The sequence below is a fragment of the Spiribacter salilacus genome, from assembly GCF_009649225.1.
Lineage (GTDB): Bacteria > Pseudomonadota > Gammaproteobacteria > Nitrococcales > Nitrococcaceae > Spiribacter > Spiribacter salilacus.
The window spans coordinates 1-456882 of sequence record NZ_WJPP01000001.1 but is presented as its reverse complement, the minus strand read 5'-3'; the positions used below and the strand labels follow the sequence as shown (position 1 = coordinate 456882).

The 456882-nt window shown below is 53.1% G+C and carries 445 protein-coding genes, 15 tRNA genes, 1 other RNA gene and 1 riboswitch (1 of these 462 only partly in view); of the genes, 244 read left to right on the top strand and 217 right to left on the bottom strand.

From position 1 onward, the window contains the following. The 5 genes in view from GH984_RS02310 to GH984_RS02290 are tightly spaced (at most 7 nt apart) and all read left to right on the top strand, a layout consistent with a single transcriptional unit that may run on beyond the window. A protein-coding gene (locus GH984_RS02310; RefSeq protein WP_153718585.1) for a microcin C ABC transporter permease YejB crosses the window boundary here: on the top strand, positions 1-798 show its 3' portion. 273 nt of this gene lie to the left of the window's left edge; 798 of the gene's 1071 nt are visible here — the last part of the coding sequence; its start codon lies beyond the left edge, outside the window; it ends in the stop codon at positions 796-798. Between the two features lie 7 nt (positions 799-805). Beyond that, positions 806-1846 (top strand): ABC transporter permease, encoded by a 1041-nt coding sequence (locus GH984_RS02305; protein WP_153718584.1) that lies wholly within the window; start codon positions 806-808, stop codon positions 1844-1846. Then, a complete protein-coding gene (locus tag GH984_RS02300) occupies positions 1843-3441 on the top strand; it encodes an ABC transporter ATP-binding protein (RefSeq protein WP_153718583.1) in 1599 nt (532 codons plus the stop codon). Before GH984_RS02305 ends, GH984_RS02300 begins: the two co-directional genes overlap by 4 nt. After that, on the top strand, positions 3438-4844 hold the full coding sequence (gene der / locus GH984_RS02295) for a ribosome biogenesis GTPase Der (RefSeq protein ID WP_153718582.1): 1407 nt from the start codon (positions 3438-3440) through the stop codon (positions 4842-4844). Before GH984_RS02300 ends, der begins: the two co-directional genes overlap by 4 nt. 4 nt (positions 4845-4848) lie before the next feature. Continuing rightward, entirely contained in the window at positions 4849-5424 is a 576-nt protein-coding gene (locus tag GH984_RS02290) for a hypothetical protein (RefSeq protein WP_153718581.1), read from the top strand. 8 nt (positions 5425-5432) lie between these two features. Here GH984_RS02290 and GH984_RS02285 read toward each other — a convergent pair. After that, positions 5433-5509 (bottom strand) — tRNA-Arg (locus GH984_RS02285). An 18-nt stretch (positions 5510-5527) separates the two neighbouring features. Then, positions 5528-5603: transfer RNA gene (locus GH984_RS02280), tRNA-Ala, on the bottom strand. A gap of 38 nt (positions 5604-5641) precedes the next feature. Between GH984_RS02280 and GH984_RS02275 the strand changes: the two genes are divergently transcribed. The 3 genes from GH984_RS02275 to GH984_RS02265 are packed head-to-tail and all read left to right on the top strand — an operon-like array spanning position 5642 to position 7190. After that, positions 5642-6358 carry a TIGR04283 family arsenosugar biosynthesis glycosyltransferase gene (locus tag GH984_RS02275; protein ID WP_153718580.1) on the top strand — a complete coding sequence of 239 codons (717 nt, stop codon included), beginning with the start codon at positions 5642-5644 and terminating at the stop codon, positions 6356-6358. Next, positions 6355-7008, top strand: coding sequence for a TIGR04282 family arsenosugar biosynthesis glycosyltransferase (locus GH984_RS02270; protein ID WP_153718579.1), 654 nt, complete (start codon positions 6355-6357; stop codon positions 7006-7008). Before GH984_RS02275 ends, GH984_RS02270 begins: the two co-directional genes overlap by 4 nt. Before the next feature lie 29 nt (positions 7009-7037). Next, positions 7038-7190, top strand: coding sequence for an entericidin A/B family lipoprotein (locus GH984_RS02265; RefSeq protein ID WP_153718578.1), 153 nt, complete (start codon positions 7038-7040; stop codon positions 7188-7190). 20 nt (positions 7191-7210) lie between these two features. Here the strand turns inward: GH984_RS02265 and GH984_RS02260 are convergent. Beyond that, a tRNA-Leu gene (locus GH984_RS02260) sits at positions 7211-7297 on the bottom strand. Between the two features lie 28 nt (positions 7298-7325). Between GH984_RS02260 and queA the strand changes: the two genes are divergently transcribed. The 6 genes from queA (at position 7326) to GH984_RS02230 (ending at position 13536) form a co-directional block, all read left to right on the top strand. Next, positions 7326-8375, top strand: a complete 1050-nt coding sequence (gene queA / locus GH984_RS02255) for a tRNA preQ1(34) S-adenosylmethionine ribosyltransferase-isomerase QueA (protein WP_153718577.1) — start codon at positions 7326-7328, stop codon at positions 8373-8375. Then, the gene (gene tgt / locus GH984_RS02250; protein WP_153718576.1) at positions 8359-9468 is read left to right on the top strand and encodes a tRNA guanosine(34) transglycosylase Tgt; all 1110 of its coding nucleotides are present in this window, start codon (positions 8359-8361) and stop codon (positions 9466-9468) included. Before queA ends, tgt begins: the two co-directional genes overlap by 17 nt. Before the next feature lie 30 nt (positions 9469-9498). Continuing rightward, on the top strand, positions 9499-9837 hold the full coding sequence (gene yajC, locus GH984_RS02245) for a preprotein translocase subunit YajC (protein WP_153718575.1): 339 nt from the start codon (positions 9499-9501) through the stop codon (positions 9835-9837). Continuing rightward, a complete protein-coding gene (secD, locus tag GH984_RS02240) occupies positions 9834-11696 on the top strand; it encodes a protein translocase subunit SecD (RefSeq protein ID WP_153718574.1) in 1863 nt (620 codons plus the stop codon). The genes yajC and secD overlap by 4 nt, the downstream gene beginning before the upstream one ends. Before the next feature lie 10 nt (positions 11697-11706). After that, entirely contained in the window at positions 11707-12642 is a 936-nt protein-coding gene (secF, locus tag GH984_RS02235) for a protein translocase subunit SecF (RefSeq protein ID WP_153718573.1), read from the top strand. Positions 12643-12723: 81 nt separating this feature from the next. Beyond that, on the top strand, positions 12724-13536 hold the full coding sequence (locus GH984_RS02230; RefSeq protein WP_153718572.1) for a UDP-2,3-diacylglucosamine diphosphatase: 813 nt from the start codon (positions 12724-12726) through the stop codon (positions 13534-13536). On the opposite strand, the gene GH984_RS02225 is transcribed toward GH984_RS02230, so the two are convergent. Beyond that, positions 13533-14330, bottom strand: coding sequence for an inositol monophosphatase family protein (locus GH984_RS02225; RefSeq protein ID WP_153718571.1), 798 nt, complete (start codon positions 14328-14330; stop codon positions 13533-13535). The two genes, GH984_RS02230 and GH984_RS02225, sit on opposite strands and share 4 nt — an antisense overlap. Positions 14331-14391: 61 nt before the next feature. Between GH984_RS02225 and GH984_RS02220 the strand changes: the two genes are divergently transcribed. The 15 genes from GH984_RS02220 (at position 14392) to pdxH (ending at position 26646) form a co-directional block, all read left to right on the top strand. Next, complete coding sequence (locus GH984_RS02220) at positions 14392-15138, top strand: RNA methyltransferase (RefSeq protein ID WP_172973138.1); 747 nt, start codon at positions 14392-14394, stop codon at positions 15136-15138. Between the two features lie 5 nt (positions 15139-15143). Next, complete coding sequence (gene cysE / locus GH984_RS02215) at positions 15144-15908, top strand: serine O-acetyltransferase (protein WP_153718569.1); 765 nt, start codon at positions 15144-15146, stop codon at positions 15906-15908. Next, positions 15898-17115, top strand: a complete 1218-nt coding sequence (locus GH984_RS02210; RefSeq protein ID WP_153718568.1) for a cysteine desulfurase family protein — start codon at positions 15898-15900, stop codon at positions 17113-17115. Before cysE ends, GH984_RS02210 begins: the two co-directional genes overlap by 11 nt. A 1-nt stretch (position 17116) precedes the next feature. Continuing rightward, positions 17117-17443 carry an iron-sulfur cluster assembly scaffold protein gene (locus GH984_RS02205; RefSeq protein ID WP_153718567.1) on the top strand — a complete coding sequence of 109 codons (327 nt, stop codon included), beginning with the start codon at positions 17117-17119 and terminating at the stop codon, positions 17441-17443. After that, the gene (locus tag GH984_RS02200) at positions 17440-17766 is read left to right on the top strand and encodes a HesB/IscA family protein (RefSeq protein ID WP_153718566.1); all 327 of its coding nucleotides are present in this window, start codon (positions 17440-17442) and stop codon (positions 17764-17766) included. Before GH984_RS02205 ends, GH984_RS02200 begins: the two co-directional genes overlap by 4 nt. A gap of 76 nt (positions 17767-17842) precedes the next feature. Beyond that, positions 17843-18271: a nucleoside-diphosphate kinase gene (gene ndk / locus GH984_RS02195; protein ID WP_153718565.1), complete on the top strand. Its 429-nt coding sequence runs from the start codon at positions 17843-17845 to the stop codon at positions 18269-18271. Further along, positions 18246-19352, top strand: a complete 1107-nt coding sequence (rlmN, locus tag GH984_RS02190) for a dual-specificity RNA methyltransferase RlmN (protein WP_153718564.1) — start codon at positions 18246-18248, stop codon at positions 19350-19352. The genes ndk and rlmN overlap by 26 nt, the downstream gene beginning before the upstream one ends. Then, on the top strand, positions 19349-20101 hold the full coding sequence (gene pilW, locus GH984_RS02185; RefSeq protein WP_172973137.1) for a type IV pilus biogenesis/stability protein PilW: 753 nt from the start codon (positions 19349-19351) through the stop codon (positions 20099-20101). The genes rlmN and pilW overlap by 4 nt, the downstream gene beginning before the upstream one ends. 5 nt (positions 20102-20106) lie before the next feature. Beyond that, positions 20107-20958 (top strand): helix-turn-helix domain-containing protein, encoded by an 852-nt coding sequence (locus GH984_RS02180; protein ID WP_153718562.1) that lies wholly within the window; start codon positions 20107-20109, stop codon positions 20956-20958. 27 nt (positions 20959-20985) lie between these two features. Beyond that, complete coding sequence (gene hisS / locus GH984_RS02175) at positions 20986-22296, top strand: histidine--tRNA ligase (protein ID WP_369691894.1); 1311 nt, start codon at positions 20986-20988, stop codon at positions 22294-22296. Further along, positions 22286-22915 carry a YfgM family protein gene (locus GH984_RS02170; RefSeq protein WP_153718561.1) on the top strand — a complete coding sequence of 210 codons (630 nt, stop codon included), beginning with the start codon at positions 22286-22288 and terminating at the stop codon, positions 22913-22915. Before hisS ends, GH984_RS02170 begins: the two co-directional genes overlap by 11 nt. Next, positions 22912-24072 (top strand): outer membrane protein assembly factor BamB, encoded by a 1161-nt coding sequence (gene bamB / locus GH984_RS02165; protein WP_153718560.1) that lies wholly within the window; start codon positions 22912-22914, stop codon positions 24070-24072. Before GH984_RS02170 ends, bamB begins: the two co-directional genes overlap by 4 nt. A gap of 18 nt (positions 24073-24090) precedes the next feature. Further along, positions 24091-24741 carry an adenylate kinase gene (gene adk / locus GH984_RS02160; RefSeq protein ID WP_153718559.1) on the top strand — a complete coding sequence of 217 codons (651 nt, stop codon included), beginning with the start codon at positions 24091-24093 and terminating at the stop codon, positions 24739-24741. A 38-nt stretch (positions 24742-24779) separates the two neighbouring features. Next, positions 24780-26063: an NfeD family protein gene (locus GH984_RS02155; protein WP_153718558.1), complete on the top strand. Its 1284-nt coding sequence runs from the start codon at positions 24780-24782 to the stop codon at positions 26061-26063. Beyond that, the gene (pdxH, locus tag GH984_RS02150; protein ID WP_153718557.1) at positions 26056-26646 is read left to right on the top strand and encodes a pyridoxamine 5'-phosphate oxidase; all 591 of its coding nucleotides are present in this window, start codon (positions 26056-26058) and stop codon (positions 26644-26646) included. The genes GH984_RS02155 and pdxH overlap by 8 nt, the downstream gene beginning before the upstream one ends. Here the strand turns inward: pdxH and GH984_RS02145 are convergent. Beyond that, complete coding sequence (locus tag GH984_RS02145; RefSeq protein ID WP_153718556.1) at positions 26633-27838, bottom strand: hypothetical protein; 1206 nt, start codon at positions 27836-27838, stop codon at positions 26633-26635. The two genes, pdxH and GH984_RS02145, sit on opposite strands and share 14 nt — an antisense overlap. Before the next feature lie 110 nt (positions 27839-27948). Between GH984_RS02145 and GH984_RS02140 the strand changes: the two genes are divergently transcribed. Further along, entirely contained in the window at positions 27949-28260 is a 312-nt protein-coding gene (locus GH984_RS02140) for an H-NS histone family protein (protein ID WP_153718555.1), read from the top strand. A 12-nt stretch (positions 28261-28272) separates the two neighbouring features. Here the strand turns inward: GH984_RS02140 and GH984_RS02135 are convergent, their stop codons facing one another. The 3 genes from GH984_RS02135 to GH984_RS02125 are packed head-to-tail and all read right to left on the bottom strand — an operon-like array spanning position 28273 to position 31376. Then, positions 28273-29643, bottom strand: a complete 1371-nt coding sequence (locus GH984_RS02135) for a nicotinate phosphoribosyltransferase (protein ID WP_153718554.1) — start codon at positions 29641-29643, stop codon at positions 28273-28275. Between the two features lie 4 nt (positions 29644-29647). After that, positions 29648-30439, bottom strand: coding sequence for an ABC transporter permease (locus tag GH984_RS02130; RefSeq protein ID WP_153718553.1), 792 nt, complete (start codon positions 30437-30439; stop codon positions 29648-29650). Between the two features lies 1 nt (position 30440). Next, entirely contained in the window at positions 30441-31376 is a 936-nt protein-coding gene (locus GH984_RS02125; RefSeq protein WP_369691913.1) for an ABC transporter ATP-binding protein, read from the bottom strand. A 162-nt stretch (positions 31377-31538) separates the two neighbouring features. On the opposite strand from GH984_RS02125, the gene carA reads away from it, so the two are divergent. The 34 genes from carA (at position 31539) to pnp (ending at position 66074) form a co-directional block, all read left to right on the top strand. After that, on the top strand, positions 31539-32681 hold the full coding sequence (gene carA / locus GH984_RS02120; RefSeq protein WP_153718551.1) for a glutamine-hydrolyzing carbamoyl-phosphate synthase small subunit: 1143 nt from the start codon (positions 31539-31541) through the stop codon (positions 32679-32681). A gap of 6 nt (positions 32682-32687) precedes the next feature. After that, positions 32688-35909, top strand: a complete 3222-nt coding sequence (gene carB, locus GH984_RS02115) for a carbamoyl-phosphate synthase large subunit (protein WP_153718550.1) — start codon at positions 32688-32690, stop codon at positions 35907-35909. Beyond that, positions 35906-36382 carry a transcription elongation factor GreA gene (gene greA, locus GH984_RS02110; protein ID WP_153718549.1) on the top strand — a complete coding sequence of 159 codons (477 nt, stop codon included), beginning with the start codon at positions 35906-35908 and terminating at the stop codon, positions 36380-36382. The genes carB and greA overlap by 4 nt, the downstream gene beginning before the upstream one ends. Then, a complete protein-coding gene (locus GH984_RS02105) occupies positions 36360-36578 on the top strand; it encodes a hypothetical protein (protein ID WP_172973136.1) in 219 nt (72 codons plus the stop codon). Before greA ends, GH984_RS02105 begins: the two co-directional genes overlap by 23 nt. Continuing rightward, positions 36578-37198 carry a 23S rRNA (uridine(2552)-2'-O)-methyltransferase RlmE gene (gene rlmE, locus GH984_RS02100; protein WP_153718547.1) on the top strand — a complete coding sequence of 207 codons (621 nt, stop codon included), beginning with the start codon at positions 36578-36580 and terminating at the stop codon, positions 37196-37198. The genes GH984_RS02105 and rlmE overlap by 1 nt, the downstream gene beginning before the upstream one ends. 48 nt (positions 37199-37246) lie before the next feature. Further along, positions 37247-39172 (top strand): ATP-dependent zinc metalloprotease FtsH, encoded by a 1926-nt coding sequence (gene ftsH / locus GH984_RS02095; RefSeq protein WP_153718546.1) that lies wholly within the window; start codon positions 37247-37249, stop codon positions 39170-39172. Beyond that, positions 39162-39965, top strand: coding sequence for a dihydropteroate synthase (gene folP, locus GH984_RS02090; RefSeq protein ID WP_501193803.1), 804 nt, complete (start codon positions 39162-39164; stop codon positions 39963-39965). Before ftsH ends, folP begins: the two co-directional genes overlap by 11 nt. Next, entirely contained in the window at positions 39965-41314 is a 1350-nt protein-coding gene (glmM, locus tag GH984_RS02085) for a phosphoglucosamine mutase (RefSeq protein ID WP_172973135.1), read from the top strand. Before folP ends, glmM begins: the two co-directional genes overlap by 1 nt. Before the next feature lie 55 nt (positions 41315-41369). Next, positions 41370-42104: a triose-phosphate isomerase gene (gene tpiA, locus GH984_RS02080; RefSeq protein WP_153718544.1), complete on the top strand. Its 735-nt coding sequence runs from the start codon at positions 41370-41372 to the stop codon at positions 42102-42104. 24 nt (positions 42105-42128) lie between these two features. Next, positions 42129-42497 (top strand): preprotein translocase subunit SecG, encoded by a 369-nt coding sequence (secG, locus tag GH984_RS02075; RefSeq protein WP_153718543.1) that lies wholly within the window; start codon positions 42129-42131, stop codon positions 42495-42497. 101 nt (positions 42498-42598) lie between these two features. Beyond that, positions 42599-42683, top strand: a tRNA-Leu gene (locus GH984_RS02070). Positions 42684-42690: 7 nt separating this feature from the next. Then, positions 42691-43047, top strand: a complete 357-nt coding sequence (locus tag GH984_RS02065; protein ID WP_153718542.1) for an NADH-quinone oxidoreductase subunit A — start codon at positions 42691-42693, stop codon at positions 43045-43047. Then, positions 43038-43514 carry a NuoB/complex I 20 kDa subunit family protein gene (locus GH984_RS02060; RefSeq protein WP_153718541.1) on the top strand — a complete coding sequence of 159 codons (477 nt, stop codon included), beginning with the start codon at positions 43038-43040 and terminating at the stop codon, positions 43512-43514. The genes GH984_RS02065 and GH984_RS02060 overlap by 10 nt, the downstream gene beginning before the upstream one ends. Positions 43515-43523: 9 nt before the next feature. Further along, positions 43524-44258, top strand: coding sequence for an NADH-quinone oxidoreductase subunit C (locus GH984_RS02055; RefSeq protein ID WP_153718540.1), 735 nt, complete (start codon positions 43524-43526; stop codon positions 44256-44258). After that, complete coding sequence (locus GH984_RS02050; protein ID WP_153718539.1) at positions 44251-45504, top strand: NADH-quinone oxidoreductase subunit D; 1254 nt, start codon at positions 44251-44253, stop codon at positions 45502-45504. Before GH984_RS02055 ends, GH984_RS02050 begins: the two co-directional genes overlap by 8 nt. Continuing rightward, a complete protein-coding gene (locus tag GH984_RS02045; RefSeq protein ID WP_369691892.1) occupies positions 45501-46013 on the top strand; it encodes an NADH-quinone oxidoreductase subunit NuoE family protein in 513 nt (170 codons plus the stop codon). The genes GH984_RS02050 and GH984_RS02045 overlap by 4 nt, the downstream gene beginning before the upstream one ends. A 3-nt stretch (positions 46014-46016) precedes the next feature. Then, on the top strand, positions 46017-47294 hold the full coding sequence (nuoF, locus tag GH984_RS02040; RefSeq protein ID WP_153718538.1) for an NADH-quinone oxidoreductase subunit NuoF: 1278 nt from the start codon (positions 46017-46019) through the stop codon (positions 47292-47294). Then, positions 47291-49705: an NADH-quinone oxidoreductase subunit NuoG gene (gene nuoG, locus GH984_RS02035; RefSeq protein WP_153718537.1), complete on the top strand. Its 2415-nt coding sequence runs from the start codon at positions 47291-47293 to the stop codon at positions 49703-49705. The genes nuoF and nuoG overlap by 4 nt, the downstream gene beginning before the upstream one ends. Then, on the top strand, positions 49702-50721 hold the full coding sequence (gene nuoH, locus GH984_RS02030) for an NADH-quinone oxidoreductase subunit NuoH (protein ID WP_153718536.1): 1020 nt from the start codon (positions 49702-49704) through the stop codon (positions 50719-50721). The genes nuoG and nuoH overlap by 4 nt, the downstream gene beginning before the upstream one ends. Before the next feature lie 19 nt (positions 50722-50740). Further along, a complete protein-coding gene (nuoI, locus tag GH984_RS02025) occupies positions 50741-51229 on the top strand; it encodes an NADH-quinone oxidoreductase subunit NuoI (RefSeq protein ID WP_153718535.1) in 489 nt (162 codons plus the stop codon). Between the two features lie 25 nt (positions 51230-51254). Beyond that, positions 51255-51866 carry an NADH-quinone oxidoreductase subunit J gene (locus GH984_RS02020; RefSeq protein WP_439959274.1) on the top strand — a complete coding sequence of 204 codons (612 nt, stop codon included), beginning with the start codon at positions 51255-51257 and terminating at the stop codon, positions 51864-51866. An 18-nt stretch (positions 51867-51884) separates the two neighbouring features. After that, positions 51885-52190: an NADH-quinone oxidoreductase subunit NuoK gene (gene nuoK / locus GH984_RS02015; RefSeq protein ID WP_153718534.1), complete on the top strand. Its 306-nt coding sequence runs from the start codon at positions 51885-51887 to the stop codon at positions 52188-52190. A 3-nt stretch (positions 52191-52193) separates the two neighbouring features. Then, positions 52194-54170: an NADH-quinone oxidoreductase subunit L gene (gene nuoL / locus GH984_RS02010; RefSeq protein WP_153718533.1), complete on the top strand. Its 1977-nt coding sequence runs from the start codon at positions 52194-52196 to the stop codon at positions 54168-54170. A 2-nt stretch (positions 54171-54172) separates the two neighbouring features. Further along, the gene (locus tag GH984_RS02005; protein WP_153718532.1) at positions 54173-55684 is read left to right on the top strand and encodes an NADH-quinone oxidoreductase subunit M; all 1512 of its coding nucleotides are present in this window, start codon (positions 54173-54175) and stop codon (positions 55682-55684) included. Between the two features lie 19 nt (positions 55685-55703). Then, the gene (nuoN, locus tag GH984_RS02000; protein ID WP_153718531.1) at positions 55704-57143 is read left to right on the top strand and encodes an NADH-quinone oxidoreductase subunit NuoN; all 1440 of its coding nucleotides are present in this window, start codon (positions 55704-55706) and stop codon (positions 57141-57143) included. Between the two features lie 6 nt (positions 57144-57149). Next, entirely contained in the window at positions 57150-57485 is a 336-nt protein-coding gene (locus GH984_RS01995; protein ID WP_153718530.1) for a DUF2818 family protein, read from the top strand. 38 nt (positions 57486-57523) lie between these two features. Beyond that, positions 57524-57600, top strand: a tRNA-Met gene (locus GH984_RS01990). 71 nt (positions 57601-57671) lie between these two features. Continuing rightward, on the top strand, positions 57672-58124 hold the full coding sequence (rimP, locus tag GH984_RS01985) for a ribosome maturation factor RimP (RefSeq protein WP_153718529.1): 453 nt from the start codon (positions 57672-57674) through the stop codon (positions 58122-58124). 33 nt (positions 58125-58157) lie between these two features. After that, positions 58158-59654, top strand: coding sequence for a transcription termination factor NusA (gene nusA, locus GH984_RS01980; RefSeq protein ID WP_153718528.1), 1497 nt, complete (start codon positions 58158-58160; stop codon positions 59652-59654). Between the two features lie 32 nt (positions 59655-59686). Next, positions 59687-62299, top strand: coding sequence for a translation initiation factor IF-2 (gene infB, locus GH984_RS01975; RefSeq protein ID WP_153718527.1), 2613 nt, complete (start codon positions 59687-59689; stop codon positions 62297-62299). 11 nt (positions 62300-62310) lie between these two features. Continuing rightward, a complete protein-coding gene (rbfA, locus tag GH984_RS01970) occupies positions 62311-62676 on the top strand; it encodes a 30S ribosome-binding factor RbfA (protein ID WP_153718526.1) in 366 nt (121 codons plus the stop codon). A gap of 7 nt (positions 62677-62683) precedes the next feature. Next, complete coding sequence (gene truB / locus GH984_RS01965; RefSeq protein WP_369691891.1) at positions 62684-63613, top strand: tRNA pseudouridine(55) synthase TruB; 930 nt, start codon at positions 62684-62686, stop codon at positions 63611-63613. Positions 63614-63657: 44 nt separating this feature from the next. Further along, a complete protein-coding gene (gene rpsO / locus GH984_RS01960) occupies positions 63658-63927 on the top strand; it encodes a 30S ribosomal protein S15 (protein WP_153718524.1) in 270 nt (89 codons plus the stop codon). Positions 63928-63962: 35 nt separating this feature from the next. Continuing rightward, entirely contained in the window at positions 63963-66074 is a 2112-nt protein-coding gene (gene pnp / locus GH984_RS01955; RefSeq protein WP_369691890.1) for a polyribonucleotide nucleotidyltransferase, read from the top strand. Between the two features lie 27 nt (positions 66075-66101). Here pnp and GH984_RS01950 read toward each other — a convergent pair whose 3' ends face one another. Together GH984_RS01950 and GH984_RS01945 are read right to left on the bottom strand one after the other, a co-directional pair. After that, positions 66102-68144, bottom strand: a complete 2043-nt coding sequence (locus GH984_RS01950) for a 3'-5' exonuclease (RefSeq protein ID WP_153718522.1) — start codon at positions 68142-68144, stop codon at positions 66102-66104. Positions 68145-68147: 3 nt separating this feature from the next. Continuing rightward, positions 68148-68522, bottom strand: coding sequence for a response regulator (locus tag GH984_RS01945; RefSeq protein ID WP_153718521.1), 375 nt, complete (start codon positions 68520-68522; stop codon positions 68148-68150). A 119-nt stretch (positions 68523-68641) separates the two neighbouring features. Here GH984_RS01945 and GH984_RS01940 point away from each other — a divergent pair, with 119 nt between their 5' ends. Continuing rightward, positions 68642-70543 (top strand): putative nucleotidyltransferase substrate binding domain-containing protein, encoded by a 1902-nt coding sequence (locus tag GH984_RS01940; protein ID WP_153718520.1) that lies wholly within the window; start codon positions 68642-68644, stop codon positions 70541-70543. A 70-nt stretch (positions 70544-70613) separates the two neighbouring features. Here the strand turns inward: GH984_RS01940 and GH984_RS01935 are convergent, their stop codons facing one another. From GH984_RS01935 to gluQRS, 7 genes are all read right to left on the bottom strand, one after another. Continuing rightward, on the bottom strand, positions 70614-72368 hold the full coding sequence (locus GH984_RS01935) for a sodium:solute symporter family protein (RefSeq protein ID WP_153718519.1): 1755 nt from the start codon (positions 72366-72368) through the stop codon (positions 70614-70616). A 14-nt stretch (positions 72369-72382) separates the two neighbouring features. Beyond that, positions 72383-72649 carry a DUF4212 domain-containing protein gene (locus GH984_RS01930; protein ID WP_153718518.1) on the bottom strand — a complete coding sequence of 89 codons (267 nt, stop codon included), beginning with the start codon at positions 72647-72649 and terminating at the stop codon, positions 72383-72385. A gap of 221 nt (positions 72650-72870) precedes the next feature. Beyond that, positions 72871-74808: an acetate--CoA ligase gene (acs, locus tag GH984_RS01925; protein WP_153718517.1), complete on the bottom strand. Its 1938-nt coding sequence runs from the start codon at positions 74806-74808 to the stop codon at positions 72871-72873. Between the two features lie 51 nt (positions 74809-74859). Next, positions 74860-76194 carry a sigma-54-dependent transcriptional regulator gene (locus GH984_RS01920; protein ID WP_153718516.1) on the bottom strand — a complete coding sequence of 445 codons (1335 nt, stop codon included), beginning with the start codon at positions 76192-76194 and terminating at the stop codon, positions 74860-74862. Next, complete coding sequence (locus GH984_RS01915; RefSeq protein ID WP_153718515.1) at positions 76187-79120, bottom strand: ATP-binding protein; 2934 nt, start codon at positions 79118-79120, stop codon at positions 76187-76189. The genes GH984_RS01920 and GH984_RS01915 overlap by 8 nt, the downstream gene beginning before the upstream one ends. After that, positions 79110-79304, bottom strand: coding sequence for a hypothetical protein (locus GH984_RS01910; protein ID WP_153718514.1), 195 nt, complete (start codon positions 79302-79304; stop codon positions 79110-79112). Before GH984_RS01910 ends, GH984_RS01915 begins: the two co-directional genes overlap by 11 nt. Further along, entirely contained in the window at positions 79301-80200 is a 900-nt protein-coding gene (gene gluQRS, locus GH984_RS01905) for a tRNA glutamyl-Q(34) synthetase GluQRS (RefSeq protein WP_153718513.1), read from the bottom strand. The genes GH984_RS01910 and gluQRS overlap by 4 nt, the downstream gene beginning before the upstream one ends. A gap of 40 nt (positions 80201-80240) precedes the next feature. On the opposite strand from gluQRS, the gene GH984_RS01900 reads away from it, so the two are divergent. Beyond that, entirely contained in the window at positions 80241-81404 is a 1164-nt protein-coding gene (locus GH984_RS01900; protein WP_153718512.1) for a pyridoxal phosphate-dependent aminotransferase, read from the top strand. A gap of 9 nt (positions 81405-81413) precedes the next feature. Here the strand turns inward: GH984_RS01900 and GH984_RS01895 are convergent, their stop codons facing one another. Both GH984_RS01895 and exaC read right to left on the bottom strand, forming a co-directional pair. Beyond that, complete coding sequence (locus GH984_RS01895) at positions 81414-81761, bottom strand: DUF779 domain-containing protein (protein ID WP_153718511.1); 348 nt, start codon at positions 81759-81761, stop codon at positions 81414-81416. An 11-nt stretch (positions 81762-81772) separates the two neighbouring features. Beyond that, positions 81773-83293, bottom strand: a complete 1521-nt coding sequence (gene exaC, locus GH984_RS01890) for an acetaldehyde dehydrogenase ExaC (protein WP_153718510.1) — start codon at positions 83291-83293, stop codon at positions 81773-81775. A 215-nt stretch (positions 83294-83508) separates the two neighbouring features. On the opposite strand from exaC, the gene GH984_RS01885 reads away from it, so the two are divergent. Genes GH984_RS01885 through ligA form a run of 4 tightly spaced genes read left to right on the top strand, consistent with a single transcriptional unit; the run spans position 83509 to position 91751 of the window. Beyond that, complete coding sequence (locus GH984_RS01885; RefSeq protein ID WP_172973134.1) at positions 83509-85350, top strand: sigma-54-dependent Fis family transcriptional regulator; 1842 nt, start codon at positions 83509-83511, stop codon at positions 85348-85350. Positions 85351-85384: 34 nt separating this feature from the next. After that, the gene (gene smc, locus GH984_RS01880; RefSeq protein ID WP_153718508.1) at positions 85385-88897 is read left to right on the top strand and encodes a chromosome segregation protein SMC; all 3513 of its coding nucleotides are present in this window, start codon (positions 85385-85387) and stop codon (positions 88895-88897) included. Positions 88898-88946: 49 nt separating this feature from the next. Further along, the gene (locus GH984_RS01875) at positions 88947-89723 is read left to right on the top strand and encodes a cell division protein ZipA (protein ID WP_153718507.1); all 777 of its coding nucleotides are present in this window, start codon (positions 88947-88949) and stop codon (positions 89721-89723) included. Positions 89724-89726: 3 nt separating this feature from the next. Beyond that, positions 89727-91751: an NAD-dependent DNA ligase LigA gene (gene ligA, locus GH984_RS01870; protein WP_153718506.1), complete on the top strand. Its 2025-nt coding sequence runs from the start codon at positions 89727-89729 to the stop codon at positions 91749-91751. Here the strand turns inward: ligA and GH984_RS01865 are convergent. From GH984_RS01865 to GH984_RS01855, 3 genes are read right to left on the bottom strand one after another with little or no spacing between them, the layout of a single operon-like run. Further along, positions 91734-92528: a peptidylprolyl isomerase gene (locus GH984_RS01865; RefSeq protein WP_153718505.1), complete on the bottom strand. Its 795-nt coding sequence runs from the start codon at positions 92526-92528 to the stop codon at positions 91734-91736. The two genes, ligA and GH984_RS01865, sit on opposite strands and share 18 nt — an antisense overlap. A gap of 10 nt (positions 92529-92538) precedes the next feature. Continuing rightward, a complete protein-coding gene (locus GH984_RS01860; protein WP_153718504.1) occupies positions 92539-92808 on the bottom strand; it encodes a BolA family protein in 270 nt (89 codons plus the stop codon). Continuing rightward, positions 92805-93104, bottom strand: a complete 300-nt coding sequence (locus tag GH984_RS01855; protein WP_153718503.1) for a YciI family protein — start codon at positions 93102-93104, stop codon at positions 92805-92807. The genes GH984_RS01860 and GH984_RS01855 overlap by 4 nt, the downstream gene beginning before the upstream one ends. A 62-nt stretch (positions 93105-93166) precedes the next feature. On the opposite strand from GH984_RS01855, the gene GH984_RS01850 reads away from it, so the two are divergent. The 5 genes from GH984_RS01850 to rluB are packed head-to-tail and all read left to right on the top strand — an operon-like array spanning position 93167 to position 97155. Next, positions 93167-93790 (top strand): L-threonylcarbamoyladenylate synthase, encoded by a 624-nt coding sequence (locus GH984_RS01850; RefSeq protein ID WP_153718502.1) that lies wholly within the window; start codon positions 93167-93169, stop codon positions 93788-93790. A 41-nt stretch (positions 93791-93831) separates the two neighbouring features. Further along, positions 93832-95028 (top strand): tryptophan--tRNA ligase, encoded by a 1197-nt coding sequence (locus GH984_RS01845; RefSeq protein WP_153718758.1) that lies wholly within the window; start codon positions 93832-93834, stop codon positions 95026-95028. Between the two features lie 3 nt (positions 95029-95031). After that, a complete protein-coding gene (locus tag GH984_RS01840) occupies positions 95032-95811 on the top strand; it encodes a segregation and condensation protein A (RefSeq protein ID WP_153718501.1) in 780 nt (259 codons plus the stop codon). Next, a complete protein-coding gene (gene scpB, locus GH984_RS01835; protein WP_153718500.1) occupies positions 95808-96389 on the top strand; it encodes an SMC-Scp complex subunit ScpB in 582 nt (193 codons plus the stop codon). The genes GH984_RS01840 and scpB overlap by 4 nt, the downstream gene beginning before the upstream one ends. After that, positions 96379-97155: a 23S rRNA pseudouridine(2605) synthase RluB gene (gene rluB / locus GH984_RS01830; protein ID WP_153718499.1), complete on the top strand. Its 777-nt coding sequence runs from the start codon at positions 96379-96381 to the stop codon at positions 97153-97155. Before scpB ends, rluB begins: the two co-directional genes overlap by 11 nt. Here rluB and GH984_RS01825 read toward each other — a convergent pair. Genes GH984_RS01825 through GH984_RS01800 form a run of 6 tightly spaced genes read right to left on the bottom strand, consistent with a single transcriptional unit; the run spans position 97143 to position 101947 of the window. Further along, positions 97143-97616, bottom strand: coding sequence for a YbhB/YbcL family Raf kinase inhibitor-like protein (locus tag GH984_RS01825; RefSeq protein ID WP_153718498.1), 474 nt, complete (start codon positions 97614-97616; stop codon positions 97143-97145). The genes rluB and GH984_RS01825 overlap by 13 nt on opposite strands. Before the next feature lie 22 nt (positions 97617-97638). Next, positions 97639-98397 (bottom strand): SDR family NAD(P)-dependent oxidoreductase, encoded by a 759-nt coding sequence (locus tag GH984_RS01820; RefSeq protein WP_153718497.1) that lies wholly within the window; start codon positions 98395-98397, stop codon positions 97639-97641. Next, the gene (locus GH984_RS01815; protein ID WP_153718496.1) at positions 98394-99263 is read right to left on the bottom strand and encodes a squalene/phytoene synthase family protein; all 870 of its coding nucleotides are present in this window, start codon (positions 99261-99263) and stop codon (positions 98394-98396) included. The genes GH984_RS01820 and GH984_RS01815 overlap by 4 nt, the downstream gene beginning before the upstream one ends. Beyond that, a complete protein-coding gene (locus GH984_RS01810) occupies positions 99253-99924 on the bottom strand; it encodes an HAD family hydrolase (protein ID WP_153718495.1) in 672 nt (223 codons plus the stop codon). The genes GH984_RS01815 and GH984_RS01810 overlap by 11 nt, the downstream gene beginning before the upstream one ends. Next, a complete protein-coding gene (ubiG, locus tag GH984_RS01805) occupies positions 99924-100634 on the bottom strand; it encodes a bifunctional 2-polyprenyl-6-hydroxyphenol methylase/3-demethylubiquinol 3-O-methyltransferase UbiG (protein WP_153718494.1) in 711 nt (236 codons plus the stop codon). The genes GH984_RS01810 and ubiG overlap by 1 nt, the downstream gene beginning before the upstream one ends. Further along, positions 100631-101947: a TRZ/ATZ family hydrolase gene (locus tag GH984_RS01800; RefSeq protein ID WP_153718493.1), complete on the bottom strand. Its 1317-nt coding sequence runs from the start codon at positions 101945-101947 to the stop codon at positions 100631-100633. Before GH984_RS01800 ends, ubiG begins: the two co-directional genes overlap by 4 nt. Before the next feature lie 56 nt (positions 101948-102003). Between GH984_RS01800 and GH984_RS01795 the strand changes: the two genes are divergently transcribed. The 16 genes from GH984_RS01795 to galU all read left to right on the top strand — a co-directional run bounded on the left by GH984_RS01795 (position 102004) and on the right by galU (position 118060). Next, positions 102004-102570 (top strand): peptidylprolyl isomerase, encoded by a 567-nt coding sequence (locus tag GH984_RS01795; protein WP_153718492.1) that lies wholly within the window; start codon positions 102004-102006, stop codon positions 102568-102570. 7 nt (positions 102571-102577) lie between these two features. Then, entirely contained in the window at positions 102578-105133 is a 2556-nt protein-coding gene (gene gyrA, locus GH984_RS01790) for a DNA gyrase subunit A (RefSeq protein ID WP_153718491.1), read from the top strand. A gap of 52 nt (positions 105134-105185) precedes the next feature. Beyond that, a complete protein-coding gene (serC, locus tag GH984_RS01785; protein ID WP_153718490.1) occupies positions 105186-106268 on the top strand; it encodes a 3-phosphoserine/phosphohydroxythreonine transaminase in 1083 nt (360 codons plus the stop codon). A gap of 8 nt (positions 106269-106276) precedes the next feature. Further along, entirely contained in the window at positions 106277-107446 is a 1170-nt protein-coding gene (locus GH984_RS01780; RefSeq protein ID WP_153718489.1) for a phosphoglycerate dehydrogenase, read from the top strand. 18 nt (positions 107447-107464) lie between these two features. Next, the gene (gene pheA / locus GH984_RS01775) at positions 107465-108547 is read left to right on the top strand and encodes a prephenate dehydratase (RefSeq protein ID WP_153718488.1); all 1083 of its coding nucleotides are present in this window, start codon (positions 107465-107467) and stop codon (positions 108545-108547) included. A 7-nt stretch (positions 108548-108554) separates the two neighbouring features. Beyond that, positions 108555-109637 carry a histidinol-phosphate transaminase gene (gene hisC, locus GH984_RS01770; RefSeq protein WP_153718487.1) on the top strand — a complete coding sequence of 361 codons (1083 nt, stop codon included), beginning with the start codon at positions 108555-108557 and terminating at the stop codon, positions 109635-109637. Then, positions 109634-110512, top strand: a complete 879-nt coding sequence (locus tag GH984_RS01765; protein ID WP_153718486.1) for a prephenate dehydrogenase — start codon at positions 109634-109636, stop codon at positions 110510-110512. Before hisC ends, GH984_RS01765 begins: the two co-directional genes overlap by 4 nt. 20 nt (positions 110513-110532) lie before the next feature. Further along, complete coding sequence (gene aroA / locus GH984_RS01760; protein ID WP_153718485.1) at positions 110533-111861, top strand: 3-phosphoshikimate 1-carboxyvinyltransferase; 1329 nt, start codon at positions 110533-110535, stop codon at positions 111859-111861. Then, positions 111858-112541, top strand: a complete 684-nt coding sequence (gene cmk / locus GH984_RS01755) for a (d)CMP kinase (protein WP_153718484.1) — start codon at positions 111858-111860, stop codon at positions 112539-112541. Before aroA ends, cmk begins: the two co-directional genes overlap by 4 nt. Before the next feature lie 52 nt (positions 112542-112593). Beyond that, positions 112594-114276 (top strand): 30S ribosomal protein S1, encoded by a 1683-nt coding sequence (rpsA, locus tag GH984_RS01750; RefSeq protein WP_153718483.1) that lies wholly within the window; start codon positions 112594-112596, stop codon positions 114274-114276. 33 nt (positions 114277-114309) lie between these two features. Beyond that, complete coding sequence (locus GH984_RS01745; protein WP_153718482.1) at positions 114310-114615, top strand: integration host factor subunit beta; 306 nt, start codon at positions 114310-114312, stop codon at positions 114613-114615. A gap of 5 nt (positions 114616-114620) precedes the next feature. Continuing rightward, entirely contained in the window at positions 114621-114914 is a 294-nt protein-coding gene (locus tag GH984_RS01740; protein WP_153718481.1) for a LapA family protein, read from the top strand. A gap of 2 nt (positions 114915-114916) precedes the next feature. Continuing rightward, complete coding sequence (gene lapB / locus GH984_RS01735) at positions 114917-116038, top strand: lipopolysaccharide assembly protein LapB (RefSeq protein WP_153718480.1); 1122 nt, start codon at positions 114917-114919, stop codon at positions 116036-116038. Positions 116039-116043: 5 nt separating this feature from the next. Further along, the gene (gene pyrF / locus GH984_RS01730) at positions 116044-116757 is read left to right on the top strand and encodes an orotidine-5'-phosphate decarboxylase (protein WP_153718479.1); all 714 of its coding nucleotides are present in this window, start codon (positions 116044-116046) and stop codon (positions 116755-116757) included. Between the two features lie 75 nt (positions 116758-116832). Further along, on the top strand, positions 116833-117096 hold the full coding sequence (locus tag GH984_RS01725) for a ComEA family DNA-binding protein (RefSeq protein ID WP_153718478.1): 264 nt from the start codon (positions 116833-116835) through the stop codon (positions 117094-117096). A 91-nt stretch (positions 117097-117187) separates the two neighbouring features. Then, positions 117188-118060 carry a UTP--glucose-1-phosphate uridylyltransferase GalU gene (galU, locus tag GH984_RS01720; protein ID WP_153718477.1) on the top strand — a complete coding sequence of 291 codons (873 nt, stop codon included), beginning with the start codon at positions 117188-117190 and terminating at the stop codon, positions 118058-118060. Here galU and GH984_RS01715 read toward each other — a convergent pair. From GH984_RS01715 to GH984_RS01700, 4 genes are read right to left on the bottom strand one after another with little or no spacing between them, the layout of a single operon-like run. Further along, positions 118008-118256: a YgaP family membrane protein gene (locus GH984_RS01715; protein ID WP_153718476.1), complete on the bottom strand. Its 249-nt coding sequence runs from the start codon at positions 118254-118256 to the stop codon at positions 118008-118010. The two genes, galU and GH984_RS01715, sit on opposite strands and share 53 nt — an antisense overlap. Before the next feature lie 11 nt (positions 118257-118267). Then, positions 118268-119491, bottom strand: coding sequence for a hypothetical protein (locus GH984_RS01710; protein WP_153718475.1), 1224 nt, complete (start codon positions 119489-119491; stop codon positions 118268-118270). A gap of 28 nt (positions 119492-119519) precedes the next feature. Then, complete coding sequence (locus GH984_RS01705; protein ID WP_153718474.1) at positions 119520-120317, bottom strand: outer membrane lipoprotein-sorting protein; 798 nt, start codon at positions 120315-120317, stop codon at positions 119520-119522. After that, positions 120314-122908, bottom strand: coding sequence for an efflux RND transporter permease subunit (locus GH984_RS01700; RefSeq protein WP_153718473.1), 2595 nt, complete (start codon positions 122906-122908; stop codon positions 120314-120316). The genes GH984_RS01705 and GH984_RS01700 overlap by 4 nt, the downstream gene beginning before the upstream one ends. An 85-nt stretch (positions 122909-122993) precedes the next feature. Here GH984_RS01700 and GH984_RS01695 point away from each other — a divergent pair, with 85 nt between their 5' ends. The 6 genes from GH984_RS01695 (at position 122994) to GH984_RS01670 (ending at position 127760) form a co-directional block, all read left to right on the top strand. Further along, positions 122994-123329, top strand: a complete 336-nt coding sequence (locus tag GH984_RS01695; RefSeq protein ID WP_153718472.1) for an ArsR/SmtB family transcription factor — start codon at positions 122994-122996, stop codon at positions 123327-123329. Positions 123330-123436: 107 nt separating this feature from the next. Then, positions 123437-124426, top strand: coding sequence for an ABC transporter ATP-binding protein (locus GH984_RS01690; RefSeq protein WP_253939079.1), 990 nt, complete (start codon positions 123437-123439; stop codon positions 124424-124426). A gap of 7 nt (positions 124427-124433) precedes the next feature. Continuing rightward, positions 124434-125324 carry an ABC transporter permease gene (locus GH984_RS01685; protein ID WP_153718470.1) on the top strand — a complete coding sequence of 297 codons (891 nt, stop codon included), beginning with the start codon at positions 124434-124436 and terminating at the stop codon, positions 125322-125324. After that, complete coding sequence (locus GH984_RS01680; protein WP_153718469.1) at positions 125321-126112, top strand: ABC transporter permease; 792 nt, start codon at positions 125321-125323, stop codon at positions 126110-126112. Before GH984_RS01685 ends, GH984_RS01680 begins: the two co-directional genes overlap by 4 nt. A 14-nt stretch (positions 126113-126126) precedes the next feature. Beyond that, entirely contained in the window at positions 126127-127200 is a 1074-nt protein-coding gene (locus tag GH984_RS01675) for an ABC transporter substrate-binding protein (RefSeq protein ID WP_216643605.1), read from the top strand. After that, the gene (locus GH984_RS01670; protein ID WP_153718468.1) at positions 127200-127760 is read left to right on the top strand and encodes a pyridoxamine 5'-phosphate oxidase family protein; all 561 of its coding nucleotides are present in this window, start codon (positions 127200-127202) and stop codon (positions 127758-127760) included. The genes GH984_RS01675 and GH984_RS01670 overlap by 1 nt, the downstream gene beginning before the upstream one ends. Positions 127761-127979: 219 nt before the next feature. On the opposite strand, the gene GH984_RS01660 is transcribed toward GH984_RS01670, so the two are convergent. After that, positions 127980-128055, bottom strand: a tRNA-Asn gene (locus tag GH984_RS01660). Between the two features lie 52 nt (positions 128056-128107). Next, positions 128108-129295, bottom strand: a complete 1188-nt coding sequence (locus tag GH984_RS01655) for a pyridoxal phosphate-dependent aminotransferase (RefSeq protein WP_153718466.1) — start codon at positions 129293-129295, stop codon at positions 128108-128110. A gap of 45 nt (positions 129296-129340) precedes the next feature. On the opposite strand from GH984_RS01655, the gene uvrB reads away from it, so the two are divergent. Next, a complete protein-coding gene (uvrB, locus tag GH984_RS01650; RefSeq protein ID WP_153718465.1) occupies positions 129341-131365 on the top strand; it encodes an excinuclease ABC subunit UvrB in 2025 nt (674 codons plus the stop codon). Here the strand turns inward: uvrB and GH984_RS01645 are convergent. Next, on the bottom strand, positions 131262-132212 hold the full coding sequence (locus GH984_RS01645; protein ID WP_153718464.1) for a hydrogen peroxide-inducible genes activator: 951 nt from the start codon (positions 132210-132212) through the stop codon (positions 131262-131264). The two genes, uvrB and GH984_RS01645, sit on opposite strands and share 104 nt — an antisense overlap. A 96-nt stretch (positions 132213-132308) precedes the next feature. Here GH984_RS01645 and katG point away from each other — a divergent pair, with 96 nt between their 5' ends. Then, positions 132309-134480, top strand: coding sequence for a catalase/peroxidase HPI (katG, locus tag GH984_RS01640; RefSeq protein ID WP_153718463.1), 2172 nt, complete (start codon positions 132309-132311; stop codon positions 134478-134480). Here the strand turns inward: katG and GH984_RS01635 are convergent. After that, entirely contained in the window at positions 134477-135847 is a 1371-nt protein-coding gene (locus GH984_RS01635) for a sigma-54-dependent transcriptional regulator (protein ID WP_153718462.1), read from the bottom strand. The genes katG and GH984_RS01635 overlap by 4 nt on opposite strands. A gap of 2 nt (positions 135848-135849) precedes the next feature. Then, entirely contained in the window at positions 135850-137256 is a 1407-nt protein-coding gene (locus GH984_RS01630) for a sensor histidine kinase (RefSeq protein ID WP_172973133.1), read from the bottom strand. A 140-nt stretch (positions 137257-137396) separates the two neighbouring features. Here GH984_RS01630 and GH984_RS01625 point away from each other — a divergent pair, with 140 nt between their 5' ends. Genes GH984_RS01625 through GH984_RS01615 form a run of 3 tightly spaced genes read left to right on the top strand, consistent with a single transcriptional unit; the run spans position 137397 to position 138507 of the window. Then, positions 137397-137729, top strand: a complete 333-nt coding sequence (locus GH984_RS01625; protein WP_153718460.1) for a DUF4168 domain-containing protein — start codon at positions 137397-137399, stop codon at positions 137727-137729. Next, complete coding sequence (locus tag GH984_RS01620) at positions 137729-138034, top strand: hypothetical protein (RefSeq protein WP_153718459.1); 306 nt, start codon at positions 137729-137731, stop codon at positions 138032-138034. The genes GH984_RS01625 and GH984_RS01620 overlap by 1 nt, the downstream gene beginning before the upstream one ends. After that, positions 138034-138507: an Lrp/AsnC family transcriptional regulator gene (locus tag GH984_RS01615; RefSeq protein WP_153718458.1), complete on the top strand. Its 474-nt coding sequence runs from the start codon at positions 138034-138036 to the stop codon at positions 138505-138507. The genes GH984_RS01620 and GH984_RS01615 overlap by 1 nt, the downstream gene beginning before the upstream one ends. On the opposite strand, the gene GH984_RS01610 is transcribed toward GH984_RS01615, so the two are convergent. Further along, entirely contained in the window at positions 138488-139420 is a 933-nt protein-coding gene (locus GH984_RS01610; RefSeq protein WP_153718457.1) for a delta(1)-pyrroline-2-carboxylate reductase family protein, read from the bottom strand. The genes GH984_RS01615 and GH984_RS01610 overlap by 20 nt on opposite strands. 80 nt (positions 139421-139500) lie before the next feature. Here GH984_RS01610 and GH984_RS01605 point away from each other — a divergent pair, with 80 nt between their 5' ends. Then, positions 139501-141216, top strand: coding sequence for a potassium/proton antiporter (locus GH984_RS01605; protein ID WP_153718456.1), 1716 nt, complete (start codon positions 139501-139503; stop codon positions 141214-141216). Here the strand turns inward: GH984_RS01605 and GH984_RS01600 are convergent. Next, complete coding sequence (locus GH984_RS01600) at positions 141213-141977, bottom strand: 3-oxoacyl-ACP reductase (protein WP_153718455.1); 765 nt, start codon at positions 141975-141977, stop codon at positions 141213-141215. The genes GH984_RS01605 and GH984_RS01600 overlap by 4 nt on opposite strands. A gap of 70 nt (positions 141978-142047) precedes the next feature. Next, positions 142048-142141, bottom strand: a riboswitch (TPP riboswitch). Between the two features lie 209 nt (positions 142142-142350). Here GH984_RS01600 and GH984_RS01595 point away from each other — a divergent pair. The 12 genes from GH984_RS01595 to GH984_RS01540 all read left to right on the top strand — a co-directional run bounded on the left by GH984_RS01595 (position 142351) and on the right by GH984_RS01540 (position 150469). Further along, positions 142351-142608, top strand: a complete 258-nt coding sequence (locus GH984_RS01595) for a type II toxin-antitoxin system Phd/YefM family antitoxin (RefSeq protein WP_369691888.1) — start codon at positions 142351-142353, stop codon at positions 142606-142608. Continuing rightward, the gene (locus GH984_RS01590; protein ID WP_153718454.1) at positions 142596-142898 is read left to right on the top strand and encodes a type II toxin-antitoxin system RelE/ParE family toxin; all 303 of its coding nucleotides are present in this window, start codon (positions 142596-142598) and stop codon (positions 142896-142898) included. The genes GH984_RS01595 and GH984_RS01590 overlap by 13 nt, the downstream gene beginning before the upstream one ends. Positions 142899-142942: 44 nt before the next feature. Further along, positions 142943-143019: transfer RNA gene (locus GH984_RS01585), tRNA-Val, on the top strand. 58 nt (positions 143020-143077) lie between these two features. Continuing rightward, positions 143078-144994: a threonine--tRNA ligase gene (gene thrS / locus GH984_RS01580; RefSeq protein ID WP_153718453.1), complete on the top strand. Its 1917-nt coding sequence runs from the start codon at positions 143078-143080 to the stop codon at positions 144992-144994. Between the two features lie 23 nt (positions 144995-145017). Next, on the top strand, positions 145018-145593 hold the full coding sequence (infC, locus tag GH984_RS01575; RefSeq protein ID WP_153718452.1) for a translation initiation factor IF-3: 576 nt from the start codon (positions 145018-145020) through the stop codon (positions 145591-145593). Positions 145594-145642: 49 nt separating this feature from the next. Then, positions 145643-145840 carry a 50S ribosomal protein L35 gene (gene rpmI, locus GH984_RS01570; RefSeq protein ID WP_153718451.1) on the top strand — a complete coding sequence of 66 codons (198 nt, stop codon included), beginning with the start codon at positions 145643-145645 and terminating at the stop codon, positions 145838-145840. A 27-nt stretch (positions 145841-145867) separates the two neighbouring features. Further along, a complete protein-coding gene (gene rplT, locus GH984_RS01565) occupies positions 145868-146227 on the top strand; it encodes a 50S ribosomal protein L20 (RefSeq protein WP_153718450.1) in 360 nt (119 codons plus the stop codon). Between the two features lie 71 nt (positions 146228-146298). Next, positions 146299-147318, top strand: coding sequence for a phenylalanine--tRNA ligase subunit alpha (gene pheS / locus GH984_RS01560; protein WP_153718449.1), 1020 nt, complete (start codon positions 146299-146301; stop codon positions 147316-147318). A 9-nt stretch (positions 147319-147327) separates the two neighbouring features. Further along, positions 147328-149706 (top strand): phenylalanine--tRNA ligase subunit beta, encoded by a 2379-nt coding sequence (gene pheT / locus GH984_RS01555; protein WP_153718448.1) that lies wholly within the window; start codon positions 147328-147330, stop codon positions 149704-149706. A 6-nt stretch (positions 149707-149712) separates the two neighbouring features. Beyond that, complete coding sequence (gene ihfA / locus GH984_RS01550) at positions 149713-150012, top strand: integration host factor subunit alpha (RefSeq protein WP_153718447.1); 300 nt, start codon at positions 149713-149715, stop codon at positions 150010-150012. Next, complete coding sequence (locus GH984_RS01545; protein ID WP_153718446.1) at positions 149993-150349, top strand: MerR family transcriptional regulator; 357 nt, start codon at positions 149993-149995, stop codon at positions 150347-150349. Before ihfA ends, GH984_RS01545 begins: the two co-directional genes overlap by 20 nt. 43 nt (positions 150350-150392) lie before the next feature. Next, positions 150393-150469 (top strand) — tRNA-Pro (locus GH984_RS01540). Between the two features lies 1 nt (position 150470). On the opposite strand, the gene GH984_RS01535 is transcribed toward GH984_RS01540, so the two are convergent. From GH984_RS01535 to GH984_RS01525, 3 genes are read right to left on the bottom strand one after another with little or no spacing between them, the layout of a single operon-like run. After that, entirely contained in the window at positions 150471-150785 is a 315-nt protein-coding gene (locus GH984_RS01535; protein ID WP_216643604.1) for a potassium channel family protein, read from the bottom strand. Beyond that, positions 150782-153871, bottom strand: coding sequence for an efflux RND transporter permease subunit (locus GH984_RS01530; RefSeq protein WP_153718445.1), 3090 nt, complete (start codon positions 153869-153871; stop codon positions 150782-150784). Before GH984_RS01530 ends, GH984_RS01535 begins: the two co-directional genes overlap by 4 nt. Next, positions 153864-155024 carry an efflux RND transporter periplasmic adaptor subunit gene (locus GH984_RS01525; protein WP_153718444.1) on the bottom strand — a complete coding sequence of 387 codons (1161 nt, stop codon included), beginning with the start codon at positions 155022-155024 and terminating at the stop codon, positions 153864-153866. Before GH984_RS01525 ends, GH984_RS01530 begins: the two co-directional genes overlap by 8 nt. A gap of 89 nt (positions 155025-155113) precedes the next feature. Between GH984_RS01525 and GH984_RS01520 the strand changes: the two genes are divergently transcribed. Then, a complete protein-coding gene (locus GH984_RS01520) occupies positions 155114-156019 on the top strand; it encodes a histone deacetylase family protein (RefSeq protein WP_153718443.1) in 906 nt (301 codons plus the stop codon). On the opposite strand, the gene GH984_RS01515 is transcribed toward GH984_RS01520, so the two are convergent. Further along, on the bottom strand, positions 155997-156935 hold the full coding sequence (locus GH984_RS01515; protein WP_153718442.1) for an AEC family transporter: 939 nt from the start codon (positions 156933-156935) through the stop codon (positions 155997-155999). The two genes, GH984_RS01520 and GH984_RS01515, sit on opposite strands and share 23 nt — an antisense overlap. 148 nt (positions 156936-157083) lie before the next feature. On the opposite strand from GH984_RS01515, the gene GH984_RS01510 reads away from it, so the two are divergent. Both GH984_RS01510 and GH984_RS01505 read left to right on the top strand, forming a co-directional pair. Beyond that, positions 157084-157449 carry a hypothetical protein gene (locus tag GH984_RS01510; RefSeq protein ID WP_153718441.1) on the top strand — a complete coding sequence of 122 codons (366 nt, stop codon included), beginning with the start codon at positions 157084-157086 and terminating at the stop codon, positions 157447-157449. Between the two features lie 4 nt (positions 157450-157453). Further along, positions 157454-158152 (top strand): type 1 glutamine amidotransferase, encoded by a 699-nt coding sequence (locus tag GH984_RS01505; protein ID WP_153718440.1) that lies wholly within the window; start codon positions 157454-157456, stop codon positions 158150-158152. On the opposite strand, the gene glk is transcribed toward GH984_RS01505, so the two are convergent. From glk to zwf, 3 genes are read right to left on the bottom strand one after another with little or no spacing between them, the layout of a single operon-like run. Continuing rightward, entirely contained in the window at positions 158111-159091 is a 981-nt protein-coding gene (gene glk / locus GH984_RS01500; protein ID WP_153718439.1) for a glucokinase, read from the bottom strand. The genes GH984_RS01505 and glk overlap by 42 nt on opposite strands. Continuing rightward, positions 159072-159785, bottom strand: coding sequence for a 6-phosphogluconolactonase (pgl, locus tag GH984_RS01495; protein ID WP_253939097.1), 714 nt, complete (start codon positions 159783-159785; stop codon positions 159072-159074). The genes glk and pgl overlap by 20 nt, the downstream gene beginning before the upstream one ends. After that, positions 159785-161263: a glucose-6-phosphate dehydrogenase gene (zwf, locus tag GH984_RS01490; RefSeq protein WP_369691886.1), complete on the bottom strand. Its 1479-nt coding sequence runs from the start codon at positions 161261-161263 to the stop codon at positions 159785-159787. The genes pgl and zwf overlap by 1 nt, the downstream gene beginning before the upstream one ends. A gap of 83 nt (positions 161264-161346) precedes the next feature. On the opposite strand from zwf, the gene edd reads away from it, so the two are divergent. The 9 genes from edd to GH984_RS01445 are packed head-to-tail and all read left to right on the top strand — an operon-like array spanning position 161347 to position 169861. Beyond that, entirely contained in the window at positions 161347-163173 is a 1827-nt protein-coding gene (gene edd, locus GH984_RS01485; protein ID WP_153718437.1) for a phosphogluconate dehydratase, read from the top strand. Continuing rightward, entirely contained in the window at positions 163149-163772 is a 624-nt protein-coding gene (eda, locus tag GH984_RS01480; protein WP_153718436.1) for a bifunctional 4-hydroxy-2-oxoglutarate aldolase/2-dehydro-3-deoxy-phosphogluconate aldolase, read from the top strand. The genes edd and eda overlap by 25 nt, the downstream gene beginning before the upstream one ends. A 54-nt stretch (positions 163773-163826) precedes the next feature. After that, on the top strand, positions 163827-164300 hold the full coding sequence (locus GH984_RS01475; RefSeq protein WP_153718435.1) for an SUF system Fe-S cluster assembly regulator: 474 nt from the start codon (positions 163827-163829) through the stop codon (positions 164298-164300). Continuing rightward, on the top strand, positions 164284-165732 hold the full coding sequence (sufB, locus tag GH984_RS01470) for a Fe-S cluster assembly protein SufB (RefSeq protein WP_153718434.1): 1449 nt from the start codon (positions 164284-164286) through the stop codon (positions 165730-165732). Before GH984_RS01475 ends, sufB begins: the two co-directional genes overlap by 17 nt. A gap of 43 nt (positions 165733-165775) precedes the next feature. Then, complete coding sequence (gene sufC, locus GH984_RS01465; protein ID WP_153718433.1) at positions 165776-166531, top strand: Fe-S cluster assembly ATPase SufC; 756 nt, start codon at positions 165776-165778, stop codon at positions 166529-166531. Positions 166532-166549: 18 nt separating this feature from the next. Then, on the top strand, positions 166550-167878 hold the full coding sequence (gene sufD, locus GH984_RS01460; protein ID WP_153718432.1) for a Fe-S cluster assembly protein SufD: 1329 nt from the start codon (positions 166550-166552) through the stop codon (positions 167876-167878). 5 nt (positions 167879-167883) lie between these two features. After that, on the top strand, positions 167884-169107 hold the full coding sequence (locus GH984_RS01455) for a cysteine desulfurase (protein ID WP_153718754.1): 1224 nt from the start codon (positions 167884-167886) through the stop codon (positions 169105-169107). 2 nt (positions 169108-169109) lie between these two features. Beyond that, positions 169110-169556: a Fe-S cluster assembly sulfur transfer protein SufU gene (gene sufU, locus GH984_RS01450; RefSeq protein ID WP_153718431.1), complete on the top strand. Its 447-nt coding sequence runs from the start codon at positions 169110-169112 to the stop codon at positions 169554-169556. Beyond that, positions 169553-169861, top strand: a complete 309-nt coding sequence (locus GH984_RS01445; protein WP_153718430.1) for an SUF system Fe-S cluster assembly protein — start codon at positions 169553-169555, stop codon at positions 169859-169861. The genes sufU and GH984_RS01445 overlap by 4 nt, the downstream gene beginning before the upstream one ends. Here the strand turns inward: GH984_RS01445 and GH984_RS01440 are convergent. The 12 genes from GH984_RS01440 to gshA form a co-directional block, all read right to left on the bottom strand. Then, a complete protein-coding gene (locus tag GH984_RS01440) occupies positions 169854-171401 on the bottom strand; it encodes a TadA family conjugal transfer-associated ATPase (RefSeq protein ID WP_153718429.1) in 1548 nt (515 codons plus the stop codon). The two genes, GH984_RS01445 and GH984_RS01440, sit on opposite strands and share 8 nt — an antisense overlap. Next, positions 171401-172678, bottom strand: a complete 1278-nt coding sequence (locus GH984_RS01435; protein WP_153718428.1) for a type II and III secretion system protein family protein — start codon at positions 172676-172678, stop codon at positions 171401-171403. The genes GH984_RS01440 and GH984_RS01435 overlap by 1 nt, the downstream gene beginning before the upstream one ends. Next, positions 172675-173454, bottom strand: a complete 780-nt coding sequence (gene cpaB / locus GH984_RS01430; RefSeq protein ID WP_153718427.1) for a Flp pilus assembly protein CpaB — start codon at positions 173452-173454, stop codon at positions 172675-172677. Before cpaB ends, GH984_RS01435 begins: the two co-directional genes overlap by 4 nt. A gap of 141 nt (positions 173455-173595) precedes the next feature. Then, positions 173596-174081: a hypothetical protein gene (locus tag GH984_RS01425; protein WP_153718426.1), complete on the bottom strand. Its 486-nt coding sequence runs from the start codon at positions 174079-174081 to the stop codon at positions 173596-173598. 103 nt (positions 174082-174184) lie between these two features. Beyond that, entirely contained in the window at positions 174185-174913 is a 729-nt protein-coding gene (locus tag GH984_RS01420) for a hypothetical protein (RefSeq protein WP_153718425.1), read from the bottom strand. Next, positions 174910-176109 carry a hypothetical protein gene (locus GH984_RS01415; RefSeq protein ID WP_153718424.1) on the bottom strand — a complete coding sequence of 400 codons (1200 nt, stop codon included), beginning with the start codon at positions 176107-176109 and terminating at the stop codon, positions 174910-174912. The genes GH984_RS01420 and GH984_RS01415 overlap by 4 nt, the downstream gene beginning before the upstream one ends. Positions 176110-176112: 3 nt before the next feature. Further along, positions 176113-176364: a Flp family type IVb pilin gene (locus GH984_RS01410; protein ID WP_153718423.1), complete on the bottom strand. Its 252-nt coding sequence runs from the start codon at positions 176362-176364 to the stop codon at positions 176113-176115. A gap of 58 nt (positions 176365-176422) precedes the next feature. Beyond that, positions 176423-176902, bottom strand: coding sequence for a tetratricopeptide repeat protein (locus GH984_RS01405; protein ID WP_153718422.1), 480 nt, complete (start codon positions 176900-176902; stop codon positions 176423-176425). Continuing rightward, on the bottom strand, positions 176899-177267 hold the full coding sequence (locus GH984_RS01400) for a DUF192 domain-containing protein (protein ID WP_153718421.1): 369 nt from the start codon (positions 177265-177267) through the stop codon (positions 176899-176901). Before GH984_RS01400 ends, GH984_RS01405 begins: the two co-directional genes overlap by 4 nt. Next, complete coding sequence (locus GH984_RS01395) at positions 177264-178121, bottom strand: type II secretion system F family protein (protein WP_153718420.1); 858 nt, start codon at positions 178119-178121, stop codon at positions 177264-177266. The genes GH984_RS01400 and GH984_RS01395 overlap by 4 nt, the downstream gene beginning before the upstream one ends. After that, positions 178114-178950 (bottom strand): type II secretion system F family protein, encoded by an 837-nt coding sequence (locus GH984_RS01390; RefSeq protein ID WP_153718419.1) that lies wholly within the window; start codon positions 178948-178950, stop codon positions 178114-178116. The genes GH984_RS01395 and GH984_RS01390 overlap by 8 nt, the downstream gene beginning before the upstream one ends. Positions 178951-178982: 32 nt before the next feature. Then, positions 178983-180569, bottom strand: a complete 1587-nt coding sequence (gshA, locus tag GH984_RS01385; protein WP_153718418.1) for a glutamate--cysteine ligase — start codon at positions 180567-180569, stop codon at positions 178983-178985. A gap of 149 nt (positions 180570-180718) precedes the next feature. On the opposite strand from gshA, the gene phbB reads away from it, so the two are divergent. The 3 genes from phbB to GH984_RS11045 are packed head-to-tail and all read left to right on the top strand — an operon-like array spanning position 180719 to position 183632. Next, on the top strand, positions 180719-181441 hold the full coding sequence (phbB, locus tag GH984_RS01380; RefSeq protein ID WP_153718417.1) for an acetoacetyl-CoA reductase: 723 nt from the start codon (positions 180719-180721) through the stop codon (positions 181439-181441). A gap of 8 nt (positions 181442-181449) precedes the next feature. Then, on the top strand, positions 181450-182013 hold the full coding sequence (locus GH984_RS01375; protein ID WP_153718416.1) for a class I SAM-dependent methyltransferase: 564 nt from the start codon (positions 181450-181452) through the stop codon (positions 182011-182013). Then, positions 182010-183632, top strand: coding sequence for a GMC family oxidoreductase (locus tag GH984_RS11045; RefSeq protein ID WP_369691885.1), 1623 nt, complete (start codon positions 182010-182012; stop codon positions 183630-183632). Before GH984_RS01375 ends, GH984_RS11045 begins: the two co-directional genes overlap by 4 nt. Here GH984_RS11045 and GH984_RS01365 read toward each other — a convergent pair. Together GH984_RS01365 and GH984_RS01360 are read right to left on the bottom strand one after the other, a co-directional pair. Next, positions 183556-184767, bottom strand: coding sequence for an MFS transporter (locus tag GH984_RS01365; RefSeq protein ID WP_153718415.1), 1212 nt, complete (start codon positions 184765-184767; stop codon positions 183556-183558). The two genes, GH984_RS11045 and GH984_RS01365, sit on opposite strands and share 77 nt — an antisense overlap. Then, positions 184757-185758, bottom strand: a complete 1002-nt coding sequence (locus GH984_RS01360; protein WP_153718414.1) for a type I glyceraldehyde-3-phosphate dehydrogenase — start codon at positions 185756-185758, stop codon at positions 184757-184759. Before GH984_RS01360 ends, GH984_RS01365 begins: the two co-directional genes overlap by 11 nt. A gap of 74 nt (positions 185759-185832) precedes the next feature. Here GH984_RS01360 and GH984_RS01355 point away from each other — a divergent pair, with 74 nt between their 5' ends. From GH984_RS01355 to GH984_RS01315, 9 genes are all read left to right on the top strand, one after another. Further along, positions 185833-186591 (top strand): VIT1/CCC1 transporter family protein, encoded by a 759-nt coding sequence (locus GH984_RS01355; protein WP_153718413.1) that lies wholly within the window; start codon positions 185833-185835, stop codon positions 186589-186591. Positions 186592-186629: 38 nt separating this feature from the next. Then, the gene (locus GH984_RS01350) at positions 186630-187097 is read left to right on the top strand and encodes a universal stress protein (protein WP_153718412.1); all 468 of its coding nucleotides are present in this window, start codon (positions 186630-186632) and stop codon (positions 187095-187097) included. After that, positions 187066-187599 carry a CinA family protein gene (locus GH984_RS01345; RefSeq protein ID WP_153718411.1) on the top strand — a complete coding sequence of 178 codons (534 nt, stop codon included), beginning with the start codon at positions 187066-187068 and terminating at the stop codon, positions 187597-187599. Before GH984_RS01350 ends, GH984_RS01345 begins: the two co-directional genes overlap by 32 nt. A 98-nt stretch (positions 187600-187697) precedes the next feature. After that, on the top strand, positions 187698-188738 hold the full coding sequence (recA, locus tag GH984_RS01340; protein WP_153718410.1) for a recombinase RecA: 1041 nt from the start codon (positions 187698-187700) through the stop codon (positions 188736-188738). After that, on the top strand, positions 188713-189195 hold the full coding sequence (locus GH984_RS01335; protein WP_153718409.1) for a regulatory protein RecX: 483 nt from the start codon (positions 188713-188715) through the stop codon (positions 189193-189195). The genes recA and GH984_RS01335 overlap by 26 nt, the downstream gene beginning before the upstream one ends. Continuing rightward, positions 189188-191794, top strand: coding sequence for an alanine--tRNA ligase (gene alaS, locus GH984_RS01330; RefSeq protein ID WP_153718408.1), 2607 nt, complete (start codon positions 189188-189190; stop codon positions 191792-191794). Before GH984_RS01335 ends, alaS begins: the two co-directional genes overlap by 8 nt. 10 nt (positions 191795-191804) lie before the next feature. Beyond that, the gene (locus GH984_RS01325; RefSeq protein WP_153718407.1) at positions 191805-193076 is read left to right on the top strand and encodes an aspartate kinase; all 1272 of its coding nucleotides are present in this window, start codon (positions 191805-191807) and stop codon (positions 193074-193076) included. A 225-nt stretch (positions 193077-193301) separates the two neighbouring features. Then, the gene (gene csrA, locus GH984_RS01320) at positions 193302-193505 is read left to right on the top strand and encodes a carbon storage regulator CsrA (RefSeq protein WP_153718406.1); all 204 of its coding nucleotides are present in this window, start codon (positions 193302-193304) and stop codon (positions 193503-193505) included. Positions 193506-193560: 55 nt separating this feature from the next. After that, positions 193561-193652: transfer RNA gene (locus GH984_RS01315), tRNA-Ser, on the top strand. Positions 193653-193859: 207 nt separating this feature from the next. Here the strand turns inward: GH984_RS01315 and GH984_RS01310 are convergent. Genes GH984_RS01310 through GH984_RS01300 form a run of 3 tightly spaced genes read right to left on the bottom strand, consistent with a single transcriptional unit; the run spans position 193860 to position 198089 of the window. Next, a complete protein-coding gene (locus GH984_RS01310) occupies positions 193860-195848 on the bottom strand; it encodes an acetoacetate--CoA ligase (protein ID WP_153718405.1) in 1989 nt (662 codons plus the stop codon). Positions 195849-195861: 13 nt separating this feature from the next. Continuing rightward, positions 195862-196656, bottom strand: coding sequence for a beta-keto acid cleavage family enzyme (locus GH984_RS01305; RefSeq protein WP_153718404.1), 795 nt, complete (start codon positions 196654-196656; stop codon positions 195862-195864). Further along, positions 196653-198089 carry an aspartate aminotransferase family protein gene (locus GH984_RS01300; protein ID WP_216643603.1) on the bottom strand — a complete coding sequence of 479 codons (1437 nt, stop codon included), beginning with the start codon at positions 198087-198089 and terminating at the stop codon, positions 196653-196655. The genes GH984_RS01305 and GH984_RS01300 overlap by 4 nt, the downstream gene beginning before the upstream one ends. A gap of 33 nt (positions 198090-198122) precedes the next feature. Between GH984_RS01300 and glnH the strand changes: the two genes are divergently transcribed. The 5 genes from glnH (at position 198123) to GH984_RS01275 (ending at position 202238) form a co-directional block, all read left to right on the top strand. Beyond that, positions 198123-198860 carry a glutamine ABC transporter substrate-binding protein GlnH gene (gene glnH / locus GH984_RS01295; RefSeq protein ID WP_153718403.1) on the top strand — a complete coding sequence of 246 codons (738 nt, stop codon included), beginning with the start codon at positions 198123-198125 and terminating at the stop codon, positions 198858-198860. A gap of 74 nt (positions 198861-198934) precedes the next feature. Then, positions 198935-199591, top strand: a complete 657-nt coding sequence (gene glnP / locus GH984_RS01290) for a glutamine ABC transporter permease GlnP (protein ID WP_153718402.1) — start codon at positions 198935-198937, stop codon at positions 199589-199591. Beyond that, a complete protein-coding gene (gene glnQ, locus GH984_RS01285; protein WP_439959273.1) occupies positions 199588-200316 on the top strand; it encodes a glutamine ABC transporter ATP-binding protein GlnQ in 729 nt (242 codons plus the stop codon). Before glnP ends, glnQ begins: the two co-directional genes overlap by 4 nt. Continuing rightward, entirely contained in the window at positions 200309-201337 is a 1029-nt protein-coding gene (locus tag GH984_RS01280) for a C45 family autoproteolytic acyltransferase/hydrolase (protein ID WP_153718401.1), read from the top strand. Before glnQ ends, GH984_RS01280 begins: the two co-directional genes overlap by 8 nt. After that, positions 201282-202238: a MurR/RpiR family transcriptional regulator gene (locus tag GH984_RS01275; protein WP_153718400.1), complete on the top strand. Its 957-nt coding sequence runs from the start codon at positions 201282-201284 to the stop codon at positions 202236-202238. The genes GH984_RS01280 and GH984_RS01275 overlap by 56 nt, the downstream gene beginning before the upstream one ends. Before the next feature lie 22 nt (positions 202239-202260). Here the strand turns inward: GH984_RS01275 and fsa are convergent, their stop codons facing one another. After that, positions 202261-202911 carry a fructose-6-phosphate aldolase gene (gene fsa / locus GH984_RS01270; protein WP_153718399.1) on the bottom strand — a complete coding sequence of 217 codons (651 nt, stop codon included), beginning with the start codon at positions 202909-202911 and terminating at the stop codon, positions 202261-202263. A gap of 98 nt (positions 202912-203009) precedes the next feature. Between fsa and GH984_RS01265 the strand changes: the two genes are divergently transcribed. Further along, positions 203010-203807, top strand: coding sequence for an undecaprenyl-diphosphate phosphatase (locus GH984_RS01265; protein ID WP_369691884.1), 798 nt, complete (start codon positions 203010-203012; stop codon positions 203805-203807). Positions 203808-203816: 9 nt separating this feature from the next. On the opposite strand, the gene aceK is transcribed toward GH984_RS01265, so the two are convergent. Both aceK and icd read right to left on the bottom strand, forming a co-directional pair. Next, positions 203817-205526 carry a bifunctional isocitrate dehydrogenase kinase/phosphatase gene (gene aceK / locus GH984_RS01260; protein ID WP_172973132.1) on the bottom strand — a complete coding sequence of 570 codons (1710 nt, stop codon included), beginning with the start codon at positions 205524-205526 and terminating at the stop codon, positions 203817-203819. 38 nt (positions 205527-205564) lie between these two features. Further along, positions 205565-206863 (bottom strand): NADP-dependent isocitrate dehydrogenase, encoded by a 1299-nt coding sequence (icd, locus tag GH984_RS01255; protein ID WP_153718397.1) that lies wholly within the window; start codon positions 206861-206863, stop codon positions 205565-205567. A gap of 143 nt (positions 206864-207006) precedes the next feature. Here icd and GH984_RS01250 point away from each other — a divergent pair, with 143 nt between their 5' ends. Further along, the gene (locus GH984_RS01250; RefSeq protein ID WP_153718396.1) at positions 207007-210852 is read left to right on the top strand and encodes a DUF3683 domain-containing protein; all 3846 of its coding nucleotides are present in this window, start codon (positions 207007-207009) and stop codon (positions 210850-210852) included. Here the strand turns inward: GH984_RS01250 and GH984_RS01245 are convergent. Beyond that, positions 210797-211984 (bottom strand): FAD-binding domain-containing protein, encoded by a 1188-nt coding sequence (locus GH984_RS01245; protein ID WP_153718395.1) that lies wholly within the window; start codon positions 211982-211984, stop codon positions 210797-210799. The genes GH984_RS01250 and GH984_RS01245 overlap by 56 nt on opposite strands. After that, positions 211971-212321: a methylated-DNA--[protein]-cysteine S-methyltransferase gene (locus GH984_RS10805; protein ID WP_256365592.1), complete on the bottom strand. Its 351-nt coding sequence runs from the start codon at positions 212319-212321 to the stop codon at positions 211971-211973. The genes GH984_RS01245 and GH984_RS10805 overlap by 14 nt, the downstream gene beginning before the upstream one ends. Before the next feature lie 202 nt (positions 212322-212523). Between GH984_RS10805 and GH984_RS01235 the strand changes: the two genes are divergently transcribed. The 5 genes from GH984_RS01235 (at position 212524) to pckA (ending at position 217711) form a co-directional block, all read left to right on the top strand. Next, positions 212524-213771 carry a M20/M25/M40 family metallo-hydrolase gene (locus GH984_RS01235; RefSeq protein ID WP_153718394.1) on the top strand — a complete coding sequence of 416 codons (1248 nt, stop codon included), beginning with the start codon at positions 212524-212526 and terminating at the stop codon, positions 213769-213771. A 30-nt stretch (positions 213772-213801) separates the two neighbouring features. Continuing rightward, complete coding sequence (locus tag GH984_RS01230; RefSeq protein ID WP_153718393.1) at positions 213802-215067, top strand: MgtC/SapB family protein; 1266 nt, start codon at positions 213802-213804, stop codon at positions 215065-215067. Further along, complete coding sequence (locus GH984_RS01225; RefSeq protein ID WP_153718392.1) at positions 215058-215825, top strand: FkbM family methyltransferase; 768 nt, start codon at positions 215058-215060, stop codon at positions 215823-215825. Before GH984_RS01230 ends, GH984_RS01225 begins: the two co-directional genes overlap by 10 nt. Then, complete coding sequence (locus GH984_RS01220) at positions 215822-216028, top strand: hypothetical protein (protein WP_153718391.1); 207 nt, start codon at positions 215822-215824, stop codon at positions 216026-216028. Before GH984_RS01225 ends, GH984_RS01220 begins: the two co-directional genes overlap by 4 nt. Positions 216029-216112: 84 nt before the next feature. Further along, on the top strand, positions 216113-217711 hold the full coding sequence (gene pckA / locus GH984_RS01215; RefSeq protein WP_153718390.1) for a phosphoenolpyruvate carboxykinase (ATP): 1599 nt from the start codon (positions 216113-216115) through the stop codon (positions 217709-217711). On the opposite strand, the gene GH984_RS01210 is transcribed toward pckA, so the two are convergent. Continuing rightward, positions 217692-218804, bottom strand: a complete 1113-nt coding sequence (locus GH984_RS01210) for a lytic murein transglycosylase (protein WP_369691882.1) — start codon at positions 218802-218804, stop codon at positions 217692-217694. The two genes, pckA and GH984_RS01210, sit on opposite strands and share 20 nt — an antisense overlap. A gap of 170 nt (positions 218805-218974) precedes the next feature. Here GH984_RS01210 and GH984_RS01205 point away from each other — a divergent pair, with 170 nt between their 5' ends. Then, positions 218975-219394: an FxsA family protein gene (locus tag GH984_RS01205; protein ID WP_369691881.1), complete on the top strand. Its 420-nt coding sequence runs from the start codon at positions 218975-218977 to the stop codon at positions 219392-219394. 72 nt (positions 219395-219466) lie between these two features. Beyond that, complete coding sequence (locus tag GH984_RS01200) at positions 219467-220345, top strand: AEC family transporter (RefSeq protein ID WP_153718388.1); 879 nt, start codon at positions 219467-219469, stop codon at positions 220343-220345. Here the strand turns inward: GH984_RS01200 and GH984_RS01195 are convergent. The 4 genes from GH984_RS01195 to GH984_RS01180 all read right to left on the bottom strand — a co-directional run bounded on the left by GH984_RS01195 (position 220294) and on the right by GH984_RS01180 (position 225717). Beyond that, on the bottom strand, positions 220294-223395 hold the full coding sequence (locus tag GH984_RS01195; protein ID WP_153718387.1) for an efflux RND transporter permease subunit: 3102 nt from the start codon (positions 223393-223395) through the stop codon (positions 220294-220296). The genes GH984_RS01200 and GH984_RS01195 overlap by 52 nt on opposite strands. After that, on the bottom strand, positions 223392-224465 hold the full coding sequence (locus GH984_RS01190; protein ID WP_153718386.1) for an efflux RND transporter periplasmic adaptor subunit: 1074 nt from the start codon (positions 224463-224465) through the stop codon (positions 223392-223394). Before GH984_RS01190 ends, GH984_RS01195 begins: the two co-directional genes overlap by 4 nt. 3 nt (positions 224466-224468) lie before the next feature. Further along, a complete protein-coding gene (locus GH984_RS01185) occupies positions 224469-225218 on the bottom strand; it encodes a DUF2189 domain-containing protein (protein WP_153718385.1) in 750 nt (249 codons plus the stop codon). A 91-nt stretch (positions 225219-225309) separates the two neighbouring features. Continuing rightward, entirely contained in the window at positions 225310-225717 is a 408-nt protein-coding gene (locus GH984_RS01180) for a phasin family protein (RefSeq protein ID WP_153718384.1), read from the bottom strand. Between the two features lie 134 nt (positions 225718-225851). Here GH984_RS01180 and GH984_RS01175 point away from each other — a divergent pair, with 134 nt between their 5' ends. Beyond that, positions 225852-227639, top strand: a complete 1788-nt coding sequence (locus GH984_RS01175) for a mechanosensitive ion channel domain-containing protein (RefSeq protein ID WP_253939078.1) — start codon at positions 225852-225854, stop codon at positions 227637-227639. On the opposite strand, the gene tsaA is transcribed toward GH984_RS01175, so the two are convergent. Then, the gene (gene tsaA / locus GH984_RS01170; protein WP_153718382.1) at positions 227626-228300 is read right to left on the bottom strand and encodes a tRNA (N6-threonylcarbamoyladenosine(37)-N6)-methyltransferase TrmO; all 675 of its coding nucleotides are present in this window, start codon (positions 228298-228300) and stop codon (positions 227626-227628) included. The two genes, GH984_RS01175 and tsaA, sit on opposite strands and share 14 nt — an antisense overlap. Positions 228301-228330: 30 nt before the next feature. Here tsaA and cysM point away from each other — a divergent pair, with 30 nt between their 5' ends. Genes cysM through GH984_RS01150 form a run of 4 tightly spaced genes read left to right on the top strand, consistent with a single transcriptional unit; the run spans position 228331 to position 231959 of the window. Next, positions 228331-229224 (top strand): cysteine synthase CysM, encoded by an 894-nt coding sequence (gene cysM, locus GH984_RS01165; RefSeq protein ID WP_153718381.1) that lies wholly within the window; start codon positions 228331-228333, stop codon positions 229222-229224. Beyond that, a complete protein-coding gene (locus GH984_RS01160) occupies positions 229221-229991 on the top strand; it encodes a 3'-5' exonuclease (protein ID WP_153718380.1) in 771 nt (256 codons plus the stop codon). Before cysM ends, GH984_RS01160 begins: the two co-directional genes overlap by 4 nt. Before the next feature lie 4 nt (positions 229992-229995). After that, positions 229996-231330, top strand: a complete 1335-nt coding sequence (gene rlmD, locus GH984_RS01155; RefSeq protein WP_153718379.1) for a 23S rRNA (uracil(1939)-C(5))-methyltransferase RlmD — start codon at positions 229996-229998, stop codon at positions 231328-231330. After that, the gene (locus GH984_RS01150) at positions 231327-231959 is read left to right on the top strand and encodes an NUDIX domain-containing protein (RefSeq protein WP_153718378.1); all 633 of its coding nucleotides are present in this window, start codon (positions 231327-231329) and stop codon (positions 231957-231959) included. The genes rlmD and GH984_RS01150 overlap by 4 nt, the downstream gene beginning before the upstream one ends. On the opposite strand, the gene purB is transcribed toward GH984_RS01150, so the two are convergent. After that, on the bottom strand, positions 231892-233274 hold the full coding sequence (gene purB, locus GH984_RS01145) for an adenylosuccinate lyase (RefSeq protein ID WP_153718377.1): 1383 nt from the start codon (positions 233272-233274) through the stop codon (positions 231892-231894). The two genes, GH984_RS01150 and purB, sit on opposite strands and share 68 nt — an antisense overlap. Positions 233275-233329: 55 nt before the next feature. On the opposite strand from purB, the gene GH984_RS01140 reads away from it, so the two are divergent. After that, positions 233330-234700 carry a class II fumarate hydratase gene (locus GH984_RS01140; RefSeq protein WP_153718376.1) on the top strand — a complete coding sequence of 457 codons (1371 nt, stop codon included), beginning with the start codon at positions 233330-233332 and terminating at the stop codon, positions 234698-234700. Here the strand turns inward: GH984_RS01140 and GH984_RS01135 are convergent. Further along, positions 234697-235554 carry a RibD family protein gene (locus GH984_RS01135; RefSeq protein WP_153718375.1) on the bottom strand — a complete coding sequence of 286 codons (858 nt, stop codon included), beginning with the start codon at positions 235552-235554 and terminating at the stop codon, positions 234697-234699. The genes GH984_RS01140 and GH984_RS01135 overlap by 4 nt on opposite strands. 20 nt (positions 235555-235574) lie before the next feature. Between GH984_RS01135 and uvrC the strand changes: the two genes are divergently transcribed. From uvrC to GH984_RS01110, 5 genes are all read left to right on the top strand, one after another. Further along, the gene (uvrC, locus tag GH984_RS01130) at positions 235575-237398 is read left to right on the top strand and encodes an excinuclease ABC subunit UvrC (RefSeq protein ID WP_153718374.1); all 1824 of its coding nucleotides are present in this window, start codon (positions 235575-235577) and stop codon (positions 237396-237398) included. A gap of 29 nt (positions 237399-237427) precedes the next feature. Further along, positions 237428-237991 (top strand): CDP-diacylglycerol--glycerol-3-phosphate 3-phosphatidyltransferase, encoded by a 564-nt coding sequence (gene pgsA, locus GH984_RS01125; RefSeq protein WP_153718373.1) that lies wholly within the window; start codon positions 237428-237430, stop codon positions 237989-237991. Positions 237992-238027: 36 nt separating this feature from the next. Beyond that, positions 238028-238103, top strand: a tRNA-Gly gene (locus tag GH984_RS01120). A 51-nt stretch (positions 238104-238154) separates the two neighbouring features. Beyond that, positions 238155-238228 (top strand) — tRNA-Cys (locus GH984_RS01115). 11 nt (positions 238229-238239) lie between these two features. Further along, positions 238240-238326 (top strand) — tRNA-Leu (locus tag GH984_RS01110). Positions 238327-238328: 2 nt separating this feature from the next. Here GH984_RS01110 and fabB read toward each other — a convergent pair. The 4 genes from fabB to GH984_RS01090 are packed head-to-tail and all read right to left on the bottom strand — an operon-like array spanning position 238329 to position 242405. Then, positions 238329-239552 (bottom strand): beta-ketoacyl-ACP synthase I, encoded by a 1224-nt coding sequence (gene fabB / locus GH984_RS01105; RefSeq protein WP_153718372.1) that lies wholly within the window; start codon positions 239550-239552, stop codon positions 238329-238331. A gap of 12 nt (positions 239553-239564) precedes the next feature. Then, positions 239565-240083 (bottom strand): bifunctional 3-hydroxydecanoyl-ACP dehydratase/trans-2-decenoyl-ACP isomerase, encoded by a 519-nt coding sequence (gene fabA, locus GH984_RS01100; protein WP_153718371.1) that lies wholly within the window; start codon positions 240081-240083, stop codon positions 239565-239567. Further along, positions 240067-241965 (bottom strand): 1-deoxy-D-xylulose-5-phosphate synthase, encoded by a 1899-nt coding sequence (dxs, locus tag GH984_RS01095; RefSeq protein ID WP_153718370.1) that lies wholly within the window; start codon positions 241963-241965, stop codon positions 240067-240069. Before dxs ends, fabA begins: the two co-directional genes overlap by 17 nt. Next, positions 241965-242405, bottom strand: a complete 441-nt coding sequence (locus GH984_RS01090) for a YcgN family cysteine cluster protein (RefSeq protein WP_153718748.1) — start codon at positions 242403-242405, stop codon at positions 241965-241967. The genes dxs and GH984_RS01090 overlap by 1 nt, the downstream gene beginning before the upstream one ends. Before the next feature lie 49 nt (positions 242406-242454). Here GH984_RS01090 and GH984_RS01085 point away from each other — a divergent pair, with 49 nt between their 5' ends. Both GH984_RS01085 and GH984_RS01080 read left to right on the top strand, forming a co-directional pair. Next, complete coding sequence (locus GH984_RS01085; RefSeq protein WP_153718369.1) at positions 242455-244014, top strand: peptide chain release factor 3; 1560 nt, start codon at positions 242455-242457, stop codon at positions 244012-244014. 5 nt (positions 244015-244019) lie between these two features. Further along, entirely contained in the window at positions 244020-245375 is a 1356-nt protein-coding gene (locus GH984_RS01080; RefSeq protein WP_439959277.1) for a Do family serine endopeptidase, read from the top strand. On the opposite strand, the gene GH984_RS01075 is transcribed toward GH984_RS01080, so the two are convergent. Further along, positions 245372-246394 carry a class I fructose-bisphosphate aldolase gene (locus GH984_RS01075; RefSeq protein WP_153718368.1) on the bottom strand — a complete coding sequence of 341 codons (1023 nt, stop codon included), beginning with the start codon at positions 246392-246394 and terminating at the stop codon, positions 245372-245374. The two genes, GH984_RS01080 and GH984_RS01075, sit on opposite strands and share 4 nt — an antisense overlap. Before the next feature lie 102 nt (positions 246395-246496). Between GH984_RS01075 and GH984_RS01070 the strand changes: the two genes are divergently transcribed. Then, positions 246497-247159 carry a rhomboid family intramembrane serine protease gene (locus GH984_RS01070; RefSeq protein WP_439959272.1) on the top strand — a complete coding sequence of 221 codons (663 nt, stop codon included), beginning with the start codon at positions 246497-246499 and terminating at the stop codon, positions 247157-247159. Here GH984_RS01070 and dusB read toward each other — a convergent pair. After that, a complete protein-coding gene (gene dusB, locus GH984_RS01065; protein ID WP_305849955.1) occupies positions 247131-248060 on the bottom strand; it encodes a tRNA dihydrouridine synthase DusB in 930 nt (309 codons plus the stop codon). The genes GH984_RS01070 and dusB overlap by 29 nt on opposite strands. 391 nt (positions 248061-248451) lie before the next feature. On the opposite strand from dusB, the gene GH984_RS01060 reads away from it, so the two are divergent. From GH984_RS01060 to GH984_RS01050, 3 genes are read left to right on the top strand one after another with little or no spacing between them, the layout of a single operon-like run. Next, the gene (locus GH984_RS01060) at positions 248452-249411 is read left to right on the top strand and encodes a 2-hydroxyacid dehydrogenase (protein WP_153718365.1); all 960 of its coding nucleotides are present in this window, start codon (positions 248452-248454) and stop codon (positions 249409-249411) included. Positions 249412-249429: 18 nt separating this feature from the next. Further along, on the top strand, positions 249430-250170 hold the full coding sequence (locus GH984_RS01055) for an SDR family NAD(P)-dependent oxidoreductase (protein ID WP_153718364.1): 741 nt from the start codon (positions 249430-249432) through the stop codon (positions 250168-250170). A gap of 8 nt (positions 250171-250178) precedes the next feature. Continuing rightward, on the top strand, positions 250179-251390 hold the full coding sequence (locus GH984_RS01050; RefSeq protein WP_153718363.1) for a TraB/GumN family protein: 1212 nt from the start codon (positions 250179-250181) through the stop codon (positions 251388-251390). Here the strand turns inward: GH984_RS01050 and GH984_RS01045 are convergent. From GH984_RS01045 to GH984_RS00985, 13 genes are all read right to left on the bottom strand, one after another. Next, positions 251373-252179, bottom strand: coding sequence for a TatD family hydrolase (locus tag GH984_RS01045; protein WP_153718362.1), 807 nt, complete (start codon positions 252177-252179; stop codon positions 251373-251375). The two genes, GH984_RS01050 and GH984_RS01045, sit on opposite strands and share 18 nt — an antisense overlap. Next, positions 252169-253155 carry a DNA polymerase III subunit delta' gene (gene holB, locus GH984_RS01040; protein ID WP_153718361.1) on the bottom strand — a complete coding sequence of 329 codons (987 nt, stop codon included), beginning with the start codon at positions 253153-253155 and terminating at the stop codon, positions 252169-252171. The genes GH984_RS01045 and holB overlap by 11 nt, the downstream gene beginning before the upstream one ends. Next, positions 253148-253783, bottom strand: coding sequence for a dTMP kinase (gene tmk / locus GH984_RS01035; RefSeq protein ID WP_153718360.1), 636 nt, complete (start codon positions 253781-253783; stop codon positions 253148-253150). The genes holB and tmk overlap by 8 nt, the downstream gene beginning before the upstream one ends. Then, positions 253780-254802, bottom strand: a complete 1023-nt coding sequence (gene mltG, locus GH984_RS01030) for an endolytic transglycosylase MltG (protein WP_153718359.1) — start codon at positions 254800-254802, stop codon at positions 253780-253782. Before mltG ends, tmk begins: the two co-directional genes overlap by 4 nt. After that, positions 254799-255635, bottom strand: a complete 837-nt coding sequence (gene pabC, locus GH984_RS01025; RefSeq protein WP_153718358.1) for an aminodeoxychorismate lyase — start codon at positions 255633-255635, stop codon at positions 254799-254801. Before pabC ends, mltG begins: the two co-directional genes overlap by 4 nt. Further along, positions 255601-256845 (bottom strand): beta-ketoacyl-ACP synthase II, encoded by a 1245-nt coding sequence (gene fabF, locus GH984_RS01020; RefSeq protein ID WP_153718357.1) that lies wholly within the window; start codon positions 256843-256845, stop codon positions 255601-255603. The genes pabC and fabF overlap by 35 nt, the downstream gene beginning before the upstream one ends. Before the next feature lie 79 nt (positions 256846-256924). Beyond that, positions 256925-257164: an acyl carrier protein gene (gene acpP / locus GH984_RS01015; RefSeq protein ID WP_153718356.1), complete on the bottom strand. Its 240-nt coding sequence runs from the start codon at positions 257162-257164 to the stop codon at positions 256925-256927. A gap of 117 nt (positions 257165-257281) precedes the next feature. After that, positions 257282-258031, bottom strand: a complete 750-nt coding sequence (gene fabG / locus GH984_RS01010; protein WP_253939077.1) for a 3-oxoacyl-ACP reductase FabG — start codon at positions 258029-258031, stop codon at positions 257282-257284. Continuing rightward, entirely contained in the window at positions 258028-258978 is a 951-nt protein-coding gene (gene fabD / locus GH984_RS01005; protein WP_153718355.1) for an ACP S-malonyltransferase, read from the bottom strand. Before fabD ends, fabG (GH984_RS01010) begins: the two co-directional genes overlap by 4 nt. Before the next feature lie 14 nt (positions 258979-258992). Further along, a complete protein-coding gene (locus GH984_RS01000; RefSeq protein ID WP_153718354.1) occupies positions 258993-259964 on the bottom strand; it encodes a beta-ketoacyl-ACP synthase III in 972 nt (323 codons plus the stop codon). After that, positions 259961-260989, bottom strand: coding sequence for a phosphate acyltransferase PlsX (gene plsX, locus GH984_RS00995; RefSeq protein ID WP_153718353.1), 1029 nt, complete (start codon positions 260987-260989; stop codon positions 259961-259963). The genes GH984_RS01000 and plsX overlap by 4 nt, the downstream gene beginning before the upstream one ends. A 23-nt stretch (positions 260990-261012) precedes the next feature. Next, positions 261013-261192 carry a 50S ribosomal protein L32 gene (gene rpmF, locus GH984_RS00990; RefSeq protein ID WP_153718352.1) on the bottom strand — a complete coding sequence of 60 codons (180 nt, stop codon included), beginning with the start codon at positions 261190-261192 and terminating at the stop codon, positions 261013-261015. Positions 261193-261201: 9 nt separating this feature from the next. Beyond that, the gene (locus tag GH984_RS00985; protein WP_172973130.1) at positions 261202-261714 is read right to left on the bottom strand and encodes a YceD family protein; all 513 of its coding nucleotides are present in this window, start codon (positions 261712-261714) and stop codon (positions 261202-261204) included. Positions 261715-261828: 114 nt separating this feature from the next. Between GH984_RS00985 and GH984_RS00980 the strand changes: the two genes are divergently transcribed. Then, positions 261829-262407, top strand: a complete 579-nt coding sequence (locus GH984_RS00980) for a Maf family protein (RefSeq protein WP_369691879.1) — start codon at positions 261829-261831, stop codon at positions 262405-262407. Here GH984_RS00980 and GH984_RS00975 read toward each other — a convergent pair. Beyond that, complete coding sequence (locus tag GH984_RS00975) at positions 262394-263332, bottom strand: S49 family peptidase (RefSeq protein ID WP_153718350.1); 939 nt, start codon at positions 263330-263332, stop codon at positions 262394-262396. The genes GH984_RS00980 and GH984_RS00975 overlap by 14 nt on opposite strands. Next, the gene (locus GH984_RS00970; protein ID WP_153718349.1) at positions 263329-264255 is read right to left on the bottom strand and encodes an RluA family pseudouridine synthase; all 927 of its coding nucleotides are present in this window, start codon (positions 264253-264255) and stop codon (positions 263329-263331) included. Before GH984_RS00970 ends, GH984_RS00975 begins: the two co-directional genes overlap by 4 nt. A 55-nt stretch (positions 264256-264310) precedes the next feature. Here GH984_RS00970 and GH984_RS00965 point away from each other — a divergent pair, with 55 nt between their 5' ends. Further along, positions 264311-265963, top strand: a complete 1653-nt coding sequence (locus GH984_RS00965) for an electron transfer flavoprotein-ubiquinone oxidoreductase (protein WP_153718348.1) — start codon at positions 264311-264313, stop codon at positions 265961-265963. A gap of 21 nt (positions 265964-265984) precedes the next feature. On the opposite strand, the gene GH984_RS00960 is transcribed toward GH984_RS00965, so the two are convergent. Next, positions 265985-268549, bottom strand: coding sequence for an FAD-dependent oxidoreductase (locus GH984_RS00960; RefSeq protein WP_153718347.1), 2565 nt, complete (start codon positions 268547-268549; stop codon positions 265985-265987). A 427-nt stretch (positions 268550-268976) separates the two neighbouring features. On the opposite strand from GH984_RS00960, the gene rne reads away from it, so the two are divergent. Next, complete coding sequence (rne, locus tag GH984_RS00955; protein WP_253939076.1) at positions 268977-271283, top strand: ribonuclease E; 2307 nt, start codon at positions 268977-268979, stop codon at positions 271281-271283. Here the strand turns inward: rne and GH984_RS00950 are convergent. Genes GH984_RS00950 through GH984_RS00920 form a run of 7 tightly spaced genes read right to left on the bottom strand, consistent with a single transcriptional unit; the run spans position 271280 to position 279516 of the window. Continuing rightward, on the bottom strand, positions 271280-271756 hold the full coding sequence (locus tag GH984_RS00950) for a low molecular weight protein-tyrosine-phosphatase (protein ID WP_153718346.1): 477 nt from the start codon (positions 271754-271756) through the stop codon (positions 271280-271282). The two genes, rne and GH984_RS00950, sit on opposite strands and share 4 nt — an antisense overlap. Then, positions 271753-272496, bottom strand: coding sequence for a 3-deoxy-manno-octulosonate cytidylyltransferase (kdsB, locus tag GH984_RS00945; protein ID WP_153718743.1), 744 nt, complete (start codon positions 272494-272496; stop codon positions 271753-271755). Before kdsB ends, GH984_RS00950 begins: the two co-directional genes overlap by 4 nt. Continuing rightward, entirely contained in the window at positions 272496-273482 is a 987-nt protein-coding gene (gene lpxK, locus GH984_RS00940) for a tetraacyldisaccharide 4'-kinase (RefSeq protein WP_153718345.1), read from the bottom strand. The genes kdsB and lpxK overlap by 1 nt, the downstream gene beginning before the upstream one ends. Next, positions 273472-275238 (bottom strand): lipid A export permease/ATP-binding protein MsbA, encoded by a 1767-nt coding sequence (gene msbA, locus GH984_RS00935; RefSeq protein WP_369691878.1) that lies wholly within the window; start codon positions 275236-275238, stop codon positions 273472-273474. The genes lpxK and msbA overlap by 11 nt, the downstream gene beginning before the upstream one ends. Then, positions 275226-277565 carry a DNA internalization-related competence protein ComEC/Rec2 gene (locus GH984_RS00930; protein WP_153718344.1) on the bottom strand — a complete coding sequence of 780 codons (2340 nt, stop codon included), beginning with the start codon at positions 277563-277565 and terminating at the stop codon, positions 275226-275228. Before GH984_RS00930 ends, msbA begins: the two co-directional genes overlap by 13 nt. A gap of 21 nt (positions 277566-277586) precedes the next feature. Then, positions 277587-278276, bottom strand: coding sequence for a lipoprotein-releasing ABC transporter ATP-binding protein LolD (gene lolD, locus GH984_RS00925; RefSeq protein ID WP_153718343.1), 690 nt, complete (start codon positions 278274-278276; stop codon positions 277587-277589). Beyond that, positions 278269-279516, bottom strand: a complete 1248-nt coding sequence (locus tag GH984_RS00920) for a lipoprotein-releasing ABC transporter permease subunit (protein ID WP_153718342.1) — start codon at positions 279514-279516, stop codon at positions 278269-278271. Before GH984_RS00920 ends, lolD begins: the two co-directional genes overlap by 8 nt. 102 nt (positions 279517-279618) lie before the next feature. On the opposite strand from GH984_RS00920, the gene mfd reads away from it, so the two are divergent. Together mfd and GH984_RS00910 are read left to right on the top strand one after the other, a co-directional pair. Further along, on the top strand, positions 279619-283071 hold the full coding sequence (gene mfd, locus GH984_RS00915; RefSeq protein WP_153718341.1) for a transcription-repair coupling factor: 3453 nt from the start codon (positions 279619-279621) through the stop codon (positions 283069-283071). Further along, entirely contained in the window at positions 283071-283652 is a 582-nt protein-coding gene (locus GH984_RS00910; RefSeq protein ID WP_153718340.1) for a CsiV family protein, read from the top strand. The genes mfd and GH984_RS00910 overlap by 1 nt, the downstream gene beginning before the upstream one ends. Here GH984_RS00910 and GH984_RS00905 read toward each other — a convergent pair. From GH984_RS00905 to GH984_RS00890, 4 genes are read right to left on the bottom strand one after another with little or no spacing between them, the layout of a single operon-like run. Beyond that, positions 283588-284331, bottom strand: a complete 744-nt coding sequence (locus tag GH984_RS00905) for an S-methyl-5'-thioinosine phosphorylase (RefSeq protein ID WP_153718339.1) — start codon at positions 284329-284331, stop codon at positions 283588-283590. The two genes, GH984_RS00910 and GH984_RS00905, sit on opposite strands and share 65 nt — an antisense overlap. Positions 284332-284334: 3 nt before the next feature. Further along, the gene (locus GH984_RS00900) at positions 284335-284910 is read right to left on the bottom strand and encodes a hypoxanthine-guanine phosphoribosyltransferase (protein WP_153718338.1); all 576 of its coding nucleotides are present in this window, start codon (positions 284908-284910) and stop codon (positions 284335-284337) included. 35 nt (positions 284911-284945) lie between these two features. Then, positions 284946-285887, bottom strand: a complete 942-nt coding sequence (gene nagZ, locus GH984_RS00895; protein WP_253939075.1) for a beta-N-acetylhexosaminidase — start codon at positions 285885-285887, stop codon at positions 284946-284948. A 1-nt stretch (position 285888) separates the two neighbouring features. Further along, entirely contained in the window at positions 285889-286389 is a 501-nt protein-coding gene (locus GH984_RS00890; RefSeq protein WP_153718337.1) for a L,D-transpeptidase, read from the bottom strand. Between the two features lie 56 nt (positions 286390-286445). On the opposite strand from GH984_RS00890, the gene gpmA reads away from it, so the two are divergent. Then, positions 286446-287144: a 2,3-diphosphoglycerate-dependent phosphoglycerate mutase gene (gene gpmA / locus GH984_RS00885; RefSeq protein ID WP_153718336.1), complete on the top strand. Its 699-nt coding sequence runs from the start codon at positions 286446-286448 to the stop codon at positions 287142-287144. Then, positions 287141-287614 (top strand): cyclic pyranopterin monophosphate synthase MoaC, encoded by a 474-nt coding sequence (gene moaC, locus GH984_RS00880; protein WP_153718335.1) that lies wholly within the window; start codon positions 287141-287143, stop codon positions 287612-287614. Before gpmA ends, moaC begins: the two co-directional genes overlap by 4 nt. Here the strand turns inward: moaC and GH984_RS00875 are convergent. Further along, positions 287611-287940 carry a 4a-hydroxytetrahydrobiopterin dehydratase gene (locus GH984_RS00875; protein WP_153718334.1) on the bottom strand — a complete coding sequence of 110 codons (330 nt, stop codon included), beginning with the start codon at positions 287938-287940 and terminating at the stop codon, positions 287611-287613. The two genes, moaC and GH984_RS00875, sit on opposite strands and share 4 nt — an antisense overlap. Positions 287941-288003: 63 nt before the next feature. Here GH984_RS00875 and GH984_RS00870 point away from each other — a divergent pair, with 63 nt between their 5' ends. Genes GH984_RS00870 through GH984_RS00860 form a run of 3 tightly spaced genes read left to right on the top strand, consistent with a single transcriptional unit; the run spans position 288004 to position 290854 of the window. Continuing rightward, positions 288004-288792, top strand: a complete 789-nt coding sequence (locus GH984_RS00870; protein WP_153718333.1) for a (Fe-S)-binding protein — start codon at positions 288004-288006, stop codon at positions 288790-288792. After that, entirely contained in the window at positions 288792-290195 is a 1404-nt protein-coding gene (locus GH984_RS00865) for a LutB/LldF family L-lactate oxidation iron-sulfur protein (protein ID WP_153718332.1), read from the top strand. The genes GH984_RS00870 and GH984_RS00865 overlap by 1 nt, the downstream gene beginning before the upstream one ends. After that, positions 290192-290854 carry a LutC/YkgG family protein gene (locus tag GH984_RS00860; RefSeq protein ID WP_153718331.1) on the top strand — a complete coding sequence of 221 codons (663 nt, stop codon included), beginning with the start codon at positions 290192-290194 and terminating at the stop codon, positions 290852-290854. The genes GH984_RS00865 and GH984_RS00860 overlap by 4 nt, the downstream gene beginning before the upstream one ends. Here GH984_RS00860 and mazG read toward each other — a convergent pair. Both mazG and GH984_RS00850 read right to left on the bottom strand, forming a co-directional pair. Continuing rightward, positions 290838-291644 carry a nucleoside triphosphate pyrophosphohydrolase gene (mazG, locus tag GH984_RS00855; RefSeq protein ID WP_153718330.1) on the bottom strand — a complete coding sequence of 269 codons (807 nt, stop codon included), beginning with the start codon at positions 291642-291644 and terminating at the stop codon, positions 290838-290840. The genes GH984_RS00860 and mazG overlap by 17 nt on opposite strands. Next, complete coding sequence (locus GH984_RS00850; protein ID WP_153718329.1) at positions 291641-292333, bottom strand: glutathione S-transferase N-terminal domain-containing protein; 693 nt, start codon at positions 292331-292333, stop codon at positions 291641-291643. The genes mazG and GH984_RS00850 overlap by 4 nt, the downstream gene beginning before the upstream one ends. 28 nt (positions 292334-292361) lie before the next feature. On the opposite strand from GH984_RS00850, the gene ispG reads away from it, so the two are divergent. Further along, the gene (gene ispG / locus GH984_RS00845; RefSeq protein ID WP_153718328.1) at positions 292362-293594 is read left to right on the top strand and encodes a flavodoxin-dependent (E)-4-hydroxy-3-methylbut-2-enyl-diphosphate synthase; all 1233 of its coding nucleotides are present in this window, start codon (positions 292362-292364) and stop codon (positions 293592-293594) included. A gap of 6 nt (positions 293595-293600) precedes the next feature. On the opposite strand, the gene fdxA is transcribed toward ispG, so the two are convergent. From fdxA to GH984_RS00825, 4 genes are read right to left on the bottom strand one after another with little or no spacing between them, the layout of a single operon-like run. Then, positions 293601-293921: a ferredoxin FdxA gene (gene fdxA / locus GH984_RS00840; protein WP_153718327.1), complete on the bottom strand. Its 321-nt coding sequence runs from the start codon at positions 293919-293921 to the stop codon at positions 293601-293603. Then, entirely contained in the window at positions 293918-294361 is a 444-nt protein-coding gene (locus tag GH984_RS00835) for an Rrf2 family transcriptional regulator (protein ID WP_253939074.1), read from the bottom strand. Before GH984_RS00835 ends, fdxA begins: the two co-directional genes overlap by 4 nt. A gap of 41 nt (positions 294362-294402) precedes the next feature. Further along, positions 294403-295224 (bottom strand): bifunctional hydroxymethylpyrimidine kinase/phosphomethylpyrimidine kinase, encoded by an 822-nt coding sequence (gene thiD / locus GH984_RS00830; RefSeq protein WP_153718325.1) that lies wholly within the window; start codon positions 295222-295224, stop codon positions 294403-294405. Further along, entirely contained in the window at positions 295224-296750 is a 1527-nt protein-coding gene (locus tag GH984_RS00825) for a class I adenylate-forming enzyme family protein (protein ID WP_253939073.1), read from the bottom strand. Before GH984_RS00825 ends, thiD begins: the two co-directional genes overlap by 1 nt. A 24-nt stretch (positions 296751-296774) precedes the next feature. Between GH984_RS00825 and GH984_RS00820 the strand changes: the two genes are divergently transcribed. Further along, positions 296775-297560 (top strand): TatD family hydrolase, encoded by a 786-nt coding sequence (locus GH984_RS00820; RefSeq protein ID WP_369691909.1) that lies wholly within the window; start codon positions 296775-296777, stop codon positions 297558-297560. Here the strand turns inward: GH984_RS00820 and dusA are convergent. Next, positions 297489-298532: a tRNA dihydrouridine(20/20a) synthase DusA gene (gene dusA, locus GH984_RS00815; RefSeq protein ID WP_153718323.1), complete on the bottom strand. Its 1044-nt coding sequence runs from the start codon at positions 298530-298532 to the stop codon at positions 297489-297491. The two genes, GH984_RS00820 and dusA, sit on opposite strands and share 72 nt — an antisense overlap. 68 nt (positions 298533-298600) lie before the next feature. On the opposite strand from dusA, the gene GH984_RS00810 reads away from it, so the two are divergent. From GH984_RS00810 to GH984_RS00800, 3 genes are all read left to right on the top strand, one after another. Next, positions 298601-298837, top strand: a complete 237-nt coding sequence (locus tag GH984_RS00810; protein ID WP_172973129.1) for a glutaredoxin family protein — start codon at positions 298601-298603, stop codon at positions 298835-298837. Then, a complete protein-coding gene (locus GH984_RS00805; protein WP_153718321.1) occupies positions 298825-299391 on the top strand; it encodes a L,D-transpeptidase family protein in 567 nt (188 codons plus the stop codon). The genes GH984_RS00810 and GH984_RS00805 overlap by 13 nt, the downstream gene beginning before the upstream one ends. Positions 299392-299460: 69 nt before the next feature. Next, on the top strand, positions 299461-299730 hold the full coding sequence (locus GH984_RS00800; protein ID WP_153718320.1) for an Lpp/OprI family alanine-zipper lipoprotein: 270 nt from the start codon (positions 299461-299463) through the stop codon (positions 299728-299730). A gap of 17 nt (positions 299731-299747) precedes the next feature. Here the strand turns inward: GH984_RS00800 and GH984_RS00795 are convergent, their stop codons facing one another. Continuing rightward, a complete protein-coding gene (locus tag GH984_RS00795) occupies positions 299748-300734 on the bottom strand; it encodes a L,D-transpeptidase family protein (protein ID WP_153718319.1) in 987 nt (328 codons plus the stop codon). Positions 300735-300786: 52 nt separating this feature from the next. Here GH984_RS00795 and GH984_RS00790 point away from each other — a divergent pair, with 52 nt between their 5' ends. Together GH984_RS00790 and GH984_RS00785 are read left to right on the top strand one after the other, a co-directional pair. After that, the gene (locus GH984_RS00790; protein WP_153718318.1) at positions 300787-301035 is read left to right on the top strand and encodes a DUF1244 domain-containing protein; all 249 of its coding nucleotides are present in this window, start codon (positions 300787-300789) and stop codon (positions 301033-301035) included. Positions 301036-301066: 31 nt separating this feature from the next. Then, positions 301067-301648, top strand: a complete 582-nt coding sequence (locus GH984_RS00785) for a hypothetical protein (protein WP_153718317.1) — start codon at positions 301067-301069, stop codon at positions 301646-301648. 416 nt (positions 301649-302064) lie between these two features. On the opposite strand, the gene GH984_RS00780 is transcribed toward GH984_RS00785, so the two are convergent. Then, positions 302065-302154: transfer RNA gene (locus tag GH984_RS00780), tRNA-Ser, on the bottom strand. 8 nt (positions 302155-302162) lie between these two features. Further along, entirely contained in the window at positions 302163-303212 is a 1050-nt protein-coding gene (locus GH984_RS00775; protein WP_369691877.1) for a quinone-dependent dihydroorotate dehydrogenase, read from the bottom strand. Positions 303213-303265: 53 nt separating this feature from the next. Here GH984_RS00775 and GH984_RS00770 point away from each other — a divergent pair, with 53 nt between their 5' ends. Together GH984_RS00770 and GH984_RS00765 are read left to right on the top strand one after the other, a co-directional pair. Then, positions 303266-304033, top strand: a complete 768-nt coding sequence (locus tag GH984_RS00770) for a ParA family protein (protein ID WP_153718316.1) — start codon at positions 303266-303268, stop codon at positions 304031-304033. Further along, on the top strand, positions 304030-304494 hold the full coding sequence (locus GH984_RS00765) for a DUF6231 family protein (protein WP_153718315.1): 465 nt from the start codon (positions 304030-304032) through the stop codon (positions 304492-304494). Before GH984_RS00770 ends, GH984_RS00765 begins: the two co-directional genes overlap by 4 nt. Positions 304495-304508: 14 nt before the next feature. Here GH984_RS00765 and GH984_RS00760 read toward each other — a convergent pair whose 3' ends face one another. Beyond that, positions 304509-305330, bottom strand: a complete 822-nt coding sequence (locus GH984_RS00760) for an alpha/beta hydrolase (protein ID WP_153718314.1) — start codon at positions 305328-305330, stop codon at positions 304509-304511. Positions 305331-305419: 89 nt separating this feature from the next. Between GH984_RS00760 and GH984_RS00755 the strand changes: the two genes are divergently transcribed. Continuing rightward, entirely contained in the window at positions 305420-307498 is a 2079-nt protein-coding gene (locus GH984_RS00755; RefSeq protein WP_153718313.1) for a carboxy terminal-processing peptidase, read from the top strand. Here the strand turns inward: GH984_RS00755 and recJ are convergent. The 5 genes from recJ to alaC are packed head-to-tail and all read right to left on the bottom strand — an operon-like array spanning position 307419 to position 313827. After that, a complete protein-coding gene (gene recJ, locus GH984_RS00750; RefSeq protein WP_153718312.1) occupies positions 307419-309194 on the bottom strand; it encodes a single-stranded-DNA-specific exonuclease RecJ in 1776 nt (591 codons plus the stop codon). The genes GH984_RS00755 and recJ overlap by 80 nt on opposite strands. Then, positions 309194-310186 (bottom strand): hypothetical protein, encoded by a 993-nt coding sequence (locus GH984_RS00745; RefSeq protein WP_172973128.1) that lies wholly within the window; start codon positions 310184-310186, stop codon positions 309194-309196. The genes recJ and GH984_RS00745 overlap by 1 nt, the downstream gene beginning before the upstream one ends. Positions 310187-310191: 5 nt before the next feature. Continuing rightward, positions 310192-311313, bottom strand: a complete 1122-nt coding sequence (gene thrC / locus GH984_RS00740; RefSeq protein ID WP_153718310.1) for a threonine synthase — start codon at positions 311311-311313, stop codon at positions 310192-310194. Then, positions 311310-312620 (bottom strand): homoserine dehydrogenase, encoded by a 1311-nt coding sequence (locus tag GH984_RS00735; RefSeq protein WP_153718739.1) that lies wholly within the window; start codon positions 312618-312620, stop codon positions 311310-311312. The genes thrC and GH984_RS00735 overlap by 4 nt, the downstream gene beginning before the upstream one ends. Before the next feature lie 19 nt (positions 312621-312639). Beyond that, on the bottom strand, positions 312640-313827 hold the full coding sequence (gene alaC, locus GH984_RS00730; protein WP_153718309.1) for an alanine transaminase: 1188 nt from the start codon (positions 313825-313827) through the stop codon (positions 312640-312642). Positions 313828-313918: 91 nt separating this feature from the next. Between alaC and GH984_RS00725 the strand changes: the two genes are divergently transcribed. After that, complete coding sequence (locus GH984_RS00725) at positions 313919-314296, top strand: Mth938-like domain-containing protein (protein ID WP_153718308.1); 378 nt, start codon at positions 313919-313921, stop codon at positions 314294-314296. Here GH984_RS00725 and GH984_RS00720 read toward each other — a convergent pair. The 5 genes from GH984_RS00720 to surE all read right to left on the bottom strand — a co-directional run bounded on the left by GH984_RS00720 (position 314285) and on the right by surE (position 317894). Continuing rightward, positions 314285-315133 carry a sigma-70 family RNA polymerase sigma factor gene (locus GH984_RS00720; protein WP_153718738.1) on the bottom strand — a complete coding sequence of 283 codons (849 nt, stop codon included), beginning with the start codon at positions 315131-315133 and terminating at the stop codon, positions 314285-314287. The two genes, GH984_RS00725 and GH984_RS00720, sit on opposite strands and share 12 nt — an antisense overlap. Before the next feature lie 103 nt (positions 315134-315236). Continuing rightward, positions 315237-315956, bottom strand: coding sequence for a peptidoglycan DD-metalloendopeptidase family protein (locus tag GH984_RS11040; protein ID WP_153718307.1), 720 nt, complete (start codon positions 315954-315956; stop codon positions 315237-315239). Continuing rightward, positions 315905-316483 carry a YqaA family protein gene (locus GH984_RS00710; RefSeq protein WP_153718306.1) on the bottom strand — a complete coding sequence of 193 codons (579 nt, stop codon included), beginning with the start codon at positions 316481-316483 and terminating at the stop codon, positions 315905-315907. Before GH984_RS00710 ends, GH984_RS11040 begins: the two co-directional genes overlap by 52 nt. Further along, positions 316483-317145 carry a protein-L-isoaspartate(D-aspartate) O-methyltransferase gene (locus GH984_RS00705; protein ID WP_153718305.1) on the bottom strand — a complete coding sequence of 221 codons (663 nt, stop codon included), beginning with the start codon at positions 317143-317145 and terminating at the stop codon, positions 316483-316485. The genes GH984_RS00710 and GH984_RS00705 overlap by 1 nt, the downstream gene beginning before the upstream one ends. Beyond that, positions 317142-317894, bottom strand: a complete 753-nt coding sequence (surE, locus tag GH984_RS00700) for a 5'/3'-nucleotidase SurE (RefSeq protein WP_153718304.1) — start codon at positions 317892-317894, stop codon at positions 317142-317144. The genes GH984_RS00705 and surE overlap by 4 nt, the downstream gene beginning before the upstream one ends. A gap of 43 nt (positions 317895-317937) precedes the next feature. On the opposite strand from surE, the gene GH984_RS00695 reads away from it, so the two are divergent. Next, entirely contained in the window at positions 317938-318474 is a 537-nt protein-coding gene (locus GH984_RS00695; RefSeq protein WP_369691876.1) for a Smr/MutS family protein, read from the top strand. Here GH984_RS00695 and truD read toward each other — a convergent pair. The 10 genes from truD to dnaE are packed head-to-tail and all read right to left on the bottom strand — an operon-like array spanning position 318460 to position 330578. After that, entirely contained in the window at positions 318460-319491 is a 1032-nt protein-coding gene (truD, locus tag GH984_RS00690; protein WP_153718302.1) for a tRNA pseudouridine(13) synthase TruD, read from the bottom strand. The genes GH984_RS00695 and truD overlap by 15 nt on opposite strands. Beyond that, entirely contained in the window at positions 319484-319963 is a 480-nt protein-coding gene (ispF, locus tag GH984_RS00685) for a 2-C-methyl-D-erythritol 2,4-cyclodiphosphate synthase (protein WP_153718301.1), read from the bottom strand. The genes truD and ispF overlap by 8 nt, the downstream gene beginning before the upstream one ends. Further along, positions 319963-320667 carry a 2-C-methyl-D-erythritol 4-phosphate cytidylyltransferase gene (gene ispD / locus GH984_RS00680; protein WP_369691875.1) on the bottom strand — a complete coding sequence of 235 codons (705 nt, stop codon included), beginning with the start codon at positions 320665-320667 and terminating at the stop codon, positions 319963-319965. The genes ispF and ispD overlap by 1 nt, the downstream gene beginning before the upstream one ends. Next, complete coding sequence (gene ftsB / locus GH984_RS00675; protein ID WP_153718300.1) at positions 320654-320938, bottom strand: cell division protein FtsB; 285 nt, start codon at positions 320936-320938, stop codon at positions 320654-320656. Before ftsB ends, ispD begins: the two co-directional genes overlap by 14 nt. A 3-nt stretch (positions 320939-320941) precedes the next feature. Beyond that, on the bottom strand, positions 320942-322243 hold the full coding sequence (gene eno / locus GH984_RS00670; protein ID WP_153718299.1) for a phosphopyruvate hydratase: 1302 nt from the start codon (positions 322241-322243) through the stop codon (positions 320942-320944). A gap of 10 nt (positions 322244-322253) precedes the next feature. Continuing rightward, positions 322254-323093 (bottom strand): 3-deoxy-8-phosphooctulonate synthase, encoded by an 840-nt coding sequence (kdsA, locus tag GH984_RS00665; protein WP_153718298.1) that lies wholly within the window; start codon positions 323091-323093, stop codon positions 322254-322256. Beyond that, positions 323090-324733, bottom strand: a complete 1644-nt coding sequence (pyrG, locus tag GH984_RS00660) for a CTP synthase (protein WP_153718297.1) — start codon at positions 324731-324733, stop codon at positions 323090-323092. The genes kdsA and pyrG overlap by 4 nt, the downstream gene beginning before the upstream one ends. Further along, positions 324730-326091: a tRNA lysidine(34) synthetase TilS gene (gene tilS, locus GH984_RS00655; protein ID WP_172973127.1), complete on the bottom strand. Its 1362-nt coding sequence runs from the start codon at positions 326089-326091 to the stop codon at positions 324730-324732. Before tilS ends, pyrG begins: the two co-directional genes overlap by 4 nt. Continuing rightward, on the bottom strand, positions 326072-327037 hold the full coding sequence (locus tag GH984_RS00650) for an acetyl-CoA carboxylase carboxyltransferase subunit alpha (protein ID WP_369691874.1): 966 nt from the start codon (positions 327035-327037) through the stop codon (positions 326072-326074). The genes tilS and GH984_RS00650 overlap by 20 nt, the downstream gene beginning before the upstream one ends. A gap of 37 nt (positions 327038-327074) precedes the next feature. After that, positions 327075-330578: a DNA polymerase III subunit alpha gene (gene dnaE, locus GH984_RS00645; protein WP_153718295.1), complete on the bottom strand. Its 3504-nt coding sequence runs from the start codon at positions 330576-330578 to the stop codon at positions 327075-327077. A 74-nt stretch (positions 330579-330652) separates the two neighbouring features. Here dnaE and lpxA (GH984_RS00640) point away from each other — a divergent pair, with 74 nt between their 5' ends. From lpxA (GH984_RS00640) to GH984_RS00630, 3 genes are read left to right on the top strand one after another with little or no spacing between them, the layout of a single operon-like run. Then, positions 330653-331447, top strand: a complete 795-nt coding sequence (gene lpxA, locus GH984_RS00640; protein ID WP_216643601.1) for an acyl-ACP--UDP-N-acetylglucosamine O-acyltransferase — start codon at positions 330653-330655, stop codon at positions 331445-331447. After that, positions 331444-332391, top strand: coding sequence for a Gfo/Idh/MocA family oxidoreductase (locus tag GH984_RS00635; protein WP_153718293.1), 948 nt, complete (start codon positions 331444-331446; stop codon positions 332389-332391). The genes lpxA (GH984_RS00640) and GH984_RS00635 overlap by 4 nt, the downstream gene beginning before the upstream one ends. Next, positions 332388-333515 carry a DegT/DnrJ/EryC1/StrS family aminotransferase gene (locus GH984_RS00630; protein ID WP_153718292.1) on the top strand — a complete coding sequence of 376 codons (1128 nt, stop codon included), beginning with the start codon at positions 332388-332390 and terminating at the stop codon, positions 333513-333515. The genes GH984_RS00635 and GH984_RS00630 overlap by 4 nt, the downstream gene beginning before the upstream one ends. Here the strand turns inward: GH984_RS00630 and rnhB are convergent. From rnhB to rpsB, 15 genes are read right to left on the bottom strand one after another with little or no spacing between them, the layout of a single operon-like run. Next, positions 333481-334086, bottom strand: a complete 606-nt coding sequence (rnhB, locus tag GH984_RS00625) for a ribonuclease HII (protein WP_153718291.1) — start codon at positions 334084-334086, stop codon at positions 333481-333483. The genes GH984_RS00630 and rnhB overlap by 35 nt on opposite strands. Next, positions 334079-335212, bottom strand: coding sequence for a lipid-A-disaccharide synthase (lpxB, locus tag GH984_RS00620; protein ID WP_153718290.1), 1134 nt, complete (start codon positions 335210-335212; stop codon positions 334079-334081). Before lpxB ends, rnhB begins: the two co-directional genes overlap by 8 nt. A gap of 9 nt (positions 335213-335221) precedes the next feature. Continuing rightward, positions 335222-335998, bottom strand: coding sequence for an acyl-ACP--UDP-N-acetylglucosamine O-acyltransferase (gene lpxA / locus GH984_RS00615; RefSeq protein WP_369691873.1), 777 nt, complete (start codon positions 335996-335998; stop codon positions 335222-335224). Further along, a complete protein-coding gene (fabZ, locus tag GH984_RS00610; RefSeq protein WP_253939072.1) occupies positions 335995-336459 on the bottom strand; it encodes a 3-hydroxyacyl-ACP dehydratase FabZ in 465 nt (154 codons plus the stop codon). The genes lpxA (GH984_RS00615) and fabZ overlap by 4 nt, the downstream gene beginning before the upstream one ends. Next, the gene (gene lpxD / locus GH984_RS00605; RefSeq protein WP_153718287.1) at positions 336452-337489 is read right to left on the bottom strand and encodes a UDP-3-O-(3-hydroxymyristoyl)glucosamine N-acyltransferase; all 1038 of its coding nucleotides are present in this window, start codon (positions 337487-337489) and stop codon (positions 336452-336454) included. The genes fabZ and lpxD overlap by 8 nt, the downstream gene beginning before the upstream one ends. Continuing rightward, entirely contained in the window at positions 337464-337991 is a 528-nt protein-coding gene (locus GH984_RS00600; protein WP_153718286.1) for an OmpH/Skp family outer membrane protein, read from the bottom strand. The genes lpxD and GH984_RS00600 overlap by 26 nt, the downstream gene beginning before the upstream one ends. 12 nt (positions 337992-338003) lie before the next feature. Beyond that, positions 338004-340292 carry an outer membrane protein assembly factor BamA gene (bamA, locus tag GH984_RS00595; RefSeq protein WP_153718285.1) on the bottom strand — a complete coding sequence of 763 codons (2289 nt, stop codon included), beginning with the start codon at positions 340290-340292 and terminating at the stop codon, positions 338004-338006. An 18-nt stretch (positions 340293-340310) separates the two neighbouring features. Beyond that, positions 340311-341675, bottom strand: coding sequence for an RIP metalloprotease RseP (gene rseP, locus GH984_RS00590; protein WP_153718284.1), 1365 nt, complete (start codon positions 341673-341675; stop codon positions 340311-340313). Further along, on the bottom strand, positions 341676-342872 hold the full coding sequence (ispC, locus tag GH984_RS00585; protein WP_153718283.1) for a 1-deoxy-D-xylulose-5-phosphate reductoisomerase: 1197 nt from the start codon (positions 342870-342872) through the stop codon (positions 341676-341678). Then, positions 342869-343729 (bottom strand): phosphatidate cytidylyltransferase, encoded by an 861-nt coding sequence (locus GH984_RS00580; RefSeq protein ID WP_153718282.1) that lies wholly within the window; start codon positions 343727-343729, stop codon positions 342869-342871. Before GH984_RS00580 ends, ispC begins: the two co-directional genes overlap by 4 nt. Beyond that, entirely contained in the window at positions 343689-344411 is a 723-nt protein-coding gene (gene uppS, locus GH984_RS00575; protein WP_153718281.1) for a polyprenyl diphosphate synthase, read from the bottom strand. Before uppS ends, GH984_RS00580 begins: the two co-directional genes overlap by 41 nt. Positions 344412-344436: 25 nt before the next feature. Continuing rightward, the gene (frr, locus tag GH984_RS00570; protein WP_153718280.1) at positions 344437-344994 is read right to left on the bottom strand and encodes a ribosome recycling factor; all 558 of its coding nucleotides are present in this window, start codon (positions 344992-344994) and stop codon (positions 344437-344439) included. A gap of 5 nt (positions 344995-344999) precedes the next feature. Next, positions 345000-345719: a UMP kinase gene (gene pyrH, locus GH984_RS00565; protein ID WP_153718279.1), complete on the bottom strand. Its 720-nt coding sequence runs from the start codon at positions 345717-345719 to the stop codon at positions 345000-345002. A gap of 10 nt (positions 345720-345729) precedes the next feature. Next, positions 345730-346614, bottom strand: a complete 885-nt coding sequence (gene tsf / locus GH984_RS00560; protein WP_153718278.1) for a translation elongation factor Ts — start codon at positions 346612-346614, stop codon at positions 345730-345732. A gap of 3 nt (positions 346615-346617) precedes the next feature. Beyond that, positions 346618-347439, bottom strand: coding sequence for a 30S ribosomal protein S2 (rpsB, locus tag GH984_RS00555; protein ID WP_153718277.1), 822 nt, complete (start codon positions 347437-347439; stop codon positions 346618-346620). Positions 347440-347617: 178 nt separating this feature from the next. On the opposite strand from rpsB, the gene map reads away from it, so the two are divergent. From map to dapE, 5 genes are read left to right on the top strand one after another with little or no spacing between them, the layout of a single operon-like run. Further along, positions 347618-348385: a type I methionyl aminopeptidase gene (map, locus tag GH984_RS00550; protein WP_153718276.1), complete on the top strand. Its 768-nt coding sequence runs from the start codon at positions 347618-347620 to the stop codon at positions 348383-348385. Beyond that, entirely contained in the window at positions 348378-351041 is a 2664-nt protein-coding gene (gene glnD, locus GH984_RS00545) for a [protein-PII] uridylyltransferase (RefSeq protein WP_369691871.1), read from the top strand. Before map ends, glnD begins: the two co-directional genes overlap by 8 nt. 9 nt (positions 351042-351050) lie before the next feature. After that, a complete protein-coding gene (gene dapC / locus GH984_RS00540; protein WP_153718274.1) occupies positions 351051-352259 on the top strand; it encodes a succinyldiaminopimelate transaminase in 1209 nt (402 codons plus the stop codon). Positions 352260-352273: 14 nt separating this feature from the next. Beyond that, positions 352274-353107, top strand: coding sequence for a 2,3,4,5-tetrahydropyridine-2,6-dicarboxylate N-succinyltransferase (gene dapD, locus GH984_RS00535; RefSeq protein WP_153718273.1), 834 nt, complete (start codon positions 352274-352276; stop codon positions 353105-353107). Beyond that, positions 353088-354245 carry a succinyl-diaminopimelate desuccinylase gene (dapE, locus tag GH984_RS00530; RefSeq protein WP_153718272.1) on the top strand — a complete coding sequence of 386 codons (1158 nt, stop codon included), beginning with the start codon at positions 353088-353090 and terminating at the stop codon, positions 354243-354245. The genes dapD and dapE overlap by 20 nt, the downstream gene beginning before the upstream one ends. On the opposite strand, the gene GH984_RS00525 is transcribed toward dapE, so the two are convergent. The 6 genes from GH984_RS00525 to hrcA form a co-directional block, all read right to left on the bottom strand. Continuing rightward, positions 354199-355200, bottom strand: a complete 1002-nt coding sequence (locus GH984_RS00525; RefSeq protein ID WP_153718271.1) for an NAD(P)/FAD-dependent oxidoreductase — start codon at positions 355198-355200, stop codon at positions 354199-354201. The two genes, dapE and GH984_RS00525, sit on opposite strands and share 47 nt — an antisense overlap. Continuing rightward, positions 355200-355970, bottom strand: coding sequence for a 4-hydroxy-tetrahydrodipicolinate reductase (dapB, locus tag GH984_RS00520; protein ID WP_153718270.1), 771 nt, complete (start codon positions 355968-355970; stop codon positions 355200-355202). The genes GH984_RS00525 and dapB overlap by 1 nt, the downstream gene beginning before the upstream one ends. Position 355971: 1 nt before the next feature. After that, on the bottom strand, positions 355972-357120 hold the full coding sequence (dnaJ, locus tag GH984_RS00515) for a molecular chaperone DnaJ (protein WP_153718269.1): 1149 nt from the start codon (positions 357118-357120) through the stop codon (positions 355972-355974). Positions 357121-357139: 19 nt separating this feature from the next. After that, positions 357140-359056 (bottom strand): molecular chaperone DnaK, encoded by a 1917-nt coding sequence (gene dnaK / locus GH984_RS00510; protein WP_153718268.1) that lies wholly within the window; start codon positions 359054-359056, stop codon positions 357140-357142. Between the two features lie 61 nt (positions 359057-359117). Continuing rightward, complete coding sequence (grpE, locus tag GH984_RS00505; RefSeq protein WP_153718267.1) at positions 359118-359666, bottom strand: nucleotide exchange factor GrpE; 549 nt, start codon at positions 359664-359666, stop codon at positions 359118-359120. Between the two features lie 54 nt (positions 359667-359720). Further along, entirely contained in the window at positions 359721-360776 is a 1056-nt protein-coding gene (gene hrcA, locus GH984_RS00500; protein WP_153718266.1) for a heat-inducible transcriptional repressor HrcA, read from the bottom strand. A gap of 123 nt (positions 360777-360899) precedes the next feature. Here hrcA and GH984_RS00495 point away from each other — a divergent pair, with 123 nt between their 5' ends. Together GH984_RS00495 and recN are read left to right on the top strand one after the other, a co-directional pair. Continuing rightward, positions 360900-361763, top strand: a complete 864-nt coding sequence (locus tag GH984_RS00495; protein WP_153718265.1) for an NAD(+) kinase — start codon at positions 360900-360902, stop codon at positions 361761-361763. Beyond that, a complete protein-coding gene (recN, locus tag GH984_RS00490; RefSeq protein ID WP_153718264.1) occupies positions 361757-363421 on the top strand; it encodes a DNA repair protein RecN in 1665 nt (554 codons plus the stop codon). The genes GH984_RS00495 and recN overlap by 7 nt, the downstream gene beginning before the upstream one ends. Here the strand turns inward: recN and fur are convergent. After that, positions 363405-363890 carry a ferric iron uptake transcriptional regulator gene (gene fur / locus GH984_RS00485; RefSeq protein ID WP_153718263.1) on the bottom strand — a complete coding sequence of 162 codons (486 nt, stop codon included), beginning with the start codon at positions 363888-363890 and terminating at the stop codon, positions 363405-363407. The genes recN and fur overlap by 17 nt on opposite strands. Before the next feature lie 46 nt (positions 363891-363936). Between fur and GH984_RS00480 the strand changes: the two genes are divergently transcribed. Next, positions 363937-364311 carry an outer membrane protein assembly factor BamE gene (locus GH984_RS00480; protein WP_172973126.1) on the top strand — a complete coding sequence of 125 codons (375 nt, stop codon included), beginning with the start codon at positions 363937-363939 and terminating at the stop codon, positions 364309-364311. Here the strand turns inward: GH984_RS00480 and GH984_RS00475 are convergent. Both GH984_RS00475 and GH984_RS00470 read right to left on the bottom strand, forming a co-directional pair. Then, complete coding sequence (locus GH984_RS00475) at positions 364308-364604, bottom strand: RnfH family protein (protein WP_153718261.1); 297 nt, start codon at positions 364602-364604, stop codon at positions 364308-364310. The two genes, GH984_RS00480 and GH984_RS00475, sit on opposite strands and share 4 nt — an antisense overlap. Continuing rightward, on the bottom strand, positions 364591-365028 hold the full coding sequence (locus GH984_RS00470) for a type II toxin-antitoxin system RatA family toxin (RefSeq protein ID WP_153718260.1): 438 nt from the start codon (positions 365026-365028) through the stop codon (positions 364591-364593). Before GH984_RS00470 ends, GH984_RS00475 begins: the two co-directional genes overlap by 14 nt. A 107-nt stretch (positions 365029-365135) precedes the next feature. On the opposite strand from GH984_RS00470, the gene smpB reads away from it, so the two are divergent. Both smpB and ssrA read left to right on the top strand, forming a co-directional pair. Then, a complete protein-coding gene (gene smpB / locus GH984_RS00465) occupies positions 365136-365627 on the top strand; it encodes an SsrA-binding protein SmpB (protein WP_369691870.1) in 492 nt (163 codons plus the stop codon). Positions 365628-365668: 41 nt separating this feature from the next. Next, positions 365669-366025, top strand: a transfer-messenger RNA (tmRNA) gene (gene ssrA, locus GH984_RS00460). Positions 366026-366059: 34 nt separating this feature from the next. Here the strand turns inward: ssrA and GH984_RS00455 are convergent. From GH984_RS00455 to GH984_RS00435, 5 genes are all read right to left on the bottom strand, one after another. Then, positions 366060-366335, bottom strand: a complete 276-nt coding sequence (locus GH984_RS00455; protein ID WP_153718259.1) for a type II toxin-antitoxin system RelE/ParE family toxin — start codon at positions 366333-366335, stop codon at positions 366060-366062. Between the two features lie 23 nt (positions 366336-366358). After that, positions 366359-366616: a type II toxin-antitoxin system Phd/YefM family antitoxin gene (locus GH984_RS00450; RefSeq protein WP_153718258.1), complete on the bottom strand. Its 258-nt coding sequence runs from the start codon at positions 366614-366616 to the stop codon at positions 366359-366361. A 72-nt stretch (positions 366617-366688) separates the two neighbouring features. Then, positions 366689-367576 carry an MBL fold metallo-hydrolase gene (locus GH984_RS00445; protein WP_153718257.1) on the bottom strand — a complete coding sequence of 296 codons (888 nt, stop codon included), beginning with the start codon at positions 367574-367576 and terminating at the stop codon, positions 366689-366691. 16 nt (positions 367577-367592) lie between these two features. Beyond that, a complete protein-coding gene (locus GH984_RS00440) occupies positions 367593-368441 on the bottom strand; it encodes a Brp/Blh family beta-carotene 15,15'-dioxygenase (RefSeq protein WP_253939071.1) in 849 nt (282 codons plus the stop codon). A gap of 56 nt (positions 368442-368497) precedes the next feature. Continuing rightward, on the bottom strand, positions 368498-369082 hold the full coding sequence (locus GH984_RS00435) for a DNA-3-methyladenine glycosylase I (protein WP_153718255.1): 585 nt from the start codon (positions 369080-369082) through the stop codon (positions 368498-368500). A gap of 75 nt (positions 369083-369157) precedes the next feature. Between GH984_RS00435 and GH984_RS00430 the strand changes: the two genes are divergently transcribed. Further along, positions 369158-369583, top strand: a complete 426-nt coding sequence (locus GH984_RS00430; RefSeq protein ID WP_253939070.1) for a DsrE family protein — start codon at positions 369158-369160, stop codon at positions 369581-369583. Here GH984_RS00430 and GH984_RS00425 read toward each other — a convergent pair. From GH984_RS00425 to GH984_RS00400, 6 genes are read right to left on the bottom strand one after another with little or no spacing between them, the layout of a single operon-like run. Continuing rightward, positions 369573-370637 carry an acyltransferase family protein gene (locus GH984_RS00425; protein ID WP_153718253.1) on the bottom strand — a complete coding sequence of 355 codons (1065 nt, stop codon included), beginning with the start codon at positions 370635-370637 and terminating at the stop codon, positions 369573-369575. The two genes, GH984_RS00430 and GH984_RS00425, sit on opposite strands and share 11 nt — an antisense overlap. A gap of 11 nt (positions 370638-370648) precedes the next feature. After that, positions 370649-371047 (bottom strand): fluoride efflux transporter CrcB, encoded by a 399-nt coding sequence (crcB, locus tag GH984_RS00420; RefSeq protein ID WP_153718252.1) that lies wholly within the window; start codon positions 371045-371047, stop codon positions 370649-370651. A gap of 41 nt (positions 371048-371088) precedes the next feature. Then, positions 371089-372015: an ornithine cyclodeaminase family protein gene (locus tag GH984_RS00415; protein WP_153718251.1), complete on the bottom strand. Its 927-nt coding sequence runs from the start codon at positions 372013-372015 to the stop codon at positions 371089-371091. A 1-nt stretch (position 372016) separates the two neighbouring features. Further along, positions 372017-373180 (bottom strand): 3-hydroxy-D-aspartate aldolase BhcC, encoded by a 1164-nt coding sequence (bhcC, locus tag GH984_RS00410; protein WP_153718250.1) that lies wholly within the window; start codon positions 373178-373180, stop codon positions 372017-372019. Next, positions 373171-374118 carry a beta-hydroxyaspartate dehydratase BhcB gene (bhcB, locus tag GH984_RS00405; protein WP_153718249.1) on the bottom strand — a complete coding sequence of 316 codons (948 nt, stop codon included), beginning with the start codon at positions 374116-374118 and terminating at the stop codon, positions 373171-373173. Before bhcB ends, bhcC begins: the two co-directional genes overlap by 10 nt. A gap of 5 nt (positions 374119-374123) precedes the next feature. Next, positions 374124-375296 carry a pyridoxal-phosphate-dependent aminotransferase family protein gene (locus GH984_RS00400; RefSeq protein ID WP_153718248.1) on the bottom strand — a complete coding sequence of 391 codons (1173 nt, stop codon included), beginning with the start codon at positions 375294-375296 and terminating at the stop codon, positions 374124-374126. Between the two features lie 154 nt (positions 375297-375450). Between GH984_RS00400 and bhcR the strand changes: the two genes are divergently transcribed. Continuing rightward, positions 375451-376275: an HTH-type transcriptional regulator BhcR gene (bhcR, locus tag GH984_RS00395; protein WP_153718247.1), complete on the top strand. Its 825-nt coding sequence runs from the start codon at positions 375451-375453 to the stop codon at positions 376273-376275. On the opposite strand, the gene GH984_RS00390 is transcribed toward bhcR, so the two are convergent. After that, on the bottom strand, positions 376265-377467 hold the full coding sequence (locus GH984_RS00390) for a DUF4329 domain-containing protein (protein WP_153718246.1): 1203 nt from the start codon (positions 377465-377467) through the stop codon (positions 376265-376267). The two genes, bhcR and GH984_RS00390, sit on opposite strands and share 11 nt — an antisense overlap. 164 nt (positions 377468-377631) lie before the next feature. Between GH984_RS00390 and GH984_RS00385 the strand changes: the two genes are divergently transcribed. Together GH984_RS00385 and GH984_RS00380 are read left to right on the top strand one after the other, a co-directional pair. After that, entirely contained in the window at positions 377632-378033 is a 402-nt protein-coding gene (locus GH984_RS00385; RefSeq protein WP_153718245.1) for a hypothetical protein, read from the top strand. A 24-nt stretch (positions 378034-378057) separates the two neighbouring features. Then, complete coding sequence (locus GH984_RS00380; RefSeq protein ID WP_153718244.1) at positions 378058-378483, top strand: SufE family protein; 426 nt, start codon at positions 378058-378060, stop codon at positions 378481-378483. On the opposite strand, the gene GH984_RS00375 is transcribed toward GH984_RS00380, so the two are convergent. Continuing rightward, the gene (locus GH984_RS00375) at positions 378458-379762 is read right to left on the bottom strand and encodes a DUF3422 family protein (RefSeq protein WP_369691869.1); all 1305 of its coding nucleotides are present in this window, start codon (positions 379760-379762) and stop codon (positions 378458-378460) included. The genes GH984_RS00380 and GH984_RS00375 overlap by 26 nt on opposite strands. A gap of 22 nt (positions 379763-379784) precedes the next feature. Between GH984_RS00375 and GH984_RS00370 the strand changes: the two genes are divergently transcribed. After that, positions 379785-380888 (top strand): ABC transporter substrate-binding protein, encoded by a 1104-nt coding sequence (locus GH984_RS00370; protein ID WP_172973125.1) that lies wholly within the window; start codon positions 379785-379787, stop codon positions 380886-380888. 9 nt (positions 380889-380897) lie between these two features. On the opposite strand, the gene fabG (GH984_RS00365) is transcribed toward GH984_RS00370, so the two are convergent. The 8 genes from fabG (GH984_RS00365) to GH984_RS00330 form a co-directional block, all read right to left on the bottom strand. Further along, positions 380898-381665: a 3-oxoacyl-ACP reductase FabG gene (fabG, locus tag GH984_RS00365; RefSeq protein WP_153718242.1), complete on the bottom strand. Its 768-nt coding sequence runs from the start codon at positions 381663-381665 to the stop codon at positions 380898-380900. 3 nt (positions 381666-381668) lie between these two features. Then, positions 381669-382373, bottom strand: a complete 705-nt coding sequence (locus GH984_RS00360) for an ABC transporter ATP-binding protein (RefSeq protein ID WP_153718241.1) — start codon at positions 382371-382373, stop codon at positions 381669-381671. Further along, positions 382360-384165, bottom strand: a complete 1806-nt coding sequence (locus GH984_RS00355) for a branched-chain amino acid ABC transporter ATP-binding protein/permease (RefSeq protein ID WP_216643600.1) — start codon at positions 384163-384165, stop codon at positions 382360-382362. Before GH984_RS00355 ends, GH984_RS00360 begins: the two co-directional genes overlap by 14 nt. A gap of 88 nt (positions 384166-384253) precedes the next feature. Further along, a complete protein-coding gene (locus GH984_RS00350) occupies positions 384254-385135 on the bottom strand; it encodes a branched-chain amino acid ABC transporter permease (RefSeq protein WP_153718239.1) in 882 nt (293 codons plus the stop codon). A gap of 87 nt (positions 385136-385222) precedes the next feature. Next, complete coding sequence (locus GH984_RS00345; RefSeq protein ID WP_216643599.1) at positions 385223-386443, bottom strand: ABC transporter substrate-binding protein; 1221 nt, start codon at positions 386441-386443, stop codon at positions 385223-385225. A gap of 55 nt (positions 386444-386498) precedes the next feature. Beyond that, positions 386499-388202 carry an acetolactate synthase catalytic subunit gene (locus GH984_RS00340; RefSeq protein WP_153718238.1) on the bottom strand — a complete coding sequence of 568 codons (1704 nt, stop codon included), beginning with the start codon at positions 388200-388202 and terminating at the stop codon, positions 386499-386501. Continuing rightward, the gene (locus GH984_RS00335) at positions 388202-389188 is read right to left on the bottom strand and encodes an NAD(P)H-quinone oxidoreductase (protein ID WP_216643598.1); all 987 of its coding nucleotides are present in this window, start codon (positions 389186-389188) and stop codon (positions 388202-388204) included. The genes GH984_RS00340 and GH984_RS00335 overlap by 1 nt, the downstream gene beginning before the upstream one ends. Before the next feature lie 4 nt (positions 389189-389192). Further along, a complete protein-coding gene (locus GH984_RS00330) occupies positions 389193-389984 on the bottom strand; it encodes an SDR family NAD(P)-dependent oxidoreductase (RefSeq protein WP_153718236.1) in 792 nt (263 codons plus the stop codon). A 247-nt stretch (positions 389985-390231) separates the two neighbouring features. Here GH984_RS00330 and GH984_RS00325 point away from each other — a divergent pair, with 247 nt between their 5' ends. The 4 genes from GH984_RS00325 to GH984_RS00310 are packed head-to-tail and all read left to right on the top strand — an operon-like array spanning position 390232 to position 394812. Next, positions 390232-390951 (top strand): FadR/GntR family transcriptional regulator, encoded by a 720-nt coding sequence (locus GH984_RS00325; protein WP_172973124.1) that lies wholly within the window; start codon positions 390232-390234, stop codon positions 390949-390951. A gap of 15 nt (positions 390952-390966) precedes the next feature. After that, a complete protein-coding gene (locus GH984_RS00320; RefSeq protein ID WP_153718234.1) occupies positions 390967-392409 on the top strand; it encodes an aldehyde dehydrogenase family protein in 1443 nt (480 codons plus the stop codon). Beyond that, positions 392409-393209 carry a shikimate dehydrogenase family protein gene (locus tag GH984_RS00315; protein WP_153718233.1) on the top strand — a complete coding sequence of 267 codons (801 nt, stop codon included), beginning with the start codon at positions 392409-392411 and terminating at the stop codon, positions 393207-393209. Before GH984_RS00320 ends, GH984_RS00315 begins: the two co-directional genes overlap by 1 nt. A 1-nt stretch (position 393210) precedes the next feature. Then, a complete protein-coding gene (locus tag GH984_RS00310) occupies positions 393211-394812 on the top strand; it encodes a GMC family oxidoreductase (RefSeq protein ID WP_216643597.1) in 1602 nt (533 codons plus the stop codon). Here GH984_RS00310 and GH984_RS00305 read toward each other — a convergent pair. Continuing rightward, on the bottom strand, positions 394790-395845 hold the full coding sequence (locus GH984_RS00305) for an alpha/beta hydrolase (RefSeq protein WP_153718231.1): 1056 nt from the start codon (positions 395843-395845) through the stop codon (positions 394790-394792). The two genes, GH984_RS00310 and GH984_RS00305, sit on opposite strands and share 23 nt — an antisense overlap. Positions 395846-395940: 95 nt before the next feature. On the opposite strand from GH984_RS00305, the gene GH984_RS00300 reads away from it, so the two are divergent. The 3 genes from GH984_RS00300 to GH984_RS00290 are packed head-to-tail and all read left to right on the top strand — an operon-like array spanning position 395941 to position 398745. Then, positions 395941-396381, top strand: coding sequence for a YbhB/YbcL family Raf kinase inhibitor-like protein (locus tag GH984_RS00300; protein WP_172973151.1), 441 nt, complete (start codon positions 395941-395943; stop codon positions 396379-396381). Further along, on the top strand, positions 396378-397925 hold the full coding sequence (locus tag GH984_RS00295) for a BCCT family transporter (protein WP_153718230.1): 1548 nt from the start codon (positions 396378-396380) through the stop codon (positions 397923-397925). The genes GH984_RS00300 and GH984_RS00295 overlap by 4 nt, the downstream gene beginning before the upstream one ends. Before the next feature lies 1 nt (position 397926). After that, positions 397927-398745, top strand: coding sequence for an inositol monophosphatase family protein (locus tag GH984_RS00290; protein WP_172973123.1), 819 nt, complete (start codon positions 397927-397929; stop codon positions 398743-398745). Here GH984_RS00290 and mgtE read toward each other — a convergent pair. Continuing rightward, on the bottom strand, positions 398717-400114 hold the full coding sequence (mgtE, locus tag GH984_RS00285) for a magnesium transporter (protein WP_153718228.1): 1398 nt from the start codon (positions 400112-400114) through the stop codon (positions 398717-398719). The genes GH984_RS00290 and mgtE overlap by 29 nt on opposite strands. Positions 400115-400152: 38 nt before the next feature. On the opposite strand from mgtE, the gene GH984_RS00280 reads away from it, so the two are divergent. Genes GH984_RS00280 through GH984_RS00265 form a run of 4 tightly spaced genes read left to right on the top strand, consistent with a single transcriptional unit; the run spans position 400153 to position 404871 of the window. Next, complete coding sequence (locus GH984_RS00280; protein WP_153718227.1) at positions 400153-400695, top strand: outer membrane beta-barrel protein; 543 nt, start codon at positions 400153-400155, stop codon at positions 400693-400695. Beyond that, positions 400676-401974, top strand: a complete 1299-nt coding sequence (locus GH984_RS00275; RefSeq protein ID WP_369691868.1) for an MFS transporter — start codon at positions 400676-400678, stop codon at positions 401972-401974. The genes GH984_RS00280 and GH984_RS00275 overlap by 20 nt, the downstream gene beginning before the upstream one ends. A gap of 28 nt (positions 401975-402002) precedes the next feature. Then, positions 402003-402380: a DUF2237 family protein gene (locus tag GH984_RS00270; RefSeq protein ID WP_153718225.1), complete on the top strand. Its 378-nt coding sequence runs from the start codon at positions 402003-402005 to the stop codon at positions 402378-402380. After that, on the top strand, positions 402370-404871 hold the full coding sequence (locus GH984_RS00265; RefSeq protein ID WP_153718224.1) for a CoA transferase: 2502 nt from the start codon (positions 402370-402372) through the stop codon (positions 404869-404871). Before GH984_RS00270 ends, GH984_RS00265 begins: the two co-directional genes overlap by 11 nt. Here the strand turns inward: GH984_RS00265 and GH984_RS00260 are convergent. After that, positions 404790-405395, bottom strand: a complete 606-nt coding sequence (locus GH984_RS00260; protein WP_369691907.1) for a CoA pyrophosphatase — start codon at positions 405393-405395, stop codon at positions 404790-404792. The genes GH984_RS00265 and GH984_RS00260 overlap by 82 nt on opposite strands. Positions 405396-405477: 82 nt before the next feature. On the opposite strand from GH984_RS00260, the gene GH984_RS00255 reads away from it, so the two are divergent. Genes GH984_RS00255 through ggt form a run of 3 tightly spaced genes read left to right on the top strand, consistent with a single transcriptional unit; the run spans position 405478 to position 409257 of the window. Further along, entirely contained in the window at positions 405478-406404 is a 927-nt protein-coding gene (locus GH984_RS00255; RefSeq protein ID WP_153718222.1) for a sulfurtransferase, read from the top strand. 16 nt (positions 406405-406420) lie between these two features. Beyond that, positions 406421-407581 (top strand): YeeE/YedE family protein, encoded by a 1161-nt coding sequence (locus tag GH984_RS00250; protein ID WP_153718221.1) that lies wholly within the window; start codon positions 406421-406423, stop codon positions 407579-407581. Beyond that, positions 407578-409257 carry a gamma-glutamyltransferase gene (ggt, locus tag GH984_RS00245; protein WP_153718220.1) on the top strand — a complete coding sequence of 560 codons (1680 nt, stop codon included), beginning with the start codon at positions 407578-407580 and terminating at the stop codon, positions 409255-409257. The genes GH984_RS00250 and ggt overlap by 4 nt, the downstream gene beginning before the upstream one ends. On the opposite strand, the gene GH984_RS00240 is transcribed toward ggt, so the two are convergent. Genes GH984_RS00240 through GH984_RS00225 form a run of 4 tightly spaced genes read right to left on the bottom strand, consistent with a single transcriptional unit; the run spans position 409184 to position 413725 of the window. Then, complete coding sequence (locus GH984_RS00240) at positions 409184-411076, bottom strand: propionyl-CoA synthetase (RefSeq protein ID WP_153718219.1); 1893 nt, start codon at positions 411074-411076, stop codon at positions 409184-409186. The genes ggt and GH984_RS00240 overlap by 74 nt on opposite strands. After that, positions 411073-412020, bottom strand: a complete 948-nt coding sequence (locus tag GH984_RS00235; protein ID WP_153718218.1) for an MBL fold metallo-hydrolase — start codon at positions 412018-412020, stop codon at positions 411073-411075. Before GH984_RS00235 ends, GH984_RS00240 begins: the two co-directional genes overlap by 4 nt. Before the next feature lie 9 nt (positions 412021-412029). Beyond that, positions 412030-412974, bottom strand: coding sequence for an electron transfer flavoprotein subunit alpha/FixB family protein (locus tag GH984_RS00230; RefSeq protein WP_153718217.1), 945 nt, complete (start codon positions 412972-412974; stop codon positions 412030-412032). 1 nt (position 412975) lies between these two features. Further along, complete coding sequence (locus GH984_RS00225) at positions 412976-413725, bottom strand: electron transfer flavoprotein subunit beta/FixA family protein (protein WP_153718216.1); 750 nt, start codon at positions 413723-413725, stop codon at positions 412976-412978. Between the two features lie 142 nt (positions 413726-413867). On the opposite strand from GH984_RS00225, the gene GH984_RS00220 reads away from it, so the two are divergent. Next, positions 413868-414950 (top strand): TRAP transporter substrate-binding protein, encoded by a 1083-nt coding sequence (locus GH984_RS00220; RefSeq protein WP_153718215.1) that lies wholly within the window; start codon positions 413868-413870, stop codon positions 414948-414950. Positions 414951-414987: 37 nt separating this feature from the next. Here the strand turns inward: GH984_RS00220 and GH984_RS00215 are convergent, their stop codons facing one another. From GH984_RS00215 to GH984_RS00205, 3 genes are read right to left on the bottom strand one after another with little or no spacing between them, the layout of a single operon-like run. After that, the gene (locus GH984_RS00215; protein ID WP_153718732.1) at positions 414988-416352 is read right to left on the bottom strand and encodes a TRAP transporter large permease; all 1365 of its coding nucleotides are present in this window, start codon (positions 416350-416352) and stop codon (positions 414988-414990) included. Beyond that, complete coding sequence (locus tag GH984_RS00210; protein ID WP_253939069.1) at positions 416352-416858, bottom strand: TRAP transporter small permease subunit; 507 nt, start codon at positions 416856-416858, stop codon at positions 416352-416354. The genes GH984_RS00215 and GH984_RS00210 overlap by 1 nt, the downstream gene beginning before the upstream one ends. A gap of 5 nt (positions 416859-416863) precedes the next feature. Beyond that, positions 416864-418009, bottom strand: coding sequence for an iron-containing alcohol dehydrogenase (locus GH984_RS00205; protein WP_153718213.1), 1146 nt, complete (start codon positions 418007-418009; stop codon positions 416864-416866). Positions 418010-418168: 159 nt separating this feature from the next. Between GH984_RS00205 and GH984_RS00200 the strand changes: the two genes are divergently transcribed. The 5 genes from GH984_RS00200 (at position 418169) to GH984_RS00180 (ending at position 423060) form a co-directional block, all read left to right on the top strand. Beyond that, positions 418169-419188: an amino acid ABC transporter substrate-binding protein gene (locus GH984_RS00200; RefSeq protein ID WP_153718212.1), complete on the top strand. Its 1020-nt coding sequence runs from the start codon at positions 418169-418171 to the stop codon at positions 419186-419188. Between the two features lie 227 nt (positions 419189-419415). Beyond that, positions 419416-420459, top strand: a complete 1044-nt coding sequence (locus tag GH984_RS00195) for an amino acid ABC transporter permease (RefSeq protein ID WP_253939068.1) — start codon at positions 419416-419418, stop codon at positions 420457-420459. A gap of 5 nt (positions 420460-420464) precedes the next feature. Then, the gene (locus GH984_RS00190; RefSeq protein ID WP_153718210.1) at positions 420465-421562 is read left to right on the top strand and encodes an amino acid ABC transporter permease; all 1098 of its coding nucleotides are present in this window, start codon (positions 420465-420467) and stop codon (positions 421560-421562) included. Further along, positions 421559-422344 (top strand): amino acid ABC transporter ATP-binding protein, encoded by a 786-nt coding sequence (locus GH984_RS00185; protein WP_153718209.1) that lies wholly within the window; start codon positions 421559-421561, stop codon positions 422342-422344. Before GH984_RS00190 ends, GH984_RS00185 begins: the two co-directional genes overlap by 4 nt. An 8-nt stretch (positions 422345-422352) precedes the next feature. Continuing rightward, complete coding sequence (locus GH984_RS00180; RefSeq protein WP_153718208.1) at positions 422353-423060, top strand: response regulator; 708 nt, start codon at positions 422353-422355, stop codon at positions 423058-423060. On the opposite strand, the gene GH984_RS00175 is transcribed toward GH984_RS00180, so the two are convergent. The 7 genes from GH984_RS00175 to ppsR all read right to left on the bottom strand — a co-directional run bounded on the left by GH984_RS00175 (position 423061) and on the right by ppsR (position 429454). Further along, positions 423061-424146, bottom strand: coding sequence for a BMP family ABC transporter substrate-binding protein (locus GH984_RS00175; RefSeq protein ID WP_153718207.1), 1086 nt, complete (start codon positions 424144-424146; stop codon positions 423061-423063). A gap of 50 nt (positions 424147-424196) precedes the next feature. After that, positions 424197-425129 carry an ABC transporter permease gene (locus GH984_RS00170; RefSeq protein WP_153718206.1) on the bottom strand — a complete coding sequence of 311 codons (933 nt, stop codon included), beginning with the start codon at positions 425127-425129 and terminating at the stop codon, positions 424197-424199. Continuing rightward, positions 425122-426189, bottom strand: coding sequence for an ABC transporter permease (locus GH984_RS00165; protein WP_253939067.1), 1068 nt, complete (start codon positions 426187-426189; stop codon positions 425122-425124). Before GH984_RS00165 ends, GH984_RS00170 begins: the two co-directional genes overlap by 8 nt. Continuing rightward, complete coding sequence (locus GH984_RS00160; protein ID WP_153718205.1) at positions 426182-427717, bottom strand: ABC transporter ATP-binding protein; 1536 nt, start codon at positions 427715-427717, stop codon at positions 426182-426184. Before GH984_RS00160 ends, GH984_RS00165 begins: the two co-directional genes overlap by 8 nt. Next, positions 427707-428093, bottom strand: coding sequence for an Rrf2 family transcriptional regulator (locus GH984_RS00155; protein WP_153718204.1), 387 nt, complete (start codon positions 428091-428093; stop codon positions 427707-427709). The genes GH984_RS00160 and GH984_RS00155 overlap by 11 nt, the downstream gene beginning before the upstream one ends. Before the next feature lie 15 nt (positions 428094-428108). Beyond that, positions 428109-428549 (bottom strand): DUF1249 domain-containing protein, encoded by a 441-nt coding sequence (locus GH984_RS00150; protein ID WP_253939066.1) that lies wholly within the window; start codon positions 428547-428549, stop codon positions 428109-428111. Positions 428550-428635: 86 nt separating this feature from the next. Beyond that, complete coding sequence (gene ppsR, locus GH984_RS00145) at positions 428636-429454, bottom strand: posphoenolpyruvate synthetase regulatory kinase/phosphorylase PpsR (RefSeq protein ID WP_153718202.1); 819 nt, start codon at positions 429452-429454, stop codon at positions 428636-428638. Between the two features lie 50 nt (positions 429455-429504). Here ppsR and ppsA point away from each other — a divergent pair, with 50 nt between their 5' ends. The 4 genes from ppsA to glcF are packed head-to-tail and all read left to right on the top strand — an operon-like array spanning position 429505 to position 435758. After that, a complete protein-coding gene (gene ppsA / locus GH984_RS00140; protein WP_369691867.1) occupies positions 429505-431889 on the top strand; it encodes a phosphoenolpyruvate synthase in 2385 nt (794 codons plus the stop codon). Positions 431890-431946: 57 nt separating this feature from the next. Then, positions 431947-433446: an FAD-linked oxidase C-terminal domain-containing protein gene (locus GH984_RS00135; protein WP_153718201.1), complete on the top strand. Its 1500-nt coding sequence runs from the start codon at positions 431947-431949 to the stop codon at positions 433444-433446. Beyond that, positions 433446-434531, top strand: a complete 1086-nt coding sequence (gene glcE / locus GH984_RS00130) for a glycolate oxidase subunit GlcE (RefSeq protein ID WP_153718200.1) — start codon at positions 433446-433448, stop codon at positions 434529-434531. Before GH984_RS00135 ends, glcE begins: the two co-directional genes overlap by 1 nt. Before the next feature lie 3 nt (positions 434532-434534). Further along, entirely contained in the window at positions 434535-435758 is a 1224-nt protein-coding gene (gene glcF, locus GH984_RS00125) for a glycolate oxidase subunit GlcF (protein ID WP_153718199.1), read from the top strand. On the opposite strand, the gene GH984_RS00120 is transcribed toward glcF, so the two are convergent. Then, positions 435742-437265 carry a fumarate hydratase gene (locus GH984_RS00120; protein ID WP_153718198.1) on the bottom strand — a complete coding sequence of 508 codons (1524 nt, stop codon included), beginning with the start codon at positions 437263-437265 and terminating at the stop codon, positions 435742-435744. The two genes, glcF and GH984_RS00120, sit on opposite strands and share 17 nt — an antisense overlap. Before the next feature lie 47 nt (positions 437266-437312). Between GH984_RS00120 and GH984_RS00115 the strand changes: the two genes are divergently transcribed. Then, entirely contained in the window at positions 437313-438149 is an 837-nt protein-coding gene (locus GH984_RS00115; protein ID WP_153718197.1) for a sulfurtransferase, read from the top strand. Here GH984_RS00115 and orn read toward each other — a convergent pair. Further along, positions 438124-438687 (bottom strand): oligoribonuclease, encoded by a 564-nt coding sequence (orn, locus tag GH984_RS00110; RefSeq protein ID WP_153718196.1) that lies wholly within the window; start codon positions 438685-438687, stop codon positions 438124-438126. The genes GH984_RS00115 and orn overlap by 26 nt on opposite strands. Positions 438688-438710: 23 nt before the next feature. Between orn and rsgA the strand changes: the two genes are divergently transcribed. From rsgA to GH984_RS00090, 4 genes are all read left to right on the top strand, one after another. Beyond that, a complete protein-coding gene (rsgA, locus tag GH984_RS00105; protein ID WP_153718195.1) occupies positions 438711-439595 on the top strand; it encodes a ribosome small subunit-dependent GTPase A in 885 nt (294 codons plus the stop codon). A 266-nt stretch (positions 439596-439861) separates the two neighbouring features. Next, positions 439862-440824, top strand: coding sequence for an ABC transporter substrate-binding protein (locus GH984_RS00100; RefSeq protein ID WP_253939065.1), 963 nt, complete (start codon positions 439862-439864; stop codon positions 440822-440824). Between the two features lie 70 nt (positions 440825-440894). Then, positions 440895-441920 carry an ABC transporter permease gene (locus GH984_RS00095; protein WP_153718193.1) on the top strand — a complete coding sequence of 342 codons (1026 nt, stop codon included), beginning with the start codon at positions 440895-440897 and terminating at the stop codon, positions 441918-441920. A 14-nt stretch (positions 441921-441934) separates the two neighbouring features. Beyond that, positions 441935-442993 (top strand): quaternary amine ABC transporter ATP-binding protein, encoded by a 1059-nt coding sequence (locus tag GH984_RS00090; RefSeq protein ID WP_153718192.1) that lies wholly within the window; start codon positions 441935-441937, stop codon positions 442991-442993. A gap of 61 nt (positions 442994-443054) precedes the next feature. Here the strand turns inward: GH984_RS00090 and GH984_RS00085 are convergent, their stop codons facing one another. After that, entirely contained in the window at positions 443055-444023 is a 969-nt protein-coding gene (locus GH984_RS00085; protein WP_153718191.1) for a porin, read from the bottom strand. 243 nt (positions 444024-444266) lie between these two features. Then, the gene (locus tag GH984_RS00080; RefSeq protein WP_153718190.1) at positions 444267-445766 is read right to left on the bottom strand and encodes a CoA-acylating methylmalonate-semialdehyde dehydrogenase; all 1500 of its coding nucleotides are present in this window, start codon (positions 445764-445766) and stop codon (positions 444267-444269) included. 105 nt (positions 445767-445871) lie between these two features. Between GH984_RS00080 and GH984_RS00075 the strand changes: the two genes are divergently transcribed. Both GH984_RS00075 and GH984_RS00070 read left to right on the top strand, forming a co-directional pair. Continuing rightward, on the top strand, positions 445872-446801 hold the full coding sequence (locus GH984_RS00075; RefSeq protein ID WP_153718189.1) for a LysR family transcriptional regulator: 930 nt from the start codon (positions 445872-445874) through the stop codon (positions 446799-446801). After that, entirely contained in the window at positions 446798-447142 is a 345-nt protein-coding gene (locus tag GH984_RS00070) for a histidine triad nucleotide-binding protein (RefSeq protein WP_153718188.1), read from the top strand. The genes GH984_RS00075 and GH984_RS00070 overlap by 4 nt, the downstream gene beginning before the upstream one ends. A gap of 4 nt (positions 447143-447146) precedes the next feature. On the opposite strand, the gene GH984_RS00065 is transcribed toward GH984_RS00070, so the two are convergent. From GH984_RS00065 to GH984_RS00050, 4 genes are all read right to left on the bottom strand, one after another. Further along, positions 447147-448163 carry an Ldh family oxidoreductase gene (locus GH984_RS00065; RefSeq protein ID WP_153718187.1) on the bottom strand — a complete coding sequence of 339 codons (1017 nt, stop codon included), beginning with the start codon at positions 448161-448163 and terminating at the stop codon, positions 447147-447149. Positions 448164-448183: 20 nt separating this feature from the next. Next, positions 448184-449062: a transporter gene (locus tag GH984_RS00060; RefSeq protein ID WP_172973122.1), complete on the bottom strand. Its 879-nt coding sequence runs from the start codon at positions 449060-449062 to the stop codon at positions 448184-448186. 123 nt (positions 449063-449185) lie between these two features. Next, the gene (locus GH984_RS00055) at positions 449186-449650 is read right to left on the bottom strand and encodes a mobile mystery protein A (protein WP_153718185.1); all 465 of its coding nucleotides are present in this window, start codon (positions 449648-449650) and stop codon (positions 449186-449188) included. Between the two features lie 130 nt (positions 449651-449780). Next, positions 449781-449857: transfer RNA gene (locus tag GH984_RS00050), tRNA-Arg, on the bottom strand. Between the two features lie 83 nt (positions 449858-449940). On the opposite strand from GH984_RS00050, the gene GH984_RS00045 reads away from it, so the two are divergent. From GH984_RS00045 to GH984_RS00035, 3 genes are read left to right on the top strand one after another with little or no spacing between them, the layout of a single operon-like run. Continuing rightward, positions 449941-450585, top strand: coding sequence for a DUF1007 family protein (locus tag GH984_RS00045; protein WP_153718184.1), 645 nt, complete (start codon positions 449941-449943; stop codon positions 450583-450585). Next, complete coding sequence (locus GH984_RS00040; protein WP_216643596.1) at positions 450576-451466, top strand: nickel/cobalt transporter; 891 nt, start codon at positions 450576-450578, stop codon at positions 451464-451466. The genes GH984_RS00045 and GH984_RS00040 overlap by 10 nt, the downstream gene beginning before the upstream one ends. Positions 451467-451482: 16 nt before the next feature. After that, positions 451483-451947, top strand: a complete 465-nt coding sequence (locus GH984_RS00035; protein WP_153718183.1) for a DUF411 domain-containing protein — start codon at positions 451483-451485, stop codon at positions 451945-451947. A gap of 61 nt (positions 451948-452008) precedes the next feature. Here the strand turns inward: GH984_RS00035 and GH984_RS00030 are convergent. The 6 genes from GH984_RS00030 to GH984_RS00005 all read right to left on the bottom strand — a co-directional run bounded on the left by GH984_RS00030 (position 452009) and on the right by GH984_RS00005 (position 456695). Next, positions 452009-452098, bottom strand: a tRNA-Ser gene (locus GH984_RS00030). Positions 452099-452130: 32 nt separating this feature from the next. Continuing rightward, positions 452131-452871, bottom strand: a complete 741-nt coding sequence (locus GH984_RS00025) for a SapC family protein (protein ID WP_153718182.1) — start codon at positions 452869-452871, stop codon at positions 452131-452133. 59 nt (positions 452872-452930) lie between these two features. Further along, positions 452931-453944, bottom strand: coding sequence for a proline racemase family protein (locus GH984_RS00020; protein WP_153718181.1), 1014 nt, complete (start codon positions 453942-453944; stop codon positions 452931-452933). Then, entirely contained in the window at positions 453937-455016 is a 1080-nt protein-coding gene (locus GH984_RS00015; protein ID WP_216643595.1) for an alcohol dehydrogenase family protein, read from the bottom strand. The genes GH984_RS00020 and GH984_RS00015 overlap by 8 nt, the downstream gene beginning before the upstream one ends. Positions 455017-455049: 33 nt before the next feature. Continuing rightward, positions 455050-456348: a type II toxin-antitoxin system HipA family toxin gene (locus GH984_RS00010; RefSeq protein WP_369691866.1), complete on the bottom strand. Its 1299-nt coding sequence runs from the start codon at positions 456346-456348 to the stop codon at positions 455050-455052. Then, on the bottom strand, positions 456345-456695 hold the full coding sequence (locus tag GH984_RS00005; RefSeq protein WP_153718180.1) for a helix-turn-helix domain-containing protein: 351 nt from the start codon (positions 456693-456695) through the stop codon (positions 456345-456347). Before GH984_RS00005 ends, GH984_RS00010 begins: the two co-directional genes overlap by 4 nt. Positions 456696-456882: the final 187 nt, after the last annotated feature.

The following is a 456882-nucleotide window of genomic DNA, read 5'->3' as shown; positions in this document are numbered from 1 at the left end:
CGCTTTATTAAAATGCTCGGCGATTACCTACGTTTTGATTTTGGCGAGAGTTTTTATCGCGATCGCAGCGTGATTGAGCTGATTGTGGAAAAGCTGCCGGTGTCGATTTCGTTGGGTTTGTGGACGCTTCTGTTCACCTATTTGATTTCAATTCCGCTGGGTATACGCAAAGCAGTGCGAGATGGCTCAAGCTTTGATGTATGGACCTCAGCGATTGTTATTGTTGGCTATGCAATTCCCGGGTTTTTATTTGCCATTCTGCTGATCGTGCTCTTGGCAGGCGGTAGCTACCTTGAGTGGTTTCCGTTGCGAGGTTTGGTTTCAGAAAATTGGGACGAGTTGAGCTGGCCAGCGCGTATCTTGGATTATTTTTGGCATTTGACGCTACCCGTCCTTGCGATGGTGATCGGTGGGTTTGCCGGGCTGACGATGCTGACTAAAAATGCGTTTTTGGAAGAGATCAATAAACAGTATGTGATGACTGCGCGCGCCAAAGGGGTGAGCGAGCGCCGCGTGCTTTATGGGCATGTCTTTCGCAACGCAATGCTGATCGTGATTGCGGGTTTCCCCGCCGCTTTTGTGGGAGTCCTTTTTACGGGGGCTTTGTTGATTGAGGTGATTTTCTCGCTTGATGGTTTGGGTTTGCTGGGGTTTGAAGCCGTGGTGAACCGCGACTATCCAGTCGTGTTTGGCAGTCTTTTTATTTTCACGCTGATTGGGCTGCTGCTGAACTTACTGGGCGATTTGATGTACGTATTGGTTGATCCGCGTATTGATTTTGAGACGCGTGAGGGCTAAGCAGAGTATGCCACGGCTAAACCCTATTAATCAGCGGCGCTGGGCGCAGTTTAAGCGCAATCGACGCGGTTGGTGGTCGCTTTGGATTTTCTCGGTATTGTTTGTGCTTTCGCTGGGCGCTGAGTTCATTGCCAATGAAAGGCCGCTGTTGGTGCATTACGACGGCGATTGGTATTTCCCGGTGCTGGTGAGCTACCCCGAGACAACGTTTGGTGGAGATTTTCCAACCGAGGCTGAATATCGCGACCCGTTTATTGCCGAGTTGATCGAGGCTGATGGCTGGATGCTATGGCCACCGGTGCGCTATCACTACCGCACCATTAATTTTGCCAGTGAGAGTGCTGCGCCAGCACCGCCATCGGCGGATAACTGGCTTGGTACGGATGATCAGGCTCGTGATGTGTTATCACGATTAATCTACGGGTTTCGTATTTCTGTGCTGTTTGGGCTTGTGTTAACGATTGCAAGTTCGCTAATTGGTGTAGCCGTGGGGGCGATGCAGGGTTATTTCGGTGGCCGAACCGATCTGTATGGCCAGCGATTTATCGAGATTTGGGCGGGCCTGCCCGTGCTGTATCTGTTAATTATTATGGCGGGCTTTGTACAGCCCAATTTTTGGTGGCTGTTAGGCATTATGCTGCTGTTTAGCTGGACTCAGCTAGTTGGGGTGGTGCGGGCAGAGTTTTTGCGTGTGCGTAATTTTGATTACGTTAAAGCGGCAAAAGCATTGGGTGTTTCCGATTGGGTGATTATTTTTCGACATGCGTTGCCCAATGCCATGGTGGCCACGGTCACGTTTATGCCTTTTATTTTGACAGGATCAATTACCACACTCACTTCATTGGATTTTTTGGGGTTTGGTTTACCGCCTGGTTCACCGTCGCTAGGTGAGTTGCTAGCCCAGGGCAAAGCCAACCTGCAGGCGCCGTGGCTGGGCTTAACCGCCTTTTTTACTCTTGCGATTATGCTGACCTTGTTAGTCTTTATCGGTGAAGCAGCGCGCGATGCGTTTGACCCCCGCAAGGCGCTAGCGGAGAAGCCGAAATGAGCGCGCCTTTGTTGGCAATTGAGCACTTGGCGGTTAGTTTTGGTGCGCAAAACCCTGATGATTGGGCCGTTAAAGAGGTGAGTTTTACCCTGTCGGCCGGTGAAACGCTGGCATTGGTTGGCGAGAGTGGGTCGGGCAAGTCAATGACAGCATTGTCCATCCCTCAATTATTGCCGTACCCGCTGGCTCATCACCCCCGTGGCAGTATTCAGCTAGACGGTGAAGAGCTGCTGGGCTCACCCCCACCGCGGCTACGTCAGCTTCGTGGCGCGGCGATGGGGTTGATCTTTCAAGAGCCAATGACCTCTTTAAACCCCCTGCACAGCATAGAAAAGCAAATTGGTGAGACGCTGCGTATTCATCAGGGGATGGGGGCTGCCGCGGCGCGTGAGCGCATTGTCGAGTTGCTTGAGCTTGTTCAACTGCCCGAAGCGGCCGGGCGCCTCGGGGCATTTCCGCATCAACTGTCCGGTGGGCAGCGGCAACGGGTCATGATTGCAATGGCTATCGCAAATAATCCGCGTTTGCTGATTGCCGATGAGCCCACGACAGCATTAGATGTGACCATTCAGGCCGAGATCCTGAATTTGCTGGATGATTTAAAGTCTCGTCTTGGCATGGCTATGCTTTTGATCAGTCATGATCTCAATGTGGTGCGTCGGGTGGCAGATCGTGTGGCCGTTATGCGTGATGGCGTGATCTTAGAGCAGGGGCCTGTCGAGACCATTTTTCAAGCGCCTAAAACCGGTTATACACGGCTTTTAATTGATGCGGAGCCAAAGGGGCAGCCAGCGGCAGTGGCAAGTCATGACGTAGCGCTTGAGGCCAATAACCTGCGCGTGTGGTTTCCAAAACGCAAAGGGTTGCTTGGGCGTGTTGCAAGCCATGTTAAGGCGGTGGACGATATTAGCCTGAACCTGAGGGCCGGCGAGACGCTGGGGGTTGTTGGCGAGAGTGGCTCTGGCAAAACAACACTTGGGATGGCGTTATTACGTTTGCAAGCGGCCAGCGGTCAGGTTCGATTAGGCGGCCAAGATATTATGGGTGTTTCCTTAAAGGCCTTACGTCCATTGCGCCGCCAGATGCAGGTGGTATTTCAAGATCCCTTTGGCAGTTTGAGCCCGCGCTTGTCGGTGGCACAGATTATTGGTGAGGGGCTGGCGGTTCACAAGATGGGTCATGATCGTGCAACACGTGACCAATTAGCGTGCGAGGCGCTTGAAGAGGTCGGCCTGTCAGCAGCCCTGGCGCCGCGCTTCCCCCATGAGTTGTCTGGTGGGCAAAGACAGCGTGTGGCAATTGCCCGTGCCATGGTTCTAAAGCCACGCGTGATCATTTTAGATGAACCCACATCGGCTTTAGATCGATCCGTTCAAAGTCAGCTGATTGAGCTGCTTCGGGGGCTGCAGGCGCGTTATGGTTTGGCGTATCTATTCATCAGTCATGATTTAGCAGTTGTACGCGCAATGAGCCATCGGGTCATGGTGATGCAGGGTGGCCGTGTTGTAGAAACCGGGTCTACAAAAGATATTTTTGATGCACCGCGTGAGCAATACACCCAACGATTGCTGTCGGCTGCTATGATCGCGTCATGAAAAACCCTGTCATTGCTTTGGTCGGCCGTCCTAATGTCGGCAAATCCACCTTATTTAATCAATTAACCCGAACACGGGATGCGCTAGTTGCCGATTTTCCGGGGCTAACGCGCGACCGACAGTACGGAATGGGGCGAGTGGGCCCGGTGCCCTATGTGGTGGTGGATACTGGCGGGCTTGGCGAGCCAGATGATGCAACTTGGCATCACATGCAGCGGCAGGCAATGCGCGCCTTGGATGAGGCGGACATCGTGTTGTTGCTTGTGGATGCACGCATTGGAGTCACACCCGGCGACGATGCACTTGCCCGTGAAATTCGAGAGCGCGGCAAAGCGGTTTGGCTGGTTATGAATAAAACCGATGGGGTTGATCCGGATGTGGCTGGCGCAGACTTCCATTCTTTAGGGCTAGGTAAACCTTGGCCCATTGCGGCTGTGCATGGGCGGGGTGTGCGCCAACTGATTGAAGCAGTGCTTGCCGATCAGGGGTTTGATGAGGAAAGTCAGGCCCAGGGCAACGAGGCGATCGATACCCGCGGCATTCCCGTGGCCATTGTTGGGCGCCCTAATGTAGGCAAAAGCACGCTGGTTAATCGACTGATTGGTGAAGAGCGCGTGCTTGTATACGACATGCCCGGCACCACCCGAGATGCGATTAAAGTGCCGTTTGAGCGAGATGGACAGGCCTTTGTGCTGATTGATACGGCCGGCGTGCGACGTCGCAGCCGCGTGCATGAAACGGTTGAAAAATTTAGCATCATTAAAACGCTACAGGCCATCGAAGCCGCGCGCGTCGTGATTATGGTTTTAGACGCACAGCAACAGATCTCAGACCAAGATGCGCACTTAATCGGCCATGTGATGCAGGCAGGGCGGGGGCTGGTGCTTGCGGTCAATAAATGGGATGGATTGGAGCCCAATGCCCGTGAGCGTATTCGACGTGAGCTTGATGTGAAGTTGGGGTTTTTAGATTTTGCGCGACCGCGATTTATTTCCGCGTTACATGGCACTGGCGTTGGCCGCTTACTTGAGGAAGTGGTACGAGTTGACGAGTCGGCTTGTCGTGAGTTACCCACGCCTGAGCTTAATCGTATTCTTAAAGAAGCCACCGAAGCGCATCAGCCGCCATTAGTGCGGGGGCGTCGAATCAAGTTACGTTATGCACACCAAGGGGGTCGAAACCCACCCACGATTGTGGTGCATGGCAACCAAACATCCTCGTTGCCAGCGTCTTATAAGCGGTATTTAATTAACCATTATCGTAAAATGTTGCGCTTATGGGGCACGCCGATTCGGCTTGAGTTAAGAACGGGAGACAATCCGTTTTCGGGTCGGCGCAATCGCTTAACGCCGCGACAAGAGCGTAAACGTGCGCGTTTGATTAAACATGTAAAGCGAAAATAACCTTATGAGTCAGTTGAATTTTCCGCGGGTTCACCAAATTCGTTTCAATTATTCGGGATTGGAAGATCGCATGGCGATGGTGCTGACCATGGCCTCCGGCGAAGGCCGAGTAGGCTGGTTATCACGTCGAGCGTTAACGGGCTTAATTAACCACATCAATACGGTCTTAAAGAAAAGCCATCCTGCCGGTGAAGGTCATGAAGCGCACGATACGGTGATGGCGCTTGAGCATATCGGTGCCCGCTCGCAGCTTGCCGCGCAGGCTAATCAGGAGCGTGAGCAGGAAGGTGAGCCAGGAGCGCCGGCTGAGGCGGTGCCTGCGCCCGAGACATGGACGCATTATTTGATTACTGAGGCGCGGGTCGAAGCCCAAGGTGAGGGGATTATCGTGGCGGTGCTTGGGCAAAACTTGCCGGCGGAGCCGGATCAGCAAATGCCACCTCAGCCGATTGCTGGTCTTGCCTTAACGCGGCCACACTGTCATGAAATACTTCGCTTAATGCGAGTCAACGCCGAGCAGGCGCAGTGGGATTTGAAGCTCCCCTTGGATTGGATGGGTGCATCACCACCGGCGCAATAAAAAGGGGATGGTGCCCCGAGCAGGATTCGAACCTGCGACCTATCGCTTAGGAGGCGATCGCTCTATCCAGCTGAGCTACCGGGGCGATTGGGAAAATAAGGAGTGGTGGAGCCGAGGGGAATCGAACCCCTGACCTTCGCATTGCGAACGCGACGCTCTCCCAACTGAGCTACGGCCCCTCAATCAAGGCGAAAGTCTAGCACTAGGAATGGGAGCAATGCCACCAGAGCCCCCGCTCAAACTCAATCAACTCGCCGTGGTCATTCCAACGCTTAACGAGCGCGATGGAATCCGTGATCTGTTGCTATCGTTGGCGCCACTACGCGATCAGGGCGCACAGATTGTTGTGGTTGATGGTGAAAGCACTGATGACACTGTCGCGCGACTGGGTAACGAGGTTGATCAGGTATTAGTTATCCCTAAAGGACGCGCTCGGCAAATGAATGCGGGCGCTAAGGCGACCGATGCCCAGTGGTTATGGTTTCTGCATGCTGACTCAAGGGTTACCCCCATGCTGATTACCGAAATCATGCAACGCTGTGGTGATGTGCGCGCATGGGCGTGTTGTGATGTGTGGATCGAGGGGCAGTCGAAAGGGTTAAAAGTGATTGGGCTTTTTATGAATCTACGGTCTCGCTTGAGCGGTATTGCGACCGGTGATCAGGGGTTGCTGATTCATCGTCAAGCGTTTGTTTCGGTAGGTGGTTTTCTTGAGCAGCCCTTAATGGAGGATGTGGCAATGAGTGCTGCCCTGCGGCGGCAATTTGGCCGGCCGCAGCGGTTTAAGCGCAAGTTGGGTACTTCTGGCCGGCGGTGGGAGGTTGGTGGACTTTTGCGCACCCAGTTACGTATGTGGTGGGTACGCTGGCTATATTGGCGCGGCGTTTCGCCGTCAGTGCTAGCTGCCCAGTACCGCCCGGAGCAAAAGGGATGAAAGTTGCCATTGGTGTGTTTGCGAAGGCACCAGTGGCCGGACGGGTGAAAACTCGCTTGGCAGCGAGCGTGGGTCACCGTGCAGCCCGTTTTTTTTATCAGCAGATGTGTCAATCAGTGGTGGAAACCGCAGCTAAATTTGGCTCGGCGCGGCTAACAGTTTGGTACACGCCGCAGCGGCATCCCTTTTTGCGGGGTTTGACGCGGCGCTACCAAGCTAAATTAAAAGCACAACGGCCAGGGCATTTAGGACAGCGTTTGTATGCCGTAGCGAAGCAGGAACTCTGCAGCGCCGATGCGGTGCTGTTAATCGGCGCAGACGCAGTTGAGCTGACGGCTGCGCATTTTAGCAACGCCATCCAGCAGCTTAAGAACAGGGCAGATGTAGTTGTGGCGCCAGCGGGTGATGGCGGCTACACACTTATCGGGTTGAGTCGGCCTTTACCGGTTGTTTTTCAGAAGATTCCCTGGGGAAGTGCGGGCGTCATGAATGCAACGCAGAAGCAGTGTCGAGCGGCTGGTTTGAATTTAGTGGAGCTGGCCCCCGCAGCTGATTTGGATACGCTCAGTGACTTAAAGGCTTGGCAGCAGCAACAGGGGTCTGCATTTTTTTGGCACAAAGCGACGCGCACTGGGTATGATGAAGACTGAATTTTTTGAATGATTAGGAGATCAAGAAAATGCAAAGCCGTTTAGTACAACGTTTATCTTTGGCGGGAGTGGTTTTGGTGGCGTTGTTGCTGGTGGGTTGTAACACCATGGAAGGGTTAGGCAAAGATATCCAAGGCCTAGGCCAAGCTTTAGAAGGCAAGGCTGCTGAAAACGCTGATTAAAGCGCGCTTAAAATAAAGAGTGGTGCCGGGGGCGGGAGTCGAACCCGCACTCTCTTTCGAGAACCGGATTTTGAATCCGGCGCGTCTACCAGTTTCGCCACCCCGGCAAATTTTTTAGGAGTATAGCAGGCATCGATGCAAGTCCGCGATTTTGAATTTGATCTCCCGCCATCCCTTATCGCGGCCGAGCCACCCGCTAATCGTACCGATAGCCGGCTACTGGTGCTATCGCCAGCCACGGGCGCCGTTTTAGATCGCCAATTCCGCGATATTCTTGAGTACCTAGATCCAAAAGATTTATTAGTGCTAAATGATACCCGTGTTATCCCCGCACGGCTATTCGCGCAAAAGCCAACTGGTGGGGCGGTTGAGATTCTCCTCGAGCGCTTAACGGGGCCGCATGCGGCTTTGGCGCAATTGCGGGCAAGCAAAACGCCAAAGCCGGGTTCCTCGTTACTAATCGCCCCAGACATTACCGTGCAGGTGGTGGGGCGAGAGGGATCGTTTTTTCAGCTCGAATTCCCCCAAAACCAACCGTTAACGGACTTACTGGAAGCCGTAGGGCATGTCCCTTTGCCGCCTTACATCAATCGGGCCGATACACCGATGGATCGTGAGCGCTATCAAACGGTTTACGCTCGCAAACCGGGCGCTGTGGCGGCCCCAACTGCCGGTCTGCATTTCGATGAGCCTTTGTTAGAGGCAGTGCGCGCGAAGGGAGTCACAACGGCAACAGTCACGTTGCACGTGGGAGCCGGAACCTTTCAGCCGGTGCGCAGTGATACGGTTGAAGGGCATCATATGCATCGGGAATGGCTGTCGGTACCAGAAGAGACGGTAGCGGCTGTTGCCGAGTGCAAAGCGCGTGGAGGGCGGGTTATTGCCGTGGGCACAACGGTTGTTCGTGCGCTGGAAACTGCTGCGGTAGACGGGCAGTTAAAGCCGTACGCAGGAGATACAGAGATATTTATTTATCCGGGATTTACATTTCGCGTAGTCGAAGGGCTACTGACTAATTTCCATTTGTCGGGCTCGACCTTAGTGATGCTGGTCAGCGCATTGGCCGGTCGAGAGAATATTCTTGCTGCTTATGCTCATGCGATAGCGCAAGAGTATCGATTCTTTAGCTATGGCGATGCGATGTTCATTCTGCCAAATGGGGGCAGTGATGACGCTCAAATTTGAAACATGGAGTCATGAGGGGTTAGCGCGGCGCGGTCGTTTAACGTTTGCACGTGGTTCAGTAGAAACCCCTGCCTTTATGCCGGTTGGTACCTACGGCACGGTTAAAGGCGTTACGCCTGAAGAGGTTCGCGCCTCCGGGGCCGAAATTCTGTTGGGTAATACCTTCCATTTAATGTTGCGGCCTGGCACAGAGATTATTGAGGCGCATGGCGATTTGCATGATTTTATGCACTGGGATGGCCCTATCCTGACGGATTCGGGGGGCTTTCAGGTTTTCAGTTTGGCCGAGGGGCGGCGCATTACGGATGCCGGTGTCAGCTTTCAGTCGCCTGTCGATGGTAGTGCGGTGTTTTTAGATCCTGAGCGTTCAATGGCTGTTCAGCGCTCCTTGGGCTCTGACATTGTGATGATTTTTGATGAGTGTACGCCGTGGCCGGTGGAGTGGCATGAGGCACGTGATTCGATGCAGCGCTCTTTAGCGTGGGCCGAGCGCAGCCGCATAGCGCACGGTGATAATCCCTCTGCTCTATTTGGGATAGTGCAGGGTGGAATGTTTGATGATCTGCGAATGGCCTCTTTAGAGGGGCTGCAGCGCATTGGTTTTGATGGCTATGCGGTGGGCGGATTGTCTGTGGGTGAGCCGCCGGAGGAGCGGCTTCGTGTGCTTGATGCGTTGGGGCCTCATCTACCTGTCGATCGCCCGCGTTACTTAATGGGGGTGGGGCGGCCTGAAGATTTGGTGGAATGTGTGGCCCGCGGTATTGATATGTTTGATTGCGTTTTGCCAACGCGCAATGCACGCAATGGCTTTTTGTATACCGACGCGGGCACGCTTAGGCTGCGCAATGCGCGTTTTGCGAACGATACCCAGCCAATTGAAGCCGGTTGTGATTGCTATACCTGCCAGCATTACTCGCGGTCATACCTGCGGCATTTGGATCGCTGCGGCGAGATGCTAGGCTCGCGTCTCAATACCATTCACAATTTACGATATTTTCAGCGGCTGATGGCAGAGATTCGCCAAGCAATTGAAGCCGAACAGTTAGATGAATTCACACGGCAGTTCTATTCCCGTCGCTCGGGTATGACATAATGTCGAGCTTTTAAAACCAAGGGGTGTTGCATGGATTTCTTTATTAGCACAGCGATGGCTCAATCGGGTGAAGCAGGTGGCGGTATTACCGCTTTATTATTTCCGCTTGCGCTGATTTTGATTTTTTACTTTCTGCTAATCCGTCCGCAGCAAAAGCGGGCCAAAGAGCATAAGAAGCTGGTGCAGGAGCTCACAAAGGGTGATGAGGTGCTGACCAACGGTGGTTTGGTAGGGCGGATTACTGAGGTTGGCGATAACTTCCTTAGCGTAGAGCTTGCAGACGCGTTAGAAGTGCGGTTACAAAGAAACGCCGTGGCTCAGGTTTTGCCTAAAGGCACAATGAAACAGAAGCTTGATCAGCCTGAATGATTAATAAAAATCCGCTTTGGCGTTACCTGTTACTCGTGCTCGTGGTTGCGGGTGGCGCCATTTACGCGTTACCCAATTTGTTTGGCCAAGATGCAGCGCTGCAGATTTCCTCTGCTGATGGCACCGCGCCGACGCCCGCAACTCAGGGTGAAGTGCTGGCGCTGCTCGATTCTTTAGAGATAGACGTTAAGGCGGTAGAGGCCACCGACTCGCATGTTTTGGTGCGTCTGGATCAGGCCAGCGATCAGGCAGTTGCTGCCGATGAATTGGCAGTAGCGCTAGGGCGTGATTATACCGTTGCGCTCAACTTGGCTGCTGCTACGCCGGCGTGGCTACGGTCATTAGGCGGGCAGCCGATGTATCTTGGCCTTGACCTGCGAGGCGGTGTGCATTTTCTGATGCAGGTTGACGTCGATGCCGTTACCACCCAAGCCATCGAGCGTTATGGCAATGAAATGAGTCGCTCACTGCGGCAGTCATCCATTGCCCATCAGGTTGGAGATGACGCAACGGCAACCGCATTTTCTTTGGTGTTTGAGGGGGCAGATGCGCGGGATGCAGCAGAGGCACAAATCACGCCAGAGTACCCTGAGCTTGTATTTGAACAGGTAGAAGTTAATGGCCAACCCGCGCTGAGTATTGCCATTAGTGAAGATGAGTTGCGGGAAATTCGTAATTTTGCCGTAGAGCAAAACATCATCACGTTGCGCAATCGAGTTAACGAGCTTGGCGTGGCGGAGCCTGTTATTCAGCGGCAAGGCGCCGACCGGATTGTGGTTCAACTGCCCGGCGTACAGGATACCGCGCGTGCCAAAGAGATTATTGGCGCTACGGCAACGCTTGAGTTTCGGATGGTGGATGAGGCGAACTTCCCTTATCGGGGCCGCCCCGGCGATATCCCTCCACCGGGAACCGAGCTATTCCCAGAGCGCCAAGGTGGTTATGTGCTGCTTGAGCGGCAAATCATCATTACCGGTGATGCCATTACCGATGCCCAGTCAGGGATTGATACCCAGACAGGCCGTGCAGAGGTCAATATTCGCCTGAGCGGTGCGGGCGGTAATGTGATGAACCGAGTAACCGGTGGCCGGGTGGGCGATCACATGGCTGTGCTTTTTAAGGAAACGGAAATTCAGGCCCGCCGGGTTAACGACGAGATTGTGCGTGAGCAGGTGCAAGTTGAAGAAGTGATTAATATCGCGCGCATTCAAGAGCAGCTCGGTAGCCGCTTTCGAATTACTGGGCTTGATAACCCAATGGAAGCTCGCAACCTAGCCTTGTTGTTGCGGGCCGGGTCGTTGGCAGCACCCGTGCAAATTATCGAGGAACGTACAATTGGGCCAAGCCTAGGCCAAGAGAATATCAATCAGGGTATGGCCGCAGTGGGCGTCGCCTTTCTGCTGGTGATCTTATTTATGGTGATGTATTACCGGGTTTTTGGCCTCATCGCTAATCTGGCTTTGTTGTTAAACCTGGTTTTGATTATGGCCGTGCTATCGATGCTGCAAGCAACACTCACGCTGCCAGGTATTGCGGGGATTGTGTTGACTGTGGGTATGGCTGTAGATGCCAATGTGCTGATCTATGAACGCATTCGTGAGGAACTCCGATCGGGCTCGAGTGCTCAAAAAGCCATTGAGGCTGGATATGGGAAAGCGTTATCAACGATTGCAGATGCCAATGTCACCACTTTAATTGCGGCCGTGGTTCTTTTTGCTTTTGGCACGGGCCCGGTTAAGGGTTTTGCAGTCACTTTGTCCATCGGTATCGTGAGCTCAATGTTTACCGCGATCTTTGGAACGCGAGTGGTCGTCAATGCTATTTACGGTAGCCGTCGTGGCGCCAAGCTGGCGATCTAACGGAGGATCCATGGACTTTTTCAAACGCGAAACTCAAATTGACTTTATGGCGCATCGAGTGCGCGCCGCGCTAATTACCGTGGGTTTCATTGTGTTAGCCGTGGCGGTTTTATTCTTCCGCGGGCTTGATTTTGGGTTGGACTTTACTGGCGGCACATTGGTTGAAGTGGGCTACCCGCAAGCGGTCGACTTAGCCGAGGTACGGCAAACGTTAGAGTCGGCCGGTTTTGATCAGGCGGTGGTTCAAACCTTTGGCACAGCCCGCGATGTATTAATCCGTCTGCCATCTGATGTGGGTGCCGGTGATGCGGTGAGTAACGAAATCTTGGGCGTCCTTCGGGCCGCAGAGCCTAATGCAGAGCTGCGGCGCGTTGAGTTTGTTGGGCCGCAGGTGGGTGCCGAGCTAGCAGAAAAAGGCGGGCTTGCGTTGCTTTACGCACTTGGCGGCATTTTGATTTATGTGGCCTTTCGGTTTGAGTACCGTTTTGCGATTGGTGCGGTGGCCGCGGTAGCGCATGACGTGGTGATTACACTTGGCATATACGCGCTCATTGGAATGACGTTTGACCTGACTGTGCTGGCTGCACTGCTGGCGGTGATCGGCTATTCGTTAAATGACACGATTGTGGTCTTTGACCGGGTTCGTGAGAACTTCGTGCGTGTTCGTAAGGGCTCCTCAATTGAGTTGGTGAACCGATCGATTAATCAAATGCTGCCCCGAACATTGGTAACTAGTTTAACCACCTTGCTGGTTTTAATTGCCTTGTTTGTGTTGGGAGGCGAGCTGATACGCGGCTTTGCCTTAGCATTGATTATCGGTGTGGTCGTGGGTACTTATTCTTCGATTTATGTTGCTGGGTCAGCCGCCCTGGCACTCGGCGTGAGCCGTGAAGATCTTGTGCCGCCAGTTAAGGAAGGCGAAGACTTGGAAGAGGAAACGCCGTAATCAGATTTATACGAGAAGGTCACGAGATATTCACATTACACGCGTACCCTTCGGTGAAACGTGGCAATGGGAAAGTGAATCATGACTGATGTTCAGTTTCTGAAACCGCTCCGCTACCGCTCCATCTTTATCTCTGATACGCATTTAGGTTTTCGTGGTGCTCGCGCAGAAGAGCTCCTCGAATTCTTGCGTTCGGTGGAGTGTGACACTTTGTATTTGGTGGGCGACATTATTGATATTTGGGAAATGCGTCGTCGCGGGCTGCACTGGCCTGATAGCCACAATGCCGTGATTCAGGATGTACTGGCGCGTGCAAGAGGCGGCACCAAGGTGATTTACATTCCAGGTAACCACGATGAGTTAATGCGTGAATATGCCGGAATGACGATTGAAGGGGTCAGTATTCAGCTGCGCCACATCCACACCTGCGCAAACGGCAAGCGCTTATTGATTTTACATGGAGATGAGTTCGATACCGTTGTCCAATGCAGCCCATTCATTGCGATGCTCGGGGGGCGAATGTACGGCTGGTTGATTCGGGCGAATCATTGGACAAATCGCATTCGGCAGGCGTTAGGACGGCCTTACTGGTCTTTGGCCGCACACCTAAAACACCGGGTTAAAAACGCTATGCAGTATATTGCTAACTACGAGCAGGCGTTGATTCGCGAGGCGCGTGAGGCAGAGGTCGATGGCCTTGTTTGTGGTCATATTCATCATGCCGAGCTCAGAGAAGTTGAGGGCATTCGATACTGCAATGATGGCGACTGGGTAGAAAGCTGCACAGCGCTGGTTGAATCGCACGCCGGTGAGCTTGAATTGCTGCGCTGGAATGAAATGCGTGATGCCGTCATGAACCGTGCAGACGAGCGGAGTGATAATCGCGCCGCTTAGCGTTGTATGCCAGAAACGCGATGTGGGCCGATTGTTCGCACTAGATCAGCAAACAACTTTGGGCTACCGGCAACAATGTTGCCGGTTTCAAGGTAGTGGTCTCCGCCAGAGAAATCGCCGACGATGCCGCCCGCTTCTCGAATCATTAGCGCACCAGCACCCATGTCCCATGGCTTGAGCCCAATTTCCCAGAATCCATCAAGCCGACCGCAAGCCACATAGGCTAAATCGAGCGCGGCAGCGCCTGCGCGACGCACATCGCCAGCTCTCTCGAGTACAGACCCGAACATGCCTAAATAGGCTTGATGGTATTCTGGCAGACGAAAAGGAAACCCGGTTCCAAGCAGTGCATCATCAATGCTCGTGCGCGGAGCAATGCGCATTTTGCGCCCCTCAAATGTACAGCCCCCGCCACGTTTGGCAGTCCATAGTTCTTGGCGTACGGGGTCGTAGATCACCCCCACATCAAGCACACCACGATGAGTTAGCGCGATCGAGACGGCAAAATGCGGAAACCCACGAAGAAAGTTAGTTGTGCCGTCTAGCGGATCGACCAACCACACATACTCGGCCTGATCGCTGCCACCGCCTTCTTCGCCAACAATCGCATGGTCAGGGTAGGCCTGCTGTAGAATGGCGCGAATTTCATCTTCAGCCATACGATCGACTTCGCTAACAAAGTCATTATCGCCCTTGCGCTCAATATGCAGGCGGTCTAGACGGTCCATATTTCGGACAATGATGTTGCCCGCGCTGCGTACGGCGCGAACGGCGATATTTACCATGGGGTGCATGTGCGCATTCCGAATCTGTTTAACGCACAATGATACCAGTAATGCATCAAGCGGAGGGAACGTGACTTCAAAACTAAACGCAAACTGTCGCATTGTGCTGGTGGGTACCAGCCATCCTGCGAATATCGGCGCGGCGGCAAGAGCAATGAAAACCATGGCCTTATCGCAGTTAACGCTGGTTGACCCGCAATGCAACCTTGATGCTCAGGCGATTGCCATGGCAGCGCATGCCGACGATGTTTTGGCCAATTCCCATTCTTATGCGGATATTCAAAGTGCCGTGGTGGATTCAACGTTGGTTTTGGGTCTGACGGCAAGGCCAAGGCGTGATGGTGTGCCTGCCCTAACCCCTAAAGAAGCGGCCGCGATGGTTGTGGCAGAGCAGGGGCCAACCGTGATTTTGTTTGGGCGTGAGCGTACTGGTCTGACGAACGAAGAGCTTGGGTGCTGTCATCGGCTTGTGCATATTCCGGCTAACCCAGACTATCCAGCGCTTAATTTAGCAGCCGCCGTACAGATTATGGCCTATGAGCTCTTTTGTGCGCAGAGTTTAACCCCAGTCAGCGCTGAAGCTGAGGTAGTCGGATCTAGAGAAAGCTTGGCAACTGGGCGGCATTTAGAGGCACTGCATAACCTTTTTGATGAGCTGGTGACGATGGGGGAGATGGCGGGAGATCAGCCGCATGAAACGCTCCGGTTGCGCCTGCGCGCTTACATTAACCGCACAAGGCCGAGTGTTGCTGAGGTAGACATGCTTCACGGTCTGTTGAAAAGATTAGTTATACTGAAGGGTCATCAACGTGAGTAAGCAACATGCTGCATAGGATCAAAGAAGACCTTCGCTGTGTTTTTGACCGAGACCCCGCGGCGAGGGGTTATCTTGATGTCTTAACCACTTACCCGGGCGTGCATGCGTTATTAATGCACCGCGTGACGCACTGGTTGTGGCGGCATCGCGTTCGCTGGCTAGCAAAATTTTTAGCACAGGTGTCACGCTGGTTTACCGGTATCGAAATCCATCCTGGCGCTAAAATTGGGCGGCGGTTTTTTATTGACCATGGCATGGGTGTGGTCATCGGTGAGACCGCTGAGGTGGGTGATGACTGCACCCTGTATCAAGGGGTAACACTGGGTGGTACCTCATGGGAAAAAGGTAAACGCCACCCCACATTGTTGGGTGACGTTGTTGTGGGTGCTGGGGCCAAAGTGCTAGGCCCAATTGAGGTGGGCGTTGGCGCACGTATTGGCTCAAACGCGGTGGTGGTTAAAGACGTGCCTGCCCAGGCCACGATGGTCGGTATTCCCGCGCGTGTGGCGCGCATTGCATCAGAGCCTGCAGCGCTAAGTGATGAGGATCAGCGTCGCGCAGAAACGGCCCGCCGGATTGGTTTTGAGGCCTATGGCGCAACCCGGGATATGCCAGACCCCGTTGCGAACGCAATTAATGCCATTTTAGATCACGTGCACCACACCGACGCGCGATTACACGAGATGTGTGCAGCACTGCGAGAGCTGGGGGTAGAGGTTGATACCACTCGCATCCCAGACATTAAATCGTGTGGAATGGATGACAAGTGAGCCGTATTTAGACTATGCCGCAACAACGCCGCTGGACCCACGGGTTCAAGCGGTCATGAATGCGTGCGCGCTGTCGCTAGAAGGCGCTGCTAACCCCTCCAGTGCGCATGCGCTTGGCACCGCAGCAGCCAGTCAGGTTGATGCGGCCGCCGAGTCGATTGGGCAGCTAATTAACGCAGACCCGGCGGGGCTCATTTGGACGAGTGGGGCGACCGAGGCCAATAACCTGGCAATTCTTGGGAGCGCTCTAGCCTTGCTGAGCCGGGCTCCTGATCGTCGGCGCATTCTCGTCTTGGCCACGGACCATTCGGCCGCCATTGAACCCGCACTTGCTGCTGAAAAATGGGGTTTTTCTGCGGTCATTTTGCCCGTGGCGCCGTCAGGTGAGTTATTGCCAAGCGTACTCAAGGATGCTTTAGATGAGGATGTCGCCTTAGTTTCGCTTGCACTGGTTAACAATGAAACAGGGGTAATTCAAGACCTAAAGACGCTTGCGCCAATGGTTCGTGCTGTGGGCGCTCGGCTGCATGTAGATGCCACACAGGCGGTTGGCCGTATACCGGTGGACGTTAGCGCCGATGAGATTGATTTTTTATCCTTTTCTGGCCACAAGTTCTATGGACCGAAGGGGATCGGGGGCTTGTATGCTTGCCCAAGCCTAGCCTTAGAGCCCTTATTGCATGGTGGGGGGCAGCAGGCGGGGCGGCGCCCCGGTACATTACCGGTGCCTTTGATTAAAGGCATGGCCGCCGCTTATTCTTTTGCAGACGATCAGGCTGAGCGAGATCGCCAAAATGCATTAAGAGCACGGTTAATGGAGGGGTTGTCGACACTTGGTCAAGTTGTCATAAATGGCCAAGGGATGCTGGCGCCCCACATTCTTAGCCTTAGCTTTCCAGGCGTGCATGGGGCCGCGCTAGCACACGCACTAGATGGCTTGGCAGTTAGTCATGGCTCGGCCTGCGGCAGCCAGCAGGGTCCATCGCATGTGCTTCGTGCAATGGGGCGGCCGAATGCATTGGCTCATGCGACGGTTAGAATGAGCATTGGTCGGTTCTCAACCAACGCTGAGGTTGATATGGCAGTGCAGCGCATTGGTGATGCTGTTGCGACGCTGCGTGGTATTTCACCAATTTGGCGGGAACTGGAAGCTGGTGAGGGTATCCATAAGGTATATGGTATGACAACCCCGCTTGAAGTGGCTTGAAATGAGTGACTACCTTGGCGCACCGTTAGAGGCGGTGGGGTTCCAGCACGCAAGTGCGGGGTCATTGCAGATTGGCTGCCGGGTCGATTGTTGGTTGCGAACTCAGGCAAGTGGTGGTTTAGAAGTGCGGTTTGAAGTTTTTGCAGAGCATTCCACTATTGAAGCCGCCGCCTGGTTAGCGGAGTGGTTAACCGGTCGTACGATAGATGAGGCCAGTTCCGTTACAGGACTTTGGCTTGCTGAGGCAACGGGAATGCCGGTTGAACGCAGAGGAGATGCGTTGTGTATTGAAGATGCACTGCGCCTAGCACTAGGAGATGAAACATGAGCATACAGGTGACTGAACGGGCAGCGAGTCATATCCGAGAGGCATTGGCTGAGCACGGCAGTGGGGTCGGCCTACGCTTAGGGGTGCGTACTTCTGGCTGCTCCGGCTTTATGTATACCGTTGACTATGCTGAAGCGGTTGATGACAACGATACGTTAGTAGAGCAGCATGGCGTTGCGGTTGTGATTGATCAGAAGAGCTTGCCATTTCTTGAGGGGATGGAGCTCGATTTTATTCGGGAGGGTTTAAACGAGCGGTTTGCCTTTCGGAATCCAAACGTGACTGCAGAATGTGGTTGCGGAGAAAGTTTCTCAGTCCAATAGTCGGATGGCAATTGCCCGGGGTGTTTTGGCTGGGTAGACTGAGCGCCGTTTTTCTTATTTAACAGGAGCGCTTTGAATGTCCAGCGAGCGTACGCTTTCTATTATCAAACCCGATGCCGTGGCCAATAATTACATTGGTGAAATTTACCGTCGCTTTGAAACGGCGGGCTTGCAGATTATTGCCGCGCGCATGATGCATCTGACCCGTGAGCAAGCCGAATCATTTTATGGTGTTCATCGTGAGCGGCCATTTTTTGCCGATCTAGTGTCATTTATGATTTCGGGCCCAGTGATGGTGCAGGTTCTTGAGGGTGAGTCGGCCATTTTGAAAAACCGTGAAATCATGGGCGCAACCAACCCTGCAGAGGCGGCGGCTGGCACAATCCGCCATGATCTGGCAGAAACGGTTGATGCCAACGCGGTTCATGGTTCTGATGCGGTCGATACCGCGCGTGAGGAAATCGCCTTTTTCTTTGGTGATGATGAACTCCACAGCCGCGCCTGATTCGATTGACCTGCTCGGTCTTGACGGGCCGGGGCTGGATTTGCTGCTCGCGGAATGGGGTGAGAAGCCCTTTCGCGGGCGGCAATTACGGCAGTGGCTCCATCAGCGACGCGTTTATGATTTTGAGCAGATGACGGATTTGGCGAAAAGTTTGCGTGCGCGCATTCTTGAGCACGCCAACGTGCGTTTGCCTGAAGCCATTTTTGATCGTGAGTCGGCTGATGGTACCCGCAAATGGCTGCTGACTTCAGGCGGTGGCAATGCGGTTGAAACGGTTTACATTCCCGAGCGAGATCGCGGCACATTATGCGTTTCGTCGCAGGTGGGTTGTGCGCTCGACTGCAAATTTTGCTCGACAGGCAAGCAGGGGTTTAATCGCAACCTGAGTGCCGGTGAAATTATTGGGCAGCTTCATTATGCCACGCAAGCGCTCGAGCAAGAGGGGCGCGGACGGCGTGTAACAAATGTTGTGATGATGGGGATGGGTGAGCCGCTGGCTAATTTTCGCAATGTGGTAGCGGCCACCAATTTAATGGTGGATCCTTTCGCATGGGGGCTGTCACGGCGACGTGTCACTTTGTCCACGGTCGGTTTGGTGCCCGCATTGTATCGATTGGCTGAGCAAAGCAATATCAGTTTGGCGGTTTCTTTGCATGCGCCTAACGACGCGTTGCGAGACGAAATTGTTCCAATCAACCAAAAATACCCCCTTGCGGAGCTGATTCCTGCGTGCAAGCATTATTGTGACCGTACACCGCATCGTTGCATCTACTGGGAATATGTCATGCTCGATGGCGTGAACGATCATCGTGAGCATGCCGATCAGCTAATTGAGCTGTTGCGGGATGTACCCTCCAAAATCAATTTGATTCCTTTTAATCCCTTTCCTGGGTCGGATTACCGTTGCTCGCCTCGTGATCGAATTATGCGGTTTGCCGATCGCCTTCAGCGGGCTGGATTCATTACCACCATTCGGCGTACGCGTGGCCAAGATATTGACGGTGCTTGTGGTCAGCTGGTGGGGCAGGTGATTAACCTGCGTAATCGGGGGCGCGGTGGCGCCACAGCGAGTCGTAGTTGATACGCCTGAGCGGTGTTTTATGCGCTATCGGTCTTCTGTTGGCCATGGGCTGCACGACGTCTCCATCAAAATCACTATCCACTCCTGATGCGCTGAAAGCCGCTGAAATCAATGCTCAAATTGCTGTTCATCACCTAGAAAATGACGATTTAGCCTTAGCAAAGGAAAAGGTTGATAAGGCGTTGGAGCAAAACCCACAAGCGGTGAATGCCCATTTGGTGGCGGCCGAAGTTGAGGCGCGACTAAACAACGGTGATGCAGAGCGGTGGCATTATGAGCAGGCGCTTGCGCAGAATCCCAGTCATTCGTCTGTACTGAATAATTATGCGGGGTATCTTTGTCGTCAATCTCAAGTGGATGAAGCGATTGAGATTTTTGAACGCGTTGTGGCGGATCGTTTGTATCCCCAACCAGCCCTAGTCCTTAGCAACGCAGGGCGCTGTCTGTTTGAAGCTGATCAATGGGATCAGGCAAGAGGTTATTGGCAGCGAGCGATTGCAGAGCAAGCGAATTACCCACCCGCGCTGTTTGGATTAGCCGAAGTTGAGCTGGCTTTCGGTGAACTAAACGCCGCGCAGTCCTATTTTTCGCGCTACACTGCGTTAAAACGCGAATCACCGCAACAGCTTTTGTTAGGATATCGCATCGCTAAAGCGAGTGGGGATGTACAGGGACGTGCACGCTATCGGTCAAGACTGGAAAATGATTTTCCGAGTTCTAAGCAGGCGATTGATATTAATGCGTGGTAATACAAATGACTGATTCAGAGAACATCGCAGTGGATCCATCGGCTGCTCGACCCGGGCCCGGTCAGTTACTTCGGGATGAACGTCTTCGTCAAGACGGCAGTATAGAAAGTATTGCCAGTCAACTGCACTTGGGCCATCGGATTATCGAGGCGCTTGAAAAAGATGACTTAGATGCGCTGCCGCCTATGGCCTACACGCGAGGGTATTATCGGGCCTACGCGCGCGCGGTGGGTATTGATGAAGTGCGAGTGCTCGCGCGACTTGATGAAATAGATATCAAGCCGGATGCGCGCAGCAAGCGCGAACCGGTGATTCGTGCAGCGAGTACAAGCAGCGGTAGTAGGCACGCTCGTTCACGGGCAGTGCCAAGTTATGTGGTGTTGGCGGTTGCGTTAATTGCTATTTTAGCGATCGCAGGAGTGGGTGCGTGGTGGCTGAGCCAGTCAGATTGGCTCAATGAAGAAACAACCCCCGTTGCTGCCATCGAACCAGAACCAGAACCAGAGCCAGAACCAGAACCGTTGCCAGAGCCTGAGCCAACGCCTGCGCCAGAGCCAGAGCCTGCGCCAGAACCGGAGCCTGAGCCTGAGCCGCAGGCTGCCACTGATTCAGCTGATCAGATGACTTTGTCGTTTGAATTGAGCGGTGATTCATGGCTAGAGGTTCGCGATGTTGAAGGTGCCCGTTTGCTGTTTGGCATGGAGGGTCAAGGTCAGCGTGAAGTCACGGGTCTGCCACCCTTTACCATTGTGATTGGAAACACCGCGAATGTGACTGCTGAGCTTGATGGTACGCCGGTTGATCTTGAGCAGTATTCACGTGGAAATGTCGCCCGGTTCACACTGGATCGGCCCTAAACTCCTAGTAAACCGTAAGAGGTTCGCGTGAGCGACGCCATTCAGAGCATTCGTGGCTTTAGTGATATTCTTCCCGATGAAACGCCTTGTTGGCACTGGGTTGAATCGGTTTTCCGGCAGGAACTTATCCGCTATGGATATCAAGAGATTCGTCTTCCAGTCGTTGAAAAAACCGCCCTGTTTAAGCGAGCAATTGGTGAGGTCACCGATATCGTCGAAAAGGAGATGTATACCTTCGACGATCGCAATGGCGACAGCTTGACGCTACGGCCTGAAGGGACAGCGGGTTGTTTACGAGCGGCGCTGCAGCAGGGGCTTTTGCATAATGCGCAACCGCGTTTGTGGTATGCCGGCCCTATGTTTCGACATGAGCGCCCGCAAAAAGGACGCTATCGGCAGTTTCACCAAATCGGTGCGGAGGCGTTTGGCCTGCCGGGGCCTGACCTTGATGCCGAACTGATTGCACTGACACGTCGAATTCTGATTAACGGCTTGGGCATTCAAAATCTCCGTTTAGAGATCAACAACCTAGGTAATAGCGAGTCGCGAGGGCGCTATCGAGCAGCGCTCATTCAGTATTTGGAGCAACATCACGATACGCTTGATGCTGAAGCACAGCGGCGCTTATACACCAATCCCTTAAGAATCTTGGATAGCAAAAATCCCGCTGTGCAGGCAATTATTAAAGATGCGCCAGACTTACACGACTATCTGGATGAAGCCGATGGAGCGCATTTTGCAGGTTTGCAAGCGCACCTGCAGGCGGCCGGTGTTGAGTTTGTCATTAACCCCCGGTTGGTACGTGGGCTCGATTACTATGGCGGCACCGTTTTTGAGTGGATTAGCGACAACCTGGGCGCGCAAGGAACGGTCCTTGCGGGGGGGCGATACGACGCATTGGTAGAGATGATTGGGGGTAAACCCACACCAGCTATTGGCTTTGCAGCAGGGGTAGAGCGCCTAGTGGCGCTGGTGACTGACGCGGGTCATGCGCCGGCTACAGAAACACCCCACTGTACCCTAGTAATCGGCACCCCCGATTATGCGGTGCAAGCGACTGGGCTTGCAGAGTCGATTCGGTCAGCTTTGCCGTGGCTAAGATTGCAGCTTGTTACCGGTGGCGGCTCAATGAAAGCTCAGCTTAGGCGAGCGGATCGAAGCGGTGCACAACTTGCTTTGATTCTGGGTGAAGCTGAAGTAGCCAATGAATCTGTTACCGTAAAATCGCTGCGAGCTGAGCAAGGACAGGTTACGATTACGCAGCAGGATTTGATACAGGATTTGAGCGAGCGCTTTGCTCAACCAACAGACGAACGGAGACTGCGCGATGGCGTATGAGGACGAGGAACAACTCGAAGAGATTCGCGATTGGTGGCGAAGAAATGGCCGAGCGGTCTTAATTGGCGCAGGTGCCGCTATTGCCATTGTCATTGGTTGGCAGCAGTGGGGTGCTTGGGAGTCCAGGCAGCAAGCAGCGGCGGCCAGTGAGTACGCCGCCGTCTTGGCCAATTTACGCGATCAGGATGCTAACGCTGCTCTGGAGCAGTTCTCGAGCTTACAAGATCAGCACGCCCGCAGTCCGTATCTAGCATTCTCAGGGCTTGCCATTGCGGCCCATCAAATGCGTGCAGATGAAGCGCAAGCCGCTGCCGATACCTTGAGCCAAGTCAGTGCACAGGCAGCTGATGGTGTTTTCTCTGACTTGGTTCGTTTACGCCGAGCTGAGGCGCTGATGGCGGCCGGTGAAGATGCCGAGGCGCTCGCTTTGCTTGATCCACTACCGGAGGGCTTGCTAGCGGGGCGTTATCTTGAACTCAAAGGCGATTTAAATCGAGCGCTGGGTGAGCGGGAGGCAGCAATTAATGCCTATCAAGAAGCCAGAGAGTTAGCGCAAGGTCAGCGACGTGCATTGGTTGAGCTAAAGCTTGGTGATCTTGGGGAGCGGCCAACATCATGAGACATCCTGCTATTTCCCTGATTGCAATCACGCTAATGGTTCTAACGCTTGCCGCTTGTGGGGGCACGCCGCGTATCGATCCAATTGAGGCGGTTTCAGCCCCCGCTGTAGAGCTCCCCGATGATCGACCCGGCGTTAGTTCGCTGTGGCGCACACGCATTGGTGGGGTTGATCAAGCCAATGATCGACTTGAATTGGCAACGGATGGGTCGCGGATTTTTGCGGCTTCCGCCAGCGGTGAGATAGCGGCGTTGAATTTGGAAACGGGCCGGAACGAGTGGACGTTCACCGTCGATGGCGTAATTTCTGGCGCTGTTGGCGTTGGTGAAGGACTTGTTGTTGTAGGAACGCGGGATGGCCGCCTCATTGCGGTGAGTGCGCAAACCGGTGATCTGCAGTGGGATGCGGTGGTTGGCAGCGAAATTCTTGCCCCACCGCAGATTGAGCAAGGGGCCGTGGCAACCCGTACGGGAGATGGCGCAGTTTTTGTTCTTGATGCGCAGAGCGGAGAGCGTCAATGGCTTTATCGTAGAAGCGTGCCGGCGCTTAGTGTAAGAGGGCACTCAGCGCCTGTTTTTGTGCGCAACGGGGTGGTTGCAGGCTTTGAGAATGGCCGAATCAGTGCGCTCGATTTAACTGAGGGCTCACCGGCATGGGAGGCCACCGTCAGCGCCCCCGAGGGTCGAACAGACCTAGATCGCATGGTTGATATCGATGCCGACCCAGTGGTGTCGGGTAGTGCGTTGTATGCGGGGAGTTATCAGGGGCGCTTGGTTGGAATGCGGCTCAGCAATGGTGAGATTGTTTGGGCACGGCCGATTTCAGTACTCGGTGGTATTAGCGTTGACCAAGACAAGGTGTATGTCACTGATGATGAGGGGCAGCTCTGGGGCTTAGATCGGAGCAATGGCGCAACGGTATGGCGCCTTGATGCGCTTGCAGGACTCGAGCTCTCAGCGCCTGTCAGACATGGTGAATTTTTGCTGTTTGGTGGTTCCGATGGCAATGTTTACTGGGTGGATACTGACTCAGGTCGGATATTGGCGCGGCGGTCAATTGGCTCTGCCCGGATTACCGCAAGGCCTGTTGTGAACAATAATATAGCGTACGTGCTGGATCTTGATGGACGGTTGCAAGCGCTAGAAATAGAAAACTAAAACGCAGGAGAGAGCAGGATGCGTATGATTCTTCTAGGGCCTCCTGGGGCAGGAAAAGGAACGCAGGCTGCAGGCCTATGTGAGGCCTATGGCATACCCCAGATTTCTACCGGTGATATGTTGCGCGCGGCAGTTAAGGCCGGCTCTGAGCTTGGATTGGCAGCAAAGGCGGTAATGGACGCGGGTGAGTTGGTATCTGACGATATCATTATTGGCCTGGTTAAAGAGCGAATTCAGGCAGACGATTGTCGTGATGGTTTTTTATTTGATGGATTTCCGCGCACGATTGCGCAGGCTGATGCGCTACGGGCTGCAAAAGTCGATATTGACGCGGTTGTAGAGTTGCAGGTTGATGATGAAGATATCGTCAATCGTATGGCGGGCCGTCGCGTTCACCCCGGATCAGGTCGGGTTTATCATATCGATAATGCGCCGCCTGCCTCACCCGGTGTTGACGATGTAACTGGAGAGCCGCTCGTACAGCGTGATGACGATCGAGCAGAGACGGTGCGGCAGCGGCTTGCGGTTTATCATGAGCAAACCCGCCCGCTGGTGGATTACTATCAGAAGCTTTCTGAATCGCCTGATATTCACACTCGCTATGTGGCCATTGATGGCAATGGCTCAATTGAGGCGGTGCGACAGAGAATTATCAACGCCTTAGAGTGAGGAGGGAACCGTCTACGGCTAAGGCGATCTTAGTATCTATGAGATATAGCTTGTGGGCGGCCTTTCTTTTTGTCTTTTTCTCCGCATCAGCGTCGGCGGACGACGTGCACCGGCTTGTTATTAACGGTGCGATTGGTCCAGCGACAGCGGAGTATGTGGTTGATGGCATTGAAACGGCCGCAGTGGACGGCGCATCGGCGGTTATCCTGCAGATGGACACGCCGGGCGGCCTTGATTCGGCGATGCGAGACATCATTCAGGCCATTCTGGCATCTCAGGTTCCTATTCTTGGCTATGTAGGGCCCTCCGGCGCCCGTGCCGCCAGTGCGGGCACCTATATTCTATATGGCTCTCACCTTGCAGCGATGGCACCAGGCACTAACCTGGGTGCCGCGACGCCAGTGCAGATCGGCGCCGCCGAAGAGTCTGAGTCGGAGTTAAGCGCTTCCGAGCGCAAAATGATTAATGATGCGGTGGCGTATATTCGCTCTTTAGCAGAGTTGCGTGGACGCAATGCAGAGTGGGCGGAGCGTGCGGTGAGAGAATCAGTCAGCCTATCGGCGGATGCGGCGCTGAATGAAAATGTCATTGATGCCGTCGTTGCTGATACCACTGAACTGCTAAGTCGTTTTGACGGTGTTTCTGTTGAATTAGACAGTGGTGAGCAGACGTTGAACTTATCAGAAGCACGTATCACCGACCGGCTGCCGGATTGGCGGCAGCGGTTGCTTGCTGCCGTTACTAACCCCAACGTTGCGTATATTTTGATGCTGGTGGGGATCTACGGGTTAATCTTCGAACTGGCTAATCCCGGGTCATTGGTGCCCGGCACCATTGGTGCCATCTCTTTGCTTCTGGCGCTTTATGCGCTGCAGGCGCTACCGATTAATTTAGCCGGCCTAGGGCTGCTAGCGTTAGGTGTGCTGTTAATGATTGGTGAGGCCCTAGTGCCGTCCTTCGGAGCAATGGGCGTAGGTGGTGTGATTGCATTTGCCCTAGGCTCTTTAATGTTATTTGATACGGCCGGCCCGGGTTTTGAACTGTCGATGTGGCTAGTGGCTGGTGTGACGGCGTCGAGTTTAGTGGTGTTTATGGGCACGGCAATGCTGGCGTTGCGTGCGTTTCGGCGGCGTTCAGTGGGCGGTACCGATCACATGTTGAATACCGAAGGCGAGGTGATCGCCGTAACACCAAAGCTGCGAGTGCGGGTTGAAGGGGAGAACTGGTTGGCAGAGTGCACGGAGCCGCTTGCTGTGGGTGATCGCGTTATTATTCGCAATTGGCACGATTTAATTCTACAAGTTGAGAAATTAGATGACTGATTTGGTTGAGGCATTATCACGTTTTCAAGAATGGTTTGAGGTGGCTGATAAGCATGAGCAAGTGCTAGAAGCCAATGCGATGACGCTTGCCACCGCACGTGAAGATGGCAGCCCGGCGGCACGCACCGTATTACTGAAAGGGTTCGATTCCCGTGGGTTCGTTTTTTATACCAATACAACGAGTCGTAAAGGCCAGCAGCTGACGGTCAATCCACAGGCTGCATTGGTGTTTCATTGGGCGCCTTTGGCACGCCAAATCCTGATTGAGGGCGATGTTGCCACGGTGAGTGATCAAGAAGCGGATGCTTACTTTGCTAGCCGGCCGCGCCTGAGTCAGCTTGGTGCCTGGGCTTCGTTGCAATCGCAAGTCTTGCCGAGTAGGGAAGCATTTGATGCCCGTCTTGAACATTATGAGACGTTATACAAAGATCGTGAGGTTGAAAGACCGCCGCATTGGACTGGCTATTGTCTGACCCCGCGGATGATTGAGTTCTGGCAGGGGCGAGAAGGCCGCCTACATGATCGTGATCGGTATTTCCTTGATGAATCCGGTGAGTGGCAATGGGCGGTTATCTACCCGTAAGTTTTGGTGGATTGCCGGCCGTCAAAATCCGTTTGGGTTTCATTACGTTCAACTCCGCGTCATGCGCGGCGGCATATTTCTCCCAGGTCTGAAGAATGTCTTGAGCCCCATCAGGGCGCAGAGGGTAGTCATTGAGTTGCGCTAAGACCTCACCATTTTCGGTTTGCAGCGTTATTGTGTAGGCAATGGGCCCTAAATCATCACTCCATTGCTCGGTCAAAAGGATGTGGCTGGCGTTTGGTTGGTCTATAGGCCCTGTTGTGTTGTCCGTTGCTGATCTTTCTTCAAAAAAAGATTGATCGTTAGCCATTGCATGGGCTTGCGCAACGGATAGGGCTACCTCGACATTTTCTGCAAAAATTCCATCTGGCGCGGTGCATTCAATAAATTCAACGCCATGAGCTTTGAGCATTGCCATCGTTTGGCGTTGCATTTTTAACCATTGCTCGTAGCTTTCAACTGAATCAGCCCATTGATCAAGCGTTAAAAAAGGAGAAAATACTTGGCCTGCATGAGCAATGAAAAGATTGCGCAGGTCTGTCTTTTGAATCGTGATTTCATCGGGTCGATAAAGCGAAGCTTCCAATAAAGACCACAATGCGCCAAACCCCACATAATCAAGTTGAACTTTAAGCATTGCTGAGAGATCGTTAAAACTTGCATAGGTCAGATTAAGGGGTTCAATACCAAATAGCTGACGAATAGTTCGATCTGTTAATAAAGCAGGTTTGCCTTTTTCTAATAAATCACTTTCGATCGATTGACGAATAGCATCAATTTTGGGCCCAGGTGCAACTAATGAAAACGGAATAAGCAACAAGGGACCGGTGCCTGGGGCTCTTTGCGGTGCTAATGCAGGTGGCGCAAATCGCCCTGCTGCGGATCCTAGCGCTAAAAGTTGAGGCTCAAATAAGCCGCCTCGCAGACTGCCACGGTAGAGATCGAGCATCAGTTCAACCATCGGTAGCCCAGGCCGAATCAGTTCAGTGATACCATATAGAGCTGCGGGCACAACTATCCCGGCCTGCATCACTTCATCGCCTAAGATGCGGCGTAAGTCATCGGCAATGACGTTGGCAAGTATTTCTGCGCTTTCTCTATTTAATGGCTCAGGTGGAAGGTTCTGTAAAGCAATGCTGGGATCAATTTCTACAGCAAGCGCAGCAGGCGTGGCTGATAGGGCGACATTCATCGACAAGCCCCTTTTAAAAACGGCTAAAAGAGTTGTTTTTTACGGCGATATTGACTAGATTATACATCGTTTCTTTCCAGGCTACCTAGTCAAAATTTACTGAGGATGATATGGATCTTTCTAATTACACCATTGAGCAGCTTGATCAAATTAAAAAAGATATTGATAAAGAAATTGTAAATCGTAAAAAAGAAAATGCGAAGCGGGCGCAGCAGGAACTCAAAAAGGTTGCTGAGTCTTATGGCTTTAATCTAGCTGATCTTGTTGGCGGTGCCCCAGTGCGTGCACGCAAAAAGGCAGCGGCGCAATTTCAGAATCCTAACGATGCCAGCCAGACTTGGTCTGGTCGTGGGCGTAAGCCAGCGTGGGTAAAAGCTTGGGAATCGGCGGGTCGCTCGATCGAAGACCTACGTATTGCTTAATCAGTTTAGTCTTTAATCGGCGGTTGCCTGTTCTTTCAGTGTGGCCTGCATCGCTTGCAGGCCCTTTGATAGTTTGACCGGGTAATTCGCCGATTCTGCCTCAAGAGCCTGCAGTGATTTAGGTAACGCTTGAATGGACTTTGCGCAGCGGGCTCGGGCCGATTCTAAGTCGAGTGATGCCGTTTGCTCTGGTAAAACCTGGCCGTTTCGCATGATCGGGATGATCAGCGCTTCTCCCTCATGATGCTCATCACTCAATGCGATGAGATCTTCCTTTAAATAGCCGTTTGCGTCTTTGCGCCTAAAAATCTGTTTCTGGCCTGGCAAGTCGGTTTTACCTTCCGCATGCTTTCCGCGAGGCGTGCCATTGAAGTAATGGAGTTTGTAAGCGGAGTCGAGGAACGGTGCGTCGGCCGATGTGTCGACATTTGAGCCAACACCGATCCCATCAATGGGGGCACCGTCTAAAATCAGCTCTGCAATGCGGTGCTCGTCAAGCCCACCACTCACGATAATTCGCGTGTCGCTCAGGCCACCGGCATCGAGTATTTGACGTGCCTTTTTAGCGTTGGCAATCAGATCACCGCTGTCGATTCTAACGCCATGTATACGAATGCCATCTGCCGCTAACCGAGACGCTAGCTCTACAACACGTTGGGCACCTCGGGCCACGTTATAGGTGTCAATGAGTAAGACCACGTTATCGGGATGGCTTCGGGCAAATCGCTCAAAGGCTTGTAGTTCGCTGTCATGCGCCAAAATAAATGCATGCGCCATGGTGCCGGCGGGGGGTATGTTGTATCGGGCACTGCTCAAACAGGTGGCCGTTGAGGTGAATCCTGCCAGATAGCAGGAGCGGGCAGCCCATAGCCCAGCTTCACCACCGTGCGCTCTACGCATGCCAAAATCAACAATAGGCGTTCCTTGCGCGGCGATTTGGCAGCGTGCGGCTTTGCTGGCAATCAACGTCTGATAATGAATAATGTTCATTAAACGTGATTCGATAAATTGAGCCTCAGGTAGTGGCGCGATGACTTGAATCAGGGGCTCCTCTGGAAAAACGACTTCACCTTCGGCAATGGCGTTCATATCGCCCGTAAAGCGGAACGTGGCCATCTGATCGATAAAAGCCTTTGAAAAAAGCCCGGTTTGTGTCATCCAATCCAGCTCTTGCGGCTTGAATTGCAGGTGCTCAAGCCAATCAACAGCAGTTTGCATGCCTGCTGCTACAAAGAAATGCCGGTTTGGTGTTTGCCGCATAAAAAGCTCAAACACGGCCTCATCGGTCATGCCATGCTCATAGTAGGTTTGTAGCATGGTCAGCTCGTAGAGGTCAGTTAGCAGCGGTGACTGCTCAAGATTAATCCGTTTTTTGTGGACCATGCGCTTAGCTTCTTAGCCCCGTGCCGTGACGTAAAAGCCACAAGCTAAAGAAGGTGCCTGCGGTAATAAACCCTAGAATTAATAGGTAGGCGGTGGCAAGCGGGATGTCAGATTGCCCCAAAATGCCATACCGGAAGGCGTTAACCATATATAAAATCGGATTTGCCATCGACAACCGCGCCCAAAAATCAGGAAGCATTGATAGCGAATAAAATACGCCGCCTAAATAGGTCAATGGGGTCAGTATAAACGTGGGCACAATCGCAATGTCGTCAAACTTCCGCGCAAACACGCCATTAATAAATCCGCCGAGGGAAAAGAGAACGGCTGTTAAGAAAACAACCGAAATAGTAATCGGGATACTGTGGATTTGTAAGTCCGCAAAGAACGTGGCGATGATGGTAACGATCAGCCCGGTAAAAAGTCCGCGCCCAACACCACCAGCAACATACCCGGCCAAGATGACATAGTTGGGTGTTGGAGATACTAATAACTCTTCGATATGGCGTTGGAATTTGGCGCCAAAAAAAGACGACACCACGTTCGTGTAAGCGTTAGTAATAACGGACATCATGATGATGCCTGGCGCAATGAACTCCATAAAACTAAAACCGTCCATGGGGCCAACGCGTGAGCCGATCAGGCTGCCAAAAATGACAAAATACAGTGTCATGGTAATGGCTGGTGGAACCAGCGTTTGAAGCCAAATCCGCAAGTATCTATGCGTTTCTTTCCACACAAGGGTTCGTAACGCGATCAGCGTTTGACGAGGGTAGGCGGGATAGAACCCTGCCATATCAGCTAACCTCCTGCGTTGGCTTGGATCGACCAAGCGTACGAATAAATAGCTCTTCGAGACGATTTGATTTGTTTTTCATGCTCGTTACCGAAACGCCGCTTTTATTGAGTTGGTCAAATAAGTCAGTGAGCGTTTGGTTGCCCCGCACTTCTACCTCGATGGTGCGCTCATCAACTGGCGTTACCGTAAAGTTATCGAGTGTTGGCATTTCAGATAGTGGTGTACTGATGTCAAGTAAAAAACTTTGACTTTTGAGCTTGGCCAGCAAAGAGCGCGTATCGGTATTTTCGATGATCTCTCCACCATCAATAATACCAATGTTACGGCAAAGCGTTTCAGCCTCTTCCAAATAATGAGTGGTGAGGATAATGGTGGTGCCACGCTCGTTTAAGTCGCGCAAAAAAGTCCACATCGAACGTCTTAGCTCGATATCTACCCCCGCGGTAGGCTCATCAAGAATTAACAGGCGCGGTTCGTGAATAAGCGCACGTGCGATCATTAGCCGTCGCTTCATGCCTCCAGACAAAGTACGGGAGTTCACGTTGCGCTTGTCCCACAGGTCAAGCTCTCGCAGGTATTGCTCGGCGCGGCGTTCAGCAGTTGCACGATCTACGCCGTAGAAACCGGCTTGGTTGAGCACAATTTGACTAACGGTCTCAAACTGATTGAAGTTGAATTCTTGTGGGACTAAGCCAAGGTTTGACTTGGCCTCCCAAGGAGAAGTGATGATGTCATGACCAAACACACTCACCTGACCCGAGGTTGGGCGGACCAGTGAGGTGACGATGCCGATGATGGTTGTTTTGCCAGCCCCATTAGGGCCCAACAGGCCGTAGAAATCGCCCGGCGTCACCTCTAAGTCGACGTCTTTAAGTGCAACAACCCCACCATCGTAGGTCTTATTTAATTGGCGCAGAGAAAGCGCATTCATGATTTTGGAACCGAAAAACCGCTACGTTATCGGTTTAGCCCGCAATAGTGCAAGTGGCTCGACACGGAAGCAGCCGAGGCGTAAACTCAGATGGGTTATATGTATGACGGGAGGGCTCCCCGGGACCCCTCCCGTTTTTGTGAGTAAGTAAGGGGTTATGGCGTAATGACTAGCGCTTTTCTCGCTCTTGAAGACGGATCAGTATTTCACGGCACGGCTTTGGGCGCGAGCGGGTCCACACTGGGCGAAGTCTGCTTTAACACGGCAATGACGGGCTATCAGGAAATTTGCACAGACCCCTCGTATTTTGGCCAAATTGTGACGTTAACTTACCCGCATATTGGGAATACGGGCGTCACCCAGCTCGATGAAGAAGCTGAAGGGCCACAGTTATCTGGCTTGGTCATTAGAGATTTACCGCTACGGGTCAGCAACTGGCGTGCTACCGGGTCGTTGTCTGAGTATCTAGCGCAGCATGGCGTTGTTGGAATTGCCGATATCGATACGCGGCGGTTGACACGTCTGCTTCGAGAGAAAGGGGCGCTGCGGGGCTGCATCGTAGGGGATGGCTCCATGAGTACCGCCGATGCTGTCGAAAAGGCATCGGATCATCCGGATCTAACGGGCCGCGACTTAGTGCAGTCGGTTACCACTGAAACGCAATATGAATGGCGGCTTGGCACGTGGGCGCTGGATCATGCAGAAAAAGAACCGGCTTCCAAAACAGACGCTGAACTGCCTTGGCATGTTGTTGCCTACGATTTTGGTGTTAAGCGAAATATCTTACGGATGTTAGTGGATCGGGGTTGTCGAGTGACGGTAGTGCCCGCATCGACATCTGCCGAGGCAGTATTTGCCCTCAAGCCAGATGGTGTGTTCCTTTCGAACGGCCCGGGAGACCCTGAGCCGCTTGATTACGCCATCGCGGCAACCAAGCAATTTCTTGCAAAAGGGCTGCCCGTATTTGGAATCTGTTTGGGCCATCAGTTGCTCGGCCTGGCAGCGGGTGCGAGCACCTTAAAGATGAAGTTTGGGCATCATGGCGCTAATCATCCCGTGCTGGATCTCGATTCCGGTCGTGTGATGATTTCTAGCCAGAATCACGGCTTTGCGGTAGATGCCGCTACGCTGCCTGCAAATGTGCGCGTCATGAATCAATCCTTATTTGACGGATCACTGCAGGGGATTGAGTTAACTGATCGGCCTGCATTTAGCTTTCAGGGCCATCCAGAGGCTAGCCCGGGGCCGCATGATGTTGCACCGCTTTTTTCTCACTTTATTCAATTGATGGCCGCCCACAAGGGTTAGTAAAGCATGCCTAAGCGTACAGATATAAAGACGGTACTCATTATTGGAGCAGGGCCGATTGTGATCGGTCAGGCCTGTGAGTTTGATTACTCCGGGGCTCAAGCCTGTAAAGCTCTGCGTGAGGAAGGGTATCGGGTGGTATTGGTCAACTCGAACCCCGCCACCATCATGACAGACCCTGATACCGCAGATGCGGTCTATGTTGAGCCAATTACCTGGCAAGTTGTGGCGCAGATTATTGCTCATGAAAAGCCAGATGCGGTGTTACCGACCATGGGCGGTCAGACCGCGCTGAACTGCGCGCTTGATCTGGAGCGGCATGGTGTTCTGGCTGAACATGGCGTAGAAATGATCGGTGCGACCAAAGAAGCCATCGATATGGCTGAGGATCGTGAGGCATTTCGGCAGGCGATGACCCGCATCGGTTTAGACACCCCACGAGCGCGCATTGCTCACACGATGGATGAGGCAAAGGCTGCGCAGGCTGAAATCGGCTTCCCTACCATTATTCGACCGTCATTCACGCTTGGTGGCAGTGGTGGTGGTATTGCGTACAACCAAGAAGAATTTGCCGAAATTTGTGAGCGGGGTTTAGACCTCTCTCCAACCAATGAGCTTTTAATTGAAGAATCCGTGCTCGGCTGGAAAGAGTTTGAGATGGAGGTGGTGCGAGATAAAGCCGATAACGCCATCATCATTTGCGCGATAGAAAACCTTGATCCGATGGGGGTTCACACCGGCGACTCAATTACCGTGGCGCCAGCGCAAACGCTGACAGATAAAGAATATCAGATCATGCGTAACGCCTCGCTGGCGGTATTGCGAGAAATTGGCGTAGAGACTGGCGGGTCTAACGTGCAATTTGCGATTAACCCAGAAAATGGGCGTCTGATTGTTATTGAAATGAATCCGCGTGTTTCTCGCTCTTCTGCGCTGGCCTCAAAGGCCACTGGATTCCCCATTGCCAAAGTGGCGGCAAAGTTGGCTATTGGCTTTACGCTAGATGAGTTGCGTAATGAGATTACGGGTGGTCTGACGCCTGCATCGTTTGAGCCAAGTATTGATTATGTCGTTACCAAAATACCCCGGTTTACTTTTGAGAAATTCAGCCTGGCAAAGCCCGTTCTAACCACCCAAATGAAATCGGTGGGAGAGGTGATGGCCATTGGCCGCACCTTCCAAGAGTCGTTGCAAAAAGCGCTGCGTGGTCTAGAAAATGGCCTTGAGGGGCTTGATCCGCGTTTAGACCCAGCCGATGCCAAGTCTGTGGATCGGTTAGTCCAAGAGCTTCGGCAGCCGGGGCCTGAGCGCCTGCTTTGGGTGGCAGATGGGTTCCGTGCAGGCCTCGATTTAGATGCCGTTTTTGGTCATACCTGGATCGATCCTTGGTTTTTAGCTCAAATCGAAGATCTGATTAACCGCGAGGAAGCGCTTTCCAAATCGGGCGTCTCATCGATGGATGAAGCGGCCATGCGTCAACTCAAGCGGCGCGGCTTTTCTGATGCCCGTATTGCTCGGCTGACTGATCACACCGAACACCAGATTAGAGCATTGCGTCATAAGCTTGACGTGCGTCCGGTTTATAAGCGGGTTGACTCTTGTGCGGCTGAGTTTGCAACGGCAACCGCGTATATGTATTCCACTTACGAAGAAGAGTGTGAGTCGGCTCCCACCAATCAGCGCAAGGTGATGATTCTCGGTGGTGGGCCCAACCGGATTGGTCAGGGAATTGAGTTTGATTACTGCTGCGTGCATGCCGCGCTGGCACTCAGGGAGGATGGCTTTGAGACCATTATGGTCAACTGCAATCCAGAAACCGTCTCGACCGACTACGACACCTCTGATCGACTCTATTTCGAGCCGTTAACGCTTGAGGATGTGCTTGAGATTGTTGCTACTGAGCAGCCCGAGGGCATCGTTATTCAATATGGTGGCCAAACGCCCCTGAAACTTGCGCGTGATCTTGAGGCGTGCGGTGCGCCCATTATTGGTACTTCGCCCGATTCGATTGATTTGGCGGAAGATCGGGAGCGCTTTCAGGGTGTTATTGAGGCGGCGGGTCTCGCTCAACCCCCTAATCGTACCGCGACCAGCGCCGAGCAGGCTTTTGCGCTGGCAGCAGAGATCGGCTATCCATTAGTGGTGCGCCCTTCGTATGTGCTCGGTGGCAGAGCGATGGAAATCGTTTACGAGGAATCTGAGCTTGCGCAATATATGAACGAGGCCGTGAAGGTATCGAATGCTTCGCCAGTTCTGCTTGATCGATTTTTGGATGATGCAATCGAGGTTGATGTCGACGCTGTCTGCGATGGAAATCAAGTGCTCATCGGCGGCATCATGGAGCATATTGAACAGGCAGGCGTGCACTCTGGAGATTCCGCCTGCTCGCTGCCGCCATACAGCCTAGCACCGCACATCAGTGATCAGATTCGCGCGCAAATGCGCGAGATGGCGCTGAGAATGGGTGTGGTTGGTTTGATGAACGCTCAGTTTGCCATTCAGGGCGAATCAATCTTTGTGTTAGAGGTCAATCCACGGGCATCGCGCACCGTGCCGTTTGTCTCAAAAGCAACGGGTGTGCCGTTGGCTAAAATTGCTGCGCGCTGCATGGTGGGTAACGATTTAGAGTCTCAAGGGTTTGTGCGCGAGGTGATACCGGCAAGCTACGCGGTTAAAGAGGCGGTATTCCCGTTTATCAAATTCCCTGGTGTAGATCCGATTTTAGGGCCAGAGATGAAATCGACCGGCGAGGTGATGGGTGTCGGCGCAACCTTTGGCGAGGCTTACGCCAAGGCGCAGCTTGCTGCCAGTGTCGATTTGCCGCGTGCGGGTCGGGTGTTTATCAGTGTGCGTGATGCCGATAAGAACGCCGCTATTGCGGTGGCTCGTGATTTAGAGCGACGCGGGTTTAGCCTTGTGGCAACCGCAGGCACGGGCGCGATGTTACAGGCTGCCGGCATTGATTGCGCGCTTGTTAATAAAGTGGCGGAAGGGAGGCCACATATCGTTGATGCCATTAAAAATGGAGAAATCGACTTGATCATCAATACCACCGAAGGGCGTCTGGCCATTGCAGATTCCTTTTCGATACGCCGCGAGGCGTTGCACAATAAAATTTGCTACACCACAACCATGGCCGGCGCGCGGGCCACCTGTCAGGCGCTCGATTATTTAGATGGAGTTAGCGTTTGCTCCTTGCAGGACCTTTATCGGGAGGCGCGAGTATGAACAGAATTCCATTGACGGTGCGTGGCGCTGAGTTGTTGCGTGATGAGCTGCAGCGGCTGAAATCAGAAGATCGACCGGCCGTGATTAAGGCCATTGCCGAGGCGCGTGCGCATGGCGATTTAAAAGAGAATGCGGAGTATCACGCCGCGCGCGAGCAGCAGGGTTTTATTGAAGGCCGCATTGCAGAGATAGAAAGCAAATTATCCAATGGCCAAGTTATTGATGTGAAGAGCTTGCCAGCTAGCGGCAAAGTGGTGTTTGGCGTTACGGTTTTGTTAGCTGATGAAGAAGATGGGAATGAAAAAACCTATCAGATCGTTGGCGAAGATGAGGCCGATATTAAGGCGGGTCTCATATCGGTGCAGTCGCCTATTGCGCGTGCGCTGATCGGCAAGGAGGAAGGCGATGTCGTTGAGGTCCAAACCCCCGGCGGGCAGCGTGGCTACGAAATTGTCGAAGTCCGTTACGAGTAACGCTCACGACAATCCATTTGATGCGGTCAAACTTGAGCTAGCAGTTATTATTGGGTTGGCCATCGGTGTCTTATTGGTTATCTGGCGGCTCGATTTAAGTCATCTCTTAGAACTGCTCTTGTTGGCGGGCCTAGGGGTGGGCGCTGGCGGTTGGTTAGCGGTGCGCACTCGTCAAGTGTCTGCCCAAGACGACTAATGCCACGTAAACGCAGTAGTCGCCGATGGTTGAGTGAGCACTTTAACGATCCGTACGTTAAAGAGGCTCAGCGGCGCGGGTTGCGTTCGCGCGCAGTGTTTAAACTGCAGGAAATTAATGATCGAGATGAGATTTTTAAGCCGGGGCAAACCGTTGTTGACTTGGGCGCAGCTCCGGGTGGTTGGAGCGAGTATGCAGCGCAGAAGGTTCTGCCAACAGGCCGTGTAGTGGGCATTGATCTTTTGCCGATGCCTGTGCCAGCTGGGGTGGCGTTTGTAAACGCGGATTTTGCCTCAGACGAAGGGCTTGCTGCGCTGGATAATTTGCTTGAGGGGCAGGCAGCGGATGTTGTCCTATCGGATATGGCGCCTAATTTATCTGGAATAAAGGCGGTTGATCAGCCGCGCGCGATGATGTTAGCTGAGTTGGCGCTAGATTTTTGCGATACGCGGCTGAACCCCGGTGGTACATTGTTGGTCAAAGTGTTCCAAGGACAAGGATTTGATGAGCTGCTGACGCAGGTTCGGCAGCGTTTTGGCAAGGTGCAGAGTAGAAAACCAGAGGCCTCACGCGATCGGAGTCGTGAGGTGTACTTGCTAGCCCGCAGCTTTGTTGCGTAGTAATGTGGGCGGAATTGTAAATGATGGGAGTAAGGCGTCTTGAATGACATGGCCAAGAATCTGATCCTGTGGGTCGTCATCGCGGTAGTGCTGATGTCGGTCTTCAGTAATTTCCAAGATCAGGGAACAACTGCTCAAGAGATCCCGTACTCACAGTTTTTGGGTGAGGTTGATACGGGCAGGGTAGATTCAGTCACGATTAGTGGGCCGGTTATTCGGGGCACCCGATCGGATGGGTCAAACTTTAGTACATACAGCCCAGAGACTGACAATAACGCACTGATCGGCCAGCTCATGAATGGCGGCGTAGCGATTCGCGGTGAGGAGCCAGAGGGTCGCAGCATGCTGCTGCAGATTCTGATCTCGTGGTTCCCATTCTTGCTCTTAATTGGTGTGTGGATTTACTTCATGCGGCAAATGCAGGGCGGTGGCGGCGGCCGCGGCGCGATGTCGTTTGGTAAAAGTCGCGCCAAGATGATGTCGGAAGAGCAAATTAAGGTCACCTTTAAAGATGTTGCTGGCGTAGAAGAAGCCAAGCAAGACGTTGTAGAGCTGGTGGAGTTTCTTAGAGATCCATCCAAGTTTCAACGCTTGGGTGGCACCATCCCGCGGGGTGTGCTGATGGTTGGCCCACCCGGAACGGGTAAAACGCTGCTAGCTAAGGCGATAGCTGGAGAGGCCCGTGTGCCTTTCTTCAGTATCTCTGGCTCCGACTTTGTTGAGATGTTTGTGGGCGTGGGCGCCTCGCGTGTGCGCGATATGTTTGCTCAGGCAAAAAAGCAGGCGCCTTGCATTATCTTTATTGATGAGCTTGATGCGGTGGGGCGTCAGCGTGGCGCCGGTTTAGGCGGCGGGCATGATGAGCGTGAGCAAACGCTTAACCAAATGCTTGTTGAAATGGACGGTTTTGAGGGCAGCGAAGGCGTAATTGTGATTGCAGCCACAAACCGCCCAGACGTTCTCGATCCTGCGTTACTGCGTCCGGGCCGTTTTGACCGGCAGGTGGTTGTGCCATTACCGGATGTGCGTGGTCGTGAGCAGATTCTGCGCGTACACATGAATAAAACGCCGCTATCTGACGATGTTGATGCCCGCACGATTGCTCGAGGAACGCCCGGTTTTTCGGGTGCAGATCTGGCTAACCTGGTGAATGAGGCTGCGTTATTTGCGGCCCGTCGCAATAAGCGAGTGGTTGATCAGCAGGATTTTGAAGACGCAAAAGATAAAATCATGATGGGCGCCGAGCGCAAATCAATGGTGATGAGTGAGGCAGAAAAACGCCTCACTGCCTACCATGAGGCAGGCCATGCGATAGTGGGTCTAAAAGTGCCAGAGCACGATCCAGTGCATAAGGTCACTATTATTCCTCGGGGCCGAGCACTGGGCGTGACTATGTTCTTGCCTGAGGAAGACCGCTATAGCTACACCAAGCGGCGTTTGAATAGCTCTATTTGCGGCTTGTTTGGTGGACGAATTGCTGAGGAAATGATCTTTGGCCCAGAAAGTGTCACGACCGGCGCCCAGAGTGATATCCAAAGGGTCACTGAAATTGCCAGAAACATGGTCACCAAATGGGGGCTTTCAGATCGCATGGGCCCATTAGCCTATGGTGAAGATGAGGGCGAGGTCTTTTTAGGCCATCAGGTCACGCAGCATAAGACAATCTCTGACGAAACGGCGCATGCCATCGATGAAGAGGTACGCCGCATTGTTGAGGAAAATTATGCCGAGGCAAAAGCGGTGCTCGAAGAAAACGTTGATATCCTGCATGCCATGGCTGATGCGCTAATGAAGTACGAAACCATTGATCGCGATCAAATTGATGACGTGATGAATGGTCAACCGCCGCGTCCACCAAAAGAGCCACCGGCTGCGCCAACGGCCGACACAGGCGCCGGTGGGGCCGGTGACACCGCGAAGGCCGAAGATGGTAAGGATGGTGATGTTGGCGGCCGTCCAGCGAGTGAGCACTAGTTCCGTACCTTGTGTGATGGGGGTCCTCAATGTGACCCCCGACTCGTTTTCAGACGGGGGTGTTTTCGTACACGCTCAAGCAGCTATCGATCATGCCTGCGCGATGGAGGCTGCCGGCGCTGCTATTATTGATGTTGGCGGTGAATCGACCCGCCCTGGCGCAAAGCCAGTGGCTTTAGCTGAAGAGCTTGATCGGGTCTTACCGGTAATTGAAGCGGTGCACTCCGCGGTTTCTATTCCCATTTCTGTGGATACCAGCAAGCCGGCTGTCATGCGCGCTGCATGCGATGCGGGTGTCCGGTTGATTAATGACGTGCGGGCGCTTACTGAGCCTGGCGCACTGGAAACGGCAGCGGCGCTCGATGTGTCGATTTGTCTAATGCACATGCAAGGCACGCCGGCAACGATGCAGAATAATCCGCACTACGACGATGTCGTTGCAGAGGTTCGCGGTTTTTTGGCAGAGCGGGTGGCCGCGGCCGAAGCAGTTGGAATCGATCGGACAAGACTGATTATTGATCCAGGCTTTGGGTTTGGTAAAACGGATGAGCATAATGCCCAGTTGCTCGCCAATCTGGCCGAACTGGCCACGCTAGGGTTACCGATTTTAGCAGGATTATCTCGTAAGTCTTTGGTTGGGAGGGTTTTAGGTCGTCCTATAGAAGACCGTTTGGCCGGTAGTGTGGCAGCGGCAACGCTGGCAACTTGGAACGGTGCGAGTATTATTCGAGCTCATGATGTAGCAGAAACCGTAGATGCGGTTCGGCTTGTCCAATTCATAAGGAGTCATTGATGGCCAAGCGGTATTTTGGGACCGACGGAATTCGGGGGCGGGTTGGAGAGCCGCCCATCACAGCTGATTTTGTGCTTAAGCTTGGCTGGGCGGCGGGGCAGGTCTTGGCAGGTCGGGGCGTTGGCGAGCAGGTGCTGATTGGCAAAGACACACGTCTTTCAAACTACATGTTTGAGTCGGCGTTAGAAGCGGGGCTGATTGCAGCGGGCATTAATATTCAATTGCTAGGGCCCATGCCCACCCCGGCTATTGCTTATTTGACGCGTACGCTTCGCGCTAATGCCGGCATTGTGATTAGTGCTTCACATAATGGGCATGAGGATAACGGGATTAAGTTTTTCTCAGCGGATGGTTTTAAGCTGGATGATGCCACAGAGCTTGCGATAGAGGCGCAGCTTGAGCGCCCCTTGACCACGGTACCGTCAGCCGCCCTGGGTAAAGCCTCCCGATTAGTGGATGCGCCCGGTCGATATATTGAATTTTGTAAGCATACGCTGCAGCGCGCCAAGGGGTTGGCTGGGCTTACGATTGTAGTCGATTGCGCCAATGGGGCAGGTTATCAGGTTGCGCCTGCGGTATTTGAGGAGCTTGGCGCTCGAGTGATTCGGCGGGGCGTGCATCCGGACGGGCTTAATATTAACGTCGACTGTGGCTCCACCCATATCGAGCCGCTACAGCAAGCGGTGTTAGATCATGGCGCCGATCTTGGTATCGCCTTAGATGGGGATGGGGATCGCGTTATTATGGTTGATGAGACCGGCACCGCGCTTGATGGAGATCAGTTGCTTTGGATTATCGCGCGTGGCAGGCACGCTGCGGGGTTGCTTGCTGGGCCGGTGGTTGGCACGCAAATGAGTAACCTGGGTCTTGAGTTAGCCCTTGAGCAGCTGGGTGTGCCGTTCGAACGCGCTAAAGTTGGCGATCGGTATGTACTTGAGCGGCTTGTGGCAACCGGTGGCACAATTGGTGGAGAGTCTTCTGGGCACCTAGTTTGTTTAGATCGAACCACAACAGGGGATGGTGTGGTGTCAGCACTTCAAGTGCTTGGGTACGCGCTTGATCAACAGCTGCCGCTGAGCTTGCTGGCACGGGGTATGGAAAAGCTGCCGCAATGTATGATCAACGTACCGGTTACCGCGGGCGTTGATGCGCTAAAAAATCAAAGAGTGGGCGATACCGTATCAGCGGTCGAGGCTGAGTTGGGAAAAACGGGGCGCATACTGCTGCGTCCTTCGGGCACCGAGCCGGTTTTGCGCGTGATGGTTGAAGGGGAAGATGCAGGTCGGGTACGCGATGCGGCCGAGCGACTTGCCAGCGAAATTATTGCCGTTACCGAGGTCGCGCATTGATAAAACTGACGCTGCACAGTACCCTTCCTCCTTTTTCTGCGACGGATAAATTTTGATGCGAACTCCGCTTATCGCTGGGAATTGGAAGATGAATGGTCTTGCTGATGCGGCTGGCGCGTTGGCAGAACAGGTTGTTAATGCTGTATCTGGGGTTAGTGGGGTAGATGTTGTGGTGTGTCCCCCAGCCTGTCATTTAGAGCGCGTCGCCAAGGCAATCGCCGGATCGAACGTCGATTTAGGTGCGCAAAATTGTGCAGAAGTGCCGCTTGGTGCGCGCACGGGCGAGATTGCCACGGAAATGCTTTCTGATTTGGGCGCGCGATACGTGATTGTGGGCCATTCAGAGAGGCGGCAGTTTTACGCCGAAACCGATGAGCTAATAGCGCAACGTTATCAACATGCCCTTAGTGCCGGCCTCAAGCCGATTCTGTGCGTTGGAGAAACGCTAGAAGCGCGTGAGGCGGGGCAGACCGAAGCCGTGATTGCGGCGCAAGTTGATGCCGTGGCAGCCGTGCTGGGTGAGGCTGGATTTGGCGATGGCGTTATTGCCTATGAGCCGGTATGGGCCATTGGTACCGGGCGTACGGCCTCTGCTGAGCAAGCACAGGCCGTTCATGCCTTTATTCGCAAGCGGGTTTCAGCAGATTTGCGTATCCTCTACGGAGGCAGCATGAATGCAGATAACGCGGAGGCGCTACTTGAGATGCCAGACGTTGATGGCGGATTGATTGGCGGTGCCTCACTTAAGGCCGATGCATTTGCGGCGATTTGCGCTGCAGCGCGGCAATAGCAGTATTTTGAACCTGGGAATCACATGTACACGATTGTTCTAGCAATTCATCTCATTCTTGCCGTTGCGTTAATCGGCATTGTGCTCATGCAGCATGGTAAAGGCGCCGATGCAGGGGCTGCGTTTGGCAGTGGGGCTTCGAGTACGGTTTTTGGTGCGCGTGGCTCTGCGTCATTCTTGGGTCGTTTAACCGGAATACTGGGTATTTTGTTTTTTATTACCAGTCTTACGCTGGCGATTATGGCCGGCACATTTAGTGACTCAGGCGATAGTGTGATTGATCGTGTGGAACCCGACTCCTTAATCGAAGAGGATACGATGCCACCGGTGCCTGAAGACGCTGCGGGCGAACGGGTTAGCGGCGAGGAAGCTGCACCAGCGCCGGCGGAGTAGGGCTTAAGAAAAACCCGTTATAGGCGTGTTTGGCGGCGGTTTTTGATTGTGGCGACTGCCCTATACTGGTACGCTTAGCGAATAAATTTGGCTACCGTTACGCGGATGTGGTGGAACTGGTAGACACGCTGTCTTGAGGGGGCAGTGGCGAAAGCCGTGCCGGTTCGAGTCCGGCCATCCGCACCATTATTTTATGATTGAAAGTTATCTGCCAGTGCTGGTGTTTATCGTCCTTGCCATGGGCATTGGCGTTGTTCCGTTGTTGGCAGGCTTTGTGCTGGCGCCCCGCCGGCCCGATCAAGACAAACTCTCCCCTTATGAGTGTGGGTTTGAGGCGTTTGAAGACTCTCGGATGCAGTTTGATGTCCGGTATTACCTTGTTGCCATTTTGTTCATCATTTTTGATTTAGAAATTGCCTTTCTTTTTCCATGGGCGATTGTTCTGGATGAAATTGGATTGTTTGGGTTTGGTGCAATGGCGGTATTTATCGGCATCCTGCTAATCGGTTTTCTTTACGAGTGGAAAAAAGGAGCGCTGGAATGGGAATAGAGGGCGTTCTCGAAAAAGGTTTTGTTACCACCTCTGCAGACAAGCTTATTAATTGGGCGCGCACGGGGTCACTTTGGCCGATGACCTTTGGATTAGCCTGTTGCGCGGTAGAGATGATGCATGCGGGAGCGGCCCGGTACGATATGGATCGACTGGGGTTGATCTTTCGGCCTTCGCCTCGTCAGTCTGATGTCATGATCGTGGCGGGCACTCTGGTTAATAAGATGGCGCCTGCGTTGCGCCGTGTTTACGACCAAATGCCGGATCCGAAGTGGGTTATCTCGATGGGGTCCTGTGCCAACGGCGGCGGTTATTATCATTACTCCTATTCAGTCACTCGTGGCTGCGATCGAATTGTTCCGGTTGATATCTACGTGCCGGGCTGCCCCCCAACAGCAGAAGCCCTGCTTTATGGCATTGTTCAGCTGCAGAACAAAATTCGTCGCACTAACACCATCGCACGCTAAGGAGTAGGTATGGCCATTTCCCCAGAGCGACTCCTGGAACGGGTTAATGCGGTGCTGGGTGAATTAGTTGCCGGCAGCGTCTGCGCCTACGACGAGGCAGAAATCGAAGTCGCTCCCGAAAATCTCTATGCCGCTATGCAGCAACTGCGTGATGCGGAAGGCCTTCAGTTTGAGCAACTGCTGGATATTGCTGGCGTTGATTATGCCGCGTATGGACAAGATGAATGGACAACGGATGAAGCCAGTAATACGGGGTTTAGTCGGGGCGTAGATGGTTTTTCAACCGGTCGTCTCGGTTTGACTGGCATCTATGGCGTGCAGGAGATCACATCGAATACGGCACGCCGGTTTGCCGCGGTTTATCACCTGCTGTCGGTAACCAACAACTTGCGGTTACGGGTGCGTTGCTTTGCCGCCGATGATGATATGCCAATGCTCGACTCGGTGATGCCGATTTGGGCCTCGGCCAATTGGCAGGAAAGAGAAGCCTTTGACCTCTACGGCATTTTGTTTACAGGGCATCCAGACTTGCGCCGCATTCTTACAGACTATGGTTTTGTTGGTCATCCATTTCGCAAAGATTTTCCGCTGATTGGCAATGTGGAAGTGCGTTACGACGAAACCAAGGGCCGAGTCATTTACGAGCCGGTCTCTATTGAACCGAGAGTGCTCGTTCCACGGGTAATTCGAGATGACAATCGGTATGCGGATCCTGCCGCTGCGGAGGAGCCGAAGAATGGCTGAAATTAATAGCTACACCGTCAACTTTGGGCCTCAGCACCCGGCTGCACATGGCGTGTTGCGGCTAGTGCTTGAGATGGAAGGCGAGGTTGTGCGGCGTGCCGATCCTCATATTGGCCTACTGCATCGTGCCACCGAAAAGCTTGCCGAGACCAAGCCGTACAATCAAAGCATCGGTTATATGGATCGGCTCGACTATGTGTCGATGATGTGTAACGAGCATGCTTATGTACTGGCTATTGAGAAATTGCTCGGCATTACGCCGCCTGAGCGGGCGCAATACATTCGGGTGATGTTCGATGAAATCACTCGAATCCTGAATCATTTGCTTTGGATTGGCGCGCACGGTCTTGATGTGGGCGCGATGACGGTCTTTTTGTATGCGTTTAAAGAGCGTGAGGAGCTGATGGACTGTTACGAGGCTGTCAGTGGTGCGCGCATGCACGCCACGTATTACCGGCCTGGTGGAGTCTATCGAGACTTGCCTGACACCATGCCAAAGTATCGGTCTTCTGAGTTTCGGTCAGAAAAAAACCTGAAGCAGATGAATGAAGATCGCGAAGGCAACATGCTCGATTTTATTGAGGGATTTTGTAGCCGTTTCTTAGTCACCGTAGATGAGATAGAAACTCTGCTGACCGATAATCGGATTTGGAAGCAGCGCTTGGTTGATGTGGCAGTGGTTTCACCCGAGCGTGCGTTGCAGCTTGGCTTTACCGGTCCAATGCTCCGCGGTTCTGGGGTTGAGTGGGATCTGCGTCGTAAGCGCCCTTATGAAGTTTACGACCGTATGGACTTTGATATTCCTGTCGGTACGAATGGCGATTGCTACGATCGGTACTTAATCCGGATGGAAGAGCTTCGCCAGTCGGTCAAAATTATTCGACAGTGCGTGGAGTGGCTTCGTCGTCATGAAGGCCCTGTGATGATTCAAGATCACAAAGTGGCACCGCCGTCTCGAGAAGAGATGAAAGACGATATGGAGTCGTTAATCCATCACTTTAAGCTTTTTACAGAGGGTTATTGCCCGCCGGAGGGTGAGGTTTATGCCTCCATTGAAGCACCCAAAGGCGAGTTTGGCGCGTATATCGTTTCTGACGGCGCAAATAAACCGTATCGACTTAAGCTAAGGGCGCCTGGGTTTGCGCATATGGCAGCGATGGATGAATTAGCAAAGGGGCATATGTTGGCGGATGTGGTCACAATCATGGGAACGTTGGACATTGTTTTTGGGGAGGTTGACCGGTGAGCGGTACAGCAGAACCCATTGAGGCAGGTCTTACCGAGCAAGAGCGCGCAGAAATCGATGCGTGGCTTACGCGTTTTCCGGATTCCCCAGAAGGAAAACGCTCAGCCGTAATTCCTGCGCTGCATATTGTTCAGCACAATAGTGGTGGGTGGTTGCCTCGGGCCCGTATGGATGCCGTGGCGGAATACTTGGAGCTTGCGCCCACACGCGTTTATGAAGTGGCCACGTTTTACGGCATGTTTGATGTTGAGCCAGTGGGTCGGCATAAGGTCAATATCTGTACCAATATCTCGTGCATGCTGCGTGGGTCGAATGAGATTGTGGCGTATGCAGAAAAAAAACTGGGTATTCGGCTTGGTGAAACGACCAGCGATGGTCGAATCACTTTAAAAAGGGAGGAGGAGTGCCTGGCGGCTTGTGCCGGTGCACCGATGATGTTGGTAGATGAGGTGTACTACACCGAGTTAACCCCTGAGAAAATCGATCAAATCCTCGACGAGCTGGAGTAATTAATGACTGGCGCATGTTATACAACACGGCATTTTGATGAGCCTTGGACGCTGGAGAATTACCGCGCCATTGGTGGCTATCAAGCGCTTGAAAAAGTGCTGCGTGAGGGAATGACGCCTGATCAAGTGATTGAAGAGGTGAAAACCTCTAATTTGCGCGGTCGCGGTGGCGCGGGTTTTCCAGCAGGGATGAAGTGGAGCTTTATGCCAAGGAGTGCTCCGGGGCCGAAGTATCTGCTGTGTAACTCTGATGAATCTGAGCCTGGCACCTGCAAGGACCGTGATATCTTGCGGTTTAATCCCCATGCGGTGGTAGAAGGCATGATTATTGCCGGTTATGCCATGGATGCCACGGTTGGATACAACTATATGCGTGGTGAATTTATTAAAGAGCCGTTCGAGCGCATGGAGCAGGCGGTTAAAGAAGCGCGAGAGTTAGGTTATTTAGGGAAAAATATCCTCGGCTCAGGCTTTGATTATGAAGTACACAACTATATAGGCGCTGGCGCGTATATCTGTGGTGAAGAGTCAGCCCTGATGGAGTCTTTGGAAGGCAAGAAAGGCATGCCCCGCAACAAGCCGCCATTTCCTGCGCAAGCCGGTTTATATGGTCGGCCAACCACAATCAATAACACAGAAACGCTAGCGTCGGTGCCTGCAATTATTCGCAACGGGGCCCAGTGGTTTTTGGAAATGGGTAAACCCAATAACGGTGGCTGCAAAGCGTTTTCAGTATCTGGCCATGTTGAAAAGCCGGGTAACTTCGAGATCCCGCTTGGTACGCCTTTTGCCGACTTACTGGCCATGGCTGGCGGGGTTTGGAAAGGCCGAGAGCTTAAAGCGGTTATTCCCGGTGGCTCGTCGATGCCGATGTTGCCAGGTGCGACTATGCTTGAGGTGGATATGGACTATGACTCCATCGCAAAGGCGGGTAGTGCGCTAGGCTCAGGTGCTGTGGTGGTGATGGATGAAACCACAGATATGGTCGAAGCCATCCTGCGCATCAGTCGATTTTACTATGCCGAGTCCTGCGGCCAATGTACGCCATGCCGTGAAGGCACAGGCTGGATGTATCGAGTCATTAAACGTATTTACGAAGGTGGCGGCCGCCCAGAAGATATTGAGTTATTAGAATCAGCGGCAGGCCAAATTGCTGGGCATACGATTTGCGCGTTTGGTGAAGCAGCTGCATGGCCGGTACAGGGAGTTCTCAGACATTGGCGACATGAGTTTGAGTACTACATCGAACACAAGCGGTCTTTGGTTGAGGCAGCAGCATGAGCGCAGTCGTAGAAAATACGGAAAAGGTTTCTATAGAGATTGACGGGCAGACTGTTGAGGTGCCGAAGGGCGCGTCAATTATCGCGGTTGCCGACGAATTAGGTATCGACATTCCGCGATTTTGCTATCACAGCAAACTCTCAGCACCGGCTAACTGCCGGATGTGTCTGGTGGATGTGGAAATGGGCGGGCGCCCAGTACCCAAACCTTTGCCGGCCTGCATTACCACCGTGGCGGAAGGCATGGTGGTGCGGACGGCCTCAGAGCGCGCGCTTAAAGCTCAGCAGGGTGTTATGGAGTTTCTGCTGATTAACCATCCGCTTGACTGCCCCATTTGCGATCAGGGTGGAGAGTGTGAGCTGCAGGATCTTGCGTTGGGTTATGGGCGCAGTGTCTCGCGATTTGTTGAGCGCAAGCGCGTTGTTAAAGATGAAAACCTGGGTCCCCTGATTGCCACAGAGATGACGCGGTGTATTCATTGCACCCGATGTGTGCGGTTTTTGGATGAAATTGCGGGCACCTCTGAATTAGGGGCCATGCACCGCGGCGAGCATACCGAGATTGGAACTTTAGTCGGAGACGGTGTGCACTCTGAGTTATCAGGCAACATCATCGATCTATGCCCTGTCGGAGCGCTAACGTCTAGACCCTATCGGTTTACCGCAAGAGCGTGGGAGATGACCAGTCATGCGGGTATAGCGCCACATGATTGCTTGGGGTCTAACATTGAGCTTCATCAGCTCCGCGGCCGTATTAAGCGTGTGGTGCCGCGCGATAACGAAGCAATTAATGAATGCTGGATCAGCGATCGTGACCGATTTTCTTATGAAGGCGTGGTTAGTGAAGATCGGTTGCTTGCACCGCTTCTGCGTGAGGGCAACCAGTGGCATGAGGTGGATTGGCAGACAGCGCTTGAAGCGGTGGCCAATGCCCTGCGTGACACGGTCGATGCGCATGGTGCCGATGCAGTCGGTTGCTTAATTTCACCGTCGGCAACAACAGAGGAAATGGCGCTGCATAGCTTACTCATGCGCGCATTGGGTAGTGACAATATCGATACGCGCCTGCAGCGCGCAGATTTTCGCGACGGTACATCGACAGAGGGCTTTCCTGGCTTAGAGACGGCATTTTCTAAACTAGACAGCCAAGATGTGGTGTTACTCATTGGCGCGTATCCGCGTCATGAGCAGCCACTGCTCAATCATCGGTTGCGTAAAGCTGCGTTAGCCGGCGGTAAGGTTCTAGCCATCAACCCCTGTGGCTTTGACTGGAATTTCGATTTGGCACAACAAGCCATTGCGCATGTTGGGGAACTGCCGGCTGTGCTCGCGGCCGTGGCTCGAGTGGTGGCGCGTGAAAAAGGCACTACAGAACCGGCTGCATTGGCGGCTTGGAAAGCACCAACCACCGTATCTAGCGAGACCATCGAGAAGCTTGCTGTCATAGTGGCTGGTGAAGGCAAGAAAACGATTTTGCTTGGAGCGCTTGCCGAGGGGCATCCTGCGGGCGCGGAGTTACGCTATTTAGGGGCATTGATTGCAGAGCTTAGCGGTGCTGGCTATGGCGCGCTCACACCGGGCGCTAACTCAGCAGGGGCATGGCTTGCCGGGGCGCTGCCAGATCGCAGGGCCGATGGCAGTGCGGCTAACGGGCTTGATGCGAAGGCCATGTTATCTGACCCCCGTAAAGCTTATGTGCTGCATGGGTTAGAGCCAGACCATGATTTACAGGACCCGCAATTAGCCGAGCAGGCGTTTGCCGCGGCTGAGCATGTGATTGCCTTTAGCAGCTGGGATACGCCGGCTTTAAGACAACAAGCCAGTATTCTTTTGCCATTGGCGGCATTTGGTGAAACGGCCGGTACGTTTGTGAATGCCAATGGCCACTGGCAGATATTTGGTGGAGTCGGCCAGCCTTTGGGAGAAGCGAGGCCGGGTTGGCGAGTGCTACGAGTACTCGGCAATATCCTCGAGACTCCCGGGTTTGACTATGAAGCGCCAGACCAAATTCATGCTGAGGTAAAGGCTCAGGCAGGTGAGGCAGCGGTGGCGCGGCCATCGATTGAAAATGCATTAACGCCGCTTGATGCATCTGCAGACATGCAGCGTGTGGGAATCCTCGGCCTATACGGCGTCGATGCGTTGTCTCGTCATGCGCCGAGCTTGCAAGCCACAGATCAGGCGCAGCCTGCCGAGGTGGTGCTTAATCCGGCCGATGAGGTGGTTAAGGGCTTAAGCGAGGGCGATAAAGTTAGCGTGACGCAGTCGGCAGCAAGCCAAACCTTTATCGTTCGTTTTGATAACAGGGTGCCAGTAGGAAGCTTTTGGCTGCCTGGCGGGCTTGAGAACACGGCGGGTCTGGGGCCGATGAATGGACCGGCAACGCTAGTGGCAGCAGGAACAAGTGCATGAGCGAACTGATTGAGCTGGCATGGATTGTGGCTAAGATTGTGGCCTTAGTGGTTCCGCTATTTGTGGCCGTGGCCTACATGACCTATGCCGAGCGCAAGGTGATTAGCGCCATGCAGCTGCGTCGTGGGCCAAACCGCGTGGGATGGCATGGATTGCTGCAGCCCATTGCTGATGCGCTCAAGCTTTTGATGAAAGAAGTGGTGTTGCCGTCAAATGCCAACCGGTTTTTGTTTGTGTTAGCGCCAATGCTGGCCATCATGCCGGCTTTGGCCGCCTGGGCCGTTCTGCCGCTTGGCGAGGGTATCGTTATTGCCGATATCAACGCCGGATTGCTGTACGTCTTGGCAATGACCTCGATGGGCGTTTACGGCATCATCCTAGCCGGTTGGGCATCTAACTCGAAATATGCGTTGCTAGGGGCAATGCGAGCTGGAGCCCAAGTTGTCTCTTATGAGATTGCGATGGGGTTTGCGCTGGTGGGTGTGTTGATGGCCGCTGGCAGTCTGAATATGAGCGAGATTGTGCATGCTCAAGCAGGACCAATATGGAATTGGTTCTGGCTGCCATTGTTGCCATTATTTGTGGTTTATTGGATTTCTGGCGTAGCCGAAACCAACCGTTTGCCGTTTGATGTGGCAGAGGGTGAATCGGAAATCGTGGCGGGCTTCCATGTGGAATATTCGGGAATGGCGTTTGCTATTTTCTTTTTGGCCGAATACGCCAATATGATTTTAATCTCTGGTCTGGCGGCCGTGATGTTCTTGGGTGGATGGTATTCGCCGTTCCATGGTCTTCCAGTGCTGGGTCCAATGTTTGATTGGGTGCCAGGAATTATTTGGTTCTGCCTGAAAATTTGCCTGTTTTTATTTTTATACATTTGGTTTAGGGCCACTTTCCCGCGTTATCGCTACGATCAAATTATGCGGTTGGGTTGGAAAGTGCTTATTCCGGTTACTGTCGTGTGGCTAATCGTTGTCTCCGGCATGGTGTTAACCGAGTTTGGGCCGTGGTTCTAAAGAGTCTAAGGGGCTAGGTATGCAAGCCGTAAAATCGTTTTTTGACACATTTTTGCTCACCGAGCTGTTAAAAGGCATGAAGCTGACTGGCAAGCATTTGTTTGAGGCGAAATACACCTTGGAGTATCCCGAGGAAAAGGCCCCGCAGTCTCCGCGGTTTCGCGGTTTGCACGCATTGCGTCGTTACCCTAACGGCGAAGAGCGTTGTATTGCCTGTAAGCTGTGTGAAGCGGTTTGCCCTGCACTGGCAATTACCATTGAGTCAGAACAGCGTGATGACGGCACGCGCCGAACCACGCGCTACGATATTGATCTGTTTAAATGCATTTACTGTGGCTTTTGTGAAGAATCGTGCCCCGTTGACTCGATTGTTGAGACACGGATCCATGAGTATCACTTTGAGCAGCGGGGCGAGCAGATCATTCGTAAGCCAGAGCTATTAGCGATGGGCGAAAAGTATGAGGCACAGCTAGCCGAAGATCGGATGGCTGATGCGCCGTATAGATAATAACGAGCACGTGACGAGGTAGTCAGTGATAGAGAAAGTGATTTTTTACGTCTTTGCCGGCATTTTGCTTGCCGCGGCACTGCTCGTCATCACAGCGCGTAATCCGGTTCACTCAGCGCTGTCGCTTGTTCTTGTTTTCTTTACCAGTGCCGCGTTGTGGCTAATGGCAGAAGCCGAGTTTTTAGGTATTGCGCTGATCTTGGTCTATGTGGGCGCGGTCATGGTTTTATTCCTGTTTGTGGTCATGATGCTGGATATCAATATCGCGGTTATGCGTGAGGGTTTTTCGCGCTACCTACCATTGGGCGCGCTTGTCGCTGTCATCATGGTGCTGCAGATGTTGTTGGTAATTGGTGCGGCCGGCGTCGATCTATCAGGATTTGCAGAGGCCACTAACCCGGCACTGAGTGAAACAAATAACATTCGCATGCTGGGTAACGTGCTCTATACCGTTTATGTCTACCCCTTTGAGCTGGCAGCGATGGTGCTGTTACTCGCCATTATCGCTGCGATTATGTTAACGCTGCGTCGGCGAGGGGGAACGCGGCATCAGGATATTAATAAGCAGGTCCGAACCACCAAAGCCGAGCGGCTGCGTATGGTTCGTATGGCCAGTGAACAAAAAAACGAGCAATAAGGACAACCCGGGGCATTCATGATTGAGCTCTCAGATTACCTGGTACTCAGTGCACTGCTGTTTTCGATCGGCATGGCAGGGATTTTTCTGAATAGGAAAAATGCCATTGTTTTATTGATGTCGATCGAGCTCATACTGCTTGCGGTTAACTTTAATTTTATCGCCTTTTCGCATTTTCTAGGCGACATTCATGGTCAAGTGTTTGTCTTCTTTATCCTTACCGTAGCTGCCGCAGAATCGGCCATCGGATTGGCGATATTGGTGGTCCTGTTCCGTAATCGGGGCACGATTAATGTGGGCGATCTAGATACGATGCGGGGTTAGGCGATGAAATTGATCTATCTACTCATCGTATTAGCTCCGCTGTTTGGTGCCGCGGTAGCGGGTCTGGCGGGTGGCGCAATTGGACGGGCAAATGCACACCGGCTGACCATTCTAGCTGTGGCGGTGTCTGCTGGATTGTCCCTATGGGTGCTTTATCAGCATGTATCGGGCACCGCGACCTCATTTAACGAAACGATTTACACCTGGGCGATGGTGGGAGATCTGCGCTTAGAGGTGGGTTTTTTGGTTGATCGGCTAACTGCCGTCATGATGGTGGTCGTCACCACGGTCTCTTTGGCAGTGCATGTTTATACCGTGGGGTATATGCATGATGATCCGGGTTATCAACGCTTCTTTAGTTATATCAACCTGTTCACGTTTGCCATGTTAATGCTGGTCATGGCCAATAACTTCCTGCAGCTATTCTTTGGCTGGGAAGCCGTGGGGCTGGTGTCTTATCTGCTAATTGGTTTTTGGTACAAAAAAGAGTCTGCCATCTTTGCCAATCTTAAGGCGTTTTTGGTCAATCGCGTGGGTGATTTCGGCTTTTTGCTGGGTATTGCCGCGGTGTTGTTCTACTACAACAGTCTGGATTATGTTGAGGTGTTTGGTGCTGCCCGTGCCGCGCCCGAGTTAACCATGTCCATCTTTGGCACCGAAGCCCTAGTGGTAACGGTGGCTTGTCTGTTGTTGTTCATTGGCGCGATGGGTAAATCTGCGCAGGTGCCGCTGCATGTGTGGTTGCCAGACTCAATGGAAGGCCCTACCCCTATCTCGGCATTAATTCATGCGGCCACGATGGTGACGGCGGGTATCTATTTGGTGGCAAGGATGTCGCCCTTATTCGAGTTCTCTGAAACCGCACTAACCGTCGTGCTGGTCCTTGGGGCGATTACCGCCTTATTTATGGGGCTCGTTGGATTGGTTCAGCATGATATCAAGCGGGTAATCGCATACTCCACGTTGTCTCAGCTGGGGTATATGTTTGTTGCTCTTGGCGCATCGGCTTACGCGGCAGGCGTATTTCACTTAATGACCCATGCCTTTTTTAAAGCGCTACTTTTCTTGGGCGCCGGCGCCATTATCGTAGCCTTGCATCACGAGCAGGACATGCGGCGTATGGGTAATTTACGGCGTTACTTGCCGATTACCCACATCACGATGTTGCTTGGTACGTTGGCGCTAGTGGGTACGCCGTTGTTTTCGGGGTATTACTCCAAGGATGCGATTATTGAAGCGGTGCATCTTTCTGATCGGGCGGGTGCCGGATTTGCGTATGTTGCCGTCTTGCTAGGCGTTTTTATTACCTCTTTGTATAGCTTTAGGCTTTATTTTCTAGTGTTCTGGGGCGAAGAGCGTATTGATCCGCATGCCCGTGAGCATATGAGTCATCTGCCTCGCTACGTACTGCCGGTAATGCAGTGGCCATTAATTCTACTGGCAATACCTTCAGTTGTTATTGGCTACTTTACGATTGCGCCTATGCTGTTTGGCGGGTTCTTTGGCGAGGCGATTTTTGTTGCGCCGGCCAATGATGTGCTGGCGCTGCTTAGTGAGAAGTTCCACGGCTCGTTTGCGTTTGCCCTGCACGCAGCCGTTAACCCCGCATTTTGGCTGGCGGTTGCTGGAGCGATCGTCGCCTGGTTCTTCTTTAATTTCCGCCCATCGCTATTGCCGATGGTCAATGCACGGCTTAAGCCCGTTATTGAGGTGTTAGAGAATAAATACGGTTTTGATGTGCTCTACAATCAAGGGTTTGCGGGCGGAGGTCGGCTACTCGGTCGGGCGCTTTGGCGCGTTGGAGATCAAGGCCTCATTGATGGGCTCATTGTTAACGGCACGGCTAGAACGATTGGCCGTTTGGCGGGGCTACTGCGAGGCGCCCAATCCGGATATTTATATCATTATGCGTTTGCCATGATTTTGGGGTTATTGCTGTTGTTGAGCGTTTTTGTGGCTAATTGGCAGGGTTGGTTTTAAACATGTTTGAAGGGTTGCCATTACTTAGCCTATTAGTTTGGTTGCCGGTGCTCGGTGGAGTGGCTGTGCTGTTAACGGGCGCTCAAAACGCAGAACGGGCACGCTGGTTTTCACTGGGCATAGCGGTTGTGGTGTTCTTGCTTTCGCTGGCCCTTTGGCAAGGGTTTGAGACGGGTGAGGCGGGCATGCAGTGGGTTGAGCGGAATGCTTGGATTGCTGCATTTGATATTTATTACCACCTTGGCGTCGATGGCATTTCTATGCCCTTGGTGGTACTGACTGCGTTCTCGACTTTGCTGGTGGTAATCGCAGCATGGGAAGTGGTGCGGTATAAGCCGGCTCAGTACCTGGCGGCGTTCCTCATTATGGAAGGCATCATGATTGGTGTCTTTAGCGCGCTTGATGCCATCTTGTTCTACGTCTTTTTTGAAGCCATGTTGATACCGATGTTTTTAATTATCGGTATTTGGGGTGGCCCAAATCGCATCTATGCCACCGTTAAATTCTTCCTGTACACCTTTCTTGGCTCGGTTATGATGCTGATTGCCTTGATTTACCTGCGTATTCAGGCAGGTAGTTTCGGCATTACCGATTTTTATGGCTTAGCGCTCCCGCTGGGTACGCAGGTAATGATTTTCTTGGCGCTGTTAGCCGCCTTCGCGGTGAAAGTGCCGATGTTCCCAGTCCATACCTGGCTGCCTGATGCGCACGTCGAAGCGCCCACGGGGGGCTCGGTTATTTTGGCGGCCATTACGCTCAAAATTGGCGGCTATGGATTTCTGCGGTTTAGCTTGCCTATTACGCCCGATGCCAGCTTAGCGTTGGATTGGCTCTTAATCGGCTTATCTTTAATCGCGGTGGTGTATATCGGCTTAGTCGCTATGGTTCAGGAAGATTTGAAAAAGCTGATTGCCTACTCATCGATCGCCCATATGGGGTTTGTTACCCTCGGGTTTTTTCTCGTGTTTCGGATCATTGCAGCAGGTGGCGGTGAGAACGGCGCGCTGCTTGCGCTAGAAGGCGGGATGGTTCAGATGATTTCGCATGGCTTTATATCGGCGGCGATGTTCTTATCGGTGGGGGTGCTTTACGACCGGATGCATACCCGCATGATCTCTGATTTTGGCGGGGTGGCAACCCGTATGCCGGTTTTTGCCGGACTTTTTGTTCTGTTTGCGATGGCTAATGCTGGTTTGCCGGGTACTTCGGGCTTTGTTGGCGAGTTTATGGTGATCCTCGCCAGCTTCCAAGCGGGCTTTTGGTATGCCGCGGTGGCTGCATTAACTTTGATTCTAGGCGCAGCCTACAGCCTGTGGATGATAAAGCGCGTGGTGTATGGCGAGGTTAAAAACGATCAGGTCGAGGCGCTGGAAGACATTAACCGTCGAGAGTTACTCTTGTTGGGTAGCTTGGCCGTGATCATCCTATTCTTTGGTGTTTTCCCGGCGCCGTTAATTGCTGTGATGGAGCCGTCGCTTGCTGCGCTGCTCCAAATCATGGTGCCAACCCTTTAATGCTGGTTTGAGGACAAATATGACCTTTGAGATGCCTCAATTTGCCTTAGCTGCCCCAGAAATCTGGTTGGGCGTGATGGCGTGCGTGGTACTGGTAGCTGATTTGTTCGATCGCAGCAAAGACAGCCGTATTGCTTTCTTTTTAACCCAATTCACGTTTGTGGTGGCCATTTGGCTGGCTCTTTCGACGCATTGGGGAGAGGGCGTTCAACATACCTTCAATGGGATGTATATCTCTGATAATTTGGCGGGTTTATTAAAAGCTTCAATGGCCGCATTAGCCGCATTAACCGTGGGTTATAGTCGTGATTATTTGTTGCAGCGAGATCTGCTAAAAGGCGAGTTTTTTCTGCTTGCACTGATCGCTTTGCTCGGCATGTTTGTGATGGCCTCCGCGGCCAGTATGCTCATTTTATACATGGGGCTTGAGCTTCTGTCTTTGAGTCTTTATGCGATGGTCGCGTTTGATCGCGATAGTCGGGTTGGCTCCGAGGCAGCCATGAAATACTTTGTGCTCGGTGCGCTGTCCTCGGGCATGTTGCTGTATGGCATGTCTATGATTTATGGGGCCTCTGGCAGTTTGATTATTACAGAAATTGCTGCCACCGCAGCCAGTGGTCAAAACGGGCTATTACTCGCCTTTGGAATGACGTTTGTTTTGGTTGGCGTAGCATTTAAATTTGGTGCCGTGCCTTTTCATATGTGGGTGCCTGATGTTTATCAGGGTGCGCCTACCGCAGTGAGTGCCTTTTTAGGTAGCGCACCAAAAATTGCCGCGCTGGCGCTGTTTTTGCGGCTATTGGTAGAGGGGCTTGGCGATCTGCATGCGCAATGGCAGCTTATGGCCATTATCCTCGCGGTTGGCTCTCTTGCTGTGGGTAATTTGTTTGCGTTAATGCAGACCAACCTTAAGCGAATGTTCGCCTACTCAACCATTTCGCATATTGGCTTTTTGTTCCTCGGTTTAATTGCAGGCACCGATGAAGGGTATGCGGCCGCGCTATTTTATGCCATTAGCTATGGGATTATGTCCGCGGGCGGCTTTGGCATGATTATCCTGCTCTCACGGCGGGGCTTTGAAGCCGACATGATCGATGACATGCGCGGTTTGAACGATCGGCATAGTGGCTTTGCGCTGGTTATGCTTTTATTGATGTTTTCAATGACGGGAATTCCGGGCACCGTTGGTTTTTATGCAAAATGGATGGTGTTGCAGGCATTGGTTGAGGCAGGTTTAGTTTGGCTTGCTGTATTAGCCGTTGTTTTTGCAGTGATTGGTGCTTTTTATTATCTGCGGGTGCTCAAGAGTGTTTATTTCGAGCGACTCGAAGATCCAATGCCAATTGAAGCTGCAATGGGCACTCGTGCTGCCATGATGGGCACCGGTGGTGTCGTGTTGCTACTGGGGCTCTTCCCCGGTGCGCTCATTGCGGTATGCCGCGCCGCGTTTGGGTTGTAACCAACAATGAGCCAGCCCGTTGCGATTGTGCTGTTAATGGTGGCCGCACTGATCGCGGCTAACTTACCGTGGTCAACTGAAAAAATCGGACTGATTTGGCGGCCTGCATCGGGTAAGAAGTCTGAATGGATCCGTTTAGGCGAGTGGCTGGTGCTCTTTGGCCTGGTCGGACTGGCAGGTGCCGGCCTTGAATATCGTAGCCAGGGCCAACTGCAGCCTCAGGGCTGGGAATTTTGGGTCATCGCCCTTTGTCTTTTTGCGGTCTTTGCGTTGCCTGGTTTTATTTATTACCACGACTTGCGACGTCGTCTGCAGAAAAGACATCACAAACGTGCCCCTTGAAAAAACCGGCGCGCATCCCTATGCTTGTCGAGGTCGGTTGCGGGGTGGAGCAGTCCGGTAGCTCGTCGGGCTCATAACCCGAAGGTCGCAGGTTCAAATCCTGCCCCCGCTACCAAATAGGCATCATTGGGAAGGCCGTTTGACGGCCTTTTTTTTTTGTTCCGGCATAAGTCGGAAGCAGGATGAATGAGAGCGCCAGATCGCGTAATTAATCTTATCCGCCCAACGGTTGAGGGGTTAGGATACGAATTCGTTGGAGCGGAGTACCATCCCGCCCGGCGTCAGGGGCTTTTGCGAATTTACATCGATAGCCCCGAAGGCGTTGAAGTAGACGACTGCGCGCGGGTAAGCCATCAGGTCAGCGGTGTCCTTGACGTAGAAGACCCCATTCCGGGTGAGTACACGTTAGAGGTTTCCTCACCGGGTTTAGACCGCCCAGTATTTGAATGGTCAGATTTTGAGCGCTTCGCTGGTGAGCAAGCTCGAATTCGGCTGCGCGGCTTGATAAACGGCCGCCGCAAACTTCAGGGCCGGTTAGTGGGTTTGCAAGGTGACACCGTCGTGATTGAAGAGGATGGGGAGCAGGTTGCTGTTTCTCTTACAGACATTGATCGAGCATTTATAGAGCTCGAGCCCTGAGTTAAGTTGGGCCATCGGGAGAATGGAAGGACGATGAGCAAAGAAATTCTGCTGGTTGTGGATGCAATCGCTAATGAGAAAGGCGTTGAGCAAGAGGTTATTTTCGAAGCCATTGAGGCTGCATTGGCCTCAGCAACGGAAAAGCGCCATGACGAGGAAATAAAAGCCCGAGTCTCGGTTGATCGAAAGACGGGAGATTACGAAACCGTCCGGCAGTGGCTTGTGGTCGCTGATGATGAAGAAATCGAATTTCCGGAACAGCAAATTCCCGTTACGACGGCGCAGGCTCAGGATGCTAGCCTGAACGTTGGGGATGTAATCGAAGAGCCACTGCCTTCGGTTGATTTCGGTCGCATTGCGGCACAAGCGGCCAAGCAGGTGATCGTTCAGAAAGTGCGCGAGGCAGAACGGGCGAAAGTGATTGAAGCCTATCGCGACCGAGTTGGCGAATTAATTACCGGCATTGTAAAGCGCGCTGAGCGAGGTAACGTATTTTTGGATCTCGGTGGCAATGCCGAGGCCTTTATTCCGCGAGAAGAAATGATTCCGCGGGAAGCCGTGCGACCCGGGGATCGTTTGCGCGCATGGTTGCGTGAGGTCAGAGAGGAAGTGCGTGGGCCACAACTCTTTGCTAGCCGCGCAGCACCTGAATTTTTGCTTGAGCTGTTTAAAATTGAGGTGCCGGAAGTGGGGCAGGATCTTTTAGAAATCCTGGGTGCGGCCAGAGACCCTGGTATGCGGGCAAAGATTGCTGTGCATGCGCTTGATGTTCGAATTGATCCGGTCGGCGCCTGTGTTGGAATGCGCGGCTCGCGCGTGCAGGCCGTTTCTAATGAGCTTTCGGGCGAGCGTATCGACATTATTTTGTGGGACGAAAATCCCGCTCAATTTGTGATTAACGCAATGGCGCCGGCGGAAGTGGAGTCTATCGTTGTAGACGAAGATCGGCACAGTATGGATATCGCTGTTGGCGAAGATCAGCTCTCCCAAGCGATCGGTCGGGGTGGGCAAAACGTTCGTTTAGCCAGTGAGCTGACCGGCTGGGAACTCAATGTTATGACGGCCGACGAAGCGGAAGCAAAGAGCGAAGCGGAAGCGGCAGAGTTGGTGAACCTATTTATTGCGCAGCTTGATGCAGATGATGATCTTGCGGCACTGTTGGTAGAGGAGGGATTCTCCAGTGTGGAGGAGGTAGCCTATGTGCCAACAGCAGAGTTGCTGGAGATTGAAGGCTTTGATGAGGACTTGGTGAATACGCTGCGTCAACGCGCCAGAGACGTACTCGCAGAGCGCGAGGCAGAAGCTCAGGCCGCGACCGGGCCGGCTGAGGACTTGCTGGCAATGGAAGGAATAGATCCGGGCTTGGCTGAGCGATTAGCTGCCGCTGGTATTCGAACCATGGAAGATTTGGCTGAGCAGTCTGTAGATGATTTGTTGGATGTTGAAGGTCTCGATGCGGAGCGTGCTGGGGCGCTGATTATGAAAGCGCGCGAGCCATGGTTTGCCGAAGAACAAGGCGGCCAGGCGTAGTCCAGGCATATCCGTAGACGGAGGTGGTAGAAATGTCGCAGAACACGATTAGAGAATTTGCCGAGCGCACAGACGTTCCGCTTGAGCGGGTTGTGGTGCAGCTTCGTGAGGCAGGTGTTGCCAGCGACGATCCCGATGCTGTGTTGAGTGATGCAGACAAAGAAGCGTTGCTAGAGCATCTGCGTAAAACGCATGGGCGATCTGAGGAAGGTGAGGATGGAGCGCCATCACAAATCACCCTCAAACGCCGTAGCCATAGTCAACTGAAAATGCCGTCTGGCGGCGGTGAGAGACGCGCCGGGGCCAGAGGAACTCGCAGTCCTGCATCAGCACGTACCGTTAATGTGGAAGTGCGTAAAAAGCGCACCTACGTTAAGCGCAGCGTTGTTGAGGCCGAAGCGGCCGAGCAAGACGTGCATGTTCTTGAGCGAGTCCTCGCCGACGATTTAGCTGCTGCAGCCGCGGCGGCAGAAGAGGCAGCCGCCGCCGCCGCAGCCGAGGCAGCTGCAGCTGAAGCCGAAGCCGCGGCAGCCGAGGCAGCAGCTAAAGAAGCCGCTGTTGTGTCATCTGATAAACAACCTGCAGATGCCGAGCCAGCGTCGGAGCCCGAAGCTGAGGCAAGCATTGCAGACATCGAGGCAGAGCAGGCAAAAGCCGACTCAGAGGCCGCCCGTAAAAAAGAAATTGAAGACGAAAAAGAGCGCAAACGGCTAGCTGCTGAGGCTAAGCGTGAGCGTGAGTCTGAAGAGCGCGCGGCGCGAAAGGCGTCTCGTGGTAAAGGTAAGGGCCGCAAGAAACCAGATGGCCGTACGGCGCGGTCGGCTCGTGGGCCTGCGGGCGCGGCAAGCACCGCATTGCAGCAAGAGTTTGAGCGTCCAACAGCACCGGTTGTGCGTGACGTACAGATTCCTGAATCGATTACGGTAGGCGAACTAGCCCAGCGCATGAGTGTGAAGGCGGCCGACCTGATTAAGGAGATGATGAAACAAGGTGTGATGGCCACGATTAATCAGGCGATTGATCAGGATACCGCGATCTTATTGGTCGAAGAGATGGGCCATCGTCCGCATGTGGTGCGTGAAGAAGATTTAGAGGAAGCCGTTTTCGGCCGCTCTGGTGAGCCCGAGGGTGAGAAGGTCAGTCGGCCACCAGTAGTCACCATTATGGGTCATGTTGACCATGGTAAGACGACGTTACTGGACTACATTCGCCGGGCCAAAGTGGCTGCAGGCGAAGCAGGCGGTATTACTCAGCATGTGGGTGCCTATCGGGTTTCTAGTGATCGTGGCGATCTGACCTTCCTCGATACACCTGGGCATGAGGCATTTACTGCCATGCGCGCGCGTGGGGCGCAGGTCACCGATGTGGTTGTGCTTGTAGTAGCAGCCGATGACGGGGTGATGCCACAGACGGAAGAGGCCGTTAAACACGCGCGAGCGGCGGGCGTGCCCATTGTCGTTGCCGTTAATAAGATCGATCGCGAGGATTCAGATCCCGATCGTGTTAAAACTGAACTCGGTGCTCTAGAAGTTATCCCCGAGGAATGGGGTGGCGATACGCAGTTTATCCCTTGCTCTGCGTTAACCGGCGAAGGGGTTGAAGACTTACTTAGCGCTATTGCTCTGCAGGCTGAGTTGTTAGAGCTAACAGCTGTTCAGGATTGCCCCGCCACCGGTGTGGTGGTTGAGTCTAGTTTGGATCGTGGACGCGGCCCGGTCGCAACCGTGCTGATTCGTAACGGGGTGCTGCGCCAGGGAGATAATATTATTTCCGGCAGCGAATATGGTCGGGTACGGGCGCTACTGGATGAGCGCGGTGAGCGAATTGAGGAAGCTGGCCCATCAACCCCTGCGGTTGTGCTGGGTTTATCAGGTCTGCCGGAAGCCGGCGATGAAGTTCTTGCCGTTGAAGACGAGAAAAAAGCGCGGGAATTAGCAGATCGTCGCCGTGAGAAAAGCCGTGATAAACGGTTGCAGGCGCAGAAAGCCGCTAATATGGAAGAAATCTTCTCGCAGATGCAAGACCAAGAGGTTAAAACCGTTAACCTGGTGGTCAAGGGTGATGTGCAGGGCTCTGTTGAGGCGCTGACCCAGTCATTGGTTAACCTCTCCAATGAAGAAGTCCGTATTACGGCAATCTCAACGGGTGTGGGCGCCATCAACGAATCTGATGTGAACCTGGCGCTTGCCTCTGAGGCGTTGTTGATTGGGTTTAACGTACGTGCCGATGCAAAGGCGCGTCGCTTGGCGCAGGAAACGGGCGTAGAGCTTTATTATTACAGCATTATTTATGACGCGATTGATCAGCTCAAAGCCGCCATTAGTGGGATGCTTGAGCCGGAAACTCAAGAGCAGATTATTGGCCTTGCCGAGGTGCGTGATGTCTTCAGGTCATCACAGCTTGGGCAGATTGCCGGCTGTTTGGTGGTCGACGGTGTTGTGAAACGCAACAATCCGATTCGTGTGCTACGCGATAGCGTTGTGGTCTTTGAGGGCGCACTGGAGTCGCTGCGCCGGTTTAAAGATGACGTGAAAGAAGTTCGCTCCGGCACAGAGTGTGGTATTGGCGTGAAAAATTACAACGATGTGCGGCCAGGCGATCAAATTGAGTGTTACGAGCGTATCACCATTCAGCGTAGCCTATAGGGGTTACGGGAATGCCTAAGGACTTCTCACGCAGCCATCGAGTGGCTGAGCAAGTGCAACGCGAGCTTGCCGAGCTGATTCGAGATGAGGTTCGTGACCCACGTGTTGGGTCCGTAACCGTCTCTGAGGTGCGGGTGAGTCGGGATTTTGCGCATGCTGATGTGTACGTTACCGGGCTTGGAATGGATGCCGAGGCCTCGCAGGCGATGACTCGCGTGTTAAACGGGGCAGCCGGGTTTTTGCGGCGCGGTCTTTCGCGACGAGTGCAGTTACGAACCGTGCCAGCACTGAAATTCCATCATGATCCTGTCTTTGATCGTGGCGCCCGCCTTAATCAGTTGATTGATGAGGTGGTTGAGCGTAAGCCAGAGGATTGATTGTCTCGTGCCGCGACGCAGAAATGGCAGAGATATCGATGGGATTCTGCTGCTCGACAAACCCGAAGGGATTAGCTCCAATCACGCTTTGCGCCGCGTCAGTCGGTTGCTGAATGCCCGAAAAGGTGGGCATACCGGTAGTTTAGATCCTTTAGCTACAGGCCTTTTGGTTTTGTGTTTTGGGCGGGCTACACGGATTTCTGAGTGGCTACTTGGGGCTGAAAAAACCTACCTGACGACGGCGCATTTAGGGGCCACGACCACAACGGGTGATCGTGAGGGCGAAATTGTTCTTGAGCGCAATGTGCCGGCCCTATCTGACGCACAGATTGAGGATGTGCTTGCGGAATTTCGGGGTAAACAAGAGCAAATCCCTCCGATGTATTCCGCGCTTAAGCACGAAGGGCGTCGCCTGTATGAGATTGCGCGTGAAGGGGTCGAGGTTGAGCGGCCGCCACGCTCGATTACCGTGCACGAGTTACGTGTGGAAAAATACGCAGGGAATCGGCTGTCTTTATTTGTTCGTTGCTCAAAAGGCACTTACATTCGCACGTTGGTGGGCGATATCGGCGAGCGGTTAGGCTGTGGTGCCCACGTAGATACGCTCCGGCGGGTGTCGCTTGGCCCATTTAAACAGGCACCAATGATAGAGCTGGAGGCGCTTGAGCGGCTAGCCGCTAGTAATGGAGTTAGTGCAGTTGAGGCGCTGCTTCAGCCAATCGATGCGGGGCTTGCAGGCTGGCCGGCCGTGACGATTGCCACAGAGAAAGCCGAGTATTTCTGTCAAGGACAGACCGTGCCCACTCAATCAGATGATGTGGGCGCCCTAGTTAGAGTGCATGATGCACAGGGAGAGTTGCTGGGTATGGGAGAAATTCAAGAGGAATTGTGCGTTGCGCCTAGAAGATTGCTTGTCCAGCGCCCTCGCCAAGGCTAGAATGCTCGTTTAGTTGAGATAAAAGAATCAATCAGGAGTCATCGATGTCCCTAAATGCCGCCCAAAAGCAGGAGATTGTCCAAAACTATGGTCGCTCCGATGGCGATACCGGATCACCGGAAGTTCAGATTGCGCTACTTACCGCGCGTATTCAGCATTTGACCGAGCATTTCTCAAGTCATAAGCAAGATCATCATTCTCGCCGCGGCTTGCTTAAACTGGTCAATCACCGCCGGCAGTTGCTTGACTATCTCCACCGCACCAGTCTTGAGCGGTACCAGAGCGTTATCGAGCGTCTCAAACTGCGTAAGTAAGACACTGAACAAAACTGATCAAGGGTGAAAATATAGTGACTCCTACTGCTGTCAAGAAGTCGTTTCAGTTTGGCGAACAAACCGTAACGATAGAAACCGGAAAAATCGCGCGCCAAGCAACGGGCGCTGTCTTAGTGAATATGTCTGAAACGGTTGTGCTGGTCACAGTCGTTGGTAAGCGCGAAGAAGTACCGGGGCGGTCTTTTTTGCCGCTGACGGTTAACTACCAAGAGCGTACTTACGCGGCTGGTAAAATTCCTGGGGGCTTTTTTAAACGTGAAGGCCGTCCTAGCGAAAAAGAAACCTTGGTGTCGCGGTTAATTGACCGGCCAATTCGCCCGTTATTTCCCGAAGGGTTCTCCAATGAAGTGCAGGTGATCGCTACGGTTATCTCGCTAAACCCTGATGTGGATCCTGATATTCCTGCCATCATCGGTACGTCTGCAGCGCTTGCGGTATCGGGTGTCCCCTTCGACGGCCCCGTGGGCGCAGCGCGCGTTGGCTACAAAGATGGCCAGTTCTTGCTCAACCCTACGATCAGCCAGCTTGAGGGTTCAGATTTAGATTTAGTGGTTGCCGGTACCAAAGATGCCGTATTGATGGTGGAGTCAGAGGCAAACTGCCTGCCTGAGCAAACCATGCTTGATGCCGTTCTTTACGGTCATGAACAAATGCAGTCTGCCATTAATGCAATTAATGAATTGGCTGCAGAAGCGGGTAAGCCACGGTGGGAGTGGTCAGCGCCGCCGGCTGATGAAACATTGGCAGAGAAAGTTGCGCAGGTTGCACAGGTATCGCTAACCGAAGCCTACGCTATTGCCGATAAACAGGCTCGCCAAGAAGCCATTGCGGCGGTGCGTGAGCAAGTGGCTAATGAACTGGTCGCTATTCCTGACGAGCGTGAAGGCTGGTCAGCTGATGAGGTGTCCGATAGCTTTAAATCACTCGAAAAGAAAATCGTACGCGGACGTATCCTGGCTGGTGAAGCCCGTATTGACGGCCGTGATATCCGAACAGTGCGTCCGATTGATATTGAGGTAGGTACCCTACCGCGTACTCATGGCTCGGCCATCTTTACGCGTGGCGAAACCCAAGCCATTGTTGTGACTACACTTGGAACAGGGCGCGACGCGCAAATCATTGATGCGATCGAGGGCGAGCGCCGCGAGCCATTTATGCTGCATTACAACTTCCCTCCGTATTGCGTGGGCGAGACTGGGTTTGTGGGTTCACCAAAGCGACGTGAAATCGGTCATGGCAAGTTAGCCAAACGCGGTATTCAGGCGGTCATGCCTGAACCTGAAGATTGCCCTTACGTGGTGAGAGTGGTCTCTGAAATTACCGAGTCTAATGGTTCAAGCTCAATGGCCTCCGTTTGCGGTACCAGCTTATCGTTGATGGATGCCGGTGTGCCGATTAAGGCGCCAGTGGCGGGCATCGCCATGGGCTTGATCAAAGATGCCGATCAATTTGCCGTGCTAACCGATATTTTGGGTGATGAAGATCATCTCGGTGACATGGATTTCAAAGTGGCGGGTTCCAAAGATGGGGTAACCGCCTTGCAGATGGATATCAAAATCCAAGGCATTACGCGCGAAATCATGGAGCAGGCCCTGTCGCAAGCCCGTGAAGGACGATTGCATATCCTCGATAAGATGAATGCGGTTATCACCGAGCATCGCGATGAAATGTCGGCTTATGCCCCCCGTTTGATTACCCTGCGTATTGATCCAGAGAAGATTCGTGACGTAATCGGTAAGGGTGGTGCCACAATTCGTACGCTCACCGAAGAAACCGGCACAACGATCGATATTCAGGATGACGGCACCGTCACAATTGGTTCAGTTGATAAAGCGGCGGGTGAAGAGGCGCGTCGTCGAATTGAATTGTTAACGGCAGATGTTGAAGTGGGCCAGGTTTACGAAGGCAAAGTCATTAAACTGATGGACTTTGGCGCGTTTGTGAATATTCTGCCTGGCCGAGATGGGCTTGTGCACATCTCACAAATCTCGCATAACCGGGTAGAAACGGTGGCCGATGAGCTCTCAGAAGGGCAGTCAGTCAAAGTTAAAGTGCTCGAAGTGGATCGGCAGGGACGCATCCGCCTCAGCATAAAGGCGCTTGAAGAAGCCCCTGTCGAAGAGTAATTCTTCCATAAAAATCAGCGGGTCTTGTTAAAAGGCCCGCTGTTGCCTTCTAAACTCAATCATCTTTTCTTGAGCTGCTACGGCGTTATCTAGCGTTTGAATGCCATTAGCCGGGAGTAACTCAAGCAGGCGCACAAATATCTCGGCGGTGGTTAGCGAATCGCCCAGCGCGGTATGCCGCCCCCCAACACCAACGCCTAGGCGTTGCGCGACACTTTCCATCGTATGCTCACCGGTATGGTCATGAAGCAGTATGGATAATAGCAGCGCATCGAGCGTTGTATGATCAAAAACGACCCCGCTGATTCGCTGTTTAAGCTTTAGAAACCGCATATCAAACGCGATATTAAAGCCAACCAAAACGGCATTGCCCGCAAAGGCATGAAAGCGGCGGACAGCCTCCTCTACAGGCGGCGCATCAATAATGTCTTCGTTACGGATACCGTGAATACTAGTGGCCAGCGCAGGAATATCACGCCCTGGATTGGCCAGTAGTTCAAACGTCTCGCCATGCATGACTTGCCCGCCATGAATTCGGACCGCCCCGATAGAGACAATTTCGTCCCCTCGGCTGGGCTCAAGGCCCGTTGTTTCGCAGTCAAAGACGATATAGTCCAAATTTTCCAAGGTTTCTTCAGCCCGCGGATCAAGCTGCTTGGTCTGCTCTTCGATGGCAAAGTCGTAATACTCTGGCCGTGCGGGTATGACGGGTGCGAGGGTTGCCTTCTTTGGTGCGCCGGGGAGAGGTAGCCGGAGTAGAGCGCGGCCAAAACGCGATACATCGGGTTGACTCCAGGCTGTGGTGCCATGACGATCGAGTATCTCTCTTAGCGTGACCGTGCCACCCACATCTTCCAGCCCATCGTTGAGCCATTCATCGAGTTGTTCGGCTGCAGCAACATCACCCGACCATGTCAGGTCCATGTAGACCATACTGCCTTCCTCACGCCCCATTAGGGCAAGTGCGGCTACGCCAAGTTCTTCATGCAAGCGTCTTAAAAGCGCTTCAATGACTTGAGAAATGAGATAGGGCTCAGCAGATATCCAAACATCGGCACTGGCCTGAATGCGTGGCAGGCCTGTTTTTTGCCGCTCACGAATGCCATCGATTAGGCTGCCTAAATGCACATCTTCAAGGCGCCAAGTGTCTGTCATCATGGCGCCAGTTTCTTTTGACAGTTGAGAGAAATGATCGGCAAGCCGGGTGCTTTCCTCATTAATAATGGCGGTAAAGCGCTGGGCGGCATCTTTAATATTCTCTTGCTGCGCAAGGGTCAAGCTATGAGTTGCCGCAGCAAGGCTTGTTAAAGGATTACGGAAGGCCTCCACAGAGCGACGTAGTGCCTGTTCTCTGCGTAAGGCCTCACGAGTCTCCTCCGATACGTCTTGCAGCGTCATAACAAACCCGGAGGTGTCCGGATCGTCAGTTTGCAGTTTGGCGAGGCGACAACGAACTAAACGCGCTCCACTGCGCGTTGCGCAAACCAATTCAGCATCTGTGCTGAGTAGGTTGAGGGTGTGTCGAAGGGGGCCTTCATCAAGGACTTCATTGATATTGCGGCCCAAACCAAGCGCGGGCTCTTCTTCTAGTAATTGTCGAGCGGCACGATTATAAAGGACGATACGTCCGTTATCATCGCAGACTAAAACGCCTTCACGAATCTCCCGTAAAATTGTTTCTAACCTTGCGCGTCGCGCCTCTATTTGAACATTCCAGCTGGTGGCAGCCTCTTCCATTTCATGACGGGTTCGGGCAACGTTTGCTCCCAGATTTTCAATCGTCTCAGGGAGTCGTTCGAGCCAATGTCCTTGGCTAAGCTCAAGTTGATGCCCGGGGTTAGTTTTAGCGATGATTTCCGCGCCGCGGCTCGTTGCGGCAAGCGGGCGTGTGAGCTTTAAATCGTACAGTAAGGCTAGCAAAAGGGTGAGGAGTGCTACCGCAACCGCCACAGCCACAGTTGCTGGGCCGCCGAGGCCAAAGCCAATGACAGCACTGCCTTGAAGAACTGCCGCTCCAGCCGCCGCAATCCAAAGGCGTTTGCGTAATCTCGGTAAACGAAACGCCCGCATTAATCAGGCGGCCTTCGTCAGCAAATCCTGAATGCGTTGCATAACCATTAATGGATTAAAGGGTTTAATGATGAAGTCCATCGCTCCAAGGGAGAGTGCTTTTTCCTGCTCTGCCTGAAGGACCTGGCTAGTCAGCATTAATATGGGCAGGTGTTCAAAGCCCTGAGTGGAGAGTAGCTTTTGGCATAATGAGTATCCGCTGCGATCGGGCAAATTAGAGTCGATTAATGCCGCATCGAGAGCCTTGCCAGTAACGACATCGATAGCTGCTGCATAGCTATCGGCAGTTAAACAATTGAAACCAATATGCCGCAATAAAAATTCTAACGACGCGGTGATATTAAGGTCGTTATCAACGATCAATACATTTCCTTGCATCGCAAATCCGGCGCATTGCGCGACCGGCCTCCTCCTGTTTTCTCCCAGTATAGGGTATTCCGATGGGGGTTTGTCGAGGTAATCTGTCAATCGGTTATTTAAGATTGATCAAAAAGCGTATGTCATCAGAAAAAGAAACAAAGACTATTGAGCAGGCGGGGCGTGATTTCTTTGCCGAGCATGCCCCGTTTGACCGGTTAACACTCGCTCAGAGAGAGGCCTTTCTAGAGGCGGCAGAGCTCAGTACGTTTCCTGAGGGCGCTGTCATTCTGGAGCCCTCGGCGGGTAGAGTGCGGCATTTTCATTTGATTATCTCTGGCCGTGTACTGGCTGAACGGGCGGCGGTTGGCAACGACGAGGCAGAGCAGTTTGAGCTGGAGGAGGGCGATAACTTTCCGATGGCTGCGCTGCTGGGAGATCGGCCAACGCGTACGGTTTATAAAGCCGCAACGCCGGTGAAATGTTTACGGCTGCCGCGCCGCGCCTTTGCCAAAATCTTAGCTGATAGTACGGTTTTTCGCGATTACTGCATGCGCGGTGTTAGTAGTTTGTTAGATCAGGTTCAGCAGAATATTCGGCAGCATGCAGCGGCAAATTTAGGAGCTGACTCTACACTTGATACGCCGCTTGGCGACCTCATTACGGGTGAGCCAGTGGCCTGCAAGGCAACTCTGACCGTGCGCGAGGCGGTCGAACAAATGCATGCCCGAAAAGTGGGCAGCATCGTTGTGATAGATGGCCGTAAAAAACCCATTGGGATGTTTACGCTGCATGATTTGCGGGCACTGATTGCGGCTAAGGGCGAGCTGGATGTGCCGATCGGCGAGGTGATGGTGCCAGAGCCCCGTTGTCTTAGCAGTGATACCTACGCCTTTGAAGCCGTGGTTGAAATGGCGCGTTTGCATATTCGCCATATGATTGTTGTTGAAAAGAAAAAGTTAGTCGGCGTGATTTCGGAACGCGATATCTTTGCCCTCCAAAGAATAGATATTGTTCACTTGACGCGCGCGATTTCTGCAGCAAAAGATGCTGACGAGCTTGTGGTTGCGCGGGCTAATGTAGGCCAACTCATTGACGCGATGATGGCGCATGGTGCCGATGTAGAACAAATTACCCGCATCATTACCCTGCTCAACGACCGCACGGTTGCGCGCGCCATCGAGCTTTGTATTGATGCTGAAAAGGCGCCACCACCCCCATTCACCTGGATTGCGTTTGGGAGTGAAGGGCGTAGTGAGCAGACACGGGTTACCGATCAGGATAATGGGATCTTATTTGACCCAGGCGATGAGCCAACCGATAAAGTGCGTGAGCGTTTGTTACCGCTGGCATGGGAAATCAATAAAGTACTGGATCGCTGTGGATTTACCCTGTGCACGGGTAATGTGATGGCGAGCAATCCAAAGCTTTGTCAGAGCTTTGCAGAATGGGAGGGCACCTTTCGGAAGATGATTGGCAGCGCTACGCCCGAGAATCTTCTGCATTCTACGATCTATTTCGATTTTCGTCCGGTGTGGGGCGATATGGAGGCGGGCGAGGCATTGCATCAGCGGGTAGTTACCCTTGCCGCAGAAAACTCGGTGTTTTTGCATACGCTGGCAGGTAATTGTATGGCGATAAAACCGCCATTGGGCATGTTTCGCGATTTTGTCACTGAGAAGGATGCCGACTCGGTGCATCGGCTCGATTTAAAGGTTCGTGGCCTGACGCCGTTTGTTGATGCGGGCCGTGTGCTGTCTTTACAAGCAGGTATTGCCGAATCAAACACACCGGCGCGGATCCGTCTGCTGGCCGAGCAGGGTGTGTTGAGCAAGGTGGATGCCGGCGCGTTTTTGCGCTCGATAGCCTTTATTCAATTATTACGTATGCGTGAGCATCAGCGCCAGGCAGCGGCTGGAGAGCCCATGCATAATCGCCTAGATCCAGAGCAACTTAATCCCATGGATCGACGAATCCTTAAAGAAGCGTTTCGTGAAGCCAGACGCCTACAGAAAAAACTCGAAGTTCGCTTTCAGCTGTAATTAATCGTCCAGACAAAAAAAATCCCCCCGCAGCTGAGCTGACAGGGGGATTGGTTTAGTGCTTTGGCGCTTAACCTGCGCGTGGCACTCGGATGCTTTCTACAAGCTCTTGGATTTCAACCGGTGGTGGTGCAGTCATACGTGACACAATCGTTGCTGCGATCACGTTAACAATGGCACCCACTGCGCCGATGGATTGCGGTCCGATTCCAAAGAGCCAGTTGGCTGGCACATCATCAAGCATGTTGGTTCCTGGAATAAAGAACCAGCCCTTGAAGATGAACACGTAAATGAGCGTGAAGCTCAAGCCTGCCAACATGCCAGCCATTGCGCCTGCGCTGTTCATGCGCCGGTTAAAGATGCCAAGCATCAGTACCGGGAACAGAGACGAGGCGGCCAAGCCGAAGGCCAACGCAACCACCTGAGCCGCAAATCCGGGTGGATTCAAGCCCAAGTAACCGGCAATGACAATGGCACCTGCCATGGCTATACGTGCGGCTAGAAGCTCGCCTTTTTCGCTGATACCTGGGTTTATTACCCCTTTGATCAGGTCATGCGAGATTGCCGACGATATGGCCATTAACAGGCCTGCCGCCGTAGACAATGCGGCTGCTAAGCCACCCGCTACGGTTAGTGCAATGACCCAGTTCGGCAGCTGTGCGATTTCTGGGTTGGCCATTACCATAATATCCCGGTCAACCGTCAGCTCATTGCCTTCCCAGCCATACTCGGCAGCGGTAGCGGCAAACGCTTCGTTACCATCGTTGTAGTACTGGATGCGGCCATCGTTGTTTTTATCTTCGAAGCCGAGCAAGCCGGTTTCTTCCCAACGAGAGAACCACTCTGGCACATCGTCATACGCCAAGTTGCCTTCTTCTGCGCCAATTTCACCGGGTTGTACGGTGTTAATTAGGTTGTAGAAGGACATTGCACCCACAGCTGGAGCCGTGGTGTACAGAATAGCGATAAAGACCAAGGCCCAGCCCGCAGACAAACGCGCATCACGCACCCGCGGAACCGTAAAGAAGCGCACGATAACGTGGGGCAGGCCCGCGGTACCGATCATCAACGACATGGTCAAAAAGAACATGTTGAGTGTTGTGCCCTTCATGGCGGTGTACTGCGAGAACCCAAGATCAACCAGAATGTTGTCTAGCGTATCGAGCAGGTAACCACCCTGAGCAACCGTTGAGCCTAAGCCTAACTGTGGCAGTGGCTGTCCGGTAATGGTCAACGAAATGAAGATGGCCGGAATCGTATACGCAAAGATCATGATGCAGTACTGCGCGATCTGTGTGTAAGTGATGCCCTTCATACCGCCAAACACCGCGTAGATGAACACGATGGTCATGCCGGAATACAGGCCAATCTCATAGCTGGTTTCGAGGAACCGTGAGAAGGCAACCCCGATACCCCGCATCTGACCAATAACGTAGGTGATGGAGGCAACCAACAAAGAGATAACCGCAATCACTCGAGCCGGCTTTGAATAGAACCGATCGCCGATAAACTCGGGAACCGTGAACTTACCGAACTTCCGCAGGTACGGAGCAAGGAGCAATGCAAGCAGCACATAGCCACCTGTCCAGCCCATGAGATACACCGAAGCATCATATCCAAGAAAGGCAATAAGCCCCGCCATGGAGATAAATGATGCTGCCGACATCCAGTCGGCCGCTGTTGCCATACCATTAGCAACGGGGTTAACACCTTTGCCGGCAACGTAGAACTCACCAGTACTGCCGGCTCGAGCCCAGATGGCAATACCGATATATAGCGCAAAGGTCGCGCCAACGATTAAATAAGTAGTTAATGTAAGACTCATTATGACTGCCCCCGTTACTCTTCGTGAACGTCATATTTTCGGTCTAACGCGTTCATTTTGAACACATAGACGAAAATGAGGACGATGAATGCGTAGATGGCGCCCTGCTGAGCAAACCAAAAGCCCAGTGGGTAACCCGCAATCTCGATGCTATTGAGTACCGGTGCCAAAATGATGCCTAGGCCAAAAGAAACAACAAACCAAATGATCAACAACGTGATCAGTAGCCTGACGTTTTCTTTCCAGTAGGCCATTGCAGCTTCTTCTTTAGATGAAGCCATAAGCGACGCTCCTCCTGCTTACTCCATATTTGGGAGTCGGTACACCTGGGTGCCCGCTTCCTCGTTTTATGGGCGGCTGTTTCCAGCTGCCTTGTCATAAACCTGCAAAATTCGTGCCGCCCGTATTCCGGGTGTTATCCGACAATCGGCACGTTTTTTGTTACTAAAGGTAATGCCCCGGTGTTACTTTTAGTAACTACCGGGGTCATCTGGCCTCATTTTTACTGACCCGCGCGATTGCTAATCAAATCGTCAACAACACTCGGATCAGCCAAGGTACTGGTATCGCCAAGGCTATCGAGCTCATTGGTGGCAACCTTGCGCAGAATCCGGCGCATGATTTTGCCGGACCGCGTTTTAGGCAGCCCGGGCGCCCACTGGATAACATCCGGTTTGGCAATGGGGCCGATTTCTTTTCTAACCAGGTCGCTCAGCTCTTTTTGTAAAGCATCAGAGGGCTCAATGCCGCCCATTAGCGTGACATAGCAGTAGATGCCTTGGCCTTTTAAGTCATGCGGATAGCCCACCACGGCGGCTTCGGCAACGGCGTCATGTAAGACCAGCGCGCTTTCGATTTCCGCCGTACCCATACGATGACCCGATACATTCAACACGTCATCGACGCGGCCTGTAATCCAGTAGTACCCATCTTCGTCGCGCCGTGCCCCATCACCGGTAAAGTATTTGCCGGCGTAGGTGCTTAAGTAAGTGTTAATAAACCGCTCATGATCGCCATAGATGGTACGCATCATGCTAGGCCACGCCTGAGTAATGCAGAGGTTGCCCTCGACCGCACCTTCCAGCACATTTCCGTCGTTATCAACGAGTTCTAAATTCACGCCGAAGAAGGGCAAAGTGGCTGAGCCGGGTTTTAAATCAATGGCACCCGGTAGTGGTGAGATCATGATGGCGCCGGTCTCGGTTTGCCACCACGTATCAACGATGCGGCAACGCTCATCACCAACCACGCGGTAGTACCACTCCCAGGCCTCTGGGTTAATCGGCTCGCCTACCGAGCCAAGAATTCGCAGGCTTTGACGAGAGGTCTTTTTCACCAGCTCGTCGCCTTGACCCATTAAAGAGCGGATGGCGGTGGGTGCGGTGTAGAAGATATTGACCTGATGGTCATCAATAACCTGCCAAAAGCGGCTGGCATCTGGGTAGGTGGGGATTCCCTCGAAAATCAACGTGGTTGCGCCGTTGCACAACGGGCCATACACAATGTAGCTATGCCCGGTGACCCAGCCCACATCGGCAGTACACCAGTAAACCTCACCCTCGTGGTAGTCGAAGACATAGCGATGCGTCATCGCCGCTTGTAGCAGATAGCCACCGGTGGTGTGCAAAACGCCTTTGGGTTTACCGGTGGAGCCTGAGGTGTAGAGGATAAAAAGCGGATCCTCTGCATCCATTGGTTCGGGCTCACACTCGGTGGAAGCGGCATCAATAATTTCGTGATACCACACATCGCGAGGCTCGCTCCAGCTGACTGGGTTACCCGTGCGCTTTACTGTCACAACCGTATGCACGGCAGCAATACCGTCAATCGCCTTTTCAACGTTTTCTTTTAGTGGCACAGGCTTACCGCCGCGTAGCCCCTCGTCAGCGGTAATAACAACCTGACATTCAGAAGCTTCGATGCGATCGCGCAGGGCTTGGGGTGAAAACCCGCCGAAAACAATGGAATGCACCGCGCCAATTCGCGTGCAGGCGAGCATTGCAACGGCCGCTTCAGGAATCATGGGCATGTAGATAGCCACTCGATCGCCTTTTTTAACGCCACGTGCTTTGAGCGCATTGGCAAGCTGACAGACCTCGGCATGCAGCGCTTTATAGCTGATGTGCCGCGTATCGCCGGGAGTATCGCCTTCCCAAATGATCGCGGTCCGATCGCCATGCGCCTCAAGGTGACGATCGATGCAGTTATAGCTAACGTTTAATTGGCCACCCTCAAACCAAGCGATATGACCTTTAGCCAGATCACTATTATTGACGGTGTCCCATTTTTTAAACCAAGTCAGAAATTGATCTGCCTGTTCCGCCCAAAATGCATTGGGGTCTGCTAAAGACTGCTTAAACATTTGGTCGTACTGCTGGCGATTAAGCAGCGCATGATCAGCTACATTTTGGGGAACCGGATAAACGTTATCTGCTGACATACCTTTTTCTCCTCCAATTTTCCATTACTCGAATTCCGTTATCGACTGTTGCTATCCTGCTTGTCCTCGACGCTGAAGTCCAAACCGTTGTCGACGCTCCCAGAGTGCTTTGCGACTAATGCCTAGCTGCTTTGCGAGCTCCGTTTCGGTCATGCCGCCTTCATTTTCTCGAACAAATTTACAAAAATACGCTTCAAGGGATAGATCCGGTGTTGTTTGCTGTCCGTTATTTTCTCGCCTTGGCAAGGCAAGCTGCTCCGCGGTAACTTCGCCGCCATCGAGCATGATGACGGCGCGCTCAATGAGGTTCTCTAGCTCACGCACGTTACCGGGCCATGAATACTGATTAATGAGCGATAATGCCTCTGGTGTGAATTGCATCGCAGGCCGATTGAGACGGCGGCAGGCTTTTTCGAGCAGAAATTTGGCCAGCGCAGCGATATCTTCACCCCTTTCGCGTAGGGGAGGTAGTGCGATTTCCATGACATTGATTCGAAAATACAGATCGTTTCGAAAAGCCTGTGCTTCTACAAGCTGATCAAGGTCTCGGTGTGTGGCGGCCACTAACCGAATATCGATATGCTTAGAATGTGACGCCCCCACCCGGCGAATCTCTGACTCTTGTAATACACGCAACAGCCGAGCCTGCGCGGGTAATGGCAGCTCGGCAACCTCATCTAAAAAAAGCGTACCGCCATTCGCTGCTTCGACGAGGCCTTCACGCGCTGAATGCGCGCCGGTGAATGCCCCTTTTTCGTGCCCAAATAATTCGGCCTCTAATAAGGAGTCGGGGATGGCCGCGCAATTGACGGCAATTAGCGGCCCATCGGCACGCTCACTTTGCTCATGAACGGCTCGAGCTACCAATTCCTTACCCGTGCCCGATTCGCCTAAAATCAGCACGGTCGTATCAGTGGGGGCGACGCGAGCGATCCGGTCAAACACGTTCATCATGGCCGGGCATTCACCAACAATGCCGGTAACCGGATATTCGACGTCTAAATGAGCACGAAGGGCAGCATTTTGTCGCTTTAGGGTATGTTCGCGCAGGGCACGCTTGACGGTTAACAGTAACTCATCGTTATCAAATGGCTTGGCGATGTAATCCACCGCGCCTTGGCGCATCGCATCAACGGCTGACTTTACGGTGGCATAGCTGGTCATGATGATTACTGGTGTAGAGGCGGCGGCACTAATCATATGATTACCGTTGTGCCCCGGCAGGCGATGATCGGCAAGGATTAGATCATAGTCTGATAGCGGGCCGAGCTGCTGAGCCTCTTCTACGGATTCAGCACCGTGCACGGTATGACCATCACGCTGCAATAGCCGCATTACTGCTTCTCGAATGACGGTTTCATCTTCTATGATGAGTATTTCAGCCATCAATTTCGGTTGCCTTGATCAGTCTTAACAGGACTTCAGTACCTTCGACTTTGCCACGTCGGGGCTGAAGTTGCAGGCTTCCGTCATAGTCTTGAACGATACTGTACGCTAATGCAAGCCCAAGCCCGGTGCCTTGCCCTGGTGGTTTGGTGGTAAAAAACGGCTCAAGCACTTTGTCTGCAATGGCAGGGGGTATGCCATGTCCGTTATCAATAATTCGAACTTCAACACGGTCACGATGGGTTTTGGCGGTAATGCTGATGCGGCCTTTTTCCGCAGGGTCCTCTGCGCAGGCGTCCACCGCATTGCTCAGAAGATTCACGAACACCTGAACTAGCCGTTGATGCTCTGCGAGCACGTTGAGTTCTGGTGTAACGGCAATCTCAAACTCGACATCACGGGCGCTGGGGTTGAGTTGGAGAACCCGCTTCGCCTCTTCAATAACCCTTAGCAGGTTAACAGGCCGCGCCTGACGCGGCTCTGGCGTGGTGCCTGCATGCGCATAACCGATGAGGGTCTGAACAATGTGGTTGATACGGTCTGTTTGCTCGAGGATTTGAGTGGCTCGTGCTTGATCAAACTCTTCGCGCAGCTCCTGAGCCAAGCACGCAATTGCCGTGATTGGATTACCTATTTCGTGCGCAACACCCGCGGCAAGCCGCCCAATAGAAGCGAGTCGCTCACTATGTGTTAGCTCATCTTCAAGACGATTAACGTCCGTAACATCCTCGATGAGTAAAAGGCGATCGCCTTCGTCACTACGCTCATCGCCTGAAATGAGGGTCTTATGCAGCGAAAGCCAACGATCCCCAGTCGCTAATTGGATATGACGCTTATAGGCATGCGCGGCATCTTCATGGGCAAACTCAGTTAGTAAATCAGCCCACGGGGTTTGTAATTCACTGACCTGCCTTCCTAGAATTCTTGGGGCGCTGGTGCCGGTGAGCTGCTCCATAGCCGGGTTCCAGCGGGCAATATGGTTATTAGGGGTTATCGCGACCACGCCGAGGGGTAGATCTTCTAAGATCTGGCGATGATAGCGCCGAAGAGCGTCGAGCTCGCCGGCAAGGCCATAGAAGCCTTTGCGATGTCGCTCGAGGCGCTCTTCAATCAGTCGCACGTTTTGCGACAGGGCAGTGCGGGTGTCTGTGTCGAGCCGGAGGCATTGATCAACGATGTCCCGGGCGAGCATCGGACCCATCATGCCGGATAGGTTTCGTTGCACTTGTTCGCGGAGTTGCTGCAAGTACTCTGGTCTTGTTTCCTCCCAGCTCAAGTCTAAATCAGCCATTGCACGCTCAATTTCCGCGCTGGCGGCTGATGTTCCCGTTACCGGGGCTAGTTGATCGATGAACTGACTAGGGGAGTTGGCGAGCAGTCCGCCTTCAGGTACGCGTGTATTCAGATCGTGACAAGCCTCTGCAGCCTCAGTCTCGCGCAGTGAGCCACGACTAAACAGCGACACGGCCACAAAAATCAGTGCATTAGCGGTAACCGACCAAAACGCGAGGGTAGCAAAATGGGTGGGTGTTTGTGTTGCACCTAGATCAACACCCACGAGATGAATGGGACCAAAGGTGCTGAGTGCCGGAAGCAGTGCGGCGGCGCCCCAAATTGCGCCGCCAGCAAGCAGGCCAGAAATAAATCCATTACGGCTGGCCGCAGGCCAAAATAGGGTGGCGATTACGCCAGGGATCAGCTGCGCCATGGCAAGAAAAGAGATGAGCCCCCAAGACACCAGACCCTCGGTACGCTCTAAACTCAAATAAAACAGATAACCCGCGGCAATAATGACTGCAATCAGTGCGCGTCGTGCCCAGCGCAGCATTGCGTAGAGGTCTTGGTAGGGCGTAATGCGCACAACTGGCAGAACCAGATGGTTCAGGCACATCGAGGAAATAGCGAGCGTAGAGACAATGATCATGGCGCTGGCTGCCGAAATTCCGCCTAAATAGGCCAATAAAGCCAGCACGGCAGACTCAGAAAAAAGGGCAATGCCTAAAACGTAATAATCTGAGGAACCTCCAATTTCTAACGCTTGCCCTGCCCAGAGTACCGGCGGAATCCCTGCCGCCAGAACTAATAGCAACAATGGAAAGCCCCAGCTTGCTGTTCGTAAGCCTGCGTTATGCAGATTTTCGGTGAACAGCATGTGAAATTGGCGTGGCAGTAAAAAAGCCGCGGCAAAAGCAAGAAAGAGCAGCCCTGTCCAGCTATCTCCTGATACTGACGAGTAATAGTTGGTTAGTTTCTCTGGATTGGCTGCCAGCCAACTATCCAGTCCTCCAAGTCCGCCAAAGGCAAGTTTGACAGCCACTACGGCAATGAGCACCAGGGCGCCGATTTTAACCAGAGATTCAAACGCAATCGCTGCAACCAGCCCGCTATGCTTTTCTCGTGGAGTAACGTGCCTTGCACCAAAAATAATGGCAAACACCGTCACCATCACACAAAACACAATTGCAATTGTGTGTGGGGGTGATTGGTCACTTAGTACTTGCGTAGACTCGGCAACAGCGCGGATTTGAAGCGCGAGATAGGGCAGGCTGCCGGTTAGGATCATTAAGGTGACTAATACGCCCGCAAATTGGCTATTAAATCGAAACGCAAATAGATCAGCAATTGAGGTGAGCTGATGGCGTCTGGTTAGCCGTAAAAGCGGCATGAGTAAAATCGGCGTTAGTGCAAATGCCAGTGTTACCCCTAAATAAATGGTAATGAAGGCAAGCCCAGAGCGTTCGGCAAAGCCGACACTGCCATAATAGCTCCAGCTGGTGGCATAAACACCAAGGGAGAGAACATAAACGCTGGGGTGTCGAACAATTTTTGCGGGGATCCAGCCGCGCTCACTGGCATGCGCAATGAGAAATAAAACGGATAAATAAGCCGTTGCGCTAATGAAAAGTGCCGCAACGCTAAAGCTCATTGCGAGATCCACGGCCAATAAACAGGCCAATGAGGATAATTAAGGCAAGCCATAGACCAAAAGGTGCGAACCAAGGGTAATTTTGTTCGGCCCACCATTGCGTGAGTGGTGAGCTAAATAGCAACAATCCCAATGCAAAAATAAGCAATGATGTTGCGCCCGGTGCACGATCAGGTTTGTTCATGGGCACTCCACTCCCCCGGTTGTTACCGAACGTATCACATGTCTGTGCCAGTGACGACTGGCCCAATCCAATATCGCTTCAGGGGGCGCGTCTGCAAGCTCATCAGGAGGGGGAAGTTGCAGAAACTCAAGTGCTTGCATCAAATAAGGGGTGGGGTTGTCTGAATCTAATGCGGGGGCAGCGTTAGTTTTACTCAGCTTGCGCCCATCAGGGCTAAGGGCGATTGGCGTATGCCAGTATTTGGGGGTGGGTAGCCTAAGTGCCTGTTGTAAAGCAACCTGTGGGGCGGTGGCATAAAGCAGGTCTGCGCCCCGAACTACATGGGTGATACCCAGAGCGGCATCGTCAAGCACCATGGCGAGGTGATAGGCATGCAGTCCGTCGCCTCGGCGGATTAAAAAGTCACCCTGAGTTTCTAAGAGATCGATACTGATGCCACCATGAGCCCGATCAAAAAACGCCACGGGAGTGTTGGTGCAGCGAAAACGCCAGCTGCGTGCCTCGCGGCCGGCGGGTAGGCCGTTTCGACAGGTGCCCGGGTAAATCATGCCACTTTTGCCACGCGTAGCAATGGCCGCGATTTCTTTGCGTGTGCATGCGCAGGGGTAGGCGAGGTTGGCGCGAATCAGTTCTTGCAGCGCCTCCTCGTAAACATCCCGCCGTGGAGATTGGTATTGAATGGCACCATCCCACTGAAGTCCAAAGGCCTCCAGCGTGTGTGGAATTGCCGCTACAGCATCTGCGCGCGCGCGAGTGCTATCAACATCATCAATGCGCAAATACCAGCGCCCCTGTGCGGCTTTTGCATCGAGGTAGCTGGCAACCGCGGCGACCAGAGAACCAAAATGTAATGGCCCGGTAGGGCTCGGGGCGAATCGGCCCACATACTCTGTCATACCAGCAGTTTAACCCCTCACGCCCTGCTACACTGATGTGATGAAATTAAGCGATCGTATGGACCGGATCCAACCTTTTCATGTCATGCGTCTACTGGCTCGGGCGCGTGAGCTAGAAGCAGGCGGCATGGATGTGGTGCACATGGAAATTGGTGAGCCGGATTTTCCAACCGCAGCGCCAGTGGTGGCGGCGGGGTGTCAGGCTTTAAAGGCAGGGCATACGGGTTATCTGCCAGCGGCCGGGCTGCCTGCGCTTCGGGAGGCGATTGCTCAGCACTATGCCGCTCGCTATGGCGCACGTGTTGACCCGCAGCGCATTTTGATTACCCCGGGGGCAAGCGGCGCGCTCGTCGTGGCGCTGGCCATGCTAGCGAATCCGGGTCAAAACGTTTTATTGCCAGATCCAGGTTACCCCTGTAATCGAAATTTTGTAGAGCTGGTGGATGCCATCCCCCGCGCAGTGCCGGTGGATGCTGGCAGCCGTTATCAGTTAACGGCCGCGTTGGCGGCGGCCCATTGTGACGCGCAAACCGCCGCAATGGTTGTTGGCTCGCCAGGTAATCCAACGGGCACGATGGCAAGCGAATCAGAGCTTTCAGCATTAGCTCAATTTGCTGTGTCAAGGCAACTCGGGTTGATCGTTGACGAGATCTACCACGGGTTACATTACGACAAGGCGCCGGCGCAGGGAGTGATTGCCGCGCCGGATGCGATTGTGGTGAATAGCTTCTCAAAATACTTTGGCATGACGGGCTGGCGGTTGGGCTGGATGGTTGTGCCAGAAAGCGGAGTTCAGGCTGCTGAAAAGCTGATGCAGAACCTTTTTATTAATGCATCAACGCCGGCGCAGTATGCTGCATTGGCCTGTTTTACGCCCGAGTCTGAAGCGATATTCGAGGCGCGTCGGGCCGAATTTAAAGCACGACGTGATTTTTTATTGCCTGCACTGCGTGAGCTGGGGTTCCGCATTCCAGTGCAGCCAGAAGGTGCTTTTTATCTTTATGCGAATGTGGAGGATCTGACAGAAAACAGCGCTGATTTTGCTGCTCGTTTATTGGAAAATCAAGGGGTTGCAGTAACACCTGGACTTGATTTCGAGATCTCCGCGCCGCAAAAGCATGTACGCTTTGCCTACACCACAGATTTTGATCGACTGGCGGTGGCAGTAGATCGCATCGGCACGCATTTGCGTGCCGATGCTTAAGTGGACACCTTAGGTGCAAACAGTAGAGCGGGTAATGAACCGTTTGCCCTCTGGGGCTTCTAAAGAAAACCCAGAGCCTCGGCCTGGCACCACATCAATGATGAGCTGCGTATGCGCCCACAGTGCATATTGATCGCCCCCGATATAAAAGGGCGTGCCAGCAATGTCACCGAGGTAGACATCCCGATCACCAATGCGGAATTCATCGCGTGGATAACACATAGGTGCGCTACCATCACAGCAACCGCCCGACTGATGAAACAGTAACGGGCCGTGCTGCGCTTTGAGCGACTCGATGAGCGCCTCGGCAGCCTCGGTGGCCGTTACTTTTTCGTTTGCCGTGTCGAGTTCAGACATAAATTTGCCCCTTAAAAGAAGCCTAAAGGCGACTCTCCGTAGCTAACCAGCAGGTTTTTGGTCTGCTGATAGTGAGACAGCATCATGAGATGGTTTTCGCGCCCAATGCCAGAGTGTTTATAGCCACCAAAGGCCGCATGCGCGGGGTATAAATGGTAGCAATTTGTCCAAACACGACCTGCTTGAATACCGCGACCCATTCGATAAGCCTGATTCATGTTGCGTGTCCACACACCGGCGCCAAGCCCATAAAGGGTATCGTTGGCGATGGAAAGCGCATCGTCGGCATCCTCAAATGAGGTGACAGACACCACGGGGCCAAAGATTTCCTCTTGGAAAATCCGCATCCGGTTTTGGCCCTCAAAAACGGTGGGCTGGATGTAATAACCGCCCGATAAGTCTCCGTCTAGCTGATGCGCTTCGCCACCTGCCAGCACTTTGGCGCCCTCCTGTTTGCCGATATCAATGTAGGCAAGGATCTTTTCGTATTGGTCCTGAGATGCCTGTGCGCCGACCATGGTGTCCATATCGAGCGGGTTGCCCATTTTAATCCGGCTAACTCGCTCAAGCGCGGCCTCCATAAACTCGTCATAGAATTTCTTCTCGACAAGTGCCCGAGAGGGACAGGTGCAAACTTCACCCTGGTTGAGCGCAAACATGGCAAAGCCTTCCAGCGATTTCTGTTTAAACTCATCATCGCTATTGAAACAGTTCGCAAAGAACACGTTGGGTGATTTTCCGCCAAGCTCCAGCGTCACCGGAATAATGTTCTCAGAGGCGTACTGCATGATGAGTCGCCCCGTGGTGGTTTCACCCGTGAAGGCAATTTTCGCGATACGTGGATTGGAGGCGAGGGGTTTGCCAGCCTCAACACCAAATCCATTGACGATGTTGACGACCCCGGCTGGGAGCAGATCTGCGATTAATTCCATGAGCACCAAAATGCTGGATGGGGTTTGCTCTGCCGGTTTTAAGACAACGCAGTTGCCCGCCGCAAGCGCTGGCGCTAATTTCCACGTGGCCATGAGGATAGGGAAGTTCCACGGAATGATTTGGCCAACAACGCCAAGGGGTTCATGAAAGTGGTAGGCCACGGTGTCTCCATCGAGCTCACCCATGGTGCCTTCTTGAGCTCGAATGACGCCAGCAAAGTAGCGGAAATGATCAATGGCCAATGGAATATCGGCAACCATCGTTTCGCGAATGGGTTTGCCGTTTTCCCATGTCTCCGCCACCGCTAGCTTTTCAAGGTTTTCTTCCATTCGATCCGCAATGCGGTTAAGAATGATAGAGCGCTCAGTCACCGAGGTCTTGCCCCAGGCATCTTTTGCTGCATGAGCCGCGTCAAGGGCAAGTTCTATGTCTGCTGCCTTAGAGCGCGGCACGCTGCAAAAGGTTTGCCCGGTAATGGGTGTGGGGTTTTCAAAGTATTGCCCGTCTACCGGCGGTGTCCATTCTCCACCAATAAAATTCTCGTAGCGGTTTTTAAAGGAAATGACAGCATCGCTGCTGTTGGGGTTTGCATAGATCATTTGAGTCTTCTCCTCACTCAAGTTTGTTGTAATGCTTTTCCAGCACCTGATAGACAGCAAGTTTTGCGCCAAGATTCCTGAAAACAGCTGCCAGGCTTGCGTGCCGGCGCATTTGGAGAGATGCTGACGTTAAAGGACTTCGCGACATGGCTGTTGCGTTGTCCTATGCCGATACAGGGGGTGTTGCAGATTGCAACACTTCGGAGGAGGCAGAGATGGAGAATAAAACGGTAAGGCATTCGCTGCTGGATGCCTCGGATGAGGTAGCCGGCGCAACGGCTGGTCTTGCTGCGTCTTGGTCGCGGAGCCGTGAGGCCGGTTTGCAGCCCCATGTAACAATGTCAGATGCAATGCTTGATGCAACCGCATTGCGCCTGCTTCGCGAGGCGAATGAGCAACTCATTACGGTCGCATTACCTGAGCTTGAAAACCTTTACTGTCAAATTGCCGGAACCAACAGTGCGGTACTTTTAGCGGACGCGAATGGTGTTATTCTCGAGCGTCAAGGAGACCCTGCGTTTCGGGAGCGAAGCCAGTCGGTTGCCCTGCGTCCTGGGGCCTGTTGGGGTGAGGCGGATCGTGGTACCAATGCAATTGGGCTCGCCTTGACAGAAGGGCGATGCGCCTCCGTTCATGGGGCGGAGCATTTTCTTGCCTGCAATACCTTTTTAACCTGTGCTGCAACGCCGATTCGGAACGCTGCGGGGACGATTGTTGGGCTCTTAGATGTCTCTGGTGACCAGCCGGCCAGGCAATTACATGCGCTTGGATTAGTGCGTATGGGCGCCCGTATGATCGAAAACCGGATGCTTATGGCTGAGTTTCCCGACGCTTTTTATTTGCGATTCCATGCCCGGCCTGAATTAGTCGGTACGCTGGGTGAAGGGATTGCCGTAATTTCTGCCTCAGGTCATCTTTTGGCAATGAATGCCGTTGCGCACGCGCACTTTAAAACAGCACGTGCAGGGACACCGATTACTGATTATTTTGAGCTATCGGGCGATTTGTTGGCGAGCTTGTTTGGGCACTTAGTGCCGATTAAAACAACCTATGGGCTTTTGGTTCACGCACTTGTGGCGGGCAAAGATAAGCCGCTGACACCATTTATCGTTCCCGAAATTAAGCCGCCGCTAAAGCAAATTGACGAATCATTCGCTGAATTGCAGGTGGGCGACTTTCGCATTGCCGAGGCGGGACGGCGCGCCCTGCGAGTGGTAGAGCAAAACATCCCCGTCTTAATTGAAGGAGAAACGGGCACCGGTAAAGAATGGTTGGTACGCGCGGTTCATAAGCGTAGTTCGCGCTCTGACAAACCCTTGATTACGGTGAATTGCGCTGCAATTCCTGAAACACTCGCTGAGGCAGAGCTTTTTGGATATACCCCCGGGGCTTTTACCGGTGCGAATCGAGACGGTGCGCCCGGTCGGTTGGTTGAAGCGGATGGCGGGATTTTGTTTTTGGATGAAGTGGGAGATATGCCGCTTGAGCTTCAAACCCGCTTGCTTAGGGTACTGCAGGAGCGTGAGGTCGTTCCGGTAGGTGGTACGACGCCGCGACCTGTGAATTTTTTGCTTCTAAGCGCCACTCATCAACATTTGGCGAGCTTAGTTGAGGAGGGGCGGTTTAGGAGTGATTTGTTCTATCGCCTTTGTGGTTTAAATATCAGTCTTCCACCGCTGCGGCAACGAGGTGATCTGAGGGCATTGATTCAACGAATGGTTGCTGAAATCGACCCTGGGGTTTTAGTGAGCAAGGCAGCGATGGGGCAGCTCCTTGCTCATCACTGGCCCGGAAACCTACGAGAGCTCGATAATGTCCTGCGAACGGCAATGGCATTGAGGTCAAGCGCAAACCAACTCGATGTGGCTGATTTGCCCATGCCAGCTAACCGCCAACCCACGTTAAAAAGTCGAGAGTCTGAATTGATGGCAGATGCCATTGCCCGACATGGCGGCAACTTTAGTGCCGCTGCCAGAGAACTGGGCGTCAGTCGAAGTACGCTGTATAGACGGTTGCAATCTGCTGATTTAAAGATGCGCGAAAAACCGGTAAGTTAGCGGCTTGTTTTAAACAGTCGGATCTCCCGTTGTCATGCGGCTATCAAAAATTCGGTTAAGTGGATTCAAGTCGTTTGTCGACGCAACACCGGTGCCTTTCCCGGCGTCAATCACGGCCATTGTGGGCCCGAACGGCTGCGGCAAATCCAATATCATTGATGCGGTTCGATGGGTCATGGGAGAAAGCTCCGCTAAGCATTTGCGCGGCGGATCGATGGCCGATGTGATCTTCAGTGGCTCTGGTACGCGTAAGCCAGTTGGGCAGGCGAGTATTGAGCTGCTTTTTGACAACACAGATGGCACGCTTGGGGGCCAGTATGCGGCCTATAGCGAAATTTCCGTCCGGCGTCAGGTGAATCGAGACGGACAGTCGGTTTATTACCTTAATGGAACACGTTGTCGGCGACGGGATGTGACTGAGGTCTTTTTGGGTACTGGACTGGGCCCTCGGAGCTATTCGATTATCGAGCAGGGCACGATTTCACGACTCATTGAAGCCCGTCCTGAGGAGTTAAGAGGGTATCTCGAAGAGGCGGCCGGCATCAGCCTGTATAAAGAGCGTCGGCGTGAAACTGAGCGCCGCATGCGCGATACACGAGAAAACCTAGAACGCTTAGAGGATGTGCGTGGCGAAGTTGCAAGCCAACTCGAAAAACTTTCTCGCCAGGCCGAAACCGCCGAAAAATACCGAACGTTAAAAGCGGAGGAGCGCCAGCGCCAAGCAGAGCTTTTGGTGTTGCGCATACAGGCTATTGATGCCGAGCGCACCGCACTAGCCGCCGAGCTGGCCGAGCGTAATACCGCTTTAGAGGCGCGCTTGGCAGATCAGCGGCGTGTTGAGCGCGACTTAGAAGTGATGCGGGCACGGCATGTTGAAGACAGCGAGCAGGTCAATACGATTCAAGGGCAGTACTATCAAATTGGTGCGGATATCGCGCGCGCTGAACAAGCGATTGCGCATCGCCGCGAGCTGCGTGAAACCAGCCAAAAGGAACTGGAACGTAATCAGATCGAGCTCGAAAGAATTGCTAAGGAAATGCGAGAGGATATTGAAAAGAAAGATCTTTTCTTATCGCGCGTTGCGGCGATTGAGCCAGAGAAATTAACGCTTGAAGCAGACATCACAACCGCTGAAGAGCAACTGAAAGCGCGCCAAAAAGAGGTGGAACGTTTGCGTGCAGAATGTGCTAACTACGCCCAGCAGCGAGCAAACGCTGAGCGTAGCGCACAAGTTGAAGGCGCACGAATCGAACAATTAGAAGATCGCCTGTACGAGCAAAATCGCCGCCGAGAGCGGCTTGCAGAAACACTGGCTCAGTTGGCGCAAAGTGAGGCTGAAGAGGAGCAAGCCGTTTATCGTGCAGAAGCCGAAGCGCTAGAGGCGCAGCGTAGCGCCCAAAGTGAATCGCTGGAGCGCATCAATGGCAAGCTTGAAGACGCCAAGCGGGAGGCGCAGGCCGCCAATGAACAACTTGATCAAGCAAAAGCGGAGCGCGCGGCCACCGCGGCGCGTTTAACCTCGCTAGAAACTTTGCAGGAATCAGCGCTAGGTGCTGATGAGCAGGTAACTGAATGGGTGCGCTCGCTCGGTGTGAAGCAGCCAGAAAAAGTGGTTGAACACCTGAGCGTAGAGCCAGGCTGGGAGCGTGCGGTAGAAATCGCGCTGGCGGACGCGCTACAAGCTGTTGTGACTGACAGTAACGCGGGTTTACTGGAAAAAGGCGTAGCCTTGCCACGCGGGCGCGCCATGTTCATCGAAGCTGTAACGCAACCAACAGCGCCAGAACCCACGGCGTTATTGGCTAAAATCAAAACGAAACTGCCCCTGACATCACTCTTAGCTTCTGTCCACGTGGCTGAAACAGATGCTGAGGCGCAGACACTCTTAACCAGCTTGCCGAGTGGACATTCTGTGATTACGCCTGAGGGGCGCTGGTTTGGGCATCATTGGGCGAGAGTATTTGCGGCGGATGATGGGGTTGAGGCGGGTGTGCTTGAGCGTCGTCGTGAAATCAAAGCCTTAACCGCGCAGCTCCAAACCCATGAGCAGGCAATTGCTGCGGCCAAAGAAAGATTAGAGGCGGCCCAGCGCGCTATCACACAGTGTGAGGCTGAGCGGGCTGAGGCACAGACGGTTCTGGCAAAGGTTGGCGAGGAGTTGGCAACCTGCGCTGCCAAACAACAAGCCGTGGCTGATCGCATTACAGAGGTTGAGCGGCAGCGTGAGTCTTTGACCGAAGAGCGTGCGGATCTGTTAGAAGCCATCGAGGGCGGCCAGCGTGCGGTAACGGAATCGCGCTCAGCACTGGATCAGGCGATGCAGGATCGCGACGCCGCCGAGGCGGCCGCTGAGACAGCCGTGACTCAGCGGGATGAAGCAGAAGCCCTGCTGGACGCTGATCGGCAAGCGCTTGATCAGCTGAGGCAGCGGCAGCAAGAGGCCAGTCTACGGTTAGAGGGCGCACAGACCGCTGCTGCATCCATTGAGCAAGCAATTGCTCGTTTACAACGTAGTCAGGATCAGTTTGAGGCCCGTAATGCCGAGCTTGGACAAGCGCTTGAGACGGTGTCTGGCTCTGATGATGATTTAGAACATGAGCGCCAAACCTTACTGGCAAAACGCGTTGAGGTAGAAGCGGAGCTCACCGCAGCGCGTCAGCGCTTAGGTGAGGCAGATGCCGGTATCAGGTCGCTGGATCAAAAGCGCGCGGAAGCTGAGCAAGGGGTAAGCGCGTTGCGGGAATCCGCGGAGACAGCCCGTTTTCGTGATTATGAAATTGAAGCACGTCGAAATGCGTTACAGGAGCAGTTGGGCGGATTTGATGTTGCTGTTGAGCAGGTGATCGATACGTTGCCAGAAACGGCGACGGAAGCAGGTTGGCAAACGGAATTAGAACGCTTGGATAACCGGATTCGTCGGCTTGGGCCAATTAATCTGGCGGCCATTGACGAGCATCAAGCGCTGGCAGAGCGTAAAACCTATCTTGATGAGCAGTATGCCGACTTAACCGAGGCACTCGACACGCTGCAGGATGCGATTCAAAAAATTGATCGTGAAACCCGAACTCGATTTAAAGAAACGTTTGAAAAGGTTAATGTGGGCCTGCAACGATTATTCCCGCGGTTATTCGGCGGTGGGCAGGCCTATTTAGAGATGACCGAAGATGACCTGCTAGAAACCGGTATCACCATTATGGCGCGACCGCCGGGTAAGCGAATCACCAATATTCATTTATTATCAGGCGGTGAAAAAGCACTCACGGCTGTCTCTCTGGTTTTTGCGATTTTTGAACTAAATCCAGCGCCGTTTTGTATGTTAGATGAGGTGGATGCACCGCTTGATGAGGCTAATGTGGGTCGTTTTTGTGACTTGCTTCGCGAAATGTCATCCCGTGTGCAATTTATTGTCATCACGCATAATAAGACCACCATGGAAGCGGCAACGCATTTGGCGGGCGTTACGATGGCTGAACCTGGCGTCTCACGGCTTGTTGCTGTTGATGTTGCAGAGGCCTTGACGCTGGCGGAAGCAGAAGCGGAGACCTAATGGATCATTTACCGGTACAATTTGCCGGAAGTAAACGGCGGGGTTGAGCATGGACCAATTACGATGGATTTTGCTGGGGCTGGGTGCGCTCATCATTATCGGCGTCTATGTCCACGGAAGTTGGCAGACTATTCGCGAAAAAGGCTGGCCTCAGTGGCGGCGTAAGAGCGCGGAAGACAGCGATAGGATAGAACCGGACGCGCTGTATGGTGATGACGGTATTGTCGGAGAAGTTCGGGTTACCCGACTCGATGATACCGAATTTGAACCCGCCCCCGAACCTGAACCCGAACCGGAACCCGATTGGGAATTGGACTTAGGCCTAGACGATGAGCCTCAGCCCGACCTCGAGCCTGCGCCGGCCGCTGATCCGGTCTTTGAAGGTGAGGAGAAAGTGATCGTTCTGACCGTGATGGCGCCTAAGGGCGTTCAATATGCGGGCGATGCTTTAGCCGAGGTGGCTGAAGACTGTGGGTTGAGGTTAACGGAGCAGGGTGTATTTAGGCGGGGGATCGATACCGATGCAGGAACGGTTGCTGCCTACACGATTGCCAATATCTTAGAGCCGGGAACATTCGAGCAAGCACGACTTGCTGAGCAAATGACGCCCGGGGTTGTGATGATTATGCAGCTACCGGGGCCGTTTGACGGCCCATCAACGTTTGAGCAGATGCTTGCAACCGCGCGAACAATTGTGGAGCGATTAGGTGGGCAGTTATTGGATGGACGGCGGTGTGATCTTAACGCGCAATCCATCGAGCACATGCGTGAAGAGTTACTTGAGTACCGGCGGAGGAGTCAGTTGGCAGACCGACGGAGCTCTTGAGGAATGACGGATAGTTCACCGTTGGCTGCACAGGCGCGTGCTAGCGCGCTGCGCGAGCAGCTGGAGCATCACAACCATCAATACTACGTGCTCGATCAGCCTGAGGTATCCGATAGTGAGTACGATGCCTTGCTGCATGAGCTGCAGGCGCTGGAATCAGAACATCCCGAGCTAATCACCCCCAGCTCACCGACTCAGCGTGTAGGCGCCCCGCCTGCAAGTGAATTCCCCGCCTCTGAACATCTTGAGCCTATGCGCTCGCTTGCTAATGCTTTTACGCAGGATGACTTATCGGAATTCGATCAGCGAATTCGCGATCAGCTCGATGTTGCCGCGGTCGACTATGTGGCTGAGCCCAAACTCGATGGGTTGTCAGTCAATTTGCGTTATGAAAACGGCGTTCTCGTGCTAGCGGCAACTCGCGGAGACGGTGAGGTGGGCGAAGAAGTCACCGCAAACGCACGAACAATTGGCTCGGTCCCGCTACAGCTAAGAAGTGAAAACCCGCCAAAAAGCATCGAGATACGCGGCGAAATTGTGATTCGGCTGAAAGACTTTGAGCGGCTTAATCAACAGCGTTTAGCTGCCAATGAGCGCCCCTTTGCAAATCCGCGCAACGCCGCGGCGGGCAGTATGCGTCAGCTTGACTCACGCCTCACCGCAAAACGCCCGCTCACCTTGTTTGCCTTTGGTGTGGGTGCGTCCACGGATCCATTGCCCGAGACGCATTATGGCGTACTTGATCAACTCAGAGCCTGGGGTTTTCGTATCAATGAACGGGTGGAATGTGTGGCGGGAGTCTCGGGGTGCGAGTCATTCTATGAACGGCTTATTCGCGATCGCGATGATCTGGATTATGAGATTGATGGGGCGGTTTACAAAGTAAACGATCGCGGCGTTTGGAATACTTTAGGGTCTACGGCCAGGGCACCGCGCTGGGCAATCGCTCACAAATTGCCGGCGCGTGAGGCAACAACGGTCATCGAATCGATCAGCGTTTCAGTGGGCCGGACGGGTGTGATAACGCCGGTTGCTGAGCTCACGCCAGTATCGGTTGGCGGCGTGGTGGTTAGTCGGGCGACGTTGCACAACCTTGATGAGGTGCATCGCAAGGATGTGCGCCCAAACGATACCGTGATGGTCAGACGCGCTGGAGATGTGATTCCTGAAATCGTGGGTGTGGTGGAGTCTAAACGGCCCCCAGGCAGTGAACCCTGGCAAATGGTGAGTCACTGTCCTGCTTGCGGTTCGGAAATCGTTCGCTTGGACGATGAGGCAGCCCATCGCTGCCTGGCTGGTCTCTTTTGCCCGGCGCAGCGCAAGGGCGCCATTGAACACTACGTCTCGCGCAAGGCAATGGATATCGATGGCCTCGGTGAGAAGCTGATTGATCAACTGGTCGATAGCGAACGGATTAAAACGGTGTCTGATCTGTATCAATTAAGCTTAGTTGACCTTCGCGGCATGGATCGAATGGGCGAGAAATCCAGCCAGAATTTGCTGAACGCCATTGAGAAATCGAAAACAACAACGTTGGCACGATTTCTTTATGCCTTGGGCATCAGTCAAGTAGGGGAAGTCACTGCAAAATCCTTAGCCCAGCAATTTGGCAGTTTAGATCGGTTGATGGCAGCAGATGAGGAGACATTGAGTGAGGTGCGCGACATCGGGCCGGTAGTTGCTCAATCTGTACATGGTTTTTTTGCGGAACCGCATAATCGCGAAGTTATTGAATCATTGCGCGCTGCGGGTGTGCATTGGACGGAGGCGGAAGGTCTTTCGGCCGCAGAAGATTTACCATTGGCCGGCAAAACGTTTGTTTTGACAGGCAGTTTGCAGACCTATACTCGAGATGAGGCTCAAGCCCGCTTGGAGGCTTTGGGTGGCAAGGTAACGTCGAGTGTATCTAAGAAAACCGATTATGTGGTGGTTGGCGATTCGCCAGGCTCAAAACAAAAGAAAGCAGAGGAACTCGGTGTTCCCCTGCTTGATGAGGCTGCTTTTGAGGCGTTACTCGTAGCTCACTGAGGCGGCTTCACGTAACTCATCCAGCGATCGCTGAATCCGTTCGTTGACAATCGCCATTCTCAGCTCGCTTTGCACCTCTTCGATGGGCGGTGCCTCACGCTCGCGCACTTCGTCCACGCGAATGATATGCCAGCCAAATTGCGTTTCAACCGGCGACTGGCTGATTTCGCTAACTTCGATTTGCTGTACGGCTTCGCTGAAGGGGGCAACCATGTCGGTGGGTGCAAACCACCCAAGATCGCCGCCATTAGCTGCGCTACCATCACGCGAGAACTCCGCGGCTAGCTCGGCAAACTCAGCTTGCTCCTCCTGAATTTGGCGAATGAGCTCTTCTGCTTGGCTGCGATCTTCTACCAAAATGTGACTGGCCCGGTACTCAAGTTGACCGTCTCCGTACTCGGCCTCATAGCGCTCGGTCAGGGCCGCCTCTGAGATTGGCTCGCTGGTTGAGAGCGTGCGAACAAATGCCTGTGCTAAAGCGGTACGACGGGTATTTTCTAGTTGCGCCTGTAGCGCAGGATCATCCCCTAAGCCCTGTTCGGCAGCGGCTTGTGCCAGTACGGTCAGGTTAATGACTTCTTCTAAAAACTGCTCGCGTTGGGCCGGCGGGACATTACCGCCGCCTTGGGTTTGTTGCGCAATAATTTGATTAAGTTGCAGCTCGGTGATGGGCTCACCATTTACTTCTGCCAACACGGTTTGAGCCTGCGCAGGTGCCATAACAAATAGCAGGGTAAGCAAGGCAACAGCTAATGTGGAAGGGAAAACGCGTTTCATGAAAACCTCTTTAAGTTTCTTCTGGAGTCAGGGCATCGATACTCAGTGCATGAATGCAATCATTGCGCATGGCATCGCCCATTGCTTGATAGATCAGCCGATGACGAGCGATTGGTGTGAGATCGGTAAAGTCGGGGCTCACCACACGCACATAAAAATGACCACCGCCGGCTTGGGCCCCCGCATGCCCGGCATGTAAGTGACTGTCGTCACGCACCAGCAGGTCGGTAATGTTAATAGCGGCCTCGATACGAGAGCGGATCATTTCCGATCGGTTCATGGCATGACTTTGCGGAATGGTTTAACGGTAACCGACGCATAAACCCCCGCCTTTGTGTACGGGTCATCGTCCGCCCAATCTTTTGCAGCCTGAAGCGAGTCAAACTCAGCCACAATTAAGCTGCCCGTAAAACCGGCGGGGCCAGGGTCCTCGTTTTCAATTGCGGGGAATGGCCCGGCGACTAACAGACGGCCCTCTGCTTTCAGAGCTTCTACCCGAGTCAGGTGGTCTGGCCGAGTTTTTTGCCGCAGCGGTAAGCTGTCAGGGTTGTCTGTACCAATGATGGCGTAATACATCGATTTACCTCAGGTTGCCATTAAACGCTACCATGTCTTTAAAATTGCACGCTGGAGGTGATATGACCCAATTTCTTGAAGTCCATCCTGAAAACCCTCAACGTCGTTTGGTTAGACGTGCGGTCGAGATTCTCCGTGATGGGGGCGTCATCGTCTACCCCGGATGTTCAACCTACGCACTCGGGTGTGCCATGGGAGATAAAGACGCCATCGACCGAATACGAGCGATTCGCCAGTTAGGAAATCGTCATAACTTTACGCTAGCTTGCCGTGACCTTTCAGAAATTGGAACCTACGCCCGGGTTGATAATTCAGCTTTTCGCCTGCTAAAGGCCCATACGCCGGGCCCCTTTACCTTCGTGCTTCGAGCCACGGCTGAGGTGCCGCGTCGGCTTCAGCATCCTCGCAAAAAGACGATTGCTATTCAGGTGCCGGAAAATCCAATTGCAATGATGCTATTGGAAGAGTGGGGTGAGCCCATGATGACCAGTACGCTGTTATTACCTGATGAAACGCTGCCTTTAACCGAACCATCCGATATGATGGACGCCCTTGGCGGGCGAGTTGATGCTGTGCTAGCGGGCGTGGCCGGTGGCCACGAGCCCAGTACCGTCGTTGATTTCTCGGAAGGTGCGCCGGTCGTGTTGCGTCACGGGGCTGGTGATGCGCAGTTTTTTGAGTCCTGAATTCTGATGCGGAGGATGTATTGAACAAGCCGATAAATCGTATGGACCGAGTGCTCTCTGGTATGCGGCCCACTGGGCGTTTGCACTTGGGGCACTATCATGGCGTTCTTCGCAACTGGGTGAAGCTTCAGGAAACGCATGATTGTTTTTTCTTTGTTGCTGATTGGCATGCGCTCACCACCGTCTATGAGGAGCGTGAGATCATTTCGCGCAATGTGTGGGATATGGTTGTGGACTGGCTGGCCTGCGGGGTGAACCCCAACTTATCGACCTTATTCATACAGTCACGAGTCATGGAGCATGCTGAGCTGCATTTGCTCTTATCGATGATTACGCCGCTGGGTTGGCTAGAGCGCGTGCCTACGTATAAGGATCAAATTCAGCAGTTGCGTGAGCGGGATCTCGCTACTTATGGGTTTTTAGGCTACCCCGTGCTGCAAAGTGCCGATATCTTGGTCTACGGCGCAAGTGGCGTGCCGGTTGGCGAAGATCAGGTCTCTCATGTGGAGTTAACGCGCGAGCTGGCCCGGCGGTTTAACTATTTATTTGGGCGGGAGCCCGATTTCGAGGCGCGGGCCGAAACCGCGATCGATAAGATGGGCAAAAAGGCGGCTCGACTCTATCGTGAGCTGCGGCGGCGTTATCAAGAAGCAGGTGATTTGGAGGCCTTGGCGGAGGGTCAAGCATTAATTGAAGATCAACACAATTTGACGATGGCAGATGCCGAGCGTCTGCAAGGGTACTTAGAAGGCGGTGGCCGCACCGTGCTGACCGAGCCTGAAGCGTTGTTGACGCCTGCTGCGCGAATGCCTGGCCTCGATGGACGAAAAATGTCCAAATCCTACGGCAATGCCATTTCATTGCGTGAAAGTGATGAGGCGATTGAGCAGAAGATTCGCACGATGCCGACAGATCCTGCAAGGGTCAGGCGGAGTGATCCTGGCGAGCCTGAAAAATGCCCGGTCTTCGATCTGCATCGTGTTTATTCGAGTGAGGACACTCAAGATTGGGTTCAACAAGGCTGCCGGTCGGCGGGCATTGGGTGCATTGACTGTAAGCGTCCACTCATTGAGGCCGTTCAAGCTGAGGTGGCGCCGATTCGTGAGCGTGCTGAGGCCCTTGAGGCAGACCCTGAGCAGGTGCGGCAGATTATTTCGAGTGGCTGTGAGCATGCACAAGAGGTTGCCCGTTCAACTATGCAGGAAGTTCGCTCGGCAATTGGCCTGAGTTATCGCTAACTAATGGATATTGATGTTATCGCACGGGTTCAGGGAGAGCCCTTTGCCAAACTACCGCGTGATTTATATATCCCGCCCGATGCCTTAGAGGTTTTTCTTGAGGCGTTTGAAGGGCCGCTAGATCTGTTGTTGTACCTGATTCGTCGGCAGAACCTCGATATTTTAGACATCCCGATTGCTGAAATCACACGCCAGTACATGGGCTATGTCGAATTAATGAAAGATCTACGCTTAGAGTTGGCGGCGGAGTATCTGGTGATGGCCGCGATGCTAGCCGAAATTAAGTCGCGCATGTTGCTGCCGCGACCACCCGCAGATTTAGATGATGAAGAGCGAGATCCGCGCGCAGAGTTAGTGCGCCGATTACAGGAGTACGAGCAATTTAAAGCGGCGGGTGATCAGCTTGATCAACTGCCTAGGCTCGCTCGAGATCTTTTTGTGGCTTCGGCTCAACTGCCGCCGCTCGATGTTCAGCGTCGTGAGCCGGATGTTTTGCTTGATGAGCTGTTGGCGGCGCTTGCAGAGAGCCTAGATCGGGTACAGATGTTCAGTCATCACCAAATACAACGCGAAGCCCTGTCAGTTCGTGAGCGCATGAGCGAGACGCTAGAGCGACTGCATAGTCAGCAGTTCTTACCGTTATCAGCATTGTTAAGACCCGAGGAAGGCCGAGCCGGCGTAGTCGTTACCTTTCTTGCTATCCTCGAGTTGTTAAAGGCCTCGTTAATTGAGTTAGTCCAAACTGAACCTTTTGCCCCCTTGCATGTGAGAGCAGAGCATTGAGCCAACCGAGTCTTGAGAACATTTTAGAAGCTGTGCTGCTTGCTGCCGGTGAAGCCCTTTCTATGGAGCAGCTGCAGGCGGTCTTTAGCGATGACGAACGCCCGAGTATCGCTGAGCTTGAGCGGGCTTTAGCGGCATTAGAATCTCAGCTCTCAGATCGGGGTGTATCACTTCAGCGGGTGGCGAGTGGTTATCGGTTACAAGTGCCCGAGTCTTTATCTCCGTGGGTCTCTCGGTTGTGGGAGGAAAAGCCTAGCCGCTACTCGCGAGCGATATTAGAGACACTGGCCATTATTGCGTATCGCCAGCCAGTCACACGGGGTGAGATAGAAGAAATTCGCGGTGTGGCGTTGAGCACTGGAATCATGCGTACCTTGCAAGAGCGAGGTTGGATTCGGGTGGCAGGGCATCGTGATGCACCGGGGCGCCCAGGCGTTTACGCCACAACCAGAGCTTTTCTTGATTACTTTAATCTTGCCAGTCTTGCTGATTTGCCGAGTCTTATCGAGCTTGGTGAGCCGGGTCCTGAACATCCAGAGCTGGACCTAGAACCACCGGAGGCGAATGATGGACGGTGAAAAAATTCAAAAAGTGCTGGCGCGAGCAGGATTAGGGTCACGCCGTGAGATGGAGCGTTATATCGAGGCAGGGCGTGTCAAGGTTGATGGCGTTGTCGCCACGCTTGGCGATCGGGTCAGCAATACGGCACGTTTGAGTGTTGATGGAAAAATGTTGGCTAAACAGGCTTTAGAGCCGGTGCATCGGCAGGTTGTGGCCTATCATAAACCGGTTGGTGAGCTTGTGACTCGGCATGACCCGGAGCAGCGGAAAACGGTCTTTACACGGTTGCCGAAGCTTGAAAATGGCCGCTGGATTGCGGTGGGAAGATTGGATATCAATACCTCCGGCTTGCTGTTGCTAACAACAGATGGAGAGCTCGCCAATCGGCTGATGCATCCCCGGTATCACTTAATTCGTGATTATGCGGTAAGGATCTATGGGCCCGTTGGGCCTGAAATGATCCAACGGCTGCAGACCGGTGTGGATTTGGAGGATGGGCGCGCGGCGTTCGAGTCAATTTTGCCGCTGGATGAAGGGCGAGCCGCTAATGGTTGGTACCGCGTTCGCCTGCGTGAAGGCCGAAATCGGCTCGTGCGCAGACTCTGGGAATCTCAAGGTGTACAGGTCAGTCGGTTGATGCGGGTTCAGTATGGCCCGGTGCCCATGCCCCCCGGGTTGCGTGAGGGGCAAGTGCATCGCTTAACGGGCGGTGAAATTCGGCATTTGCTGAATTTGGTAGGGATGGAAGCGCCACCCCGCCCACGCTCTCATCAGCGCTCATAAGTGCCGATTAACCGATTCATGCCAATGACATGCGGCTCAACCTGATCAAGAAATTGCCACAGCGATAACCCTGGCTCTAAGGTTAAGGCCTGATCTAGGGCAAGCACCCAGAAGTAGTAGTGGTGCAGACCATGGCCTTCAGGGGGCATCGGCCCTCCATACGCCTGCCGGCCAAAATCACTAATGCCGCTGGTCCAAGCTGTGTCAGCCTCATCCAGTCCACGGATATGACCGGGAATATTGTAATAAACCCAGTGAACAAACCCGTAGCTACCGGGGCTAACCAGTGGTGCATCCGGATCGTGGCAAAAAACAGCAAACCCTTGGGTGCCGTCCGGCACAGACTCCCATTGAAGCGGTGGAGCGATATCATCCCCATCACCGGTAAAGCGGGTGGGGATAGTTTGGTGCGGTTCAAAAGCGCTGCTTTTTACCTGAAGGTTTGATAGCGCGAATCCCATACTCTTCTTTTTGCTCCTGAATTCAAATTATTCGGTATTGGGTACCATTAACCACGGAGTGGCTTGGGTCAAGCAACTTGATAATCGCAGCGGCAACGCCATCCGTTGCTGGTACCTCACTTGCCATCTCGCCAGCATACGCCTGTCGGCGTAACGCTGTCCGCATTGGGCCGGGGTCAATGCTGCAGCTGGTGATCGGATTCGCGGTCGATGCTTCTGCCGCTAATGTGGCCATGAGGCCCTCAACCGCAAACTTGCTGACCCCGTAGGCGCCCATGGCTGCCTTGCCTTCACGGCCCGACGCATCCGAAATAAACGCGATTTTGCCCTGACTTTGCTGGAGTAACCGAAGGCAGCACTGGGTTAATAAAAAGGGCCCGTTCAGGTTGGTTTGTAGGGTGTGCAGCCATTGTTGCGGGTCTTGTAATGCAATCGGTGCCGTTTGCCCAAGCTCTGCGGCATTGTTGATGAGCCAATCAAGCCCACCCATTTGCGTTTCAACTCGCTCTGCTAGCTCCCAATAATCATCGGGTTGAGCACCGAGAAGATCTAGGGGGTAGAGGGCTGGCTCGACGCCGCCCGCTTCTTTAATTTGGTCAAAAGCTTTTTCTAGGCCGGGTAGATTCTTATCGAGCAGGATGACGGTAGCGCCCTCCGCAGCGGCACGTTGAGCCAGCGTAAGGCCCAATCCAGCAGCCGCGCCCGTGATTAGAATGCGCTGCCCGTTAAGCCTGCTTTCGATGGGGGCGTCGTCTGGCTGTTTGGGAATATCTTCAATCATGATGCTGGTCCTGACGGTGAAGCGGCAACACGGTGCGGCCAATTGGCCGTTTTCCATGCCATCCATAATTTACGTAAAGGGGTTAGGTGATGCTGACGCGACAACACGGGGATGCCGTCTTGTTCAATACGCAGCAAAAGCTCACGATAGAGCACGGCTAGAATGAGCCCATAGCGCAGCGGTTGGCGCTCTTGTGGTTGTAGCTGAGTGATGGCGCTATCTAAAAACTGACGCGCCCGACGCGCTTGCTGAGCGAGAACAGATTGGGTGACTTCCGCTTCTGGCTCGCTGAGTATTTGCTCAGTCGTAACGCCTCGAATTGATAGTTCATCGGCCGGGATGTAGCACCGGCCAGCAATCAGGTCGCGGCGTAGGTGGCGTAGCATGCGGGTTAACTCAAGTCCGATCGAAAGATCGTGCGCGAAAGCCGCCGCCTCAGTGCCTGTTGAACCGCCCATTCGCCATGTCAGTTCAGCAATGCTTCCACCGGCTCGATGACAGTATAAGGTGAGCTCCCGAAGCGTGGGGTAACTGCCATATTCTAGATCCATCCGTGCCGCCTCGATCAGCTCGTTAAGCCCGTCAAGCGGCAATGCATGCTGATCAATGGAGGGCGCCAATGCCTGGGTAACCGGATGCCGTGGGTTGCCTTCTGCTAACCGCTGTAGTTCTTCTTGCCACCAGGTCAGTTTGACTGCACCAATGCCGGCATCACTGACTTCACGGGGCACTTCTAAGATTTCTGCCCTTAATGCCGCTAAGGCGGCAAGGCCCTGACGCTGATCTTGGGGGGCGAAGAGCAGTGCATAGTGCAGGCTAGAGCCCTCGGGCGCTGCCTTATTACGACAGTAAGTTTCAGGATCCATGTAGCCAGCGCAGCGTCTCAGTTGGATGATAAATCAGGCCATCCGCGCCCCAATTTTCAGGATGATCATCGCCACAGACATAGCCATACAGCGCTGCCAGTGTCAGGGTGCCCGCGCGACGACCGGCCTGAATGTCTCGTTCCGCATCGCCAACGATCACACAGTCTTTGGGTTGCATTTTTAGTCTTCTACAACCTTCAAGCACCTGAAATGGGTGGGGTTTGCGAAGTGCCGTATCTTCACCGGTAATGACGCAGGCCGGGCGTTCATCGTAGCCCAGCGCAGCAATTAATGGGCGGGTTAGCCAGCCGGGTTTGTTAGTCACAATACCCCACAGCACACCATTGTTCTCTAGGGCTTCGAGCAGCGTTTCCATGCCTTCATAAGGGCGTGTTCGTTCACTGACGCGTTCATGATAAAGCGCTAAAAATCGTTCTCGAAGGGGTTCAAATTTTGGATGGTTGGGTCGTAGGTTAAAACCACGCGCAATCATCGGAACGCTGCCGTGGCCAACGGCGTTGGCAAATTCGCTTGCGGGAAGCGGCAACAGATCTTGTTCATGGCGTAGGGCATTTAGCGCATCAACCAGGTCGGGGCCGGTATCAAAAAGCGTGCCATCAAGGTCAAGCAGTACTGCGCGGGCAAGGGGGCGTACTGGCATTAGGCACCCGCCTTTTTGTAAACGCACAGATAGTTGACCTCGACGCCGTCGCCCAACGTGTATTGACGCGTCAGTGGGTGGTAATGCAACCCAGTTATATCGAGCAGTTGTAGTTCTGCGGTTCGTGCCCATCGATCGAGTTCTGCCGGGGTGATAAATGCGGAGTGATCGTGCGTACCCCGTGGCAATAGTTTCAATAAATATTCTGCCCCAACGATTGCATGCATCCAGGCCTTAGGTGTGCGGTTTAGGGTAGAAAAGAAGAGCTTGCCGCCCGGTTTGACGAGCTGTCCGCAGGCTTGAACAATTGCGGCGGGATTGGGCACGTGCTCGAGCATTTCGAGGCAGGTCACGATATCCCACTGAGCGGGTGCCTCTTCAGCTAAAGCCTCTGCTGCAATGCATTGATAGTTAATCTGATGGTTGTGCTCGCTGGCATGTTGTTGAGCCGCCGCAAGGCTATCTTCGGCCAGGTCAATGCCGGTAACCTTAGCCCCTTCTTCGGCCATGGCCTCGGCTAAAAGACCACCACCACACCCTACGTCAAGCACTGCTTTGCCTTGCAAGGTGCCGCAGTGCTGTTTGATATATTCCAGTCTGAGTGGATTAATGGCGTGTAATGGTGCAAACGGACCTTCAGGGTCCCACCAAGCGTCTGCATGGGCATCAAATTGGGCGATTTCAGCGGAGTCTACGTTAGGCCGTTTCATCGTTTTTGAAGTTTATCACGCCACTCAGTTGCTCGCGCCAAAATTGCTGTCTGATCTAAGGTCGTCGCCGCACGCTCATTGAGGACATGTGCGCCGTTAATCCATACATGCTTTATTTGCTGGCGGCTTGCTGCATACACAACCTGAGAGGGCACTTGGTGTAGTGGTGTGGATTCGGGTTGGGTTAGGTCTAGGCTAATCAGATCGGCTGCTTTGCCAACTTTTAAACTACCGATCTCATGATCGCGACCCAGTGCCTTGGCACCGCCTAGGGTTGCTATTTCAATGGCCTGCCACGCTGGTAATGCGGCAGCATTGCCGCTAACCCCCTTTGCAATGAGCGCGGCGGTGCGCATCTCACTCAGAAGATCAAGGTCATTATTGCTGGCTGCGCCGTCTGTACCGAGCGCCAGGTGTACACCTCGATCCGCTAAATCGGCAACGGGGCAAAAGCCGCTAGCGAGTTTCATATTGGCTTCAGGACAATGGATGACATGGGCTCCGGTTGCGGCAAGTCGATCGCGTTCTCGCTCTGAGAGTTGAGTCATGTGCACAGCTAGCAGGTTAGAGTTGATAAGGCCAAGCGCATCTAATCGCATTAATGGCCGATCGCCCTGCGTGGTTAGGTGCCGTTCTACTTCCGCTGCCGTTTCATGAACATGGATGTGAAACCGCCGATTCAGTGCCTCCGCAATTTCTGCGGCGCGCACTAGATTTTTTTCGCTCACCGTATAAGGCGCATGGGGCGCCATGGTGGTGTCAATTAATGGGTGCCCGGCCCATTGGCTATGCAAGGCCTGACCCTTTGCCAAATACTCTTCGGGTCCATTGGCATAAGCCGTTGGGAAATCAATTAAAATCATACCCACGCTAGCGCGAACCCCCGCCTTGGCAGCCGCATTGGCCGTTGCTTCGGGAAAGAAATACATATCGTTGAAGCAGGTGATTCCGCCGCGCAGCATTTCTAAGATAGCCAACTCACTGCCAGCGTGCACAAACGCTTCGCCCACATGGGCCTGCTCGGCAGGCCAAATATGCTCGGTGAGCCATGTCATTAACGGGAGGTCGTCTGCAAACCCTCGTAAAAGCGTCATCGCCGCATGTGTATGTGCGTTGATTAATCCGGGCAATACCACCTGTCCGGGTAGGTGGTGTTCAGCCTTTGCTGTATAGGTTTGAGCCATCTCAGATGGGGGCGCGATGGCTAGAATTTGGCCCTGATGGATTGCCAGTGAGTGGTCCTCGAGCACCGTTTGAGCTGGCTCGACAGGGATAATCCACTCGGGGTGAATAATGAGATCCACTTCATCCATTCCCGTAGTGTGCGACAATTCGCGTTTAATCCAAAGCTCAGTATCAGGAGAAAGTGATGAAGCATGTTTCCATTGGTCTTGCGTTGGCCGCCAGCCTGAGTGCTGGGGTGGCTGGTGCGGAGTCGGGCAATCCGCAGGTCGTGTTTGAAACGAGCGCCGGTGATGTGCATATCGAGCTGTTTGCCGAGGCGGCACCCATCACGGTTGAAAACTTTTTGGAATATGTGGATGCCGGATTTTATGACGGTACGATTTTCCACCGCGTGATTCCTGGGTTTGTGATTCAGGGTGGTGGATTTACTCCTGACATGGTTCAAAAGCCTACTAATCCGCCGATTGTGAATGAGGCAGATAATGGTTTAAAAAATGAGCGGGGCACGCTGTCTATGGCAAGAACGCAGGTGCGTGATAGTGCAACCACCCAATTTTTTGTAAACCTAGCTGCAAATGCTTTCTTGGATCACGGAGAGCGTGATTTTGGTTACGCGGTGTTCGGCCGAGTTGTTGAAGGCATGGAAGTAATTGATGAAATTGCGGCTGGCGAAACGGCGCGCCGAGGCGGTATGGCCGATGTGCCGGTTGAGCCGGTGGTAGTCACGCGCGCACAACGCGTCGTGCTATAATCGCAAAATGAGTGTTGCTAAGGAAATCCTCCCGGTTAACCTAGAGGACGAAATGCGTCAGTCCTATTTGGACTACGCAATGAGCGTCATTGTTGGCCGTGCTTTACCAGATGTTCGAGACGGCTTAAAGCCGGTGCATCGACGTGTGTTGCATGCCATGCGTGAGCTTGGCAACGATTGGAATAAGCCCTATAAAAAATCCGCTCGTGTGGTGGGTGATGTTATCGGTAAGTACCATCCGCATGGTGATTCTGCCGTTTACGACACCATTGTGCGCATGGCGCAGGATTTTTCGATGCGTTATCCGTTGGTAGACGGCCAAGGCAACTTTGGATCGATTGATGGCGATAACGCAGCGGCAATGCGCTATACCGAAGTCCGTATGTCACGTATCGCCCATGAGCTGCTGGCAGATATCGATAAAGAAACGGTCGATTTTGCCGATAACTATGATGGTTCAGAAACAGAACCACAGGTGCTACCGGCACGGGTACCCAACTTTTTGGTGAATGGTGGCGCGGGCATTGCCGTGGGCATGGCCACCAATGTGCCGCCGCATAACTTGCGCGAAGTGGTAAATGCGTGTGTTGCGCTAATTGATGATGATTCTCTGGATATCGAAGCGTTAATGCAGTTTATCCCAGGCCCTGATTTGCCCACGCGCGGCATTATCAATGGGGTTGAAGGCATACGAGAGGCTTATCGAACCGGCCGCGGCCGCATGGTCATGCGCGCGCGATGCCATTTTGAAGAAAATGAGCGTACGGGCCGGGCCAGTATTGTGGTAGATGAGCTGCCTTATCAGGTCAACAAGGCTCGTTTGCTTGAAAAAATTGCCGATTTGGTCAAAGAAAAGCGCCTTGAGGGCATCACTGAGCTGCGCGATGAGTCGGATAAAGACGGCATACGCGTTGTGATTGAGCTGCGGCACGGTGACGTGCCAGAAGTGATTCTCAATAACCTTTATCAGCACACCCAGCTTGAGACCGTATTTGGAATCAACATGGTGGCGCTGCATGAAGGGCAACCTAAGCAGCACAACTTAAAAGATATTCTTGAAGCGTTTATCGGCCACCGGCGTGAAGTGGTCACGCGGCGTACGGTTTATGAGTTACGCCGTGCGCGCGATCGGGCACACGTGCTTGAGGGCCTTGCGGTCGCTTTAGCGAATATTGATGAAGTCATTGCGCTGATTAAGTCTTCCCCCACTGCTGCAGATGCCAAAGCCGCGTTAGTCGAGAAAGTTTGGGCACCCGGTGTGGTAAGCGACATGCTCTCCCGAGCGGGTGCTGAGGCATCACGTCCAGAGCATATCGATGCGCAAATGGGATTGGTTGATGGCGGGTACCGATTAACCGAAACGCAGGCGCAGGCTATTTTAGACCTACGCCTGCACCGTCTGACCGGTTTAGAGCAAGATCGTATTGTTGAAGAGTATCGAGAGATTCTCGATGCCATTCAGGAGCTGCTGGCCATTTTGGGTAGTAGTGAGCGGTTGATGGAAGTCATTCGTGAAGAGCTTATTGATGTGCGGGATCGCTATGGAGATGATCGGCGTTCAGAAATTCTCGAGCATCGGCTTGATCTCACCATCGAAGATCTCATTAAACCGCAAGATGTGGTGGTAACGCTCTCACATAACGGCTATGCAAAAATTCAGCCGCTCGATGATTACCAAGCTCAGCGGCGCGGCGGCAAAGGCAAATCTGCCACGCGGATACGTAACGAAGACTTTATCGATAAGCTGTGGGTAGCCAATACGCATGACACGCTGTTGTGCTTCTCTAGCCGCGGCAAAGTCTATTGGCTGAAAGTTTATGAATTGCCGCAGGGCAGTCGTGGTGCACAAGGTAAGCCGATTGTTAATCTGCTGCCTCTTGAAGAAAACGAGCGCATTAACGCGGTGCTGCCCGTCAGCGAGTTTTCGGGAGATCACTACGTCTTTATGGCAACCCGGCGCGGCACAGTTAAAAAGACGCCTTTGTCTCATTTCTCACGGCCTCGGTCGACGGGCATTATCGCCGTTAACCTAGGCGATGAAGATGGGCTTGTGAATGTTGGCATTACCAACGGGCAATCCGAGATCATGATGCTGACCAATGCCGGTAAGGCGTTGCGATTCAACGAATCGGCCGTTCGCCCGATGGGCCGTACGGCAGCAGGCGTGCGCGGTGTGCGTCTAACGGCAGACCAAGCAGTCATACAATGCCTGATTTTGACCGAAGGCCATGTGCTTACCGTTACCGAAAACGGGTTTGGTAAATGTACAGCCGTGTCAGACTATCCACTGCGTGGCCGTGGCGGAATGGGCGTTATCGGCATACAAACCTCAGACCGCAACGGACCTGTGGTAGGCGCTGTCCAAGTGGCAGAAGATGACGAAATTATGCTGATCACCAATGGCGGCACGCTCGTGCGCACGAGGGCGGCAGAAATTTCGGTGCTGGGGCGCAATACACAAGGCGTCAAGCTGATCAGCCTCGGCAAAGGTGAAAAATTAGTCGGTTTGGCGCGTATAGAAGCGCTGGAAGAGGGCGCAGAAGACCTCGAAGACGAGGAATAATCCCTCGTCTTTCCTTTCGGATTTCGTAAAAAGTTGTTAAGCGGAGATCGCAATGGCGCGTATTTTTAATTTTAGTGCCGGCCCAGCGATGTTGCCGGAGTCGGTGTTATCTCAAGCGGCAGAAGAAATGCTCGACTGGCAGGGCACTGGCATGTCGGTGATGGAGATGAGTCACCGGGGTAAAGCTTTTGTTGAGATTGCAGCCAGGGCAGAGCAGGACCTACGGGATCTGTTGCAAGTACCTGCTGGATACAAGGTGTTATTCCTGCAGGGCGGTGCCACAGGACAGTTTTCGGCTATTCCTAAAAACCTGATAGGTGATAAGCGTAGCGCGGATTACATCAATACGGGCAGTTGGTCGAAAAAGGCGATTGCTGAGGCTAAGCAAACGATTGGTGTGAACGTGGTCGCGCAAAGCGATAACAAAGACTTGCTGGGTATTCCGGCTGAGTCCATCTGGCAGTGTGATCCTGAAGCGGCCTATTTTCACTACTGCGCAAATGAAACCATTACCGGTGTGGAGTTTCCAACCATACCGTCGGTGGAGCACGCGCCATTGGTCTGTGATATGTCGTCCACCTTTTTGTCACGTCCCATCGATGTGTCGCGCTTTGGGCTAATTTATGCAGGTGCTCAAAAGAACTTTGGCCCTGCCGGTTTGGTGGTGGTGATTGTTCGAGAAGATCTGCTGGATCGCGCCCAACCAGACACCCCTTCGGTGTGGCATTACAAAGCGCAGGCAGAGGCCGATTCGATGTTAAATACGCCAGCAACCTATAGCTGGTATATCGCCGGGTTGGTTTTTCAGTGGCTCAAGGCCCAAGGCGGGTTAGCAGCTGTTGGCGAGCGTAATGAGCGAAAAGCGAAGCGGCTTTACAACGCGATTGATAGCTCGTCGTTCTATCATAACCCAGTAGAACCAAGCGCTAGATCTTGGATGAATGTGCCATTTGTTTTGGCCAACTCAGATTTGGATAAAACATTTCTTGATGAAGCGGCTGCCGCTGGTTTGCATACCCTAAAAGGGCATCGCTCGGTAGGTGGAATGCGCGCAAGTATCTACAACGCAATGCCTGAGGCGGGTGTTGAAGCGTTAGTTGATTTCATGCAGACATTTGAAAAGCAGCACGGCTAAGGATAACGATGTATAAAATTCGGACTTTCAATAATATCTCCGCTAAGGGGCTAGATCGCCTACCCCGAGATCGCTTTGAGGTTTCTTCGGAAATTGCCGCACCTGATGCGGTATTACTGCGCTCAGAAAAGTTGCATGAATGGCCGATTCCTGACTCCCTTAAAGCAGTGGGTCGGGCCGGTGCGGGCGTCAATAATGTGCCTGTAGATGCCATGAGCGCACGCGGTATTCCGGTATTTAACGCGCCTGGCGCAAACGCTAATGCCGTTAAAGAACTGGTTATTGCCGGTATTTTTTTGGCGGCAAGAAACATTTGCGAAGCATGGGCGTTTTCAGAGGCGCTCACAGGCGATGATGCCAGCTTGAATCAACAGGCAGAGGCTGAGAAAAAGCGCTTCACGGGGTTTGAGCTGCCCGGGCGTACCTTGGGCATTATTGGCTTGGGCGCAATTGGCGTGAATGTTGCTAATGCGGCGTGTGCTTTGGGTATGCGGGTTATTGGCTACGATCCAAAAATTACTGTGCGCAGTGCATGGCAGCTCGAGGCAGGCGTTCGCCGGGCACATAGTGTAGACGAGGTTTTTGCCGCAGCGGATGTGCTAACTCTGCATATCCCTGAGACTGACGATACTCGTGGGCTGGTGAATGCGGGGCGCTTAGCGGCTGCCAAAGAGGGGCTTGTGCTGTTGAACTTTGCGCGGGCCGGCATTGTTGATCAGGCTGCCGTTGTTCAGTCTTTGGAAAATGGGCGGTTGGCTCGGTATATCTGTGATTTTCCTGCAGAAATATTTAAAAATAATTCCAAAGTCATTTGTTTGCCGCATATTGGCGCCTCCACAAACGAGGCACAAGAAAATTGCGCCATTATGGCGGCTGAGCAGGTCAAAGATTACCTTGAAACCGGCAATATAATTAACGCGGTAAACTTCCCCGAACTCATTTTGCCGCGTAATGGCAGTGGCGACCGATTAACAGTTGCGAATGCCAACGTGCCAAATATGCTGGGCCAGATTTCCACCTCGTTAGCGGAGGCAAACTTAAACATTGCGGATATGTTTAATAAATCGCTGGGTGATTTAGCCTATAGTGTGGTTGACGTCGATGGTCATGTACCATCGGATATCGTGGCTAAATTAAAATCCACGGAGGGTGTCTTGGCCGTCCGGGTGATCGAATAAACGCGGAGGGCAGGGCCGTTGAGCGAAGAGTCTCTTAGTGCTATCCGGGCGCGGATTGATGAAATTGATGATCAATTACTTGGGCTAGTCAATGAGCGCGCACAAGCCGCTATGGAAGTGGCAAGGATAAAGCGCGAAAGTGGGGAGCCCGGCGATTTTTATCGACCAGCCAGAGAGGCGGAAATTCTGCGGCGTCTGCGTGATGCCAACACCGGCCCGCTGGGCACCGACGAGGTCATTCGCCTTTTCCGTGAGGTGATGTCGGCCTGTTTGGCGCTGCAACGGCCTTTGCGCGTGGCATTTTTAGGCCCTGAAGGCACGTTTACCCAAGAAGCAGCCTTAAAGCATTTTGGGCATTCCATTCGCAGTCAGCCGTTAGATGGCATTGATGCGGTCTTTCGTGAAGTGGAATCCAATAGTGCCGAATATGGCGTAGTGCCTGTTGAAAATTCAACCGAGGGTATGGTCACTCATACGCTTGATCGACTGCTTTCCTCCCCATTACAAATTGTGGGCGAAGTGGAATTACCCATCGTTCAAAACTTAGTTACAAAAGCCGAGCGCTTGGCTGATATTGAGCGTGTGTACTCCCATCAACAAGGATTAGCCCAGTGCCGGTTGTGGCTTGAGACGCATCTGCCAAATGCCGAGCGTATTGCCGTAGCCAGTACCGCTGAAGCAGCCCGCATGGCGGGAGAGGACAAATCGGCAGGAGCGATTGCTTCGACCTCGGCAGCCGATCGATATGCGCTGCCAATATTGCATGCCTCGGTGCAGGATGGCGCAGCCAACAGCACGCGATTCTTGGTGCTGGGGCGCGAATCACCACAGTCCACCGGAGAAGATAAAACCTCGCTGGTGATTGCGCGAGACAATCAACCGGGTGGTTTAGCCGGGTTGCTGGCTCCGTTGGCACGCTATGGATTGAACATGACGCGGCTGGAATCGCGTCCCTCGCCGGAAGGCATGTGGGAGTATGTGTTTTTTATCGATCTTGAGGGGCACGCCGAAGATATTGCCATCAAACGTGCTTTGACTGAGATGCAGCAGTTAGCCAGTCTTTTAAAGGTACTGGGCTCTTATCCTCGGTCAGTGAGCTAACACCACGATGGCAAAGACTTGGAATGCAGAGTCGTTGGCGATGCCGAGCGTGGCGCGCTTAAGCCCCTATCAGCCCGGCCGGCTCAGCGAGTCGGGCATGATTATGCTGGCGTCCAATGAGAACCCAAGAGGCCCTAGTCCGGCTGCCCTTGAAGCGGCAAAACAAGCCGCAACCACGTTGCATCGCTATCCAGATGGCAGTGCATCGCACCTACGCGCTCTATTAGCGGGGCAACTAGAGGTTGCCGAAGATCAGTTAACGTTTGGTAATGGATCAAACGATATCCTCGATCTCATTGCGCGCGTGTTTTTGGGGCCGGGTCGCACGGCTGTTTTCTCAGAGCACGCCTTTGCGGTGTATCCCATCGCAACTCAATCAGCGGGTGGTACTGCCAAAGTGGTAGCGGCAAAGGATTATGGCCACGATCTACCCGCAATGGCAGCGGCAACCGAAGATCGCGCGGTTAATGTCGTGTTTGTGGCAAATCCGAATAACCCGACCGGGCATTGGCTTAGCCAAGAAGCGATAGAAAACTTCCTAGACGCGGTGCCATCGCGGGTGATCGTTGTGATTGATGAGGCGTACTTTGAATACGCCGAAAGCCAAGCGGACTATGCCAGCGCAATGCCGTTATTAGCGCGGTATCCTAACTTGGTCATTACGCGGAGCTTTTCAAAATTTCATGGGCTGGCAGCTTTGCGTTTAGGTTACGCGGTTTCCCACCCTGAGGTGGCCAACTTAATGAATCGGGTGCGCCACCCGTTTAATGTCAATGCCATTGCCCAGGCCGCCGCGGTGGCGAGTTTGCAGGATGATGCTTACCTTAAGGCCTGTGTTGCTGAGAATGCGGATCAGCGTGAACGGCTTGCAACGCGGTTTGCCGCGCTTGGCTCGGTGACGATGCCCTCAGCGGCTAACTTTCTCTGTGTGCATATGGGTGATGCAACTGCAGCTAATGAATGGTTGTTAAGTCACAGAATTGCTGTGCGTCCAATCGCCAATTATGGGTTGCCAGAGTGGCTGCGCATTACCATTGGTACGCCCGAAGAAAATGAGGCATTGCTGGTTGCCCTGGAGCGGTGGCAATGAACTTAGCAGAATGTCGGGTTGGCCTGGTTGGCGTAGGGTTAATTGCCGGCTCCCTTGGGTTAGTGTTGCGTCAACACGCCGCGGTGAGCGAAGTGGTGGGTTTTGGGCGGTCTGCTGAGCCCCTTAGTCGCGCCGTGGCACGGGGAGCGATTGATCGGTATTCCCTAGATGCGCATGAGGCATTAAGCGAGGTTGATATTGTGGTGCTCGGTGTGCCTCTGGGTGTGGTTAAGCCGGTGCTAGAGCAGATTGGCCCCGCATTAAAGCGCGATGTGGTGTTGAGTGACGTCGGCAGTGCCAAGCAATGCGTTGTCAATGATGTTCAGGCGGTTTTCGGCCAATTACCCAAAGGGTTTGTGCCTGCGCATCCGATTGCAGGTACAGAACACAGTGGCATTGATGCGGCATTCCCCGAGCTATTTGTGGGACGTCGCGTCATATTAACGCCGACCTCAGAATCAGATTCAAATGCCGTTGATTTAGTGACGGCGTTGTGGGAGGCCGCCGGCGCCGAGGTGGTTTGTATGCCCGTGCATAAGCACGACCGAATGTTGGCAATGACTTCGCATCTGCCTCATCTGCTAGCGTTTGGTTTGGTTGATATGTTGGCGGGAGCGGCTGACCATGACGAGACGCTGCGGTATGCGGCTGGAGGTTTTCGTGATTTTACTCGCATTGCCTCGAGCGACCCCGTGATGTGGCGAGATATTTGCCTTGGTAATCGTGAAGCCGTGGTGGAGGCGCTTGCTGCTTATCGGGATGATCTCGAAAAGCTCACGGCGCTGGTGGCCGCCGGAGACGGCAGCGGCATTGAGGCCGTTTTTAAAAGCGCCAAGCGAACGCGAGATGCACATTTGCATTGGTTTGAGCGCTAGCACAGGGGCCTTTAAATAGCATGTCTGGATCAATAGAACGGCGGTTTTGTATTCAACCTGGTGGTCAACTCACAGGCCACCTGCGGGTGCCCGGTGACAAGTCAATTTCCCACCGTGCCGTGCTGTTGGGTGCCATCGCCCAAGGCGTTACTGAGGTTGAAGGCTTTTTAGAGGGCGACGATGCACTGGCCACCTTGGCAGCAATGCGTCAGCTTGGTGTGCCTATCGAGCGCCCAAGTGAGGGGGCTTTGCGGATTGATGGCGTTGGCTTGAAGGGGCTGCAGGCGCCACCGGGTCCGCTGGATCTGGGTAACTCTGGTACCTCGATGCGTTTATTTGCGGGTTTATTGGCCGGGCAGTCTTTTGCCAGCGAGTTGATTGGGGATGGCTCGTTAATGCGTCGGCCGATGCGGCGGGTTACCGACCCCTTGGGGCTGATGGGTGCCAGTATTGCGACGACTAATGAGGGAACCGCTCCGCTGCGCATTTCGCCGGTTAAAGGTTTAAAAGGTATTGACTACGAGATGCCCGTGGCCAGTGCTCAGGTGAAGTCTGCCTTGTTGCTTGCAGGCTTATATGCCGAGGGAATAACCCGTATTCATGAGCCGGCGATTACTCGGGATCATACAGAGCAGATGCTCAGCGCGTTGGGGTGTCCGGTGAGCCAGCAAGGCGGATGGATTGAGGTGAAAGGACCGGTAACGCTGACAAGCACGCGTATACAGGTACCGGCTGACATTTCGTCGGCAGCCTTTTTTTTGGTTGGCGCCAGTATTGCACCAAACTCAACAGTGGTGCTTGAGGGAGTTGGATTAAACCCTTCAAGAATCGGTGTCATTGAGATTCTTCAGCGCATGGGCGCAGATATCGTTATTGACCCCGATCCGGTGGGTGAGGGAGAGCCAACGGGGCAGTTGACTGTGCGACATGCGCCGTTGCGGGGAATCGAAATTCCGGTAGAGCTGGTGCCTTTGGCAATCGATGAATTCCCGGCGCTTTTTGTTGCTGCTGCGTGTGCCGAGGGCGAAACGGTGTTGCGTGGGGCTGAGGAGCTCCGCGTAAAAGAGAGCGACCGAATTGCCGTTATGGCAAACGGGCTAAGCGCTTTGGGCATTGATGTCGAACCGCAAGCAGATGGTATTCGCATCACAGGCGGTCGTTTTAGTGGGGGGCGGGTTCACGCTAGAGGCGATCATCGTATCGCCATGTCCTTTGCAATGGCAGGCTTAGTGGCCTCAGGGCCGGTCGATATTGATGGCTGCGCAGAGGTTGATACGTCCTTCCCTGGGTTTGTTGAGTTAGCGCGTGGAGCCGGGTTGGAAATTGAAGTGATTGAGGAGCAATCATGACAACGGCAACGGCAGCCCCGGTTGTGACGATTGATGGGCCCGGCGGGGCAGGTAAAGGCACAGTCGCGCAAGCTGTGGCGGCGCGCCTGGGTTGGCATTTTTTAGATAGTGGTGCGATTTATCGATTATTAGCATTAAGCGCGCAGCGCGCAGGGCTTGATGCAGGCCAAGTGGAGTCGCTCGTGTCTGTGGCGCAGGCCATGAAAATCGAATTTCCTGCCACTGGAGCGCAGGCAGGACAGGTACTTTTGGATGGTGAAGATGTCTCCGAGGCAATCCGTAGCGAGGATTGTGGCCAATTTGCCTCAGAGCTCGCTACTCAAGGCTTGATTCGTCATGCCTTATTAGAGCGGCAGCGCCAGTTTCGCCAGCCACCAGGGCTGGTGGCCGATGGGCGAGATATGGGCACCGTTGTGTTCGCAGATGCCCCATTGAAGTTTTTCCTGACTGCCAGCGTGGAAGAGCGAGCCCGTCGGCGGCATAAGCAGTTGATGCAAAAAGGGATCAGTGCTAATCTCGCCGACCTTTTAGAGGAATTGAAAGCGCGTGATGCGCGCGATTCAAAACGAACAGTGGCGCCATTAGTGCCCGCTGAAGATGCAACCATCGTCGATACCACCGATTTATCGGCCGACGCGGTTATAGAAAAGGTGTTAAAGGCAGCAACAGGCTGCGTTTGATGAAATTTACTCAACCAACCGATCGCCCTGCGGTCCGGGATTTTATTACCTCATGAGCGAAAGCTTTGCAGAACTCTTTGAACAGAGCCTTGCGCAAACCGATATGCGCCCCGGCTCAATCGTTACCGCCCAAATTGTTGCCATCGACGGCGACAATGTCCTTGTTAATGCGGGTCTTAAATCTGAAGCGGTTATTCCGCTTGAGCAATTTATGGACGAGCAGGGCAATGTAGAGGCGAATGTTGGCGATGAAATAGAAGTTGCCCTTGATGCCGTGGAAGATGGCTCGGGTGAAACTCGTCTATCACGCGAAAAAGCCAAGCGCGCCAGCGCATGGCGCGTCTTAGAGGCCGCCTACGAAGGTGCTGAAACTGTTAATGGTCAAATTAGCGGCAAGGTGAAAGGCGGGTTTACGGTGGATCTGGGGCATATCAGAGCCTTCCTGCCGGGTTCATTGGTTGATATTCGACCGGTTCGCGATACAACCTACCTTGAGGGTAAAGATTTAGAGTTCAAGGTAATCAAACTGGATGCACGCCGAAACAACGTCGTTGTCTCGCGTCGGGCAGTCGTTGAGGAAGAGTACTCCGCAGAACGCGAAGCGTTGCTAGAGAAGTTGCAGGAAGGCCAGATGCTCACGGGCATCGTTAAGAACCTGACTGACTATGGCGCGTTTGTGGATCTTGGCGGTATCGACGGGCTTCTCCACATCACCGATATGGCATGGCGGCGCGTTAAGCATCCGTCTGAAGTCGTTAATGTGGGTGAGGAAGTCGAGGTTAAGGTTCTTAAGTTTGACCGCGAGCGTAACCGCGTGTCATTGGGCCTCAAGCAGTTAGGCGAGGATCCATGGGAAGCAATCGCACGGCGTTACCCAGAGGGTGCACGTACGGTGGGTCGGGTCACGAATATCACTGACTATGGCTCCTTCGTGGAAATTGAAGAGGGCGTAGAGGGCCTTGTCCATGTATCTGAAATGGACTGGACCAATAAAAACGTGAACCCCGCCAAGGTTGTATCCATTGGTGATGAAGTTGAAGTCATGATTCTTGACATCGACGAAGAGCGGCGTCGGATCTCACTGGGCATGAAGCAGTGCCAGCCCAATCCATGGGATGAGTTTGCTGCGCAGTACAATAAAGGCGACCGGGTGGTTGGTGCGATTAAATCCATCACCGACTTCGGTATCTTTGTTGGGCTTGAGGGCGGAATTGACGGCTTGGTTCACCTTTCCGATCTGTCTTGGAGTGACGGCGGTGAAGAGTCTATCCGCGAATTCCAGAAAGGCGAAGAGGTTGAAGCCGTGGTGCTCTCGGTTGATCCCGAGCGTGAACGCATTAGCCTAGGTGTGAAGCAGTTGGCGCAAGATCCTGTTTCTAACTGGGTTGCGGAAAACCCGAAAGGCACTATTGTTACTTGTACAGCACAAGAAGTAGATGCGAAGGGTGTTGTGGTTGAGCTTGCTGAAGAAGTGCAGGGCTACATTCGTGCGGCTGATCTTGCTCGAGATCGGGTTGAAGATGCTCGCACTGTGGTTAAAGAGGGCGATACCATTGAGGCCAAGTTTGTGGCAGTTGATCGGCGTAATCGTATGATTAGCTTGTCGGTTCGGGCGAAAGACCAGCAGGATGAGCGCGAAGTCATGGAAGATTACGGCAATACAGGGTCAGCAGGTACAACGGCCCTCGGAGACCTCCTTAAGGAACAGATGGCCGATCGGGATCAGCAGGACTGATCCTGCTTTGCCAAGCCAAACGGATAATCGGGAATGACCAAATCAGAATTGATTGAGTTAATCGCGGGAAAGCAAGACCATCTAGCCCAAAGAGATGTTGAGCTTGCCGTGAAGGCTTTGGTTGAGCAGATGAGTGAGGCGCTCTCCACCGGAGAGCGCATTGAGATCAGAGGCTTTGGTAGCTTTTCTTTGCATCACCGCCCTCCAAGAATTGGGCGGAACCCCAAGACCGGCGAGCCGGTGGCGCTGCCCGGAAAGCATGTGCCGCACTTTAAGCCGGGCAAAGAGATGCGTGAGCGCGTTAATGACAGTCAAGCCCAAAGCGATAAGGGGCGCTGATTAACATGCGTCGTGTTGTGGGTCTGATTTTTGCGATCATACTCATTGCGCTTGGTTTGAGCTTTGCGATGCTCAATCCGCAGCCCGTTGCGCTAGACTTTTATTTTGGTCAATCTACGTTGCCTTTGTCTTTGGCGCTCGTCATGGCGCTTGCCATTGGGGCTTTTGTGGGCGTTTTGGTGGTTGTTGGCATCGTTTTTCGTCAACGCTGGCAGCTACGTCGGCTTAATCGACAATTAAGCACGGTGCAGTCGGAACTATCAGAGTTGAGAAAACTGCCAATTAGGCACGCTAATTAGCGATGTGGTATGTGCTCTGGCTGCTACTCCCTGTGGCGGCGTTGTCGGGCTGGTGGATTGGTAAAAAACAGGCTTTAGGCACGAGTTCCAGCAATAAGGCCTTATCTCGCGGTTATTTCCAAGGTCTGAATTTTTTGCTCAATGAGCAACCCGACCGGGCGATCGATGTTTTTATCCGCTTAGTAGAGCTCGATGAAGATACCATTGAAACCCATCTCGCGCTCGGCTACCTCTTTCGTCGTCGCGGTGAAGTAGACCGTGCCATACGAATCCATCAGAACCTTATTGCACGGCCCTCCTTAGACGGTGATCAGCGCTCAAACGCTATTCTTGAACTGGGCCGTGATTACTTGGCAGCCGGGCTGTTTGATCGGGCGGAGAGTCTGTTTAAACAGGCGATGGGAGCCCCTGCCTTTCGAGCTGATGCGCTGCGCCACTTGCTCGATGTCTATCAGCAGGAAAAGGAGTGGGAATCAGCCATTACGACTGCAAGGCGACTGCAAGGCCTAGGTGGCGAGCGGCTGGGGCCATTGGTGGCTCAGTTTGCTTGCGAGCTGGCGGAGTTAAAGATGGCGGCGAATGGAGAAATGGGGGAGGTCAGGCAGCTCATTAAGCGGGCATTCGGCTTTGACAGTCAGTCGGTTAGGGCATCATTGCTGCTCGGTGATATTGAGCAGCAAGAAGGGCGCTGGCGGGCGGCTATTAAGGCGTATCAGCGCGTCGAGTCTCAAGATGTTGATTTTGTGCCAGAGGTGCTCGGTCGTTTAGAAACTTGCTATCAAGCGCTGGGGCAGACCGAGCAGTACAAACAAGAGCTCTACAAGCTGCTTAATCGCTATACCGGGGTTAGCGTTATTTTAAAGGTAACTGACCTGATTGCAGCCGATGAAGGCAAGGAGACTGCTGCGGCATTTTTGGCAAAGCAGGTTGGGCATCGTCCCTCAGTGCGGGCGTTAAACCGGCTTTTGAGCCTCACTAGTGATAAATCGGTCACCTTAGAGGATGACCGGGTCTGTTATCGCTGTAGAGAATGCGGTTTTGAAGCAAGGCAGCTCCACTGGCTCTGCCCAAGCTGCCGGAGCTGGGCAACCATTAAACCGCTACGCGGCGTTCAAGGAGAATAAAAGAGATGAGTCAAGTGCCACCCAATATTATCGTTGCACTCGATTACTCTGACCCTGAGCAGGCAATCCAACTCGTTAATCAGTTACCCAATCAAGCGTGTTGCCTGAAAGTGGGCAAGGAGCTTTTCGTCAGGGGTGGTCCTGCATTGGTTGAACGTTGGGTAAAAGCGGGCTGGCGTGTTTTTCTTGATCTTAAGTTTCATGATATTCCGCACACGGTGGAAGCGGCGTGTCAGGCCGCCACAGATTTAGGAGTGTGGATGGTTGATGTTCATGCGCTAGGGGGCTCTGAGATGCTTGAGGCCGCAAGAGACGCGGTTGAGGCTGGAGGGGGCGATCGACCTTTGTTAATTGCGGTCACGATTTTGACCAGTCATCAACTGTCTACGTTAGAAGAAGTGGGCATTGCCGGTAACCCAATGCAGGCAGCCGGTCGCTTGGCCCGCTTGGCACAAAAATCAGGGCTCGATGGCGTGGTCTGTTCTGGGCATGAGGTTGAGGGGCTGCGTGATCACTTGGGTGCACAGTTTCGTCTGGTCACACCAGGGATTCGCCCCGCGGGGGCAGCGCAGGATGATCAAAAGCGGATTATGACACCAGAAGCGGCCGTTAGAGCGGGGGCTTCCGATTTGGTGATCGGTCGGCCGATTACTCGTGCCGACGATCCGGCTGCCGCACTAACGGCAATTCAAACTGCGATCCAACGCACAGAATTCTAATTTTTGGACGGTTAGTTTCATGGATAGCGGCGCTAATGATGGCGTGGCTATAACGGATTAAACAGGAGAATCTCCATGAAAACTTGGCGTAAACTTTCCCTTTCATTGATCCTTTTTTGTGTGGTGGGAGCAGCCGCCGCGGTAGAGCCGATCAATATTAACGAAGCCGATGCAGACACATTGCAGCTACTCTCCGGGGTTGGCCCTGCTACGGCGGCCGCGATTATTGAGGATCGCGAGATGAATGGGCCATTCGATTCGGTGGATGGGCTGACTCGTGTTTCGGGTATTGGTGAGGTCTCGCTCGAGCAGATGCGAGAGTCGATTGTGGTGGAGTAGGGTCAGAGTGCACCTTGGCGCACGGTGTTTAGCCTGACAGAGGCAGCACCGTGCGGTAAGCTTGCGCTAATAACAAGGAGGAAAGTAGCGCATGACAGCACGCATTCGCAAAGCGGTGTTTCCGGTTGCAGGACTAGGCACTCGTTTTCTACCCGCCACCAAAGCCAATCCTAAAGAAATGTTGCCAGTGGTGGATAAGCCGCTTGTGCAATATGCCGCAGAGGAAGCGGTGCGCGCCGGCATCGATACCCTTATTTTTGTGAATGGCCGTAATAAGCGCAGTATTCCCGATCACTTTGATAAAGCGTATGAGCTTGAGACCGAGCTGGAAAGTTCTGGAAAGTTAGATCGACTAGAGGCCGTCCGTAACATTATCCCGCCGGAGGTAACCTGCATTTATATTCGGCAAGCCGAGGCGCTGGGTCTTGGTCATGCCGTTTTATGCGCAGAGTCCGTGGTGGGAGATGAGCCGTTTGCGGTGATTCTTGCCGATGATTTAATCGACGATGACGCAGGTGATGGCTGTCTTGCGCAAATGGTGGCCCAGTATCAAGCATTGCAGGGCAGCATTTTGGGCGTTCAGCATGTACCGGCAGAGCATACAGATCGTTATGGAATGGTAGATGTTGAGCCTGTGCAGCCCAGGCTTGGGCGGCTTCGCGGTATTATCGAAAAGCCGCCTGCCTCAGAGGCTCCTTCTGATCTTGGCGTAGTGGGGCGTTATATCCTTACGCCACAAATTTTCGCATGTCTAAGAACAACCACCCCAGGTGCCGGTGGAGAAATTCAGCTAACCGATGCGATCGATGCGCTCATGCATAAAGAAGCCGTTTACGCGTACGAATTTCTCGGTACGCGCTTTGACTGTGGTGACAAGCTGGGTTATCTACAAGCGACCGTTGAATATGGGCTTAAGCACCCGGAGCTTGGCCCGGCTTTTGCTGATTACCTGCAATCGCGTTAATTGGGCACTCTTGCTTGAAGCCAAGCATTTTAAGAATTGCGATGGCTGGGCACCAGCGGGTGAAGGCTGACTGAAGCAGGTTGGCACCCACAAATGCGGTAAAAAGATACCAGCCTGGGTGCACCCAAGTGCCTAGAGCCAAGCTGAGTAGCACAAAAAAGCCTGCCATCGCGCGTAGACCTTCATTAACTGTCATAACAGAGTCTCCTAAAATTGATAACGAACACGTAAAAAGACGTTGGAGTTATTCTCCAACTGCGAATAAAAACCGGATATCTCATCACCACCAAAAAGATTGCCACCCACGCTGCCGGTTAGCTGATCGCTAAAGCGATACTCTAGGCCCGGCCGCAGATACCAGCCCTCATCAGAGGCCGAGTAAAATGTAAATAACGAAGCGGTAAGGTCTTGTTGTAAGAGTTGCCAAGTGATTCTATTGGTCAATAGATGCCGATCGTCATCGTCTTCGGACTCTAGGTAATACTGCCAGCCCAAGGTTAAATCACCGATAGGTGAATGCTCATACCCGGTTAAAAAGCGAAATTGATCTTCAGGCTCGGTCTCATGCATGGCAGTTTCAACATTCACAATGCCCCCGAACGCGCTGCCACGAGCGCTTGCACCAATCACATTGAGCCGAGGAAAGGTAGCGCGCTGCGCTTGCTGATCAAAGCCGGTTGGTTGTTTGTTAAACCCAGTAAACCCATAGCCAGCTAGCTCCACGCCATTGATGGTTTTAGAGAGCCGAATAGAAAACTCACTATCGTCTGCGAAGTCGTCACGATCAATTGGGTCAAGCCGCGGCGGGGCGGCTACACGCTCTCCGGCCATCGGCGAAAAGTAAGACAGGCGCTCACCGGTCAGAAAGCGGTCGGGGGCTGCCATGGGCATCCAAACAACATCAACTGCTATTGGGCCATACCAAGACAGTTTGGCCGCATTGGCAGGCGCTTTTAAGTACTCATCATCGCGCCCGCTAAAAAAGGAGATAAAGTCTTTCGGAAATAAATCGTTTAAAAAAACCAGATCGCCCGTGCCCCAAGTTAAAATCTGACGGCCGATTTGCAGATCAACCGAGTCACCAATAGGGGTGAAAAAGTTTGCCTCGCGCAGATCGCTTTCAACGTTGTCTGTAACGCCATCTAGCCAAAGGTCTCCCTTAAAGCTAATTTCGCCCCGTCCAATCGCGCGGTTTCCTTCAAGCTGTACGCGAGTTTCCGCCAGCGTAGAATCTTCCTCAAGGAGAGGCTCTGAGCGTGTACGCGCTGCCGCTGCGCCCTCAATAAAACCATACCAAGCCCAGCCCTCCGGCTCAGTGCCCCAATCATCGTCACCCCAGTCGTCATCGCCCCAGTCGGCCTCTTGGGCTAGGCTGATACTTGCCGCCAGTAAAGGCAGTACGAAAAACGCAGCGCGCAGACTCAGCAACATTGATCGGTAGCATCGCATCGTCTCACCCTCAATCCCGGCGTAGCCACTGACGTGGTGGGTTGCGCAGTGAGCGCTCACTGAAGATATCGTCCGGAAGTCCAATGTCGTATTCAGAGAACGCAAACTGCGTAATGGTGTAACCGCCTGAATCTAAGTCGCTCATACGCACCTCGGTACCGGTTGGATAACCATCAATAACCTCTACCTGGGTGACTTCCATGCGGCGGTAGACTTCGCCATTGTCACGCCGATATTCGGTACGCATGGGAAGCATGGTCTCGCGATCTATCCACGTCTGGAATGCGGCAAATTCAACGCTACTCGGATCGCGTGGCGTACTTTCGATAATGTAGTAATCCGCGTCGGTTTCGATCAATTCATGTTGGTCTTCCGCTAGGTCACGACCGGAGATGTCTTCGTAAAAGAAATTAGACCCGACAAAGCTTGTTCGCTTATCGCCAGAAGAGATTCTCCGTACTAAATCCAATGCCGGTAGGTAGAGCCAGCGATCATCCGCTTGGCCAACTTTCTTCTCGACCCGAAACACGGTGCCACGAATATCGGCAGGCCGGCTGAATACAACGAGATACCGCTGATCTCCACCGTCCTCTACATCCTTGCGCAGCAATACAAATTGGCGCTGTTGTTGATTATCGCCGTCAACAATCAGCATCCGTGCCGCTGATCGGCCATCGTCACCTGCATAATACGAAGCGTTATTGGCGCGTTCGACAATCTCATCGGCATCGGTCAGCTGGGCGTTTGCCGCCGTGGTGGTTAGCAGTGCTAGCCCAATCATCATTGAAAGGAGTGAGCGATACATCATGAGGTAGACTCCTGTGTGGTTGATGGCTTGCGATCTGGCATAAGCCATTTTTGGAGCAACGTTAAGATAGCCGGCAGCAGCACGATAGAAGCGAGTGCAGAAGCCGCCATTATGCTAGCTAAGAAAATACCCACCGTGTTGTAGGGAACAAGCGGCGCTGCAAGCAGCGGCAGGAAGCCCACCGCAATGACGATTGCGTTGCGTGAAATAGCTCGAGCTGGCTCCTTAAACATCAGGCGCATGCTTTCCGTAAATCGGCCCGTCGCTTGATAATACTCACGACTACGCTCAATAAAGTGAATTGCAAAGTCAACGGATAGGCCGAGCGTAAGCGAAGATAAAACCGCAATCGGCATGTCATAAGCTTTGCCAATAAGGCCTACAACGCCATAGATCAGGGCAATGCTCACGGTGAGAGGAACCATCGCAAGTAGACCAAAGATGATCGAGCGGAATAGCAGGAACATCATTAATGCCACCATTACCCAGGCAACCGCAAGGCTCTGCGCCATGCCTTTTACCATGGCGTTCTGCCAGACCACATTGATGTAGTTGAGGCCGCCCCAGCTGGCGGTTACGCCGTTAGGTAAGGGGTTTTCGGCAATATAGGCATCTGCCAGATCAATTACTTGTTGCATGTCTTGGTTATCGCCACTGGTCAGCTGAAGCCAAAGATTGGCTGCCTGATAGTCTTGCGTCACCATGCGCCATAGGTCATGGGGGCGATTAGAGCCCTGAAAGCTGAGGATGGTTTGCGCAACACCTTGACGCGTTTCAGGAATCTGGTAATCGGCATCGTCGCCACTGAGCAATTCGCGATAAACCGTTCGAACGAGATCGGCGAGCGTATTCACCTTGCCCACTTGCGGGCTCTCAGCAAGTGCTTCTTGCATTTCAGCAATGTAGGCAAGGTTCTCGGGTCTTTGCCAGAAGTTCAAATCGCCGCGGGCCTCGTCCGTGGCTTCAAGAAGTTGCTCTAAACCGGCAAGCTTTTCGGTATCAGCAAAAAATAACGCATCTTCTACTTCCACGCTGACTTGTTCTAGGTACGCTTCAAATTCTGTTGTATCAGCGGCGATGGGATCACTAATCTCGGCCCAAGTTTCACTGAGTGTGATGCCTTGTGCTTCGGCGTTATTCAAAATCTCATCAACACGGGTTTTAAATCGGGCCGGCGCCTGTTCAGCGACATTCGATTCCAGCCGAAAGTAGGCGCTATAGGTGCCGGCAAAATGACGGTTAAGTACCTCATCTGCAACGCGGATGGGGTGTTGGGATTGGAACCAGCGTACCGGGTTATCATTAACAACGATTTGGCTGATTCCGTAACCGGCCACCAGCAGGCTACCGGCAAACACAATCACCACAAAACGCGCCCGCGCCGTGGCAAATGTGCCTAGGCGGATCAAACTGCGGGCCAGTCCCGTTTCATCAGCGCTGCTCTCCTGGCTGCCTGCACGCAGTTTGCTGAGCCGCTCTGGGTTAATGGCAACGGCATAGGCCGGAATGAAAATAATGGTCAGTACAAAGGCGAGAATAATGCCGGCGCCCACAAAAAGCCCAAACACTTGCACGGGCGGTATCGGCGTGAAGGCTAATGAAGCAAATCCAATGCCAGAGGTAATTGAGGTATACAGCATCGGTGTAAATAAATGCCCCATTACCTCAGACATGGTCTTGCGAGCGCCTTTTTCTGGTCGGTATCGATCTGCAAATTCCGAGAGAATATGCACCGAGTCAACCACAGCAATGGGCATTAAAAAGATGGGGATCATGGAGCTCATGATGTGCACGGTATAACCCATGCCGATTAAAGCGCCCATTGTGGTGAGCACTACGGCAAAGGCCATTAACATGGGCGCGATGATGAGTGTAACGGATCGAAAGAACCACCAAAGCAGCGCGAAAATGACTAAGGCCGCAAGCGGTGCGGAGATGGCCATTTGAATAAACATTTCCACGCCGAAGGTATCTTCCGCCACGGGCAATCCGGTGATGTGAAAGTCATCTTGGGTATCGAGCTCGCTAATGAGGTCTCGAATTTCGTTTGCAATGCGGTAACTCTGATCTTTGGCCTCGATCGGTACGTAAATCGCAGTCGCTCCACCATCACTCGAAATAAGCGTATCGGCAAACAGGGGTAGGGAGAGCGTGGCTTCTCGTATGGCGAGTGCTTGCTCTGTGGTTTGCGGGGGCGTCCCCATCATTTGTTCAAACCGGATGGTCCCAACGCCGCCTTGCTCGATATTATCGACGGTGGCTAAAGAGAGTAGGTCGCGCCGAATAACGCCATCAATACCGGCAATGCCTTCTGATAAAGCATGTAGCGCAGTGAGTGACTGCGGGTTGAAGACGCCGTTGGAATTTTGTTCATTAACCACACCCACGACGATCATATCGTGTAGGTTAAATTGTTCTTTGATGAGGTTATGCCGAACGCGGTCTTCCTGCTCGCTCGGGAGCATGTTTTCCGGATCGGTATCGATCTGAATCAGGGGGATTAACGCGGTGCCCAGTAGAGTGATGAGCAGCGTGGCAATAAAAACAGCCCGCGGATGATCCATAGCGAATTCGGCAATACGACGACCCATGTCAACTCCTAACCATTAAGTCGTCTTACTATATTCCAATATAGTTAAATAGTAAAATACGAAAAGATCGTTTATCCTACTCAGCATGAATCACCCATTTAACAATGCTGATGAATCGCTAGAGCTGATTGCGCATCAGTTTCGTGTGCTTGGCGATGCCCAGCGCTTACGGATTTTGCATTGCCTACAGACGGGTGAGCGAACGGTTGGAGAAATCGCAGAGCTGACCAGCGCCAGTCAGTCCAACGTGTCCAAGCACCTAAGTTTGTTGCGTACCGCGGGATTAGTTGGGCGACGCCAAGCGGGTAATCGCGCCTATTTTGGCATTACAGCGCCGTTTATCTTCGATCTTTGTAATATTGTCTGTGATGGAACGCGCTCCCGTTTGGCTCGAGAACAGGCGTTGTTGCCAGATTACTGATTAATTACCGTATACTGAAGGGCATGATGCCGCAGCCTACTGCCAATGGCGCTCGACAGGCGTCCTCCATATCCATCCGCAGCCTCCATAAAGCTTTTTCAAGCAAAATGACTGCGCTTGATGGGGTGGATCTTGATGTGCAGCCTGGGGAGTTTTTCACACTACTTGGCCCTTCGGGTTGCGGCAAGACCACCTTGCTGCGGATCATTGCCGGGTTAGAACAGCCAGATCGAGGTTCCATATCTATTGGCGGGCGCCTGTTAGACGGTGTCCCGCCGCACCAGCGAAGCGTGAATACCGTTTTTCAGTCTTATGCGCTTTTTCCTAACCGAAACGTTCGCGACAACATCGGCTTTGGTTTGCAGATGCAGCGCGTTAAACGTCAGATTATTCAGCAGCGCGTTCAAGCAATGGCTGAGATTACTAAAGTAGATGACCTGTTAGACCGTAATCCTGAGCAGCTGTCAGGGGGGCAGAAGCAGCGCGTGGCTTTAGCGCGCGCATTAATTAACGAGCCCGATGTCCTTTTGTTAGACGAGCCCCTCTCGGCGCTTGATGCCGGGCTACGTGGCCAGTTGCAGGTTGAGTTACAACGCTTACAGCGGCGCCTAGGCATGACTTTTGTGTTTGTTACCCATGATCAGCAAGAGGCGATGGTGATGAGCCACCGGATGGCCGTGCTGCATGAGGGGCAGGTTCAGCAAGTGGGTACGCCGCAGGTTATCTATGAACAGCCCAAAACGCTTTTTGTGGCGCGTTTTATGGGGCACCAAAATATTTTTGCGATCCAGCAGCGAAACGAGGACGAAATCGTTGCCGATTTTGGGGTCTTAAAAGGGCGGTTCGCGGCTGGGTCGCATATTCTTTTGCGTGAAGAGGCCTTGTCTTTAAAGGCAGGCGTTGTTGAGGGGCATAACCGACTGACTGCAAGGGTTGAAGAGTGCTTGTATCGTGGCGGGAGCACGGAGTATCGAGTGCTCTGTGGCAACGCCCGTTTAACAGTTCGGTCGCACAACCTCGGTCAAGCACTGTTTGCTTCAGGTCAGGATGTAACCATTGACGTGGCGCCCGAGGCGGTTGCCATATTGCCCGGGTAGGGGGTTGATGCAGCAGATTGCAAAACAAACCGGGCAGCTGGTGGCCATCATCGGGCCAGGTGTTCTTTGGATCATCGTTTTTCTTGTTTTGCCGAGTCTCTACCTGATTAGTATTGCTTTTTTAAGTAATGATCCCTACGGGTTACCGCAACTTCCGCTGAGTTTACATGCGTTTCGTGAGCTTGCCGGGTTTGGTTTATTAGGTTGGAGTCCTGGCAACTTATACACCTTAGGACGTTCACTGTGGCAAGCCACCTTTGCCACGATTTTGGTCATACTGATTTCCTATCCTATTGCGTATTACATTGCCACGCGCCCTGTGCACTTGCGTCCGTTAATGCTCGTGTTAATTGTGGTGCCGTCGTGGACCAATCAGGTCATTCGGGCGGTTGGCTGGATGAACCTATTCTCCCCAGGCACCCCATTAGCTAACTTGTCGGCAATGCTGGGTTTTACGGAGCCGCAAATGGGGTTATTTCCCTCGCAGTTTGCGGTGGTCGTGGGCATGGTCTATAACTTTCTGCCCTTTATGGTGCTGCCGCTGTATGCGGCATTCGAGCGCCTAGACCATGCGCAAGTTGAGGCGGCACGTGATCTGTTTGCAACACCGATGCGGGCATTTGTTCATGCCGTCTTGCCGCAGACCTTACCCGGGTTGCTTGCCGGCACGGTGTTAGTGGCAGTTCCCGCGTTTGGCATGTTTGTTGTGCCTGAACTTTTGGGGGGAGGGCGCTCCAGTATGATCGGAAACCTTGTGGCACGGCAGTTTGCAGACGGTGCCAATTGGCCGCTTGGTGCGGCAGGCGCATTATTAATGATTTTGGCAACGCTCCTTGGGCTTTACATCCTTCGGCGCGCCGCGCGGCGGTTGAGTAGTGAACGCGAGATGCTGCTATGAGACTGTTTTGGTACGCCACCATGCTGTTTTTATATGCCCCACTGGCGGTAGTGGTTCTGTTCTCTTTTAACGCGGCAAATTCGCCCGCGCGATTTGCCGGGTTCTCTCTGCGGTGGTATGACCGGCTAATGACCAACGATGCCCTTTTGCTAGCCTTTAAGAACAGTTTAATACTCGGTGTGAGCTCTTCGCTGATTGCCGTGGTGTTTGGCGCGATGCTCGGCTATGGAATGTACCGTTTTCGGCACTGGCATTTGCATTGGTTGGTGTGGCTAATTTATCTGCCTATTGTTATGCCGGATGTGGTTTACGGCATTTCTGAAATGACGTTTTTTGTGGCCATGCACCGAAATTTTGGCATTTTTGAGCCGGGTCTAAGTACCATGATATTGGCTCATGTCTCATTTCAGATTCCGTTTGTTGCGCTGCTTGTGCACTCGCGGCTTTTAGTGCTCGATCCGTTACTTTTTGAGGCCTGTGCTGACTTATATGCCTCACCACTCAAACGCCTGCGTTATTTCTTAATACCCGTGCTTTGGCCGGCGCTGCTTGCGTCTTTTTTGTTAGCGTTTACGCTTTCAATCGATGATTTTGTGATCAGCTTCTTTACCGCCGGGCCAAGTAGCACAACACTACCTATTTATATTTGGAGCGCGGTTCGTAAAGGCATTACGCCTGAGGTTAATGCGGTTGCTGCGCTCATTATTGCTGCCGTGGGCATCGCAGGTTTGGCAGCGCTGGTCTATCATCACGTTAAATTTCGCTTCAGCCACTCAGTAAAAACATAAGTAAGGGGAAAATCATGGCCGGAATAGTCCGAGGCACGTTGCTAGGTTCATTATTAGTGATGAGTTTGCTGGTAACAGCAACACTTTCAGCGCAAGAGCGCACCCTGAACGTGTTCAACTGGTCGCAATATATGGATCCAGAAATTATTGAAGCATTTGAGGCCGAGTACGACGTTACGGTGGTTGAAAATTACTTCAATTCCAATGGTGAGATGTTTGCCAAACTACGGGCGGGCGGCGATAGTCAGTATGACATTATCGTGCCGTCAAACTACTACGTGCCGCGACTGATCGAGACCGGACTGGTCCAGCCACTTGATCATGAACAGCTGCCTCATTTGAATAATTTGCTCTCAACCTTCGTTAATCCAAACTTTGACCCTGGTAATCGATACTCGGTGGCCTATCAGTGGGGCACTACCGGTGTTGTCTATAACCGTGCGGTGCTCGGTGATGTTGAAAAGAGCTGGAGTGTGTTGTTTGACCCCAAAGTCAATCCAGATCAGCCCTTTGCCGTGCCTGAGGATGCCCAAGTGGTGCTTGGTTCGGTTTGTGCCTGGTTGGGTTATGGCTATGACTGTGATGCCAGAGATGAGCTGATGCAGGCCGCTGAGGTAATGCTTGATACTAAACAGCGGGGCAACTTTGTGGGTTTTGTGCAGGGCACACCCGTACTTCAGCAGATTGCGCGCGGCAGTGTGCACGCGGGCATCACGTTTAATGGTGATTTTATCTTCTACAAAGATGAAGACCCCGAGGCTTACGCAGATATCGAGTTTATGATTCCTGAAGAAGGCGCCGAGGTATGGGTGGATAACCTGATGATTCCCGCTAACGCCCCAAATGCCGATTTAGCGCATGCCTTTATTGATTATTTGCTGCGTGCAGAGGTGGCCGCCCAGCTTTCTAACTGGACGTACTATGCCAGTCCAAATGCTGCAGCACAGCCCATGTTAGACCCCATCCTTCAAGAGGTACCCATTACTCCAACGCCCGATGAAATGGAAGTGCTTGCTTTTACGCCAAGCTTAAAAGGCGAGGAGTTGCAATTTCTGCAACAGCTATGGCGTGAGATTGAAGCACGTTGATGGATGCCGATTGGGCCGAGGCGCTTGACACGTTGTATGCGCAGGCATGGAAGCGCCTAGAACGGGGGGTGGCTGATCGTCATGCCCCGGGGCGCCATCCTACTTTGGCAACCGTGGATGCGGCAGGCATGCCGCAGGCACGCACAGTTGTGCTGCGCGCCGCGGATAAAGAATCTGCCACGCTTAAAGTCTATTCAGATCGTAATGCAGACAAAGTTGATCAGGTGCTAGCTAGGCCGCATGCCGCTATCCATATTTGGGATAACGTGGCCCATTTGCAGCTGCGTCTGTTGTGCGAAGTAACGGTGCAGACAGGTCAGGCGGTGCGGGGCATTTGGGACCAGCTCTCAGCCCACGCGCGGGCCTGCTATGGCTTTCAGCCTTTCTCTGGAACGGCTGTGCCTGATGGGGTTGCCTATGAGAAATGGCCAGACCCAGACGCATTTGCCGTACTAAAACTGCAAATTCGTGAAATGGAGGCGCTGCACTTGGGGCGCAAACATCGCCGTGCACGGTTTGCCCGTAATGATGGATGGGTAGGGCAATGGGTAGTGCCGTAAAACGAAAGGGAACTAGAAATGAGCGATAACGGACAGATGGAAGTAACGACGGATAGTTGGAGTTGGAAAAAAATCCTCAAGCATGTGATTCTTCCGAAACCGAAGGGTTCACCCAAGGCTGGGCAAAAAGAAATAGCCCTAAGAATTAGCCTAGCGGCGGTTGGGCTCTTGCTGGCCCTACTCGTTTATTTTAAATGAAGAAGGGACTCTTGATTTAAATGGCTCCCCGGGACGGGCTCGAACCGCCGACCCAGTGATTAACAGTCACTCGCTCTACCAACTGAGCTACCGGGGAATTGCTATCAGCCAAGACGCGTAGTGTAGCGCCTCGGCTGATCTCGTCAACCTCAACGGTTAAAAACTTTCTCTAACCGATCCATGGCCTTTTCTAAATTCTCCATGCTGGTGGCAAAAGAAATACGCGCATGGCCGGGCAGGCCGAAGGCGGTGCCAGGAACCAGTGCCACATTTGCCTCACCAATCAGGTACTCAGCCAGCTCGGTGTCTGTATTGACCTCAGCAATAGCCTCTATGGCACCACTGACGTCAGGGAAGGCGTAAAAGGTGCCATCCCCCGAGATGCAGCTTACGCCATTCATTGCGTTGAGCCGGTCTACGACATAATCGTGTCTAGCCCGAAAGGCCTTTACCATCGGCGCGATAATGCCCTGGTCTCCGTTTAATGCGGCCACAGAGGCAGCCTGTGAGATAGAGCTAGGGTTGGATGTGCTCTGCGACTGAATTTTCTTCATGGCGCCAATCACAGCAGCGGGGCCAGCCGCATACCCGATGCGCCATCCAGTCATTGCGTAGGCTTTTGATACCCCATTAACAACCACTGTGCGGTCAACCAAATCTGGGCAGGCCATGGCGATGTTACAAAACGGCGCATCCGTCCATAAGATATGCTCATAGATGTCATCGCTGGTGATCAGTACGCCAGGATATTGACGCAAAACCTCGCCCAGCGCCTGCAGCTCAGCTTTTGAATACGCCGTGCCGGTGGGGTTGGATGGGCTGTTTAACACGACAAGCCGAGTGCGCGCGGTGATCGCGCCAGCCAGCTGCTCTGGGGTAATTTTAAAGCGTTGCTCGGGGCCAGCCTCTATAATGACCGGCGTGGCATCGGCTAACAAAGCCATATCGGGGTAAGAGACCCAATAGGGTGCGGGAATGACCACTTCATCGCCTTCGTTAAGCAAAGCAACCATCAAGTTATATAGGCTTTGCTTTGCACCCGAAGAAACGAGAATTTGATTGGCCGCGTATTCAAGCTGGCTATCGCGGCGAAATTTGTTTTGGATTGCCTCTTTAAGCGCAGGCGTTCCATCAACGGCGGTATAGCGCGTTTGTCCGTTTCTAATCGCCTCGATACCGGCTGCACTGATATGCTCAGGCGTATCGAAATCAGGTTCGCCAGCGCCAAGGCCAATAATGTCGTGGCCGGCAGCTCGCATTTCAGCTGCTCTTGCGGTAACGGCCATGGTGGGTGAGGGCTTAACCCGTCCTACACGCGTTGCAAGTTGAATACTCAAGGTCATCTCCATCAATAATGTTCTTAACGGTAAATCATACGCGAAATGAGTGAAAAACTGACCCAGTTCCGTCTTCAAAGTGACTACGCACCGGCGGGTGATCAGCCAACGGCCATTGCAACTCTGTCACAAAGCCTGCGTGCCGGCCATGAACACCAAACCCTGCTTGGAGTTACCGGGTCAGGTAAAACATTCACTATGGCAAGCCTGATTGCCGGTGAGCAACGGCCGGCCGTTGTTATGGCCCCCAACAAAACGCTGGCAGCACAGCTGTATGGGGAGATGAAGGAATACTTTCCTGATAACGCAGTGGAGTATTTTGTTTCTTACTATGACTACTACCAGCCAGAAGCGTATGTGCCGTCCTCTGATACCTATATAGAAAAAGACTCGGCGATTAACGAGCATATTGAACAAATGCGTTTGTCCGCTACTCGGTCAATTGTGGAGCGGCGCGATACAATTATTGTTGCGTCGGTCTCATCAATTTATGGTTTGGGTGATCCAAGTGCCTATCTAAAGATGGTGCTCACGTTGAGCTGCGGGGAGCAGATCGATCAGCGCTTGGTGCTCAGGCGCTTAGCTCAGCTTCAGTATTCTCGCAATGATCATGATTTCTCGCGCGGCAACTACCGTGCGCGCGGTGATGTGATCGACATTTTTCCAGCCGAATCCGAAGAGCAGGCCGTTCGCGTGGAGTTGTTCGATGATGAAATTGAGCAAATCTCTTGGTTTGATCCGCTGACAGGCGAAGTGCTTGAGCGTGTGGACGAGATCACCATCTATCCAAAGTCGCATTACGTTACTCCCCGAGACACCGTTTTACGCGCCATTGAATTAATCAAAGAGGAGCTCAAAGATCGGCTGGAGCAATTACAGCAAGCCGGCAAACTACTGGAGGCTCAGCGTTTAGAGCAGCGCACGCGGTACGATCTGGAAATGATGCAGGAGCTTGGCTACTGCAATGGCATTGAGAATTACTCCCGCTACCTGTCTGGCCGTGGACCGGGGGAGCCGCCGCCGTGTTTATTCGATTATGTTCCTGACGATGCCATGCTATTTATTGACGAATCTCACGTAACGGTCAGCCAAATTGGCGGCATGTATCGAGGTGATCGCGCCCGTAAGGAAACACTCGTTGAATATGGTTTTAGGCTGCCTTCTGCCTTAGATAATCGGCCGCTAAAGTTTGAAGAGTTTGAGGCTATCGCGCCACCGCGCATTTATGTTTCAGCAACGCCTGGGCCCTACGAACAGACACACTCTGCCGTAGTGGCTGAGCAGGTGGTGCGGCCAACCGGGTTAATCGATCCTGCCGTTGAAATACGACCTGCCGGTACGCAGGTAGATGATCTTCTTGGAGAGATTCGCGAGCGAGTGGAGCTCGCAGAGCGTGTCTTGGTGACCACGCTCACCAAGCGCATGGCCGAAGATTTGACCGAGTATCTCAATGAAAACGGGGTGCGGGTGCGGTATCTGCATTCCGATGTCGATACCGTGGAGCGGACGGAAATTATCCGTGACCTGCGGCTGGGTAAGTTTGATGTGCTAGTCGGGATCAATTTACTTAGAGAAGGCCTTGATATTCCAGAGGTTTCTTTAGTTGGCATTTTGGACGCGGATAAAGAAGGCTTTTTGCGTTCTGAGCGCTCTTTAATTCAGACCATCGGGCGCGCGGCCCGTAATGTGAGTGGTCGTGCCATTCTTTATGCAGATCGGATAACTGACTCGATGGCTCGCGCAATTGAGGAAACGGATCGACGTCGAGAAAAGCAGGTGCGCTTTAACACCGAGCACGGGATTACTCCGCGTGGCATCCAAAAAGCCATTAAAGATATTATGGAGCGTGGCTCAGCGGGCGCACCTGATACCGCCGAGGAATTTGCCGAGAAAGCACAGGCAACCGAGCATTACGCTGGACTAACCCCGGCACAGGCTATGGAGCAAATAAAAGCGCAAGAGAAACTCATGCATCAACATGCGCGCAATCTTGAATTTGAGCAGGCTGGTGAGTGTCGGGATGAAATTCGCCGCCTGCAGCAATACGCCCTAGGTGAACCAGCGCGGTAAAGGAATCACTGAGCGGATGATTTTTCCGCCAGACCAATCCAACGCGTCGGGTGGGCTGTGGGTCAGGAAGTGTTGTTACTGATACCGAGGCAGCCGCTGTTTCAATAGGAATGGCCATTTCTGGTAACAAGGTAATGCCAATGCCAGAGCCAACAAGCTGAACCAATGTCGATAGGGTGCTGGCCTCCATAATCGTCTGCCCACCCCGTGGGCGTAAGTTGCAATAACTAATCGTCTGCTCGCGAAAACAATGCCCTTCCTCCAATAGTAAAAGCCGCATTGTTCGTAGCGTATTCAGGTCAGGCACCGGTTGGTCCGCGTCGGCTGCAGGGCGAACAAGCACAAACCGCTCTGTTAGTAGTGGCGCCTCGTGCAGGCTGCTGTCAGCAACGGGTAGGGCAACCATCGCCACATCCAGACGATTCTCTGCAATATCGCGCAACAGCGTTTCGGTAATCGACTCGCGTGGTTGCAGTTGCAAGGCAGGATAATGTTGTTTTAACTGCTGAATAAATGCGGGCAGTAGGTAGGGCGCAATGGTTGGAATGACGCCAAAGCGCAGTGGGCCTGCCAGTGGATTACCCGATGCACGGGCCAGGTCGGTAAGCTCATCAACTTCTTGTAAAATGCGATGGGCCCGCTCGGCTAACGCCTCACCAAGGCTGGAAAGGGTGATCTGCCGGGCGCCTCGTTCAACAAGGGTGGCGCCCAAACTCGTTTCAAGTTCACGAATTTGAACCGACAGTGCGGGTTGAGATACCGAACAGTCACGCGCGGCCTTGCCAAAATGGCGATGTCTTGCCAGCGCATCGAAGTAACGAAGCTGACGTAAGCTAATATCATTCATAGGGTAAAGTTATCAGTACAATTAAAAAATACAAATTTAAATTATCTATTTGAGCAGGTATGCTCAGCTCAGTTTAGTTCAAAAGTGGAGTGAGTTATGGCGGTTAAAGGTAGTGAAGTAACGGGAAAATGCCCTGTTATGCATGGCGGTATGACAGCGGTGGGTACGTCCAATATGGATTGGTGGCCCAATGCGTTAAACCTTGACATTCTTCATCAAAACGACACAAAGCCTGACCCGATGGGTGAGGATTTTAGCTATCGTGAAGCGGTTAAAAAGCTTGATTATCAGGCGGTTAAAGATGACCTGAAAGCGCTGATGACCGATAGCCAAGACTGGTGGCCGGCCGATTGGGGGCATTACGGTGGTCTCATGATTCGAATGGCGTGGCACGCAGCCGGTTCTTACCGTACTGCCGATGGCCGTGGTGGCGCCGGCACGGGTAACCAGCGCTTTGCACCGCTCAACTCCTGGCCTGACAATGTGAACCTCGATAAAGCACGGCGCTTGCTGTGGCCAATCAAGAAAAAATATGGCAACAAGCTTAGCTGGGCAGATCTAATGATCTTGGCAGGTAACGTGGCGTATGAGTCCATGGGGCTAAAAACCTTTGGATTCGGTTTTGGGCGCGCAGATATCTGGCATCCGGAAATCGACATTTACTGGGGTTCTGAAAAAGAGTGGTTAGACTCTGAGCGTTATGCTGAAGACCGCTCTAGCGAGTCATTAGAGAATCCATTGGCCGCGGTACAGATGGGTCTTATCTATGTGAACCCAGAGGGTGTTAACGGGCAGCCAGATCCGCTTAAAACCGCGCAAGATGTGCGGACGACCTTTGCCCGTATGGCAATGAATGATGAAGAAACGGCTGCGCTAACGGCCGGTGGTCATACCGTAGGCAAATGTCATGGTAATGGCGATGCCACTGTTCTCGGCCCAGATCCAGAAGCGGCGAATGTGGAAGAGCAGGGGCTCGGCTGGAGCAACCCCAACGCATCGGGTGTGGGGCGGCATACCGTTTCAAGCGGCATTGAAGGCGCTTGGACCACGCATCCAACGCAGTGGGACAACGGCTACTTCCATCTTCTGCTCAATTACGAGTGGGAGCTGAAGAAAAGCCCCGCGGGTGCGTGGCAGTGGGAGCCCATTGACATTAAAGAAGAAGACAAGCCGGTTGATGTAGAAGACCCTTCGATTCGTCTAAATCCCATCATGACCGATGCAGATATGGCAATGAAGATGGATCCGGAGTATCGCAAGATTTCCGAGCGTTTCTACAACGATCCTGAGTACTTCTCTGAGGTATTTGCTCGTGCTTGGTTCAAGCTGACCCATCGAGACATGGGGCCAAAGGTCCGCTACATTGGGCCTGAAGTACCTGCTGAAGACCTGATTTGGCAGGATCCGGTGCCCGCTGGTAATCGTAACTATGACGTGGCGTCCGTTAAGGCCAAAATAGCGGCCACTGACCTGACGATTGCTGAGCTGGTGACAACCGCTTGGGATAGCGCTCGTACTTTCCGTGGCTCTGATATGCGCGGTGGTGCCAATGGGGCGAGAATTCGTCTTGCACCGCAGAAGGATTGGGAAGGGAACGAGCCAGCCCGCTTGGCAAAAGTGCTTTCCGTACTTGAGCCAATTGCCGCAGAATCCGGCGCAAGCATTGCAGATGTGATTGTGCTTGGTGGCAATGTAGGCATCGAAAAGGCTGCCAAGGCCGCGGGTTACGACATTACCGTGCCGTTTTCTCCTGGCCGCGGCGATGCCACTCAGGAAATGACCGATGTGGAGTCCTTCGAAGTGCTAGAGCCATTGCATGATGGTTTCCGTAACTGGCTCAAGAAAGACTACGTGGTAAGCCCTGAAGAAATGATGCTAGATCGGACCCAGCTCATGGGGCTGACCGCGCCTGAGATGACAGTTCTGGTTGGTGGAATGCGGGTGCTAGGGACTAATCATGGCGGCGCGCGTCATGGCGTTTGGACCGAGCGTGAAGGCCAGCTTTCCAATGACTTTTTCGTCAATCTTCTGGATATGGCGAACACTTGGGTGCCAACCGGTACTAACGAGTACGAAGTCAAAGATCGCGCCAGTGGTGAGGTTAAGGGAACTGCAACGCGCGTTGATCTCGTGTTTGGTTCTAACTCTATCCTTCGGGCCTATGCTGAGGTGTACGCGCAGGACGATAACGAGCAGAAGTTCGTGAACGATTTTGTTGCTGCCTGGGCCAAGGTGATGGATGCCGATCGGTTCGATCTGATCGACTAAGCACCGGGGGGCTGGTCCTGTTCTGGGGCCAGCCCTATTTTTCGATATAGGGTTTTTCGCCCGATGCCTAGAATTTCTGCCGCGCGACTTCGATTGCCGTCGACTGCTTTTAAAACACGACGAATATGCCGATCCTCTACCTCAGCCAACGTGGTCAGGGTAGGTTCTGCAGATGAACTGACATGGCGGACACGATGTGGCAGGTCTTCTGCGGTCAATTCTTTTCCCTGGCAAAAGGTCACGGCATACTCCATGGCGTTTGCCAGTTCCCTTACGTTTCCCGGCCATGCGTGCTGCTGAATGGTATTGACTGCCGATGAGGCAAGCCGTGGTGGCGTAACACCAATGTGTTTAGCGCTTAGTGCGATGAAATACGCAGCCAGTTGAAGAATATCCTCACCGCGGTCACGAAGCGGTGGAACGTGTATTTGCAAGGCGTCGAGTCGATACATCAGATCTTTACGGAACTCTCCTGCCTGTATGGCTTGTTCAAGGCGTCGATGCGTTGCTGCTACCACGCGAACATTAACCTGCTGATCAACGTCGGCGCCCACAGGCCGAATCTCACCACTTTCTAAAAATCGCAATAGCTTTGCCTGCATTGCCAGCGGCATTTCAGCAATTTCATCCAAAAATAAAGTGCCGCCATTTGCACTAGCCACTAATCCGAGGCGTTGGCTCTGGGCTCCACTGAATGCCCCTTTGACATGCCCAAAAAGTTCACTCTCCAGCAAATCAGCGGGTATTCCAGCGCAATTAATCGCGATAAATGGTTGAGCATATCGATGGCTGCAGGCGTGGATTGCTTCTGCGACGCGTTCTTTCCCGGTGCCACTTTCTCCGGTTATTAAAACCGTGCCGTTACTTTTTGCGACTTGCTCGATTTTTCGACGCAGGGTTTGCATGGGCGCACTGCGCCCGATCATCCCTTGCCAGCTTTCGGTGTCATGGCCCAGGAGATGTTCATAATCATGCAGCTGTCGGCGTAACTGATAGTTGGCAAGCACTCGTTCTACACTGACCGCAAAGTGTTCCAAGTCCAAAGGTTTGGTGAGGAAGTCATCTGCCCCCGCCTTGAGAGCGGCAACGGCCTGTTCAATGCTGCCAAAGCCGGTAATCACGATAAAACCAACGGACTGAAGATGAGGATTTTCGCGCACCGATTGCAGCAGTTGCATGCCGTTGTGATCGGGTAATTTGAGGTCACTAACAACCAGCGCGTAGGGTTGTTGTTGTAGTTGCTCTAAGGCTTCATTAACGCCTGCTGTTAGCGTGGTGTGATAGCCCTGCTGTTGAAGCTCTTCATCAAGTAGGGCACGCAGGTTGGCATCATCCTCTACAACTAAAATGGCGGTGTCATTGCTCATCTTTATTTCCTAGCTGGGTTGGTGGGAAGCCATAGCTCAAAGCAGGCTCCAGGCAGCGAGCCTTGAATGAGGCGTATTCGGCCGCCGTGGGCGCGCAGGGTGCCATAAGCCACCGCAAGCCCTAAGCCTGTGCCAATCCCAACGGGTTTTCTGGTAAAAAAGGGCGAGAAGATTTTCTCTTGATCCTCTTTAGAAATACCGGGGCCATCGTCCTCGATACGAAGAGTGACTCCCTCTGCTTTCTTTGCAGTGGCGATGTAAACATTGCCGTTGGGTGCGGCTTGGAATGCATTTAATAGTAGGTTGCAGATAGCCTCCTCTAGGCGCTCGCCATCAATCTTAATCGGTGGATCACCCTCAATAAGATGCTTATGCAGGGTAACGTTTTTTGCCTCAGGCGCATGTGACATTCGCTCAATAGCGTGGTCTGCCGCTGTCGATAGGCGCATTAATGTTGGCTGCAGAGGCATGCTTCGAGCAAACGCCATCAGGCGTTGAACAATATCGGCTATGCGGCGAGTCTCTGCGCGCATTGCTTCAAGGCTGCTGCGTTGATGGTCATCAAGATCCGTTCTTCTGAGTAATTGCTGTGCTCGGCCATCCAGCACACTGAGCGGCGTGCCAAGTTGATGGGCGATGCCGGCCGATAGCTCACCTACCGCCGCGAGTTTTCGCGACGATTCGATCTGCATCAGCATGGTGTTGATCCCTTTCGATAAATTAACAATCTCTCGGGGTCCGCTACCGGTAACGCGGTATCCCAGCTCATGGTCTCCCGCTGATTGCATGCTGCGTTCTAGTCGGCGCAGCGGCGCTCCAATGGCAAAGCGATGTCCGAGCATGACAATTAAGGCGAGTAATAGCGCGATGCCGCCGAGCATTGCGGCGCCGGTTGTTCTGATGGTGCTGAGCGTATCGCGAAATTCATCGGGGTGACGGGTGAGTTGGAGAAGGCCCGCAAAGCGTCCGCCCGCGGTTGTTAACGGCATAAAGTAGACGTGAATCGGATCGCTGCCTAATGCCGCATACCCATCGCCTGTTGCATCGAGGGTGGCAAGCGCCTCGCCCCTTTGTTCGCTAAATCGTTGCACGCCGGCGCCAGACCCCGCCAGTAGCTGACCATTACGGCCATAGATATGAGCCCCATAGATGCGCCCAAAGGCAAACGCAGAGTTTAGAGATTGTTGAATCAACTCCGGTTGATTCGTTCTGATGGCTTGGTTGAGCGGCTCTTTTAAAGAGCGAGATATCAGTTCAATATCTTCGCGCATACGCTGCTCGGTTTGGTTTTCTAGCCAGTCGATCCCCAAGTACCCGATGAGGCCTAAACTCAGGGTAACGGGGATAACCACCGAGGCAATGAGCATGGTGAGCAGCCGTGGTGGATTGTGTTGAATAAAATGGGTCATACTGACACTCGCTGAGTCATTTTGGCACATCGTTGGTATTCACTGGGACTGCACATCGGGCGTGTTGTTCCGGTTTGTCTTTGTTGGCAGGACTCTTGCAAGTAGTGGGCCGACACTTTTAGAAATAAGGATGAAGACCAATGATGTTACGTTTTAAAGCAATGATTCTCTCTGCTGCGTTGGTACTGCTGGCGTTTTCTCAGCCTACACTGGCGCAAAGCTTTTCTGATAGCGAGATTGAGTTGTTTGTTGAAGCGCAGGCCGAGGTAATGGAGATTCGCGATGAGTACATCGAGCTGCTCGAACAAGCCGAAGATCGCGACGAAGCGATGGCGCTTGAGCAGGAGGCCAGCGAGCTAATGGTTAGTGCTGTAGAAGAAACAGGAATCAGCGTTGCTGAATATAGTGCAATTGCTGAAGCCGCTGCAGAAGATATGGATTTGGCTGAGCGTATTCGAGAGTTAATGAACTAATGCGTAAGACTATCGTTACTTTTATCAGTGCGGTTGTCATTGCCGGCGGTGCAGCGGCGCAAACCGTTGCCCCCGGTGTTGAAGGGTGTGAAATAGAAGAGTGGAGCTTCGGCGAGGAAATGGGCCGACTGCTTATTGAAGGCACTACAACATGCAGAGAAGGGCGCTTAGACTTAACGGTCTATAACGATGAAACTCAGGAAGTGATTGCTGAAGATTTCACTTATATTATGGGTTATGAGTTTGAGTTGAGTTTGAACGCAGAAGTCCCTAACGCATTAATGATTGAGTATGTGATTGAGTAATGACGGATGACCAACCCAAAGGCGGCAAGCTAGATCGGCTAGATCATGCCATTTTGCGTGTTCTAGCGATTGAAGGCCGAATCAGTGTGGCAGAGCTTGCGCGCCGGGTTGGGCGTTCTAAGTCTCCCACCCAAGCGCGCTTACGGCGGCTGGAAAGCCAAGGCGTTATTCGGGGCTATCGAGCAACGCTAGACCCAATTGCGTTAGGGGTGGCGCACGTTGCCTTTGTTCAAGTTAAGCTGTTGGATACACGTGAAGCGGCGCTGCAGGATTTTAACGATGCCGCCACGCAAATTCCTGAAATTGAAGAATGCCACCTGATCGCAGGTGGCTTTGATTATTTGCTTAAAGTGCGAACCGCAAGCATCGATGCGTATCGTCGGGTTTTGGCTGAAGACATCTCCAGCTTGCCGCATGTGGCCTCAACGAGCACGTTTGTGGCGATGGAAGCCGTTAAGGAGCTCGGCCCGTAGCATTAATTAATACGCGTGCTGCGGCTAAATCCCAAAGAGACTGTCCAACACTTTTAAATATTACCGGCCCGTGACCTTGAGGTTGAACTTGCTCGCAGATCACTTGCTCTAGCGTTATCGCATCAGACCAGTTGAACTGGCCTTGCTCTGCCGCTTGAATTAAGTCTCCCGCCTCATCTTTAGCGCCTTCTTCGGTGTCAATAAAAACTTGACTGCTTTTTGCCAAGGCTGGCGGTATTTCGGCCATTTGCGGGCGAAATGCGCCCACTGCTGCAACGAAGGTATCGCTGGCTAAACGCTCTGGTAAAACCGGGGTTTGTGATGTGGTGGCAGTAACGATGACTTTGGTTTCATCTAAAACGGTGTTGGGATCGTCAATGACTTGTACATTTAACCCCTGTTGTTGCATTTTCTTGGCCAAGGCGTCTGCACGTGGGCGGCTACGTGAGTATAGGTAGGCATGCGTGGTGCCCAAGCCTGCTTGAAAGGCCTCTAAATGGACCTGGGCTTGAGTGCCGGCCCCATAAACCAAAACCGGCGTGTTACGTTGGGCTCCAAGCCGTTGCGCGGCAAGTAACGAGACAGCGGCGGTGCGCCGGGCAGAGACGGCAGCCCCGTCCACGAGCAACAACCGTCGGCCATTGGCAGCATCAACAATCACCATTTCGCCTTGAATGGTCGGCAGTGCGGCATCTCCGTTAAAGGGGTGCACCGTCACCAGTTTAGTGATGGCAATCGTGTGATCAGTTGCGGGCATCAATAGCAAGGTACCGTCATTGGCGATTGGCATGGCGCTACGCGGTGGGCAAAGCGTTTGGCCTTGGCGGGCCAGTATCAGCAGCTCTGCACAGGCATCGGCAATGGCCTGATAGTCGAGCAGCTCGATGGTTTGGTGGGTATCGAGTTGACGCATCGGTTTGTTTGTTCTCTGGCTCAGGTTATTCTCAAAGCGTATGCCCCGCAGTCAACAATGAAAAGCGAGAAATAGCATTTATGCTTGATTGGCTTCCGCCATTAGTCCTGATTGGTGCCGCTTTGGTGGTCGTCTCGGTGCTCACCAGTCTGTTGGCATTTCGCATCGGGGCGCCATTGCTGCTGTTCTTTCTGGCGATTGGCTTAGTGGCAGGTGAAGATGGGCTGGGCGTTATTTATAACGACTGGAGTGGGGCCTATCTGATCGGCAGTATTGCCCTTGCGATAATTCTATTTGATGCCGGCTTTGGCACGAAGACGCGTTATTTTAAAAAAGCAGCGGCCCCGGCCATTACCTTGGCAACGCTTGGGGTGGTGCTAACAACCGCCTTAGTGGGCGCAGCCGCCTATTGGTTATTTGATCTGTCTTGGCCCTATGCCTTTCTTTTAGGTGCGATTATCAGTTCGACGGATGCCGCTGCGGTCTTCTACCTGCTGCGAGTGGGAGGCATTACCCTCAGAGAGCGTGTTCGCGCAACGCTAGGCGTAGAGTCAGGTTCCAACGACCCAATCGCCATATTTTTGGTGACCGCATTAGTTGAGCTCATCAGCTTACAGGCGGGTTTTGCAGGATTTACTCAGGAGCTACTGCTCGGCTTTGCTTTGCAAATGGGGCTGGGCATAGCGCTCGGTGTTGCGGGTGGATTTTTGCTGGTGCGCTTGCTCAATGCCATTGAGCTAGAGGCGGCGCTTTATCCCATTTTGGTGATTGCCGCTGCGTTGCTGTTGTTCGCGGTAACCAGTCAATTTGGTGGTAGCGGGTTTATTGCCGTGTACGTAGCAGGTCTAATCGCCGGCAACCGGCCTGTTCCGCATGTTACCGCTCTGCGACGTCTTCAAGATGGAATGACGTGGCTTGCGCAAATTTTGATGTTTTTGGTGCTGGGGCTGCTGGCCACACCGTCTGAATTTCCTGCCGTGCTTCTACCGGCGATCGGCTTAGCCTTATTTTTGATGTTTTTTGCTCGCCCGCTGGCGGTGGGGGTTTGCCTGTTGCCATTTGGCTTTTCTGCTAAAGAGGTCACGTTTATTGGGTGGGTTGGTTTACGCGGTGCGGTATCGATTTTGCTGGCGATTTTGCCGTTTTTAGGTGGTCTTGACTCCGCTCAGGCGTTTTTTAACGTGGCCTTTATCATGGTGTTGACCTCACTGTTAGTGCAAGGCTGGACCATCAAGCCCGTTGCGCAACGCCTTGGGTTGATTGTTCCTGAACGCCTAGGGCCAGTTGAAAAAATTGAGTTGGAGCTGCCGGGTACGGCCCATCATGAGCTGGTGGTGTACCACGTGATGCCCGGTAGCCCGATTGTTGGGGGCGCTCGACTGCCCCGTTGGGCAAGGCCTGCGCTGGTGCTGCGCGACGGTCGCTCAATGCATTTTCGTAAAGCAGGGCACTTGCAGCCCGATGATTATCTTTACATCTTTATGGCCCCGCAATATGCCTCTGCACTGGATCATTTGTTTGCCGGAGACTCGGTTCAAGAGGCGGAGCGGCGTGCCTTTTTTGGTGACTTTGCGATTGCGCCTGATGCGCCCATTCGGGCCTTAGTGGATGTGTATGGAGCAACACTCGATCAGCACGATAATCGGACAGATACCTCAACGGTGGGTGGCTACCTCAAAGACAGGCTTCAACGCCCAGAGCCGGGCGATCGACTGCGGCTTGGCTCAGTGGAGCTCATCGTCAGAGCAGTCGATTCCCGTGATCAGGTAACCGAAGTGGGGCTGTCGTTCGACTAGTCGCAGACCAGCCCGCCATCCACCACTAACGTCTGTCCGGTTACCGCACGTGCCCATGGCGAAGCGAAGAACAAGACCGCATCGGCAAGTTCGGCGGGCGTTGTGACATGGCCAAGTGGGGTTTGCTCGGCAATCAGATCAAACACAAACTCAGGCGTTGCTGCGCTGGCATCAGTTGTCCGCAGCAATCCGCCGGCCACCATGTTGACCGTAACGCCCGCTGGGCCAAGCTCTTTGGCGGCTGTGCGGGTTAGCGCCATAAGCGCAGCTTTTGCAGCCGTATAATCGTGATAGGGCACCACGGGGTTTTGAAAAAGATTGGTACCAATCGTAATCACCCGACCGCCATTATGTTTAGCAAAGTGGGGTTGCATGGCTTGTATGCCGTTTAGTGCGCCGCCAACCGCAACCGCCGTTTGGGCGTTAAGATCACTCCAGCTCAAATCAGCGAGTTGTTTGCGCTGATCGCCGTTAAACACAAAATCGGCCAGTGCGTTGTGTATAAAGGTGCTGGGGCTGCCTAGCGTTGCCTCGATACGATCGAACATCTCCATTACCGCATCGGCGTTGCTAATATCCGCTGGAAAGGCAGCGGCGGCTGGGCCGATTTCTTTGGCAAGCGCATTCGCGGCTTGTTCACTGCGATGGTAGTTAATCGCCACGCGCGCTCCCTCACGCGCAAAGGCTCTGGCGATGGCGGCCCCGAGGCCGCGTGCAGCCCCGCTAATGACCACGGTTTGATCGCTAATCGGTAAATTCATCGGCATTTGCTCCCTTATCGTTTTTAGGCAGGGGATAAGAGAGCTTGCAACGCTGAAAAGAATGTTTACGGCCTACGCGCCCACAACTTCCTACGCCGGTATAACCCGGTTCAGGTTCCAAGGGTACCTCTCAGCCCGCATAACGGGCGCCCCTGTTGTTTCCTCATCAGCGTACCACGATCTGGCAACGTCGGATGGCATCGGCAAGGCTGGTGGTCGGCTGGGCAGGCGATATCAGATACCAAATCGATTCTAAGGGTTTGCATAACCTATCTCCTCAAGCGCCTGCATTCAGCAAAAGGCCGGTCGGCTCAGTTGCCAGGACTGGAAAGTAATACTATAGTATCACTGTCAGTTTTTTGAGGGGCAACGCGTGAAAGTTGAACTGGTTACGAACCTTAAGCGCCAAGCGACAAAGATTCTGGCTGATTTGCACCGATCTAAAGAGCCGGTTTTGATCACAGAGCATGGCCAGCCATCGGCCTACCTTGTCGATGTGCAGGATTACCAGTTCATGCAGCGCCGGCTTGAGCTGCTTGAGGGGCTCTCAAGGGGAGAGCGAGCTGTACTTGAGGGAAGAACCTGCAGCCAACGTGAGGCCAAGGAAAAATTGGCTAAATGGCTCAAGTAGTCTGGACGGAACCTGCTCTCCAGGAACTTGACGCCATTGCTGAGTACATTGCGCTAGATAATCCCGCTGCTGCCAGTCATCTGGTGCAAGAAGTTTTCAATACGATCGAGCGGTTGGAAGATTTTCCCCAATCTGGACGAATCCCTCCAGAACTCCCTGAGTCGGTATACAGGGAGATCGTGTTCCCACCGTGTCGTATTTTTTATCGTGTCGATGAAAGGCGGGTTCTCGTTCTTTATGTCATGCGGGAGGAGCGGCAGCTTCGTGCCTACATGCTTGGTGGTAGCTAATTGGCAACGCCGTCCAATCCCGCTATACTCCCGCTCTTGACGACAGGCGCGTAGCTCAGCTGGTTAGAGCACCACCTTGACATGGTGGGGGTCGGTGGTTCGAGTCCACTCGCGCCTACCATCGTATACCTCAAAATGCATGTGGCCTTTGGTATGGGTCACCACTGTGGAGTCGCTTAATGCCCCAAATTACTCTTCCAGACGGCAGTCAAAGAGGCTACGCCGAATCCGTTTCTGTGCTTGATGTAGCGCGCGATATTGGGCCCGGGCTTGCTAAAGCCACAGTGGCCGGTCGGGTTAACGGCAAGTTGGTTGATGCCTGTGATCTGATTACTGACGATGCTGAGCTGCAAATCATTACGCCGAAAGACGCAGATGGTGTCGATATCATTCGGCACTCCTGCGCGCATTTGTTAGGGCATGCCGTTAAACAGCTGTATCCCGAGGCGCAGATGGCGATTGGGCCGGTTATTGAAGACGGCTTTTACTACGATATTCGCTACGATGCCGGGTTTCACCCAGAAGATCTTGAACGCATCGAGCAGCGCATGCTTGAGCTAATCGACCAAGACTACGACGTCGTCAAGCGCATCACCCCGCGGTACGAGGTGCTGCAGCTATTTCGTGAGCGTGGTGAGGATTATAAGGTTCAGCTGGTTGAAGATATGCCCGAGGTAGAGGCGATGGCGCTTTACTACCACCAAGAATATATCGATATGTGTATTGGGCCGCATGTGCCAAATACCCGGTTTTTAAAGGCGGTCAAACTCACAAAGCTGGCGGGAGCCTATTGGCGGGGAGACCCCAATAATGAAATGCTCCAGCGGATTTACGGTACCGCTTTTGCGGATCGTAAGGGGCTTAAGGCCTATTTAGCGCTGATTGAAGAGGCGCAAAAACGCGATCACCGTCGCATCGCACGCAATCAAGATTTATTCCATTTGCAGGATGAAGCACCCGGTATGGTGTTCTGGCATCCCAACGGTTGGCGAATTTATACCGTTTTGCAGGATTATTTGCGTGGCCGATTAGAGGAGCACGGGTATCAGGAGATTCGTACCCCAGAGCTGGTAGACCGAAGCTTGTGGGAGCGGTCAGGCCATTGGGAGAAATTCCGAGAGGATATGTTTACCACGCAGTCCGAGAATCGGGATTATGCGGTTAAGCCGATGAATTGCCCCTGTCATGTGCAAGTTTATAACCAAGGGCTAAAGAGCTATCGCGACCTGCCGATCCGCTTCTCAGAGTTTGGTAACTGCCATCGTAATGAGCCATCGGGCACGCTGCATGGGTTGATGCGCGTGCGTAATTTTGTGCAAGACGATGCGCATATTTTCTGTAGCGAAGAGGCGCTGCAAGCCGAGGTGTCAGACTTTTTGGATTTGGCCTTTAGTGTCTACTCCGATTTTGGTTTCGATAATGTGGCAGTGGCGCTGAGCACCCGACCCAAAGAGCGGGTGGGTGAAGATAGTTTATGGGATAAAGCCGAGGCGGCCTTAGAGCAGGCGCTTGATGGTAAAGGCATGGAGTGGACGGTCAACCCCGGTGAGGGCGCATTTTATGGGCCGAAAATTGAGTTATCGATGCGGGATTGTTTAAATCGGGTGTGGCAGTGCGGCACGATGCAAGTCGATTTCTCGATGCCGGGTCGGTTGGGGGCGGAATATGTTACTGAGACTGGCGATAGAGCGGTGCCAGTCATGCTGCATCGGGCTATTTTTGGCTCTTTTGAGCGGTTTATTGGCGTACTCACCGAGCATTACGGCGGTAATTGGCCAGTTTGGTTGGCGCCCACGCAAGTGGAGGTGCTCAATATTACAGATCGCCAAGCCGACTACGCCCAAGAAATACAGGCTAAGCTGGTCGCGCAGGGCCTGCGCGCACAGGTTGACCTGAGAAATGAGAAGGTTGGGTTTAAGATTCGCGAGCACACCATGAAGCGTATTCCGTACCTGGTGGTTGTGGGTGATCAGGAGCGTGAGGCCCAAACAGTTGCCGTTCGTACCCGTACGGGAGAAGACTTAGGGGCAATGAGCCTAGAGAAATTAGTCGATAAACTGAAGGCGGATATTGCGCTACTGGGGCGTCAGCATTAAGATTGTGGATTACGTGAATTCGGTTGGAGGATCATAGCATCGCTATACGCAGAAAGCCGGGAGCGCGGCGTCAGCAACCCGGGGCTGGTGAAAACCGGCGAATCAACGAAGATATCGGGGTACCGCAGGTACGTCTAATCGACGAAAACGGAGAGCAGGTGGGGATTGTACCCACCGACAACGCCATCGAGCGTGCGGTAACCGCACAGCTAGATTTAGTTGAGCTTGATCCCAATGCAGATCCGCCGGTTTGTCGGATCATGGATTTTGGCAAGTGGAAGTTTGAGCAGTCTAAAAAGCAGCAAGCTGCTAAGAAGAAGCAAAAACAAATCCAAGTCAAAGAAGTGAAGTTTCGACCAGGAACGGATTCAGGCGATTACGAAGTTAAACTTCGCAGCCTGAAACGGTTTTTGGAGGAAGGTGACAAAATTAAAGTCACCATGCGATTCCGGGGGCGAGAAATGGCCCATCAGGAATTGGGGCTCGAGTTACTCGAGCGCATAGAGAAAGACCTTGAAGACCATGCTGCGGTTGATCAACGGCCGAAAGTAGAGGGTCGGATGATGGTCATGATGATGTCGCCCCGAAAGGGTCGTTAGTGGGTTCCTTAAGGGGCTCTTTTTTTTACAGGCAGTGGAGAATCGGTTAATGCCGAAGATCAAAACCAATCGTGGTGCTGCTAAGCGCTTTCGCAAAACTGCCAGTGGCAAGTTTAAGCGTTCGCGTGCCTTTGCTAATCATATTCTGACTAAAAAGGATTCAAAGCGTAAGGCAAGGCTACGGGCCACCACACTGGTATCAGAGCAAGACACACCGGCCATTCGTCGGATGTTGCCTTATCTGTAAACCCTAACAATCTAGAGGATTCTGAAGATGGCAAGAGTAAAGCGTGGCGTGGTTGCACGTCGCCGCCACAAGAAGGTCCTCGGCAAGGCAAAAGGCTACTACGGTGCGCGTCGGAAGACGTTTAAAGTAGCCAATCAGGCGGTCACTAAGGCCGGCCAGTATGCCTACCGAGATCGCCGCGTTCGTAAGCGTGAATTCCGTGCATTATGGATTCAGCGCATTAACGCGGCTGCAAGGCTAAATGGGCTGTCCTACAGCCGATTGATGAACGGTCTGAAACTCGCTGAAATCGAGGTTGACCGTAAAGTGCTCGCCGATATGGCGGTTCACGACAGTGTTGGCTTTACCGCACTGGCTGAAAAGGCGCAAGCAGCGCTGGCACAGTAACGCCTGGGGAGCCTAGGCCAAAGGGGAAGGCCGTTGTCCTTCCCCTTTTTTTGTCGATAACGGACATGTCCATGAACAATAATCTTGAACAACTGACTGCCAAGGCCTGTGCTGAAGTTGAAGCAGCAGAAGATATCGCCGCACTAGATGCCGTGCGGGTGAGCTATCTTGGCAAGAAGGGCTTACTGACCGAGCAGCTCAAAGCGCTCGGGAGCTTGCCGGCCGCTGACCGCCGCGAGGCAGGGCAGGCCATTAATGTGGCAAAAGCGCAAGTTTCTGCTGCTATTGATACGCGGCGCACGGCGCTTGAGCGTGTTGCGCTTGATCGCGCGCTAGCTGCAGAAAAACTAGATGTCACTTTGCCTGGGCGCGGTTCTCAATCTGGCGGCCTGCATCCCATCACCCGAACCTTATCTCGCATAGAGTCGATGTTTGCTGGTATCGGGTTTCAGGTTGCAGAGGGCCCCGAGGTTGAAGACGATTACCATAATTTTGAGGCACTTAATATTCCGCCTGAGCATCCCGCGCGGGCGATGCATGACACGTTTTATTTTGACGCTCGTCACCTGTTAAGAACTCACACCTCGCCCGTTCAAATCCGCGTGATGGAGACCAATGGTGCGCCGGTGCGCGTGATTGCCCCCGGGCGGGTGTATCGCTGCGATTCAGATCTAACGCATACCCCTATGTTTCACCAAGTTGAAGGCCTTTTGGTTGATGAGGGGGTGACATTTGCCGATCTTAAAGGCGTGCTGAACGAGTTTGTTCGCGAGTTTTTTGAAGAAGATCTTGCGGTTCGATTTCGGCCTTCGTATTTCCCATTTACCGAGCCCTCGGCCGAAGTGGATGTGGGTTGTATGTTCTGTCATGGCGATGGCTGCCGAGTCTGCAGTCATACCGGGTGGCTTGAGATATTGGGTTGCGGAATGGTGCATCCGGCGGTGTTTGAATCTGCCGGAATCGACTCAGAGCGTTATACCGGTTATGCCTTTGGGATGGGGGTAGAGCGGCTTGCCATGCTGCGTTATGGCGTAAACGATCTGCGAATTTTCTTTGAAAATGATTTGCGCTTTTTGCGCCAGTTTCGCTAGGAGCGTGAGATGAGAATTAGCGAGCACTGGTTACGGGAATGGGTGGCGTTTGATGATGATGCCAGCGCGCTGGCGCATCGGCTGACAATGGCTGGGCTTGAGGTGGATGCTATCGAGCCAGCAGCGCCAGATTTCAGCCAGGTTGTGGTGGGAGAAGTGGTTGCGTGTGAGCCGCATCCCAATGCCGATCGGCTGCGTGTCTGTCAGGTTAATGATGGTAGCGACACCTTAAAATCAGTGGTGTGTGGTGCGCCCAATGCGGCCGTGGGCTTAAAAGCCCCGTTTGCACAGATTGGCGCGGTGCTGCCGGGGGATTTTAAGATCAAGGCCGCCAAGCTGCGGGGTGTGGCCTCTGAGGGCATGCTTTGCTCGGGGCGTGAGCTGGGTGTAAATGATGAGGCGGCGGGGCTGTGGGCGTTGCCTGAGGATGCCCCTGTTGGCCAGTCTTTGCGTGACTGGTTAGGGTTGGATGACACCGTTATTGAGGTGGAGCTCACCCCAAACCGAAGTGATTGCCTTGGTATGGCAGGCATTGCGCGCGAGGTTGCCGCGTTAACGCAAGGCTCCCTTAGCGCCAAACCCATTAAAGATGTGGCCGCGACGATTACTGACCAGTTGCCGATTTCACTCGAGGCCCCCGAAGATTGCCCGCGTTACTGCGGCCGAGTCATTAAAGGCGTCAACACGCACGCGCAAACCCCCATTTGGATGCAGGAGCGACTGCGGCGGGCCGGCGTACGACCACTTAGTCTTGCTGTCGATATCACCAATTACGTCATGCTCGAGCTCGGTCAGCCGCTGCATGCCTTTGATCTAAATAAAATTGATCAGGGCATTCGGGTACGGCGGGCGAGCGATGGTGAGAAACTCGTTTTGCTTAATGGCGATACGGTTGAGCTATCGTCAGATACGCTACTCATTGCGGATCATTCCCGCCCATTGGCGCTAGCCGGGGTGATGGGTGGGAACGATTCTGCCGTTGAGGATGAAACCGTTGATTTATTTTTGGAGTCGGCGTTTTTTGCGCCTCGCGCACTTGCTGGGCGAGCAAGGCAGTACAATCTGCATACCGACGCCTCACACCGGTTTGAGCGCGGGGTTGAGCCCGCGTTATGCCGTATCGCAATAGAAAGAGCCACTCAGCTGCTTATTGATCTTGCAGGCGGTCAGCCTGGCCCCGTGGTTGATGAGCAGGCATCAGCCGCGCGTCCGGCACCGGTCCTGGTTACCCTTCGGCCAGATCGGGTTAATGAACTACTCGGTAGCCAAATAAATGAGGCGGAGATTGAGCAGATCCTGACCCGGTTAGGGCTAGAGGTGAACGCAACCCAAACGCCATGGCAGATCAAAGTACCCGGCTGGCGGTTTGATATTAGCCGCGAGGTGGATCTGATTGAGGAAGTCGCACGTGTTTATGGCTACGATCGGCTACCCATACGTCGTGCCAGTGCGCCAGCAAGCATCCCTGCGCATTCGGAGCGCCGGGTCACGCTTGAGCGTCAAAGAGACCTGCTTGTCGATCGTGGTTATTACGAGGTAATCAGCTACAGCTTTGTGCCCGAATCACTCCAGCAACAGTTAGACCCCGAGCAGACGCCTCTAGCGCTAGCGAACCCGTTATCCAGCGATTTAAGCGTCATGCGCAGCTCTTTGTGGCCTGGGTTGGTGAGGGCAGCAGTACACAACCAAAACCGCCAAATGCGTAGTTTGAAGTTGTTTGAGACGGGGCTGCGTTTCCGTGGGCAACTTGAGGCGCTTGAGCAGCAGCCCGTCATCGCTGGGCTCGTCGCTGGAGCGGCAGTTGAGGATGATTGGGCGGCCGCTGCACGGCCACTTGATTTCTTCGATATTAAAGGCGATGTTGAAGCGCTGCTGGCACTGGCTCAATCAAACACTGGTATTCAATATGTGGCGCAGGAACATGCGGCCTTGCACCCCGGTCAGAGCGCGGCTATTCAGTTTGGTGGGAAGAACATCGGGTGGGTGGGCGCGTTGCATCCGGGCGTCGTGCGCACGCTTGATTTGGTAGGGCCTGTTTTTGTATTTGAGATTGATCAATCGGTCTTCTCAGAACGGGCTTTGCCGAGCTTTGCGGCTTTATCGCGATATCCAGCAATTCGGCGTGACTTAGCCATCGTGGTAGATGAGACTGTCAGCGCGCAGGCGGTGATTGATTTAGTGCGCCGGTCTGCAGGACCAGCTTTACAAGCGGTGAAAATATTCGATGTTTATCGGGGTGATCGCCTAGGGGTTGATAAAAAGAGTCTTGCGCTAGGATTGATCCTGCAGGATTATTCCTGCACCCTTACCGATGATCAGGTTGAGGCCATTCAGCAGCGTGTTGTTGAGGAACTGGCGAATGATCTCGGTGCCGAGCTCAGGGAGTAACGTCAGATGGCATTAACAAAAGCAGAAATGGCAGAGCGGCTGCATGATGAGGTGGGCCTCAACAAGCGTGAAGCTAAAGATCTTGTTGAGAGTTTTTTTGAAGAGATTCGGCTCGCGTTAGAAAGCAATACGCCGGTCAAACTTTCTGGTTTCGGTAATTTTGACTTGCGAGATAAAAATGAACGGCCAGGCAGAAACCCAAAGACGGGAGAGGAAATCCCCATTTCCGCTCGTCGCGTGGTCACATTTAAACCGGGGCAAAAGCTCAAATCGAGGGTAGAAGCGTATGCTGGACGCAAGCGCTAATAACGAACTCCCACCCATTCCTGCCAAGCGTTATTTTACGATTGGCGAGGTTAGCGATCTTTGCCAAGTCAAATCCCATGTGCTGCGGTACTGGGAGCAAGAGTTTGCTCAGCTTAATCCGGTAAAGCGCCGCGGTAATCGACGTTATTATCAGCGCGCTGATGTTCTGCTAATTCGTCAAATTCGTAGTTTGCTGTATCAGCAGGGGTTCACGATTGGAGGCGCTCGGCAGCAGCTTTCTGGTGAGGAAGCCCGCGATGATGCCAATCAAAGCCAGCAGCTTGTTAGGCAGTTACGCACAGAGCTTGAAGAGATCTACGCATTACTGAAACGGTGATTGGCGCAATGCAGTCGCCTGGTGTATTCTTTCGACCCTTCGTCGGGGTGTAGCGCAGCCTGGTAGCGCACCTGCATGGGGTGCAGGTGGTCGGAGGTTCGAATCCTCTCACCCCGACCAATTATTCATTTTGCGATAATATTGCGGCGGCTAATGCACTTGCCGCGGCAATAAAAATGCCCAGTCCAATCAGCACATAAACAATCGTAAAAAGCCTTCCAATGGTGGTGACCGGTGCTAAATCGCCATAACCAACGGTGGCTATCGTCATCACTGAAAAGTACAGCGCATCGAGGTAGGGCCAGCCTTCAACTACAGAATAAAACAGCGCGGCTGCCCCAATGATTGAAAAGGCAAGAATTAGTAAGCGCTGGACCGAACGGTCGGCCAACGCATGGTGCAGGCTACGAAAAAACCCCCTAATCGGCTGGCTCACGCAAATCGCTCCCGCGCTTTTTGAATAACCACATAAAACGCTGGTGTCATTAGAGTAACGAGAACCACAGTAGCCATCGTGCCGTATAAAACGGTCACACCCAAACTGACTCGACTTCCCGCGCCTGCGCCTGTAGCAAGCACTAAGGGCACTACGCCGAGCATGAATGAAAATCCAGTCATTAAAACGGCACGGAAGCGCTGGATAGCAGCGATTGTTGCTGCCTCAAGGATCTCCTTGCCTTCGCTGCGAAGTTGGGAGGCGAACTCAACAATGAGGATTGCTGTTTTGGCGGCCATAGCAACGAGCAGGACTAATCCAATTTGCGCATAAATATCGAGTAATTGCCCCGTCAATTGAAATGCCGTGAACGAGCCTAAAAAGGCGAGTGGCACCGCAAGTAGAACCGCAATTGGCAGGGCCCAGCTCTCGTACAGGGCAACTAGGAAGAGATACACAGCAACAATGGCCAGCACAAACAAAATAACGATCAGGTTGCCTGCTTCGAGCTCTTGAAGGGTTTGCCCCGCCCACTCATAAGAAACGCCATCGGGTAGGTCTGCCATCAAGCTTTCCATGGCGGCAACACTTTCAATGGTCGATGAATTGGCTGCTGGCTCGCCATTAATGGTGACACTTCGGGAGAGGTTAAAACCCTCGATACGAGTAGCCCCCTGCGACGGCGTTAGCTCAGCAATGCCCGCCAACGGCACCATTTCTCCACGGTCGTTTCGAACCTGGAAGTAGCGTAAATCTTCCGGTCGCATCCGGTATTCAGTTTCGGACTCAAGCATGACACGGTAAGTACGACCGAACTGGCTGAAGTCGTTAACGTAAGTACCGCCTAGCTGGGTTTGTAGGGTAAGAAAGACATCCCCAAAATCGACACCGAGTAATTGGGCCTTGTCGCGCTGAACCGTAAGGTCGAACATGGGCACATTGGCCCGCAAGTTATGCCGAACACGGGTAACCTCGTCTTGCTCGTTCGCAGCGAAGACGATTTGATCGGCAAGCGTCGCAAGCTCTGCGGTACTCAGCCCACTGCTTTCCAGAAGCCTAAGGTCAAAGCCTGCCGTTACCCCTAAACCGGGAATTGCTGGCACATTGAAGGTCATTATTCTTGCCGCGGCGATGGTGCCGAGTTGATTGTTGAGTCTTTGCACCGTTGCAGCCGGTTGCAATTCGCTGGCTTCGCGCTCAGCCCAATCTTTAAGAACAACAACACCAAGGCCGGTATTCGTGCCACTGCCGCTCAGGAGGGAGTAGCCACTAACGCTAATAATATCGCTGACGGCGGGGTCTTCTAAAACGAGGTTCGTAATGTCATCCATTACCCGTGCGGTTCGGTTGCCCGAGGCCGCATCTGGCAGTTGGACGTCAATAAAAAGAAAACCTTGGTCTTCTTCTGGGACAAAACCGGTTGGCGTGATGAGCGCTAAATAACCTAACAGTGCGATAAGCGCCAAGAAAGCACTACCTAACAGAAGCGTTCGTTTAAGGGCGCGATGGATAATCCAGCTATAGCCTGCTGTGAGCCGCTGCAGACCAAGCTCAACCCAACGCAGAGCCCCCATTGGAGCGTCGTCTTTGCGCAACAGGCTTGCGCTTAGCGCGGGGGAGAGGGTTAGCGCGCATACAGAGGAAATGACAACGGAAAAACAGATAGTGACGGCAAACTGTCGAAAAAGCTCGCCCGTAATGCCCGGTAAAAATGAAACGGGGATAAATACAGCAAGAAGGACGAGGGTGGTGGAAATGACCGGCGCGGTGATTTCCTGCATGGCTTGTCTAACGGCTTCTCGAACTTCTAAGCCTTTTTCTTTAATTAACCGATCAACGTTTTCTATAACAATGATGGCATCGTCTACAACAATACCAATGGCGAGTACCAGCCCAAACAGCGTAATGAGGTTGATCGAATAACCCACCAGCGCCATGAAAGCGAATGTGCCAATTAAAGACACTGGGATAGCAATGGCAGGAATAAGCGTTGCCCGCCAGCTTTGTAGAAAGAGGAAAACGACTAATACCACTAAGCCAACGGCTTCAAATAACGTTTTGAAAACTTCTTTGATGGATTCGTCGATAAACTCAGTACTATCGAAGATGATGCTGTAGTTTAAGCCGGCAGGGAATGTGCCCGACAGGGTTTGCATAACCTCGCGAGTTGCCTCAGCTACGTCTAATGCATTGGCATCAGGCAATTGATAGATCACAAGGAAAGCGGTGTCTTGCCCATTAAGCTTAGCAGTAGCCGCGTAAGACCGAGCGCCAAGCTCAATCCGTGCAACGTCCTTTAACCGGATAATGCGGCCTTCGGGGCTCACTCTTAAGACAGTATTGCCAAACTCGCCCGCCTCGCTCAAGCGACCTTCGCTACGAATATTAAAGGTAAAAATTTGGTCTGGTGGGGCCGGTTCTTGGCCTAAAGACCCCGCGGCTACGATTTGGTTTTGTTCGCGCACTGCCGCGTTGATGTCACTCACTGTTACGCCAAGTTGGCTCATCCGCTCTGGGTTAAGCCATATCCTCATGGCGTATTCGCTAGTACCCAGCACTGTGGCTTCCGCAACGCCAGGTACACGAGCGATAGTTTCCACCAAATTGGTGCTGGCATAGTTGCTAAGGAACAAAGCATCGAGTTCGGGGCGCTCAGACACTAAGTTGATGCCGAGCAGCATATTGCCGGACTGTTTTCTGACAACAACCCCCTCGCGTCTGACGGGTTCAGGTAATTCACGCTCAGCAAGCTTGACGCGGTTTTGTACCTCGACTTGCGCCATGTCTACATCCGTGCCCGTCGCAAACGTAACGGTAATAGCAGCGCCACCATCGCTCGTTGCGGATGACTCGATGTAGATCATTCCTTCAACGCCGTTAAGCCGTTTTTCTATAGGCCGAACAACCGCATCAGCCACTGTCTCTGCACTCGCCCCCGGGTAAGTGGCGCGAACCTGAATCTGTGGCGGCGCGAGATCGGGATACATGTTGATGGGGAGGTTTTGTAGCGCCAGCAATCCCGCCAAAGTAATGAGGATTGATAAAACAAAGGCAAACTTGGGCCGGCGAAGTATGAATTCACTCATTGGACATCAAATCGACGGGAGCAAGTAGGCCCGTTTCTGGGTCTCGGGCATAAAGGCTTGGCTGAATTTTTGCGCCAGATCGAATCTTCTGTAATCCCTCCACAACAACAAGATCGCCTGCTACTAGGCCCTCCTTAATCTCCCAAGAAGTACCGTGCCGATCCCCTAGGCTAATTTGGCGAATCTCAACTTGATTTTCATTTTCCTCATTAACCCACATGACGAATGGCCCGAGTTGGTTACGCTGTATTGCCTGCTCTGGAAGCAAAAGGCCCTGTATGGCTTCGGTGCGCTCAAAGATAAGATTGACGACGAAGCCCGGAACGAGGGTTTCGTCAGGATTTGGAAACTCTGCTGTGGCAGTAACCGTTCCTGTGCCTTCTTGAATCTCAATATCAATAAAGTCAACGCGCCCCTCGAAAGGGTGGCGCTCTTCGTCTTCCGATTGAAGAAAAACTTTAAAACCTGCCGCGCCCTGATCTCGTCTTTGCCACGTCAGTAGATCAGCAAACTCTCGATCGGTGAGTTGGAACTCAACTCGAATCGGATCGGGAGCGATGACGGTGACCAACCGTCCGCTATTGGGTCCCACAAGGTCCCCTTGGGTAATTTGCGTGTTTCCAGCCCGCCCCGAAATAGGTGTCTTGATCACGGTGTGCTCTAAATTGAGCTCGCTTTGACGAAGGGCCGCTTCTGCATCAGCCAGCGCGGCTTGGGCCTGCTCTGCGTTATTGCGCAGCAGGTCGAGGTCTGCGGTCGAAAGATAGCCCCGGGGCTGTAGCTCAAGCCCCCGATTGAGATTGGTTTGTGCGAGTGTCAGTGCACTGCGGCGAGAATCCACTTGGGCTTGGGCGCGGCGCAATTGCTCTACGTATTGCTCATTGTCTAAACGAAAAAGTGGATCGCCCGCGTTAACTTTACGGCCACGATTAAATAAGACCTCCACAACCTCTGCTTCAACGCGCGCGTGTATCTCTACAGATTCGACTGCTTTGGTTCGCCCTAGCACCCGCCATTGTTGTTGAATGCCACTCGTTGTTATTTCATAAACGCCAGCGCCAACGGGCGGAGGGGGAGTAACTTCCTCCTCTTTTCCGCACCCGAACAACAAAAAGATCACGCCTAGGATAAGTGCCGGAATTGCCGCTTTCATTCGCCCAAGACTCGGTTAATAAAGTGATATGAAATAGGATGCCGGGTAATACCGAGAACAGGAACCCGGATACCGGGTATATTTTTGTGATGTCGCTACCAGTTATTCATCATCCTGATTACACTTTTGATCTGCCGCAGCAGCATCCCTTTCCGATGCAAAAATTTGCGGTGCTGCGCGAGCATTTGCTGCGGTTTAATAACCATCTCCAGTGGCATGAGCCTGAAGAAATCAGCTTCGAGCAGCTTGCTCAAGTGCACTCTTCAAGTTATTTGCAGGCCTTGTTCGAGGGCGCGCTGACACGTGATGCGCAACGCCGCAGCGGTTTCCCATGGTCACCAGCGCTTGTGCGCCGCGTTCGGCTAGAGACGGCGGGTACATTGCTGGCGGCGCGAGTCGCGCTTGCTAAGGGCTTAGCTTTGAATTCGGCGGGTGGTACACACCATGCGCATGCCGATTTTGCTAGTGGGTATTGTTTGATTAATGATCTGGCTGTAACCGCAACGACGCTGCTTAATGAGGGATCGGTTAAGCGGGTCTTGATTATTGATTTGGATGTGCACCAAGGGGATGGGACAGCCCGAATCTTTGCTGATGAACCGCGTGTATTTACCTTATCTGTGCATGCAGCCCGTAATTTTCCGGCTAATAAGGCAGTTAGCGATTGCGATATTGCGCTTGAAAGTGGTGCGGATGACGCTACCTACCTTGAAACGCTGTCTGCTGTGGTTCCTCCACTAATTTCCCGCGTATCCCCAGATTTGGTGATTTACGATGCCGGCGTAGATGTCCATGCCGATGATCGGCTGGGGCATTTTCGGTTAACGGATTCGGGTGTCTTTGCGCGTGATCAATGGGTGCTACAAACCGTTCGCCAAGCAGGAATCCCGCTGGTGGGGGTAATTGGCGGCGGCTACGATCGGAATGTTGAACAGTTAGCGGCGCGACATGCCTTTTTTTTTGAGGCAGCCCTTACGCTTGGTAAAGCCAGCTGATCAACACGGAAATCGTAATCACACCCAGTGCCGTAGAAAAAAAGATGGCCGTTGAAATAGCCTCAGGCCGACGCTGATAACGCTGTGCGAGCACATAGACGTTAGCAGCGATCGGGAGCGCCGCCTGCAGCACGGCAACGGCTGCCCACACTGGCGGTAGATCGAATACCCACAGGGCCAGCAAAGCAACCAGCGCGGGGTGGATAAACAGCTTCATCATGAGCAGGTAGGCCGTCTCTCCAGCACCTTCACGAATTGGCCGGCCCGCAAGCGTTGCACCCAATGCAAAGAGCGCGCAGGGGCCGGCAGCATTAGCCAGAAGATTGCCATAATTTAAAACTGGCGCCGGCAAAGAGAATCCAAGCAGGTTAAGCGCTACCCCAATCAGGCCGGCGGTAACAATGGGGTTACGAATGATTCCGCTGAGAATCTGCCCAATGAAAGCTAAGCCTTTACGCCCGCCACCCAAGTCAGCTTCAACAAGTGCGGTGGCTAGTCCAAGCATGATGATGGTGTCACCCATCACAATAAGCACCGCCGGGAGCGCGGCCTCGCTGCCGTAAAGCAGGATAGTTAAAGGGAGGCCAATAAAGCCAACATTTGAGAAAACGGTGCCTAGGCCCTGGATAGATGCATCGGCTAACCGTAGTTTAAAGGCCCGAATGCCAATCCAAACGGCAATGCCAAACACCACCATGCTCGGTAGGTAGTAGCTCACCATAAATGCGCCGACTGCGCCGGTTGGGGTGGGGGCTTCGAGTGTTTTAATCAGCAAAAGGGCCGGGAGCGCAAAGTAAAAAACGAAAGCATTTAAGCCCGACACCGTAGTCGTGCCGAGCAGCCCCCCGCGTGCAGCTAAAAAGCCTGTAAAAATGAGCGCAAAAAAGGGCAGCGCGAGGTTAATAACGGCTTGCATGCGCGTGGATTTTACAGGCTCAACGGTGAGGTTGCGACTTGTGCCTTTCAGGCACCGACATCGTGCATAAATGTCACTTGTTTTGTGAATGGTGCGGCGCCACAATCGCCGCACTTTCAGACACTCACACGAATAAGCGGAGGCATCGGTGCAAGAGCAGTTTTTTCAGGTCAGCGACGCCCTAAATTGGCAGGTTGATAACCAAATAGAGCATTTGGAGCGGTTTATTCGTGCTTACGGTGCGGGTGGGCGTATGGATGCAGAGTTGGCTGAGCTGGGTCTGTCGGTAGAGCAATCGTTCCACCGCAACTGCTTGCGCGATGCGCTATTGAGTTTTATTGAACGACTGGGCAGCCAAGGCCCCTTTTCGCATTATTTGCACCGCGAAATGCGCGCAGCCATGGCGCCGCCTCCGAGTCCCATGCCTACACAGCCGGTTGCTCCAAAAAGGCCTTTCATGGGCCGCTGGTGGCCGCGGCGCACTCGCGCAAGCGTTAGCGGAGTGGCATCCTAGTGGGATGAAGCAAATTGGTGTACTGCTCTGCGACGATCTCCATGAGGCATTAGTGCCGCAATGGGAAACTTACTTTAGGCTTTTCGAACGCCTGCTTGATGATCCTGAGGAAGGGTTGAGCACACGGGGCTTTCGGGTTCATGCCGGTGAGTGGCCTGAAGATCCGCTTGAGATGGATGGCTGGATGGTTACCGGGTCGCGGGCTAGCGTGCATGAGGCACCTGAGTGGGTGGTTCGCCTTATGGATTTTGTGTCTCAGATCGATGCTGCCATGCAGCCGCTTGTAGGCGTGTGTTTTGGTCATCAGCTCATTCATGCGGCGCTCGGTGGTAAAACAGCACGTGCTGAAACGGGCTGGCAGCTGGGCAGTTATCCGGTGAGCTGTGAGGCACCGTTCGCAGGGCTGCAAGCCGGAGAGCCATTGCAGCTTTTAGCGGTTCATCAAGATCAAGTGGTAGAGCCTGCTCCTGGGTTTACGTGCCTGGCAAGCAGCGCCAAAGTGCCATGGTATGCCAGCACGCGAAACAAGGTCTTAACGATTCAAGGGCATCCCGAGTTTGATCGTGAATTCTTTATCGATCTGATGGAGCAGGTGCGACCGAAAGCGGGTGATGCGCTTGTTGACCAAGCCATTGCGGGGTTACCAAACACTGATCATTCTCTAGCGGTCAGAAAGGCCATTCGGCAGTGGCTTTGCGGCTAAGCCGATAAGCGCCGCATCTGTGGGTAAAACCTGCCAGATTGGTATTTCAGCCAAATAGCGTTCAAATCGTCCTTTAGCAATAAATCGGGCATAAAAACGCGCAGGGTCAAATAGCGACCCCAGCGCTGGAATGAGCCCACCGCCCAAATACACGCCACCGCGCGCGCCCAGCGCGAGGGCTAAGTCGCCAGCTACTGACCCAAGTGCCGCGTTAAACAGATCAAAGGTTTCCGTTGCCTGCGGGTTTCCGTCTGCAGCGGCAGTTGAAATCACCTCTGGGCTATCGCTAATTGGCTCTATGCCATCAAGCGCACAGATACTGGCGTAAACGGTGGCAATACCAATGCCGGATGCCACGCGCTCGGCACTGCAATGACCATATTGATGGTGAATATGTGCAACTATTTCAGATTCGCGGTGTGTGGTTGGCGCAAAGCTCATATGCCCGCCCTCACAGGCCAGCGCTTGCCATTGTTGGTTCCAAGGGATAAGCGCTGCACTCCCCAATCCGGTACCTGGGCCCATGACTAATCGGGGTGCGTCTGTAACTAAAGCGCCGGCGTATAGGGCTTGGCATTGGTTAGCGTTTAAATGGGGAATGGCCAGCGCTTGGGCGACCCAGTCGTTCACTAGCTCAAGTTTTTCCAAACCTAACGCGGCTTGGGTTTCTGAAATAGAAAATGACCACCCCACATTGGTAAGTGAGACTTGATCCGTGAGTAATGGACTGGCTACAGCGCAGATCGCCTCATCTGGATAAGAGCCCGACCATTCATTAAGCGCCACGCGTAAGGGAGTCACTAAATCATGGAAATCAGCCGTGACAAAGCTCCATTGTGCAAGGGGCTCGGTGCAGGGCGGGTAGACCACCGCAATGCGGGTGTGGGTTCCACCAATATCGGCAATCAGCCGTGTTTTTTTAGGGTGACCAGTAGACATGTACGGGTACCTGTCGTTGGTTGAGCAACCCAAGAACGGGGTAAGTCATTTCATCTTCCGACTCAATCGCGGCCTGCAGCGTTTGCCATTTTTCTTGCCCGGTAACATGCAGGCCGATCCAACGACTATGCAGTAATGTGGCGAGGGTCAGCGTAAGCCGCTCATGTGGCACAGAGGGCGCGGTGGTGGTGGCGCAGCGGGCTTCTGTTTGCGGGTCGAGTAATTTCTGCAACCCCTGGGCGCCAGGGAAAAGAGAAGCAATATGTCCATCGGTTCCCATACCGAGCATGACCGCGTCATAGGGCCTTGGCAACATCCCTAAGGCAGCACTGCACACGGCTTCGTCGGCACGCTCATCAACACCTTGTCGATGAAGCGGATAAAAATGGGCGGCCGCGGCATTACCGACCAATAATTCCTCCCGCACGAGACGCGCATTACTGTGCGGGCTATCGGGTGGGCAACGTCGCTCATCGGTCAGGCTGATATACACCTGATCCCAGGGTAGATCTAGCGCGCGGAGTGCATGAAAGACGGCGACCGGCGTGCGCCCACCTGGCAGTAACAGGCTTGCTCGCCCTCGGGCTTTGACTGAAAACCGAATAATGTTGCCAATTCGCTCAGTAACGGCGTCTACAGTTTGTGCGGGATCTGAGAAACACAATGCCGATTCAAGGGTGTTTCTGGCATGCATCACGATTCCTCTTGCCAGCTTGCATCGTCGCGGCCAAGCAGGGCGCTGGAAGCGGCGGGGCCCCAAGTGCCAGCTGTGTAGGGCTTGGGCGCATCTCCGGCTTCTTCCCACGCTGCAATAATCGGGTCGATCCACTGCCAGGCTGCATAAAGCTCGTCGCGACGCATAAACAATGTGAGCCGTCCGCGTAAAACATCCATGAGTAATCGCTCATAGGCGTCTTCCTGTGCATCACGGAAGGTTTCAGAGAAGTCCAAATTAAGGGATACCGGGCGCAGGCGCATTCGATCCCCAGGCGTTTTGGCCATTAAATGGAGGCGGACGCCCTCATCGGGTTGTAATCGAATCACCAGACGATTTGGATGCCCGGCCCCGTAGGTGACATGAAAGATCGAATGCGGAACATCATGAAAGTTGATGACGATTTCCGCACTACGCTCCTGCAGCCGCTTGCCGGTTCGCAGATAAAATGGCACGCCTGCCCATCGCCAATTGGCTACTTCGGCTCGTAACGCAAGGAATGTTTCTGTCTGACTGCTCGGTGCAACGCCTTCTTCGTCCTGATAACCCACAACGGGTTTGCCTTCGATAGCGCCGGCACGGTACTGGCCGCGCACTGTATGACGCAACGCCTGCTGACCTTCCAGCGGGCGCAGGGCACGGAGTACCTTGAGTTTTTCATCGCGAACAGCATCGGCTTCGATACTGGTTGGCGGTTCCATGGCGATAATGCACAGCAACTGAAGTAGGTGGTTTTGCACCATGTCGCGCAGTGCACCGGTGCGATCATAAAATGCCGCCCGGCCATCAACACCAATTTGCTCGGCCACGGTGATTTGTACATCCTTTATCCAATCACGGCGCCACAGCGGCTCAAAGAGCATGTTGCCAAACCGCAGAGCAATCAGGTTTTGCACGGCTTCTTTGCCTAAGTAATGATCGATTCGATAAATCGCATCCTCAGCAAAAATTGCGCCAATGCGTTCGCTGATTTCTTGGGCAGAAGCAAGATTTTGCCCCAGAGGCTTTTCTAAGACGACACGAGCGTTTGGGGTGACAAGGCCCGCCTGATTAAGTTGCTCGCATAGAGGAACAAAATGCCCTGGCGCCACCGCCAAATAAAAGACGCGGGTACGCTTGGCGGTGGCTGTTGGGGAGCCATTGTTGAGTGTTTTTCCCAGTGCAACAAAGCTATCAGGGTCTTCAGCGTCAACGGGCACAAAATCGATACGACTGGAGAATCGTTGCCACTCCTCAGGCTCGAGTTTTGCAATTCGCCGATGCTCACTAAAGCGGGTATGAATACGTTCAAGAAACTCATCGCGGCTCTGTGGTGTTCGCCCCGTTGCAATAATGCGGCCCTCGGCAGGTAATTGGCCCGCGCGGTCACGCAAAAACAAGGCAGGCAACAGTTTGCGCATGGCAAGGTCGCCCGTCGCACCGAAAAGGATAAGATCGAAGGGATCTGGCGCAGACACGATGTGATTTTTCTCCCGAGCATCTGACGATGAATGATAAAAAAGGTAACGTTAGCGTATCAGACAGACAATAGGAGAGCTTTATGGTTGCGTCTCATCAGGTGGTGGAAGAAGTTACAGCGCGGATTATTGCGCGCAGTCATCACCAGCGACGCGCGTATTTGGAGCGACTTTCCGCTGCAGCGGAGGAGGGCCCGCACCGCGGCACGCTTTCGTGCACAAATCTGGCGCATGCGTTTGCGGCCTCTGGTGCCGATAAGCCACTCATTAAGGGCCTGCAGAAACCCAATATCGCTATCGTTTCGGCTTATAACGACATGCTATCTGCGCATCAGCCCCTTGAGCGCTTCCCTATGCTGTTAAAACACGCGGTACGTGATGCCGGCGGTACGGCGCAATTTGCCGGTGGTGTTCCGGCTATGTGTGACGGCGTCACGCAAGGGCAGCCGGGCATGGAGTTGTCATTATTCAGTCGGGATGTGATTGCCATGGCCACTGCGGTGGCGTTGTCCCACAATGCCTTTGACGGCGTTTTTTGTTTAGGGGTTTGCGACAAGATTGTGCCCGGGTTGCTGATTGGCGCCCTTCATTTTGGTCATCTGCCTTGTATCTTTGTGCCCGCGGGGCCAATGACATCGGGGATGCCTAATCCTGAAAAAGCGAGGATCCGCGGTTTGTTTGCGGAAGGGAAAATTGATCGCGCGGCTCTGCTGGAGGCCGAGTCTCAGTCGTATCATGGCCCAGGCACTTGTACTTTTTATGGCACCGCCAATAGCAATCAGATGTTGATGGAGGTAATGGGCCTGCATCTTCCAGGCGCGGCCTTTATTAATCCCAACACACCGCTGCGCGATGCAATGACCATCGCCGCAGGCCAGCGGATTGTTAATATTTCGGCTCAGGGCGAGCACTTTACGCCCGTGGGGCGCGTGATTGATGAGCGGGCGCTGGTTAACGGTATCGTGGGTCTACTGGCGACGGGCGGCTCTACGAACCACACCATCCATTTGATTGCGATTGCCCAAGCGGCTGGTATTACACTGAACTGGCAGGATTTTTCGGATCTTTCGGCCGTTGTGCCTCTCCTTGCAAGGATTTATCCCAATGGCGAGGCAGACGTTAACCATTTCCATGCAGCCGGCGGAATGGGGCTTTTGGTGCGTGAGCTATTATCAGCAGGCCTTTTACATGAGGATGTTCTGACTGTGGCGGGCCATGGGTTGGCAGCTTATGCCCAAGAACCCATATTGGCGGAAGGCGGTGTGGCGTGGCGCGAAGCCCCGCTGGCTTCCGGCGATCAGGCAGTGCTTCGTTCTGTAAAGGAACCCTTTTCGGAAGACGGAGGGTTACGCATTCTGGAGGGCAATTTGGGCCGTGCAGTCATTAAGGTCTCTGCCGTTGATCCGGTTCATCGTGTTGTAGAGGCGCCAGCGCGGGTGTTTACGGATCAACAATCGGTGCTGGCCGCGTTTCGGGCTAACGAACTTACGGGCGATTTTGTTTGTGTGGTTCGCGGACAAGGTCCCCGAGCAAACGGGATGCCCGAGTTGCATAAGTTAAGCCCAGAGCTCGGTGTACTGCAGGCACGCGGGCAAAAAGTGGCACTCGTTACCGATGGGCGTATGTCTGGCGCCTCAGGAAAAGTGCCAGCGGCAATTCACGTGAGCCCAGAGTGGGCAAGTGATGGGGCAATTGGACGCATCCGTGATGGTGATCTTATTCGGCTGGATGCCGAGCAGGGGGTCCTAAGCGCATTGGTTGCCGAGGAAGAATGGAATAGCAGAGACGCGAGCATGCCTGAAAGTGAGCCACAACATGGCATGGGGCGTGAGTTATTCCAACAATTTCGCGCTGTTACCACCTCAGCAGAAGCAGGAGCGCTGTCTTGGACACCATCGAAAAGTTCTTAAATCAGGTACCGGTTGTGCCGGTACTCTCAATTACAGATCAAAAGGTTGCCGTCCCATTAGCGCAGGCGCTGGTGGCAGGCGGTTTGCCGGTATTGGAAATTACGCTGCGTACCCCCGTTGCGTTAGCGAGCGCCCAGGCCATTGCAAAGGCGGTGCCCGAGGCTATTGTCGGCGTTGGAACCTGCGTTAAGCCCAATCAGGTGCAAGCGGCAGCTGATGTTGGCGCGCAATTTATCGTTACCCCGGGAACAACAGATCGGCTAATGGCCGCTGCGCATGCGGCACGCATGCCCTTACTGCCGGGAGTGAGCACTGCCTCGGAGATTATTCGCGCACAGGAGGGTGGTTATACGGTTTTGAAGTTCTTTCCGGCGCAGGCAGCAGGGGGTCTGAATGCGCTCAAAGCATTTGCTGGGCCATTTCCTGATGTGCTTTTTTGTCCAACCGGGTGGATCAGCCGGGATAATGCGAGCGAATATCTGAAACAAAACAATGTTATTTGTGTTGGTGGTAGTTGGTTTTCGCCGGCAGAGTCTGTGCATGCCTGCGATTGGCAGGCTATTCAGCGGCTTGCAGAGGCGGCCTCGACGCTAAAGTAAATTTGCTAGTTTAAAATGTACCAAAGCAGTCCTGATTAAGTTATACTTTGGCCCATGATTCGGCTTAACCGTGAAACAGATTACGGATTCGGCATCCTTACGCTGATGGCAAAGGCGCCAGAGGAGCGGTTCAACGCGGCCTATCTGGCTGAAAAGCGAGGGTTGCCCCAGCCGGTCGTCAGCAAAATCCTCAAGCAACTGACCCGCTCGGGTGTGTTGGTATCTTACCGAGGCGCAAAAGGCGGGTATGGGCTGGCACGGGCGCCGGAGCAGCTAACCGTTGCTGCCTTAATTATGGCGCTTGAAGGGCCAATTGCGCTGACGGATTGTATTGAAGAAGGGCGCTCGGCGTGCCAATACGGTGCCCAGTGCACGGTTAGTGGTGTTTGGAATCACATTAACGATGTGGTGTCGAAGGCACTATCGGAAATTACGTTGGCTGAGATGGCCGCTGCCGAAAGCGGTGCCATGAATGCCTCAATTCAGACCTTGGAATATACGGGAGTGCGCCATGTCCGCGAGCACTGAAACCATCGAACGATTTACCCAGCAAGGGTATGACGCAGGCTTTTTTACTGATATCGAGCAGGATCGCGCCGAACCGGGTTTGAGCGAAGATACGATTCGGTTTATCTCGGCCAAGAAAAATGAGCCAGAATGGCTACTCGAGTGGCGTTTGGAAGCCTATCGGAATTGGCTCAACATGCCAGAGCCCGATTGGCAGTATGTCCATTACGATCCGATCGATTTTCAGGCAATTTGCTACTACGCCGCGCCAAAGCGCGATGAAGATCGTCCGCAGAGCTTAGATGATATCGACCCAGAGATTCGTGAAACCTACGAAAAGCTCGGCATTCCATTACACGAGCAAGAAATGCTGGCAGGCGTTGCGGTAGACGCAGTATTTGATTCGGTGTCGGTCGCAACGTCATACAAAGAAAAGCTCGCCGAGCAGGGCGTGATCTTTTGCTCAATGTCTGAGGCGGTGCACGATCACCCAGAGCTGGTGCGGAAGTACTTGGGCACGGTCGTGCCTCCCGGCGATAATTTTTTCGCCGCGCTCAATTCCGCAGTCTTTACTGATGGGTCGTTTGTGTTTATCCCTAAAGGGGTACGCTGTCCGATGGAACTGTCAACGTATTTCCGTATTAACGCGGCCAATACGGGGCAGTTTGAGCGCACGTTGATTATTGCTGAAGACAGCAGTTATGTGTCGTATTTAGAAGGCTGTACCGCGCCCATGCGTGATGAAAATCAGCTGCATGCGGCGGTTGTAGAGCTTGTTGCACTTGATGATGCTGAGATCAAGTACTCCACGGTCCAGAACTGGTATCCCGGTAATAAGGAAGGCAAAGGCGGTATCTATAACTTTGTCACTAAGCGTGGAGTTTGTGCGGGAGACCGCTCCAAAATCTCTTGGACACAGGTCGAAACAGGCTCTGCGATTACTTGGAAGTATCCAAGTGTGGTGATGCGTGGTGATGATTCGGTCGGCGAGTTCTACAGTGTTGCGGTCAGTCGCATGCGTCAGCAGGCTGATACGGGTACCAAGATGATTCACCTGGGTAAAAATACCCGCAGTACGATTGTGTCGAAGGGCATTTCCGCGGGCCAAGGCCAGCAGGTTTATCGTGGGCTGGTGCGGATTGCGCCGACTGCCGAAAATGCACGCAATTACTCGCAGTGTGACTCGATGCTAATGGGCTCAGAGTGTGGGGCGCATACGTTCCCTTATCTGGATGTCAATAACAGCACCGCACAACTCGAGCATGAGGCAACAACCTCTAAGATTGGTGAAGATCAATTGCTGTATTGCATGTCGCGCGGGATTTCTCAGGAAGATGCCATTTCGCTGATCGTGAATGGCTTTTGTAAAGAGGTCTTCCGCGAGTTGCCCATGGAGTTTGCCGTAGAGGCGCAGAAACTCTTAGAAATTACATTAGAAGATTCTGTCGGTTAAGGCAGGCAGCTTATTTATTATTATTTGGAATCGGGAGTCAGAAATGGCACTGCTTGAAATTCGTAATTTGCATGTCAGCGTTGAGGGCACAGAGGTGCTGAAAGGCGTTGATCTCACCTTAGACTCTGGCAAAGTGCATGCCATCATGGGGCCTAACGGTGGCGGCAAGAGTACGCTCGCTAAAGTCTTAGTGGGTGATGAAGCCTATGAGATCACCGAAGGTGAGATCCTTTATGAGGGTGAGGACATCTTAGAGCTGCCGCCAGAAGAGCGCGCACGCATGGGCATCTTTTTGGGTTTTCAATACCCGGTTGAAATTCCTGGCGTTTCTAACACCTACTTCTTGAAGGCGGCGGTCAATGCAATCCGCAAGCATCACGGGCAGGATGAGATGGACGCCATGGACTTTTTGCAGCTTGTTAAGGAAAGAGCCAAGCGGGTGAAGCTTGATGAAAGCCTGCTTCAACGCCCGGTCAACGATGGCTTTTCTGGCGGTGAGAAAAAGCGCAATGAAATCTTCCACATGTCGGTGCTAGAGCCGAAGCTATGCATTCTTGATGAAACCGATTCTGGGTTGGATATCGATGCACTGCGAATCGTCTCAGACGGTGTGAACGCAATGCGTAGTGAAGAGCGCGGATTTTTGGTGATCACTCATTACCAGCGTCTGTTGGATTACATTGTGCCAGACGTTGTGCATGTCTTTGTTGATGGGCGAATCGTTAAGACGGGCGATAAAGAGCTTGCCAAGCAACTCGAAGTCGATGGTTACGCGGCGTTCGAAGAAGCCGCGGCCTAAGACCTAAAGGAGTTATTGATGGAAGCAGTTGCGCAGAAAACGAGCGTTTACTTCGAAGAGTTCAACGCGCGTCAGCATACGCTTGGTACTTGGTGTGAAGCCCTTCAGCGGCGCGGCATTGAGGCGTTTGAACAGCGAGGTTTTCCGGGGCCACGCGAAGAGGCATGGCGGAAAACCAATTTAAAGCCGGTAACAGACGCACACTTCCCGTTAGCGGAAGGCAAGGGTGCCGCACCACAAGGTTTAGTCGCTCGACTCGGCGAGGTTGGAGATTGCTATCGGCTCACGTTTGTTGATGGGCGGTTCGTGGCTGATCTTTCCGATTTGGCGGGGCTCCCCAGTGGCCTAACAGTCACACCATTTAGCGAATACAACGAACAGGCGCCAGAGCGACTGGTATCGGCGCTGGGCAGTCGGGCCAATGTCGAGAGTCATCCGTTTGTCGCTTTAAATACGGCGTTTTTCGTTGATGGGGCTTATGTGCATGTTGCGCGAAGTGCTCGCATCGAAAAACCGGTGGCGATTACACATATTATTACCGCAGATGCGGATGGGCGTGCGGTTTATCCGCGCCTAGTGGTCGAAGCTGAGGAAGATGCTGAGGTGCGGATTATCGAGCGTTTTATCGGTGACGATGAGACGACAACATTGGTATGCCCAGTCAGTGAGCTGTCAGCCGCCGCAAATACTATCCTCGACTACAGTCGTTTGCAGGAAGACGGCAGCAACATCATCAATATCGGCACTGCAAACCTTGCCTCACAGCGTGACACATCTTTGCGTGGGGCTTTTGTGGCCGATGGAGCAAAGCTGGCCCGGCTAGATTTGATTGCAGATCTAGAGGGTGAAGGTGGCGAGATCGATTGCAACGGTATCTATTTAACGGATGGCCGACAGTTCTCCGATTTCCATACCTGGTTTAATCATCGGGTGCCTAACTGCTACAGCCGGCAGCGTTTTAAAGGAATTCTGCAGGGTCGTTCAGAAACGGTGTTTGATGGGTTGGTTAAAGTTTTTGAGTGCGCGCAAAAAACTGACGCGGTTCAAGAGAATCGTAACCTCGTGTTAGGCAAGCGGGCTTTTGCCCATTCAAATCCGCGGCTAGAGATCTTTGCCGATGATGTGAAGTGCACGCATGGCTCGACGGTGGGCGAGCTTGATGAAGAGGCCTTATTTTACCTTCGCACTCGCGGTATTAGCGTTGAAAGCGCAACGGGTATGTTAACGCTGGCATTTGCTGGGGAGATCGTTGATATGTTCCGTGTGCCGGCGGTGCGAGATCACGTTCGTGATGTGCTGATGCATCGTCTCGGTGTTGCCGATATTAACGTTGGAGCAATTCTTTGAGTGTGATGGCTAATAACGTGGCGCACCGTATTCGAGATGATTTCCCGATTCTTGGTAAGCCAATGAATGGTCACCGGCTTGCGTTTTTAGATAGCGCAGCAAGTGCACAAAAACCGCAGGTGGTTATTGATGCCGAGCGGGAATGTTATGAGAGCTATTACGCGAATATTCATCGTGGCGTTTATTCGCTCTCTCAGCAATCTACCCAAGCCTATGAGGCTGTTCGTGGGGTGGTGAAACGCTTTATTAACGCGCCCGACGAGCGTGAGATTGTGTTTGTTCGCGGGGCGACAGAAGCCATTAATTTGGTTGCGCAATCGTTTGTTAGGCCAAAGTTGGGGCCGGGTGATGAGGTGTTAATCACCGGTATGGAGCACCACGCCAATATCGTGCCATGGCAAATGGTAACCGAAGCCACCGGTGCCAAACTGGTGGTGGTGCCGGTGAATGATGACGGCACCCTAGATGTTGCTGCCTACCGGGAGCGGCTGAATGAGCGCACGCGATTTGTTAGCTTTGTTCATGTTTCTAACACGCTCGGTACCGTAAACCCGGCTGAGGAAATGATTGCGCTGGCCAAGGCAAAGTCTATTCCGGTGTTACTTGACGGTGCCCAATCAGCACCGCATATGCCTGTTGATATCCAAGCCCTCGGCGCAGACTTTTATTGTTTTTCAGGCCATAAAACCTATGGGCCTTCTGGTGTTGGTGTGCTTTGGGGGCGGCTCGAATTACTCGAGGCAATGCCACCCTATCAGGGCGGTGGCGATATGATTCGTACCGTGAGCTTTGAGAAAACCGAATATGCCGAACCCCCGCAGCGGTTTGAAGCCGGAACACCAAATATTGCCGGTGTGATTGGCATGGGCGCTGGGTTGGAGTATTTAGAAGGCGTTGGCATGGCTGCGGTGGCAGCCCACGAGCAGACGCTTTTGAGCTATGCCACTGAACAACTTAAGGCACTTCCTGGGTTAAAAATCATTGGTACGGCGCCCCAGAAAACAGGGGTTATTTCGTTTGTGATGGAAGATGCACACCCCCATGATATCGGAACGATTTTAGATATGGACGGGGTTGCTGTTCGCACAGGGCATCATTGCACGCAGCCGCTGATGGCGCGTTTTGGTGTGCCTGCAACCGCCAGAGCATCGTTTGGAGTCTACACCGTGGGAGACGACATTGATGCACTGGTAAGCGGGTTAAAGCGTGTGCGGAAAATGTTTGCGTAACCATGTCTAATCTTCGCGATCTTTATCAGGAAGTTATTCTTGATCACAACAAAAATCCGCGAAACTATGGTGTTTTAGAACCCCACACGCATGCAGCGGATGGGCATAATCCCCTCTGTGGGGATCAGCTTCATGTTCAACTAAATCTGAGTCAGGCTGGAACCATTGAGGCCATTCAATTCACGGGTGATGGTTGTGCGATTTCTAAGGCGTCCGCTTCGATTATGACCGACAGCCTGCAGGGGCTTACGATTGCGGAGGCGCAGGAGTTAATGGCGCAGTTCCAAACGCTGGTTACGGATATGAGCAAGGAGCCTGACCCGAAGCTCGGCAAGCTAGCGGTGTTGGCCGGCGTTCGTGAGTATCCCATGCGTGTTAAATGCGCAACACTGCCTTGGCATACGTTCCATGCGGCAATTCAAGGCGATGTGGAGGTCAGTACCGAATGACTCAGACGATTTATGACGCATGCATCGCCGCGCTTAAGAATGTCTATGACCCCGAACTGCCCGTTGATATCTATGAGCTAGGGCTTATTTATGAAGTGGTTGTGGATGATGAGGGCTTTGTGGATGTCATCATGACATTAACTTCGCCTGCCTGCCCTGTGGCGGGTCAAATGCCCATTTTGGTTAAGGCAGCGGTCGAACAGGTGGAGGGGGTGCAGGGTGCAGAGGTTGAGCTCACCTGGGACCCACCCTGGACCCAAGACAGAATGTCAGAGCGGGCCCGTTTTCAGCTCGGGTTTATGTAAAGCTGCCGGTAGAGCGATGGCCGGATTCGGCATCAAATACAAAACGCTCATTGAGCAAAATACGCTCGCCCTCCATGCCGTCTACCTCAGTAATGGCCACCACTTTTCGACTCCCATCCGGCATGCGACTGAGCTGCACAATCACATCAATGGCGGAGGCAATTTGCTCTTTGATAGCACGTGCTGGCAGATCCATGCCTGCCATTAACGCCATCACCTCTAAACGCGCAAGGGCATCTCTTGGCGTATTCGCATGAGCAGTGGTCAGTGAGCCATCATGCCCGGTATTCATTGCTTGAAGCATATCAAGTGCCTCACCGCCGCGGCATTCGCCGATTAGAATACGATCTGGGCGCATACGTAGGGCGTTTCGTACAAGATCACGAATGGTGATCTCACCGCTGCCTTCAATGTTGGCGGGGCGTGATTCTAAAGTAATGACATGGTCTTGTTGTAGTTTAAGTTCTGCGGAGTCTTCGATGGTAATAATGCGTTCTGAGCGATCGATGCAGGCTGAAAGCGCATTTAGTAAGGTTGTTTTACCCGTGCCTGTTCCACCGCTTATCAGCAGGTTACGGTGATTTTCAATACATGACTTTAAGAAATGGGCCATCTCAGCACTAAGTGCTTGGCTTTGGGTTAGGGCGGTAAGGTCGAGGTGATCGTCTCGAAAGCGACGAATGGTGACAACCGGCCCATTTAAAGATAGGGGTGGTATCACGGCGTTGACGCGCGATCCATCGGGCAGTCGGGCATCAACCAGTGGGGAGCCCTCATCGAGTCGGCGACCTATTGGCGAGATGATTCGATCAAGGACTTGGGTTAGTGAGTGAGCGGAGCTAAACCGAAAAGGAGATAGCTTGATTCGGCCCTCACGTTCAACAAATATCTGGTTATGTCCGTTTACCATGATTTCACTGACTGCGCTGTCCTGCAGTAAAGTTTCTATCGGCCCTAATCCAACCGTTTCGGCCACTACATGGGCAATCAACTCTTCTGCCGATACGCCCTCTGGTAGCCTAATATCGCCATCGTTGATGATTCCCTCGGCAGTCGCTTTTGCCTCGGCTCGCAATTCTTTAGGGCTGAGTGTTTCCAGAACATTCCGTCGATAAAGATCTAGGCTGCGCCCAATTGCCTCCTGTAATTGGCGGCAAAGTTCGGGGTCGGGTGTCGCGTGGTCAATGGGTAAGGGCGATGGTGATGGCGGTGCTTCAACCGCGTCTTCGATAGGGGGAAGTTGGCATTCTAAATGGATTGCCGGTGCGTCTCCCAAACGAATCTCATCACCCACGGCAAGGGGACCGGCATGCCGCACGACCTCACCATTGAGGCGCACCGGATGGCGACCTGCTTTAGCTTCGATAAAAACACCCGCATCACGGACTTCTAAAACGGCGTGGCGGCGCGCTACGGTTGGCTCATCAAGCCAAAGGTCAGCGGATTGGCTGCTGCCCAATTCGTAGCTATCAGTTGGGTTTAATGCAAGCTGGACTGGCACGTTATCGGGCGGCGAGTATCTGAGCTGGTACGCATTCATTATTGGCTGTCCTTTAACAAGGGTAGGGGAGTTGCACGGGCGTTACTTGCATTGGGCATTAAGTCGTTTGTCGGCAAGGCAGTGGGGCTATCATCGGTATCAAGGTACGGGGTCACCATCACCACAAGTTCCGTCTCGTCGTTTTGGAAGCGTGTCGATTTGAAAAGGTGGCCTAGTACGGGCAGTCGACTGAGCCCCGGCACCTGATTCATGACGGTGGAGTTTTTGCTGTCGATTAATCCTGCGATAATTAACGTACGGCCGCTGGGGCCGCGCATGTGTGTGCTGGCGTTGCGCACGGTAAATCCGGGTAGGCCGAGTACGGCAACTGAGTCATCAATATCGCTGACTTCCACCTCAATCTGTGTGCTGATTAAATTCTGGCTGGCTGCTTTTGGGGCAACCTTGAGTAAAATGCCATATTCCTTAAATTCCACCGTGGTCTCGCCATCAACCCCCTGAACAGGAAATGGCACTTCGCCCCCGGCTTTAAATTCGGCACTGGAGCCACTGATCGTTGAGAGCATGGGCTCTGCGATAATGTTGGCATCCCCCGCTTGTCCTAATAGATCGATAAATGCGCTTAAAGATAGGCCAAGGCCTAAAAACCGCGTGGAGGTGCCGATATTCAAGGGTAGTTGGTCATTACCGGGTAACCCCGGAAAATCCCCGCGAAAGAAGTCATTCACGATCAAATCAGATGCATAAGAAAAGCTAATGGCGGGCGATCGTGTATTCCAATCCAGCCCAATCTGTTCAAGTGCTGTTTTGCGTAACTCAACAAAGCGTGCCTCGATGCGTATGGTCGGGGCGGTGTCTGAAGCGCCCAATTCGGTAAAATTAGCAAGGTCTGGATACCCTTCGAGGAGTCGATTGAGTCTTTTTTGGTCATTTGGACTGGCGGCACTACCCGAGAGAAACAGACTGTCATTTATTTCAATTAAGTCTACCCCGGCGATCTCATCAACTAGATAGCGCAAAATGGCGGCATTTGGGTCATTGCCGTCTTTCTTTACGATAAGATCTTTATGTTCGCGTCGTCCGTCTGAAAACCAAAGGCGAAGGTCGGTCATGCCACTGGCGCGGCCAATGAGCAGCACTTCTTCTTGTTCCTCGAGTACGCGAACCTCGGCAAGGGCACCATCACCAAGAGCAACTCGAGTAATCTCTGGGGTCGATAGCAATTGCGTGTGGCCAATAGTGAGTTCGATGGGGTCAGCGGCCGCGGCAAAGGAAAAACCAGCCGAGAGCATGAGGGCTATCCAGTGCCGTTTCATAGGGTACCTCCAATAATTACCTCGATTTCATTGCCGACTGGATTTTCTGCTGAGTCTCCAATTATGGAGGACTCATCGATGAGAAAAGCGGGGGGCGTTTGCGCATCTCCTGGAGCGCGAAGCGCTAGATGAATGTCACCCAGAGTAAGCGCGTGGGTTAGGCGTGCGGCAGAGAGTGGATTGACCGCAACGGTGATGTGCTGGCTGCGCTGTCCAAAGCCATCGTCGGGCACCCCGGCAAGCCGATTGCCAATTGCCAAGATCGTGACCTCTGCAAGCAAAGGGATAGTCATAGGGGTATCACCATCACGCAGGGTGAGCATCAAATCGACGCTGTCCATCGGTTCAATAAGCTCGGTTACCGAGCTACTTGAAGAAACCGGCAAGGTAATGGCGCGTTCTCCTGAATGCAGCCGGGCGGCAAGGCGGCGCTCATCATTGCGCCGAATATGCGCCGGTAGCAGGGTTTCACCGGCCCGCATCGGTCCGCTGATTTCGCTGCCGGCAACCGACGACCATTGGTTGGAAGAATAGGCACCACTATGGAGATAGGTTGCTGGCACGGCGCGAACTGCAATTGTGTCGTTGCCAACGCGTTCGCCTGGTGCAAGGTCACCCGCCGCTACAAGTACCTGGCGTTTTTCGTAATCGCCCTGCAACGCCGCTTCAGCGGCCGTTAAATGTTGTTCTATTTTTTGCTCGGTAAGATAAGCACCTCCGATGCCGGTGGCAACGGCGCCTGCCAGTAATAATGCTCCGCGCTGAAGAGGGCGCATCTGACTCTCCTTGTCGTTTGCTATAGAGGAATGCTGAGCGACCAGAGGAGCCTTTCCTCATGAACGCTTAGCCAATTAATGATCTGTTCAACGCCTTGCCATACCGTGATTAGGCCAGCGGTTATGGCTAGATATTCGGCGCTACTCATCTCTCATAATCGTGAGCGCTAAAGCATCGCTGTCATCCACTGCTTGAACCATGGCCAACGACTCGCCACGCATAAGCATCGCGTCTGCAGTAAACGTGGGTTGATGCTCCCAGCCTTCTTGTTTCAGGTACGCGAGCACCTGACTTCGCGCGGCGGTCATGCCATACGGCGTTGCAAGGTGATAAATCGTCATTCCACCGATACGGGACTGGCTGACCACGGGTAAGCCAGCGAATGACTTGATTGAACTTGTAAGGGGCGCCTCGGCGTCACTCGGTCTCATTAAGCTCAGGCTGACAACGGAGTGCTTCTCTGCATTACTGATTTCTACATAGTCATTATATTCTGGGTGGATTCCAAAAAGGCTTACGTGGTTTTTTGAGCGGAAGGTTTGCGGATCAGATCCATGCCATTTGAGAAATAAGGCCTCAAATTCGTCTACAACCGTGTTAAGGCTTTGCCTTGTGCGATAGCTCATCTGGCAAAACTGAACATCATCCAATTCGACTGCAGTCCACGGCAACACGATTGCCGCATCAGTCGGCGGCGTAAACCGCTCAATGGCTAGATCACAGGTCGCGCTAGCGGCCGGTTTTGCGAGAGTTAGAATGAATGCGAGACTGAGGAATAAAATCGGTCGCGGCAGCATAGCGCCCCTCCTTAAAAATTGGCAAAAAACCGAGTACAAGATGCGCAGGTATGGTGAATGCCCAGACAACGCCGCTATAGCTGATCTGCTCCAAACGCGCTTGATACTCGGCATCGGAATGAGCCACCCAACTATCTGGCGTAAGGCTGGCCGTTGGATTAAAGGTGATGGGTTTGTCCGGCTCTACGGTATCGAGCAGGGCAAGCGCATTCACCGCAGCGGTGTTGATGGGCGCGGTTTCTTGCGGTAACCCGAGCATGTTTCCAGATAACCCAAGCAAGCTGACCCAGTCGGGAATGAACTGTCCGTGCGCAAACGTTCTTACGCCTAAACGGTATTCACTTAATAATTCGCCGTCCGGATTTTTAGTACGCTCTATTTCCGGTGGGTTGTTGTTGTCAATTAATGAAGTGCCGTGGCGTTGCCACAACGGGTTATCTACCGTTCGATCCATGCCTGCCATTCGCGAAATAGATGGATTGCCCAGTGCATCGGCCACCGGCCTGACTGTGGTTTCCCAGCTTGCGGCTCTGGTCAGCTCGATGCTGTCGCGTCGCATTTCCTGCAAGCGACCCAAATAATCCATGGCAACAAACGCGGGCAGAAGCACCATTAGCCCAATCAAGGTCTCGCTCAGGGCACTGCCCTGTTGCCGGTTCATTGGGTAATAACCTCAGATGAGCTAATGAGTCGGGCATTCCAATAGGGGTTGAAGAGCGTGGCTACATCGTCGGCACTAGGGCACGCGCTGCCACCGCAACGGGGTGGGATTTTGTATTCGACAACCGCCAGGCTTAAGTGAGCGTTAGTGCGTTCGTCGTCGGTGGTCACCAGTGCGGGAAAGATAAACTGGGGATAGTCGCCACTGTCGGGATCGATCCTGACATAGCTTGTAATGCCCTCATAAATCCCGGTAAGCGATTGGGCATTCGCTTTCCCTTGTGCCAGGGTCGACCAGCCACCCCAACCAAATGGGAAGCCATCAAACAAGCTCCACTGCAGGCGATCCGATGACTGCCAGTTATCTGCCGGATGCTCGGGCGGGCGCTGGCTGTTGCCCTGTTTTCGAATTTTAACCACATTCACTAAATTGACTTGCCAACCCCGTCGATTACTGTTGCTCAGCCAGCGTTCTAAACGGGGTTCATGACTAATGGTGCGATTAACAATGTCTTGCAGATATGGGTCATTGCGCGGCCTAACTTCAGGGTCAATGTGCTGTAGTAGATCCGCATATAAGTTTATGATCAGGCCGCCGGTAATCGCGCCCCATGGACCCGGCACCGAATTGATCCCGGCCAAAGAATTGACGGAAAAGGCCGAATCATGGCCGGCAACAATTCTTCGTTGCAGTCGTGTGATTTGAGATGGCTCAAGGAGCGACACTGCATCAGCCTGCGCTAGACTTAAGGCGGTGTTATACCCATTGGTGGCTAGAATGTAGCCACGGGCAGCGATCTCTGACGCTTGCACCCCAGCGCTAAAGCTCTTTTTTACTAGGGCAATGGCCGCGCCAACAGTGGCCAGTATCCCGGTTAACTTCAGCAACTTGGCAATGTGGTCCAGGCCCCTGATTGAGTCTTCAACGTAGCGCGCCCAGCTAATGTAGGCCACCACATGCCCAACCGATAGGTGGTTGGCCAGCATTGCACGATTGGTATAGGCCACAAAGTTCAAGCGCCTTGCAGTCCAAACCGCAGCGCTATAGGCGGCGGAGTCGGCTGCATCAGTTACCCGCGATTGATCGGACATTGCCGTTGCAATACGATCCGCCAGCATGAGTGCGGTAAGGCCAATGGCAATTACCGCAAACAGTACTGGCAGGATCTGGCCGGACTCCGGATGCAAATCTCGCATCGTTTAGTTCTGTTCAGTGTAGTTCTGAAGGGTGCCTTCTTCGGAAGATCGTGTCGCGGCGGTTTGAGAATTTGATTCGGCTTGTTGGACTTGCGCGCCGCCATCTTGACCTGCCATCTCTCGAGCCATGGCTGCTGCCTGACTTGAGATGGTGTCGCCAAATGCGGCAAACACACCAATGCCAGCGACCGCGATCAAAGCGGTGATGATGATGTATTCGGACATGCCTTGTCCGCTTTGTTGCCGAGCTTCCATGCTGTACTCCTTGATGAGTGAATCGTTCGCCTTTAGGAATGAATAAGTTAACGATGACTTAAGGTTGCTGCCCAGTACCGTTAGTCGCCTCATCGCTAGCGATTTGCTCAAGTGCCCGGCGCAGGCCCATCAGCGTCGGACTAGCGGCGCGTTTTGGTTGTAAGCGTTCGTGTTGGCGGAGCAATCGGCGAGCTGATTCCAGATGAACCATTGCCAAATTGTATTGGGAGGCGGCGTGTTCAGGCTCGCGCGCTAGCGTGCGCTCAAACTGCTCTTGTGCCTCGGGTAAATCATTGGCGTGATAAGCCATAATGCCCAGCCGGTGTGTGGGGAGTGGCAAGCCTCTATTGTCGTCAGCAAGCGTTGTGTAGAGTGCGGATGCGCGTTCATGCTGGCCTTGCTGAAAGGCCTTGTCTGCTAGCTCTAAGCGCTCAGTAAAGCCAGGCGGGCCGATGTTAATCTGCTCAGTGATGCTGCAACCGGTTATCAGTAGCGTAATGAGAAGAAGACTCATGCGTTGGGTTATTGGAATAATCATTGATTGAAGTCTCCATAGAACGGATAAAATCGATGGCCGATATCAATGAGTTGGCTTTCGTCGGCGGCTAACTCCAAGGTGCCTTGCGTTTTCCAGGGCGCTAGCGCGATTCGCCAGGGGCGTAAAAAACGCTGGCAATGCAGAACGCGAAGCTCATGATTAAGAAACAGCACATCAATGGGGTAGGTCATGCCGAAGGTATGAACGCTACCACCTGGCCAGAGCAGCAAACCTTTTTGTCCGCTTAACGGTTTACTGCCAAGCAGCCCGCGGCCGCGCTCATGTTTGCGAGTAGCGAGTGTGACTTCAAAATAAATTCCATCCGCATTTTCGACCTTTAAACCGACCTTGAATGGGGGTGTCATAAAGACGCCCCAATCCCGCTATCCATAAACTGCATAGCAATCGGGAAACCGATAATCAGAAAAGTGATGGGAAAGAGCAGGGCGACGAGGGGTAAAAGCATGCGCACGGGTGCCTCGTTTGCTGCCTTCTCTGCGCGCATAAAACGCTCCCGCCTGCGCTGGACAGCCTGATCATCAAGAATATGGCTGATTGACCCTCCAGTGGCCTCAGCCTGTAAGACTGCCGCAACAAAATTATTCATGGCCGCTAAATCAACGCGCTCCGCTAAGTGCTCTAAAGCCAGTTCGCGTGATGTGCCCGTGCGTAGCTCCCTTATTAATCGCTGACATTCGATTTGAAGTGGGCCGGGCTCCATCCGCTGTGTGCACTGCGTTAAGGCAGCGTTAAAACTCAACCCAGCCCGCACGCTAAGTGATAGCAGATCCAGTAATGAGGGGAACTTCCGCTCGATCAACTTTTGACGTTGTCGGGTTTGATCGGTAAGCCAGATTGCCGGATAGCTCCAGCCAAGCCCTGTTCCGATGCATCCGGCTAGCCATGCTTTATCGGGATGAATTAGGAATCCAAGCGCGCCTGCAAGCAAACCCATTATTATGCGCAAAGCGATGTATTCCCGAGGTAAAAGCGTGTAGCCCAAGCCGGCTCGGTTTAAAGCGGCGATGATGTTTGAAGTGCGCCGGGGCGAAATGCGCACCATCCATTGCGCCTTCCTTGCAAGGGGCAATAACCAGCGAATTAACCAGGGGGCAGGGTCACGCCAGCGCTCCGTAATTCGCCAATGCGATGGCCGAAGTAAATCCGCACCAGCCACGACCAGCAACGTGAGCGTAAAGCCAATAACCCACTCAGACATCGATATTCACGATTTTACGAATCATAAAAATGGCGAGCGTCATCATCACGCTGACCACCCCAAGCACCGCCCACCCCATAGGCTCTGTAAACAGGCGCTGCATCATTTCGGGCTGTTGTAGATAAAGCATGCCGCCAATGGCAACAGGCAGGAGGCACATCACTTTGCCTTGCATACGCCCCATTGAGGTGAGTGCCTGCACCTTCTCCTCGATCTGCGCTCGCTCGCGTAACGTGCTCGAAACGGTCTCAAGCGTTCCGGCAAGATCGCCGCCAACTTGATGTGAAATCACCAATGCATCTCGAAATAGGCGAAGCTCTGCTGAGGGAAATCGCTGACAAAGGCTGTCTAAAGCGGTTTTTAAATCATCGCCAAGGCGCTGACGCCCCTGTACCAGCGCAAATTCTTGCCCTAACGGATCAGGTTGGCGCTGGCCGGTCAACATAATGGCCTGAGAGAGGTTGGCGCCTGCGCGCAGCGATGAGGCGAGGGCGAGCAGTGCATCTGGTAATTGCGCGATAAACTGCTCATGACGTCGTTTTCGAAGGCGTTTTGCGCCGATGGCAGGGATGCCGAGGGCCGCTATCGAAAAGACTATTGCCAATGGCCACGGCATGCCCAGTAAGGGGGTGGCTAACAATAGAAAACAAGGGATGATGCCCGCCAGCGTTAATTGAATCTGGCTTGCACTCACGAATTGAGTTCGGAGATCTTCACTGACTTTGCCAGCAATACGCCGATGATATTGATGGCCCGCTTCGGTTAATAAAAACCAGCTGGCCAAAAAGGCAAGCGTGCTAGCAATAAAGGCAAAACTGAATAAAAGCATGCTATTCAGTCAACCTTTAAGGCCGCCATGGATCAACTACCGGTCATCGGTTCCTGAGAAAAATAGCTTTTAAGGAAAGATTCAAAAGACGGTTCAGGCACCGCTTCGAGTGCGGCCTGCTCTGCAAGAGATTTTGTTGCCTCAGCTTGCAGTGCAAGAATACTTTCTGCATCTAGCTGATGGTTGCGCAGCGTATTGGCGTGCTGGTTGGATAGTCGTTTCCCAAACTCCACAAATTCTTCTTTGTTAGTACGCATCTCATCAAGAATTTGTGCCGATGGCGTGAGCTCAGGATGACTGGCTCGTTCACGAAATGTAGCTAGCGTGCGGCGATAGCGCGCATCGCCATGGACTTCATCCAGGAGCTCTGCAGGGCCTTCCATCGCCGCTAACAGCTCGGCTGCCCAATCCCTTAGGCACACGCGGTTGCCGTCGCCACGATAAAGAGTCAAGTCCGGGTCACGTCCATTGCGTGCCACAAGCCCCTGATTGGCATTGATATGACTTTGCTCCGCAGGATCAATGGGTGGGCTATCTTCTAGCAGACATAAAAGCAGCAACACCTCTAAGAATTCTAGCTGTTCGGCGTTGACCCCCACCGGCTCGAAAGGATTTAAATCTAATGCCCGTATTTCGACATACTCAACGCCGGCCCGCCGAAGCGCGCAAGTAGGTTGCTCACCGCTTTGCGCAATCGCTTTAGGGCGAACAAAACTGTAATACTCGTTTTCGATTTGCAGAATATTCGTATTCAGTTGCCGCCATTCCCCGTCCACATACGTGCCAATGCGTGCATATTCGGGGTCTGGCGTTTCGATCGCGGCGCGGAGGGTATCTACGTACGCATCGAGGTCGTTATAACTGATGTTCAAAGCTGCTTGGGCATTGTTCTTATACCCAATATCGCTCATGCGTAAAGACGTTGCGCAGGGCGTGTAGTACGTGTGCTTCGAGAATGAATCGAATCCGAGATCTTGACCGCCCGTAAACGATTTGCAGATGGCTGGAGATGCCCCCATTAAATACGGAACAAGCCAGCCATAGCGTTGAAAGTTGCGAATCAAACGAAAATAGAATTCCGAGCGGAAAACGGTGAAATCGCGTGAGTCTTCCTCGCGGGTTTGTACCGCGCGCAAAAAAGACTCACTGAAGGAGTAATTAAAATGAATACCGGCGATGGCCTGCATCGAGCGGCCGTAGCGCCAAGCAAGCCCCCGCCGATAGACATGCTTCATTTGACCGATGTTTGAGCTGCCATAGTTGGCAATCGGAATTGCTGCCTCCCCACCCACAATGCAAGGCATGCTGGTTACCCACAGGAGTTCATCATTGATCTGCGAGTAGGTATATCGATGCAGGGCATCCAAGCGCGCTAGCGCCTCGCTTTCGTCGGTATATGCCGCGGTAACGAGCTCTAGTAGTGCCTCTGAGTAGTCGGTAGTAATAGAAGGGTGACAGAGGGCGGAGCCCAAGCCTGCAGGATGGGGAGTTTGGGCAATATGTCCGTCTTGAGTCACTCTCAAGCTTTCTTTCTCGAGTCCGCGTCGGCTGCCACAGAGCAAACCGCGTTCCCCACTTTGTTGTAATCGTCTTACCCGGCGCTCGGCGCTCTGATTCATTGTTTTCTCACATCGTTTTATTCAGCACCGCAGAATTGTGCCCGTAGTGAAGCAGTTTTGAAATGCCTATGCTGCAGTGCAACTCGCATGCATCCCCTGTCCTCGGTATTGTCGGGGCTGTGGAAATTGCTGATACAGGAGAGTTGAAGATGCCAAGAGTTGCACTGGTCACAGGAGGAACGCGTGGGATCGGAGCCGCGATTGCGAGCGTTCTAAAGGATGCGGGCCATCAGGTTATTGTGACTTACCAAGGGAATGAAGATGCGGCGGCTGCGTTTACGCGAAATACCGGCATGCCAGCCCAGCGCTGGGATGTTGGCGACTTTGAGGCCTGCCAAGAGGGCGTAGCGAGCATTGAGCAACAGTATGGCAGTGTCGATATCTTGGTGAATAATGCGGGTATAACGCGCGATGGAATGCTGCATAAAATGACCAGTGACGAGTGGGATAGTGTTATCAGAACTAACCTTACTTCAGCATTTAATATGACTCGTGCCGTTATCAACGGAATGCGCGAGCGAAGCTTTGGGCGTCTCATTCAGATTTCGTCTATTAATGGCGGGAAAGGCCAGATGGGTCAGGCGAACTACGCCGCTGCAAAAGCGGGCTTAATTGGTTTTACCAAATCTGTTGCACAAGAAAACGCGCGCAAAGGCATTACGGCAAATGTAGTGGCACCCGGTTATACCGATACAGAGATGGTGGCTGCGGTACCGGAAGCCGTGTTGGAAAAAATCATCGCTCAGATTCCGGTTGGCCGATTAGGTCAGGCAGCTGAAATTGGAAAGGCGGTTGCTTACTTCGCGAGTGAAGAGGCAGGATTTGTTACTGGTGCTACATTACATTTGAATGGCGGCCAGTACATGACGTGAGTAAATTAATGAATGAGCAATGGAAGTTCTTTCAGGGGTTTTTGCGCCAACCCGGTCAAGTCGGCTCGATCATACCGAGCTCTAAGGCGCTAGAGCAGCATATTGTTCGGCAAATCGACCCCGCCAGCGCCGATACGCTGGTAGAACTTGGGCCGGGTACGGGGGGTACAACGCGCGCCGTTCTTAACGCAATGGGCCCGAGGGCGCGGTTATTAGCCATTGATATTGATCCTCAATTCATCAGGCACTTAGAGGCTATTGGTGATCCTCGGCTTATCCCTTGTACTGGAACGGCTGCTGATTTAAAGGCGCTATTGTCCCAATACAACCTTGAGGCACCGGATGTTGTTTTCTCGGGTATTCCATTTTCAACGATGGACGATCAGGTGGGGCAACAAATCATCGAAGATGTGTGGGCATCTTTGAAGCCGGGTGGGCGGTTTGTTGCCTATCAATTCCGGAATGCGGTAAAGCAGATTGGTAGCCAGATTTTGGGCCAACCCAGCGTCGAATGGCAGTGGTTTAATATTCCACCAATGCGGTTTTATCGATGGGATAAACCCAAGCGGTGAGGCAGTTCGACTACATCATTGTGGGCGGGGGTACCGCGGGTTGTCTGCTGGCAAACCGGCTCAGCGCGAACCCGCGCAACGATGTCTTATTGCTCGAGGCGGGCGGTAACGATCGGTATCTCTGGATTCATGTGCCCGTTGGCTACCTTTATACAATGAATAACCCGCGCACAGACTGGTGCATGAAGACTCAGCCTGACGCCGGCCTGAATGGCCGCAGTCTTAACTATCCCCGTGGTCGCGTCATTGGTGGTTCCAGCGCAATTAACGGCATGATCTACATGCGTGGGCAAGCCGCGGATTACGATGCATGGGCCGCTCAAGGCAATGCCGGCTGGTCTTGGGAAGAGGTCCTCCCTTTTTTCTTACGTCACGAAGATCACGCGTTTATAAAGAATCACTGGCATGCGCAGGGGGGAGAGTGGCGGATCGAACACCAACGGCTGTCTTGGGAGATTTTGGGGGCGTTCCGTGATGCAGCGGCAGAATGCGGCATACCGCCAACCGATGATTTTAATGCCGGTGATAACGAAGGGTGTGGCTACTTTCATGTCAATCAAAGAAACGGCGTGCGCGTGAGCGCGGCCAGAGCATTTTTGCACCCCATCAAAAAGCGCCCAAATCTGACCGTGTTGCTTGGGGCTGAAGTCACAGAAATTGGATTTGTTGATAAAACAGCGACTAGCGTCTCCTTCATTCATCAAGGCAGCCTTGAGACGGTTCAGGTTGGGCAAGAGGTTGTCTTAGCGGCGGGCGCAGTGCACAGCCCCATGTTGCTTCAACGCGCAGGAATTGGAGACTCGGCCGACCTCAGTCCGCTGGGTATAACCCCTTTGCATCACTTGGCTGGTGTTGGGAAAAACCTTCAAGATCATCTGCAGTTACGAACGGTATTTCGTGTAAATAATACGAAAACATTAAACGAAAAAGCGAATCGGTTACTCGGCCGCTTGGCCATGGGTCTTGAGTATATTTTTACGCGGCGTGGTCCGCTTTCAATGGCGCCAAGTCAACTGGGCTGTTTTGCTAAAAGCAGCGCTAATCAGCCGCGGGCCAACTTGGAATACCATGTTCAGCCCTTAAGCACTGAGAAGCTGGGCGACCCCCTGCACCCGTTTCCTGCGATTACCGCGTCTGTCTGTAATTTGCGACCGGAGAGTCGGGGATATGTTCGCCTGTCTGAGCGCAATGACATTCGTTCTCCGATCATTGTTCCTAACTATCTTTCCACGCCTGGCGATCAACAAGTGGCGGCCGACTCGATACGGCTGACGCGGAAAATTATGAGTGCATCAGCATTAGCGAAATATGGTCCGGAAGAGCTCTTGCCCGGGCCAGATAAACAGGATGATGAGGCCTTATTTGCGGCGGCTGGTCAGATCGGAACCACGATATTTCACCCGGTGGGCACCTGTCGGATGGGGCCTGTGGATGATACCGGAGCCGTTGTGGATGAACGGCTACGAGTGCATGGGATTGATCGATTACGCGTTGTCGATGCCTCAATTATGCCGAACATTACCTCTGGTAATACCAGCTCACCTACTCTGATGATTGCTGAGAAGGCGTCAGAATTGATGCTTGAGGATCAGGCAGCCCGCGCGCAAGTGGCAAGCTAATTAATACATAAGCGGCAATCGGTAGCAGTACCCAGTTGAGCTGCCCAGTGAGGTCTGCGAGAAAACCACCAAAAAGCGGCACAACGAAGTTGACGATAGACCCGATGGTAAACATGCCGGCCGCTAAACCGGCGGTTGCCATGCCTTGGCGGTAAACGGGCGGCAGCCCCATCAGCAGAATAAGGACCATCCCGGCGGCAACCCCGGCAGGCCCCAACGCCGCCAGCCCCAACCAACCCGGCAGAAAAATAAACCATATTAGGCCAATAAGCCCAACGCTAAGCAGGGTAATCAGAGGCTTTGCCCGGCCGAGCCAATAGCGCGAAAACCAAAACATGAGTACTGAAGCAATTAGTTGACTGCCGTTAAGCAGAATGAGTCCAATGGCAATGAGGTGACTCTCATCGCGGCCTTGTAAAACGGCGCCAAGATAAGCGTTAGTGCCAAAGAAAAGACAGCCGCTTGCGCCTAATAAGCCCCCGAGTCGCCATACCAGAGGGTGACGCCAGTCTGGCATCCAGCGCGCGCTGCTGCCAGGCGCATTGGTTGCAACGCCCCGGCCACGAGTTAGTAGTAGGATTCCCAACGCAGGAATGAGCCCAGGCAGCGACCAAAAAATGATGGCGGCGCGCCAATCATTGCCGACTAAAGGCATGATAAGGGGCAGGGTTAAAGTTGAGCCCACGACCTCGCCCATTAACATGCCGTTCATGTAGACCGCAGTACCGAGCGCAAGGCGCGATGGCCACCAGGCGCCAAGCAGGGTGGGGAGTGCCGGTTGCATTGCTGCAATGGCCAGACCCATCAACGCACTGGCGATAAATAACAAGGTGGCAGCGCTTGCAAAGCTCCGCAAGCTAGACATCAGTACAACACCCAATAACGCGATGATTAGCGTTTGACGAGCCCCAATCCGACTAATCACCCAAGCCGCCCCGAGTGACGCGATTGCGAGCATTAAGATCGGTACCGTTGTGAGTGCCCCCAACCCGGTCTGACTCAGTTGTAACTCGTCGGCAATAATCGGCGCTAACGGCGGGGCCACCATCACGGTGAGCCGCAGATAGAGGCCCGCTGCCCATAATAAGATGAGGGCTAAGGGAAGGGAGGGTTGCGCAGTACGATTACTGAGCATGTGCGAGCCGCTGTGCAATATCAACCATCCGATTAGAAAAGCCCCATTCGTTATCAAACCAGCAGACGATTTTAGCGAAATGTCCCTTTGCCACGCGGGTTTGGCGCAGGTCAATGATTCCTGAATGCGAGTCATGATTGAAGTCCACTGAGCTTACCGGGTCCGCATTAACATCAATGATGCCGCGCCACTGATCCGCACTCCGCGTGGAAAATAGGCTGTTTAGCTGCTCGGCGCTTGTGGCTTTCTGCAGGCTTAAGCTGATGTCCATGGCCGATACGTTTGTGGTGGGAACACGAATATGGGTGCATTCGATTTTTCCAGCTAGCGCCGGGAGTAAACGGGCGATACCCGCAGCTAACGCGGTATCAACCGGTACCATTGCGTTTAGAGCGGCTCTGCCTTGGGTAATCGTATCGCTAACGGGTTGATCGTTCATGGCGGCATGCAGCGTTGTTGAGCCGCCGTGCAGAATCCCAAATGCAGAGTCGATGGCGTCTAACAGCGGGACAAGGCAGTTAGTTGTGCATGAGCCAGCCGAAATAATTTGATCCTCGGGTTGAAGGATGTGGTCATTAAATCCATGAATAATCGTGGCGTCCACGTCTTTTGTGGCGGGGTTGGAAAACAGGACTTTTCTTGCGCCAGCCTGAAGGTGCGCAGCAGCGAGATTTCGATCGGCTGGCTGTCCGCTGCAATCCAGCACCAGGTCAATACCAAGCTGCTTCCAGGGTAGTTCTTCTGCTGAGACTCCGGGGTATAGCGCAACTTTCTGGCCGTCAAATTCAAGCCAGTTTCGATGGGCGGTGACGGCGGCCTTAAAGCGCCCATGGTTACTGTCATAGCGAGTTGCTAAAGCAATTGAGTCTGCGTCACCGGGTTGATTAATTGCCGCTATTTCAAGGTTACGGGTGTCTGCGCGCTCAATTATGGCGCGCAACACGCTGCGGCCAATGCGGCCGTAACCGTTTATCGCAATCCGGTATCCCATGTGCGCTAAACCTCGTGATAAGCGGTGGGGTGTGGCATTCTCTGCCGCCTAGGATAAACCCTAAGAGGATCACTATGGCACAACTGGAACATGGCCATTCACCACACGCCATTAAGGAACGGCTTGATTTAGACCATCAGCCCAGTTACTTACGGGATGCCATTCTCGGCGGTATCGATGGATGTGTCACGACTTTTGCTGTGGTTGCGAGCGTTGCCGGCGCGGGGCTGCCAGGCATTGTGGCTTTGGCATTAGGCGTCGCAAGTTTGATTGCGGATGGCTTTAGTATGGGCGTTAGCAACTATCAAGGTGTCAAAAGTGAGCTTGATGCTGTTAACCGGACGCGCGCTATGGAAAATCGACATATACGCCAAGAGCCGGACGGTGAGCGTGAAGAGATTCGGCAGATTTTCGCGCGCAAGGGTTTTGACGGTGATGTACTCGAGCAAATTGTCGATAGAATTTCTGAAGATGAAACGCTGTGGGTTGAGACCATGCTGCGTGAAGAGCATGGCCTTGATTTACGTGGATTTAGCCCGCTCAAGGCGGCAATGTGGACCTTCTTTGCGTTTCTTTTGGTGGGCTCGGTTCCTCTACTCCCGTTCTTGCTGCCCTCAGTAGGACTAGACGTTGCCTTTGCAACGAGTATTGGTATGACGGGTGTTACGTTTTTTGGGATTGGCTTCGCTAAAGGCGTCATTATCGGGGAGAGGCGGTGGCGCTCCGGTTTTGAAACGCTTTTGATGGGTGGCGCGGCGGCGCTTATTGCCTATTGGGTGGGCGGAATATTTGAGCCGATGGTGGCAGATCTAGGGCTGGCGGTGACGTCCTGATAAGATGCGACAAGATACTTCAGGAAGAGGACTCATAAATGACCAGTTCAATACAAATCATTCTCGTACCCGTCGATAGTTCAAAAGGCGCTGTGCAGGCGGCAACTTACGCTGCTGGGTTGGCTGAGGCGCTCAGTGTGCCCCTCCGACTGTTATTTGCCTTCCCAAAAGATCCGGTTGAGGCATTCGGAATACCTACCGAAGCGCCGCGCGCTAAAGAGCTTGAATATTACGCCCCTGAGGCGTTTGCTCGGCTTCGCGACGTCAGTGCCGAAAAGGTTTTTGCATCGGCGCGCGAGGCAATTGGTGAAATCTCTGTTGAGATTCAGGAAGAAATTGTTTCTGGGCCAGCGGGTGAGGCCATTGTGGAGCATGCCGAAGGTTCGCCAGGCGCAATGATTGTGATGGGTAGTCGTGGCATGGGCAGCCTGCGTGAAATGCTGCTGGGCAGTGTCAGTCAGCGCGTCCTACATCATGCGCCTTGCCCGGTCACGGTTGTGCGCTGAGGCTGTGCATCGACTCGCCGAACAGGCAAAAGCACTTGGGCAGACTCTGGTTGAGCAAAATCTTCAACTTGTGCTCGCGGAATCATGTACCGGGGGATGGGTGGCTAAGGTTTGCACCGATGTGCCGGGCAGCTCCCAATGGCTGGATTATGGGATCGTCTCCTATAGCAATTCGGCTAAAGAGCGATTGTTAGGTGTATCTCAAAAAACATTAGAGTCGAAGGGCGCGGTCAGCAAAGAAACCGCGCTTGAAATGGCGCATGGCGCGATCGCCGGGCAGCCCGACCGCTTGGCAATTGCCATTACTGGCATTGCTGGCCCGGGTGGGGGCAGCGCTGAAAAACCGGTTGGGCTGGTATGGTTTGCGTGGGTATTGGACGGGCATTGGGCCGATGCGGAATCCGTCATTTTCAAAGGCAACCGTGAAAACATCCGCCAGAGCAGCGTTGAGTTTGCCCTTAAAGGCGCTTTGGATAGGGTCATGAATTTAAAAATCCGCTAAACGGTGCTTGTCATAAGTGGCTTGGGGTGGGAGGTTGCATCCTTCTATGGGATAATCTGGCGGTTAAACAAACGCCGCCGCAACCGCAGGAGAATCAGATGGATGAAGATCGCAAAAAGGCCCTAGGCGCAGCGCTTGGGCAAATTGAAAAGCAGTTTGGTAAAGGCGCCGTCATGCGGATGGGCGATGCGCGTGCAGTCGGTAATGTGCCGGTTATTTCTACGGGTTCTCTGACGTTAGATGTTGCGCTAGGCATTGGCGGCATCCCGCGGGGGCGCGTTATTGAAATTTATGGCCCGGAGTCATCAGGTAAAACGACCATGACTTTGCAGGCAATTGCTGAGGCCCAAAAGGCCGGCGGCACTGCAGCTTTTGTTGATGCTGAGCATGCGCTTGATCCCGATTATGCAGAAAAGCTTGGTGTGAATGTTGAGGACTTACTGATTTCTCAGCCTGATACTGGTGAGCAGGCCCTTGAGATTGCAGACATGCTGGTTCGCTCTGGGGCGGTGGATATTGTTGTGGTCGACTCGGTTGCGGCATTAACTCCTAAAGCGGAGATTGAGGGTGAGATGGGAGACTCCCATGTCGGCCTACAGGCAAGATTGATGTCGCAGGCGTTGCGTAAGCTTACTGCCAATATTAAACGCTCAAACACCACGGTCATCTTCATCAATCAGATCCGAATGAAAATTGGTGTGATGTTTGGTAGCCCAGAGACCACAACAGGCGGAAACGCCCTGAAATTCTACGCATCCGTGCGAATGGACATTCGCCGAATTGGCGCGATCAAAAAGGGCGATGAGGTTGTCGGTAATGAGACACGCGTCAAAGTGGTTAAAAACAAAATGGCAGCGCCATTTCGTCAAGCTGAATTCGAAATCTTGTATGGCGAGGGCATCTCTAGAGAAGGCGAATTGATCGACTTAGGCGTTAAACAAGGCTTGGTCGAGAAATCCGGTGCGTGGTACAGCTATAAAGGCGACCGAATTGGGCAAGGCAAAGATAACGTGCGTCAGCATCTCAAAGCTCACCCAGAGATAGCCGAAGAGCTTGATCGGACTCTGCGTGAGCAGTTGCTCAAGCCGGTTGTGCGCCCTGAGGCTGAGGTTGATGAATCTGCCAAAACCGACGCCTGAGTATGAGGAAGTTCGTGAGCGTTGCTTGGGGTTGCTTGCTCGGCGCGAGCATTCGCGTCGAGAACTGCTACGAAAATTAAAACAGCGCGGTTTCGACGATGCAGAGATTGCCCATCAAGTGCTTGATGACTTAGAAGAGCAGGGTTTGTTAAGTGAAGCTCGTTTTGTGGAGTCTTTCGTTCGGACGCGGATTGAAAGCGGGCATGGGCCTTTAAAAATTCGTGCCGCGCTGCAGGAGCGGGGCATCGGATCTGCCGTGGCAAGTCAAGCGCTTGATGATGATCGATCAATCTGGCGAGAACGCTGCCGGCAAACATGGTACAAACGGTTTGGAACGGCGCCAGAAGACCGCAACGAAATTGCCCGTCATACGCGGTTTTTAGCCTCACGGGGATTTGAAAGTGAGGATATTCGGGCTGTTCTACAAGAAGTAACTAAAGCGAGTAGGCATGACTAAAACAAGCGCAGAAGTGCGCAGTGCATTCTTCAAATTTTTTGCAGAGCGCGGGCATGAGATTGTGCCGAGCGGATCGCTTGTGCCTGCCAATGATCCCACGTTGCTGTTTACTAACGCGGGGATGGTGCCGTTTAAGGAGACCTTTCTGGGTTTGGAAACGCGCGACTATCAGCGCGCGGTTACCTCGCAGCGGTGTGTTCGTGCCGGTGGCAAACATAATGATCTAGAAAATGTGGGATACACCGCACGGCACCATACGTTTTTTGAGATGCTCGGCAATTTTAGCTTTGGCGATTATTTCAAAAAGGAAGCAATTCGTTACGCGTGGGAGTTTTTAACGGAGGTGCTGGAACTACCAGCAGAGCGACTCTGGGTAACGGTGTACGAGGAAGATGATGAAGCGGCGGATATTTGGCTCAACGACATTGGCGTAGATCCCTCTCGATTTTCTCGGATTGGCGCGGCCGATAACTTCTGGTCAATGGGCGATACCGGCCCATGTGGCCCTTGCTCAGAAATTTTCTATGATCATGGCCCCGATGTACCGGGGGGTCCGCCGGGCACGCCAGAGGAAGACGGAGATCGGTATGTCGAAGTCTGGAATCTGGTTTTCATGCAGTTTGATCGGTCGGCCGATGGCACTCTAACGCCGTTGCCCAAACCGTCTATAGATACTGGCATGGGGCTGGAGCGTATTAGCGCCGTTGTGCAGGGTGTTACCAATAACTTTGATATTGATCTGTTCCGGCAACTGATTAAAGCAGCCGCCGTGCTGGCAAAAACAAATGACCTTGAAGATAGCTCACTGCGGGTAATTGCGGATCATATTCGGGCCTGTGCATTTTTGATTGTTGATGGCGTGCTGCCCAGTAATGAAGGTCGCGGTTACGTGCTGCGTCGGATTATTCGCCGAGCGGTTCGGCATGGATATAAACTTGGTATTACCGAGGCCTTTTTCTATCGCCTAGTTCAGCCACTTGCTGATGAAATGGGCGCTGCATATCCCGAGTTGGTCGCAGAGCAGAAAACGATTGAGCGTGTTTTACGCCAAGAAGAAGAACGCTTTCGAGAGACGCTCGAGCAAGGCCTACGCTTGCTTGAAGAAGACTTGGCATCGCTTAAGAGTTCGGTCATTCCCGGCGAAACGGTGTTTAAGCTGTACGACACGTTTGGGTTTCCTGCTGATCTCACAGCTGATGTGGCGCGTGAAAAGAATTTAACGGTCGACATGGAAGGTTTTGAGCAGGCGATGACGGCGCAACGCGAAAGAGCCCGCGCGGCCAATACATTTCGTGTTGCAGAAGGCGCGCTCACCCAGTTTGAGGGCGTTACGGAATACAGCGGCCAAGACGTGCTTGAGGATGCCGGGCAAGTCATTGGTTTATTTAACGAGGATGGCGAACCCGTAAAAACCTTGCATGAAGGTGAGCTGGGTACGGTTATTCTCGATTGCACGCCTTTTTATGCCGAGTCTGGCGGGCAGGTTGGCGATCAGGGGCATTTGTTAGCAATTGATGTCCGCTTTAACGTCGATGACACCCGAAAGTATCGCCTCTCACGTGGGCACATTGGTCGTGTAGAAACCGGTGAAATTAATTTGGGTGATGCGCTTGATGCCCGGGTTGAGCCAACTCGACGTGAGCGAATCACACTGAACCATACGGCAACCCATCTTTTGCATGCGGCATTGCGCGATATTCTTGGTTCGCACGTCCACCAAAAAGGCTCGCTTGTGGCAGAAAATCGGCTCCGATTTGATTTCTCGCACTTTGAGCCGATAGACAGTGCGACGTTGCATCAGATTGAAGCTAGGGTGAATGCTTGGATTCGCTTGAATGCGGCCGGCGAGATCTTTGAGACCGATTATGAAAAGGCTATCGAGCTGGGTGCGATGGCTCTTTTCGGCGAGAAATATGGCGATCGGGTGCGAGTGGTTCGATTCGGCGATTTTTCAACTGAGCTTTGTGGCGGGTGCCATGTGGGTGCCACCGGCTCAATTGGTTATTTCAAAATCATCGCTGAAGGGGGCGTGTCTTCTGGCGTACGCCGCATCGAGGCCCTAACGGGGGCGGCGGCAGTTGCCGAAGCACAACAGCAAGAGGCGCAGCTTAATCAGCTAGCTTCACGCCTGCGAGTCAGTCGAGAGAATCTTGCAACGCGTCTTGATCAAGAGCTAGAACGCGTAAAAACCGCAGAACGTGAAGTTGATCGGCTTAACCAGCGCCTTTCCAGTCAAACGGGTAGCTCTATTGCCGAGCAAGCGATACAGATTGGCGAGGCCAGTGTGATCGCCATGAAGGTCGAGCAGAGTGCAGACTCATTGCGCACAACAGTCGATCAGTTAAAAAACAAGCTCGGTAGTGCCGTTATCGTATTGGCAGCTGTTGAGGGTGATCAAATTCGGCTCGTTGCCGGGGTTACCGATAACCTGACCTCTCAGGTCAGTGCGGGCGACTTGGTTAAGCATGTGGCAGAGCAGGTTGGTGGCCGAGGTGGCGGCCGTGCTGATTTTGCACAGGCTGGCGGGACGGATGTCAGCCAATTGCCCACAGCGCTGGAGGCGGTGCCGATGTGGCTCAAAACAAAGCTAGAAAAGTGAATTCCTAGATATGGCATTGATTGTTCAGAAGTATGGCGGGTCTTCGGTCGGGACCATAGAGCGCATTGAAAACGTTGCTCGTAAAGTGATTGCTAGCCGCGATGCCGGCAATCAGGTTGTGGTGGTTGTTTCGGCCATGAAGGGTGAGACTGATCGGCTTACCGAGCTTGCCCGAGCAGCGGCTCAAACCGATCATCCACGGCCCCGTGAGTTGGATCTATTGCTCTCCACCGGAGAGACGGTGACCATCACCTTGCTGACTATGGTTTTAGAAAGGCTTGGAGCCTCTGCTCGGTGTTATACCGGCGCTCAGGTGGGTATTCGGACCGATAGCGCATTCAGCAAAGCTAGAATTCAAGAGATCGATAATCGTTTTATACAGGGCGACTTAGACGCTGGGCGAATTGTCGTTGTTGCCGGTTTTCAAGGCGTGGATGAGCGCGGTTCCATTACCACGCTCGGACGGGGTGGCTCAGATACCACTGCCGTTGCACTCGCTGCGGCCTTATCAGCGGACGAATGCCAAATTTATACTGATGTGGATGGCGTTTACACCACTGATCCACGCGTTGTGCCCACCGCTAGACGCCTTGACCGCATAACATTCGAGGAAATGCTTGAGCTGGCGAGCCTTGGGTCGAAAGTTTTGCAAATCAGAGCCGTTGAGTTTGCCGGCAAATATCATGTGCCCCTGCGCGTGTTGTCGTCATTCGAAGACGGACCTGGCACCTTGATTACGATGGAAGGAGCAGATATGCCACAGGGCAGTATGGAAGAGCCATTAATCGCTGGGATCGCGTTTAATCGCGATGAGGCGAAACTCACAGTATTAGGCGTGCCCGATACGCCCGGCATTGCTGCCGGTATTCTCGGCCCAATCGCCGCAGCTAATATCGAAGTCGATATGATTGTTCAGAACATTAGTAACGAAGGTCTGACCGACTTTACATTTACTGTGCATAAGAATGATTACGATCGAGCAATGGACATTCTGCGTAAACAAGCAGAATCCCTTGGGGCCCTTGAGGTATTTGGTAATAAGTCGATTACCAAATTGTCTTTAGTTGGCGTCGGTATGCGCTCACACGCGGGGGTAGCCAGTCGGATGTTTGATACGCTGGCGGCTGAAGGAATCAATATTCAAATGATTTCAACCTCCGAGATAAAAATCTCTGTGGTGGTCGATGAGAAGTATCTTGAGCTAGGCACTCGTGCACTGCATCGCGCCTTTGAATTAGATGACGAAGAAGGGAATACGGTGACAGTGGAGGGGGAAGGGTAGGTTTAATTGGGCATATGTGCAGACATGTTCGCTTTAAACCACTACAATAACCCGTTAAATTGATGAGCTTTTGGGGAATCCTGAAGGGGCGATTAATAGATCGGCAGGAAAAAGCGAATCATTTACATAAATTCAGGTCTATACATACCTGGAACAAAATTTGACAGCACGCGCATAGGGGCATAGGGCAGCTAAAGGCCTCTGCGCGTATCAGGAGTCGGCATAATGCTCATTCTTACCCGCAGGGTCGGGGAAACCCTGATGATCGGCGATGAAGTCGCGGTCACCGTATTAGGCGTTAAGGGCAACCAAGTCCGCATCGGCGTAAAAGCACCTCGCGATGTCTCTGTGCATCGTGAAGAGATTTACGATCGAATCCATGAGGAAGGCGCCAGTGACGAAACCACAGATACAAATTCCGACGAATAGTTAGAAGCCGGTTTACGAATCATGCTGTTTGCCGTATTCTCACTCACGCTAAATTGGAGAGGTGGCCGAGTGGCTGAAGGCGCTCCCCTGCTAAGGGAGTAAGGGTTTTATCGCCCTTCGAGGGTTCGAATCCCTCTCTCTCCGCCAGATATAAAAAGGCCCCCTCAGGGGGCTTTTTTATATCTGATGAACGGTGGTTCGAACCCTCGAAGACAGCAATCGGGGTTCGACTAATTGCCGAAGGCAATTAGGACACCGAGCGTAAGCGAGGGGCCCGAAGGGTGAGGGGCGTGAGCCCCGAATCAATCCCTCTCTCTCCGCCAGATACCTGTCGATAGTACCCAGAAAGAATGTCTAGGTATCCGCGCCTGGGGCAAGCCCTTCACTAACAAGCTGTCTATGTATTTCAGTGAGAGAGTCTGGGTTGGATAACGCCGAGATATTACCCCTATAGTCATGGCCTCTGAGCATTTGGGTCACTGCAAGCTCAATTTTTTTGCCGCTGCGTGAGTAAGGTATATCCTCTACTTGGACGATATGCCGTGGGACATGCCTCGGGCTAGCACCAATTCGTATATGTGTTTTGATTTGCTGGCGCAGATCGTCATCCAGTTTTTGTTTGTGCCTAAGCCTGACCAGAAGAACCAACTCCTCATCACCGTCGACCGGCCGCCCAGCGACGAGGCTATCACCAATCGCGGGGATGGTTTCAACCTGTCGGTAGACCTCCGCGGTGCCGATCCTAACGCCACCAGGGTTAAGAGTCGTATCTGAACGGCCGTAGACAATGGCGCCCCCCGTCGATGTAAAGCCGATATAGTCCCCATGTGCCCACACACCGGGGAAGCGCTCGAAATACGCTTGGTGGTAGCGGGATCCATCGTCGTCGTTCCAAAACCCTAGTGGCATTGAAGGTACTGGGTTACGGCAAACAAGCTCACCGCGGTCGTGCTGCATTGGTGCACCAGCTTGATTGAATGCAGCTACGTCTTTTCCAAGCATAGGCGCTTGAATTTCACCACGGCGGACCGGAAGTAGGGGGTTGCTACCAAGGAAACAGCCACATATATCTGTTCCGCCAATGATTGAACCAAGTAATGCGTTGGGCGCGCCATCTTCGTAAAACCAGTCGTACTCACTTGGCAATAATGGAGATCCAGTGGAAAAAACAGTGCGGAGGTTTGATAGGTCGTGTCTGCGGGCCGGTTCTAATCCCTCTTGACGACAGCTAGCCAAGAATCTGGCACTCGCTCCAAACTGAGTTATCTTTTCCCGTGCGCAAATGGACCATAGTTGATCGAGATCGGGATACCCAGGAGAGCCGTCGTAGGTTACTAACGTGGCGTTGGCCATTAATCCTGATATCTGCCAGTTCCACATCATCCACCCACAGGTGGTGAAATAAAAGAAACGGTCTCTGGGATGGAGATCAGCATGAAAGTACAGCTCACTAGCATGGTCGAGGAGAATGCCAGCGGTGCCGTGGACTATGCACTTAGGTCGGCCAGTTGTACCGGAAGAAAATAAGATGTACACGGGGTGGTCGCTTGGTACTGGCGTATAATGAAATCGAGCGCCTTGGTGTGCGGAGAGCACGACGTCCCAATGGTCTGCTATCTCGGGTGAGGGCATTGCGCAGTCTAACTCTTGATTCACTGCAAGAATGCGCCGAATGCTCGGTAATTGCTGGCTTATTGCTGTTATCTCGTTATTTTTGTCATAGCGTTTGCCACCGTAGGAGTATCCATTAACCACAATAAGTACGTCGGGTTTTATTTGTTCAAATCGATCGACGATGGCGGCAACACCAAAGTCGGGAGAGGCGGAACTCCAAATTCCACCAACACTGGTAGTGGCTAGCATTCCAACAATTGCCTCATATCCGTGGCCGAGGATCCCGGCAACGCGATCACCCCGTTGGATACCAATGCTGCGTAGCCACGCTGCTAGGGCAGCCACATCCGCGATTAGTGTTGCATTTGTATAGCGTGTTACCCGACCGTCTTCCCTGTAACTAATAATTCGATTTTCCTGCGGCGGTGCCGTTAATACTGGAGCTAGCAGGTTCTCCGCGAAATTAAGAGTAGCACCGGGCAGCCAAGCAACATCGGGCATAGCTCGTCCTGTGATAACCGCTCTGGGTTGCTGCTGAAATTTGATTTGTGCATAGTCGAGGACCGCTTGCCAGAAGTCTTCGGGTTGCTGGATCGAAAAGCTATGGAGCGTTGCCCAATCATTGATCTCCAGGCCCTTCTCGGCTCGCAGCTTATCGATTAGCCGATCAAGATGGGTATGGGCAAATTTCTCTTTCGGGGGGGTCCACATAATATTGTCGGTTGACATAAAAACCCCTCAGCTAGTGTTTGCAAGCAGCAGGAGAGTTGATTCGGCTAATCGCGGTTTTTACTTCTGCTACGCGCTCAGCGTTGTCTTTTGCCAGAGAACCATCCGCGTTATATAGGTTATTTTCGAACCCGACACGTATTTTCCCGCCTTTGGCGTAAGCGGCAGTAAGGCACGCTGTTTCATTAGGGCCAAAGGCGCAGACCGCCCAGTCAGCATCAGGGATGAGCTTATTAAGCGCTTCGAGCGGCGTGTTGAGATCTTCCGGTTTTGCAATTTGGGTATTCGCATACCGGCCGAGAACAAGGAGAACTTGGATGTTTCCAGCGGGCACAATGTTACGTTCGCGTAATGCAGCAAGAGCGGCAATGTCGTTCACATCGTAAAGGATATGCTGAACATCAACGTTTGCCCTCTTTTGTTCGTGATAAAACTGCGTAACTTCGCCTGTGTTCCCTACTGACGTCATTTCACGTAATGCAACCGAGACTGCGCGGGGCTGCACGGCTTCTACTAACTCACGCTGTTGCGCAGGTGTGTATTTCCCCACGGCCTCAGTCGTTATTTGCACATAAAGTTCGGGCGCTTCCTTTGCAAGTGCCCGAAGCATGGATAGGTTGAGCGCGGCGTCTAAAACGTGCACCTCGTTTGCATCGCGGACATGGGCATGAATTCCATCAGCTCCTGCTTTCATGCAATTGAGCGCGGTATCAATAATCGCATTGAGACTCACCGGTAAACTTGGGTGATCCGAGCGTTTAAGGCGTGCCCCGTTCGGTGCGACCATTATTGTTGGTAATGCGCTCATTGTTTGATTGCCACATCGATACTGTGCCGAAGCCGCACCGCAATTTCCTGAAGTTCGGCTTCTTCGATAATGAATGGTGGAGCAAGCAGGATATGATCGCCGCTTTTTCCATCGATCGTGCCACCCATCGGATAGCACATTAGGCCGGCATCCATACCGGCGGCCTTTATTTTTTGATGAAGACGTTTTGCGGGGTCGAAAGGGGCTTTGGTTGATTTGCTCTCAACCATTTCTATACCGCGAAAAAGACCGCGCCCACGTATATCGCCGACGTGAGGGTGGTCACCTAAATATTCTTCAAGTAGCGTTTGGAGCATATCTCCACGCTCGCGTACTCTGGATAACATTCCCGGCGCTACCAGTGTCTCTATTACCGCGGTTGCTGCGGCCATCGCTATAGGGTGTGCGAGATAGGTATGCCCATGCTGAAAAAAACCACTTCCAATAGCGATTGTTTCGTAGATTTTTTCTGTGCACAGCATAGCTCCGACAGGCTGGTAACCAGCGCCAAGGCCCTTGGCAATTGTGACGATATCTGGGGCAATGCCGTCTTGTTCGCTCGCAAAAAGTGTACCGGTGCGCCCCATACCACACATAACCTCATCTAAGATCAATAAAACACCATGCGTATCACAAATTTCCCGAATACGTTTGAAGTAGCCAGGCACCGGCGGAACAGCACCTGCGGTAGCACCAACTACGGGTTCTGCAATGAAAGCCATGACGTTTTCCGCACCCAGCCGCTGGATTTCTGTCTCTAGTTCGTTTGCGACTCGCTGTGCATAGTCCCAAGCGCTCTCATCGGACTTCCGATCTCGATACTCATAGCACGGGGCAATATGGCTCGTCTCCATAAGGAGCGGGGTAAATGGCTCTCGTCTCCACTGGTTTCCGCCAGCAGCGAGAGCGCCAATTGTGTTGCCATGGTAGCTCTGTCGTCGTGCGATGATCTTATGGCGTTGGGGCTGCCCGGTCTCTATAAAAAACTGGCGTGCTAGTTTGATCGCAGCTTCTACCGCCTCCGAACCGCCAGACAAGGGATAGACACGAGAGATGCCCGCGGGAGCATGCTTGATTAATGCTTGAGCCATTGCCTCGGCGGCACCTGTGGTAAAAAAACTGGTATGCGCAAAGGGAAGACTTGCAAGCTGCTCCTGTATTGCTGTCTTAACGGGTTCAAACGAGTGTCCCAAACAGGAAACAGCCGCCCCTCCGCAGCTGTCAAGATAGCGCTTGCCATTTTTATCAATGATGAAACAACCATCACCCGTTGATGCGATGGGTAGATCAGCTCCACAGCGGCGGTGGAATAAGGCGGTCATTGCAGCATCACCCTCAAATAGCTCCATAGGAACGAGTAAAAATATTTGCATCTCTTTATTAATTGTGCAACTAATTTTGCACACGCAGATAGATGCGTTAAATAATTGCATGGACAAAATAATATTGATCAGAGGAGAGCGATCATGAATAAATTTGTAATCTGGACTGCTGGCGCGGTTTTGACACTTGGATCCGTTACGGCATCCGCAGATAAGTTGATTGTCGCGACGGATACGGCATTTGTGCCTTTTGAATTTCAGCAGGATGGCGAATATGTCGGTTTTGATATCGACATGTGGAATGCGATTGCAGATGATCAGGGTTGGGATTATGAGCTTCGTCCGATGGATTTCTCTGGAATTATTCCCGCCCTACAAACAGGGCAGGTTGACGTGGCATTAGCTGGTATCACGATTAAACCTGAGCGCGAAGAGGTTATCGACTTCTCCGATGGATACTACGACAGTGGTTTCTTGCTGATGGTTGGTGCTGACAGCGATATTGAAGGTCCAGATGATCTAGATGGAAAGATGCTAGCGGTGAAAACCGGAACATCCGCTTCCGATTATGCTGAAGAAAATTTTGCCGGTACCACCTTGCGTAAATTCCCCAATATCGATAATGCCTATCTAGAGCTTCGGACGGGCCGAGTGGATGCAGCGATGCATGATACTCCGAATGTTTTGTACTACATCGAAACGGCAGGTGATGGGGAAGTGAAAGCGGTTGGTACCCAGATGATGGCGCATGAGTATGGCATCGGGTTCCCTAAGGGTAGCGATCTCGTTGCCCCGGTTAATGAGGTACTAAAACAGATGCGCGAGGATGGCCGCTACGATGCAATCTACAGTAAGTGGTTTGGTTCGCAGCCGGGCAACTGATCTGAGTTAACGTCCTGTCAGGTACGAGGCGTTAATCTGTCTCGTACCTGTTTTTATTAGATTGGAGACTTTAGATGCAGACCGACTGGATGGTTGTCCTCGAATTTCTGCCTGCATTGCTCAGCGGTGCACTCATAACCATACAAATCACCGTGTTTGGTTTGGTTGGGGGTGTTGTTCTGGGCGGAATTGCGGGTTTAATGCGCGCATTTGGTGGGCCCGTACTAAACCTTATCGCCTTTACATACATTGAGATCATTCGAGGCACACCAATTGTGGTGCAAGTTATGTTTTTGTATTTCGCGCTGCCGGTGTTAGCCGAGGTCCGTATCGATCCAATGAGCGCTGCCATACTGGCGATTCTGATTAATGCGGGCGCGTATATTGCCGAGATTGTGCGTGGAGCACTTCTTTCGATTGGGCGTGGTCTGAGTGAAGCAGGGTTAGCGCTTGGATTGCCGCGGTGGAAAGTACTGCTCTACATCGTTGGGCCCTTAGCTTTCCGACGGCTTATCCCCCCGCTTGGTAATCAGTTTATTGTCAGTCTTAAGGACACCTCATTATTCATCGTTATTGGAGTGGGTGAGTTGACGCGGACGGGCCAAGAAATTATGGCTTCGAATTTCCGTGCTGTTGAGATTTGGAGTGCTGTGGCAGTGATCTATTTGATTATGACCGGCACGCTATCGCTGATCCTACGAATGATTGAACGACGGATGAGAATTTTGTGAGCATTATTCAATTTCAAAAAACGTCTAAGCACTTTGGCACCTTAAAAGTTCTCGATGAAGTCGATCTAGCTATTGAACAAGGCGAGGTGGTTGTACTTGTCGGGCCATCTGGCTCGGGTAAATCCACTTTGCTCCGATGTATTAATGGACTAGAGCGAATTACAAGTGGAGATCTGATTGTAGATGGCCTCAGTGTAACTGGAGGTAGCAGCCAACTGCGTCAAATTCGCCAAGAGGCGGGTATGGTGTTCCAGCAATTCAACCTCTTCCCGCAACTTACCGCGTTAGAGAACGTGGCATTTGGACCACGCAAAGTTCGTGGGGCGAGTCTTAAAGAGGCGGAGCAACAAGCACGAGAATTGTTGGTCAAGGTCGGACTTGTTGAAAAGGCGAGCCAATATCCCGCCGAGCTCTCAGGGGGGCAGCAGCAACGTGTCGCTATCGCTAGAGCGCTTGCTATAAAGCCGCGCGTTATGTTGTTCGACGAGCCAACTTCCGCACTCGACCCCGAACTTAAACAAGAGGTGCTGACTGTCATGAGGGATTTAGCGCGTGAGGGAATGACTATGGTAGTTGTCACTCACGAGATGAATTTCGCAAAACAGGTGGGGACGCGCCTCATATTTATGGAGCATGGCACGATCGCGGTCGATGGTAACCCGGTTGATGTTATCGATCATCCGCCAAATCAGAGAATGAAGGAGTTTCTGCAACGTGTTGAGTAAGGTTGGCAGGATCGGGAAGGTTATTGCTACCGGCACGCCTTACGATGTTGGCTATCAGATTGGTTTAGCTGGGCGTGATGCTATGCACGAAATAGTGATTCACAGTGATGCTTGGTTAGAGGTCATCCGATCTGCTCATCGTAGTACTGTCGAGCAACTTGCTCGATATACGTGTGATCGATTCCCAGAAATCTGGGCTGAACTTAAAGGGCTTGCTGCCGGTCTTGAGCTGCCGATTGAGTCAGTGTTTGCCTGGAATTGCAGAGGGGATCTCATTAGCGCTGCGGGTGAAGGGTGTACCACAGTTGTGATGCCCGGCGAGCCGACGGTAATTGCGCACAATGAGGATGGAATGCCGCTTCTCAATGGGCACTGTTTTATGGCTCATACTGATCTTGATTCAGGTCCGAATTATGTGGCGTTTTGCTATCCGGGGTCGCTGCCAGGGCATACGTTTGGAATCAATAGCTCTGGAATTTACCAAGCAGTAAATAACCTGCGGTTGCGATTTGACGCAGTGACCATGCCTAGAATGATTCTTGGTCGTGCCGTCTTAGGTTGTAGAAGCCTCGAGTCTGCCGTTGATCTACTGCGTAAGGATAATCAAAGCGGTGGATTCCATTTCACACTGGGGCAGGCATCAAGGCCTACGCCATTAAGTATTGAGTTTGGCGCAGGGAGATCCCATGTCGTACCCATTGAATCCGGGTTCGCCCATGCGAATCATGCATTGAACCTTTTTGAAGGAGATGGTGAGCAGTTTATTACCGGTTCTTCAGCATCTCGTCAGCAGCGTGCGGATATACTGGTTCGTCAAGGTGATTTAAGCTGTGAAGATATCGTTCGAGATCAAGCGGATAAGGATCTCCCGATTTTACGCAACCATCCCTTAGATCCGGACGGAGAAAATACATTGGCAACTGCTGTAATACAGGTTGCGGGCGAAACAATCGATTGGAGTGTTTATGAACAGGCAGGTAAAAGGCCAGTTCACGCCGGCAGGATCCTGGCAAGTGAATGAATACGAGCATGAGCCGCCAAGGACAATTGATTCGCTACGGTCACTTTCACTGGCCATCGCGAAAGGTGAATCTGCCATTAAACTCGGCCGTAAGTCTCAGGCAGCGCTTAACAGGCTCATTGAGTTGCAAGGCGACCCGGCGCTCCTATCGATTACCCGCTTAGCAGATAAGCTGACTGTCCATCCGGCAACCGTAACCCGTTTAGCACGGCATTTGGGTTATCAGGGGTTCAGCGGACTTCAATCTATCTTGTTAGATGCTTCCTTCAATGGACCTAGTACATTTTACTCTCGTCAGGCCCAAACCGCATTGCACTCCGGTAACGATGATCAGAAAGTCCACGTTCGGCAACTGTGTCACGAAAATCTGGAGAACATTCATCGGTTTGTTGAGACAGTTGATCTCCAACAGTTTCAGGCGATTGTCTCAGCAATGACAAAAGCGGATCGGATTGTTATTCAAGGTATTCGGCAGATGCGAGCGCTGGCGGTTTTTTTGCAATACGGGTTGGCGCTTATTCGTAGCGACGTAACCCTTCTCGATACAGATTCTCCAGGACTTGCTGAGAGCCTCGCTGCTCTTTCGGAAAACGATCTGCTGATTTGCGCCAGTTGTAGCCCTTACTCCCGGCAGGCAATCTTAACCACTACCGTGGCCGCTGAGCGCGGCGTTCCGGTTGCGGCATTGACGGACCGAATGAGCTCACCTCTGCTGAAATGGGCAAACTGGGCTCTACTTGTGCCGCACGAGTCAAGCTTTCTTTCCAACTCGCTGGTGACTTTTGTGGCACTTGCCGAGTGCCTCGTCAACGCGTGTGCAGCAGCGATGCCGGAAGCCGCCGAGGCAGCGCTTCGGGAGCGTGACCAAATGATCCATCGCTTAGACGTTGAGACAAATTAGGTCTGTCAGGCTCGCCCCCTTATCAAATCGTCTGACCGCTATCCGCCCAATCCTTTAAAAAGGTCTCAAGGCCCTTTTGGGTGAGCGGGTGATTAGCCAGTGCCCGAATCACATTAGGGGGAATGGTCACGGCATCGGCGCCGGCCAGGGCGGCATCGCTGACATGGTTAGGCTGGCGGATGCTTGCGGCCAGTATTTGGGTATCGAAGTCATAGTTGTCAAAGATAAGACGAATATCATGAATCAGCTGCATGCCGTCGAGGTTAATATCGTCAAGACGGCCGATAAAGGGAGACACAAACGTTGCGCCCGCTTTTGCTGCGAGTAAGGCTTGGTTGGCTGAGAAACACAGCGTCACATTCACGTCTATCTGTTTTGCACGAAGCGCGCGGCAGGCCTGGAGGCCGGGTAGGGTGAGCGGCACTTTTATAACAACATTAGGCGCAATTGCGCTGAGCACAGCGGCCTCACGCATCATGCCTTCAAAGTCAGTCGCAGCCACTTCTGCAGAAACAGGCCCGGATACAATCTGACAAATCGACTGAATTGTAGTTAAAAAATCACCGCCGGCTTTTGCGACCAAGGATGGGTTGGTGGTGACACCATCGAGCAGGCCGTAATCATTGAGTTCTTTTATATCCTCAACTTGGGCGGTATCCGCAAAAAATTTCATTGCACTATCCTATTGGTGTTCGATCGAGTTATCTGCATTGTAATCGGCTTTGGTAATCTATTGTTACCGTGAATCATTAAACAAATAAGGTGGTGCCCGTGGAGTGGCTTCAAGTTGTGATTTTGGCCATTGTGCAAGGCGTTACCGAATTCCTACCAATATCGAGTTCAGCGCATTTAGTGCTGGTGCCAGTCTTTAGCGATTGGGACGACCAGGGCCTCGCCATGGACGTGGCCCTTCACGTTGGCACGCTCACAGCAGTGGTTACGTATTTTCGCAAAGACATTCAAACCGTGACATTCGCCTGGTTCGTCGGGTTTGCTGGCTATCGTTGGGATGCAGATGGCCGCCTGGGGTGGTGGATTATTATCGGTACGGTGCCGGTGGGGCTTGCGGGTCTTTTATTTCGAGACTGGGTGGCCATTGGATTACGATCTCCGTTGGTAATTGCCGCGGCACTTATTGGGTTTGGGGTGCTCTTGGCGTATGCCGATTGGTGTCGGCGCGGCGAACGCAGCGAACGAGACCTTAAATTAGTGGACGTACTTTGGATCGGTGGGGCTCAGTCGTTAGCGTTAATTCCGGGCACCTCCCGTTCAGGTATAACGATGACCGCTGCGCTACTGCTTGGACTCAACCGTGCCGCTGCCGCGCGATTTTCTTTTTTATTATCCATTCCGGTGATTGTCTTGGCTGGCGGGCTTGAGGTGCTGGGTTTAGTTAGCGAGCCGGGGGCTGTGAATTGGATGGTTTTAATTGTTGGTGCGCTGTTGGCCGGGGTAAGTGCCTACTTAACAATCCATTATTTTCTTAAAGTAATCACCAAAATGGGCATGCAACCCTTTGTTATCTATCGGGTCGTTTTAGGCGTACTGCTGTTGTGGTTTTTCGTGTAAGCGGGGGCCTTATAACTCGATTCGATGTGCCGCCACACTCTGACGCACGTAAGGCACGATCTCTGCTACTTCGCCAGTTAGCCGGCGGGATTTCACATCGCGCCAGTACTCAGCCGTGAGTAAGTCGCGATGTGCGGTTAGAAATTCAGCGCGCAAACGGGATGGCATGGAAAGGAAGCGAATAAACTCCTCGGGGAATATATCCTGCGGGCCAACAAAGCGGTGCATGGAATGGTCCATCAGCGGATAGTCTTCATCGGGCTCGGGCAGCTCAAAAAAGTTGCACTCGGTAACTAAAGAGACTTCATCGTAGTCATAAAAAACCACGCGCCCCGAGCTGGTCACGCCAAAATTCTTTAGCAACAGATCGCCCGCAAAAATATTAGTTTCTGCCAGATCTTTAATACACCGGCCATAATCGAGGATCGCCCGCGTGCCTTCTTGCTCATCCACCTCACGGACATATAGGTTCAGTGGGCGCACCCGGCGCTCTACATAAGCGTGTTTGAACACCAATTGATCGCCATCGATACTCACAGTGCGTGGGGCTTCTTTCATGAGCTCGGCAAATATCTCATCAGAGAAACGATTTCGCGGAAGTTGGAGGTTACGAAAGTGCTGAGTATCGATGAGCCTGCCCGCATGGTCATGCCGAGAGACCAACCGATAGCTTTGATGCACATCATCGTGGGTGGTGGTTTTGGGTGGGCGAAAAACATCTCGCATCACCTTAAAGACTAAATTGAAAGAGGGCAGGGTAAATACAATCTGAACGAGCCCCGGTTCGCCCGGGGCATGCACAAAGGCATCGTCAGTTTTGTGAAGATGCTTTATGAGTGTTCGGTAACGTTCTGTTTTTCCTTGCCTAAGCCGCCCAAGTACGGTGTAGAGTTCGTCAATGGGCTTGCGCGGCAGTAAGTCGTGTAAAAACTGTACGGCGGCAACGACCGAGGTGGGGTCTGCAAAATAATAAGAGCGGGTATACGAGAAGATGACACCGATCTGTTTGGCTGTTGTCAGGACCGCATCGACGGTAATGCCGGTGTCGGTATTACACAGCGCAACAACAATGGGATGGGTCTGCTGCTCGGTCCGAATGCGGCCCACTAAATAAGCCCGTGTTCCTTGAAAGAAATGAGTGTCAATAAATTCAAGGCGATGGCAGTCGTTGTCAGTTAAAGGAGCCTCAGTATTTTCACGAATGGTGCGCGCAATATAGGCAGCGGCGCTACCAGCATCGGCATAATGACGCTGACTGAATTTAAAATCATCTAACAGCGCGGCGCAGACCGCATCAAGGTCTCCCCAACAGGGGTAGCAGCGCATGGTTAGCGACGTAATACCTTCCTCAGGCGGGGGTTGAACAAATTCAACAGCGGTGTCTACTCCACGAGTGCCGAAAACGCGCCGCGTGATGGAGTTGTAGAAGGTTTTGGCAAAACCGGCATCGGGAATTTCTTCGATACGTTGCCCAAAGTAATCGCGAACTGCTTCCCAGAGCTGATGATCCGCAAATTCTTCACCTAGCTCATTATGCAAATGTTTAACCGTGCGCTGTGCCCATTGCTCGTAGAGCTCTACGCGACGCGCAATGTCGGCCATTTGCCCTTTCCAATCGCGGGCCACAAAGCGCTTTTTTGCGCGAGCGGTTATGCGACGGAAGTCTTGGTTGTAGCGATCAAACCCATCGCTAATACGCCAAGCAGTGCGGGCGACCAACGCCGCCCGCGAATCTGCTTTCGCTGTAGACGGGATGGTTAGTCCCCCATATGCCGAATCATCGCCTCGCCAAACTGAGAGCAGCTGACTTTTGTGGCGTCGTCCATTAACCGCGCAAAGTCATAAGTGACTTCGCGGCTAGCGATAGCTTGATCCATGCCTTTAATGATGAGGTCGGCCGCTTCTGTCCAGCCAAGATGCCTTAACATCATTTCAGCAGAAAGAATCAAAGAGCCCGGGTTAACCATATCTTTGCCCGCGTACTTGGGCGCGGTGCCGTGGGTTGCTTCAAACACGGCATGGCCTGTCTGCTCGTTGATATTGCCCCCTGGCGCAATGCCAATTCCCCCAACCTGCGCGGCCAGCGCATCAGAGAGGTAATCGCCATTAAGGTTCATGGTGGCAATCACATCAAAGTCGGTTGGGCGGGTAAGGACCTGCTGCAGAGTGATGTCTGCAATGGAGTCTTTAATCAAAATACGGCCTGCTGCCACTGCGGCGTCTTGTTCCTCATTGGCTGCCGCCTGGCCTTTGGCGGCAACGGTCCGCTCCCATTCAGACCAGGTGTAGGTCTCGGCACCGAACTCACGCTCAGCTAGCTCGTACGCCCACGTGCGGAAGGCACCTTCGGTGTACTTCATAATATTGCCTTTATGCACGATGGTGACCGACTTTTTCTTGTTGTCGATGGCATAACGGATTGCGGCGCGAACGAGACGCTCGGTACCTTCCCGAGAAATTGGCTTAATGCCAATGCCGCATTCATCAGTAAAACGAATGTTGGCGTAAGCAGATGGGAAGTGCTCCTTCAGCAGCTCTTTGAATTTTTCATTTTCGGCAGAGCCCGCCTCAAACTCGATACCGGCGTAAATGTCTTCGGTATTCTCACGGAAGATAGCCATATCCACTTCATTGGGCCGTTTTACCGGAGAGGGCACGCCGTTAAACCATCGTACCGGTCGCAGGCAAACGTAAAGATCCAAAACTTGGCGCAGCGCGACGTTAAGTGAGCGAATGCCACCGCCAACGGGCGTGGTCATGGGGCCTTTGATGGAGATCAGATACTGGCGGATGGCATCCACCGTTTCATCAGGTAACCAGGCGCCGACTTCGTTATTGGCTTTTTCGCCGGCAAGGACTTCCATCCAATGAATTTGCCGACTGCCGCCGTAGGCCTTTCCAACGGCAGCATCAACAACCCGATGCATGACTGGCGTGATATCAACGCCAATACCATCGCCTTCAATGTAGGTAATGATCGGGTTATTGGGGACGTTTAAAACGCCGTTGGTTCGTGTAATGGGTTCGCCGCCGGCGGGGACCTGAATCGTGCTCATAATGGGTCTCTCTGTCAGTTACTTAATCCTTTAACCAAGCATTATTTTTTCATATTCCGTCGATGGAGGACAGCATCGTAAGTATTCGCGACCTAAGTTCCGTATCATAGGGGGCATAATTTCCGCTGGAGTTTTGGGCGATCATGTCTGTTTCCGCTGCACCTCGTATCCGCGAGATCCCTTATAACTACACCTCCTCGTCTGATCGCGAAATCATTCAACGCTATCTTGGGCAAGAGGGTTGGAAAATCATTGAGACGCTTCGTGAGCAACGCCGCACCGGTATTTCGGCGCGGATGCTTTTTGAGGTGCTTGGTGATCTATGGGTTGTAGATCGCAATCCCTATATTCAAGAGGATCTTCTCAATAATTCTGAGCGTCGGCGATCGCTGACGGATGCGATGCGCCACCGTCTTGGGCAGATTGACCAGCGGGCTGATGGCAATGAGCAAGCTTTAGCGCTGGCAAATGGCTGCCGCTTAGCTGTTGAGCAGTTTGAACAGCGTTTTACCGAGGTGCTAGCCCTACGGGCACGCGCCTTGAAGGTATTCTCGCAGCATACTGCCGCGCACAACATTTGCTTTGACGGGTTAAGCCGCGCTGCGCATCAAACCGATGCCACGGATTGGCGAGTCGCGCTACCTTTTGTTGTGCTCACGCCCGACTCAGAAGCGGAGATGGCGGCCTTGGTGGCCAGTGCAATAGAGCTTGAACTAACGGTCATTCCGCGGGGTGGCGGTACGGGTTATACCGGTGGCGCGGTCCCATTAGATGACTTCTCAGCGGTGATTAATACCGAAAAGCTAGAAAAAATTGGCGCCGTTGAGCTGACGGCACTGCCGGGCGTTGAGCGTGCAGTGCCTACCATTGCCGTTGAAGCCGGTGTGGTCACGCGACGGGTAGAAGAAGTTGCTGATCGCGCTGGGCTTGTGTTTGCGGTGGATCCAACTTCGCGAGACGCCAGCACAATCGGTGGCAATGTTGCCATGAACGCGGGCGGGAAAAAGGCGGTTCTTTGGGGCACAACGCTCGATAATCTCGCTAGCTGGCGGATGGTAACCCCAGATGCGCAGTGGCTGGAGGTTGAACGCCTAGAGCACAATTTAGGCAAGATTCATTGTCAAGAAACGGTGCGCTTTCGGGTATCTCGTTTTGCCGCTGATGGCAAAACATCCATTGGCGAGCCCACCATCATCACATTGCCCGGGGCAAGTTTACGCAAAATAGGGCTGGGTAAAGATGTCACCGACAAGGTGCTCGGCGGATTGCCGGGTGTGCAAAAAGAAGGGTGTGACGGGCTAATTACCTCGGCGCGTTTTATTTTGCATGTGATGCCAAAGTTTATACGCACCGTATGCCTGGAGTTTTACGGGAATGATTTGCACCAGGCGGTTCCTGCAATTGTTGAGGTCATTGAGACCTTAGAGGCAAACCCGGCTGTGCAGTTGGCGGGGCTTGAACATTTGGATGAACGCTACATTCGCGCGGTGGGTTACGCACCAAAGGGCGAGCGTGGTGAAAAGCCACGGATGTTGCTCCTTGCGGACATCGCAAGCGACGATGAAATTGCCTGTCAGGCGGCAGCTGAGGATATGGTCGGTCGAGTGAGTACGCGAGATGCCGATGGATTTATTGCAGCCTCGGCAGAGGCTCGGCGTACGTTTTGGGCAGACCGTTCCCGCACGGCAGCCATCGCCGCGCATACCAACGCTTTTAAAATTAATGAGGATGTGGTTATTCCGCTGGATCGACTCGCTGATTACAGCGAGGGTATTGAGCGCATTAACATTGTTGAGTCGTTGCGCAACAAATTGGAAATTCTTCAGGCCGCGCAAGACTATATCTCAGGGCCAATGCCAGAGCTCAGGGCAAAGTCTGATTACGCCGCGCGCGAAGATCTTTCGACTAGCACCGAGGGCGGCAGCATTTTGGCGCGCAAGCGTGAGGCCGCTTTGGCGCACCTGCAGACTGTTAGAAAAGATTGGGAAGGGCTGTTAAAGGCGGCTGAGGGCGAAGAATCTGCGATTCTTAGCCAACTGCTGCGTCGAGAGCGGCGGGTGTCTTACCGGGATGAGGTGGCCCGTAAGCTTAACGAAATCTACGATGGTCGTGATTTTGAACCCGCTCGCAATAAGCTTAATGCCATTCACACGCAATTACGAGCGCGTCGGCTTTTTATTGCACTTCATATGCATGCTGGTGATGGCAATGTGCATACCAATATCCCTGTGCACTCTAATGACTACGCGATGATGAGACGCGCCGATGAGTTAGTTGATCAAATCATGGCGTTAGCCAAAAGCCTAGATGGGGTGATTTCGGGCGAACACGGGATTGGACTAACGAAGTTCCAGTATTTAGAGCCAGCGCAACGTCAGGCGTTTGCAACCTATAAGAGTCAAGTCGATCCGGAAGGTCGGTTTAATCGTGGCAAGTTGCTGGAAGGCGCTAATCTGGAAGCAGCCTATACCCCATCGCTGCGGTTAGTGCAGGAAGAAGCCCTCATCTTAGAGCAAAGTGAGCTGGGGGAGCTGAACGAAGACATTAAAGATTGTTTGCGCTGCGGCAAATGTAAGCCGGTGTGTACCACCCATGTGCCACGCGCCAATCTTCGCTACTCACCGCGAGATAAGATTTTAGGAACCAACCTTTTAATCGAAGCCTTTTTGTACGAAGAACAAACGCGGCGTGGCCTGTCGCTCCAGCATTGGGCAGAGATGAACGATATTGCAGACCACTGCACTATCTGCCATCGCTGTGTAACGCCATGCCCGGTTAATATTGATTATGGTGAGGTCACGATAAAGATGCGTCATGCTCTGAAAAAACAGGGCAAACGCCGTGAGAGCATGGCCTCAAAAGCGGCAATGGCGTTTTTAAATATTACTGACTCAGGCCAAATTAAGCTGATGCGACGTGGCATGATGCAGTGGGGGTATGGGGCTCAGCGGCTTGGGCATCATCTTGCGCGTCAGGTTGGGTTAGCGGGTACCAAGGGTGGCGTACCAGACTCGGCCATTAAGCATCGGCCGCGGCCCACACGTGATCTTTCTGGCGTGCCGGCGCAAGTGGTGCATTTTCTCCGTAAACCCTTACCAGCGGAATTGCCTCGTCAAACCATGCGGCAATTGATTGGTGCTGAAGACTCACGCTATGTACCAATTTTATCGAATCCGCAGCGCACTGATGAGCGCTCAGAGGCCGTTTTTTATTTTCCCGGCTGTGGCTCAGAACGCCTTTTTAGCCAAATTGGCCTAGCAACGTTAGCAATGCTGCATGACGCCGGGGCACGAACCGTATTGCCGCCAGGCTATTTGTGTTGTGGCTACCCACAGACCTCATCAGGTGATATTGAAAAGGGTAAGCAGATCACCACCGAAAATCGGGTTCTGTTTCACCGAGTGGCAAATACGCTTAACTACCTCGATATTCGTACGGTCATTGTGTCTTGCGGCACCTGTATGGATCAGCTCTTAAAATATGAATTCCAACAGATTTTTCCGGATTGCCGGCTTTTGGATATTCATGAGTACCTGCTAGAGAAGGGGTATCAGCTCAACGGAGTAGAAGGTATGCAGTATCTCTACCACGAGCCGTGCCACACGCCCATGAAGACTCAGTCTGGAGAGTCGGTTGCCTCTGCATTGATGGGGCAATCTGTGGCGCTCAACGACCGCTGCTGTGGAGAGGCCGGTACGTTTGCGGTTTCTCGCCCTGATATTGCTACGCAGGTGCGGTTTCGTAAGGAAGAGGAGATTAATACCGGCCTTGAGGAACTCACCGGCTCACCGGTGGTTGAAAAGGAGAAGGTGAAAATGCTTACCTCTTGCCCGGCATGCCTGCAGGGGCTCTCTCGTTATGGAGAAGATACCGGGATCGAGGCCGATTACATTGTGATCGAAATGGCTAAGCATTTGCTGGGTAAGGATTGGTCTACTCGTTTTGTAGAGTCGGTTCAAAAAGAGGGTGTTGAGCGCGTACTGCTTTAAAAAACCGAAAAAATCCATGGGTGGCATGGGGCCATAACTGAAGGTCCCACTCGCGTGGCACCCTAATTAGCTGAACCCCTTTTTCTTTAAGCAGGGGTTCAAGGGCTGCCAAGGCATCTGCGGTAGGGCCACAGGGCGCCCACGGAGTAAGCAATTGCGTAATCTTCGCGTTATGTAGATGAGCAAGCAGTGCGTTAAACCCGGATTCACTGGCTAAATAGCAGGCAGCATCATTGCTGTCTGATGGGGTATTTCTTGAGCCTGCATCTTTAAGCGCCTCAGCAACAAACTGATTGACGACATCGGATACCGGTAACCCAGATCGCCAGCTCGTGGACTGAAGCGCAACCACGCTGGCCCAGTGGGGATGGCCGAAAAGGCCCTCCGGATGAAGGTCTTCTTCGTGAATTAAAAGCGCAGTTTTGGGAGTGACCTGCCAAACGGGTGTGCTCGGCAGCGGGATTCGTACGGGTAACTCAGGCGGCGCCGGCGGTTTCACGTCTGTGGCCAATTGTGCGGGCTTGTATTGGCCGTTGGTGTGTTTGGCAATATTGCCGGGTGTGGCCAAGTAAATCTTTCCGTTGGTTTGTCGGCCACCTACCCAGCGCCACGATAGGGTGTTGGAAGCAGGGTCTCCATCGATTAAATGTCTTAAAAACAGATCCGCTCCTGACTGCCAAGAGCGACCCAGGGTGAACTGCCAAATACTGGCAAACCACATTCTGACGTGATTATGGAGATACCCGGCGGCTTCAAGTTCCTGCTGCCAGTCATCAAGGCACTCGATGCCCGTGTGTTTGCTCGGTATCGCGAATTCCTCGCGCCGGTAGTCTGTCCAAAGCGAGGGGCGTTGCTCAAGAAACCCTTTCCAATAACTTCGCCAGAGCACTTCTTGGATGAATTTTTCTGCTGCCCTGACGCCGTGTTCGTCAACCACAGCGTCAATAACTTCTTGCTCGGTAATTAAGCGATGGCGTAGCCAAGGGGAGAGCTTCGATACGGTCGGTAGCCCCTCGGGATGACTCAGGTGATTGCGGTAGTCGCGGTAGGTGCCACTGGCATGCGGTAAAAAAGCCTCCAGCCGTCGTAAACCTTCAGCTCGAGTTGCGATGATGGGTTTAGAAAAACTCATGAAGTGACTGTCCTTTTTGCTCGGCGGTAAGTAATCGCTGTTTTCGGTCGATGCCCTGGGAGTAACCGCCAAGGGTCCCGTCGCTGCGAATAACCCGGTGGCAAGGTATAAAGCCGGGTAGGGGGTTAGCGGCAACCGCGTTAGCGACTGCGCGCGTGGCGGCAGGTTGGCCCAGCTGGGCTGCCAACGCCTTGTAGCTTATTGTTTGGCCCAATTCGACGCACATTAATGCCTGCCAGACTTTGTATTGAAACGGGGTTCCAGAGGCTTTCAAACAGAGGTTTGCGCCGGGTTTTTTCCAAGGGGTTGGTAGCGGTTCAACGCACTTAGGGCTCATGTCGATAAAACGACTGGAGTGCAGAGCATGCGTACTCCCCATTAACTCGATGGTACCAAATGGGGTAGGCCAGAGCGCTGTAAGAGCCGTTTTGTCCGATGGAAGACGTGGCGCAAGAAACAGGGTGCTCACGAAAGCTGACTCCAATAACGAGCTATAAAACGTTATCCTAGCGGTTTTACATCACAACAAAGAGGCAGTAATGGCAAATCTTTCCCATCCTTGGGCAGAACCCATGCCCGATAGCCAGTTTCAGCTGATGCACGATATTCTGGCCGCCCCCAGTCCAATTGGGCTTGAGGGTGCGATGTCTCACGGTGTTATCAAGCCCTACTTTGAATCTTTTGCGCCTGCTGGCTGGGCTGTGCAATCGTTTAAAGGCCATGCCGGGGTGATCCTTGATACCCACCCAGGTGATGACGATCGCTTTAAAGTGATGGTGATTGGGCATGCCGATAAAATTCGCATGCAGGTTCGTAGTATTGGCGATGATGGAAAGATCTGGATCAATAGTGATTCATTTCTGCCCACCACATTAATTGGCCATGAGGTCAGCCTGTTTAGTGAAGACCCGGCGGCACCGGGGTCTTACCGACGTATTGACGGTGGAACCGTTGAAGCGCTTGGTGCTATCCATTTCGCTGATCCTAAACTGCGCTCTGGCGAGCGTGGAGTTCGCAAAGAGCAGCTTTATCTTGAGCTTCATATTCACGGCGCAGATAAGAAAAAACAAATCGAGGGATTAGGCATACGTCCTGGGGATAGCATCCTAATGAATCGCCCAATTCGCCGAGGGTTTGGGCCTGATACCTTTTACGGTGCTTATCTAGACAATGGGTTAGGTTGCTTTGTCGCAGCAGAAGCGGCACGCCTTGTTGCTGAGTCGGGTGGCGCAAAAAACATTCGCATGCTCTTTACCATTGCGACCTATGAGGAAATTGGCCGTTTTGGTAGTCGGGTGATGGCGGGAGAGCTCCGTCCCGATGCCATTATTGGCGTTGATGTGAACCATGACTATGCGGCGGCTCCAGGCATTGGTGATCGTCGTATGGCGCCTATCGAAATGGGTAAAGGCTTCACCATGAGCGTTGGCTCCATCGTTAGCGAGCAGCTTAATCGCCGTATTGAAACGGTGGCCAATAACCTAGAAATCCCCATGCAGCGCGATGTGGTTGGTGTAGATACGGGGACTGACGGGATGGCGGGCGTGCTGGGCAACGTGGATTGTGCCGCCACCTCCGTGGGTATGCCGTTGCGCAATATGCACACGATCTCTGAAAGTGCTTGTACGCGTGATGTTTTAGCCTGTACCCATGCGGTGGCAGGTACCTTGCAGGCGCTGGATAAAGAAGAGACACAGCCCGGTGTGTTGGCAGTAGCCTTCTGCAATAACCATCCGCGTCTGGATTCTGCACAACCACTCAAGCACCCGGGGTTTGAGTCGGATTAGGCTAACCAACACCAGTGACTGGGTAGCGCCATGGGCATAAGTTCAACATGGTTTGGATTGCTCGTGGCGCTATCCATCGGCGTATTGGTGGGGCTAGAGCGCGGCTGGCATCATCGAAAACTCGCCGAGGGTAATCGTACCCTAGGCCTGCGCAGTTTTATGCTTATTGGGCTAGCTGGTGGTGCCGCCGGCTTATTGGCATTAAACAGTGAGGGTGGTTGGATTGTGGCCATTGGCCTAGCGCTTCTCGGTGCGTTGCTTGTGCTGAGTCGATGGCAAGAAGCCGTTCGGTCAGCCGATCTGGGCTTGACCACAGAAATTGCGGCTGTTGGTGTCTACCTGCTGGGTGCGCTTGCGGTTATGGGCGATACGCTACTGGCACTCGGGTCGGGCGTGGGTGTGGCTCTAATTCTTGGTTACAAGCCGCGGCTGCACGCTTGGATGAATTGGCTTGACCAAATGGAGCTGCGCGCCATTTTGCAGCTAGCACTGATTAGTGCGGTTATCCTTCCTCTTTTGCCAAAAACCGGAATGGGCCCTTGGGAAGTCTGGGTGCCTTATGAACTCTGGTTAATGGTGGTGCTGATTAGTGCGATTGGCTTTATTGGGCATTTTGCCGTGCGTCTTTTGGGGACTCAGCGAGGGGTGTTTGTAACGGGTATCTTTGCGGGGCTGGCCTCATCCACCGCATTAACGCTCAATCTTTCTCGAGCCGCGCGTCAGCAGCCGGCCTATCAAAACCTCTTTGCCGCAGCAATTATCATGGCAAGCAGCATGATGTTTCCGCGAGTGTTAGTTCTTTTAGCGGTGGTGAAACCGGCGCTTTTGCCGAGCTTGTTAGGCCCATTTATTGCGGTTGGCCTCACGGGTACGCTGATTTCAGTGGCTCTGTTGTGGCAAGGGCAGAAAGCCCCGGACCATCCTAAAACTCCGCCGTTGAGTCGCGCGGTAGATCTTGCTGCTGCCTTACGCTTTGGGGCGTTGCTCGCGGGGGTCGTGTTAATTGCAGAGGCGGTCCGCCGATTTGCCGGTGACGTCGGCGTTTACTTGTTTTCAGCTTTATCGGGCTTAACGGATGTTGATGCCATTACCCTCTCGCTTGCACGAATGGCAGAAGGTTCGCTTGCGCCCGAAACTGCCGTCACCGGAATCTTAATCGCGGCGCTGGCCAATACTTTCGTCAAACTAGGGCTTTCAGTTGTGGTGGGTGGAACCGCACTGGGCCTGCGCGTGGCTGTCGGACTCGGTGGGGTTATTATTGTTGGCGCTGCAGCGGGCTTGCTGTTATGGATTTAGCGTCGGTGAGGGCCGCGTTGGGTTTGGCAAAGTCTATCTTGGTGTACGGCATGCCGTGGCGGCAGCCCAGTTTAAGGCGGCATTATCAACCCTTTATTCAGTCTGATGACTTAGTATTTGATATTGGGGCCCATGTTGGGGATAGAACGCTCGCGTTTTTGCACCTTGGGGCGCGTGTTGTGGCCTGCGAGCCCCAGCCGCTGCCATTGGCCTATCTGCGATGGCGATTCCAGCGTTACCCGGGCGTTACCGTATTAGACAGCGCCGTGGGTGAAGCGGTGGGGACGGCACAACTGGCGGTCAGTGAAAGCAACCCGACCGTTTCGTCGATAGCAGCGGGTTGGCGCGAGACGATTACTCAGGAGAATGCCGGCTTTGCAGGTGTCCGTTGGAATCATCAAATTGAAGTGCCTGTGACCACCTTAAGTCAGCTCATTGCTGCCTACGGCAAGCCAGCATTTTGTAAAATCGATGTGGAGGGGCATGAGGCGGCCGTTCTTGCTGGGCTAGATCAACCCATTGCCGCGTTATCGTTTGAGTTTGTTCCGGGCAGTTTGTCGGTAGCAAGCGCATGTGTCGATCGACTCAGTCAACTGGGTGATTACGTGTTTAATATTTCGTATGGTGAACGACGCAAGCTGGAATTTCCCCAGTGGGTGGGGAATCACGGTATCCTGCGCTGGCTGGAATCCGCAGATCAGCAAAAAAAATCTGGCGATATTTATGCAAAACAAATCGAGCGAGGAGCTAAGGATTGATTAAACAAATATTGCTCACGATTGCGGTTACCATTGTTGCAATCCTCGTTATACAGGCCCGTCGGCGTGCTAAAACGGTTTCAACGGAAGAAGCGCAAACCGTAAAAAAAGGCATGTCACCCCAAGCAATCGCCGCTTGGATATTCCTCGCCATTATGATCGGAGCCGCTGTGGGTGCCGCGTTTCTTCATCGCGGTGGGTAGCGCTAGTGGGTCGTTGATGGCACTATAATGTTCAGTTGAACATTTTTGCTCGAATGAAAACCTCCGAAGGAGCGCGCCCGCCTTATGAGCCTGCCGGACCTTGGCCGTTACGGTCTTCTTGCCACCCAAATCCATCATAATCCCGATCCAAAAACGCTTTATGATCATGCCTTAGCCCAAGAGCCAAGCAGTGCCATTGCAGCATCTGGTGCGCTCATTGCGTTTTCGGGGGAAAAAACAGGCCGTAGTCCAAACGATAAGCGCCTGGTAAACGACCCGGAGTTTTCAGCGGATATTTGGTGGGGGCCCGTCAATAAGCCGATCGAGCCTGAGGGCTTTAAACAAGCGCGAAATATTGCGATTGAACATTTATCACAGGCAAATGGGCTGTATGTGATTGATGGGTATGCTGGTGCAGAGGAAAGCTGCCGCGTGGCCATACGAGTCATTTGTGAGCGCCCTTATCATGCTTTATTTATGCGCAACATGCTCATCATGCCTGAAGACGTTGGCCTTCCCGTTTTTGAAACGCCAGATTATACGATTCTTAACGCCGGGCGAGCGGCTGTTGGTACGCAGGTGATTCTCAGTTTAGCCGCCAAAGAGCTGGTTATTTTGGGTACTGAGTATGCGGGTGAGATGAAAAAAGGCGTGTTCACGCTCATGAATTATCTCATGCCAAAACAAGGGATTTTATCGATGCATTGCTCGGCCAATCAGGGTGAAGCCGGTGATGTATCGCTATTCTTTGGGCTTTCAGGAACGGGTAAGACAACCTTGTCCGCCGATCCATCACGGCATTTAATTGGCGATGATGAGCACTGCTGGAGCGATGCGGGTGTTGCGAATATTGAGGGCGGTTGTTATGCCAAGGTGATAGATCTTTCTGCCGAGGCAGAGCCTCAAATCCATGCAGCCATACGGTTTGGCGCCGTGCTTGAAAACGTGGTGCATAATCCAGAAACCGGGGAGGTTGATTATACCGATGGCAGCATCACCGAGAACACCCGTTGCGCTTATCCGGTCAGTCATGTTGAGCGTGCACTAATCCCAGGTGTTGGGCCCGCGCCGTCCCAAATAATGTTTCTTACCTGTGATGCCTTTAGTGTTCTTCCGCCGGTATCGCGTTTAACGCCGCAGCAAGCGATGTATCACTTTATGAGTGGGTATACGGCAAAGGTAGCCGGTACCGAGGTGGGAATTAGTGAGCCACAAGCCACTTTTTCGGCGTGTTTTGGCGCGCCGTTCTTAGTCTGGCACCCAGCGGTGTATGCGCGAATGCTTGAGGCGCGGTTAGAAAAACATGGCACAGATGTCTGGTTAATCAATACCGGCTGGACTGGTGGCCCATACGGGGTCGGTAAGCGTATGCGCTTAGCCTATACCCGTGCCATGATCGATGCGATCCATGCCAATGCTTTTGACAAGGTGGAATTCCGTCAAGATCCGGTTTTTGGCCTCGCTGTGCCAACGCAGTGCCCAGGGGTACCCGCAGAGGTGCTTGACCCGAGTCAGGCGTGGAGTGACCCCGCTGAGTATTGGCGGGCCGCTGCCGATTTGGCTGAATTATTTCGGCGCAATTTTGCGCAGTATGCCGATGAAACAGAAGCGCGTGTGCTGGCGGCAGGGCCGGCGTCTGCTGAGAGTATTCATCAGCTGGTTGCTAGCGCGGAGACGGTTTGATACCCAATTTGTTGAGCGTTTCTTGAGTAGGGTGGCCGTCTGGGACTAGGCCATTGGCAAGCTGGTAGGCACGAATGCCTTGACGGGTTGCTGGCCCCATTCGGCCATCGATGGGCCCCGAATCAAATCCAGCCTCACTGAGGGTAAGTTGTAGCTCACTGACTGCTTCGGTACTTAACGCAGGTTCGTTAGGGGGCGATTGAACCAGCGGTTCTGCACCGTTTAGCCGATCTGCCAGATGCCCAACGGCAAGCGCATAAAATTGCGATGGATTCCACCGCATGATCACATCAAAGTTGGGATAAACCAGAAATGCCGGCCCTTGTGCGCCGGCTGGTAATAAAAGGCGCGCGGTAATATCTGAGCTTGGCAGGGGGCTGCTATCTGCTTGCATTACACCCCGCGCTGACCAATCATCCACGCTGGCAGTGGTGTCTGTCAGTTGATAATCAAACGCCGCAGGCAGGCTAACTTCTCGGCCCCAGCGCTCTCCTGGTTCCCAGCCTCTCGCCCTTAAAAAGCGTGCTGCTGACTCGGCAGCATCGGCAAAATTGTCCCAAAGGTCGATAGACCCGTCACCGTCAGCGTCTACAGCGTGGTCACGATACACGCTTGGTAGAAACTGAAAATTGCCGACAGCGCCGGCCCAAGAGCCCTTCAATTGCTCGGGCGATACGGTGCCCGCATCAACTAACTGCAATGCTGCAATGAGCTCCTCACGAAAAAAAGCAGAACGGCGTGTGTCACATGCCAAGGTCGCCAGAGACCGCACGGTAGACATTCGACCGAGGTATTGCCCGTAGTTGGTTTCCAAACCCCAAAAAGCAACAAGGTAATGCGCGGGCACGCCGTGTTCGGCCGCAACACGATCCAAAATATTCGCTTGGTCTTTAAGCTGTTGTCGCCCTTGATTCAGGCGAGTCGGGCTAACTCGGGTTTCCAGATAATCGGCAAAAGTTTGGGTGAACTCGGGCTGTCTCCGATCAAATTCAATTACTTTGGGATCAGGGGTGACTTCAGAGAGAAGAGATTCAGACACCTGCTGACTGACCCCCTGTGCGGCGGCCGCCTCGGTGATGTCATTAAGACACACTTGAAACCCTGGGGTTGTAGGCTGTGCAACGGCACAAGCCGTGCAAAGGGCAGAACTCGCTATTATAAAAGCGAATCGATTGAGGCGCATGATTTGCTCCAAAGTGTGACCCGTCTGACTGCGTTGGATGATACCCTGCTTATTGAGTTATTCGCATCTACGGTAGAACAGTGATTGTTGCATTATTTTTGTTTGTGACCGTTCCTCTGGTCGAGCTTTTTCTGCTTATTGAGGTTGGAAAGGGCATTGGGGCGCTTTATACCATTGCCTTATGTCTGCTAACGGCAGCAATTGGTACGGCGTTATTGCGTCAGCAAGGTCTGCAGACGCTTGCGCGAGCGCGGCTCAATCTTGACAGAGGTACCTTGCCGGCCATTGAGCTCATTGAGGGAGTGGCTCTAGCTGTGGGCGGTGTGCTGTTGCTTACCCCCGGTTTCGTGACTGATGCGATCGGTTTTGCCTGTTTACTGCCATTCACTAGGCATTGGTTTGTGCAAATTGTCTTACGGCGCATCAAAGCCCAGCGTGGCGCTGTCGATCGGGTCACGATAGAGGGGGATTACGAGCGTCGTGATCCGCCGCGTGATTAGTCGGAGGATAGTCCGCTGCTGAGCCTGATTGGGATTCTTCTGCCGATTATTGCCATTATTGCGAGCGGCTGGTTGCTGGCCTATCGTGGATTTCTCTCCTCAACTGGGTTAAATGAAATTAGTTGGCTTTGCTATTGGATTGGTCTTCCAGCCTATCTAATTGCGCGCATTAGCGAGCTTAGCGCCGAGTGGGCGGCGCTTATCGACATGGTTGCTGTGTTAATGATCGCGACACTTGCAAGCATCCTAATCGCGACGGGGATTACCTGGATCTGGCGCCTACCTCTGCGCTCAGCGGTGGCCTTTATCCATTCTGGGTATCGAGGCAACCTAACCTTTATTGGTCTGCCAGTGGTTTTTTGGGCTTTTGCCGGCTCAAATGCTTCAAGTGAAATAGAAGCGGCCGCATTGGTCGCGTTTGCCCCATTAGTCATCTTTTACAACATCTTTGCCGTGCTAATCCTTCAATTGCCCAATGGTGTTAACTTTCGCTCCACCGGGTTGAACTCACTGCGGGGTGTTGCAACTAATCCGATTCTTATCGGTGTTGTGATTGGCCTAGTATTGGCAATCGTCAATTTCTCTTTGCCGGCGTTTTTGCAACGAACACTGACCGCATTGGGCCAAATGGCGTTGCCGCTGGCACTGCTATCGATTGGTGGGGCCCTCTATGGAACTCGCTTGCGAGGCAATCTGCAGTGGGCGGCATGTGCATCACTGATTAAAGTGGGCCTAACGCCCTTGATTGGTTGGGGCATTGGGGTAGGGATGGGGCTGGATGCCGATAGCCTGAGGCTTGTTGCGATATTTTTGGCAGCGCCCTGTGCTGCTGCTGGCTACGTGCTCGTTAAACAAATGAATGGCGACTCTGGGCTAGCAGCTAGCGCTATTGTATTAAGTCATTTATTTGCGCTGCCAGCGATGCTGCTTGTGTTGTTGTTGACCGCCTGATCCAGCTGAGCTATTGGTTTTCTATATCGCGCTAGCAAAATGTAAAGGCCTGGCGTTAAATACAAGGTAAAGACTGCCGCTAGGCTAAGGCCGCCAAATACCACCCATCCAATTGCTGCCCGAGATTCTGCGCCCGCGCCACTGCCTAAAATTAAGGGTAAGCCACTAAACACAGTCGCTAGAATTGTCATGGCAACCGGGCGTAAGCGGATGCGTGCACTGCCTAAGGCAGCGTCATAAACCGATTGCCCCTCGTCGCGCAGCTGGTTGGCAAACTCCACAATTAAGATACCGTTTTTAGCCATCAATCCAATTAGTAGAATCAGCCCAATCTGAGAGTAAATATTGATAGATGTACCCGTGATTGCCAGCGCAAATACCGCAGCGGCAAGCCCAAATGGAACGGTTAACATAACAACGGCGGCACTGGCGAGGCTTTCAAACTGGGCCGCTAACACCAAAAAGACAATCAACAACGCCAATGCATAGGTTAGCGCCACCTCTTGGCGGGTTTCCTGTAACGTTTCAGCTTCACCCAGTGGGATCATGCTGATATTGCTGGGCAGTGTCTCCCGCGCAAGGGTTGAAAGATCCTCAATGGCTTGTTGCATCGTGTAGTTATCATCAATCGCCAAATCGATATCGATTGCCCGCCTCTGGGCACGCCGGTCAAGCTCAGCTGCCACACTTTCTTCGCGAAAAGAAACCACACTCAATAGCGGCACCATCGCGCCGGAGTCAGCCCGAATGCGCAAATTGCGCAGATCTGCTGGGTTTTCTATCAGCCCCTGCAACGGTTCAACGCGAATCGGAATACTTTGGTCTTTCATATCAATATTGACGACTTCAAAGCCAGAGACCATCGCCTGCACAATATTGCCCAGGCCATCGAGTGGAACGCCCAACTCGGTGGCGCGCTGTCGATCGATATCGACACGCAGTTGTGGCTGTGTCGGGGAGTAGGATATGCGGGGTTGCGATAGCTGCGGTAAACGATCCTCAATGAGTGTAGTGAAATCCTGTGCGGCTGCATAAATCTCATCGTAGTCATCGCCAAGAAGCGCTATTTCTAAACCTGAGCCAATGCCACGCAGGCGCAGACTATTGGTGCTACCGACACGGATTTGAACGCCCGGCAGGTCAGCGAGCGCTGCACGCATGTCGTTAATAATTTCGGTTTGATGCCGCGTACGATCATCCCAATCAACCAGAGGGGCAACAATGAGTATGCGGTTAGGATCCCAGCGCCCCACAATCGTAAATAAACGGGCAATTTCGCCGGAATCTACCAAGGGTTGGAGCCGGTCTTGCATTCGACGCGCCTGAAGGTCGCTATATTTTAGTCCCGCACCGTCGGGCCCGGTGGCCACCACAAAGGTCAGGCTGCGGTCTTCGGTAGGCAGGAGTTCTTGGTCAATGCCTTGGTAGATCCAAATGGCCGATCCGAGCACTAGCGCGGCAGCAACAACAATAACGACTGGGCGTTTAATCAAATAACCAAGGCTACGCGCATATCCATGGGCAATGCGATTGCCCAACCGTTGCAGGTTGCGGCGTAGCCGGCCAGGGGGCGGGTCGGATTTAATGACCCGAGCCGCCATTGCTGGCACAAGCGAAAGCGCAGTGAAAGAGGAGATTGCGACGGCGACGCCAAGAATGACACCGAACTCTCTGAACAGTCGCCCCGCATCGCCCGGTAATAAGGAGATGGGCACAAACACGGCGATTAAAACCGCCGTGGTCGCAATAACGGCAAAGAAGACTTGATGGGTGCCGAGCAGTGCGGCGATATTGGGCTCAAGCCCCTCGCGGCGGCGTCTTTGTATGTTCTCAAGCACCACAATGGCATCATCAACAACCAGCCCGGTGGCCAATACCAATGCGAGAAGAGTTAATAAATTGACCGAAAACCCCAACAACCAAATTGCCGTTAATGTACCGGTTAATGCAAGTGGAATGGTCACAGCAGGGATGATGGTGGCGCGGATTGTGCCAATAAATAGCCAAATAACTAAAACAACGATGCCAATGGCTGCGGTCAGCGTAATAAGCACTTCTTGGATGGCACTTCTGACAAAACGCGCTTCATCTGACGTTTTAATCAATACGATATCGTCGAGGCGAGCGTTTAATCGTTCGATCGCCGCATCCAAACCACTCGATATCTCCAATGTATTGGATTGTGCCTGACGAATAATGCCAAGGCCGAGAATGGTTTCTCCGTTTAACTGCACCTCGCTGCGGGCGTCTGCAGGAGCCAAAATGGCCGTGGCAACTTCTCGTAGGGCAAGCCCTGGTCGGATCTCAATGGCCTTAAGCTGTTCGGCGGAGGTGATGGCAGCATTGGCCCTCACGCGAAGCTCTAATCCACTGCCGCGAAAGCTGCCGGCCGGCACGTCGAGATCAGCGTTCTTGAGCGCATCAATGACATCCGTCGGGTCCAGCTGATGGGCCGCAAGACGCAATGGATCGATGCTGACCCTTAGCTGACGCGGGCGATTCCCAAAAAGGCGCACATCCGCAACGCCGGATATCGATATCAGCTCAGGGACGATATCGGTCTCTACCCGCCGGGTTAGCTCATCAAGGGTGAGTTGGGGCGCCTGCACGGCAACTCGTGCCACAGGGCTTGCGTTTTGATCTGCTTTAATCACGGTTAAACGATCTAAATCGTTGGGCAAATTGCGCTCTATGCGCGATATCGCCTCGCGCACCTCAGACGCGGCACTGTCGAGATCGACGTTGGGATAAAACTCGACAACAACTCGGGTGCTCCCTTCTTCACTGGAGGCATTAATCGAGCGAACACCTGAAACGCGAGCAACCGCGCCCTCAATTCGACTCGTTACCTCGGCATCCATTGTTTCGGGCGCGGCCCCTGGGAATTGCGCGCTAACCGTTAAAACCGGCCGATCCACATCGGGGATTTCTCGAACTTCAACGCCAGCCAACGCAGCAAGCCCAGCGATGGCAATCAGTAGGTTGATAACGGTAATCAGAATAGGGCGTTGTATTCCGATTGCTGGCAGACCCCGCGGGGAAGGTTTCATTCACCCCCCTCAGATTGACGATTGATGGCGGGCAGGGGGTCTGTGCCATCGAGTTGCTCAGCGGTGGTAAAAGCCAATTCAACCCCGGGGCGAAGGCGTTGCACGCCCTCGATAACGACTTGTTCTCCAGGTTGAACATCACCGCGAATTAATGCGGCGCCATTTTGTCTGCCGACTAAGTTCACACCAACGCGTTCTGCTTGATTGTCACGCACCACCCAAATGTAGGCGCCACTATCACCCCATTGAACAGCGGTTTCAGCCACTTTAATTTGCTCGGTGCCGAGAAGCTCGGCGACCACCCGTAATGTCATGCCGGGCCGGAGCAAATCTTTGGTGTTATCAAGGGTGCTCTCCACGGTAAAAGTGGCCGTGTTTTGATCGATACGATTATCGATCTGTTTAATCTGCGCGGAGAGTTGCTCGCTAGGATTTGCCCATGGGTAGACTGAGACGGTATCGCCAACCGATAAGCGGCCAAAATACTGCTCGGGTATCGTGAATCGAACCTGTAGGCGCGATCGGTCATCGAGTTGAGCAATGAGGGTATCGGTATCGATGCGATCGCCCAATTGAACATCAGTTAAGCCGATGTACCCACTGAACGGAGCCAGCACGGTGCGGTCTGCGAGGTCGATCTGTGCTTGTTGAAGCTCAAGCTCTGCGATATCGACTGCCTTTTTTGCCTCATCAACGGTGGTTGGTGAAATAGCTGTCGGATCTTTTATCTGTTCATATCGAGTAAGCAGTTGCCTTGCGTCAGCGAGTTGAACTTCCGCAAGGACAAGCGCAATGGCTTCGCTTTGGGCATCAAGAGAGACAATGGGGTGGCCTTCATTTACGTAACCATCAGCCGGAATATTAATTTCAACAACCCGACCGCTACTGTCTGGATAAAGCGCAACAGAGTGTAGGGCCTGCGCTTTGCCCACTGCCTCTAGTGTGATTTGCTCGGTTACTTGATTGGCAACATCAACCACAACCACGGGCGATGCTGGCTGCGCATGTACGACAGTGGTTGCCAGCGAAAAGAAAAACAGTAGCCCGGCTACCAACCTGTCTTTGGTCAAAAATTAATCCTCTTTAGTCAGATCACGATACGCATGCCAGGTGGCGTGAGCCACTAATGGCATTATGACGATAAGACCGATAAATGCTGTCATCATTCCCAATGTAATTAACGCAACAATAATTAAGGCCCAAATGAGCAGAGCGGGGGTGTTTTTACGAACTGCGGTAACGCTAGCGATAGCGGCGGTAACCGGATCAATCGGCCCGGTCAGCAACATCGGCAACGCAATAACGCTCAACGAAAACACGATAGCAGCAAGAATAGCACCCGCTACTAAATAAACCATTAGAAAAGCAGGATCTGCGGCAATGAATAGACTATCCGTCCACCCTCCAGAGACCGTGGGTAGCCCTGCGCCATGGAATAGGGCAAATAAAATGGCGGAAATCCTCTCCCAAGACAGCAGAATAAACGCCAGCAGCACACCAAACATGCCGATTGACCAAGGATTCTTGCGCCATGCTGTTAATGAGTCCCAAAGGGTAATTTGCTCGCCTGCCTCTCTGGCCTGACTGAGGCGATAGAGCCCGATTCCTAAGAATGGCCCTGCTAAAAAAAATCCTGAAATGGAGGCTGTTAGTAGGTGGGGATAGCGGCCCGCAAGAGCAACGATAAGAAAACCGGTCAGAGCTAGAAGGACACCATAAGAAAGGCTTGCCAGTGGCCTTGCCGCAAAATCTTGTGCGCCTCGTTTTAGCCAAATTAAGCTGCGCCCCATAGGCACCTGCTGAATACTGAGTGTTGCTTGCATGTTATCTCTCCTTTTTTTTTACGGTGATAACACAAAAAAAGCCGCCAAGCACGAAGCTGGCGGCTTTTTATCAGCAAAGTTAAATCGAGTTTTACTTCGCTTTAGCAGCAGTCCGGGTGGAAGAGGCTGCTTTGCTAGCGGCGGTTGACGCAACGTCAGAAGCTGTTTTCACGTTGGTCTCAACTAGCTTGCGGGCTTCGTTCACGAAGTCTTGGTTCAGAGCGACCACTTTCTCGGCATCGCCTTTCACCCGCTCGCTGAGGTCTTGAGCAATTTTTTGCTGACCCTCGGCGTAGGCCTGAAGACCCTTGGTGTCTTTAATGTCTAACACTGCGCGGGCCTGGCCCATACCAATCTCTGTGTAGGTCTTGGCTGCTTCCATTTGGGCGTCGATCATTTTTTCTGCGTAGGCCATTGCCAGCTTCGCATACTCACGGGTTGGGCCCATGAACATTTTCTCAGCCTGTTCATTGTATTTGGTAAATGCATCCATACTCATGTCAATATCCTCTATCGTTACAAACAAGTTGGCTTCAAACTCAAGGTTCTCGACCTTGTTGCAGTGCATCATACAGGATTGTTTTGTTGCGGTGCAACACTTTTTTTATTAGATCGGTCTGTGGAGTGCACGGGATGGTAATTAGTGAGCTAAAACAGTTGGTTAATGATTTTCACACGCTCTGGATGAGTGGTGATCAGGCGATTTTTTTCCAATTTGTAAGCCTAATTATTGCTGTTTTTCTTGTTTATTACGGGGCGCTTGCACTTGGAAATCGGCTACTCAGAGGCCGTCATCAGCTGGGTTTTGAGGCCACAGCGGTTAGCGTACGCGCGCTTAGTTTTGGTATTGGCTGGCTGAGCCTCACCATTATGTTCAGCGAGGCAAGTGCTTGGCATGATATGGCGCGCCGTTTTCTTTGGGTTTTCTTAACGGTCGGAATTCTGGGGCGCGGGGTAACGCGCTTACCATGGCCAACCACCTTCAAATGGCACTTGCGAGCGCTGTTAGTAATTGCGGGATACGGTGGGTTTTGGCTGGTGCCAAGCTTATTAACCTATAACAGCACGCTGGGTTGGTTGCTAAATGGCATTGTGATCGCGGCAATGGTTGTGCTGGTGGTTCGCGTCGTTTGGGCACAGCGAGCAATCGTTAAGTCGTTACTGTTGAGCTTAGAAACCGCACAAGTCGGTTTTGTGTTCGCTGGTGTACTGCATCTCGTTGCATCAGTGTGGCATTGGCTCAGCTTAGCTGCCGCGTTCGGGGTTGGGGTGGCCAGCATCGCCTTAGGGCCGAGTGTTGCGGGATTTCTGGGGCTGGCGATTGCTCAGACCGCCGTGTTTTTAGCCGTGGCACTTTTAATCAGTCGAGCGGTAGAAAGTTGTGCAGCGTTACAAGCGTTTATGCCGGGCTCTGTAGCGACGCGATACCCCGCCGTTGCCAAACGCGTATCGAAATGGGTGCCTCGTGTATTGCGCGCTTTACACGTGCCCATCGCCATTTTGTTTGCGGTGGCTGTTGTGCATGCCTGGAATGTGCTGCATGTCGAGGCCATTGTGTCGTCTCCCTTGGGTTTGTCTGTGTTGGAGTCGCTGGCAAACATCCTTTTAATCCTCTTGCTCACCGGTGTTGTATGGCTTTTAGTAATGAGCTGGATCGAAGATCGACTGAATCCGGATATCGGCCAAGGCGCGCCGGGATCGAGAGAAAAGACTTTATTGACTCTGTTTAAAAATGCGGCCGCTATTGCGATTGTGGTGATGGCTAGCATGATTTTGCTCGCTGAACTGGGTATGAATATCGGACCGCTGATTGCTGGGGCGGGTGTCATTGGTCTGGCGGTGGGGTTTGGTGCCCAAAAACTCGTCCAAGACATTATTACCGGTATCTTTATCCAAATTGAGGATGCAATCCATGCTGATGACTACATTACTGCGGCAGGAATCAGCGGCACCGTAGAGCGGTTGAGTTTGCGGTCAATCGCGTTGCGTGATCTTACCGGTACACTGCATATTATTCCTTTCTCCTCAGTCGATCTGGTTTCAAATTTTACGCGTGATTTTGGCTACCACCTGGGCGTTTATGGGGTGGCGTATCGCGAAAATATTGGCGAGGTGATAGAGCAATTGCATGTCGCCTATGACCAACTGATCAATGAGAGTGAGCTCGCTGACGCAGTGGCTGGCCCCCTAGAGATGGATGGAGTAACCGCACTGGATAGTAGTTCGGTCAATATTCGAGTGCGCATTCGCACCGCGCCGGGTATGCAGTGGGCGGTGGGGCGTGCGTTTAACCGGATCGTGAAAGAAACCTTTGATGAAGCAGGCATTGAAATACCCTTCCCACATATGACCGTTTGGTTCGGTGAGGACAAAGCTGGGAACGCACCACCAGCGCCATTACGTATCCTTAAAGAGGAGTAACCGCGGTGATTTCTGCTTGTGTGTGTTTAACGCGCCATTGCACTTCATGGCCAGCCAGCGTCATGCCGTACTGCTGATCGGGGCGCTGGCGATGATAAGCAGGGCGGGGGTCAGCCGCCACGGTTTGAGCAATTAATTGAGAAAGCTTGGGGGCTATTGTGCTCTCCAGCCCCGGTGCCCAGATTACCGATAGCTTTTCACTGGGCTGCTCAAAACCTAGGGGTGGGATTGCGTCAGGGAGACTGTCAATTTCAGGTAGGTAAGGCTTCACATCGTAAATGGGTGTGCCATCCATCAAATCAACGCCGCCGAGTTTAAGGCCCACGGGAGGTTGATCAAGCACCTCAAGCAGCCGCAATACTGAAAGGCCTAGACCATTAGGGCGAAAGGGTGAGCGGGTTGAAAAAACCCCTAAACGACGATTACCGCCAAGCCGAGGTGGGCGCACCATGGGCCGCCACGGCTCAGTTTTAATCGCATGAAAGCCAAAAATAACCCAAATATGCGAGGCGGTCTCTAGCCCGCGAAGCGCGTCGGGGTCGTTATAAGGTGGTAGGAAGGTTAAGACGGCCTCGGCATCCGGCACAATGCCGGGCTGGCGAGGCGTGCCGAAACGGCTTGTGAAAACGCTTTGCAGCGTCGCTATCGGTTTGATCTCCATGTCACAATTATAATGCTTTACAATTTGGCTATGCAGTATCAAACAATCGATCAATGCGTGGGCAACACGCCCTTAGTTCTCCTTCAGCGTCTTGTCGATACTGGGTCCAATACGGTGTTGCTCAAGCTTGAAGGCAATAACCCAGCGGGCTCGGTAAAAGATCGGCCTGCGATGAATATGATTACCGCCGCAGAGGCGCGCGGCGAAATCACCCCCGGCGATACCCTGATTGAAGCCACGAGCGGCAATACCGGCATTGCGCTGGCAATGGCGGCCGCCGTAAAGGGCTATCGCATGGTTTTAATTATGCCGGCCAATATGACAACCGAGCGTCGGGCGTCGATGCGCGCCTACGGCGCTGAGCTGGTGTTGGTAAGCCAAGAAGAAGGGATGGAAGGTGCTCGAGACTTAGCGATGCGGATGCAGGCAGAGGGTAAGGGGCGAGTTCTCGATCAATTCTCAAACCCCGATAACTGGGGTGCCCATTATAACGGCACCGGCCCTGAGGTATGGCGCGACACCCAAGGCAAGGTCACTCATTTTGTCAGCTCGATGGGTACCACCGGCACGATCATGGGGGTATCTCGATACCTCAGAGAACAGAACCCCAATATTCAAATCGTGGGGGCGCAGCCAACAGAGGGGTCGAGCATCCCGGGTATTCGTAAGTGGCCGCAGGCCTATTTGCCTAAAATTTATGAACCAGAGCGCGTTGACCGCATCGTAGAGGTAAGCCAGGCAGATGCTGAAGAAATGACGCGCCGGCTCGCAGCGGAGGAGGGTGTATTTGCCGGTGTCTCCAGTGGCGGCACGCTTTGGGCAGCATTGCAAATTGCATCAGAAGTGGAAAATGCGGTGATTGTTAGCATCGTTTGCGATCGCGGTGATCGGTATCTCTCTAGCGGAGTCTTTCCAGATCAATGAACATTTTTGCGTTTGATATTGAAACCATCCCAGATGTTGCGGGTGGCCGGCGGCTTCATGACTTTGGCAATTTAGATGACAACGGCGTTGCCGAGGCGCTGTTGGCCATGCGTCGAGAAGAAACGGGCAATGATTTTCTGCGCCTGCCTTTGCATCGTGTTGTTGTCATCTCAGTGGCCGCGCTAATTGGCGATCGGTTCACGGTCTTCTCTTTAGGGGATGGAGGGGATGATGAAGCCGATTTAATTGGGCGGTTTTTTGAGGGAATCGAACGCTATCTGCCCAAACTGGTTAGCTGGAATGGCACGGGGTTTGATCTGCCCGTATTACATTATCGTGCGCTTTTGCATGGAATAAGCGCGCCGCGTTATTGGGAAACGGGTGACCAGGATCGCTCCTTTCGCTTTAACAACTATCATAGCCGGTATCACGACAGGCATACCGACTTAATGGATGTGCTAGCTGGATATTCACCACGAGCCGTTGCGCCCCTCGATCAAGTGGCAACGCTCTGTGGCTTTCCGGGAAAATTGGGAATGAGCGGCGGCTTAGTTCGTGAGGCGATCGAACGAGGGGAATTTGCCGCGGTGCGTGATTATTGTGAGCACGATGTTTTGAACACTTATCTGCTTTGGCTGCGCTTTGAGCAAATGCGCGGCAACCTTGATGCGATTGACTATGCCCGAGAAACTGGATTAGTTCGGCAAACGCTGAAAGAGGCGAACAAACCCCATCTTCAACAGTTTCTCGATGCGTGGGTGGAATAACTGAATGGGAAGACGGCAAGGTCGGCGTTTACCGGCAGAACCTGTAGACGTAGAAATTGAGCGCCTAAGCCATGAAGGACGCGGCATTGCCCATCACGATGGGCGGGTTATGTTCATTCAAGGAGCGCTGCCCGGCGAAAAGGTCAGTGCAAAGATTCTCAAACGACGTCGGCAGCAGGATGAGGGGCAAGCACTTAGCGTTGAGCAACCTGCGCCTGATCGAGTTGATCCACCCTGTGTACATGCGGGCATCTGTGGTGGATGTAGCCTTCAGCATATGTCGGTGGAGGCGCAACTTAAGCATAAATCCGAAAGTCTGGCGGAATTATTAAGTCGGGTGGGGCAGGTCAGCCCCAATCGATGGCTCCCGCCGCTAACCGGTCCCACCAGTGGCTACCGGCGGCGTGCGCGGCTGGGCGCTAAATTTGTTCCCCGTAAGGGCGATCGCGTTTTAGTGGGGTTCCGGGAGCGCTTCGCGCGCTTTATTGCTGACATTGATCGCTGCGAGGTACTCGATGTTCGGGTTGGCGAGCGTTTATCTGATCTAGCGGGATTGATTCGGAGTTTGGATATTCCCGATCGGATTGCGCAAATAGAAGTGGCAGCCGGCGATGATGAGGTAGGCTTAGTGTTTCGCAATTTGCGGCCATTAAGCCCAACCGATCGCGACAAGCTCATTGCTTTTGGAAAAGCACATCAAATTTTAATGTTTGAGCAACCCGGCAACGAGCAGACCGTTGCCCCCGTGGGGCATACGCAGTCGCTGATCCACTATTCGTTACCCGAGTTTGATTTGCGCTTGGCATTTTCGCCTACTGATTTCACGCAAATTAATGCTTCAATAAATCGGCAGATGGTGCATCAAGCCATCGAGCTATTAGCCGTTGATCCTACGCATCGCGTGCTTGATCTATTTTGTGGCCTTGGCAATTTCACCTTACCGATAGCTCGCCAAGCCGCCGAGGTGATTGGCGTAGAGGGGGCTGATTCACTGGTTGAGCGCGGTCAGGAAAACGCGCTGCACAACGGGATTGATAACGTAAAATTTACCGCGGCAGATCTAACAGATACCAACTCTCAACCCCTGCAGTCATTTGGCAAAATAGATCGGGTGCTATTGGATCCGCCGCGCTCTGGCGCGCTTGAAGTTTTACCGGCGGTGGCAGCGCTCGGTGCAGAGCGTATTGTTTATGTCTCATGCGGGCCAGCTACATTTGCCAGAGACGCCGGTGAATTAGTGCACACGCATGGCTATCGGCTAGAAGCGGTTGGAGTGATGGATATGTTTCCGCATACCAGTCATGCTGAAGCAATGGGATTGTTTGTGAGGTCTGCATGAACGGAACGGTAGAAGTGCTTTCGCGCGAGACAGTGTACGAAGGCTTTTTTCGGATGACCCGGTTTAAGCTCAGACACGCACTTTTCGAAGGTGGTCTTACGGACACCCTAGTGCGCGAGCGGTTCGAGCGCGGGCATGCCGTTGGCGTTTTACTCTACGACCCGTGGGAAGACGCCGTTGTTCTGGTTGAGCAGTTTCGTATTGGGGCGTTGGAATTAGCCGGCGGTGCTTGGTTGCTTGAAACAGTAGCCGGCATTATCGAACCGGGTGAATCGCCCGAAGATGTGGCAATTCGGGAAACGCGTGAAGAGGCGGACATTGAAATTGGCGAGCTGGAATCCATAGCCCATTATCTGATAAGCCCCGGTGGCAGCTCACAAACGGTGCAGCTTTTTTGTGCACCGCTCGATAGCCGTAACCTGCGTCTTGAGGGGCATGGAAACCCAGAAGAGGGCGAAGATATTCGCCTTCACGTTATTCCCGCTGACCAAGCCATTGCGATGCTCGATAGCCGCGGATTTCAAGCTGCAATGCCGATCATTGCGCTGCAATGGTTAGCGCTTAATCGCGAGACGCTACAATCGCGTTGGCAAGATCTTCCGCGAGGCCCGTATAACCCGCCGGCGTAAGCGCCTTTAACGACGACTTCACGTCTGCTGGCAGCTCTAGGCTGTCTACAAACTTTATTAAGGCAGCTTGATCGACACGTCGGCCACGCGTTAATGATTTGAGCTTTTCGTAGGGTTGCTCGATACCATGTCGGCGCATCACGGTTTGGATAGCTTCTGCGAGGACCTCCCAGTTGGCATCAAGATCTGCTGCTAGCTGGTTATGATTGACTGCGAGCTTGCCTAGGCCGCGGCTGAGCGAGTGGTAGCCAATTACGCTATGGGCTAGGCCAACGCCAATGTTGCGTAGGGCCGTTGAGTCGGTCAGATCGCGCTGCCAGCGGGAGATCGGAAGTTTTCGTGCCAAGTGCTCGAGCATTGCATTTGCTACGCCCCAATTGCCCTCAGCATTTTCAAAATCAATCGGATTGACCTTATGCGGCATGGTTGAAGAGCCCACCTCGCCCTCAACGGTTTGTTGAGAGAAGTATCCCCAGGCGATGTAGCCCCAAAGGTCGCGGGCACAATCGATTAAAATCGTATTTAAACGCGCCAGATTATCAAAGAGCTCAGCAATGGCATCATGCGGCTCAATTTGGGTGGTCCACTCATTCCAAGTCAGGCCAAGGCTCTCTACATAGCGCCGAGAAAAGCCTATCCAATCAACATCAGGATAGGTCACGACATGGGCATTGAAATTGCCAACTGCACCATTGATCTTCCCAAGTATCGGGACATTCTCAAGCTGGTAAATCTGCCGCTGAAGCCGTGCAACCACATTGGCAAATTCTTTGCCAAGTGTAGTCGGGGATGCAGACTGGCCATGAGTTCTGGCTAGCATAGGGGTTGCGGCATGTTCTGCGGCCAGGTCACTTAGGGTATCGACAATTTTTGCGATGGCCGGAAGCAGGATTTCTTCGCGCGCCGCTTGAAGCATCAGGGCGTAGGCTAAGTTATTAATGTCCTCTGAGGTGCAAGCAAAGTGAACAAACTCCGAAATATCGGCAAGCTCTGCCTGTTTGGCCATCTGTTCTTTGATGAAGTACTCAACGGCTTTAACGTCATGATTGGTTACCGCTTCAATCGCTTTGACGCGTTCGGCATCCTTCTCGTTGAACGAGTCAGCGATGTTACTCATTGCGCCTAGTGCAGATTCGCTTAAGGCAGGCGCCTCAGGAATGCCTGGTTCTGCGGCTAACGCCTTGAGCCACTCAACCTCTACTTTTACCCGAAACCGAATTAATCCGTATTCGCTGGCAAGCGCTTGAAGGGGTGCAGTGCGGTTGCCATAGCGACCGTCAATTGGAGAGATAGCGGTAAGACGTGTGAGCTCCATTGGCAATATCCATTACGATAGTAAAACGACATTTTACGCCAACCGGAGAGAAATGATGAAACAACAGCCTACCCGCGTTGAAATTGACAGTTTGGGCGAGGTCAAAGTGCCGGCTGATGCACTCTATGGCGCGCAGACACAACGAGCCGTTAACCATTTCTCGATTGGCGGCCATGGAATGCCAAGGCGGTTTATCCAAGCGCTTGGGCTCATTAAAGCCGCCGCTGCCAAAGTGAATGCGCAGCTAGGAGACCTTGATCCTGTTTTAGCTGAGCACATCATTGTTGCTGCTGAAGCGGTGGCAGAGGGACGTCATGACGAGGCATTTCCGGTTGATGTCTTTCAAACAGGCTCAGGCACCAGCAGTAATATGAATGCCAATGAAGTGATCGCTACGCTGGCGTCACGTAGTGCCGAGCAGGTGGTCCACCCCAATGACCACGTCAATAGGGCGCAGAGCAGTAACGATGTGATTCCAACGGCAATCCATGTGTCGGCGGTATTGGCCTGCACGGAAGAGTTAATGCCTGCGTTGGCCCAACTGGAGGCAGATATAACGGCCCGGGCAAAAGGATTAGAGGATGTGATTACCACCGGTCGCACCCATTTGATGGATGCGATGCCGATTTCTCTAGGGCAAATGCTCAGCGGTTGGGCAGAACAAATTCGGCATGCTCAAGACCGAGTGAAGGGCACGCTTGAGCGGCTTTACCCGCTAGCACAGGGTGGCACTGCCGTAGGGACTGGGGTGAATGCACCGGCAGGCTTTGGTGACGCGGTGGCGGCTACGCTGGCCAACCGCACCGGCTTGCCGTTTTGCCGTAGCCAAAATTACTTTGAGAGCATCAGCACACAAGACGCCGCCGTAGAGCTGTCAGGGCAACTGCGCGTTATTGCGGTGGGTATGATGAAAATTAGTAACGATCTGCGCTGGATGAACTCAGGGCCGTTGGCGGGGTTAGGTGAAATTACGCTGCCGGTTTTGCAGCCGGGCAGTAGCATCATGCCGGGTAAGGTTAATCCCGTCATTCCCGAGGCCGTCACGCAAGTGGCTGCGCAGGTAATCGGTAACGATACCGCCATTACGGTGGCAGGGCAGTCGGGTAATTTTCAGCTCAATACAATGTTGCCGTTAGTCGCCAACAACCTGTTGCAGAGTATTGCTTTGCTGGCACGGGCATCACATGCGTTGGCTGAACAAGCCATTAGGGGGTTTGTGGTTAACCAAGATCGCATGGAGGCTGTGCTTCATCGCAACCCGATTTTGGTGACGGCACTTAATTCAGTGATTGGTTACGCCCGCGGCGCTGAGATCGCCAAGCGCGCTTATGCCGAAAATCGGCCCATTCGATCGGTGGCATTAGAGATGACCGATCTATCTGAGGAGGCGATTGATCAGCTATTAGATCCAGCCAACCTCATTTAAGGCGCTAAACGATCAAATCGTGAAAATGTTTGTGAACAGCCATCGGGCCCTACTGGGTCCAAGAACTGATGGGCCAGTCGGTAGTCTGCAGGACAGCTAAGGAGAGGGCCCTCGCAGATGGAGGAAAATGGCTGGCCGCCAAGGAGCCGGTGGACGGTGGTTAAAAACAGCGAGTCGACGAGGTGCTGGGCCATCAGCGTATGCATAACGTATGGGCCGGTGATCACATAGATCCGCCGATAGCTCAGTTGTGCGAGGGCATTGGCTAACGCCAAGCCACCGGGGCGATCAACGCCCGTTAAAGGCCGCACTTCCAAACCTGCTGCTTCGAGAGCCGCGGCCCGGGCAGGATCTGGGGCCTGCCCGGTGAGCACGATGATTCGCCGGCCCTGCTCCAAAAGCGGTAATGGTGGCGGAAAATCGAGGCTTTCGCTTAACACCGCCACGTCAGGTTGCGGTTTAAGACCGGCCTTACGGCGGTACTCGTGGATATCTGCAAATTTGGGGCCACTACCTATGGGCAAGATATCTTGGGCAGTGCCCGCCTTAAGCTCTCTGAGATAACGGCCTGAACTTAAGAGCAAATCTGCCTGCCCGGCTAATTCTTGAAGTAACCGCCAATCTCTTGGGTTAGCAACATGGCCGGGTACCGATTGTTGCCCGGTGGGGTCGGGCACAGCAATCCGGCCATCGAGGCTGGTGACGTAATTAGCGTAAATGTATGGGCCATATTTGCCTTGCGTTGGTAACGCTTCGGTCAGATAGAGCCCGTGCAGAGGCGCTTGTTCTACCGGGGCGGGGAAAATACGGGAAATACATTCAGTCATAGCCGAAGACGATACGGTAAACGGCATGCGTGCGCTAGAATTACGCTATGACGAACGCGGTAAAAAAACGGATAGACGGTATTTTAAAGACGCTGCCCAACGGGCCGGGCGTTTATCGGATGTTAGACGCGGATGGTGGCATTTTATATGTCGGTAAGGCCCGCAGCCTCAAACGCCGGGTAACCAGTTATTTTCGGGGCGGCGCGCATAACGCAAAAACGCAGGCATTAGTGGGTCAAATCCGTGACATTGCGATTACGGTGACGCATACCGAAGCCGAGGCGCTAATTCTTGAAAACACGCTAATTAAATCGCATCAGCCGCGTTATAACGTGTTGCTGCGTGATGATAAAAGCTACCCATACATTTACCTGTCTACTGAGCAGACTTTTCCGCGATTAACCTTTCATCGGGGCCAGGCTCGGGGAAAGGGCCGGTACTTTGGACCTTTTCCGTCCGCAACCGCCGTACGTGACACACTTAACCATCTGCAACGGGTCTTTCCGGTTCGTCAGTGTCGCGATAGCTTCTTTCGGCACCGAACACGACCCTGTTTGCAATATCAGATTGGTCGCTGCACCGGCCCCTGTGTTGGCCTTGTGAGCGAATCGGATTATGCCAAAGATGTTCGGCATGTTGAGATGTTCCTATCCGGCCAAAGCACGGAAGTGATTGACGAGCTCATCGAGCAGATGGAGGCCGCCTCGCTCGCATTAAACTTTGAGCATGCCGCGCAGCTTCGCGACCGTATTTCAAGCCTGCGGCGCATTCAAGAACGGCAGTATGTTGCAGGTGCCAAGGGCGATGTTGATGTGATCGCTTGTCGTCAGCGTGAGCATGTGACATGCGTGCAGATTTTTATCATTCGAGATGGTAGAAATTTAGGCAATCGTACCTATTTCCCGAAAGCGCCGGTGGGAACCCCCGTTGAGGAGGTGCTTTCGCAGTTTCTTGCACGGCATTATCTGGGCCAAGAAAAGCCACCAGAGCTCATCATTAATCAAACGCTAGATGATACCGAGCTGCTTGAAGAAGCGCTGTCTCAGGAAGCTGGACGACGGGTGCATATCCGCTCGAAGGTGCGGGGTGAGCGATTGCGTTGGCTTGGGATGGCGGAGCGCAATGTTGAGCATGCCCTAAGCGCGCGCATGGCCACTGATGCCGTCATGGAGGAGCGCTTTGAGGCATTGCGTGGGTTGTTAGAAATGGAACGCCCCATCAACCGTATTGAGTGCTTCGATATTAGCCACACCCAAGGTGAAGCCACCGTGGCCTCTTGTGTTGTATTTGGCCCGAATGGTGGGGCGATCAAAGACGATTACCGACGATTTAATATTGAAGGCGTGGCAGGGGGAGATGATTATGCGGCGATGGAGCAGGCAATTCGCCGGCGCTATACCCGCGTGCTTAATGAGTCTGGTGAGTTGCCGGACATTGTCCTCATTGATGGCGGGAAAGGGCAGCTGTCGCGCGCTGAGGCAGTGATTGCTGAGCTTGGCCTAGAAGGGCTGCGTCTGGTTTCGATTGCAAAAGGGCCCAGGCGTCGGGCCGGAGAGGAGGTGCTGCTCGTCTCTGATCCACCCGCAACCCTTCATCCGCCCGCGGAGTCGCCAGCCTTACACCTCCTACAACAAGCTCGTGACGAGGCGCACCGATTTGCGATTACCGGTCATCGCCAACGTCGTGGTAAGTCACGTTCACGCTCGGTTCTGGAAGATATTCCGGGTATTGGGGCAAGACGTCGACAGGCCTTAATAAAGCAATTTGGCGGCCTAAAAGGGCTCAAACGTGCTGGGGTTGAAGACCTGGCGCGGGTACCCGGCATAAGCAAAGCGCTTGCCGAGCAAATCTATTCTCATTTAACCGGTTGAGGCCGGATTAGCATGGTAGTCTTTGCCCCATGGAAATGAACCTGCCCAATATCTTAACGTGGCTGCGCATTGTACTCATTCCGGTGCTGGGGCTGCTTTTTTTACTGCCGACACCGTGGGCAAACGCGGCAGCTGCGGCCGTATTTGGCCTTGCTAGCATTACGGATTGGTTAGATGGCTATTTAGCACGCCGCTGGAATCAAATGTCAGCCTTTGGCGCATTTCTCGACCCGGTGGCAGATAAGCTTATTGTGGCCATTGCCCTTATTATCGTTGTGGTGGAAAGCCCCGGCGCTTTGCTCGCTATTCCCGCCGCCATCATTATTGGGCGAGAAATTGCGGTATCGGCGCTACGGGAATGGATGGCCGAGCTTGGGCTGCGCGCAAGCGTTGCCGTGGGTATGGTCGGTAAAATTAAAACAACCGCACAGATGGTTGCCATACTTTTACTGCTTTATCGGCATGATCTTGCAGGAATCCCTGTGTGGTCAATTGGTTTAGGGCTTCTCTATGTGGCCGCCGGCCTCACTTTATACTCAATGTTTTTGTATATGGGCGCCGCGGTAAGAGCTGTTCAGCGTATTCAGGGTTGACAGGATAAGCGGGCTGACTAGAATAACCGGTCTGATGCGGGAATAGCTCAGTTGGTAGAGCACAACCTTGCCAAGGTTGGGGTCGCGAGTTCGAGTCTCGTTTCCCGCTCCAGTCATGCCCCGATCTGCGATCGGGGTTTTTTGTTTAAGCTACTTTTGCATTGGCTAGGTGGCAGAGTGGTGATGCAGCGGCCTGCAAAGCCGTGTACGCCGGTTCGATTCCGGCCCTAGCCTCCAACCACACCGATGCGGGCGTGGCGGAATTGGTAGACGCAACGGACTTAAAATCCGTTTGCCTTATGGCAGTGAGGGTTCAAGTCCCTCCGCCCGCACCACTTTAATAGCGTTGGAATATCAGTGTGGCGTTTGTACCGCCAAATCCAAAGCTATTGCTTAGCACCGTATTTAGCGACACGCCTTCTTGGCAGGCAGTCACTACTGCGCGGCCCTCGGCTTCTGGATCAAGGTTTTCCACATTCGCCGTGCCTGCAATAAAGCCTGACTGCAGCATGAGTAACGAGTAGATCGCCTCCTGCACACCCGCAGCTCCTAGGGAATGCCCGGTAAGGGACTTAGTGGAGCTGACGGGGGGAAGGGCGGTGCCAAAGACCTCTGTCAGTGCGTTGAGCTCTGTGATATCCCCAGCAGGGGTACTGGTACCATGCGCGTTTATATAATCGATCTGGCTCACATCCTCGATCCCGGCAAGGTCTAAAGCCTGTTGCACACAGCGAACCGCGCCTTCCCCTGATGGGGCTACCATGTCGTAACCATCCGAGGTGGCTCCATAACCCACCAACTCGGCAATAATATTGGCGCCACGCGCTGTCGCATGCTCTAGCGATTCAAGCACCAACATGCCACCGCCACCGGCAATCACAAACCCATCACGATCTCTATCAAACGGACGTGAGGCCTTTTCGGGAGTTTCATTGTATTGGGTCGATAGCGCTCCCATCGCATCAAACAGCATGGTTAGGCTCCAGTGCTCTTCTTCTGCACCGCCCGCAAAGACCACATCCTGCTTGCCTAGTTGGATTTGCTCCATGGCTGCGCCAATACAATGGGCACTGGTGGCACAAGCTGATGAGATGCTGTAGTTGATGCCTTTGATCCCGAATGGCGTTGCCAGACAGGCCGAGGCCGTGCTCCCCATCACTTTAGGCACCGCGAAGGCGCCAATTTTTCTCACACCTCTGCTACGTAACGTATCAGCGGCATTTACAATATTTTGCGTGGATGCGCCACCGGAGCCCGCAATTAGCCCTGTGCGTGGGTTAGAGACTTGCTCTGGGGTAAGCTCGGCCTGCGCGATTGCCTGATCCATTGCGATGTAGGCATACGCGGCCGCATCACCCATAAACCGACGCGCGCGACGGGGTATGACTTCATCGATGTCAATATCGGGTCTGCCGGAGATTTGACTCCGTAAACCATACTCCACGTAATCAGCGCTGGCCCGAATGCCCGAACGCCCCTGCCGTAGGGAGTTGCGAACGGTATCCAGATCGTTGCCAATACACGAGACAATACCCATTCCCGTTACGACCACTCTGCGCATTGCCATTCCCTCCTACAAATCGCCTTGTGGGTTTTTAAACAAGCCCACCCGAAGATCGGTTGCGCGGTAGATCACTTTACCATCCACTTCAACGAGCCCATCCGCGATCCCCATTTGTAGCCGGCGGCGAATAAGTCGTTTTACATCGAGTTGATACCGCACTTCGCTGTTGGTCGGCAAGATCTGACCTGTGAATTTGACTTCGCCACAACCTAACGCGCGGCCTTTGCCTGTGCCCCCAACCCAGCCCAAGTAAAAACCGAGCAGTTGCCAGAGCGCATCCAGCCCAAGGCAGCCAGGCATAACGGGATCACCCGGGAAGTGACAATCGAAAAACCATAGTTCTGGATGGATTTTCAGTTTTGCTTCCGCAAATCCTTTTCCAAATTCACCTTCTTCCTCGGTAATCCGCGTAATGGCATCAAACATCAGCATGTTAGGAATGGGAAGCTGGGGGTTGCCCGGGCCGAATAAATCGCCGTTTCCACAAGCGATGAGTTCGTCGTAGTTAAAACTATTTTTCTGTTGCATATTCATCCAAAGGTAAAGGTGCCTGGCTTAGCCATTGTTTGATTCGGTTACTCACGTTATTAACGTCTAAACCGACCAGCTCAAGTTGCTCTTCCCGCTCACCATGATCAATAAAGTTATCGGGCAACCCAATTTGCAGGGTTGGGCGCATAATTCCCGCGGCGGTCATAAATTCTATTACCGCGCTGCCAGCGCCACCCGCAATCATATTTTCCTCTAGGGTGATTACGTGATTATGCTGCTGGGCCAGCATTTCAATGCAGTCTTGATCCAGCGGTTTTACGAATCGCATGTTAACAACCGTTGCATCAATCTCTGCGCCAACGGCCTCAGCAACCTCTACCATTGTGCCAAAAGCGAACAGAACCGTCTCCTTTCCTTTGCGACGAATCTCGGCTTTTCCGATTGGCAGGGTCTCTAAATTATCGTCTGGAGTCACCCCAGGGCCCCGTCCTCTTGGGTAGCGAACAGAGGAGGGACCATCAATACTCAGCCCGGTCGAAAGCATTTGGCGGCACTCCCGCTCGTCAGCCGGTGCCATTATCGTCATATTGGGCAGACAACGCATGTAGCTGAAGTCAAAGGCCCCCTGATGTGTGGCCCCGTCGGCCCCCACTAAACCTGCACGATCAATGGCAAAGAGGACGGGTAAATTCTGCAGGGCGATGTCGTGAATCAGCTGATCGTAGCCGCGCTGCAAAAAAGTTGAGTAGATCGCTAAAACGGGCCGTTCACCCTCACAGGCGAGCCCCCCTGAAACGGTAACCGCATGTTGTTCTGCAATGGCGGTGTCTAAATAGCGATCTGGAAAGCGCTTGGCAAATTCAACGAGCCCCGAGCCTTCACGCATTGCAGGCGTAATTCCCCAAACCCGTGAGTCGGCGGCTGCCGCATCACAGAGCCATTGACTAAAGACGTCGGTATAGGTCATTGGTGCCGGCTTGCCACTGCTTTGCAGACCGGCTGCCGGATCAAACGCTTTTACCCCGTGGTAGGCAATCGGATTGGCTTCAGCGCGCGCATAGCCTTTGCCTTTGCGAGTGACACAATGGAGTAGGCGAGGGCCATCGAGGTCTCTTAAGCGCTCCAAAACGGTGGTGAGCTCCTCAATGTTATGCCCATCAACCGGGCCAAAATATTGAAAACCAAGCTCTTCAAAGAAGGTTCCCGGCACGAACATACCCTTAACATGTTCTTCGGCTCGTTTCGCGAACTCGCGCATGGGAGCAGGCATGTGCTCAAGCACACGCTTGGTTTCCTCTCGCATGTTGCCATAGACCCCGCCGGCAATAAGCCGTGCAAAGGTTTGATTCAATGCCCCGACATTCTCTGAGATAGACATTTCATTATCGTTAAGGATAACGAGCAGGTCGGGTCGAACATCTCCGGCATGGTTAAGCGCTTCAAAAGCTTCGCCGGCGGTTAAGCCACCATCCCCTATGATTGCGCAAGTTTTACGATTAGCCCCTTGGCTTTTTGCGGCCAGCGCCATGCCCAACGCCGCGCTAATAGAGGTGCTTGAATGACCCACACCAAAGGTGTCATACGGGCTCTCGTCTCTCACTGGAAAACCCGCCGGCCCGTCAAGTTTTCGAATCCGGCTGATTTCACGCCGACGACCCGTTAAAATTTTATGCGGATAGCATTGGTGCCCCACATCCCAAACCAATCGATCATGGGGTGTGTTAAAGACGTAATGCAGCGCCACGGTCAGCTCGATTGCTCCCAACCCAGCGGCAAGGTGACCGCCCGATCTTGCCACGCTATTTAATAAATAATCGCGCAACTGACTTGCCAAACGAGGCAATTGGTGGGGCGGCAACTCGCGGAGGTGCGCTGGCTCTTCAATCCCCTCCAGCAGTGGATAGGCGCTCATGTCCATTACAAATCCTCCAAGTAATCCTGCAGCTCCGCCTGTGGGGGCAACGCTTTTTCACTCATCAACCGCCCACGCATTGAAATGCCTGCTTCATGGACACTCTCTGAGCGGCCCGAAATCAATGGGTGCCAATCAGCGAGCCCTCGCCCCTCATGCAGGCGACGATAAGCGCAGGTTTTAGGTAACCAGTGATACTCATCCATCCTCTCAGGTATCAAGCGAATACAATCCGGTACTGTCTCATGTCGTCGAGTATAATCGCTACAGCGGCAGGTGTGGGTGTCTAACAATTGGCAAGCCACGCGCGTCGGGTGAATTTTACCCGTATCGATGTCCTCTAATTGGTGACGGCAGCACTTAGCACAGCCATCGCAGAGTGATTCCCACTCTTCGTTGCTCATTTCTGCTAGTGTTTTGCGCTCCCAAAATGGCAAAGCCGCCATCGTATCCTCTATCATTTACCTTTTAATAACGGATTGATTGTCGCACTTCATGTCTACTACCGCCAAAAGCCCAGAAGGGCACCGCCGGCGCACGTTCGCCATTATCTCTCATCCCGATGCGGGTAAGACGACCGTGACCGAAAAATTACTACTCTTTGGCGGCGCAATTCAGCTAGCGGGCACCGTTAAGGGGCGAAAGTCAGATCGTCACGCCACGTCAGATTGGATGGCGCTTGAGAAAGAGCGCGGCATTTCCGTAACCTCGTCTGTCATGCAATTTCCCTATCGGGATGCAATGGTTAATTTGTTGGATACCCCAGGCCACGAAGATTTCTCTGAAGACACTTACCGCACCCTAACGGCGGTAGATTCAGCGCTGATGGTGATTGATGCCGCAAAGGGTGTGGAAGAGCGGACCATAAAGTTGATGGATGTCTGTCGGCTTCGAAATACACCCATTATCACCTTTATGAACAAGCTAGACCGGGAAGGCCGGGATCCGATGGACCTCATGGACGAGGTTGAAACAGTGCTCAAAATGGATTGCGCACCGATTACTTGGCCAGTTGGGATGGGTCAGCGCTTTCGTGGCGTTTTTCATTTGCTTGAAGACTGTGTTTATTTAGCGAACGGTAAGCAAATTGACGGGCTGGCTAACCCAGAGCTTGATGAGATAATTGGCGATCAGGCACAAGAGCTACGCGATGAAATCGATTTACTACGCGAGGCGGGCAACGCGTTTGATCGGTCGGCCTACCTAGCGGGGCAGCTAACCCCCGTCTTTTTTGGCTCGGCAATTAATAATTTTGGCTTAAAGCCACTACTCGATTGCTTTGTCGAGATGGCACCGATGCCACAACCGCATGAAGCAACGCAGCGAGTTGTTGATCCTGATGAAGCAAGCTTCAGCGGTTTTGTATTTAAGATTCAGGCCAATATGGACCCTAATCATCGCGATCGCATTGCGTTTATGCGTGTTTGCTCCGGCGTTTACACAAAGGGCATGAAACTGCGTCACGTTCGAACCGGTAAAGATGTGCGCATTGCCAATGCCATTACGTTCTTGGCATCAGATCGAGATCATGTAGAAAATGCCTACGCAGGCGATATTATCGGTTTACACAATCACGGCACCATTCAAATTGGCGATACGTTTACGGAAGGTGAGCCGTTGAAGTTCACCGGCATTCCTAATTTTGCGCCTGAACTGTTTCGTCGCGCAGTGCTCAAAGACCCAATGCGGATGAAGGCGCTTCAGAAGGGCCTGGTTGAGCTATGTGAAGAGGGCGCATCCCAGTTATTCCGGCCCCTGACGCGTAATGATTTAATTGTTGGTGCAGTCGGGTCGCTGCAGTTTGATGTGGTGGCGTTTCGACTCAAACATGAATATGGCGTGGATTGCCAGTTTGAGCCGGTGGGTGTAGCAACCGCCCGTTGGGTGCACTGTGACGATGCGCGCATGCTGGCCGATTTTAAAGACCGGCAATCCGATAATCTGGCACTAGATGTATCGGGAGAACTGGCCTATATCGCGCCCACTCGCGTTAATTTACAGCTCACGGAGGAGCGTTGGGCTGATATTGAGTTTTACGCAACACGAGAGCATTAACAGTGATTAGGTGGTGGTTTAAAGGCTTGGTTCTTGGGCTGATCTTAAGCCAAGCAGCCTCAGCGCAGATTGTTTTACCTAATGGCGACACCCCTAGTTTGGCGCCGCTCATCGAGTCAGTCTCGCCAGCCGTGGTTAACATCGCCACCTCGGGCACGGTGGAGATCCAGACCAACCCGCTCCTAAATGATCCGTTTTTTCAGCGGTTTTTTGACGTGCCGCAACCGCGCCAGCAGCGCCAAGTCCAGTCCTTAGGTTCTGGGGTTATTGTTGATGCCAGGCGTGGATTTATTCTGACGAACCATCATGTGATTGCCAACGCAGATCAAATAACCGTGGGCCTTGATGATGGCCGAGAGCTTGAGGCAACGGTGATTGGCTCTGATTCTGAAACCGATTTGGCTGTAATACAGGTTGATGCAAAATCGCTCTCTGCGCTGCCCTTTGCTAACTCGGACGAGCTGCGAGTGGGTGACTACACCATTGCGATTGGCAATCCATTTGGGCTCGATCATACGGTCACAACGGGGGTTGTCAGCGGGTTGGAACGATCCTTGCCGGGTAGTGGGGGGGCGCGGCTGCAGCAGTTTATTCAAACCGATGCCTCAATTAACCCCGGCAACTCTGGTGGCGCCTTAATCAATTTACGTGGAGAGCTCATCGGTATTAATACCGCCATTTTATCGCGCGGCGGTGGAAATATTGGGATCGGATTCGCGATACCGATCAATATGGCCGCCGAGGTGATGGATCAGCTCATCGACTATGGCGCGGTTCGGCGCGGTGTGCTTGGCGTACGCGCGCAGAACCTGACGCCGGATATTGCAGCTGCGTTTGGGGTTGATCACCTGGATGGGGCCCTGGTCGCTCAGGTAGCCTCGGGCTCAGCCGCTGAGGCCGCTGGTTTGGAGCCGGGCGATATCATTGTCAAGATCAATGATCGGCCTATTCGCGATGCCACCGCAATGACTAATACGATTGGGCTTTTACGGGTGGGCGAAACGGCAGACGTGGTTGCGATCAGGGATGGCCTTCGCAAAACGTTCAGCATTAAAATTGGCGACCCTTCTGAAGGGGAAGTCAGCGGCGAAGACCTTCATCCGCTACTCAGTGGTGCCTTATTCAATGAACTTGATGAGCGTTCACCGCTATTTGGTGCGGTGCGGGGTGTGCTGGTAACTCGCGTAGAGCCTAGAACACGGGCCGCTCAGTATCTGCAGCCTGGCGATGTGGTTACGTCTATCAATCGACAGCCGATTGACTCAATCGAACTGATGCAAGAGCGACTCGCCACGACAAATACTGAACTACTGCTCAATATCCAGCGTGGCGAGCGCGCTTTTTTTGTATTGGTCCGTTAGCTGCCGGTTTCCATAGAAGTTTCATACTGGCCTTGGCGTGCCAGAGAGTTCAATTTGGCCCGATGCAAAAATGCTTTTTGGGCGGCTGCCTTATTTTCTGACTGTCCCAGCCATGCTGCCTGAACTGGCTCTTGCAGCGCGCGGCTATAAGAAAAGCTCACCACCCAAGGGCGCGGCCCCTCGGCCTGATTAATGGCATTTAAATTAGCCGTGGCTTCTTCAGGCGTTTGACCGCCGGAAAGGAAGTTAATGGTGGGCACAGCCGCTGGCACCGTGCGTCGTAAGATGCGCAGCGTGTATTCAGCACAAACTTCGGGGCTAGGCCGTGGCAAGTTACGGCCTGGCAGCACCATATTCGGCTTAAGCACAATGTGCTCCAGACTGACACGGTGACGACGCAGCGCTGCAAACACGGCAGCCTGAGCCGCTTCTGTGACCTCAGCGCAGCGATCAATGTCGTGATCGCCGTCCATGAGCACTTCTGGCTCAACAATCGGCACCATGCCCCGTGACTGTGCGACCGCGGCGTAACGCGCGAGCACTTCGGCATTGGCTTCAATGAGCTGGGTGCTAGGTAAAGTAGAAGTGATTTCGTAGACGTTGCGCCATTTCGTAAACAGCGCACCTTGTTGAACGTAGCCATCTAGCCGATCACCGAGGTTATCCAAGCCTTGGGTTGCCTTCTCGCCGTTTGTTCCGGGTAGATCAACAAGCCCTTTGTCTACTTTAATGCCTGGCACGATGTCGTGACGTTCGCATGCGGCCGGAATCAGATCGCCCTCGTCAGACTTTTGCTTAAGCGTTTCTTCGAAGAAGATGATCCCACTGACGTATTCGCCAATTCCGGGTGTAGTGGCGAGTAGGCTGCGATAGGCCCGCCGGTTCTCCTCAGTAGACTCGATGCCATGGGCCGCTAGGCGCTTGGTTATCGTGGGGTAACTCTCATCAGCGGCCAATATGCCTCGACCGGGTGTGGTTAACCGCTCGATCGTGCGCTGCATTTGCCCAAAAGTATCCATGAACCGGGACCTCCCTTCTCCATCTGAATTGATGCCGCAAATTCTAAAGCTCTTTGCCGTTTCAGACCAGTCATTGATCAATCCAATGCTATGATGCCGCTCATGGACTCGATCAGTTTTGAAAAAACCCCCGTTGTCATGATCATGCTCATCGCTAATGGTTTGGCATTTGCAGCGTACACAATGCTAGGCCCAAGCGTCCTGATTCACTTTGGTCTGTGGCCGATGGGAACTGAGGCGCTTTCAGCTCGCTATGTCGGTGGAATTCCTAGCTTTGAGTGGTGGCAGGTGATCACTTATGGCTTTTTGCATGGCGGTTTTTTTCATCTGTTTGTGAATATGTTTGCCCTGTTCATGTTCGGCGCCGCGCTTGAAATGTTATGGGGGTCTCGGCCGTTTCTTACGTTTTATATGGTCTGTTTAGCTGGGGCAGGCCTAATTCAACTAGTGGTCGCTACCATGGCGGCAGATGTGGGAAATGTTTACCCAACCGTAGGTGCCTCAGGTGCGGTATTCGGTATTTTGCTGGGGTTTGCCATGATGTTCCCCAACCAAAAACTGATGCTCATTTTTCCGCCCATACCGATAAAGGCGAAATACTTTGTCATTCTCTACGGCGCCTTTGAGCTCTGGGCGGGAATAAGCGGATCGATGTCGGGCATTGCGCACTTTGCCCATCTCGGCGGCATGGCTTTCGGGTTATTGATGATTCTTTATTGGCGGGGTCAGCTGCCCATTAAGCCGCAACGGACGCTACGGCGCTAATCGCCTGGCGCGCCAATTTTAGTTGTTCTGCGCTAGATTCCACCTGCATCAACGCCTTTCTCCAGCGCTGACCATCGGGTTGATCTTGCAAATACCAGCCTAGGTGCTTGCGAGCTACTTTTACTCCCTGCTCGGTGCCATAAAGCGCATGCACACCGCTAATATGTTGTGTCATCCAGCTGCTAATGAGCTCAGGGGGTGGCGGGTCTAACAGCTCTTCGGTATCCAGAAAATGCTGGATATGCTTAAAAATCCATGGCTGCCCTTGTGCTGCACGACCGATCATGACTGCATCACAGCCGATGTTTTTAAGTATCCAGCGTGCCTTTATGGGATCGGTGATATCGCCATTGCCAATGAGGGGTAGGGTGACGACATCGCGCACGGCTTTTAGCGTGTCGTACTCCGCCTCGCCCCGATACTGTTGATCGCGGGTGCGACCATGGAGGGTTAATGCGGCAATGCCGATCTCCTCAGCGCGCTTTGCGATTTGCACGGCATTTCTTCGGTCTGGCGATGGTCCTGTGCGCATTTTTAACGTGACGGGAACATCAACAGCGCTAACAACGGCCTCAAGAATTCGGGCCACCAGGGGTTCATCAGCAAGTAGGGCAGAGCCTGCTAGCTTGCGGCAAACCTTTTTTGCGGGGCAGCCCATATTAATGTCGATGATTTCAGCCCCTTCAGCCACGTTAAAACGCGCCGCTTGAGCCAACTGCGATGGGTCAGCGCCTGCAATTTGCACCACTCTTGGCGAGGGTTCTCCCTCATGATTGCGTTTGAGTTGCGATTTACGTGTGTGTTGGAGCATCGGATTCGCCCCGACCATCTCACTCGCGGCAAGCGCTGCCCCCAGTTGCCGGCAAAGAATGCGAAACGGCCGATCTGTTACTCCAGCCATGGGTGCTAGCAGCACAGAACCGTTGAGAGAGTAGGGTCCAATTTTCATGAGGCGATTGTAGCCCGTTGTCAAGCAAAAAACGCAGGAAAAGTTTTCCACAGAACCTGTGGATAAGATTGTGGATTAATTCCAAGGATCAGCGTAAGAACCCTTATATCACGGGGCCTTGCGTTAAATTGTGCGATAATTGGTCAATTTTAAAAAAACGTTTTTTAACAACTACTTACAGCATTTTAATGAGACTCTGATTTGTAACAATCAGCTAAGTCTGCTACCGCTCGTCGGTTCGAATTTAAGTTCATTGGAATAGATCCTACTTGTGTACAACGCCGTGCCAAACCCCTCCGGCTGGTGTAGGCTTGCAGCCTGTATAAAACAGGAGAGACCCCGCATGCGTCATGGTGTAATGCTGGAGCAAGATACGCTTGCTTCTGGCGATCTGGATCTGTCGGCCTTAGTGGCATCTTTTGACCAATACACGGCATTTGGTGCCACAGATCCCTCCGAAATGGCCGAGCGAATTGGTAACGCCGATTGCGTTATCATTAATAAACTGCCGGTTAACGCAGAGTTGCTGGCTGCGCTCCCGCAGCTAAAACTGATCTGCGTAGTCGCCACCGGCGTGAACAACATCGACTTAACGGCCGCTAAAGCGCACGGGGTTGATGTGGTTAACTGCCGCGCCTATGGCACGGCAGCGGTAAGCCAACATGTGCTTTGTTTAATGTTAGCCCTTAGCACTCAATTGCTACCGTATGCCAATGCCGTTGCTAGCGGTCGCTGGCAGTCAGCGCGGCATTTTTGTTTTCTTGACTACCCCATTGAAGAACTTGCCGGTAAGACGCTCTTAATTGTTGGTCATGGAGAGCTTGGCAGTGCGGTAGGGCGTCTTGCTGCTGCATTGGGTATGCAGGTGGAAATTGCAGAGCGCCCCGATGCCAAAGAAACTCGCAGCGGCCGAGTGGCATTTGCAACCGCCATAGAAAAAGCGGATGTCGTGACTTTGCATTGCCCGCTAACGCCAAGCACCCAAAACCTCATCAATAAGGAGGTTTTAGCGCGCATGAAGCGGTCTGCGTTCATTATTAACACCGCCAGGGGCGGTATTGTGAATGAGCAAGACCTTGCTGACGCATTGAGAACAGGAGAAATTGCAGGCGCTGGCATTGATGTGTTGAGTGAAGAGCCACCCAGAAATGGTAACCCCCTGTTAGCCAGTGATATTCCCAACCTAATCGTTACCCCACACACTGCCTGGGGTAGTCAGCCAGCGCGGCAGCGGATTGTGGATCAAACCGTGGAAAATATTCAGGCTTGGAAGGCCGGCGAACCCATTCGGCAGGTAACTTAAATGGGAGTAGGCGAAACGATGCAGCAAACCACGGTTATTACCGGCGGAGGCAGTGGCATTGGTCAGGCGTTGGCAAAACGTTTGGCGGAGCACGGGCAGCATGTCTTGATTATTGGTCGCCGGGCGGAGGCGCTTGAAGAGACACAAGGCGATCAAGCCAATATTGAGCCCTGTGTGGCGGATGTTAGTACGGCCGAGGGTCGCGCCAACATCGTTAAGGCGTTGCGCGGTAAGCAGATTCAGTGGTTGGTCCACAATGCCGGTATTTTAGAGCCGGTCGGCCCGCTTTTGGCGCAAAGCACCGACGCGCTGCGAAAGGCCTGGGCAGTGAATGTTGAGGGCCCGATCAGTCTAAGTGCGGCACTCATTGAGCAGATGCCAGCGGGCAGTCGTATTTTGCATGTTTCTTCTGGTGCTGCGCATACGGCCTATCCGGGATGGGGTGCTTATTGCATGACAAAAGCCGCTTTACATATGGCTTATGAGATTTTGCGCCAAGAACTGGATGAACGGGATGTTGCCGTTGGCAGTTTACGTCCTGGCGTTGTCGATACACCCATGCAAGCGCTCATCAGATCTCAGACAGAAGCGGATTTCCCGGCGGTTGAGCAATTTCAGGCGCTAAAGAGCTCAGGTAGTCTCGCCACGCCAGAACAAGTGGCGGCTTATATGCATAACGTACTAGAAAAGACCGACGCGGGGTTATTCAGTGCGCAGGAGTGGGATATCCGAAATGGTCCTCAGGCTTATTTAACATAATATATATTATGCGCATTGAAGATAACCATCTTATCCGTCGGGTGACCATTGGTGAAACTGAGATCACCCTCTTGGGTACCGCCCATGTCTCGCATGAAAGCGTGGCAGATGTAGAGCATGAAATCCTTGAAGGTAACCATGATGCTATTGCGGTTGAGCTGTGCCCGTCACGTCATCGAAGCCTGACGGATCCCGCTTCACTAGAACAGCTCGACCTGTTTCAAGCTGTGCGTAGCGGTAAAGCAGGCATGGTAATGGCAAGCCTTGCCTTAGGGGCCTACCAACAACGGCTTGCTGATCAGTTCGATATTAAACCCGGTGCAGAACTAGAAGCCGCGGCGGCTGGTGCGCGGCGCTCTGGCAAGCCCCTTTGGTTGGTTGATCGAGATATCGGGACCACGTTAAAGCGAGTTTATCGCTCCATTCCCTGGTGGCAGCGTCCAACAATCGTCACAGGCCTCTTTCTAGGACTGATATCACGACAAGACATTGAGGATGACGAAATTGAACGTTTAAAACAGGGCGATATGCTGGAGGCAACATTCCGTGACTTTGCGGCTCAGTCCCCTGCTCTGCATGAGCCGCTTATAGCAGAGCGCGACCGATACATGGCCGCACGGCTCTTAGAAGAGCTTAAACAAGCCGCTGAGCGGCCAAAACGGGTTCTGGTTGTTATGGGCGCTGGCCATTTGAACGGTGTAGAACAGGCATTGAGTGAAAGCGCGGATATTTCAGCCCGACAAGCCAGAGAAACGCGTCAGCAACTAGAAACGCTGCCGCCGCCCGCACGCTGGCCCAAGTTTCTCCCTTGGATTTTAGTTGCTGTCATTCTCACTGGCTTTGCCATTGGTTTTAGTCGCGGAACTGATTTGGGGCTGCGACTTATTGTTGAATGGGTTGTGATTAATGGTTCGTTGTGTGCATTGGGCTCAGCGCTTGCTCGTGCACATCCCGTTACGATTGTAGGCAGCTTTTTTGCAGCGCCACTAACCTCGTTAAATCCGACCATCGGGGCCGGCCTCGTGTCTTCACTGATTGAGCTCGCCATGCGCCGACCAAGAGTTGCCGACTTTCGGGAGCTGCGAGACGCGGTCAAACACTGGCGCGGCTGGTGGCATAATCGGGTGTCGCGTACGCTGCTGGTCTTCTTATTCGCAGCGACGGGTTCAATGGCAGGCACCTATATTGCCGGTTTCCGTATTCTAGACGCCCTTATTTAGGTGGTTTTCAGTGGTAGCGGCGCGTTGTGCTGCCCGCGGAAAACACTGAAAGAAGTTCTCCGCGGTTCTTTCCATCATTGTTGGTGGATCAACCTGCTGCAAATCAGCCAAGCACTGCAGTACTTGGGCTACCCATTGTGGACGATTTTCTTTGCCCCGGTGCGGAACTGGCGCCAGATATGGGCTGTCGGTTTCAACCAGTAAACGATCGATTGGCAGTTTTGCCGCGGTGCGCCGCAGTGCTTCGGCATTGCGAAAGGTTAAAATCCCAGATAAGGAAAGAAAAAACCCAAGATCCAATAGCTTATGGGCGGTTGCTAAGTCTTCAACGAAGCAATGAATAACCCCACCCACAGATGCAGCATCACTTTCTTGTAGAACGCGTACCGTATCGGCGGGGGCTAATCGGCTGTGTACGATAATGGGTACGCCCGCTAGTCGCGCGGCTTCAATGTGACAGCGAAAACGATCTTCCTGCCAAGTATAGTCGCCCTCCCCTGCGCCGTAATCTAATCCAGTTTCGCCAATGGCAACAATCTCTGGGCGCTGCGCAAATTCCACAAGCTGCTCTATGGTGGGCTCAGGACCTGTGCCACAAGGGTGCATGCCTGCAGAAGCAAAGACCTCAGGATGGCGCGCGGAGAAATCGCAAAGCCGTGTGTGCTCACTCGGGTCAATCGCTACGTTCAAAAAATAGCTCACGCCGTTGGCTTTTGCTTCTGCAAGCGCGCTATCAGCGCTGTCCGGGCCTTCGAGTAAATGAAAATGGCAGTGCGAATCAATGAGCATAAGCGTGTTCAGTCCACAGTAAAAAGCAGGCTTCAATCGATAATTCTTTGCTTAGCGGCTGCTGAGCCGCCATGCGCAGTTTTGTGAGCTGATCCATTAACGTATGCAGTTGGGCAGCTGATAGTCGCTTAGCCATGTTTTGAAGCGCTTCTGCGGGTAACCCCTCGGGGGGTTGACTGACTTGGGCCCGTCGCAAATCGCTCACTAGACGTTGCATCAACTGTGCGGTTTTTAAAGCGCCCCACTCCCGCCAATCCTCCGCAATACTCACGGCACTGCCTTTTCCTCGGACCAAACCGGCAACGGCCGCTCCCAGCTCTAGGTATCTCGCATCCTCTTGCTCATTCACCATGCTCAGCGCCCGTAGCGGCGCTCCACCGGCTAAATGCAGTGCCGCGGCGGGTTGATCAACGCCTTGCGCTTTTAGCCACTCAGTGGCCACTGCTGAAGCCGGAGTCGGTATAGGGAGGACTTGGCAGCGACTGCGAATGGTCGCCGGCAATTGCTCTATGGCATGGCTAACCAAGATTAACACCACCTGTTCAGGTGGCTCCTCGAGCGTCTTCAGCAAAGCATTGGCGGTATGTCGATTCATTGCTTCTGCCGGCATAAGCAGCCCAACGCGCACCCCGCCATATTGGCTGGATAAATGGGTAAATTCCGTTAATTGGCGTATTTCGTCGATACGGATGATTCCGCTACCCCCCTCCTCCGGCTGGGTCACCTTCAAATCGGGATGGCTTCCGGCAAGCCTCAATCGACATCCGCGGCATTGATCGCAGGCATGGGAGGCAACGGGGGTTTCACAAAGTAATCTCGCCACCATGGCTTGAGCAAAGACGGTTTTGCCCACCCCAACCGGGCCGGCGACGAGGGTGGCATGCGGCGTATGCCCAAGCGCTAGTTGCTGATTAAAACGCTCCCAAGCGCTCTTTTGCCAAGATAGCGGTTGGCTAGGCGGGTTAGGCTCAGCCATTTTGATAAGCCTCTGTTAGCGCATCCGTGATTTGAGATTGTACGGCGTTAATCGGCGCCCCGGCATCAATCCGTTTCATTCGATGCGGTTCAAGGATTTGCCGCTGTTCATACGTGTTGCGAACCGCATCAAAGAACGTCTGCTTTTCGCTTTCAAAGCGATCTGGCGTACTTCGGCCCGCCGCGCGGGCAAGCCCAACTGCCACCGGTACATCCAACCAGAGCGTGAGCCCCGGCGCTAAATCTGGATGCGTCCACTGAGCCAGTGCATCGATCCGATCTTTATCAAGCCCGCGACCACCGCCCTGATAAGCAAAACTGGCATCAGTGAAACGATCACAAACAACCCACTGCCCGGCCGCGAGCGCAGGCCTAATGACTCTTTCGAGATGCTCGGCGCGTGCGGCAAACATTAACAAAAGCTCAGCATCGCTCGACATACCCTCCTCACGATGGCTCAGCAAAATGGCACGCAGATCTTCACCCAGTGAGGTGCCGCCGGGTTCACGGGTAGCCACTACCTGCCCGCCTTGCTGCGTTTCAATCCAATTAACAATAGAGGCAACGGCCGAGGTCTTTCCCGCGCCTTCAACCCCTTCTACCGTGATAAAGCGATTACGCAGTCTCATTCATCATCCTCGCCCAGTATGTATCGACGTACCGCGGCATTGTGTTGTTCGTAGGTAACGGAAAAGACATGACTGCCATCGCCACGCGAGACAAAATACAGCGTATCACCTTCCGCGGGATTGACGGCTGCCCTAATGGAGGCGGCACCCGCTAATGCAATCGGTGTAGGGGGTAACCCATGCCGTGTATAGGTATTCCATGGCGTATCGCTAGTGAGATCTTTACGCCGAAGCCGCCCGGTGTAGGAATCTCCCAACCCGTAAATAACGGTTGGATCGGTTTGTAGACGCATGCCTTGTTGCAGTCGACGTGTGAAAACCCCCGCTATTTCACGCCTTTCCTCGGGCAATGCGGTCTCTTTTTCAATGATCGAGGCAAGAATTAACGCCTCATCGGGTGTGCTCAGCGGAATGCCGGGTGCTCGGTTTTCCCACGCCGCTGCCAGTTCTGCTTCTAGCGCCGCTAACGCTCTTTTTAAAATTGCAAGCTCGCTTGTACCGCGAGTAAACAAATAGGTTTCTGGTAAGAACCGGCCCTCTGCGTCTAGCTCGGGACGATTTAAGGCCGTCATAATGGTTTTTGGGCCAGTATTTGGCGCTAACTCAGGCGTGATCGCGGGATGTGCGTGCAAGGCGGCCATTAAATCGTCGAACCGCCATCCTTCTACAATGGTGAGGCGATGCTGTATGACGGCGCCACTGACCATTCGGGCAACGAGTTCAGCCGCTGTGTCGCCAGGTTGCACGGCATACTCCCCGGCTTGCAGCCGTTGATCGGCGCCGCGCAAGCGTAGATAAACGCGAAGCAGCTGAGGCTGAACATCTAACCCGGCCCCTGCCATTGCGTTAAGGATACCGGCAACTCCGGTGCCCGCGGGAATATCCAGAATGATTGGCGCTTGCTCCTCAGATAGTACCGGTTGCGACTCAATACGCTCATAAGCGAGCCAGGCAGCGCTCATCGCCCCCAACAGGACACCCGCTAAAACGATGCCGATGAAGAGAATTTTCTGTTTCATACCGCAATGAGCCGCTGAGTAATCAGATGTTCGCGAATTCGCTCATAGTTTAATGAACTGGCCAGTTTTTGAGTGCCAATCGCATAGACCGGAACCACCCCAATCAAGCTGTTGCAAATTAACAGGGCGGTTGCGTCATTCATTTCGCTGGGCATAAAAGCGCGATGAACCACATTGATGCCCCATTGATCCGCCAAGCGCCCTAAATAGGATTGCATAACGCCCGCAACCCCACAGTCCACACCCGTTGGAAATATCCACTCTTTACCCTGATCGATCAGTAGGTTGCCGGCCGTTGCCTCAACTAACCCGCCCTTAACATCGCACATTAAGCCCTCAGCGCTGCCATCTGCCTGACACTCTTGTCTCGCGAGTACCTGCTCAAGCCGGTTAAGATGCTTTATGCCAGCAAGCGCAGGTTGTGCTGCAAGCCGTGTCTGACACCAGCGCACCGTAATGCCTGAATGCTCTGCTTCTAGGGCGGGGCGTGGCGGTAGGATCTGCACCACTCTGCGAGGTGTTGGCGCATCCGGTGGTGCATATCCCCGACCACCGCTACCACGAGTGGCTATCAATTTTAAAACGCCCACGTCTGGTAGATCTAACGCAGCCAGATCTTGCTCCAAGGCTTGTTGCGTGGGTGCTGAAAATCCTAATTGCTGACAACCAGCCTGTAGGCGATTGAGATGGGCCTGCCATAACGCGGGCACGCCATCGACGATGGCGATAGTCTCAAACACACCATCGCCATACGCCAGACCACGGTCGGTGACCTCTACTTGGTGCTGGGGTTGCCCGTCAATCAGACAGGCGGGCAAAGATAACCGTGCCATTGGTGCCGCCAAAACCAAACGAGTTGGACAGCGCTGCTTTAATTGGCTGATCACGCGCCTCTAAAGGCACTAGATCAAGATCGAACTCTTCGTCAGGCTCTTCTAAGTTAATGGTTGGAGGCAAAATGCCATCACGCATGGCTAGGACGGTGAAGATCGCTTCGATGCCCCCTGCAGCCCCAAGCAAATGCCCTGTCATCGATTTTGTTGAACTCACCGCCAAATCGTAAGCATGTTCCCCAAAACTGGCTTTTACCGCTTGTAGCTCAGCACCGTCACCGGCTTTGGTTGAAGTGCCATGCGCATTCACATAATCGATGTCCTGCGCATTAAGGCCTGCATCATTTAATGCTTGTGTCATGCAGCGGCTGGCACCGTCGCCCGTATCAGACGGCAGCGTCATGTGATGGGCATCACCACTCATACCAAACCCGGCAAGTTCGGCATAAATATTAGCCCCACGCTGCTTAGCGTGCTCATATTCTTCTAGCACTAAGACGCCGGCGCCATCGGAAAGCACAAAGCCATCACGGCCTTGATCCCATGGCCGGCTAGCGCCCTGTGGATCGTCGTTTCGGGTAGATAGCGCGCGTGCCGCCGCAAACCCCCCGAGACCAGTTGGCGTTGTGCCAAACTCTGCACCGCCTGCAATCATCACATCTGCGTCGCCGTAGGCTATAAGCCGCGCGCTTAACCCAATGTTATGCGTTGCGGTGGTGCAAGCCGTTACGGTTGCCAAATTAGGGCCTTTTGCACCTAACAGAATCGAAAGGTTGCCAGAAACCATATTGATAATCGCACTGGGGATAAAAAACGGAGAGATTTTTCTGGGTCCGCCCTCGAGGTAGCTCTTGTGACCTTCTTCAATTGAGAAAATACCACCGATTCCAGAGCCAACGGATACTCCGACCCGCTCCGCATTGGCCTCGTTGATTTCTAGGCCCGCATCACCCACCGCATCCATCGCAGCGGCAATACCATAGTGAATGAAAGGATCCATCTTTCGGGCATTTTTTCGGATGATGTACTGCTCGATATCGAAGTTCCGCACTTCTCCACCGAAGCGGACGGGGAAGGCCTCAACATCAAATCTCGTAATCGGCCCGATTCCGCTTTTGCCAGCAACGATGTTTTGCCACGCCTGCTCAATCGTATTACCAACCGGTGAGACGATGCCCATGCCCGTTACAACTACTCGACGGCCTTTCAATTTGTTATCTCCCGACATGCAACAGGGCCGGACATTGCCGGCCCTGTTGGGTTAATCTGCCATCATAATCTCTGATCAATTACTGATCGAGATGCCGATTGACGTAGTCAATAGCCTGCTGAACGGTAGTGATTTTCTCGGCCTCTTCGTCCGGAATTTCACACTCAAACTCTTCTTCGAGCGCCATGACCAATTCAACGGTGTCTAGGGAGTCAGCGCCTAGGTCATCAACAAAGGATGCCTCGGACGTTACCTCGTCTTCCTTCACACCCAATTGCTCAACAACGATTTTCTTTACACGTTCTTCAATACTGCTCATCTCGCTCCTACCTCTCGGTTTGCGGAATTCCGGCACTTAGTTAAAGGTCCAAACCTGCCAGGCAGGTTCCACTGCCGCGTATTCTAGGGAAACATCTCTAGAACTGCCAGCATACATTCAGCTCATTAAGAGCCCACCATTCACATTTAGCGTCTCACCAGTGATATATCCAGCCGCTGGGGATGCAAGAAAGCACACCGCCGCGGCAATATCTCCGGGTTGCCCAAGACGCTGCATTGGCGTTTGTTCAAGCAATGCTTCGCGCTGCTGGTCATCCAACTCACCAGTCATATCGGTCTCTATAAACCCGGGTGCGATGGCGTTAACCGTAATACCCCGCGGCGCAACTTCACGCGCGAGAGAACGGGTCATACCCAACAACCCCGCTTTGGCCGTTGAGTAATTGATCTGCCCTGCGTTACCCATCAACCCAACCACCGAGCCAATATTGATGATTCGACCATGGCGTGCCTTTATCATTCCACGCAAAACAGCGCGTGTTACGCGAAAGACCGCATTCAGGTTAGTATCAATGACGGCATCCCAGTCCTCATCACTCATGCGCATTGCCAGCCCATCTCGTGTGATTCCGGCGTTGTTAACCAAAATGCTCGGTGCGCCCTCGTTATCACGGATGTTGTCGATCAGTTGCTTGATCTGTTCGGCATCTCGTACATCCAGTACGGCACCTCGCCCGCCTCCGGTTGTTGAACTTAACGCGTCACTGATGCGTTGCGCACCTGATTCGCTCGTCGCTGTGCCAACCACAGTGGCACCCGCTTCCGCTAAAACAGTGGCAATTGCCGCGCCAATACCACGCGTAGCACCCGTTACCAACGCGACTTGATTGTCTAATTGCAGTCTCATTCAACCTCCATGGCGGTCAGGGTTTCTGCTAAAGAATTACGATCGTACAGCGCGTAAACGCTCATTGCCCGATCGATGCGCCGATTCAGTCCCGCCAACACTCGACCCGGGCCGCATTCAATGGCGGTTGTGGCGCCCTGCTCGGCCAGTGACTTAACACAATCACTCCATCGAACCGGTGAGCGCACTTGATCGACCAAATGCTGTTTAATCGAATCGCTATTGCCCGATAGCGATACGTCGACATTGTGAATGACCGGAATTTGCGCCGCCTGTATGTCAACCTGTTCTAAACGTACTGCCAATTGCTCGGCCGCTGGACGCATTAATGAACAGTGAGCCGGTACACTCATCGGCAATTGGACCGCGCGTTTCGCCCCGGCCGCTTTTGCCTGCTCTAGGGCCCGATTAACCGCCGCGGTATGTCCTGCAATCACGACCTGACCGGGTGAGTTAAAGTTCACGGGCTCCACCACTTCACCCTCGGCCGCTTGAGCACAAACGTTAGCGATTTGCTCGTCATCAAGCCCAAGAACCGCTGCAATGGCTCCGTCGCCCTCTGGAACTGCCTCTTGCATATAGCGACCCCGATCTCGCACTAAGCGAACGCCATCAGAGAAATCGAGCGCACCACTGCAGACCAGCGCGGTGTACTCACCCAGGCTATGGCCTGCCATATACCCCGGCAGCGGGCCACCACCCTCGCGCCAGCAACGCCATACGGCAACCCCGGCAACCAGCATCAACGGTTGGGTGTAGTCCGTACGATTCATTAACGATTCGGGGCCTTCGCAAGCGATTTCCCAGAGGTCCTCTTCAAGAGCGCCCGACGCTTCAATAAACGTTTTCTGCACAACCGCATGTGCTTGGGCGAGGTCCTGTAGCATACCGATCGATTGAGAGCCCTGACCGGGAAATAAAAACGCAAGGTCTGATCTTGATTGCATGAAAGACGCTTCCTTTAATACCGAATAAGGGCCGAGCCCCACGTAAAGCCAGCGCCAAACGCTTCCAATAACAACACATCATTACGCTTAATCCGACCATCTCGGACGGCAACATTCAGTGCCAACGGTATCGAGGCTGCCGATGTGTTGCCATGTGTGGCGACGGTGCTCACCACACGTTCCATGGGAAGGTTTAACTTTTTCGCCGTGGCTTCCATAATTCGGATGTTGGCCTGATGCGGAATCAGCCAGTCAATATCGCTGTTTTCCATGCCATTGGTCTGAAGTGTATCTGTGACTAACTGGCCAAGTGTGCGCACCGCCACTTTAAAGACTTCGTTACCCTTCATGGTGACCTTTCCGTGCACACCTTGTAGGGCCTCGTAACCCTGCGAAACGCCCCATGGCACATTTAGAAGGGATTCTTGTCGGCCATCAGCGTGCAACTGAGTCGAAATGATGCCGGGCTGATCAGCTGCTCCTAACACCACGGCGCCGGCACCGTCACCAAATAGAATACAGGTGCCACGATCTTCCCAATTAAGAATGCGAGAAAAGATTTCTGCACCAATAACCAGAGCGGTCTTAGCGCCTTTTGTCTGAATAAAGCGGTTGGCGATGTCTAGTGCATAGATAAAGCCCGAGCAGGCCGCAGAGACATCGAAAGCAATCGTGCCGGCGGGTACCCCTAGTCTTTGTTGTAGTCGCGTTGCAGTACTCGGGAACACCTGATCGGGTGTCGAGGTGGCAAGAATGATGAGGTCGACATCTTCTGCGCTAATACCCGAGGCGGCAAGTGCCTGCTGGGCCGCGTTCAGCGCAAGGTCAGAACACGATTCGTCATCCGCTGCAATATGACGTGACTCAATTCCTGTTCGCTCACGGATCCAGACATCAGAGGTTTCGACCCATTGCTCTAGCTCGCTATTGGGCATTACTCGCTCGGGTAAGTACCCCCCGGTTCCTAGTATTTGGCTGTAAATCATGCACCCTCCCCCGAGCGAAAAAGCTCCCCAAGGCGCTGATCTATACGCTGCGGGATCGCTTCTTTAGCTTCGAGGATACCGGTTTCAATTGCACGCTCAAAAGCAAAAGCGTCTGCCCCACCATGACTTTTAACGACAACTCCGCGCAGCCCTAAAAGGCTTGCCCCATTATAAAAGCGTGGGTCTAAGCGCCGACGGAGTGCTTTAAGAACCGGTAAAGACAACAGTCCGGCAAGCTTTGTTAGTGGACTTCGGCTGAATTCCTCTCGCAAATACTGCGAGATCATTTTGGCCACACCTTCACTGCTTTTTAATGCGACATTGCCGATAAATCCATCGCAAACCACCAAATCCGCTTGGTTTTGGTACATCGTGTCGCCTTCTACATAGCCAATGTAGTTAAGGTCGCTGGCCTGCAGCAGCTGCGCTGCTTGTTTAACCTGGTCGTTGCCTTTTATTTCTTCCTCGCCGAGATTAAGCAATCCCACCCGGGGCGTTTCCGCATCTCCCGAGGCTTCAACCAGCACCGACCCCATCACAGCAAATTGGAATAGATGTTCGGCACTGCAATCGATATTGGCGCCAAGATCCAACATCCGAAAGTGTCCATTCAGACACGGGATAATGGTACAAATGGCAGGACGATCAATACCGGGCAAAGTTTTCAGTACATAGCGCGCGGTTGCCATTAGAGCGCCCGTATTACCGGCGCTAACGCAGGCGGCAGCCTCTTCAGATTTGACGCGCTCAATAGCCACTCGCATGGAAGAGTCTTTTTTATACCGAAGGGCTTGCGATGGTGATTCATCCATCGCAACTACCTCACTGGCGGCGATCAGCGAAAGCTGCTGACCCTCTTGCCCCCCATATTTTTGAAGCGCTTGGCGCAACGCATCCAGATCACCAACCAATTCTAAGCGCACATCCGGATGCCTTGCGATTACCGTTAACGCAGCAGGAACCGTAGCCGATGGACCACGGTCTCCGCCCATCGCGTCAATCGCGATCGTGCAGTAAGCGTTCATTGAGTATGGGTGCGGCGAGATGCCTACTCGTCGATGCCGGTAGTTACCTTACGGCCACGATAGTATCCGTCCGCGGAGATATGATGCCGGCGATGCACTTCGCCTGTGGTTGGCTCAATGCTTAGCGTTGGGCCTTCGATGGCGTCGTGGCTGCGACGCATACCGCGGCGAGAAGGCGTTTTCTTGGATTTTTGTACGGCCATTACGTTGTCCTATTTATCCTGTTGATCTTTCAATTTAGCTAAAGCCGCCATTGGGTGTGGCTTTTGATAGCTTGTTGTCCAGTCTGTTCCTGAACAGTTTTCTTTCTCGTGCACTGCAACTATTGGCAATGCCAGTATTAGCTCATCTTCTACCAGCGTTAAGACCGACAGCTGGCCTCGTTCTGCAACTACCGGCGTGATATCCATCGGTAATGCGTCTGCCGCTTCTTCGGAGTCGACAACCGTAAGCTCAAAATCGCTAGCTAATCTTACGTGTACGTTACCAAGACAACGTTCGCACTGCATAGTCGCCTGTGCGTGTATCTGCCCTGTAACTAAAATTTCTGCCGTTCCTACCTGTTTACCGATTGCCACTTGCAGTTGCACATCGATAGGACCCGCAACGGTTGCCCTATCGGCGATTCGGTCCATGGGCCGCGGGTCTACTACCCCGGCAAAGCAATAATCACCGACTGCTAGCTGCGTAAGGTCTAATTTAAGCGGTAACGGCTGAATCGACATTAACCGCGCATAGTAAGGCGGCGACGCGTGACTGTCAAAAACAATAATTAGGTATTGCAGAGCAGCATTTCTATGATCAATCATCATTACTTTAATTAAGGGAGAAAGAAATTCGTGCGGGATTTGGTACTGGGATCAAGCTCAAATTATCGAGCCGATTTGCTAACTCGTCTTGGAATTCAATTTGAACAAGATTCACCAAGCATTGACGAGGCGGTGTTAACGGGTGAAACCGCAGAGGACTATGTCTGCCGGCTTGCTCGAGAAAAAGCCAAGACGGTTGCCTTGCGACATCCGAATGCCGTGGTGATTGGTTCTGACCAATGCAGCGAGTGTCAGGGCATTCTACTGGGCAAACCACAGACCCAAGAACGGGCAATCGAACAGCTCGCTAACGCGTCCGGGCAAATTGTCACGTTGTATACCGCTGTAGCCGTGCTCGAGCCAGACTCAGGGCGTATTCAGGTGGCTCAAGTGCCAACCATCGTGCATTTCCGCACATTGAGTCGAGAGGCTATCTCGCGCTATGTAGAAAAAGATGCCCCACTCGACTGTGCTGGTAGTTTTCGTGCCGAAGGTCTCGGAATTACTCTTTTTGAGCGAATTAATAGCGACGATCCCACCGCATTAATTGGCCTTCCACTGATTGCACTAACCCGTTTACTCTCCCAAGCCGGCATTAATTTGCCATAAAGCTCGAAGAGAAAAGCCCGTGGCGCAGCGAAACCCCAATTCGTTCAACGAGTTGGTCCAGCAACGGCCTTGGTGTGGTGTAATCAACCATCTCCTCAGTATCAAAACGCATCTGCGCAACGGCTTTGGTATCGCCAAACCCGTCCGCCAGTCCTAAATCAACGGCTTGCTCCCCTGTCCAGGTTCGTCCAGAAAATAGATCATCCTGCTGCTCGTTTAGACGATTACCCCGCCCTTGCCGCACGGCACTCACAAACTGTTGTTGGATTTCGTTGAGCATTGTCTGTAGGTCCTCTATGGCCTCTGGGTCTTCAGGCATAAAGGGATCGAGTCCCGCTTTTTCGTCTCCGGCGCTATAGACTCGGCGCTCAACTCCCAACCGAGATAAAGCTTCCGTAAACCCAAACCCACGTGATATCACCCCAATTGACCCAACCAGACTTGCCGGATCGACAAAAATTTCTTCCGTTGCTGCTGCGGAGTAATAGGCACCCGACGCCATGATGTCTTGACCAACAGTGATGATGGGTTTGTTGGGATATTGCTCCTGTAACGCATTAATACCCCTGAAGATCTGCCCTGACTGGACGGGTGATCCTCCGGGGCTGTTAATTTCTAAAATCACACCTCGAGTTGCATTGACGCTCAGTGCCGTTTCTATTGCGCCTAGAATGTTAGTAGCGCTTGCGGGGCTATCGGCCATGATAGGACCTTCCAGCCGCACTACCCCTGCATGGGGTCCGGTTGCTGTTTCCGTGGTGAGTACCCCACTAGGTAAAAACGCGAGGATGCTCATGCCGCCGATATAACCAACTAAGAGCAGCTTAAAGAAAATGCCCCAGCGTCTAGCTCTGCGGCGCTCTTTAACGCCCTCAAGTGCAATGTCACGCAATGTATTACGCGTCCAGTTGTCTTCATCACTCATTGGCTCAATCCTTTTTGCGTAGCGAGTAGCTCGTTAGGTAGTGGTGCAGCCACGTCAACGGGTGGTCCACCATCAATTTCAAATTGAATGCGACTGGCATGTAAAAATAACCGGCGCAGGCGCAAGTTGCGAAACCGTTTGTCGGCTGATGGATTCCCATAACGCCGATCCATGACAACCGGATGCCCTAAATACTGCGCATGCGCACGAATTTGATGCATTCGTCCGGTGTGCAATCGCACCCGAACCAAACTACACCCGGGGTAGATTGCTTCACGAAAAAAGTCAGTTCTAGCGCTTAACCCTGTCTCATCAGGCTGCATAGTCCGCTCGCCTCCCGGCCCCGCCACTGCTTTCAGTGCAACCGTTACCGTTTTTTTCTGCCACTTTACCTCGCCATGTAGCAACGCGATGTACTCTTTGACCACGGTATGATTTTTAAATGCCTCATTTAAGCGGCGCAAAGCAGACCGGCGTTTCGCGATGACCAAACATCCACTCGTGTCACGGTCTAATCGATGCGCCAAATCAAGGAATGGAAGATCGGGGCGAGAATCTCGTAGCGCCTCAATCACCCCGTAAGCCAAACCAGAGCCGCCATGCACTGCGAGTCCAGATGGCTTATTTAACACCATTAATCGGTCGTCTTCGTAGAGAATTGCCGCATCCAGACGGTCGGTAATTCGTACCGAGGGGGTTATCGGCTCGGCCTCCGCCCGCCGCACGGGCGGCACACGAATTTTATCGTCTGTCGCTAAACGATAACTCGGGCCGATGCGTCCACCATTGACGCGCACCTCACCCTTGCGCAACAGCCGATAAATCCGCGTCTTTGGAACACCTTTAAGTATGCGTAGGAGGTAGTTATCGATACGCTGACCGGCAAATTCTTCACTAATTACGACATATTCGACACTGGCCAAGTTTAGGGCCTCCAAAAGAGTTGTTCGTGGCGTATCGCTGCGGCAAACTCAAACCATGAGCGAACGTGAGGCAATGGAATTTGACGTCGTGATCGTAGGCGCGGGCCCTGCTGGGTTATCGGCTGCCATACGGCTGCGTCAATTAGCTGCTCAGGCGCAACAGGATATCCGGGTCTGCGTGCTGGAGAAAGGCTCAGAGGTTGGCGCCCACATTTTATCTGGGGCTATTCTTGAAACCCGCGCGCTTAATGAGCTATTGCCAGACTGGCAAGAACGGGGCGCACCATTGCATACCCCCGTTACAAAAGATCAATTTATGCTTCTGACAGAGAAGCGAGCATTGACGGTTCCCAACGCCCTACTCCCCAAACAACTGCATAATGCGGGCAATTACATTGTTTCCATGGGCAATGTCTGTCGCTGGCTGGCTGAGCAAGCCGAAGCACTGGGCGTAGAAATTTACCCGGGGTTTGCTGCTGCCGAAGTATTATTTGATCAGAACGGAGCAGTCTATGGAGTTGCTACCGGTGACATGGGCCTCGACCGAGAAGGCCAGCCTAAACCTAACCATGAGCCTGGGATGGAGCTGCATGCGCGTTACACCCTTTTTGCCGAGGGTTGCCGTGGGCATTTAAGCAAACAGCTAGAGGCCAAGTTTGGTTTGCGTGATGGTGTAGACCCCCAAACCTATGGCATCGGTTTTAAAGAACTCTGGGAAGTAGCGCCTGAGAATCATCAGCCTGGACTGGTGGTGCATACCGCCGGTTGGCCAATGGATACAACAACTTGGGGTGGTTCTTTTATGTATCATCTTGAGAATAACCAGGTTTATGTGGGTTATGTGGTGGGCTTGGATTATCAGAACCCGCACCTTGATCCATTTAACGAGTTCCAGCGATTCAAAACCCACCCACGCGTTCGCAACACCTTTGCGGGCGCTAAGCGGGTTGCCTACGGGGCAAGAGCATTAAATGAAGGTGGGCTGCAGTCGATACCCAAGCTTGCGTTCCCCGGTGGCGCGCTAATTGGCTGCGCCGCGGGATTCTTGAATGTCGCTAAAATCAAAGGCAATCATACGGCCATGAAAACTGGCATGTTAGCGGCAGAAGCCGTTGCCGAGGCGTTACAGCCTGATGCGGCAGCCACCCCTACGCTCAGTGCTTATCCGCAGCGGTTTAAGGCATCTTGGGTTTATCAAGAGCTGCATGCAGCGCGCAATCTGCGCCCTGCCACCGCACGATGGGGAATGGTGCTCGGTGGTCTTTATGCTGGCATCGATCTGAAACTCTTTCACGGCAAATTGCCGTGGACGTTGCATCATCAACATCCCGATCATGAGCGGCTTAAACCCGCCGCAGAGATGCCGAAGATTGACTATCCTAAGCCAGATGGGGTTTTAACGTTTGACAGAAATTCAAGCGTCTTCTTAACCAATACAAATCATGAAGAAGATCAGCCTTGTCATCTGACTCTCGCGGATGCCAGCATCCCGATTCGCCACAACTTGGCTCTATATGATGAGCCTGCGCAGCGCTACTGCCCTGCCGGGGTTTATGAGATTGTGACCAGTGAGTCAGGCGATGCGCAGTTACAGATAAACGCGCAAAACTGCATTCACTGTAAAACCTGCGATATCAAAGATCCCACCCAAAACATTACCTGGGTGGCCCCAGAGGGTGGTGGCGGCCCAAGTTATCCCAATATGTGAATAAGCTTAGGCCCCTTGCAGTTACGCACGTGGTTTTTCGTTTTGCGGATCATATAAGGACTGATAGCCCACCGCCGCCACGCTAACAGGGTAAGCTTCGTTAAAATATTCCATCTGCAACAACTGGCCGACATGGCAATACGCCCACGGCAGATAGGCCAACATAATGTTTTTGCCCACACTTGGCCCGTAAGCAATACTGGTTGTGTAAGAGCGACGCCCCAGCTCATCAACCAACACCTCGCCACTCTTCGGATCGATGATAGGCAAATTGCCCAATGGGTAACGCGCCATGCCGTTGGCATCCCGATTGTCGTCCATAACCAACGTACACAGCATGGCGGGCTGATGGGCTCTGGCTCGTTGCTCAAGATAGGCCGCCTGCCCATGGAATTCGACCGGTTTGACTTTGGGGCGAGCCAAATCAGCTTCGAGTAGGTTGTAATCCGTTAGTAGGTCAGCATTTTGCAAACGCAGGCTCTTCTCAAGCCGCCGGCTATTGGCGTAGGTTTCGATTCCGACTGGCGTGACGCCTTTGGCATACAACGCATCCCACAGGGCTAGGCCGTCATCGTAGTTAAAATGGAGCTCCCAACCTTGCTCACCCACATAAGAAATACGGAATGCCAGTACCGAAATGCCAGCGATATTAATTTCACGGAATGATGCAAACGGGAATGCTGTGTGCTCTAGACCGGCTGGGTCTTTAGCAATTGATTGCAGGGTTTTCCGGGCATTCGGGCCCCATAAGCCAAGGCACCCATAGGCTTGGGTGCGCTCTGATATTTCAACGTCTCGCCCTTGGTCTTGGGCCAGTCGCTGCAACCACACCAAATCACGATGCCCGGCATCACCCCCGTCTATGACCCGGTAATGGTCGTTGGCCAAGCGCAGGACCGTTAAATCGGCTCTTACGCCACCGAGGTGGTCGAGAAAATGGGTGTAGATACCCTTGCCGATAGGGGTGTCACCGCCCACACGGGCAACGCAGGCATACTCCAATAATGCCTCAGCATCACGCCCCTGCACATCGATAATGCAAAAGTGCGAAAGATTGATCATGCCCACATCTGCAGACAGCTTAAGCTGCTCTGCATTGGACACCCGCCAAAAATGCCGAGCATCCCATTCATTTTGGCGCTCAGGCACCTGTTGCCCGTAGACGTCTAATAATCCCTCATTGCTGGCGTAGCCATGTGCGCGCTCCCAGCCGGCAATCTCCATAAAATGCCCGCCAAGTGCTTTTTCTCGCTCCCAAAATGGGCTGCGGAAAAGATCTCGGCCCTTGCTATACGGCTCACGGTCATGGACCGGTGGGTTATAAACCTTAAACGCCGTTTCAAAACACCGGTCATGGATGAATTTCTCATCCCTTTGAAAGGGATAATGGCGGGCTGTATCAATTCCATGATGATCAACTTCAGTGCGGCCATCCGTCATCCAGTCGGCCACCACCTTACCGGTACCAGGCCCGTCTTTTACCCAGACAGAGACGGCATACCAAAGCCCACGAATGGAAGGTGACTCCCCGATGGAGGGCCCGCCGTCTGAGGTGACCTGCAAAAGACCGTTAAATGAACGTTTCTCGTCATAACCCAACTCTGCCAAAATTGGCGTTAGCTCCATGGCGCGCTCGAGCGGATCCATGATTTGCTCAATTTCAAGGTCACGTTGAGAGGGCGATAGCCTAGCCTGCTCTTTTTCTAGCAGATCACGCGGATGCACCAGACGCGGCGCATTTTCCTCGTAGTAACCCCACTCAATTTGCCCACCTTCGGGTGTTTTGGGGTCTCCTGTATCTCGCAAATAAGCAGAGTTACCTTGATCGCGGAGTAATGGGTAGCCGATATCTTTGCCGGTGCCCGCAAATTCTTCGTACGGTCCAAAAAAGGTCAGTGGATGATCAACAGGCATTACCGGCAGATCTTCACCTGCCATCTCAGCAATTAAACGCCCCCAGAGCCCAGCGCAAACCACTACATACTCGGCCTCGATTCGCCCTCTTTCGGTATCAACCCCACGGATTCTTCCATCCTCAATATGTAATCCGGTACAGGGCGTATTGGCCCACGAGCTGAAGTGTCCACTGGCGATAGCCTCGTCAATGAGCTCGCCGGTCACAATCTGTGAGCGAGGCTTAACGAGGCCTGCATCTGGATCCCATAGCGCCCCTTGTATCACGCTCTCTTCTAGTAATGGGAAACGCGCCTTCGCCTCGGCCGCGCTAATCATCATTGCGTTAGTGCCAAATGCCCGACCTGAACTGACTTTGCGCTTTAACTCGGCCATGCGCTCGTCATCACCGACTCGCGCCACTTCTAACCCACCAACCCGTGCGTAACGGTCACGAGCTGCAAAAAACTCAATACTGTACAGGGTGGTGTAACAGGTCATTCGGTCATGCGCTGTGGCATAACAGAAATCAGAGGCATGCGCTGTCGAGCCGATATCCGTGGGAACCCCGCTTTTATCGATTCCCACGATATCCGTCCATCCCCGCTCAATCAGGTGATGCGCCACAGAGGCGCCGACGATTCCGCCATGGCCGATAATCACAACACGCGCTTTGCTCGGAAACTCCGCCATGCCTCTCTCCTGTATGAGTCAGGGTTTAATAATAGTCTGAGCGTACGCGTCACGCGACCATAGCAACTGGCTTAAATGCGACCGCCGATTGTATCTCAGCGCCATCTCGAGCCCGCGCGCCTGCCCTTTGTGAAACACCCCTCAGTAGTGCTATCATCCACCGCTGTCGGTTTACCGATAGAAAGAAGAATGCTCGCGGGGGCGGTATGGTGCCGGCCCTGCATTGAACTTAACAACGCGCCTGCCTTGGCGCCCGCAAATGGATACCCCATGACGGGTCCCTTAGCCTTGCGAATATGCACCCTACTCCCCGAGCTCGCGCTCGCTGTGGAAAGACCGTTGACGCCTGCTGCTTTTATGCCGCATGGCGCCGGCTGGCTGCTGTCGCTGGCGGGGGCTCAGGGCAGTCGCCGGAGAACAACTCGGCATGAAAAGAATGTTAGTCAACGCCACGCAGCCAGAAGAGTTGCGTGTCGCACTGGTCGATGGCCAATCCCTATTCGATTTGGATATCGAAACTCCTGCTAGAGAGCGTAAAAAAGCCAACATCTATAAAGGCCGCATTACGCGAGTAGAACCCAGCTTAGAGGCGGCGTTTGTTCAGTATGGCTCTGAGCGCCATGGGTTTCTTCCCTTCAAAGAAATTGCGAAGGAATACTTCCAAGCTACTGATAAAACTGATCTTTCCAAGGTCTCTATCGCCGATGTGATCAAGGAAGGTCAGGAAATTGTCGTTCAAGTAGAAAAAGAAGAACGTGGCAATAAAGGCGCAGCACTAACCACGTTTGTCAGTTTGGCTGGGCGGTATCTCGTCCTGATGCCCAACAACCCACGCGCTGGGGGTGTTTCACGTCGTATTGAAGGTTCAGAGCGCAATGAGATTCGCGATGCGCTTCGTGACCTGGAGATCCCCGAGGGAATGGGGCTAATTGTTCGCACTGCCGGCGTTGGCCGCAGTAGTGAAGAGCTGCAATGGGATTTGGACTATCTCATTAATTTATGGACGGCGGTTGGCAACGCAGTTGAAAAGCAGCCGGCCCCTTTTTTGGTCTATCAAGAAAGTAACGTCATTATCCGTGCGCTGCGAGATTACCTTCGCGCCGATATTGGCGAAATTTTGGTTGATGATCGTGAAGTGTTTGAGCGCGCGCGTGAGTTTGTGCAACAAGTTATGCCGCATAACCTTCAAAAATTAAAGTTCTATGATGACCGGGTGCCACTGTTTAGCCGGTATCAAATCGAAAGCCAAATAGAATCCGCCTTCCAGCGTGAGGTGCGCCTCCCTAGCGGTGGCATCATTGTCATTGACCACACCGAGGCGTTGATATCGATTGATATTAACTCTGCACGTGCCACCAAAGGCGCCGATATTGAAGAAACAGCCCTACGCACGAATACCGAGGCCGCCGAAGAGATTGCGCGACAGCTTCGCCTTCGTGACCTTGGCGGGCTGATCGTCATCGACTTCATTGATATGGGGCCAAGCCGCAACCAACGTGAGGTCGAAAACTGTCTGCGCGAGGCTGTTAAGCAAGATCGTGCACGGGTTCAGCTTGGTCGCATTTCTCGGTTTGGACTATTAGAAATGTCGAGACAGCGCTTGCGTTCATCGCTGGGCGAGTCTGCCCTCGAGGTTTGCAGTCGCTGTAGCGGTCAAGGCACAGTGCGCAGCGTTGAGTCGCTAGCGCTCTCGGTGCTTCGCATCATCGAAGAAGAGGCAATGAAGGAAAAAACCGGGAAAGTGCTTGCCCAATTGCCGGTTGATGTTGCAACGTTTCTACTCAACGAAAAGCGCAGCATCTTAGGGGCGATTGAAGAGCGGAATGGCATTGAGGTTTTACTCATCCCGAATCGTCGCCTAGAAACACCGAACTATGAATTGCAGCGTCTGCGGAGTGACGAGGATGCCGAGGAACAGACGAGTTACAAGCTGACTGACGAAGATGAAGGCCCAAGCGTTGCTGAGACCCTCCTCACCGCAGAACGAGCTCGCGCTGAGACGCCAGCGGTAAAAAGCATTCGGCCTGGCCCCCCAGTGCCGTCTGCAAAGGCAACCGCCACCGAGGCCTCCGAAACGCCGCATGGCCCGGGGCTTTTGGGTTGGTTGCGGCGCTTAGTAAGCGGTGACGATGCGCAGAGCGCAACGGAAACTGCTGCGGAGACTAAAACCACAGAAGAGTCTGGTGCCTCGGGAGAGAAAACGGCTCAAAGCGGCAATCGCCGCCGTCGCAGTGGGAGCGGTAATACTCGCAGCACGGGTAGCAGTGGTCAGCGGCGAAGCCGTGGTGGTTCACGACGTACCTCTAGTACGGACGAGACAAAGCCAGAAAAATCAGAAAAGCCAGAAAAGCCCGAAAAGGCTGAAAAAGCTGAAAAAGCTGAAAAAGCTGAAAAGGCCGAAAAAGTTGAAGCAGCCCCCGCCGCCGATGCAACGCCAGCAGCAGAGGGCGAAAAGCCTGCTGGCACAGGCCGTACCCGAAGGGGTCGCCGAGGTGGACGCCGCCGTCGCCGCCCCAATGGCGAGGAAACCCCTTCAACAGAAACGGCTTCGGCAGACAGTCAGGCCGAGGCGGAAACTGGAACCGAAACTCAGAAAGCGCCGGCGCCTGCGGCGGAGAAACCCGCAGAGGTCAAGAAAAGCCCTGCTGCAGAGGAACCTGTAGCTCCAACACCGCCTGCCGAGGCGAGTGACCCGCGCCGCTGGTCAGGACGGCCGCGTCTGCCCACTGACTAGAGTTGGTAACGCTCGCGCAATGTCGCGAGCAAACCTTCAGCGGCATCTTCGATAAGATCGAAGACATGAGCAAAGCCATCGTCACCGCCATAGTAGGGATCCGGCACCCATAACGTGGAGTGCCGTTGTCCATACTGTAGCAGCGGTTCAATGCGCGATTTCGCACTGCTGGGTGCTTCGGCGTGAAGCCAATCCAGATTTGCCTCATCCATTGCTAAGATGTGCGAGAACGCTTCAAAATCGAACGCATCGACTTGCCGGGCGCGTAAGTCTGAGATTTCAATCCCGCGCGCGCTCGCCTCTGCCTGAGAACGCCGATCGGGCGCTTTACCAATGTGATAGTTATGCGTTCCTGCCGAGTCTGTCTGAATTGCTGATTCTAGACCCGCTTCTCGGAGTTTATGTCGAAAAACACCCTCCGCGGTGGGTGAACGACAAATATTTCCCATACAGACAAACAGAACTTCAGTCATTGCAATTGGGCCTCTACCACGCGTAGGTCGTCCATTGTATCAACACCAGGCCCGGGCAAAAGGCTGGCTTGTGCCACTTGAATCCACTCCCCTGCCTGCAGCGCCCGAAGCTGTTCTAGGTGTTCTAGCTGCTCAAGGGGGCTTGCTGGTAGATCGCCATAACGTTTTAGGAAACCGGCACGGTACGCATAAAGCCCCAAATGCCGCTGCGCTATCGTTGTTAATAGGGAGCTATTCCCTTCCCGATCCCAAGGTATTGGGGCGCGGCTAAAGTACAGGGCGCGGCCATTACGCTCGGTAACCACTTTCACCACATTAGGATTTTGCAGTTCATCGAGATCAGCGATGGGAGTTGATAGCGTGCTGATTGCTGCTCGTGGTTCTGTCTCTAACAAGCGATTGACCTGCTCAAGCAAAATAGCTGGCATCAGGGGTTCGTCACCTTGAAGGTTTACCACAATCACATCATCTGCAAGCTGTTCTTGCATGACAACCTCGGCTAAACGATCTGTGCCGCTGACATGATCCTCGCGCGTCATGCAAACCCGTGTACCCAGTTGTTGAACGGCGTCTGCAATGTCGTCATGATCCGTGGCAACCACAATATCCGCGGCCCCACTCTCTTTGGCCCGGTCAATCACATGCGCAATCATCGGCCGCCCCCCAATCTCCCGCAGCGGCTTGCCGGGTAGGCGGCTGGATTGATAACGCGCGGGGATAATGACAATAAACGGATGCATCATTTTTCCTGTAAGGAGGCTAACAGTGCCATTAATTGGGTTTTTGTTGCCGAATCTGGTTCAGCGGTAACTGGCAATGTCCAACTATTATTCGGTGCGAATGTTCGACATTTAACCGCGTCTTTCTCGGTCATAACAATGGCTAGATTATCTTCAAATTGCAGGTCATGGGGCTGAAATGCGTGATGATCAGAAAAGCAATGGGGTATCACATCAAATCCCAATTGAGTCAATGTATTGAAAAAGCGCTGGGGGTTACCAATCCCTGCCACTGCATGCACCCGATCACCGGAAACCGGCACAGCTTTATTAGGTTCCTTAACTAAAGGCGCTAGCGCACCGGTCCTAAGGTTAAATTGCCCTTGGCTTTCTGGAACCGATGGGCCGTTGGCGATAACTAGATCAACACCCTTAAGGCGGTCAGGAGGCTCACGCAATGGTCCTGCCGGCAGACAACGCCGATTACCTAGACCACGTTCACCATCAATAACGGCAATTTCAACATCACGCCCCAGCGCGTAATGCTGTAGGCCGTCATCGCTAATAATAATATCGGGCGATACGGTATCAATGAGTAACTGGGCAGCAGCCACACGCTTTTTGCCAATCGCAACTGCACATTTTGCACGTTGAGCAATTAAAACCGCCTCATCGCCAACCATCAACGGATCGCTGTCATGACTCACGCAGACTGGCCCCGCGCTACTGCCACCGTAGCCACGCAGTATTACGCCCGGGTTGTAGCCAAGCTGACGGGCAGCCTCAACCAACCAGATCACTAAAGGTGTTTTGCCGGTACCCCCCACAAAGATATTGCCAACTACAACAACAGGAATAGGCAAACGAAGACTAGGAAGCCGCCCCTCTAAGTAGCGTTGCCGGCGCCGGCGCATAATCAGACCATAAAGCAGACCAATCGGCGCAAGTAGCTGCCCTAACCCATGCTCTTTTAACCAGAACGCAGGAAGGCCGCGGCTATTGCTCATGGGTTTGTGCCGCTTCCGTTCTAAACTGCAGCCGATGCAACGCGGCGTAGGGGCCACGGCGCTCAATCAGCTCTTGATGGCTGCCCGTCTCGACGATGTGCCCCGCATCGAGCACCAGGATACGATCCGCGCGTTCAATGGTTGATAAGCGGTGGGCGATTACCAAGGTAGTTCTGCCCTCCATCAATCGCTCTAACGCCGTTTGAATATGCTGCTCTGAGGCAGAATCAAGCGCCGAGGTAGCCTCGTCCAAGATAAGCACCGGTGCATCTTTCAGTAACGCTCTGGCAATAGCGATGCGCTGGCGCTGCCCACCCGATAGCAACACGCCGTTTTCTCCAACCGGCGTATCGAAGCCCTGAGGCAGTGCCTCAATAAATTCTCGTGCATTAGCGGCTTCTGCGGCTTCGTAAAGCGCGCTCCGATCAGCGCCGTCGGGCTGGCCATAAGCAATATTCTCGGCGATGGTGGCGTTAAAGAGCACCACCTGCTGGCTAACAAGCGCAATCTGTTGCCGAAGTGCGGATAGCCGATAATCTCGCAAATTAACGCCATCCAGCAGAATCTCACCTTGGGTTGGTTCGTAAAACCGCGGAAGTAAATTAACTAAAGAGGTCTTTCCACTGCCCGAGCGCCCCACCAGCGCTACCGTTTCTCCTGCTTTGATGGTCAAGCTAATGCCATCTAACACTAAATCTGGGTTGTTTCGGTAATGCAGCCCAACCTGGCGGAATTCAATACTGCCGTCTACCCGGGTGGGCGCATGTGTACCCGTGTCTTGTTCAGGCGGTTCATCAATAATCTCAAAAATGCTCTCGCCCGCCGCAATGCCGCGTTGAATGCGGGCATGCACGGTTGTTAACCGTTTAAGTGGCTGTAACAGCAGCAACATTGCCGTTAGAAAAGAAACAAAGGATCCAACGCTGACCGTCGTCATGCTGTCTTGAAAGGTCGCAAGCCAAACCACAATCGATAATGCTAAGGCCGCACAAAACTGAACAATTGGGGTGCTTAAGGCTTGGGTAGCCGCAAATTTCATGAACTGCTTGGTATTACGCTCATTGGCCTCGGCAAAGCGCGATCGTTCAAGCGCTTGTGCCCCGTAAATACGCACTTCATCACTGCCTTCAATCGCCTCTTCGGCTACATAGGCGATGTTTCCAACCGAATTTTGAACGCGATGGCTGAGTTTGCGAAAACGCCGGCTCACATACACCACCACGCCAATCACTACCGGTCCTAGTAATAAAAACGTCAGCGTTAACTTCCAGCTTAGCCAGAACATGTAAGCCAGTAGGAAAAACACGGTGGCAAAATCACGGATAATAATGACGACCGCATTGGTACCGGCCTCTGCCACCTGCTCAACGTTATAGGTTAGCCGAGAGAGCAGCATGCTCGATGAGGCATCATCGAAATACCGCCGGGGCAGTGTCAATAAGCGGTCAAATACCTCCGCGCGAAGGCGTCCGATAATGCGGCGGCTGATCCAGGCCGTGCCATACTGCGAGGCAAAACTACTGAGCCCGCGCACCACGAAAATCGCAAGCACACCCAGAGGGATCAGTTTAATGACATCTGGATCACGCTCGACAAAACCGGCATCAAGCAGGGGCTTAACCAGCCATGCAAAACCCGCCTCGGTTGCCCCGGTTAAAATCATCCCGACAACGGCAAGCGCCGCGACTTTCCAATAATCGAGAACATAGGTTAAAAGCCGGCGATAGATGGCCCAGCCGCTATTTACATCTTGCACAATCGTTGGTGAGTCCTTGCCGACAAAAATCGAGTAGAACCCCGATGATAAAGGATTTCTTGGCCATCCCGAAACCGACCGACCTGCTGCGGTGCATTTAATATACGACTACGCCGGGCACGCTCACCGCCTGCCGGTATGAGCTGCTGGTTTTTTAGATGAAATACCACCGCGCCGTCGAGCCCCGTGTCATGAATAACAGCCCCCGCGCAAAGCAAGCGCTCCACAACCTGAGTGTTGGGCATCGAATACCCATTATGATATCCCGCCGAGATCACAACATGATGGGGGGCTGTTTTTTGTAAAAAAACCGATCCTGAACTTGATTGACTGCCGTGGTGCGGGGCTTCAACAACCGCAAAGTGGCTGTTCAGGCGCATGGCTATTGAATACTCTTCGATGTCTGCAATATCACCGGTAAACAAAACCTGCTCACCCCCGCTTCCAACCGACGTGACGCAGGATGCCGCATTACCGGCGGCGGCAAACGGGGACGGTGGGGCAAGAAACTCGAACATTACACCATCATGCACCCACTGCTCACCCGCCTCACACGGCTGTGCCTTGGGAAGTGCGGCGATTGGCTCTCCTACCCAGGCCTGCCCAATATCAAATGTGGCTGCCAGATCGGAAATCCCGCCCCGATGGTCGGCGTCTGCATGGGTAATAATTAGCGTATCAATTCGTTTAATGCCACGCTCTTTAAGATAAGGGATGAGCGTAAACGCTGCTGCATGGCCGCCACTGCGCCAAACAGGCCCGGTATCAATCACAACGGTATGCGCACGCGTTTGTATCACAGCGGCGTTACCCTGCCCTACTTCAAGCCAGGTAATGGTTGCGTTTCCTGATTGAATATTGGGGCTTGGTCTCAGTACTAGCAGCAATAAGAAGACGACGCTCAGCCCTCGCATTGGGGTACCCTTAGGCAGAAAAAACAAAGCCACAGCAACCAGTGATAATAAGCCAACAACAACACTCATGTGGCTCACAGGTATTGGCGTTGCGCCCAAATCCACAAGCCATCCGCCAGCTTGGTAGAGCTTCTCTAATAGAAATCCCAACATGCTAAGGCCCAACGCCCCAGCCGGCTCATAGATCCACAGTAGCCCGGTAGAAATGAGTGCACCGGGGACAACCAGTAACGAAAAAAGGGGCAGCACCAGCAAATTGATCGGTATGGCTAGTGGGCTAAAGCTTCCGAAAAAAAGCGCGGTTAACGGCGCAAGCCCAACAAATAAGCCAATCTGCAATAGCCATAACGCTTGCATGGCGCCCAGCTTCCGCCCGCGAATCAACAGCAAAATCAGCCCAACCGCCACAAACGAAAGCCATGCCCCAGGCATAAGCGCGGTACTCGGTTCGATGGCAACTAATCCAAGGGCCGCCATGATGAGCAAACGAATGCCCCGCAATCGACGTCTGGAAAGGATTGCTAGACTGCCTAAACTTAGCATCGTCAATGCGCGTACGGTCGGCACCGAAAATCCGGCTAATGCCGCATACCCACAGGCAAGCGCTGCACCAACCCCAAGAGACCATGCTCGACGATCTCCCGGCAGCCTAGCCCAGCGCCACCCTAACCTCCCTAGCCCATATCCAAAAGCTGCCATTAATCCGATATGGAGGCCTGAGATTGCCAATAAATGCCCTGTGCCGGTGGTGCGAAGAATCTCCCAGGTATGATCGGTAAAACCCCTTCGATCTCCAGTCACAAGCCCCTGCAGAAGCGCCCTGCCCGCGGGGTATGAAACCTGTTGCGCAATTTGAGATGAGACAATTGACCGCCAAGCCGATAGTCCTTGCGCTGGCGCAAGCCGAACCGCTTGATTAGTCGCAGATAATACGGCTGTTGCATCAATCTTCCCTGCCGCCAACCACTGCTCGTAATCAAATCCGATAGGATTCATAAATCCACGGGGCCGTCGCAGCTTAAGCGGCAATTGCCACTTCTCCCCTGCCTTTACCCTCAGCTGATCATCATAAACACTCACCCGAATACGCCGGGGTAAACGCCAATCCAAGCCCTGCATTGACTCAGGACGAAATAAAAAGCGCTGCTGATCCGACTGCCTGCTTGGCAAATCGACGACGGTTCCGGTAACGAGGATAGGCTCTGCCCGCTCAATCGGAGGCCAGCGAGATAACGCATCGCCTTGCCAAATAAGGGCGATAACAACACCAACGCCCAAATAACCGATTAGCCCCGCCCAATGGCGGACAACGATCATCGGAATCATGCAGCACAAGATGAGCAGCAGCCCACCAAAGCGCAGTGGGATAAGCACGGCTAAAAGAAGGCCGCATAAAATAAAAACCGCACGCATGGCGGTAAACGCTAGCAGGGTCTAGGGAATAGCGTGGAGCTGCCCGTCGGCCAAATTAAGCCGCCTATCCATTCTTGCGGCTACCTCCATATCGTGGGTTACCAGCACCACGCTGGTCGCGTTTTCACGATTAATCTCTTGAAAAAGAGCCAATATGGACTCGGCTGTTTGCCGATCTAGGTTACCGGTTGGCTCATCAGCAAGCAGGCAATCAGGCTGGGTAATTAGTGCCCGCGCAATAGCCACCCGTTGTCGCTCTCCGCCCGAAAGCTCGCCAGGCTTATGCCGCTGTCTTTCAGCCAGCCCAACGCGCGCTAGCATCTGAGTGGCGGCTTGCGTGGCCTGAGCGCCTGCTGTACCGCGAATTAATAATGGCATAGCCACATTTTCTAGTGCCGTAAATTCGCCAAGCAGATGATGGAATTGATAAACAAAGCCCAATCGCTTATTTCGCAATTTACCCCTGGCGGCCGCGCCGAGGGCAGACATTTGCACCCCACCCACAAAGACCTCGCCCGATTCAACATCCTCAAGCCCACCTAGAACATGCAGCAATGTACTTTTACCGGCGCCCGATCGGCCCACAATGGCCACCTGCTCGCCCCGTTGAACGGTAAGCGACATGTTGGCGAGAACATCAACGCTTAATGCCCCTTCTTTGAACGTTTTGTAAACGCTGCGGCACTCAAGGGCTACCGGTTGATCACTCATGCCGTAGGGCCTCCGCAGGCGCAATGCGCGACGCACGCCACGCCGGATAGAGCGTTGCCAGCAAACTCAGCCCAAAAGCCGCCAAGGTAATCCGCCAGACATCATGTAAGCGCAGATCTGAGGGCAGATCATTAATATAATAGACATCGCCAGAGATAAAATCGGCATTAAATAACTGCTCAATGGCCGGCACGATTGTCTCGACATTAAGTGCCAATGCAACGCCTCCTGCGGTGCCGATTAGGGTTCCAACCACGCCAAGTACACTGCCTTGGATAATAAAAATGGCCATGATGGTGCGCGGCGTTGCTCCTAAGGTTCTTAAGATCGCGATATCCGATTGCTTATCTTGAACCGCCATTACGAGGGTAGAAACAATATTAAAGGCCGCAACGCCCACGATCAGCAGCAAAATAATAAACATGACGGTTTTTTCCATTGCCACCGCACGAAAGAAGTTCTGATGCTGCATGGTCCAATCACTAACCAAATACTGCCCTGGCAAACTTAACGCGATATCACGAACTAGCCGCGGTGCCTCCATTAAATCCGCAAATTCCAGCCGTACGCCGGTGATCCCGTCTCTCAAGCGCAGCAGCCGTTGCGCATCGTCAAGATGAATCAGCGCCACTGAGCTATCGTATTGGGCCATATCCACCTCAAATATACCGGCCACCTCAAAGCGCCGGAGACGAGGCAAAATGCCTGCGGCGGTAACCCGTGCTTCAGGCGTAACGACATTGAGTGGGTCTCCAACACCAACGCCAAGGCGCTGAGCAAGGCGGCTCCCAATCACAATTTGATAAGTGCCTGAGCGTAGCTCGTTAATATTACCGGCAATCAGTTGCTCTGTTATTTCTGACACCCGCCCCTCAAGCGCAGGGTCAACACCACGCAAGAGAACCCCGGTGACCTCGCCACCGCGAGTCAACATGGCTTCGCCACTGATAAACGGGGCAGCGCCTAGCACTTCAGGACGCGCTTGGAGCGTATCCACCAGACCGCTCCAATCATTCAACTCGCCATCATAGGCGTTAACTGTGGCATGCGAGACCATGCCTAAAATGCGCTCGCGCAACTCCTTTTCAAACCCATTCATCACCGAGAGCACGGTGATGAGCGCCATCACCCCAATGGCAATCCCCAGCATCGAACTGGCTGATATAAAAGACACAAACCCATCCCGACGCCGTGCGCGGGTGTACCGCAGGCCAATAAAAAGCGGCAGCGGCCTGATCATTTATACCTCTCCAGTAATTGGGTCATATTGTAGAGTTTACCGGTCTGCTCTTTTCGCTTCACGCTTTTCGCAGCGTGGCCGGTTGGGTAGACTTCACGGCCCATGAAAAAACCAACAGAATCGATCGTTCCTTTAAACGCCCTGCCCAAAGAACCGGGCGAGCGTCAACGCTGGCTAAAGCTTAACCGTGACAGCTCGGCGGCCGCTATCGCAGAAGCGGCCCTGCAGCACGATGGGCTGGTACTTGTGGTGACGGCGGGAAGCAGTGAGGCACAGTATATTGCAGACGCTGTGGCGTTTTTTGTGGCCGAGCGCGCATCGGTGGATATTATGCCGGACTGGGAGATCTTGGCTTACGATCTCTTCTCTCCGCATCAAGAGATTATCTCAGCCCGATTAGAGGCGCTTTACCACTTACCAAATCGCCAATCTGGGGTGCTAATTACTCCAACCCCCACGTTGCAGCAGAAAATTGCCCCGCCGTCTTTTTTGCAAGGTGCGATGATCAGTTTTGGCGTTGGTGAGCGTGTAAATATTGAGCGTCTCCGTTCCACACTCGAACAAGCCGGCTATCGTTGTGTTTCTGAGGTTGTGGAGCACGGTGAGTTTGCCGTGCGTGGCTCTTTGTTTGATCTGTATCCGATGGGGGCCGACATTCCTTATCGAGTCGATCTATTTGATGATGAAATTGATTCAATTCGCGGTTTTGACCCAGAAACTCAACGCAGTGGCGAGAAAATTGAGCGTATCGATCTGCTGCCGGCGCATGAATTTCCAACAGATGAAACAGCCATTGCGCATTTTAGACAGAAATTTAGAACTACTTTTGCCGGTGATCCAACAGAAAGTGTGATCTACCAAACGATTAGCGATGGGCATATTCCCAGTGGAATTGAGTCTTACCTCCCGTTATTTTTTGAAGAAACGGCAACGCTCTTCGACTACTTGCCTAACAATACCCTCATTATTCGCGTGGGCGACACCGATACTCAGCTACAAGCGGAGTGGGAGCAGATAAACGAGCGCTATGAACAGCGACGACACGATCGCGCCCATCCGATCCTTCCGCCGGATCAATTATTTATCAATAGCGAACAGGCCCGTGAGGCACTAAGCCGCCACCCTCAGGTCCTAATGCCCACGGAAGACGAGCCGCAAGGCCCCGTTTCACAACAGCGAACGCTGCCCGTCGCCGCGCTCGCTGAAGATCTCACACCGCTAAGCACCACGATCAAAGCGTTCAAGGGGCGTGTGTTATTAACCGCCGAAACCGCAGGCCGTCGGGAAAGTTGGCTGGAGCGACTTCTAGCAGAAGATATTAGGCCAAAAGCGGTTACAGACTATGCTGAGTTTGCGCATTCTGAACACCCGCTTGGCATCACCGTTGGGCCAATAGAATCAGGGTTTTGTGTTGATTCCCCCGCGATGATGATCATTCCCGAAGCTGCTCTATTTGATTTGCGGGTTGAGCAACGAGGCAGGCACAGTAGCGCACCGCATCGTGATCCAGACACCATCATTCGGGATCTGACCGACCTGCACATCGGCTCACCCGTGGTGCACGAGCAACATGGCGTGGGGCGATATCGTGGCCTACAGACGCTTAGCGTTGATGGCATCGATACCGAGTTTTTGCAGTTGGAATATGCGGGTAATGACAAGCTCTATGTGCCAGTTGCTTCATTGCATCTGATTGGCCGGTACACGGGCGCAGATGAAATTGACGCCCCATTGCACCGCCTAGGCAGCGGTCAGTGGGAGAAGGCCCGTAAAAAGGCGGCAGAAAAAGCGCGCGATGTGGCCGCTGAGTTGCTGGACATTAATGCCCGGCGTGCGGCACAACCAGGCATACCCCATCAGGTTCCAGAAGACGAATATGCCCGCTTTGCCGCGCAATTCCCCTTTGAGGAAACCCCCGATCAAGCCGTTGCAATACACGCCGTTTTAACCGATATGCAATCGAGCACCCCAATGGATCGTGTTGTGTGTGGTGACGTCGGATTCGGCAAAACGGAAGTTGCCATGCGGGCCGCATTTGCCGGCGTGCAGTCGGGGCGGCAAGTGGCGGTACTCGTTCCGACTACCTTGCTTGCCCAACAACATTATCAAAACTTTGCCGATCGCTTTGCTGATTGGCCCGTACGCATTGAAGCATTATCGCGCTTTCGCTCTGCAAAAGAGACCGATCAGGTTATTGAAGCCCTTGAAGCGGGCAAAGTCGATATCGTGATCGGTACCCATAAGCTACTACAACGCTCTGTGAAGTTTCACGATCTTGGGTTATTGATCATCGACGAAGAGCAACGCTTTGGGGTTCGACAAAAAGAAAAGCTCAAGGAGTTTAGGGCGACTGTTGATGTGTTAACCCTCACGGCCACCCCAATTCCTCGTACGTTAAATATGTCGCTTGCCGGTTTACGTGATTTATCGATTATCGCCACCCCACCGGCGCGCCGCCTTGCAGTGAAAACATTTGTTAACGAATGGAGCGATGCCACAATTCGTGAGGCCTGCCTGCGTGAGCTGCATCGCGGCGGTCAAGTTTACTTTTTGCATAACGACGTACAAAGCATCGACCGAATTGCCGAGTCACTCGCTGAACTGGTGCCCGAAGCAAGAATTCGTGTTGCGCATGGCCAAATGCGTGAGCGTGAGCTAGAGCGCGTTATGCTCGATTTTTATCATCGCCGATTTAACGTACTGGTCTGCACCACCATCATCGAAAGCGGCATCGATGTGCCTAGCGCCAATACCATCATCATCAATCGGGCTGACCGACTCGGGCTTGCGCAGCTACACCAACTGCGGGGTCGGGTTGGCCGCTCCCACCACCGCGCCTACGCGTATTTAATGGCCCCCTCTAAGCGTAACCTCAGCCCAGATGCTGCAAAACGCCTAGAAGCCATCGCTTCACTAGAAGATCTGGGAATTGGATTTGCTTTGGCGAGTCATGACCTAGAGATTCGTGGTGCTGGCGAGCTACTTGGCGAAGGACAAAGCGGACAGATCCACGAAGTCGGCTTTACCATGTATAACGACTTGTTGGAGCGCGCCGTCAAGGCGCTAAAATCGGGCAAACAGCCTGAGCTCGACATCCCCCTTTCTGCCGGCACGGAGGTTGATCTCCATATACCCGCTCTGCTGCCAACAGATTACCTGCCAGATGTCCACACGCGGTTAACGCTTTACAAGCGGATCGCCAGCGCGCCTAGCCCAGAGGCATTACGTGAGTTACAAGTTGAAATGATCGATCGGTTTGGACTTTTGCCACCCGCGGCAAAAAATCTCATCACCGTGACCCAACTACGCCAGCAAGCGAAATCACTGGGCATTGAGCGAATTGAAGCAGGCCCGGGCGGCGGAGTGCTCAGCTTTGGCGATGCCAACCGCGTTAATGTTGGCGCCTTGGTGCAACTAGTACAGCAAGATCCCGCGGTGTATCGTTTAGAAGGTCAGGACAAGTTACGGTTTCGCTTAGAAACCGAAACGCCCGAACAACGTATCGAGGTGGTGACGACGATGCTCAACGCGATAACGCTTCCTCAGGCCGCTTGATGATCACTCGCGCGGTTATTGCCTTCCTGTTGCTAACGGCCACTACGCTGGCAGGGGCACAGGAGCGCTATCAAATAGAGCTAATTCTATTTACCCAGCCGCCTTTACCGGATGCCCAAGGGGAATTACCCGTAAAAAATCCGCCCCCCTTCCCTGCTGAGATTGCTTGGCCGCTTCGTCAGCCCAACACACTAGGCGTTGGCCCCGAGGCGTTGCCGTCAGACCAACATCGGCTAACGGGGGCGGCTAATCGGCTTAGAAACCAACCGGGATACCAAGTTATCTGGCATGAAGCATGGCGGCAGTCATTGCGCGGCCCAGCATCCGCGCCAACCGTTAGCCTGCCTCTTGAGCTTCGCTCACTGGGTATTGAAGGGCGTATTCGGGCCTATCAATCGCGGTTTTTACACCTTGAAACCGATATTCGCTTAACAGATCCGACTGTTTGGCGATTACATGAAAGCCGCCGAATACGGCCCTCAGAGGTGCATTATCTGGACCACCCATTGCTAGGCATTATTGTGCGGATAGACCCCGCACCAGCGCTTGAAGAAGCTGCCGAACAGCAATCATTCCAGTAGCAAGCGTTTGCTCGATGTCTGCCATAGTAATGGGCTTTCCTTCGTTTAACCCAGCTGCGCGGTTAACGACTAGCGCGCAAGTTGCGTAAGGCAGATCTAGCTCTCGGGCAAGGACAGCTTCAGGCATTCCCGTCATGCCAACAATGGTGCAGCCATCGCGCGCCATTCTTTGAATTTCCGCTGCACTCTCAAGGCGGGGGCCTTGGGTTGCACCATAGCATCCATCGGTGTGTACCGGCGTTGTTAACGGCCGTGCGGCTTGGATCAATTGACCCCGCAACAGAGCATCATAGGGCTGTGTAAAATCGATATGCCTGACGGGGTCGCCCTCAAAGAAAGTGGCTTCTCGCCCCGATGTATAGTCAATTATCTGCTCGGGTATCACCAGGTCACCGGGATTTAGGTTGGCGTCTATACCGCCCACCGCCGCAATCGCAGCAACCTGCGTGGCTCCCGCTTTTTGCAACGCCCAAAGGTTTGCCCGATAGTTAATGCGGTGTGGGGGGATGGTATGTCCATGACCATGCCGAGCCATAAACATCAACGGAACGCCAGCAAGATGCCCTCGAACAACCGGGCCGGAAGCCTGCCCATAGGGCGTGTGCACCATTTCTCGGTGATCGATGACCAAATCAGCAAGTTGCGTTAGGCCCGTGCCGCCAATCACCGCCAAAGGCATTGCCTAATCCTCGTCGTCTCGATGCGCCGCATAAATCCCATCTAAATTGCGTAAATAGCCTTTGTAATCCATTCCAGCACCAAAAACATAGCGCTCTGGCACGGTCACGCCAATAAAGTCAGCCACCATGCCTGGCTCGCGCCGCGGGTTGGGTTTATCTGCCAGCACGGCCGTGTAAACCGCCTCCGCGCCCTCTTCCCGACAAGCGTCTAAGAGGCCTTTAAAGGTATGTCCCTCATCGAGAATGTCATCAACCAACAGAACCGTTCGCCCCCGCAGCGGCGTTTGCGGGCGCGCAAGCCACACCAATTCACGCCCAATTGTCGATTTGTGATATCGAGTTGCATGAATGTAATCGAGCTCAAGTGGGAATTGCAGATACGGTAGCAAGCGCCCTAGCGGGACGATCGCTCCAGTCATTACGCCAAGAACCAATGGCTGAGTGGCTGAGAGCTTAGCGGTAATTTCCGCAGCTAATCGCTCAATTCCCGCCGCTACGGCAGCGGCATCATGCAAGCACTCAGCACGCGCAACAACACCAGAGAGCTCGTCTTCCGTTAATGCAACGCCTTGGGGCATGAGGGGGTTCCTTTGTTTGACTTAAACCACTCAGTTTAGACTTTGGCGTGTAAACGCACCAGTCTGAGCGAAGACTCAGGCGATGGAGACGGGATGTGGCTTAGGTAGCGATCAATTTCCCGTCCTGTATTCCCAACAATCGCCATATCACATCCCGCGCCGAGCGCGGCTTTGATGCGCTCCATTAAATTGCCGGCCGACGCAGCCCCTTCCATTTCTAAGTCATCCGAGAAAACGGCGCCATTAAATTGAAGCTCCCGTCTGAGTAGTTGCAGCCAGCGAGCAGAAAACCCCGCAGGAACAGGATCGATGTTGGGAAAGACCACATGCGACATCATGATGGCGGCAAGCTGATTATCGATCATCCGACGAAAAGGGATCATATCTTGCTGGCGAAGATCCTCTAACGATCGGTTATCAACCGCGGTTGCGTGATGTGAGTCGGGTGCCACGCCGCCATGCCCTGGAAAGTGCTTACCCACACAGACCATGCCGGCAGCACGCACACCCCGTTGCCATGCTAAGGCAAGCGCACTAACTTGTTCGGGCGTTGAGCCAAAAGACCGATCTCCAATGACTGAGCTGATTCCATAATCGATATCCAAAACCGGTGCAAAGCTCAAATCAATACCACACCCGAGTAATTCTTTTGCCATTGTCTGCGCTGTTGCGGTTGTCTCGGCCAGCGCTTGTTGAGCGGATTGGGCGTAGTCTTGCGCTAGCGCGCGAGCGCTTGGCAACTCGGTAAATCCCGTTCGAAAGCGTTGTACCCGCCCCCCTTCCTGATCAACCGCGATGAGTAATGGGGGTTGGCGTAGGGCCCGAATTTCAGCTGTCAGATCAGATAGTTGCTGTGGATTTTGATAATTCCGTTTAAACAGCAAAACACCCCCTACCGCAGGGTGGCGAAGGCGCTCAACTTCCTCACCCAAGAGCGTGGTGCCAGCAATCCCAAGCATGAGTGGCCCTGGCAACATGCTATGCCCCCTCTACTATCCGCACGAGCGTGCCTGTGCCAATTAAATCAAATAAGGCAATGACCGCATCGTTGCCCATCCGTATGCATCCATGCGAAATCGGCTGCCCTAAGGGAGCCTCATCCGGACAGCCATGGATATAAATAAACCGCGACAGCGTATCAACTTGACCGCCGCGATTACGCCCTGACTCTAAGCCCGTTAACCACAGCACCCGCGAGAGTATCCAGTCTCTATTGGGAAAGGCCTTATGCAAAGTTGGAGTATGAATCTCACCAGTCCAGCGGCGGCCAACAAATACGGCGCCCCGGGGGGCCGTTGCACCAATTGCCAGCCGAACACGATGCCAACCGCGTGGCGTGCCGCCCGATCCCCTAAGCTCGCCTGCCCCCGCCTTTCCGGTGGCAACCGGCCAGTTACTTTGCGGATTATTGCCTTGGTATAATGTGAGTGTTTGCTCAGCTAGGCTGACCAACACCCAGTTCTGCTGAGTCACATCCATGCAACGATGATACCCTAGCGTTTTTTAATTCACAGGCAATAGGAGCGCGCTGCGGCATGAAACGTCTTGTTCTGCTTCGTCATGGGCAAAGTCAATGGAATCTCGAGAACCGATTCACCGGTTGGCATGATGTAGACCTTACCGATCAAGGCCGAGCGGAGGCAAAGCAAGCCGGCGCCCTCTTGCGCGACGCTGGGATATTACCTGAGGCGGTGTTCACATCCGTTTTAAAACGGGCCATTAGAACTGCCTGGATTGCCCTCGATGAGCTAGATCGACTTTGGATTCCAATGACCAAAGACTGGCATCTTAATGAGCGCCACTACGGCGCCCTGCAAGGTCTTAACAAGGCAGAAACGGCGGCGAAGTATGGTGATGAGCAGGTGCATATCTGGCGTCGTAGCTTTGCCACCCCTCCCCCTGCGTTGGAGGGAAATGATGAGCGCCATCCTTGCCATGATCCGCGCTATCAAAATCTAGATACTGAGATCTTGCCGGGCACTGAGTCACTTAAAGATACGCTAGCCCGGGTTCTTCCTTACTGGGACACCACATTGGCTCCGCAGCTAAAACACTACGACACCCTGCTCATAGCCGCGCATGGCAACAGTTTACGCGCGCTGGTTATGCATCTTGAAGGTCTATCAGATGACGAGATTATGGGCGTTGAGATTGCAACAGGTGACCCCTTGGTCTTTGAGCTGGATGACCAGCTTAATGTCTTAAAGCGCTACTCGTTGCGGGCCGAGTCATGAGCGAGCTTACCCACCTCAATGCCCGTGGCGAGGCTCACATGGTAGATGTTGGCGATAAGGGGAGTACGCATCGGGTTGCTATCGCTGAAGGACATATCACCATGCAGCCAGCCACTCTAAGCGCATTAGAGGCAGGCGATCTTAAAAAAGGCGATGCACTTGGTACCGCACGCATTGCTGGCATTGCCGCAGCAAAGCGAACTTGGGAGCTTGTGCCCCTATGCCACCCGCTTGCGCTCACGCACATCGAAGTCACACTGTCTCCAAGGCAGGATTTGCCGGGGGTGAATTGTTTAGTTCAGGCAGAAACCCGAGGGCAAACGGGAGTCGAAATGGAAGCGCTAACGGCGGTTCAGGTGGCGTTGCTCACCGTCTACGACATGTGCAAAGCCCTCGATCGCGGGATGACGATCGAGGGGGTGTGTTTAACCCACAAGCGTGGGGGCCGCTCCGGTGACTGGTCTCGCTAACTTGTTGCGGCGTTTACCTTGGCTGCATAGATGAAGTCGTTCTCATGCAGGCCACCAATTGCATGCGTGTAGATTTCGACTTCACAGTAGCCCCAGCTAAAGCGAATTTCTGGATGATGATCTTCTTGCTCGGCCACATCGCCCGCCACATTGGCAATGGCTTGGGCCTCTGCAAAGTTACTCGTTTTAAATCGTCGCGAAATACGGGTTGCATCGTCGCTTAGCACCCATCCCGTGGTTTCAGCCAGCATGGCCTCGGCCTGAGCACGATCCATCGGATCAATGCCGCCACGACATGGGGTGCAGTGTTTCTCGGTCAAGCTCATAATCAGTCCCTAAACTTGCTATCGTGGACTGATCAGTCAAACACTTTCAGGAGGTGGGCTGCAATGCCCAAAGCAGATTTGCCTAACGCCACCGCTAACAGCGCTCCACATGTGGGGCTGTTCGTTACCTGTTTAGTTGATTTATTCAGACCACAGGTGGGGTTTGCGGCGGTTAGGTTACTAGAACACGCTGGCTGCCGAGTGGAAGTACCCACGGCGCAAACCTGCTGTGGTCAGCCTGCTTATAACAGTGGCGATATCGCTGATACGCGTGCCATCGCTTTAAAAACCATTGATGCTTTTAGCAATTTCGACTACGTGGTTGCACCATCCGGCTCCTGCGCCGGGCAAATCCGCAAGTATCCCGGGTTATTTGAACCCAATTCAGATGACTATGCCCGCGCGGTTGCCCTTGCCGGCCGAACTTGGGAGATCATGAGCTTTTTAGTGGATGTGCTTAAAAAACCGGCGCCCGAAACCTCCTTTAGTGAAACAGTCACTTACCACGATAGCTGTTCCGGCTTGCGACACCTTAAAATTAAAGAACAACCCCGTCAGCTGCTTTGCGAAAATGCCAATGTAGCCCTTAAAGAAATGCAGGAGACCGACACCTGTTGCGGTTTTGGGGGCACATTCTGTGTCAAATACCCCGACATCTCCTCGCGCATGGTCAGCGATAAAGTTCATCATATTGAGCAAACCGGCGCCGAAACCGTGTTAGGTGGTGATCTGGGATGCTTAATGAATATTGCAGGCCGTTTGCGTCGCCAAGGCAAACCCATACGCGCACGCCATGCCATTGAAGTTCTTGCTGATATGGCAGATGGCCCAGCCATTGGAGAGGAGGATTAATGGCGACGGCACAGGCAGATTTTACTGCGCGGGCAAAGAACGCCCTTGATGACCAAAATCTTCAGTCCGCACTCAAAAAGGCTCGGGGTGGATTTGTTGATAAGCGCGCTAAGGCGTTATTGGATCTGCCGCGTTTCGAGGCCTTGCGTGAACGCGGCCGTCAAATTAAAGACCATACCCTCGCCCATCTGGATGTTTACTTAACGCAGTTTGAGCGCAACGTAATTGCTAACGGCGGCCAAGTGCATTACGCAAGTAATGCTGATGCAGCCCAAAAAATTGTTTTACAAATTGCCCGCGATGCTCAGGCTAAGCAAATCATCAAGGCTAAAACCATGGCCGGCGAAGAAGTTGCAATAAATCAGGCGCTTGAAGATGAGTTTGAAACCATAGAAAGCGATCTGGGTGAGTATATTATTCAATTAGCTAAAGAACCGCCCAGTCATATTATCGCCCCGGCCGTGCATAAAACTCGGGCGGAAATTACGGCCCTATTCAATCACCATCACCATCAACAGAGCGATGGACCGCTTCGGGAGACACCGGATCTGGTCAACGAGGCACGCCAAGTGCTCAGGGAGAAGTTTTTGGGTGCCGATATTGGCATCAGTGGTGCAAATTTTTTAATTGCTGAAACCGGAACGATTACGCTCGTCACCAATGAGGGCAACGCCGATCTCTCAACCAGTTTGCCTGATGTTCACATTGCCATTGCGGGTATCGAAAAGCTGGTGCCAAGGCTGGAGGACGCGAGCACCATGCTGAGATTGTTAGCGCGAAGCGCCACCGGCCAACAGCTTACCGCCTATACCAGCTTTATGACGGGCGCGCGCCGGGATGACGAGCTCGATGGACCCACTGCATTTCATGTCGTGCTTATCGATAATGGACGCAGTGGGATGCTGGGTAATGAGTTTCGCGAAATGTTGCGTTGTATCCGCTGTGGGGCCTGCATGAATCATTGCCCGGTTTATAGTGCGATTGGTGGGCATGCCTACGGCTGGGTTTATCCTGGCCCAATGGGCGCGGTACTCACCCCAATGATTCAGGGTTTGGATCAGTCTAAAGACCTACCCAATGCCTGCACCTTAAACGGCCACTGCCAGTCGGTTTGCCCGGTAAAAATCCGTTTACCGATGCTAATACGGCGGCTGCGCGACTATCAGTTTGACCAAGGGTTAACCGGGCGTCGTGCGCGCTGGGGCATTCAGGCCTGGGCTTGGATTGCGAACCGCCCTGCGCTTTATCAGGCGCTAACCGGCTTGGCGATGGGAACGTTAGCGCGGCTTGGCCGTGGGTCGTTGCGCCGGCTGCCATTTGCTGGGGGATGGACGCAATCGCGAGATCTGCCCCTGCCTCCACGCACAGGCACTTTTCAGCAACAGTGGAAAAAGCGCCAATGAGCCAAAATGATCGACAAGGCCTTTTTGAGCGCCTACAAAATACGTTAGATGCCAACCGTGCAAGCACACCTGAAGAGGCGCTTGCCGAGCTAGAATTACAACTCTCAGGCGAACCCCCTCGACCTGAATGGTCTGAGCCCATTTTAGAGCATTTTATCGAGCGCTTAGAAGCCGCCGCGGGGGTTTGTATTCGCATTGCTGATTCGTCTCAACTACTTGAGGCTTTTGAAGCCGCATTGAAAACCGGGCTACAAGGCAGCGATCCTGCGCCAGTCGGAATTGCTCCGCACCCTGCCTTACAACAGTTGGCATGGCCCGCCGAGTGGCAAGTTTCTAGCAATATCGACCATGCTCAATACTGGAAGGCCGCGATCACCGTTGCGCATACTGGGATTGCTGAGAGTGGTTCGATTGTTTTGCCCTCTGGCCCCCATCGCCCAACCACGCTGAACTTTCTACCGGATCTACATATTGTGGTGCTTTCCGCCGATGCGGTTGTTGAATATATGGAATACGCTTGGGTGCGATTGCGGGCCGATGGTGCCTTGCCCCGCACCGTCAACATCATTACTGGGCCATCACGTACCGCTGATATCGAACAGACCCTACAGTTAGGGGCGCATGGCCCCCGTCAGCTATTTGTCATTCTGGTAGGTTAGGTTTTTCCGCCGCTTTTGCCAATTGATAGGCCGCTTCTAACCGCTCAAACGAAGCGGTTTCTAACGCTTCACCCGCGTTAGAAAGAATATCTTCTAACGCGCTGAATCGCCTTTCAAATTTCCTATTTCCCTCTCTTAGAGCTTGCTCGGGATCAACCTTGAGTTTGCGGGCTAAATTAACGGTAGCCAGTAACAAGTCGCCCAACTCTTCAGCCACATTGGTGTTATCAGCTACGGCCTGCTCTAGTTCTTCGAGTTCCTCACGAATCTTGCCAAAAACAGGAGCAATATCTGGCCAATCAAAACCTACCTTGGCGGCGCGTGCTTGGAGCTTGGCGCTACGCGTTAGCGCCGGTAATGCCATTGGAACACCATCCAACGCACTAGCGCGCGCTGGCTCGCCGCGATCTGCCCTTTCTATCGCTTTAATGGCCTCCCAGGTCTCTCGCTGCTCAGCTGCGGTGTGAAGTGTCCGTTCGCCAAAAACGTGTGGGTGCCGCCGAATCATTTTATCGCGCACGCCAGCAGCAACCGTATTGAGGTCAAACGCACCCTCTTCTGACCCAAGCTGGGCGTAGTAAACAACCTGAAAAAGCAAATCGCCTAACTCATCGCAGATGGCAGCGCGATCTCCTTTTTCAATGGCGTCTGCCACCTCATAGGCCTCTTCTAGGGTGTGCGGCACAATAGACTCAAACGTCTGCTCCCGATCCCAAGGGCAGCCGCCCTCAGGATCGCGAAGTTTTGCCATAACCGCTACCAGCTCATCGATGGGGGTAGATTGGCTCATCGCTTCTGATATTGAGCCGCGCCAAAGAGCTGCTCACGCGCCTTGTCATCCATTTGCGGTGGCCTAGCATCGGCTAAAACGGCAACACCACGCTGCACCGCGGGCCGTTCTGCGATCGCGTTAAACCAACGTGCCAAATTTGGATAATCGGCTAAATCTTGGCCTTGGTTTTCATAAGGGCGAATCCACGGAAAACAGGCAATATCGGCAATGGTGTAACGCTCAGCAGCCAGCCATTCCCGATCGGCTAAACGACGATCTAATACGCCATAAAGTCGACTTGCCTCATTGGTATACCGGTTGAATGCATACTCGATGTGCTCTGGCGCATACTGACGAAAGTGATGCGCTTGGCCGAGCATCGGGCCAAGGCCGCCCATTTGGAACATGAGCCATTCCAACACCGAATAACGCGCTCTGGGCTCTTCGGGCATTAGCTCACCGGTTTTTTCGGCTAAATAAAGCAAGATTGCCCCAGACTCAAAGATTGAGATGGGCTTACCATCAGGACCCTGATCATCGGTAATTGCCGGTATTTTATTGTTTGGGCTGATTTCGAGGAACAATTCATTAAATTGGTCACCGTTGCCAATATTCACCCCATGTACTTGATATTCCAGCCCTAACTCTTCTAGTGCAATATGCACTTTGTGACCATTTGGTGTCGGCCAACTATAGACGTCGATCATATCTGCTCCATCGTTTATCATAGATCCCATGCAAGAGATCGAAGGTTATCAGCGTCGGCATAGTGTGCCGGTCAAAGTCGGCCACGTCACGGTAGGCGGTCAAGCACCGGTTGTTGTGCAGTCCATGACCAACACCGACACGGTCGATGAAATACGTACTGCCATTCAGGTGGCAGAGTTGGCCCGCGCTGGCTCAGAACTGGTCCGAATTACCGTTAATAATGAGGCCGCCGCCCAAGCAGTCCCCGCCATTCGCCAACGCTTGGATGATATGGGAATTGATGTCCCGTTAGTGGGTGACTTTCATTTTAATGGGCATAAGTTACTCAGATCTGTTCCTGCTTGCGGTGAGGCGCTCGGCAAATTGCGCATCAATCCAGGCAACGTGGGCAAAGGCAGTCGGCGAGACCCCCAATTTGCGGAAATCATTGAATTGGCGCGTGATTTTGATCGCCCCATTCGTATTGGCGTTAACTGGGGCAGCCTCGATCAAGATTTGCTAGCGCGCATGATGGATGAAAACGCCCGACTTTCAGCACCACGTTCACCGGATGCGGTCACCAAAGATGCCGTTGTGGTATCTGCGCTCGAGAGTGCAGAGCGCGCAGAGGCCATGGGTCTTCCGCATGATCGCATCATCATTTCCTGCAAGATGTCTAAGGTGCAAGACCTAATTGCGGTGTATCAAGACCTTGCCGGCCGCTGCGACTATCCACTGCATCTGGGCCTTACCGAAGCAGGCATGGGCTCTAAAGGCATTGTTGCCTCGTCTGCTGCGCTCGCGGTACTTTTGCAGCAAGGTATAGGCGATACCATCCGCATTTCGCTGACGCCTGAGCCGGGTGGCGATCGTACCCAAGAAGTCATTGTGGCCCAAGAAATCCTACAAACCATGGGGCTGCGTAGCTTTACGCCTTTGGTGGCTGCTTGCCCCGGTTGCGGCCGAACCACCAGCACCGTGTTTCAAGAACTCGCGGATGATATCCAATCACATGTCCGTGAACGCATGCCCGTTTGGCGAGATCAGTACCCCGGGGTTGAATCAATGACGCTGGCGGTTATGGGCTGTGTGGTAAATGGTCCCGGTGAAAGTCGCCAAGCGGATATTGGCATCAGCCTGCCAGGTACCGGCGAGAAGCCCGTTGCGCCGGTGTATGTGGATGGAGAGAAGACCGTGACGCTAAAGGGCGAGAAAATCGCCGAAGAGTTTAAAGCGATTGTCGAGGACTACGTTGAACAACGCTACGGACAGAAGGCCTAGCGCCAGCTAGTCTAACCATTCTCGTTTGTTTTTTATCTGCGCCCATTCGTCGGCATCATTAGGCGGTGGTTCATGCCGGGTGATGACCGGCCACTGCTGTGCTAACCGGGCGTTGATTTCAATAAATTCCTCTTGGTCGGCTGGCAGCTCATCCTCCGGGTAAATCGCCTCGACTGGACACTCCGGCACACAAACCGCGCAATCAATACAAACCGCTGGATCAATCACCAGGCTCCTGGGGCCCGCATGAAAGCAATCGACAGGACAAACTTCAACGCAGTCTGTGTAACGACAACGGATGCAAGGCTCAGTGACCACATAGGTCATTGAGCGCTCACCCCACCACTCGGTGGCTGCTGCCGAGTTGCCAACGCGCCGCACACATCGCAGCGCCACTGCCGCCCCGCATATTGACTTAATACCGCCTCTTGTACCTGGGGCCGAGCGACGAAATCTGCCAAAGAGATACCATCCAGATAGCTTTCAATACGTGTTGAAAGCTCAGCCCATAGCCGTTCAGCCATTGGCGATTCAGCGCGGCGTTGGGGGCGCTCCGCATCCATTAAGGCAATGACCTCTGCGATCGAGATATCTTCGGGCGGCCGGCCCAGTCGGTATCCCCCGCCGGGGCCAGGCGTGCCCCGCACAAGCCCGGCGCGCCGCAAACGCCAGAAAATTTGATCAATATAGGACATCGAGATGCCCTGACAAATCGATACCTCTGCCAGTGGGACAGCCCCAGCGGAGTTATGGATCGCTAAATGCATTAGCGCACTGACCGCATACCGACTTTTCGCAGAGACACTTATCATTGCTCTATTATGCCAGTCTTAAACGCCGTAATGGTGTGAAGATGATTCACAGGTCCATGGCCTTTTCCTAGCGGCACTGCCTCACGCAGGGCAGTTTGCAAATACGCCTGCCCCCGAGCAATTGCATGTTTTAACGATAATCCTCGACCCACGCCCTCAGCAATGGCTGAGGCCAGGGTGCAGCCCGTACCATGATCACTGGTTGTATCGATGCGCTCATGTATCCACTCAAAGTGCTCGCCATCGGTGACCAGCACGTCTTTTAATTGGGCAGAGCGCAGATGCCCTCCTTTCAGTAAAACCGCCTTACATCCCAAGCAAAGTAATTGCTCAGCTGCATCGCGCATACCTGCTGTTGATTCAATGGGTTGCCCTAACAGCGCTTCGGCTTCGGGTATGTTCGGGGTAATCAAAGTCGCTCTAGGAATGAGGTGTTCAATGAGCGCCTGCATCGCTTCTTGAGGTACTAGGCGATCGCCACTTTGCGCCACCATGACCGGGTCGACTATCAAAGGCACATCGCTTGCTAACTCTTTAATACAGTGCGCCACCGTCGTGATTACTTCGGGGGAATGGAGCATTCCCGTTTTTAAACAATCGGCACCAATATCAGTCAGTACGGAGCGGATTTGTGCATCAATTAATGCCGGGGGTAACCCGTGAACCGCTTGAACACCGAGCGTATTCTGCGCGGTAACCGCAGTTACCGCCGTCATCGCATAACCTTGCAACGCCGTTACCGCCTTAATGTCGGCCTGAATACCCGCCCCTCCTCCAGAGTCTGATCCGGCGATAATTAAAATGCGTGCGGGCGTCATTATTTTTCCTCGTAGCTTCTTTGAGCGGCGCGTCTATCCAGCTTACCGGCACCGGTTAGTGGCAAATGATCAACAAATTCAATCACGCGTGGGTGTTTAAACCGAGCAAGCCGGCTGTCTAGCCACGCGCGAATACTAGCTTCACTCGTCTGGTGCTTCACAGTGACCTGTGCAACCGGCGCTTGGCCCCATTGCAGATCGGCAACACCAAATACTACCGCAGCCTGAATGTCAGGATGCCTAACCAGTACCTGTTCAATCTCCTCGGCCGAAATATTCTCACCTCCGGAGACAATCACATTGTCCAGACGACCCACGATCCTCAGTTTCCCTTGATCGTCTTCCCATGCTAGATCGCCAGAGCGCACCCAGCCTTCCTGAGTGATGCGAGCGGAAGTTGCTTGCGGATCACCCAAGTAGCCATCAAAGGCATGTGGGCTTCTTAGCCAGAGCTCGCCAATCTCTCCACGGCCGAGCACTTGCTGAGTATTTGGATCTACAATTTGATGATCACAGTGGTAAAAGCCCGTGCCAATGGTGTCGGTTTGGTTTTGTAATTCGGTAATGCCCTGATCCTGCGGAGAATTAAAGCAATTAGAGGGACCGGCCTCGGTTAAGCCGTAAGCTTGCGTCACCGTGATATGACGATCAAAAAATGCCGCCATTGCAGAGGATGAACAAGGGGCTCCTGCTGTGGTGATGCTTTTTAAGCTGGTTAAATCGGCACCTACAAAATTCTGTGCGTCCACAAGCGCATTGAGCATCGCTTCCACCGCACCAAAATGGTTGATCTGATAGCGCTCAATGAGCGCCAACACGGTGTTTGGGTCAAAGCCATCATGCACCACCACACACCCGCCACCATAGAGCACAGGTAACAGCGTGTTCCACCCCCCGATATGAAACAGTGGAAATAATAAAAGCTCGCGACGGTGGCTTAACCCCTCTGGCGCGGAGACGAGTAGCTCGATGGCATTCCAAATCATTTGTCGGTGCGTGACCCTGCAAATTTTAGGAAGACCGGTACTACCGCCGGTGTGAACATAAAGACATACCGCTTCCAACGGCAGCGCACGATTACAATCGGGAGCGGGGCTTTGGGGTTCAACGGCTGATAGTAGCTGCGAGGTCAGGATCAAGTGCTCAATACCTGCGTGCTCAAGCTGTTGCACGTATGCCGATACCGTCACGATTTGTTTTGGATGAATTCGTTCTAAAAGCGCGGCCATTTCTGCCGGCGCTAAGCGATAGCTCACTGGCGCTAAAATTAACCCCAACTTTCCGCAGGCCAAAAACAATAGGATGCTTGCAATTGTGTTGCCATCAATCAACGCGATCACGTCGCCTTGCTCGAAGCCTTCACCCACGAGGTAATGCGCCAGGCAGTTAGCCGCTTGATTTAACTCGGCATAACTCCAGCTCTGATTGGAGCTTGCATCAATGAGTGCCAGTCGATCGGGCGTTAAAGCAGCACGCCGACCCGCCCAATCACCCACCCAGCTCATTGGGCACTGGTCAATCGTCATCGAAGAATTCATCATAGTGCAATGATCGAGCTCGTTGATATCGGTGTCAATTTAACCCATTCAAGGTTTGCGAAAGACCGCGATGCCGTGGTTACACGCGCTGCCGCAGTGGGAGTCACCCACATGGTGCTCACCGGCACCAATATTGCTGAGTCTCAAGCCGCCGCCACCTATGCCGCTCACAACCCGCAGATGTTTCGCAGCACCGCAGGAGTTCACCCACATCATGCCAGCGAGTGGGGTGAGCCCGCGTTAGCGCAGCTCCGCGAAATAGCAGCCCTGCCTGTTGTTGGCGCTATTGGTGAGACGGGACTTGACTATAATCGCGACTTTTCGCCTCGACCCGCGCAACGCAGCGCTTTTGCGGCGCAGTTGGAATTAGCGGTGGAGCTCGGCTATTCGGTATTTCTGCACCAGCGGGATGCAGAAGATGACTTTCTGGCCATCTTAAATGATTACCGGGCTCAGTTACCGAAGGCGGTTTTACACTGTTTTACCGGCAATCGGGCCTTTCTTGAGCGCTGCTTGGAAATGGACTTGTCGATTGGTGTGACCGGCTGGCTCTGCGATGACCGCCGGGGCCAAGCACTGCGTGAGTGTGTGTCGGCAATCCCTTTGGCGCAATTAATGATCGAAACCGATGCGCCGTTTCTTATTCCAAAGGATTACCCCAAAAAATCTAAGACTGGCCGAAATGAACCCGCTTATTTGCCGCATATTCTGCAGCATGTTTCTGCTTTACGGGACGAGTCGCTCGAGATGATCGCTCGTGTCACCCATGCCAATAGTATCGAGTTCTTTCGCTTCTAACTGATCCATCCAATCGATGGCTCGATCGATCACCTCTATCCCTGCGCCTTTATGCGCTGCACCCTCGCTGAGCATGCGCCGCCAGGTCTTTGCACCCGGTTGGCCTTGGTACAGCCCGATTAAATGGCGTGTAAACCGTGAGATGGGCACGTCAGGCGCGCGGGTGGCTAGCACATAATCCCGATAACCTTGAGCCACGGCGCGTCGGGTTAGCTCTGTGTCCTTTTGATGACCAAAAATCCGCGAATCTGCAGCGGCCAAAATCCAAGGGTCATGGTAAGCCGCCCGTCCAATCATTACGCCATCGAGTGTCTCTAACCAAGGGAGAGACTCCTCGAGCGTTTTTATTCCCCCATTAAGAACAATAGGTAGCGCTGGTAGCGCGTTTTTAATGGCACTGACGTAGTCATATCGAAGCGGTGGTACTTCCCTATTTTGTTTAGGAGACAACCCTTTTAACCAGGCTTTTCTCGCGTGAACGATTAGGGCAGATGCACCGGCTTTCAGCATGATATCGGCAAAACGATGGAAAGCCTCATAGCTATCCGTGTCGTCAACCCCAATACGTGATTTTACGGTGACGGGAAGCGAGGTGGCTGCACCCATGGTCTGCACTAATTCGCCCACGTACTCCGGTTCCTTCATCAAACAAGCGCCAAACCGGCCCGCCTGCACCCGATCGCTAGGGCAGCCCACATTGAGGTTGACTTCGTCGTAACCCCACTCCATCGCTAAGCTTGCCCCGTAGGCTAGGTGCTTTGGATCACTACCGCCGAGCTGCAACACCACTGGGTTTTCTGCTGGATGATGATGCAAAAACCGCTCTGCACCGGCGTGCCATAGCGCTTGAGCCGGCACCATCTCAGTGTAAAGTCGGGTATGTTGACTAATAAGGCGCAGCAAGTAACGACAAGATGAATCGGTCCAATCCATCATTGGCGCTACTGACAGGCGCAAGTCTATTTGTGTCATTTCACTTACTATTGCTTGTGTTTCAACGGATTGGCAAACTGCCGCAGGCTAGCACGGAATCTAAATTGATGCCTGATTTGCGTTTTTATACTACCGCTGGTTGCCACCTTTGTGATCAGGCATGGGCCATGCTTGAGCCGATTGCAAAGCGCAAGCGCTTGCGAGTGGAGCTCATCGATGTGATGGATGATCTGGCGGCTGAAGAACAGTATGCGGAGCATATTCCCGTTGTCACCTCAACTCAGCGCACAGATAACCTTTACTGGCCGTTTACCCCCGAGGATATTTACCGATGGCTGATGTGATCAAAAACTCCATCATCTTTTTGGTTTTAGGTTTCTTTTTTTCGGCCGCATCCGTTAGCGCTAAACCCTACGATGGCATTTGGGTGCGAGTAGACATTGCCGCCGAGCGCACGGAGGTATGGCAAGGCGAAGAGCAGGTGATCGCCTTTGAGGGGGTGGCGTTTGGCCGCGGAGGGGTGTCTCGGCTGCGTTTGCGCGGCGAGCAGGAAACCCCGTTGGGTGAGTTTTACATCAACCGGATTAATCGAGAAAGCCAATTCCACATATTTCTTGGCATTAACTACCCAACGATGTCTCATTTTTCTGAAGCAAGGGCGCTAGGTATAATTGATGATGAGGAATTTACCACCTCATTAGAATACGCAAGCCGCACTGGGTATTTACCCCAAGACGGGTCTTTAGGTGGGTACATCGGTCTTCATGGTATTGGCCGTGGCGATCCTGAGGTTCATCGCCGATTCCATTGGACTCAAGGATGTATTGCAATGACCAATGCTGAGATTGAAAAATTAGCCCAATGGGTTGAGGTAGGAACCCCTGTCATAATCGAGTAACCATAAATGCGCTGAAATGATAAGCTTGCGCTTGAACATGTTCATAACTGTGATATAGGAGAAAGAATAATGGTGAAATCTATCGGTACCGTCGTCAAACTGAGTGTTGCCGCATCTGCGTTAGCCCTGCTTGCCGGTTGTGCAAGCCAAGGCTCTGTAGACGCTCTGCAAGCTGAGCTTGATGAAGTTCGTGCAACCGCTAATACCGCCCTTCAGGAAGCAGGCGCAGCCCTGACCGCTGCTGAAGCCGCTGATGTTGCCGCACGCAGTGCTCAGGCCACTGCCGATGATAACAGCGAAAAAATTGACCGGATGTTCGAGCGGTCAATGTACAAATAATTCAGAACTAACTGAATTCAAAAGCCCTGCTCCAGCAGGGCTTTTTTTATGGGCTCTGACCGACTGACTTTTTGCGGCATTCCCACTGCCGCATCAACGGCCTCCTTGAGCCGACCATGATCAATCCGCACATCACGCTGATCAATAAGCCCTGCAATCGTTAATGCCGCATCATTTAATGTTGGCGGTTTCACCGGATCAAAGGCATTTTCCGCCTCAGGAGGAAGAATTGGGTGGGCTTCAACATACAAGTCATCATCTAGCCACCCCGCCTTTACCGGTTGGTTAACGATTTGTACCGATGTGCCAACGGGAACCCGATCAAACAAAGATTCGACATCCTCTGGAAACATCCGAATACAACCATGGGTCACGCGCATCCCAATTCCTCTGGGATCATTCGTGCCATGAATCAAATACGCACCACCCGGGATATCCAAGCGAATGCGATGTTTTCCTAACGGGTTATCAGGCCCTGGAGGCACAGCTTTTGGCAGAGGGCGCCCTTGTGCTGCCCGCTCTTCTAAAATCGACTGAGGAGGAAACCAAGTAGGGTTGGCATCCTTAGAGGTGATTTTAGAGGCGCCAAGCGGCGTAGACCAATCCATTCGACCCACGCTAATTGCATAGGTCTCTACAACCGGGTCGGCGTTGGGTTGTGGCTCTGGGAAGTAATAAAGACGCATCTCAGCAATGTTGATAACAATGCCTTGTCTTTCTGTATCTGGAAGTACAAATTGGGTGGGCAGGGTCACCTCGGTTCCTTCGCCTGGCAGCCAGACATCAACATCAGGATTGGCGCGGCGCATAGCCTCGTACCCCACTCCATATTGTCGGCCTAAATCAAGCAATGTGTCGTCATGCTGCGCCACAACCGTCTGAATCTCGCCCACCACATCGATGCCATCGGGCGGTAGCAAAAAGGTATTAGCCTGCACCGCGAATGGTAAACCCGCTAATAGGGCCAACAGCACCATTTTGGCTCGTTGTTTCGCTTGACTCATTGACTAGTGCTCCCCACTATCATGTCGTTTCAGTTCACGAGAGTATCAATTTATGTCTAATGACGCTGATAAAATCGAGCTAGAAGCCGCCGCATTCCGCCGTTTAGTAAAACATTTACAATATAACGTTGATGTTCAGAATATAGACCTGATGAATTTGGCGGGGTTCTGTCGGAATTGCTTATCGAAGTGGTACGCCGAAGCCGCCGCGGAACGCGGCATTCCAATTGATCAAGCGCAAGCGCGCGAATTGATTTATGGAATGCCCTATGAAACATGGAAAAGCCGTTATCAGAAATGACATTTTCTGATTCTTGGTTAATAATAGGCCCATGGATTGGAAAGTCAGCAAAACAGTTGGTATTGCACTGGTGATTACCGCCGGAGGGTTTGCTATGCCCGCCGCTGCGGAATCTGCTGATTGGACACTTGGGCTGCAGCCTGAGCTCGAACTCACCTCCCGCTTGAACGAAAAGCTAGACATACGTTTTGGTGTGAATGGTGACGACACATTAACCGAAAAGCACGTTCGCGAGGCTGAGGCCGCTGGCCTTTTAGATAAACCCGTGGTTCTATCCGCGCTGGTAGATTGGTCATTTACCGACAATGGCTTTCGGTTAACCGGCGGCGCCATGTATGGCGATCAGATCTTTTCGGGTAACGAGCTCAATGTTGGCAGCTCAAACAGTTACTCAACCCGCACCTATGTTGGTTTAGGCTGGGATAATCAGCTCGATCAACAAAACCGGCTTGGGATCTCTTTAGATCTCGGGCTCACGTTTGAAGCCCTAGATGACCCCTCCAGCACCGCTTCAAATAGCTTCGGCAGTAGTAGTCAGTCTATCTTTGGCCAAGATTTTGATGGGCTTGGCTACGAGCCTAGCTTTTCGGCCAGCCTCGAATATCGTTTTTAATTGCCTCCCGGGGGTTCGAACACACTTTCATCAGGTATAAAAAAACCCCCAATGGGGGCCTTTTTATACCTGGCGGAGAGGGAGGGATTGATTCGGGGCTCACGCCCCTCACCCTTCGGGCCCCTCGCTTCGCTCGGTGTCCTAATTGCCTTCGGCAATTAGTCGAACCCTTATTGGTTACCGGGGGTTCGAACACACTTTCATCAGGTATAAAAAAAGCCCCAGCGGGGCCCTTTTTATACCTGGCGGAGAGGGAGGGATTGATTCGGGGCTCACGCCCCTCACCCTGCGGGCCCCTCGCTTCGCTCGGTGTCCTAATTGCCTTCGGCAATTAGTCGAACCCTTATTCGTTACCGGGGGTTCGAACACACTTTCATCAGTTATAAAAAAACCCCCAGCGGGGGCCTTTTTATACCTGGCGGAGAGGGAGGGATTCGAACCCCCGGAGCCTGTGAGGGCTCAACGGATTTCAAGTCCGCCGCATTCGACCACTCTGCCACCTCTCCGAAGATCGCTATTTTGACGATGAATGGCCAGATTCACAAGGCATGTTTGCAAGAGCCAATGCCGATTCGCTAACAACCGATGGGCCGCGATAAATTAAGCCAGTGTAAATTTGCACTAAGTCAGCGCCTGCGTTCACCTTATCAAGGGCATCTTTAGCGCTGGCAATACCACCCGCTGCAATCAATACACAGTTATCACCAATATGGGCCCGCAACTTCCGAACAATATCAGTTGATTTCTCAGTCAAAGGTTGTCCGCTCAATCCGCCCACTTCTTCAGCATGCTTACAACCGGCCACACCCTGCCGATCAAGCGTGGTGTTGGTCGCGATAATGCCATCAACGCCGGCCTCAAGGAGGGTGTCGGCCAGTTCAGTTAACGGCGTTGGATCAATATCTGGGGCGATTTTGACCAATAGGGGAACGCAACGCCCTAGCTTCTCAGCCATTGCTGTTCGCTTTTGCATCAACCCAGCAACCAGATTTTGTAGGGCTTGGCCTTCCTGAAGCGCCCGCAACCCAGGGGTATTGGGTGAGGAGAGATTGACGGTGATGTAGTCAGCCGCTTCATAGAGCGCCTCTAGGCAATGCAGATAGTCACCCAAAGCTTCCTCATTGCTGGTATTGCGGTTTTTGCCGATATTAATCCCAATCGGGATGCTCGGCCTGGGTTTGGTTGCCAGTTGCTCGACCAAGTGATCAACGCCTTTGTTATTAAACCCCATGCGATTGATTAATGCCTGTCGCTCTGGGATACGAAATAGCCTTGGCCGATCGTTTCCGGGCTGAGGTTTTGGCGTAACGGTGCCCACTTCCAGAAACCCAAACCCTAGCTGGGCTAACCCGCCAATGTGATCTGCGTTTTTATCCAGCCCAGCAGCCAGACCGACGCGATTTTGAAAGGTAAGCCCCAACAATTGAACGGGGGCTTTCACGGGATTAGCGGCAAGGCGCATTAAACCGAGCTTTTGGGCACCATCGAGGGTGGCCATCGAGAAGTCATGCGCAACCTCTGGAGGCAATAAAAACAGTAAACGCCTTGTTAAGGAGAACAACATCCGCCTAGACTCATATGTATCGAATCAGCAAGGATGATAACAGGAGTGGAAGAATGATTCGGGTGGTATTTAATCAAAAAGGTGGGGTCGGAAAGTCGACAATTACCTGCAATCTCGCCGCAATCAGCGCAAACCAGGGGCTCAAAACACTGGTTATTGACCTCGATGCGCAGTGCAATGCCAGCCATTACCTTCGCTCTGAACCGATATCGGACAGCGACCAAACCGTGGCAGGCTATTTTGAAGACACCTTGAGCTTTCGGATTTACCCGCGGGAGCTTTCGAGTTTTATTCACCCCACTCCGCTTGAAAACCTCGATCTCATGCCCGCTCATGAAGCATTAGACACTTTGCATGGGCGCTTAGAGTCTCGCTATAAGATCTACAAGCTACGAGACGCCCTCTCAGCGCTCGAGGGCTACGATCGCATTTATATCGACACACCGCCTGCCTTGAACTTTTATACGCGCTCTGCGCTGATTGCGGCTGATCGGTGTTTAATTCCTTTTGATTGTGACGCCTTCGCGCGACAAGCGATTGACGAACTGATGGCAAACGTACGGGAACTACAAGCCGACCATAATCAGGGGCTGTCGGTTGAGGGCGTCATTGTTAACCAGTTTCAATCGCGAGCTCGCCTGCCTGCGGCGCTGATTGAAGAGCTTCATGCAGCCGGGCATCGTGTCCTTGAGCCGTTCCTCTCTGCATCGGTCAAGGTTAGGGAGTCTCATCAAGCCGGCAAACCGTTGATTACACTTGCGCCCAAACACAAACTGACGGAAGAGTACAAAAGGTTGCACGCCAATTTGGAAGCCCTGTGAGTACTTTGATTGCCTTTGAACGACTATTAGAAGAAACGCGTCCCGAAACCTTAATCTTGGTCAGCGATGATTCGCGTTTTCTTGACGCGTCACAAGGACCAACGCTTTGGCATGCAACAGGCGACGCTGCTTGGCGTAACATCGACAGTGCGCCACGTGCGCAACTGGCCGTGATTGACGCTGAAGCGTCGATTCCCAACGCTGAGGCGGCACTGATCACAGGGCGGCTGCGTGACGTGTACGCTGACCGTGTGGTGGTTGCTGGTCCTGTTAATGAAAGCCGTGCGCTCAATCGGCAAGTGTTAATGAGTCTAGGATTTCATCAGATTGGGCATAGCGAAGATGCGTCCGGCGATCGGCATTGGTACCAATTTGATATCGATAACTACAAAGTCACCCCTGATTGGCTTAACCCTCGGCATTGGGCGAATCCAGAACTCTGGGACAAATACCGCTGGTAACCCGCTTGTCGTGGTTAGTGGATTGCTCTAGCCCAAAGCCAGCGACTGATTGCAGCAGCAACCGTGTGCCAATTTGGCTCAAGCATCATTGCATGAGCAATATCAGGAATTTCTAACCAATCCGCACCCCATAAGCTGGCCGTGCCACTGACCTCAGTCGGCGTAAATAATGCATCATCACTCCCTGCCATCACTAGCATGGGAGGTTTGTACGCCACACGCCAGGGACGCGGCCAAGGATTTAAGTTCATCTCCCATAAAGCACGCTGAGACTCCTGCTGAACTCGCGCTGAATAGGCAGCCATTTCCTCTGTGGTCAGGCGGTCAGAAAATACCGCGCGTTGCCCAATGTCTGCATTCATTGCTCCCGTGCCAAAGGCCTGTATCAAACCAAACTCCGTAAACAATAATGGATCACCCATCAACATACGCAGAGAAGATGGGGCAAGCCCATGGGCCGGCACCGGCGCCATCAGCACAGCGCCACTAGCGGGCGCCTGCTCGAGATAGCGCTGCACAACCAGTGCCCCCATCGAATGCCCGATAAAGATGGGCGCAGGGCCCTCTAGCCCTTCAACCACGCTTGAGAGGTCCTCAACATAATCACTAATACCGGCAAAATTAAGCAATCGCCGACCGCCACTGTCTCCATGCCCCCGCAAACTGGGTGCAATCACGTTAAATCCCTGAGCGGCAAAAAAGTCTAAAAAATGCGGCTCCCAGCACCATGCCCCCACGAATGCTCCATGGACCAAAACAATCGGAGTTGGATGCAGCGCTTCTCCAGCACGTGGCCCCCGATGAATTACCTCTAACTTAGGTTGGTCAGTGAACATTCTTATCCCTTTTGCGTATGATGGATCTTATCGCGATTTGCACAGTCTCATAAGCATACAAGATTGACGAGATATTGGAGTTTCAATCAATGCGCCTGCTGTTAACATCCGCCCTCCTTTTGGCGTTGGCCATCGGAAACATTGCTCATGGTAAAGGTGAGCTCTCACCGGAGCCTCATCACAGCCAAGCGGGGCAAGTTGTTGCGGAGCTTCTTGAGCGATATCACTATCGTAAACAATCAATTAACGAAGATATTTCAGAGGCCTTCTATACGAAGTACTTTGAAATGCTTGATCCTGAGCGGTTTTACTTTTTACAAACCGATATCGCTGAATTCGCTGAAAGCCGAGCGCAGATGGGCGCCGACGTGGCCGCGGGAAATCTAGACTTAGCGTTTGAAATCTTTGATCGTTATCGGGAGCGAGTTAGAGAGCGCAGTGCTCATGCCGTTGCCCTCCTTCAAAGCGAACTCAATTTTGATAGTGATCAGGTACTTGATCTCGATCGAAAGAATGCAGACTGGGCCGAATCAGCAGCAGCGCTTGATCAAATCTGGGAAAAGCGAGTGCTCAACGACATTTTGACGCAAAAACTCACAGACCGTGATCTGGACACAATTCGTGAATCGCTGACTAAACGCTACGAACGGCTTGCGCGCAATCTAGATCAATACTCGGCCGAGGATGTTTTTCAAACTTTCATCAGTGCGTTATCTAGCGTCTACGATCCACATAGTAGTTATCTCTCGCCGCGTGCCTCCGAGAATTTCGACATCAACATGAGCCTCTCGTTAGAAGGAATTGGCGCACTACTCAGCATGGAAGGCGATTTTGTTGAAATTGTTGAACTGATTGCAGGTGGCCCCGCTTCTCAAAGTGGTGAACTTGGCTCTGGGGATCAAATTATTGGCGTAGGCCAAACCCCAGACGCTATTGAAGATGTGGTTGGATGGCGACTGGGCGATGTTGTAGACCTCATCCGTGGGCCCAAAGGCTCAGAGGTAACGCTGGAAATCATCACCTCCGCAGGATCAACAGGGGGTGGCTCGCGCTTAGTTACCCTAGAGCGAAATACAATAGAACTCGAAGAACAAGCGGCCAAAGCAGACGTCATCGAGGTTGAGCAAGGGGATAAAACCCATCGAATTGGCGTTGTTCAGCTCCCCACCTTCTATACCGATTTTGCGGCCGCCAGTGCGGGGGAAGAAGACTATCGAAGCACTACGCGGGATGTTGCCGCGTTGCTGTCTGATGGAAAGCTGTCGGGAATCGACGGTTTGGTTATTGACCTGCGCGGTAATTCAGGTGGCTCTTTAGATGAAGCGGTAAAGCTCACGGGGCTTTTTATTGACGAGGGTCCTGTTGTGCAAGTCCGCCGGAGTAATGGGCAAAAAGAAGTCTTAAGAGATCCTGATACCAACGGCACACTGTTTGATGGCCCGCTTGGCGTGTTAGTGGACAGTAACAGTGCTTCTGCCTCGGAGATCTTTGCTGCCGCCATACAGGATTATGGGCGTGGTGTGGTTATGGGAGCCCAGACCTTCGGTAAAGGCACCGTACAAACCCTAATTGGGCTCGATCGGTTTGGCGTAACAAATAGCGACGATATGGCGGGCCGTTTAAAGCTAACCATTGCGAAGTTTTATCGCATTAATGGTGATAGCACGCAGCTTGAAGGCGTTACGCCAGATATATTGCTGCCCTATCCTGAGTTACCCAATATGGCTAATGAAAGGGATGCGGAAAACGCGTTGCCTTGGAATACCATCGAATCAACGCCCTACCATGAACTCTCTAACCTTGAGTCTTTGGTCGGTGAGCTTGAAGCGCGCCATAAGGAGCGACTTAACTCTAAGCCCGCATTAAAAAGCGCATCGATGGAAGCCGCCCGGCTGCGACAAGAAAGCCAAGACACCGTCGTTTCATTAAATGAAGAAAAGCGTCGAGCACAAATTAAACAACAAGAAACAGCACGGCTTGAGGCCATCAACGAGCAGCTTGCTGCCTATGGGCTTGAGCCCATCGAATCCCTTGATGATCTTGATAGAGACGCCGTCCCTGATGTGCTTCGAGACGAAGCAGCCGCGATTATTGCAGACTTAGCGGTGCTTCAAGCAAAAAATGATCTACAACCAACTGTAGCCGATCACGCCCTTGGTAGCGATTAACATCAAGCCGAAATATCAGTGAGATATCTGATCCTTCGGTTTGGCTTTTCTCTAGCTTGGGCCAATGTTCAATTGCATTGAATGCGATTGCCTCTAAACGCTGCTCCAGTGCGGCCTTGGGGCTTAATTCAAGGCGCAGATGTGTTTGACCCACGACTCGGGTTGAGCGAACAAGAAACTCGCCTCTAAAGCAGGGGGCCGGACAGCCACTTCCCCACGGCCCTGCGTACCTAATTTCTGAGGCACGCTGCAGGCTAAAATCATCCGCCGCCAGCTGACCGTCAGTGAGGATAACGTCAGCGATCGCTTTGTCTCCATACTGATCGCGAACGATTTTTTCGACACACGCCTTAAACGGTTCGTAGGCTGCGGCGGGCAACGTAAGACCGGCTGCCATGGCATGCCCACCAAAACGCTTAATCAATGCCCGATCACTCGCAATGTCCACCGCTTCAATTAAATCCCGCATGTGAATATTGGCCGTTGATCGGCCAGAGCCTTTTAGCTCTCCGTTATCGCCGGGGGCAAATGCAATCACAGGACGGTGAAACCGCTCTTTAAGGCGGCCTGCCACAATGCCCACAACGCCCTGGTGCCAATCTTCGCGCATCACACAAAGAATGGGCGGTAAGGCCTCTACCCCCTCAATCGATTCAGCATCAAGCCCACTCAGCGCGGCATCGCGCATTGATTGCTCTATGCTTCGTCTTTCTTGATTTAGCGTTTGGAGCTGTTCTGCTAATTCCCTCGCTTCTTTAGGATTTTGAGCAACCAGACACTCGATACCGATATCAATGTCTGCAATTCGCCCTGCCGCGTTTAAACGTGGCGCTGCGGCAAACGCTAGCTCATCAGCCGTTGCCACGCGCGGATCGCGCCCGGCCACTTCCAACAATGCGGTAATTCCTGCGCAGCACTGACCGGATCGAATACGGCGCAGGCCTTGATCGACCAACGTTCGGTTAACTGTATCAAGGGGCACTAAGTCTGCAACGGTGCCCAGTGCGACGAGATCGAGAAGATCCGCTAGAGGGGGCTCTTTGACGCCATCGGCAAAGGCACCTAAGTTTCTCAGCGTGGCCCGCACCCCAAGCATGAGATAAAACGTAACCCCTACGCCAGCTAACCCCTGCCCCGCAAAAGTCCGATTTACTTCAAGCTGCGGGTTAATGATTGCTAATGCATTGGGTAAAGTTTTTGCCGGTAAATGATGATCTGTGACGATTACATCAATGCCGGCTGCACGCGCAGCATCAACACCCGCGTGAGCTGCTATGCCGTTATCAACGGTCAATATCACATTGGGCGCCGGGTCTGTTGCCATTTCCAATAGCTCTGGGGTTAAGCCATAGCCAAACTCAAAGCGATTCGGCACCAGATACTGAATGTGGGTGGCACCAAACCGCTGAAGCGCCTTGATTGCCAGCGCACAACTCGTGGCCCCATCCGCATCAAAATCGCCAACCACCAAAATGCGCTCGTTGTTTTGAATTGCGGCGGCAAGCCGTGCAGCCCCTGCCGCGATTCCCCCTAGACTATTGGGATCTGGCAGGCCACTCAGGGAATAATCGAGGGCATCTGCCGTCAAAACGCCGCGGGCGCGATAAATTCGACGCAATAAGTCAGGCAGCTCTTGGGGTAGTGAATCGGGTTCATTGGGCTGCGGTCGATCGGCCCATTGCGGCTGCTGACCCATTAATCCTTCACCTTAATAAAGCTACGTAGTGGATGCTTACGCCGCCAGAAGTGCCATTTTGAACCCTTATCTATCTGCCACCCCATTCCATCCCCTACCCGCAGTTCAACCGTTGCACCGGCCACTTTACATTGCTCAACCCATTGCTTTGCGAGGTTGGTCTCAAACCAATCGATGGCCGCCAGCCAAGCGCCCGCATCTCCTCCCATCAGCGCCTGCTCGGCTGCCTCGTAGAGCCACACGGTTCGATTGGTCGGCTGATCTGCGCCCCGCATTAGCGCATTTGCGCCCTTCACAAGCGCACTGTCGCCTTCAAAAAGCCAGCTCTCACTTAGCAGGGCTTTGGCTGAGTCAACCTGAATGGCGCCGCCTCCCCAAGCCCAAAGCCCATTGACCACCAGCAACCCCGCCGCTTCTCGCGCTTGATTAACCGGATGTGCGTGCAGCAGCATCTGAATTTCGTTCAGTAGCTGTCGCCACCGCTTTGCGGTCGCGTCCATCGGAATGACCGTATCGAGGTAGCGACCTGCCAACCTAGAGAGCGGCGGAAGCTCAGGCCCAGGCGGCGTATCCACAAACAATAACCACTCTGAACCGTGGGCAACCAGCAAAATGCCGTCGTCTTTAAACGCCGCGTTGACGGCATCGCAAATTGATTGGCTCTCTGCCTCATTCAGAAAACAGTCTTGGCCAGCAAACACCAATAGCCGGTCACGGTCAGCCCGTAAATGAATAGGCGCGGCACGATAACAGAAGCTCTTGTCTTTTAAGCCCGATGCAGCAGCAATCAACGGACCCGCAGCGGGTAGCCGCGGGAAGCGTTCAGCTAATAAGCCTTCGCTACCGCTGGCCTGACATTGAATGGGGTTCGCCCTTTGTAAGAGCCACTCCAGATTAGGTCGCGGCGTGGTACCCACCGCTTGGGCAAGCGTATTAGGAACAGGCCCCAGCAGGGCCGGGGCTAAACAGACGATATGCGAATGGCTCGGCATATCAATCATCCAAGTGATCTAAGGATTGCCTCGCGAACTGCTTCTGGAGACGCCTCCACCTTGCTTAGTGCTTGATCAGCGCGCTGATGGGCCACATCAGGATCTTTTAACCCGTGCCCCGTCAGCGTGCAAACTACGGTACTGCCAGCCGGTATACGCCCGCTGCGAATGTCTCGAAGTGCTCCAGCAACCGAAACCGCCGATGCCGGTTCGCAGAAGATCCCCTCCTGGCTAGCCAGCTGCCACTGCACCTCAAGAATCTCCGCATCATCAAACTCATCAAACCATCCATTGGATTCTTGCGAAGCGGCTAATGCCTGAGTCCAGCTCTGCGGCGCCCCAATGCGAATAGCCGTAGCGACGGTTTCTGGCTGCTCAACCGGATGACCCCGCAAAAAAGGCGCCGAGCCACTGGCCTGATAACCCACCATCACCGGCCGCTGAGTCACCGCCCCTTGATGGTATGGGCATTCACCCTGGCAGAAATGACAGGCCGCCGTGCCCGTTTGCCCTGGCGCCAAGGCCATTTCGGTGTACCCCATCCAATAGGCGGTGATATTGCCGGCGTTGCCAACCGGCAAGCAATGGTAGTCTGGCGCCCGGCCTAAGGTTTCGCAAATTTCAAAAGCGGCGGTTTTTTGGCCTTGCAGCCGATAAGGATTAACCGAGTTAACTAAGCTAACCGGCGCACTTTGAGCCATTTCTTTAACGATGCGCATCCCATCATCAAAGTTACCCTGAATTTGCAAAACATCCGCGCCATGCATAATTGCCTGCGCTAGCTTGCCCATGGCGATCTTACCATCGGGTATCAGCACAAAGGCTCTAATGCCCGCACGAGCAGCGTAAGCAGCCGCGGCTGCCGAGGTATTACCGGTGGAGGCGCAAATAATTGCCTGGCTCCCTTCAGCAACGGCCTGAGTAACCGCCACGGTCATGCCACGATCTTTAAAGGAACCCGTTGGGTTGAGTCCTTCATACTTCACATAAAGCTCAATGTCTGTGGGCAAACCCCGAGCGAGATTATTAAGCCGAATGAGCGGCGTATTGCCCTCGCCTAGGCTAATTGCCCTTGCATCTGCGGGCAGTGGCAGTCGATCTGCGTATTTCTCAATCAATCCGCTCATGCCAACGTCTCCACGCGAATCCGTGTTACCGATCCATGCACCTGCTCAAGTGCCTCAAGCTGAGTACATGCCGAATTCATCTGCGCCTCTAAAACACGATGCGTCAGCAGTATTACCGGTACGGTCTCGGCTCCAGCTGCCGGCTGTTTTTGGATAATCGCCTCAATACTAATGCCCGCCTCACTCAGAATCCGCGTGACTTCGGCAAGGACCCCCGGCTCATCCTGGGCTTCCAAGCGCAAATAGTAAGCGGTGTTAACCGATTCAATCGGCGCAATTGGCTCATCCGAAAGAAAATGCGAGTGGAAGGCCAGATAGGGCACCCGATTTTCCGGCTCTAAAGTGAATTCTCGAACCACATCAACCAAATCGGCCACCACAGCCGATGCCGTTGGCTCAGCGCCCGCACCCGCGCCATAATAAAGCGTCGGCCCCACGGGATCTGCATTCACCATAACGGCATTCATTACTCCATCAACATTGGCTAATAGTTGCCTTTCGGGTAACAGTGTGGGGTGCACTCGCAGCCCAATGCCATCTGCCTCGCGGCGGGCGATGCCCAAATGCTTGATGCGAAAGCCTAATTCCTGAGCATAAGTCACATCTTCAATACTGATTTGCCCGATGCCTTCGGTATAAACCTTATCGAACTGCAGGGGAATGCCAAAGGCAATCGATGCCAAAATAGTGAGCTTATGGGCCGCATCGATCCCCTCCACATCAAATGTGGGATCCGCCTCTGCATAACCCAAACGTTGCGCTTCGGCGAGTACATCACCAAAAGCACGCCCGGCATAGAGCATTTCGGTGAGAATGAAATTACCCGTGCCATTAATGATTCCAGCCAGCCATTCAATCCGATTGCCAACCAATCCTTCACGAACCGCTTTAATGATCGGTATGCCACCGGCCACGGCGGCCTCAAACCCCACGCTTACGCCTTTTTCTCGAGCTTTAGCGAAGATCTCGTTGCCGTGCAGGGCAATCATGGCCTTATTGGCAGTCACAACATGTTTGCCATTATCGATTGCCCGAAGGGTGAGCTCCCGAGCCAATTCATCGCCACCGATCAGTTCAACGACAATTTCGATGTCGGGATCGTCTACCACCTCAAAGGCATCATAGGTCAGGCGTATGCCATCGGTACTGCAAGTACGCGGGCGGTCTGGATGCCGCGCAGCGGCGTGCACAATATCAATCGGCCGCCCCGCTCTACGCGTGATCTCATCGCGATTACGTTCAAGAAGATTAACGGTGCCACCACCCACGGTACCGAGCCCAAGCACACCTACTTTTACCGGATCCAACTGCTGTACTCCCTCAAACTTATTTATAGCCATCACGACGCATCATCTGTTTAATTCCTCGCACTGCTTGCCGTGTGCGATGTGGATTTTCAATAAGGCCAAAGCGCACATGCTCGTCACCATATTCACCAAAACCAATGCCTGGGGCCACTGCTACACCAGCATCACGGATCAGTTTTTTCGAAAACTCTAACGAACCGAGGGCCCGATACGGTTCTGGGATGCGCGCCCACACAAACATGGTGGCCCGTGGACGGGTAACTGGCCAACCCGCAGCCTCTAGCCCGTCGCATAAAACATCTCGCCGCGCTTTGTAGGTTTCACGAATTTCGGCCACACAGTCTTGGGGCCCCTCGAGGGCATGAATGGCTGCCACTTGAATCGGTGTAAACATGCCATAGTCAAGGTAAGACTTCATGCGTGCAAGCGCGGCAATGAGTTTTTCATTACCGCACATAAAACCCACTCGCCAACCCGGCATATTGTAGCTTTTAGATAATGAAAAGGACTCCACGGCCACTTCCCGGGCGCCCGGTACCTGGAGAATAGACGGTGCAGCCTCGCCCTCAAAAACTAAATCGGCATACGCCAGATCATGCACAATCCAAATGCCGTGCTCTCTGCAAATCTCAACCACCCGCTCAAAGAAGTCTAACCCCACACATTGCGCGGTTGGATTAGCAGGAAAATTCAGGATTAACATTTTTGGCTTGGGCCAGGTATCTTTAATCGCTTTTTCCAGTTCGCTGAAGAAATCTCCGCCCTCAACCAACGGAACATGGCGGATATCGGCACCCGCGATAACGATCCCGTACGGATGGATTGGATAGGCCGGATTGGGCACCAACACCGCATCACCAGGCCCGACCGTTGCCAAGGCTAAATGGGCAAGGCCCTCTTTTGATCCAATGGTAACAATGGCCTCACTCTCGGGATCTAGACTGACGTTATAGCGATCCAAATACCATTGGGTAATGGCCCGTCGTAAGCGCGGAATGCCCCGGGAGACCGAATAACGATGGGTATCCGGCCTCTGTGCCGCCTCAATCATTTTTTGGACGATATGCGGTGGCGTTGGCATATCGGGATTGCCCATGCCAAAGTCAACAATGTCCTCGCCACGCGCTCGGGCTTGCGCCTTGAGCTCGTTAACGATGTTAAAAACGTATGGTGGTAAGCGCTTGATGCGCGGAAATTCCTCGTTCAAAGTTCATCTCTCAGCAGCTGGATTCGTTATCATAACCGCTGAACGCTAAAGCTGCCCCCTGTCAGTGTCAATCAAAGGATTTAATGTTTCTATGAAAATGCATCAGGACAGCGCAGATGGAAGCTATCGGATCGTTCGATACGGCGCTGATGGCGTCCAAATTAACGAACAGATCTACACCGAAAGTCTGCTCCTAATGCCCGATCAAATCATCACGTCGTGGGCACCCACACGCATAGAAGACCTCAACGGTCATCACCTCACTCAAGCCCAAAGCCTAAATCCTGAGGTCATCTTGCTAGGCACCGGCAACCACCAGCAGTTTCCAGATCGGGCGGTCATGCGACCGATCTTACAAAGCGGTATTGGATTAGAGGTGATGGATACTGGCTCCGCCTGTCGCACGTATAATATTTTAATGGGCGAGGGGCGCCGCGTTGTGGCCGCGCTGATTATTTCAATCGATTAATGCTTCTTGAGAGCACCCCATTCGGGCAAACTGCTGGCGTAGTTGCTGTAATGCCTGTAGCTGAATCTGCCTCACCCTCTCACGCGTAACTCCAAGCTCTTCGCCAATCCGCTCAAGGGTTGCAGGCTCGTGCTCATTGAAACCGAATCGTTTTTCAATCACGTATCGATGTTTAGCCGGTAAATTCGCTAATAGCCCTTCAATGCGATCTTCAACTTCTGCCTCGTGTAAGAGGTTGAACGCAGTTGTACTCGATTCGTCAGCCAATGTATCTGCAAGGCAATAGGTGTGGTCGGTATTTTTAGACTGCTCAATAGACACGGTTGTGTCAGCCAGTGCCTGGAGGTTTTGCACCCACTCCACCGATTTTCCGAGCCGCGCCGCCACATCCTTCGGCTGTGGCTCATGTGGCAACTCTTGGCCCAAAGACCGCTCTACGGCTTTGCATTGATTAACGTCTCGTACAACATGTATCGGCAGTCTCACCGTGCGCGCCTGATTCATGATTCCACGTTCAATAGATTGCCGAATCCACCATACCGCGTAAGTAGAAAAACGATTCCCCAATCCGGGATCAAATTTTTCGACGGCCCGAATCAGACCCACGTTGCCCTCTTCAATCAGATCGCAAAAGGCCACGCCACGATTTTGATAGCGTCGCGCCATACTGACCACCAACCGCAGGTTTGCCTTAATCATGCGGTTCTTTGACTGCTCACATCCCGCTTGCACGGCAAACGCCAGCTGACGCTCGTCTTCCGGGGTCAGTAAGGCCGTATCACCGAGGTCATTCAGGTAGTACTGCAGCACATCATCACTTACGCGTATTTCACTCATAAGTGACTATAAACACGGTAATTTTTAAGATGCAATAGGCCTTAAAAATTGCTCGGCGATGGTGCAACAGCGCCCAATTACAGGGCGCGTTGACCGCATCAAGCTAAGGCAGATAATCAGTTGGATTAACAGGCTTTCCGAGATTTCGTATCTCAAAATGAACGCTGTTGGGGTGACGTGCGTTGCCCCCAATCAGTGCAACCGGCTGCCCTGCTTCAACTTGGTCGCCCTCAGCAACTAAAAGCTGCTCGTTATATCCGTAGGCGGTTAAAAAACGATCATCATGCTTAATGATAATCAGATTGCCGTAGCCACGAAGACCGTCACCGCTATACACCACATTACCGCCGGCGGCGGCGCGCACCTGCGCATTTTGATCACCCCGAATAAGAATGCCGCGCTTGCCCACGGCATTGGCATTGTAAGCTTGCAGAATCTGCCCTTGCAGCGGCCACTGCCAGCCGATTTGCCCGCCCAACGGGGTTGCTCTTACCGAAGCGCTCGCACTGGCTGGCTCTCCAGCGCCCCCCGGGGGTGCGGTTAAGCGCAACCGATCACCAACCCGAATACGATCAGGACTGGTGATGTTGTTCCAACGTGCGAGCTCCTTGAAGTCTAAATTATTAGACCACGCAATCGCGTAGAGCGTATCGCCCTTTTGAACCACATACTCTCCGGTCTTTGCGCTTGGTGCAGACGATCGACTCTCACGCGCCGCGCGATCCGCTGAATAGTCAAACTCTGCACAGCCCGCTACGCCAAGTAGAATAATTACAGCGAAAAATAAGCGACTGCGGCAATGAGCAAAATAACCGTGACCCACCCAATTCGCTCCATATATGGCCTAAGTAATGGCTCAAGACGAGGGCCGCCCCAAGCCAGCAAACCCGCGACGAGGAAAAAGCGTGCACCCCGCCCCAGTAGTGATGCGATGATAAAAGGCAGCAATGCTACAGCCATAGCCCCTGCGGCAATGGTGAAAACTTTGTACGGAATTGGCGAGAAACCCGCAACAAGCACAACCCAAAACCCCCAAGTAATGAACCAGTCTTGAGCTAGTTCATAAGCCGGTAGATAACCGGCCTCTTCGATAAGTGGCAGTACAATTTCAAGGCCGAGCACCCCGATAAAATAACCTAAAACACCACCAAGAACAGAGGTAATGGTGGTAAGGCTGGCCAGTGCCCACGCTTTTTCGGGTCGAGCCACGCTCATGGGTGCAAGCATCACATCAGGCGGGATAGGGAAAAAAGAGGATTCTGAAAAACTCAAAACGCCTAAAATCCAAGGCGCTCTGCGATGCGCTGACCAGCGCAGCACACTATCGTACATCCCTGTAAAAATGCGCATCACTCAACCCCCTCGAGCATTGGTACAAAAAAAACGGACTCTACCACCTGCGTTTGGATTTCTTTACCTTCACGAATGTACAGGCGGAGCGCCTGAGACTCAGCATCTCCAATTGGTGCCAGTAACCGGCCGCCATCAGCAAGTTGATCTAATAAAACGGCCGGTACCTCACTCGGCGCGGCGGTTAGCACGATCGCATCAAACGGGCCTGCAGATGCCCACCCCTGAAATCCGTCACCAAAGCGTTGCCGAATATTCTCAAACCCCAACTCTCTAAAAAGGCGCCGACTGCGATCGTGTAACTCACGAATGCGCTCTATGGTGTGAACGCGCTCGGCCAGTGCGGCCAATACAGCGGCCTGATAGCCCGATCCTGTGCCAATCTCTAATACTCGCTTGGGAAAACCACCCGCTAACAAGAGCTCCGTCATCCGGGCCACCACGAACGGTTGAGAAATGGTTTGGCCATACCCAATGGGCAATGCAGTATCTTCATAGGCCCGTGAGGCCAGTGCTTCATCAACAAACCGGTGTCTTGGTAGCTGACGAATCACATTGAGCACATGCACATTAGCAATTCCTGCATCGCCAAGCCTTGCGGCTAAACGCTCTCGTGTTCGTTGCGAGGTCATCCCAATGCCCAACTTCTGCGCACTATTCATTCCATAAAACCCTTCACCCACCCCGCAATTTGCTCTAATGCCTTGTATTTAGTCAGATCAACCTGCAGCGGTGTAACGGACACAAAGCCCCTTTCGACCGCATCAAAGTCTGTGCCCGGCCCCGAATCCTGCTCACTGCCCGGAGGGCCAATCCAGTAAATGGTGCGCCCACGCGGGTCTTTTGTTGGTATGGCCGCCTCAGCCCGATGTCGGGCACCCAAACGTGTCGCCTCAAACCCTTTAATCTGGTCGAAAGGGCGATCAGGCACATTGATATTTAGAATGGTATCTGCAGGTAGCGGCTCGCTGCGTAAGCGCTGAACCACACGCCGTGCCACCCTTGCTGCCGTATCGTAATGCGTGGGTGAATGGCTGGCGAGCGATAACGCTACTGCAGGCAGCCCTAAGCTGCGGCCCTCCATTGCTGCCGCTACGGTGCCACTGTAGAGCACATCGTCGCCAAGGTTAGCGCCAGCGTTAATGCCGGAAACGACCATATCGGGTAATTGCTCGAGCAGACCCGTAATTGCCAAATGAACGCAGTCGGTGGGCGTGCCTTCGATGCGGTAGATTCGCTCTCCCGCCTGAGCAACCCGTATGGGCCACTCAAGCGTGAGCGAATTACTCGCCCCACTACGATCACGCTCTGGCGCGACTACGGTAACTTCTGCATCCTCGGCTAATGCCGCTGCTAAGGCTTGGATGCCCGGTGCTGAATAACCATCATCATTGCTTACCAATATTCTCATGCGGTGTACTATACCCGTCTACGAGCGTCTCGGGAGCGTAAGATTGAACCAAGACGACCCGGATACAGCATTATTTCGGGCTGCAATGGCCGATGTAAGGCCTATACCCACCCGCCAACGCGCAGATCTGCGGCGTCGCCGCCCTGCCCCTATACCGGGTCAGCGTTACGCGGATGATCGTGCCGTGCTCCGAGAGCTGGCAATGCCCACCGCCGAGGAGCATGCACTTGGCGCAGAGGTGGGCGAAGCGCTTGCGTATGCGCGACCTGGTTTAAAGAAACAGACCTTGCGCCGATTACGCCGGGGCGAGTTTAGCGTAATGGCTGAGCTGGATTTACACGGGCAAACCGTTGAGCCTGCCCGGCGTTTAGTTGCCGATTTCATCAATGAATGCCGAGAACGGCGCCTTGGTTGCGTACGGATTATTCATGGCAAAGGCCGCCGATCAGCAAATACCGGCCCCGTTTTAAAGGTAGTTGTCGATCGCTGGTTGCGCCAACGCGATGATGTTTTGGCTTTCTGTTCGGCACGGCCGGTTGATGGTGGAACCGGCGCTTTGTATGTCTTATTGCGGCGCTGACCAGTCAATTAACTCCGCTAACACCGAGGTGGCATAGCTGCCGCGTCGCAGATAAAAATCAATTACCCAGGTATCCGGCTCACTGCAATACCACCCCAGCGCACCAACCGAAACTCTTAAGGGGCGCCGTGCCGCATCGACACGCCGCGCTGCAAGGCCTGCCACCCAATCAGCCACAGGCTCAAGTAACATAGCCTCATAATCAGCCAGCGCCTGTGTCACTCCAAGCTTTTCGCTATTGCGTCCTGGCAATGGCCCGCTGGGGTGGATTTGGTGGGCAGCAACACGCCTAGCTAACCGCTCTGTTGTTTCTTTGCTGGCAGAAAAAAGGCTCTCCCGCCCATCCAGCCCCAACAGATCATTGGGTAAGGCGCTGGCCCACGTGCCATCTTTAACCCGTGCCGAGAGCACTCGGTTAAAGCACTCAGAACGCAGCGCGGAAATTAACATCCCACGGCTAGCCGGTGGCACAGACTTCGGATCTGCTGCCAACCAGTCAATCGCGTCTTTTAAATTGCGCCCGTTTCGCCCAAACCGCTGGGGGCCAAAGTAATTTGGGACCCCGTAAACCGCAATGGTTGCCAACCGTTGGTTAAACGCCACCGCTGATACATTTATCTCGCGCAAACGCAAACGAAAGTGATTGCCCATAAGAGTGCCCACTTTGAGCTTTCGGCGATGCCGCGCAACGTGTAAAACGCGCAGCCCATCTGCAATATCTGCCGGTGCCTCAGGCAACGGTTGATTGACTGGCCACGGCAGCGTCAGCCACTGAGTGGTTACGGCCCAACGATCTTTGCGGCCGGCATAGCCACATTCCCGTGGCGATACACCCCAAACTTGAGAGAGGGTGCGAAGTGCCTCCAGTGTAGTCAAACCGCGCTTTTCAATTTGAACAAGAAGATGAGGGCCGTCATTGTCGGCCATAAATCCAAGCCGCTCGTTCACCACAAAGTCTTCTGGCTTGCGCGCAACTACGCCTGTGCCAAGGGGGCCACCCCACGCTTTTTCAGTCAATGGACTCTAACAAAGCCACCGCCATTGCTGCGATGCCCTCGCCTCGGCCAGTAAAGCCCATCCACTCAGTGGTGGTGGCTTTTAAATTTATCTGTGCTTCGGCACACCCCAAATCACTGGCAATATTTTGCCTCATCGTGGGTAAGTACCCGCTCATCTTGGGCTTCTGCGCGATGACGGTGGCATCAATATTCGCCAGCTGAAATTGTTGGTTTTGCATCCGAGTGGTTATTTCCCGTAACAGCACACGACTATCTGCGTCTTTCCAAGCGGCGTCGGTATCAGGAAAGTGTTGCCCAATATCCCCCTCACCTAAGGCCCCTAAAATGGCATCGGTAATGGCGTGCAACAGCACATCGCCGTCTGAGTGCGCAGCAAGCCCCTCTGGATAATCCAAGCGCACGCCACCAATAATCAATGCCCGCCCGTCTACTAACCGATGCGCATCAACCCCTTGCCCAACGCGAATCATCACTCCATCCTCTGCTTATCGGGCTGTTGCTGCATAAGCCACGCTTCTAATAAGGCATGGTCACTGGGATAAGTCAGTTTAATATTCGCGCTCGACCCAGGCACTAGCACAGGCTTAGCCCCCAGCCTTTCCATTGCGTCTGACTCGTCCGTTACCTCATGCCCTGCCGCGTTTTCTAGTGCCCTAGCCAACCGTTGGAGAGGAAAACACTGCGGCGTTAGCGCTTGCCATAATCCAGCACGGGGCACGGTACGCGCCACCGCATGATCAGCGTCATCTGCTTGCTTTAACGTATCTCGCAAAGCCACGGCTAAAAGCCCACCGTCTTCATTGTATTCTGCCGCTTTAAGTAACCGCGAAATGTCATCAGCCGGCACGCACGGGCGCGCCGCATCATGCACCAGCACGAGATCGTTAGGCTGTGCGCCCCATCTTGCCAGTTCGTACAAACCCTCAAGCACAGATTGGGCTCGCGTCGCGCCCCCAACGCAGGTTTTTATTGTTGCTGAGGTGAGGCTTGGATCGGCTGCAGGTAGTACCACTACCACCCCTTTAATCGCCGGTATTGCCATTAACACTTCTAGTGACCAGTCCAACACCCGCTTGCCGGCAATTAACTGAAACTGCTTCGGCAAAGGGCCACCAGCACGCCGCCCTTGCCCCGCCGCTGCCAATACAGCCCATACCGCTTTATGGGTCTTCACGAGGCTCTATCACCTGAAAAAATTGCTCCTCTTCGCCAACCAGACCGAGCTCTAAACGCGCACGCTCTTCAATACCACTGAGCCCATCACGAAGATCTGCTACGTCTGCCGATAACGCTTGATTGCGCTCATCCAAACGGGCATTTTCAGCTTCCTGAGCGGAAACGGCTTGCTGCAGGCGCCATGCATTGGGAATACTGCCATCACCAAACCAGAGCCGACTTTGCAGCAATAACACCAACAACAGCAGCCCTGCCGCAAGCCAGCGCATTAACTAGCCCTGCAAACCCATTCGCTTAAGACTGGGAAAGGCGGTACGGCCTGCATAGCGTGCTTTGTCTCCAAGCTCCTCTTCAATTCGAAGCAATTGGTTGTATTTGGCAACTCGATCAGATCGACACAGCGAGCCCGTCTTAATTTGCGTGGCGGCGCTGGCCACCGCAAGATCAGCAATCGTTGTGTCTTCGGTCTCACCTGAGCGATGCGAAATGACTGACGCGTACCCGGCAGACTCAGCCATGGAAATGGCATCCATTGTCTCAGTTAACGTACCTATCTGGTTGAATTTAATCAAAATCGCGTTACCAATGCCACGTTCAATGCCCTCAGCTAAAATAGCAGTGTTTGTGACAAAAAGATCATCACCCACCAACTGAACGCCCTCACCTAGCGCGCGACTGAGAATGGCCCAGCCGTCCCAGTCATCTTCGGCCATTCCATCTTCAATAGAAATGATGGGATACCGCTTAACCCAGTCAGCCAAAACATCCGCAAATCCTTGCGCATCAAACTGACGCTGCTCTGAGGCCAAATCATAAACACCGTCTTTGTAAAACTCAGAGCTGGCCGCATCCAACGCGATCCACACATCGTCTCCTGCGGTATAACCGGCAGCGGCAATGGCTTCTAGAATCACCTCGATAGCAGCCTCGTTAGACGGAAGATCGGGTGCAAATCCACCCTCATCGCCCACCGCCGTGGAAAGACCACGCGCGCTGAGAACCTTTTTAAGCGCATGGAAAATTTCTGTGCCGCAGCGCAGCGCATCGGCAAATCGATCAAAACCGATCGGCATGACCATAAATTCCTGAATATCGACGCTATTATCGGCGTGTGCACCGCCGTTAAGGATATTCATCATCGGTACAGGCAGCACCCATTCGTCAGGGGATGCGAGGTGGCGAAATAAGGAGACACCTTTTGCAGCTGCAGCCGCCCGGGCAACCGCTAACGAGGTGCCCAGCAGCGCATTAGCGCCCAGCGCACTTTTATTTGGGGTGCCGTCAAGCGCAATCAAACACTCATCCAAACTACGCTGATCGTTGGCATCCATGCCTGCAATAGCCGCCTGAATCGGCCCATTCACGTTTGCAACCGCCTGCTGAACGCCTTTACCCAAGTAACGACTTTTGTCGCCATCCCGAAGCTCAACGGCTTCACGCGCACCGGTTGAAGCTCCCGAGGGTACCGCCGCTAAGCCGCGACTGCCGTCATTTAGAACCACTTCCGCTTCAAGCGTTGGGTTACCTCTTGAATCCAAAATCTCACGCGCGTGAACCGTTTTAATCGTTAGCATTGCGTTTCCTTTATTGTGTTAATTCCGCAAGCCCATGCCGCTGAACAACGGCATGCAGCTCAACGAGTGTATCGAGCAGCCCTGGTAAACGAGCAAGGGGCCACATATTAGGGCCATCGGATAGGGCTTGGTCTGGCTTGGGGTGCGTTTCGATAAACAGCCCACTAACCCCGGCAGCAACAGCTGCTCTGGCCAGCAGGGGCACATGCTCCCGCTGCCCGCCTGAGGCTCCACCAAGGCCGCCAGGAAGCTGCACCGAATGCGTGGCATCAAAGATGACTGGCACGCCAGTTTGGCGCATTACCGCCAAGGCACGCATATCCGCCACCAGATTGTTATACCCAAACGACACGCCCCGCTCACACACCGTGATTTGCTCATTACCGGTGGCTTTGGCCTTCTCAACCACATGCTGCATATCCCATGGTGCGAGGAACTGGCCCTTTTTTATATTGACCGGTAGGCCCTGAGAGGCAACCGCCTGAATAAAGTCAGTTTGCCGACATAAAAACGCCGGGGTTTGAAGCCAATCAACAACGCAAGCCACTTCGGCCAGTGGCGTGTACTCATGTACATCGGTAATAACCGGCACCTTGAGCTGCTTTTTAACAGCCTCAAGTGCTGCCAGCCCCGCCTCAACGCCACAACCCCGGTACCCTGAAACCGATGAACGGTTAGCCTTATCGAAGGATGCCTTGAAAATAAACGGCAGACCCCGCGCTTGGGTCATCTCGACCAACTGTTCCGCGATGTCCATCACCATTTCTGGTGATTCGATGACACACGGGCCAGCAATCAAGGCCAGCGGTTGATCCAGCCCAATGGGTTGCCCCTGAATGTGCGCGCTCATGCACCCACCTTGGCGTGCTGATCTCGATACACCATAGCGGCATTGATGAAGTGGGCAAATAACGGATGCCCATCACGCGGCGTTGATGTGAACTCAGGGTGAAATTGGCAAGCCAAAAACCAAGGATGATTCGGTAGCTCTACCGCTTCTGCAAGATGCCCGTCGTGCGACCAACCCGCAATGATAAGGCCTGCCTTGGTCAACGGTTCCTCATAGCCCTTATTAAACTCATAGCGGTGCCGATGACGCTCTTGGATCACATCCTGTCCATAAACTTCATGAAAGCGGGTTCCTCGCACCAGTGTTGATGGCTGAGCCCCCAGGCGCATGGTACCGCCTAGATCAGACTGCCCATCGCGGACCTCACGCAAACCCTCTGCCGTCATCCATTCGGTAATCAGCCCGATGACCGGATGCGGCGGATCGGCCACAAACTCAGTGCTGTGGGCCCCTTCTAAACCCGCAACATTGCGCGCGTAGTCAATAACCGCAACCTGCAATCCGAGACAAATCCCCAAGAACGGAATTTGCTGCTCTCTTGCGTATCCAGCGGCTAAGATTTTTCCCTCAATACCGCGCTCACCAAAGCCTCCGGGCACAAGGATGGCATCTACATTCGCTAACAGACGCGTTCCTTCCCGCTCGATGGCCTCCGAATCAACGTAGCGAATAGTGACTTTTTGTTGATGCTGAATACCCGCATGGCGCAGGGCCTCGTTTAGCGACATGTAGGCATCAGCAAGATCAACATACTTACCGACCATCGCCACCGTGACCTCACCCGTGGGGGCATGCATTGCATCTACCACCCTTTGCCAATCCGCCAGAGAAGCCGATGGCAGATCGAGGCCAAACTTCTCGGCAACTATCTGATCAAGCCCCTGCTCATGGAGCATGGCAGGCACTTTATAAATATTATCGACATCGAGGGCAGAAATAACCGCTTTAGGATCGACGTTAGTGAACAGCGCAATCTTACGTCGCTCTTCAGCAGGAATCGCCTTGGTGGCTCGGCACACTAAGATATCGGGCTGGATTCCAATGGAGCGGAGCTCTTTAACCGAATGCTGGGTGGGTTTAGTTTTCATCTCACCCGCGGCTTCAATCCAAGGGAGCAACGTCAGGTGGATATACAAGCAGCGCTCACGCCCCAGCTCTGCACCCATCTGGCGTATTGCCTCCAGAAAAGGCAAAGACTCGATATCGCCAACCGTGCCACCAATTTCAATTAAAGCAATATCGGAATCGCCCGCACCTCGCTGGATGCAGGATTTAATCTCATCAGTAATATGAGGGATTACCTGCACCGTACCGCCTAGGTAATCGCCGCGCCGCTCCTTGCGGATCACGCTCTCATAAATTCGCCCGGTGGTGTAATTGTTGTTTTGCGTAGCGCGCATTCGAACGAAACGTTCGTAATGCCCCAGGTCAAGATCAGTCTCGGCGCCGTCGTCGGTCACAAAGACCTCACCATGCTGAAATGGGCTCATCGTGCCCGGATCAACATTGATGTAGGGATCAAGCTTTACCATCGTGACCTTCAGACCGCGGGCCTGAAGAATACTTGCAAGCGAGGCCGCCGCAATGCCCTTACCCAATGAGGACACTACACCGCCTGTAATAAATATATATCGTGTCATTTTTTCCGTCGGCCTACTGGCACATCGCAGTAACGGGGGGCCACTGCAGGACGGGGTGATACGGTAACAGAACCATGAAAATATCGCCAATCTCCCAACGCCGGATCGGCATTAGGGATAAACTCAAAGGCAGCCGATGGCGCCACACCAGCAATTGCCACCACCTCTGACGCCGAGTTGGTGATAAACGGCAACTGCGATCGCCACCAGGGTGGAACCCGCGCCTGCCGGAGCAACTCTTTTGCCGCTTGTGGCGGACGTTGTGGCAAATAGACTCGGTCACCTGGGCTAAATGGGCGCATCTCCAACAAATCTCCCTGCTCGGGCAACGCAGTAGAAACCCAGTGCACCGTTCCAACCTGGCCCCATGAACAAGTTTCACCTCGACGGATCACCGCGCTGCGTAAACCGGCCGGCAAGGGATTGGGAAGCCGATACAACGCTCCGTTAAAGCGCGCTAATTGCCCATCTGCCCACTTTAAAACGGGCTGTCTGTCGTCATCCGCAAAAAGGAGATCATCTAGCCCCTGATCGAGCTGGCGTCGCGACGGTGGGCGCCAGCCCAGCTCGGCAAGCCATTCCCGAACAATCGCAAAACGCATTGCCCTAGATTCTTGAATTAGCGTATTAACAGCTAAAAGGGGCGCGTCCGCCAACCGGTGCTGCCCTATCCTGTCAGATAACAACTCACTAAAGATTCCTTCGGTTTCTTCTGTGAGACGAGCTAAGCGCCCCATGGTTTGTTGCATCGACGGCCAGCGCGCTTTTAGCAGGGGCATAACCTGGTGGCGTAAATAATTACGCTCAAAGCTTGTGTCTTGATTACTCGGATCATCCATCCAGCTCAGCTGGTGGCATTGGGCGTATTGGCGCAGGGCCTGATAGGGGACGTCTAAAAGTGGACGCAACAAATACCCCGCACCAAAAGGCTGACAATGCCGAATGCCAACGAGCCCCATAGGGCCTGTGCCGCGTAAGATCCGCAGGCATAAGGTTTCTACCTGATCGTCTGCATGATGCGCCGTCAGCAAACAGTCTCCGGGCTCTAGAAATGCCTTGAGTGCCGCATAACGCGCCTTGCGCGCGCCCGCTTCCAGCCCGCCTTCGTCAGGATTTGGCTGAATCGTTAGCACGTGGCATGGGAGCTGAGCATTTTTGGCTAACTTTTTGACATGCGCAGCCCAAGCATCAGCCTGTGGTTGTAACCCATGGTGAATATGCACCACTTGCACAGGCCAACCGGTCTGCTGCGCCAAATGGAGCAGCACAGCCGAGTCCATTCCGCCACTGCATGCCAGCACAAGACGCTGAGCTGCGGGTGGCAACTGAGCGATTAGGCTATTCGCGGAAGTGCCCAATCGCCATCAAGCGCTCATAGCGCGCTGCCCGCATCGCCTCGAGGTCTAAGGCCTCCACATCCGCTAAATGGCGCGACAGCGAATCAGATAACCGCTTTGCCGTTTCATCCCAATCGCGATGCGCGCCTCCCAGAGGCTCAGCGATGACTTCATCCACTAATCCGAGCTCGGCTAGTCGCTCTGCGGTAATTCCCATTGCCTCGGCCGCCTCGGCTGCGCGTTCTGCACTTTTCCAAAGAATTGAGGCACAGCCTTCCGGAGAAATCACTGAATACGTACTGTACTGAAGCATGAGCAACCGGTCGCCCACGCCGATAGCCAGCGCACCACCCGAGCCGCCTTCACCAATGACGGTGCATAGCACTGGGGTATTAAGCCCCGCCATTTGCATTAAATTGCTAGCAATTGCTTCGCTTTGACCGCGCTCTTCAGCGCCCACCCCTGGGTAGGCGCCTGGGGTATCGATAAAGGTCATAATCGGCAAACCAAACCGCTCGGCCATTTCCATGAGCCGCGCTGCCTTGCGATATCCCTCGGGACGTGGCATGCCAAAATTACGCTCAATTTTCTCCCGCGTGCCCCGGCCCTTTTGCTCACCAATTACCATCACTGGGCGGCCTTTAAAGCGCGCAACGCCACCGATCATTGCCGCATCATCGGCATAGGCCCGATCCCCATGCAGCTCTTCGAAATCAGTAAACATGGCAGCAATGTAGTCAGCCGCATACGGGCGCCGTGGATGGCGGGCCAACTGCGAGATTTGCCAAGAACTCAGGTTGCGAAAAATTTGCTCAGTCAGCTGGCGGCTTTTAGCCTGAAGGCGTGCAACCTCCTCTCCGATACTGACTTCAGAGTCATCGCCCACGTAGCGCAGTTCTTCGATTTTAGCCTCAAGCTCTGCAATAGGCCGTTCGAATTCTAAAAAATCCAAGTCAGCGGATGCCACGCGTCTGCTCCCTTACTCCAAAACTGGTTACAGAATATCATGACCTGCCTTTAGACTGCTGTTTTGGACGCCCATAATCCACACGGACCGCATCGGCCGCTAACAGTGCTTCTAACTCCTCAATGAGGCTGGGTTCGGGTCTGACTTTCCACTGCTCCCCTAAGCGCAATGCTGCCTTGGCACTGCTCGCGATATATTCAACACACACAGGACAGCTGCCTGGCTGATACCGACTTAACAAATCCTTTATGTGAGGCAACAATCCGTTGCCGGCTTGCTTTTCATGAATGGCCAACACTAAACGCTGGGCAAATGCTAACCGGGCACTGGGCAGGTCATAAATCCGCTCTGCAGAGATGCGATATCCGTCGCTAAAGTCGTCATGGCTAATCTCGCCTTCCACCACCACGAGGGTATCTTTTTCGATCAAACTCTTATAACGCTCAAAAACATCGCCAAATAAGACCATCTCCAACCGTGCTGTCCGATCATCTAGGGTGACAATACCGAGCCGCCTGCCAGACTGTGTTACCCGTGTGCGGCTATCCACAATCAACCCGGCCAGAAAAACGCGTTTATCGGTATTGCCGGCGGCATCTTTCAGACGACAACTAATAAACCGGGCCAACTCCGTTTCATGTGCGCTAATCGGATGCCCTGATAGATAAAGCCCCAGCGTTTCTTTTTCGGCTTGTAGGCGTTCCATCTCTACCCATTCCGGTAATGCCGGCACCGTGTCTACCACCTCTTCTGCGCCGGTTTTAGCATCGCTTTGCCCTAACCCAAAAAGATCTTCCTGACCGATGGTGGCATTGCGCATTGCTTGCTCAGCACCCTGTAGAGCACTCGGCAATGCCGCCATCGCAGAGGCGCGATTAGGCGTAATGCCATCTAAGCTACCGGAGCGGATAAGCGCCTCTAACACTCGGCGATTGATCTTTTTCAGATCAATCCGCTGACAGAGTGAATGAAGATTCGCAAATGCCTCGCCCTGTTCACGCGCGGTAACGAGCGATTCGACAGCCGCTTGCCCAACGCCCTTGACCGCACCTAGCCCATACACGACGGATGTGGGATCAGAGGCTTGAAACATCCAATCTGAGCGGTTGATATCAGGCGGGGCTACCGAGAGCTTCATCGCTCGACATTCATCGATCAGCGTTACCACCTTATCGGTGTTGTCCATATCTGAGGATAAGACCGCAGCCATAAATGCCGCGGGGTAATGCGTTTTCAGCCAGGCAGTTTGATAGGACAAGAGCGCATAAGCGGCCGAATGGCTTTTATTAAAGCCATAGCCAGCAAACTTCTCCATTAAGTCAAATAGGCCTTCGGCATGCGCTGGGCGTAAGCCTTGTGCCACGGCCCCGTCACAAAAGATGCTTCTTTGCTTTGCCATCTCCTCCGGTTTTTTCTTGCCCATGGCCCGACGGAGAAGATCGGCTTCGCCTAAGCTGTACCCACCCACCGCTTGGGCAATCTGCATTACCTGTTCCTGATACAGGATGACACCGTAGGTGGGCTTAAGAATGGGTTTTAGCGCATCATGATGAAGTTCTGGCGTTGGGTACGCCACCGGCTTTCGACCATGTTTACGATCGATGAAATCATCCACCATCCCCGACTGCAACGGCCCCGGTCGGAATAAGGCAACTAGGGCGATAATGTCTTCAAAATGGTCGGGCCGAAGGCGGCGAATGAGGTCTTTCATTCCCCGTGATTCAAGCTGAAATATCGCTGTGGTTTGACAATCACGCAGCAAACTAAACGTGGCTGCATCATTCAGGGGAATTCGATTAATATCGATGGGCGGTTCGTTATTTTCCGCACGAATTTTGTTAACCGCTTTAACCGTCCAGTCGATAATGGTTAATGTGCGCAGGCCTAGAAAATCAAACTTCACCAAGCCAACGGCCTCAACATCATCCTTATCAAACTGGGTGGCAAGTCCCGCCCCACCCGGTTCACAGAATAAGGGAGCAAATTCGGTTAAATCGGACGGCGCAATCACCACGCCGCCGGCATGTTTGCCAACGTTCCTTGATAAGCCCTCTAGACGCTTTGCCAGATCAATGAGTAGTTTGACATCCTCATCCTCCGCACAGAGCTTACGAAGATCCTCTTCCTGCTCCAGCGCTTTATCGAGTGTCATGCCCAGCTCAAACGGGATCATTTTGGCAATGCGATCAACGTACCCATATCCATGCCCGAGCACTCGACCCACATCACGAACAACCGCCCTTGCGGCCATGGTCCCGTGGGTTGCGATTTGCGAGACTTTCTCTCGGCCATACCGCTCGGCCACGTAATCAATCACCTGATCGCGCTTTTCCATACAAAAATCGACATCGAAATCCGGCATCGAAACACGTTCTGGATTAAGGAATCGCTCAAAAAGCAGGTCGTAGCGAAGCGGATCCAAGTCGGTAATATCTAGCGCATAGGCCACCAGTGAGCCGGCACCAGAGCCACGCCCCGGCCCCACTGGAATATCTTTGGCCTTGGCCCAGCGAATAAAATCCGCGACAATCAAAAAGTAGCCCGGAAAGCCCATTTGATTGATCACATCTAACTCAAAATCTAACCGCGCCTGATACGCTTGGGTATCGGTAACCGCACCATCACGCTCAATACGCCGAGCCAGACCACATTCTGATTCCTCACGCAAAAATTGATCGATCGGCTTGCCGTCCGGCACCGGAAAATCGGGCAAGGCATTTTGATCGAGCGTCAGGGTTAAATTGCACCGCTGTGCGATCAGCAAAGTGTTCTCAATCGCTTCAGGTATATCTTCAAAGCACGCCTGCATTTCTTCGGCTGAGCGCAGGTATTGCGCCTCTGAATAAAGTCGCGGGCGATTCTCATCGTGCAAAATGCGCCCATCATGAATGCAGACACGTGCCTCATGAGCTTCATGATCGGCCGACTCAAGGAAACGCACGTTATTGGTGGCAACAACGGGGCAGTGGGTTTTTGCTGCTAAAGCCACCGCACCATGCACCTGTTCTTCATCTCCTGGTCGGCCTGTGCGCTGCAACTCAAGATAAAACCGATCACCATAGAGTTCTTGCCAATAGGCTAGACGCTGCTGTGCTGCCTCAGGATCTTCCGCAATCAGCGCTTCCCCCACATCACCCGCAGCGGCGCCGGAAAGAACAATTAACCCCTCATGCCATTGGTTAAGCCACTCTCGCGCTACCACGGGCAAGCCCGTTGCCTGCCCCTGCAAATAGCTAGCGGTAATTAACCGCGTGAGCGCCGCGTAGCCCGTCGCATCAGCGCAGAGAAAAGTCATTACATGGTGCGCAGATGGATCGGTTGGGTGCTCAACTCGAAGATCAGCGCCTATGATGGGCTTAATCCCGAGCTCTATCGCCGCACGGTAAAACTTGACCATCCCAAACAGGTTACCCTGATCGGTGATCGCTACCGCTGGCATTTTATCCTCAGCAACCGCCCGCACTAGGGGCTTTACACGCACCGTACCGTCGATGAGTGAAAACTCGGTGTGCAGATGAAGATGTACGAAACCTGAATTCATCCTGCTAATGCTAACCGGGATTGAGTCATCCGGATAGATTTTTACACTGGTGAGAAAGCCAAGATTACGCCATCATGCACACCATGGGAGCTGAGCACATTCACCCAACCGCCATAATTGATCCGCAAGCCGTTCTCGGAGCAAATTGCCATGTCGGCCCTTACGCTGTGATCGGCGCTGGCGTTGTACTTGGTAACAACTGCACGGTAGGCGCCCATGCCGTGTTAGAGGGGCCATTAGAGATGGGCCCAAATAATCGAATTGGTCCACATGCTTTGCTCGGCCAGCCGCCGCAAGATCTTACTTACGCAGGAGAACCCACCCAATTGGTGGTTGGCGAGGGTAACGATTTTCGTGAGTTCACCACTGCGCACCGAGCGAGCACCAAAGAAGATGGAATAACACGCGTAGGCAATCATGGCCTGTTTATGGCCTTTTCGCATATTGCCCATGATGACCAAATTGGCGATCACGTGATTATTGGCAATGGAACGCAGCTTGCCGGCCATGTGCACATTCATAACCAAGTTTTCATATCTGGGCTCTGCGCTATCCATCAATTTGTCCATATCGGCCGCCTTGCCATGGTGGCCGGTGGATCGATGGTTGATCGAGATGTTGCCCCTTTTACGATGGTTGCCGGCGATCGAGCGCAACTGCGAGGTTTGAATTCTCGTGGGCTTCAACGAGCCGGCATTCCCACGGAGCATCGCCGAGCGCTTCGGCAGGCCTATCAGCGCTTATTTCGCGATGGCGGTACATTAAACGCCGCGGTTGACGCGGTGGCCACCGACCCGAATCTACAAACAACCGAGATTAACGTGCTGCTGGATTTTATTCGGCACCGAGGCCGAGGAATAACAAGATGACCCCACTGCGCACCGCAGTTGTTGGCGCCGGCTACCTTGGCCGCTTTCATGCACAAAAATATGCTGCGCATGCTGATTGCGAGCTTATGGCGGTTGTTGATGTAAATTTAGATCGAGCTAAGGCGGTTGCTAAAGAACTCAATTGCCAGGCGTTCGATAACATTGATTCATTGCTTGGCCATGTAGACGCGGTAAGCGTTGCCACACCGACCCGCCTACACCATCCGCTTGGGCTTACGTTGCTGGAAGCCGGGCTGCATGTGCTCATCGAAAAGCCAATGACGGTTACTGAGGCCGAAGCGGAATCATTAATCGCTGCGGCCGCTCGGCATGACTGCATACTGCAGGTTGGGCACCTAGAGCGCTTTAACCCGGCCGTGGTTGCCGCGGCTGCCTTAATAGATCATCCGCTGTTTATCGAATCGCATCGCATTGCGCCTTTTAATCCGCGCGGCGCGGATGTCAGCGTTGTCTTAGATTTAATGATTCATGACATCGACCTTATTTTAGAGCTCGTCAATGCCGAGTTAGTGTCTATGGATGCCAGTGGCGCTGCGGTCATTTCAGAGGATATCGACATCGCGAATGCTCGCCTGCGATTTGCCAATGGCTGTGTGGCAAATGTAACCGCCAGCCGCGTGAGTCCACGTGCAGAGCGTCGGATGCGTGTGTTTCAGCGCAACGCCTATTTATCCCTTGATCTACAAAATGCCACCTTGGATATACAACGGCGCGACCCAGAGGCATCAGGGCCGCCTACCATGGCGCAAATTATGCATGAACGACTCGAGCCCGGCCGTAATGATGCCCTTGCGGATGAAATCGGCAGTTTTGTGACAACAATTCAAAATAAAGGGCAGCCCGTCGTCACCGGGCACGATGGAAAACGTGCGCTTGCCGCCGCCATCGAAATTAGTCGCCAATTAACGGAGAGCACTCAATGAGCAACAACACGGCGCCACCCATTCCTATGGTCGATCTTACGGCGCAATATCCACTCATCCGCGCAGAGATTGAACAAGGCCTGCACGCCGCATTGGATGAGGCAAAATTTATTCTTGGTCCTAATGTGCAAGCCTTTGAAAAGGCCGCAGCGGCGTATTTAGGCGTAGCCCATGCCATTGGTTGTGCCTCGGGCACTGATGCGCTTCATTTAGCGCTGCGCGCCGCAGGCATTGGGCCCGGCGATGAGGTCATCACCACACCATTTAGCTTTATCGCCACCGCTGAGGCCATTTGCTATGTTGGGGCTACGCCAAAATTTGTTGACATCGATCCGGCTACTTTCAACATAGATCCCAACTGCGTGGCAGAAGCCATTACCGCGCAGACGAAGGCAATTATGCCGGTGCATCTTTTCGGCCAACCCGCAAACCTCCCTGCCTTATCGCGCCTTGCTGATGAGCATGGGCTTATTTTAATTGAAGACTGCGCACAGTCCTTTGGCGCGTCCATTAACGAGCAGATGACCGGTAGCCTAGGTGCATTAGGGGCTTTTAGCTTTTTTCCAAGTAAAAATTTGGGAGGCTACGGCGATGGCGGCCTAGTTACGACTAATGATGACGCGCTCGCAACCGAGCTACGTGTATTGCGTAATCACGGGAGTCGGGAGCGTTACCATCATCAATGCATTGGCCTTAATAGCCGACTTGATGAGCTCCAAGCAGTGATTCTTCAGGCAAAGCTACCCCATATTGATGCGTTTAATGCGGGAAGACGCCGTGTGGCCCATCACTACACCGCTGCACTTTCAGGCCTGCCTGGTTTTACGCCGCCTGTTGAAGATGGGATTGGTACACATGTTTATCACCAGTACACCGTGCTCAGTGAAGGCCCCGAGCATCGAGAAGAAGTGATGCGTCGGCTAGAGACCGCTCAGATTGCGAGTGCGGTCTATTACCCTATCCCGCTGCATCAACAAGAAGCGTTTGCTCACACTCACCCGCCGGCATTACCGGTGGCAGAATCCGTTGCGCAACGTTGTTTTTCTTTGCCCATGTACCCTGAGCTTTCGCTTGAAAATGCTGATCGAGTTATTGCGGCGATAAAGCACTCAGCGCACGTCTAACCGGGCCAAAAGTGCGCCGATGCGCCTCTGTAGGGCCCAGTACGCTCAGCCGATCTAAATGCAGGGCAGTGGGATAACCGCCATGTCTGTCAAACCCATAGTCGGGGTACTGCGCGTGCAGAGCAGCGGCATGCTCATCACGTCTTACCTTCGCTAGGATAGAAGCGGCTGAAATAGCCGGCACTAGCGCATCACCTTTAATAAGCGCCTCGGCAGAACAATTTAATGCGGTAGGCACATCTCGCCCGTCGATATAAACATGGTGAGGAGGCGTTTTTAACCCGAAAATTGCGCGACGCATCGCCACTAAGGTGGCTTGCAAAATATTAAGCTCATCAATCTCTGCAACGCTCGCTTCACCAATCGCCCAAGCACAAGCATGCTCGCGAATCTGGTTGGCTAGCGCCACCCGTCGCTTAGGACTTAGCCGTTTTGAATCACGCAAAGCAGACCAATCAGCCGTGTTGGGCGCTAAAATAACCGCAGCGGCAACAACTGGGCCCGCCAAGGGCCCACGCCCCGCTTCATCAACGCCGGCAACGCCGGATTCAATAACGCCATGGCTACGCATCGATTAAATCAGCTATGGCAGCCGCAGCCGTTGCATCGGCGTTTTGTTGCAACCGCTCATGCAAAGCCGCAAAGCGTTGGTTCATGGCTACCCGCGCCGCGGGATCAGCTAACCAATGCAGCACTGCCTTTGCAATCGGCGCAGGTTCCGCCTTTTCTTGAATAAACTCTGGGATAAGACACTCACCCGCCATTAAATTTGGCATGGCAAAATAAGGCACCCGAATAAGACGCCGACCAATGGCTGCACTCAAAGGGTTAATTTTGTAGGCCATTACACTGGGGCACTGACATAAAAGCGCCTCAAGCGTTGCGGTGCCAGACGCAACCAAGCCCGCGTCGGCTGCAATTAGCGCCTCTCGGGCTTGACCATCCAGCAAGGTGACTCGGTCTTTGTGTTCGAACTCAGCTAATTGTTGGGTTAACTGCTCGCGGATTTTTGGTGTGGCGCACGGAATCACGACCTGCAATTCTGGCAAGGTAGCCCAAATAATGGCTAAAGCCTGAAAAAACACCGGTCCGAGTCGATTAACTTCACCCGTGCGACTCCCAGGTAATACCGCAAGAAGTAACCCATCCGCCGGCAGCCCCACTGCTTGCCTTGTTGCCGCCGGATTTTGCTCAATCGGCACCTCGTCAGCTAATGGGTGACCAACAAAACAGGAGGGCATGCCGCGTTTTGCAAAGTATTCATGCTCAAAGGGATAGATGCAGAGCACTCGATCGACCGCAGCCCGTAATGTTTTTATGCGCCCTTCTCGCCAAGCCCAAACTGTCGGGCTGACATACTGCGTGGTTTTCACCCCGCTCTTACGAAGCTGACGCGCCAGTGGAAGATTAAAATCCGGGGCATCAATACCAATAAAAATATCCGGCGGGCTGTTTTGCCAATGTTGGCTCAAATGCCGCCTAATTTTTAACAATCTGGGGAGGTGGCGGATAACCTCAAAAAGCCCCATCACCGATAACGCATCAAGCGGAAAGAAACTTGTCAGCCCGGCCCTCTGCATTTCAGGGCCGCCAATCCCTTCGAACTGGGCGTGCGGATAGCGCTGAGACAATTGACGAATGAGCCCGCCACCGAGAAAGTCACCCGAAGGTTCGCCGGCCACCAGTGCAATCCTCATGCGCTGCCCCTAGCGAACGATGCCGCGCTCTGATGCCTTTATAAAGCGAACGAATGCTTCTACAGCGGGATCGCCGCCATCATCGTTCGAGACCGCATCCAGTGCATCTTGCAGACGCAGGCCTCTTTTATAAAGTGTTCGATAGGCCTTGCGTATTGATTGTTGTGCTGCTGTGGAGTATCCACGCCGTTTCAGGCCTTCGATGTTAATACCGTGCGGCAATGCCGGATCTCCGGCGATCGTGACAAACGGGGGCACATCTTGGCGAACACAACTCCCCATTGCGCTAAAACTTCCGGTACCAAGACGGCAGAATTGGTGCACAAGGGTAAATCCGCCCAGTGTTGCCCAATCTCCAACCTCTACATGCCCTGCCAGCGATGAACCATTAGCAAACACCACCTCGTTACCGACCTGACAGTCATGTGCAATATGCACATAGGCCATAATCCAATTTTTGTTTCCAATTCGAGTTGCCCCACCACCATCAGCAGTCCCGCGATTAATGGTGACGAACTCTCTAATCGTATTGTCATCTCCAATTTCAAGCGAGCTGGATTCTCCAGCAAACTTTTTATCTTGAGGGATCTCTCCGATCGATGCGAACTGAAAGATGCGATTACGCGCGCCCAATCGCATCGGCCCTCTAAGCACAACATGAGGGCCGATGTCACACCCCGACCCTATTTCAACATCCGCATCAATAACCGCATAAGGGCCAATACGAACGCCCGAGGCGATCTTTGCGCTAGGGTCAATAATTGCAGTGGGATGAATGTCGCTCACATTTCCCTCATCGTACAGCGGATATCGGCGCTTGCGACAACACGCCCGTCTAACTCAATTGTTGCCTCGAATAACCAAATACCCCGAACCACTCGGTGCAGTGAAGAAACAAAATGCGGAGAGTCCCCCGGCCCCAGCGGGCGCTTAAAGCGCGCTTTATCAACTCCCACTAAGTAAAAAAGTGGTGCGCTTGGGGGTAATTCGGCCTGTGGTTCCGCTTCGCGCGTCACAAAAGCGAGCAAACCACAACTTTGCGCCATCGCCTCTATTAACAAAACCCCAGGCATAATGGGCCGCTCTGGAAAATGTCCGTTCACCCATGGCTCATTGGCTGTGATGTTTTTAAGCGCTCTGAGCCATTCATTGGGCTCGTAGTCTAAAACGCGGTCTAGCAACAAAAACGGATAGCGATGCGGCAGTCGACGTTTAATGCCATCAATGTCTATTTGTCGATCAGTCATCATCATTATCCTTTTTCATATTTTGCTCTAACTGCTCTACCCGTCGGGCCAAGCCATCCAATTGCTTGACCCGAACAGCAGTCTTCCGCCAATCACGCCAGGGCATCGAAGGCATACCCGAGGAGTAAATGCCCGGCTCGGGCACATTACCAATCACCATCGACTTACCCGTAAACGTGCAATGATCCGCAATCTCTAGATGCCCGGCAAACCCAACTTGACCCGCGATCGTACAGCATCTGCCAATTTTGGTGCTTCCAGAGATCCCCGTTCCTGAGGCAATGACGGTATGCGCCCCAATACGAACATTGTGGGCTATCTGCACCAAATTATCGATCTTCACGCCTTCCTCGATCCAGGTATCTTCTTGAGATCCCCGATCAACCGTCGAATTAGCCCCAATCTCAACCTCATCTTCAAGAATAACCCGCCCGAGTTGCGGCACACCCACCCAGCGCTCATTATCTTGGGCAAATCCAAACCCGTCACCGCCCACCACCACGCCGGGGTGCAGCACAACCCGATTGCCGAGGGTGCACCCCTCCTGAATCGTCACATTGGCATGTAAGACACATTGCGAGCCGATGGAGACATCATCACCAATGACCGTTCCGGCACTGATAATGGATTGCTCGCCAATAACCGTTCCAGCGCCTATATAAACAAAGGGGCCTATCTCTGCAGACGGCGCCACCGATGCACTGGCGTCAATGACCGCAGACGGGTGAATACCTGACTTGGCTTGGCGAGCTGGGTTAAGCGCTCGGGCCACCTGTGCAAACGTTAAATACGGATTACCTGAAATTAATCGGGCGCCAGCAAAATGCTCAGCGGCAGCCGCATTAAGAATAACTGCCCCCGCTTGAGTGTCGGCCAGTGACTTTTTATAACGCGAGTTCGCTAAAAAACTAATCGAGCTTGGCCCGGCAGCCTGCAAAGAAGACACTTGGGTAATCACTAAATCAGCCGGGCCGCGTCGCTCGCAACCCGTTAACTCGGCTAACTCACTGAGCGTTATTTTCCTGCTCATACTGACGCCTTAGTCGCTCAATGATTCGATCGGTGATGTTAATAGAGTTGCTTGCAAAAACGACCCCGTCGCTGACAACTAGATCAAACCCCTCCTGCTCTGCAAACTCTTCCACCACTCGTAGTATTTGTCTTTGTAGGGCGCCCAACGCCTCATTCCGGCGTAGGTTAAAATCATCGCGAAAGGCTTCCTGCGTGCGTTGAATTTCGCGTCGCTTTACAACAATATCGCGCTGCACTTCCTGCTGCCGCGCTTCATCCCAAACCATGCGACTCTCAGCTAAGGCATCTTCCATTTGGCGCAGATCTTCCTGCATTTCGGTGATCGCAAGATCACGCGGTGCAAACTCCGTCTCAAGCCGGGCACGTGCCGCATCGGCCTGAGGAGCTTCTTCAGCCACTCGGCCTGGATTAACGTAACCAATGCGCAGCTCAGCTGCAGACAAATGCATCGGGGCACTGATCAAAACAAACAGTAAAACCGTGAAAAAACGAGTGTTCATTAAATTAGCTTTCTAGAAAAATGCACCAATTGAAAACTGAAAGAATTCCGTTTCATCACCGTCTTCTTCGTTTAATGGGGTCGCTACACTCATCGTTAGCGGCCCAACCGGGGAGTAGTAAATTAGCCCAACACCAGCACCAAACCTAAGGTCAGACACACTCACATCCTCGAGCGTGTTGTCATCCCCTTCGCGCGTCCAAACTTGCCCGCCATCCACAAACAGTTTTAAGCGCAAATTATCGCTTTCTGCATCTTCAGCGGTAATGGGCAATCGTAGCTCAGAGCGAATGAGCGCACGAAGATTACCGCCCGTGGGGTCATTATTTTCATCACGCGGGCCCAATGAATTTCGCTCAAAACCACGAACGGTACTGATGCCACCGGCATAAAAGTTCTCATAAAACGGCAATTTGTCTTCTGACGAGTAGCCATCGCCATAAGACACGGTACCGCTTAGCATGAGCGCCGTGCGCTCCGTGAATCCGAAAAATCGAGATTGCCGATAATTTAGCCGGTAATACTCAAGATCGGTACCCGGCACAGACGCTTGTAAAGACATCCGTTGCTGCGCACCGCGCGTGGCAAAGATCGCGCGGTTACGTGTATCGCGAGTCCAACTTAAGTTAGCGCGCACTACCTGATTGTCATTGCCATTGCGCTCCACAAAGTCTCGCTGAATTTCGGTGGCGTCATTTCTTAGGCTCAAATCCGTTGCATCAAACTCCAAATCGGCCCCAACGCGATCATTATCGCTAACGGGAATCCGATACCCATAAGACAGCAACAAGCTCTCTAATCCATAGTCTGCCAGCTCGGCTTCGTCGGCATCGGTATCTCTGAACGACACGGCCCAGCGCCGATCAATGCCACTGGTTGTATGATTTCGCTCAAGGTAAGACACCCGATAAATGGTGTCCGAATCGTTACTATTCGCAACAAACTCAAGCCGATCTCCGGTGCCAAGCACGTTATCTTGCTGAAGCCCTAAATTAAGAATGACGCCTTGTTCGCTACCAAACCCAACACCGGCGCGAAAACTGCCCGAGAGACGCTCAGTGGTTTCTACTTCAACATCTACCTGCTCGGTGGTGCCCGGGACGCGCGGCGTGTCGATGCGAACATCACCGAAAAAACCCAACCTCAAAAGACGATCGCGGGAGTCCCGTAGGGCTTTTGTCGACAGCCAAGTGCCCTCGAGCTGGCGCATTTCCGAGCGGATCACGTCATCGCGAGTGGTTTCATTACCAACAATTTGCAGTCGTCTGACATAAACCCGATCCGCCGGATCGACAAAGAACGTAATATCAACCGCTTGCTCATCTTCGCGGAGCTCCGGTACGGGGTTAATGCGGGCAAAGGCATAGCCTTCTGTCCCTAATTTGTCACGAAGCGCTTCGATGGTGGCCGTAATTCCGCGTTGGTTAAACGTATCACCCGGCTGAATTGTGAATAACTCGCGTAACTCATCGGCCTCAAAGATCAGATCACCCGCCAAATCAAGCTCCCCGATTTGGTAGAGAAGCCCTTCATTAACGTTTACCGTAACGTGAATGCGTTGACGATCAGGGCTAATCGAGACTTGGGTAGATTCAATTTGAAAATCAGCATAACCGCGATCACGGTAATAGGCCCTAAGGCTCTCTAAGTCAGCCGCAAGGCGTTCGCGGGAATATTTATCGCGATTGGACAGAAAGGCCCACCATGCCTTTGGACCCATCGAAAACTGCCCGCGCAGGGTATCTGCATCAAAAGCCTGATTGCCCACGATATGGATTTCCTGAACAGAAGCAGGGCTGCCCTCGGTAATCTCAATTCTCAGCTCCACCCGATTACGCGGTAGCGGCGAGACCGTGCTACTTACCGCAATATCGTAATAGCCTAAAGAAAAGTATTGCTGTTCAAGTTCTCGCTCAATCGTGGCTAATAAAGACCGATCAAAACTCTGCCCTTGACTCAAACCAGCCGAGGCAAGCCCGCTAGTGAGCTGATCCGTGTCTAGCGCTTTGTTGCCAATAAACTCTATCTCGGCAATGGCAGGACGCTCCCGCACGGCAACCACAAGTGTGCTGCCATCTTGGCGCAATTCGACATCTTCAAAGAACCCCGTCGAAAAGAGCGCCTCCAAGGCATCAGCACTGGCTGCACGATCGAGCTCATCACCAGAAGAGACCGGCAAGTAGTTCAGTACCGTTCCCTCAGAAATACGGCTTAAGCCTTCGATGCGGATTTCTTCGACGGTAAATCCACTTGCAGAACCCGCGGCAAAAATAAGAATCAAGCCAAGCAGGATTTTACGCATGTTGAGCCCTTTTTAAATTCAACCACCCGATACCATCAAACGCAGGATGTCATTGTAAAACGCCAACGCCATGAGAATGAATAACAGAACAATGCCAATCTGCTGCCCAAAGACTTGCGCCGCCTCGGTAAGCGGCCGCCCGCGAATCCACTCTATCCCGTTGTATAACAGATGCCCACCGTCCAAAATCGGAACAGGCAATAGGTTGAGGATACCAAGACTAATACTGACAATCGCGAGAAATTTTAAAAACGGTATCACGCCAAGCGAAACAGAGTCTCCCGCATATTGCGCAATGCTGACTGGCCCGCTGAGATTTTTTACCGACGCCTCTCCAACCACCATCTTAAATAACACGCTGACCGTGAGGCTGCCTGCCTGCCAACCCGCATCTATTGCGCGCGGCACGGCGGCTAATGGCCCATAGCGCACCTCATGCTGCGCATTGGCAAAGAGGTCTGCGGGCACATCGGGTGTTATACCGAGCACGCCCGACTGCGCTCCGCCACCCTCGCGCGCTTGTATGGTGGTGGCTACTTCCCGCTCCGTACCCTCACGGGCATAACGCAGCACCACCTCTTCATTCGGCCGCGCCTGCACGGCTTCCACCAAATCAGACCAATCGTTTAACGCATTACCATCAATTGCGATAATTCGATCGCCAGGTTCAAGCTCAGCCATTGCGGCGGCGCTGCCGGGGATCACCTCACGCACAATGGGCACAATCGTTGGCTGCCAGGGCGTTAAGCCGATTTTGCGAAGGACATCGCCCTCATCATCCAACAGTCTTTGCTGCGACAGATCAAGCGAGCGCTCTGCAGTACCACCCGTCGAGCGATTGACCGTAACAACAATCGAAGAATCAGCAGAATTCTCCAAAAACGCCATAATGGCGGAGTCCCACGCCCTGACGTTTCGATCGCCAATGCGCACAAGCTCATCACCCTCTTCCAAGCCAGCAGCAGCTGCAGGACTATCAGGAATGACCGGGCCGATAATCGGCTTCATTTCCGTGGCACCAATGACAAAAATCGCCCAGTAAGCCAGCACTGCGAGCAAAAAGTTGGCTATTGGGCCCGCCGAGATGATGGCGTTTCTAGCCCACAACGGCTGCCGATTAAAGGCCTGAGATTGCAGCGCGGGGTCAACCGCTGCCTCGCGCTCATCTAACATTTTAACGTAGCCCCCAAACGGGATAGCCGCCAAAACGTACTCGGTGCCATCCTGTCCAATACGCCGCCAGAGGGGTTGCCCGAAGCCTACAGAAAATCTTAAGACCTTCACCCCAACCTTTCTCGCCACCCAAAAATGGCCAAACTCATGCACCGTTACCAGAATACCGATAACCAGCAAAAAGCCTAAGATATTTACCAACCAACCCATTTATTGTCTCCAGCGGGCTACTGCCGCCGATGCATGCCGACGTGCGTTCTGATCTATTGCCAGCAAAGACCCTAGCGAATCGGCGCGGGATGCGCTAACCGCTGCAAGCGTACTCTCTATAATCACAGGTATTTGATCAAAACGCAGCGCTTTTTCCAAAAACGCGGCAACCGCCACTTCATTGGCTGCATTTAATACGGCAGTGGCGGCAGAACCCGCTGCTAATGCATGCATTGCTAGGGCAAGGCAAGGAAACCGCTTGGGATCTGGATGACTGAATTCCAATGCGCTTAAGCTGGCTAGATCTAGGGGCTCCACGCCCGACTCAATACGCTCAGGCCAGCTCAACGCGTTGGCAATCGGCGTTCTCATATCGGGGTTACCCATCTGCGCGAGCACTGATCCATCTCGATATTGCACTAATGCATGCACAATGCTTTGCGGATGAATCAGCACATCAATCTGCTCTGGCGGCATATAGAAAAATCTGGCCGCTTCAATAACTTCCAGCCCTTTATTCATCATCGTCGCAGAGTCTACGGAGATCTTTCTGCCCATACTCCAATTCGGGTGTGCAACCGCTTCTGCCACCGTAACCGCGGCCAGCGTTGCCGGATCTCGGGTTCTGAATGGGCCGCCTGAAGCCGTTAGAGTAAGCCGATCGACACCCACTAAGTCGGTTTGACCGCGCGGTGTCTGGGGCAGGCACTGAAACAGCGCGTTATGCTCACTATCAATCGGTAATACGGTGGCCCCATTTTCCCGAGCCGCCTGCATAATGATTTCACCTGCCACCACCAGGGCTTCTTTGTTTGCAATAAGCACACGCTTACCGGCCTTCACAGCCGCAAGGCAGGCCGGTAAGCCGGCTGCACCAACAATACCTGCAATCACTGTATCGGTCTCGTCAGCGCTCGCAATGGTGCTAAGAGCGGTTTCGCCAGCAACAACCTGAGTTGGCAGGCTAGCCGGTAGCACAGCCGATAAAGCGGACGCCGCTTTTTCATCACGCATGACCACGACCGGGGGTTTGAATTTTACGCAAAGCGCTCGCATCCCCTCCACATTGTTGTGGGCGGAAAGCGCGCTGATGTTGAAGCGCTCAGGATGCCGCGCAATGATGTCTAACGCGTTAGCACCAATTGATCCAGTTGCGCCCAATACGCAGACTCTTTGCGGCTGTAACACGGGCGTCATTGGGAAACTCCCAGCAACGCCATATAAAAAAGCGGCGCTGCAGGCAGAAGCGCGTCTACACGATCAAGTACACCCCCGTGTCCTGGTAGAATGGCACCGCTATCTTTTACGCCAGCGTCACGTTTGAGCAAACTCTCAAAAAGATCGCCCAAAACCGAAGCGCCCACCACCAGTAAACCCGCAAGCAGCCACCAGCCCATCGACGGGAGGGGGGCATCTACCCTTGACCACCCCACCATGATTACCAATCCCATGCCTAGCAAGGCGGTGACGATTCCGCCCAAAACACCTTCCCATGTTTTCCCAGGGCTGATCAAAGGCGCCAGCTTATGCCGACCAAACCGTCGCCCAACAAAATAGGCACCAATATCAGCGCCCCATACCAGTGAAAACAGAACCAATAGCCATAGAGGCCCCTCTGGGCCAAGGTTATGAACACCGGTTAAGGCGAGCCATGCAGACACCAAAATAGGAATACCCAGCAATAACCTTACACCTGAGGGCAGGCCTTGCATGGAAGAGGAACGGCCCCGCCACACGACATAAACAAATAACAGCGTCCAACTCACACTTGCTGCCGCAAGAATCACGTTATTCACAACAGAAGGGAGCAGAAAAACTGCTGCCAAGCAGGCCGATAACAGCGCCGTGTAAACGGCCCGCCCGGCTCGACCCTGAAGCCCCCCAAGCGCAGCCCATTCCCAAGCGCCAAGCAACGCAATAATGCCAACCAAGCCCGCAAACACCACAGGTGGTGCAAACCCAATAATAGCCAGCAAAATCAGAGCAAGTGGCACGGCGGTCAGAATACGCGCCTTAAGCATCCACTCCCCCAAACCGACGCTGTCTTCCGGCATACCAATCCAGCGCGTGCTGCATCTGCTCAGCAGAGAATTCTGGCCATAGCACAGGGGTAAAATAGAGCTCGGTATACGCAAGTTGCCACAATAGGAAATTACTGATGCGCTGCTCTCCGCCCGTTCTGACAAACAGGTCCGGCTCTGGAAGATCACCTAAGCAGAGTTTTTCACGAACGCTCTGCTCGTCAATAGACTCTGGATTGCGATTGCCGTGCGAAACCTCGGATGCAAGCGCTCTAACCGCCTGCACGATGTCCCAACGTCCGCCATAACTGGCGGCTATATTCAGCTGCATACGGGTATTGCCCGCCGTTAGGGCTTCGGCGGCGGCCGCCCTTTCTTGAATACGCGGCGCAAGCCGTGAGCGGTCTCCAATAATGCGCAGCGCTATGCCATTTTGATGCAACCGATTCGTTTCACGATCAAGCACCCGTGCAAATAGCTGCATCAGCATGCGCACCTCGGTGGCAGGCCGGCTCCAGTTCTCGCTACTAAACGCAAATAGAGTGAGGGCTTCAATGCCGGCTCGTGCACAGGTTTCTACCGTATTTCGCACGGCCTCTGCGCCGGCTCGATGCCCTTGATGGCGTGGCTCACCTTGTTGCGCCGCCCACCGCCCATTACCATCCATAATAATGGCAACATGCTTTGGCAACGCCTGTTTTTCATGGTCGCTCATTCGCCAGGCCCTCCGCCAGGCCGAATCAAACGGACATCAGCTCCGCTTCTTTATCAGTAAGCAGTTGATCCACTTCGCCAACATACTTGTCGGTCAGTTTTTGGATTCGGTCCTCGGCTTCCTTTGCCTCATCTTCGGTGATGTCCTTATCTTTAAGCAATTGTTTAAAATCGCTATTGGCATCACGGCGAATGTTACGAATCGCCACTTTGGCTTGCTCACCTTCAGAGCGGACCACTTTAACCAAATCGCGCCGCCGCTCTTCGGTTAGCGGAGGCAAGGCGATCCGTATTGCAGTACCCGCTGAACTTGGAGTTAAGCCCAAGTTAGACTCCATGATCGCCTTTTCGATAGGCGCTATCATGTTCCGTTCAAATGGAGTGATGAGTAAGGTTCGTGCATCACTGGCCACCACCGTGGCTGCTTGGTTTAACGGCACATCACTACCGTAGTAGTTCACGCTAACTTGATCGAGCAAACTGGTATGAGCACGCCCGGTGCGAACTTTATGTAGATCTTGATTAAGGCTTTCTACACTTTTTGCCATTCTCGAGGCCGCATCTTTAGCAATATCGTCGATCATTGGCTTTATCCTCGCTCGACTCGGGTTCCTACCGACTCCCCACGCACTATTTCTGCGAGCGCGCCGGGGCGATTAATATCAAAAACAACTAAAGGCATATTTTGCTCACGACACATCACAATCGCGGTGGTATCCATTACCGATAGGCGCTGATCCAACACCTCGTCAAAGCTCAAGGTCTCGTATCGAGTTGCCGACGGATCTTTCACCGGATCGGCACTGTATACCCCATCTACCTTGGTTGCCTTCAGCATCAAATCGGCCCCAATCTCAACGGCGCGCAAACTGGCTGCTGTGTCGGTGGTAAAAAACGGGTTACCAGTGCCTGCCGCCAGTATAACCACCCGCTTTTTCTCCAAATGTCTAACGGCTCGACGACGAATATAGTCTTCACAGACCTCGTTAATCTTAATGGCGGACATCACGCGGGTGAAAACACCCTCGCGCTCGAGCGCATCTTGCATGGCAAGCCCATTCATTACCGTAGCCAGCATTCCCATATGGTCTGCGCTAACACGGTCCATTCCCGCTTCAGCCAAACCCGCACCGCGAAAAATATTACCGCCACCAATGACAAGGGCCACTTGGACCCCGTCTTCAACCAGTTTTCCAATTTCACTGGCGAGCCGACGCAACATGGCCGGGTCTATTCCGTAATCGGCCTGACCCAGCAGCGCTTCTCCACTGAGTTTAAGTAAGATGCGTTGATAAACCGGCTCGCCCATATTGGTCTTCCTACGTGCCTTGGATGGTTGCCGCCACTTCATCGGCGAAGTTCTCTTCGCGTTTCTCGATGCCCTCACCCACTTCAAGCCGAGTAAAGCGAACAACCTTGGCACCGTGGGCCTTAAGAAGCGCCTCAACCGTTTGGTCAGGATCTTTCACAAAGGCTTGGCCCAGCAAAGTCATTTCAGCCAGCCACTTCCGCAGACGCCCTTCGACCATCTTCTCAACGATCTCTTGCGGCTTGCCAGAGTCTTGGGCCTGAGCGATTAAAATCTCACGCTCTTTAGCCACCTGCTCCTCGGCCACATCTTCCGCTGCAACACAAATTGGACGACTAGCCGCAATGTGCATGCACAAGTCTCGGCCCAGCGATTCGTCACCGCCCTGCAGCTCGAGCATGACGCCAATTCGTGACCCATGCAAATAGTGATAAATGGCATTGTTATCGGTTTGATAGGCCACAAACCGACGGACTTGGATATTCTCGCCGATACGCGCCACTAGGGCTTTTTGCTCATCGGCAATTGACCCAGCACCCGAGGCTAGCGGAAGAGCCAATAACGCATCGAGATCAGCCGGGGCCTCTGCAAGCACCTGCTGAGCAACCTTTTGCGCAAATTCCTGAAAATCATCACCTGCCGCCACAAAGTCGGTTTCGCTGTTAATTTCCACAAGCGCGCCCGATTGCTTATTGCCGCCAACGGCAGCAACAACAGCGCCTTCAGCAGCAACGCGCCCAGCCTTTTTATCTGCCTTGGCAAGCCCGCGCTTGCGCATCTGTTCAATCGCCGCTTCCATGTCGCCATTAGTCTCAACAAGTGCATTTTTGCACTCCATCATGCCGGCACCGGTGCGCTCGCGCAGATCTTTTACGAGTTGTGCAGTAATGCTCATCGCTTATTCCTTCCCTTCGTCAGTCTGACTTTCCTCAGCAGGTGCTTCCACTTCTTCTGGCACCTCAGCTTCTGCTACCTGAGCTTCTGCTACCTCAGCTTCTGGCACCTCGACGAATTCATCCTCGCCGCTCGCTTGCGCCGTCGCTAAACGCGCATCGACAATGGCATCGGACACACCGCGCAGGTACAAACGAATGGCACGTGTAGCATCGTCATTACCGGGAATCACATAATCGATTTCACGCGGGCTGTTATTGGTGTCAACCACGGCTACTACCGGAATTCCGAGTTTGCGGGCTTCCTGAATGGCAATCCGCTCATAGCCAACATCAATGACAAATAATGCATCCGGCAACGATTCCATCTCTACAATGCCGCCAAAAGCGCGCTCAAGTTTATCCATCTCCCGCTGTAACGAGAGTACTTCGCGCTTACCCAGCTTATCGAAGGTACCGTCGGTCGACTGCTCTTGCAGCTCTTTAAACCGCTTGATCGACCGCTTAACGGTGCGGAAGTTGGTGAGCATGCCCCCCAGCCAACGATGGTTGACGTAAGGCATTTTGCAACGCGTTGCTTCCTCGGCAACGGCATCACGTGCAGCGCGCTTGGTGCCGACAAACATTACCCGGCCGCCGTTAGCAGCCAGCTTGCCGATGTAATTAACGGCATCGTGGTAAAGCGGTAGGCTTTGCTCGAGGTTAATGATGTGGATCTTATTACGTTCACCGAAAATAAACGGTGCCATTTTAGGATCCCAATAACGGGTCTGGTGACCGAAATGGACACCGGCCTCCAACATTTGACGCATGGTCACTTTGGCCATGATAAATACTCCTTGTACGGGTTAAGCCTCCATACACCCGCAGCCGGCAACCCTAGGGCACCCCGCCGACCGTGTCGGTGCATGTGTGGATTGATATTTCATTGCCTCAAAGGCGCGCCGTTTATACCATAGGCGGCTTGCAGTCACAATTATTCCCTGCCACAACGTCGGACCAGAAATGACAATAATCCGTAAATCGCCGCAAGAAATTGAACAAATGCGCATCGCTGGCGCCAAGGCAGCGGCCGTTTTGGACTACATTACTCCGCATGTTAAACCCGGTATCAGCACCGGTGAATTAGACGCGCTGTGCCACGAGCATATACTCACGCTCGATTGCATTCCCGCCCCACTCAACTATCGCGGTTTTCCCAAAGCCACCTGCATTTCGGTGAATCATGTGATTTGCCATGGCATCCCCGGTAAGAAACTGCTTAAGCGTGGCGACATCGTTAATATCGATATCACGGTAATCTACCAAGGCTGGCATGGCGACACCTCACGAATGTTCTTTGCAGGTCCGCCTGGCGTGCAGGCCCAGCGAGTAACAGAAGTTGCTAAGGATGCCCTAGATGCCGGTATCTCGGTGGTTAAACCCGGCGCCACCCTAGGCGACATTGGACATGCGATACAATCGTTAGTCGAGGAGCAAGGCTGCTCCGTCGTACGCGAATATTGTGGCCATGGAATTGGGCGCGGCTTTCACGAAGAGCCACAAATCCTGCACTATGGTCGACCTGGCACGGGGCCTGCCCTTCAATCTGGCATGACCTTTACCATAGAGCCCATGGTTAATGCGGGCCGGCCAGAAACACGGTTACTAGGTGATCAATGGACGGTTGTCACTCGTGACCATAGCCTGTCTGCCCAATGGGAGCACACTGTTGCGGTTACCGACACGGGAGTCGACATTTTAACCTTGAGCACCCCTGCACAAAGTGTCTGATGTAGATCGGCTATTAATTGATATCGCCGCGGTTGATGCCAATCTGCGCGACTGTCAAAGTGCGCCACCGGTGCTGCGCGCGGCACTTGCTGATGCAGATGAAACGTTGGCAGCGCGCTTTCGAGAGGGTGCGCCTGCCTCTGAACTGGTGCCCCTGCGCGCTCAAGTCGTTGATCAAATCATCACCCGTTTATGGCACATCTGCCTTGAAGAGTACGCAGAAGAGGCCTGTCTAGCCGCCGTTGGTGGGTATGGTCGCGGCGAGCTACATCCCGCCTCAGACATCGATGTCATGATCCTGATTCCCGAGTCGGTGCCCGACCAGTTTAATGAAGCAGTCAGTGCGTTTGTTACCAGCCTTTGGGATATCGGCTTAGAGGTAGGCCACAGCGTACGCTCCATCGAAGACTGCAAACGCCAAGCGGCTGATGACATCACCATCGCAACGAATCTCATGGAATCACGCCCGCTGGCCGGCAATGAAAAATTATTTCAAGCCATGCAAACGGCAACAAGCCCATTCCAACTTTGGCCAGGGCCGGCGTTTTTTGAGGCGAAGTGGCAAGAGCAGCAGCAACGCCACGAGCGCTACCACGACACCAGTTACAACCTAGAGCCCAACATAAAAGAAAGCCCCGGCGGGCTGCGCGATATTCACATGGTAGGTTGGGTCGCTAAGCGGCACTTCAATGCAAAGACATTGCACGATTTAGTGCATCGCGGCTTCTTAGAGGAAGCAGAGTATGACGCCCTCATGCAGGGCCAGTATTTTCTTTGGGATGTTCGGTTTGCGCTGCATCTTTTGGCCGGCCGACGGGAAGACCGCCTACTGTTCGAGTATCAAACAGAGCTCGCCAAACAATTTGGCTATCAAGACGCCGATCACACCTTAGGCGTCGAGCAATTCATGCAGCGCTATTATCGCGTGATCATGCAACTTAACCGTCTCAATGAGTTGCTGCTTCAGCTTTATCAAGAAGCCATTTTGTATGCTGACATTGACGAGCGCCCCGAGCTCATCAACAAACGCTTTCAAATAAAACGTGGGTTTTTAGAAGTCACCCACCGGCGGGTATTTACCCGCTATCCGTTTGCTATGCTTGAGCTATTCCTTCTTATCGAGCAACGCCCTGAAATTAAGGGCGTTCGGGCCGCAACAATCCGGCTGCTCCGCCAAGCGCGTAACCAAATTGATGATGCCTTTCGCGCGGACATACGCTGCCGCAGCCTCTTCATGGAAATTTTGCGCCAACCTCAGGGCTTGACGCACGCGCTACGCCGCATGCATCACTATGGCATTTTAAGCCGTTATATCCCCGCGTTCGCGCAGATTACCGGGCGCATGCAATACGACCTCTACCACGTCTATACCGTTGACACCCATACCCTAATGGTTGTGAGAAATTTGCGACGACTGGCCATACCAAAGCACCAACATGAATTCCCGCTGTTAAGTCGAATTTATGCTCAGCTACCCAAACCCGAGCTGCTCTACCTTGCTGGGCTATTTCACGATATTGCCAAAGGGCGCGGTGGTGATCACTCCGAACTCGGCGCAGAAGACACCTATGCCTTCTGCCTGCAGCACGGCCTATCTCGCTATGACTGCCGCTTGGTTGCCTGGCTTGTGCGTAAACACTTACTCATGTCGATGACCGCGCAGCGACGAGACATAAGCGACCCGGCTGTTATCGATGATTTTGCACAAGAAATGGGCGATCAAACGCATCTTAATTATCTTTACTTACTGACCGTGGCAGACATCCGCGCCACCAATCCAAGCTTGTGGAATAGCTGGCGCGGTGCGCTGCTCCTAGAGCTGTACCGACGCACACAAAGAGCGCTTCGCCGTGGCTTAGGCCAGCCCATCGAAGAAGAAACTCTGGTGGCTCAGGCGCAAGCGACGGCGCGTGAGTTACTCCGTACCCATGGCCTGCATCACATGACCGTTCGCTCGATTTGGCGGCATTTTACGCCTGAATACTTTTTGCGTTATTCCCCGCAGGAGGTCGTTTGGCACACCCGCGCGATTCACGCAGCGGGAGATGCCGCGCACGAACCCCTCATATTGGTAGATGAGCAAGGCGGACGTGGCGGAATTGAAATTTTTATCTACACCCGCGATCAGGACAACATCTTCGCCCTGGCCGTGGCGGCCATTGATCGGCTCAATCTAGACATTCAGGATGCTCGTATCATCACCACTGCAAACGGCTATACGGTAGATAGCTTTCTTGTGCTTGGCGAAAACGTGACCGCAGAAGCGATTAAGCAGACCCTAAGCGAAGCATTAAAGTCGACCACCGGCGCATTAACCGAAAACACAAGACCTCTACCCCGCCGCCTACGCCACTTCACCACGGCTACCGAGGTTGATTTTGCGGAAGACGCCAAAAATAGTCGCACCGCCATGGAATTAATTACGGGTGACCAACCCGGCCTTTTAGCCCGCATTGGTCAGATATTTGCCACCCTCAACATCCGGCTACAAAACGCCAAGATTGCCACCATTGGTGAGCGTGCCGAGGATGTCTTCTTTGTTACCGACCAACATAACGACCCCCTTTCGCCGGCACAGCAGCAAGAGCTTCGTGCGGCGGTGTTTGCAGCGCTCAATGATGAGGCAGACCTCCTGCGCCGCGGCGATGGCGTGTAAGATAGGTTTATGAATCGCAACCTAAAACAGCTGCAGCCTTATCCGTTTGAACGCCTTCGCAAGCTGCTAAGCGGGATTGAGCCGAACGCAGATTTAGCCCCCATTCGACTGTCTATTGGCGAGCCGAAACACCCCACGCCGGCTTGCATCCTAGATGCAATAAGAGAAACGCTAGACAGCAGCATTGCCACCTACCCAACCAGCGTTGGGTCAGAAGCGCTGCGCGGCACCATCGCCGATTGGATTACCCGGCGCTATGGGTTCGGTAGCGGCCACATCGACCCTGAACAGCACATATTGCCAGTTGCAGGCACTCGCGAAGGGCTTTTTGCCGTTACTCAAGCCCTCGTAGACACCCGCAACAAGCCGCTGATTATGATGCCAAATCCGTTCTACCAGATCTACGAAGGGGCAGCCTTGCTGGCGGGCGGAAAACCGGTACTCCTGAACACAACAGCAGATACCGATTTTCAGCCACCATTAGAACAGCTCTCAGCTGAGCAATGGGCAAATTGTGGCCTGATCTACCTCTGCAGCCCAGGTAACCCCAACGGTAAAACGCTACCCCAATCGTTTTGGGCGGCACTGTTAGAACAGCAGAAAAAACACGGTTTTGTTGTGATTGCCGATGAGTGCTATTCGGAGCTCTACCGCGATGAAAACGCTCCACCACTCGGTTTACTTGAAGCCTGCCATGCAATGGGCAACACCGAGTATAGCGGCTGTCTGGTTTTTCATAGTTTATCAAAACGCTCAAATGCGCCCGGCTTACGGTCTGGATTTGTGGCGGGAGATCGACAACTCATCAAAGCATTTCGGCAATATCGCACCTACCATGGGTGTGCACTGCCCAATCATGTTCAAGCCGCAAGCATTGCCGCCTGGTCTGATGAGACGCATGTTAAAGACAATCGCAAGGCCTATCGCGAGAAATTTAATCGCGCCAGTGACGTTCTGCAGTCTGCATTGCCCTACCCTGAACCTGAGGCCGGATTTTATCTGTGGCTTCCGGTACCAGGCGGTGATGACGAAAACTTTGCGCAGCAACTCTACAAAAACATGGCAGTCACGGTGCTTCCCGGCCGGTATCTCTCAAGATTGACCGTCAATGGAGACCCAGGCGCGGGCTATGTTCGTGTTGCGCTGGTGGCTGAACCCGAGATCTGCGAGGATGCGCTCGCGCGCATTAACGCATTTGCAACCAGTTATCCGTATTGATGGAGAATCAGGAAATGGCATCCCTTGAAGCAATCATAGAAGCCGCTTTTGAACGGCGAGATCAAATTAGCCCGGCCAATGCAACGGCTGAAGAACGCGAAGCGGTTGCAGAAGCGCTGCACCTACTCGATACCGGCGGTGCAAGAGTTGCCGAAAAAAACGGCGCTAATTGGCAGGTTAACCAATGGCTTAAAAAAGCCGTTTTGCTGTCGTTTAGACTCGCTGACAATCAGCGCATAGACGGGGGTGAAACCCAGTATTTTGACAAAGTCCCCCCAAAATATGCCGATTATGATGAGGCACGCTTTAAAGCCGACGGCGCCCGCGTTGTGCCCCCAGCCACCGTTCGCCGAGGTGCTTACATTGCATCGGATGTGGTGCTGATGCCCTCGTATGTCAACATCGGCGCCTACGTAGATAGCGGCACCATGGTCGATACCTGGGCCACCGTGGGCTCTTGTGCACAGATTGGCCGCAACGTGCACCTATCGGGCGGTGTCGGCATTGGCGGAGTTTTAGAACCGCTACAAGCCGGTCCAACCATTATTGAGGACAATTGCTTTATTGGGGCACGATCCGAAGTGGTCGAGGGTGTCATTATCCGCGAGGGCGCGGTTCTATCGATGGGCGTGTATATCGGGCAATCCACTAAAATTTACAACCGCGAAACGCGTGAAATTACCTATGGCGAAGTGCCTGCTGGCGCCGTCGTTGTGCCAGGCAGCCTACCGGCTTCTGATGGCAGTCATAGTCTTTACTGTGCGGTGATTATCAAGCAAGTGGATGCAAAAACTCGCGCAAAAGTCGGCATTAACGAGCTATTAAGACATGGACCAGATGACGCTTGAACTGACTCAAGCACTGGTCAGTCGGCGTTCAATTACCCCCGATGATGCCGGCTGCCAAACACTGATTGCCGATCGGCTAAAGGCTATCGGCTTTGCCATCCATCACCTTCCGGTGGGGGATGTAAGCAATGTATTGGCCATACACGGTCAATCTGGCCCCACCTTGTTGTTTGTTGGGCATACCGATGTCGTACCGCCCGGTGTGGAATCGGATTGGCAAAGCCCCCCCTTTACACCCAGCATTCGTGATGGACGACTTTATGGTCGCGGTACTGCTGATATGAAAGGTAGCATTGCTGCGTTTATCACCGCCTGTGAGCGTATTGCTCCCAACCAGGCGAGCTTACCCTTTCGCATCGCAATCCTATTAACCAGCGATGAGGAAGGGCCCGCCAGAGACGGTATTGCGCAAATTGCGCCACAGTTAACCTCCTATTTAAGCTCGGTGGACTATTGCTTGGTTGGCGAGCCCAGTAGTCGCAATCAGCTTGGTGATACCATTCGCGTTGGCCGGCGGGGCTCATTAACCGCCACCGTTACCGTGGCCGGCAAAGGGGGCCATGTCGCCTACCCTGAGCAGGTGGATAATCCGGCTCATCGCCTCAGTCAGTTTCTTGGTGAACTGGCCGACACGACGTGGGACACAGGCACCGATGCGTTCCCACCCACCAGTTTTCAAGTCACTCATCTAGAAACCGACACCCACACCAGTAACATGGTGCCCGGCAGCGCCATCGCTCAATTTAATCTTCGCTACTCTCCCGCATTAACTCACACGGATATCATTCAAAGAATTGAGACGATTGCGCATCGCCATATCGGCGATGACCAACTCAGCCTAATTTGGCATTTATCCGCAAAGCCATTTAGTAGCGAACCTGGGGCCTTACGCACAGCGATCACGCAGGCCATTCAAGCAACCTGTGGAATTGAGGTGGAGGCAAATACCGCCGGCGGGACCTCAGATGGGCGGTTCATTGCCCCTTTAGGTGCCGAGGTGGTTGAACTGGGTCCCGTCAATGCCAGCATCCACCAAATAGACGAATCGATCGATATTGCAGAACTAGACCAGCTATCAGAACTTTACGAGGCTACCCTGCATCGCTTGGCGAGACTTGTCCGCGCGCCAAATCAATAAGCCTTAGGGCCGCGGCACGGCCGCTGTGCCAAGCACCTTCGACGCGGCCATCAGTCACCCAGTCGCCTGCACATAAAAGGCCAGACTCGCCTTCAAGAAAGCCGTTTGCTTCACCCAGGGGTGATGCTGCCCGGGCAAAACGCCAGCGGTGAACCACGGTATCGGCTACTTCTAAGGGCCCCGGATGCAACGCGCTAAATGCATCAATCAAAGCCGTTGTAACCGACTCTGCAGACGCCTCGATATGCGTCTGACTCCATTCGGCTGTCGCATGCAAAATCCACATCTCTGGCGCAGATTCACGCCCAGGCCGAGAGCCGGAGCGGGCAACCCAGCCTAGAGGGCCGCTGCTCGGGAAGCCGGCATCAAACTTCGCGCCCGTTGGCGACCCTAAGATGAGCCCCAACGACCAACACGGCTTCATTCGCACGCTTGCCGCCTGAGCTGCAAGCGCTGGGCTGGGCTCGGCTAACAAAGACTGGGCTTGCGGTGCGGGGGCTGTGATGAGTACATAATCGAAATCACCCACGGGTTGCCCCGTGCGATCACGCAGAACCCACCCGGTAAGCTCACGGGCAATTTCAGCAACCTGAACTTGAGTATGAACATCCAAATCCTTGGCTAAATGCTTGGCAATACAGGACATTTTAGGCGATGCAACAAACCGGCGCTGGGCGCGTGCAGGTTGCCTTTCGGGTAACACCATGGGTGTTGCCGCCCATTCCGCGGCCACGTCCGAATTGATCCAATCGGCCACTTGATCTTTAAAGACACTGTCTTGTGCCGTGAAATATTGGGCGCCCAAGTCAATCGAGCCCTGCTCGGTGCGTTTACTCGACATTCGCCCACCGGGGCCTCGGCCTTTTTCAAAGATGACTGGCGCTAATCCCGCTTGGCTCAACAACGCGCCCGCTGCCAGCCCTGCGATTCCGGCGCCAATCACCGCCAAACGCATTAGCCTACCCCGCGCAGGCCAAGCACATCTTCCATATCATATCGCCCTGGTGTTTGCTGCTTTAACAACCACTGTGCGGCACGCAGTGCCCCGCGTGCAAACGTGTCACGACTACTTGCCCGATGGGTTAATTCGATTCGCTCGCCCTCAGCAGCCAGCAGTACGGTATGTTCACCAACGATATCTCCTGCTCGAATACTCTGAAAGGCAGAAGAATCTAGTGCCTCGATATCACGCGCTTTAGCTACCACTTCACCAAGTCTTAACGCGGTGCCAGAGGGGGCATCTTTTTTATAGCGATGATGCGCTTCGCTAATTGCCACATCGTAATCGGCAGACAGCGCCCCTGCGGCAATTGCCGCCAACCGCAAAAGCAAGGTGATACCGCTGCTGTAATTGGCAGCAAACACAATCGGCAACTTCATCGCCGTTGCATCCAACGCTGCTAGGCACCGATCATCGAGCCCCGTGGTGCCGATAACCATCGGCGTAGCGGTGCGCTCTGCGGCTGCCAGATTCTCCTCCAATGCCGCCGGAAGTGTGAAATCAATCACAACATCACTATGCTGCGCTACCGCATAAGCGGAGTCTTGTAAGGGCACGCCGAGCGTGCGACCTAGCCCGAGTGCCTCACCGGCATCTTGACCGACCAACGAATGCCCGGCGCGCAATCCGGCGCCGCTAAGCACTAAATCGTCAGACGCGGCAATCAGACCGATCAGGCTTCTTCCCATCCGTCCGTTTGCACCAAGAATGCCTATGCGCGTCATATTAAAACTTCATCCCTTCAAAAAAAGATTTGACTGAATCTACCCAAGAGCTGCCGCGCGGTGTGTGGTGCTCGCCGCCTTTCTCAAGGGTCTCTGCAAGCTCCTCAAGTAGCTCTTTTTGCCGTGCATTCAAATTAACGGGTGTTTCTATCATGACTCGGCATAACAAATCACCCTGCCCGCCGCCGCGCACCGGTTTAACGCCCTTGCCACGCACCCGGAACGTCTTGCCAGACTGAGTGCCGGCGGGAACGCGCAACGTGACCCGACCATCTAGTGTAGGTAGCTCAATTTCGCCACCGAGTGCCGCGGTGGTAAACGCAATCGGAATTTCGCACCGCAAATCGGCACCGTCACGAGTAAATATCGGATGTGGTTTGACGGCTACTTCGATATACAAATCACCCGGTGGGCCACCTTTTTCACCAATTTCACCCTCGCCGCTTAACCGAATACGATCTCCGGTATCGACACCCGCCGGAATGCGGACATGCAAGGTTTTGTGGTCGGGCACGGTACCCGCACCGCCGCATTTTTTACACGGATCGGAAATAATCTGACCGGTACCGCTGCAGCGTGGGCACGTCTGCTGAATCGAGAAAAATCCCTGCTGTACGCGAACATCACCATGGCCGCCACAGGTTGGGCAAGTTTCAGGCTCACTGCCCTTCGCTGCCCCAGAGCCTTCGCACTCCGTACACCGCACCTGCGTTGGAATACGAATATCTCGCTCAACGCCGGCCACCGCCTCTTCAAGAGAGACGTCCATGCGATAGCGTAAATCGGCACCTCGGTAAGCACGCGGGCCTGCGCCGCGGCCGCCTCCGCGACCCCCGCCAAAGATATCGCCGAATACATCAGAAAAGATATCGGAGAAGTCAGCGCCCTGTCCGCCCCCGCCAAAGCCGCCGCCGCCCATACTTGGGTCTACGCCGGCATGACCAAACTGATCATAGGCCGCCCGCTTTTGCGCATCCGTTAGCGTTTCATAGGCCTCTTTGGCTTCCTTAAACCGATTCTCGGCATCAGTATCACCCGGATTTCTATCCGGGTGATACTTCATTGCCAATCGCCGATAGGCCTTTTTAATGTCAGCCTCTGAGGCGTTCTGGGCGACGCCCAGTACTTCGTAGTAATCGCGTTTTGCCATTAAACTTCCGCCTTATCGGCTATTTTTTCTCTTCATCGTCCTTAACTTCCTCAAATTCGGCATCAACCACATCATCCTGGTTGGTGCCTGCTCCATCAGCCGCCCCGTCGCCGCCTTCAGCACTTTGGTAGAGCTTTTCGGCTAGCGTGCCAGAAGCCGCTGCCAGTGCCTGCGCCTTGGCATCAATCTCAGCCTTGTCGCTGCCCTGCATCGCCTGCTCGGTTTCGGCAATGGCATCCTCAACCGCCTTTTTCTCTTCATCGCTGGCCTTATCGCCAATCTCACCTAAGCTCTTACGGGCGGCATGAACAAGGTTATCGGCCTGATTGCGCGCCTCGACCAACTCACGTGCCTTGCGGTCTTCCTCCGCATGGCTTTCGGCGTCACGCACCATCTGCTCAATCTCTTCATCCGACAGGCCACTTGAGGCACGAATCTGAATCGACTGCTCCTTACCTGTGCCCTTATCTTTGGCCGTCACATGAAGAATGCCATTGGCGTCGATATCAAAGGTTACTTCAATCTGCGGCATTCCCCGTGGCGCGGGCGGAATATCGGTCAGATCAAATTTACCAAGCGACTTGTTATCGGTCGCCATCTCGCGCTCACCCTGCAACACATGCACGGTCACTGCACTCTGATTGTCGTCGGCTGTGGAAAAGACCTGATTGGCCTTCGTTGGGATTGTGGTGTTCTTCTCGATGAGTTTCGTCATCACACCACCCAGCGTCTCAATACCCAATGACAGCGGCGTCACATCCAACAGCAAGACGTCTTTAACATCGCCACCCAGCACGCCACCTTGAATGGACGCGCCAATAGCCACTGCTTCGTCTGGGTTCACATCACGACGTGGATCCTTACCAAAGAACTCGGCCACGGCTTCTTGCACCTTCGGCATCCGCGTCTGGCCACCCACAAGAATGACCTCGTCAACTTCGCTAGCACGAAGCCCGGCATCCTTCAGGGCTACCTCACAAGGCTTAATGGTACGACGCACCAACTCATCTACCAGACTCTCGAGCTTGGCTCGGGTTAGCTTTAGGTTCAAGTGCTTCGGCCCGGTCTGATCTGCCGTAATATACGGCAAATTCACCTCAGTCTGCTGCGATGAAGACAGCTCGATTTTGGCCTTCTCTGCCGCTTCTTTGAGTCGCTGCAATGCCAGCCGATCTGAGGAAATATCGATGCCCTGCTCTTTTTTGAACTCACTCATCAGATAATCGATGATGGCACGATCAAAATCCTCACCGCCGAGGAAAGTATCTCCGTTGGTCGACAGCACTTCAAACTGGTGCTCGCCCTCTACCTCAGCAATTTCGATAATAGATACATCGAAGGTGCCACCGCCTAAGTCATAAACCGCCACCTTGCGATCAGCGCCCTTTTTATCAAGCCCGTAAGCAAGCGCTGCCGCCGTTGGCTCGTTAATGATTCGCTTTACATCAAGCCCTGCAATACGCCCGGCATCTTTTGTTGCCTGACGCTGCGAGTCATTAAAGTAAGCCGGCACGGTAATAACGGCCTCAGTGACCGTCTCACCAAGATAGTCCTCAGCGGTGCTTTTCATTTTCTGCAGCACACGCGCAGAAATCTCAGGCGGTGCCATCTTTTTGCCACGCACCTCGACCCACGCATCACCGTTATCGGCTTTGACGATGCTATAAGGCATTTCACGCACGTCGCGCTGCACCACGTCTTCTTCAAATTTCCGCCCAATCAGGCGTTTAATCGCGTGTAGCGTATTCTCTGGGTTAGTTACCGCTTGGCGCTTAGCCGCGGCACCAACAAGCACTTCGCCATCTTCACTAAAAGCGACTGTTGATGGGGTGGTGCGTGTGCCCTCGGCGTTTTCGATAACACGGGCTGAGCCGCCTTCCATCACGGCTACGCAGGAATTGGTGGTTCCTAGGTCAATACCAATAATCTTGCTCATTACTAAAGCTCCTCAAATTAAATTCGATCTGGTTAAGAACTGGGGGCAACGTCTGTATTTTTCAAGTCGAAGACTCGGGCGCTTTCGCCACAACCACCATTGCCGGCCGCAGTAAGCGATCTCCTAACCGATACCCCTTTTGAATAACACTGATAACGGTGTTGGGCTCTGCCTCCTCAGTTGGCTGCGCCGCCATCGCCTCATGGGCTTCAGGATCAAAGCGTTGGCCAAGTGGTTCTACTGCCACAATGTTAAATTTATCAAGCGCTTGCTCGAACATTTTAAGTGTAAGCTCGGCACCCTCGGCCAGCTTTTGCACATCGGCATTCGCTTCACCGGCAGCCTGAACCCCCATCTCTAAGCTATCTTTAACGGCGAGTAACTCACCGGCCATTCGCTCCATCGCCTGCTGCCGAGCTTGCGTTACATCCCGCTCGGCGCGACGACGCATGTTCTCCATCTCGGCACGCGCTCTTAAATACTGATTCCAATTTTCTTCGGCCCGTGCCTCGGCCGCAGCAAGCGGATCGTCTTGAGTGGGCTCCTGACTGGGCTCCTGAGTAGGCTCCTGTGTGGGCTCCTCGCCGCCATTAACTTCCTCTTCGGTCATCCCGATCTCCCATCCTATTTAATAAATAAAGCGATTAGCTACAGAGATGGGGGCTCATTGCCCTGGTTTCAAGGCATGCCCCAATAAACGTGCAGTGACATCAACTATCGGAATGATTCGGTCGTACTCCATACGTGTGGGGCCAATCACGCCCAAAACGCCAAGTACTTGATCATCCGCATGATAAGTTGAGGTGACTAGGCTTACGCCATCAAAAGCGCGATAACCCGACTCCTCACCAATAAAAATCTGCACACCCTCAGCAGATAGTGAGCGATCTAGCAGATGTAAAATGTCGCGCTTACGGCCAAACGCTTCAAACAACTCCTTGAGCTTCTCAACACTCGAGAGCTCGGCAAACGTCATTAGGTTTGTCTCACCCTTCAGCACAAAATCGTCGCTCTCGCCGCCGCGGTCATCAAACAGCTCATGCGCAACATGAATGGCCGCCGTCATTAAAGAATTCATGTGTTGCTGGTCTACCTGCATCGATTCAAGTAGCCCGCGGCGAACCTCACTGATGCTTTTACCCGCAAACTCCGCAGCCAGATAGTTGGAAACCTGTTGCAACTCAGACGGGGAATAATCACGGTCAGTTTCTATAACGCGGTTTTGGACCTCATGATCGTTCAACACGAGAATGGCCAGTATGCGCCGGTCAGACAACGGCAAAAATTCTAAATGCCGAATAGCGCCAAAATCACGTTTAGGCAGCGTAACCAAGCCTGCCAAATGGGTGAGGCCTGATAAAATATTGGATGCCGAGTCGATTAACGTTTCCGCATCATCACCGTCATCCAAGCGTATTCGCAATCGATCGGCATCGAGCCCGTTAACCGTGCGTACTTTTAGCAACGTATCAACAAAAAACCGATAGCCGCGATCGGTCGGGATGCGCCCTGCTGAGGTGTGGGGTGATTGTATGTACCCTGCCTCCTCCAAATCCGCCATCACATTTCGAATAGACGCCGCGCTTAGATCGACTCCGGCCTCGCGCGTTAAAGCACGTGAGCCCACCGGTTGCCCATCACGGATATAACGATGCACCAACACCTTTAAGAGGTGCTGCGCGCGCTCGCTAAGCGGCTTTTCACCGAACGGCAGATTCATCTACGCTCCATACGTTGAATTAGCACTCTACGGACTAGAGTGCTAGGGAAACTACCAATCGCATCAATGGCTGTCAATTTAAGGCAGGCATGCTAACGTTGTTGCACTGATTTGGGGGAGCCTATGCAGCGATTTCAGCGCATCGTTATCACCGGAAAACCAGCGGACCCAGCGGTAAGAGAAACCGTTGATGGATTAGTTGAACACTTAGCCAGCCCGCACCGGACTATTCGGGTTGATGCCGCCGTTCATGGAACCAAAGGCCCTGAGCTAAGCGAGCTCATTGATGAAATGGACCTACTTATTGTGGTGGGCGGCGATGGCACGCTACTGAGAGCTGCGCGGCAACTGCTGACCACCGAGATTCCCATCTTAGGTGTTAACCGCGGGCGGCTCGGATTCCTTGTTGATGTTGCGCCCGATCATTTTGATGAAATCGAGGCCGTTTTAAACGGTCAGTTTATCGTCGATGAAAGGCTGATGTTGGATGCAAGCATTCGCCATGGCGATCAAACGATCGCAAGCTGCAGCGCGCTTAATGAAATTGTGCTCCAAAAATGGAACACCGCGCGGATGATCGAGTTTGAAACCTGGATCGATGGGGAATTTTGCAACCGCCATCGCTCTGATGGACTCATTGTTTGTACCCCAACGGGTTCAACGGCGTATGCAATGTCAGGCGGCGGGCCCATCCTTCATCCGGGTCTCAATGCCATGGCGCTGGTGCCAATTTGTCCCCATACCCTCAGCAACCGGCCCTTGGTTATTGGCGCTGGTAGTCAAGTTGAAGTGCGGGTTGCGCCAGAAGAAATTGAGCATGTGCGCATTAGCTGCGATAGCCAAATTGACTTAACACTAACCGATGAAGGGCGCATTGCGATTGCGCCATCGGTACATCGATTACACCTCCTCCACCCACCTGGATACCGCTATTTCGATATCCTAAGAGCCAAATTGCGTTGGGGAGACGGCACACCGCCATGCTGACACGGATCACGATCCGGGATTTTGCCATTATCGACTCTTTGGATATTGAGTTATCCGAAGGGTTAAGTGTGATCACAGGAGAAACGGGCGCCGGTAAATCCATTGTTCTCGATGGCTTAGGCCTTTGCTTGGGCGATCGGGCTGATACCAGTATGGTGCCCACCGACGCGGCCCGTAGCGAGGTAACCGTTGCCTTTGATGTAACAAATAACCCCCAGGCTCAGCGGTGGCTGAGCGCCGAGGCACTCGATGACGAAGACCAGTGCCTGATTCGTCGAGTCATTCATCAAAACGGGCGTTCACAAGGCAGCATCAATGGCCGCCCGGTCACCCGCTCGCAACTTGAGTCTTTAGGTAGCCTGTTGGTGGGTATCCACGGCCAACACGCACATCAACAACTGCTTAAACCGACCACGCAACGGCGCACGCTCGACAACTATGCCGGCCATGATGAAGCGCTACAAACCATTAAGGTAATTTACGGACACCTGCAGTCGGTCATCGCTGAGATCGAGCAACTCGGCGGCGGAGACGATCAGGAAGATCGCAAGGCGTTATTGCGCTATCAACTTGAAGAGCTTGATGCCTCTGCCCTCAGTGAAGCCGCCTATGCCGAACTGAATCAAGAACAAAAACGCTTGGCAAGCGCAGGTGAGCTCATTGAATGTTGCCAGCACGTGCTTGACAGCCTTTACGATAGCGACACGGCAGCCCACTCGTTGCTGGCGAACGCACAACGTCAATTAGCTCCGCATGAAACTAGCGACCCTGCCATCGCGGAAGCAAATGAGCTTTTTGCCAATGCGATGGTCCAGACCCAAGAAGCCTGTCAGCAGCTTCGCCATTTTGCCGATGGATTAGAAATTGACCCTCAACGGCTTTCTGAGGTAGACGCAAAACTCAGTCAACTGAATGACTTAGCGCGTAAACATCAGACCGAACCTGACCAGCTAGAACAAGTGGCAGACACCCTTCGCGGCACCTTAGAGGCGCTGGAGTCTGCTGACACACGGCTCGCAGAATTGAATGCGCAGAAAACCCAATTAACCCAAGAGTACTTAACCGCAAGCGCAAGGCTCTCAAAATCACGCGAAGAAGCCGCCAAGCACCTCAGCGCCGAGGTGAACAAGCTGCTAAGCGAACTTGGGATGCCGGGTGCAGCGCTATTCATTCGGGTTATTCACAACCCTAACGCCACACCCAGCATACACGGCCAAGATGAGGTCCATTTTGATGTGTGCACCAACCCAGACCAAACCCCCGGCCCCATTCAGCGTGTGGCCTCTGGTGGCGAGTTATCGCGCATCGGGTTAGCAATCGAGGTAGCAACAGCGCGCACGGCGGAGATTCCTTGTCTGATCTTTGATGAAGCAGATAGCGGCATTGGCGGAGCCATTGCTGAGGTGGTGGGCACTAAGCTGCGTCTGCTCGCTCAGCATCATCAAGTTATTTGCATTACCCATCTTGCACAGGTCGCCGCCCAAGGGCACACACAGCTGCAGGTAGACAAACAGCATCAGCAGGGGCACACCCAAACGCGCATGCGATTGCTCAACGATAATGAGCGGCTGGAAGAGATCGCCCGAATGCTAGGCGGTGTCGAGATTACCCCGGCCACCCGGGATCATGCCAAAGAAATGCTTAAACGAGCGGAGTAGCGCTACGCGGCGATTGGGCACATTCTGGACAGCGGCCGTACACCACCAGTGAATGACCTAGCGCTTCATATCCGGATACAGCGGCAACGTCGGTTAAACGCCGCTCTACCGTGCGGTCCTTGAATTCATCAACGCGCCCACAATCAACACAAACCACATGGTCATGGTCAATACCCGAGTTCAGCTCAAAGACTGCCCGATCGCCCACAAAATGATGGCGCAGCACAATCTGAGCTTCTTGAAACTGAGTGAGAACGCGGTAAACCGTTGCCAGCCCAAGGTCTTCACCGGCTGCTTGCAAGCGCTGGTACACTTCTTCTGCGGTTAGATGCTCTCGCTCCCGCCCTGCCAACACGCCTAAAATCTTGACGCGGGGCAGCGTAACCTTTAGACCGGCTTTGCGTAGGGTGTCAGATTCTTGACTGATTTCCCATGGTGCGTGTCGCGAGCTTGAAACCTGAGTTACCATGCAGACTCCTGCAGTTACAAACGATAACCAAGACGGCTTTTTTAGAATGATTACAGTATACACCTTCAGCCGAAACCTGGCATTCCTGCTGATTATCATCCTTCTGGCCGGCTGTGCACGCGCCATCGATGGCTTGCCCATTGTTTATCAGCCAGAGCTAAGGCAAGGCACCTTGTTTACCCAAGAGAATGTTGCTCAGCTTGAGCCGGGCATGAATGAACGGCAAGTCCGCTTTCTCCTTGGCCCTGCCACAATCGAAGATCCATTCATTGATGATCGTTGGGACTACGTTTATCAACTGGAGCCACGCAGCACCAAGGCTGAGCCTGTCACAAAAAGACTGACCGTGTATTTCGATCAAGGCGCGTTAATTGGCGCTGAAGGCGAATATATCGAGCCTGGTCACCCGCTTTATCGTTAAGCGTTACGCTGGCGCTGAGCCCGCTCCTTGCGCTGTGCCTTTGGGTCGACAAGCAGTGGGCGATAAATCTCTATTCGATCGCCGTCGGTAACCAGCGTTTGCAGCGTAACGAGCTGCGAGAAGATACCAACGGATTGCTCGGCAAGATCAATTTCTGGGCAGCGCTCACCAATACCCGATAACTGAATTGCTTGTTCCACCGTTGAGCCGAACGGCACGTTAACCACCAATAACCATTGCTGATCGGGTGTGGCATAGGCCACTTCAATTTGTAATGACTCATCGACCGCCATAAATCACTTCTGCCCGCTGCACAAAAGAATCAACCAAAGTACCTGCCACCTGGGTAAACACCTTGCCAAAAGCCATCGATAAAAGCCGATTGGAAAACTCAAACTCCAAATCGACAGAAACTTTACAGGCGTTTTCGGTTATTGACTGAAACCGCCAAAACCCCTCGAGATGCTGAAAAGGCCCTTCAATTAGACGGATCTCGATCATTTTCCCGGGTTGGCGCAGATTGCGCGTGGTAAAAGACTTCTCAAAGCCCGCTTTGGCAAATAAAAGCTCTCCGCATACCACCTCATCAGAACGCTCCAACTCACGACTACGCTTTACCCACGGCAGAAAATCTTGGTAGGACTGAACGTCGTCTACCAGTTCAAACATCTTTTCAGCCGAGTAGCGCACATGGGCTGAGCGCGAAACAGTGGTCATCTTTAAAAAATCCGCCCTAAATATAAGCAACACTAAATGGTAACAAAACTTCGCCCATCTTCGGCATTGCATTGGCGAACCTGCCTGTCACCTATACAATGTGACCAGTGAGTAAAAAAGCCGGTAAAAGAAAAACCAAAAGCGATAGCGCAAGCATTGCAGACAATCGGAAAGCCCGGTTTGACTATTTTATTGAAGACCGAATCGAGGCCGGGCTTGTCCTGCATGGGTGGGAGGTCAAAAGCCTGCGTGCTGGTCGCATTAACTTAACGGAAGCCTATGTGATTATTCGCAATGGCGAGGCTTGGTTAATCGGGTGCAATATCCCGCCGCTGCCCACGGCTTCAACCCACGTGAACCCCGATCCCATTCGCACCCGCAAGCTACTGCTGCACAACCAAGAGCTTGCCCGGTTAATTGGGGCGGTAGAGCAAAAAGGCTATACCCTGGTGCCGCTAGATCTGCACTGGAAACGGGGTCGGGCCAAACTCAACATTGGCCTTGGCAAAGGTAAAAAGCAGCATGATAAACGCGCCGATACTAAAGAGCGCGACTGGCAACGCGAAAAAGCCCGAATTTTAAAACACCCATCGCGCTAGCGATTGAACCTTTACTGCGCTACCCTGTCTATTCGATAACTGGGGACGACATGGCTTCGACGGAAGTCGCAAAGCTCCAGGTGCATGTCGAGGACGTCACTCTCCCTCGTAAAAAATGTGGCAAAAAAGTTAGTTGCGAACGACGACAACTACGCACTCGCGGCCTAAGAACCCGTGAGCTGTTCACACCCGATCGCCTGTGGTCGGTGGCGAACAGGCATACTACACAGGCTAGCCCTGCCGGAAGCCCGGGCCAGCAAGGCGAAACATAACGGGATCGCTGCTTCCATACCCTGACCGTCGGGTAGGAAAAAGCTAAAAATAATGACGGTGCTAAGCATGTAGACCCTGGTGTGGAGGTCTTTCGGACGCGGGTTCGATCCCCGCCGTCTCCACCAAACCTAGTAAACCCCGCTTCGGCGGGGTTTTTTATTAGTACACCGTCTCATGGCTCCCGACATTTACCAGAATAATTTCTTTGTCATCGATCAGCAGCTCGAGCGTCAGACGATAAGAGATATTTATCGAAACCGAAGATAGCCCCATCAGCCGCCCCTGCAAGGCATGTAGGCGCAGCGAGGGGTGAAAAGGGTTTACCTCAAGGATCTGCAATGTTTTGAGATACTGTCGTTTTAAATCTGGATGCCGCTTAAGCCACTTGGTTGCTCGGCGGTTATAGCTTTGAGTGAAAACCAATGTGTAGCACATTCCTCAAACCTGCTACCGGTCGCTCAGTCCGGCTGGCTAATCCGCTTAACATGAGCTTCAGCAGATTCCTCCACGAATCGCCCAGCGGCGTAGTCCGCGCGTGCTTCCGCTAGTGCAGACTCCAACTCACAATCCCGCAAATGCGTATAGTCTTCGATTGCGATGACCACATAGCGCGGCTTACCGCGCACTGAAACGATCGCTTCGTTATCGTTAACCAGCGCTTCTTCTATGGCCGACACACCGCGGGTTTTCAGCTCATTGGCGGTCAGATTGGTCATAACCAACTTTCCTCATTCCACTAATCGTACTCAAATTAACACGCTTAATAGTACTTTTTGCAGGCTGGTTAGTCAAGAATCACTCCCCCAATACGGGCCAAATTCATTAAGCGGGATTTTCAGATAACGCAGTCCGTTTTCCTCTGGCGGGGGTAATTGCCCCGTCCGAATATTGAGCTGAACCGCGGGCAAAATAAGGGCAGGCATCGGCAAGGTGGCATCCCGTGCTTCACGCATGGCAACAAACTCCGCTTCGCTAATACCGGAACCCACATGAATGTTGTTTTGTCGCTGCTCCCCGATGCTGCTCATAAAGGCCGGCTCACGATCATCGGTCCCGTAGTCATGCAAAACAAACACACGATGGCTATCGGGCAGTGCGTCAAAAAGCTGTTGAATGGAGCGATACAGCGCTTTTGCGGAGCCGGCTGGAAAATCACAACGGGCCGTTCCCGCATCCGGCATAAACAGCGTATCCCCACAAAAAACGGCATCACCAATCACATAGGTAATGTGATCGCTTGTATGTCCAGGGGTATGGAATACCTGCGCAGGGATGTTACCCACGCTAAACGTTTCTCTATCAGCAAAAAGATGATCGAACTGGCTTCCATCCGTTTGGAAGTCGGCTTCTAAGTTGAAAAGCTTGGCAAAGCGCTGTTGCACCTCAACAATCCGCTCACCAATGGCCACCGGCGCATCAAATTGCGTTTTTAAAAAAGGAACAGCGGTGATGTGGTCGGCATGCGCATGAGTCTCAAGCAGCCATTCAACACATAGCTGTTCTTCTTGAACAATCGCTAAAATCTGCTCTGCGGTATCGGTTGCAGTGCGGCCAGAGCTGGCATCAAAATCGAGCACCGGGTCGATAATAGCGGCTTGGCGGCTTGCCGGGTCCCACACCACGTAGGAAAAGGTGTGGCTGGGCGCATGAAACACATGGCGTACTGTTAAGCTCATCACAGTAGCGTACGTGCTATCGGCGCGCCTCGGCAATAAACTCCACCACCATATGTGGCACCGTTAGGGCAGCTAGCCCCACAAAAATTAGCCGCATTAACATTGCATCCGCCGGCAGCCCAATCAGAAATGGAATAGCCGCGATTGCCAAGGCATAGGTGGCAAGCGTGGTAGGTGCAACGGCACGCAGTTTCTCACCCCAGCTATTAAGGCCTAAGTCTTGCGCTGCCAGCATGAGGTGCCGTGGGCTGTGCAAAAAACACCAGTACGCAATAAAATAGGCCAATGGATGCAGTAGCCAAGCCGCTACGACAAGCAGCAGCGGATCTCTCCAATCAGATACCTCACGCGACTGATGAGAGAGCAGCCCCATTAACAACAGCGCCCCACCCAAGGCCAGTGACCATGGGGCCGCCCGCACAATTAATTCTGGCCGCGTACTGCCTAGCATTTCAAATAACGGCACCACCACATCGGCCTGAAACACGACCGGTAAAGAGATAATCCATAACCCATAGCCGGTGCCGCCAACGCGCCCTATTCGCGCTGCCACATCGTCACCAAAATGCACGGCTGAATAAACCAAAAACACCGCTAAGGCGATATCCGGCACCTGCCACCAAACCGCGATTACCGCAGCACTCAACGCAAGATAAGCCGCAAAAAACCCACCTAAGCGCAACGGGTTACCGAGCGGCAGATAGCGTTTTGCAACAGCCGTATCCAAGCTACCATGCGGCAGCCCCAGCAATGCTGTTGCCACCCCAAGCACCACATAGAGTGGCCATTGCCCAGGCAGTAACGACACCGCTACGGCAAATACAAGCCCAATCGGAAATAACCAAAATGCCGGGGGATGCTTCATGTTTTGCATGGTGTGAGCCCTTAATGGCGATCATTGGCTCAAGTGTAAGCTTTCACTCAGAGGGGTAATTGACCTGCATCAGGAATCAGTGAACGCCTAAAACACCCCACCTCATGATCGTTCATTAGCCCCATTGCCTGCATTAGCGCGAACATGGTGGTGGGTCCAACGAATTTCCAACCACGCCGTTTAAGATCACGCGAAAGCGCGATGGATTCTGCCGATAGTGTAACGGACTGAGGGGGTGGCAACGTGAGCGGGTCGGGCTGATATTGCCAAATAAACGCGGCAAGCGAGCCATGCTCTAAAACCATTTCTTGCGCTCTTGCTGCGTTATGAATTACCGCCTGAATTTTGCCACGATGGCGAATAAGGCCAGAATTTGCCAATAACCGCTGCACCTCAGAGGGACCGTAGTCTGCTACTTGGTAAAAATCAAAGTCACAGAATGCGGCACGAAAGTTCTCGCGTTTAGTCAGTACAGTCCGCCAACTCAAGCCGCACTGAAAAACCTCAAGGCAAATCTTCTCAAACAAACGCTGATCATCGTGTTCCGGAACTCCCCACTCAGTATCGTGATAAGCGATCAGTTCTGGCACCCCCGCACACCACGCACAACGCGGCTTTGATTGTAACTTCATCACTGATTCCGCTCCCTTATCGGCGCCTACTGGTAACGACTATTCAATCCACCCACACAAGGGATGATTACTATTATGAAAGCACTATTGACGATTGCGTTCTTAGCCGTACTGGCCATGCCCGCTTTTGCACAAAATAACCCTAACATGCTCACCATCATTACAAGCGATGAGGATCAGACTCAGGCCATGGCCCTGATTCTGACCATGCAGGCCATGGAAAACGGCGCCTCACCGCAAATCTTGCTTTGCGATGAAGCGGGTGAGCTAGCCGTAACAGAGGAAGTGGATGATTCCGACATGGTCATTGGTCCAGACGCTAGCCCTGCACAGATGATTCAGAGACTGGTCAATAACGGTGTCACTGTAGAAGTTTGTGCCATCTTCTTGCCAAACAACGATCTAACCGAAACTGACCTCATCGATAACGTCGGTGTTGCACAACCGCCGGCCATCGGCGCGTTGGTTGCCGACCCAGCGGTTCGACTCTTTACGTTTTAGCTAAAACCTGACGGCGGCGGCCAGCCATTTCTGGGGCATAGCGCTCAATGAGCAATGCCAATGGCACGGCCACCGCTAAACTCAGCAACACAACTACCGCAGAAAACACGCCCACCCCAAAACTTGAACCCACAGGTAAATGTGCAGTTATCCACGCTGCGAGTGGGGGGTTAATGAAATGATAAAACAGGCCATGCAAACCATAGATAATAATGGTGATCTCCCCAAGATGTTGCAGCCATCGCCAATCTGGGAGGACGCGCGCCAGCAGAATAACCATTGCGCTTCCCACAAGCGCTGTTAATGGAAATAACAGCGGATTCCCCACCGTACCAAACATCATGACCACCACATCGAGCAGCCGAAACGGCCCTTGGTTAAGATCGAAAGTCAGTGTGACCACAACCACACAAACTAGGAACACGCCGAATATCTGTAACCGGGTGTAACTGCGCTCAAGCAGGCCACTACGGCGGAGCAAGATGCCGGTAAGGTAAAACGCATACCCCAACGGCACCACATGGATCATCCAAAAAATCAGGTTATGTGCCAGCACATCTACGTATCGATTGAATACATAACCCAGCGCGTAGAAGCCCACAATGGCAATGACCAACCGGCTTGGGCTACGCCAAAATCGGCCCAACCACTGATGCAAAAGCTCCAACGCCAGCAAACTGGCAAGAAACCACAAAGGAATACTAAAGGCCGGCAGGCCCATGACGGTGCTAATCAAACCATCTATGTATCCGGCATTCGTCGATAAATCGACGGTGGGGAACCAACCAGGAACACCCAGTAGCGCAATGACGGCTGGTATCAGCCCGAAGACAAAATAAGGCACCAATCGACGACGCAGAATAAGGGGCCGCTCACTGTAAACCACGCCAGAAAGCAAAAAGAATAACGGCATATGAAATGAGTACACCCATTTATAATGTACCCCGGCTGGGTCACTGCCCAAGTACATGAGCTGCTCAACAAAATGCCCATAGAACACCAGAGCAATGGCGAGAAAACGCGCCGTATCAACGCTAGTTATCCGTGAAGACATCAACCCCCCGGCTACACAAACACCGTTATTAAGCCACGCGCTATTGCCATGCCTACCATTGCCGCTGCAATGCAGAGCATGACACTCGCAAGCACATAGACCGCAGCACGCCCTGCTTCACCAGTATTTAATAAGGAGACCGCTTCTAAGGAGAATGCAGAAAACGTCGTAAACGCGCCCAACAACCCAATCGTTAAAAAACTACGCCATGCTGGACTCAGTAAGCCGCGCTCAATGAGAAGAACAAATACGACGCCAATTACTGCGCTGCCCAAAACGTTAACGAAAAGCGTTCCCCAAGGAAAGCCACGCGGTAACACCCGATCTGCCAACATAACCACACTAAAACGCAATGTAGCGCCCAGCGCCCCGCCGCTAGCGACCGCCACCCACTCATTGACTGCCGGCATTGATAAACCCCTAACTTAAGCCGCCCAATAGCAAACCTAGCTTAGGCCCTAAGCGCAGCGCGCGCTAGAGCAATGTCCTGCAAACCCACGCCACTGCCATCAAATAAAGTGACCTCGCCACCATGACGACCCGACAGTCGGCCGGAGAGCACCCCACCGATACACTGGATGTCGCCCACTGCAAGATCGCCCTGGCTAACGGCGTGTTGGCATTCCCCCAACTGCGCAGACTGCACCGGAAGTTCCGCAAAGCAATTAGCCCGCGCCACGAGTGAAGCCTCCAGCTCTTGTTTGCCAACCGTATCGGTGCCCATCGCGGCGATGTGAGTGGGGCCAACCACATGAGAATCCAGCAACACCGGCGAGAAGCTGGAGGTAATGGTAATAATGCAGTCAGATTCAGCACCCAGATGCGTTAGGTCAGTCTCGACAAAGGGCACGTTGTGCTGCTCTGCAATCGCCTGTAGGTGACGCATCCGGCCAGAGCGATGATTCCATCCCAGTACCTGTTCAAACGGTAAGGTATCCAGCGCTGCCTCTAGCTGATACGCAGACTGGTGCCCCGCGCCAATGATCCCCAGCACTTTTGACTTGGCTGGAGCAAGGGCATGAATGGATACCGCCGCGGCGGCCGCTGTGCGCAAAGCCGTTATTTCATTGCCCGCCACCACCGCTTCACACTGACCCGTGTCAGGGTTAAACAACAATATCGTTGACTGATGATTAGCCAAATTACGCTGATGGTTATTCGGCCAATAACCCCCTGCCTTAACGCCAAGCGTCATGGAGTCACGATCAAAACCCGGCTTAAACCCAAATAGCGCATCGGCATGACCAATCGCCTCACGAACCACTGGAAAAGACTGCGCATGATTGGCATCCATCGCCTGAAAGACGGCCTTCATCGCGTCAAAGGCCGCTTTTCGATCAACACATTTTTTGACGCTGAGCTCATCAATCCACTGCATGTTAGTAAGCCCGCCCGCGGGCCGATACCGGCCAGATGCTTTCTACAGCGCCATTTCGCACGCCAACATACCAATCGTGCACATTACAGGTTGGGTCACAGTGCCCGGGCACTAAACGCAGCTTTTCATTGACTTTAAGTACGCCATCGGGATCAGCAATCACGCCATGCTCATCGGAGCACTTTACATACTCCACATCGTCACGCCCGTAGATAAACGGCAGCCCACTATCCACTGACTGGGCCTTAAGCCCCGCGTCACAAATGGCTTTATCGGGCTTGGCATGGCTCATCACGCTGGTCAGAATAAATAGCGCATTTTCCCACTCGCCCTGATCAATACGTTGGCCGTCTGCATCACGGATGCGCCCATAATCGGCATCCATAAAGGCGTAAGACCCACATTGAAGCTCGTTATATACGCCTGAAGCGCCTTCAAAATAATAAGAACCGGTGCCACCGCCCGCAACAATGTCACATTCCAAACCTAGCGCACGAAGTGCCTCAACCGCGTCACGCACCATGCCAATGGCAATGTCGAGTTTTTCTCGCCGCTCTTCAAACGACTCCAAATGCTGCATGGCCCCCTGATAGGCCTGTATACCCGCAAACCGTAACCCAGGAGCCATCGCAATCGCCTGAGCAATATCCACAACGGCTTTGGTTGATGTGACACCGCAGCGGCCAGCACCACAGTCAATTTCAACCAGGCACTCCACTTGCGTTCCATGCCGCGTGGCTGCTGCAGAGAGATCAGCCACATTGTCTTTATCATCCACACAACATAATGCGCGAGCACCGAGCAAGGGTAGCCGCGCCAGTCGATCGATCTTGGCCGGATCGCGCACTTGGTTGGTGACCAACACATCCATGATGCCGCCGCGCGCGAATACCTCGGCTTCGCTCACCTTTTGGCAACACACCCCACAGGCGCCGCCCAACTCTTGTTGCAGGTGCGCGATGTCCACCGATTTATGCATCTTTCCATGCAATCGATGCCGCATGCCCATTGCCTTGGCAATTTCACCCATTTTACGAATGTTGCGCTCGAGTGCATCCAAATCGAGCACTAAGGCAGGCGTTTGAATTTCTGATTCCGGCATACCGGGCAAGGCCGGCACATCGAAGCCCACTTCAAGTTGATCTAATGCAGTTGCTATTGCCATGGTAGTCTCTCCAAGTCGACATTACCGCCAGTAATGATGATGCCAACGCGCTTGTTGGCGAAAACGTTGGGATTGTTCAGAATCGCTGCCACCGGAACGGCGCAGCTTGGTTCAATCACGATCTTCATCCGCTGCCACACCAGTCGCATGGCATCAATAATCGATTGCTCATCTACCGTGAGAATGTCGGTGACATGCTCGCGAACAAAATGCCAAGTCAAATCTTTCATTGGCACTTTTAGCCCGTCAGCAATGGTTTGCGGCGCGTCATCGGCAATCAATCGGCCGGCCTTCAAGCTACGTGCCGCGTCATCAGCCTGCTGCGGTTCAGCCGCATAAATCGCGGTCTCCGGTGCGATGGCCGTCAGCGTTAAACAGCACCCAGAAATCATGCCCCCTCCGCCGATCGGCGCGATAACCACATCCAATTCAGACACTTGCTGCACCAACTCACGCGAGCAAGTGGCCTGCCCGGCAATAACGCGCGGGTCATTATAGGGATGAACAAAATCTGCCCCGGTGCGGGCTTGTAACTCAGCAAATGCCGCCTCACGCGCGGAGGTCGACGCTTCACACTCGGTTATTTGCCCCCCATACCCCATCACCGCATCTTTTTTGGCCTGCGGTGCCGTATGCGGCATAACGACATGACACGGAATGCCTCGCGCGCCCGCCGCATAGGCCAAACTCAGCGCATGATTTCCTGAGCTATGTGTTGCCACGCCGGCGGCAAGGGATTCTTGCGGCAAACCAAATACGGCATTAGTTGCGCCGCGCGCCTTAAAGGCACCGGCTTTTTGGAAGTTCTCACATTTAAAAAACAGCTCCGCACCCGTTCGCTCATTGAAGTAACTGCTTGTCAGAACGGGGGTTTGATGTATCCAAGGCCGAATGCGCTCATGCGCTGCTAACACATCTTTGTAATCGGGTATTTGCATCCTCGCTATGCCTCCGTTTTATCCGAAAAATGCCGCTGGGCAGCCGCCACTCCCGCTCCCAATGTGAGGGAGAAATTCAAATCGTGGAGTGTCATCTCTGCCACTGCTAAGCCTGAAAGCACCATTGCCTCGCTCAGGTAACCCAAATGCCCAATCCGAAAAACGCGATCTCCATCCGGACCCAGGCCAATGCCAAAGTTCATCGCGTAACGGTTACGGGCATGCTCGACCACCGCATTGCCGCTGTAACCGGGCGGTACACGAATGGCAGTCACCGTATCGGAAAAAAGCTCGGGGGAATGGGCCACGGGTTCAAGGCCCCAAGCGGTAACCGCCGCACGCACGCCTTGTGCAATATGCCGATGCCGTGCATGCACCTGCGGCAGCCCTTCTTCTAATAACATTTCGATACTTTCAGCAAGACCACTTACAAGGCTTACTGCCGGGGTAAATGGAAAGCTACCCGCCGTAAGAGCAGTAAAAAGAATCTCTAAGTTCAAACAGCCCTTGGGGCCCTTATTGGCCGCTGCCAACGCTCGCGCTTTATCGCTGAGTGCAACAATGGCAAGGCCCGTGGGCAGCATAAAGCCCTTCTGCGAGCCTGCTACCGCGGCATCTACGCCCCATTCCTGCATTTTAAAAGGCATTGATGCGATGGAGCTAACCCCATCCACACACAACAAGGCGGGGTGTTTGGTGCCATCCAACGCTTGCCGAATGGCTGCGATATCACTCCTTACACCGGTTGAAGTCTCATTATGAACCGCCAACACCGCAGCAATCTGATGGGCTGAATCTTGCGCTAGCGCATCGCCAAGCTCAGCGATTGGCGCACCCTGCCCCCACGGCGCCTCGATGATATCAACCACTAACCCAAGGTCTTGCGCTAAAGCGATCCAGCGCTCAGAAAACATGCCGTTGCGCACCGCCAACACCCTTTGCCCAGGCGCAAGCAAGTTCACTAAAACGGATTGCCAACCCGTGGTGCCACTGCCTGTAAAAAAGGCAACGTGAGCGCCCGGATCGCCAAAAATCTGCTGAAGTCCTTTGGCGATTGGGCTAATAATTTCACCAAAAGCAGGGCTTCGGTGATCCCATGCTGCCTTTGCCATTGCCAAACGCAAGCGCTCTGGAATGTTGGTAGGGCCAGGGATGAAAATCGGGTTGTTAGCGATCATCGATATAATCCATTTAATCGTCCTCGCTTTTAGATTACGTCATTGAAAAATTTTTTCTATTTTTTCAAAAAAATATTTCATAAATGATTGAAAATTCCTAAGGTGCTGTTAATGTTGGGGAGTTTTATTTTTTGCAGTGAGGGTTGAAGTGATAATGGAAAATCCCAGCGATCACCGACGGCGCGGACGACCACGCCAAAGCCAAGAATCTGAGCCGGCCGCCATTAATCAAGCACTCGACCGCGGCCTGCAACTTCTGGAGCAGTTAGCCGCCGAGGAACACCCACAAACGCTCAGCAATCTATCGATCGACACTGGCATTGCCGCCAGCACTTTGTACCGCTTACTCATCACCCTACAGCGTCGTGGTTTAGTGGAATTTGATAGCGCCTCCCAAACTTGGTCTATTGGGATAGAGGCGTTCCGTATTGGAAGCGCTTTTCGACGCCGCATGAACTATCTCGAGGCCAGCCGTCAGACAATGCGTGAGTTAATGACGCAAACCGGTGAAACCTGCAACCTGGGCGTACTTGACGGCGATGACGTGGTGTTTCTTTCCCAAGTAGAAACGCATCACCCCATCCGTGCGTTTTTTCGCCCCGGCACACGGGGGCCGCTGCACGCCTCAGGGATCGGAAAGATGCTGCTCGCTCAATTACCCGACAACACCATTCAGGCTTGGACCAAAAACCATGCGCTGGCGCAATTAACGGACAAAACCATTATTTGCCCCTTGGCGTTAGTGGAAGAATTAACAAAGATCAAACTGCGTGGATGGTCACTTGATGATGAGGAAAGCACGTTGGGTATGCGATGTCTTGCAGCTCCGATATTCAACGAATACGGTGAGGCCGTTGCCGGTGTGTCTATCTCAGGCCCTGTTACCCGGATTAATGACACAATACTCCCGCAACTCGCTAAGCAGGTATGCAATGCCGCCGGGCAAATTACCAAAGCGATTGGAGGCGTTAATTATTGATAACGCCAAGCACCCTTATTTGCTCAGTACTGACATCATGTAGCTTCATAAACCCCGCTGGCGTACCCAGGTAACCATCAAGCTGATAAAGCCGGTTAAAGAACAAATCCTGCGGCGAGAATTCTTCATTGTTGTACCGAGGGTCGGGCCCGCCGTGGGTATGATAGCTGGCGTTCGCGAGCGTGCCTTCGGGAACGGAGTTAAACGGACTGCCAATATTGACACTGCCTGAGGTGCCTGCCACTGGCTCGGTATAGCTAAAGCTGTTATCGGCGTTTAAGTAAATCCAGCCCCCATGTTCGCGATTTTCCTCAACAGACACTGGATTTATTTCGTTCAAAATCTCGGCTGCCGCCTCATCGCGGGCTAAAAATCGGGGCGCACCATCCCGATCACTACTACCCGAGCTAACGGCCGCCGCCGCCAACCCAACACCAACGCCTAAGCCAACAACCTTACTAAAACCCCGTTCTTGCGGGTTTTCTGTTACGCCAAAAAAGCGTTCAACGCTGAACAAAATCTGATCATCATTCACCGCGGTAAACAGATCGTTGCGTGCCCGCTCTAGGGCAAGTGTGAGCTCCCAGCGCGGGTTCGTTTGCCACTGCAAAGCCAGTCGCTGAACGCTGGCATCAAACTCGCTGTCGATGGCCTGATAGGCCAGTTCAAACCGCCCCATATCAATGGCTAAATTCAGCCCCTGCCCAACCGCTTTGCTACCACGACTAAGTTGAAACCCACCTAACTCCACGCCGCCTCGTTGCAGCCCAATGTAATGGCCATAACGGGCCTCAACGCCCGCTGCAGTCACTTGAGAGCTAGCAATTTGGGTTCGCCATTCACCGTTTAGGCTAAAATCTGCGGCTAGACCTTGCACCTGAAAATCAGCCCGCGTTCCACCATAAAAAAACGTCTGATCGAGGTCTGGGTAGAGCGCATTATTGGCCTGAGACAACGTATTAGCCTCGGCTTGAAACGCGCTAATCGTGCTTTCACCAATGGATAGCCCCCCATAGTAGTGCTGCTCGTCAGGCGCGCTCAGCGCCCCATAATGCAGCGACCCATACTCTGAAAATGGCTGTTCAATAAAAAACTGAGCGGGCGCAACTTCAGATAACTCGGTTGCCATCGATGCGGTGGATAGGCCGGCTACTAACCCCAACCCAACCCAGCAAACCTTTTTACTGCTCATACGTTGCTCCCAGATACGCCACCGTTGGTCTGCTGGTTGTAAAGCGCTTCGGCTATTTCGATTAAAACGAGAAAACAGAAAACCAATCTATAGCACTTTTAGAGGTACGCCAAATGGCTAGGGGTTTTATTCGACCGGAAGTTCCTAGATCGCTTTATGAGGAAATGACAAAGGGGCGAACGGTGTTTATCAACCCCACCGAGGATGATTTAACCGCTAGTCTCAGCGAGATCCAAAAACGAACGCGTGTACGCGGCATCGAGCAATCTGACTTAGTTGCGGCGTGGCAGCAATTCAAGGCAGAGCGCCTGCCCCAAATGGGCCTAGCTGGCGCAACCGAAGCACCCTCACACTATCGCTGGCCGCTGCAAGCCACCCTTTTCCAGGCGATTCGAATTACCGAAAACTTAGAGGGTGTTATCTTAAACCGAGTTGCCATCCCGCCAGGGCACCCCCTAACGTGGCCAGTTCCCCCAGACGCAGACGGAATCGAGCGGGCCCACGCCATCATCACGGCATTTTGGCTGCATTTAAGCGATCAGGAGATCACCCAGGTGTTGCCCTAGACGTACCTCTGGTAATCTAGCGGTATGGATTTACAGCGCATAGCCGATACCTTTGAGATGCTCGATGACTGGGAGGATCGTTATAGCCTCCTGATCGATCTGGGTCGCAAGCTTCCGGAGTTTCCAGACGCCGCTCGCACTGAAGACAATCGTGTAGAAGGCTGCACCAGCAACGTCTGGCTGCTCACTCATGTCACAGACGATCAACCACCTCGCATTGAGTTCCAAGCAGATAGCGATGCCTTTATTGTTAAAGGTCTTGTCGCGATTCTACTAGAGGCCTACTCCGGCAAAACGGCTCAAGAAATTCTTGATATGGATATCGAGTCGTTGTTTAACGAACTCGGCCTGGCGCAGCAGCTTACGCCTAACCGGCGTGATGGCTTTGTAGCCATGGTTAAGCGAATGCGAGCTGAAGCACAAGCTACCCAGTCTCATCCGACCGCGTAGCCCGGCGCCGCAGCACCCTGACCCCAATTGCGATGCCGGCAATAACAACCGGAATACTCAGTGCCGTAAGCACCTCGGGGGACACCACCCAACCGGCGGATCCTGCCCCCCGCAGCGCATAACCAATTAAAGACACGGTGTAGTAACTCATCACCACCACCGACAGTCCCTCGACCGTTTGCTGCAGACGCAGCTGAAGCCGCGCCCGGCGATTCATAGAATCAAGCAAGTCACGGTTTTGTGCCTCTAAGGCTACATCCACTCGTGTTCTTAATAAATTAGCGGCTCGGCTGAGGCGACGGGAAACGCGCTCAAGCCGCTCGCCCATATGGACACAAGTATCCAATGCAGGCGCCAGCCGGCGCTCCATAAACTCATCGAGGGTGCTGAGCCCTTCAATACGTTGCTCGCGAAGTGCGTTTAAACGTCGTCGTACCAAAGTGCCATACGCGGCCGTCGCACTAAATCGAAAATTAGTTTTTGCCATCAATCGCTCTACACGCGCCGAAAGCTGCGATAGGGCCGCCAGTAAATCGCGCTCTTCACTCAGCTCAGAAACGGTCGCAAGACGGTCCATTAACGCACCCAGCTCCCGCTCCATTGCGGTGACGTCAGGGCCAAGCTCTCGCGCCAACGGAAACCCGAGCAATGCCATAAACCGGTAGGTTTCCACCTCCAGGAGCCGTTGCACCAACCGGCCTGCTTGCTGGGCGGTTAATCCATCGTTGGCCACTAAAAATCGTAAATAACCCTGCTCATCGGCAATAAAGTCCGTCCAAACTCTAGCTGCACCACCAGCGGCATAACTGCCAGCCAAGCTTTCGGGTTGCAAGATATCCGTAAGCACAGTGCCCGACTGATCAAACACATCGCCTGATAACAACGTGACGTGCATTGCCGAAAGCAACTCTCCGGGCAGTTGCCCTAACCAATCAACGGGCAATAACGCAATCGCGGGATTTGAAAACGGCCACTCTTCTGCGCCGTTAGCAAAAATCGTGTACGTAGAGAATTCAGTATGACGCTCCCAACGTAACCGAAAATCAGGCGCTTCTAGAATAAAATGAGCCGCTTCTTCAGAGGGTTCAGCCCGGTCAAAGTGCTGAGAGAGCGCGGCCATATGAGCCACCTCTTCTTGACGCTTACTGGTACCAGTTTGGATAACCAAGTGCGATACACGCAAGGGTGAGCTTAAACTTTCAAACGGCCGGGCATGCGCCTCATGCAATAGCGCTTCTCGAAGAGGATGCACGGTAACTACTTCATTTATGCGATCCACTGTGTGCCTCGGTTTCTATTTAATGATGCCCATGAAATCAACTTGGGTATGGGCAGGATTTGCTGCTGCCATCATTCTGATGGTTACCGTAGGCATTCTACAAGTAAAGCCGCAAAAAACGGTTTTGGTGGGGTTTGATGCGCCTTTGAGTGCAAGGGCCGCGTTTGACCCCAGCGAGCAGGATGCAACCGTCTTTTACCTAGAACAAAATCCTAATTCCCGCCTCAAGCCACAGGGTTTTTTTTACGAATTTGATTCAGAACAGGCCCGCGGTCTGTATGTTGAGGCTCAGTCACAATCAATTCCATTTTTTATCACCACGCAGCCCTCATCCTTGGCCGTCGATGGCATTGAGCTTTTCAACAGTGATGCCACATTAATGATCAACACCTCGTCGACAACGCTTGCCATGTCGAACCGGGATGATTTCATTTTGCGAATCATTCCAGATCTAGGCGCTGAACAAACCGCAATTGCCGATCACCTAAAAGAACAACCAGAACGGCGATTACTGGTGCTCCAAGACTCTCAAAACGCCACCTATACCGATCCGGCATTTGAGGTCTTTGCCACAGAATTTCTTAAAGATGACCGCAAAACAATCACGCGTGAGCGGTTTTCGTTTGTTAATTTCTCAACGGCCGATCATATCCAAGCGATTAGCGAGCCACATGACGCCCTCTACATTCTGGCTGGAGACTTTCAAGCTGCAATAGGTGTACTGGCCCAACTATTTCATCGAATCAATCCAGATGCACCCATCTATCTCACGCCGTGGGCAAGCTCTGGAGCCATCTTTGATCGTATTGGGCCAGCCAAAGACAAGGTGACTGTATTCACCCATCATCGACCTGAACAGACGCGGCCGGCCGTTGATGCGTTTTACAGTCGGTTTATCGACCGCTTCGGCTATCAACCCAATGGGATGGCGGTAAAAATCACTATTGCGCTTGAGCTACTCGAACAAGCGGTAGCCCGCGGCCACACCACCCCCGCTGCGGCTAAGCGTTATATGCTAAACCAAGGCACACTCCAGACGAGCCTGGGCAGCGTTACCTTTAACGCTTATGGCGACAACCAAGGCGCCGAATTCATTCCCGTACCACTGCCGCGCATTATCCGCTGAAGTCCGGAGTCACGTCATATAAAGCCCACCGGCCACGTCTACCGTCTGCCCCGTGACAAAGCTTGCCTCATCTGACAACAAATACGCTGCCAGATCAGCAACCTCAGAGGGCATGCCAAGACGCCGCATGGGCGTCATTGCTACCTGCTCTGCGTTCACAGCCTCACCCACGGCCAAAACCATGGGTGTTTCTATACGGCCTGGTGCAATGGCATTGACTCGAATGTTGCTGGGGCCAAGCTCGGCGGCAAGGTGTTTGGTAAACCCAATGAGCGCAGACTTGGTGGCCGCATAGTGACAGGCAACAATTGGCGAATAGGTTTTACCGGCCACTGATGACATATTCACGATGGCGCCCGCGCCCGCTTTTCGCATAGCCGGGCTTAGCTTTCGAATGGTGTTAAAAGCGCCGGTCAAATTAACGCCAACCACTTTCTGCCATTCGGCGGGATCCATCTCCCAAATCCCATGGGCACGACCATTGTGCTTTGGTGATATACCTGCGTTATTGACCAAGCCATCGAAAGAGCCACCTAACACCGCTTCGGCTTGATCAATAGCCTCAGATATCGCATCAAAATCCGAAACATCAGCGCAGAGCGCCACCGCAGGCACATCGGGGGCATCACGCTTGATTTCGGCAACAACCTGCTCAGCCGCCTCTGCTGACCAATCAAGAACAGCCACAGCTGCCCCGCGCTGGGCAAGGCCGTGCGCAATCGCACGGCCAATGCCAGCACCCGACCCCGTCACGAGAACCTGTTTTGCCGTCTGCATAACTTAGATTCCCAAATACGCTTTGCGGATGTGGTCATTACCCATTAGCTCCTGCGCCGGGCCATTCATACTAATTTCGCCATTTTCAATCACATACCCGCGATCTGCAATTTGCAGTGTTTGGAATACGTTTTGCTCAACAATGAGCACCGTGGTGCCACTTGCTGCAATTTTCTTCACTACATCAAACACCTGCGTTACAACAATCGGAGCAAGGCCCAGAGATGGCTCATCAAACAGCATCAGCTTGGGGCAAGACATCATTCCACGGGCAATGGCTACCATCTGCTGCTCACCGCCCGATAACGATTGTGCTTCTTGGCTTAACCGCTCGGCTACTCTTGGGAAAAGCGTCAAAACCTCATCTAGCTTTTCTTTGTACCGAGGCCGGGCCACCTTAGTGAAGGACCCCATTTGCAGGTTCTCTAAAACCGTCATCTCGGGAAATAGCTGCCGTGCCTCGGGCACCATGGTGATACCGAGCTCAACCACCTTGTGCGCAGCCATCTTGGTGATGTCACGCCCCTCAAACTCGATCGAGCCACTCGTGGGGTTAATTAGCGATGAGATGGTTCGAAGCGTAGTGCTTTTTCCAGCCCCATTACCCCCAACAATTGTCACGATCTCGCCTTCATTAACATCTAAAGAGATACCGTGAAGAATCGTTGTAGAGCCGTAGCCCGCCGTCACATTATTAAGCTTCAGCATTGCCCGCCTCCTTACCAAGATAGGCTTCAATTACCGCCTCATCACGTACCACTGATTCAGGATCGCCCTCAGAAATAACAGCACCTGAGTTAATAACGATAACCCGATCAGACAGATCCATGATGGCCCGCATCACATGCTCGATGGCAATAATCGAGACACCCGTGTCACGAATCGCTTTGATCAGCCGAATGGCTTCGACCAAATCAGACGGGTTAATGCCCGCCATCACTTCATCAAGCAACAAAATACGCGGACGCATTGCCATTACTCGAGCCACTTCAAGACGCTTCAACCCGCCAATAGGCAAGTTCTTTGCCTCTTCATGCAAGAATCGGCCAAGGCCAAGCTCAGTGGCAATTTCTCCGGCAACACGGCGAGCCGAATCCACATCAGGGTGGTGATAAAACGCGCCCACCATAATATTTTCTTCGACCGTCATGGCAGCAAACGGTTGTACGATTTGGAAAGTTCGCCCAACCCCAAGGCTCACAAAGTCAGCAACGCCCTTGGGTGTATGTGGCTTACCATCGGGCCCCATCACCACTACCGAGCCACTATCTGCTTCCAGAAAGCCCGAGAGCATGTTGAACAGCGTGGTCTTACCGGCACCGTTAGGGCCGATGATGCCCAGCACCTCACCCTGTCGCAGGCTAATGTTGACGTGCTGAGTCACTTTCAACCCGCCAAAGTTTTTAACTAGATCATCAACCTTCAGTACCTCATCACCTAATGGTGGACGGGCTTTTGTCTGAATGGGATCAAGCTGCGGCGCGTCCAGCTCGGTGTCGCCAATAGGTTGCCCTGTTGTGTCATCAAACTGCTCGGGGTCAAGCGCCTTACGGGCCCGTTTGGGTAGCAGGCTTACCACCCCATCTGGCATAAACACCACCACCAGCATGAGGATCACGCCGTAAACAAAGCCATGCAAACCGAGCGCAGAGGCCCCCAGCAATCCGCGAGAGATCTCGGTAATGGGCACTAACAAAATGGCGCCTAGCAGTGGCCCAAAGACCGTACCGATCCCACCGACCAGCGCAAAGAGCACAATCTGAATCGAAAAGATGAGATCGAATGCTGAATCTGGCTCAATAAAGGTTAAGTACATGGCATGGAATGTACCCAGCATTGATACTAATGCACCCGACATAGCGGCCGCATAAATGCGCACTTTAACCGTTGGAATACCCGCAGCCTTAGCAGCGGATTCACGCTCACGCGTTGCAATAAGGTAAAAGCCCATCCGCCGATGACGAATTACCTGGGCGATCGCTAACACGAAACACAGCATGCCAAAGGCAATGAGCAACGAGGGTAGCCGATCCTGGAATATCATCCACTCCCAGCCCACCTGAAGGGGAATCATCTTCCCCGTGGCGCCGCCCGTTAGCCATTTCATTTCGATAGCTAACACATGAAAGACCTCTAAAAAGGCAATCGAAGCCAGCGCATAGAAAGGGCCTTTAAGCCGGAAGCATGGATAGGCAATTAATGCTGCAACAACGGCAGAAACGGCCGCCCCTACAAACATGCCAATCCAGGGGGTGATACCGGCATTCACCAAAATCATGCCGGTATAGGCACCAATGCCGTAATACATCGCATGGCCCAGCGAGAGCTGGCCAGCGTAACCACCGACAATATTCCAGGCCGTGGATAGACCGGCGAACAGACAAATCGTAATAAACACGTGGTAAACAAAATCGTTCCCCACCACGATAGGGGTAACTAATAACGCGGCAAGCAGCACAAATATATAAAGTGCTCCTCGCTTATCAGCGGAATTATCCACTCCGAAGAATCGGAGGACCGCTGGCGTTGTTGGTGACGTTTGATTGCTTGACATCAGTTATGTACTCCGACAAACAGACCGGCTCCGACTAGGAGACATGGGACATATTGCGTGCGCCGCCAAACAATCCCTGTGGGCGGAAAATAAGTACCAGCAAGAAAATCCCGAAAACCACGAGATCCTTCACATTGGCACCAAGATAAAAACCCGCAAACGCATCAACTATGCCGATAATCATTGCAGCTAAAAGCGCACCTGAAATGCTCCCTAAACCACCCATGACCACCACAACAAATGAGAGCAACACAAAATACTGCCCTACCTCCGGTGAGGTTGGATAAAGCGGTGCAATCAGCACGGCTGCCAAACCAACACAAGACACGCCAATACCAAACGTGACCATGTACACCCAAGAGACATTAATGCCCATCAGCTGAGCGGCCGCGCGGTTTTGCCCCGTAGCACGAATTGCTCTGCCTAATTGCGTGCGCGTCAAAAACAGGTGAATACCACCTACCAGCGCAATCGCCGCAATTAAGATGTTCAGCTGACCCGTTAGAAACATGGCCGGGCCCATATCGACCACGGTGCGTAAACCTGAAGATGGCGTGCTGTAGATGTCAGGGCCAAAAAGCATGAGCATCAGATTGATCATGGCGATAGATAAGCCCACCGTGGCAAAAATCATGATGTGCTCGTCTGAATCCTGCAGCGGCTCAATTAATACTCGCTGCACAAGCATGCCTAATCCGAAAATAAGGGGTAACACGACGACTAAAGTGACATAGGGGTGCACGCCAAAATAAGCCGTGGCAAAGAAGACGAGAAACATCGCCACCATTAAAAACTCGCCGTGCGCGAAGTTGATAACTTTGACAATTCCAAAGACAAGCGTCAGACCCACACTAACGATGGCGTAAAGAGCGCCAAGCATTAGGCCGTTGACTAAATTTGTAAAAATCAGATCCATGGCTAGTTAAACCCCATGTCAGATTGACCGCTGGATAAGTGGCGGGCGCTAACGCGACCCGCCACTTTCTTTGCTAAAGCTCTAAACTTAGAGCTCCAAATCAGCAACTGCTGCGTCCGGTGGGTACACCGTAATCAGCTCACCATCACGCCACTGCATGCCCATCATAAATGCCGCATCGTTTTGGCCATTCTCGGCAAACTTGGCGCCATAACCCACAGCTGTGGTGCCAGCAGGAATATCAACCGCCATTAGCGCTTCGCGAATGGTTTCCGGCGTAAAACCTTCCACCTGATCTAACGCTTCGAGAACTATCTTGGCGCCCGCGTAGTTATTCAAGGAATGCCCTGAACGAGGATCAGAACCGTACTTAGCCCGATAGGCTTCGACGAACTCATCCACACCAACAGCAAAACCCTCGTTTACCGCGTATTGCGTGAAGTCGGCATTTAGCACACCCTCGATAACATCAAACCCGACCGCCTCAGCAGTTGGCATCATCGAGTAGCCACCACCGCCACCGATAATGGCTGATGGCTCAAAGCCACGCTCGTTGGCCTGACGCAAGAACAAAATGCTGTCGTCCTGGTAAGAGGTCTGCATCACGATATCGACATCACGCTCACGAAGACGCAAAACAATGGAAGACATATCAACATTGGTGGCGGGATAACCCTCAACCATCACAATGTTTAAACCAGCCTCTTCACCATACAGCTCCTGAAAGCTAGCAACAGAACTGCCGTAGTTGGAGTCTTCATGGATAATGCCAATCCGCAGATCAGCCGCATCACGACCCAACGCCGGTGCAACGGCTTCCAAAATCATGTCGATATGCGTGCGGGCCATATGACGTGCGGTTGGGTTGGTCCGATACATGTTCTCAAAGCCACGATTGGTGATTTCGTGAGCAACAGCGCCTAACTCAAAGTAAGGTACGCCGGCTAACTCAGTCACCTGACTTGCAGCAATCGAACGAGACGATGCATATGTGCCGAAGATCGCTTCGACGTTTTCACGGGAAATCAAACGCCGTGCCTCACCAATCGCCTGGTTTTGGTCAACAGCATCGCCGCCCTCAAGCACAATTTGCATGCCCTGCACGCCGCCATTGGCATTAATCTCTTCAACCGCAATCTCAAGACCACGGAAGCTCTCCTCGCCCAATAAGGCAAGCGGACCACTCAGTGGATACAGAGCACCGAACTTTACCTCATCGGCACTTGCGGTACTGATAACACTTGTGCTGGCCGCCACAGCGAACGCTGCAGGCAGCAAGGCACGAGCCAGTTTTTTTTGCATGGTCATACCATCTCTCCTATAAGAATTATTAACAGCCGTCTTGGCTGCGGTTGGTTCACGGTTACCAAAATGTCTCCTCCAGTTCGCTGCTGCCGGAGTAGGCGGTAACCGGCGGATAAGCACTCGCATCAGTAATGACATCGAGTACTGTTACGCTCGGTCGCAGAATCGCCGAGGCCAAAGCCTCGCCGTACTGTTCTGAATCGGTAATTCGCACGCCATAGGCGCCGCAGGCATTGGCTATTGCCGCGTGATCTACCGGGAGAAAATCGCAAGCATCGGTGTAGGCGCCATGCAGTACCTGTTCAGAGTGCTTCTGATAACCCAATAATTGATTGTTAAGCACGGTAACGATTACCGGGAGCTTTAAGCGCATCGCGGTCTCAAGCTCCGCCCAGCAATGCCCAAACCCACCATCACCGGTCACACAATGCACAACAGCATCCGGATCGGCGGCTTTTGTTCCGATGGCAAATGGCAATCCCCAGCCCAGCCCAGCCAGGCCGCGCGGGGTTAAAAATCGCGCGCCCACGTGGCGTGCCGTTAAGAAATTCGCCACCCAAATTGAGGAGTAGCTGGCATCCGCAACCACCCGCGAATTGCTATCAAGCTGAGCATCGAGCTCTGCCATCAACCGCTCAGGGCGAACCGGCGTAGCTTGCATATCTACCCATTGGGCCATCTGCGATTGCCAATGCGCACGTCCTGCCTGAATCTTTTCTTTTGCCGTTGTTGCAAACGCATGCACGCCATCGGGTAGCGCAGATGCCATGGCATCAGCTAGCGCCGTAAGCGTAAGTTTTGCATCACCAACAAGGCGTAATGCCTCGTAATTTCTGCCAATTTCTTGCCCGTCAATGTCTAAATGGATCACCTGCGCATCACGTGGGTACAGCTGCCAGCTATCTGTGCCATTTTGGTTGGTACGATTACCTACCAAGAAAACCACATCGGCCTCGGTAACTAAGCTGCGCATGCCTTCGCTACGGCTGCGGGGCCCCATAAAGTAGCCCACCACTCCCAGTGAAAGCGGCTGTGTTTCATCAACCGCGCCCTTACCCATCACCGTCGTTGCCACGGGAAAGCCCATCGCTTGCAGTCGTGCCAACGGTTCGTAGGCGCGCGAGCCATGTATGCCGCCCCCGGCAATAATGATCGGGCGCTTTGCTTGCGCGAGGCACTCGGCCGCTTTGGCCACAGCCTGCGGATCAGCTACTGACCGATCTAAGGGATAACGCCCAAGGCACGCTGTTCGCTCACTACGGGTGGTTACCGTCTGATCAAGCACGTCTACTGGCACCAGAAGCACAGCGGGCCCTGGGTGGCCGGATGCGGCTGCCGTAAACGCCATGTCAACGTAGTCTTCGAGGCGATTCACCTCATCAACGCGCTTCACCCAGCGAGACACCGCACTAAACATGGTGATGTGATCCAGCTCTTGAAATGCATTCCGCTCTCTCGCGGTGGTTGGCACATCCTGAACGATGGCAACAACCGGGATCGAGGCTTTTAACGCCTCGCCCAAGCCAGCCACGAGCAACGTTGCCGCCGGTCCGTTCTGTGCGGCCACCACTGACACACGCCCGCTCGTTCTTGCATAGGCATCAGCCATCGCGGCACCGGCATTCTCCGTTCGGTAAGCCAACTGCCTAATGCCAAGCTCGGCCCCGGCCAGAAACAACTTAGACGGAATGCTCTGGCCAAATATCTCAGTTACGCCATGACGCTGAAGCGCCTTTGCCAGTACCTGCGCGCCTGCTGGCATTACCGATCTCCCTCGAAACTCAAAATGACCTTGCCGATATGCGGCGCATCCATACGCCGATGGGCATCAACCACCTCCTCGAACGGATAGACCGAATCAATCACCGGTAAGCACTGCCCATTCTCCCAAAGGGGCATTAATTCCTGCTCAAGCTCATTAGCAATTTCTGCTTTTTCCTCAACGCTTCTGGCCCGTAACGTTGACCCGGTAAACCACAGCTTTTTGGCCATAATTTGCCAAACATTGATTGTGGCCTCGGGCCCCGCCTGTAATGCAATCTGCACAAGCCTTCCGCCCGGCGCGGCCGCAGCTAGATTACGGTTAACGTACTCCCCACCCACCATGTCCAGACATAAATCAAACCCATGCCCATCAGTGGCTTTTGTTAAAGCTTCAACAAAATCTTCTTCTTTATAATTAATGGCCACATCTGCCCCTAAATCGAGACATTTCTGACATTTCTCTGCACTTCCCGCCGTAATTGCTACGCGCGCCCCACGCGCTTTTGCAATTTGGATTGCGGTTGTCCCAATGCCTGAGCTACCCCCGTGGATTAACACCCACTCCCCTTTTGTCAGTTGCCCACGCTGGATCATGTTGGTCCACACCGTAAAATAGGTCTCTGGAATGCCTCCCACAGCCGTCCAATCAACCCCTGCAGGCGCTAACAGCGCATTGCGCTCATCAATCACCGCATATTCCGCGTAGCCACCACTGGCCACGAGCCCAAAAACCCGATCTCCAACCGCGAAACGCGACGCCTCACTACCAACGGCGATCACCTCACCAGCAATCTCTAGGCCGAGCACATCACTAGCCCCCGGGGGTGGCGGATAACCCCCCATGCGTTGCATAACGTCTGGACGATTCACGCCAGCTGCTTTTACCTCAACCAGCACTTCCCTACCGGAAGGGGTAGGTGTTTCCATTTCTACGATTTGTAGGGCTTCCGGCCCACCTGGCTCTGGTGCGATCACAACTTTCATGGTTTTACTCCGCGTGTTCTTCGTAATAGCCATAGGCGCTCCATCCTCCATCGGATGTCACCACTTGGCCGGTCATAAATTGATTTTTTTCAGAGGCTAGAAAAACGACTAGCTCGGCAATCTCATCGGCTGTTCCTAACCGCCCTTGCGGCGTGCGCCCTTTAATCTGCTCTAAGGACAGGCGCCCCTCGTCTGCCAGCGCTCTAAGAAACGGTGTATCGATGTAGCCAGGTGCAACTGCATTCACCCTGATACCGCGATCAGCCCACTCAATCGCTAACGCCTTGGTCATCATTGATACCGCGCTTTTACTCGCGCAGTAGGCAAGCCGCTCAGGGGCCGCAATCTGCCCATACATCGAACTGACATTAATAATGACCCCGGGGCGACCAGACTGATGCCGCCGGGCAAACTCTCGGGCCGCTAGAAAAACACCCGTTTGATTAACAGCGATTGCTTCATTCCATCTTGCTAGCGTGAGCGACTCAGTAGGAACGTTGCATGAAATACCCGCGTTATTAATTAAGATATCGACTGAGCCGAAGGATTCGATAACGGCCGCAAACCCGCCCGCAACACTGGCTTCATCTGTTACATCACCGGCAATTGGCAATGCTTCGGCGCCGGTGTGCGATAGCTCTTTAGCTGCCTGAAGTGCTCGCGCTTGATCTTTTTCGAGTAACGCCACGCGATCGCCGTTTGCCGCAAACTGGCGTGCAAACGCCAAACCCATGCCGGCGCCCGCACCTGTAATCAGCACGTTTCTCGGTAGTGAATTATGGCCGGTGTCAGTCATTTAGGTGCTTTTTAGTCCTGTTTATCGACCTATCTAAAACCCTAGGAACCCAAATAATTTAGGTATCCCAAGCTCCTCCATGTCTTCAACTTATCATCCTCTCTGCTTGTCTTACAAGTAGTAATCTGCCATCCTTTTTTCCAACAACTTAAACTCTTAATGAGGGGAGCTAATCCGCTTAAGACACAGGTCTACGGCGGATTGAAAGGTCCAATGAATGCTCCAGACAACAAAAATAGGAGCCGTTATGAAAAATAATGTGGAGCCCATCCTGCGCGCGCGCTCATTACCGACCGAGGTAGCCAGTCGCCTTCGCATTGCCATCGATCGTGGCGACTTTGCACCCTCAGGGAAATTACCCTCACAAGAACAGCTGGCCAAAACCTATGGTGTCAGTCGCCCCGTCATCAGAGAGGCCCTGTCTTTATTGAAGTCAGATGGCCTCATCATCACGCATCAAGGCCGCGGGCAATTTATTAATCCAGAGGGGTCGTCGGTTTTTCGTTTAGAAGCGGATATTTCGGATCAACATGACCTGATGGATCTTTTCGATTTCCTTCTTTCTGTGGAAGTCAGCGCCACTGAGTTGGCAGCTGAACGACGTTCAGATGAGGAGCTCTTAGCCATTGGCCGCTCCCTAAAAGCATTGGAAACGGCAATTAAGAATCACGAACCGGGCGTTAAAGAGGATATGGAGTTTCACCAAGCCATTCTGCGTGCCTCCCACAACGACTACTACATTACCTTTGGCGACTTTCTCGATAATCAAGTACGCCGAATGATTCGCACCGCACGCACCAACACCGCACAGCAAAGTGGTCTTGTTCACGAAGTTCAACAAGAGCATGACGCCATCTATCGCGCGATTTGTGCAAGGGATCGCGCACGTGCGCGCGATGCGGCCGCAAACCATCTTATTAACGCCGCCCGTCGTTTACGACTGGGGCAAGCCAAAGCACCGACCTAAGGAGCAAGCAGAATTATGTACGGTAACCACATAGCGGGGCACTGGGTTGATGGAACTTCTATCAACATTAATGTGAACCCCTCAGACACGCGAGATGTAATCGGCGAGTATGCGATTGCATCCGCCGAACAAACGCAAGACGCCATTGCGGCAGCAAAGGCGGCGCAAAAAGGCTGGCAGAGTTTTACGGCAGAGGCACGCAGCGACATTCTCGATGAAATTGGAAACACGATACTCGCTCGCCGTGAGGAACTCGGCACCCTACTGTCGCGTGAAGAGGGGAAAACCCTTGCTGAAGGCATTGGCGAAGTGGTTCGGGCCGGACGCGTCTTTAAATTCTTTGCCGGTGAAGCATTACGTCTGGCAGGCGAACGATTACCTTCTGTTCGCCCCGGCGTTGAGGTTGAGGTCACCCGACACCCGCTTGGCAGCGTTGGGATCATTACACCGTGGAACTTTCCTATTGCGATACCCGCATGGAAGATTGCGCCCGCACTCGCCTATGGCAACACCGTGGTGTTTAAACCGGCCGGTTTAGTGCCTGGCTCTGCGTGGGCGCTCACCGACATCATCACCTCAGCCACCGGAATGCCCCCTGGTGTGTTTAATTTGGTCATGGGCCAAGGCAGCGTGGTTGGGGAATGTTTGGCACGCTCAGAATTGATTGATGCCATCACCTTTACTGGGTCTACGCCGGTCGGCAGAGGCATTGCCACACTATGCGCCGAGCGCGGTGCTAGAGTGCAACTAGAGATGGGTGGCAAAAACCCATTAGTCGTCCTTAATGATGCTGACATAGACGTTGCTATCAGCATCGCCGTGAGCGGCGGTCTTTATTCAACCGGGCAACGCTGCACCGCCTCGAGTCGCCTGATCGTTGAGCAGGGCGTTTACGATTCTTTCGTATCAAAGCTGACTGAGGCAACGGCCGCACTTGAGGTTGGCAATGCCCTCGATCCTAAAACTGATATCGGCCCGGTGGTATCGGCAGATCAGCTTGAACAAGACCTCTACTACATCAAAAAGGGCGTCGAAGACGGCGGTAAGCTAGAATTTGGTGGCGAAATTATTGAGGGTAAGACGCCCGGTTATTACCTTAAGCCGGCAATTTTCTCTGGCACCAGTAACGAAATGACGATTAACCGAGACGAGGTTTTTGGCCCCGTCATGAGCGTTATAGAAGCCGCCGACTATGAAGAAGCACTAGCGCTAGCCAATGCCACGGCGTTTGGCCTGTCAGCTGGAATTTGCACGCGCTCATTAGCTCATGCGGCAGACTTTCGCCGTAACGCGCAGGCCGGCATGACCATGGTCAACCTACCAACCGCTGGCGTGGATTATCACGCGCCATTCGGCGGCATGAAAGCGTCGAGCTACGGCCCCCGCGAGCAAGGCAGTCACGCCCGCGAATTCTTCACCATCACTCGCACCAACTACATGGCACCGGGAGCAGTTTAATGGAAATTACCGGCAACACGCGGATCAGCGCAATCATTGCAGACCCAATCCATCATGTAAAAACGCCCCAAGGCATCAATGCACGCCTGCTTGCCAATCACGTTGACGGGGTCTTGGTGCCAGTACACGTATCGGCAGACGAGCTGCCTGCTGTGGTGAATGGGTTTCGAGCGATGAAAAACCTGCAAGGGTTTATCGTTACCGTGCCCCACAAAAGCGCCATCCTTGCACTTTGCGATGAAGTAGAAGAAGACGCGCAACGCATTGGTGCCGTAAACGTTGTGCGGCGCGATGAAAACGGACGGCTGCGCGGTTATATGTTGGATGGAGAGGGCTTCGTGGCTGGATTAAAAGGCGCCAATATCCCGTTAGCCAATCAAACCGCTTATCTGGCAGGCGCTGGCGGAGCCGCGAATGCCATCGCGTTTGCGTTGGCCAAAAACGGGGTAAAACAACTAACCATCGCTAATCGAACGGCGGAGAAAGCTGAAGATTTAATTGATCGGGTCTCCAAAGCTTACCCCAAGTGTCAGTATCAATTAGGCAGCCGCGACCCGTCGGGTCATAACCTGGTGGTTAATGCTACCTCCCTGGGTCTACGTACAGAAGATGCCTTGCCCCTTGATACCGAGCCGCTGACACCCGATCAAACCGTGGCTGAGATTATCATGCAGCCGGCAGAAACCGCGCTTTTAGCGGCGGCTAAATCCAAAGGCTGCCAGGTCCACCCGGGGCTGCCAATGCTGCAAAATCAATTGGCCTTAATGACAAAAATCCTAGCCTTTATTGAGGAAGAATAAGGTGGAGACATACGACTACATTATTGTCGGGGGTGGCACAGCCGGCTGTATACTGGCCGAGAGATTATCTGCCAACAAAAAACATCGGGTGCTGGTTATCGAAGCTGGCTCCCCGCCACGTAGTCCTTGGATTCCTATTCCCGCTGGCTTTAGCAAGCTCTTGGTCAATCAACGTTACAACTGGCGATTGACATCAACCCCAGAACCCACCACCGCCAACCGCGCCATACCCATACCCCGCGGGCGCGGGCTCGGCGGTTCATCGCTCATTAACGGCATGATCTATGTGCGTGGGCAAGAACAAGACTATGACCGATGGGCTGAGGCAGGCGCACAGGGCTGGGATTGGAGAAACGTTGAACCCTACTTTAAACGATTTGAGCACTGCGCCTTTGGGGATAGCACACGCGGGCAAGCGGGCCCTATGCATATTGAGGAGGTTGCTGAGCGATGCAAAATCAGTGAGGCGGCCCTCGCTGCGGCACATGCAGCCGGATGGCCGATGAATAAAGATTATAATAGCGGTGATCAGACCGGGTTTGGTTACTATCAGGTACTGCAAAAGAACCGGCGCCGCTGGAGCGCATATGACGCTTACCTGCGGCCTGCTTTATCACGGCCAAACTTAACCGTTAAAACGGATGCCCAAGTGCAAAGACTCATTTTTAACGGCAATCACTGCGCTGGCGTGCGCTACCTCAAAGCCGGACGACCGATGAATGCCGCCGCTAGTTCCGAGGTCATTCTATGTGCCGGTAGCATACATAACCCGCAATTACTGGAACTCTCAGGAATTGGTCAGCCAGAGCACATCAAAACATTAGGCATTGAGCCCATTCACGCGCTTAATGGCGTTGGCGAAAACTACCAAGACCACTATGCCACCCGCATGAACTGGCAGGTACGAGATGCCGTTACCATTAACGAGCGCTCACGCGGAGTAAGACTGATAAAAGAGCTCATGCGCTATGCCCTACAGCGCAGAGGGATTCTTAGCTTAGGCACCGGCTTAGTCTATGGCTTTGTATCAACGCCTTATGCTAAGTACGGCCCCGATATTCAGTATTTTATTGTTGATGCAAGCTATGCCAATGCCGCCGAACGGGTGCTAGATAAAACGCCCGGCATGACAATTGGCGTTACACAGCTGCAGCCAGAATCCAAGGGCAGCATTCACGCGGTGGATAGCCAAATCGGCTCATCACCTGCCATTCGTCCGAATTTCCTCAGCGCCGGCGATGATGCCAATGCGCTGGCCGAAGGCATGCAAATGGCTAGGAAACTCGTTGCGCAATCACCATTAAATTCATTACTCGTAGAAGAAATGAACCCCGGTATGGATGTGAACGACTCCGAAAGCCTGATTGAGTGGGCGCGCGAAACTGGGCAAACCATTTATCACCCCATTGGCACTTGCCGAATGGGACGTGAAGATGATGATCAGGCCGTTGTTAACAGCCGTTTGAAAGTACGTGGGTTATCGGGGCTACGAATTGCAGACGCATCAGTCATGCCATCTATGGTCTCAGGCAACACGCAAGGCGCTGTCATGATGGTTGCCGAGAAAGCAGCCGACATCATCATTGCTGACAAAGCAAGCTAATTGCTTGCTCACGGCTGACCTCTTGTTCTGATGGGACCTGCGCCTCTGAGTCCTGTATAAAAGCGGCCATATCTTTAAACACCACGGGTGAACCCGTGTATCGCGTAAGCATGTGATAACCATCCGGGTAATAAACCGCCCGCCAATGCCCATGCTCAGGTAGCGTGCGAAACATTTCGCACGCAGCTTCTGGCGGGATTATTTCATCTTCGCCACCATAAAGGATTAGCGAGGGGACACTGGGCAGCTGTTGCATTGCGGTTAATGCCCGGCCCATCAAATTAGAGATTCCACCAATTGAGTCGACCCGTGTGTCACTAATGCGAAGCGGATCTTTTGTAATCTGCTCCAAAACATCCGGATCATCGGTTGGATCGATTGCAAATGCTGGTCTGGCAAGCTTCATGTTAGGAGCGGTTCTCTCCCCCACCCACAATGCACCCTGCTGATACCAAGGCATCTTCGAGCGAGCCCACACCGCGGGGCCGACCAATATCACACCATCAATGCGCCCAACGGTGTCAGCATCTTGCAGCATCAATGCAGCAATCGCCCCACCCATACTCAGCCCCATTAAAAACAACGGTTGATCAGGATAGCGCGCGCGCAAAGCGGCTAAGGCAAACCGTGCATCATCGACGAGTTCGTCCGTGCCTGGCCATTCCGGGCGAGTGGCACTGGCACCAAACCCGCGCTGATCCCAAGCATACAAAGCAATGCCGTATTGATTGAGAGCGGCGGCGGTGGAAACAAAAGATCCCGCATGATCATTAAAACCATGCACGCCCAGCACAACCGCGTTTGGCACCGCTTTACGTTCGGGTGCTGGGCCCCATCGCCTTAGTGGCAAAGCCATGCCATCAGCCATTACGATTCGATGGTGGGTGAGGCCGTATTCAGTGACTTGAGCATCCGGCAATGGGCGTTCGCTGAGCAATTGCGGTTGATCAAGACTAATGCCCGCTGCCTCTGATGTTGCCGCAGAAAACAACACGCATAAACCTAAAGCAAGCGTAGAAAATTTTTTTAACACCGCCGAAGGCTCCAACAATGGCTGACAAGCTCAATTATAAAGGGCATGATGATTTTAGTGCGAAGGCTATCACTGACAAACACGGGAGGTTGTCTTTGCGACTAACCAGCCCAGAATTTGCGGATGGCACCGAAATGCCGTGGAGCGTGTCGGCGGCCAACGAAAACCGCCTGCCAACACTGAATATCCACGACACCCCAGAAGCCACCGTCAGCCTAACCCTAGTGCTGGAAGATTTGAGCTCTCCCTTGGGCATCGTCACGCATTGGCTCGCTTGGAACCTCCCGCCGCAAATCACGCATATTGATGCCCTACACTTCCCTAAAGAGGCCATCGTTGGAATCAGTACCTTTGGCAAGATTGGCTATATGGGGCCTATTCCCCCTGAGGGCACTCATACCTATCGTTTCATTGTGCACGCCCTAGACTGTGAACTGTCTTTGCCCTCAGGTGCGCCACGCTCGGCGTTTGATGCCGCAGTGGCCGGGCACATTATTGATCGCGCTGAGCTGCGCGGCATATTGCAACGAGCATGAAAAAGCATTATCGGGCCAATGCGTTTTTTTCTACGGTCAACCCCACCGTTTTTGTTGTGGCTGCCGCGATGGTTCTAGGCTTTGTGGGTTTTGGCGTGCTGCTGCCCGAACGGGCCGCTACAACTTTTGATGCGTTAAACACCTTTATCACCGAATACCTCGGCTGGACTTATCTGGTTGCTGTTACTTTTTTTGTCGGCTTTCTCTTTTGGTTAGCCTTAAGCCGCTACGGCAGCATCAAACTAGGCCAGCCCGAAGATACACCGCAGTTTAGCTTTCTTGCCTGGTTTGCCATGCTCTTTAGCGCTGGAATGGGTATTGGGCTTGTTTTCTGGAGCGTTGCCGAGCCTATTTTGCATTACCAGAACCCGCCTACCGGCCCAGGAGAAACCGCAGAGGCTGCCCGCAACGCCATGGTGTACACCTTTTTTCATTGGGGCCTACACGCATGGGCCGTTTATGTGGTGTTAGGGCTATCGGTTGCTTATTTTAGCTTCCGTCATCGTCTGCCTCTTACCATTCGCTCAATTTTCTACCCACTGATTGGTGATCGAATCTATGGGCCGATCGGTCATCTGATCGATATTTTGGCCATCTTTGGCACTTTATTTGGACTGGCTACCTCACTGGGTTTTGGTGCAATGCAAATCAATACGGGCCTCAACTTACTCGTGGGGATGCCCATTTCTCACTGGTGGCAGGTTGGTATCATCAGCTTTATCACCACCATCGCAGTTTTCTCAGTCATTTCTGGCTTAGACCGCGGATTAAAATGGCTGAGCCTCTTTAACCTTGGTTTGGCTCTGAGTTTTATGACCTTTGTTCTGCTGGTTGGCCCAACCCTGTTTATCATCCGTTTTTTACTAGAGTCGATTGGCGGTTATTTTCAGCAATTAATTCAGATGAGCCTGCAAACCAACGCCATTACTGGATCTGCATGGCAAAAAGACTGGACCATGTTTTACTGGGCCTGGTGGATCGCATGGTCACCTTTCGTTGGCATTTTTATTGCCCGTATTTCAAGAGGAAGGACGATTCGCGAATTTATTGTTGGTGTATTGGGGCTTCCTACGCTATTTGTCTTTGTCTGGATGTCCGTCTTTGGCGGCACGGCACTGCATATAGAGCTATTTAGTGACAACCCAGAAATTGCCTCTGCGGTGGCTACCGATACCACCATTGCGCTATATGCCCTGCTTGATGCGCTGCCACTGAGCACCTTTGCCTCAATTACCGCAACGCTTCTGATCGTGACGTATTTCATCACCTCCTCAGATTCCGGCACCTATGTGATTGATTCTTTAATCTCTCGCGGGGCTAAACACTCACCTAAGCGTCAGCGCGTTATTTGGGGTCTCACCGAAGGCACCGTTGCGGCCACCTTACTCATTGTTGGTGGAGAACAAGCACTAGACAGTCTGCAAACCGGCGCACTAACCGCAGGTTTCCCCGTTGCCATCATTTTGTCAGTTTGTTGCTTTAGCTTAGTCAAGGCTTTACGCAATGAATATAAAGTGCCGGGTGTGCATCCCGATTGGGCATAACATGAACTCATCACCCCTAAAAATTGAAACGGTAGACCGTTACGAAGCCGCACTTGAACTGATTGAATCTGCAGCGCGGAGTGCTCTGACTTACTTCAATGAGCAAGACAGCTTGGTTAAAGAATCCAAAGTTGCCCCGATGGATGTAGTTAGCCAAGCAGACCGAGAAGTGGAGAGCGCGCTGCGCCAACAACTCAAAGCGATTTTCCCGGATGACAGCGTCATTGGCGAAGAGGGCGGTATCAGTCCAGGGCAATCCGACTACACCTGGGTTATTGACCCCATCGATGGCACATTACCGTTTGTTAGTGGGCTGCCCCACTGGTGTATCGCGATCGCACTGATGGAGGCGGAAACGACGGTTGCTGCCGTCACACTAGCCCCCGTTTCTGGCCAACATTACGCCGCCGCCCGCGGGGCCGGGTTTTGGGTCAATCATCATTTACAACCAGCCATCACAAACCGCCCACTGGTTGGCAACATGACGGCCATCGGCGCAAGTCCTTGGGCAGATCCATCTGTTCTGGGCCACTGCATTCAAAGCGTATTAGAAGCGGGCAGCCTGCACTATCGCAATGGATCAGGTGCCCTAATGCTCGCGGAAGTTGCCGCAGGCCACCTTGCGGGTTATTACGAACCGCACATGAAGGCGTGGGATTGCTTAGGTGGATTACTCATGGTTGAAGAAGCCGGCGGTGTGATTGCGCCAATTGATAACAAGCAACTTATGAGCGATGGACATGAGGTATTGGCGGCAACGCCAGCAGCGTTTACGCCATTAGAAACAATTATTAAATCAGCAATACAGACGCAATCGTAAAATAGATAATCACGCCTAACACGTCGGCCAGCGAGGTCACTAAGGGGCCAGAAGCAGCGGCAGGGTCTTTTTCTAAAATCGCGAAAATAAACGGCAAAGACATACCGATTAACGCACCAAGTAGCACGATCGTAATCATCGCTATTGCCACCACAATGGCCACTTCAATGCCACCGCGCCAAATCCCAATCAGCCATACAGCGGCAGCCATCGTGACACCAAGCGCCACGGCAATGGCCACTTCACGACTTAACAAGCGACCAAAATCGCGTAACCGCACATCGCCGGTGGCAAGCGCTCGCACCATCAGCGTGGCTGACTGTGTACCCGCATTGCCTCCTGAGGCGATCAGCAAAGGCAGGAAGAATAAAAGCGACAAATGTGCCGCGATGGTTTCTTCAAAGTACGCGATACCCGCACCCGAGAAAATATTGCCAAACACTAATAAGACGAGCCAAAAGATTCGCGCGCGATACAGTTTGGTGATCGTGGCATCGGCCACGGACATATCAAACCGCTGGATGGTGGAGCCTTTATGGAAGTCTTCGGTTACCTCTTCTTCAGACACATCCATTGCATCATCGGCAGTCACAATGCCAACCAGCCGATCATCCTCATCGAGCACCGGCAGCGCTAACAAGTCATACCGTGCCACGCGGCGCGCGGCAGCCTCCTGCGGGTCATTCACATGCACTAACACCGGCTCGGTGTCCATGATATCGGCCACTCGTTGCCGCGGTGGTGCCGTTAGCAAGTCACGTAAACTCACAACGCCCAAAAGCTCACGTGACTCGCCAATGATATAGGCGTAGTAGATGGTTTCCGCATCAAGCGCTTGCCGCCGCAACGCGGTAATCGCATCGGTTGAGGTCAGCTCTGGGGCTAAAACCGCATAATCAGAGGTCATTACCGAACCAACCGTCCACTCCTCATGCGCAGACAAGCGCCGCAAATCTTCGCGCTCGGCTTTGGACAGAGCCGGCAACAACATTTCTTGAGCGGTCTCATCGAGCTGTTTAAATAAATCAGCCCGCTCATCGTGGCTCATGGCACCCATCAGCGAGACGAGCTCCCACTTTCCTAACCGCTCAGCAACGCTCACCTGAGCAGACGCGCGAAAATGCCCAATGAGCTCAGCTTGGTCGTGTAGAGAGAGCAAGCGAATGGCCGTTAGATCATCACCCTGTGGCAGCTCTTCAATCACCGAGGCTACATCAGCCAGCTCAAGTGACTCTAAGAACCGCCGAACCTCTGTTTGCTCGTCCTCTGCCAGCAGACGCACAATTTCCTCAGCAATCCGCTCGAGTGCGGCCTCGCCCTTTTCTGCTTTCAATTCTGAAAGAAGTTCTATGAGAAAACGCTGCGCCATAGGCCCAATCCGCTGGCAGTGGTGTACAATTAAAGGTTATGAATAAAAAACACCTACGCATTGTACTGGCTTTTCTTTTTGGTGCATCGATCTTTGGCCTAAGCCACTCTGCTCTGGCGGGTTTTTATATTGGTGCAGGTCAAATTCAAATGGATGTGGACTACGAGGGCGCGCTATCGCTTGAGCCAACGGTAGGTACGCTTCGCATTGGTCACACCGTAATTGGTGGTTTTTCTCTGGAAGGCCGCTTTGGTACGGGCACGAGTACTGAAACCGAAACCATTGAGGGAATCACAGGCGATTTCGAAGTCGAAACAATGGCTGGCTTCTATGGTGTTGCTCGAGGTCAAATCACCCCTCGCCTTGCGCTATACGGTATTGCGGGTGCCACCTATGCACGGGCTGAAGCCACCTATGGCACTCTAAAGGAAACCGGTGATGCCGCGGGACTGTCCTGGGGCGCCGGTGGTGAAATCGCAATCACGCCGCGCATTCATGCATTTATCGAAACCATGCGGCATTTTGATAAGGACGACTATTCCTCAGAAGGACTGACACTTGGTGTCCTCCTCCGCCTCTAAGCCGTATCCGCCACAGCGATTAGCGTGGTTTATTTGGGGGCTTGGAGCCGCCTTTTATCTCATCGCCTTTTTCCATCGCGTAGCCCCAGGGGTGATTACCGATGAGTTGATGTTTGACTTCAACCTCGGTGCGGCTGGGCTTGGCAGCCTATCTGCTTTTTACTTTTACACCTACGTGGCCATGCAGGTTCCCACCGGGGTGCTAGCCGATCGTTTTGGCCCTCGGTTACTACTCGGTTTTGGCGCGCTCATGGCAGCGCTGGGCGCTATTCTTTTTGCCCTCGCACCAAATTTTGCTATTGCCGCAACAGGGCGCGCGCTCATCGGCGCCTCGGTTGCCGTTGCCTTTGTGTCGATGCTTAAGATCTCAGCACACTGGATGGACGCCAAACGGTTTGCATTAGCCAGCGGTATCGCGCTTTCAATTGGTATGTTGGGTGCCATCGCCGCGGGGGTGCCTCTGCGCATCAGCGTCGATGGAATTGGGTGGCGTAACACCATGCTGATTATCGGTGGGGCCACGTTGGTTATCAGCGCCCTGATTTTTTACTTTGTAAGGACTGACCCGAGTAGCTATGGGTACCAGGGTTATGCCGTTGATGACGGGCAGACAACACCGAAACAAGGCATGCTCAGCGGCATTATTCATGTCTTACAACATCGCAATGCGCTATTACTCGTTTTCATTCCAGCCGGAATTGTTGGGCCATTGCTCACCTTCTCTGGTCTTTGGGGTGTGCCATTTCTAACCACCCATTATGGAATGACGGATAAAGAGGCGGCTTTCTACACCTCCTTAACTTTGGTGGCTTGGGCGCTGGGCGGCCCCTTGTTTGGATGGCTTACCGATCGTTTGCAACGGCGGAAATCGGTGTACTTAGCCGGTATTACGATGTTTCTATTAGCATGGATCGTCCTAATTCAAGTGCCTGCCCTTCCACTGGTGGTGCTTGCGCTGCTCTTATTCATTATCGGGCTTGGGTCTGGGGCAATGGTCATCTCATTCGCATTCGGCAAAGAATCGGTACCGGCGCATCTTGCTGGCACCTCATCTGGCCTTATCAACATGGGGGTAATGCTAGGGCCCATGTCGCTACAACCTGCCGTTGGCTGGTTATTAGAAAAACGCTGGACGGGTGAGCGCATTGATGGCTCACCGGTTTATGATTTGGCCAGTTACCAATTTGCCTTTAACGCCATGCTCATCTGGACGGTAATTGCCACCATTTTACTCGCGCTTACGCGCGAGACGTATGGCCGGCAAAAACACGTCGATTAGCCTAAAAAACGGCGTTAGAATGCCAAATATGGATAAATTTAACTCGACCAGTGTACTAGGCACGCCGTTAGAACGCTGCAGCGTCGACCCAATTACGGGTTTTTATCGCGATGGTTGTTGCAACACAGGGCACTCTGATCGCGGCATGCACACAGTCTGCGCGGTTATGACGGAGGCCTTTTTGGCCTTTAGCCTCGAAAAAGGCAATGATCTCAGCACGCCCCTTCCACAATTTGGTTTTCGCGGTTTACTGCCAGGCGATCAATGGTGTCTCTGCGCTTCTCGCTGGGTGGAAGCCTATCGCGCCGGCGTAGCGCCTCAAGTCAAACTGTCTGCCACGCACGAAGAAACACTAGCCGTGGTTGACTTAGAAGTCCTTAAGCAATACGCGGTGGATGGTGATTGATAAGCCCCTTCGGGGTGTGAAAGTGGTGGATTTTGGTCAGTATATGGCCGCACCCGCTGTTGCGATGATGCTAGCTGACCTCGGCGCTTTGGTTATTCACATTGACCCGCCTAGCGGCCCTCTATGGGATACCCCCGCTAATGCGACTCTTCAGCGCAACAAACAGATTGTAAATCTCGATCTAAAAACCGCCGAAGGCCAAGAGGCCGCACTTACCCTCATTGAAGAAGCCGACATCGTTATTGAAGGGTTTAGACCCGGCGTTATGCAAAGGCTGGGGGTTGATTTTACAGCGCTCAGGCAAGCCCAACCCGACCTCATTACGCTATCGATGCCCGGATTTGCGAGTGACGACGAGCTACGCCGGGACTGGCGCGCGTTTGAGAGTGTGATCTCAGCTAGCTCTGGGGTATTTTCTGACATGGGGTTAAACCGTATTTTAATGGGTGTTAATCCTTCCTTCTCCCCCCTCCCCTTGGGTTCGGCCTACGCCACCGTCATTGCAGCCGCCTCCGTTATTTCAGCGCTTTTTTCGCGAGCAAAAACCGGTATTGGCGATCAAATTGAGGTGCCGCTTGCCAGTGCGCTAATGGAGGGGCTGGGATATAACTCATTACATATTGAAAATGGCCCAGAGCGCTATAAAACGCTTCGCCAGCAGGAAATTGAACGCCGGCGCATTGAAGGGCTCCCAATGAATGTTAGCTACGAAACCCTCCAAGAGTTTCTTGATCCGTTCTTTAGAAACTACAAATGTAAAGATGGCCGAATGTTTTACGTCGTATGCCCAAGCCATCGAGGGCATGTGCGCCGCTGCTTGGAAACGCTCGGCCTGTATGACGAACTCGTTGCCGAAGGATTTGCGGATCAACTCGATGTCTACACATCAAGCCAAGACTGGCCACATGACGTCAGCCTAGGGCTATACCCACTACCCCGCGAGTGGGCTGACCATATTGCTGAGCGAATGAAAGCGGTTTTCCTAACTCGAACGACTAAGGAGTGGGAGAGAATCTTCGGGCGCGGCCGTTTCCCGGGCAGCCCACAGCGCTGGCTTCAAGAATGGATTAACGATGATCACGCCGAAACGGCGGGGTTGATGGTTGAAGTTAACGACCCGGTCTATGGCGTCATGACGCAACCTGCGCCTCTGGTTTGGATGCAAGAATGCGGAGAGGCCATGCTAAAGCCAAATCCGCGCTGGTGGATCAGCTTTGATCAGGCACTGAATGAAATGCGTTCACTACCAACCCGGCTTCCGCGGCGGCGTACCCAGCTGCAAGGTAAAGGCTGGCTAGACGGTATACGCATAGTTGATCTCTGCAACGTCATCGCAGGCCCCCACTCCACCGCTTTTTTAGCCCGATTTGGAGCCGAGGTCATTAAGATTGATCCTGCAAGCCCACAATACGACCCAACAAACACAGTCATTTATGGACTCACTCACATGCGCTCCAAGCGCTCTTGTCTGCTTGATTTTCGGCCACCAGCCGGCAGAGAAGCATTAAACCAACTTATTCGCAGTGCCGATGTGGTGGTATGGAACGCAACGGATGAACAAGTCCAACGATTTGGCTTTGACGCCGCCAGCTTAAAAGCGATCAACCCGCAGGCAATCTTCTGTCAACTCGATTGCTTTGGAGGAATACGCACAGGACCGCGCAGCAATTACCCAGGTTACGACGATTTGGTACAGGCAACCACTGGCGTAATGCTGCGCTTTGGTGGGGGGATGGATACGCCTGAAGAACATGCGCATGTTGGCACGATCGATGTGATGTGTGGTTTTGCTGCAGCAATGGGCATTGCCACTGCGCTATTTGCTCGCACTCATACCGGGCATGCGTATCGGCCAAGAACCTCTTTGGCGGCATTAAGCGGACTGCTGCAACTACCCTACTGCTACGACTACCCCCGCCGCGGTTTGTTTGATGAACCATCGGGTCCTGAAACACCTGGGCTAAATGATCTGACGCGGTTTTATCAAGCATCGGATGGTTACGTACTGCTCTGCGCTTACGAGAAAGATTTGCCGCGGTTAGCAGCGCTAGAGGAGTTTGCCGGCCTAGACGATTGCCCGGTAGATAATCGGGCAGCATTCTTAGCCACCATCTTTGCAACAGCAAGAGCAGAGGATTGGGTCAACTGGCTACAGACTGCCGACATTGGTGCAGCTGTTTGTGAAACGCTCGAAACAATTCGCGCCTACAACAGCCACCCACCCTTTGAAACCGACACTTACTCCCCACAGGGTACATTTTCCTTCACACGCTATGAAGATCACCCCAGTGGTCATGTGATTACTCAGGCCGACCCTCATGCAGTTCGGGTGACTGAAAGCATCATCGCCACTCCGCGGCCTGGTCAAAAATACGGCCAATCAACTCGGGCCATCCTACGCGAGGCTAATCAAGATGAATCCCGAATCGACACCCTGCTTGCAGAAGGCATCGCGAGTGAATCTTGGGGCAACATGTACCTACCCGATTGACGTAGCATCTGCCATCGAAAGCGCACCAAAATTGCAGCCGTTGCACCCCAAATATAGTAAGGCCCGTACGGCAAAGCCCATAAAAGCCGCTTTCGTCCTCGATAGGGGTAACGAAAAGGCCGATAGGCGGCGCGCTGCAAAACGGCTGCTACCGGTATTTCAAAAATCTCAACCACCTCAGCTAAACATGGCAACAGGAGCGCCGCCGGATCAATGCGCCCAACCACCGGCGTTACTTCAAATCCCGTGCCTGTTAGATACCTCGGCAACTGATGCGTAACCTGAACAAAACGGGAATCTAACCCCACCTCTTCTTGCGCCTCGCGCAACGCCGCGGCCGTATGATGACGATCCTGCGGCTCAACCACCCCACCTGGAAAACAAATCTGCCCCGCATGATCAGGCAATGCCAAGCTGCGCCGCGTAAGAATCAAGCGATCGCCGCCCGGCCTTTCAACAAGACCCACAAGCACCGCTGCTTGTCTGACAAGTGGCTTAGAATTATTCATTTGGAATAAGCATATCGGAAAATGTTCTTTCCCTCTGCCCCATCACTGGTTCTAACCTACTCACCTTTCGTAGGCATTAACAACGATGGAGATTAAAATGCTTAACCTAAAACAATCGCTAATTACGGCTGCTGGCGCAGCGGTGCTAGCGATCGGCAGCCTGGCTCAGGCCTCTGAATATCTGGTTTCAACTGACTGGCTAGAAGAAAACCTTGATCGACAGGATTTACGGGTTATCGAAGTGAGCGTAAACCCGGGCGTGTTTGAGCGCGGCCATATTCCCGGCGCAGTTAATTTTCGCTGGCACACCGATTTAGTGGATACGGTGAGTCGCGACATTATTGCTGGCGATGATTTCCAAGGCCTATTACAAGACGCCGGCATTTCAGATGACACCGAAATTGTGCTTTACGGCGACACCAATAATTGGTTTGCTGCGTGGGGAGCATGGATTTTCGACATTTATGGCGTTGAAAATGTGCGCTTGCTCGACGGGGGCAGAAGCAAATGGGAAGCCGAGGGGCGGCCTTTAAGTGTACGCCCAAGCAATTACACGGCTGGCAACATTGAAATTGGGGAACCCAATCTCGAACTACGCGCATTCCTGCCCGAAGTGGTTGAGGTGGCACGATCTGAGAATCCCGAGGTAGACCTCGTTGACATTCGTTCCGCCGCTGAATACGAAGGGCGAGTCATCGCACCAGAGGGCGTAAATGAGCTTGCCGTTCGCGCAGGACACATTCCCAGCGCTGTCAACGTAAGCTGGGGCGAGGCCGTTGCCGAAGATGGTACCTTTAAATCTGCCGATGAGTTGCGTGAGATTTATGCAGCCGCAGGTGTAGATGGTTCAAACCCTATCATTACCTATTGCAGAATTGGCGAGCGATCCAGCCACACCTGGTTTGCGCTGAGCAAAATTCTGGGCTTTGATGTTAAAAACTATGATGGATCTTGGACTGAGTACGGTAATTCAGTCGGTGTCCCTGTCACCAACCTTGCCGGTACCGTTTGGGGTGGTCAGTAATTAAGGAATAAAACCGTTGAATATTCAGCGACTCTCTATCAGCGGCGCCATTTTGGCGTCGCTGCTTTTTACCGCTTGGCTGATCAATGGTGACAGCAGAGACAGTCAGGCAATTGCTTTCTCTCTGGTTGCCGGTGGTCTATTCGGCTACATCCTGCAGCGTGCCCGGTTCTGTTTTTTCTGTATTACTCGAGATTTTTTAGAACAACGCGATTCGAGCGGGCTACTTGCACTGGTCATCGCTCTTTTAGTGGGCACGCTGGGGTATCACGCCGTTTTTGGTTTGTTTCTGCCTGACCCGAGTGTTGGGCGTCTACCTCCCGATGCCCATATTGGCCCAATAAGCTGGGTTCTTGCGCTGGCTGCATTAGTCTTTGGCATTGGCATGGCACTCTCGCGATCATGCATTAGTGCGCATTTGTACCGCCTAGGCGAAGGTTCAATTGGCTCCATCCCCGCCTTACTAGGGGCGTTGCTCGGCTTTGGAATTGGCTTTGCGACGTGGAACACGCTCTATTTAGCTGCCATTCAGCAAGGGCCAGTTGTGTGGCTACCTAGTTACCTTGGCTATGCTGGATCCGCGTTATTACAAATTGCTGTCTTAGGTGCCATTGCGCTGGTCTTGCTGCGTAAACACCAAATGCCCAGCGCCACAAAACCAACGCTTGGGCCAATCGCCACGCTCTTCCAGCAGCGATGGTCAGCGCCAATTGCCGGGCTTGCGATTGGGTTTCTCGCTGTCATTGTTTACCTGCGCGTGGCACCGCTCGGGGTAACCGCCGAGCTAGGCAGCCTATCGCGCACCGCTGGTGATCAACTCGGGCTCATCCCGTCTCGCTTGCAAGGATTAGACACGTTGGCCGGTTGTGCCACCGCGGTTAAGGAAACCCTGCTCTCCCCTAATGGCGCATTTGTGATTGGCATGGTCAGCATGGCTTTTGCAGCGGCTCTGCCGGCCGGTGATTTTAAGCCACGTCTGCCAAGCCTGTCAGAATCGGCCCGCAACTTTCTTGGCGGCACAATGCTGGGGTGGGGAGCGATGACGGCAATCGGATGCACCGTCGGAACACTCCTATCCGGCATCATGGCGGCTGCCTTGTCGGGTTGGATTTTTGCGGTATTCTGCTTAATTGGCGTTATCGGTACCTGGAAACTACTGCAGCGAACCCATTCATGACAAAACTACGAAAACTGGCTTTTCTGCTGATTCTTTTCATACCCGCGCTACCCGCGCATAGTATGGTCACTGCTGCGCACCCGCTTGCGACTGAAGCGGGGGTCGAGATTCTTGAAGCAGGCGGCTCAGCAATCGATGCGGCCATTGCAATTCAAGCGGTGCTAACGTTGGTCGAGCCCCAATCTAGTGGCATTGGTGGTGGCGCATTTTTGCTACATTACGGCTCAAAAGAGGGCCGCATACAGGCTTTTGACGGGCGAGAAACCGCCCCGCAAGCGGTACAAGAAACGCATTTTCTCGATACAACCGGTCAACCCCTTAAGTTTCTTGACGCCGTGCCTGGTGGCCGCTCGGTTGGTGTGCCCGGCGTTCTTCGAATGCTAGAAATGGCGCATGCTGAGCATGGGGCCTTGCCGTGGCATACGCTATTTGAGCCGGCAATCCGACTTGCAAATAATGGCTTTACGGCAACTCCGCGCCTTGCAGAAATGCTGCGCTTAGATCTTCCGCTTGATGCCTTTGAGCCAATGGCCGGCTACTTCTTTCCCAACGGAGAGCCCATCACTGCTGGCACGCAAATTAAAAATCCCACGCTGGCAAAAACGCTAACGCAAATTGCCACCGATGGTGCCGATGCCTTTTATGAAGGAGAACTTGCCCGGGCTATTGTTGAGACTGTGCAACGGAATGGTGGCCTATTGACGCTTGACGATATGGCCACGTATCAAGCCATAGAGCGCCCTGCCATTTGCCGCGAAGTGGCCGGCAGCAATGTCTGCAGCATGCCATTACCCAGTAGCGGCGGGATGAGCGTTTTGCAAATCTTGCGCCTATTCGAAATGGCGAGCTCAGTAACCCCCAACCCTACGCCAATGCTGCAAGCACATTTGATGCTCGAGGCATCACGTCTGGCATTTGCAGACCGTAATGAATATTTAGGCGATACCGATTTTGTTGAGGTGCCGGTTAACACGTTACTCAGTGAGAACTACCTTAAACAACGCGCCAACCTGATCTCAGCCGATAAATCTCTAGGAATCGCAAGGCCTGGCCTTAACGCAGATCAAGCGCGTGCAAGCGGTAGCAAGCTGATTAATCATTCAACTAGCCATTTCAGCGTGATTGATTCGTCAAACAACGCGGTGTCTATGACCTCATCTATTGAGATGCCCTTTGGCTCGCGCCTAATGGTGGGTGGATTTTTATTGAATAACCAGTTAACGGATTTTCGCTTTGATCCGTTAGCAGCCAATGGGCAGCCGCACCCTAACCGAGTTCAACCGGGTAAGCGGCCCTTATCTTCCATGTCACCGGTTATCGCTTTAAATTCAGAGGGCTTGCCTGAGTTAGTCATTGGCTCGCCGGGTGGCACCCGAATCATCGGGTTTGTTGCGCAGCGCGTTGCGTCCATCCTCATTCATAATCAGCCAATAGAAGCCGCTATTCAGACTGGCAGCTTTGTTAATCGCAATGGAAAAACGGAGCTTGAAGCAGATACAACCGCTGCCGAACTGGCCGGGGCTCTCGAAGAGTTAGGCCATGAAATAACCGTGCAACCGCTAACCAGCGGCTTGCACGGTATTGAACGCCTTTCCGATGGCACTATGCGTGGGGCGGCTGATCCGCGGCGCGAGGGTTCAGTCGGTCAAATACAGCGGCAATCTCCTCAAGAATAGTCGGATCATCGATTGTTGCCGGCATCGTCCATTCATCCTGATTAGCCATGCTACGCAGCGTGCCACGTAGGGTTTTACCCGAGCGTGTTTTCGGTAGCCTCGGCACAACAACACATTGCTTGAACGCAGCAACGGGGCCAATCTGATCACGCACGCGTTGGATAAGTTCTTTAACCAAGGCCTGCTCATCACCATTAAATGATGAGTTTGTCACAATAAGCCCCATTGGTAATTGACCCTTGGTTGCATCACGCACACCAAATACCGCTGCTTCGGCAACGTCGGGGTGATCGCTGAGCACCTCTTCCATACCACCGGTTGATAAACGATGACCCGCAACATTAATCACATCATCAATGCGGCTCATAATATGAACATAGCCATCCTGATCGACGATTCCGGAGTCGCCCGATAAGTAATACCCGGGATACTGGGTTAAATAGCTCTCGCGATGTCGTTCCCGATCTCGCCACAACGCAGCCATCGTGCCAGGTGGCAGAGGCAACTTAATGGCGATGTTGCCAAGCTCGCCAGCCGGCAGCGGAGTGCCGTCTTCATCAAGTGCCTGAACGTCGTACCCCGGCATTGGCTTGCCCGCACTCCCAATTTTGACGGGTAACGCTTCGATGCCGGCCGAGTAACCTGAAATGGCCCAACCGGTTTCTGTTTGCCACCAGTGATCGTAAACCGGCACGCCGAGTAGGCGCTCTGCCCACCGTACGCTGTCTGGATCGGAGCGCTCCCCAGCCAAGAAGAAGGCCTTAAGCGAGCTTAAGTCGTAATGCCCAATCCACTGCCCGTCTGAGTCGTCTTTACGGATGGCCCGCAGCGCCGTGGGGGCCGTAAAAAATGCTTTCGCCTTGTACTGTGATATCACTCGCCAAAAGGCACTGGCATCGGGTGTTCCTACCGGCTTGCCTTCATACATCACCGTGGTTGAGCCGTTGATCAGCGGGCCGTAAACGATATACGAATGCCCGACTACCCAACCAATATCAGAGGCAGTAAACATCACCTCACCTGGCTCAACGTTGTAGATATTGCGCATCGTCCACTGCAGGGCCACCGCATGTCCGCCATGATCGCGCACAATGCCCTTGGGCCGACCCGTTGTGCCTGAGGTATAAAGAATATAAAGCGGATGCGTGGCGTCAACCGGCACGCAATCCACGGGCTCTGCCGCGGCTACGGCCTCTACCCAATCTTGATCTTTTTCTGGGTCGAGCGCGCAACGCTGCTTTTCACGCTGCAGGATTAAACACTTTTTGACTGGGTGAGTGGCAAGCGATAGAGCGCGATCCAGCAATCCTTTGTAATCCACAACGCCCGAGGGCTCGATACCGCAAGACGCGGAGAGAATAAGCGCAGGCTCAGCATCATCAATGCGCTTTGCCAACTCAGGAGCGGCAAAGCCACCAAACACCACGGAGTGAATGGCACCGATGCGCGCGCAGGCAAGCATAGCCATGGCGGCCTCAGGCACCATAGGCATATAAATGACCACTCGATCACCCTGCTCTACACCGGCTGCGCGCAGCGCTCCAGCCAGCCGAGCCACTGCATCAGTTAGCTCCGCATAGGTGTAGGTAGCGGTTTGCCCACTGACTGGACTGTCCCAAATCAGCGCAGGCTGTTGGCCGCGCCCAGCCTCCACATGCCGATCCAGCGCGTTATAGCAGGTGTTTAATCGCCCACCGGTAAACCATCGATAAAACGGAGCATCACTCTCATCTAACACCGTGTCCCAGGGCTTATCCCAGACAATCGCTTCTGCCTGCTCAGCCCAAAACTTGACCGGATCAGTAACTGCCTGACTCATGATGCCTCCTTCTGCTTACAACGCCACCGCCAAACACCCTCAGCGGTTAGCCAGATATCCTTTCCGTAGAGCTGTTCAAAAAGGGCGCGCTGCTCTGGGTCTGCCAACCATTTTGACCATCGATCCAGAAGTGCCTGCTCTAATGCCTCACAAGAATCCGCTTGCAGCGCTGCTTCCAACCCCTCGTCCATCATCGCTTCAAGCCGCGCCGCCGCGGCGGGCACATCACGAATTAAAGGAAAATGCCCAGGCGCCACCTGTTGAATGCCCTCACGAACAATGCGATCAAGGGTTTTTCGATAGGCTTCTGGATTGAATTGTGGCGGTGGCGTTACCGGCACCAGCATCGGTTGGTCAGTTTTTGCCAGCTCGGGATAACCCGCCCCAAAAGCATCGCCAGCCATCAATGTCTGACTGCGCGGATCAATCACGCCCAATTGATGCCAGGCGTGACCAGGCGTGTGCATGATGGGCAGCGCCAAGCTACCGAGGGTCAGACTGGTGTTATCGTCAAACGTGACGATGCGGTCTTCAGACACTGGTGTCACAGGCGCATATTCACGCTCAAAAAACGCATCCCCATACAAAGCCCGCACGCCGGTTTCTAGGCGTGATGGGTCCACTAGATGGTCTTTACCAGACGGGTGAACCCCCAGTTTTGCATGCGGCAGCATTTTCATGAGCGCACCGGCACCGCCTGCATGATCTAAATGCACATGCGTTGGGACCACCCACTCGATTGAATCAAGACTGATGCCAGTTTGCTCTAACGCGCCTAACAAAGGCTCAGCGGTAGCGGTAACGCCACAGTCGACAATCGCCGCGTGGCCGTTATTAACGACGATATAACAAGCGGTATGCCCGGCTCGAAGATATCCGGTGTCAAATCGGTACAGCCCTTCGGCGATTAGCGCCAAACGGTCTGCGACCTTGCGCTCTGGCATGGCCCCTCCTTACTGGGCCTTCAGCTGCGCAAGGCCCTCCTCCAGTTCAGGCAGTGCATCAAACAAATCCGCCACTAATGCATAGTCGGCTGTTTGTATCATCGGACAGTCTTCGTCGCGGTTAATTGCCACAACCACTTTACTGTCCTTCATTCCTGCCCAGTGTTGTATTGCGCCTGAAATCCCAACCGCGATGTAGAGATCGGGGGCTACCGCCTTGCCCGTTTGCCCAACTTGGTAGTCGTTAGGCACATATCCGGCATCGACAGCGGCCCTCGATGCCCCAATGGCTGCATTGAGTTCATCGGCGACCTTTTCCAACAGCTTAAACCCTTCTGCACTCCCAACGCCACGCCCGCCAGAAATTACAACTTTAGCCGACCCTAACTCTGGTCGCTCAGAGCGCACCACCGATTCTTCTACAAACCGCGCAGCAACCGGCGTCTCTGGGGCAGGCACCGCCTCAATCAACGCACTTTGCCCAGACGCTGCAGGCTCAAAAGCGGTGGTTCGTACCGTGATAACTTGGGTTGATTCATCACAAGCCACCGTTGCCATGACATTACCCGCGTAGATGGGGCGCTCAAAGGTGTTTTTATCAATTACGCGAGTAATCTCTGATAACTGCGCCACATCCAAAACCGCAGCTACTCTTGGCAATACATCACGCCCCTGAGTACTACCCGGCGCCATCACAGCCGAATATTCATCGATGATCGATAAAATCAATGTAGCCATCGGCTCTGCTAGCTGATGTGCATAGGCCGCATCCTCACAAATACGAACGCGGTTAACGCCGTTTAATGCCGCGGCCTGCTCGGCTACCGACTGCGCATGCTCGCCCGCCACCAGCACATCAACCGTTGCATCCAGCTCAAGCGCTGCGGTAATTGTGCGCGCTGTTCCATCGGCCAGGGTTCCACCACTGTGATCTGCTACTACTAATACGGCCATATCAGAGCACCTTTGCTTCGTTAACTAATCGATCGATCAACTCGCTGACAGACTGAACCCGCACACCGGGCTTTCGCTCGGGCGGCTCCGCGTAGTGGGTAATACGAGTCTTTGTGCCAACATCAACGCCCATTTCTTCTAAGGGTTGAACTTCTAGAGGTTTACGCTTGGCTTTCATGATGTCGGGTAATTTAAGATACCGGGGTTCATTCAACCGCAAATCGACACTCACAACGGCAGGTAGCGGTAGCGCCAGCGTTTGGGTGCCGCCGTCAACCTCGCGTACCACCGTGACCTCTGCGTCACCCATTGTCAGCCCACAGGCAAAGGTCCCCTGCGCCCAGCCCATCCGTGCTGCCAACATCTGCGGTGTCTGACTCGCATCATCGTCAATGGCCTGTTTACCCATCAGCACCAACTGCGGCGCCTCATCTGCGGTAATTTTAGCCAGAATACGCGATACCGCCACGGGCTCGAGCACCGCATCCGTTTGCACCAATAGCGCTCGATCTGCGCCAAAGGCCAGCGCCGAGCGCAGCACATCTTGACTGCCTGAATTGCCAATGCTGACCGCGACAATCTCGTCTGCAACCCCCGCCTCTTTAAGCTGCACCGCTTGCTCAAGCGCAATTTCATCAAACGGATTCATCGACATTTTCGCATTGGCAATGTCTACACCCGAGCCATCCGTAAGCGGCCGAACTCTCACGGTATAATCCACTGCGCGTTTGACGGTCACCAGTATTTTCATGCGACACCCTCTTTCCAAATTGTCCTCAAATTAATCATGCCCGCTCACACAATACTTTCCTATATCAACCACTCGCTTTCCTTAACGCGCTACTCGCGTGTACGCTTCGCATGTCATTAAAACGTCATGGAGGAGAATCCTTATGGATCGTCGTGGTTTTCTAAAGGGGGCCGGTACCGGCCTTGTCGCCGCAGGTGCAATCAACGCACCGGCCGTTATTGCACAACCCACTCGCTTTCAGCTGAACATGCCAACGTCTTGGCCTGCTGCCCTAGACAATCTCTATGGCACGGCGGAATATTTTGCCGAGCGCATCGCAGTGATGACGGATGGAGATGTTCAGGTCAGAACTTCACCCGGTGGTGCTGAGGTAGGTCCTCTGGAGGTTTATGATGCCGTTTCTAGCGGTGCGTTTGAGTGCTGTCATACCGCGCCGTATTACTTTATCGGCAAAAACCCCGCGCATGGCTTTTTTACCGCCATCCCTTTTGGGATGACGCTTGATGAGCAAAATGCCTGGATGTACGCCGGCGGCGGCCAAGAGCTTTGGAACGAGCTCAATGCTCGCGACAACATGATTGCATTCCCTGGCGGAAATACCAGTGCTCAATGTGGCGGCTGGTTTAACACCGAAATTAACAGCCCTGCTGATCTTGAGGGCCTTCGTATGCGCTTTCCTGGCCAGGGTGGGCGCGTGATGGCCAAAGCGGGCGTTAGCATTCAACAGCTGCCTGGTGGTGAGGTATTTACCGCCATGGAGCGCGGCGCATTAGATGCTGCGGAATGGGTTGGCCCCTACGACGATCAGATCTTAGGTATGCAAAATGTTGCGCAATACTACTATTTGCCAAGCTGGGCAGAGCCAAGTGCCATGCTGGGCTTTTACTTCAACTTAGATGTCTGGAATGAATTCCCTGCGGATATTAAAGCGCAAATCCAGGCTTGCTGTGCTGAGGCCAATACTTGGATGGCTGCTCGTTACTTATCGCTCAATCCCGTTGCGCTGGATGAGCTGCAAGCACAAGGGGTTGAGATTCGGTATTTCCCTGATTCGGTATTAACCGCGTTTGAGGAAGGTGCTCAAGCCGTGCATGAAGAAGACATGAGCAACGCCGACTATGCCCGCATCCACGGTGAGTGGTCTGCTTTCTTGGCTCGAGTTCGTGGTTGGAACGGACAAAACAGCCATCGCTACCAGTCCTTTATCTATCGCAACCAAGGCTAATAAGCCGCAGCAGCGGAGGTCATAAACTTGGCCTCCGCTATCCTTTTGAAATACTCGGCAACCAGGTCACTATTTCTGGCCAAATCACGATAACCACCAACATAAATAGCTGTATCCCAATAAAGGGGATAATTCCGCGGTAAATAGATCCAGTTGCCACCGCTGGTGGCGTTACGCCCCGCAAATAAAAGAGTGAAAAGCCAAACGGCGGCGTCAAAAAGGATGCCTGCAAGTTCATCGCAATGAGCACCCCAAACCAAATCGGATCAAGGCCAAAGTTCATTGCGATTGGGGCAATTAAAGGCACCACAATAAAGGTGATCTCTATAAAATCGAGGAAAAAACCTAGGATAAAGATCGTGAGCATGACAAACAAAATAAAGCTCAGCTCACCACCGGGCAGACTCAGCAGAAAGTCTTCGATAATCCATTTGCCGCCCATCGCACTAAACACGGCGGCAAATACCGTTGCACCGACTAAAATAATGAACACCATCGTCGTCAGGCGCACCGTGGTATCTGCCACTGCCAAGAGGTTTTCACGATTGAGTTTTCGATAAGCTAGCGCTAACAATGTGGCCCCCAAAGCCCCCATTGCACCGGCTTCTGTTGGCGTGGCAATACCAAAGAATATCGTTCCTAATACCGCGGCTACCAAACCTAATGGCGGAATCAAACAGCGCAGCACGGCAAGGGCTAAGTGCTCTTGAGTGGTTCCGTCAACCGGTGCTTGTAGCGCTGGGGCTTGATCGGGTTTAAGCCATGCAATCCAAATAATCCAAAGGATGTAACACACCCCCAACATGACCCCAGGAATCATTGCCCCTAGAAACAAATCGCCCACATTAACGCCCATCTGATCACCGAGTATGATCAGCACAATAGAAGGTGGAATGATTTGTCCTAATGTGCCGCTGGCGGCAATCGTGCCCGTGGCTAACCGATGGTCGTAGCGATTCTTCAGCATAATTGGCAGAGCCAAAACGCCCATCGTAACCACCGATGCGCCAACCACACCGGTTGCCGCCGCTAGCAGCACGCCAACAATGACCACTGATATCGCCAGCCCGCCGCGCATCGGCCCAAATAGCCGGCCCATGGTTTGAAGCAGATCCTCAGCAAGGCCAGAGCGCTGGAGCATGGTGCCCATAAACACGAAAAATGGCACGGCTACCAGCGTGTAATTATCCATGATCGAGCCATACACACGCTGCGGCAGCACATTCAAGCGGGCTAGCCGAAAACTCGGCTCCCAGGGCAGCGCTAGGCCTAACGAGGGTAGCCAGTCACTACCAATCAGGATAAAGACTAAAGAAGTGCCTGCCAGTCCAAATGCCACCGGATAGCCACTGAGTAAAAACAGCAGCAAAACAACAAACATGCCCAGCGGCAAAAACTCCATCATTGCCGCCCCTGACGAATCACCGCCGCCGCTTTAATGGCCTGGCTGACCCCCTGTAAAAGCAATAACGTAAAGCCAATGAGCAAGACGGTTTTGATCGGATAGAGCGGCAAACCGCCCGGGTTTGGGCTTACTTCTAACCGCTGCCATGCCCTAAGAACGTAATCAAAAGAATACCCCAGCATCAGCAGGCAAAATGGGATCAGTAGTAAAACGGAACCCAAAAAATCAATCCAAGCCTTGGTGTGCGCGCTGAATTTGCTATGCAACACATCAACCCGAATATGCCCGTTTTCTAAAAGCAGATAGGCCCCACCTAGCAAAAACATCACATTAAACGCCTGAATCTGCGCTTCTAAAAGGCTATTTGAGCTTAGCTGCATGCCCAGCTGCGCCCCTAAATACCGCCCCACCACATTGACCACGCCCAAGACAACCAAAACAAGGGCAATCCACCGTAGCCCCTGCCCCACCAGCCAATTGGCACGATCAATTGTTCGGCTCAAAACTACTAAATACTGCATTGCAAAATATTGATTAATTGCGCTTTTGTTAACGGCACGGGATTACCGCGCATTGATGATGACTCTGCTGCTGCTTCAGCAACGGAGACAATTTGCTCGTCTTTTAAGCCCATTTCTCCCAGCCTTGGGAGTCCACATCGATCAATCCATGCCTCAAGCGCCTTAATTGCGTCTGATCCAGACACATCAAACGCATCACCCAACCACTGCTGAACCTCACGTAGCCGGTCTTGCGCTAGGCCAACTGCCTGGCGGCTGTTTTCTGCTAGCACCGCCGGCAACAGCCGGCCGGCAATTGCGCCATGCGGGCCATGCATAACGCCACCAAGCGGGCCTGCCAGGCCGTGCACCGCCCCTAACCCTGCATTGGCTAAAGCCACACCACCACAATAACTGCACCATGCCATGTCATCACGTGCGTTGCGGCTGTCTTGTGTCATGAGCCTTTGCAATGCGCTTAACCCCAGCGGTATGGCCGCGCGACAAAGCGCATCAGAAAACCGATTAGCCTTACCGCTGACATACGGCTCAATCACTTGAGTGATGGCATCAAGCCCACTGGCCAGCGTGACCTGAGCTGGGCAGCCATCCGTTAAGCCCGGATCAATCACGGCTAACTGCGGCAGTAACCGCCTATCTCGCAGTGAAACTTTCCGGGCGGCCGCAGGCACGTCTATCACCGCATTGGCCGTTGCTTCTGCGCCAGTGCCGGCCGTGGTTGGCAATGCAATCAATGGCAAAGGCTGCGTCTCCAGCGTTTTACCGCTACCGACCACCTCAAGATAGTCCAAAAGAGCGCCTGAGGCGGGTGCAAGCCCCGCAATGCCTTTTGCGCAGTCAATAACTGCCCCACCGCCAATTGCCACAATAACTTCCGCTGAAAATTCCCGCGCAATTCTACTACCCCGCTCCACTAAGTCGAGTGTGGGCTCTTGTGCGCATGTAAACCGCTCAATCTGAAGTCCCTCTGCGATAAGCGCATTGTAAAACCACTCAATACGCTCAAACGCACTGCCATGCACCAAAAATACACGGCGCCCCCACTGACTGATTTTAGTTACTGAAAAACTTGCAGACCCGCGCCCCCATTGGGTTTGTGGTGATAAATTGAGCTGAAAAAAACTTGCTTCCATTTGGTGCACCTAAAAAACGATTTGTTCAATATGGTGCAGATATGCCATAAAAGAAACTACACAGAGGTGGAAATGCCCGTTAAGGACAAGAAAAAGGGTAATGGCATGCTTATTGCTTTCGATTCTGTGGATACTTTCACCAACAGGGATATGTAAATCATGAAAAAGACACTTGCTTCAATCAGTCTCGCAACCGCTGGGTTGCTTACACTGGGCATGCAAGCCCAAGCGGCTACCTTAGAAGATGTTCAAAGCGCAGGTGAACTGCGTTGTGGTGTTAGCACCGGTCTTCCCGGTTTTTCTCAACCTGACAGTGATGGCACTTGGCGGGGTATCGACGTCGATACCTGCCGCGCCGTTGCCGCTGCTGTCCTTGGTAACGCAGACGCCGTTGAGTTTGTTCCATTAACCGCGGCAGAGCGTTTTACCGCCTTGCAGTCCGGTGAGATCGACATGCTCTCCCGCAACACCACGTGGACGACCGTTCGCGATGCGTCGCTCGGTCTTAACTTTACCGGCACCAACTACTACGATGGTCAGGGCTTCCTAGTGAAATCCGAACTCGGCGTTGATAGTGCAACTCAGCTCGATGGCGCTTCCGTCTGTATTCAGGCTGGCACCACCACAGAGTTGAACTTAGCCGATTATTTCCGTGCCAATGGTATGGAATATGAAGCCATCGTGTTCGATACCTCTGAGCAGTCTGTTTCTGGATTTGACAACAACCGGTGTGACATTCTGACCTCAGATACTTCACAGCTCGCCGCGTTGCGGACTCAGCTCAGCGACCCATCCAGCGCGGTGGTTCTGCCTGAGATCATCTCCAAAGAGCCCTTAGGGCCTGTTGTCCGTCAGGGTGATGACGAGTGGTTTAATGTCGTCAAGTGGGTGTTATTCCTGCAAATCAACGCCGAAGAATATGGCGTGAGCATGGATAATGTGGATGACATGCTGTCGTCTGATAATCCGAATGTTCAACGTATCGTTGGCACGGCCGGAGACATGGGCGACTTGTTGAACCTGCCCGCTGATTTTGGCTATCAAGTCATCAGCCAGGTCGGCAACTATGGCGAGATGTTTGAGCGGAACGTGGGCCCTGATACCCCAATCGGCCTGAGCCGTGGCGTCAATGCATTGTGGACAGATGGTGGCATTCTCTACGCCCCACCGGTTCGCTAAGCAAGGGTAACCATTAGGTAACCGGTGGCACAGGTACGGCAGTTATACTGCGGCCGGTGTCACCGGATTTTGCTGGGGATAGGATGAACAGCGACCCGTCACTTCCGCCAAAATCTAGCGTCAAACCCTGGAATGATCCCCGGGTTCGTTCCGCGGTATTTCAAATTTTAGCCATCCTAGCGGTTGCATGGGTTGGCTACTCACTGTTTCAAAACACATTAACCAACATGGCCAGCCGTGGTATTAGCACGGGCTTTGGCTTTTTAGACTCATCCGCCGGTTTTGGCATTGTCATGAGTCTGATTGAATACAACGAATCCATGAGTTACGGGCGAACTTTTTTTGTTGGCCTTGCCAACACATTACTCGTCTCGGGCTTAGGGATTATTTTCGCCACGATTGTAGGATTTATCGTTGGCGTGCTGCGACTATCAAACAATTGGCTGATTGCGCGCCTCGCGCTCGCGTACATCGAGATATTCCGCAACATTCCGTTGTTGCTACAGATTTTTTTCTGGTACTTCGCCGTTTTGGGCACACTGCCCTCACCACGACAAAGTGTAAGCATCGGCGAGGTTGCCTTTTTAAACTTGCGCGGCATCGTCCTTCCAAAGCCCATTTTTGAGGCAGGCTCGGGCGCCGTAGGGATTGTGCTGATTATCGCCATCATCATCAGCCTTGCCATAGCGCGCTGGGCCAAACGGCGCCAAGCAGCAACCGGGCAATTCTTTCCGGTATTGCCCGTATCCGCTGCGCTCATCCTCGGCGCCCCTATCATTGCCTATTTTGCGCTGGGCTCCCCCATTGGCTGGGATGTGCCTGCGCTCAGTGGGTTTAATTTCCGCGGCGGGATTACTGTTATTCCTGAGCTCGGCGCTCTGCTTTTAGCGCTCACGCTGTATACCGCTTCATTTATTGCAGAGATTGTGCGCTCGGGCATTATATCGGTCAGCCGCGGGCAAACCGAAGCGGCCGCGGCATTGGGGTTGCCACCGCGCCGCGTACTTCGTTTGGTGATCGTGCCGCAGGCGCTAAGGGTGATTATTCCTCCACTCACGAGTCAGTATCTCAACCTCACGAAGAATTCTTCGTTAGCAACCGCTATTGGGTACCCCGACTTGGTCAACGTGTTTATGGGCACCACACTCAACCAAACTGGCCAAGCGGTAGAAATTGTTGCAATCACGATGGCGGTTTATCTAACGATTAGCCTTTCGATCTCTATGCTGATGAATATCTACAACCGGGCAGTTGCCCTCAAGGAGCGATAGACACGATGGCCGTGCATCAACCCTTGCCTGACCTGCCACCCCCACCCAGCGAACGTGGGTTGTGGGGGTGGTTTCGTCAAAACTTATTCTCAACCTGGTATAACAGCATCGCGTCTCTGGTGGTGGGCTATTTGCTGATCATTTGGCTTGGTCCGGTGATTAACTGGGCCCTAATCAGCGCTGTGTGGACGGGTGAAGGTACCGATGACTGCCGACCGGGCGCAGCATGTTGGATCTTTATCCAACAACGCCTCGGGTTCTTCCTTTATGGGTTTTACCCCGCTGAGCTGCGCTGGCGGCCTAATATCGTCTTTGTCCTGTTTCTTATTACGGTGGTGCCACAATTTTTTCCACGCGCACCCGGGCGAAAATGGTTGGCTTTATTTGGCATCACCGGGCTTCCCGTGCTTGGCTTTGTTCTTATCAACGGGGGCTTCTTTGGCCTAGACCCAGTGGCAACGTCGCGCTGGGGCGGTCTGATGCTCACCCTTATTCTTGCGTATGTGGGCATTATTGCCGCCCTACCCATTGGGGTCGTGTTAGCGTTAGGCCGTCGCTCAGAAATGCCCGTCATTCGGGGCATCTGTGTCACATTTATTGAATTCTGGCGTGCCGTTCCGCTGATCACCATTTTATTTATGGCCTCGGTCATGCTGCCGCTTTTTCTGCCCCAAGGGGTTAGCTTCGACAAATTGCTGCGCGCGCTAATCGGCATCACGCTATTTCAATCTGCCTATATGGCCGAGGTGGTACGTGGCGGCTTGCAGGCTATCCCAAAAGGGCAATATGAGGCGGCACAAGCACTAGGGTTTGGTTATTGGCGCAGTATGCGGTTAATCATTTTGCCGCAGGCGCTGAAAATCGTCATCCCGGGTATTGCTAATACGGTCATTTCGCTATTTAAGGACACCACTTTGGTGCTGATTATCGGTTTGTTCGATTTGCTCGGCGCGGTCCGCTCAACCCTTAGCGATCCGGCCTGGAGATCAGTGGCAGCAGAGGGCTATCTTTTCGTGGCCTTATGCTTTTGGATCTTCTGCTTCGGCATGTCGCGATATAGCCACAACCTAGAGAAAAAACTCGATACAGGGCATAAGACATGAACAGTGAAGAACACATCATAGCGCCAGTAGAGTCAGCGGCTGCGGATGAAGACATAATTATTGTTCGAGACCTGAATAAGTGGTTTGGACAATTTCATGTCTTAAAGTCGCTGAACCTTAACGTTAAAAAAGGGGAGCGAATCGTCATTTGCGGGCCTTCTGGCTCAGGCAAATCTACGTTCATTCGGTGCATTAACCATCTTGAGGCCCATCAGCGCGGCGAGATTATTGTCGACGGTGTTGTGCTTAATGAGGACCTTAAAAACATCGAGGCAATCCGGCGTGAAGTGGGCATGGTATTCCAACACTTCAATCTCTTTCCTCACCTGAGCGTGTTAGAGAATTGTCTACTTGCCCCTATTTGGGTGAGAAAAACGCCTCGCAAAGAAGCCATCGAAATTGCAATGGAATATCTGGAGCGCGTTAAAATTCCAGAACAAGCCCATAAGTACCCGGGGCAGTTGTCGGGTGGGCAACAACAACGGGTTGCCATTGCAAGATCGCTGTGTATGAAACCAAAGATCATGCTATTCGACGAGCCCACTTCAGCGCTCGATCCTGAGATGATCAAAGAAGTACTCGACGTCATGATTGAGTTGGCAGGTAGCGGGATGACAATGCTTTGTGTTACCCATGAAATGGGATTTGCTAAAACAGTAGCAGATCGAGTCATTTTCATGGATGGTGGTGAATGCGTGGAAGAAGGACCTCCGCAGTCATTTTTCAATAATCCGCAACAACCCCGAACGAGAGAGTTTTTGGATCAAATACTGCAACATTAGGAGAGAGAATGCGCCATGCCCTGATCGTAGATGCGGACCCAATCGCACGAAACAGGCTTCTTAATGCGCTCATTTCACTTCGACCCAGTTTAATCGTTTGTGCCGAGGCCACCTTGGCCAACGCAAGGAAGCGAATAAAGCAAAGAATGCCAGGAATTTTAATCACCGACTTTTATCTGAGTGATGGTTCTGGTTTGCAGTTGCTAGAGCAAGTCCGTGGGCTGCAACCGAAAGCACCACGGCTTATATTCTCTAATAATTCCGACGAAGATCACGTCATGCAGGCTTTTCGCATTGGGGTAGACGGGTTTTTATTAAAAAAAGAAAACGACCAAAGCCTTCGGCAGCTGCTGCGCAGCATCTTTCGTGGAGAACCAGCGCTATCCCCCGAAATTGCACGCCTGATGATCACGTTGCTGAAGCTCAAGCAAGCGCAACCACCCCATCAATCCTCAGCAGTGCGATTAAAAGACCCGAATGACGCAGGATTAACGCAGCGCGAGCTAGAAGTGCTTGCCCTTTTGGCGCGAGGAATGGATCGGCATCAGGTAGGAGAGGCCCTTGCGATACGCGCATCAACCGTAGCGGGTCATGTAAAGTCTATTTACCTTAAACTTAACGTACGCAGTCGGGCAGAAGCCACGCTAGCCGCAGTTAACATGGGGCTTGTTCAGACGATTAACGGTGAACCAAGCCCCACATCAATGCTGCCTTAATTAATTTGGGAATTCGCTGGCAACGCCTTCCACAAAATAATTCATTTGATTGAGATCTGAATCGGACATCACAGCCCCTTCCTCAAGCAGAACTTCGCCCGCTTGATTAACCACAGGGCCAGTAAAAGGATGGAATTCGCCATCTCGCATCGATGCCTGCAGATCTTCAATTTCGGCCGCCACATCCGCTGGCACCGCATCATTCAATGGTGCAATATCAATCATACCCTCGGCATGACCACCCCATAGGTTACTGGGCGCATAAGTGCCTTCAATAACCGATTCCACAACATCAATGTAGTAATCACCCCAATGATGCGTGGTGGCGGTTAAATGCGTTTCAGGGCCAAACTCGCTCATATCAGAGTGGTACCCAACGCCCCATGCGGTGCGATCAGAATCTTCAACGGCCTGAACAACGGCGGTGGAATCGGTATGGTGCGTTAAAACATCGGCACCCTGAGCCAGCAAGGTGTTTGCTGCTTCGCGCTCACGACCGGGGTCATACCAACTATTTGTCCAAATAACCCGCACTTCAATGTCTGGATTAACGCTGCGTGCCCCACGGGTAAACGCGTTAATGCCCTGCACCACTTCAGGAATCGGCACTGCCGCCACATAGCCTAGAGTCTCCGTCTCAGACATGTGCCCTGCAATCACGCCAGTCAGGTAACGGCCTTCATAAAAGCGTGCATTGTAGTTGGCAAAATTTGCCCCATCTTTATAGCCGGTGGCATGCAAAAACTGCACATCAGGAAATTCCTGAGAAACGCGCTCTACGTAGTTCATATAGCCAAAGCTGGTGGCAATTACCAAATCATGACCACTAGAGGCAAATTCACGAATCACTCGCTCAGCATCTGCGCCCTCAGATACGTTATCGACATAACGTGTCTCTACCTGATCACCGAGGGCCGCTTCTAATGCCTGCCGCCCCAGTTCATGCTGGTACGACCAACCGGCCTCCCCCAGCGGGCTAACGTAGACAAAACCAACTTTAACGTCTGGCTGGGCATGCGCCGCCATTCCCCCAAATCCTAAAACCGCAATGGCTGCAATAGCAGCCCGTCTCATTCCAAGCTTCATCGAAGGAGCTCCTTTTGTAATGGATCAACATAAAGCATAGCAGGCAATTCTTATTCGTCTGCCCGAAAAGCGCGCCCGAGCGAAGCCGGTGAATGCTGCCGGATTCGTCTTGAATCACGCGAGATGAGCACTAAAACGATAATGGTTGCCAAATAAGGTAGCGAAGATAACAGTTGGGAGGGCACTGAGATTTTTACCCCAGACCCTTGCAAAAACAATTGCGCGATCAGCACACCACCAAACAGATATGCCCCAAGCAAAACACGAAACGGCCGCCAAGTCGCAAAAACCACCAGCGCAAGCGCAATCCAACCACGCCCCGCAATCAGCCCTTCCACCCACATCGGTGCATAAAAAATGGACAGACACGCCCCACCCAGGCCACACAGCGCACCACCAAAAATCACAGCTAGATAACGGACTCCCACCACTGATCGACCAATGGCATGCGCCGCCGCTGGATCTTCACCCACCGCTCTTAATAAAAGCCCACTACGCGAGCGATATAAAAACCACCACACCGCGCCAAATAGGACCCAAGACAGATAAACCATGGGTTGCTGTTGAAAGAAAATGGGCCCCAGCCACGGGATATCGACGAGTAGCGGGATTGACCACTCACCCACCGCCTTTAATGACTGTGACTCGTAGGGTTTGCCGACAAAGCCGGCTAAACCCACCCCAAATATTGCCAACGCAAGCCCTGATGCCACCTGATTGGCCTGGAGCGTGATGGTTAGCAAGGCGAACCCACCTGCCACCAATGCGCCCGCCATTAAACCTGCCGCTAGGCCAAGAACTGGGGAGGAAAACGATAGCGCTGCGATGAACCCATAAACCGCACCCAGCGACATCATGCCCTCGGCGCCCAAATTGAGCACCCCGGCGCGTTCATTCATCAACAGCCCCAACGCCGCAATAATTAGTGGCGTGCCCGCAAGGAGCGTGGCTGAGACCACTTCTTGAATCAACCCGCTATCCATTCCACTTCAACCGATAGTTAACCAGTAAATCTGCGCCCAGCAGGTAAAAAAGCAATAACCCTTGAAACACCATCGATATCGACTTAGGCAAATTCATATGCTGTTGAACTTGCTCACCGCCTAAAAATAAAAGCGCCATTAATAGACTCGCGAGTAGAACGCCCAGGGGGTGTAACCGGCCAAGGAACGCCACAATAATCGCAGCAAACCCATAGCCGAGCGCAATTTTGTCGGTCAACTGCCCCATGGGGCCGGCCACCTCAGTCATGCCGGCAATGCCCGCCGCGCCCCCACCGCAAAGCAAACCAATCCAGACGGCTCGCTGAATCGAAAACCCCGCGTATCCGGCAGCGGACCTTGAGCGACCCGTGACCCGCAAACGAAAACCAATTGCCGTATGTTGCAACACAATCCAGGTGATTGCGACAAGCGCAATCGCCAAAAAGATCGCAATATTCAGCCGTGTACCCGGTAAAATGCGGGGGAGCAAAGCCGCAGAACTCAACATCTCGGTTTGCGGGAAGCCAAAGCCCATGGGGTCACGCCATGGCGAAAAGACTAACCAAGACACCAAAAACCCCGCCACATACACCAGCATTAAGGAAACTAAGATCTCATTGGCGTTAAAACGTGTTTTCAACCAGGCCGGAATGGCACCCCATGCCATGCCGGCCAGCGCGCCACTCACCACCATAAGCGGAAGCAGCAAGAACGCGGGTAAGTTAGGAAAGGTTAATGCCACCCCTGTTGCCCCAGCGGCGCCAAGCATAAACTGCCCCTCAGCACCGATATTCCAAACGTTGGCCCGAAAACCAATGGCAAGCCCAATGCCGCAAAGCATCAATGGTGTGGCTTTGAGTAATAACTCACCAAACCCATACAAACTACTGATAGGCCTTATAAAAAATGTATAAAACCCCTCTGCCGGATCACGCCCTAGCGCCAGGAAAATAAGCATACCGGTTAACATCATTAACACGATCGCCATCAGCGGGCTGAGATAGCGCATACGGGCCAACGGCCGATCACGACGTACAATTCGAATAGGCCAATCAAGCATTGAGCGCCCCTTCCGAATCCCATAACCCACTCATCCACAGCCCCACTTGCTCATAAGAGCTATCTGCTACGGAGCGAATAGGGCTCAGTCGCCCGTCTGCGATCACCGCAATGCGGTCTGATATTTCAAATAGCTCTTCAATTTCTTCAGAAATCACCACAATGGCGGTTTGCTCTGAGCGCAGATCAAGCAGCTTTTGGCGGATGAACGCGGCAGCCCCCACGTCTACGCCCCAAGTTGGCTGCGCGCAGACCAATAACTGCGGCATCTGTAATAGCTCTCGGCCAACCACAAACTTCTGTAAATTACCGCCAGATAAAGACCGCGCAGGCGCTTGCGAACCGCTGCAAACCACCTGATAGATTTCAATGCAACGTTGGGTGAACGCCTGAATGGCCGCATGTCGCATAAGCCCATATTGCGTGATTGGCTGAGTATTGATGGCGGTTAGCGTAGCGTTATCGGTTAACGGCAAATCTGCTACCGTTGCCTGTCCGCGACGATCTTCCGGAATATAGGCCATCCCGCGCTCGCGGCGCTTGGCAACGCCATATTGCCCCACCGGTTCACCATTAATCCGAATGGCATCAGCACTCGGTGCAAGCCGCTCACCTGAGAGCAACCGAAGTAACTCACCCTGCCCATTACCGGAAATACCGGCAATACCCAAAATCTCACCACGAGAGACCGAAAAAGACAGCGCTTCAAGGCCCACCTCATGCTCATCACCCGAGCTGATGCGCGGGGTATTCACCGCTAAAGCGACATCAGCAACCTTCGATGGTGGGCGATTCACAACCGGTAGCGCCTGACCAATCATCATGCGGGCTAGGTTACCCGCCGTCTCATCGGCCGGCGTGCAAGTACCTGTTACCCGACCCTGCCGCAACACGGTTGCACGATCACAAAGCGCTCGTATTTCATGCAATTTGTGGCTGATATAGAGCACCGAGCACCCTTCCGCAGCAATTTGACGCAGGGTTTCGAACAAGCGCTCCACAGCCTGAGGGGCTAGTACCGAGGTGGGTTCATCCATAATTAAAAGCCGCGGGGTTTGCAGCAGACTGCGAACAATCTCAACCCGCTGTCGCTCACCCACCGACAATGATCCCACGGGCTTTTCTGGGTCGATGGGCAACCCATAACGCTCAGAAACCGTTTGAATCCGCTTGGCCAGCACGCGATGAGGTTCGCGCTTTGGTAGGGCCAACGCCACATTTTCGACAACACGCAGACTTTCAAACAGTGCAAAGTCCTGAAACACCATGCCGATACCGAGCTCTCGTGCCATCGCAGGACTGCGAAGCACCACAGGCCGCCCTTCCCAGAAAATCTGACCTCGTGTGGGCGCGGTCACCCCATAAATCATTTTAACCAGCGTGGACTTTCCGGCCCCATTTTCACCAAGCAGGGCATGAATTTCGCCCGGTTGAATCGTCAAATCAATATCTTGGCACGCGATTGTGCCGGGGTAATGCTTAGTAAGCCCCTGGGTGCTTAGTCGGTACTCAGAAGGCTTATTGCTCAATCTGCGCTTCCCTCTCCGCTAAACTAGCCAGCGAGATATCCGATAACAGCTCATGCAACTGCCCCGATAGCTCGTCCCATAGGTCATGCGTCAGACATCTGTCTCCATCCATATCGATCGGCCCATCGACTGCGGTGATGACCTCAGCCACCGAGACATCCTCCGCAGACCGAGCCAAGCGATACCCACCGCCAGGGCCACGCATTCCCTGTACTAGGCCAGCGCGCCGTAAATGGGAAAACAACTGCTCTAAGTACGACAGAGAAATTCCCTGTCGCCGAGAAATATCGGATAACGTGACTGGATGCTGTTGTTGATGAAGAACTAAGTCCATTACCGCCGTAACGGCATATCGGCCTTTTGTAGACAGCTTCATGATATCCGCCCGATTTTAAACTGCCCAACGCCGGGCAGGTGGTCGTAACGTGACCCGATCATCAAACTCCACCGGAAATCCATAGCCTTCGCCAAGACAATAACGAAGCCAGCGCTGCAGAAAACGATTAACCTGCCATCGCCAAGCAAGCGTTCCTTTTGTTGAGGGCGTGCGAACGCAGCCGCCGGCAAAACCGTGGGGCGCAGAATGCATCATGACCTCAGCAACGCGCGCATCATGATAAATACGCACGCGAAGATTAGGCAGCGTCTCCAGCGCAACCGGATCTGCAAATTGGTGCGTTAACGCGAGTGTTGTGGTGTACGCACAGCGCTCTTCGATCTCAAGATGAAGATCGGGGCCATGGGAAATTGAAGACACCATCACATCATCTCCATGATCGAGCTGAGGAATCAGCCGTCGCAGAAAGATGTAATTGTTTTCATAGAGTTCCATGAGACCGGCAAAGCTGCAGCCGGTAGGAGACTCGCTGTCTCTAATAACAAGCTGTGACACCATCCAAAAAGGATAGCACAGGCCATCTAATAGAGTCGCCGCGGTAACGCGCACGTTTGAATAATCGTTGCAGCTAACTCTTCAATAGACATGGTGGTGGTATCAGAATGCGGCAGCTTTTCCTGATGAAATAACCCCTCGGCGCGTGTCGTTTCATACTGGCATTGCCGCAAGGCCGCATAACGACTACCCGGACGTCGCTCTGCGCGAATTTGCGCAAGCCGCTCTGGGCGAATATTCAATGCATAAAGCTTCTGCCGATGCGGGCGTAGCACCTCAGGTAGCCGCCCGCTGAGCAAATCATCGTCGGTTAACGGATAGTTGGCCGCAAAAATCCCATAGTGCAAGGCCAAATAAAGACACGTTGGCGTTTTACCCGAACGCGATACGCCCACCAAAATCACATCGGCTTTGGCGTAATGCCTAACTGTCGCACCATCATCATGAGAAAGTGCATAGTTCATCGCATCAATTCGCAAGCCATAGGCACGCGGATCAGCAATCCCGTGACTCCGGCCGATGGTATGGCTAGACTCCATCCCGAGTTCACTCTCAAGCGGTGCAATGAACGTGTCGAAAAAATCGAAAATCACGGCGTTTACCCGGCGTAGCCGATTACGCAAACCTGCATCGATTATGGTGCTAAACACGATAGGCCGAAGCCCTGATGTGCTAGCTTGTTCTATTCGCTCAATGGCAGCATCCACTGCCTCTGGACTGTTGGTAAAGGGTAAACTCACCGGATTTGCTGGCAAATCAAACTGGGTTAATAGGCTATGGCCCAAGGTTTCTGCCGTAATTCCAGTGCCGTCTGAAACAAAAAACACACTCCGCGCTTCGGGCATGAGAAAATCACCTGTAGTGGTACATATGGATAGTTTAAGGGAGATCGCAAGTGAGCGAGTACGTAGTTTGGTTTGAATCTCTAGGAATGAACGATGTAGAACGAGTTGGCGGCAAAAATGCCTCACTCGGAGAGATGATCAGCAACCTGGCTGATGCCGGCGTGCAGGTGCCCGGCGGCTTTGCTACAACTGCGGCAGCTTACTGGGATTTCCTTGACGGTAGCGGCCTGCGCGCACGTATTGAACAGGCGCTAACCGGGCTAGACGTTGAAGATGTTCGGGCGTTAGCCAAAACCGGTGCAGAAATCCGGCAAATGATCATCGATACCCCATTCCCACCCGCACTGCATGAGCAAATTGTGGGCGCTTACGAGCAGTTACTCGCACGCACCGGCAAAACCGATCTTTCTGTGGCTGTTCGCTCCTCAGCTACGGCAGAAGACCTGCCCGATGCGTCTTTTGCTGGCCAACAAGAAACGTTTTTGAATGTACGAGGCCTAGATAACGTTTTACATGCCATTCGCGACGTATTCGCCTCGTTATTTAACGATCGTGCCATTTCTTACCGCGTTCACCATGGCTTTGCGCATGAAGAAGTGGCTCTGTCTGCGGGCATTCAAGAAATGGTGCGCTCCGATACCGGCGCCTCGGGCGTTATGTTCACCATGGATACCGAATCAGGCTTTCGTGACGTGGTGTTTATTACCGCCTCTTACGGCTTAGGCGAAACCGTGGTTCAGGGCTCGGTTAACCCAGATGAGTTCTATGCCCACAAAGCCACGTTAGAAGCCGGCCGGCCGGCTGTTTTGCGCCGAACGCTGGGTGAAAAAGCCATCAAAATGATCTACGCCTCAGACCCAACGGCCAAGAGCACCGTTGAGATTGTAGAAACTACCGAAGCAGAGCAAATGCAGTTTTGCTTAAGCGATGAAGACGTTGAAGCGCTGGCTCGGCAGGCAATGATCATTGAGAAACATTACGCACGGCCCATGGATATTGAATGGGGTAAAGATGGCGAAACCGGCCGGCTTTACATCCTCCAAGCCCGGCCCGAAACCGTTAAAAGCCGTGATGGCGCGCAAAGCCTGCAGCGCTACCACCTGCATGAACGCGGTGAAATCATCGTCGAAGGTCGCGCAATCGGCCAGCGGATTGGTGCCGGCAAAGCCCGTGTGGTGGCCGACATCGAAGATATGTATCAGGTTGAACCTGGCGATGTGCTCGTTACCGACATGACCGACCCAGACTGGGAGCCCATCATGAAACGGGCCGCGGCAATCGTTACCAATCGTGGCGGGCGCACCTGTCATGCGGCAATTATTGCCCGTGAACTGGGCATTCCTGCGGTTGTTGGCTGCGGCGATGCCACTCGCAAAATTACCGAAGGTAGCGATGTGACGGTCTCTTGCGCAGAAGGCGACACAGGCTACATCTACCAGGGCATTAAAAACTTTGAGATTCGTGAGGTAAGCCTTGGCAGCATGCCTGAGCTTCCCTTCAAAATTATGATGAATGTTGGCAACCCCGACCGGGCCTTTGATTTTGCTCAACTACCCAACGCGGGTGTTGGCTTGGCTCGGTTGGAGTTCATTATTAACCGTATGATCGGCATTCATCCGCGGGCACTGTTGGAGTTTGACCAGCAGCCAGCCGAACTCCAATCAGTCATTCGCAATCAAATTGCGGGCTATGATGACCCCGTTGGGTTTTATGTTCAAAAACTGACTGAAGGCATATCCACCCTCGCCGCCAGCTTTCCTGATAAGCCAGTGATTGTGCGCATGTCGGATTTTAAATCCAACGAGTACGCAAACCTGATTGGCGGCAAAGCCTATGAGCCAGAAGAAGAAAACCCGATGATCGGGTTTCGCGGCGCTTCGCGTTATATTTCAGAAGACTTCCGACCTTGTTTTGAGCTGGAATGCCAGGCCCTGCGCAACGTGCGAGACACCATGGGCTTCAAGAATGTCTGGATCATGATTCCCTTTGTTCGCACGGTTGAGGAAGGCCGTCAGGTGGTCGAGCTACTTGCTGAAAATGGCCTGCGCAAAGGCGAGAACGGGCTAAAAGTCATTATGATGTGCGAGTTGCCGTCTAATGCGGTTTTAGCAGATCAATTTTTGGAGATTTTTGATGGCTACTCCATCGGCTCCAACGATCTCACCCAGCTAACCTTGGGGCTAGACCGAGACTCCGGCCTGATCGCACATCTTTTTGATGAACGCGATGAAGCCGTAAAGGCGCTATTACATCTAGCCATTCAGGCGGCTCGCAAGGCCGATAAATACGTGGGCATCTGCGGACAAGGGCCTTCAGATCATCCTGATCTTGCACGTTGGCTGATGGAAGAAGGCATTGATAGCGTCTCGCTAAATCCCGATAGCGTGGTAGAGACCTGGCTTTATCTGGCGAACGAGGAAATCGGCAACGCTTGAGTTGAAGCGCCAACTTCGGTAATTTGGTCAGACCAATTTTGGAGGAGGTGCTCTATCATGCCGGCTCATGCCCTGTTTCGTGAGGAAGATATTCGCTTTGATGTGGATGTTGACCCCGTTATTGCTGCACTAGAAAAAATCCTGCCCGATGAAGGGTTAGTGGTTCATGAGGCAGGCCGCAGGGCCTATGAATGCGACGGCTTGGCAGCTTACAAACAGCTCCCCTTGCTGGTGGCAATACCCGAGACGGTAGAGCAAATTCAAGGGGTGCTTAAATGCTGCCATGAGGCGGGTGTGCCGGTGGTTACCCGGGGTTCTGGCACCAGCCTGTCTGGCGGCTCCCTACCCCACCCACAAGGGCTGTTACTTGCCCTAGGCAAATTCAACAAGATTATCGAGATCGATGCAGAGCGACGAATTGCACGCGTACAGCCTGGGGTGCGTAATCTAGCGATTACTGAGGCTGCAGCGCCGCATGGGCTGTACTACGCGCCCGACCCCTCCTCGCAAATTGCCTGCTCGATCGGCGGTAATGTGGGGGAAAACGCCGGGGGCGTGCATTGTCTTAAGTATGGCCTCACCGTTAATAACGTCCTTGCGGTCAAAGTACTCACCATGGAAGGCGAGCTCACCACCATCGGTAGCGAAGCCCTCGATAGCCCAGGCCTCGATTTGCTTGCCTTGATGCATGGATCAGAAGGCATGCTCGGTGTGGTGGTGGAAGTTACCCTAAAGCTATTGCCTAACCCCCTGACCAAACAGGTTTTAATGGCGTCGTTCAATGATGTCGAACAAGGCGGGCATGCCGTTGCCGCCATTATTGCTCGCGGTATTATCCCTGCCGGTTTGGAGATGATGGATGGCGCGGCTATTCAAGCCGCCGAAGACTTCGTTAAAGCCGGGTATGACACGGCTGCGGCCGCCATCTTAATTTGTGAACTCGATGGAAGTGATGCTGAGGTGGCCGATCAGCAAAAAGCGGTGGAGGCCTGTCTGCGTGACCATGGCGCCTCCCGCATTCAGGTGGCGCAAGATGACAATGAGCGCGCTCGGTTTTGGGCCGGCCGCAAAGCGGCTTTTCCGGCAGTTGGGCGTATATCACCTGATTACTACTGTATGGATGGCACCATTCCGCGCAAACAGCTTGCCTATGTGCTCAAGCGGATTAGCGAAATCAGCGCCACTCATAACCTAGAAACCGTCAATGTGTTTCATGCCGGTGATGGCAACTTACATCCACTGATTTTATTTGATGGCAACCAACCCGGTCAGCTTGAAGCGGCAGAGGCAGTAGGCAGCGCAATTCTACAGCTCTGCGTTGAAGTGGGCGGCACCGTCACCGGTGAACACGGGGTTGGCCTAGAGAAGATCAACGAAATGTGCGTGCAGTTTGCCACGGCTGAAATCAATCAGTTTCACGCGATTAAAGCGGCATTCGATGAGCGGGGCCTGCTTAATCCCGGCAAAGCCATCCCTACGCTTAATCGCTGCGCTGAATTTGGGCGGCTACATGTGCATAACGGTGAGCTACCTCACCCCGAATTGGAGCGCCTGTGATGAGTGATCAGGATCAAACTGAGCTGCTCAAAAGCCGCCTGGCAGAGGCTCGCAGCCAAGCAGAACCCGTCTGCATTGTTGGCCAGCAGTCTAAATCCTTTTATGGCAATGCTCAGGTGGGTACACCGCTTTCGCTGGCTGAACACACCGGCATTATTAATTACGAACCCACTGAGCTTGTTTTAACGGCGCGCGCCGGCACATCGCTTGCCGACATCGAAAAAACATTAGCGGCAGAAGGTCAAAGCCTGGCCTTTGACCCGCCGCAATTTGGCGGCCGTGGCACCCTCGGCGGCGCTATTGCAAGCGGTCTTGCGGGCCCTGGCCGACCTTGGCTTGGCGGCGTTCGCGATATGATCCTTGGCGTAAAAATCCTCAATGGCCAAGCCGAGCTCATGCGCTTTGGTGGAGAGGTCATGAAAAATGTGGCGGGCTATGATGTTTCTCGACTCATGGTGGGTGCGCTCGGCACACTCGGTGTTATTACCGAAGCATCTGTAAAGGTACTGCCCTCCGCTGTTAGCGAGGCAACTCTGGTTCAGACGCCAGACTCAGACGTGGATCTGCACGCACTCAGCGAGCAGCTACTGCGTGCCGGTCGGCCGGTAACCGGGCTCATCCACTGGGATAATCGCATCTATTTGCGCCTTGCTGGCACCGAGTCGGCCGTGGAGGCAGCCTGCCAGGCGCTTGGCGGTGAGCAGATGAGCGCAACTGAGAGTCGTGCATTTTGGACGAGCATTCGCGATCAATCACATCCATTTTATGCAGACACTCAAGCTCCGTTATGGCGGGTTAGTTTGCCACCGAAAGCACCCCTTACCGGGTTTACCGGTGAGTGTTTAGTGGACTGGGCAGGCCAGCAGTTATGGCTAAAGAGCGATATGAGCGCCACAGCCCTTCGTGCGCTAGCCCAAGAACACGGCGGTAGCGCTACTTTATTTCGTGGGCATTTAGACGACTGCGATGCGTTTCAGCCCTTGGATGCGGTTCAAACCCGGTTACATCAACGGATTAAGCAGTCATTTGATCCAGAGCACATCCTTAACCCGACGCGACTGTACCGTGAGATGGAGGCGGCCTAAGCCATGCAAACCAACCTTGCAGACTTTATAAAAGACACCGCGGCCGGGCAGGAAGCTGATGAGATTTTGCGCAAATGCACCCATTGTGGCTTTTGCCTTGCCAATTGCCCTACCTACCGCATTCTTGGCGACGAGCTCGATAGCCCCCGCGGGCGGATTTACCAAATCAAACAAGTACTCGAAGGTGAGCCGGCTACCGAAAGCATTCAGCTTCACTTAGATCGGTGTTTAACCTGCCGGGCCTGCGAAACAACCTGCCCTTCAGGCGTAGAATATGGCCGTTTGGCCGACCTAGGCCGCGAGATTGTTGAGCAGCAGGTGCCCCGTGCGCCCACGCAGCGTTGGCTGCGGCTGGCCCTAAGAAGCGTACTGCCACGCCCTCGGCTTTTCTCCAGTTTAATGACGCTAGGCCGCATTGCGCGCCCTTTAGTGCCCAATCCATTACGGAAAAAGATTCGCAAAAAGCGCCCCGCACCGGCATGGCCAGTCAATACCCAGACCAATCGCTTTGTATTGATGCTGGAAGGCTGTGTGCAACCAACGCTTGAGCCGCCGATCAATCCACAAACGGCAAATATTCTAGATAGGCTGGGTATTGGGGTGCATCGCACACCCGCGGTGACTTGCTGTGGGGCGATCGATCAGCATTTAGGTGCGCCAGAGAAAGCAGCCGATCAAATTCGCCGCAATATTGACGCTTGGTGGCCCCTGGTTGAACAAGGCGCAGAGGCCATTGTGGTTAATGCCAGCGGCTGCGGCGCGCAAGTTAAAGACTACGGCCACCTGCTTGCTAACGACAAAAATTACGCTGAAAAAGCAAACAAAATCAGTGAGCTAGCGGTTGACCCGATTGAGTTACTTGAAAAGAACGCAGACCAACTCAAACCGGCTGAAAATGCGCCACGGCGCATCGCTTTTCAAACGCCCTGCACCCTGCAGCATGCCCAAAAGCTGAACGGTCGGGTCGATAGGCTATTGGCACAAATTGGCTTTGAGCTCACACCCGTGCCCAATAGCCACATTTGTTGCGGCTCAGCAGGCACGTATTCAGTTTTACAACCCGAGCTTGCCACCGAGCTAAGAGATCAAAAGCTCGCCAGCTTGAACACTGGCAACCCAGAGCTCATTGCCACCGCCAATATTGGCTGCCTCACCCACTTAGATGAGGCATCTGACATTCCGGTGCGCCATTGGTTGGAGCTGATCGACGCTAAGCATCAACCGTAATCGGAATACCCGCAATATGGGCCTGCCACTTCTCAGGCCCTTGCTTATGCACCGATTGCCCGTCGCTGCTCACGGCAACGGTCACGGGCATATCTTCCACCACAAACTCATGAATGGCCTCCATGCCTAAATCTTCAAAGCCCACCACACGGGCTTGGCGAATGGCGCGAGATACCAAATAAGCAGCCCCACCCACTGCAATCAGATAAACCGAGCCATGCTGCCGAATCACCTCTACCGTGTCGGCTGAACGCTCCGCTTTGCCAATCATGCCGGCAATGCCGGTTTCACTCAGCATGAGGTCAGTGAACTTATCCATGCGCGTGGCAGTGGTAGGCCCGGCTGGCCCCACCTTTTCATCCCGCACCGGATCCACTGGCCCAACGTAGTAAATAAATTTGCCACGAAAATCGACGGGCAACGGCTTACCCTCTGCCAGATACTGCCGTATGCGCGCATGGGCGGCATCACGCCCTGTTAAGAGCGTGCCAGAGAGCAATAGGGTCTCTCCAGGCTGCCATTGCGCAATTTCTTCGTGCGTAATCGTATCGAGATTAACGCGACGGGTATTCTCACCCACCTCCCAGGTAACTGCCGGCCAGTCTTCAAGACGTGGCACAGGCAGCTCAGCCACACCAGAGCCATCCAAGCTGAAATGAACGTGCCGATTGGCCGCACAATTGGGGATTAACGCGACTGGCTTATTAGCTGCATGCGTTGGGTAATCTCGAATTTTGACGTCTAATACCGTTGTCAGCCCACCTAACCCTTGGGCACCAATGCCTAGCTGATTAATGCGCTCAAAAAGATCAAGCCGTAGCGCTTCAAGGGCGGTTTGTGCGCCTCTTGCCTGCAACTCGTGGATATCGATTGACTCCATGCACGCCTCTTTGGCTAACTGCATCGAGCGCTCTGCGGTACCCCCAACACCAATGCCGATTACGCCGGGTGGACACCAACCCGCACCCATGGTGGGCAGCTGAGAGATTACCCATTCGGCAATATCATCAGACGGGTTGAGCATGGCAAATCGTGATTTTGCCTCAGACCCACCGCCCTTGGCGGCTACTTTAAAATGAACCTCATTACCCGGCACCACTCGCACATGAATAACCGCCGGCGTGTTATCACCCGTGTTCTGCCGCAGACCTGCCGGGTCACGCAATACGGATGCCCGCAAGGGATTGCCGGGATCTGAGTAGGCCTTAGCCACACCGGCATTAATCATGTTCTCAAGGCCCATGTCGGCATCCCATTGAACATCCATGCCCACGTCGACAAAAACCGTCACAATCCCGGTGTCTTGACAGATGGGCCGACGACCCTCCGCACAAAGCCGACTGTTAACCAGAATCTGTGCCATCGCATCTTTGGCAGCAGGGCTTTCTTCTCGCTCCCATGCTTCATGCATCGCATCAAGAAAATCTTTAGGGTGATAGCAAGAAATAAACTGCAGCGCATCGGCTACGCTTTGAATCACGTCATCTTGGCGAATTGTGGTGGTCATCGATACAGGCTCCCGTCTTTTTGGTCTTCTCCTGATATTATACGGACATGAGTACACAAAAACTGCCGTTATTAGTAACGCCCCAAACGGTTCATGCCACACAAGATGATCCATCGATCATTCGCGTCTATGTGGGCCCGCTGGAAACTTACACCTCTGCTCACCTTCCGGGTGCAACGCAGATTGAGTACGAGGCACTGTTGCGAGAAGGCCCGCCCGGCGGGCTACTGCCGAGCATGAAGCAGCTTTCCGCGGTGCTAGGCCAGGCCGGTATCACCCCCGCTCATCACGTCGTCGCCTACGACGATAGCGGTAATGGCCGCGCTGCGCGGCTGATTTGGACGCTCGATTGCTTGGGCCATACGGGTAGCTCGTTACTAAATGGGGGCTTACCGGCGTGGGTTGATGAAGGGCTGCCGGTTGCTTCAGGCAGCTACCAACTCCCCCACCCCGCTGAGCCCTATCCCGCAACGCTACAAAATCCTCGTGTACTGATTGATTTTGCCGAGCTCATCAATCGCCTGGATGATGATCAGCTGCAAGTTTTAGATGCGCGCACCGCCGCTGAACATGCAGGCGCAGATATTCGCGCCGCGCGCGGTGGCCACATCCCCGGGGCCATTAATTTAGATTGGACGATGCTCTGGGATCCACAAAATGCCTGCCGCCTAAAACCCCTTGAAGCATTGCGGCATTTGCATGAGTCGCGCGGTATCGAGCCAGACAAACAGGTGGTAGTCCATTGCCAAACCCATCATCGCTCGGCGTTAAGCTATGTGGTGCTCAGGGCGCTTGGCTATCCGCATGTTAGTGCCTATGCAGGATCATGGGCCGAATGGGGCAACCATCCAGATGCGCCTATTGCTTCGGCTGAGCAACCGTAGCCAGAAATTGGCCGCGATAATGGCGCAACTCAGCAATCGAGTCTTGAATATCATCCAAGGCCAAATGCGATGACCGCTTACCAAAGCCAGAAGCAACTGAGGGTGCCCATCGCTGGGCCAGCTCTTTGAGTGTACTGACATCGATATGTCGATAATGAAAGTAGCGAAGCAATTCAGGCATGCAGCGGTGCAAAAAGCGTCGATCTTGGCAAATACTATTGCCACACATTGGCGAAACACCCGCCGGCACCCATTGGGCCAGAAACTCCAACGTGGCCCGCTCTGCCTCCGCTTCAGTCACCTGGCTTTCCCGAACCCGAGCAATCAACCCCGACTGGCCATGCTGGGATTGATTCCACGCATCCATGCCAGCCAACACTGCCTCAGACTGATGGATGGCCAGCACCGGCCCCGTAGCCAGCACGTTCAGCTCGCTATCGGTCACAATCGTGGCAATTTCGATGATACGGTCCTGATCCACGTCAAGCCCGGTCATCTCCAAATCAATCCAAATCAAATTATTGCTAGAAACACTCATAACCCACGAGTGTACCAAATCTCATGACGCAGAGAATCGGGCGAGTTGTTGTTAGTAGCGGCAATCACTGCGTTATTGATGCAAACGAACCTGAGTTAATTCTGGCCAAGCTTGCTCGCCATCTAAAACCACGTCCGGTTGCGGGAGATCAAGTCAATTGGTTACGCCACGGGCCAGGGGCTTTTATCGAATCAGTTATCCCACGGCGCAATGTGATTGAACGGGGTGATTTTCGCGGCAATCCACGCGCCCTAGCGGCTAATATTGATTACCTAGTGATTGTGCTAGCACCCCTTCCTGCGCCGGATACCTTGCTGCTCGATCGTTTTTTAGTATTGGCTAGCGCCGCCGGTATTTCACCACTGATTTGGATTAATAAAGCCGATATTGACGACCCTAACAATCCGCTAGCCACAGGAGCGCTTTCAAAGCGCTACGCCAAACTTGGCGTTCCCTGGCAAAGCGGGAGCACACTGCAAAGCCACGGTATTAACACGCTTCAAACCACACTGGGGGCAGGCACCGCTATTTTGGTAGGGCAATCAGGCGTCGGCAAATCGTCACTCACCCAAAAACTCGTACCCGACCTTGCGCTGCGCATTGGCGCAGTCTCTGAAGCATCAGGCCAAGGCCGTCACACCACCACAGAAACTACCCTATTCAACACCCCCAACGGCGGTGCGCTGATTGATTCACCCGGGGTACGTACGCTGCGCTTAGCACATTTAACCCCAGCCGAAATTACCGCCGGTTTTCCTGAAATTGCCGACAAAATGGGCCGTTGCCGCTTTCGTGATTGCCGTCACCTCAGTGAGCCAGACTGCGCCATTCGGCAGGCTCTCGAGACGGGCGAAATTGCGCACGAACGGCTTAAAAATTGGCGTCGATTAGTCGATGAGGCGTCATAAATCTGTCGTTTACGAGACAAGGTATGCCGCTTTGAGGGATTTGGCAGATCAGAAAAGTTGATCTATAGTGACAACTAAGTTGAACACGGAGGCCTCGAAGATAACCGAGGCGGTTAAACAGTCCATTGATTCAAATCAAGACAGTACCGGTTCTAACTCTTTCGTTGCTGCCCTCATTGCAGGTTCTCTGCAAGACAAGACCTGCGGCAGCACCATCCTCCGATATCAATTTGAAGTCTTCTTGTTTAAGAAACGGAGAGAATATGATGAAGCGATCTTTATACGCTGTTGCCCTTTCGGGCGCTCTTTTACCCATGGCTGCTAATGCCGATTGCGGCGAGGTCTCGATTGCCGAGATGAACTGGACCTCTGGCGGCATCATCACCGGCGTAACGGCCTTTTTGCTGGAACAAGGATACGGCTGCGACGTCACCGTCGTTCCATCCGCAACCACTACCGCCATTACCTCACTGGCCGAAAACAATGAGCCAGATGTTGTGCCTGAGCTGTGGGTAAACTCTGCCCCCGTGTACTTCCAGCTGGAAGAAGAAGGTCGGGTGGTAAAAGCCTCAGATTCTTTCGCTGACGGTGGCACTGAGCACTGGCTTGTGCCGGATTATATGGTTGAAGAGCATCCAGAGCTCGCAACCATTGAAGGCATTTTAGACAACCCAGACCTAGTGGGTGGTCGGTTTAACAACTGCCCAGACGGCTGGGGCTGCCGAATTGTTAACGACTCCTTGGTTGAAGCACTCGATCTTGAAGGCAACGGCATTGAAGTCTTTAACCACGGCTCGGGCGAAACCATGCCTGCCGCTATGGCCTCGGCTTATGAGGCACGTGAGCCTTACTTTGGCTACTACTGGGGTCCAACGGCACCACTGGGCAAATACGGCTTTGTCGATGTTGACCTTGGCCCGTACAACGAAGAGGTGCATAACTGCAACCAAGACACAGACTGCAACGAGGTTGGCGTATCCGCCTTCCCTGCCGCATCAGTGTTTAACGTAGTGACTACCGATTTTGCTGATCGCGAGCCAGAGGCGTTTGAAGTCATTCAAAACATCAGCTTCCCTAACGCGCAAATGAGCGAACTGCTCGCGTGGCATGGCGATAACGAGGCTAGCGTCGATGAAGCGGTCGTTTACTTCCTGCAAAACAATCAGGATCAGTGGATGAGCTGGGTCAGCGACGATGCACGCGCCAACCTTGAGGGGCTCTTTAATTAATCATTAAAGAGAGGCAGGCGGGCGCTCGATCTACTCGACGCCCGCTTTTTTTGATCTAAGGACACGGGCTATGGCGACCTACGATTTTATTTTTGATGGCCTCGGCCTCAGACAGTGGTGCGGGGAAGACACAAAAACAACAATGAGCATGAGCGATCTGTTAGCGCAACGAAAAGGCGCGGCAGAACCTTCAATTTGGGAACTTCCCTTTCCCTCATTAGACAACCTCAATGACGCCTGTCCGGCGATCATGCAAACGAGAGGCCTCACCAGCGGGCTGGAAGATGGCTTCCTAGGAATTAGAGATTCTTTAAGAGTGGTGGTTGACCCCATTACCCAACCACTGAGCTGGTTTCTAAATGGGGCACTGGAATTATTTCAAACCGTACCCTGGTTTATCATGATCCCACTGATGCTTGCCGTGGTTTTCGTGGCGTCGAAGTCATGGAAGCTTGTGGCGCTCGTCGGATCATTTATTTTGTTTCTCGCCTTTATTGACCACTACGATTACTCGATGCAGACGTTGGCGATTATATTTGTCTGCTCGGTCTTATGCGTTTTATTAGGCGTACCCATAGGAATTGCCATGTCGCGGAGTAATGCGCTGCAGCGCGGCATCATCCCGGTATTAGATATGCTGCAAACCTTACCGCCGTTTGTGTATTTAATTCCGCTGATATTTTTATTCTCGGTCACAGAGCCCAAGCTCTACGGCATCGCCATTATTCTCTATGCCATCGTACCGGTGATTCGCTTAACCGATTTAGGCATTCGTTTGGTCGATAAAGACGTGATCGAGGCCGCTGATGCCTTTGGCATGACCGATCGGCAAAAGCTCTACAAGGTCCAAATCCCACTGGCGCTGCCTAACATTATGGCGGGTGTCAACCAAACGATCATGATGAGCCTTGCCATGGTTGTTATCGCATCTTTGGTGTCTGCACCAGGGCTTGGAGTGCTGGTTCTGCGTGGTATTCGAAACCTTGAGCTAGGCGTGGGACTGGTTGCCGGCTTAGGTATCGTCTTACTAGCAATTATTCTTGATCGTGTGACTAAAGCGGCCCTCGCCCGTGTCAACACATCGCAGCAGCAGTAAGGGCGAGCCGTATCATGAGTAAACAAATTAAAGTTTCTATCCAGCACTTATACAAGATCTTTGGTGATGACCCCCAAACTGCACTTGAGCAAGTTAAAGGTGGCATGGGCAAGACTGAACTGCTCGATCAAACCAATCATGTACTAGGCTTACAAGACATCAACGTTGAGATGGCCGATGGTGAAATCACCGTCATTATGGGCTTATCGGGTTCTGGCAAATCAACGCTCATTCGTCACCTTAATCGATTAATCGAACCCACCGCGGGTCAGATTATGGTGGATGGTGATGATGTGATGTCGTTCGGCCCAGAAGCTTTGCGCAAGCTAAGGCGAGAAAGAATGTCGATGGTGTTTCAAAAATTTGCGTTGCTTCCGCATCGCACTGTTTTGGAGAATGCCGCCACACCGTTACTGGTGCGTGGGTTTAATCGGCAGGAAGCCCTAGAGGAGGGGCGTAAGTGGCTTGATCGTGTTGGCCTGCAGGGCAATCATAATCAGCACCCCCATCAGTTATCCGGTGGCATGCAACAGCGCGTGGGTATTGCCCGTGCGCTCACCTCCAATTCCGATATTATGCTGATGGATGAAGCCTTCTCGGCGCTCGATCCGCTGATTCGGACTGACATGCAAGATCTTTTATTAGAACTGCAAACCGAACTGAATAAAACCATCGTTTTTATCACCCATGACTTAGACGAAGCACTAAAGCTGGCTGATCATTTGGTGATACTAAAAGATGGCTACATTGTTCAGCAGGGAGAGCCGCAGGAAATTCTACTTAACCCGAATGACCCGTATATCATCGACTTTATTAGCGATATCAACCGGGCAAGAGTTCTGCGTGTACGCTCTGTGATGGACCGTGATACCTCCGATGCAGACGCTTGTGTTGCCGAGGTAGACGCGGATGCCAACTTAGAATCGCTCATCGCGTTATCGAATGGCGATACCAATCTAAGTTATCGGGTGGTTAAAGATGACCAACTACTCGGTGTGTTGCACATGCAAGAGCTGGTGCGGGCATTAGTCCCAACCGGTGCTGCCGAAGATGGCGTACGGGGTAAGCAGTAACCCCATAAAAAATGCCCGCGAGGATTCCCCCGCGGGCATTACTTTCAACCAACCGTTTTAATTAGTACTCGTAAACGAGACCAACTTCAGTGATCGTATCGGTGCCGTCATCGCCAGTCACTAGATCGTAGCTTCCGTACTCAGCGTACATGTAGAAGCCATCAGCCAAATCAAAATTGGCACCGAAAGCGAACTGGCTCTGGTCTTCACCCACATCTTTCGACACTTCCTGGAAAGCGGCGTAAAGATCACCGTTGCCATAGTCGAATACCGCAGACACACCGGCATAATCAATGTCGTTGCCATCGGCATTGCCCTGCATGGCATAACGTGCACCGAGCTCAACTACATCTAAATCGATAACAGCGGCCACACCAACAACTGGATCCTCTGAATCAAATCCGCTATCAAGCGCATTCTCAGAACCACGGTTATCATAAGCCGCGTGCAAAGAAATGTTGTCGAAGCTGTACTCGATACCTGCCATCAGGCTCAACTCTAGATCGTCCTGATCACTATCGGTTTCATCGGTAATGCGCGTCTGCACCCGATAAGCAAAGCCACCAAAATCTGGGCTATAGTAGGTGATCATTTTGTCTTCAGAGGTCAGGCTCTCACCATCCAACGAAGCATTCTCGAAGGGATCAGTAGCGTCAGTGATCAGATCTTCAAAAACGTTATCAATATCACCAAGAGCAACTTCACCAAAATCGCCATACAGACCGAAGGCGCTAGCATCACGCTCTACGTCGCTATCTTCGCCAAAGAAGTTATAGGCAAATTCGATGTAGGTGTAAGCAGTCAGGCCGTTGCCAAGCTCACGCTCCGCGGCAAAACCAACAATCGATCCATCATCGGTGAACTCGTCGGTATCATTACCGTCGGCACCTTCTTCAATCGTAAAACGTGGCAGAACTTCACCATAGACGGACAGAACCGTGTTCTCGCCAACTTCCATATCGATAGCTTGGGCGCTAGAAGCGGCCATGCCAGCGGCAACTACCAATGCCAGTTTAGACATATTTTTCATGAGTCATTCACTCCTGTGAGAAAAGTACCATAGAGAATCTTTCTATAATGCGAATAATTCTCATTCGCGTATCGAAGTATAGCAGGAAATGACAACAACCAAAGCGTAGGTTTTTGCGCATGCCTTTTCTCCGACAACGACTGAGCATCGCCAGAGTGAAAGAAAAGTGTGACGAAAAGATGACGTTTTGATGATGTTATCGTGACCGCGCAACAGGTTGTTGCACGGCCACAACAAAGGGGGCTAGTCGACTTGCTTAAAGTGGAACTCTCCACCTTCCTTAAGGCCTGAGGGCCAGCGGGCCGTTACCGTTTTGGTGCGAGTGTAGAAACGGAACGCATCTGGGCCATGCTGGTTCAAATCACCAAAGCCTGATTTTTTCCACCCACCAAAGGTGTAGTAAGCCAGCGGCACAGGAATAGGTACATTAATGCCAACCATGCCCACATCAATACGGCTAGCAAAATCACGCGCGGCATCTCCATCACGGGTAAATATGGCTACGCCATTGCCGTACGGATTGTTCTTAATCAACTCAACGGCCGCCGCATAATTGGGAACGCGCACCTGGCAAAGCACTGGCCCAAAGATTTCTTCACGATAAATCGACATCTCTGGGGTAACGCGATCAAACAAATGCGGCCCCACGTAAAAGCCTGCCTCATCGCCTTTAATTGCATGCTCTCGGCCATCGACAACCAGCTCTGCTCCGGCCTTTACGCCCTCTTCAATCAGGCCCAACACCCGTGCTTTAGCCTCAGCGGTAACCAACGGGCCGTAATCGACGTTGTCGCCTTCGGTATAAGGCCCTACACGCAAAGCATTAATACGCGGGATAAGCTTTTCGACCAGCCGATCCGCTGTGCCCTCGCCCACTGGAACCGCTACCGAGATAGCCATACAGCGTTCACCCGCTGCGCCATACCCCGCACCAACCAGTGCATCAGCGGCCTGATCCATATCGGCATCCGGCAACACCACCATGTGGTTTTTTGCACCCCCAAAAGCTTGAACCCGCTTACCATTGGCACAACCTCGGCCATAGATATACTCGGCGATTGGCGTGGAGCCCACAAATCCAATTGCGGCAATATCGGGATTATCTAAAATCGCATCAACCGATTCCTTATCGCCATGCACAACTTGCAGAACACCATCTGGCAATCCAGCTTCCTGCAGTAACTCAGCAAGCATGACCGGCACACTCGGATCGCGCTCGCTGGGCTTCAAAATAAAGGCATTACCACAGGCAAGCGCCGGGCCAATCTTCCACAATGGAATCATGGCGGGAAAATTAAACGGCGTGATCCCCGCAACCACACCGAGCGGCTGGCGCATTGAGTACACATCGATACCGGTGCCCGCGCTATCGGTGAATTCCCCCTTCATCAAATGCGGTGCGCCGGTACAAAACTCAATCACCTCAAGGCCGCGCTGAATATCACCGCGTGCATCGGGCATTGTCTTACCGTGCTCGCGCGACAGTACCTCGGCCAACTTATCCATATCGCGGTTAATCAGCCGAACAAATTCAGCTAAAACTCGAGCGCGACGCTGCGGATTGGTGGCGCCCCATGCTCTTTGCGCAATAACAGCACGGTTAACCGCCTCATTAAGCTCTGCGGTAGAGGCCAACGGCAAGCGCGCCTGTACAGCGCCGGTAGCTGGGTTATAAACATCAGCAAAGCGCCCTGAGGTGCCGGCCACTTTCTTTCCATCAATCCAATGAGACAGCTCTTCCATGGTTTTTGACTCCTTAATTTTGATTGCTTACTAGCTTATCCTTGCAAAAATATCTTTTAAACAGACAAAATATCAAATTCATTTTGCAAAAATGCAGGATTACCGATGACAGACGCATCACCGCATTGGGATGATCTTCGAATTTTCCTCGCGCTAGCGCGCGCAGAAAGCCTCTCTACAGCAGGTCATGTCCTTAAAAAAGACCCCGCCACCATTAGTCGGCGCATGCAACGACTTGAACAAAACCTTGGGGTACGCCTTTTTAACCGATCCCCCCAAGGCTATCTGCTCACAGAACCCGGGCAACGCCTACTGCAGCATGCAGATGCCATGGAGCAGTCCTTTATTAACGCTGAGCAAGCCGTGGCCGACTCGCCTGATCAGCTGCGTGGCTCTATTCGGATTGGTGCGCCAGATGGTTGCGCTAGCTTCTTACTCCCCCAAGTGGTTGAGCAGATTTGCCAAGATAATCCCGAACTAGAAGTCCAAATTGTCTCTCTGCCCCGTATCTTTAACCTGTCTAAACGCGAGGCAGACATGGCGATTGCGGTGTCTCGACCCCAAACGGGCCGGCTGATCGTTCAACCCCTCACTGATTATCAATTATCCATTGCCGTGGCGAAAACATGGATTGCTAAGCATGGCGAACCGCTTAGCCTTGAGGATCTAAAGCCTCATCGATTTGTGGGGTACATCCCCGATATGATTTTTGACAGCGAGCTCGACTATCTCAGCGAGATTGGCATCAACCCGCCCCGCCTCTCGTCTAATTCAGTTGTGGTCCAGCTTAATTGGGCACGCCAAGGGGCAGGGCCAGCAATCGTGCATGACTTCGCATTGCCCTTCGCTCCCGAGCTCATGCCCGTACTGCGGCAAGAGATTAGCTTACAGCGAACGTTTTATTTAATTCGGCATGTTGATGACCGCCAGGTCAATCGACTCAATCGATTTGCACGATTACTCACAGAAGGTGTTAGAGCGGAGGCTGCACGGCTTGCCAAGCAGGTAGCGCAGGCTTACCCTTTAGAACCATGAACAAACCCTGCATATTTTGTGAAATTTCCGCCGGCCGAATGGACGCCGATATTGTGTATTCAGACGACGATATTGTGGCTTTTAAAGACATTCATCCTCGCGCCCCAGTGCATTTGCTGGTCATCCCGCGAGAGCACATTCCCAGCCATCAAGACATGCTCGAATCCCACAGCACGTTGTTTGGCCGCATGCACTGGGTAGCAAAACAGCTGGCTGAAGAATATGGAGTGGCTGAGTCAGGCTATCGCACCATCTTTAATTGCGGGCGCGACGGAGGCCAAGAGGTCTGGCACATTCATTTACACTTACTCGGCGGCAGACCACTCGCCTGGCCACCTTAAAGCGCTAACTAGCTGAGGCGATTGCCTCGACTCGAGACAGCAGACTTTCATCAACCTGCAGACCCTCTTTTTGGTGCCGCAACCGATTGCTTTGCCGCCGGGCGCCTGGCAGGCGAACGTCAGGCTCCTGCTGAATAGCCGCAATCAACCGCGACAACCCGCCAGCATAGTCATTATTACCAAAACCACCCGGATCAACCGCAATAAAGCACTGGCCCGTGCCAGGAGGCCCACCTGCGGTGCCAGAAAACGGACTTGCTTCCACACCCAGATGCGCGCCAGCAAGCACAGCTGCAAATAACTCGGTCATTAGCCCCGTGTTGAAGCCTTTTGCCCCGCCGGCGGGCATCATCGTTCCAGCTAATGCGGCATCAGGGTCTGTGGTTGGCTGACCTTCAGCATCTAAAGCCCACCCCGCTGGCAGAGCTTCTCCTCGACGTTTATGCGCCGTAACTTCGCTTTTAGCGACAACGCTTGCTGATTGGTCAATTAAGATTGCCGCCGTGCCATCGCTGATATTTGGCACCGCAAGTGAAAATGGGTTGGTGCCCACCACGGGTTTTTTTGCCCCAACCGGTGCAATGGATGCGGGCGCGTTGGTAAAGCCAAGCCCAATCAACCCGGCTGCTGCCAGCCGCTCGGTATGATGACCCAGCACCCCGCAATTATAAGAGCGTGAAATCGTCATCGCAGCCACTCCATTGGCCTGCGCCGCTTTCACTAGCGCTGGCAAACCGGCATCGATGGCCGGATGCGCAAAACCATGGCCCGCATCAACACTTAACGTACCGGCCCGCTGCTGTTGCACGACTGGCTCTGCTTTACCATTGACTTTGCCGCATTCAACATGCTCACAGTAAATTGGCGCGTAGGCTACGCCATGGCTGGGAATACCATCCATTTCCGCGGCAACCACGGCCTTGGCCATTGCTTCTGCCGCAGTGGCGCTGGCGCCACTCGCCTGCAACGCACGCTGAACGAGGGTGTTGAGTGCTATTGGGGAAATGGGCCGACGTGACATGGCTGCGCCTCCGGTATCAATCAAAAGTAGCGAGCAATCCTAAACTGAATGTTATCGGCCTCGCTCAGCCCATTTTGAATATCAATTGCTTGTTTATAGTTTAGCGCGACGGTCATCCGCGGTGATAATGCGGCCCGAACCCAAAGGCCCACGCGCTCGTTTTGGACCTCGCCACTCCAGGGGCCACCATGAGTTCTGACTTCACCCCCGGAATTATTGAAGTAGCTCACACCGGTAGCGAAGGCGCGTGACCATTGATAGCTTAAAGCCGCCTGCCAGCTGACCAAAGAGCGTTGCTCAAACGTGCCGATTTGCAGTGATGAGCCGAAGTATTCGTCGTTATCTTCAAAGACGGCCACATCGACTGCTACCTGCAGGTTAAACCGGTTGTAGAGGCGCTGATTAAGACCCGTTTGCAACGCTCCCACCGCTCTATTGCCACTGGGGTTCCGGTTCAGGCCAAGCGTGTTTTCAACGTCGTAATCACCCGTTGGGAGCACCAGATACCCCGCAATGCCAAAGTAAGTGCCTGACTCCTTGTTTGCATAGGGCCAAACAGCGCCGGCTAGGGCTACATCTCCTACTCCATCGTTGCCGTCTAACTCAACGTAGGGAAAGTCAGCGTAAAAATAACCTGGCAGCCTGCCAACCGGCACGTAAGTGCCCACACGCAATGCCGCCGTGCGCGCTCGTAAAGAGACTTCGGTAGGCTGCTTAACACCAGCAACATAGGCCTCATCAAATGACCGGTAACCCAGCGCAATGCTGGCGCCCTTCACGCCTGGCGGCGGCGCAACGCCATCTAGTGGCGCTAAATCTACCGCGTACGCGTTGCGCGCGAGCACTGTTGTCGCAAAGATAGCGATAAGAAAAAAACCAACGACTTTTCGGTACCCCATACCCGATACCATACCGAAAAACACCAGAAATCGCCCGTAAAAATAATTACCGGTAAATCAGCGAGTTTGAGTTGATGGCGCGCCCGGGATCGAGCGGCGTTGCCCCCTCTGGTTCTTCAAGGCTCATTTAATGGCCCAGAAGCCAGCTGGCATGTCGCGTATCAACTCATCCGCCAGTTCCTGAATTCGCTGCTTTGTCTGTGCAGTTGGCAACGATTGTTTTTCCAGCGCCATTTGTGCACTTGAACGTCGGATAAGGGCTTCTGCTTTGTTAACTGCCTGAGCACGGATCATCTCATCAACACTGCCCTCAGGAATAATCGCATAAACAAACCTCCCCCCCATCCCATCAGCAATTTTTTGCATCTGATTTAAGGTAATTGCTCCCTCACGCTCATTACGCTCGGCCTGATAGATAGCATTGCGACTAATACCCATGCGGGCAGCAACTTCTGCGCCGGACATACCAAGAGCCTTGCGCAATGAAGTCAGCCAACCGTTAGATGGCGTTTGCACTGACGCAAGCTGCTGTGCGGCTCGATCCACGATTCGTACGTGCTGCTTCCTGACTGCCTCTTTTACATTCATTGCAAATCCTTTAATAGGCAAAATTGTCTATTTGCATATCATACAATATGCTTTTTGACTTTTTTTGACAATCATTTGATAAGCACAGAAATGCAAAAAAATTTTTACAGGAGTTACTGACAAGATAGGATGGCGCGCCCGGGAGGATTCGAACCCCCAACCTCCTGATCCGTAGTCAGGTGCTCTATCCAGTTGAGCCACGGGCGCTTAAGAAAAGCGAGCGTAAGTATGTTGGTTATCGGCCAAATGGTCAAGCGACGCAGCCAACGAATGAATGCTACGCTATACCCATGAAAGGCTTTGCATGGATTTTTCTAGTGTTGATTGCTCTGCCGCAATGGGTCAATGCTCACCCTCACGGCTGGATCGATATTCGGGTAAATGTGGTGCTCGATGACAAAGGCCAGCTTGTGGCACTCGAGCAGCGCTGGAAGATGGACCCCTTCTACAGTCTTGCGCTGCTTGAGGAACTTAACCGGCTCGGTGCAACCGGCAAAACTGAAGCGCTTGATCTGATGGCAGATGAAATTCAGCAGAACTTAACCGCAGACCAATACAACACACAGGCCGAAATTAACGGTCAGCGTCTTGAATTTGGCACCGTCAAAACTTACGAATTAGTCGACATCGATCAGCACATCGTGTTTGCGTTTACGCTACCTATTGAACAGCCAACCCCCATGCAAGGCGCAACATTGCAATATCAGATCTTTGAGCCCACCTACTTCTTAGAGATGTTGCACGAAGCGGATCGCAACCAACCCATTCCCGATGCGCTTACCGTGCAGGGGCCATTGCAATGCCAAACCCGCATCGTCGCGGCCGACCCAGACCCCGAGTTGGTGATGGAAGCTGCTGAGCTTGGCATTGATGAGCAAGGTGAATATGGCCTAGGGCGTTACTTTGCTGATACCGGAGAGGTGGTTTGTCAGTAGCGCTTCGCCGACGCCTCATTGCCATGGGCGCCATAGTGGCCCTGGGGCTGGCGGCCTATTTTTTACAACCGGCATTTCAATCGCTCAGCCTGCAAATTGTTTTATGGCAGAGAGAACTTCATCGTGCCCTCACCTTGGCCATTTCAGACTGGGTTGCCCTGCTCAGCATTAGTTTTGCTTACGGCGTATTTCATGCCGCCGGGCCTGGGCATGGCAAAGCCGTCATCACCACGTATTTAGCCTCGCACGACAATACAACGAGACGAACTGCTGTTTGGATGTCCGCCGCCTCAGCGCTAGTGCAAGGGCTTACCGCCATCATCGTCGTAACCGTGCTTGTTGTTGGCCTAGGCTGGGTAACACGCCAAGCCATGGGCAGTGTTTATTGGGTTGAACAAGTAAGCTTTGCCATGGTCACACTACTTGGTGGTTGGTTGTGTTTGCGCGCCACTAAGCGCTTACGAAAACCAGACACTCACCATTGTTGTAGCTCGCATGATAATGAGCAGGTACCCACCGATTGGCGGTCCGCATTTGGCGTGATCGTAAGTGTTGGCATACGACCATGTACCGGCGCAGTGCTCATGTTGGGTGCAGCGTTGTTATTGGGCAAATTTATGCTTGGGGTTGCGGCGGTATTAGTGATGTCCTTAGGCACGGCGCTCACCGTATCTGTGCTTGCCATTTTGAGTGTTTACGCGCGCGACTGGGCACAGCGCTGGGCCGTCTCTCCAGATGGCAAGTCACATCAACTGGGTGGATGGATTGCGCTAATTGGTGGGGTAATCATTATGCTCTTGGGCGTGTCATTACTGCTTGCCAGCGGCAGCCAACCCGTCACCAGCCCCTTGTTGAACACACCCCCACTTCGTGGGCTTTAAACTAGGAATTTCAATTATGCGTCTTCTCATCACAAGTGCAATTACCCTAATTTTAGCCACCGCTTTATTTCTCCAAAATGCCAATGCGGTTGACGCCGGCAGCGTTACCGTTGCCAAAACGCCCAGCTGCGGTTGCTGTACCGCCTGGATTGAACATTTAGAACAGGCGGGCTTTGACGTGGTGCCCTATGACATGACGCATGAGGCGCTCAATGGAGTAAAGCGTGATCTCAATATTGATCCTGCGTTAGTGTCCTGTCATACCGCGATGGTGGATGGGTATTTCATTGAAGGGCATGTGCCTGCCAGCGATATTGCCCGTCTATTAAAGGAACGCCCTGATGGCGCACGCGGCCTAACCGTACCGGGCATGCCCATCGGCTCTCCTGGCATGGAAATGGGCGATCAGCGTGATCCATTTGAAACTCTTTTGGTAAAAGACAACAACCAGACTGAAGTGTTTAGTGCTCATAACCAGTAGTGGGGTTCGAACACACTTTCATCAGGCATAAAAAAACCCCCAACGGGGGTCTTTTTATGCCTGGCGGAGAGGGAGGGATTCGAACCCCCGAGGCCCGTTAAGACCTACCGCATTTCGAGTGCGGCGCTTTCAACCACTCAGCCACCTCTCCTTCGCGTCGCGATTCTACAGCATTACGTCAGATCAGACATCCGCTGCGGGTGGCGGCGTGTTGTCACCCGAATCTTCTTTGAACCGCGCTAAACGCTCAATCTGGCTTAGCGAGGTTAAATGCGAAAACATAGGCGCTAAATAACGCTTATCGCGAATCTCTAAAAAGAGCTTGTCAGAGAGGTTATATAGCCGCTCTTCGTTAATCACGTAACAACCGGTGACATTACGCATGGCGCTGCCATAGCGTACACGCATGTTGAGCGGATTAAATAAATTGTGCTCTGAGAGGAAATGACAGAATTGCTGGGTAAACCCTTCCATTTGCTGCATTTCACCAAGGTAGCGCTTTACGTTTTCGACAACTTCGGTTGGCTCACCGTCTTCAGCAAATAACGCCTCACCCGTTTCTTCATTAATGAAGTCTGATTCTTCATCTAGGCAAACGGTAAATTGATCAGCGTCTTCACCAAGCCGCGCCAGCGCAAAGGGATAGCGCCGAATAATTGCTGGCACATAAGAAGCTTTCCAGCTCCCCTCGTCATTCAAAAATAGGTTTTCTCCTGCTTCTAATCCAAGCAGTACCACCGGGCGAAACTCATCTTTTTCTTTATCTTCAAGAAAAACAATGGGGTAAGCCGAGGCAGCGCGAGCAAACTCGTGCACCATTAAAGAGGCAATATGAAAACCGCTAGCAAAACCAAACGTATCAATGGGTTTTACCTTCAATTTGGCGTGGGCTTCCCGATTCAACGGGACCAGCTTTTTAAACATTAGAACTCCTGATTATTAATTTGCATCGCCGTTGCGGATGCTGAACCGCTAGTTTACTACTACCGCGTGGTTGGTAGCACCTTATTCATTGGTACCGACAGGCTAAATTGCCCAACAATCGTTGGCTGGCCGTGCACTCTAGCCCTCACACTTGGCCATTCCCCTACTTGACCTGCCGTTAACCACGTTGCCTCAAACGCGGTTCCCGAGGGGCTAGTATTGCGCAGCACCGCGCCGGGAGCAGCGAGCCCGCGATGCCCCAATAACGCCATTCGGGCGATTGTGCCCGTGCCAGTTGGGCAACCCCATAGCACGCCTGGGTGGCCATAAGTGCCGCCAATTGACTCCCAACGGTCCGGCGCCACCTCATTAGCCGGCCAAAGCCAATGCAGAAAACGTGGTAGGCCGACATCTCCTAACCAGGGATGCTGCCAATTAAAATCAGCCTGAACGGCCTCAATAATCTGAGCCGCAATGGCTAACCCAGCTGGCTGCCCCGCCTCTTCAGGCGTTAGGCTGACTTGCTCTGCATCGATAAGCAGGTAATGCCCACCACTCCAAACAAGATCGTAGCCAATCTTACCCAACCCCGGCACATTGACCTGCGCATCGGCCTGTTGCACAAAGGCTTCATCGCCCTGGATGGCTACTTGAGTTACGTGGCCATCCACAAGCGTCGCGAAGGCATCAACGCGCCCCCCTGGCGTTTCTAAACGCACGCATTGCTCGCCATCGGTTGTTTCCAGCGAGACAAACCCGCTTTCCAGCAAGGCAGCCGCCGTTGCCATGGTGTTGGAGCCTGAGAAAAAGGGATAGCCCATCACTTCCATGATAATAAACGCCGCCTGGGCCTCAGGATGCTGCGCCGGGGTAATCATATCCACGCAATAGGACGGGTGGCCGTGCGGCGGCTCGATTAATAGCCTTCGAAGCCCATCGCCCGGGCCGCTCAGCCACTCCATGCGAGCGCGAACACTAAGTGATTCATCCAGTGGCGGGCCCTTGAACAACACCCGGTGAATATCGCCACCGATGTCAACATCAATCCACTCTAGTTCAATCAGCTTATCCATAATGCCGATCAGGAATCACAACCAACTTGCCCACGAAGTCTTTGGCCATAAAATCGGATTGAGCTTGATGAAAATCAGACAGCCGATAAGTCTCACTCAGCAGCGGTTTGATTTTGCCATCAAGGATGTAACCCAGCAGGCGTGCAAAATCACTGCGCCGCCCTTGCGAGGAGCCATGTAGCTGAAGCTGTTTGAGGTAGAGGGTTCTTAGATCCAGCTCAACAACCGGCCCGGCAATGGCACCGGCCGTGGTATATCGCCCCTCGGGGCGCAAAATGCGCAGCAAGTCATTAAAGCGTGGGCCTGCCACTAAATCAGCCACCACATCGATGGGCTGGCCGCCTGTTGCCTTATCCACGGCTGCCACCCAATCTGCGCTGTCTCTGTCAATCACCGCCTCTGCACCAATATCCATCAGTGCATCGGCCTTATCAGCACGTGTCATCGCATAGGGAATGGCGCCACGGGCCCGGCATAGTTGCACAATGCCTGACCCCACACCGCCGGAGGCGCCAGTCACCAGCACCCGCTCACCCGGCTGCACCGCCGCGCGCTCAAGCATATGCTCGCCGGTCAAATAAGCGCAGCAAAAAGTCGCCAACTCGGCATCGCTCAGTGCGGTATCCACCGCATGCGCATTCTCTGCGGGTACGCACTGATATTCTGCATAGCCACCATCGCGCCCATGACCGATGTAATCGATATCGGCAAGGCTGTCGTCATCGCGGTTATAGAGACTAAAATCGATGATGACGCGCTCGCCTAAGCGTGTTTCTGGCACATTAGCACCTACTGCGACCACCCGCCCCACACTGTCGGTGCCTTGGATGCGCGGAAATGTGAGCGTTGAACGCCCTCGCCGCCATGTTGATATCGCCTGGGGATCAGTCTCGCTACCGTACGCGCCCTCGCGCACCCAAACATCGGTGTTGTTCATGCCGCAGGCATGCACCTCAATTAACACCTCACCAGGGCCAGGCGAAGGTACGGGAACATCGGTTCGATATTCCAATGCATCAAGCCCGCCATGACGCGTCAGCACGACCGCTGCCATTTTGTTTTTATTGATCATAGGGTCACCAAGGGTTTGAACATACTTTACACGCTAAATTGCTGTTCGGTGTGTCTTGGCAATGCCATCAGCAACTTCTGGCGGCACACCCGATTTGCCAGCAAAACGCTTCCACTGCAATACAGCCTCCTGCACCTGTTGAACAATTTCTTCTGCTCGGCCACGTTTCATGGATGCATTTTTCGCGCAGGCTTTAAAATCCTCAATCGTGAAGTCATCACGCTTGCCATTGAGTGACATCTGGTGCTGACTGGTCCAGTCACCTTGAGGGTTATAGCTGTAGGTCATATCAAAGGCCGGAGATAGCGACCAGTTGCCTGACCTATCCATCAGGAAAGCAATATTCTTGACATGATCATCCTGGTTACGGCCAATAATATTGAAGGCCATTCGCCTGAACTGTTCTTCAATCGTTGCCATCGGCATTCCCAACTTGCGAATTGTGCGCAGTGCCTGCTCATAAGAGTGAGCTCCTGCCTTCTTGAAATCAAAGTGCTCCATGGCGCAGAAGGATTGCATATGTATCTTTTGGCCAGAATCTGTCCGGTCAAAACGTCTGGTCATAAAGTGACTGCGGCCGTTCTCTTTGAGCAGTCGTGACTCTGCCATGTCGATACCGGCTTTCTTCGCCATATGGTAGTACGCATGCTCGATGAGTCCGTAACCTGCCGGATCTTCCAGCTCCTTATCCCTATTGCCGGAAACACCATCAAACTTCAACAACCAGTAAGAGAAACCTTGCCCTGCCTTGACCTGGCCAGAGTGCACCTCATTGGTTTTCTGATTCCAGGCAATAATCGCCTTTGCTCTGGCTCCGCCTGCCGAGGTACCTACACGCAAAATATCCTGTAAGGAGTCTTCTCTAAGCTCAGGGTTGAAAGAGCCCTGAAGCGTATTTCGTTTCGTCAAGATCCTGCTAGCGAGATCAACCAGCGCCTTCACATCAACGGGTTCGGATTTGCCTGTAAAGGACCCCTGCGCTGGCAAATATTCCAACGCGCCCATGCCACGAATACCGGTATAGCAAAGACGCTCAACCGGGTTAAAGGTTTCAGGTGTTCTACCCTGATTAGCCAGCCAGACATTAATCAGTGCATTTCCAAAATCATCCGGCAATGAATCGGCAAGCAACCCTGGCAGACCATGAAACGTCTCTCGGGGCAAGGCCGGGAATGAATAAATCCGTTTTGAAAGTGGCATCGTCAGCGGCGCCACCTCAACCCCGCTGCGCACAAAATCAGGTTCATACTCAAAATGGGCGAGTCCGGCACCTGCATCCCAGCTAACCGCTCCGATCGATTTGCCCCATAGCTTTACCTCGGCAATAGTCACTCTTCATCTCCCCACGACCATGGCTCTTCCTTTTTCGATTTCGCGGATTTCGAAGAGGCTCTTTGACGCTGCTTGCCTTGCATTTTTAATTGCTGAACCGGACTCACCGCTGGCTCTGGGATAAGAGTGTCAAGATTTTCTGCCAGTTGCAGTGCACGCAAAACCCGAATGATGCTCGAAGCCTGAACTGAATCACCTTGTTCAATCCTAGCCATGGTTCTACTGGAAACACCAGCTTCCTGAGCTAGCGCCACTTGGGTTTTATTCTGATTTAAACGGTACTGGGTGATGCGATTGCCGATCTCCTTTAGCACCGCATCATCGGAAAGATCTTTAGTGAAATCCATAGCCAGCCTATTTTGACCGATTAAATGGCTAAAAACGATTAATTAGCCATATTTGGCAATTTATATACAATTTACTTCGGTGTCAATAAGTCATATCTGGCGGAGAGAGAGGGATTGATTCGGGGCTCTCGCCCCTCACCCTCCGGGCCCCTCGCTCACGCTCGGGGTCCTAATTGCCTTCGGCAAT

Excerpts from the sequence above, each read along its gene's own strand:
- ppsR (WP_153718202.1), bottom strand. The coding sequence starts at position 429,454 with ATGCCCGAAGCGCGGAGTGTGTTTTTTGTTTCAGACGGCACTGGAATT.
- crcB (WP_153718252.1), bottom strand. The coding sequence starts at position 371,047 with ATGCCGGCAGTCAATGAGTGGGTGGCGGTCGCTAGCGGCGGGGCGCTG.
- GH984_RS00910 (WP_153718340.1), top strand. The coding sequence starts at position 283,071 with ATGATCACTCGCGCGGTTATTGCCTTCCTGTTGCTAACGGCCACTACG.
- GH984_RS02265 (WP_153718578.1), top strand. The coding sequence starts at position 7,038 with ATGCAAAGCCGTTTAGTACAACGTTTATCTTTGGCGGGAGTGGTTTTG.
- edd (WP_153718437.1), top strand. The coding sequence starts at position 161,347 with ATGGTTGCGTCTCATCAGGTGGTGGAAGAAGTTACAGCGCGGATTATT.
- secG (WP_153718543.1), top strand. The coding sequence starts at position 42,129 with ATGTACACGATTGTTCTAGCAATTCATCTCATTCTTGCCGTTGCGTTA.
- yajC (WP_153718575.1), top strand. The coding sequence starts at position 9,499 with ATGGATTTCTTTATTAGCACAGCGATGGCTCAATCGGGTGAAGCAGGT.
- GH984_RS01590 (WP_153718454.1), top strand. The coding sequence starts at position 142,596 with ATGGCTCAAGTAGTCTGGACGGAACCTGCTCTCCAGGAACTTGACGCC.
- GH984_RS01600 (WP_153718455.1), bottom strand. The coding sequence starts at position 141,977 with ATGAATTTACCGATTAGCGATCAAACCGTGGTCATTAGCGGGGCTGCA.
- GH984_RS00705 (WP_153718305.1), bottom strand. The coding sequence starts at position 317,145 with ATGAATAGTGCGCAGAAGTTGGGCATTGGGATGACCTCGCAACGAACA.
- icd (WP_153718397.1), bottom strand. The coding sequence starts at position 206,863 with ATGAGCACGATTCAGGTCCCCGCCGGCGGCGAACCCATTACACGAACC.
- GH984_RS01685 (WP_153718470.1), top strand. The coding sequence starts at position 124,434 with ATGCAGCAGATTGCAAAACAAACCGGGCAGCTGGTGGCCATCATCGGG.
- GH984_RS00600 (WP_153718286.1), bottom strand. The coding sequence starts at position 337,991 with ATGAACACTCGTTTTTTCACGGTTTTACTGTTTGTTTTGATCAGTGCC.
- rne (WP_253939076.1), top strand. The coding sequence starts at position 268,977 with ATGAAAAGAATGTTAGTCAACGCCACGCAGCCAGAAGAGTTGCGTGTC.
- GH984_RS00635 (WP_153718293.1), top strand. The coding sequence starts at position 331,444 with ATGACCCCACTGCGCACCGCAGTTGTTGGCGCCGGCTACCTTGGCCGC.
- acpP (WP_153718356.1), bottom strand. The coding sequence starts at position 257,164 with ATGAGCAGTATTGAAGAACGTGTAAAGAAAATCGTTGTTGAGCAATTG.
- GH984_RS00495 (WP_153718265.1), top strand. The coding sequence starts at position 360,900 with ATGCAGCGATTTCAGCGCATCGTTATCACCGGAAAACCAGCGGACCCA.
- eno (WP_153718299.1), bottom strand. The coding sequence starts at position 322,243 with ATGCTAACGATTAAAACGGTTCACGCGCGTGAGATTTTGGATTCAAGA.
- nuoF (WP_153718538.1), top strand. The coding sequence starts at position 46,017 with ATGACTGGCGCATGTTATACAACACGGCATTTTGATGAGCCTTGGACG.
- GH984_RS00835 (WP_253939074.1), bottom strand. The coding sequence starts at position 294,361 with ATGCATTTAGCGATCCATAACTCCGCTGGGGCTGTCCCACTGGCAGAG.
- orn (WP_153718196.1), bottom strand. The coding sequence starts at position 438,687 with ATGAGTGTTTCTAGCAATAATTTGATTTGGATTGATTTGGAGATGACC.
- fur (WP_153718263.1), bottom strand. The coding sequence starts at position 363,890 with ATGGTAACTCAGGTTTCAAGCTCGCGACACGCACCATGGGAAATCAGT.
- GH984_RS00475 (WP_153718261.1), bottom strand. The coding sequence starts at position 364,604 with ATGGCGGTCGATGAGTCATTACAAATTGAAGTGGCCTATGCCACACCC.
- dnaJ (WP_153718269.1), bottom strand. The coding sequence starts at position 357,120 with ATGGCAAAACGCGATTACTACGAAGTACTGGGCGTCGCCCAGAACGCC.
- uvrC (WP_153718374.1), top strand. The coding sequence starts at position 235,575 with ATGACGAACGCGGTAAAAAAACGGATAGACGGTATTTTAAAGACGCTG.
- hisC (WP_153718487.1), top strand. The coding sequence starts at position 108,555 with ATGGCAAAGACTTGGAATGCAGAGTCGTTGGCGATGCCGAGCGTGGCG.
- GH984_RS00710 (WP_153718306.1), bottom strand. The coding sequence starts at position 316,483 with ATGCGCATTTTTACAGGGATGTACGATAGTGTGCTGCGCTGGTCAGCG.
- GH984_RS02300 (WP_153718583.1), top strand. The coding sequence starts at position 1,843 with ATGAGCGCGCCTTTGTTGGCAATTGAGCACTTGGCGGTTAGTTTTGGT.
- serC (WP_153718490.1), top strand. The coding sequence starts at position 105,186 with ATGGCGCGTATTTTTAATTTTAGTGCCGGCCCAGCGATGTTGCCGGAG.
- secF (WP_153718573.1), top strand. The coding sequence starts at position 11,707 with ATGGACTTTTTCAAACGCGAAACTCAAATTGACTTTATGGCGCATCGA.
- GH984_RS01515 (WP_153718442.1), bottom strand. The coding sequence starts at position 156,935 with ATGCAAGCCGTTATTAACCTCGCGCTGCCCTTTTTTGCGCTCATTTTT.
- GH984_RS00320 (WP_153718234.1), top strand. The coding sequence starts at position 390,967 with ATGTACGGTAACCACATAGCGGGGCACTGGGTTGATGGAACTTCTATC.
- lpxB (WP_153718290.1), bottom strand. The coding sequence starts at position 335,212 with ATGAGGATTGCACTGGTGGCCGGCGAACCTTCGGGTGACTTTCTCGGT.
- GH984_RS02050 (WP_153718539.1), top strand. The coding sequence starts at position 44,251 with ATGGCTGAAATTAATAGCTACACCGTCAACTTTGGGCCTCAGCACCCG.
- GH984_RS01810 (WP_153718495.1), bottom strand. The coding sequence starts at position 99,924 with ATGCCAGTACGCCCCCTTGCCCGCGCAGTACTGCTTGACCTTGATGGC.
- GH984_RS01715 (WP_153718476.1), bottom strand. The coding sequence starts at position 118,256 with ATGACAGTTAATGAAGGTCTACGCGCGATGGCAGGCTTTTTTGTGCTA.
- rnhB (WP_153718291.1), bottom strand. The coding sequence starts at position 334,086 with ATGCGTAGCCATGGCGTTATTGAATCCGGCGTTGCCGGCGTTGATGAA.
- GH984_RS00175 (WP_153718207.1), bottom strand. The coding sequence starts at position 424,146 with ATGAAGCTTGGAATGAGACGGGCTGCTATTGCAGCCATTGCGGTTTTA.
- fabA (WP_153718371.1), bottom strand. The coding sequence starts at position 240,083 with ATGCAACAGAAAAATAGTTTTAACTACGACGAACTCATCGCTTGTGGA.
- GH984_RS01615 (WP_153718458.1), top strand. The coding sequence starts at position 138,034 with ATGACGGATGACCAACCCAAAGGCGGCAAGCTAGATCGGCTAGATCAT.
- GH984_RS02130 (WP_153718553.1), bottom strand. The coding sequence starts at position 30,439 with ATGGCAGGGTTCTATCCCGCCTACCCTCGTCAAACGCTGATCGCGTTA.
- GH984_RS00330 (WP_153718236.1), bottom strand. The coding sequence starts at position 389,984 with ATGACTGACACCGGCCATAATTCACTACCGAGAAACGTGCTGATTACA.
- glcF (WP_153718199.1), top strand. The coding sequence starts at position 434,535 with ATGCAAACCAACCTTGCAGACTTTATAAAAGACACCGCGGCCGGGCAG.
- GH984_RS00390 (WP_153718246.1), bottom strand. The coding sequence starts at position 377,467 with ATGAGCAGTAAAAAGGTTTGCTGGGTTGGGTTGGGGTTAGTAGCCGGC.
- surE (WP_153718304.1), bottom strand. The coding sequence starts at position 317,894 with ATGAGAATATTGGTAAGCAATGATGATGGTTATTCAGCACCGGGCATC.
- mltG (WP_153718359.1), bottom strand. The coding sequence starts at position 254,802 with ATGAAACAGAAAATTCTCTTCATCGGCATCGTTTTAGCGGGTGTCCTG.
- GH984_RS01860 (WP_153718504.1), bottom strand. The coding sequence starts at position 92,808 with ATGAACCGATCGGAAATGATCCGCTCTCGTATCGAGGCCGCTATTAAC.
- GH984_RS02205 (WP_153718567.1), top strand. The coding sequence starts at position 17,117 with ATGAGTGACTACCTTGGCGCACCGTTAGAGGCGGTGGGGTTCCAGCAC.
- GH984_RS00630 (WP_153718292.1), top strand. The coding sequence starts at position 332,388 with ATGAGCAACAACACGGCGCCACCCATTCCTATGGTCGATCTTACGGCG.
- GH984_RS00720 (WP_153718738.1), bottom strand. The coding sequence starts at position 315,133 with ATGAGTGAAATACGCGTAAGTGATGATGTGCTGCAGTACTACCTGAAT.
- GH984_RS01620 (WP_153718459.1), top strand. The coding sequence starts at position 137,729 with ATGCGTAAGACTATCGTTACTTTTATCAGTGCGGTTGTCATTGCCGGC.
- GH984_RS00790 (WP_153718318.1), top strand. The coding sequence starts at position 300,787 with ATGTCTAATGACGCTGATAAAATCGAGCTAGAAGCCGCCGCATTCCGC.
- GH984_RS01895 (WP_153718511.1), bottom strand. The coding sequence starts at position 81,761 with ATGTCTGAACTCGACACGGCAAACGAAAAAGTAACGGCCACCGAGGCT.
- tsf (WP_153718278.1), bottom strand. The coding sequence starts at position 346,614 with ATGAGCATTACTGCACAACTCGTAAAAGATCTGCGCGAGCGCACCGGT.
- sufD (WP_153718432.1), top strand. The coding sequence starts at position 166,550 with ATGGAAGCAGTTGCGCAGAAAACGAGCGTTTACTTCGAAGAGTTCAAC.
- GH984_RS01060 (WP_153718365.1), top strand. The coding sequence starts at position 248,452 with ATGCGTCATGGTGTAATGCTGGAGCAAGATACGCTTGCTTCTGGCGAT.
- GH984_RS01850 (WP_153718502.1), top strand. The coding sequence starts at position 93,167 with ATGACCCAATTTCTTGAAGTCCATCCTGAAAACCCTCAACGTCGTTTG.
- GH984_RS01440 (WP_153718429.1), bottom strand. The coding sequence starts at position 171,401 with ATGAATGCGTACCAGCTCAGATACTCGCCGCCCGATAACGTGCCAGTC.
- GH984_RS00975 (WP_153718350.1), bottom strand. The coding sequence starts at position 263,332 with ATGAGTGATGAAGACAACTGGACGCGTAATACATTGCGTGACATTGCA.
- GH984_RS01800 (WP_153718493.1), bottom strand. The coding sequence starts at position 101,947 with ATGGATGAAGTGGATCTCATTATTCACCCCGAGTGGATTATCCCTGTC.
- GH984_RS00380 (WP_153718244.1), top strand. The coding sequence starts at position 378,058 with ATGGATTTACAGCGCATAGCCGATACCTTTGAGATGCTCGATGACTGG.
- GH984_RS00295 (WP_153718230.1), top strand. The coding sequence starts at position 396,378 with ATGAAAAAGCATTATCGGGCCAATGCGTTTTTTTCTACGGTCAACCCC.
- GH984_RS00290 (WP_172973123.1), top strand. The coding sequence starts at position 397,927 with ATGAACTCATCACCCCTAAAAATTGAAACGGTAGACCGTTACGAAGCC.
- pckA (WP_153718390.1), top strand. The coding sequence starts at position 216,113 with ATGAGCCTGCCGGACCTTGGCCGTTACGGTCTTCTTGCCACCCAAATC.
- tpiA (WP_153718544.1), top strand. The coding sequence starts at position 41,370 with ATGCGAACTCCGCTTATCGCTGGGAATTGGAAGATGAATGGTCTTGCT.
- GH984_RS01360 (WP_153718414.1), bottom strand. The coding sequence starts at position 185,758 with ATGGGATACCGGATTGCGATAAACGGTTACGGCCGCATTGGCCGCAGC.
- GH984_RS01820 (WP_153718497.1), bottom strand. The coding sequence starts at position 98,397 with ATGATTGAAGATATTCCCAAACAGCCAGACGACGCCCCCATCGAAAGC.
- GH984_RS01350 (WP_153718412.1), top strand. The coding sequence starts at position 186,630 with ATGACCAGTTCAATACAAATCATTCTCGTACCCGTCGATAGTTCAAAA.
- glnP (WP_153718402.1), top strand. The coding sequence starts at position 198,935 with ATGCAGACCGACTGGATGGTTGTCCTCGAATTTCTGCCTGCATTGCTC.
- pyrH (WP_153718279.1), bottom strand. The coding sequence starts at position 345,719 with ATGGGCGAGCCGGTTTATCAACGCATCTTACTTAAACTCAGTGGAGAA.
- GH984_RS01505 (WP_153718440.1), top strand. The coding sequence starts at position 157,454 with ATGAAGCAAATTGGTGTACTGCTCTGCGACGATCTCCATGAGGCATTA.
- GH984_RS00195 (WP_253939068.1), top strand. The coding sequence starts at position 419,416 with ATGGCCAGCCGTGGTATTAGCACGGGCTTTGGCTTTTTAGACTCATCC.
- nuoK (WP_153718534.1), top strand. The coding sequence starts at position 51,885 with ATGATTGAGCTCTCAGATTACCTGGTACTCAGTGCACTGCTGTTTTCG.
- GH984_RS00170 (WP_153718206.1), bottom strand. The coding sequence starts at position 425,129 with ATGGATAGCGGGTTGATTCAAGAAGTGGTCTCAGCCACGCTCCTTGCG.
- GH984_RS00335 (WP_216643598.1), bottom strand. The coding sequence starts at position 389,188 with ATGAAAGTTGTGATCGCACCAGAGCCAGGTGGGCCGGAAGCCCTACAA.
- GH984_RS01935 (WP_153718519.1), bottom strand. The coding sequence starts at position 72,368 with ATGAGTCTTACATTAACTACTTATTTAATCGTTGGCGCGACCTTTGCG.
- GH984_RS01945 (WP_153718521.1), bottom strand. The coding sequence starts at position 68,522 with ATGCAAGGAAATGTATTGATCGTTGATAACGACCTTAATATCACCGCG.
- gpmA (WP_153718336.1), top strand. The coding sequence starts at position 286,446 with ATGAAACGTCTTGTTCTGCTTCGTCATGGGCAAAGTCAATGGAATCTC.
- rpmI (WP_153718451.1), top strand. The coding sequence starts at position 145,643 with ATGCCGAAGATCAAAACCAATCGTGGTGCTGCTAAGCGCTTTCGCAAA.
- GH984_RS00190 (WP_153718210.1), top strand. The coding sequence starts at position 420,465 with ATGGCCGTGCATCAACCCTTGCCTGACCTGCCACCCCCACCCAGCGAA.
- sufB (WP_153718434.1), top strand. The coding sequence starts at position 164,284 with ATGTCCGCGAGCACTGAAACCATCGAACGATTTACCCAGCAAGGGTAT.
- GH984_RS01765 (WP_153718486.1), top strand. The coding sequence starts at position 109,634 with ATGAACTTAGCAGAATGTCGGGTTGGCCTGGTTGGCGTAGGGTTAATT.
- GH984_RS00805 (WP_153718321.1), top strand. The coding sequence starts at position 298,825 with ATGGCTGATGTGATCAAAAACTCCATCATCTTTTTGGTTTTAGGTTTC.
- GH984_RS01625 (WP_153718460.1), top strand. The coding sequence starts at position 137,397 with ATGATGTTACGTTTTAAAGCAATGATTCTCTCTGCTGCGTTGGTACTG.
- tmk (WP_153718360.1), bottom strand. The coding sequence starts at position 253,783 with ATGAGACTGCGTAATCGCTTTATCACGGTAGAAGGGGTTGAAGGCGCG.
- thrC (WP_153718310.1), bottom strand. The coding sequence starts at position 311,313 with ATGAGCGGATTGATTGAGAAATACGCAGATCGACTGCCACTGCCCGCA.
- lolD (WP_153718343.1), bottom strand. The coding sequence starts at position 278,276 with ATGAGTGATCAACCGGTAGCCCTTGAGTGCCGCAGCGTTTACAAAACG.
- GH984_RS01920 (WP_153718516.1), bottom strand. The coding sequence starts at position 76,194 with ATGGCTGAAATACTCATCATAGAAGATGAAACCGTCATTCGAGAAGCA.
- GH984_RS02230 (WP_153718572.1), top strand. The coding sequence starts at position 12,724 with ATGACTGATGTTCAGTTTCTGAAACCGCTCCGCTACCGCTCCATCTTT.
- rpsB (WP_153718277.1), bottom strand. The coding sequence starts at position 347,439 with ATGGCCAAAGTGACCATGCGTCAAATGTTGGAGGCCGGTGTCCATTTC.
- GH984_RS00725 (WP_153718308.1), top strand. The coding sequence starts at position 313,919 with ATGAAAATGCATCAGGACAGCGCAGATGGAAGCTATCGGATCGTTCGA.
- GH984_RS00905 (WP_153718339.1), bottom strand. The coding sequence starts at position 284,331 with ATGCCTTTGGCGGTGATTGGCGGCACGGGCCTAACGCAACTTGCTGAT.
- thiD (WP_153718325.1), bottom strand. The coding sequence starts at position 295,224 with ATGACGCCCGCACGCATTTTAATTATCGCCGGATCAGACTCTGGAGGA.
- recN (WP_153718264.1), top strand. The coding sequence starts at position 361,757 with ATGCTGACACGGATCACGATCCGGGATTTTGCCATTATCGACTCTTTG.
- dapE (WP_153718272.1), top strand. The coding sequence starts at position 353,088 with ATGGACCAGATGACGCTTGAACTGACTCAAGCACTGGTCAGTCGGCGT.
- GH984_RS00150 (WP_253939066.1), bottom strand. The coding sequence starts at position 428,549 with ATGGAACTCTATGAAAACAATTACATCTTTCTGCGACGGCTGATTCCT.
- GH984_RS01930 (WP_153718518.1), bottom strand. The coding sequence starts at position 72,649 with ATGGCTTCATCTAAAGAAGAAGCTGCAATGGCCTACTGGAAAGAAAAC.
- GH984_RS00965 (WP_153718348.1), top strand. The coding sequence starts at position 264,311 with ATGAGCGAACGTGAGGCAATGGAATTTGACGTCGTGATCGTAGGCGCG.
- GH984_RS01345 (WP_153718411.1), top strand. The coding sequence starts at position 187,066 with ATGCGCCTTGCCCGGTCACGGTTGTGCGCTGAGGCTGTGCATCGACTC.
- GH984_RS00185 (WP_153718209.1), top strand. The coding sequence starts at position 421,559 with ATGAACAGTGAAGAACACATCATAGCGCCAGTAGAGTCAGCGGCTGCG.
- GH984_RS01695 (WP_153718472.1), top strand. The coding sequence starts at position 122,994 with ATGAATCACCCATTTAACAATGCTGATGAATCGCTAGAGCTGATTGCG.
- GH984_RS01815 (WP_153718496.1), bottom strand. The coding sequence starts at position 99,263 with ATGGATCCTGAAACTTACTGTCGTAATAAGGCAGCGCCCGAGGGCTCT.
- lapB (WP_153718480.1), top strand. The coding sequence starts at position 114,917 with ATGTGGTATGTGCTCTGGCTGCTACTCCCTGTGGCGGCGTTGTCGGGC.
- ftsH (WP_153718546.1), top strand. The coding sequence starts at position 37,247 with ATGGCCAAGAATCTGATCCTGTGGGTCGTCATCGCGGTAGTGCTGATG.
- GH984_RS01075 (WP_153718368.1), bottom strand. The coding sequence starts at position 246,394 with ATGGATACTTTTGGGCAAATGCAGCGCACGATCGAGCGGTTAACCACA.
- GH984_RS00760 (WP_153718314.1), bottom strand. The coding sequence starts at position 305,330 with ATGTTCACTGACCAACCTAAGTTAGAGGTAATTCATCGGGGGCCACGT.
- GH984_RS02065 (WP_153718542.1), top strand. The coding sequence starts at position 42,691 with ATGATTGAAAGTTATCTGCCAGTGCTGGTGTTTATCGTCCTTGCCATG.
- GH984_RS00025 (WP_153718182.1), bottom strand. The coding sequence starts at position 452,871 with ATGTTTAAAAAGCTGGTCCCGTTGAATCGGGAAGCCCACGCCAAATTG.
- GH984_RS00265 (WP_153718224.1), top strand. The coding sequence starts at position 402,370 with ATGGTGATTGATAAGCCCCTTCGGGGTGTGAAAGTGGTGGATTTTGGT.
- GH984_RS00180 (WP_153718208.1), top strand. The coding sequence starts at position 422,353 with ATGCGCCATGCCCTGATCGTAGATGCGGACCCAATCGCACGAAACAGG.
- GH984_RS00020 (WP_153718181.1), bottom strand. The coding sequence starts at position 453,944 with ATGGATAAGCTGATTGAACTAGAGTGGATTGATGTTGACATCGGTGGC.
- GH984_RS00745 (WP_172973128.1), bottom strand. The coding sequence starts at position 310,186 with ATGCCGAGCCATTCGCATATCGTCTGTTTAGCCCCGGCCCTGCTGGGG.
- GH984_RS01425 (WP_153718426.1), bottom strand. The coding sequence starts at position 174,081 with ATGAGCTATCGCACAAGGCAAAGCCTTAACACGGTTGTAGACGAATTT.
- GH984_RS01690 (WP_253939079.1), top strand. The coding sequence starts at position 123,437 with ATGACTGCGCTTGATGGGGTGGATCTTGATGTGCAGCCTGGGGAGTTT.
- GH984_RS00135 (WP_153718201.1), top strand. The coding sequence starts at position 431,947 with ATGCCGGCTCATGCCCTGTTTCGTGAGGAAGATATTCGCTTTGATGTG.
- GH984_RS01545 (WP_153718446.1), top strand. The coding sequence starts at position 149,993 with ATGCTGGACGCAAGCGCTAATAACGAACTCCCACCCATTCCTGCCAAG.
- GH984_RS00055 (WP_153718185.1), bottom strand. The coding sequence starts at position 449,650 with ATGAATGTAAAAGAGGCAGTCAGGAAGCAGCACGTACGAATCGTGGAT.
- GH984_RS01610 (WP_153718457.1), bottom strand. The coding sequence starts at position 139,420 with ATGCGTCAACTCGATACCCACCAAACCATCGAGCTGCTCGACTATCAG.
- GH984_RS01395 (WP_153718420.1), bottom strand. The coding sequence starts at position 178,121 with ATGTCTGAGTGGGTTATTGGCTTTACGCTCACGTTGCTGGTCGTGGCT.
- nuoL (WP_153718533.1), top strand. The coding sequence starts at position 52,194 with ATGAAATTGATCTATCTACTCATCGTATTAGCTCCGCTGTTTGGTGCC.
- GH984_RS01225 (WP_153718392.1), top strand. The coding sequence starts at position 215,058 with ATGGATTTAGCGTCGGTGAGGGCCGCGTTGGGTTTGGCAAAGTCTATC.
- GH984_RS01740 (WP_153718481.1), top strand. The coding sequence starts at position 114,621 with ATGCGTCGTGTTGTGGGTCTGATTTTTGCGATCATACTCATTGCGCTT.
- rbfA (WP_153718526.1), top strand. The coding sequence starts at position 62,311 with ATGCCTAAGGACTTCTCACGCAGCCATCGAGTGGCTGAGCAAGTGCAA.
- fdxA (WP_153718327.1), bottom strand. The coding sequence starts at position 293,921 with ATGACCTATGTGGTCACTGAGCCTTGCATCCGTTGTCGTTACACAGAC.
- GH984_RS00400 (WP_153718248.1), bottom strand. The coding sequence starts at position 375,296 with ATGATCGCTAACAACCCGATTTTCATCCCTGGCCCTACCAACATTCCA.
- aroA (WP_153718485.1), top strand. The coding sequence starts at position 110,533 with ATGTCTGGATCAATAGAACGGCGGTTTTGTATTCAACCTGGTGGTCAA.
- GH984_RS00470 (WP_153718260.1), bottom strand. The coding sequence starts at position 365,028 with ATGACCACTGTTTCGCGCTCAGCCCATGTGCGCTACTCGGCTGAAAAG.
- plsX (WP_153718353.1), bottom strand. The coding sequence starts at position 260,989 with ATGAACGCTTACTGCACGATCGCGATTGACGCGATGGGCGGAGACCGT.
- GH984_RS00480 (WP_172973126.1), top strand. The coding sequence starts at position 363,937 with ATGATTACAGTATACACCTTCAGCCGAAACCTGGCATTCCTGCTGATT.
- GH984_RS01680 (WP_153718469.1), top strand. The coding sequence starts at position 125,321 with ATGAGACTGTTTTGGTACGCCACCATGCTGTTTTTATATGCCCCACTG.
- GH984_RS00225 (WP_153718216.1), bottom strand. The coding sequence starts at position 413,725 with ATGAAAATACTGGTGACCGTCAAACGCGCAGTGGATTATACCGTGAGA.
- GH984_RS01475 (WP_153718435.1), top strand. The coding sequence starts at position 163,827 with ATGATTCGGCTTAACCGTGAAACAGATTACGGATTCGGCATCCTTACG.
- GH984_RS00035 (WP_153718183.1), top strand. The coding sequence starts at position 451,483 with ATGCGTCTTCTCATCACAAGTGCAATTACCCTAATTTTAGCCACCGCT.
- queA (WP_153718577.1), top strand. The coding sequence starts at position 7,326 with ATGCAAGTCCGCGATTTTGAATTTGATCTCCCGCCATCCCTTATCGCG.
- GH984_RS00985 (WP_172973130.1), bottom strand. The coding sequence starts at position 261,714 with ATGTCGATTCAGCCGTTACCGCTTAAATTAGACCTTACGCAGCTAGCA.
- rlmD (WP_153718379.1), top strand. The coding sequence starts at position 229,996 with ATGGGAAGACGGCAAGGTCGGCGTTTACCGGCAGAACCTGTAGACGTA.
- ftsB (WP_153718300.1), bottom strand. The coding sequence starts at position 320,938 with ATGCGCTGGCTTGCGGCAGGGCTGCTGTTGTTGGTGTTATTGCTGCAA.
- smc (WP_153718508.1), top strand. The coding sequence starts at position 85,385 with ATGCGGCTATCAAAAATTCGGTTAAGTGGATTCAAGTCGTTTGTCGAC.
- GH984_RS02225 (WP_153718571.1), bottom strand. The coding sequence starts at position 14,330 with ATGCACCCCATGGTAAATATCGCCGTTCGCGCCGTACGCAGCGCGGGC.
- GH984_RS01045 (WP_153718362.1), bottom strand. The coding sequence starts at position 252,179 with ATGCTCATTGATTCGCACTGCCATTTTCATTTACTCGAAGGCCCGGAC.
- fabZ (WP_253939072.1), bottom strand. The coding sequence starts at position 336,459 with ATGACTGATCGACAAATAGACATTGATGGCATTAAACGTCGACTGCCG.
- GH984_RS01135 (WP_153718375.1), bottom strand. The coding sequence starts at position 235,554 with ATGCCGTTTACCGTATCGTCTTCGGCTATGACTGAATGTATTTCCCGT.
- rplT (WP_153718450.1), top strand. The coding sequence starts at position 145,868 with ATGGCAAGAGTAAAGCGTGGCGTGGTTGCACGTCGCCGCCACAAGAAG.
- phbB (WP_153718417.1), top strand. The coding sequence starts at position 180,719 with ATGCCAAGAGTTGCACTGGTCACAGGAGGAACGCGTGGGATCGGAGCC.
- GH984_RS00920 (WP_153718342.1), bottom strand. The coding sequence starts at position 279,516 with ATGATCAGGCCGCTGCCGCTTTTTATTGGCCTGCGGTACACCCGCGCA.
- GH984_RS00075 (WP_153718189.1), top strand. The coding sequence starts at position 445,872 with ATGACAGACGCATCACCGCATTGGGATGATCTTCGAATTTTCCTCGCG.
- GH984_RS01455 (WP_153718754.1), top strand. The coding sequence starts at position 167,884 with ATGGCTAATAACGTGGCGCACCGTATTCGAGATGATTTCCCGATTCTT.
- GH984_RS00825 (WP_253939073.1), bottom strand. The coding sequence starts at position 296,750 with ATGACGATTGACCAGTGCCCAATGAGCTGGGTGGGTGATTGGGCGGGT.
- glnH (WP_153718403.1), top strand. The coding sequence starts at position 198,123 with ATGAATAAATTTGTAATCTGGACTGCTGGCGCGGTTTTGACACTTGGA.
- GH984_RS00440 (WP_253939071.1), bottom strand. The coding sequence starts at position 368,441 with ATGAAGCATCCCCCGGCATTTTGGTTATTTCCGATTGGGCTTGTATTT.
- pheS (WP_153718449.1), top strand. The coding sequence starts at position 146,299 with ATGAACAATAATCTTGAACAACTGACTGCCAAGGCCTGTGCTGAAGTT.
- ispC (WP_153718283.1), bottom strand. The coding sequence starts at position 342,872 with ATGACGCCCGTGTTACAGCCGCAAAGAGTCTGCGTATTGGGCGCAACT.
- alaS (WP_153718408.1), top strand. The coding sequence starts at position 189,188 with ATGACTAAAACAAGCGCAGAAGTGCGCAGTGCATTCTTCAAATTTTTT.
- fabD (WP_153718355.1), bottom strand. The coding sequence starts at position 258,978 with ATGCAATCAAGATCAGACCTTGCGTTTTTATTTCCCGGTCAGGGCTCT.
- tsaA (WP_153718382.1), bottom strand. The coding sequence starts at position 228,300 with ATGGAGATCAAACCGATAGCGACGCTGCAAAGCGTTTTCACAAGCCGT.
- kdsA (WP_153718298.1), bottom strand. The coding sequence starts at position 323,093 with ATGAGCGCGCACATTCAGGGGCAACCCATTGGGCTGGATCAACCGCTG.
- GH984_RS01250 (WP_153718396.1), top strand. The coding sequence starts at position 207,007 with ATGTCTGTTTCCGCTGCACCTCGTATCCGCGAGATCCCTTATAACTAC.
- GH984_RS02140 (WP_153718555.1), top strand. The coding sequence starts at position 27,949 with ATGGATCTTTCTAATTACACCATTGAGCAGCTTGATCAAATTAAAAAA.
- ispF (WP_153718301.1), bottom strand. The coding sequence starts at position 319,963 with ATGATTCGCGTTGGGCAAGGGGTTGATGCGCATCGGTTAGTAGACGGG.
- GH984_RS00165 (WP_253939067.1), bottom strand. The coding sequence starts at position 426,189 with ATGCTTGATTGGCCTATTCGAATTGTACGTCGTGATCGGCCGTTGGCC.
- GH984_RS00810 (WP_172973129.1), top strand. The coding sequence starts at position 298,601 with ATGCCTGATTTGCGTTTTTATACTACCGCTGGTTGCCACCTTTGTGAT.
- GH984_RS00930 (WP_153718344.1), bottom strand. The coding sequence starts at position 277,565 with ATGCGTGCGGTTTTTATTTTATGCGGCCTTCTTTTAGCCGTGCTTATC.
- carA (WP_153718551.1), top strand. The coding sequence starts at position 31,539 with ATGACTAGCGCTTTTCTCGCTCTTGAAGACGGATCAGTATTTCACGGC.
- GH984_RS01745 (WP_153718482.1), top strand. The coding sequence starts at position 114,310 with ATGACCAAATCAGAATTGATTGAGTTAATCGCGGGAAAGCAAGACCAT.
- bamA (WP_153718285.1), bottom strand. The coding sequence starts at position 340,292 with ATGCGTAAAATCCTGCTTGGCTTGATTCTTATTTTTGCCGCGGGTTCT.
- carB (WP_153718550.1), top strand. The coding sequence starts at position 32,688 with ATGCCTAAGCGTACAGATATAAAGACGGTACTCATTATTGGAGCAGGG.
- cmk (WP_153718484.1), top strand. The coding sequence starts at position 111,858 with ATGACAACGGCAACGGCAGCCCCGGTTGTGACGATTGATGGGCCCGGC.
- dapC (WP_153718274.1), top strand. The coding sequence starts at position 351,051 with ATGAATCGCAACCTAAAACAGCTGCAGCCTTATCCGTTTGAACGCCTT.
- GH984_RS00095 (WP_153718193.1), top strand. The coding sequence starts at position 440,895 with ATGGCGACCTACGATTTTATTTTTGATGGCCTCGGCCTCAGACAGTGG.
- GH984_RS01050 (WP_153718363.1), top strand. The coding sequence starts at position 250,179 with ATGCGCATTGAAGATAACCATCTTATCCGTCGGGTGACCATTGGTGAA.
- GH984_RS00370 (WP_172973125.1), top strand. The coding sequence starts at position 379,785 with ATGATGCCCATGAAATCAACTTGGGTATGGGCAGGATTTGCTGCTGCC.
- GH984_RS01445 (WP_153718430.1), top strand. The coding sequence starts at position 169,553 with ATGACTCAGACGATTTATGACGCATGCATCGCCGCGCTTAAGAATGTC.
- dnaE (WP_153718295.1), bottom strand. The coding sequence starts at position 330,578 with ATGAATTCAGGTTTCGTACATCTTCATCTGCACACCGAGTTTTCACTC.
- sufC (WP_153718433.1), top strand. The coding sequence starts at position 165,776 with ATGGCACTGCTTGAAATTCGTAATTTGCATGTCAGCGTTGAGGGCACA.
- GH984_RS00900 (WP_153718338.1), bottom strand. The coding sequence starts at position 284,910 with ATGCCCCAAGGCGTTGCATTAACGGAAGACGAGCTCTCTGGTGTTGTT.
- rpsA (WP_153718483.1), top strand. The coding sequence starts at position 112,594 with ATGAGCGAAAGCTTTGCAGAACTCTTTGAACAGAGCCTTGCGCAAACC.
- cpaB (WP_153718427.1), bottom strand. The coding sequence starts at position 173,454 with ATGCGCCCTCTTCAGCGCGGAGCATTATTACTGGCAGGCGCCGTTGCC.
- GH984_RS00120 (WP_153718198.1), bottom strand. The coding sequence starts at position 437,265 with ATGACCACCACAATTCGCCAAGATGACGTGATTCAAAGCGTAGCCGAT.
- GH984_RS01995 (WP_153718530.1), top strand. The coding sequence starts at position 57,150 with ATGAGCCAGCCCGTTGCGATTGTGCTGTTAATGGTGGCCGCACTGATC.
- ihfA (WP_153718447.1), top strand. The coding sequence starts at position 149,713 with ATGGCATTAACAAAAGCAGAAATGGCAGAGCGGCTGCATGATGAGGTG.
- GH984_RS00220 (WP_153718215.1), top strand. The coding sequence starts at position 413,868 with ATGGATCGTCGTGGTTTTCTAAAGGGGGCCGGTACCGGCCTTGTCGCC.
- katG (WP_153718463.1), top strand. The coding sequence starts at position 132,309 with ATGGCGGTTAAAGGTAGTGAAGTAACGGGAAAATGCCCTGTTATGCAT.
- GH984_RS01520 (WP_153718443.1), top strand. The coding sequence starts at position 155,114 with ATGTCGCTACCAGTTATTCATCATCCTGATTACACTTTTGATCTGCCG.
- GH984_RS01375 (WP_153718416.1), top strand. The coding sequence starts at position 181,450 with ATGAATGAGCAATGGAAGTTCTTTCAGGGGTTTTTGCGCCAACCCGGT.
- GH984_RS00085 (WP_153718191.1), bottom strand. The coding sequence starts at position 444,023 with ATGAAAAATATGTCTAAACTGGCATTGGTAGTTGCCGCTGGCATGGCC.
- dapB (WP_153718270.1), bottom strand. The coding sequence starts at position 355,970 with ATGACGCGCATAGGCATTCTTGGTGCAAACGGACGGATGGGAAGAAGC.
- mgtE (WP_153718228.1), bottom strand. The coding sequence starts at position 400,114 with ATGGCGCAGCGTTTTCTCATAGAACTTCTTTCAGAATTGAAAGCAGAA.
- GH984_RS00950 (WP_153718346.1), bottom strand. The coding sequence starts at position 271,756 with ATGACTGAAGTTCTGTTTGTCTGTATGGGAAATATTTGTCGTTCACCC.
- GH984_RS01940 (WP_153718520.1), top strand. The coding sequence starts at position 68,642 with ATGTCATCAGAAAAAGAAACAAAGACTATTGAGCAGGCGGGGCGTGAT.
- ligA (WP_153718506.1), top strand. The coding sequence starts at position 89,727 with ATGACGGATAGTTCACCGTTGGCTGCACAGGCGCGTGCTAGCGCGCTG.
- lpxD (WP_153718287.1), bottom strand. The coding sequence starts at position 337,489 with ATGAGCAGGAAAATAACGCTCAGTGAGTTAGCCGAGTTAACGGGTTGC.
- pdxH (WP_153718557.1), top strand. The coding sequence starts at position 26,056 with ATGACTGATTTGGTTGAGGCATTATCACGTTTTCAAGAATGGTTTGAG.
- dapD (WP_153718273.1), top strand. The coding sequence starts at position 352,274 with ATGGCATCCCTTGAAGCAATCATAGAAGCCGCTTTTGAACGGCGAGAT.
- GH984_RS00155 (WP_153718204.1), bottom strand. The coding sequence starts at position 428,093 with ATGAAGCTGTCTACAAAAGGCCGATATGCCGTTACGGCGGTAATGGAC.
- GH984_RS01230 (WP_153718393.1), top strand. The coding sequence starts at position 213,802 with ATGGGCATAAGTTCAACATGGTTTGGATTGCTCGTGGCGCTATCCATC.
- GH984_RS01310 (WP_153718405.1), bottom strand. The coding sequence starts at position 195,848 with ATGTCAACCGACAATATTATGTGGACCCCCCCGAAAGAGAAATTTGCC.
- bhcR (WP_153718247.1), top strand. The coding sequence starts at position 375,451 with ATGGAAAATCCCAGCGATCACCGACGGCGCGGACGACCACGCCAAAGC.
- GH984_RS02200 (WP_153718566.1), top strand. The coding sequence starts at position 17,440 with ATGAGCATACAGGTGACTGAACGGGCAGCGAGTCATATCCGAGAGGCA.
- GH984_RS00215 (WP_153718732.1), bottom strand. The coding sequence starts at position 416,352 with ATGGAGTTTTTGCCGCTGGGCATGTTTGTTGTTTTGCTGCTGTTTTTA.
- GH984_RS01950 (WP_153718522.1), bottom strand. The coding sequence starts at position 68,144 with ATGCGGGCGTTTCGTTTACCGAGATTACGCAAACGCCTTTGGATTGCG.
- cysE (WP_153718569.1), top strand. The coding sequence starts at position 15,144 with ATGCTGCATAGGATCAAAGAAGACCTTCGCTGTGTTTTTGACCGAGAC.
- GH984_RS01175 (WP_253939078.1), top strand. The coding sequence starts at position 225,852 with ATGGTAATTAGTGAGCTAAAACAGTTGGTTAATGATTTTCACACGCTC.
- GH984_RS01630 (WP_172973133.1), bottom strand. The coding sequence starts at position 137,256 with ATGACCCATTTTATTCAACACAATCCACCACGGCTGCTCACCATGCTC.
- ndk (WP_153718565.1), top strand. The coding sequence starts at position 17,843 with ATGTCCAGCGAGCGTACGCTTTCTATTATCAAACCCGATGCCGTGGCC.
- GH984_RS01305 (WP_153718404.1), bottom strand. The coding sequence starts at position 196,656 with ATGAGCGCATTACCAACAATAATGGTCGCACCGAACGGGGCACGCCTT.
- GH984_RS00860 (WP_153718331.1), top strand. The coding sequence starts at position 290,192 with ATGAGCCAAAATGATCGACAAGGCCTTTTTGAGCGCCTACAAAATACG.
- GH984_RS00280 (WP_153718227.1), top strand. The coding sequence starts at position 400,153 with ATGAATAAAAAACACCTACGCATTGTACTGGCTTTTCTTTTTGGTGCA.
- GH984_RS00100 (WP_253939065.1), top strand. The coding sequence starts at position 439,862 with ATGAAGCGATCTTTATACGCTGTTGCCCTTTCGGGCGCTCTTTTACCC.
- GH984_RS00070 (WP_153718188.1), top strand. The coding sequence starts at position 446,798 with ATGAACAAACCCTGCATATTTTGTGAAATTTCCGCCGGCCGAATGGAC.
- GH984_RS01855 (WP_153718503.1), bottom strand. The coding sequence starts at position 93,104 with ATGTATTACGCCATCATTGGTACAGACAACCCTGACAGCTTACCGCTG.
- GH984_RS00045 (WP_153718184.1), top strand. The coding sequence starts at position 449,941 with ATGAAAGGCTTTGCATGGATTTTTCTAGTGTTGATTGCTCTGCCGCAA.
- rluB (WP_153718499.1), top strand. The coding sequence starts at position 96,379 with ATGGACGGTGAAAAAATTCAAAAAGTGCTGGCGCGAGCAGGATTAGGG.
- GH984_RS00205 (WP_153718213.1), bottom strand. The coding sequence starts at position 418,009 with ATGGAAGCAAGTTTTTTTCAGCTCAATTTATCACCACAAACCCAATGG.
- GH984_RS01825 (WP_153718498.1), bottom strand. The coding sequence starts at position 97,616 with ATGGGATTCGCGCTATCAAACCTTCAGGTAAAAAGCAGCGCTTTTGAA.
- nuoH (WP_153718536.1), top strand. The coding sequence starts at position 49,702 with ATGAGCGAACTGATTGAGCTGGCATGGATTGTGGCTAAGATTGTGGCC.
- GH984_RS01000 (WP_153718354.1), bottom strand. The coding sequence starts at position 259,964 with ATGATTTACAGCCAAATACTAGGAACCGGGGGGTACTTACCCGAGCGA.
- pheT (WP_153718448.1), top strand. The coding sequence starts at position 147,328 with ATGAGAATTAGCGAGCACTGGTTACGGGAATGGGTGGCGTTTGATGAT.
- nagZ (WP_253939075.1), bottom strand. The coding sequence starts at position 285,887 with ATGTTGCCAGGGCCACTCATGCTTGGGATTGCTGGCACCACGCTCTTG.
- GH984_RS00445 (WP_153718257.1), bottom strand. The coding sequence starts at position 367,576 with ATGAGCTTAACAGTACGCCATGTGTTTCATGCGCCCAGCCACACCTTT.
- glmM (WP_172973135.1), top strand. The coding sequence starts at position 39,965 with ATGGCCAAGCGGTATTTTGGGACCGACGGAATTCGGGGGCGGGTTGGA.
- GH984_RS00775 (WP_369691877.1), bottom strand. The coding sequence starts at position 303,212 with ATGTTGTTCTCCTTAACAAGGCGTTTACTGTTTTTATTGCCTCCAGAG.
- GH984_RS01780 (WP_153718489.1), top strand. The coding sequence starts at position 106,277 with ATGTATAAAATTCGGACTTTCAATAATATCTCCGCTAAGGGGCTAGAT.
- GH984_RS00525 (WP_153718271.1), bottom strand. The coding sequence starts at position 355,200 with ATGCGTTTGGCGGTGATTGGCGCCGGAATCGCAGGGCTGGCAGCGGGC.
- GH984_RS00385 (WP_153718245.1), top strand. The coding sequence starts at position 377,632 with ATGACAAAGGGGCGAACGGTGTTTATCAACCCCACCGAGGATGATTTA.
- GH984_RS00115 (WP_153718197.1), top strand. The coding sequence starts at position 437,313 with ATGAGTACACAAAAACTGCCGTTATTAGTAACGCCCCAAACGGTTCAT.
- GH984_RS02270 (WP_153718579.1), top strand. The coding sequence starts at position 6,355 with ATGAAAGTTGCCATTGGTGTGTTTGCGAAGGCACCAGTGGCCGGACGG.
- GH984_RS01915 (WP_153718515.1), bottom strand. The coding sequence starts at position 79,120 with ATGAGCTTTAGCGTTGCGGCACTTTTCATTAGCGCAACGGCTTATTTA.
- pgsA (WP_153718373.1), top strand. The coding sequence starts at position 237,428 with ATGGAAATGAACCTGCCCAATATCTTAACGTGGCTGCGCATTGTACTC.
- ggt (WP_153718220.1), top strand. The coding sequence starts at position 407,578 with ATGACAAAACTACGAAAACTGGCTTTTCTGCTGATTCTTTTCATACCC.
- uppS (WP_153718281.1), bottom strand. The coding sequence starts at position 344,411 with ATGAGCGACCATGAAAAACAGGCGTTGCCAAAGCATGTTGCCATTATT.
- infB (WP_153718527.1), top strand. The coding sequence starts at position 59,687 with ATGTCGCAGAACACGATTAGAGAATTTGCCGAGCGCACAGACGTTCCG.
- rsgA (WP_153718195.1), top strand. The coding sequence starts at position 438,711 with ATGACGCAGAGAATCGGGCGAGTTGTTGTTAGTAGCGGCAATCACTGC.
- sufU (WP_153718431.1), top strand. The coding sequence starts at position 169,110 with ATGTCTAATCTTCGCGATCTTTATCAGGAAGTTATTCTTGATCACAAC.
- fabG (WP_153718242.1), bottom strand. The coding sequence starts at position 381,665 with ATGCAGACGGCAAAACAGGTTCTCGTGACGGGGTCGGGTGCTGGCATT.
- GH984_RS02290 (WP_153718581.1), top strand. The coding sequence starts at position 4,849 with ATGAGTCAGTTGAATTTTCCGCGGGTTCACCAAATTCGTTTCAATTAT.
- GH984_RS01085 (WP_153718369.1), top strand. The coding sequence starts at position 242,455 with ATGTCTACTACCGCCAAAAGCCCAGAAGGGCACCGCCGGCGCACGTTC.
- secD (WP_153718574.1), top strand. The coding sequence starts at position 9,834 with ATGATTAATAAAAATCCGCTTTGGCGTTACCTGTTACTCGTGCTCGTG.
- GH984_RS01700 (WP_153718473.1), bottom strand. The coding sequence starts at position 122,908 with ATGGGTCGTCGTATTGCCGAATTCGCTATGGATCATCCGCGGGCTGTT.
- recA (WP_153718410.1), top strand. The coding sequence starts at position 187,698 with ATGGATGAAGATCGCAAAAAGGCCCTAGGCGCAGCGCTTGGGCAAATT.
- bamB (WP_153718560.1), top strand. The coding sequence starts at position 22,912 with ATGAGACATCCTGCTATTTCCCTGATTGCAATCACGCTAATGGTTCTA.
- GH984_RS00800 (WP_153718320.1), top strand. The coding sequence starts at position 299,461 with ATGGTGAAATCTATCGGTACCGTCGTCAAACTGAGTGTTGCCGCATCT.
- GH984_RS01390 (WP_153718419.1), bottom strand. The coding sequence starts at position 178,950 with ATGCTTTTATTCAGTTTTGCCTTTATTGCTAGCACGCTTGCCTTTTTG.
- GH984_RS01605 (WP_153718456.1), top strand. The coding sequence starts at position 139,501 with ATGCTTGATTGGCTTCCGCCATTAGTCCTGATTGGTGCCGCTTTGGTG.
- GH984_RS01355 (WP_153718413.1), top strand. The coding sequence starts at position 185,833 with ATGGCACAACTGGAACATGGCCATTCACCACACGCCATTAAGGAACGG.
- GH984_RS01140 (WP_153718376.1), top strand. The coding sequence starts at position 233,330 with ATGAAACAACAGCCTACCCGCGTTGAAATTGACAGTTTGGGCGAGGTC.
- GH984_RS00200 (WP_153718212.1), top strand. The coding sequence starts at position 418,169 with ATGAAAAAGACACTTGCTTCAATCAGTCTCGCAACCGCTGGGTTGCTT.
- GH984_RS01415 (WP_153718424.1), bottom strand. The coding sequence starts at position 176,109 with ATGCGAGATTTGCATCCGGAGTCCGGCCAGATCCTGCCAGTACTGTTT.
- GH984_RS00345 (WP_216643599.1), bottom strand. The coding sequence starts at position 386,443 with ATGACCATGCAAAAAAAACTGGCTCGTGCCTTGCTGCCTGCAGCGTTC.
- GH984_RS01185 (WP_153718385.1), bottom strand. The coding sequence starts at position 225,218 with ATGCAAGCAACACTCAGTATTCAGCAGGTGCCTATGGGGCGCAGCTTA.
- pgl (WP_253939097.1), bottom strand. The coding sequence starts at position 159,785 with ATGCATGCCAGAAACACCCTTGAATCGGCATTGTGTTTCTCAGATCCC.
- GH984_RS01195 (WP_153718387.1), bottom strand. The coding sequence starts at position 223,395 with ATGAAACCTTCCCCGCGGGGTCTGCCAGCAATCGGAATACAACGCCCT.
- dnaK (WP_153718268.1), bottom strand. The coding sequence starts at position 359,056 with ATGAGCAAGATTATTGGTATTGACCTAGGAACCACCAATTCCTGCGTA.
- GH984_RS01525 (WP_153718444.1), bottom strand. The coding sequence starts at position 155,024 with ATGAAAGCGGCAATTCCGGCACTTATCCTAGGCGTGATCTTTTTGTTG.
- GH984_RS01795 (WP_153718492.1), top strand. The coding sequence starts at position 102,004 with ATGAAGCATGTTTCCATTGGTCTTGCGTTGGCCGCCAGCCTGAGTGCT.
- GH984_RS00350 (WP_153718239.1), bottom strand. The coding sequence starts at position 385,135 with ATGGATCTGATTTTTACAAATTTAGTCAACGGCCTAATGCTTGGCGCT.
- GH984_RS00315 (WP_153718233.1), top strand. The coding sequence starts at position 392,409 with ATGGAAATTACCGGCAACACGCGGATCAGCGCAATCATTGCAGACCCA.
- tgt (WP_153718576.1), top strand. The coding sequence starts at position 8,359 with ATGACGCTCAAATTTGAAACATGGAGTCATGAGGGGTTAGCGCGGCGC.
- kdsB (WP_153718743.1), bottom strand. The coding sequence starts at position 272,496 with ATGCATCCGTTTATTGTCATTATCCCCGCGCGTTATCAATCCAGCCGC.
- GH984_RS01900 (WP_153718512.1), top strand. The coding sequence starts at position 80,241 with ATGAAATTAAGCGATCGTATGGACCGGATCCAACCTTTTCATGTCATG.
- GH984_RS02305 (WP_153718584.1), top strand. The coding sequence starts at position 806 with ATGCCACGGCTAAACCCTATTAATCAGCGGCGCTGGGCGCAGTTTAAG.
- GH984_RS01645 (WP_153718464.1), bottom strand. The coding sequence starts at position 132,212 with ATGAATGATATTAGCTTACGTCAGCTTCGTTACTTCGATGCGCTGGCA.
- GH984_RS00270 (WP_153718225.1), top strand. The coding sequence starts at position 402,003 with ATGGATAAATTTAACTCGACCAGTGTACTAGGCACGCCGTTAGAACGC.
- GH984_RS01400 (WP_153718421.1), bottom strand. The coding sequence starts at position 177,267 with ATGACACCCCCATTCAAGGTCGGTTTAAAGGTCGAAAATGCGGATGGA.
- GH984_RS00755 (WP_153718313.1), top strand. The coding sequence starts at position 305,420 with ATGCGCCTGCTGTTAACATCCGCCCTCCTTTTGGCGTTGGCCATCGGA.
- GH984_RS01705 (WP_153718474.1), bottom strand. The coding sequence starts at position 120,317 with ATGATGTATCGCTCACTCCTTTCAATGATGATTGGGCTAGCACTGCTA.
- GH984_RS01070 (WP_439959272.1), top strand. The coding sequence starts at position 246,497 with ATGGACTCGATCAGTTTTGAAAAAACCCCCGTTGTCATGATCATGCTC.
- GH984_RS00230 (WP_153718217.1), bottom strand. The coding sequence starts at position 412,974 with ATGGCCGTATTAGTAGTAGCAGATCACAGTGGTGGAACCCTGGCCGAT.
- GH984_RS00425 (WP_153718253.1), bottom strand. The coding sequence starts at position 370,637 with ATGTCTTCACGGATAACTAGCGTTGATACGGCGCGTTTTCTCGCCATT.
- GH984_RS00325 (WP_172973124.1), top strand. The coding sequence starts at position 390,232 with ATGAAAAATAATGTGGAGCCCATCCTGCGCGCGCGCTCATTACCGACC.
- GH984_RS02155 (WP_153718558.1), top strand. The coding sequence starts at position 24,780 with ATGAGATATAGCTTGTGGGCGGCCTTTCTTTTTGTCTTTTTCTCCGCA.
- GH984_RS00795 (WP_153718319.1), bottom strand. The coding sequence starts at position 300,734 with ATGAGTCAAGCGAAACAACGAGCCAAAATGGTGCTGTTGGCCCTATTA.
- hrcA (WP_153718266.1), bottom strand. The coding sequence starts at position 360,776 with ATGAATCTGCCGTTCGGTGAAAAGCCGCTTAGCGAGCGCGCGCAGCAC.
- GH984_RS01365 (WP_153718415.1), bottom strand. The coding sequence starts at position 184,767 with ATGCTCAGTAATCGTACTGCGCAACCCTCCCTTCCCTTAGCCCTCATC.
- GH984_RS00870 (WP_153718333.1), top strand. The coding sequence starts at position 288,004 with ATGCCCAAAGCAGATTTGCCTAACGCCACCGCTAACAGCGCTCCACAT.
- GH984_RS01275 (WP_153718400.1), top strand. The coding sequence starts at position 201,282 with ATGAACAGGCAGGTAAAAGGCCAGTTCACGCCGGCAGGATCCTGGCAA.
- GH984_RS00090 (WP_153718192.1), top strand. The coding sequence starts at position 441,935 with ATGAGTAAACAAATTAAAGTTTCTATCCAGCACTTATACAAGATCTTT.
- GH984_RS01055 (WP_153718364.1), top strand. The coding sequence starts at position 249,430 with ATGCAGCAAACCACGGTTATTACCGGCGGAGGCAGTGGCATTGGTCAG.
- fsa (WP_153718399.1), bottom strand. The coding sequence starts at position 202,911 with ATGAAATTTTTTGCGGATACCGCCCAAGTTGAGGATATAAAAGAACTC.
- adk (WP_153718559.1), top strand. The coding sequence starts at position 24,091 with ATGCGTATGATTCTTCTAGGGCCTCCTGGGGCAGGAAAAGGAACGCAG.
- dxs (WP_153718370.1), bottom strand. The coding sequence starts at position 241,965 with ATGGACATGAGCGCCTATCCACTGCTGGAGGGGATTGAAGAGCCAGCG.
- greA (WP_153718549.1), top strand. The coding sequence starts at position 35,906 with ATGAACAGAATTCCATTGACGGTGCGTGGCGCTGAGTTGTTGCGTGAT.
- mazG (WP_153718330.1), bottom strand. The coding sequence starts at position 291,644 with ATGAGCCAATCTACCCCCATCGATGAGCTGGTAGCGGTTATGGCAAAA.
- galU (WP_153718477.1), top strand. The coding sequence starts at position 117,188 with ATGACAGCACGCATTCGCAAAGCGGTGTTTCCGGTTGCAGGACTAGGC.
- nusA (WP_153718528.1), top strand. The coding sequence starts at position 58,158 with ATGAGCAAAGAAATTCTGCTGGTTGTGGATGCAATCGCTAATGAGAAA.
- bhcC (WP_153718250.1), bottom strand. The coding sequence starts at position 373,180 with ATGGCAATAGCAACTGCATTAGATCAACTTGAAGTGGGCTTCGATGTG.
- nuoI (WP_153718535.1), top strand. The coding sequence starts at position 50,741 with ATGCAAGCCGTAAAATCGTTTTTTGACACATTTTTGCTCACCGAGCTG.
- GH984_RS02135 (WP_153718554.1), bottom strand. The coding sequence starts at position 29,643 with ATGGTCCACAAAAAACGGATTAATCTTGAGCAGTCACCGCTGCTAACT.
- acs (WP_153718517.1), bottom strand. The coding sequence starts at position 74,808 with ATGTCAGCAGATAACGTTTATCCGGTTCCCCAAAATGTAGCTGATCAT.
- rimP (WP_153718529.1), top strand. The coding sequence starts at position 57,672 with ATGAGAGCGCCAGATCGCGTAATTAATCTTATCCGCCCAACGGTTGAG.
- GH984_RS00850 (WP_153718329.1), bottom strand. The coding sequence starts at position 292,333 with ATGATCGACGTCTATAGTTGGCCGACACCAAATGGTCACAAAGTGCAT.
- lpxK (WP_153718345.1), bottom strand. The coding sequence starts at position 273,482 with ATGAGCAATAGCCGCGGCCTTCCTGCGTTCTGGTTAAAAGAGCATGGG.
- GH984_RS00415 (WP_153718251.1), bottom strand. The coding sequence starts at position 372,015 with ATGCAGTGGATTGATGAGCTCAGCGTCAAAAAATGTGTTGATCGAAAA.
- thrS (WP_153718453.1), top strand. The coding sequence starts at position 143,078 with ATGCCCCAAATTACTCTTCCAGACGGCAGTCAAAGAGGCTACGCCGAA.
- rpmF (WP_153718352.1), bottom strand. The coding sequence starts at position 261,192 with ATGGCCGTACAAAAATCCAAGAAAACGCCTTCTCGCCGCGGTATGCGT.
- pyrG (WP_153718297.1), bottom strand. The coding sequence starts at position 324,733 with ATGACACGATATATATTTATTACAGGCGGTGTAGTGTCCTCATTGGGT.
- GH984_RS00235 (WP_153718218.1), bottom strand. The coding sequence starts at position 412,020 with ATGCCAGAGCGCAAGGTCGCAGACCGTTTGGCGCTAATCGCCGAAGGG.
- mfd (WP_153718341.1), top strand. The coding sequence starts at position 279,619 with ATGAAAAAACCAACAGAATCGATCGTTCCTTTAAACGCCCTGCCCAAA.
- GH984_RS00065 (WP_153718187.1), bottom strand. The coding sequence starts at position 448,163 with ATGTCACGTCGGCCCATTTCCCCAATAGCACTCAACACCCTCGTTCAG.
- ubiG (WP_153718494.1), bottom strand. The coding sequence starts at position 100,634 with ATGAAACGGCCTAACGTAGACTCCGCTGAAATCGCCCAATTTGATGCC.
- pabC (WP_153718358.1), bottom strand. The coding sequence starts at position 255,635 with ATGGCACGGTTATCTTTGCCCGCCTGTCTGATTGACGGGCAACCCCAG.
- GH984_RS01235 (WP_153718394.1), top strand. The coding sequence starts at position 212,524 with ATGGCAAATCTTTCCCATCCTTGGGCAGAACCCATGCCCGATAGCCAG.
- GH984_RS01845 (WP_153718758.1), top strand. The coding sequence starts at position 93,832 with ATGGACCGAGTGCTCTCTGGTATGCGGCCCACTGGGCGTTTGCACTTG.
- GH984_RS00060 (WP_172973122.1), bottom strand. The coding sequence starts at position 449,062 with ATGGGGTACCGAAAAGTCGTTGGTTTTTTTCTTATCGCTATCTTTGCG.
- GH984_RS02005 (WP_153718532.1), top strand. The coding sequence starts at position 54,173 with ATGTTTGAAGGGTTGCCATTACTTAGCCTATTAGTTTGGTTGCCGGTG.
- GH984_RS02145 (WP_153718556.1), bottom strand. The coding sequence starts at position 27,838 with ATGAATGTCGCCCTATCAGCCACGCCTGCTGCGCTTGCTGTAGAAATT.
- gshA (WP_153718418.1), bottom strand. The coding sequence starts at position 180,569 with ATGAATCAGAGCGCCGAGCGCCGGGTAAGACGATTACAACAAAGTGGG.
- der (WP_153718582.1), top strand. The coding sequence starts at position 3,438 with ATGAAAAACCCTGTCATTGCTTTGGTCGGCCGTCCTAATGTCGGCAAA.
- GH984_RS01725 (WP_153718478.1), top strand. The coding sequence starts at position 116,833 with ATGAAAACTTGGCGTAAACTTTCCCTTTCATTGATCCTTTTTTGTGTG.
- GH984_RS01840 (WP_153718501.1), top strand. The coding sequence starts at position 95,032 with ATGGATATTGATGTTATCGCACGGGTTCAGGGAGAGCCCTTTGCCAAA.
- GH984_RS02055 (WP_153718540.1), top strand. The coding sequence starts at position 43,524 with ATGGCCATTTCCCCAGAGCGACTCCTGGAACGGGTTAATGCGGTGCTG.
- dusB (WP_305849955.1), bottom strand. The coding sequence starts at position 248,060 with ATGGCTGGAGTAACAGATCGGCCGTTTCGCATTCTTTGCCGGCAACTG.
- GH984_RS00435 (WP_153718255.1), bottom strand. The coding sequence starts at position 369,082 with ATGAAGTTACAATCAAAGCCGCGTTGTGCGTGGTGTGCGGGGGTGCCA.
- GH984_RS00785 (WP_153718317.1), top strand. The coding sequence starts at position 301,067 with ATGGATTGGAAAGTCAGCAAAACAGTTGGTATTGCACTGGTGATTACC.
- GH984_RS00865 (WP_153718332.1), top strand. The coding sequence starts at position 288,792 with ATGGCGACGGCACAGGCAGATTTTACTGCGCGGGCAAAGAACGCCCTT.
- bhcB (WP_153718249.1), bottom strand. The coding sequence starts at position 374,118 with ATGCAAATACCCGATTACAAAGATGTGTTAGCAGCGCATGAGCGCATT.
- GH984_RS01325 (WP_153718407.1), top strand. The coding sequence starts at position 191,805 with ATGGCATTGATTGTTCAGAAGTATGGCGGGTCTTCGGTCGGGACCATA.
- gyrA (WP_153718491.1), top strand. The coding sequence starts at position 102,578 with ATGAGTGTTGCTAAGGAAATCCTCCCGGTTAACCTAGAGGACGAAATG.
- uvrB (WP_153718465.1), top strand. The coding sequence starts at position 129,341 with ATGAGTGAAAAACTGACCCAGTTCCGTCTTCAAAGTGACTACGCACCG.
- rlmN (WP_153718564.1), top strand. The coding sequence starts at position 18,246 with ATGATGAACTCCACAGCCGCGCCTGATTCGATTGACCTGCTCGGTCTT.
- GH984_RS00430 (WP_253939070.1), top strand. The coding sequence starts at position 369,158 with ATGAAAGCACTATTGACGATTGCGTTCTTAGCCGTACTGGCCATGCCC.
- GH984_RS01435 (WP_153718428.1), bottom strand. The coding sequence starts at position 172,678 with ATGAAACGGCACTGGATAGCCCTCATGCTCTCGGCTGGTTTTTCCTTT.
- GH984_RS01885 (WP_172973134.1), top strand. The coding sequence starts at position 83,509 with ATGGAGAATAAAACGGTAAGGCATTCGCTGCTGGATGCCTCGGATGAG.
- GH984_RS01245 (WP_153718395.1), bottom strand. The coding sequence starts at position 211,984 with ATGAGTTTTTCTAAACCCATCATCGCAACTCGAGCTGAAGGTTTACGA.
- GH984_RS01405 (WP_153718422.1), bottom strand. The coding sequence starts at position 176,902 with ATGATTATTCCAATAACCCAACGCATGAGTCTTCTTCTCATTACGCTA.
- grpE (WP_153718267.1), bottom strand. The coding sequence starts at position 359,666 with ATGACCGAAGAGGAAGTTAATGGCGGCGAGGAGCCCACACAGGAGCCT.
- GH984_RS00005 (WP_153718180.1), bottom strand. The coding sequence starts at position 456,695 with ATGGATTTCACTAAAGATCTTTCCGATGATGCGGTGCTAAAGGAGATC.
- GH984_RS00875 (WP_153718334.1), bottom strand. The coding sequence starts at position 287,940 with ATGAGCTTGACCGAGAAACACTGCACCCCATGTCGTGGCGGCATTGAT.
- GH984_RS01410 (WP_153718423.1), bottom strand. The coding sequence starts at position 176,364 with ATGGAAGCTCGGCAACAAAGCGGACAAGGCATGTCCGAATACATCATC.
- GH984_RS10805 (WP_256365592.1), bottom strand. The coding sequence starts at position 212,321 with ATGAGCCCTAAGTGCGTTGAACCGCTACCAACCCCTTGGAAAAAACCC.
- GH984_RS01335 (WP_153718409.1), top strand. The coding sequence starts at position 188,713 with ATGAATCTGCCAAAACCGACGCCTGAGTATGAGGAAGTTCGTGAGCGT.
- GH984_RS02170 (WP_153718561.1), top strand. The coding sequence starts at position 22,286 with ATGGCGTATGAGGACGAGGAACAACTCGAAGAGATTCGCGATTGGTGG.
- GH984_RS01710 (WP_153718475.1), bottom strand. The coding sequence starts at position 119,491 with ATGTTGCTGAGTCTGCGCGCTGCGTTTTTCGTACTGCCTTTACTGGCG.
- GH984_RS02180 (WP_153718562.1), top strand. The coding sequence starts at position 20,107 with ATGACTGATTCAGAGAACATCGCAGTGGATCCATCGGCTGCTCGACCC.
- map (WP_153718276.1), top strand. The coding sequence starts at position 347,618 with ATGACAATAATCCGTAAATCGCCGCAAGAAATTGAACAAATGCGCATC.
- fabB (WP_153718372.1), bottom strand. The coding sequence starts at position 239,552 with ATGCGCAGAGTGGTCGTAACGGGAATGGGTATTGTCTCGTGTATTGGC.
- GH984_RS00240 (WP_153718219.1), bottom strand. The coding sequence starts at position 411,076 with ATGAGTCAGGCAGTTACTGATCCGGTCAAGTTTTGGGCTGAGCAGGCA.
- rseP (WP_153718284.1), bottom strand. The coding sequence starts at position 341,675 with ATGGGTTGGTTGGTAAATATCTTAGGCTTTTTGCTGGTTATCGGTATT.
- GH984_RS01635 (WP_153718462.1), bottom strand. The coding sequence starts at position 135,847 with ATGAGCAATGACACCGCCATTTTAGTTGTAGAGGATGATGCCAACCTG.
- GH984_RS01875 (WP_153718507.1), top strand. The coding sequence starts at position 88,947 with ATGGACCAATTACGATGGATTTTGCTGGGGCTGGGTGCGCTCATCATT.
- GH984_RS00455 (WP_153718259.1), bottom strand. The coding sequence starts at position 366,335 with ATGTGCTACACATTGGTTTTCACTCAAAGCTATAACCGCCGAGCAACC.
- purB (WP_153718377.1), bottom strand. The coding sequence starts at position 233,274 with ATGGAGCTCACACGTCTTACCGCTATCTCTCCAATTGACGGTCGCTAT.
- GH984_RS00960 (WP_153718347.1), bottom strand. The coding sequence starts at position 268,549 with ATGGCGGAGTTTCCGAGCAAAGCGCGTGTTGTGATTATCGGCCATGGC.
- GH984_RS01865 (WP_153718505.1), bottom strand. The coding sequence starts at position 92,528 with ATGAAACGCGTTTTCCCTTCCACATTAGCTGTTGCCTTGCTTACCCTG.
- GH984_RS01910 (WP_153718514.1), bottom strand. The coding sequence starts at position 79,304 with ATGAACAAACCTGATCGTGCACCGGGCGCAACATCATTGCTTATTTTT.
- rpsO (WP_153718524.1), top strand. The coding sequence starts at position 63,658 with ATGTCCCTAAATGCCGCCCAAAAGCAGGAGATTGTCCAAAACTATGGT.
- GH984_RS00450 (WP_153718258.1), bottom strand. The coding sequence starts at position 366,616 with ATGACCAATCTGACCGCCAATGAGCTGAAAACCCGCGGTGTGTCGGCC.
- GH984_RS02275 (WP_153718580.1), top strand. The coding sequence starts at position 5,642 with ATGCCACCAGAGCCCCCGCTCAAACTCAATCAACTCGCCGTGGTCATT.
- dusA (WP_153718323.1), bottom strand. The coding sequence starts at position 298,532 with ATGACACAAATAGACTTGCGCCTGTCAGTAGCGCCAATGATGGATTGG.
- recJ (WP_153718312.1), bottom strand. The coding sequence starts at position 309,194 with ATGGGTCAGCAGCCGCAATGGGCCGATCGACCGCAGCCCAATGAACCC.
- GH984_RS01150 (WP_153718378.1), top strand. The coding sequence starts at position 231,327 with ATGAACGGAACGGTAGAAGTGCTTTCGCGCGAGACAGTGTACGAAGGC.
- GH984_RS01675 (WP_216643605.1), top strand. The coding sequence starts at position 126,127 with ATGGCCGGAATAGTCCGAGGCACGTTGCTAGGTTCATTATTAGTGATG.
- lpxA (WP_216643601.1), top strand. The coding sequence starts at position 330,653 with ATGCACACCATGGGAGCTGAGCACATTCACCCAACCGCCATAATTGAT.
- GH984_RS00890 (WP_153718337.1), bottom strand. The coding sequence starts at position 286,389 with ATGGATGTGACTCAGCAGAACTGGGTGTTGGTCAGCCTAGCTGAGCAA.
- glk (WP_153718439.1), bottom strand. The coding sequence starts at position 159,091 with ATGTCTACTGGTCACCCTAAAAAAACACGGCTGATTGCCGATATTGGT.
- GH984_RS01180 (WP_153718384.1), bottom strand. The coding sequence starts at position 225,717 with ATGAGTATGGATGCATTTACCAAATACAATGAACAGGCTGAGAAAATG.
- glcE (WP_153718200.1), top strand. The coding sequence starts at position 433,446 with ATGAGTGATCAGGATCAAACTGAGCTGCTCAAAAGCCGCCTGGCAGAG.
- holB (WP_153718361.1), bottom strand. The coding sequence starts at position 253,155 with ATGGCTGAGCCTAACCCGCCTAGCCAACCGCTATCTTGGCAAAAGAGC.
- GH984_RS01090 (WP_153718748.1), bottom strand. The coding sequence starts at position 242,405 with ATGGCGGCTTTGCCATTTTGGGAGCGCAAAACACTAGCAGAAATGAGC.
- csrA (WP_153718406.1), top strand. The coding sequence starts at position 193,302 with ATGCTCATTCTTACCCGCAGGGTCGGGGAAACCCTGATGATCGGCGAT.
- fabG (WP_253939077.1), bottom strand. The coding sequence starts at position 258,031 with ATGAGACTGCAATTAGACAATCAAGTCGCGTTGGTAACGGGTGCTACG.
- pyrF (WP_153718479.1), top strand. The coding sequence starts at position 116,044 with ATGAGTCAAGTGCCACCCAATATTATCGTTGCACTCGATTACTCTGAC.
- GH984_RS00580 (WP_153718282.1), bottom strand. The coding sequence starts at position 343,729 with ATGCCGGAAGACAGCGTCGGTTTGGGGGAGTGGATGCTTAAGGCGCGT.
- GH984_RS00080 (WP_153718190.1), bottom strand. The coding sequence starts at position 445,766 with ATGGAAGAGCTGTCTCATTGGATTGATGGAAAGAAAGTGGCCGGCACC.
- nuoN (WP_153718531.1), top strand. The coding sequence starts at position 55,704 with ATGACCTTTGAGATGCCTCAATTTGCCTTAGCTGCCCCAGAAATCTGG.
- ispG (WP_153718328.1), top strand. The coding sequence starts at position 292,362 with ATGCAAGAGATCGAAGGTTATCAGCGTCGGCATAGTGTGCCGGTCAAA.
- GH984_RS00340 (WP_153718238.1), bottom strand. The coding sequence starts at position 388,202 with ATGCCAGCAGGCGCGCAGGTACTGGCAAAGGCGCTTCAGCGTCATGGC.
- GH984_RS01530 (WP_153718445.1), bottom strand. The coding sequence starts at position 153,871 with ATGAGTGAATTCATACTTCGCCGGCCCAAGTTTGCCTTTGTTTTATCA.
- frr (WP_153718280.1), bottom strand. The coding sequence starts at position 344,994 with ATGATCGACGATATTGCTAAAGATGCGGCCTCGAGAATGGCAAAAAGT.
- GH984_RS00770 (WP_153718316.1), top strand. The coding sequence starts at position 303,266 with ATGATTCGGGTGGTATTTAATCAAAAAGGTGGGGTCGGAAAGTCGACA.
- GH984_RS02060 (WP_153718541.1), top strand. The coding sequence starts at position 43,038 with ATGGGAATAGAGGGCGTTCTCGAAAAAGGTTTTGTTACCACCTCTGCA.
- GH984_RS02210 (WP_153718568.1), top strand. The coding sequence starts at position 15,898 with ATGACAAGTGAGCCGTATTTAGACTATGCCGCAACAACGCCGCTGGAC.
- exaC (WP_153718510.1), bottom strand. The coding sequence starts at position 83,293 with ATGATCTATGCAAACCCCAACAGCAGCGATGCTGTCATTTCCTTTAAA.
- GH984_RS00015 (WP_216643595.1), bottom strand. The coding sequence starts at position 455,016 with ATGATCAATAAAAACAAAATGGCAGCGGTCGTGCTGACGCGTCATGGC.
- nuoG (WP_153718537.1), top strand. The coding sequence starts at position 47,291 with ATGAGCGCAGTCGTAGAAAATACGGAAAAGGTTTCTATAGAGATTGAC.
- GH984_RS01160 (WP_153718380.1), top strand. The coding sequence starts at position 229,221 with ATGAACATTTTTGCGTTTGATATTGAAACCATCCCAGATGTTGCGGGT.
- gluQRS (WP_153718513.1), bottom strand. The coding sequence starts at position 80,200 with ATGACAGAGTATGTGGGCCGATTCGCCCCGAGCCCTACCGGGCCATTA.
- GH984_RS01420 (WP_153718425.1), bottom strand. The coding sequence starts at position 174,913 with ATGAACCGGCAACAGGGCAGTGCCCTGAGCGAGACCTTGATTGGGCTA.
- moaC (WP_153718335.1), top strand. The coding sequence starts at position 287,141 with ATGAGCGAGCTTACCCACCTCAATGCCCGTGGCGAGGCTCACATGGTA.
- GH984_RS00255 (WP_153718222.1), top strand. The coding sequence starts at position 405,478 with ATGCTTAACCTAAAACAATCGCTAATTACGGCTGCTGGCGCAGCGGTG.
- rlmE (WP_153718547.1), top strand. The coding sequence starts at position 36,578 with ATGCCACGTAAACGCAGTAGTCGCCGATGGTTGAGTGAGCACTTTAAC.
- GH984_RS00360 (WP_153718241.1), bottom strand. The coding sequence starts at position 382,373 with ATGCTGAAGCTTAATAATGTGACGGCGGGCTACGGCTCTACAACGATT.
- GH984_RS01670 (WP_153718468.1), top strand. The coding sequence starts at position 127,200 with ATGGATGCCGATTGGGCCGAGGCGCTTGACACGTTGTATGCGCAGGCA.
- GH984_RS01300 (WP_216643603.1), bottom strand. The coding sequence starts at position 198,089 with ATGCAATTATTTAACGCATCTATCTGCGTGTGCAAAATTAGTTGCACA.
- cysM (WP_153718381.1), top strand. The coding sequence starts at position 228,331 with ATGCAGTATCAAACAATCGATCAATGCGTGGGCAACACGCCCTTAGTT.